Below are 461373 nucleotides of genomic sequence, written 5' to 3'. Positions count from 1 at the left end.
CCTTTGGTTGCCAAATATGGTGAACATGGCTACCTGCTTCTGTTCTGCGGATGAACACGAATAAAAAGGCAGACTGACGAACGGCTAAATGCTAACAAAGCCTGCATTAACACTAAATAGCCCCAAACGATTAGCACTTTAGGTTGAGGCATATTCTTTGAGGAGATATTTTGGTTGCTATGGCTGCGACAGATGGTTCTTGAATTCAGCAGTTTGAGGGTATTTTGGATAGCGAGTCAGTGCTTTTGATGCGGGAATAATTCAGCTGTCGAGAAGAAAACCTGCGCGCTATTGCTAAAAAAGCGACATAAATACTCAAAGAGCTATTTGACTCGCCAAATACCTTCTTTGTCACTATTAATCCGGCAGAGGTAAGCGAATACAGATATTGGCCAGCCATATCAACAGACATGCCCCCATGCATTACCCAATCCCAGCCAAGAGTATTGCCCCGGATGTGCCTTTGTTGTACCTTGGTGCACTTGTTACTGACAAGGCTTTTTTAACCCTAAGATGATGAATTACAGGCGTTAATTAAGCAGGTGCTAAACAAGAGTCGCCTGCGGCCAGTGCGGCAGCACATCAGCAGTACAACAAGCGATACGACAATGTGGATCAGGGAAGAACCGCTCAGCCACGCCTTCACAGGCACGGCCAGCAACGCAGGGACAGCGCCAGCCAAGCGCCTTTACGCTAAAAGCCCGCTCACCCTTCAGCTTCTCCCCTCATCTCACAAGGCCATGTGGCACCCGCAGGTCATTAAGCAGCATTAAGCAGGTCATTAAGCAGAAAACACTGCACAAAACTTGACCTAACCCTAGGTTTACTATCACCCAAGCTGCTAACTTGCTGTTGTTTTAGTTGAATTTTTTACAAACGGCCTTTAACCAAAGCCAGTTGGTCAGGTACGCTCTAAGGCTGCAAGCGCCGGTGCGGTAGCCAACCCGAAATTCGGGCGCTGCGCTTTGCCAGGATGAATTGGCAGGTCAACCGACCTGCGGGCGGTTTGGTGGAATGCCAAACTTCGTTTGGCGAAAGTCGTGAGCTCCGCTCACACAGGGCAAGAGGGAATCAGCAGCAATTCCCTCTTGCATCTCCCTTGCCGCCCCTGACGAAGCCGAGCACTTTGGCTTTATGGGCTGAAAACGACCACCGTGACCGATTCGCTCCAAGCTCAACGGTCACTGCCTCGACGAAGCATATCCTTATGCTTCACCCCCGGCTCGGCTGTACTGCCTCGCGCTCGTATGCTAGTCGCGATGCGACACTCGCCCATATCTCGGCTCGCTCTTTTCACTCAGCCCAACACCCAAAGCGGCTTCGATGGGGAATAAGCGTGTCGTCAGACAGTGAGATGAACAGTTTCATCTCACTAGCGTTTCCCGAAGGCCTCTGGCCGCCACGCGGAAAAATGGAGTGAAACCTTTGAGTACATTGTTGAGTGAGAGAGTAGTGGGTGTCCGCACTCCTTCTCTCTGTTATCCATCAGAATTGGCCCAATTCTGTATGCCCATACAGTATGATTTAAAATCAGCCGATTTTGGAGCTAAAAACCGTGCCGTCTTTGCGCACTATTTCTGAAACACTTTTTATAATCACAAAAAATTCATGAGCTTAAAATGGTGCGCGAAACAAAGCGAGCGCAAATCATGCGCATGCGCACTTTCCACCCAGAATGATTTTTGCTAGGTTGAAAATCAAATTTAAAAACAGCGTGTTGCGTGAGATTTTGCCAAGTGGTCGGAGGTGAGATTATGCGCATGCGCACTATACAAATGTTAGCCGTCATTAAATGACATCATCACACTTGAATAGAGGATTAGTAAATGGATATTGGAGTTTATTCACTCAAATCGATTTCAGATGAGAAAATAGATACTTTAATTGGTGAAAGGAAGTCTTTTGTTCTTGAGGATATAGCTCGTTTAAACTTAGGCGAAGCAGTAAAAACAGTTGAAAGAATGATTGAGTCAAAGGGGTTGAAGTGTCGTGTATATACAAAAGGCCGCTCTGCAACTGTTGCCGCAGCGGCCATCCCAGTTTCGCCAACAGTGATTGGTGGTTGGGCATCCGCAATTGGGATTGGCATCCATAATCTGGCGACGTGGAACCCTGATTACGAAATTGCAAAAAACATAGCAACAGGCACACTGACTGTAACTTTCAAGAAGTAGTCGGCTAACAAAGCCAGGCAACATCGCCCACTGCGTGGGCTGGACCTCCGTTACGGCGTTTGTTTTTGGGTTTTCGCTACGCTACCCAAAAACAAACGCCTCCACTTCGGCCGCTGCTGGCGGCGTTAGGCATTATGGAGAAAAATAGTAGTAATGAGTAAAAGAACAGAAAATGCTCTTCTTGCAAGAGGTTTTGATAGTCATTTGGCTTCACGATTAGCTAATAGTGGTGTCACTTTAGCCAATTTGAAATCTATGCAACGGAATCAATTGTTAAACTTAGGATTAAATGAACACTATATATCTATTGTTTATTCAGAACCGCGACCACCGATACCAGAAAAAACATTATTGAGTGTACTGTATAAAAATCGTAGGACTTGTTGTGTTTGTAGAATTACACAAAAACCTATCATTCTACATCATATTAATGAATGGTCTATATCGAGAGACCATTCTGAGCAGAACTTAGCTACATTGTGTTTAGATTGTCATGATCTCGCACATAGTAAAAAACAGCTGAGTCAGAACTTAATACCCAGTGAAATTTTAAATTGTAAGCTTAAGTGGGAGTATGATGTTAGTACCCTCGATACACAGACTATATTAAGGCTAAAGCAAGAACGTGATGTTGCACGTTGGGATTGGATAAACCTCCAAAGAGTATTTGAGTTACTAAATAATCTTGAGTTCTCTATTGAAGATTCCCCTTTTATTACACAGCTAAAAAGTAATAATATAATTGATTCACGAGGCTTCATAAAAGATGAACAGTTTTGGAATCTAGGTAAAAGTACACAGCATTATTTTATTGATTTCGGTGGCGGCAGTGATATTGCTTCATATTTGAGTGCAATATTAGAGGCTGTAGTAACTACAATTCCAGTTACTGACATTACGCCAATGCTAAAAAATCGTACAGAAATACAGTCGTTAGTAACTAACGGAAGTTACATTGCAGTGCAAGCACCATTTTATTTCACTTCTATCTCCGGTGCAGATTCGCTTCGAGATGAAGTCAAAACGGCATATTATCAAGGTTATGGTATTAGGATTGAGTTCACATTCCAGCCTTGGTATTGCATGAGTTGTAGTGCAAGGCATGGAGCAATGACAGGTCGTAAAGTACAAACAATCTTTGGATTTGTTAGGGATATATCTTCTGTTGATGGCGAATTAGTAATTTCTTTATCCTGTTTAGGTGCAGGGACAGCCTTCAAAAGACATGAGAACAGGGTTCGACCAAACTTTTATAATTAGATATTCCTAACAAACTGTTTAAGAGTGATTCGCAACGCGTGGCATTTTTACTATGCGTTGATTGCGGAAGCATCGGTATTGCGTTGCTCACACCTTAACAGGGCGTTATGTGGCTCAGAAAAGTCAGGACACCCGTAACACTTCACGCGCAGATTGCACCAGCTTATACCCCCATCGAAGCCGCCGAAGGACATTGGACTAAATGGCGTGGGCGAGGCAGGACGCTGAGCCAGCTTCAGTCGAATCAGGGATGAGCGTCTGAAGCGCTAGCCAATTTCGTCCATAAGACCGAGGGGATTTCGGCTTCGTCTGGGGCGTCTTTTGGGTTGCAAGGGGCTTTGGACGAGCAAAGCCCCTTGCCCCGGTGAAGCCTGGAAGGCTTCGATTTGTGTCGCTTGCAAAGCGACTCGCTTTAAACCTACTTCCGTCGTTTGAAAAACGACTTCAAAAAAACTTCCCGTCGCTAAGTCAAGCGAACCAAGTTACTGGGGAAACGACACCTCAAACCTCGCCCCGCCGAGCAAATCACTGCGTTCGACCCGCAGCTTCCCCTGATAGGCGTCTGTCAGGTCGCGGACTATGGCGAGCCCTATCCCATGGCCCTTGTCATAGGTATCCGCGCGAATCCCGCGCTCAAAAATCCCATCCCGCATCGACTCATCCACCCCGGGGCCATCGTCCTCGACGATAAGTCGCAGCCTGCCATCCTGCTTGGAGGCACTTAATTGCACCCGAGATGAAGCCGCCTTGCAGGCGTTGTCCAAGAGATTGCCCAAAAGCTCGGTCAAATCGCCCTTATCACCCTTGAATACCAAATCGGCCGTGAGCTTAAGCTCAAAATCGATGCCCTTGTCGCCGTGGATTTTGCTTAAGGTGCGACTTAAGCGCTCGGCCTGGGGCAGGATTTCCACTCCCTGGTGCCAGGAGGCGGCGCCGGCGCTCTGAGCCCGTTTAAGCTGATGGCTGATGCTGTGGCTGATGCTGTCCACCTGCTCCATCACGGCTTCATCCAGTCCCGGGTGGCTTTGCAGCACCGCCAGTGGGGTTTTTAAGCTGTGGGCCAGATCAGAGAGGGCATTGCGGTAGCGCTTGCGCTGGTTTTGCTCTGTGGTTAACAGTGAATTGAGCTGATGTACCAGCGGCCCGAGTTCCGCCGGGTAGTCATCATCGATGCGCTCCTTGTCGCCGTGCTCCACGGCCTTAAGTTCGGCCTCGAACCGTGACAGCGGCTTTAAGGTCCAGCGCAGCCACAGGCCAAGCACCACGGCAAGCAGTGCCAGCGCCAGCAGCAGATAACGCCACAGGCTGGACTCGAACTCGGTGAGCGCCTCGCGGTAACGCTGCTGGGATTTAAGAATATGAATGCTTAAGGGCACATCCACGCCCTTGCTCTCGTACAGGGCGGTAAAGCTCATGACGAACAGCGGCTCGCCGTTGAGTGTGGTTTCGCCGAACACCTTGGCATCGGCGCCGGGGGCGGGAGTGGGCAGCTTGTCGATGGCGCCGTGGCCAATCAGGGAGCCGGAGCGCCACAGCACTTCACCTTTCCCAGAGCCAGAGCCTGAGCGCACTTCGGCATACAGACCTGAGCCATCGACATTGAATTGGGGTTCGTTGAGGAAAGGCGGCATTTCCAGCTTGCCGTCTATCACGTCGGTTTGTGCCAGCACCGAGTAGATAAGGGCGCCAAGCTCGTCGCGGCTGCCCGCCAGCGCCTGACGCTCGAACGCCTGAAACAGGGCGATGCCGAGGGCGGGCAGCAGCAGCGCCACCAGGATGGCGGCACTGACGAAAAGGCGCGTCTTCAGCGATAAGCGGTCGATAACGCCGGAGGCTGGCCGTGGCTGAGATAAAGGCGCAGTTGCCGGCTCGGGCGCAGGCGAAGGCTCAGGCGAAGGGGTTGGCGTAGAGGCTGGGTCTGACATCAGCTGAGCAGGTTCAGCCGGTAGCCCTGACCGCGCAGGGTTTCAATCAGCCCGAGCTGGTTGTCCGGGTCGAGCTTTTTACGTAGCCGGCGGATAAAGACTTCAATCACGTTGGAGTCGAGGTCGAAGTCCTGATCGTAAATATGCTCGGTAAGCACGGTTTTCGATTGCACCTCGCCCCGGTGCATCATCAAAAATTGCAGCAGCCGGAACTCGGAGGCCGACAGGCTGACCCGCTCGCCACCAAGCAGCACTTCGCCGCTGGCGGTATTGAGGGTAACAGGGCCGTTTTCGATGATGGGGCTTGCCTTACCCGCGCTGCGGCGAATAAGCGCCTTTAAGCGCGAGGCCAACTCCCGCGGGTGAAACGGCTTGGTAAGGTAGTCGTCGGCACCGGCATCCAGGCCTTCGACCTTGTCTTCCCAGCTGTCGCGGGCGGTGAGGATAAGAATAGGGAATTCACGGCCCTCGGCCCTGAGCTTGGTCACCAGGCTGATACCATCGAGCTTGGGCAAACCCACGTCGATAATGGCGGCGTCGTAGTCGTATTCCAGCCCCTGAAACAGCCCCAGTTCGCCGTCGGCGGCCAGATCCACGCTGTAGAGGTTTTCTCTGAGGTGATCCCCCAGATTGGCGGCCAGAGCCGCATCGTCTTCAACCAGTAACAGGCGCATTGTCAGTCTCTCCCAACCCGTCCGGTACGGGCATCCACAGATACGTAAAAGACCTTGCCGTCGTTGCTGACCATCTTGACCCGGTAGCCGGGGTTGCCACCCACCTGGGCGCGGCTGACCTTGAGTACCCGGCCCGGGTAGCGGCCTGCGGCCATACCGGCGGCCTGATCGCCACTGGTAACCTTAAGCCCCTGCTGCTGCCCCTGATTGTTCATCTGGGCATAGGCCTGTGCCATGGCAGCGCCTGGCGCCGCCAGTTGCAAACAGGCGCAAAGCAATATTGTCAGCAAGATCCGGTATTTCATGTCTTTTATCTCTGCGTATCAATGGTGCCAGTGTAAAAGATCCCCCGCGTGAAAGGAAAGTGCGAACAGCGACTTAACTCGCAGGATGCGTTGTGCCATCCGGGGGCGCCTCTGGAAATCCATTGCCATATTGATAGCGGTTAGCGGCTGAACATTGGCTGAAGGGGGTAAAAAACAGCGTTCAGGAAGCGTTCATGGCGAAGCGGATTTAATGGCTTCAACAAGTCAGTACGAGGACGCGACTATGAAGACATTATTCCAAGGCACAGTTTCCAGTTTCAGCATTAAGGCCCTGGTGGCTGCCACTGTGCTGGCGGGCAGCTCGGCTTACGCCTCGGCAGACGAGGTGACTGGTACGCCCATTGGCACGCCGAAGATTGCCGCCATTGGGACTCAGCTCAGCGACAAGCCAGACAGCAGTCGCTACGTGGATGAAGCCGTTGCCAGCGAGCTTAAGACTCGGGTTCAGCAAATTCAGGCCGTGGCCGCCGAGCCCAGAACCCGCGAGCAAGTGGCGGCGCAAAAGCAAAAGACCTCCACACTGCAGCGCAGCCGTCAGCAAAGCTATGGTGTGTATCACGACTTCAGCTTCTACGATGCCTTTGCCCGTCTGTTTGAAGACAGGGACTACGACGGTTTCCACCGCAGCTTTTCGGTGACCTTCGATGCGGATGTGTATTCCAACTATCCCGATGAGTCTGTGCCCGTGTATGCCGAGCTGTATTTGAGCCGCAATGGCGGCGACTGGGTGCGCTACTTCACCACCGAGACCTTTTATATTCGCGGCGCCAATGAGCTGGACGACTATGAGGTGGTGACCACCCTGGCCGATGGCTATGGCACCGACCACTACGATGTGCTGATCGATCTCTATGAAGTGGGTTACAGCGACGTGGTGGCGACCATCAGCTCGGACGATACCGATGATTTGTACGCCCTGCCGCTGGAAAGCGCCAACTATGACCGCGAACAGGAAGTGGTGGTTGAAGTGGAAGGCGGCGGCAGCCTGGGCGCCGGTGCCCTGGCCCTGTTGGCGCTGGGTGCCTGCCTGCGGGGCCGCAGACAGGCTGCCAGGCTCAATCGTTAACGTCTGAATGAGGGTTATTCGAGGGTATCGAGCCAGGCCAGCAGTTCGGCCTGATGTTCCCCAAGCCGTGGTGGTGGCAGCGGCGAGTTAAGCGCCTCACCATCCATTCTCAGCGGGCTGCCCACAAAGGGCAGCCTTTCGCCGTTAAAGTCGCGCTCAATTTGCATCTGCCGATGTTTGGCCTGGGGCTCATCCAGGGCCTCGGCCACGTTGTTGATAGGCCCGGCAGGCACCCCGGCGCCGTTCAAAAGCGTTAGCCACTCGCCCTTGGATTTGCCCAGCATGGCGGCCTTTATCAGCGGCAGCAACTGCTCGCGGTGGCTGACCCGCCCTGCATTGGTGGCAAAGCGGCTGTCACTGGGCAACTCCTGTAATCCTGCCAGTTCGCAGAAGCGGGCAAACTGACTATCGTTACCCACCGCCAAAATCAGGTGGCCATCGGCGCAGGCAAACGCCTGATAGGGCACGATATTGGGGTGGGCGTTGCCAAGCCGGGGCGGATTGTCGCCGCTGGCGAGGAAGTTTTGCGCCTGATTGGCCAGCATGGCGAGCTGCACATCAAACAGCGCCATATCGATATGGCAGCCAAGGCCTGAGGACAGGCGTGCCACTATGGCGGCCAGAATGGCATTGGCGGCATAAAGCCCGGTAAAGAGATCGGTAATGGCCACGCCGGTCTTCATCGGCTCACTGGTATCGTCGCCTGTGAGGCTCATCAGCCCGCCCATGGCCTGGATCATAAAGTCGTAGCCGGCCCGGGGCGCATCCGGGCCGCTCTGGCCAAAGCCGGTGACCGAGCAATACACCAGCTTGGGGTTTATCGCCTTGAGGCTCTTATAATCCAGGCCGTACTTAGCCAGGCCGCCCACTTTGAAGTTTTCCAGCAGTATGTCGCTGTGGCGGGCAAGCTTTTGAATTCGCGCTACATCTTCGGGATTTTTTAAATCCAGCAGCAGGGATTTTTTACCCCGATTGGCGGCAAGGAAATAGGCCGCATCGCCTCCATCATGGCCCCCGGCGTAGGGCGGCCCCCAATGGCGGGTATCGTCGCCGCCGTGTGGGTGTTCAACCTTAATGACTTCGGCCCCCATATCGGCCAGTAACTGACTGCACCATGGACCGGCCAGCACCCTGGATAAATCCAGTACCCGCAGGCCTTTGAGCGGTTGTTTCATGGAGTTTCCTTAACGGTTTACAGCTTCTTTTTGTTGGAATAAGCATCGCTCTTGACTTTATCCCTGCTGCTCCCTAGTCTGCAAGGTCAGTTATCAAGGTGGTATGCAATGGATATAAAGTACAATTTAAAACCCGCATCTGAGCGCCGCACTGAGCCTTTTGAACCTCAGGGAGAAGTGGGATTCGGCAAGCTTCGTACCGATCACATGTTCATGATGGATTACAAGGACGGCCAGTGGCAAAACGCCCGCATTGAGGCCTACGGTCCCTTTGAAATGATGCCAGGCGCCATGTCGCTGCATTATGGCCAGTCTATCTTTGAAGGCGCCAAAGCCTTTATGCATGACGACGGTGAAATCTACACCTTCCGTTTGGACAAAAACGCCCAGCGTCTCAATCGCTCGGCAGACATTGTCTGTATCCCGAATATTCCGGAAGCCGTGCAGCTCGAAGCCATCAACGCCCTGATTGATGTGGACCGCCTGTGGTTCCCCCGTCAGGAAGGCGCCTGTCTTTATATCCGCCCCTTTGTGTTTGCCACTGAAGATCGCCTGTCGGTGAGCCCGTCAAACCAGTACACCTTCTGTGTGGTACTGAGCCCAAGCGGTGCTTACTACGGTAAAGATTTGAATGCCATTCGCCTGCTGATCACCACCCAGTTCCACCGCGCTGTGTCTGGCGGTACCGGTGCCTCCAAGGCCGCCGGTAACTATGCCGCATCGCTGCGTGCCGGTAAGGCTGCCGCCGAACACGGTGCTGCCCAGGTGCTGTATCTGGATGCAACCAATCAGTACATCGAAGAAGTGGGCGCCATGAACCACTTCCATATCCGCAAAGATGGCACTTTGATTATTCCTGAGTTCACTGACACCATTTTGCGCTCTATCACCTCTGAGTCGATTCTGGCACTGGGTGAGGAACTGGGCTGCGAAGTGCGCCAGGAAACCGTGAAACTGAGCGACTTTATTGCCGATATCGAAGCCGGTGAAATCGTTGAGGCCGGTGGTTTTGGTACCGCCGCCGTGGTCTCGCCGGTTGGCTCTTACATCTTCGAAGATGGCCGCATCGTCACCGTGGGTGATGGCAAGGTAGGCGACCGGATCCGCCACATCTACAAGGTGTATACCGAGATGCAAAAAGGCCTGCGCCCCGCCCCCGAAGGCTGGGTTCGCAAAGTCGAGCACCGCGGCTAAGCACGCGATAATTTGGCTGTAAAAAAGGCTCCCGCAGGAGCCTTTTTTGTTGCTTGAGTTTTACCTTCAGGGCTGGTCTGAGGTGGCTTTCTCCCTCAGCAGCGCCAGCGCCTCGCTGGCTGACATAGGTTTGCCGAGCATAAAGCCCTGTACTTCGTCGCAGCCGTGGCGGCGCAGGTGCTCGAGCTGCGCTTCGTTTTCTACCCCTTCTGCCACCACATTCAGCTCGAGGCTGTGTGCCAGGGCGATAATCGCGCCTGTGATGGCGGCATCGTCGGGGTCGGTGCTGATATCGCGCACAAACTCACGGTCAATCTTCAGGGTATCCAGCGGGAAGCGCTTCAGGTACGCCAGACTCGAGTAGCCGGTGCCGAAATCATCCACCGCCAGTGACACCCCGAGCGCCTTGAGCCGTTGCAGCACTGCCACCGATTCCTGCGGGCTTTTCATGATCATCGACTCGGTCAGTTCAAGCTCCAGGCATTTGGCGGGCAGGCCTGCCACCGCCAGCGCCACTTCGATGGTGGACAGAATATCCGCCTTGAGCTGACGTGCCGACAGATTGACCGCCACATGCAGGTTATCGAAGCCTTCCAGGGCCCAATTGGCCATATGGCTGCAAGCTTCGTTGACTACCCAGTGCCCGAGCTGATTAATCACGCCAATCTCTTCGGCAAGGGGGATAAACTCCGCCGGGGAGATGGGCCCCAGCTCGCCACTGTGCCAGCGCAGCAGGGCTTCAAAGCCGGTGATGCGGCCATCGCTGACCCTGAACTTGGGCTGGAATGCCAGGCTGAGTTCGCGGCGGCCTATGGCCTGTTTCAGCCCGGCTTCCAGTTGTACATGGCGCATGGCGTATTCGTTCAGGCGCGAGGTGTAGAACTGGAAGTTGTTTCTGCCCAGCGACTTGGCGTGATACATGGCGGTATCGGCAAACTTGATCAGCGAGGCACTGTCTTCGGCGTCCAGCGGATACAGGCTGATGCCGATGGAAGGCGAGATGGTGAGTACCTGATCTTCCAGAATAAACGGCGTTTGGAAGGCGCGGATGAGCTTTTCGGCTATCACGGTGGCGGCCTTGGTTTTGTGCACCCCTTCGAGAATGATGGTGAACTCATCGCCACCAAGGCGCGCAACCGTATCGCCTTCGCGGACACAATTTTGCAGCCGGTGGGCCACAGATTTCAGCAGTAAGTCGCCGATGTGGTGGCCCATGGAATCGTTGATGTGCTTAAAGCGGTCGAGATCCAAAAACAGCAGCGCCACCATGCTCTCGGCACGGTGTGCCTGAGCCAGGGCGTGGCCCAGACGGTCCTGGAACAGGGTGCGGTTGGGCAGTTGGGTCAGGGGGTCGAATGAGGCCAGCTGGCGCAGGTCTTCTTCGGCCTTTTTGCGGTCGGTGATATCGGTAAACACCGCCACAAAGTGGCTTGCCTCTGACTTGGTGTCCAGCACTTGATTGATCTCCAGCCAAATCAGAATGGCGCGCTGATCCCGGGTGCGGATTTTCAGCTCGCCCGCCCAGTGTTTGCTGCGCAGCAGTTGCTGCTCAATGGCTTCGTACAGCAATCTTTGGTCGCGATCGTGGGCGAGGAACAGGAAGTGTTTGCCTTCCACCTGCTGCGGAGTAAAACCGGTAATGAGGGTAAAGGCCGGGTTTACCGAGGCCACCCGATAATCCAGGCTGCCCACCACCACGGCTTCGTTCATGCTGGCCAGCACCTGGGCCGAGAGTCTGAGCTCGTTTTCGATGTTCTTGCGGTTGGTGATGTCCTTGTGGGTGCCCACCATCCGCAGCGGATTGCCGTCTTTATCGCGCTCCACCACCTTGCCGCGGTCCAGCACCCAAATCCACTGTCCGGGGGTTTCCTCTATGCGGTATTCGGCCTCATAGAAGGCGCGCTCGCCGTCGATGTGTTTATCCACCGCCTGCAGCACCTTGGCTTTGTCTTCGGTATGGATTTTTTCAAACAGCACAGGGCCGTCGACCTGCTGCTCCATATGGGGATGCATGCGGGTGCGGAACACCTTGCCGCTGGGGATATTCCAGTCCCACATGCCATCGCCGGAGGCCCACAGTGCCAGTTTCAGCCGCTCTTCTGAGGTGCGGATGCTGGTTTCAAACTCCAGTCGCTGGGCCTTTTTGGCCTGACGCTCGCGCCAGAACCAGCCAAGGATCCCCAGCAGCAACACCGCATAGACCACGTAGGCCGGGGCGGTACGATAGAAGGGCGCGTTGACGTTGAGGGCGATGGTCATTACCTGATGCCCGAGCGGATTGGCATTGAGGCCGTGACGCACCCGCAGCAGGTAGCTGCCGGGGCTCAGGTTGGTGTAGGTGATGTGTGACAGGGCCTGGGCGCTGCGCCATTGGTTATCAAACCCTTGCAGGAAGAAGGCAAACCTGTCTTCGCCGGGGTAGGAGAAGTCCAGTGAGGTGACCTCGAAGCTAACCACCTTGTCGTCATACTCCATGTTCACTTCCGGCGGCGCGCTGAGGTCCAAAACCCGGGTGCGTTTGCCGCCGATGCTGTAGCTGGTCATGGCCATGGCCGGTTCGTGACGCACCTTGGGAATCTGCTCGGGGCGGAACCGGGTAATACCGTTGATACCACCAAACCAGAAGTAGCCGTCTTTTCCGGCGAGTTTGACGCCGCCGTTGTATTCCTGCTCCTGCAAGCCTTCAAACTTATTGAAGGTGACTACCCGCTCTTCTCCGGGAATGTAGCGGCTGATCCCGGCGTTGCTTGAAAACCAGAACTGGCCCAGCTTGTCTTCGAGGATGGCGTAAACCGTGTCGCTGGGCACGCCCTGCTCGGCGTTCAAATGGCTTATCTTCCAGCCGTTTTCGCTGTGGCTGAAAATGCTGATCCCGCCGTGGGTGCCGACCCAGATATCGCCGTTGGCGGCCTGATAGATATCGCGCACCCGGTTATTGCCGAGGCTGTTGGTATCGTTGGCGTGGTGGGTGAAGGTTTCGATAGCGCCACTGACCGGATTGAGGCGGATAAGGCCATCGAGAGTACCAATCCACAGCCAGTCATCGATAAATCTGAGCACCAGAATTTGGCTTAGTGGCAGGCGGCCATCGAGCAGGGCTTCCAGGTGGAAGGTCTGCAACTTGTCGCCGTTCAGCGGCATGTTGTACAGGCCTTCATCTGAGCCCATCCAGATATTTCCGCGGCCGTCGAAGGCAAGGGAGCGCCCCTGACCATGCAGTTTTTCCGGCTGGAACAGCGAGAAGCTGCCATCCTGCGCCAGCTTGCCAAGACCAAAGTTGCTGGCAAACCAGAGGTTGCCGCTGTCGTCGGCCTGGATGTCCCGCACCACCAGTGAGAAGGATTCCTGCGCCACCCCCAGAGCGTTGGCAAAGAGGTCGTTGCGATAATGGTAGCCGTCCTCATAGGGGTTTAAGGTTTTCACCCCGGCGCCTTCGGTACCTATCCACAGGGTGCCGTCAGGAGTTTGGTGAATCGCACGCACCATATTGATTTGCTTGGGTAAAGCAATATTGTTGTCGAACAGATGTTCAAAGTACTGCCGCTGAATATTGATTTTATCCAGCCCCGAATAGCTGCCGCCGAGCCAGAGCACGCCGTTGGGGTCCAGCAGAATGCTCATCAGGTTGTTGTCGCTGACATCGCGGAAACTGCGGGAATCGTTTCTGTGGTAGCGGGCATGCCAGCGGTCGGTGTTTTTCAACTCAATCAGACCGGCGCCGGGGGCGATGGCCCAGATCTCGGTGTCGGAGGCAAGGGTAAAGTCGCGCAGATCGCCCTGGAAAAAGCTCTGGGGTTCGCTTTGCCACAGTTCGCGGGCAATGTGGGTGTCCAGCTCGTAACGCCACAGGCTTTTGCCAATGGCCAGATAGGCGTTGCCATTGAGGCTGCGGATGCGGTTCACCGGCTGATCTGCAGGTAATTTCAGCCGAACGATATTGTTGCTGCTGACCGCATAGGTGCCGTGCTCGCGGGTGCCAACAAGCAGGTATTCATCGGCCACATTACCAAGGGCGGTGATCCGCGGATGCAGGGCATTTCCCAGCGGAATTGGACGTATCTGACCGCTTTTGCGCTGCATGGCGAACAGGCCTTTTTCGGTGCCAATCCACAGGCTGTCGCCAATGACGGCCAGCTGGGTCACCCTCAGCTCAGCCAAGCCGGATTCACTGCCAAAGCGGGTGAATTTACCGGTTTTCAGATCGAGACGGTTGATGCCCTGGGTGTAGGTGGCGACCCACAGGAAGCCTTCCGGATCCTGCACTATGTCGGTGAGGTAGCCTTCTGAGATGCTGGTATCGTCGTTGGGGTTGGGGAGGAACAGGCCAAATTCCTGGCCGTTAAAATAGTGCAGCCCGTCCTGAGTGCCAATCCACAACATACCGGCTTTGTCGGTATACAGGCTGGTGATGGTGTTCTGATTAAGACCGTCGCTGCTGCTGAAATGCTGAAATTCCAGAGTGTTATGGTAGTGATAACTGCCGTGATCGGCTCTTGCCACAGACAGGCAAAGACCCAGGATCAGAATCGACAAGGAGCCAAAAAGTGCTCGAAACATGCTTCTCCAATCTTGCAAGGGAAGGCCTGTGCGCAGTGAGCTGCGTCTTTCCGGCCAGGATTATTATCCGGCATTCATCGCTGTTGCCTGAATGCCCTTATGTTCCTCACAGGGTATGAGTGTTGTTTTTTTGTTGTAAGTGGTTAGATTCTAGCGCCCGGGTCGGGGGTGTCAATTTGCTTGTAACGTAAAACGATAAAAAGAAAAAAGGCCCCGCCGGAAGGGAATAAGCGGAGCCTTCAAAAACCGAATTGAATGAGGCATTTCAGTGCAGCCATGCCTCGATGAAATATTTGCTATTGACTCAGCAGGGGCATCCCCTGCGCCAGAGAAACCAGCAGTGCCGCCAATATCCCAAATGCCATCAATCGCTTAAGCCATATTATTTGCCTGGGTGATTGCAGCTTACTGCCCGCAAGCTTGCCAAGCGCCAGCCACAGCCCATCCACCAGTACTGCCAGCAGCAGGCACACGGTAATGGTGACTGCGTAGCTTGCCAGCGGGCTGCCAAGGGGCAGGGCAAACTGGCTCAGCAGCGACAGCAGTGCCATATAGGCTTTGGGGTTCATCAGGTTAAACAGCAGCCCATTTTTGAAGCCCACGGCGTTGTCGCTGTTTGCCGTCACCTGCTGTGAGGTGGCAATGCGAAACGCAAGGTACAGAATATAGGCCGCCCCCAACCACTTGAGGGTGCTTGCCAGCACGGGAAAGCTTTGCAGCAGGCTGGCAAGGCCACTGGCCGCAGCCAACATGATAAGCAGTAAACCCGCTATCAATCCGCCCAAAAATGGCAGGCTGCGTTTGACCCCCTGTGCGGCGCCAAGGGCAGCCAATGTCAGCGGCGCCGGCCCCGGCGAGCCGAGCAACAGCACAGTGGCGACTGCCAGCAAGGATAAGGCTTCAAACAAACTACAGGCCTCCGGTTACATCAATAATGCTGCCGCTGACAAAGCTGGCATCATTACTGAGCAGCCAGACGATGGCATTGGCCACTTCGTCGGCTTGACCGCCCCGCCCAAGGGGAATGCGGCTTTGCAAGCGGGTCACTCTGCCGGGCTCACCGCCATCGGCATGGATGTCGGTATGGATAAGCCCGGGGCGCACGCCATTAACCCGAATACCGGCGGGGGCAAGCTCAATGGACAGCCCCTTGGTAAAGGTGTCGATGGCGCCCTTGCTGGCGGCATAGTCGACATACTCGTTCGGGCTGCCGGTGCGCGCCGCGCCGGACGACACATTGACGATGGCGCGGTTTACGTCCTTATCCAGCGTTAACATCCGCTTTGCCGCCTCACGGGCACAGAGAAACTGCGAGGTGACATTGGCGCTGAGCACCCGATTGATGCGCTCGGCATCCATCTGCAGCAGTGGCATCTGCCCAAGCAAGATCCCGGCGTTATTCACCAGATGGGTGAGGCCACCAAATGCCTCATCGATTCGGTCAAAGAGCGCCAGCACCTGCGCTTCATCGGCCACATCGGCCTGCACACAAATCACCTCGGTGATGGACGAAAGCTCTTCGGCCAGTGCCTCGGCAGAAGCGCTGTTGCTGCGATAGTTAAGGCAAATGCGCCAGCCCATTTGAGCCAGACGCCTTGCGGTGGCAGCCCCTATGCCCCGGCCGGAGCCGGTAATGAGTACTGCTGGCTTAAGTTGCGGCATCAGTCCTGAGGCACCCGCACTGTGCCTTCCATCAGAATGCGCGCCGAGCGACTCATGATGGCCTTGGTGACGGTCCACTGGCCGTCCACTTGTTTGGCTTCGGCGCCTACGCGCAAGGTGCCGGATGGGTGGCCGAAACGCACCGCCTGCCGCTCACCGCCACCGGCGGCAAGATTCACCAGGGTGCCCGGAATAGCGGCCGCCGTGCCTATGGCCACTGCGGCTGTGCCCATCATGGCGTGGTGCAGCTTGCCCATGGACAGCGCCCGTACCAAGAGGTCGATATCACCCGCTTCAACCGTCTTGCCGCTCGACACCACATGGGTCATGGGCCTGGATACAAAGGCCACCTTGGGGGTGTGCTGGCGGGTCTTTGCTTCATCGAGGGTCTTGATAAGCCCCATTTTGATGGCGCCGTGGGCGCGCAGCTGTTCGAACATGGCAAGCGCCGCGGGGTTACCGTTGATGGCTTCCTGCAGCTCGTCGCCGCGATAGCCAAGGTCTTCGGCATTGACAAAAATGGTTGGGATCCCGGCGTTAATCAGGGTCGCCTGAATTTTGCCGCTTAAGTGCACCTCGGTGGGCACGTCCAGCTCGTCCACCAGATTGCCGGTGGGGAACATGGCGCCGCCATCTTCGCCCCCGTCCTGAGAAGAGCCATCGGCAGGATCAATAAACTCCAGCACGATTTCGGCGGCGGGAAAGGTTACCCCATCGAGCTCGAAATCACCGGTTTCCTGCACTTCGCCGTTGGTCACAGGCACATGGGCGATAATGGTTTTGCCGATATTGGCCTGCCAGATGCGCACTTCACAGATACCATTTTCAGGCACCCGGGAAGCATCCACCAAACCCGCGTGAATGGCGAAAGCCCCTGCGGCGGTGGACAGGTTGCCGCAGTTGCCGCTCCAGTCGACGAAGGCGGTGTCGATGGACACCTGACCATAGAGGTAATCCACATCGTGACCGGGCACGCTGCTCTTATTCATGATCACGCACTTGCTGGTGCTGGAAGTGGCGCCGCCCATGCCGTCGGTGTGCTTGCCATAAGGGTCTGGGCTGCCAATCACCCGAAGCAGCAGGGCATCACGGGCTGCGCCTGGCACCCGGGCCGCCTCAGGCAAATCGTCGAGGCGGAAAAACACCCCTTTAGAGGTGCCGCCACGCATATAGGTGGCTGGAATACAGATCTGTGGTTTAAATGCCATAGCATTGAATCCTTTGACATAAAATCATGTTCATTAATCGGTTAGTCTTAACTAACCGATTATCTGGGCCAACGAAGCCCCGAGCGCAACAGGCAGCGTTATGAATTGGCCAGGAAGTCCTGGGCGAAGCGTTGGAGGACACCGCCGGCCTCATAAATGGACACTTCTTCTGCGGTATCCAAACGGCAGCGCACCGGCACTTCCACTGTCTCGCCAGTTTGACGACGGATAACCAGCGTAAGCTCGGCACCCGGGGTGCGCTTGCCCTTCACATCGAAGGTCTCGGTGCCGTCTATGCCGTAGGTCATGCGGGTTTCGCCCGGCATAAATTCCAGCGGCAATACGCCCATGCCCACCAGATTGGTGCGGTGAATGCGCTCGAAGCCTTCGGCCACAATCACTTCAACACCGGCGAGACGCACGCCTTTGGCGGCCCAGTCACGGCTGGAGCCCTGACCATAATCCTTACCGGCCACGATGATCAGCGGCTGCTTGCGCTCCATGTAGGTCTCAATGGTTTCCCACATGCGCAGCACCTTGCCTTCCGGCTCGAGGCGGGCGAGCGAACCCTGCTTCACCTTGCCATCTTCGTCTTTCACCATCTCATTGAAGAGTTTGGGGTTGGCGAAGGTGGCGCGTTGTGCTGTCAGGTGGTCGCCCCTGTGGGTGGCGTAGGAGTTAAAGTCTTCCTCCGGCAGGCCCATCTTGGCGAGATACTCACCGGCGGCGGAGCTTGCCAGAATCGCGTTGGAGGGCGACAGATGGTCGGTGGTGATGTTGTCACCCAGCACCGCCAGTGGCCGCATGCCGCTTAGGGTTCGCTCACCGGCAAGGGCGCCTTCCCAGTAGGGTGGACGGCGGATGTAGGTGCTCTGCGGACGCCAGTCGTACAGTGGCTTCTCGGTGCCGTATTCCACGGCCAGATTGAACATGGGGTCGTACACGGCGCGAAACTGCTCAGGTTTCACCGATGACTTGATGATGGCATCGATTTCCGCATCCTCTGGCCACAGGTCTTTAAGGGTTACTGCATTGCCAGCATCGTCTGTGCCGAGCACATCTTTTTCGATATCGAAGCGCACAGTGCCCGCGATAGCGTAAGCCACCACCAAAGGCGGCGAGGCCAGAAACGCCTGCTTGGCATAGGGGTGGATACGGCCGTCGAAGTTACGGTTGCCCGACAGCACCGCGGTGGCGTACAGATCCCGGTCGAAGATTTCCTGCTGAATCACTGGGTCCAGCGCGCCGCTCATGCCGTTACAGGTGGTGCAGGCGAAAGCCACAATGCCGAAGCCGAGCTGCTCAAGATACGGCAACAGACCTGCTTCTTTCAGGTACAGCTCAACCGCCTTGGAGCCCGGGGCCAGAGAGGTTTTCACCCAGGGCTTGCGCACCAGACCTTTTTGCACCGCGTTGCGGGCAATGAGGCCCGCGGCAATCACGTTGCGGGGGTTACTGGTGTTGGTACAGCTGGTGATGGCGGCGATGATCACAGCGCCATCGGGCATCTTACCAGCTTCTTCTTGCCAGTCGGCGGCAATGCCCTTAGCGGCCAGATCGCTGGTGGCCAAGCGGGCATGGGGGTTGGAAGGTCCCGCCATGTTGCGTACCACGCTGGAGAGGTCAAACGTCAGCACCCGGCCATAGTCGGCGCCAGTCATGGCATCCGCCCACAGGCCTGTGGTTTTGGCATAGTTTTCAACCAGCTGCACCTGCTGCTCGTCGCGGCCGGTGAGGCGCAGATAGTCAATGGTCTGCTCGTCGATATAGAACATGGCGGCGGTGGCGCCATATTCGGGGGTCATGTTGGAGATGGTGGCGCGGTCACCCAGAGTGAGCGCCTTGGCGCCTTCGCCGAAGAACTCAAGGTAGGCACCAACCACCCGCTCTTTACGCAAAAACTCGGTCAGTGCCAGCACCACGTCGGTGGCGGTAATGCCGGGGTTTGGTTTGCCGGTGAGCTCAACACCCACGATATCCGGCAGGCGCATCCAGGAGGCGCGGCCCAGCATCACGTTTTCGGCCTCAAGGCCACCCACGCCGATGGCGATTACGCCCAGAGCATCCACGTGTGGGGTGTGGCTGTCGGTGCCAACGCAGGTGTCGGGGAAGGCGATGCCATCACGCACCTGAATCACCGGCGACATCTTTTCCAGGTTTATCTGGTGCATGATGCCGTTGCCGGGGGGGATCACGTCCACATTGCGAAAGGCTTTTTTGGTCCAGTTGATAAAGTGGAAGCGATCGTCGTTGCGTCTGTCTTCGATGGCGCGATTTTTCTCAAAGGCATCCTTTTCAAAGCCGCCGTGTTCCACCGCCAGTGAGTGATCCACAATCAGCTGGGTTGGCACCACAGGGTTTACCTTGGCCGGGTCGCCGCCCTTGGCCGCAATGGCATCCCGCAGGCCGGCAAGATCAACCAGGGCCGTTTGGCCAAGAATGTCGTGGCACACCACGCGGGCAGGGAACCAGGGAAAGTCGAGGTCCTGCTTGCGGAAAATCAGCTGGCTTAAGAAGTCGTTCAGGCGCGCAGGCTCGGCCTTGCGCAGCAGGTTTTCGGCCAGCACCTTGGCGGTGTAGGGCAGTTTGTCGAAGGCGCCGGGGGCGATGGCGTCCACCGCCTCGCGGGTATCGAAGAAGCTTAAATTGGTGCCGGGCAGAGGCTTACGGAATTGAGTGTTCATAACGGCGTTCCAGACATGCAAAAGGGGCGCGAATAATGAGTGGCTGTTGTTTTGTGCGGCAGGCGTTATTGGGGCCGACTGCTCGCCGGCCCCGCTGTTATCAGCCGCGCTCGCTGATGGGGGTAACGCTGCGCAGTTCCACACCCACATAATCGGCGCTTGGGCGGATGATGCGGTTGTTGCTGCGCTGCTCCATCACGTGGGCTGTCCAGCCGCTGACCCGCGAACATACGAAGATGGGGGTGAACAGCTTGGTTGGAATGCCCATGAAGTGATAGGCGCTGGCGTGGAAGAAGTCGGCGTTACAGAAGAGCTTTTTCTGTTCCCACATAAAGGCTTCGCAGGCCACGGAAACACGGTACAGACGGTCGTCGCCGTATTCCCTGGCGAGTTTTTCAGACCACTCTTTGATGATGGCGTTGCGTGGGTCGGACTCGCGGTAGATGGCGTGACCAAAGCCCATGATCTTCTCTTTGCGCTCCAGCATACCGGCCAGTACGTCGCGGGCGTGCTGCTCGTCGCGCATGTCCTGAATCAGTTCCATGGCCGCTTCGTTGGCGCCGCCGTGCAGTGGGCCACGCAGTGAGCCGATGGCACCGGTTACGCAGGAGTGCATGTCAGACAGGGTCGAAGCGCAGACGCGGGCGGTAAAGGTAGAGGCATTGAACTCGTGCTCTGCGTAGAGGATGAGGGACACATCCATGACCCGGGCGTGCAGGGCAGATGGCGCCTTGCCATGCAGCAGGTGCAGGAAGTGAGCACCGATTTGCTCGTCATCGGTCTCGGTTTCGATGCGCACGCCATCGTGGCTGAAGCGATACCAGTAGCAGATGATGGACGGGAAGGCCGCCAGCATGCGGTTGGTCACGTCAAACTGGTCGGCAAAGCTGTGTTCGGTTTCCAGGTTGCCCAGCATGGAGCAGCCGGTACGCAGCACGTCCATTGGGTGAGCATTGGCGGGGATGCGCTCCAGCACTTCTTTCAGTGCCTGTGGCAGACCGCGCAGGCCTTTGAGCTTGGCGCGGTAATTGTCCAGCTCCAGCTGAGTCGGCAGTTCGCCGTAAAGAATGAGGAAGGCCACTTCTTCGAAGCTGGCGTTCTCGGCCAGATCTTTCACGTCATAGCCGCGGTAGGTGAGGCCGGAGCCGGATTTACCCACTGTGCTCAGGGCGGTTTCACCGGCGCTCTGACCACGCAGGCCTGCACCACTCAGTTTTTTATCGGTTGTCTCAGCCATTTTGCATTCCCTCGTAAACTCGTCTTTTTCTGAAGGCCGGCATCGGTAGGGCGATGGGGTCCCGGCGCTGATTTATGGATTACTTTGTTCGCCCCGGGGTTTTAGCCGGGGCGGGAAGCAGCTACTGCCTGGGCTTTATGCCCCGCTGTCTTCGTCCCTGTGTTGCTTATTATCTTGCTGTCTTGTCTGGTCTTATTTGCCGTTCGCCTTATTTGTTTTTGCCTTCGGCAAACAGGCGGTCCAGCGTGTCTTCAAAGTTGTGGTAGTTCAAAAACTCGTACAGTTCCTTGCGGCTCTGCATGGTGTCCAACACATTGCGCTGGTGGCCATCGTTCATCAGCGCCTGCATCACCTTAAGGGCGGCCTGGTTGGCGGCGCGGAAGGTGCCGAGCGGATACAGCACCATGTCGGCACCGGCTTCGTACAGGGCGGACTTGTCGAACAGCTCGGTCTGACCGAATTCGGTCATGTTGGCGAGGATCGGCGCCTTTACCGCATCCTTGAACTTGCGGTACTGGGGCAGCTCGGTCAGGGCTTCGGCAAAAATCATGTCGGCACCGGCCTCGATATAGGCCTGGGCGCGCTCGATACCGGCATCGAGGCCTTCCACAGCTACGGCATCGGTGCGGGCCATGATGACGAAGTTCTCATCGGTACGGGCATCCACGGCGGCCTTGATGCGGTCAACCATCTCTTCGGTGCTGACCACGGCCTTGTTGGGGCGATGACCGCAGCGCTTCTGGGACACCTGATCTTCCATGTGCACCGCGGCAACACCGACCTTTTCAAATTCCTTGATGGTGCGGGCGATGTTGAAGGCGCCGCCCCAGCCGGTGTCTATGTCAACCAGGAGTGGCAGCTTGGTGGCTGAGGTGATGCGACCGGCATCAATCAGCACATCGTTCATGGAGGTCATGCCCAGATCCGGCAGACCATAGGAGGCGTTGGCCACCCCGGCACCGGACAGATAAAGCGCCTGAAAGCCGGTTTTTTCGGCCATCAGAGCGAAATAGGCGTTGGTGGTGCCGACGATTTGCAGTGGCTTGGAGTGTGCCAGTGCGTCGCGAAAACGCTTGCCTGCGCTGTGGGTCATGCTGTCTCTCCCTTTAATTGCTGTGTGTTGGCGAAGGTAAGCGAGCTGTGCTCACGGGCGCTCGCCTCGGCCTTGAGTTCTTTAAGACGCGCCTCTGTGTTGCGTCGTCCCTGTTCGATATGGCGCTGCATCAACAGCGCCGCCAGTTCACCGTCTCTGTCGCTGATGGCTTCCACTATGCGTCTGTGTTCAGCAATGGCACGGCTTGGGCGCTGGTGGTTGCTGCACTGGTAGCGGTACATGCGCAGCAGGTGGTACAGGCCGCCCATCAGGGTTTCCTGCAGGTGTTTGTTGCCGCTGGCGCGGATGATTTGATAGTGAAAATCCACATCACCCTGCTCCTGAAAATAGGTATCGCCCTGCTTGAGCGCCGCTTCCTGACGCTCAAGCAGCGCCTGCAATTCGGCAAGTTGGGCGTCTGTGATGCGCTCGGCGGCGAGGCGACAGGCCATGGCTTCCAGGGTGGAGCGCAGGTCGTAGAGATCGTTCAGCTCTTCCACCGACAGCTGGGCCACCCGGGCGCCCACATGGGGCATGCGCACCACCAAACGTTGCCGCTCCAGGGTTTGCAGCGCTTCGCGGGTGGGGCCGCGACTGATCCCGAATTGGGCGGCCAGCGCCTGTTCGTTGATCTTGCTGCCGGGGGCCAGTTCGCCCTTGATGATGGCGGTTTGTATGGCACTCAATACCTGATCGGCCAGGGTAGCCGCGCCGCGATCAACGGCACTGCGTTCAGTGCCACGTTCGGTGCTGAGTTCAGTACTGAGTTCTTTGGAGTTGCTCTGGCTCATCTGGGCGTTGGCTCGAATGGTTGCCACTGTCGCTTTCGCAGCGGCTTGGTCACTGACAATGGTTGAAAATTAGACCCGTTCTGGCAGATTGTCAACAATCTGTTGACGTAGACGTAAGTCTAATTATTTCAGCTCTGTGACTTAATTGTGGTGTAAGCGGCTGATAAGTGATGAGTTATTTTGCTTATTCTGTTTGCTACGCTGTTTGCGTTACAGCAAGTGGAAACTATTTATTGTCAACAACTGGCGATTTTGCACTTTGTCTGCAAGGCGTGGGATGATGTGGTTATCAGCCGATAATGGGGGCGGCGGTATTTCACGAAAGATGCCGCCCGGCACCGAGTAAATAAGCGATGGAAAAAATTTTGGTGAGCGCCTGCCTGCTGGGCGAAGCCGTGCGATATGACGGCAAAGATAATTTGCTGGATTCCCCCCTGTGGCAAGGCTGGCAGCAACAGGGACGCTTTGTCAGTATCTGCCCCGAATGCGCCGGCGGCTTGCCGACGCCCCGGCCTGCGGCGGAAATTGTCAGCCCTCCGGCAGAAATAAGGAGACCACCGGCGGAAATCTCGCGGCTGTCAGCGGAAATGCAAACGCCAGACCCAAAGCAGGCCATTCGGGTCGTCACCGTGACGGGGGAAGATGTGACTGCCCCCTTCGTGCGGGGCGCCGAGGCGGCTTTAAAGCTTGCCCGGGAAGCCAATATTCGTTTTGCCATTTTAAAGGCCCGCAGCCCGTCCTGTGGCAAGGGGCTGATTTACGATGGCAGCTTTTCCCGCACCCTGATTGACGGCGATGGCATTACCGCAGCGCTGCTGAGTCAGCACGGCATAGAAGTCTTTACCGAACATCAGTTGCCGCAACTGGCAAAGCGGCTGGCCGAGGTGGGATCCTGAGGCGGTGCGCGGGTAATAAAAAACGCAGGCACTGGCCTGCGTTTTTATGTCACTGCAGCGACAAGGCGATCAGTTGGGGCTTCGCCCGGCGAGCTCACGGTAACTGCTGGTGCTGGCTTTGTGCTCGGCCAGCAGCTCATGAATTTGTTCATCCTTTTGCAGCCAGATCTCATTGAGCCAGCGCTGGAACTGGGCGCGGTACTCGGCATTGCTGAAGTACTGCTTGTCATCCACTTCGGGCACCGGCAGTGCTTCAACTCTGACAACGATTTTGCTCACCTTGCCCTGCATCACCCCGGCAAGAATGTCTTTGGGCGCATCGGGATACACCACAGTCACGTTCAACAGGTGGCTGAACTGCTCACCCATGGCTGAAAGGGCGAAGGCGATACCGCCGGCCTTGGGGCGCAGCAGATAGCGATAAGGGGAGTTCTGCCGGTCGTGCTTTTCTTCGGTGAAGCGGCTGCCTTCCACATAGTTGATGATGGAGGTGGGCAGATCGCGGAATTTTTCACACGCCTTGCGGGTGGTTTCCAGATCCTTGCCCTTGAGCTTGGGGTTCTTTTTCAGCTTCTCCGGGCTGGTGCGATTCATAAAGGGCATATCCAGCGCCCAGCAGCCCAGACCCATAATGGGTACATAAATCAGTTCTTTTTTGAGGAAGAACTTGAGCATGGGAATGTGGTTGCGAAGAATATAGGTTTGGGCGGCAATATCGAAGCCGCTCAAATGGTTACTGATCACCAGATACCAGCCGTTTTTATCCAGCCCATCGAGACCTTTTACATCCCATTCGATTTTGGCAATCAGCTGCAAAATAGCGCCGTTGAGGGTAGCCCACAGCCACATAAAGCGGTTCATCAGCATGGTCACCCGGACACGACCCGCCTTGAAGGGGGTCAGCAGCTTGAACAGGCCACCGATACACACCAGGGAACCGCAAATGGCGGTATTGATAATGAGCAAGCTACCGCTTATGAAAAACAGCAGCGGCCCCGGCAAAAAGTTAAGCATGTTGTTCAGAAACCTCAGTTTTTATCTCTTCTTCACCGGAAAGCTGTGCCAGGATGCCGTCTTTGCGGACCCAAATCTGGTTGAGCTGTTCCTGGAAGTCTTGCTTGAACTCGCGGTTGTTGATGTAGTCGCCGCGCATCTCGGTGGCGATATCCGCCACAGTCACGTGCACGCGGATTTCATCCACCTTGCCGGAGATAAAGTCCCAGAAGCTGGGGACCTTGCCGGGGTAATAAATCGCGACGTCCACCAGCTTGTGGATTTGCTCGCCCATGGCGGAAAGGGCAAAGGCCATGCCGCCGGCCTTGGGGCGCAGCAGATGCTGGAAAGGTGAGTTCTGCTTTTTGTGTTTGGCAGCCTGGAAACGGGTGCCTTCAACAAAGTTCATCACGCTCACCGGCTTGTCTTTAAACTTGGCGCAGGCGCGGCGGGTGATTTCAATATCTTTACCCTTGAGCTTGGGATTCTTCTTCAGCTCGGCGGTGGAATAGCGGCGCATAAAGGGGAAATCCAGCGCCCACCAGGCCAGACCCAGTACCGGCACATACAAGAGCTCTTGCTTCAGGAAGAACTTCAGGAAGGGGATTTTGCGGTTGAATACCCTTTGCAACACCAGAATATCGACCCAGCTCTGGTGGTTGGCAATCACCATATACCACTCATCGCGGCTCAGTTCGGCGTTGCCCTGCACATCGATACGCACCGGGTGCAGCACATTTTGGATAAAGCTGTTCACCGAAATCCAGTTGGAGGCACAGCCATCCACCAGATAGGACATCAGCTTACGCAGGGCAGGAATGGGCAGCAGCTTTACCAGACCAAGCAGCAGGATAGGGACAAACCAAAACAGGGTGTTAAAGGTGTACCCCAGAAAAGCCAGTGAGCCTCGGATAAGCGACAGCAGCGCGCGCATTCATACCTCCAGTAATTTGTGGAGGCCTATGTTAACCGTGAATGACGCATTGCTCAATCTTGACGCCCGCCCGCTGCGGCTGGCACTACCAGTCGAATGATTTTTGTGGCTGTGCCAAGCTTTGGCGTGGCAATTGGCGCCAACTTGATCAACACTCATTTCAGTTATGCCGTGGAATAGTGTCGATGCGCCTGCCAACCCGTATTTTGCTTTTGATTTCAATGATGTTGTCGCCGTTGGTGCTACAGGCTGCCGAGTCTGTTGTGACCATGGCATACCGCACCACTGAAAAGCAGCCCTTTATCGCCAAGGCGCCAGACAATAGTGGTCTGTTTGAAGACATGTATCAGGAAGCTGCACGCCGCGCCGGGCTGACGCTGCGAATTGTGCGCATGCCCAAGGTGCGGGTGATCAACGCCCTCAAGGAAGGTGAAGTCGATTTCTATCCGCAGTTTACCTTCAGCGCCAAACGCAGCGCATACAGCTTTTTTGCCCCCAATGGCCTGCGGGTCGCCTATTACGCCATCTCCACGCCAGAGATTGAACGGCTTGCCAGCGTGGCAGATTTCGACGGCCTGACGTTGTTGCACGGACTGGGGAACCCCGACTATTTGACCAAGCTTGGCTTTGGCGCAGCCAGGGTGACTCATCTGGAAGTGGCCGAGATGGACCTGCAAAAAGCCATTCACATGCTGCAAAAACGCAGGGCCGACGCCTATATTTACGAGGCCGAGCCGCTGGCGTACGCCCTGTTGCAGAGCGGTGCCAGCGATATTCGCTTGCACAAGGAATTATCGGACCAGGTGGAATGGGCGACCCTGGGCATCTCAAGACGCTCGGTACTGCTGGCGCTTGAGCCCAATCCGGATTTCAACCCAGATGCACCCATCAGTCGCAGCAATCAAGCCGAGCGTTTGGTGCCCGGCTCCCCCATGGCGCGCATGGTGGCCGCGCTCGACAGCATGAAGCAGGATGGCACTCTGGCAGCGCTGTCCGAGCGTTATTTGGGGCGTTGAGTTTGCAGCATGCGGTCACAACTCTGCTGCCGCCGCGCTCTGGCGATTAGCTGCAATGAGCCACGACTAGCCGATAGCAGTCAGATGATTGGCTGCGCTTGTGCTCCCGCCGCGGCGCCGGTTTCGATAAACACAGGCACAAGTCCGGTCTGCTCCGGGTAGGCCTTTGATACACAAGCTTTAACCGGTTCAAGCAGCGCGTCCGGCAGCAGTGCCACCACGCAGCCACCAAAGCCGCCACCTGTCATACGCACGCCGCCCTGGCCCTTGAGTGCATCGGCGACTATCTCCACCAGCGCGTCGATGGCTGGCACAGTTATCTCAAAGTCGTCCCGCATCGAGGTGTGGCTCTCGCTCATCAGCTTAAACACCCTTTGCATATCCTGCTGATTCAAGGCCTCGGCGCAGGCTAAGGTGCGAAGGTTTTCGCTCACCACATGGCGGGCGCGGCGAAAGGCTGTGGCATCCAGTCCATCGGCATCGGCAAAAAGCTGCTCCAGTGACAAGTCCCGCAGCGCCTTCACGCCATAGTAGCTGGCGGCGCTCTCGCACTGGACTCGTCTTAGATTGTACTCGCCATCTACCAGACCGCGGCGCACATTGGAGTTGATGATGAGCAGCTTAAAGCCCGTAGGCAGCGGCACTGAGCGGGTCTCGAGGCTGCGACAATCAATCAGGCTTAAATGCTGCGAGTTGGCACTGGCGCTGATGAGCTGATCCATGATGCCGCAGTTGCAGCCCACAAAGTGGTTTTCACAGGCCTGACCCAGCCTGGCCATGTCCTGAGGCGTAAGCCCAAGGTCGAAGGCGGCATTGATGGCATTGGCGAGCGCCAGTTCAAGCGCCGCCGAGCTACTGAGGCCGCCGCCCTGGGGTACATTGCCGTGGATGACCATGTCCATGCCACGGAGTTTCTTGCCCCGCTGCGCTGCGGCATCAGACAGCATCAGCACCATGCCGCGCACATAGTTGCGCCAGTGGACGCTATCGTCCGGCGTGATGGCATCGAGCTGGAAGTTGTCTGCTGTGTGTTCGGTCTCGTTGGCGGCAAAGACCCGAACCCGGTTGCTTTGGTTGGTGCACAGCGCGACTTCAGTAGAAAAATCGATGGCACAGGGCAGCACGAAGCCGTCGTTATAGTCGGTGTGCTCGCCAATCAGATTGACCCGTCCGGGGGCGCGGCCCAGCCATTGAGGGCTGGCGCCAAAGTGCTGCTCAAATAAGTTACGAATAGGCTGCATTGGGTTATTCCATCAATTCGCGCAGGCGCGCGGCGGCCTGCTCCGGGGTGAGATCCCGCTGGGGTTCGGCCAGCATCTCATAACCCACCATAAACTTACGCACAGTGGCCGAGCGCAGCAGCGGCGGCAAGAACACCGCGTGCAGCTGCCAGTGACTGTTATCTTCACCGTTAAAGGGCGCGCCGTGCCAGCCCATGGAATAGGGGAAGCGGCAGCCAAAGAGTTTGTCGTAGGCGCGGGTAAGCTTGCCAAGGATGTCGGCCAACGCAGTCGATGCTTCGCCTGACAATAAATGCAGCTGAGTGCAAGCCTGGCGTGGCAGCAGCATGGTCTCGAATGGCCAGGCGGCCCAATAGGGTACCAGCGCCAGCCAGTGCTCGTTGACGTAAAGCAGGCGGCTTTCTTGGGTCAGTTCGCGCTTGGCGTAATCCAGCAGCAATGCCCGGCTATGGGTCTCGAAATAGCGGCGCTGCATTTCATCTTTTTTGGCCGCCAGGGTTGGCAGTGTGTCCTGAGCCCAGATTTGCCCGTGTGGATGTGGATTGGAGCAGCCCATCACGGCGCCCTTGTTCTCGAAAATCTGCACCCAGGGGTAGTCTTTGCCAAGGTCCTGAAGCTCCCTCTGCCAGCAACTGATAACGGCGCCAAGCTCATGCTGATTCATGTGTGCCAGGGTCTTGCCGTGATCCGGCGAGAAGCAAATCACCCGGCTGGTACCCCGCGCCGAGGATTGCCGCAGCAGCGGATCGTCCGATGGCGCAGGCGCCGGGCAGTCAGGACTCAAGGCGGCAAAGTCGTTGGTGAAGACAAAGGGGCCCTGATAATCCGGGTTCTGCTCCCCAGTGATACGTCTGTTGCCCGGGCACAGGTAGCAGTCCGGGTCGTGGCTTGGCAGCGCCGTTTCCTCGTGTTGCTCCTGTTGCCCCTGCCAGGGGCGCTTGGCCCTGTGGGGCGACACCAGCACCCACTCATCGGTAAGTGGGTTGTAACGCCTGTGGGGATGCTCGCTGGGATCAAACTGCATTGATGACTCCATTAACCATGTTGCCAATCAGGCCGCTTCCGCCAGGGCGGTATCGCCGGGCAGTAAGCGGTTAACAATAAGGGTTACGGCCACCGCCACCACCAGGGTGATAAACATCAGGTGGATGTAGTGCAGCGGGCTCCAGACGAAGGTAAAGACGGCATAGGTGATAACGCCGCTGACCAGGCCGATGCGCACCGCGAGACCGCGGACGTTGTCAAACAGCATGGCCACCAAAAAGGCCGCCATCACCGGCATGCTGTAGAGACCGTTAAGCTTTTGCAGCAGCGCGATAATGCTGTCGGCATTCTGGTAGATGGGTACCAGCAGTACGGATACCACCGCAAAAATCAGTGCCACCCGCTGGCCCATGGCCTTTACGCATACCTTGGCATTGAAATACTTCTGGTGCACATCCAGGGTGTAGAGCGCCGAGGCGGAATTGAGGCAGGAGTTAAAGGTACTGAGCACTGCACCTGCCATCACGGCGGCAAAGGCACCGGAGAGCCAGGGCGGCAGCACCTCGGCCACTATCACTCCATAGGCCTTGTCGCCGATATCGCCATAAAGCTTGTAGGCGGCAATGCCCGGCAGCACCACAATCAGCGGAATCAGCAGCTTCATGGCTACGGCGGCGTACAGGCCTTTTTGCGCTTCGCGCACGTTCTTAGCCGCCAATGCCCGCTGGGTGATCACCATATTGGTACCCCAGTAAAAAATCTGGATAAAAATCATGCCGGTAAACAGGGTGTGCCAGGGGATGTCCGACTGGTCGCTGCCAATCAGCGTCAGGCGTTCGGCGGGAATGCCCTCGAAGTTCCAGCCGATGGTTTCCATGGCCAGCAAAGACACCAGGGTACCCATTACCAGCAGGCCAATGCCGTTGAAGGTGTCTGAGATAGCGATGGCACGCAGGCCACCGAAAATGGCATAGAGCGAGCCCACCACTGCAAACAGCGCCGCGATTACCAAAGTGGTCAGTCGCTGGCTGCTTTGCGGGATACAGGCAAAGCTATCGTCGGCAGCGACGCAGCTCATGCCTTCCGCGGCCGCGTTCAGCATTTGGGTGTCGCCGAAAAAGTTCACATGGAACATCGACTGCATAAATAGGGCGCCGGTGTAGAGCACCACGGGCAGCAGGATAAACATGTAGCCGAACATAAAGAGCACGCTCACCATGGCGCGGATGTGGGGGTCGCGAAAGCGGTGCTCCAAAAGCTCTGTGGTGGTCGTGCAGCGGTAGCGGTAGTACATGGGAATAAGCCAGTGCGCCAGAATAAGCAGCCCCAGCGCCGCGGCGATCTCCCACCAGGCCACCAGCAAGGTTTGGGCGCCATTCATGCCGACAATCTGCTCGGCGCTGATATTGGTGAGCATGATGGAGCCCGCCACAAAGACCCAGCTCAGGGTGCCGCCGGCGAGGAAATAGTCGCGGCTGTCGGACGGATCCCGCGGCACATTGCGACATTTAATGTAGGTGAACAGCGCCACCAGCGCCGTGAGGCCGATAAAGATGCCAAGTTGCAACAGGTTGATATTCATTGTTTTACCTTATCTGCATTGGATGCGTTCGAGGTGTCGCCCAGATACAACTCGGCGGGGCGGGTGAGTATGGGGTCAAAGGGCACCAGCATAAAGCCGTACTCATATGGCTTTGGCGGCAGGCTGTATTGGCCGTGTACATGGCGGCCCCAGGACGTATCGCCGCCTACGCCCATCTGTTTGTGGTCGATGTTCCAGGTGACGCCGGGGCTGAGGCGAATATCGGCGCCGTGGCGGCTGGTGGAGGGCACCAGTCCCGAGGCCGATTTGCCATCGCCTGCCACCACGAAGTCGAGCTCGGAGGCCTTGAATGGCCAGGCGCTGCCGCTCAAAAGCTCACCGTCGGTGGGCAGCGCGAGCACGCCAAGCGCCTTGCCGGAAATGGCCATCCAGCGCACATCGGTCTTGTTGCCGGTTTCCTGCGGCCGGGCGTAGCGCTCGAACTGCTCGGCAATAGGGCCGACATAGCTGCCGATTGCAGCGCCGGACTTGCGATCGGCATAGCTCTCGCCGGGGCCGCGGCCGTACCAGGCCAGGGTGTCGAAGCCATCGGTCATGCGCCACTGCATGCCAAAGCGGGGCAACTTGGGCAGCTGCTCGCTATTGGCCGCTGGGATAAAGCGGTTTTGCAGCGACAGACGGCCATCGGCATAGAGCTGCCAGTGCTGCTCGTAGTCCGCATTAAGACTCGCCGAGTGGAAGCGGCTGTGGATGCTGACTGTGCCTTTTTCTTCGGCCAGCTTAAAGCCAGTGAGGCCAAAACCCTGCCAGGCCTGCTGCCAGGGCGCGGCCCACTCGTGCATGCCGTTGCCAAGGTCGTTGTCGGTGGGGGCGCGGTAGAAGTTGGCCTCGGGGGCCGACTCGATAAGCGCCCGGCCGCGATACTGCCAGCCGGTGAGTTCGCCGCGCTTGGGATTAAACTCGAAGCGGGCGATGGGGCTTGTGATGATAATCGCCTCGCTCGTCTCGCTCACGTTAAGCTTGCCAGTGGATGAGGCCGCAGCCATGGTTGGCAGGGGGCGCTTCGATGTGAGTGCAAACTGATCCCAGGCCAGCAGGTGATTTGCCTGAATAAGCCCATCGGAGGCGAGGGTTCTGGCCTCCAGAGTCAGCAGGTACTCACGTCTATCGTCCATTTTGGGCAGCGCTGGCAGGGTAAGGCGCGCCTTTTGCCCGGCTTTGGGATTGGCTTTTGCGGGGTTGGTTTTTGTGGCAATAGCGCCGCTCGCCACCGTCTCGCCATTGGCGCTGAGGCGATAGAAAAAGCCCAAATGAGACAGGTCATTGAAGTCGTAACGGTTTTCCACCTCAAACTGACCATCTTTGCCTCGATGGAAGCGCACCGGCTGATAGACCTTCTTCACTTCGCTTAAGTGAGGGTGGGGCACCCGGTCGGGGTTTACCAGCCCATTGTTGAGGAAGTTGCCGTCGCTTGGCAGTTCGGGATGGAAGTCTTTACCGTAGGCCCAGTATTTGTGGCCATCGGCGGCGGTGTATTGCAGTGATTGATCCACCCAGTCCCAGATAAAGCCGCCCTGCAGCGCCGGGTACTTGTCGATAACATCCCAATAATCCTGCAGGTTGCCCACCGAGTTGCCCATGGCGTGGGCGTACTCAATCATGATCCCCGGCCGGTCGGGGTTGGCACTGGCAAACTTTTCCAGCCGCTCGATGGAGGGGTACATGGGGGCGAAAATATCCGTGTAGTCGTCCAGCTCCGCCGGTTCATACTGCACCGGGCGGCTGCCGTCGCGCTCCTTGAGCCAGCGGTAGGTTTCTTTGAATACCCGGCCTGTGCCTGCTTCGTTACCCAGGCTCCAGATAATCACCGACGGATGGTTTTTATCGCGCTCAAACATGCGGCGGGTGCGCTCGAGGTGCGCGGGGATCCAGCTCGTAGTGTCGCCTATCTGGGTCTTTTCATCGATGGCCAGCGGGTGGCTCTCGATATTGGCTTCATCGATAACATAGAGGCCGTATTTGTCGGTGAGTTTGAGCCAGTAGGGGTCGTTGGGGTAGTGGGAGCTTCGCACCGCGTTGATGTTGTTTTCCTTCATCAGGCGGATGTCCTGCAGCATGCGCTCGCGGCTGACCACATGGCCCGTGCGCGGGTCGGTTTCGTGCCGGTCAACGCCGCGGATGCGGATGGCCTTGCCGTTAACTAAAAGCTGGCTTTGGTTGATTTCGATACGCCGGAAGCCCAGTTCGATGCGGTTGACCTCGAGGCTATGGCCGCGCTCATCCTTGAGGCTCAGCAGCAGGGTATAGAGATTTGGCTGCTCGGCACTCCATAGCTTTGGCTTGCTAATGCCTGCATTGAAACTCAGCTCCTGCTTGCCCTGCAGCATGAGTGACCGCTCACCTTTGGCCACCTCGTTCATCTCACCATCCAGCAGTCGATAGCCAAGGCGCAGGTTTTTGCCCTGCGCTTCATTTTGCAGCGACACCTTGAGGCTTAAGCTGCCTTCGCTCAGCTCGGCATTGAGGCTGGGGCGGGCGTCCACATCGGCAATAAATTGCGGCTCGGTGGCGTAGAGGAAGACGTCTCTTTCGATGCCGGAAATGCGCAGCATGTCCTGACTCTCGAGGTAAGAGGCGTCGGACCAACGCAGTATTTGCAGCGCCAGCAGATTGCGGCCTTCAGTGACAAAAGGCGTGATATCGAACTCGGCCGGGGTCTTGGCACCCTGGCTATAACCCACTTCTTTGCCGTTGAGCCAGACATACATGGCCGACTTGGCGGCGCCCACGTGCAGCACCACCCGCTTGCCCTGCCAGGCCTCGGGCAGCTCAAACTGTTTACGGTAAGAGCCCACCGGGTTGTAGTCGGTGGGGGCGTCCGGCCACCTGGTATCGAAGGGATAACGCTCATCGAGGTAAATCGGGTGATCGTAGCCCAGCACCTCCCAGTTCGACGGTACCGGGATGTTGTCCCAGCTGCTGTCGTCATATTCTGGCTGGGTGAACCCTGCCGGTCTGCCCTTGGGGGAGCGGGTGAAATGGAAACGCCACAGGCCATTGAGATCCAGATAGTTGGCCGATTGACGCTCGTCGCCATTCATTGCCATTTCGCTGTTTTCAAATGGAAAAGCCGTGGCATGGGGCGGCAGCTTATTGATGGCGAATACCTGGTGGTCGCGCCATTCGCGATCGGTGAATGACAGCTCTGGTTGTGAACTTGCACCGTGGGCAGTCTGGGCACTGCCGGGCAGTCCTGCGAGCATCAGCAGCGCGGGCAATAAGACCTTGAGTTTGTAAGGGTTGGGCATGGGATATCCTTCCGGGTTTGCCCTTCTGTGGGGCAATATTTCGCCGCAAGGTATCAAAGATATTAAATATTGTATACATCGAATCCAAAGAATCTATTCCCGAAAAATCACCTTTAGGGGTGATGGGAGCAGAGCTAAGGCTCTGGCAAGATGAGCGACTTTGCCAAAAGCGACCTCAGCGCCCGAGCTGCTGTGACAGACTGGCAAGCAGCCTGTCCATGGCGCGATACCCAAGCGCCTGTGCCAGATGTTTGCGCTCCACATTGGGGCTGTTTTCAAGGTCGGCAATGGTGCGGGCAACCCGTTGCAGGCGGTGAAAGCTGCGCACCGATAACCCAAGCCGGTTAACGCTTTGCTCAAGAAATTCAAGATCCTGCTGAGTAAATCCAGCCTGTTTCAGCTCGTTTCCCGTGAGTTCGCTGTTGAGCTTGCCAGCCCGCGCCAACTGGCGTTCGCGGGCAGCAGTCACCCGGCGGGCGATGGTGTCAGTGGTTTCGGCGGCCGGGGCGTTTTGGGTGAGGGTGCCCGGCGGCAGCGGCGGCACTTCAATGGACAAATCGAAGCGGTCCAGGAAGGGGCCTGAAAGCCGCGCCAGATAGCGACTTATTTGCTCAGGACTTGAGCGGCTGCCGGGGCCGGCGCTGCCGCAGGGGCTTGGGTTCATGGCGGCAATCAGCTGAAAACGGCTGGCAAAGGTGAGTTTGGCGGCGGCGCGGGAGATCACCACTTCGCCGGTTTCCATTGGCTCGCGCAGGCAGTCGAGCACCTTGCGTGGGAATTCGGGCAGCTCGTCTAGAAACAACACGCCCCGGTGGGCGAGGGAAATCTCCCCTGGCTTGGGCACGCTGCCACCGCCAACCAGGGAGATGGCCGAGCAGGTGTGGTGCGGCGATCGAAAGGGGCGGCGATGAAACTCACTGGGCTTGATATTGAGTCCGGCGACCGAATGCAGCGCCGCCACTTCAAGCGCTTCGTCATAATCGAGCGGCGGCAGTAAGCCCATGATCCGGCTGGCAAGCATGGTTTTACCGCAGCCAGGCAAGCCAAGCATCAGGAGGTTATGAGCGCCCGCAGCGGCTATTTCCAGCGCCTGCTTGGCCTGATACTGGCCAATTACATCGCTAAGGCAAGTCACGGCGCCGGGCGCTTCTTCGAGCCACTCGGCGCCTTGCTCCAGCCCCGGCAAGGGCTGCTGACCGTGGAGGAAGGCCACCAGATGGACCAACTGGCTGCACAGACGAATGGCGGGATAATCGACCAATTCGGCATCGGCGCGGTTGGCTAGCGGCAGTATGAGTTCGCGGCCGTCCCGGCGGGCGGCCACAATCACAGGCAGCAGCCCGGAGCAGAAGCGTACTTCGCCCGACAGCGCCAGTTCACCGACAAATTCACGGTTTTTCAGGCTGGTGAGCGGGATTTGCCCCGAGGCTGCCAGAATACCGATGGCGATGGGCAGGTCGTAACGACCACCCTGTTTGGGTAAGTCGGCTGGGGCCAGATTGACCGTGATGCGGCGCATCGGGAATTCAAATCCGGCATTGACCAGGGCGCTGCGCACCCGCTCGCGGGCTTCTTTGACCGAGGCTTCGGGCAGGCCAACCAGATTAAACGCAGGCAGGCCGTTGGCCAGATGAACCTCGACGGTAACGGCTGGGGCTTCCACCCCCAGGCTCGCACGGGTGGCGACGCAGGCAATGGCCATTGGACAAGTCCTTTTTATCCTTTGATGGCGTAAGTTTAGCAGCTGAATTGCAACCGAATTGGCACAGATGAAACCACTTTGTTTGTACGGGAGTACTAAATGCTACATTGCATTGTGTTACGAAATGTGCGATTTATGGTTAAATCAACTGATTTTTTGTGCAAGGAAGACGCTCGACCAGCAAGGATACCTGGCTCTTGGGGAATTAGGGTGTGCTCATGAGGCTGATGTTCTTTTTGGGGATGCTGTTGCTTTCGTCCCTGACACAAGCCAAAACCGACGTGCTGTTTCTGAATCCAGGTAGCAGCGATGAAAGCTTTTGGGGCGACGTGGACAGCTTGCTGGTGGCCGCCGCCATTCGCTTTGACATGGAAGTGGAAACGCTCCACAGCAACCGCAATCATTTCGATATGATCCGTCAGGCCAACGAAGTGGCCCAGCGGCCCGATCTGCCTCCCTACGTCTTTCTGGTCAACGAAAAGCAATCCGGCCTCAGAATGTTGGATGCCTTTTATCATAAGCCTGTTTATGTCCAGTTCGTGCTGAATGACATCAGCCCCGCCGAACGCCAAACCCTGCTGCAAGACCCGCATTGGCATCAGTATTTGCTGCCGCCGGTAGTGCCGGATAACCGTACCATCGGCTTTGAAACCGCCGGGGCGCTGGTACAGGGCCTCGGCGGCAAAGATATTCAAGTTGTGCTGGTATCGGGCGATAAATCGACACCGGCATCGGTGGAGCGTACCGAAGGTGCATTGGCCGCATTGCAGTCGATGGCCGAAGTCAGCACCGAACAAACCGTGTACGGCCAATGGCAGGAAAACAAGGCCTACCAACAGGCGCAAGTGCTGTTGCAACGCTATCCGGGGCTCGATGCCATTTGGACGGCGAATGACCATATGGCATTTGGTGTTATCCGTGCCATGAAAGAGAAGCGGTTGGCGCCGGGGAAAAAAATACGGATTGCCACCATCAACACCTCAGCCGAGGTGCTGGCCCTGAGAAGAGAAGGGGCCATCAATGTGCTGGGGGGCGGTCATTTTCTTGCCGGTGGTGTGGCGCTGTCGAATGTAAAACAACATATGGACACAGGCAGCTACCCTACAATTCATTACTCCCTGTTCAGGTTGCTTGAGCCCGACACTGAATTTTTTATCGCCCTCGAACGGCGGGATTGGGAGTTGTTGTTGGATATTGCACTAACCCGGAATGACGCGCCGGACTAAGAGTGCAGTTCAGGCAATTGCCTGATTGAATAAGAAAAGGTGACATCTTGAACCCCCGGGTGAATTCCATCAGCGGCAAGGTAACCCTCATGATAGTTGGCGTCAGCTCGGTGTTTGCCCTGCTGACAATGTTGGTGCAGCTTGTCTGGAACTACCTGGATGCGGTCGACAACGCCCAAAATGAAATCCAGGGCTACAGCGAGCTCATCTTACCTTCCATGGCCCAGGCTCTCTGGGATGCCGATACCCCGCTGCTGAAAGACATGCTGACCAGTATTGGCCGGGTGCCTTCGGTCAGTGGTGTCGAACTGGCAAGCCGCGACGGCGTGTATATTCAGCTGGGGCAACACACTGACCAGCTGGAGGCGGTGCGCCATAAGCTTATCCAGCTGCCGGTGTATTATGACGGCCTGCACATTGCCACCCTGTCGGTGTTGCTCGATCGCAATGACATATACCTCACCCTCTGGCAGCAGATGATTTTTATCGTGCTGGGCAATGGCCTTAAAACCCTGGTGATGATTTTTGTCATTCTCTATTTGCTCAAACATTTGATTATGCTGCGATTGCAGCAGCTTTCGGTGTTCGCCGATGCCATCAGTTTATCCGATGGCGAGCGTATCGACCGCTCGCTCAGGCTCGATCGCGGCGACGATGAAATCGGCCAGGTGGGGCTGGCACTCGAGCGCATGTATCAGCGGATCCGCTCGGATCTGGCGCTTATCCGTCATCAGCAGCGCAAGCTTGCCAGGCGGGGGCGGGCGCTCAGCCACACGGTGGCGCGTCAGGATGATTTGCTCAATTGGCTCGCCCGCGCCAATCAACTGCTGGCGCAGGTCAGCCTGCGTTTTTTAAGTGCCTCGCCCACCGAAGTGAGCCGCGAAGTAGACTTTTTCACCGCCGAGCTTGGCGCCATGATGAACGTGGAGCGGGTGGCCGTAATGGCCTTTGTCGATGGCCGGGTGGAGTATCGCAGCTTCTGGTTCAAGCATGCCGATGCGCTGCCGGCCAAGGATGTGATAATCGACAATCTCGCGCTGCTGAAGGAAAAATTCGACAGCAGCAACACCATAGTGGTGGAGGATATTGAGCAAATCCGCGAGACAGACCCGCTGGAATACAACTATATGAAGCAGGTCGGCATCAGCTCGGTGGCGGGGTTTGCCATTACCGACGGCGATCTGCTGCTGGGCATACTCTCGGTGGCACGCACCGAAGGGCCGCTGGAATGGTTTGCCGAAAAATCGGCAGTGCTGACTCAGTTTGCCACCGCGCTTAACGAGCTTTGGGTGCGGGAGCGGCGCGAAAAACGGATGTTGGAGCTGCAGCAAGAGCTGATGCGGGTCAATGTGCAGCTGGCCGAAGAGGCGGTAACTGATGCACTGACCGGCCTGACCAATCGTCGCCCCTTTACCGATCGGCTCGAAGCTCAGCTTGAAGACGGCGGCGTGCTGCTGATGGTGGATGTGGATTACTTTAAGCGTTACAACGACACCTATGGCCATGTGGCCGGTGACGATGTGCTGAAAAAGCTGGCAGCGCTGCTTAAGGCGGAATCGCCCGACGCCACTCTGCTGGCGCGTATCGGCGGTGAAGAATTTGCCATGGGGGCGCCATTGATGGAGCCTGCGGAGCTGGAGAGGGTTTGCGATAAGCTGCTGATGGCGGTGCACCGATTACAGCTGCCCCATGTGGGCTCGCATCTGGGCTATGTCACCCTGAGTATTGGCGCCGTGACCCTGGAGGATTGCCACAGTGTGCGGGAGGCCATGAGTAAGGCCGATGCCAGTTTGTATCTTGCCAAAGAGTTGGGGCGTGATAGCGCGGTGATTAATGGCACGCCCTACAATCCGCCGGGCGAGTGGCGCGCCTGAGCTTGAGTTTGGTGTGAAGGCTCAGGTTTGCAGGGTCAGTTCAGGGGTAAAAATAGCTGTGTGCTGCTCCATGCGTTTGGCGTGGTACATGGCAATGTCGGCAAATTTCATCAACTGTTTCTTATCGTCGGCATCCCGTGGGTACTGGCTGATGCCTATGCTGGTACCCACTGCAACCCGCAAGCCATCAAAACAAATATCCTGTTTCAGCTGAAAGTGGATCTGCTGGCAAAGCTCCCGCGCCGATTGGGCGGTAAACCCCGGCAGCAGCATGGCAAATTCATCGCCGCCCAGGCGGGCGCACAGGGCGCTGGATGGCGTGAGCGACAACAGCCGGTTGCAGGTTTCCTGCAAAACCCGGTCGCCAATGTGGTGGCCATAGGTGTCGTTGATGATTTTGAAGTCATTCAGGTCCATGATCATGCAAGCAAAAGGCTTTGCTTCCTGCAACAGCTGATCAAATTTTTGATAGTAGGCGTTGCGGTTGGGCAGACCGGTCAACAGGTCGTGTTCGGCCTGAAAGCGCTTTTCTCTCAGGGTATCGAGCAGCCGCCGAATGGTGTTGGCACTCAGTTTGGTCACCAGATACACAAAGCCGCCGCCACCACCAAAAATTGCCGCCACGACCAGCTCCAGTTGGGTCACTTCGTGGCCCAGTATCATCCACAGATAACCCAGGTACCCCATCACAAATCCCATCACCAACACCAACAGGGTACACCAGGCGCGGTTGTGGAAATCCGGCAGTGAACAGATGCGCCACAGCGTTGGCAAAGAGGCCAGCAAGGCGAGCAGTCCTATCGTGGTCAGTGCAAAAGCGGCAATATCCATCCGGCTGTTCCCCAAAGGTTGAGTGGCGTCTCCATTCTGCTTTGAGCCTTCCGTGGAGATCCCAGTATAGATAACTTTTGCATACAAAGTCAGCGCTCATTTGCCAGTAAGCGTGCGCTCACTTTGCTCAAGAATTTTTGCCAGTTCTCCCTGTTGCCTAAGCTCGGTAATGCGGCGGTTGAAATGGGATAAAAGCCAGTTTTTCTGTGGGCTTTTTGGGGAAATCAACATATAGAAAGGCTCACTGGGAGCGCCTGTGATCCGGCCCTTGTCCAGCGGCGGCAGGTGCACATTGTCGAACAGGGCGGTTACCGCCGGCAGCAGCTCGAGACGATCAAGATAGAAGCGGCAGCGACCGACTTCCAGCATTTCGGCCAGTTGCTGGTAATTGACCATGCGGGTGACATCCGAGCCTTGCGTCAGACCAAACTGAGCATAGTTGTGGCCGCCAAGCCCGCACACGGGCCCCAGCGCCTGCAGGGCTGCACCGCTGGCAATTTCGTTTGGGGTATCGGCGGCCCTGGCCAAATAAAAATAACCGGGAGTCAGGTAATAATAGGGTTCGGATGAGATATAATCCCGTTGCCGCTGCTCGTTCATGGATGCGCTCATGGCGGCATCCACAGCACCGGTTGTCAGGGACATAAGACAACGCCGCCAGGGCAGGGACACCACTTCATAAGGAACCCCCTCAAATACCCGCTTCAGTATGTCTATGTCGTAGCCCGCAAGGGTGTCGGTTTTTACGTTGTTTTCACGGACAAAATAGTTGAAGGGCGGGAATTCAGTGACCTCAACGCAGAAAGTCAAAGGGCGTTCTGTCGCGGCATAGATACAGGGCGAGAACAGAGTCACACAGCTGCAAATGATCAGCATATATAATGACTTGAACATAGCTCCCCTCCGGCTCCCGCAGCATTTCAGAGTATAGCAAGTGAAGCGCAAACCTGCGTTTCCAGGATGGATAATTCCATGAGTTTTTTAGAAAATATCTCGATTATTCTGGCACTTATATGTGTCAGTTGTTTCTTCTCCATGTCGGAGATTGCCCTCGCGGCGGCGCGTAAAATCCGCCTGCGGCAGATGGCCGACGAAGGTAACGAAAAGGCCGAGCGGGTGCTGGCATTGCAGGCCCATCCGGGCAGCTTTTTTACCGTGGTGCAAATTGGTCTCAATGCCGTAGCCATCATGGGCGGTATCGTGGGTGAGTCGGCCTTTACGCCGCACATCATGGCGCTGCTCAGTGGCGTGGTGCCCGATTCCTGGCTGGCCAAGCTGAGCTTTGTGCTGTCGTTCCTGTTGGTGACCAGCCTGTTTATTCTGCTGGCCGATCTCATGCCCAAGCGTATCGCCATGGCCATGCCCGAGCGGGTTGCGGTTGCTCTGGTGGGTGCCATGGGGCTGTGTATTACCCTGCTTCGGCCGCTGGTGTGGGTGTTCAATGGCCTTGCCAACGGCCTGTTTCGGATGCTGCAAATACCTACCGAGCGCAACGACACCATCACCGAAGACGATATTTATGCTGTGATGGATGCCGGTGCCGAGGCAGGGGTAATCGACAAAGGCGAGCAGAAAATGATGGAGAATGTGTTTGAAATGCAAAGCATTCCTGTTACTTCTGCCATGACACCCCGGGAGAGCCTGGTGTTCTTCCTGCAAAGCGATACCGAAGAGGACATCAAGCGGAAAATCGCCGCCGATCCCCACAGCCAGTTTCTGCTCTGTGATGGTCAGCTGGATGCCATTAAGGGTTATGTCGACTCCAAGGATTTGCTTATCAAGGTGATCAGCGGCCAGACGCTGAACCTGAAAGACCCATCATTGGTGCAGAGTTGCCCGATTATTCCCGACACCCTGAGCCTGTCGGAGGCGCTGGATTATTTCCGCAATAACCGGGTCGACTTTGCCGTGGTGCTGAATGAGTACGCGCTGGTGCTGGGGGTGGTGACCTTCAACGATCTGCAAAGTGCCGTGATGGGCACCTGGTCGCTGGCGGAAGGGGAAGAGCAAATCGTTGCCCGTGATACCTCGTCCTGGCTGGTGGATGGGGTGACTCCCATCACCGACGTAATGCGCGCTTTTGGTATCGACAGTTTTCCCCAGAGCCAGAACTACGAAACCATCGCCGGTTTCATTATGTTCAAGCTGCGTAAAATCCCCCGTCGCACCGACTTTGTGGTCTATGCCGGTTACAAGTTTGAAGTGGTCGACATCGACTCATACAAGGTGGATCAGCTGCTGGTGACCAAGGTGGAACAGCCGCCCAGTGCTGAGAGCGAGTAAATACGAAAAAGGCCGCATTATGCGGCCTTTTTTATGCTTGGGAAGATGCGAACAAGTCCTCGCACAGCTCTGGCTTTGATAGCGACGACAGTTCAAGGCATTCAACTGAAAGCATGCCGAGGCCTGCTGAAGTTGAATAACGCTGAAATGGTGTTGCTATCAAAGCCCCGCAGGGCGTGGCTTACAGCGGTATCTGCTGCGTTACAGTTCTTGCGAAGGACTAGGTAGGGCCATTCGCTGCGAACTGTGCCTTGCATCTATCCACTTTAAGCACACGCAGAGCAAGCACGGGACTTATTCGCATCTTCCCTTTCAGTACTCGATGCAGTCGAGAAAGGCGGCTATCAGCGGGTCGTCGCGGCGCTTGCTCTTGCAGCAGCAGCCCAGTTCAAAGGGGGCGATGGCCACCGGGCTTGGCATCAGCGCAATGCGGTCGCGCACCGGGCTGTGCTGAATCACCACTTCCGGGGTGATGCTGACGCCGCAGCCCAGCGCTACCATGGACACGATCGCCTCATGGCCCGACACCTTGGCGTAAATATTGGGCTGAATGCCCATCGCCTTAAACCAGGCATCGGCGCGGCGTCTGCCGGGGCCATGATCCTGAATGATAAAGGGCAGCTTGTCCCAGGGGATGGTTTCTTCGGCGAGCAGCTCCCTGGCGCGGCAGGGCATTTGTGGGGTGATGATAGTCAGGGGAATGGTTTCAATCGGGGCAAAGTGCAGATTATCCGGGAAGGATTCCGGCAGTGCGGCAATGGCGATATCGGCACGGTTTTGCTGCACCTCACTCACGGCATTGGCCGCATCCCCGGTGCCGAGCACAATTTCCACCAGTGGGTGTTCGCGGCGAAACTTATCCAGCAAACCCGGCAAATGGCTGTAGGCGGCAGTCACCGAGCAGTACAGATTCAGCCGTCCCATTAACTGATGCTGATTGGGGGAAATGCGGCTTTTCAGCTGCTCCCAGCCATTAACCATGTTCTGGGCAAACTGGCGAAACTCCACTCCGGCGGAGGTCAGGCTCACGCTGCGGTTATCCCGTTCAAACAAACGGGTGCCGGCATCCTCTTCCAGTCGCTGCATGGCGCGGCTTAAGGTGGAGGGGCTCACGTGCATTTGCTCGGCGGTGCGGGCAAACTGCAGGGTGTCGCACAGGCTCAGGAACAGCTTGATTTCTCGTATATCCACACCGACCTCGACTCACTGATTTTATCTGAAACTACGTTGCTTAAAGTGAAACAATAGCTTTCGTTTATATCATTTTGAGCAATGCTAACTCTCCGCTATAGTGATTTCAATCACAATCGGCACAGGCCAAAAGAGGCATGCTGGTTGTTTGAACCCAATTGACGAAGGATAAGTGGTATTCACTATGGCTAACTACTTTAACTCATTGAATTTACGTCAGCAGCTGGCTCAGCTGAGCCAGTGCCGTTTTATGGATCGCAGCGAGTTTGAAAACGGCTGTGACTACATCAAGGGCTGGAATATCGTTATCCTCGGCTGTGGCGCCCAGGGCCTGAACCAGGGTCTGAACATGCGCGACTCTGGCCTGAATATCTCCTACGCCCTGCGCGCTGAGGCTATTGCCGAGAAGCGTGCTTCCTGGAAAAAGGCCACCGACAACGGTTTCACCGTAGGCACCTTCGAAGAGCTGATCCCACAGGCAGATCTGGTACTGAACCTGACGCCAGACAAACAGCACTCCAACGTAGTTAACACTGTAATGCCGCTGATGAAGCAGGGCGCGACTCTGTCTTACTCCCACGGCTTCAACATCGTTGAAGAAGGCATGCAGGTTCGCCCCGATATCACCGTGGTGATGGTGGCCCCCAAGTGCCCTGGCACCGAAGTGCGTGAAGAATACAAGCGCGGTTTCGGGGTTCCTACCCTGATTGCGGTTCACCCAGAGAACGACCCACGGGGTGACGGTCTGGAAATCGCCAAGGCCTATGCCAGCGCCACCGGCGGTGACCGTGCCGGTGTATTGCACTCGTCATTCATCGCCGAAGTGAAATCGGATCTGATGGGCGAGCAGACCATCCTGTGTGGCATGCTGCAAACCTCTGCCATCCTCGGCTACGAGAAGATGGTGGCCGACGGTGTTGAACCTGGCTATGCCGCCAAGCTTATCCAGCAGGGTCTGGAGACCATCACCGAAGCGCTCAAGCAGGGCGGTATCACCAATATGATGGATCGCCTGTCTAACCCAGCCAAGATCAAAGCATTTGATATGGCTGAAGAATTGAAAGGCATTCTGGCACCTCTGTTCGAGAAGCACATGGATGACATCATCAGCGGCGAATTCTCCCGCGTGATGATGGAAGACTGGGCCAACGACGATGCCAATCTGCTGCGCTGGCGCGCCGAAACCAACGAGACTGCGTTTGAGAATGCCCCAAGCAGCAATGAGCATATCGACGAGCAGACATACTTCGACAAGGGCATCTTCCTGGTGGCCATGATCAAGGCCGGTGTAGAGCTGGCGTTCGATACCATGGTTGACGCCGGGATCATCGAAGAATCAGCCTATTATGAGTCTCTGCACGAAACGCCGCTGATCGCCAACACCATCGCCCGTAAGCGTCTGTACGAGATGAACGTGGTGATTTCAGATACCGCCGAATATGGCTGCTACCTGTTCAACCATGCCGCCGTGCCTATGCTGCGTGACTATGTGAAGTCCATGTCAGCCGAGTACCTGGGCGCCGGGCTGAAAGACGGCTGCAACGCTGTGGACAACGTGCGTTTGATTGAAGTGAATCAGGCCATCCGCAACACCGCCGTTGAGTACATCGGTGAAGAGCTGCGCGGCTACATGAAAGACATGAAGCGCATCAGCGCTGCCCAGTAACTGGGGCACAATGCCGGGTTGTTCAAGGAGCCAACGACCCGGCTGCAACAAATGCAATAAAGCAACAGTTGTGTTGAGTGGTCACAACTGCCGCTGGCCGAAAGGCCTGAGCTTGTGGCCAAGCTCGATACTTTTTCTGTTGTTGTTTGCATTGTCTCGGCAGGGAAGCTGAATCTTTTTTGGAATGCAAATTTTCTGTTGTAAAGCCGGCAAGCTTTGTGCTAATTCTTAAAGCTCGCTCAAAAAGGCGACATCAGAAACGAATACGCAAGTTGATTAAGGACTCTGTCAAACGTGTTTAACCAGGCTGCCAAGCTCATTCTCGTGATTATTACCGTAGTGATTATTAAGTCACAGCGGGGACGGCGCATGGCAAACTGACAGACCTAATCTAGGAAAGAAGTTGCAGAAAAGCCCCCCGCTCCGAAAGGACCGGGGGGTTTCTCGTTTCAGGGCATTTGAAAACTACCGTAATGGCACAGAGCAGGAATTTAGATGGAAGGACAGATGATGAGAGGGGCTGACGCAGTCATCAAGGTATTGGCCGCCCATGGGGTGAACACGGTATTCGGTTATCCCGGTGGCGCCATCATGCCCATCTACGATGCGCTTTACGGCAGTGAAGTCGAGCACACCCTGTGCCGCCACGAACAGGGTGCTGGCTTCGCTGCCGTGGGCTATGCCCGCGCCAGTGGCAAAACCGGCGTCTGCTTCGCCACCTCTGGCCCCGGCGCCACCAACCTTATCACCGCCCTTGCCGATGCCCTGCTGGATTCAGTGCCCGTGGTGGCCATCACAGGCCAGGTGTCCACCTCGGTTATCGGCACCGATGCCTTTCAGGAAATCGATGTGCTCGGCATGAGCCTGTCCTGCACCAAACACAGCTTTATGGTGCAGAGTGTCGATGAACTGGTGCCCACCCTCTACCGCGCCTTCGAACTTGCCGCCTCGGGTCGTCCCGGCCCTGTGCTGGTGGACATCCCCAAGGATATCCAAATCGCCCAGCTCGAATACCGTGCCCCGCTGCTGGCGGTGGCCGATGAGCCCGAACTGCTGGATGCCGACATAGACGCCGCCCGCGCCCTGATAGCGGCCGCCAAAAAGCCCATGTTGTACGTGGGCGGCGGCGTGGGTATGGCTGGCGCTGTTGAGCAGCTGCGCCGCTTTATCAAGGCCACCAACATGCCTTCTGTGGCAACCCTGAAGGGCTTGGGAACCATCCCCCATGGCACCCCGGGGTACCTCGGCATGCTGGGGATGCACGGCGGTAAGGCGGCAAACCTTGCGGTGCAGGAATGTGATTTGCTGATGGTGGTTGGTGCCCGTTTCGATGACCGCGTGACCGGCCGCCTGGCCTCATTTGCGCCCAATGCCAAGGTGCTACATCTGGACATAGATGCCGCCGAGCTTGGCAAACTGCGCCAGCCCGATGTGGCCATTGCCGCCGAGCTTCGCGCCGTGCTGCCACGGCTTGAAATGGAGCTGGATATTGCTCCCTGGTGCAGCGAAGTGGAATCGTTGGCCGAGGCCCATCGCTGGGACTATAACCACCCCGGCAGCCTTATCTACGCCCCGGCCATGCTGCGCCGTCTGGCCAACAAGTTGCCGGAAGACAGCGTGGTGAGCTGCGATGTAGGCCAGCACCAGATGTGGGTTGCCCAGCACATGCATTTCCGCCGCCCTGAAGATCACTTGTCCAGCGCTGGCCTTGGCACCATGGGCTTTGGCTTGCCTGCCGCTATCGGCGCCCAGATGGCCCGTCCCGATGCCACAGTGGTGGCCGTGTCCGGCGATGGCTCCTTCATGATGAACGTGCAGGAGCTGACCACCATCAAGCGCCGTAAGCTGCCGGTGAAAATCCTGCTTATCGACAACCAGCGTCTGGGTATGGTGAAGCAGTGGCAACAGCTGTTTTTCGAAGAACGCTACAGCGAGACCAATCTGTCGGACAACCCGGACTTTGTCACCCTGGCCTCGGCCTTCGAGATCCCCGGTCGCACCATTTTCGGCGCCGACGAAGTGGAAGAAGCACTGGAAGAAATGCTCACCTGCAAAGGCCCCTTCCTATTGCATGTGGCGATAGATGATGCCTTTAACGTCTGGCCGCTGGTACCGCCCGGCGCCTCAAACAGCGATATGATGGAAGAAATGGAGAGAAGCACATGAACCACAGCCTGGAAGTTACCCTGATGCAGCGTCCCGAAGTGGTTGAGCGCGTCCTGCGGGTCGTTCGCCACCGCGGCTTTACCGTGACGAATATGAATATGCGCCTCGGCGAAGAGAGCGTGTATCTGTCGATGTCGGTTTCCAGTGAGCGGGCGATTGAGCTTTTGAGCAACCAGTTGACCAAGCTGGTGGATGTGACCGGCTGTCATGTGATGCAGCCCGCCATGTCACAGTCGGCAAGTGCCTGATCTCATAACATAAGTAAGATATTCTGTTTCCATCAAAAAATTGAAAAAAGCATAGGAAGTTTCAATGGCTAAATTACGTTCCGCCACCAGTACCGAAGGCCGTAACATGGCTGGAGCCCGCGCCCTGTGGCGTGCCACCGGCGTTAAAGATACCGACTTCGGCAAGCCCATCATCGCCATTGCCAACTCCTTTACCCAGTTTGTGCCCGGCCATGTGCACTTAAAAGACATGGGCGCCCTGGTGGCGTCGGCCATCGAAGAGGCGGGCGGTATCGCCAAAGAATTCAACACCATCGCCGTGGATGACGGCATTGCCATGGGCCACGGCGGCATGCTGTATTCGCTGCCATCACGCGAGCTGATTGCCGACAGCGTGGAGTACATGGTCAACGCCCACTGCGCCGATGCGCTGGTGTGTATCAGTAACTGCGACAAAATCACCCCCGGCATGCTGATGGCGGCGCTGCGCCTCAATATCCCTGTGGTGTTTGTTTCCGGCGGGCCGATGGAAGCGGGTAAAACCAAGCTGTCTGACAAGCTCATCAAGCTGGATTTGGTGGACGCCATGGTGGCGGCGGCGGACGACCGCATCAGCGACGCCGACAGCGAGCAAATCGAGCGCAGCGCCTGCCCGACCTGCGGTAGCTGCTCCGGCATGTTTACCGCCAACTCCATGAACTGCCTCACCGAAGCGCTGGGTCTGTCACTGCCGGGCAACGGCTCCATGCTGGCGACCCACAGCGATCGCCGTGAGCTGTTCCTTGAGGCCGGTCGCCGGGTGATGAAGCTTGCCAAGCGTTACTATGGTGACGATGACGCCTCTGTGCTGCCCCGCGCTATTGCCTCTTTCAAGGCCTTTGAAAACGCCATGGCGCTGGATGTGGCCATGGGCGGCTCGTCCAATACCGTGTTGCACCTGCTGGCGGCGGCCCAGGAGGCCGAGGTGGATTTCACCATGGCCGATATCGACCGCATCAGCCGCAAGGTGCCGCACCTGTGCAAGGTGGCGCCGTCCACGCCCAAGTACCATATGGAAGATGTGCACCGCGCCGGTGGTGTGATGGCGATTCTGGGTGAACTCGACCGCGCCGGATTGCTGCACACAGACGTAAACCACGTGGCATCGGAAGATGGCACCTTGAAATCTGTGCTGGAGCGCTTCGATGTGGTGCTGACCCAGGATCAAAAAGTGCACGAGTTTTTCCGCGCAGGTCCTGCGGGCATCCCCACCACCCGAGCCTTCAGCCAGTCCTGCCGCTGGGACACCCTGGATGATGACCGCCGCGAAGGCTGTATCCGCAGCCGTGAGTTTGCCTTCAGTCAGGAAGGTGGCCTGGCCGTATTGTCGGGCAATCTCGCCGAAAACGGCTGTATCGTGAAGACCGCCGGGGTGGATGACTCCAATCTTAAGTTCAGCGGTGTGGCGCGGGTATACGAGAGCCAGGAAGACGCAGTTGCCGGCATCCTTGGCGGCGAAGTGGTGGCCGGTGACGTGGTGGTCATTCGCTATGAAGGCCCCAAGGGCGGCCCCGGCATGCAGGAAATGCTCTACCCAACCAGTTACTTAAAGTCCCGCGGCCTGGGCACCCAGTGCGCCCTTATTACTGACGGCCGTTTCTCCGGCGGTACCTCGGGGCTGTCCATCGGCCACGTGTCGCCCGAGGCGGCCTCCGGCGGCACCATAGGCCTGATTGAAAATGGCGATCGCATCGATATCGATATCCCAGGCCGCAGCATCAAACTGCTGGTGAGCGACGCCGAGCTCGAAAGCCGCCGCGCAGCCATGAATGCCAAAGGGCCACTGGCCTGGAAACCACTGTCACGGGTTCGCCCTGTTTCGATGGCGCTTAAGGCATATGCCATGCTCGCCACCAGTGCCGATAAGGGCGCGGTGCGTGATGTCTCCAAATTGGAGGGCTGAGATGCTGGATTTTGCTGGCGGTGGTGACACGAATAAATCAGAGGTGAAGCCTGTGGATCTTGCTCATTATTATCTGCAAAAAATCCTGCTGTCGTCCGTGTATGACGTGGCCAAGGTGACGCCTTTGTCGCACATGGGCAAGCTGTCGGCGCGCCTCGGGCAGGAGATTTATTTAAAGCGTGAAGACATGCAGCCGGTGCACTCCTTCAAGCTGCGCGGTGCCTACAACCGCATTTCGCAGCTGACTCAGGCTGAATGCGAGCGTGGTGTGGTCTGTGCCTCGGCCGGTAACCATGCCCAGGGCGTGGCGCTGTCGGCCTCAAGCCGCGGTGTAGATGCTGTGATAGTCATGCCCACCACTACGCCGGACATCAAAATCGATGCGGTGCGTCGCCGCGGCGGTAATGTGCTCTTGCACGGAGAGTCATTCGATCAGGCCAACGCTCATGCCCAGCATCTGGCGCAAACCGAGGGACGGGTCTATATCGCCCCCTTCGATGATGAGGCTGTGATTGCCGGACAGGGCACGGTGGCCCAGGAAATGTTGCAGCAGCAGCGGGATCTGGAGCTGGTATTTGTGCCCGTGGGCGGCGGCGGTCTGGTGGCCGGTATTGCCGCTTACTACAAGGCGGTGCGCCCGTCTGTGAAAATAATCGGGGTCGAGCCAGAAGATGCCGCTTGTCTTAAGGCTGCCATGGCGGCGGGTGAGCCCGTGACACTGTCTCAAGTGGGCCTCTTTGCCGATGGCGTGGCGGTTAAGCGTATCGGCGCCGAGCCCTTTCGCATCGCCAAACACTATGTGGATGAGGTGGTCACCGTGAGCTCGGATGAAATCTGCGCTGCGGTGAAGGATATCTTCGAAGATACCCGCGCCATCGCCGAGCCTGCCGGCGCGCTGTCGCTGGCGGGGCTTAAAAAATATCTGGCACAGGCTACGCCAGCCCTTGCTGAGGCGGGTAAACCGGCCCGCAAGGTGGCCGCCATCCTGAGTGGCGCCAATGTGAATTTCCATAGCCTCAGATACGTGTCTGAGCGCTGTGAGCTTGGCGAGCAAAAAGAAGCGGTACTGGCGGTAAAGGTGCCCGAAGTGCCCGGCAGCTTTCTTAAGTTTTGCGAGCTTTTGGGCAAGCGCGCCATGACCGAGTTCAACTACCGCTTCTCTGGCCGCGACAGCGCTGTGGTGTTTGCCGGTATCCGCCTCTCCGGCGGTCAGCAGGAGCTTGCCGAGATAATCGCATCGCTCACCTCAGGTGGCTTTGAGGTGCAGGACTTAACTAATGATGAAACCGCCAAACTGCACGTGCGCTATATGGTGGGTGGCCACCCCACAGAGCCTTTGAGTGAGCGGCTATTCAGCTTCGAGTTCCCCGAGTATCCTGGGGCGCTGCTTAAGTTTTTAACCACCCTTGGCAGCCGCTGGAACATCAGCCTGTTCCACTACCGCAACCACGGCGCCGCCTTTGGGCGGGTGCTGGCAGGCTTCGAGGTACCGGAGGGCGACCATGAAGCCTTTGGTCGCTTCCTCACCGAGCTTGGCTTTGTGTGGCAGGAAGAAACCCACAGCCCGGCTTACCGCTTGTTTTTGGGTAGTAAATAAATATGAAGCGCCCCTCCCTTAGACCAAGGCAGGGGCGTTTTAGTATCAGCAATGTGTTAGGGTAAATGCTCGAAATCATTATAAAGCCAATAAAATAACTCAGACCTCAATGCGGCACCGCCGCGACAACCTACAAGGAGTCTCCATGCAAGCCGCTCCCAAGATAGCGCCCTTTATGCCGCCACGCCGTATTTTGATGGGCCCGGGCCCTTCTGATGTGTATCCCGAGGTGTTGCTGGCCCAGTCGCGCCCCACCGTGGGCCATCTGGATCCCTTGTTTGTGGCCATGATGGATGAGCTTAAATCCCTGCTGCAATATGCCTTTCAGACCCAAAACGAGATGACGCTGGCGGTATCGGCGCCGGGTAGTGCCGGTATGGAAACCTGTTTTGTGAATCTGGTGGAGCCGGGCGAAAAAGTGGTTGTATGCCGCAATGGGGTGTTTGGCGAGCGGATGCGCCAGAACGTGGAGCGCTGCGGTGGTGTTGCTGTGGTGGTGGACTTCCCCTGGGGCGCACCGGTTGACCCAGACGTGGTTGAAGGGGTGTTGAAGCTTAATCCCGACGCCAAATTTCTTGCCTTCGTCCATGCCGAAACCAGCACAGGTGCGCTATCGGATGCCAAAACCCTGTGCGCCCTTGCCCGTGAACACGGCTGCCTGTCGATTGTCGATGCCGTGACTTCTCTTGGCGGGGTCGAGCTCAGGGTCGATGAGTGGGGCATAGATGCCATCTATTCTGGCAGTCAGAAGTGCCTGTCCTGCGTACCGGGCCTGTCACCTGTGTCTTTCTCCCCAAGGGCGGTTGAGAAGCTTAAAAGCCGCAAGACTCAGGTGCAGAGCTGGTTTTTGGATCAGACCCTGGTAATGGGCTACTGGAGTGGTGGTGGCAAGCGCGCTTATCACCACACAGCGCCGGTTAATGCCCTCTATGCGCTGCACGAGTCACTGCGGCTGCTTGCCGAAGAAGGCCTGGAAAATGCCTGGGCCAGACATCAAAATATGCATCAGCTGCTGAAGGCCGGCCTTGAGAAACTTGGGTTGGGCTTTGTGGTGGATGAGGCTTACCGCCTGCCGCAGCTCAATGCCGTGTACATTCCAGAAGGTGTGGATGATGCCGCTGTGCGCAGTAGCTTACTTGGTCGCTACAACCTCGAGATTGGTGCCGGACTTGGGGATCTGGCGGGTAAAGCCTGGCGGATCGGGCTGATGGGCTATGGCGCCCGCGCCGAAAACGTGGCCCTGTGTCTGCGGGCGCTGGAAGAGGCGTTGGCTTAAGGAGAAACCGCGCTGCGGATTGGTCTGTTCGGTTGTCAGCGTCTATAGTTTAAGACAATGATAATTAGAAGGGATCTTATGCGCTTATCCTTGTTTTTGCTGGCGATGTGTCTGGCGCTCGCCAGCCATGCCGCCACTGTCACCATAGGCGCTCCAAACAATAAGCCGCCCTACGTGCTCGAAGACTCCGAATCCGGCCTCGAGCTTGAAATTATCCGTGCCGCCTTTGCCGAGGTTGGCATGGATGTTCGCTTTAAATTCTATTCCCGCAAACGCCAACTGTTGTTCTACGAAAAGGAACGCCTCGATGGGGTGATGACGGTGAACAGCTATTTCGGTCTGCCGGGCTATGCCTCTGATCACTATATCTATTACCGCAATGTCGCCATCAGCTTAAAAGAGCGGGGGGTGAAGCTTCGGCAAATCATCGACTTAAAGAATTACAGCGTGGCAGCCTTTGAAAATGCGTCCTTTATGCTGGGGGGCGAATTCCAGAAGGTGAGTAGCAACACCATTTACCGCGAGTTAAACCCGCAAACCAATCAAAACAAGATGTTATATCTAGGCCGCATCGACGTGGCGGTGGCCGACAAGTACATCTTTCTGGCCAACAACCGCTTGGTGGAAACCGAGGTGGATACCAGCCTGCCGCTGGAGTACCACGAGGTATTCCCCCGCACCGCCTATCAGCTGATGTTTCACAACTCTGTGGTGCGGGATGCCTTTAACGAGGGCCTGAAAAAAATCAAAAAAAATGGCCAGTACCAACAGCTGATGAAAACCTATTTGAATTAACGTCGAAACAGCACTGGCAGCCGTGCCAGAGCAATGCCGACCATCGCCAGTGGCAGGGCGATAAGGGTTGCCGCCAGCACGTCCTGACTGTGGTGCATCCCCAGCAGCATCCGTGAAAACCCCATAGCTACAGCCCAAATCCCAAGCAGACCACACACGCCCCAGTGCCCCGAGGCGATAAAAAACCAAAATCCACTCAGTGCCAACACGGCCGCAAACAGGGTATGACCCGAGGGAAAAGACAGGCCAACTTCGTGCTGCCAATGGTCGGCGATGGCGGCGGACAGTGGCGGCAGACTGCTGTTTTGCTCGGCAAAGAGGCGGGAGATTTGTTCCCGGCGCTCGGGTTTGGACTTCTGGTAAAAGGGCTCAAGCTCCAGCAGCCCTTGCTCGGCCATCCACTGGGCATTGGGGCGGGGCTCATCGAAGCAGGTTTTCAGATACTCATTCAGCACCAGTCCACCACCCAGGGATAAAGCCAGCGCCAGCAGCATTCGGGTCGCCTGGGCGCGCGATAAGCGATAAAACCCCAATGCAGCCACAGCTACCGCGGTAAGGGCACCCCAGGGCGCCGTGCCGGTGAAGGTTACCCAGTAGAGGGCATCTGCGCCAATGGTGTCGAGCCTGAGCAGTGGAAACAGCTTGATATCCAAAAGATAAAGCATGGCGGATGGCAGCAATAACAGCAGCCAGAACAGCAGCAGTAACAAGGGGCGCGAGCCCTGGCCAAACCGGGGGGCGTGGGTGTGGTGCATCTTAACTCCTTTGATGCGGTGGAAAGCTGAGTGTACCCGGTTGGGACAAATAAAAAAAACCGGCAGCCAAAGGAGAGGGGGGCTGCCGGTACCTTCATCGAGGCTCAAGGGATGAAGTGATTAGCCGGGCACGCTTTGGCGGCGGGTGAGGAACATCAGCGTCAGCAGGACCGCCAGCAGCAGGCCGCTGCCCATCAAGAGTGCGTAATCTTCCAGGCGCAAAATGGAGTACAGCAGGCCATACAAACCCAGCAACATCACCAGCATAATCACGCCCCGGCCACGGCTTTGGGTGGCGCTGGCCACATACGCAGGAATGCTGAGCACAGGCACCAAAGCCGCGAGCACATAGGCCATGCCAAAGCCAAGGTGTTCAGACAGCGCCAACAACAGCAGGTAAAACAGCGTCATGGCTGCGCCCACCATCAGGTACTGCAGTGGCGATAAACTCTGACCCTGACCCAGTTCAAACATCAGCAGCAAGATAAAGGTCAGGGCAACGAACAACAGACCATATTTGATGGCTCGCTCGATTTTGCCGTAGTGGGTGACGGGTTCAAACAGCTGGGTATGGGCCCGGGCTTCCAGCAGGCTCTGCCCCTGTGAAGTGCGCATGATTTGCGGATAGTTACGACTTAAATGACTGATATTCCATGAGGCGTTAAAACCATCGGCGCTGATATTGCGCTCGCTGGGGAGTATGCCGGTAAAGCTGGGATGGGGCCAATCGGCGCTGAGGCTAAACTCGGAGGCCTCGCCAAGGGGCAGAAAGCCGATCCCCTGCGAGCCACGCAGGCGCAGTTTGAAGTCCACGGTAAAGGGAGCGTGTTCCTGACCCAGTTGCAGGGGCCGATGAAAACCTCGATTCAGCGCCTCGATGGCAAGGCCGGTGCCGGACATCAGATCGCCGCCGACCCGTGGACCATCACCGCTGACCACAAAGCTGTCTACCCCGTCTATTGCCTGATTGGCGGAGAGGCCAAACACCAAACGGGCGCGGGAAAATTCGAATGATTCCAGATTGCTGATGATGGGCAGATTGACATCGAAGCTGGCCTGGCCCTCCACCCCGCTTTGGTACACCAGCGAGTGGTAGATGCCACGGTCGCGAAAGTCATGCTTGAGATCGGCCTTCATTTTCAGGTGCTTGGGAAGGATCAGCAATTCATCTTCCACAGTACTGCGACGCTGGCGACGGCTGCCATCGGCCACGGTTTCTTCGGTCAGCACGGCATAGCGGTAGGGCAGTACCAGCACTGGCCCTGTCAGCAGTTGCTCCTCACCCCAGGACTCGCCGATGTCACGTACCACGTCGCGGTACAGGCCTTCTCGTTCTGAGGCCAAATCCTGTACCAGGGTGAGTGGCACTATGGCCAGCAGACACAGCATTAGCGTAAGAGCACCTTTTAAAATCAATGACATTCTCGCCAGCAGTGCTGGGTTTTCGGTATTGCCGTACAGGCGTCTGAGCCCGGCGCGGATGGCCATAAAACCACCAAAGCCAAGGCCGCCGAGCAGCGCCAATGCCATGAGTCCAAAAAACATGTCCGCCATGATTCTTCCTTGCTGAAAATTTGGGATTGAGAGCCTGACTAATTGAAACAGTTTGGCGCTAAAACAGGGGGGCAGACCGCTGATCAATTGTGGCAAAAAGATGGCAATTGCTGACCGGCTGTACAGATTTGCGCCGTTTCTGTTTGGTCTGCGGCTGCCGGGTGAGGTGGCATTTGTGGGCAGACAGGGCATGAACTAGGCTCTAAGGAAGGGCGCTGCCTACCCGACAGAGTCTTAATACCGGGATGCCGCAAGGCATATCAAGGAGGATACATATGCACCTTATCGCCAACCAGATGGAGCCTGCGCAGGTTGCCGCGCAGCTAAGTGCCCATTTTCAGGGGGAAACCAGTGATGCCCTCTGTATGAAAGCCTGTTACAGCGCATTGTTGAGCCCGGAAGCCACCTATATCTTTTTTGCCCGCTACGCGGCACTGAACGGTTATGCCGGGCCTTTGGTGGCGCGCCTTGCCAGCAGTTTGGGGCTAAGCCGGGGGATATTTAAAGACCACAGCGAAAGCAGCGATGTTTCCGACAGGGACATGCTCATCGCCCAGCATGTGTTTGCCGCCACTGTGGATGAGTTTGGCGACAGCAAGCAGCGCGGGCTGACCCACAGAACCCTGGCACAGGGAACCGTTGAAGCGGCGGCGCGTTACGCCTGCCTGACCCGCCATCGCCGAGAACAATTAAGCCGCCTGCCGGTGCAGTATCAGCCGGTATTGCATGCCTTTATCCGTGAATATCAGGGGGAAGTTGGCAATGCCCGCGCGCTTATTCGCGCCCTTGGCTTTCATCTTGCCAGCGAGCAACGGGCCGACCGCGAATATGCGCTGATAGACGAAGTCTTTTGCCATACCAGCTGGGGCAAAGAGTTTAAGGCCTGGCTTGCCGACAACAAACGTGTTGAGCTGGCGGGGGAGTCGATTCCCGCCTGGTACTGGGTCGCGACCCATGGCCATTATGGTGGCACCGGCGTTGAGTGGGAGCACTTCGATGAAGCCCTGGGCGCTATTCGCCTGGCAAGGCTATACAGTCCTATATCGGTGGATGAGTTCGACCATCTGATAGAAGTGGGCTATCAGGCCTTTATCGACCTGATAGACACGGCCTTTGTGGCGCTGGCGGCAGAATGCGATGCCCTGGCCGAGACCGATTCGATGGCCTTTGCCTGATAGGTGTGGTTAAGCCGTGCTGATAAAATCTTGCCCATATCACGCCTCTTGCCGTTGTGCTGGCCTATGCTTAACAGGTCAGCAAACCCCGGCTACGCCACGCCAAAGGTTGCCGGGGATACGGGAGGTATCTGATGAGCTACTCCGTTCAATTTACCCTGGCTATCCGCAGTTTTGATCAGAAACGGGCGGCGTTTTTATCGAAAAAACTCAGCTTGCCGTTTGTGCCCTTCGTGGGGCTGAGGCTGGTGGAGCCCTCCGGCAACAGCGAACCTGTTGTGTCTGTGGCCTGGTCCAACGAAAGCCAAAGTTTTCATTGCCATATCGACGCGATTCAAGCCCAGATGCCTTCAGGCTGTGAGCTGGATTTGGACTATATGATTGAATCAGCGAGAGATAACGGCTGGGAAGGGGCTGCCAAGATATACCAGTTGGCCGCCTGATATCGCCGCTTTCGGCGCTGTTTTCAGTGGACGATACTGACCTCGTCCAGGCTGGGTTTTGCTGTGCAGAAATATGGCTTGGATGGGGAAAATGCCGTGCGGCATTCAGCGCCAGCCTTCAGATATCAAGCTGGCAAACAAAAGCTTATAAACAAAAAACCGGGACGAACCCGGCTTTTTAGTGTCTGAATCAAAAGGCTTAATTGCCCAGTTTCTTTTCCAGCTCATCGACTTTGGCTTGCAACGCTTCCAGCTTTTCGCGGGTACGCAGCAGCACGTGTTGCTGTACTTCAAATTCTTCCCGGGACACCAGATCCAGCTTCATCAGTTGGCTTTGCAGTACCTGCTTGCTGCGATCTTCCATTTCACCGGCAAACTGCTTCAGGCCGGACGGCAGGTTGTCACTGAGCTGCTTGGCGAGCTCCTCGATTTTTTTGGGATTCAGCATCTGTCATTCCGCCTTGGTTTGAGTTGGCTCGATTGTACCCCAGCCAATGCCTAAGCCCAAGTGCCTCGGTGGATGAAGAAACGCCTCCCAGTGGAGGCGTTGTCAGTCTGGACGGACCTTGTTTGCCTAAGCATCGAAGCGGTCGGCATTCATTACCTTGCACCAGGCGGCCACAAAGTCCTTCACAAAGGTCTCCTTGTTGTCGTCCTGGGCGTAGTACTCGGCGTAGGCGCGCAATACCGAGTTGGAGCCAAACACCAAATCGACCCGGGTGGCGGTCCATTTTTTCTGGCCACTGGCTCGCTCACATATTTCATAGAGATTGTTGGCAACAGGCTTCCAGCTGTAACTCATATCGGTGAGGTTAACGAAAAAGTCATTGCTGAGGCTGCCGGGATTGTCGGTCAGCACCCCGTGGGCTGTGCCACCATGGTTGACCGCCATGGCCCGCATGCCGCCAATCAGCACCGTCATTTCCGGCGCAGATAGCCCCATCAGTTGTGCCCGGTCGAGCAGCATTTCTTCCGGCGTGACCACAAAGTCCTGTTTTTGCCAGTTACGGAAACCATCGGCCAGAGGCTCGAGCACCTCAAAGGAGTCGATATCGGTTTGGGCCTGGCTGGCATCACCGCGACCTGGGATAAAAGGCACCTTGATATGGAAACCGGCGGCCTTGGCAGCCATTTCAACACCGAGATTTCCGCCCAGGATCAGGGTGTCGGCAATGCTGACGCCCATGTCGCTGGCGATGGGGGATAGCTGCTCAAGTACCCTGGCCAGTCTGGTAGGCTCGTTCGCTTCCCAGTCTTTTTGTGGCAGCAAGCGGATGCGGGCGCCGTTGGCTCCGCCGCGCTTATCCGAGTTTCTAAAAGTTCTGGCGCTGTCCCACGCGGTGGCAACCAGTTCAGCGGCGCCAAGCCCTGTGGCGGCGATGCGTGCCTTCACCGCTTCCGGGTCGTACTGGCTGTTACCCTTGGGCACAGGGTCCTGCCACAGTAAGTCTTCAGCCGGTACATCGGGGCCAAAGTAGCGGGATTTGGGGCCCATATCCCTGTGGGTCAACTTGAACCAGGCTCTGGCGAAGGTGTCGGCAAAATACGCGGGATCGTTAAAGAACTTTTCGGCGATACGGCGGTAATCCGGATCCATCTTCAGCGCCATGTCGGCGTCGGTCATGATGGGGTTGCAGCGAATATTGGGGTCTTCCACATCCACTGGCTTGTCTTCGTCCTTGATGTTGACTGGTTCCCACTGCCAGGCGCCTGCTGGACTCTTGGTGAGCGCCCAATCGTAGTTGAACAGTAGATGGAAATAGCCATTGTCCCAGCGGGTGGGATGGGTGGTCCAGGCGCCTTCGATACCGCTGGTGACTGTGTTACGACCTATGCCGCGGCTTTGATGATTCATCCAGCCAAAGCCTTGTTCCTCCAGCGGCGCTGCTTCTGGCTCTGGCCCCAGATTGGCGGCGCTGCCGTTGCCATGGGCCTTACCTACGGTATGACCACCGGCGGTCAGGGCCACGGTTTCTTCATCATTCATCGCCATTCTGGCGAAGGTCACGCGCATATCCTGGGCGGTTTTCAGCGGATCTGGATTGCCGTCCACCCCTTCCGGATTGACATAAATCAGCCCCATCATCACAGCCGCCAGCGGGTTTTGCAGATCGCGAACGCCGGAATAGCGGCTATTTTCGCCGCCGCTTGGGGCCAGCCATTCTTTTTCAGCCCCCCAGTAGGTGTCTTTTTCGGGATGCCAGATATCTTCGCGGCCGAAGGCAAAGCCAAAGGTTTTCAGCCCCATGGATTCATACGCCATGTTGCCGGCCAATATCATCAAATCGGCCCAGCTCAGCTTGTTGCCGTATTTCTGTTTGATGGGCCACAGCAGGCGTCGCGCCTTGTCGAGGTTGCCATTGTCGGGCCAGGAGTTAAGCGGAGCAAAGCGCTGCGCGCCGCTGCCGCCACCGCCGCGACCGTCGGCAATGCGATAGGTGCCGGCCGAGTGCCAGGCCATGCGGATCATCAAGCCGCCATAATGGCCCCAGTCGGCGGGCCACCAGGCCTGGCTGTCGGTCATCAGGGCTTTGAGGTCTTGTTTGAGAGCCTCCACATCGAGGCCTTTGAGGGCGTCCCGGTAATTGAAACCCGGCGCCATGGGATTGGTTTTGCTGTCGTGTTGGTGGAGTATGTCTAGATTCAGGGCCTTGGGCCACCAGTGGTTTTCTGCCTGGGTGGCAGAGGTTGCACCACCGTGCATCACCGGACATTTGCCTTCATTACTCATGTTGCTGCTCTCCTTAGTACCATTCCCTGTTTCAGGGCTTCCATCAGAAAACATGGCATCGACAGGAGCTTGGCACCTGAGTCATTCAGCTGCGATTGGCCGCCGACACCTTTGGCTGCACATTGTATTGACTCCACCATACTAGTAGAGCCCGCTGTCAGCTTCCAATCAGATTTAACGATTGCAATGAGCTGTTATTTAAGCGCCGGTGCAGGCTGAACGAGGGTGAAAATGCCATAAAAAAAGCCGGGACAGTCCCGGCTTTTTGCTTGGTTCAGCTATCAGGTATTGGCTTCGACAAACTCGGGCAGCGGCTTGTGCTTTTCGCCAAGGAAGCTGTAGATCACCGGCAGTACAAACAGGGTGAACACAGTACCTATGGCAAGACCTGCCACAATCACCAGACCAATGTTGAAGCGGGCCACGGCGCCGGCACCGGAGGCAAACAGCAGCGGAATAAGGCCCGCAATCATGGCCGCGGTGGTCATCAGGATGGGGCGCAAACGGATTTTGGCCGCCAGGCTGATGGCTTCGATTCGGCCAATCCGGCGGTGCAGCTGCTCTTCCTTGGCCACTTCACACATCAGGATGCCATGCTTGGTGATAAGGCCCACCAGGGTAATCAAACCGACCTGGGTGTAAATGTTCATCGACGATAAGCCGAACACATGGGTCCAGCCCAGCGCGATGAGGGCACCACAGATGGCGAGCGGTACAGACACCAGGATCACAATCGGATCTTTCAGGCTCTCGAACTGACTCGCCAGCACCAAAAAGATGATGGCAATGGCCAGCAGGAAGGTGCTGTACAGCGCCGAGCCTTCAGTTACAAACTGACGTGCTTCGCCAAGGAAGTCATAGTTGTAGCCCTTGGGCAGCTCGTTATCGCCGATATTTTTCAGGAAGTTAATCGCATCGCCAATGGCCACGCCCGGGGTGGCAACGCCGCCCACGGTCAGTGAGTTCATCTGGTTAAAGTGCGGCAGCGAGCGTGGCTGGGCCACCATCTCGATTTCCACCAGGCTGGAGAGCGGAATCGACTTACCGTCAGCCGCCTTCACGTAGTAGTTCGCCAGCGATTCAGGGTTGGCGCGCAGTTTACGCTCCACCTGCGGGATCACCTCGTAAGAGCGGCCGTCCAGATTAATGCGGTTAACATAGCCGTCGCTCATCATGGTCGATAGCGTCATGCCTATGTCCTGCATAGTCACCCCATAGGTGCCCGCCAGATCGCGCTTGATATGAATGCGCATGCTGGCAGAGTCGAACTTGAGGTTCATCTCTGAGTAGATGAAGTACGGACTCTTTTGCACCTTATCCAGCACCTGGGTACCAATCTGGAACAGGCTCTCGAAGCTGCTGGCGGTGGTGATGACAAACTGGATCGGCAAGCCGCCCGAGGCGCCCGGCAGTTCCGGCATCTCGAAGGTGGTTACCGCCATGCCGGGAATGCCCTTCACTTCACCGGCAAAGAACTTCTGCATTTCCTTCTGGCTCTTGTCACGCTCGCTCCAGGGCACCAGCGGCGCAATACCAAAGGCCTGATTGGCATTGGGAATACCGACGAAGGCCAGTGAGGCGGCCGACTGCGGCTGGGCCTTAATCATGTCGGTCACCAGCTTCATGTTGCTCTGGATGTAATCAAGGTTCGCGGTAGAAGGCGCTGTGCCCATCATCATCACCACGCCCTTGTCTTCCTTGGGGGCAAGCTCGGCGGGGATGAATTTAAACAGCAGCGGCAGTGAGGCAAACACGATAATCGCGAAGGCCACCACCACGGCGCGCTTTTGCATCACGGCGGCGAGCATACGGGCATAGCTGTCGGTCATGCGGGTTAAGGTGGATTCCACCGCATGCTCAAACCTGCTCGGGGCGCTGTGGGCTTTAAGGATTTTCGAGCACATCATCGGCGACAGGGTCAGTGCCACAATACCGGAGATAAACACGGCGCCGGCGAGTGTCAGGGCAAACTCTTTAAACAGCGAGCCTGTGATCCCGCCCATCAGCGCAATTGGCGCGTACACCGCCGCCAGGGTGATAGTCATGGAAATCACCGGCACGGCGATTTCGCGGGTACCTATGATGGCGGCGCGAAACGGCGTTTCACCGAGCTTGATATGCCGGTCAACGTTTTCCACCACCACGATGGCATCGTCCACAACCAGACCAATGGCCAGCACCATGGCGAGCAGGGTCATCAGGTTCAAACTGAAGCCGAAGGTCTGCATGATGATGGCCACACCAATCAGCGACAACGGAATGGTCACGATAGGGATCACCACGGCCCGCAGCGAGCCCAAAAACAGGGTGATCACTACGATAACGATGATGGCGGCCTCGCCTATGGTCTTGATAACTTCATTGATGGATTCATCGATGGCGCGGGATGAATCGTACAGGATGCGCGCCTTGATGGATGGCGGCAGGTTACGTTCGATTTCCGGCAACAGGGTGCGGGCATCGGCGGCTACGGTGAGCGGATTGGCGGTTGGGGTGACATCCAGACCAATCACCACGGCCTCCTGCCCATCGGCGAGAGCGCGGTATACATCGTGGCTCTTATCCAGCGACACTTCGGCGATGTCGCCAAGGCGCACCACCTTGCCGTCACCGCTTTTAATCACCAGGCGCTTAAGTTCATCAATGGTGGCCACCTGGGTATCGGCGGTGCCGTTAAACAGGGTGTAAACGCCATTGGCCTGACCCACGGCCGACTGGAAGTTGTTGGCCTGCAGTACCTGCATGACTTCGGTGGCGCTTAAGTTAAAGGCGCCCATCCGAGCCGGGTCGAGCCATATTCTCATGGCGTACTGAATGCCGCCGTACAGGTTCACCTTGGCCACGCCATTGATGGTAAAGAGCTGCGGCTTGACCACCCGCTCCAGATAGTCAGTCAACTGACTCGAGTTAATCTGGTCGCTGGAAAAGGCGATATAGAGCACTGAAGTTTGCGAACCGGTGGACATGGTCACGGTCGGGTCTTCAGACTCTTTCGGCAATTGCGAGCGCACCGAGTTCACCTTGGCGAGAATATCCGCCAAAGCGCCATTGGGGTCGGTGTTGAGCTTCATGTAGACGTTGATATTTGACTTACCGAGAAAGCTCTCGGAGGTCATAAAATCCACGTTGTCGGCCTGGGCCAGCGCCTGCTCCAGTGGCTGGGTAATAAAGCCCTGAATAAGGTTGGCATCGGCGCCGTAGTAGCTGGTGGCCACGTTGACCACGGTATTGGTCATCTCGGGGTATTCCCGCACCTGCATGCTTTTCAGGGCGTTAAGGCCCAACAGCAGGATAAGGAAACTTATCGAAATCGCCAGCACCGGCCGCTTGATAAAGATATCGGTAAAGCGCATCCGGATGTCTCCTTAGAGCCTTGGCATGGCGTCAGATTCGGTCAGGGCCTTGTCTTCCACCACCTTCACCTTGCTGTTGTTCGACAGGCGGATTTGACCCGATGTCACCACCATATCACCGGCCTTAATGGCGCCACTTACTAAAGCATCATTGCCGCTGCGCTCCAGCACATTGACGTTCATCTGATGCACCCGTGACAGGGTTTCACCGTTTTCGGTTGTCTCTTCAACCAGATACACAGAGTTGCCATAGAGGGTGAAGTTGATGGCGGTTTGCGGCAGCACAAACTGGTTTTCAAGGGTTGGCAGTAACACATTCACCCGGGCGAACATGCCGCTGCGCAGCTTGGCGTGGTCGTTCGGAATACGCGCCTGCACCTGAATCAAACCGCTCTGGTAAAACACAGCAGGTTCGATGGCGGCAATCTCGCCCTCAAAGGGCTCGTCGGGGTAGGCATCCACAAACACATGAATTTTCTGACCTACGGCGATGCGTGGCAGCTGGGTTTGCGGGATGGTGAAGCGGATTTTCATGGTGCTGATGTCTTCCAGACGCACAATTTCGCTTCCCACCTGCAGGTATTCACCCAGGTTGATGTTGCGAATACCCACCAGGCCATCAAAGGGCGCGCGGATTTCACGGCGGCCAATGGTGGCTTCAAGGCTGTCGATATCCGATTTTAGTGCCAGATACTTGGCTTCGGCGTTGTCCAGATCCTGCTTGGATACCGACTTTTGCGCATACAGGCGCGACAGGCGCTTGTAGTCGGCTTCGGCGGCAGGCAGCTGCACCAGCTTGGACTGCAGATTGGCTTTTTCAACCTGGGTGTCCAGCGCAATCAGCAGCTGATCTTTGCTGACTTTGGTGCCGTTCTCAAAGGCTATTTGGGTGACGACCCCGGCGGCCTCGTTGGCGATGGTCACGCCCTGATGAGGCTCGACAAAGCCGATGGCGTCAATGGTGGGCTGCCAGCTTTGTGGGCTGACGGTGAGGGCGGTGACCGGAAATTCCGCTTCCGGCATATTGGCGATGGCATCGGCAATCTTGCCCTTCACAAACAGGTTAAAGCCGATGACGCTCCCCAGAGTCACCAGCGCTATGGTCAGCATGACCAGGATCCACTTCTTCATTGCCTTTTGGCTCCGCTTGATGGTGGTAATTACAGTTTAAAAATCAACGTTTGATAGCGCGCCAGCTGAGGTCACAGACCACAGCCAACTCGTCCATTGAAAAACTCAGGCCGGTGCGACGCATACGGCGGCACAGGCCAACGGCCGGCTCGAAGGCCAGCGCAAACAGCAACTCGTCATTCAGATCGACAATCAATCCCTCGGCCTTGGCCTCATCGAACAGGGTGTGCAGCGGCGCGAAGGTTTCACGCTCGAATTGCCGATGCTCAGCGCTGTTGGCACCCGGCAGGTGGGTGTATTGCTCAAAGTTGAGCCGCTCCAGGGTGCAGGTTTCACCCAGCCTGATAATGTTGAACCACACCTTGCGAAAGCGTTCTTCAATGCTGCCCTGATCGGCATCTTCCAGGATGGACTGGGCTATTTGAGTCAGCACATCGCGGCGCAATTCATCGATGAGTTCATCCTTGTCGGTGAAATAACGGTAGATGGTGCCTGCGGCTACACCGGCATCCTTGGCGAGTTTTTGCATCGACAGATTGTGCAACCCCTCGTTGGCAATGATGTTTTCCGCAGCTCTCAGTATCTGTTCCCGTTTATTGTCCATGGTTTTAATCGGTAGTGAATGAACGTTCATTCATTTTATGGTGGCGAAGTTAAATTGGCAAGCGCGGCTGTGGTCGCTCTTTGTAAAAAGGATCTGCTATGATCCCGCTTCTGTGTTCGTTTGCCCCAAGAGAAGTTTGCCCCGATGAAGCTCAACCCCGCGCAAGATGAAGCCGTCCATTATGTTTCCGGACCCTGCCTGGTATTGGCCGGGGCGGGCAGTGGCAAGACGCGGGTTATCATCAATAAAATCGCCTATCTGGTGCAAAAGTGTGGCTATCAGGCGCGCAATATTGCCGCGGTGACCTTTACCAACAAGGCGGCGCGGGAGATGAAAGAGCGTGTGGCTCAGTCGATGGGCCGCAAAGAAGCGCGGGGTCTTTGGATCTCAACCTTCCACACTTTGGGGCTGGAAATCCTCAAGCGCGAACATAAAACCGTGGGCCTCAAGGCTGGGTTTTCGCTGTTTGACGATCAGGACACTCTGGCACTGCTCAAAGAGCTCACCCTGAACGAGCTCAAAGAAGACAAAGACTTGCTTAAGCTGCTGGCGAGTGCCATTTCCAACTGGAAGGGCGCACTGGTGATCCCCGACCATGCCCGCAAAATTGCCAAAGATGAGCGTGAGCAAATGTTTGCGCTCCTGTACCAGCGCTATGCCCAGCATATGAAGGCATACAACGCGCTGGATTTTGACGACCTGATTTTGCTGCCCACCCTGCTGCTCAGGCATAACCCTGAGGTGCGCAGCCGTTGGCAGGCGCGTATTCAGTACCTGTTGGTGGACGAATATCAGGACACCAACGGCAGTCAGTACGAGCTGGTGAAACTGCTGGTGGGCGAGCGGGCCCGCTTTACCGTGGTGGGTGACGATGACCAGTCGATTTACTCCTGGCGTGGCGCCAAACCGCAAAACCTGGTGCTGCTCGGTAAAGATTTCCCCCAGCTTAAGCTGATTAAACTCGAGCAAAATTACCGCTCCAGCCAACGCATCCTGCGGGCGGCCAACATTCTGATTGCCAACAATCCTCACGTATACGACAAGTCGCTGTTTTCTGAGCTGGCATACGGCGAGCCGATGCGGGTGCTCACGGCGCTCAATGAAGAGCAGGAAGCCGAGCGGGTAGTGGCCGAGATTATCCGTCACCGCTTTGTGGGCAAAACCAGTTACGGTGATTACGCCATTTTGTACCGCGGCAATCACCAGTCCCGGCTGATTGAGCGGGCACTGATGACTAACCGCATTCCGTACAAGCTAAGCGGCGGCACCTCGTTTTTCTCCCGCGCTGAAATTAAAGACATCATGGCCTACCTGCGGCTGGTGGTGAATCCGGACGATGACAACGCCTTCCTGCGTATCGTCAACCTGCCCAAGCGCGGCATAGGTCCAGCCACGCTCGAGAAGCTCGGCAATTTTGCCAACAGCAAACATATCTCCATGTTTGCCGCCATCTTTGAGCCGGAAATTGAGCTGCATCTGGGTGCCAGTGCCCTGAACGCGTTGGAAGAGTTCGGCCGCTTTATTGTGGAGACTGGCGATATTGCCGAGCGCGGTGAAGGGGTGGATGCCATCAAGCAGCTTATTCGTAATATCAATTACGAAGATTTCCTCTATGAAAGCAGCCCCAGCGCCAAGGCCGCCGAGATGCGGATGAAAAACATCTCCGAGCTGTACCGCTGGGTGACCGAGATGCTAAACGGTGACGACTTGGATGAGCCCATGACCCTGCCGGAGGTGGTCAGCCGCCTAACTTTGAGGGACATGATGGAGCGCTCCAGCGAAGATGAAGCCGGCGATCAGGTGCAGCTGATGACGCTGCATGCCTCCAAGGGGCTGGAGTTTCCTTATGTGTTTATGATTGGCATGGAAGAGCGGATTTTGCCGCACCAGAGCAGCATAGATGAAGACAATGTGGAAGAAGAGCGCCGCCTCGCTTACGTGGGGGTGACCCGCGCCCAGCGTGAGCTGTGGTTTACCATGTGCCGCGAGCGGCGCCAGTTTGGTGAGACCATGCGCTGTGAGCCGAGCCGCTTTCTGGATGAGCTGCCTCAGGACGACTTGATTTGGGAGAGCCGCAAGCAGCCCCAGAGCGAACAGCAGCGTCAGGAGACCGGCAAGGCCAATATTGCCAACATCCGGGCCATGTTCAAAAAGTAAGGGTGGGGTAACAGTCATAACAGGACAAGGACGGCTGGCAAAGCTGAATGCCGTCCTTTTCTCCCGCCATTTTTAAGAAGATTGCCGCTTGAAGCCGATAGGCTTAAGCGTATTCCTGCTGCGCAATCACTTCGCAGGCCGTCAACTGCTGGATAAGCGGCACACCGGCCTGCGCCAGCGCATTGCGGGTACTTAGTGGCTCGCTGCCTGAGGCGATGACCCTGAGCCCCAGTGACATGGCTGCCACCGCAGATGCCGTTAAAAAGCGTACCTTTTCTGAACCAGCCTCACCCTGAGCTTCTGCCAACCGCAATGCCTGAATTGGCATTAAGGTCAGTGATTTCAGTGAGCTGAAGCCGTTGCCATAGCCCGAGAGTCCGAAATTCACCTCAAGCTTACCCAGCATATCAAACCCGGCAATATGGCTTTGGCTGTCCTGTACCAGGGCGGCTTCGTCAAAGAACACCCAGATATTGGCTGCATGCATTCTGACGTCTTTCAGCAGGTTTTTCAGTTTTCTGAGTGCATGCTTGTGTTTTAGATGAGCGCTCGACAGGCATAGATGCAGCTCGGTACTGGTCAGCCAGCCCGGCAGCGGCTGAGACAGCGCCTTTAGCAGATATATATCCAGCTCCATGCTGAGGTTGGAGCGCTCAGCAAGCTCAATGAGCGGCCCGGCATAGAGTTCCCCCTGGGAAGGGTGCTGCCAGGCGAGGGTAATGCGGTGGGCCACGGGCGTGTTGCCATCCATGGTGATTACCGGCAAGGCTCTGAGATACAGGGCATCCTGAGCCAGCGCATCCCTCAGCAGGGCTTCATCCTGGCGCTCTTTGTCGTGGGCTTCACGGCGCTTGGTATCAAACATCACATAACAGCCCTTGCCCCGGGCTTTGGCCTGATACATGGCGCAGTCGGCGTCTCTGAGGATAGACTCGGCGGTATCCTGATAGCTGCGGCCACTGACGGCCACGCCAATACTTGCCCCCGACTGGAACAGGCTGTCGCCGAGCTGGAATGGTTCAGACAGCTGCGTGAGAATACGCTCGGCCACTTCTTCGGCGTCTCTTGGGCTGTTGATATCATCCAGCAGCACAACGAATTCATCACCGCCCAGACGACCCAGGGTGTCGTTTTCCCGGATGCAGGAGGCAAGGCGCCTGGCGGTTTCAATCAGGAAGCGGTCGCCTTCCAGGTGGCCGAGGGTGTCGTTAATCTGTTTGAAGCGGTCGAGGTCGATAAACAGCAGGGCGAATTGATCGCGGCCGTGACGGCGCACATGGCGCACGGCCTGGGCCAAACGTTCGGTAAACATGCTGCGGTTGGGCAGGCCGGTCAGCGCATCATGCTTGGCATCGTGGATAAGCTGTTGCTCGACTTCGCGGCGACGCAGGATTTCCTGCTCCAACTCGCCATTGAGTTCGGCCAGTGCGCGGGTGCGCTCGGCGACCTTTTCTTCCAGCTGCTCGTAGCTCTTTTTCAAAAATTCGGCATGCTGTTTGCGCTCGATGGCGGTGCCAATGTGTTGGGAGACGAAAGTCAGCAGTTCGAGATCGCGAATTTGATAGTTCTGACTCATGCTCAGGCTGTAAATGGTCAGCGCGCCTTTCACCTCATCGCCAATAAACAGCGGCACCCCAATCCATTGGTGCATCTTTTGGGTGTTGTTGAGCTCTGGCGTTTGAGCATATACCTCACCGCGGGCGACCAGGGCCCGAATGGCACTCTGGTCCAGCAGCAGTGGCCTGCGGCGACTGAGCAGATATTCGGTCAGGCCATCGGTCAGCGGCCTGCGTTTGGGGGCTTCGGTACCGAGCTGAGAGACATAAAACGGAAAACTCAGCGCCTGCGCTTCTTTTTCTATCAGGGCGATATAACAATTACTTGCCGGAATAAGGTGGCTCAGGATGCTGTGCAGCCGGGCGTAAAAGTCGGGATGCTCAAGCCCGGTGGCCGACAGTTCGGCGATTTCAAACAGGGATTTTTGCAAGCGTTCGGCACGGCGGCGTTCGTACACTTCCAGCTTGAGCTTATCGTAGGCCTCGCTAAGCTCGCGGGTGCGCTGTTCGATGGATTGTTCGAGTTGTTCGTGGTGTCTAAGCCGCTCCATCACACCGGAAATATGGTGGCTGATAAACTCCATCAGCTCAATTTCGGTAAGACCGTAATTCACCTCAGGATTATAGGTTTGTACCACCAACACCCCTGTGGTGCGATCCTGATAGCGAATTGGCACCCCCAGCCACTGATGGCTGGCACTGCCTAGGCTGACGATATCGCCGCTGGCTTCCAGCCGTTCAAAGTCGGCCTGGCCACAGAGCGCGGTTTCGCCCTGACGAAACACATAGCCGGTAATGCCGCGCATCAGGATTTGATGCAGGTCCTCATCCGGATACATGAGTGATGGGTGCGGATCCTTTTCATCGGCAAAGAAGGGAATTTCCAGATGCTCGGTGCGATGATTATAGGTGGCGATAAAAAAGTTGTCGGCGGCGATGAGCGACTTAAGGTGGGTATGCACCCCGGCGTAAAAATCTTCAGGGGAGCTGACTTCGGTGGCGATATGGGTGATCTGCAACAGGGCATCGCGGACCACTTCGGCCCGTTTGTATTTGCCTGCCAGGCGTCGTAATCGATCGACCCGCTTGAGCAGACGGCTAATGTCGTCCCCGGATGGGGGATTGGTTTCATCCGTAAATCCAGAATCCCTTTGCATATCGCTCGCCGTAATTTTTTTGTTATTTGACGGGAAATTGACCCAAGAGAACAGCATACCCTTGAACGGGAACGCCATAAAGTGAATTCTTAGAACGTTTTTTGCGCATAGGGTAGGGGCTTTTTGTCAAAACTTGAGCAAACGAATAAAAAAACCATTTTATGCTCTGGACTCAGGGACAAATACCTCCTACTATATGCGGCGCTGACACGGCAGGGCACCCATAGCTCAGTTGGATAGAGCGCACCCCTCCGGAGGGTGAGGCCGAGGGTTCGAATCCTTCTGGGTGCGCCAGTTGGTTCGACAGTGTCAGCAAAGGAAATTCAGTGGTGACTGTAGCTCAGTTGGTAGAGTCCCGGATTGTGATTCCGGTTGTCGTGGGTTCGAGCCCCATCAGTCACCCCACTTCCTTCAGAAGGTAAAAAACGTCGGTGATTAGCGCAGTCTGGTAGCGCATCTGCTTTGGGAGCAGAGGGTCAGAGGTTCGAATCCTCTATCACCGACCACTTCTGAAAAGTCCAGTTTGAATGCCACCCGGCATTTTTTTTATTTCTGGCAATCGCATGCTCAAACATGTCGGTGATTAGCGCAGTCTGGTAGCGCATCTGCTTTGGGAGCAGAGGGTCAGAGGTTCGAATCCTCTATCACCGACCACTTTCTTCGCTTTATCCTTGCTGATTTTACTGTCTGCTTTTCCGCGTTTCACATCGCTATTGTTATTCCGCTGTCCGTATTTATTCTTTGGTTTTAATTCGTTTTGGTTGCTTGTGGCCGACTTGCTGCATTGAGCTCGCTGCAATCAAGATAATGGCCCCGCTGCCTGCAAACCTCATCAAACCTGCTGCTTTAGCTGGCGGTAGCGTTAAAGCTTACTCAAAGGCCTGCAGACGCCTTTTAAGGGCTTTGGCGAGAGCCTGTTGAGTGACTTGTGAGTATTGGCCTGTGATCCTTGCAGGCATGCCTTACGAGGCGCATCAATTGCCTTTGCGGCAAAAAGAAAGGGTGCTCAAGGCACCCTTTAGTGTATCTGAAGTCTGGCTTAGTCCACGGCCACCGGCGGGGCGATAAAGCCTTGATACGCTGTGGTCTTCAGTGGAACAAAGCGCTCCAGCTGCGGCTTTTCCTGAATACCTGTGACAATCACCTGGATTTCCAAACCGCGGGCCACGTTGACCAGCGCGCGGCACAGCTCGGCATTGTGCTGGTTTTCGTCATAGTAGGCGAAGGATTGATCCAACTTCACATAACTTGGGCGCAGGGTCTGCAGGTACGACATTGAGCCAAACTGACGGCCAAAGTGGTCGATACCAAACTTGGCACCATTATCGCGGATAATGGCACACAGGGCTTCACATGCCTCTGGATTGCTGTAGACGCCGGATTCAGGAATGTCGAAGCACAGGCGCTCCGCCAGCGGAGTTGCGCGCAGGAACTGCTGCAGCCACTGGTGGAATTCAGGATCGGTCAAACTCTGATGGGTCAGGTTGATAGCCAGCGGCTCGAAGTTACGCTCCAGCAGGTGGATATCGTGCACCTTCTGGATAAGGCATTTGTCCAGCAAGGCGCCCAGCGACAGCAGTTCGACGTATGGCATAAACTGCCCGGCATGGGCCAGCTTGTCACCAATTTCCAGCTGACAGTAGAGTTCCCGTTGCAGCAAGCCTGCGCCGTCGCTGAGTTGGATAGGCTGCCAGCGGAACTTGAACAGCTTGGCGTTGATGGCGCTGGAGAGCTTCTCGCGCCACTGCTCGCGGGTGAACAGCTGCTCTTCGTTGGACTCAAACCAATGGTAGACCTTGCCGGACTTGATGGCGCTTTGCAGCGCGTTGTCCGACTGCGCCAGCATATCTGACACTGTCATGGAGCCGATGCGCTCGGCAATACCAATGGCAAACTGCTCATTCGGCTTACCACCTGCTTTGGAGATTTCCTGATTCACAGTGCGAATAAGGGTTTGCAGGTATTTGCTGATTTGCTCTTTGTCGACATCGAACACCAGGAAGGCAAATTCGAATGCCGCAATGCGGGCCACCACGCCAGGGGCGATTTCGCCGAGCTGACTTTGCAGTTTTTCAGACAACAGCTTGATGGTTTCGTCACGTACCTGATAGCCGTACTTGGCGTGTACTTCTTCCAGCCAGTCAAACTTGGCCATAAACAGGGCGCCGCTGCCAGGTTCTGACAGCCAGCTGTTCAGGCGGCCCACCAGATATTGGCGGTTTGGCAGGTTGGAGACCTGATCCACCAGATTCTTTTTGCGAAGTGCGGTGACTTCTTCATCCAGTGAGCTGAAGATTTGTTTGAGCTGGGCAGACATGCTGTTGAACGCAATCACCACTTCCTTGAGTTCAAGGGTTTTGGGAATGGCCAGTTCAGGCCCAAATTGGCGATTGGCAATGCTCTTGGCGTGCTCGGACACCACATGCAGTGGCTTGAGGATCCAGCCCAGGCCAAAGCGGGCGAGGAAAATGGTCACCAAAAACAGGATTGAGAATACGATGATGGTATTGGTGAGGATCCGCCACAGCTCGTGGTAGCCAAAGCCCGGGTGCGCAGTAATTTCAAGTTGTGCCAGTTGCAACCAGCCAGAGGTAATGGTGCTTTCTTTTTTGATGGTGCCGAAAATACCAAGGTTGATGAACCACTCTGGCACACCCTTAATTTTCAGTGAGTTATTCCATTCTTGCTGCTTGCCATCCACAAGCCAGGTCAGCTTGACCTGTTGGTAGTAACCGCCTTCAAAAATCACATTAATCAGGGTTTCGGCGGTGGCAATGTCGCCGGTTTCCAACGCAGGAACCAGCAGCAGGCCCAATGAGTTGCTGACGTTATTGAGGTCAGATTCCATTTGGTTGGTCAAAAAGCTCTTGGTCTCTGTGAACTGCACATAGGCCAGGCTGGTTATCACCAACAGAAACAAACCAAACAATAGCGAGTACAGCTGTCGAAACAGTGTCATGCGGTAGTTACTCCAATCTCATCTTGGGTTGTCTGAGCCGTTCAACCCCCAGTCTTCGGGTTAAATCGGACCATTTCTCCAGCCGCGAGGACGACCCCGCGAGCTCACCCCGTCCCTTTTCTTTGTTTAACCACAGTTGTTTACCGTTAAAGCTGTAAACTGGCAGCAGGTCCCGTCGTTGCGTGGCCGGTTTGATGGCCTTGTCCAGGTTGTCCAGTACCAGAGGTACCGAGCCCGGTGTTTCGTAATACGCCAGCACCATGTGGTACTGGTTGACCGAGGTTGCTTTAACCATGGTGATCCTGAGCTTCTCGTCCGGAATGCCGAGCTGCAACAGGGTAAAATATTTGGCGATGGAGAAGTCCTCACAATCGCCGCCGGCAACACCGATAAACTCCATGGGCGTGGCCCAGTAGTTCGATTCGCCCCATAACCTGATATCGTCAACGAAGGTAAACAGATTAAAGAAGGTATTCACCTTCGCCAACTTTTCTTTTTCGCTCAGTCCCTGAGCCGAGTCCACTACCTGAAACCAGGCATTGGCCCGTTTGCCGGCGCGAGCGCCGTATTTGTTCTCCAGGGTGGAGACAATCTTGTTACGGTCCAGCTGGGCACTTGACTGCGCGAACAGACAAATCCCCAGCAGGGCCGTTGCCAACACGCCATGTCGGCAGACCTTTAATACGCTTTTGGTTATCTCATGTCTGCCTGTCATGGTTTGAGGTCAGTACACTATTTCACTTCTTGATCAACAGTATATATGTTCCACTTCATGTCGGCAGTAGTGTCGTCACCAACAATCTCAGCGATTACACGACGGTTTTTGTCGTGTGCCTCAGGCGAATCGCTTGGGTCAACAGGGTTGTTGTAACCAAAGCCGATAGCCTTGAGGCGGCCGGGTTCGATACCGTATTGCTGCACCAGCACTTCGGTAACCGCGTTGGCGCGGCGCTGGGACAGGTCCATGTTGTAGTCGTAACCACCGGTGCGGCTGCAGTGACCTTCAATGGTCACGGCGGTGTTAGGGAATTGGCGCATAAAGCCTGCCAGTTCCTCAATTTGGCCGTAGTACTGCGGAGCCAGGTAGCTTGAGTCGTTCGGGAACAGGATTTTCAGTTCGCGGCGCTCGTTGATGGCCTTGATTTGACCACAGCCGTAGTTGTCGATGGCGGCGCCATTAACGGTACCGGCGCAGCGCTCACGGGCTTCAATAACGCCGTCACGGTCCGGATCGTTCAGGTCGAACACCTGCTCGGTGCTGCCGTCCATGCTCACGGTGTCGCGCATCGAGCACGCGCCCAGGCTCAGCAGGGCCAGGATCAGTAGTGTGGTTCTCATTTTGTTACTCCCCCTTCATATTCACGCTCTCCCTGCCAAACTGTCGGGCGGGTTACCTTCAGAGAATCCAGCAGACGACCGGTGGCGTTCAGCACCCGGTACTTGGCCACGATTTCGTCGTACTCGGCCTGCAGGTAGTCTTTGCGGGCTTCAAACAGTTCGTTTTCGGTATCCAGCAAGTCGAGCAGGGTGCGCTGGCCGAGGTTGAACTGTTGGGTGTAGGCCACCTGGGTGTCCTTGGCGGCTTTGACGTGATCGCGGATATAGTCTTTCTGCGGCGTCAGCATTTCATAGGCGTTCCAGGCCAGGTTCACCCCTTCCACCACTTCGCGGTAAGCGCGCTGACGGATTTCTTTGGCTTCGCCGATTTTGTAGGCCGCTTCTTTTTCGCGGGCCAGATCTTTACCGCCGGCAAACAGGTTGTAACGAACCCGCACCATGGCAACCAGATCGTTGCTGTAACCGCCTACGTCGCTGCGAAATGCGCCTGAGCCGGATACGCCGTCTTCGCCATCGAGGTTGTTGTTCCAGTTACCGTCCAGCTCCAGGGTGACCTTGGGGTAGTAGCCGGACTGCGCTGAAGAGCGCTCGTTCTGGGCCGCTTCAATGTCGGCGGCAGCGGATTTGAGTACCGGGTGGTTGTCCTGGGCCAGCGTCATGCTGGTTGCCAAATCGGTTGGCAGCATGTCGGCATCGGGCACGGGCACAATCATGTCATCCGGGGCCTTGTCGACCACGCGGCTGAACTGGGCCTTGGCATCAAAGAAGTTGTTGCGGGCGGAGATCAGGTTGGCGTTGGCGCGGGCCAGACGACCGGTGATTTGCGACAGATCCGCAATCGAGCCCAGACCTGAGTCGGTGCGCTGCTTGATCTGATCGTAAATTTCCTTATGGGTCGCCAGGTTCTTTTCGGCCAGGTTCATCACCTGCTCAGTGCGGATGTAGTTGATGTACACCTTGGTCACATCCAGCGCCATGTCCTCGGCGGCGGCAAACAGGGCCCACTGATCGGCGCTGGCTTCAAAGCTTAAGCGGTCGACTTCGCTGGAGGTGTAGAAACCGTCGAACAGCATCTGGCGGATACTGATGCCCGCTTCGCCGCGCTCGAGTTCAAAGTCACCATTGTCGCGGCCAAAGCGGCGACGGGTAGATGGGCTGTCGGTTTGCTCCCAACCATAGCCACCGGTGAGATCCACCGTGGGCATATAGCCGGCAATCGCCTGATTGACCTGCTCTTCGCGGGCCTTGAAGCGGTTGAAAGCAGCGCGCAGTTCTGGATTGCTGTCCAGGGTGTGCGCCACCGCCTGTTCCAGCGTCATGGCTGACGCCGACAGAGGCAACATCATGCCCCCCAAGGCGGCCGCCAGTACGCCAAGGCGTAGCTGATGCAAGCGTGTTTTTAACATGGTTAAACCCTCCCGGTTTAGTCAGAGCCTTATCTTTCCCTTAGTGCGGTATCTTTGGCTCTTAGAATTGGATTTAGTAAGTACTCAAGAATGGATCTTTGCCCGGTAATCACATCAACGGATGTGAGCATGCCGGGGATAATTGGCATCTCCGTGCCATCGTCTTTAACTAAGCTGGACTCTTCGGTCCTGACGCGTATCAGATAAAAACTATTGCCTTCTTCATCCAGGGTCGTGTCGGCACTGATATGCTCTACCGTGCCTTTAAGGCCGCCGTAACGGGTAAAGTCGTAGGCGGTCACCTTAACAACAGCGGGCAGACCTATATGCAGGAAGGCGATGTCTTTGGGGGTAATTTTGGCTTCGATCAACAGCTGATCTTCAGACGGAACAATTTCCATAATATCGACCCCAGGCTGCACCACACCGCCGAGGGTATTGATATGTAGGGTTTTTATTGTGCCGTTTACCGGTGAATTAATCACCGCTTTGCTGACCTTATCCTGGGCCCCCACCTGGGCCTCGCTCATACGGGCGAGTCGGGTCTGCATTTCGTTGAGCTGGGCGCGGGTATCGGCGGCGAACACGAATACCGCTTCGCGTCGCTTAAGGATAGCCTCGTCCAGCGAAGCTTTGATTTTAGGGCGCATTGAGCGCAAGGCCTTGAGTTCGCCCTGTAAATCGTTAACGGTCCGCTCGAGTTTGAGCAGTTCCACTTCAGGCACAATGCCTTTTTGCGCCAGAGGCCGGGTGAGTTCCAGTTCGCGGCTGATGAGCTGGAAACTGGTGGTCATGGTGGCAATCTTGGTGGTGAGCTCTTCGCTTTCCTGCTGGCGCTGCTGAATTTGGCGCGCAAGAATTTCGAGCTGGTTTTCCAGATTGTCCAGACGACCGTTGTATTCGGCTTGCTGGTGAGCCACCAGATCCGGCTTTTGGGCGCGCAGATCGTTGGGGAACACCAGCTGTTCTTTGGCGATACGCACCTGCTCGCGCCAGTCTGAGGCCATGTCGGACACGGTAATGCTGTTCAGCTCGGCCCTCATGCGAGCAACATTTGCCTGCAGGCTGTAAACCTCTTCTTCCTGCTGGGCGAAGTCGGAGCGAAAACGAGTGTCATCGATGCGCGCCAGCGGCTGCCCTTTGGTCACCAGGTTGCCCTCACGCACAAAGAGTTCTTGCAACACGCCGCCATCGAGGCTTTGAATCACCTGCACCTGGGACGATGGGATAACCTTGCCTGAGCCTACAGTGACCTGATCGAGCTTGGCGAAAAATGCCCATATGAGGAATGAAACAATCAGCGCAGAGAGCGCCCAAATGGTCAGACGATGGCTGGTCGGGGCGTCGGTCATCATGGCGCCATAAACGTCATCGACCATTTCCAAATCACGGGTTGTCAGATGCTTACTCATGCTTTGGCACCTCCCGCAAGCAGGCCAAGACTGAGTTTTTCCAGCACTTCATTCTTGGGACCATCGGCCAGCACGTGGCCGCGGTCGAGCACTATCACCCGGTCAACCAGCTTCAGCAGGTGCATTTTGTGGGTGATGATAAGCAGAGTTCTGTCTTTGCTCACATGCTCCATGGCGCGGATAAACTGTTTTTCGGCGCGGGCATCGAGACTGGCGGTGGGCTCATCCATCAGCAAAATTGGCGGGTCGTTCAGGGTCGCCCTGGCCAGCGCTACCGTTTGCCGCTGACCTCGTGACAGTGCCTGGCCACCTTCACCAACCTGCTGATCCAAACCTTCGGACTCGAGGTTGGTAAACAGGCTCACACCGGAAATCTGTACGGCGCGGATCAGCTGATGTTCAGACACCTGGCGGGTGCCAAAGAGAATATTGTCGCGAATCGAACCGTGGAACAGCACTACGTCCTGGGGCAGGTAGCCGAAGTTGCGTCTCAGGTCGCTGGGGTGAATTTGTGCGCTGTCGATGCCGTCGTATCTCAGGCTGCCCTTGGTGGGCTTGTACAGACCACACAACAGTTTGGCGAGGGTACTTTTACCCGAACCATTACGGCCGATGATGGCGACTTTCTCACCCGGCTGGATGTTCAGTGAGGTGGGGTGCAGCACGGGCTTTTCGGAGCCCGGATAACAGAAGCTCACATGGTCAGCTTCGATTTTGCCCAGCAGACGGGTTTTGCTGACCAGGTGGCCCTTGTTTTCAAACTCGTCTTCCTGGGTCATGATTTGATCCAGCTGACGCAGGGCGCTTGCCGTGTGGTTGGCCCGGGTTAACAGTCCGGCTAACTGCGCCATGGGTGACATGGCACGGCTCGAAAGCATTACCGCGGCAATAATTCCACCCATGGAAATGGCATTGTCGGCCACCCGGTATACCCCAAGGATCACCACGAATACCACTGTGAGCTGCACCATAAAGCTGGCGACGTTACTCACTGAGTTAGATAGCTTTTTCGCTTTCAGCTGCCAGTTGGCCGTATGGCCAATCATCTGTTGCCAGCTTTTTTGCACCAGCCCTTCGGCGCCGTAGGCCTTAATGGACTCAAGCGCCGCCAGACTTTCAATCAGGTGGCCGTGTTTCAGGCTGGCAAATTTATTACTTTCGTCGATAGCCGCCTTGAGCCTGGGTTGTATATACAAGGTGTAACCGATAATCACCGCGCCACCCAGTAACGGCAGTAGCGCAAGGTCGCCGGATACGATGTAAATAATGATCAGGAAAAACAGCGCGAAAGGTAAATCCACCAGGGTAGTAATGGTCGCTGAAGTGAGAATGTCGCGAATACTGTCGAATTCACCGAGTTGCTTAGCCATACCGCCAACGCTGGGAGAGCGCTTCGACAGCGGAATGCCGACCGCCTTGGCGAATAGCTGGGAGGAAACAATGATATCTACTTTTTTACCGGCAACATCAATAAGGTAACTGCGTAGTTGCCGCATCACCAAATCGAAAATATAAGCAATGCCGGCACCGATGGCGAGTACCCACAGGGACTCGAATGCGAGGTTGGGCACCACCTTATCGTAGACGTTCATAATGAACAAAGGTGATACCAGCGCAAACAGGTTAACCAGTACCGAGGCTATCAGCGCATCACGGTAAATGGGTGCCGCGTCTCTTAAGGTCTTGAGTAGCCAGTGCGTTTTATTGTCGTGATGATGCACATCAAAACGCATATCACCGCGATATTGCTGTTTGACCAGAAACAGATAACCCACATACAGGGTTTCGAGTTGCTCGATGGCCAGTGTTTCTTCGCCACCGGTCTCGGGAAGCTGAATAACGGCTTTATCTTCAGTGAGCTCTCGAAGTAAGCAGGCTTTTTTGTCTTTCAGCAGCAGGATGCAGGGCATCATGATCGGCGACACCTGATCGAGCCCTTTGCGGGTAAGGCGGGCATTGAGCCCTGCTCTGGAGGCGGCCTGTGGAACCAAATCCGGCGTCAGCACAGCTTCGGAAAGGGGCAAACCTGCCGCCAGAGATTCACTGGAGCAGGGGGAGCCAAAATATTCGGTGAGGAGCACCAGACTATCCAATAAAGGATCGACGGTAACCCGCGTGGAAGCAGCGATAGTCCATTGCTCTTCGCTTCCGGTAGCAGATGAAGACACCTTTTAAATTTACCTTATTATTTTTATAACCTTAGGGCCAGTATAGCCATGCCGGACCATATTGCTATAGTCCGGCATGTAACTGGTTCAAACATTAGGGATGGAGGGGTTTATCGTCATCCAATGGCAGGCTGTTGCCCACAGGCTGAACATTCCCTGTATCTCCCTGAGTATCGACAATCAGCGGACCTGCACCATTGCCCAGCAGGTTGGTGATGATGCCTGTTTCATCTGAAGCATCCAAACCATACTCGTGAGCCAGATCCACTCCGTCGAGCACGATACGCTGATCAACGTTTCCATCTTTGTCAGCATCGATTTCGATGGTGGTGGAGCCGCCGGCAATGCTGAAGCTGAGGAAGTCTTCCAGATTTCCACTCTCTTCACCCTGCAGCAGATCGCTCAGATCCAGTTTATCTTCATTGACGTCGAAGTCGATGATATGGTCGGTACCGGTTTCGCCAGCCTTCCATACGAAGGTGTCTGCACCGCCATCGCCACGCAGAACGTCGTCGCCAAGACCACCTATCAGGGTGTCGTTGCCGTCACCGCCACGAAGTGCATCGTTGTGGCTGCCACCATCAATGTAGTCATCTCCGGTGTGCCCGTAGAGTATGTCAGAGCCAGATTGACCGAAGATTTTATCGTTGCCGCTACCACCGTTGACGACATCCGCTCTGGCAGAAGACACATCATTGGAAAGCAGCATGCCATCAGTATCCACAATACTGTCTGGGCCAGCTAATGTTCCGGTCATTATATGATGAGTCGACAGAGTATTAACCGATAGCTCGAGTTGGTCATCTGTTCCAAAGCCAGCAGCACCGGTTTTACCTGCGTAGATAACATCATTACCCTTAGCGGTTTCGATATGGTCGTTGCCATCACCACCACTCACAACCTGGATGTTTTTAGTGCTGTGACTCTGGTTATTTGCACCTGACGCACTAACCATATTTCCATCGCGGTCCGTGATAATGCCACTTAATCCTCCACCGAATGTGGCATTCAGTACTTTCTGTCCGGCGCGATTTGCACTTTCGCCATTAACAACAATGATGGTGTCATTGAGGTTAGAGCCTTGAGTTGAAATCAAGTCAGCATCCGCAATATTGATACCATCGGCATTTACTGGATTGACATCAATCTTCAAGGTAGCGCTGGTTTTATCACCATCGCTATCTTGGGTGGTGTAAGTAAAGGTTTCGATGTCACCAGATGCAGGGATACTGTTGGCACTCGCTGTTAACTGGTAGGTATAAGTACCATCAGCATTCAGGATTAAGTTGCCGTAAGTCCCAGCGATGATCGCGCCTACTTGGCCAATAACGCCAGTGTCGGTTTGATCTCCCTCTGCCACACCTATGATGGTTGGAGCGCCATCGGCACCCACGATATCGTTGGTGAGCACGTTGCCCTCGGTGTGCGGCAGGGTATAACCATCTCCTGGAACCATGCGCACCACCAATTCATAACTGTTGGCAGCATTTTCGGCGGTGTGGATTTCAGTAACCACGTTTCCTGTGACTTTATCTTTAAAGCCAATAACCTGCAGGGTGTACAACGCACCTTCATAGTTAAAGGTCACACTGGTTTGTCCTACCGTTACTATGTCCTTAGATGCTTCAGGATCGTCGCTGTTGGGGGTCTCATTGTGGGAGAAGTTGAGATCCAACGAAACCGGCGTGGTTTTGCCATACGCATCGGTCAGCGTAAATGCCACATTCATCTTGGCACTGGTGATTGAAGTGCCGGAGTAAGTAGGCCAGTTATAGTGGGTAAAGGTACCGAGCACTATGTCTTCATTCAGTGCGAGCTGGCCAGACAGACCTGCGTCATTATCGATAAAGCCATAACCTGACTTGTAACTGCCTACAGGTGAGCCCCAACGCAGTTGATCCAGGCCGCTGTCGTTATCCAGACCACCACCATTAGCTGCATCGGTTCCATCGAACATCTCGATGTGGGAGCCGTCATTGGTTTCCGTCCAATTCGCGACAATACCGGAAACCAGGAAGCTGTCGACGACGACATCAATACTGTTGGTATCATCAACAGCAAGGTTTTTGTCGTCCGCAACGGTGACAGTCACGTTGGACGTTGCACTGAGACCTGTGCCTGACACCCCGATAACTTCAATGCCGGAGATAGTCAGGTTGTCAGTATTGACTGAGTGAGGCAGGGTAGTAAGCAGTTCAGCTTGAACCGTGACATCTCCTTCCTCGCCGGCATTGATGCGACTCCAATCCAGCGTTAAACGGATAGCTTCGCGGCCCATTGTAGTACCAACAAGCTGACCGGCTTCGTTTAATGCCCAAGACACATTGGCATTAATGCCGCTGACTTGGATATTGCTGAAGTTGCCAAACTGGAACACACCTATAGCATCGCTGCCTGCTTTGAAGGTTAGATTCTGTGAGTCAGAGTCCAAACCATTGTCCAGCAGGTCAGCCTCTTGCAATCTGGCAGTGGCACTGGTGGTCAGTGCTGTCGGTGCCAATGGGGCGCCTCCGGGCGCCGCCAGATTAATATTAAACTCGCCAGAGGTGGTGTCACCGTCGCTGTCTTCAACTGTTACGTCGAACTTCAGTGAAACATCCTCGGTAGAACTCGAAATGACGTCAGCACTGGTGCCCGTAAACTGGAAGCGGTATTGGTTACCATCTCCAGTAGTAGTTAACTCTATATAGCTGATTGGACCGAGATTAGAAATCGCATCACCGCTGGCGATATCACCCTCACCCAACAAGGTGCCGTCTTCGGAATAGGCCTTGAAATGGGCTAGAGCTGCACCTGTAAAGTTCACAGCGGCACTGGCAACATCCTGTGCGAAATCGATGACAAAAATTTCACCATAATCCACAAAAGCATTATTGGCTCCGAAGCCGCCGGTATTACCATTCACTGTACCTGGGTTGTCATTTGTGTAATGTGAGCTGAGGGTAAACGCCAGCTCATAGTCGGCGCCTAATTGTGACAGATCGTTGTCGATATCGAAGGTGCCATTAGTTGCATTGTAACCAACGTACACAGCTGGGCTGTTACCGCCCTCACCACCGTCGAGCTCTGCCACTTCAATTTTAGACAGTGTGTCGATGGTTTGGAGCAAACTCATACTGTAGCTGTCGCTATTCGGATCAGCTGTCAGTGTGAATACGAGATTTTGATCTGTATTGGCAGCGTTATAAGCACTCGGGGTGGCGCTGCTGTCAGTATAAGCGTAAAGAACATCAGGATTTAGTGGATCAACATAGTAGAACAATGTCTTGCCGTTTGAGGTAATATCTGAATCAGCAAAGGTTATATTCGTGCCATTCCAGCCATTGACGTTGGCAGACAGATCGGCACTATAGCCCTGATCTACACCGCTGGTATTCAGTAATCCAGTACCCTCGTAATCGCCAATGACGTTATTACCGTTCAGGTCTCCAGTGGCAAGGTCAACTTCATCATCTTCCACTGTGAGGTTAACAGTACCGCTGGCACTGTGGTTTTGCGTATCGATTGCATTGACTATGATGCCGCTAATACTGATGGAATCAATGTCAACAGGATTGCTGCCATGTTGAAGGTTATCCAGTAGGGTCGCAGTCACGTTGACGTTACCGGTTTGGCCTGCACTAATAGTCCCACCACTGAGCGACAGTATGATCATTGGCACTCCGCCGATGCTACCAATCAGGTTGCCGGTATTGTTGTCGACATTCCAGGAAATGCTTCCGTCCAATCCCGTCACAGTAATGCCTGCGGTAGAACCAAAGGCAAAGCTGGTTATGTCTGCCGAGCCACTGGCAGTGAAAGCCAGTGACTGACTATCAGTATCCTGATCGCTATCAGCAGTATCTGTATCTGCATCTTGCAATGCCAGAGTAGCCGTTGCGCCACCGAGAATATCGTTGTCGGTGATGGTTGAGGTACCGGTCACGGTGCCGTTGCTGCCGGTGCCGCTGAGGGTGTAGTTTTCAGTCAGTTCAAAAATGGTGTCGTCGGTGGTGCCGACCTGCACACTGAAGCTGTTGGTGTTGGCCGGTACGGTCACACTGAAGCTGCCGTCGGCGGCCACTGCCACCGTCTGGCTCACGCCATCTATCACCACGGTGACCTGGGTACCGCTGAAGTCAACGCCCTTGGTGGCGGTGCCACTGGCGAGGGTCAGGGTCAGGGTGGTGTCAGTGCTGGCAGTGTTGGTCAGGGTCACCGCGAAGGTGTTGGCCTGGCCTTCAACCACGGTGTCACCGGTGATGCTGGCCACTTTCGGCGCGCTGTCGTTGTCGGTGATGGTTGAGGTACCGGTCACGGTGCCGTTGCTGCCGGTGCCGCTGAGGGTGTAGTTTTCAGTCAGTTCAAAAATGGTGTCGTCGGTGGTGCCGACCTGCACACTGAAGCTGTTGGTGTTGGCCGGTACGGTCACACTGAAGCTGCCGTCGGCGGCCACTGCCACCGTCTGGCTCACGCCATCTATCACCACGGTGACCTGGGTACCGCTGAAGTCAACGCCCTTGGTGGCGGTGCCACTGGCGAGGGTCAGGGTCAGGGTGGTGTCAGTGCTGGCAGTGTTGGTCAGGGTCACCGCGAAGGTGTTGGCCTGGCCTTCAACCACGGTGTCACCGGTGATGCTGGCCACTTTCGGCGCGCTGTCGTTGTCGGTGATGGTTGAGGTACCGGTCACGGTGCCGTTGCTGCCGGTGCCGCTGAGGGTGTAGTTTTCAGTCAGTTCAAAAATGGTGTCGTCGGTGGTGCCGACCTGCACACTGAAGCTGTTGGTGTTGGCCGGTACGGTCACACTGAAGCTGCCGTCGGCGGCCACTGCCACCGTCTGGCTCACGCCATCTATCACCACGGTGACCTGGGTACCGCTGAAGTCAACGCCCTTGGTGGCGGTGCCACTGGCGAGGGTCAGGGTCAGGGTGGTGTCAGTGCTGGCAGTGTTGGTCAGGGTCACCGCGAAGGTGTTGGCCTGGCCTTCAACCACGGTGTCACCGGTGATGCTGGCCACTTTCGGCGCGCTGTCGTTGTCGGTGATGGTTGAGGTACCGGTCACGGTGCCGTTGCTGCCGGTGCCGCTGAGGGTGTAGTTTTCAGTCAGTTCAAAAATGGTGTCGTCGGTGGTGCCGACCTGCACACTGAAGCTGTTGGTGTTGGCCGGTACGGTCACACTGAAGCTGCCGTCGGCGGCCACTGCCACCGTCTGGCTCACGCCATCTATCACCACGGTGACCTGGGTACCGCTGAAGTCAACGCCCTTGGTGGCGGTGCCACTGGCGAGGGTCAGGGTCAGGGTGGTGTCAGTGCTGGCAGTGTTGGTCAGGGTCACCGCGAAGGTGTTGGCCTGGCCTTCAACCACGGTGTCACCGGTGATGCTGGCCACTTTCGGCGCGCTGTCGTTGTCGGTGATGGTTGAGGTACCGGTCACGGTGCCGTTGCTGCCGGTGCCGCTGAGGGTGTAGTTTTCAGTCAGTTCAAAAATGGTGTCGTCGGTGGTGCCGACCTGCACACTGAAGCTGTTGGTGTTGGCCGGTACGGTCACACTGAAGCTGCCGTCGGCGGCCACTGCCACCGTCTGGCTCACGCCATCTATCACCACGGTGACCTGGGTACCGCTGAAGTCAACGCCCTTGGTGGCGGTGCCACTGGCGAGGGTCAGGGTCAGGGTGGTGTCAGTGCTGGCAGTGTTGGTCAGGGTCACCGCGAAGGTGTTGGCCTGGCCTTCAACCACGGTGTCACCGGTGATGCTGGCCACTTTCGGCGCGCTGTCGTTGTCGGTGATGGTTGAGGTACCGGTCACGGTGCCGTTGCTGCCGGTGCCGCTGAGGGTGTAGTTTTCAGTCAGTTCAAAAATGGTGTCGTCGGTGGTGCCGACCTGCACACTGAAGCTGTTGGTGTTGGCCGGTACGGTCACACTGAAGCTGCCGTCGGCGGCCACTGCCACCGTCTGGCTCACGCCATCTATCACCACGGTGACCTGGGTACCGCTGAAGTCAACGCCCTTGGTGGCGGTGCCACTGGCGAGGGTCAGGGTCAGGGTGGTGTCAGTGCTGGCAGTGTTGGTCAGGGTCACCGCGAAGGTGTTGGCCTGGCCTTCAACCACGGTGTCACCGGTGATGCTGGCCACTTTCGGCGCGCTGTCGTTGTCGGTGATGGTTGAGGTACCGGTCACGGTGCCGTTGCTGCCGGTGCCGCTGAGGGTGTAGTTTTCAGTCAGTTCAAAAATGGTGTCGTCGGTGGTGCCGACCTGCACACTGAAGCTGTTGGTGTTGGCCGGTACGGTCACACTGAAGCTGCCGTCGGCGGCCACTGCCACCGTCTGGCTCACGCCATCTATCACCACGGTGACCTGGGTACCGCTGAAGTCAACGCCCTTGGTGGCGGTGCCACTGGCGAGGGTCAGGGTCAGGGTGGTGTCAGTGCTGGCAGTGTTGGTCAGGGTCACCGCGAAGGTGTTGGCCTGGCCTTCAACCACGGTGTCACCGGTGATGCTGGCCACTTTCGGCGCGCTGTCGTTGTCGGTGATGGTTGAGGTACCGGTCACGGTGCCGTTGCTGCCGGTGCCGCTGAGGGTGTAGTTTTCAGTCAGTTCAAAAATGGTGTCGTCGGTGGTGCCGACCTGCACACTGAAGCTGTTGGTGTTGGCCGGTACGGTCACACTGAAGCTGCCGTCGGCGGCCACTGCCACCGTCTGGCTCACGCCATCTATCACCACGGTGACCTGGGTACCGCTGAAGTCAACGCCCTTGGTGGCGGTGCCACTGGCGAGGGTCAGGGTCAGGGTGGTGTCAGTGCTGGCAGTGTTGGTCAGGGTCACCGCGAAGGTGTTGGCCTGGCCTTCAACCACGGTGTCACCGGTGATGCTGGCCACTTTCGGCGCGCTGTCGTTGTCGGTGATGGTGCTGTCACCGCTGGCACCGCCGCCGTTGGCGGTGGCAGTGAGGGTGTAGTTCTCAGTCTGTTCAAAGATGGTGTCGTCAACCGTGGCCACCTGCACCAGGAAACTGGCGGTACCGGCGGGGACGGTGACGCTGTTGCCCACCACGGGCACGTAGTTGGCGCCGCCATCGAAGCTGACCATGTAGGTGGTGCCGGTATCGGTACCGACAATGGCCGTGCCGTCGCTGAGCGCCAGGGTGACCGTGGTCTCGGTGGCGCTGGGGTTGCTCAGAGTGACGGTGAAGGTGTTGTTCTGACCTTCGGTGACCTCATTACCGGTGACGCTGTTGACGGTAGGAGGCTCTTGCGCGTCGAGGATCGTGGTATCTACCGTTGCGTTAGACAAATCCAGCAGTTCGAAAACATCGGAACCTGCAGGAGTCTGAATGGTACTCACTGAAACGCTGAAATCCTCGTCACCTTCGTAAACTCCATCATTAATAGTATCTACCGTAAAGGTGGCGGTGGTGCCATCGGCACCAATCACGGCCTGGGTGGTTTCAACGATGTCGTCGCCACTGGCGGTGGTGTAGCTGTAAGTCAGGGTGACGATGCTGCCCGCCGGGGCTGGCTCGCTCAGGGTCACGGTGTAGGTGCCGGTGACCTCGCCTTCGGTCACAGTGTCAGGACCGCTTAATGTCACGGTGACTGTGTCTTCTTCCCCTGGAACCTCAGGGTCAGTCGGGGACGCCGCATCCTTGATGGTGGTTTCCACGCTGGCGCCGGACAGGTCCAGCTGCTCGAATACGTTGCTGCCGCCGTTGGTGATACCACTGACCGACACGGTAAAGGCTTCATCGCCTTCGGCGTAGACGTCATCCACGGTGGTGATGGTAAAGCTGGCGGTGGTGCCATCGGCGCCAATCACGGCCTGGGTGGTTTCAACGATGTCGTCGCCACTGGCGGTGGTGTAGCTGTAAGTCAGGGTGACGATGCTGCCCGCCGGGGCCGGCTCGCTCAGGGTCACGGTGTAGGTGCCGGTGACCTCGCCTTCGGTCACAGTGTCAGGACCGCTTAAGGTCACGGTGACTGTGTCTTCTTCCCCGGGGATTTCAGGGTCAGTCGGGGACGCCGCATCCTTGATGGTGGTTTCCACGCTGGCGCCGGACAGATCCAGCTGCTCGAATACGTTGTTGCCGCCGTTGGTGATACCACTGACCGACACGGTAAAGGCTTCGTCGCCTTCGGCGTAGACGTCATCCACGGTGGTGATGGTAAAGCTGGCAGTGGTGCCATCGGCGCCAATCACGGCCTGGGTGGTTTCAACGATGTCGTCGCCACTGGCGGTGGTGTAGCTGTAAGTCAGGGTGACGATGCTGCCCGCCGGGGCTGGCTCGCTCAGGGTCACGGTGTAGGTGCCGGTGACTTCGCCTTCGGTCACGGTGTCTGGGCCGCTTAAGGTCACGGTGACTGTGTCTTCTTCCCCGGGGATTTCAGGGTCAGTCGGGGATGCCGCATCCTTGATGGTGGTTTCCACGCTGGCACCGGACAGGTCCAACTGCTCGAATACGTTGCTGCCGCCGTTGGTGATACCACTGACCGACACGGTAAAGGCTTCATCGCCTTCGGCGTAGACGTCATCCACGGTGGTGATGGTAAAGCTGGCGGTGGTGCCATCGGCGCCAATCACAGCCTGGGTGGTTTCAACGATGTCGTCGCCACTGGCGGTGGTGTAGCTGTAAGTCAGGGTGACGATGCTGCCCGCCGGGGCTGGCTCGCTCAGGGTCACGGTGTAGGTGCCGGTGACCTCGCCTTCGGTCACAGTGTCTGGGCCGCTTAAGGTCACGGTGACTGTGTCTTCTTCCCCTGGAACTTCAGGGTCAGTCGGGGACGCCGCATCCTTGATGGTGGTTTCCACGCTGGCACCGGACAGGTCCAGCTGCTCGAATACGTTGCTGCCGCCGTTGGTGATACCACTGACCGACACGGTAAAGGCTTCATCGCCTTCGGCGTAGACGTCATCCACGGTGGTGATGGTAAAGCTGGCGGTGGTGCCATCGGCGCCAATCACGGCCTGGGTGGTTTCAACGATGTCGTCGCCACTGGCGGTGGTGTAGCTGTAAGTCAGGGTGACGATGCTGCCAGCTGGGGCCGGCTCGCTCAGGGTCACGGTGTAGGTGCCGGTGACCTCGCCTTCGGTCACAGTGTCAGGACCGCTTAAGGTCACGGTGACTGTGTCTTCTGGGCCTGGTACGGCTTCATCGACGATATTGGTGGTCGCACTGTTATTGCCGCCAATGTTGGCATTACCACCGGTCACACTGGTGATGGTGATGGTGAAGTCTTCAGAACCTTCTGCCAGGGCATCATCAATAGTGTCGATGTTAACGATAACGCTGGTTTGGCCGGCAGGGATCACGACGCTGACCACACCGGTAAAGTCGGTGCCGTCGATGGCGGTGCCGGAATAGGTGAAGTTAACGGTTACGTCCTGGGTGGCAGGTTGATCCAGTGTCACGGTGAAGCTGGCGGTGTCGCCTTCGCTGACGTCGGTTTGGTTGGCGCTGATGCCCACTTCGGGATATACCACATCGCCGTTATCCGTGGCAGAACCTGTGTTGCCTGCGGTATCAGTCACGCTGGCATCGGCGGTGTAGCCACCTTCAGACAGGGGATCGATAACATCAACCGAATAGGTGCCGTCGGTGTTGACCGTGGTGGTCAGGGTCTGGGTGCCACCATTGCTGTCGGTGACCACTATGGTCACAGTGCTTCCGGGTTCGGCATCAGTGGTACCAGTAATGGTTGGGGTATCGTCGGTGGTGTTATCGGGCGCAACAACAGTAATAACTGGTGGGGTTACGTCTAACGCACCGGGAAGTTGGGTTTCCTGAACGGTGGTGTCGGCAGCTGGGGCATCACCAGTAGTGTCAAATCCGCTTGAAGCCAGGGTCTCGCTACCGGTACGGGACAGCGTGACATAGCCTGAGCCACCTTCATTACCGGTAACACCACCGGCAGCGGTTTCAGGCAGATCGGCAGTCGGGTCATCGCCAGCGGCGATTTGAGCCTGCAGCGCTTCGATTTCATTCAGCGCATTGGGATCGATTTCCTCTTCACCAACGGGTGGCTGGGCGGCAGTGGATTTGGCATCCGCTTCGTCCAGGGTTGTACCATCGTCCAGCTCCAGTTCAAATCTGGTGTTGTCTGCCACCAGCAGAACGGCGCCTTCGGGAATGGCATCACCGGCAGAAACCAGTTTCTCTGTTCCGCCAGCATCCATGCTAATTTGCCCATCTACAAACTTGAGCATTCCATTTTTTGGTGTGATAAACGAACCCATAACAAGCTCCCAACAGCCTATATTCGATACGATTTTTGCCTGAAAGTAGACAAAAAGATCCCAACTTAAGAAGTACATTGTACGCTTAAATGTGATATCGGTCAATTTTTTGACGGTGATCTTACTTATTAAAAAATATAGTTTTTCGAGCTAGTTTTTGACGTTTTTATACTAGATTTGACATACCGTATATGGGTATTTTGTGATACAAAAACACAACATATGGTACGTTGTCTTAAAAAAGAAAAAGCGCCCTTACAGATGTATCTATAAGAACGCTTTGTTTTGGTTAACGAAATGTTGTTCTGTATTGAGATCAGGCCTTGGCAGCGCGGCGATAGTGTGTCAGGGCAAGGTTGGTATCACCCAGTTGCTCATCCAGCTCAGCAAGGGCAAGCCAGTTTTCGCTGCTGGGGTTCAACTCACAGGCCTTCTGTGAATGGGCTCTGGCACCCTTAAAGTCCCGTCCCTGGCGGCATAGCTGGGCCATGCACTCCTGATATTCGTGGATGTCCTCATACTTTTGCCCGAATCTTTCGAGCTGCAGCCGCGGCGCTTCATCACGACCATTAAGGATTTGCCCCAAGGCGGCCAGCACATCGGCATCTGCCTGCGACTCCATGTCCTTGAGCAGTAGCTTGATGGCTTCGTCCCGTTTGCCTTGCCTGGCCAGACCCAGGGCGTAGGCGGCACGATTGGCACTGAGCTGCTTTTCTGCGCGTGACAGCCACTGCCATTCTTTATCCAGCGCATCCCAGCTGTCATTGCCGGCTTGCTCAAGCAGATTTACGGTCACTTTCTGCTGCAGCTGCATCAACTTGTCTTCACTGAGCAGGCTGTGTTTGCGAATGGCAGGCAGCAATTCCCTCAGTGCACGCCAGTCCCCGGTCGCTTGGTAAACCTCGATGGCGAGTCTTATCACAGGTGGTTTGCTCTTGCTGGTTGGATTGAGTTTTGCCAGTTCAGTCCCTGCGCGCTCAATCTGTCCCTGTTGCAGCAGATAACGGGTGTGGCTGGTTGCCACGGCGAATTCGGCCAGCGGTTCTTTAGCGGCGCGCTCAAGATAGCTGTCGCGCTCGGCATACTTACCCTGGCGCTGGGCGGCGCGGGCCGCTGCCAGCAGGTTGAGTGCCGGCAGCTCGCCTTTATCGGCCCCTTTGGCCATAAAGCGTTCTGCGTCGCTCCAGTTTTCTTCTGCCAGTGCCAGCGCGCCGGAAAGCGTGTGCTTCTTGGCAGCATTGCGGCGCCAGCGCTCAGGCAGATAACGGCTGCCAAGCAGCAGATTCAGCAGTTTTACCACCAGCCATTCGATGGCGATGATGACACCGTAGGCGATAACCAGCATCACCACGGCAAACACCAGACTGGTTTCAATCTCGTAGTCGAATGCCGACAGATACAGGTAGCCGGTATTGCCCATCAGGTAGGGGCTCAGGCACAAACCAATAAGGATGATGCCGAGGTAAATCAGGGTCCTGATCATAGGTTTATCCCCTCAGCTGATGGCGGCAGCGCCTCCGGATTGGCGTCCGGCTCGCTGTCGGGCTCACTGTCAGGCGCGGTCAGCGGCATGTCCTGCGGGGCGCTTTCCTGCGTCTGGGCCGCAGGCTTCACGCCATCCTGCACCAGGCTGCGGAGCATATCCGATGACTGGAACTTGCTGATGGGAATGGTGTCTATTCGCAGGTTCGCCAGTTTATCGAGACTTTCAACCACCTGGGCGCCTGAACCTTGTTCCTGGCTGAAATAGAGCTTTACCCAGCCCTCGGCGGTAACCACGGCTTCGCGGAAGCTGCGTTCGTCATGGCGATACAGTGCCAGCTGTGCCTGCAGCAGCTTGGAGCGGATATTCTGCTTCAGATACCACTCCTGCTCCGGTGCCAGCAGTGGCGTGATGTCTTTGCTGCGATGACGCACTGTGACGAAGTCGCGGATCAGCGCCTGCCAGCTCTTGGCGAGGTTGGTTTGCCAGTCGTCAATCGACTCGCTCAGGGTGTCTATGTCTTCGGGCGTGTATTCATGCTTGTTCTGCCCCGGAGTCAGCTGCTCAAGCCGCTTCATGACTTCATCCAGCGCGTACACGTTGCCGGCGACATCCGTGCTGCGCACCGATGCCACCTGATCCATATCCGCAGCCAGTGCCTTGCGCAGTTTGAACAGCGCCGGGTCCTGCATGGCGGCAATGCGCTCATCGGCGGCCTTGAGCAGGCTCAGCGCCGTGCCAGGGTCAAGCTCAAGCCACAATTTGCGACCTGCCATACGTACCAGATAGTCGGCTTCGGCAATCAGCCAATCGTCCGGGGTCTTTTGCGACAGATTCGCCAGTCGCTTCTCCAGCGCTATTTGATCTGCCGTCAGCCTGCCAAGCTCCTGTTCAAGCGCGACCACCTGACGCTGGCGCTGTTCGAGCTGACCCAGACGCTCCATAGGCGCCTTCAATGCCTGAGCGGTGGATTCTTCCAGCGACTTGGTGTGATGGAACTGCTCAACGAGCTGCTGATACAGATAGTAGCCACCGGCGAGGGCGGCAGCGCCCATACCCAGTGACAGCAGCACTGCCAGACGCAGCGCCCATGAGCTGCCTTGCCGGGGAGGCTTTTCAGGCTGTTGGGGGGCGGAAAGGGTGTCGGGAGTGTCCTTGGCTGGCAGAGTTTGTGGCTCTGGGCGCCCGGCTTCTTGCTGTTGGTTTTCCATGAAACAATCCTTGATGCCAGAAAGCGTTCAATTCAGGGAAACCAAAGCAGCAAAAGTTCACATGCCCAGTGCGTCCAGCACGGCGGCTTGATTTGCTGCTCCGGCGTTGGTGACTCTGACAAGTCCCAGCTCCCTTGCCCGGTCTTCAACCCGGGCGCTGGGCACTATGATATGACAGCCGCTAAGCCAAGCAAAACTGTCTTTGGGTACGAGATTTATCAGGTTTTCCAAGACTTCGCCACTGGTGACCACTATGGTGTCCACTCCGAAGTCCTGCCAATGCTGGCTAAGTGCGCTGCCATCGAGGCTTGGGCAGGCGCGCTGATACACCTCAAGATAGCTGACTTCGGCGCCGCGCTCACGCAGCCCTTCGGCCATGGCTTCGCGGCCGCCGCGGCCTCGGACTATCACAATGCGTTTGCCGCTGACATTGGCCAGGGAGGGCAGAGTAAGCAAGCCTTCGGTGGCCTGACTGTCGGCCGGCGCGCGCTCGGCGTGAATGCCGTAATCGAGCAGCGCCTCGGCGGTGGCATCGCCCACAGCATAATAGTGGGCATCTGGCCAATTGCCGTTGAGGGCTTTGGCGCCATAGCTCACGGCGCTGGTGCTGATAAAAATCAGCATATCAACGCCGACAAGCGCGGCGAGCTGCTCATTCGTAACCCCCAATGACTGCACCGCCAACAATGGCTGCACAGTAAAGGGAATACCCCGGGCGCTGAGGGCGGCCGTCATGGCGCCATTTTTACCCTCGGGACGGGTGAGCAGCAGTTTCATGATCAGTCTCGGGCGTACACGGCATCCAGAATGGTTTTGGCGCCGCGGCTCAGCAGGTCATCAGCAAGCTGTTGACCCAGTTCAATGGCGGCCTCTTTGTTGCCGCTGACGGTGCCTGTGATGACTTCGCTGCCATCCGGATTACCCACCAGACCACGCAGGGTCAGGGTTTCTCCCTCGATTTCGGCAAAGGCACCGATAGGCACCTGACAGCCACCTTCCAGACGGGTGTTCATGGCACGTTCGGCCAGTACCCGCTGACGGGTTTCTTTATGCTCAAGCGGCGCCAGCAGGGCTTTTACCCGTGCATCATCGGTACGGCATTCAATACCCACGGCGCCCTGGCCATTGGCAGGCAGTGACTCTTCGGCGCTGATAAAGCTGGCAATGCGCTCGGCCAGTTCCAGACGGATAAGACCGGCGGCGGCCAGAATGATGGCGTCATATTCGCCTGAGTCCAGTTTGGCCAGGCGGGTGCCCACGTTACCGCGCAGATCTTTAATCTGCAGATCCGGACGACGGGCACGCAACTGGCACTGACGACGCAGGCTTGAGGTGCCTACAACGGCGCCCTGTGGCAGCTCATCAATGCTCTTGTAAGTGTTTGATACAAAAGCATCACGCGGATCTTCACGCTCGCAAATCACTTCCAGGCCCAGGCCGTCAGGGAATTCAACCGGCACGTCTTTCATCGAATGCACCGCAATATCGGCACGACCTTCCAGCATGGCGACTTCCAGCTCTTTTACGAACAGGCCCTTACCACCCACCTTGGCCAGCGGGGTGTCCAGAATAACGTCACCCTTGGTGCTCATGGGCAGCAGTTCCACCACCAGGCCGGGATGAATGCGCTCAAGTTCTGCTTTTACAAACTCAGCCTGCCACATGGCGAGGGGGCTTTTGCGGGTCGCGATACGAATAAGGTTTTGAGACATGCCGATTTTCCATCTTATGGTCTGCGTTAATTGCGCCAATGCTAACATTGCGCGGGCGGCGATGTAAGGAACGCCGGTCGCATCTTTTTGCAGCCATCCGGTGATTAGACGATAAAAGTGTGATCCTGCTCCCAAAAGTTTGCGTTGGCCATCAGGGGTGTTAGCATGGGTTCATTCTTTCCAAAGGATTGGCGACACCCGCAGATGATCTCACAGAGCCGGTGGTCCACAACGGCACTAAGCCTGTCTGAGCGACTTAATAAAGTCCGCATGGCACGGGCGCTGGCACTGCTTTCTCCGCTGAAACGCCATCTGCTGCACGCCATTCCGCTGCTGCTGCATTTCCACGGCCCCCGTCTGCCCGGCTACAACGGCCACGCCACTCCCTGCGGACTGGCTGGGTTTGAACCCGAAACTCCCCATCTTGAAGCGGCCAAAGTGCTGTCTTTGGGCTTGCCAAGCCTGCGTGGCGATTGGCCCCATGCCATCGAGGGTGTCTATGCCATGGGCAGCACCGGCAGCTTTGGCCAGAACCCTCTGAGCGATGTGGACGTATGGGTTATCCACGAACAAAGTCTGGTGGAAGAAGACGTTGCTGCGCTGGCGGCCAAACTCAAGGCCCTGACCGACTGGTTTGCCGGGTTCGATTTTGAGGTGAATTTTTATCTGGTGCACCCACGTCAGTTTCGTGGCGACAGAACATCGGAAGACAAAAAGCTTACTCTGGGGGTGGAACACAGCGGCAGCGCCCAACATTGGTTGCTGTTGGAAGAGTTCTACCGCACCCAAATCCGCCTCGGCGGCAAACCGCTTTACTGGTGGCCCGATGCCAGAGTCAGCAGCGATGGGCTGTGGCTTGGTGACGTGCACAAGCTGCCGGCGAGTGAATATTTCAGTGCCTCGCTGTGGCAACTCTACAAAGGCTTGGTGAAACCCCATAAGGCACTGCTGAAGGTGTTGTTGCTTGAAGCCTATGCCTGGCGCTACCCGGATACCGAGCAGCTCAGCCAGCGGGTGTGGCAACACACCCTGGAAGGGGATTTCTCGGCGTCCAATGACCCTTATTTCCTGCTCTACGAAACCATCGAAGAGTACCTGACTTCCATCAATGACCACCGGCGGCTGGAGATTGTCAGACGCTGCTTTTATCTCAAATGTGCCGTGCGCCTTAGCCAGCCGGAACAGCCCAAAGACTGGCGTTATCTCAAGATGCAGCTTTTGGTCAGCGCCTGGGAGTGGCCTGAAACCCTCATCGAAACCCTCGACAGCTGTGAGCACTGGCACAGTGGCCAGTTGCAATGGTTTAACGCCCAGCTGAACGAGCTGATGCTGGCAAGCTATCAGACGCTGCTGCATTTTGCTTCCCGCCACGGCATCAGCGAGGGATTGAGGGTGGAAGATCTCGGTATGCTCACCCGCAAGCTGCATACCTATTTCAGCGAAGATAATCATTTGATCCCCAAGCTGAATTTACTGTGGAGCCAGAGGGTGGAAGAGCCGAGGATGACGGTGATCACCAGTCAGTCTGATGGCACCCACTACTTGTATAGACAAGCGCCCGATGCCTCGGCTCTTAAAGGTGAGGCGGCGGTATTTGTGGCTGACAATCTGGCGGCGCTGCTGCTGTGGTCATCACTCAATGGCGTTGCCGGTGAGTCGACCCAATGGTTTTGGTATGGCGATCGTAAGGCCGGTAAACGTCTCGAAGATGCGAGTCGGCGCTTATCCAGCGCCATTGCCGATGTGGACCCCAAGGTGTCGAAGCAGGATTTGTGTCAGCCATGGCATTACCGCAAGCTGGTGCTGATGGTGAACCTTGAGCAGGACCCTACGCCGGGCTGGCCCGGGCAGGAAGTGTTGATCGACATGATGAATGCCAACCTGTTTTCCCTCGGCAGGCAAAGGCGCAATATGCTTGGCTCGCTGGATGTGCTCTGTTTCAACTCCTGGGGCGAATGGCATTGCCATCACTTCGATGGTGAGCAGGCGCTGCTGAAGGCGATGACCTTTATTGCCCCCGGTATTCGCCGGGCAGGCACCAAGGTAGATTTACGCACCATTGGCTGCAGCGAGCGGGTGCGGCCGCAGCTGGAATTGGCGGTAAATACCTTGCTTAAACAAGTCGCTACCTTGAGCTGTCAGGCCAAGGTATCCTCTACCCTGATGCAGCCGCTGCGCATAGGTCACAAGAGTTATGGGCTGTTTTTCAATACGCTGGGAGTGGCGTTTGAAGATCTGGACGATGCGGCGTCACTTTACCGCCAGCTGAGCCACGGCAATCTGGTGGCGCTGCCCAGGCCAGAGCTTGGCGACGACCCCTTTGCCAGCGTGCCGGAGCTTATCCAGGACTATGCCACTCGGGATGTGATCCAGTACTTCCTGCGCCAGCGCGATGAAGGCATAGATGTGTTTATTCTCAATTCCGAGAACCAGTTAAGTCACTATGTGCAGCATGGCACCACGGTGGAAGCGCTGGTGAACAAGGTGAGCCAGCAGTCGGCGTTTGAAGGGCTGTATGAGGTGCGTGGCCGCTTTAATTTGCCACAGTTTTTCCAGCTGGTTCGCCAGCAGGGGGAATTACGGGCACAGCCGGTAGGGATGGCACGGGAAGATTTAGGCGCGGAGTTTTAACGCGGCTTACTGCTAAGAACGGTGGCTTGAGGAAGGCGGCTTGAGGAGCAGCGCACCTTCCTCACCCAAGCCTTACCAGCACAGGTCCAGATTGGCCTGACGCTTAATGGACTCTTTCAAAAATGGCATAAATTCGGCACCGCCGTTACGCTCGTCAATCCATTTTCCTTCTTTAAATCCAAAGTGATAACCGCCAAAGCGGGTGGCCAGCCATACTTCGTGCAGCGGCTCTTGCTTGTTGATCACGATTTTGGAGCCATCTTCAAACGTCAGCTGTAACACCCCGCCCGAACTGTCGATATCCACATCGGCATCGTCGTTGTCGATGGCATTTTCAACTGCGGTTTCTATGATGTTGAACATTTCATCGGCCAAATGGTGAAACTCTGTGTCTGTCATCGCCATGTATGTTGATCCTTTTCAATCTTGGGCTTGAGTGCGATTATAAGGCCAAACCCGCGCCATATGCATTGAAGTTGAGAAAAATGAGACTGTATTTATCCCTGTTGCTTGCTAGTCTGCTCCTGTTGGGCTGTGGCCAGAAAGGCCCACTCTACAAGGCGCCACCCGCTCCTGATAATCAGCAGCAACCCGCCGTCGCCGACAAGCCAACCAAAGATGACCGCAACCAATAAGGAAGTACACCTTGGATCATTTCCTCTATCGTGACGAGCGGCTGTTCGCCGAAGACTGCGATGTGGCAAGCCTTGCCGCTGAACATGGCACGCCCCTGTATGTTTATTCCCGCGCGACTCTCGAGCGTCACTGGCACGCCTTCGATGGCGCTGTCGCCACGCATCCACACCTGATTTGCTATGCGGTCAAAGCCAACTCCAACCTGGCGGTACTCAATGTGCTGGCGCGCCTTGGCAGTGGTTTTGATATCGTCTCTGGCGGTGAGCTGAGCCGCGTTATTGAGGCGGGCGGCGATCCGGCCAAGGTGGTGTTTTCCGGCGTGGGTAAAACCGTTGCCGAAATGGAGCTGGCGCTCAATACCGGCATTATGTGCTTTAACCTGGAGTCCGGTGCCGAGCTTGAGCTGCTCAATGAAGTAGCGGGCCGTCTTGGCAAGGTGGCGCCTGTGTCGCTGCGGGTCAATCCCGATGTGGATGCCGGCACTCACCCTTATATCTCCACTGGCCTGAAAGAAAACAAGTTTGGTATTCCCATGGAGGAAGCTGAGGCGCTGTTTGCCCGCGCGGCCGCACTGCCGAATCTGCAAGTAAAAGGTGTGGATTGCCACATTGGCTCGCAGCTTACTGAGCTTAAGCCCTTCCTCGATGCCATGGACCGCATGCTGGCGCTGATTGACCGTCTGGCTGAGCAGGGCATTGTGATTGAGCACTTCGATGTGGGCGGTGGCCTTGGCGTAACCTATAACGGCGAGACCCCGCCGCATCCGGACGTGTATGCTGCCGCTATCCTCGAGAAGCTTAACGGTCGTCCGCTGAAGCTGATTTTTGAGCCTGGCCGTGCCATTGCCGCCAACGCCGGTATCTTCGTTACTCAGGTGCTTTACACCAAGGACAATGGCGACAAGCGCTTTGTGATTGTCGATGGCGCCATGAATGACCTTATCCGCCCGTCGCTTTACGGCGCCTGGCAGAACATTATTCCTGCGGTTAAAACTGACCGCGCCACTACCCTTTGCGACGTGGTTGGACCCGTATGTGAAACCGGTGACTTCCTCGGTAAAGACCGTGATTTGGCGGCGGACAGCGGCGATTTTCTGGTGGTGCGCAGTGCCGGTGCCTACGGTTTTACCATGGCGTCGAACTACAACACCCGCCCCCGCGCCGCCGAGCTGATGGTCGATGGTGACAAAGCGTTTGTGGTACGCGAGCGGGAAAAACTCAGTCAGCTCTGGCAAGGAGAGCAACTCCTGCCGTAAACTGGGGAAAGTACCCGATTTTTGGGCGCCGGAGCACAGGCCCGGCGCTAAGGAAGCATAGCTTGATCCACTTCACCAAGATGCATGGTCTGGGCAACGACTTTATGGTTGTCGATGGTGTGACCCAGAACGTGTTCTTCTCGCCGGAACAAATTCGTCGTCTGGCCGACCGCAATTTCGGTATCGGTTTTGACCAGCTGTTGTTGGTCGAGCCGCCCTACGATCCGGATCTGGACTTTCACTACCGTATCTTTAATGCCGACGGCAGCGAGGTGGAGCAGTGCGGCAATGGCGCCCGCTGTTTTGCCCGTTTTGTTCGCAATAAAGGTTTGACTCAAAAGCATAAAATCAAAGTCAGCACCAGTGCGGGCAAGATGACACTGCGGCTGGAGCGCGATGGTGGTGTAACCGTGAACATGGGCGTGCCCATCCTGGACCCGGCGCAAATTCCCTTTAAAGCCAAGAAGTTTGAAAAAACCTATTTGCTGCAGTCGGCCCAGCAAACCTTTTTGTGTGGTGCCGTGTCCATGGGTAACCCCCACGTGGTGCTGGAAGTCGACAACATCACCGAAGCGCCGGTCGCTGACGTGGGTGCCCAGTTGACCCGCCACGAACGTTTCCCCAAGGGAGTAAACGTCGGCTTTATGCAGGTGGTGAGCTCTGAGCATATCAAGCTGCGTGTTTACGAGCGCGGCGCGGCCGAAACTCTGGCCTGTGGCAGCGGCGCCTGTGCCGCCGCCGTGGTGGGCCAGCTGCAGGGCAAGCTTGGCAAGCGGGTGCGGGTGGATTTGCCCGGCGGCAGCCTCACCATCAACTGGGAAGGTGAGGGCAAGCCCCTGTGGATGACGGGCCCGGCGCAGCAGGTTTACGACGGACAAATTCAGTTATGACAGACCCAAAGCATAAGACAGACGCCCCCTTCGATGAGCAGATAATCCGCGAGTATCTGCTGGATAATCCTGACTTTTTCAGTCGTTATCCCGAGCTGCTGCTGGCCATGCGTATGTCCCATAACGAGCGCGGCACTGTGTCACTGGTGGAGCGCCGCCAGGAGATGCTGCGAGGCCGGGTCACTCAGCTTGAAGAAGAAATCACAGCGCTGATGACAGAGGCGCGCCGTAACGAAAAAATCTTTCGTTTCAACAACGATTTGCAATTCCGCCTGCTGGAGTGTGAAGACCTCGGCGATGTGCGTCAGTGTCTGTCGCAGTCGCTGATGGGCGAATTTGGCTTTACCCATGTGCGTCTTATCACGGTGCACGATGTCGACAGCGAATTGTCGGCCATCTGGAGCAATCGTCTTGCCCGCGGTCACTATTTTGGTCGCCTCACCGCCAGCGAATCGCGGCGCCTGTTTGGCGCCGAAGTGGGCTCTGTGGCCCTGACCCGGCTGTCGGAGCATTGTGGTCAGGTGGTGTTTGCCATCGCCAGTCAGGATGCGGCTCACTTTCACCCCGAGATGGACAACCTGCTGCTGGATCAACTCAGACGGCTGTTGGACCATCTGCTGCCAAGGCTGTAATCATGGCCGGCCAAGAGTCCTGGCTGGAGCTGTTTACCCTTTATCTGGCTACTGAGCGGCAGTTGTCACCCAACACGGTGCGCAACTACCGCTTCGAGCTTGAGCGCGCCACTGAGCTGATGGGCGGCAAACCCTGGCATGAGGTGACCCGTCAGGAGCTCAGCGCCGTGATGGCCAAACTCCATCGCCAGGGCCTGGGCCCCCGTTCGCTGGCACTGACGGCCTCTGCCTTGAAACAGTTTGGTAAATTCCTGCTTAAAGAAGGGCTTATCAGCAGCGATCCGGCTGCAACCCTCACCGCCCCCAAGCAGCAAAAGACTCTGCCAAAGAATCTGGATGTGGATTCTATTACTCACCTGCTGGACATTCCCCCCGAGGATTGGATAGCCATGCGCGACCGCGCCATCATGGAGCTGTTCTACTCCTGCGGCCTGCGTTTGGCAGAACTGGCCGGGCTGGATGTGCGTGACCTGAATCTTGAGGCGCGGGAAGTGCGGGTGCTGGGTAAGGGCAGCAAAGAACGCATTCTGCCGGTGGGCAGTGTGGCTGTTGGGGCGCTGCAAGACTGGCTTGGCCATCGCAGCCAACTGCACTGCGCCGACGATGCGCTGTTTGTGTCGACACGGGGCAGCAGGCTTTCCCACCGCAGCATCCAGTCGCGCATGGAAAAATGGGCGCAAATTCAAGGCTTAAGTGTTGGGGTGCATCCGCACAAGCTCAGGCACTCCTTCGCGACTCACATGTTGGAATCCAGTGGCGATTTACGGGCGGTGCAGGAGCTGCTCGGCCACGCCAATCTGGCCACTACTCAGATTTACACCAGCTTGGATTTTCAGCATCTGGCCAAGGTGTACGACGGCGCCCATCCCAGGGCACGCAAAAAGGGGGACTGATGCAGATTTTCCGCCGCCTGCGGCCCATCGCGGCCATCAGTTTTGATTTGGACGATACCCTCTACGACAACCGCCCCATCATAGTCGCGGCCGAGCAGGCTTACCTGGATTGCTTGCAGCGGGAGTTTCCGCAAACCCGCCAGTGGGGCAAGCATGAGTGGCGTCATCTCAAGCTGGGGCTGATGGCAAAGCACCCGGCGCTGTCCCACGACCCCACCGCGCTGCGACTGGCCACCTTAACCAGCGGCCTTCTCCATTTTGGTCTGAGTCAGGCAGATGCCGAAGCAGGCGCCGCGCGGGTGATGGCGGAGTTTGTGCACGCCCGCAGCAATTTCAGGGTGCCCGATTCGACCCTTGAACTGCTTGGTAAGCTGCAACGCCGCTACCCTCTGATAGGCCTGACCAACGGCAATGTCGACCCGGAGCGCATTGGCTTGAAGGGGATGCTGGAGTTTGTGCTTTCTGCCGGGGAGGGTAAGCGGATGAAACCCCACCCTGATCTGTTCGCCATCGGCTGCGACAGGCTGGGGATCCCACTTTCAGCGCTGCTGCATGTGGGCGACAGCCACAGTGCCGACGTGCAGGGCGCGTTGCGCTCGGGTTGTCAGGCGGTGCTGCTTAATCCGGGTTTTGGTCAGACAGAGGCAGCAGCGCTTTCATCGCCACTGCCGCACCTGCAAATCTCCCGGCTGCAAGCCCTCGAATTGTTGCTGTAGGCGACAAGTTTTACTGCTGGCTGAATTTATCATTTCATTAACAATCTGAACCTGTTAGCCTGTATTTACCTCGTCGGAAAGGGGATTTGAGGTGTCAGGGTTCAAGGCGCGCGTCAGGCAAGCTGGTTGGGCAAGCATTTTGCTGTGTTTGCCCTGGTCGGCCTTTGCCCACAACATTTATGGCAACGATGGCTTTTTAACCGGGCTTGCCCATCCATTTTTTGGTCTCGATCATCTGCTGACAATCTTTGCCGTGGGTCTGCTTGGTATGCAACTCGGTGGCCGGGCGCGTTTCTCAGTGCCTTTGGCCTTTATTGGATTTTTGCTGTTTGGCGCTGTGGTGGGGCTGCTCAGGGTGCCCATGCCGCTGGTCGAGGATGGTATTGCGCTGTCGGTGGTGCTGTTCGGCATTGCTTTGTTGCTCGGACGGGATTTGCCGCTGTCGTTCGCCCAGGCCTTTGTCGGGATCTTCGCCCTGTTCCATGGTCATGCCCACGGCACAGAAATTCCCGAACTGGCCAACCCCGTGTGGTACAGCATGGGCTTTGTGCTCGGCAGTGTGATTATCATGCTGATTGGCGCGGCCGTGGCCTGGTATCTCAGTCTTATCGAAACCGACAAGCCGCTGATGAAAGGGTTGGGCGGGATTATCGCTTCGCTTGGGGTGATGCTCTGGTGGTGGTAGCCCTCAGGCTTGTGGCCCACACAGGCGGCGCTGTTTACGCAGCAGTTGGCTGACCTGGCGCCGACTGGCGCGCATATCCGATGAATCCACTCTGAAATAACTGCCGCCGTAGGGATCCTTGCCCAGATACACCGGCTTTTGCCAGGCCCTGGCTTCGGGCACGTGCAGCCTGATCAGTTTTTTACCCGCAAGTTCAATAATTTGTACATCGGTTGGCGACAACACATTACAGGACACCCTGTCCCTGTCTGCCAATATGTGCCAGATTTCTTCCAGCATCGGCAACGGGTTGGCTATGCCTTCGATACTGAACTGGCCGGCCGATTCACGCACACCCAGAATAATCTCGCCGCCAAGGGTATTGGCAAAGGCACTGTAACTCTCCCACATGTCTTCCGGCAGCTGGCCCTGACCATCCCGGCCCGCCGCCAGCTTAAACTCCACCTGCACCGACTCATGCAGATGCTGAATATCATCGAGGGCAAATTGGGTCATGGGCTGTCCTTGTACTGCAGTTTCCCCTGATATAACACGGGTTTCGCCCTCTGACCAGTGAGGGCTCAGCCCTTGCCCGGCTTCACCGGCTTAAAACATTCCTTATCGAGGCCGTATTTTTTCATCCGCAGGTAGAGCTTTTTGCGGGGCACATTGAGGTGATCTGCCGCCTCCGACACCCGGCCCGAGAACAAAAACAGCGCATCTTCAATCAGACGCTTTTCATAGTCGTCCACCAATTCATCCAGCGGGCCTTTGACCGAGGGCGCCGCCGCAATCCGCTGCACATTGGCAAGTTTGACTATGCCAACCGCGTATAGCTCGGCCACGTTGCGAAGCTCCCGCACGTTACCGGGCCAGCTGTGCTGTTTGAGGTTGTCCAGATAACGGTTTTCCACCGCAGGCACCTTGCGCGACAGTCGGCGGCAGCTCTCTTTCAGGAAGGCCATAAACAGCGGCACTATGTCGCTTGGACGTTCGCACAGGGCTGGCAGCCGCAGCCTGACCTGGGAGAAATAATAAAAGCACTCGGGGGTAAGGGTTTGCTGCTGTACCAGGGCTTCGGGCTGGCTTTCCAGAATGGCAATGGTGCGCACATCCTTGTTGCCACGGCGTTCCTGATCCAGCAGAAAGCTTGCCAGCCAACGTTGGCTGTCGGTGGGCAGATGCTCAAGCTCCCGTAAAATCAGGGTGCCGCCACGGCTGGCATCCACCGCCTGTTGCAGTTTCTCCGGGCTTTCCACCAGAGCGCATTCGAGCTGTTGCAGTGGCCCTTCGGCCCTGGGGCCAAGCTTGTGCAGCAGTGCCGCCAGGGTGTTGCGACCGACTCCGCGGGGGCCTTCCAGCATCACGTCGCGGTCGGTTAAGGCCAGCTGCCCCAGCTGCTCTCTGAGGTCGTTGATTTGCGCGCTGCTGCCAAGCAGCTGGCCTGCGAGAGAGTCCTGAATCGTTTGCCGCTGACCAATCAGTTGGTGGCGCTGGGTGGCGGCTTTTTTCACCAGCGCAAGAAAGGTCGGTGGGTCGAGGGGCTTTTCGATAAAGTCGGCGGCGCCTTGCTTTACCGCCTTTACCGCCAGCGGAATATCGGCGTGCCCCGTGATCATAATGACCGGGATCTGCGGGTCGATGCTGTGCACGGCTGCCAGCAAATCCAGCCCGTGCATGGCCGGCATGTAGATGTCGCTCACGACCACGCCGTCCCAGTCGCGGCTCAGTACCTCCAGCGCCTTTTGCGGCGAGCTGGTTGCGCGCACCTGATAGCCAGACAGATAAAACAGCTGCCGACAGGCATCCAGCACGTCCTCATCATCGTCGATAAGCAGCAGATTCGGCTTGGGTTTAAGCAGATGGGACATGGGGGAACTCCAGCAGCATCAGGGTGTTGCCTTCCATGGTGCAGGCAAGGCGGATATCGCCTTCCTGGCGCTCCATCAGGGTTCGGCAAATCGACAGCCCCAGCCCCAGCCCCACTTCTTTGGTGGTGACAAAAGGCGAGAATAGCTTTTGCAGCACAGCCTCGGGAAAGCCTGGGCCAGTGTCGCGAATGGCAATCAGGGTGCTGCCGGGCTGCGGTAGCTGTTCGATAAGGATGTGCCTGTGCTCGCAGCTCGCGATGGCATCGAGGGCATTGACCAGCAGGTTAATCAATACCTGTTCTATTTCCACCGGATCGCCAATTACGCTCAGGTTAGCCTCAAGGCGGCTTTCTACCTGCACGTTATCGCGCTTTATCCGCGGGGCGAGCAGCAGCAAGGCGCTATCGGCCACGGCGCCAAGGGACAGGGCTTCTCTGACCCTGATAGCCGGCGTTTTGCGGGCAAACTCTTTCAGCGCACCCACAATGCGGTGCATCCGCTGGCTGAGCTGACCGATGCGCTCAAGGTTGTCGCTCAGTAGCGTCATGTCGCCCTGCTCGGCGGCCATACGGCTGGTGTAAAGGAAGGTGGAAATCGCCGACAGCGGCTGATTCAGCTCGTGGGCCATGCTGGTCATCGCCTGGCCCAGCACCGCCATTTTGGCGGCCTGAATGAGTTCGTCCTGAGCCCGCAGCAGGTCATTCTGGGCCTGGGTGCGGCGCTCAACTTCCTGCTCAAGCTGCTGATTTTTGTCTTTCAGATCCCGGGTGCGCTCGGCTACCCGCTCCGACAGCTCGCGGGCCGTCAGCTCCTGACGGGTCATGTCGGTGATGGTGATAATGGTTTTAAGCTCCCCCGCTTGCTCATAGCGGCGAAAATCGAAGTGCCAGAAGGCCTGTTGCTTGTCGCTGCCAAGCTCCAGCAGACAGTGGCTTTGGCCGTGTCGCTGCAAGGTGCTGCCGGGGGCAAACTGGCTTGCCAGTTGCTGCGCCGCCGCAGGGGGAAATGCCTGCCACAGCAGTGACTGCTCGGGCTCATTGCCAAGGGGCAGCAGTTCGCGGGCGATGGGGTTGACCGATTCAATGGTGCCATCCATCAGGCAGGTGATAAGGCAGGCCTGGGTATTGTTAATCAGGTTGAGGGCATTGGTTTTGTCCATCAACTGCCGCTGGGCACGAAACTGCAGCAACTGCTCACCGAGGCGGCCAATCTCGTCGCTGCCGCGCACGCTCAAGGGTCTCGACAGGTCGTTGTTGCACACCTTGGCCAAGTCTTCGCTGAGCAGGTTCAAGCGGCCAATCAGGCGCCTTGAAATCAGTCCGGTCAATACGAAGGTGCTTAAAATCAGCGCTCCGGTGAGGATGAGCAGCAGCCAGGCTTTGCCTTGACTTACCTGCCGGTTGGTGGCCCGCACCAGGGACTCAAGATTGGTGTTGGCCTGGGCCACCGCAGTGACCACCTGAGCATGGTAGGGTTGGATAAGCTCGTTGATTTGCGGTTGCAGTGCTTTGATTTGGCGCTGGTTTTCCACATCTTCACCGAGCAGTTGATGCAAGGCGCCTGCGGGTTTTACCAGCTCCACCAGTTCCTGCAAGATCTGGCGGTGGCTCACGGTCGATGGGTAGGCCGCAAGCTGGGTGGTGAGCAGCCGTAACTCATCGATTTGAAAGCCAATAAATGAGAAGGCGTGCTCCAGCTCCCTTTGATGGCGCTGGTTAATGATCTCGGCGCTGAGCTGATGAATTTCGTTTTCTTTCAATGCGATATTTTGCAGTACCGAAAACTCCTGCAGCACCGAATTGATGGTAGTGGCCGAAGTGCGGTTACCAAGCTGGGCGCTTAAGTGCCAGGCCACTTCCTGCAACAGTGGCGTCATTTCATCTGTCAGATCCTGATGCAGCCTCGCCAGCTGCTTTTGCTGCGATGCCAGGTGCTGCGCCAGGGTCAGTTGGTGGCGCAGCAGCTGATTCTGGTTTTGGATCAAGGCTTCAAGCTCGGCAAAGCGGGCCTGTTGCCGTGCCAGCTCATCGTCGCTGTGCAGGTTCACAAGGTAAGCATTTTCAAGCTCGCCCATGGCCTCGGTAATCTGCCGCTCGAGGGTCAGCAGGGTGATTTCATCCTCGGCGCCGGGCAGTTGCCCCAACAGCTGCAACAGCCGGTTGCTGGCGCGCTCCAGCTTATAGGTGGCATTGATGGTGGGCACGCTTTCGCTGATGATGCTGCTGACCTGGGCGCTGAGCTGTGTCCATACCCCGAGGCTGGTCAGGCCGACCAGCAGTGTCAGCCCCAACATGGCCGAAAAGGCAATAAAGAGTCGCCTGCCAAGGGGCGATTGGGACTTGGACATCAGGGGTACTCCAGGGTGCGAACCAGTGCCATGGCCTGCTCCAGTTGCTGAGCGACCTGCATGCGCCAGTCCTGCATGGTGCGCTCCATCTGCGCCGAGGGTTGCTGTTCATAGTCGGCAAACACCGCCTGCAGATCGGGGGACATGGCTTCGGCTTCGCTGATGGGCACCTGGCTGGCAAGGGCGATGGCCTGGGTCAGTACCTCATGGTTTTTCAGGGTATTTTTCATGGCACCCTGGGCCTTGATGATGGCAAGCCAGGTATAGCGAAGCTTGGGCAGCTGCTGAGAAATCGCCTGTTCAAACAGCGCTTTAATCACATTGTTGCGCAAAAACAGCTGCTGCTTTTCAATAACAAAGTCGGTGCTGTGGGCCAGCTTGTCATCGTTTAAGGGCGTTTTGGCGAACTCGGGTTCGGTGAGAATGGCCTGGCCCTCGGCCGACAGCAAAAAGTTCAGAAATTGCCTGGCTTTATCGGCGTGGGCCGCCTTGGCAGTGAGGCCGCAGTAGGTGGGCAGAATGACGGTGTCGGGTAAATAGCTAAAGCCCACATACTCGAAGTGGCGCTGGGCGGCACTGGCGTAATTGTCTATCACAGGGCCTGCGCCCACCAGGCCACGGCTGATGGCATCGCTTACCCCGAAACTGCGGGCCGACAACGAGGCAAGATTGCCACCAATGCGCATCAGCAGTGCCCAGCCTTCGTCCCATCCTTCTGATTGCAATATGTTTTCCACCATCATATGGGTGGTACCCGAATGGCTGGGCGAACTCATCATCACATGGCCGTTAAAGCCGGGCTGGGCTAAGTCCTGCCAGCTGCGGGGCTGTGGCAGCTTATGTTTATCCAGGTAGTCACGATTGAACATCAGCCCAATGCCGGAGTAAGCCACCGGCAACACATAGTCGCTGGCCGGCAGGCTGTGGGGCGCAAGCCAGCTGGGAACATCGGACAGCTTGCCAAGCGGTGCCAGTAATTTTTGCTGATGCAGGGTTTGAAACAGTGTCGGCGAGGACGACACCACCAAATCCACCTTGGGCTGGTTGCCGTCGGTCAGCAGCCGGATAGCGGGCAGGGTGCGGCGGTAAATCACCCGCACTTCGCATTGCTCCCGGGCCGAGAATTTATCCACCAGTCCTTTAAAGGGCAGCTCGGAGAACGAGGTGAGGATCACCAGGCAATTGTCTTTCGCCTGGCCGGTTATTGGCCAGCTAAGCCAGAGCATCAGTAGTAGGGCGAGCAGTTTTTTTTGTGTCATGGCTCAAATTTTTTAATCAATTTTTAACGTTTTTTACACCTTGGTGAGTCGGAACTGACCCAGGGTTGGCCTATTTTCCAACAATAAGTGTTTATCGGTGAGTGTAGCCATTCCAATTTTGACCCGGAAATTCTGCCTTTTGAGTTAAATCTGACCCACTTTACGGCTTTTGTCCCCGGCAATTGTGCCTGAAAAGATGCGGACAAGTCGGGAGCCGGATCCCGGCGAACGAGCAACTTAAACGTGGGAGGAAGGCAGATGCTGGACTTTTTCAAAACGCGGCCGGATCAGCCCCTGATTGAAGGGACACCGGAAAAAATCCGCTCAATTTATAAGAAATATCAATGGCAGGTGTTCTTGGGACTGGTGCTGGGTTATGCCATGTTCTACGTCGCCCGCATGAGTTTGAACGTCGCGAAAAAACCTATGCTGGATGCCGGCATTGTGACCCTGGATGAACTGGGGATCATAGGCTCGGCATTCTTCTTAACCTATGCCGTGGGTAAGTTTTCCAACGGCTTCCTGTCGGACTACGCCAACATCGGCCGCTTTATGTCGGTGTCGCTGGGTCTGTCGGCCATCACCTGTTTGTTGATGGGTATGAACACCGCCACCTTCTTCTTCATCCTGTTGTGGGCGATGAATGGTTGGTTCCAGTCTGTGGGCAGTGCGCCTTCGTGCGTGTCGATTTTCCAGTGGTTCTCGCCGAAGCAGCGTGGCTCTGTGTACTCCATCTGGGGTGGCTCGCGCAACATAGGTGAAGGTATCACCTGGATCCTGACCGCTACCGTAGTGAGCTTCTTCGGCTGGAGAGCAGGCTTCGTTGGCGCCGGTATTGCTACCTTTGCCGCCGCCATCGCCATGTACTTTGTGCTCAAAGACAGACCGCAAACCTATGGTCTGCCAGAGCCAGCCGTGGCCTATGGCGAAGATGCCGAGATCAAAAAGAAGGTTGACCCCAAGGAAATCCGCCGCGCCCAGCTGTTTATCCTTAAGCAGCCTACCGTGTGGATTATCGCTCTTGCCTGTGCGGCCATGTATATCTCCCGCTACGCCATGAGCTCCTGGGCGGTGCTGTACCTGCAGGAGTCCAAGGGCTACAGCCTGATTGATGCTGGCTTTGCCATGTCGGCTTACCCCATCGCCGGTTTCGCCGGGGCCATTCTGGCGGGGATCATCTCCGACAAGCTGTTTAACGCCAACCGTCATATCCCAACCCTGCTGTACGGTCTGGCCAACATTGCCGGTCTGTGCCTGATGTTCTGGGGCCCACAGAGCCGGGTAGTGGATGCCGTTGCCCTGGGTCTGATTGGTTATGCCATCGGTGGTCTGGTGGTGTTCCTGGCTGGTCTTACCGCCTGTGACCTGATGCCCAAAGCGGCCGTGGGCGCGGTGAAAGGCTTTATCGGCCTGTGTTCCTACATAGCCGCCTCTGCCCAGGAAATCGTGTCTGCCTCCTTAATCACCATTACCGAAATCGATGGAGTGAAGCAGTACGACTTTTCAACCGCCCAGTACTTCTGGCTGGCCGCCGCCGTGGTGTCCATGTTCCTCGCCATGAGCGTGTGGAATGCCAAGAAGGTAGTGGATTACTGATAACGGCCGGGCCACCTGCGGGTGGCCCCAAGCAAACCAATCGCGTAAGGAATTTCATTATGAACAAAGCACTTATAGCACTGGCACTGCTTGCTCCAGGCAGCGCCGCACTGGCCGCTGATGCAGACTTTTATGGCCGTATCAACCTGTCGCTGACCGACTCGGACCTCGGCGTGGCCGCCCAAAATGGCAAGGCCGGTACCGTGCTGGAAAACAACTCTTCCCGTATCGGGGTAAAAGGCAGCGAAGCCATTGGCGACGGGCTGGAGCTGTTTTACAAGCTCGAGTTTGGGGTGGATAACTTTGATAACTCAGGTAAAACCTTCAAAGCCCGTAACACCTACATAGGGGTGAAAACCGACTTCGGTGCCCTGACCTTTGGCCGCAACGACAGCGTGTTCAAAACCGCCGAAGGCAAGGTCGATATCTTCGGCACCAGTAACTCGGATATCGACCGACTGTTGCCGGGGCAGGGCCGCTTTGGCGACAGCCTCACCTATCAGTCCCCCAAACTTGGCGGACTGGTGCAGCTTAACGGCACTTATCTTCTGAGCGACAACTATGGCGCCGATGAGGCAGCTTATGCGGTTTCGGCCACTGCCGGTGACGCATCCCTCAAGAAGCAGCCCTGGTATCTGGCGCTGGCCTACAACAGCGGTATCGACAATATCGATGCCAGCCGCGCCGTAACTCAGGTGAAGCTGGGCGAATGGACGCTGGGCGGTATTTTCCAGCAGAGCGAGCATCAGGACCCGGCGTTTGCCGCCCTCGATGGCAACAGCTGGTTTGTGAATCTCGCCTGGGATCTGGGTAAGACCCGGCTCAAGCTGGAGTATGGCCAGGACGATGCCGGTCTTGGCAAATATGTGTCGCGCTTTATCAAATCACAAACTGACGGCAAGCTCAGCGATGTCAGCGAGGTGGATTTGAGCCAGCTCAGCCTCGGCGCCAACTACAAGCTCGCCAAGAGCACCCAGCTCTATGGTCATTACACCCGCTTCGATGGCGACCTGCTGCTTGGCGGCGTGAATGTCTCCCTCGATGACGACCTAATCACCCTGGGGGTTCGCTACGACTTTTAACCCCAGTTTGTTTCCACTGTAACAGCTATCTCAAGCGGGCATTGGCTCGTGATTGCTCCTTCACCCTGGGCAATGGCCGTCGGGCGCCTCTTCACCGACGGCCACTTTTTGCTGCCAAGCCACAGCACTGGTTGATTACTCCCCCCGGCCGTGACAAGCCGCGCCGCTTTGGTTAAGGTGGCACTCCGGTTGTTTTGGTGCCTTTTTATGTCGCAAGCTCAGTTACCCCGCCTTCGTGTAGGTATGGCCATGTGGTCTCACAAGGGCTGGAAGTCTTTGCTGCCCGGCTCGGGCGCCGAGGCGCGTCTGGCGGCCTATGCCGAGGCCTTCGATACGGTCGAAGGCAACACCACCTTCTATGCCCTGCCATCGGCGCAAACAGTCGCGGCCTGGAATAGCGCCACGCCGGATGACTTTCGCTTCACCTTCAAGCTGCCCTCACACATCACCCACGAATTGGCGCTCCATAACAGCCAAAAAGAAGTGACAGACTTTTTCAGGCTGATGACACCATTGCTGGCCAAGACCGCCATCTGGAAGATCCAGCTGCCAGCCCGTTTTGGGCCCGAGTCTTTACCGGTGCTCGAGGCATTTTTGTCAATGTTGCCAGAGGGGATAGGGCTTGGAGTGGAGGTGCGTCACCGGGCATTTTTTGCCAAGGGTGAGGCCGAGCGCGACTTCAACCGTTTGCTGATGGAGAAAGGGGTTAATCGCATCATCATGGATACCCGGCCTGTGTTCGCGCTGCCGCCCATCAATGAGGCTGTGATAGATGCGCATCAGAAAAAACCGCGGGTGCCTGTGCATCCCATCGCCACGGCGGCCAACCCTGTGGTGCGCTTTATTGCCCAGCCCCACGCGCTGCAGGCCTGGGGCGTCGAGCCTTTAAGCCTTGGGTTGAAATCGGGCTGCGACAATCAGGGCTTCTTTGCGCCCTGGCTGGCCAAGCTCGGGCAGTGGCTTGCCGAAGGACGCTCACCCTACCTGTTTATTCATACGCCGGATAACAGTGACGCACCTGAGCTTGCGGCTGTGCTGGTTGCCAGCTTGTCTGCGGCGCTGGCGGCAGAGGGTGTAGAGGCTGCAGTGTGGAACCCGCAGGTGGTCAATGCCCGCCTGCAGGATGGGCAAATCAGCCTGCTGTAGCTGCCTTTCCCTGCCAAGGCCCCTTCGCCTGTTAAAAGTCGTTCTCAAGCGCTCTCATCTCTCTATGTTTTTCATCTTGGGCTCTTTTCTGCTGGCGCATAGCGCTCATGCAGAGTGCTGATAGGGTTGCCTACTTAAGTGTGGTGTCACGCCGGTTTTGGTTACAAAGATGTTGCATTCAAGCTTTGTGCTGATAGAGTGGCGCTGGCGCTTTGAACGCGCCAAAACATAACAATTATCAAGGAAAGAATAATGAAGAAGATCATTGCGTTGGCGCTATTCGCCAGCTTGCTTGGCGGCTGCTCAATCAAACAACATGTGGATCCGGCCAACATCAATCAGCAGGCGACTGTGTGCGTGCTGGAAAACCCTGACGTGCGCGAAGGTTTTTTGCAGGAAGTCGAGAAGGTACTGCGCGAAAAGCAAATCAACTATCAGGTAGTGAAAGAACTGGATGCCAGCAATAACTGTGAGTGGACTGCCACTTACACCGCCAACTGGGCCTGGGATTTGGCCCTGTATATGGTCTATGCCGAAATCAAGGTTTACCACCAGGGCAAGCTCGATGGTCAGGCGATTTACGATGCCCGCATGGGCGGCGCCAATATGAACAAGTTTATCGATGCCGAGCCGAAAATCCGCGAACTGGTTGAGCAACTGATTGCCCAGAAACAAGCTGCCAGAACCTGGGCTGCGCCATGGCAAGTTGCGCCCTGAGTCAGAGCGCTATTGCACACTGAAGCTCACCCCTGGGTGAGCTTCAGTGTTTTCGGAAACAGTAAATTATTTTCCAGATGAATATGGCGATGTAAGTCGGCCTCGAATTCGGCCAGGGTCTGGTAACATATGCGCCAGGTGGTGCAGGCGTGTGCCGGTGGCTGATAGTCCTGGGTCAGTTCCCGCAATCTTTTCAAAATGGTGCCGGCTTCGTCGTGTTCGTATTCCATGGCGCGGATGGGATTGCCGATGTGACCAAAGCAGCCACTCACCTGTTCGCCGCCAGCCATGGCTCGAATGGCAGGAAACAGGATTTGTTCTTCCTTCATCAGGTGCGGCAGCAAGTCTTCTACCAAAGCCTGGATCCAACCTGCCAGCGGTTTGATTTCGGCGTGGTTTTCGCCGTGGGCGCGCACCATCTTGGCGGCATACTCCAGCAGCAGAGGGGCGGTTGCACGCACATAACTGTGGTGGGTGGCTTCAATGTAATCAATCAGTTGTGGCAGGGGTAACTCAGCCAGCAAGGCATCAGGCTCGCCCTCGGCGGCGCTGTGTTTCATGGCATCCACCACAGCTGTGGTATCGGCCTTAGCCCGCTCGCAGGCTTCCCACAGGGTGCGGCCACCACCACAGCAAAAGTCGATACCAAATCGGGAAAACACATGGGCAAAACGGTAGTCCTGAGCCACCAGTTCGCCAACGCGGGTTTGAAGCAGGGCCTCTGTATTCATGCTGGAATCCTTTGTTGTAATTTATATGCATGTTATGAGGCGATGCCAGGAGCAGCAACGAAAGCCTGAGTATTTTGCTGGGGTAATCACATTATCGGGCGACAATTATGCCAAAAGGAGTAGCGGTTACTGGTTTAGGCTGGCGTCACTTAAGGGGGGGAGTCAAAGCGGGTTGGTTAACCAAAAGCAACTTATACAAAAAAAGCGACGCAAACAGGAGGTTGTTTACGCCGCTTGAAACCCTGTTCCGGCAGACGCTGGATTCAGCTCCGTCCGGTGGATTGCACAAGTGTTGGTTTTGCCCGTTGGCGTTGCCGCCATCAACGGGACGAAACCTGCACGTAAACCACCTCATCGCTGCCTTGGGCATTTGCCGCCGACAAATCTTTAATGGTGACGCTTTCAATGGCCTTGTTGCGATCGTAAGAGTGGCCAGCCAGGAAGGTATATGCCTTGTCGGCGCCGTACTGATAGGCGAACTGGGCCAGGCTCTTGCCGTTACACTGCACGCTGTTGGCGTGGTAGCGGGTGCTGCCATGGTGTTCATTCATTTGCAGTCTGAGCTTGCCGGTTTTATTGCTGCCGGCGGCAATACACATTTGCGTTTCGGGCTTGCTGTCGGCTGCCACGAAACGGTATTCGGTGGCACTGGCGGTGCCAAGGCCCAGCAGCAGTACGGGGGCGAGCAGGATACGTGCGTCCATAGATGATTTCCTTGTATTGACCAACTTCACTGATTAAGGCCACGCTGGGCCGGTTGGCCCGCTTAGCGTCAGCATCTGATCTTCAGAATCTGGTGCATGCGCTCGCGGGCCGTCTCCTTTCCTTCACGCACATTCTGGCGCGCTTGAAAGCGCAATGCTGTAAGCAGGTGTTGAAGACTTGTATCAGTTTGGAAATTCTGTGAGGGCGAGTGTCCCGGAGTAAGAAAGTGTGTCTCTGAGTGTCGGCAGACACACAAAACCTGGGTTGTGCTGTGGCAAAAATTGAAAATACGCCACAGAAACGATTCAAACAGGTCGCTGAGCAGCCTGATTGAGCCGTGAAAAGCCTGCCGCAGCGCCAGGGGGAGTTTCTTTGGTATTTGTTGGCTTACTTTGTTCCTGGCTCTGAACCCGCAGGTAATTCGGCTTCTGGCTCGGGGCAGTAAACTTGCCAGTCTTTGACGTAAAATACTTTTCCTGCCAATACGCCGAGCTTACGGGGATCGGTTGCCATGGATGCCAGCCGGAACACCCGGCGGGGCTTGACGGTGATTTGGTTATCAGGCTGCTGACTGCGGTAGTCTTCGGTGCCAGTGCTTTTCAGGGATGCCAGCCAGTAGCCATTGTCGTTATAAAGCTTCAGGGTGCACTCTTTGGGAGCAAAGCGCCACAGGCCACTGTAGCTGGAGCCACGGACATATTGGTAATCCATTGGCGTGCGTGCAAAACCATCCGCGGCCTCATCCAATACGGCGCTTTCGAGGCTTTGCGAATGCTCTTTTTCCAGGCGAAAGCTCTGGCGGTAGGGCTGCTCTTCGGGCTTATTGCCCCGCATATTGTGATAGGCGCTCAGATCCAGGCTCCAGCGCTCGGCCAGGGTGGCGGTTTCGAAAGAGGCCGGGGTGTAAATCACCTCCACCACACCGGCGTAGCTCGTCGGCGGAGAACGGTAATTGGGGCCACGGTACATGACGCAGGCAGACAGGCTTGGCAACAGCAGTGCCAGTGTCAGGGTTTGCAGGGGCGATAGCGGGGATTTGGCTGCCATTGATACGTCCTTATTCAATGCAAGATGCGCAGGTACGGCTATCTTACTGCTATCTTATTGAAATATCGAATGAGCGCCCCTGGTCATGCCCGGTTATGTGATGTGTCTTGGAAACCGCTGCGGCCAAAAAGTCAAAAGGCGCCCGCAGGCGCCTCTACCCTGAATACCGCGACTCAGTCTTTTTCGTTGACCTGATACACGGTAACCGAGCCGCTGACTTCGTTGCCTACAATCAGCAGCGGCGCACCGCTGGGGCTGTTTTCGGCGGCAATGAACTTAATGCTCTCCGGGCCAAGGTCACCGGCATTGAGCACCTCGGTGCAATCCATGCCTTCGCCGCTGTCGCAGGGATCGGCCAGATCGTCATCCATCTCGAAGCTCACCTCGAAGTTGCGGTTGTTGTAATGGGCAACAAAGGCGGCCTGGAATGGATTGGTGATGTCATACACAAACAGGTCGCCGGAGCGCTCCTGGCCGATAAAAGCATAGGTGCGGCCCTGGATTGTGCCTACATCTATGGCTTCCGGTTCGCCGCCCTTGTCGTCAGAGCGGTCATCGCCCTTGTTCTCGGTGTGAGCGCTGTTGAAATACTTACCGAGAATCGCCGAGCCGATGCGGCCAAAGTCATCACCCGAATCAAATACCTGATTCATTTGCGCATCCCAGATGGAAAACGAGCGGCCGCCGTAGGCGTAAAGGCGTTCGACTATGCCGTCTTTGTCTTCATCCAGCAGTGCTGATGTCACCTTCAGCCGCCCCAGGCCATCCTTGCCGCCGCTTTGGTCGTACAGCGCCTGCAGCTCGGGGGAGAGTTGCAGGTTGAACTCGTCCGGGTCGATGACATCGGCCACGCGGATATCTTCCGAGTAGGCGTCCCAGTCGCGGGAGTCGCCTTCGTTGGCGGTCACAATAAAGGAGGCGCCATTCCAGCGGTACGAGGCAATGGTGTCGGGCTGATACAGACCATAAACACCGGGGGCGTATTGCAGATTGGCAACGCCGTCTTTGTTGGTGAAATCGAGGCGGTACTGGCTCCAGTCCTTCAGCCCCAGGGCCTTGATCTCCACTGTGTTGGCTTCAAGGTCGAGAATGCCGATGGCATTGTTTTCCTGCAGCGATACCCAGGCGGTTTTGCTGTCGTCGGCCACGCTGATGTACTCAGGTTCCAGATCCTGGGCTACTGTGGTGCCATCGGGGCTGGCAAACTTTACCCCGGCCGCGGTCAGCAGGGCACGGCGCTCGGCCTCGGTATCATAGGCATCGGCCTTGATAAGCTTGCTGGAAAAGCGGATATCGTCATTGAAGTTGATGCTGTCAGCATGGTCGGCTGGCTGACCATTTTCAAAGCTAATCAAACTGATAGAGCCTTCGGGGTCGGCCAGATAATCGCTATCTGGCTCGCCTTCGTTGGCAACCAGCACCTTGCTGCCATCGGGGGTGAAGGTCAGCATGTCGGGCAGGGCGCCCACGGCTACGGCTTTAACAAAGGTGGCGGCACCATTGCTGTCGAGCTGATAAAAAAGCACCGCACCTGTGGCGGTCTTCACGGCGTTTTCCACTGCAATTGCCAGCCAGTCACCGTGGATGGCAATGGAGTTGGCCACACCCAGCGCCAGTTCCATGTCGCTGTTATCGCTCGCTTTTACGCTAACGGCCGCCGGGAAAGTCATGGGCGCCGAACTCAGGCTATTGTCGCTGACCGGCGTCGCTACTGCGGCGGTCGGCAGGCCCGCCAGCTTGATGATTTCAATTTGGTTACTGGCGGCGTTAATGGCAAACACGCTGGCCGAGCTTTTGTGAAACTGCACAATTTCGGCGGCAGACTTGCCGTAAATGCCACTGGCGAAGCGTCCAACCACCTGAATTTCCAGCTCGCGCAGCGCATCTTTACCTGGCTGACCTGCCTGTCCGGCCGCACCGGGCGCCCCCTGTTCGCCCTGGGCGCCATTGTCACCGTCCGATGAACAGCCCGCCAGCAGCGCGGTAAGCGTCAGCGCCAGAATCCCTTGTTTGAATGTCATCCCTCTTCCCCTGCAAAGTGTGTGTTAAATGGCAAGATGAAACCCACTTTGGATGACAGGGGGATGACGTTTGTGTGTCAGCTGGATGAATTGTCAGTCGTTTTGCGGACGCTCCAGCAGCCAGCTCAGGCCATGAATGGCGCTGGTGGGGAAGGCCATGCTGTGGTCGGCTTCGGGTATCTCGAGGTACTTAATCTCGAGCTGACGTCTGGGCAGGGCGCTGAGCCTTGCCTTCAGTTTGCGGGCGCCAGCTACCATGTCATGACCCTGAGCTGGCGGCAGTTCGGCGCTGCCCACCGCGATAAATACCCTGCCTGGCCGCAGCGGTTTGCTGTCGGCAATGGGAGCCACAGTGCTTTTCAGCACAGCTTCGTTATCGAACCACACCGATGGGCTGCCGAGGATGTAATCATCGAAGAGTTCCGGGCGCGCCTGGATGAGCCAGCCACCAAAGAGCCCGCCGAGGGAGTTGCCGATAAAAATGCGCCTGGGTGTCTGCGTGGAGTTTGCGCCTTGACCTGCTGACACAAAACGATGGGCAATCTCATCAAACAGCACCTGCTCGATAAAGTCGGCATGGGCGGCCGCGCCGCCGGTGGTAAGCTTCCAGTCGTTGTCCCGGGTCGGCGTATAGTCACGAACCCGGCTTGCCTGGCCTTTATCGCCCAGGGCGTATCCGATGCCGATAACCAGTGCGTCCTCCATGGCGCCGCTATTTACCGGGAAGCGCATGGCCCCTGTGACTATCGGGAAGGCGTAGGGGGCATCGAGCAGATACACCTGCGGCGCGGTGGCGAGTTTCGCGGGTGACTTGGGTAGCTGCACCGCAATCTGATAACGCCGCTGGCTGAGAGGATCCTCTAGTTCAAATACCTGAGAGCGGGGCAGGGTAAAGCCCGCGATTCCCGCACTGGGCTCAGTGGTGCCTGCAACGGCACTGCCAACAGTGGCGGCGCTCAGTATGCCCAGCAGCAGGCAAGCGGAAGGGAGCGAAAAGCTAAGGGTCATCAAAGCATTCCTTGCATTGAGTCGGCGACAATTGGCTTTGGCGAAATTGCCGTCCGCAGGAAGAAGTCAGCCAGTCTGCCTTAATCTGCCCCGAGAAGAAACACGCACCATGCAGCTGGTGGCCTTTGAGGCTGTTCGCTGTGCTCGTGGTGTTGGTTTGTCTTGGCCGCGGGTAAGTTTTTGAGAATACCCACAAAAGAATTAAGTCCTCTTTTGAGTGTAATGATTAAATAATACGCTGTTTTGTAAGCACTCATCCGATCTTCCACCTAATCAACTCTTTTGTTAACGCTTTGTGTTGATCTTGTTTGTCATGTGATCAATAGTCATCGTTCGCTCGATTTTTGAGCACAGCATTGCATTCAAACGAAGGAATGACATCACAGGATTTCGGGGGAGAAAATGATTCGGAAATCTCTTATCGCATTGTCGGTAGCCACCGGTGCCTGCATCGGTTTGCCAGCGCTGGCAGCAGATCAGCCTGAGCTGCATCAGCAAGGCGGCTTTGATATGGCCATTGCCGATGAGCACAAGCTTATCTCTATGTTAAAGCAGTCGGGCAAAATTGCTCAGAACGCGACATTAAACGAGGCCGAACAGGCCCTGGCCAACTATCTGCGCGAGCGTCAGGAACAGGAGCGCGTTCGTGCTGGTTCTGTTTCCGATGAGGCCATCAAGCAATTTGGTTTGGGCAGCAAAAACCACTTTGGTGGCGCCCTGCAAAATGGCGGCGGCAACAAGCTGGGGATTGGCAAGCACAACAAGCCTGCGCCCATGGTGCTGGAAAACTATGAAGGTGAGCAGCGCACGGCGAAAATCCTGGCCATTTTGATGGAGTTCCCGGATTTTCCCCACAACAGCATTCAGCCCGGTGAAACCGGCATGTACTACGCAGACTACACGCCTGCGCATTACAGCTCGCTGATGTTTGGTCAAAGTGGCTGGACCGGCCCTGCCGGGCAGAACTTTGTCTCCATGAAGCAATACTACGAAGCGCAGTCGGGCAACAGCTATTCAGTTGAAGGCCAGGTTGCCGGTTGGTACATGGCGCAGCACAACGCCGCATATTATGGTGGTAACCCTTCCGGCAATATCCGTGCACTGGTGCGTGAAGCCCTGGCCGCCGCGGCTGCCGATCCCAGTGTGGATATGTCGCAGTTCGATATCGAAGACAGATACGATCTCGATGGCGATGGCAATGTGTGGGAACCCGATGGGCTGGTGGATCACGTGATGATCATCCACTCCAGCGTGGGCGAAGAAGCCGGTGGTGGTCAGTTGGGTGAAGATGCCATTTGGTCGCACCGTTGGAACCTCGGCAGCGTGTTCGGTATTCCCGGCACCTCAACCCCAATTCCTTACTGGGGCGGCGCCATGGGTGCCTTCGATTACACAGTGCAGCCAGCCGATGGCGCCGTGGGCGTATTTGCCCACGAATACGGCCACGATTTGGGCCTGCCTGATGAATACGATACCCAGTACACAGGTCGCGGCGAACCCGTGTCTTCCTGGTCCATCATGTCCAGCGGCAGCTGGGCCGGTGTGCTTGGTGGCACTGAGCCAACCGGTTTCAGCGCCTGGGCCAAAGAGTTCCTGTCGAACAGATGGGGTCTTAACTGGCTGTCTGGCAGCACCATTCATTTCAATGACATTCCTGCCGATGGTATCACGGGTCTTTTGGATCAGGCGGTTTCCAAGGGCACCAACAACGATGCTATCCGTATCGACCTGCCCGATAAGGAAAACATCATAGTTACCCCCACCAGTGGCCAATATGCCTACCATGGTGGTTCAGGCAACAACCTGCGTAATCAAATGTATATGCCACTGGATTTGAGCAGTGCCAGCAGCGCCAGCGTCAGCTTCAAGGCGTGGTTTGATATCGAAGCCGATTGGGACTACGGCTATGTCATGGTCTACAACCCAGCCACTGACACCGCTGAACCCGTCGCAGGTAACATCACCACCAACAGCAACCCCAATGGCCAGAACTTTGGTAATGGCATCACAGGGCAGTCCGGTGGTTGGGTAGACGCCAGCTTCGACCTGTCGGCCTATGCCGGTCAGCAGGTGTATCTGATGTTCTACTACTGGAGTGATGGCTATGTTGCCAACCCAGGTCTGTACATCGACGATGTGCAGGTAGCGGTTGATGCAAACAGCAGTGCTGACGATGCCGAAGGTGCTGGCCTGTTCACCCTTGACGGCTTTACCAAGGACACAGGTAAGTTCTTCACCCCACACTACTATCTGGTTGAGTGGCGTAACCATCAGGGTGTTGACCAGGGTCTCAAGCACATCAATGTGGCCGGTAAGTTGATGGAATTCAACGAAGGTTTGCTGGTGTGGTACGTTGACCCCTCCTTCGACAACAACTGGGTGGGTGTACACCCTGGTGATGGCTTCCTCGGCGTGGTTGATGCCGACCGCCATACCAATTTGTGGAGCGGTGGCGACGTAGCCTCTACCCGTTATCAGATCCACGATGCCGCCTTCAATCTGGACAAGTCAGCCAAGCTGACCCTGGATCTGAAAGACGCATACGATCTGTTCCTGCGTGACAACTTCACCAAGCGTAACCCTGTGTTTGATGACAGCACTTCGTTTATCAGTGCCGACATCCCGGATGCAGGCCGCAACGTGCCTAACTACGGTCTGAAAATCCGCGTAGTTAGCCAGAGTGACGACAAGTCTGTAGGTCAAATCCTGATCTACAAATAAGCCAGTCGATTTTCTCTGAACGAAAAATGCCAGTCGGTTCGCCGACAGGCATTTTTGTTTGGCAGGGGTTTGAAAAGATGAGTTTTTGCCGCGACACCAGGGGTTAGAGTGTGTTTCTACTGTTCCTGTGGTAATGGCCTCGGCCTGATCTGGATCAGGGTAATTTATGGCTATTAGATTAATCTTTATGAGAATTGGCTTAAGTGGATGCTCCCAAGCTTAGTGCAGCGCTAACGGCCGCAAACAAGAGCATTGGACAAGCCAAAAGAGAAAAGGGCTAAGAGGAACAAGCAAAAAGGAACGAGCAAAGAGGAACGAGCAAAGAGGAACGAGCAAAGAGGAACGAGCAAAGAGGCTGGAGCGATGCGAGACGATACCCTGATCCGTGTGCTGAAAACCGTGATGCTGACAGGCATCTCGCTGATCCTGCTCGGTATCTACCTGCACAATTTCAGCACCACCATCGAAGCCATGGGCGTAAAGGGCATCATTATCAGCGCCGTCAGTGTGGCACTGGGCATGGCTTTGTCGCTACCCACCAAGATGTACCTCACCTTTATCTTTGTAAGGCGGGAAGAAGCCATCAAGCGCGCAGCGAGCCGCACGGTAACTAAGTGTAATTGAGGCTTTCATCAGCATATTTTCAGCAGACGTGAGGACAAAGGCGAGGGGGGCAGCGTTTGCCAAACGTTTTGTCTGTGATGACTTTGTTGATAAATACAAGCCTGACCCCGGGCATAATGTGATGCTTTTAAAACCGGGAGCGGTATCTGCTGCGTTACAGTTCTTGCGAAGGACTAGGGCCATTCGCTGCAAACTGTGCCTTGCATCTATCCACTTTAAGCACACGCAGAGCAAGCACGGGACTTATTCGCACCTTCCTTAGGGAAGGGTTGCGGGGAACTCCGCTTCATTAAAAGGGAGGTTTCCCGGATCTTCAGGTAAGTTTTACGAAGGATTAGTGTTGAAGATGAAAAGGACTTCACCGTTTCCGGAGTTTCCGGCGTGGGAAGTCGGGGCGTTGCTGTCCGTCGTGGTTGAAGGCATCGCATAACTTCCGCCCCCGCCACCGCCATAGCATCGGTAATCGTCTCCGCCAGAAGCGTCCGTGCCATACACGGTGCCGCTGCCGCCACCGCCGTAGCCGCCACCACCTCCGCCCCCGCCACAGGTGGCCGGGTTACCGCCCTCACCACCTTTGCCGGCATTGGCCGCCAGATTGGGGCCACCGTTTATCCAGCCCTTTGAGCCTTCGGAACCCGAACCTCCCGATGCTCCGCCGAACCCCTGATACCCGCCGTTATGGCCATCGCCTCCGCAGGCCACGCCTTCCGTGCAACTGGTTCCGCCCCCGCCCATGCCGTTGGTATTGGTGAACCAAGAGCCATCCAAAGAAGGCAGGCCATCATAAAACGCGTTTGCGCCTACGCCGGTTGCCGATTTCCCGACCTGGCTTGAATACGCGAAGCCGCCGTTGCCACCGCCGCCGCCTTGCATGGAGCCGCTGTAGAAGGCGCTGCCCTCGCCGCCACCGCCACCGCCACCGGCGATAAGAACAATCTCGCTGTGCGGCAGGGAGCCGTCCGGCTCAAAGCTTGTCACTATCGTGGCGCCGCCTCCGGCACCTCCACTGCTATCGTGACTTCCTGCTTGTCCCAGGTAGTAGTAGAAAATCGCGTTTCCGAAAATATTTCCATACTCTGTGCCTGTGGTGATCGTCTGGGCAAAGCCTCCTTTGCCGCCTTCTCCCGACCCGCCGCCTACTGAATTGTTAGTGCCGTTGCCTCCTCCTGCACCGAACGCCTGTATCCATAAGGTTGTGTTCTCATCCACAGCGCTGTTGAGGGGGCTTGCCTGGGTTGCAATGTTGGTCCAGAAAATCGCCTGATTGCAGCTGGTGCTTAGGGTGCACACCACCTGGTTTGCATTGCCGGAGGCAAGAGAACAGGTTGCATCGCAGTCGTTAACAGCATACGAAACCGCTCCTGCCAGGGCGAAATTTGTCACTGCGGTGTGGGTCTGGCCCGCATCGTCGGTAACTGTGAGTGTCGCCTGGTAGTTTCCAGAAACATCTTTGACACCGTTGCTTGAGGCGGTATCAGTGTAGGGATGGACTTTGAGCGGCCCCCGGTCCAGCCCATCTTTAAGGGTAACTGGCCCATAGACGGTTTCACCCGTATCCTGGTTTGTTACCGTGTAGGTGTGAGAAACCAGTTTTCTCTCGCCTTTTGCAACGGAAAAACTGCCATCGAGTTCCATTCGGCCGGGCACGTTAGACGACTCTATAGCCGTCAGTTGCGCAGTCGGACCGTTTTCACTTCCGTCACAGCCCTGTAGTGCGCCCATGGAGCAGGCCAGCGCTATCAACAGCGCCGGGGCTGCGGGTTTCGATGAATGGTCGGAATTCGTCAGCCCTGTGTACAGACGACGGACCCTGCCTAAAAAAGCGGGTGGTAAAGACATTCGGTTTCCCCTTGTGCTTCCTTTTTTGCTGGGCATTGTAAAAAACTGCATCGGCAACTAAGGATTGATATGGTCATTTCGTTTTTACAAATGGTTTTGCCAAAAAATGAGTCTATTCAAGTTTCATTTATGCGACTTACTACAAAGCCCACACAAGAGCCAGGGCAGGCAAAACTCTGGACTTGATGATTACACCTGTGCTTCCACTTCTAAGCCGCTTTTGCGGTTGCACTTCGGAACCCTAAAGAGCCGTACGTGGGTCGGCTTAGCTGCTTTCAGCCACGCTACCGCCCCATACTCTCGGGCGTATCTCTCCCAGCGCCAACCCAGCCAAATTCAAACACAGAACAGCACCGAAACTGTGAACAACACAGGCGGAACCTCTGAGCCAACAGAGGAAGGGAAGATATCGGGGAGGAAAAGGAAGGAAAGCACATTCCATTGCCACCGGCGCCACCGAGTCCATCCACAAAGAACGGAAGGCGAACACCACATCATCCCTGCTAACTGCCACTACAAAAAACGTTCGGTGAACCTGGCTAAAAACCGCAAGTTGAAAGCTCGAATTCAGTGACCGCTTAAGTGTTGTTTTTACAGCAAACTTTAACCAAAAGTTGCACAAGCGTACGATAAAAGTGACAGCCGGGCAAGTTGTATACAGGCGTATTTGGTACCAACGACGGTTGGCATCGCAAACTTCAGCTGGGCGTTTTATGGCGGCTGCTGTATCGGGTACAGTGCTATCAGGTAAAGTGGCTTTGGCTGCGCTCTTTAGCTGAGCCTTCAGCAGAGCTTATAAGCTGAACAGTCGCAGCCAATGGCCGCTGGGCTGAGATAGTCAGCAGCGCTTCAGTTTCGGAGAACCTATGCAACTTAACGATGCCCTAGCGGCGCAGATTGTCAGCCGGGCGATGAAAATTCTGTCGTTCTCGGTCAACGTGATGAACGAGCACGGGCTGATTATTGCGTCCGGCAATCCGGAGCGGCTGCATCAACGTCACGAAGGGGCGGTGCTGGCGCTGGCCGAAAATCGGGTGGTAGAGATTAACGAGGCCACCGCCCGTCAGCTTAAAGGGGTACGGCCGGGTATTAATCTGCCTATTGAGTATCAGGGCAAGCGTATTGGGGTTATCGGGATTTCGGGCGAGCCAGATGAAGTGCGTTCCTATGCCGAGCTGGTGCGGATGACCGCCGAGCTGATTCTGGAGCAGGCGGCGCTGACCGAGCAGTTGCAGTGGGACAAGCGCCACAAGGAGGAGCTGGTGCTGCAGCTTATTCGCGGCGAGGGCAATGTGGATCAGCTTCAGCAGGCGGCGCGGTTTTTGGGGCTCGATTTGTCGCAGCCCCGCGTGGTGGCGGTACTGGCGCTGGAAGAGGCGCAGCCGGCGCGGCTTAGGGAACTGGTGCATCAGCTTGAAAACCCCGAGCGCGACAACCTGGTGGCCATTCATGGGCTGGATGAAATTGTGGTGCTCAAGCCTGCCAAAATCGTCGATTACGTATGGCAGTCGGAGCAGGAGCGGGGGCGGGTAAAGCAGCTGTTGGCGCGTATTCCGCACTTTAAGGTACGCATTGCGGTGGGCGATTATTTTGCCGGAGTCGATGGGCTGGCGCGCTCGTATCAAACCGCTCGCGACACCCTGCGCCGGGGCATGCGTCAGGCACCGCGCAAGCAGGTGTACTTTTTTGAAGACTACCGGCTGCCGGTGCTGCTTGGCAGCCTCGCTGATTCGTGGCAGGCCGATGAGCTGCGCGCGCCGCTGAAACTCCTTACCCGTGCCGACACCAAGGGCGTGCTGGTTAAAACCCTGCGGCAGTATTTCGCCATGAACTGTGATCTTAATCGCTGCGCCGAAGCCCTGTTTGTTCACCCCAATACCCTGCGCTACCGCATCAGCCGCATAGAACAGATAACTGGCTTGAATATCAATAACCTGGATGACAAATTACTGCTATACCTCGGGCTGAATCTTGAAGATTGATTTGTTTGATTAAACAAAATCAAGGCCAAAATCAGCGTTGATATTTGGATGATTCAACAAAGCTTTCTTACTGCCAATCATCATAATGGCCACTAATTACACATAATAAAGGTGTCTGTCATGACTTCGGTAACCGCCCTTGGCGCCATTGCAGCCTTATCCATCGCTATCTTTCTTATCCTCAAAAAGGTGCCGCCCGCCTACGGCATGATAGTCGGCGCCCTTGCCGGCGGCCTGATTGGCGGCGCCGATTTAACCCAAACCGTGGCGCTGATGATTGGCGGTGCCCAGGGCATCACCACTGCGGTAATGCGGATTCTGGCGGCCGGTGTACTGGCCGGGGTGCTGATTGAATCCGGCGCGGCCACCACCATTGCCGAAACCATAGTGAAGAAAATCGGCGAGACCCGCGCGCTGCTGGCGCTGGCACTGGCGACCATGATTTTGACCGCCGTGGGCGTGTTTGTGGACGTGGCGGTAATTACAGTAGCGCCGATTGCGCTTGCCATTGCCCGGCGCGCCGACCTCTCCAAGGCAGCAATTCTGCTTGCCATGATTGGCGGCGGTAAAGCGGGTAACGTGATGTCGCCCAACCCCAACGCCATTGCGGCCGCCGATGCCTTTAACCTGCCGCTGACCTCGGTAATGGCGGCTGGCATTATCCCCGGCATCTTTGGTCTGGTAATGGCCTACTGGATTGCCAAGCGTTTGAATAACAAGGGTAGCAAGGTTGCCGCCGAAGAAGTGGTGAGTGTGGATGAAAGCAATCTGCCACGCTTCCTTGCCGCTATCAGTGCGCCACTTGTGGCCATTTTGCTGCTGGCGCTGCGCCCCATTGCCGGCATTGTGGTTGACCCGCTGATTGCACTGCCGCTGGGCGGTTTGGTGGGTGCGCTGATGATGGGCAAATTCTCCAAGGTGAACCAGTATGCGGTGTCGGGTCTTGCCCGCATGGCGCCGGTGGCCATTATGCTGCTGGGTACAGGTACCCTTGCCGGCATCATCGCCAACTCAGGGCTTAAAGATGTGCTTATCAGCAGCCTGAGTGCCTCTGGCTTGCCATCTTACCTGCTGGCACCTATCTCCGGTGCGCTGATGTCGCTGGCGACTGCGTCGACCACAGCCGGTACCGTGGTGGCCTCCAACGTGTTCAGCTCCACCCTGATTGAACTGGGCGTAAGCGGGCTTGCGGGCGCAGCCATGATCCACGCCGGTGCCACCGTATTTGACCATATGCCACACGGCTCCTTCTTCCATGCCACCGGCGGCAGTGTGCACATGGGTGTGGGCGAGCGCCTAAAGCTGCTGCCTTACGAGACCGCTGTCGGCCTGACCATTGCCACTGTTTCTACCCTGATGTTTGGTGTGTTCGGCCTCGCCTAAGGAATTGATATGAAAATTGTAATTGCCCCCGATTCGTTTAAAGAGAGTCTGAGCGCCATGGAAGTGGCCGATGTTATCGAGGCCGGTTTCAAACAGGTATTGCCCGACGCGACTTATGTAAAACTGCCGATGGCCGATGGCGGCGAAGGCACAGTGCAATCGCTGGTGGATGCTACAGGCGGCGCCATAGTGCCGGTGGAAGTGACTGCACCGCTGGGTAATAAAGTAGAAGGCTTTTTGGGGATGCTCGGTTCTGGTTCTTGCCCAGATAATGGTTCGGGCGATGGCTCTGAATCTGCCACGAGCGAAGCCAGGCGCGCGGTTATCGAGATGGCGGCGGCATCGGGCATTCATCTGGTGGCGCCTGAGCAGCGTAACCCGCTGCTGACCTCAAGCTTTGGCACCGGCGAGCTGATTTTGGCGGCGCTGGAGCGGGGCGTGACCCACCTGATTCTGGGCATTGGCGGCAGCGCCACCAATGACGGCGGCGCAGGTATGATAACCGCCCTTGGCGGCAAGCTTTTAAAAGCCGATGGCAGCCCGATAGCCTTTGGCGGCGGCGGTCTGGCGGAGCTCAGCCATATCGATTTAACCGGCCTCGACCCACGTTTGGCGGGGCTGACCATTGAAGTGGCCTGTGATGTGAATAATCCACTCTGTGGCCCCAAGGGCGCCTCGGCAGTATTTGGCCCGCAAAAGGGCGCGACCCCTGAGATGGTTGCGACGCTTGATGCAAACCTTACGCGTTATGCCGACTGCATCGAGAGCACCCTTGGCAAGTCAGTCAAAGACATCCCCGGCGCGGGAGCCGCCGGTGGCATGGGCGCGGCGCTGGTGGGGTTACTTGGCGCCGAGCTTAAGCCCGGCATCCAGATTGTGATTGAAGCGCTGAAGCTTGCCGATGCCGTGGCCGATGCCGATTTGGTGATTACCGGCGAGGGCCGCATCGACAGCCAGACCATTCACGGCAAAACCCCCATCGGCGTGGCCCGCTGCGCCAAGCAGTTTGGCAAGCCGGTGATTGGCATCGCAGGTTGCCTTACCGACGATTGCGGCGTGGTACATGACCATGGCATAGATGCGGTGTTTGCCGTGGTAAACCGCGCCATGGCACTGCCCGAAGCACTCGCCACCGCCCGCACTAACCTTGAAGTTACCGCCCGCAACGTCGCCGCGCTGTACCGCTTGCAGCGCTGAACAAGAATGACAAAAGGCCGAAGCAAATGCTTCGGCCTTTTTGTTTTAGGGTGCAATCATGGATATCGCCAACAAACTCCACGGTCGAGCAGGGCGTTTTATCTAGCCCCACCACTTTATGGGGCCGCATCAGCTTGATGTAGATTGCCCGTCCAACCCGCCCCGCCGAGCCCGTTACCAGTATTCTCATTGTTGTTTTATCATCAATGAAACGCCTTGATTGTTGTTAACTCCATAAAGTGGTGGCTGTCCTGTTTTTTGCTGCTCCACAGTCACTTGTTAGGTGCTTACACACTTCATAACAAATTATGCAAATGTTGCCGAACAAATAAAAACCAATAAATAATAAGAGCAAAAATAGCCAACATTCCCCAAAAACTGGGACTTTTTAAGAAAAGTATAACTTTTCTTTTTCCATGATTATTTTCTAGCTTGAAGTAGTTGAGAGTTTTGTGATAATTCTCATGATAGCGTTTCTGATAAGCAATAGAAGATATCGTAATAACTAGCCAAATAAGTGATAAAACCAAACCAAAATAACCAATTTTGACATCTGTACTACTTATAGACATTAACCCTGCATTCATTGCGGAAAATGCAGTAAATCGCATCCAATAAAAGTTTGATTCTTGTGTTACTTCAGCTTGATAGAATTTAAGCTTATCATGCTGACTAAGAACCTCATTATTTTCCATAATAGTCTCCATTACTAGATTAAACACCTAACGCCGCGCACAACTGCCGGAGGTCATGTTGCTGCGCCTTGTTATGTTGTTGTTTGTCGAGCCTGCTTAATTTGTTCGACAATCATATCTTCTAGTGATTTTCTTGCAAATCCTTCAGTTGTAAGTATTGCTTTTGCAAGGTCTTGAATTGGGTCATTAGGTATTGAACGATCAACTTTATGGAAAAATCTATATAGTTTACAAGTTTCTATCGTATACATTCCTTTCTCAGTAATAGGCTTATACAGCTCGCCAGCAACGATAATAAAGATATGTGACTCATAATCATCAAAGTGTGGATGCACGATCTTATAGTTTTTACTGCTATCAGGAAAGGTAGATCTATTTGAGTTCAGAACGGGCTTGTTACTCTTATATAAATTGCAGTCCTTACAAGCTACACAAAGATTTAAAGGTTCAAACATAAACTGAGGGTTTGATTCTAAGGGTATAATATGCTCAATATCCCACGCCATTCCATGCTTAATTGGTAGGTGAGATTTACAGTAAGGGCATGTAAAATCTTGCTTTTCCTTATAGTAATCTTTTATCCTTTTCCTAATTTCTATTAGAGCATCTTCTCCCCAGCTTTTATTGCAGAAGGCATCTGAAGACATCAAATTCGCAATTGTTTCTTTTTCATGAGGTGCATATTCAATCATTATAAATAGCTGTCCTCGCTTTTTCTACGGTGCTAATCAGAGAGAACACAGGGTCATTCTTGTCTAACTTTGATTTTAATGAAACAAGAGCAGTCATCCTAGATTTCAAATCATCATCTTCTTCATCAAGCGAAGACAATCTTGATAAAACATCCAAACACTCACTAATTAGATACTCATTTTTGAAACCTGGAGTGCGAAATAGCATTGCTAGTTGAAAATCCGCAGATTTTTGGTGATATTCTTTAGCTTGAAACAGTTGGTTATCATCCATTCTTAATATATAAGAATCATCATCTTCGACTTGTGAAACAATATGAGGGCTATGTGTTGCGATTATAAAGTGACAGTTTTTATATTTTGAAAATGAACTTTTAAGCAGCGGTATAAAACCAATCTGCCATTCAGGATGTAAGCTAATTTCTGGCTCATCTATACAAATAACACTATCATCAGATATAACAGATGCTATTGATAAAATCATAAGTAACATGCATCTTTCACCAGAGCTAGCGTCTGAAAAATCGACATATCCAGAACCATTTATACGTTGAAGTGTCACCTTCTTAACTTTCGAAAAACCAGTATCAAGTGCTTTTATGTATTCTTGTCTTTCATCTGAATTTTTATCAGAATTATATATCTTTTTAAATACGTTTAAATTGTTCTTTTGAAATAAAGACTTTGCTTTAATATGCTCACCTTTGATTATAGAGGTTCGAATCATTTGATTAAAGTAAGCATTGTTTGCCCTAGCCATTTCAAAAAACATCCTTTCATCATTTGATATCATTTTGGCTAAAGTTGCATCTTCATAACTAAGAAGTCGACTGAACTGTTCCTCAAACTCAATTTCAATAGTTTCACTATAACCAAGCAAGCGAAAAAGCTCACTAAATCGAGAGTCTTCACCACTTTCAATAACAGCACGAGCAAAAAGTTTTAACTGGTTATCTGTAGAGTAAGATTCAGAGCTCTCTTTCAAACCAATATAATGATATCGCGTTTTTAGGTTGCCTTTATGCTGGTTGCTTTCTAATGGATATTTATCAAAGGGGCTAGTGGCAGCTGCAATTAAACCACCTCCAAGTCTTTTAATTGAAGCTCTTTTCCTTCTTACATCTCCCAGGCAAGTAATCTTGCTTTTAGACTTCTTATTAGTGTATAAACTATAAATTTTTTTTCTATCGGTTAATGTAACAACCTTAGAGTACCGTCTAGGAACATTATTGGGTTGGAATTTATTTCCACACGCAGACTGAAAAGATAACGTAAGATTGTTTAAAAGACGGCTTTTTCCAGTGCCGTTATTACCGATAATGACAGTAAAAACATTAGAAGTGTCATCAATAGAGGGAGTTGCACTTGAAAGCTTATGCTCGACCTCATTTAGTTCGACGGAAAGTATTTTCACGTAATCCTCATTTTTAATGATAATGACAAGCTATCATTTTCAACATAACATTTGTATAGTGTGCTGGCTCATTTATCTCCGCGTGGCAGGCCGGAGGCCTTTCGGCTTCAACTAACGGAATGAAGCAGTTCATTCCGTTACCTTACAGGTACGTTTTCGCCCTCAGACCAGTGAAAAATGTGCCGGGGAATTTGTTTATTATTCTTTGGGTTAGCCGATTTTGTCCATATCAATTTACAAGCAAAGTGTGCTGGCACGCTTTGCACTTTTTCACGGCCTGTTATCTAAAGTCTGTACTAAATTAATGCACTGATATAAATATACTTTTCTATTTTTTGGCGGAGCAAGTCGTGCCATGCAATGGAGTAAACCGTGCTTGGTTTTTTTCCAATATCAATAACACTGCAGTTATGCACTACATGTCGCAGTTTTTGATTGCTACCACTGTTGCTTGCTATGGGTTATTCGCCCAAGCCTTATCAGGCTAATTTCATTTTATTGCAACATATTTCGCAAGGTTTCGACCTTTATTGATTTCCGTACCATATGTTTCCGGTATGCCAGCCAGCTTGGCAATTTGTTTTGGAGAAACACCGCATTCTTTTATTTGTTCGGCATACTTGATGCCAAACAAATGAATTGAAACAGCTGTTTCGCCGTCACCTGAGGTAAAGTACATTTCCTTGAGTATCTTCGCTAATTCTTCAGATTTCACCGTAACCTCCTAAGCGATGTAACGCAGCATTCAGCTGCTTGTTCGTTGTCTTACTTTTTTAGCCCTTAGCATAGTTTCCGCAAGCGTAAGAGTTAGGAGACCCAAAACACTCGTTTGGTCATTGCAAATGTTCCGCCATGTGGCGGCCAGAGGCCTTATGCCTTGCGTCCTGCAATGTACCCTTCGGGCCAGCTATCGCTGTTAATAACTGTTCCTGACAGTTATGTGCGGGAAACGCTAGTAAGATGAAACTGTTCATCTTACTGTCAGACGACACTCTTATTCTCCGCGTGGCGGCCAGAGGCCTTCGGGAAACGCTAGTAAGATGAAACTGTTCATCTTACTGTCAGATGACACGCTTATTCTCCGCGTGGCGGCCAGAGGCCTTCGGGAAACGCTAGTAAGATGAAACTGTTCATCTTACTGTCAGATGACACGCTTATTCCCCTTCGGTGCCGCTGAGGGTGTTGGGATTGGGCGCGTAGCCGAGACAGGGATGTCGAGGCTGGTTCGGTCGAACAGGGATGTGAGTCCGAACCAGTAGCAAGACCAATCACATAAACCCGAAGGGCTTTCGGCACCGTCAGGGGCGGCGGGGGAGTTCCAAGAGGGGATCGCTGTAGATCCCCTCTTGGTCGGGTGTGGGTCGGAGACCCACGACTTACCTCGCTTGCAAAGCGATAAACCCGCAGGGTTCGCCAAGCGCAGTTTGGCACACCTACACCCAACACCCCACCACAGCCGCATGCAGGTCGGCTCACCCGCTTTAGGCCACGCTACCGCCCCATACTCTCGGGCGTATCTCTCCCAGCGCCAACCCAACCAAATTCAAACCCAAAACAACACAGAAACCGTGAACAACACAGGCAGAACCTCTGAGCCTGCAGAGGAAGGGAAGATATTGAAGGAAGGGGAAAGGAAACTCAGTTCAGCACTCCCTGCCACCGGCATCCACTCATCAATCCATCCAAAAAGAACGGAAGGCGAACACCAGATCATCCCTGCTACTGGGTATAGCTACCACGGCTTTGAAACTACAGCTTTGCAACCACAGCTTTGCAACCACAGCTTTCAAACCAAGGGCGAAACCCCAGTTTAGCTACAGCTTAAGTATTGTTTTTAAAGCATTCTTTATACAAAAGTTGCACCAGCGTACGATAAAAAATCCACCGCAGCAATAGTTACAAAGGATAAGGAACGGCCTGCTGCCACAGAAACAAAATCCAATAAGAGATACTGAGAATAAACGCGAAAACAGCCACTTATACCAAATGGCAAATAGGGTGGCTTGGTTGGAAACAGAGAGTAGGAAGCTGACAGGCGAATAAACTAGCGGGAAATAAACTGGTGGGTAGACGGCAGATGCCGAAATGAAAAAGGGCCAGGTACGAATACCAGGCCCTTTTCAAACAGTATGTTAATCCCGAAGGATTAGTTCATGCCGTACTTTTTCAGCTTCTTGCGCAGGGTGCCACGGTTGATACCCAGCATGTTGGCTGCGCGGGTTTGGTTACCGCGGGTGTGTTGCATGATGATATCAAGCAGAGGGGCTTCAACTTCGCAAAGCACCATTTCGTAGACTTCCTGGGCTTCCTGGCCATCCAGCTGGGCGAAGAAGTTGCTAACAGCGCGCTTAACGGCATCACGCAGCAGTTGCGGCTTGATGGTGCCGTTTGCGGTTTCGATTTTGCCTACGGTAAGCGGATGAGCTTCAGTGTGAGTTGTCTGATCAAACATTCGTATTCTGCTCTTTATTGATACTGTACTAATTCGTCGAAATAACGTTCCACGGCGGAACGTTGCTCGGCAGCGGTTTCCAGCGCATTAAACTGGGAACGGAAATCACGCTGCTCCTCCTGATCCAGGTACCAGCCCATATGTTTTCTGGCGAAACGGATCCCCTTGAATTCGCCATACAAGTCATACAGTTTGGAGAGATGTTCGAGCATCACGCGACGCTTTTCTTCATCTCCCACCGGTGCCAGTTGCTCCCCGGTATCAAGAAAATGCTGGATCTCTCTGAAAATCCAAGGCCGTCCCTGGGCTCCCCGTCCTATCATCAAGGCATCGGCACCGGTGTAATCAAGCACGAAACGCGCTTTCTCCGGACTGACGATGTCCCCGTTGGCGACAACAGGAATCGAGACGCTCTGTTTGATGGCTCGGATGGTGTCGTACTCGGCGTTGCCTTTGTACATGCACTGCCTGGTGCGACCGTGAACGGCCAGCGAAGCGATGCCACAATCCTCTGCTATCCGGGCGATTTGAACACCATTCCTGTGTTCGGGCTCCCACCCTGTGCGAATCTTCAGCGTGACAGGAACTTCGACTGCGCCTACCACAGCCCTGAGGATTTGCTCCACCAGTTCGGGGTATTGCATCAGTGAAGAACCTGCCTGCTTTTTATTCACTTTTTTTGCCGGACAGCCCATGTTGATGTCGATGATCTGCGCGCCTTGCTCCACGTTGAAGCGGGCGGCCCAGGCCATCTGTTCGGGATCGGCACCGGCAATCTGCACAGAGCGGATGCCTTCCTCTCCCGAATGCGCCATGCGCTGTCGGCTTTTGTCTGTGTCCCAGAGTTCGGGATTGGCAGACAACATCTCTGACACGGCCATGGCAGCACCATAACGAAGACAGAGATTTCTGAACGCTTGATCGGTGACACCTGCCATTGGTGCCACGATCAGCTGATTCGTCAGTTGATAGGGTCCAATCTGCATTTTTGCGTTTCACCTTGTGCGTCAAAGGGGCGCTATAGTACGCCTTTTTGCGAGGGAAAAAAAGGTCAATAAATGACCTGGGCGCAACTTTTTTGCTTGACTTTTACGGGGCGGGGTTTCCCGCCCCAATGCGGGTTGGCGCGCCTTTTACAGCGATTTGCGTACCCCTGTCAAGCGACTCCAGTCGTCTTTGTGGACAGGCTCGTCCATGTCAAACCATTGGGCATAACAGGCGCGGATTTCTTCGGCCTGCTCCTTGAGCAAACCGGACAATGCCAGTTTGCCACCGGGCTGAACCAGTGCCTGAATAAGCGGCGCCAATTCGCGCAGTGGACCGGCGAGGATATTGGCAACCAGTACCTCGGCCTTGAGGCCTTCGGGCTGCGCTTCGGGCAGGTAGAGGGCGAGGCGATCGCTCACTTCATTGCGCTCGGCATTGGCCTTGGATGCGTCTATGGCCTGGTAGTCGATATCGATACCAGTGGCGCGCACTGCGCCCAGCTTGAGGGCGGCTACGGCGAGGATGCCTGAGCCACAGCCAAAGTCGATGACTTCTTTACCGGCCAGATCCAGGCTGTCGAGCCACTCCAGGCACAGGGCCGTGGTGGGGTGAGTGCCGGTACCGAAGGCCAAACCCGGATCCAAAATCACGTTAACCGCATCCGGGTCGGGAATATCGCGCCAGCTTGGGCACACCCACAGCCGCTTACCAAACTGGATGGGGTGGAAGCTGTCCATCCACTCGCGAACCCAGTCTTTGTCTTCGATTTGCTCAATCTTGTGATGGAAGTCGGCGCCCAGATACGGCAGGCCTTTGAGCAGTTCAACCACCGGGGCCAAATCGAATGCGGCATCGAACAGGGCCACGACAACGGTGTCGTTCCACAGTGGGGTTTCGCCGAGCTTGGGTTCAAAAATGGGCTGGTCCTGACCATCTTCAAAGGTGATGGAAACGGAACCTTCGTCCATTAACAGTTCGCTTAGGGCTTCGGCGTGTTCGCTGCTGGTGTGCAGACGCAATTGGATCCAGGGCATGGCTCATCCTGTGGCAATTTGGCTAAAGGCCATATTCTACCCCAGCTGCGGCTGACTGGCATCTGGCAACTGTGATTGTGCAGGGGATTTGCCTGAAAGGGTTGCCGATAAGGCGCGCAGGCACCTTATCGGCAACAGCAGCTTAACCTTATCGACGTTGCTGCTTAGTCGCTGCTGCTAGTTAACCGCAGCGGCTTAGTTGGCGCTGATGAAGTCATCCATCAGCAGCAGGTTGGCGGGCATGGCGGCGGGGTTATCCACGGCCAGTGCCGAATACTTGCCAAGGGCGGCCAGGCTCAGGGGTGGGGTTTCAATCGCTACGGTTTTGGTGCCTGTAGCCGTGACGCTGACCACATAATCCCTCGGTGCCACGCTGATCCAGCCGGTAGTCGCCTTATAGGCCACATTGGTGAAGGCTGGCGTGGCGTTGTCGAGTACGCCATCGGCAGTGACATAAATGTCGACATTCCCCACCGCAGGATGGGCGTGGGTGAGGCGCAGCTGCGCTTCAGTGGCAACCCGTCGACGGCTGTCATCCAGCGGCAGGTACTCCAGTGGCACGTCGGGTGACTCGCTGGTCAGGGTGCCAACGGCTGCCACGGTCAGTATCTGATTGGCAGCCAGGGTTAAGCTGCCGCTGATACCCACTACGCTGTTGTCGCTTGTGAGCACGGTATCGACCTGATACTCGCCTGCATCCAGGTTCAGATATCCACTGGCCTGGCCGAAGGCGGCGCCACTGAGGGCATCCACCTTGCTGCCGTTAGCCAGAATATCCACCTGGGGCACATCGGCGGCGCTGTGGGCGACCCGGATGCTGGCCTGGGTACGTCTGTCATTGAAGACCAGGGTATCGGTACCATTATTGGCAAGCAGCACGACAGGGGAGGTGGTAACACCTGTGTTTGGCAGGGCGGCAATAAACCAATCCTGACCGGCGTCGAGCTGCGGCAGGTCAACATCATAAGCCACTGTCCCGGCGCCATCGCTGCCCTGGGGCAGCACCAATCTTACCTGATAGCTGCCGGCGGCGACTTCGATGGGGGGCGTGTACTCGCCGTAACTCAGGGTGGCGGCGCTGCTGCCAAGCTCGGCGCCCTGGGCGGTAAGATGCACATCGACTGTGGGCGCATCAGGGGCGGCGTGCACCACCTGCAAGCGGATATTGCCGCTGCTGATGGCCTGTTTGGGGTTGGCAATCACCAGCATTCCCAAATCGTTGTCGCTGTTGTTGTCCTCCGCCACTTTGCCGTGGGCCAGCACTGTGTACTGGGTGTCACCGGCCATCGCGGCGCCGCTCAGTGACAGCACTTCGGCGGCGGAGCCATCGGGCAGCAGGGCATCGACCGCCAGGTCATAGCTGCCTTCTGCCACTTCGATAAAGCCGCTGCCCTGCAGGTAGTCGACCTTTTCCAACCCGGCAAACAGCGCGCCGTTGGCGTTGATGTTGACCATGGGGGCATCGGCACTGCCGTGGATAACCCGAATGTCGGCCATGGCGACCGGGGTTTCTGGTTCCTTGGTGGGATTATCATCGTCGTCTGAGCAGCCGATGATGAATGTCGCCGCCATTAGCGGTAAGATGATGCCAGTGATCCTTTTCATGTTATTTCCTCTTAGCTGATGATTGGCGTTATTAGCTACGAGTGATGGCATGAAACAGGATCACTTTTTGCTCATTTTTTACCTACTTAGAGGTATCTCAGGGGCGCTCCTTTCTGGTTTTTCTGTTTTAAAGATCATTTAACGTCATGATTTATTGCGGTTAAATGGTATGACCTCTGTTTGTTTTTATGCCCTTGTTTGTGATCCGCTTCCAATAAATACCACGGTAGCGGTGAGATGCTTCACGCTTTGCTTTTGCCCATCTCGCCACGTTTTTGTCAGCTGATATTGTGATGCTCTCGGTACTGTCGCCCGAGGCTTTTGGGCTGCGCCATGCAGTAAAAGCCCAGGAGATAACCGGGTTCGACGGCGGGCAATATCAGGCGTGGGCGGGCAAACAAGATGACGGCAAAAACACTGGCAGCGACGGGGCTCAAGGCGAGAGTCCTGACACAACATACATTGAACCCGAGGCAGGCAGGGCACCCCTGGTCGGCCCGGGCCGACAGACTGCAAAGCATCACCGGACTGGCACTGGGCGGTTTCTTATTGCTGCATATGCACTTTGAGTCGAGCATTCTGCTGGGCAAAGAGGTGTTTTATCAGGTGGTGCAGCTGCTGGAAGGCGGCATGTTCTCAAGCTCGGGTCACGGCTTTCCCTGGGTGACCAAGGCATTCTCGGTATTCATGCTGATTGTGGTGTGCCTGCATGCCGCGCTGGCACTGAGGCGTTTCCCAACTCAGCTTGGCCAGTGGCGCCAGTTGCGTGCCCACTTGGGCTCTATCGCCCACAAGGACACCCATGCCTGGTTTTGGCAGCTGGTGACCGGCTTTGTGCTGTTTTTCCTGGTGCCTGTGCACCTGTTCACCATGATTCTAAACCCTGAGATTGGCCCGCATCTGTCGGCAGAGCGGGTGTTTCATGACAACGCCTGGGTGCTCTATGGCCTGCTGCTGCCTGCGGTGGTGGTGCACGCCATGATTGGCTTGTATCGGGTGTCGGTGAAATGGGGCTGGGTTCAAAACCGTAAACGCATGCGCCACACCATTAAGGGACTTATCGTCTACCTTTTATGTTTGGGGTCGGCAAGTTTGGTGGCTTACATGCTGATTGGTCAGGGATTATCTGTGCCTGTCACGCCCTTTGTGCCCGGGCAGTAAGGCGATTGGGCTCGACCTCCTGTGATGCCAGGGCGAGGCGTTAACCAAACGCGCTGTCCTGCTGGATTGTGATGCAGATCCTGATTCAGACTTTGATGAAATAACGAACATTGTCTTGATCTGTCTCAGGGTTTAGCTTGGTTTTGTGAGCGACATTGGCAATCAGAACCAACACAAAAATAACAGGTAAAGAGGGACGAGCATGGCGGGCAAACTGGACATACGGCGTTGGAGCGGCGTGCTGGATTTGGGGCAGAGCCTCAGTGGTGTGGTGCTGGCGCTTTTTTTGTGGACCCACCTGCTGCTGGTGTCGTCCATATTGCTGGGGCCGGAGGCCATGACCTGGGTGGCACGCAATATGGAGTTGGCGTTTCTGTCCAGCGACGGCCATGGCTATCCCTGGGTGGTGAGCCTGATAGCCATTGGGGTGGCCCTGCTTGCGGCCTTCCATGTGCTGGTGGCTATTCACAAGCTGCCGCTTAGCCTGCGTCAGCAAAAGGCGCTTAAAAGTCAGATGCAGGTCATCAATCACAGCGATACCCGGCTGTGGAGCTGGCAGGCGGGGACCGGCATTGTGATTTTAATGCTGTTGCCGGTGCACCTGTGGCTGGTGGGCAGCGCGCCCGAAACCATAGGCCCTGTGGGCAGTGCCCAGCGGATTTGGGGCGAATACGGCTACCTCATTTACTTGCCGCTGCTGCTGACGGTGGAGCTGCATGCCGCCATAGGGCTTTATCGGGTGGCGCTTAAATGGGGCGCGGCGCGGGATCTTAATACCCGGGCGAGATTAAGAACCATCAAGACAGTACTCAGCGTGCTGTTTGTGGGCATAGGGCTGGCGGCCTTGCTGGCCTTTATCCCCCACACCCCGGCCTGAGGCCGAACAAATTAACTATAAGGCGGGCAACTGCCAACGACGTACTTTGCAAAAGTGTGCCAAGGAGCAAATGTGAAACTCATCTACACAGACTGTCTGGTGGTTGGCGCCGGGCTGGCGGGCCTGAGGGTTGCCATCGCCGCCAAGGAGCGTGGCCACGACACCCTGGTGTTGTCCCTCATTCCGGCCAAGCGTTCCCACTCGGCGGCGGCCCAGGGCGGCATGCAGGCAAGCCTTGGCAATACGGTCAAGGGCCTTGGCGATAACGAAGATGTGCATTTTCAGGACACGGTAAAAGGCTCCGACTGGGGCTGCGACCAAACAGTGGCGCGGATGTTTGCTCACTGCGCCCCCAAGGCGGTGCGGGAGCTGACCCACTGGGGCGTACCCTGGACCCGGGTGACCAAGGGCCCCCGCGAAGTGGTGGTAAACGCCGAGCGTATCACCATCGAAGAAGCCGAAGCCGCCCATGGCCTGATTAACGCCCGCGACTTTGGTGGCACCAAAAAATGGCGCACCTGCTACACCGCCGACGGCACCGGCCACTCACTGCTGTATGCGGTGGACAACAAAGCCATTTCCCTCGGCATTCCCGTGCATGAGCGGGTCGAAGCGCTGGCGATTATTCACGATGGCGAGCGCTGCCACGGCGTGGTGGCTCGCTGCCTTATCACAGGTGAGCTGCGCGCTTATATCGCCAAGTCCACCACCATAGCCACAGGCGGCTATGGCCGGATTTATGAAGTCTCCACCAACGCCATTATTTGCGAAGGCATAGGTCAGGCGCTGGCGCTGGAAACCGGCGTTGCTACCCTGGGGAACATGGAAGCGGTGCAGTTTCACCCTACCGCCATTGTGCCCGTGGGCATTCTTACCACCGAAGGCTGCCGCGGTGACGGCGGCCTCTTGCGCGACAAGGACGGCTACCGCTTTATGCCGGACTATGAGCCAGAAAAGAAAGAACTCGCTTCCCGCGACGTGGTGTCGCGGCGCATGACCGAGCACATGCGCAAGGGCAAGGGCGTCGACAGCCCCTACGGTCCGCACCTGTGGCTCGATATCACCCTGCTTGGCCGCAAGCACATCGAGACCAACCTGCGGGAAGTGAAAGAAATCTGTGAAAACTTCCTCGGTATCGATCCGGCTGAAGAGTGGATCCCGGTGCGGCCGACCCAGCACTATTCCATGGGCGGCATTCGTACCACCCCAACCGGCGAAAGCCCCCAGCTCAAAGGGCTGTTTGCCGTGGGTGAGGCCGCTTGCTGGGATATGCACGGCTTTAACCGCCTCGGTGGCAACTCGCTGGCCGAAACCGTGGTGGGCGGGATGATTATCGGTAAATACGTGGCGGATTTTTGCGATAACAATGATCTGGTGCTGGATACCGGTTTGGCCCAGGGCTTTGTGGACAAGGTGCGAGCCGAAATCGATGGCCTGATTGATGGCGATGGCCGTGAAAACGCCTGGCAGCTCAAGGCCGCCATGCAAAAGGTGATGATGGATTATGTGGGCATTTTCCGTAATGGCCCCGAGCTTGAGGAGGCCGTGACCCAGCTGAAGGCGCTGTTGCAGCGCGCTGCCAACCTCGGCGTGACCTGCAAAAAACGCCATGCCAACCCTGAGCTGGTGGAGGCCCTGCGGGTGCGAAGAATGCTGAAAGTTGCGCTGACGGTTGCCTGCGGCGCGGCGGCCCGCACCGAGAGCCGTGGTGCTCACGCCCGGGAAGATTTCCCCCAGCGTAACGATAAAGACTGGCTGAGCCGCACCCTGGCAAGCTGGCCCGATGCCAATGCTCTTGAGCCGACACTGAGCTACGAGGCGCTGGATGTGATGAAAATGGAGCTGCCGCCGGGCTACCGCGGCTACGGCGCCGACAATGCCATTGCTCATCCCGACACTGCCAAACGCGAGGCCGAAATTGCCGAGCTGCTTGCCTCTCTGGGCCCAGATGCCAGCCGCGAAGCCCGTCAACAGGCATTGATGCCGTTCGAGCTGCCTGCAAGTCTGCAGCCTGGTAATGAGCGCCTCAGTGACAGCTTGAACCAGTTGCCTGAGCCTGCCAGCGCCGAAACCATCCCATCGCAAAACCTTGCCGGAGACGATAACTCATGAGCGGCCGCATTCTGACTTTCAATATTTTCCGCTACGACCCGCAGCAGCCCGGCGATGAGCCCAAAATGGTCAAATACCAGCTGGAAGAAACCGCCGGTATGACGGTGTTTATCGCCCTTAACCGCCTGCGCCAGGAGCAGGACCCGTCGCTGCAATTTGACTTTGTTTGCCGTGCCGGCATTTGCGGCAGCTGCGCCATGGTCATCAATGGCTTTCCCACCCTGGCGTGCCGCACCTTAACGGCCAAGTATCCCAAGGGTGAAATCACCCTGATGCCGTTGCCGGGGTTTGAACTGATTGGTGATTTGTCGGTGAACACCGGCAAGTTTATGCGTGAGCTGGCCGAGCGCCTGAAATTGTGGCTGCATCCCAAAGGCAGCGATTTGGATATTCACCGACTGGAAGACCCCATGGATCCCGAAGAAGCCGCCAGGCTGTATGAGCTGGAGCGCTGCGTGGAATGTGGGGTTTGTGTGTCGGCCTGTGCGACCAAGCAGATGCGTGACACCTTTGTCGGCGCTGTGGGTATGATGAAAATCGCCCGCTTTGAGCTCGACAGTCGCGATGGCCGCAGCGCCGATGACTTCTACCATGTGATTGGTAATCAGGACGGGGTATTTGGTTGTATGACGCTGCTTGGCTGTCAGGACAACTGCCCCAAAGACTTGCCCCATATGCAGCAGATTGCCTATCTGCGCCGCAAGATGGCCTCGACTCTGCTTTGAGTTTACCTCGTAAAAGTCTAACGCCCGCGCCGGGAAACCAGTGCGGGCTTTCTTTTGGCCGTCATTTGGGTTTAGTGTTAGTCGGTAGTTAATCGTCGGGGATAGGAAGTGCTGACCTCTGATTTGGAACTCTTTGTACACGTGGCCGAGGCGGGCAGCATCAGTGCTGCAGCGCTGGAGCTGGATTTAACGCCAGCCACCGCCAGTGCTGCCATTAAACGGCTGGAAAAGCAGCTGGGTACGCCGCTGTTTATCCGTACCACCCGCAGTTTGCGGCTCTCCAGCGCCGGTGAGCGTTATCTGCTGCACTGCCGTGAGGCCCTGGCCGCCCTCGAGCATGGCCGCATGGCATTGGCGAGCGCCAAGGGCACGGTGGAAGGCAGCCTCAGAATTTCTGTATCGTCGGATTTTGGCCGCAATATTTTTCTGCCCTGGCTCGATGAGCTGATGGAGCAACACCCGGGGCTTGAAGTGCAACTGGCCCTGGGCGATAGGATTAACAGCTTGTTTCGCGACAACATTGATGTGGCGCTGCGCTATGGCAAGCCCACGGATCCGGAAGCGGTGGCGTTTTTAATCGGCCGGATGTGGCGCCAGCTCGCGGCGGCGCCGGAGTACATTGCCGCCCGGGGAGCGCCGGAAACCCCGGATGCGGTGGCGGCGCATCAGTGCCTGTTATACAAACGGGCCGAACGTACCCACGATCAGTGGAGTTTCTTTCGCGATGGTGATGTGAAGCAAATCCGGGTCAGTGGCAGGCGCAGCAGCAATGATGCCGAAATCGCCCGTCGCTGGGCGGTGGCGGGTAAGGGGCTGGTGTATAAGTCTCGCCTCGATTTGGCAAGCGATCTGATTGCCGGGCGTTTGCAGCCGCTGCTAAAAGACTGGCAGGGTGAGCCGTTGGAGTTATATCTGCTTTGCCCGGGGCGGGCGCAGGTGACACCGGCGGTGCTGGCGCTGCGGGACATGCTGAAAGACAAGGTGGCTGAGCGGCTGGCTGCGCTGGATGAGGCACTGCAGTCATAAAAACAAAAACGCCGCTCAGTGAGCGGCGTTTTTAATAGCAAACCAGTTTACGACTTGGCGCGTTTCATCGCAGTAAAGAACTCGTCGTTGGTCTTGGTCATGGCCAGCTTGTCGATAAGGAACTCCATGGCCGACACTTCGTCCATTGGGTTCAAAATCTTACGCAGGATCCACATCTTCTGCAGCTCATCGCTGGTGGTCAGCTTCTCTTCGCGGCGGGTACCGGAGCGGTTGAAGTCAATCGCAGGGAACACGCGCTTCTCGGCGGCCTTGCGAGACAGGTGCAGTTCCTGGTTACCCGTGCCTTTGAATTCTTCGTAAATCACTTCGTCCATCTTGGAGCCGGTGTCGATAAGGGCAGTGGCGATGATGGTCAGCGAGCCGCCGTTTTCGATGTTACGGGCAGCACCGAAGAAACGCTTTGGACGGTGCAGGGCGTTGGCATCCACACCACCTGTCAGTACCTTGCCTGAAGAAGGTACTACTGTGTTGTAGGCGCGGGCCAGACGGGTGATGGAGTCGAGCAGAATAACCACGTCTTTCTTGTGTTCAACCAGGCGCTTGGCTTTTTCGATAACCATTTCAGCAACCTGTACGTGGCGGCTGGCTGGCTCGTCGAAGGTTGAGGCAATTACTTCGCCATGCACCAGACGCTGCATCTCGGTCACTTCTTCAGGACGCTCGTCAATCAGCAGCACCATCAACACCACTTCGGGGTTGTTGTAGCTGATGGACTGGGCAATGTTCTGCAGCAGCATGGTTTTACCGGCTTTTGGCGGGGCCACAATCAGACCACGCTGGCCTTTACCGATAGGGGAGCACAGATCCAGGATACGGGCAGTAATGTCTTCGGTAGAACCGTTACCACGCTCCATGCGCAGACGCTCTTCGGCGTGCAGGGGCGTTAAGTTTTCAAACAGGATCTTGTTGCGGGAGATTTCTGGTTTATCGAAGTTCACTTCGTTGACTTTCAGCAGCGCAAAGTAGCGTTCGCCTTCTTTGGGAGGACGGATTTTACCGGCAATGGTATCGCCCGTTCGCAGGTTGAAGCGACGCACCTGGCTGGGTGAGACGTAGATATCGTCCGGCCCGGCGAGGTAAGAACCATCGGCACTGCGCAGGAAGCCAAAACCGTCTTGCAGGATTTCCAGTACACCGCCACCGAAGATGTCTTCACCGCTTTTGGCGTGGGCTTTGAGGATGGAGAAAATGATGTCCTGCTTGCGGGCACGGGCCATATTTTCGAGATTCATGCTCTCCGCCAAGGCCACCAGGTCGGCGATGGACATGTTTTTCAGTTCGTTTAGGTTCATGTGATGGGTCTTTTTACGCGAGAAAAGTTTGCCGCATTCAATCTGCAATGCTTACAGAGGGTATTGAAAAGATTGAACTGCGAGGAAGTGGGTTAATCGATAAGAATCTGGTTATTAAAGTAGCACCGATGCACGGGTGCGTCCAGAATTTTACGGCAGCCCGGCACATTTATGGCTAAAAGGTGTGCCGGGCATCACGCCGATAGGCGAAGATTAGAGCTGAGCGTCGATGAACTCTTTCAGTTGAGTCTTGGACAGCGCGCCTACTTTGGTGGCTACCAGCTCGCCGCCTTTGAACATCAGCAGCGTTGGGATACCACGCACGCCATACTTGGCGGGAGAGGCGTTGTTGTGGTCAACGTTCAGCTTGGCAACTGTAACCTTACCTTCGTATTCGGCAGCTACGTCGTCCAGAATTGGGGCGATCATTTTGCATGGGCCGCACCATTCTGCCCAGAAGTCTACCAGAACTGGCAGTTCAGACTTCAGTACGTCGTTTTCAAAGCTGTCGTCGCTCAGGGTTACAATTTTGTCGCTCATGATGTTCTCCAAATGATGCCATCGCTGGTCTGTGAATGGCTTAGCATGTATATTGGGGCGGATTTACAGGAATTCAAGTGCCCACCGATTTGTTGTCGCTATTTCAAACGATCGAGTATCTTATTGCAACCCTAACTGGTATGCTGCCGCTATGAGCGAAACACACTTAACCCAACAAAAATTTGCCGACCTGCCCTTGTGTGACGAGGTCAAACAGGCACTTAACGAAAACGGCTTCGAGCATTGTACGCCAATCCAGGCGCTTTCCCTTCCGGTACTGCTTGAGAAAAAAGATATCGCCGGCCAGGCCCAAACCGGCACTGGTAAAACCCTCGCCTTCCTGGTTGCCACTTTTAACCACCTGCTGACTACCCCGATTCCTGATAACCGCCAGCTGAATCAGCCGCGTGCGATTGTCATGGCGCCAACCCGCGAACTGGCGATTCAGATTGCCAAAGATGCGACCCTGCTGTCCAAGCACAGCGGCCTCAAGGTGGGTATTGTTTACGGCGGTGAAGGCTACGAGACCCAGCGTAAAGTACTGGATAAAGGCGTGGACGTACTGATTGGTACCACCGGCCGTATCATCGACTATGTGCGTCAGGGCGTTATCAACTTAAGCGCTATCCAGGCTGTGGTACTGGATGAAGCCGACCGCATGTTCGATCTCGGTTTTATCAAGGATATCCGCTTCCTGTTCCGCCGTATGCCAGATGCCAAAGACCGTCTGAACATGCTGTTTTCTGCCACCCTGTCGATGAAGGTACAGGAGCTGGCGTACGATCACATGAACGACCCTGTGAAGGTGGAAATTGCCCCGGAGGAAAAAACCTCCCGCAATATCAAAGAAGAAATCTTCTACCCTTCCATGGAAGACAAACTCAAGCTGCTGCACTCACTGATTGAAGAAGACTGGCCCGAAAAGGCCATTGTGTTTGCCAACACCAAATATCAGTGTGAAAACCTGTGGGCGAGCCTGGAGGCCGATGGCCACCGTGTGGGCCTGCTGACCGGTGACGTGCCGCAGAAAAAGCGTTTGAAGATCCTCGAGCAGTTCACCCAGAGTGAGCTCGATATCCTGGTGGCCACCGACGTAGCCGCCCGTGGTCTGCACATCTCTGATGTGTCCCACGTGTACAACTACGATCTGCCCGATGACTGCGAAGACTATGTACACCGTATCGGTCGTACTGGCCGCGCCGGTCAAAAAGGCGTGTCGGTAAGCTTTGCCTGTGAGGAATATGCCCTCAACCTGCCGGCCATCGAAGACTATATCAAGCACAGCATCCCTGTGACCTCTTACGATCGCGATGCCCTGATTGATATTCCACCGCCGGTGAAAATCCATCGCAAGCCCCATACCGGTGGCCGCAACCTGCGCGATCGCAATGGTTCACCACGTCCATCCGGTGCCCATCGCAGCGGTGGTGGCCGTCCTCCCCGTCACGACAGGACCCGCAGACACTCATAAGACAGTCGTAGATGCAGACACCCGCATACGCCGCAATCACCCTGGGCTCCAACAGCTTTAACATGCTGGTGGCCACCACAGTGGCAGGAAAGCCCAGGGTCGAGGCCAAATACAAACGCAAGGTGCGTCTTGCCGAAGGGATCGGCTGTGATGGCATGCTCAGTGAAGGGGTGATGCAGCGCGGTCTGGAGTGTCTTGGCATGTTCGCCGAGATGCTGGCCAAGCATCATATTGCCGCCGAAAACGTGGCCGTGGTCGCAACGGCCACCCTGCGTGCAATCGCCAATGCCGATGAGTTCAAATCCCGCGCCCTGCCCATTCTGGGGGTGCCAATCGACGTTATCTGTGGCATGCGTGAGGCCGAGCTGATCTATCGCGGCATGGTTGCCACAACTGCGGGTGAGGGGCGTCGTCTGGTCATCGACATCGGCGGTGCCAGCACCGAGTTTATTGTCGGCGACGGTGAAAAACTCCTGTTCAAAACCAGCCTGCCCATGGGCTGCGTGACCTTCAAGAAGCAGTTCTTCACCGATTTGCCGCTGCAAGAGCGCGACTTTGACGACGCCAAGACCGAGGTGCACCGCATTCTGGGGCCAGCCGAAGCCGAGCTTAAGCGCCTTGGCTGGCACACTGTGGTCGGCGCCTCCGGCACAGTGCAGTCGGTGGTGGAGCTGCTGGCACACCGCGGAGAGTCGCAGCTGATCACCCTCGAAGTGCTTGAGCGCCTCAAAGGCGAAATCCTGCTGCACGAAGATGCCAGTCTCGACGGCATCAATGGTCTTTGCCCCGAACGCGCCCCGACCTTTGCCGCCGGTATTGCCGTGCTGCTGGCATTGTTCCGTTTGCTGGGGCTGGAAAACCTCGCCCTCTCAGGCGGCGCCCTGCGTGAAGGGGTGCTGCTGGAACTCTCCCAAAGAATCGAATCGGCTCACTGAGCCTTATCTTCGAGAAAGAGTCAAATACAAAAAGCCGGCGATTGCCGGCTTTTTGTATTTGAGGCTTATTTGAGAATGTTAGCCAAATCGATTTCCAGCGACTCGGTGGGGCGCTCGACGATACGGCCGATTTCTTCACCTTTTTGCAGCACGATAAAGGTAGGAATACGCTTGAAATCATACCTGGCGGCCAAACCCTCAGGGTCGGCCTTGGCGCGGTCAACGCCAATGTAGGTGACCTTGATATTGGGGTTGTTCACTTCTTCCATAATGCGGATAAAGCGCGGTGTTTCCCGGTGGCAATCGGGGCACCAGGTACCGATGATCACCACGATTTCGGTGGCTTCGGTTTCGGCTTTGATGGGTTCAAGGGCGGCGGTATCCACCTCGTAGGTTTTATAACCTTCGGTAAACTCGGGTAATTCAGTCACGAGGCGCTGTGCCTCAACGATGCCGGTCAGGATCACTTCCTGCTTCTCCTCGCTGCAGGTGGCAAATACGCCACCGGATTTGTTCTCGAAACCACAGCCGGAGTCGGCCATTGAAGGCGCGGCAAAAAAGAGGGCGGTGGTGGCCAATAAAGCTTTGACGTTATTGTGCATCATGTTTCCTCACAAGCGAAGGGGAAGCGATTTAGCCTCGCACTATGGGGTTATCCAACCACGGCTGTGAGCACAAAGGAAGTTTGCAGATGCCAGCCTTTGGGCTGGATCACCCTTTGTCGCCAAATGAAGGGGCGACAAAGGGATAGGAGCGGGATCAGCGCTTAACTTTGGGCGCCTTGTCCGAAGTGAAAATGGTCCAGTCCATGTCTACCCCGGCTTCCTGCCAGCGCGCCACGGCGATAAGGCGATGATCGCGTCCCTGCAGCTCGTTGGGGATTTGATTGCGCTCGAAATACACCTCTTCCTTCAACTGTGACGCTGACAGACCTGCTTCCAGTGCCATGGCTTTGAGGTACTCGCTGCGCCGCTGTGCCAGCGCATGATTGTATGACTCACTGCCCTCTGGACTGGTGTCGCCAATCAGCACCAGCTCGGCGCCCTGTTTGTCGCCAAGTTTGCGCATCAGGGCAATCAGTTCGGCCCGCTCGCCATCGGGCAGGGTGTCTTGATCGTAACCGAACATGATGACCCGGTTGACCTTGCGGGTGCTGGCGGTGGTGGTTTCACAGCCGCTATTGCTGATGCTGGCGCCGGTGGGGGTGGTTTCGCACTTGTCGCGGGCATCGATAACTCCATCGTGGTCGATGTCGCTCAGGGCGCGGCTTTGGGGCTGGGGCTCAAAACCGGCGCCGGGCTCGATGGCGCAGCCGCCGAGGATAAGCAGTGACATCAATGCGGGCAGGGCGAGTGTGCTTGGCTTTTTCATGTTATTTCTCCTCGGTCCAGCTCTCGGGGGTATCGACCCTGAATGACTCCATCAGGCTGCCGGTGGCATTGATAAGCCGGTAGGCAGCGCCCTGATACTTGTAGTGGGCATCGAGGTAATTTTTACGGGCGAGGAACACCTCCACCTTGGCATCGAGTACATCCAGCAGCGAACGGCGGCCCAGCTCAAACTGGCGCTGATACCCCTGCTCGGCCTTCACGGCCTGATCGACGTTTTCACGGTAAAACGAGCGCTGCTCGCCCACAAAGCTGTACGCGTTCCAGGCCAGACGGGTGGCTTCAATCACCTGCAATTCGGTTTGTTTGCGAATCGACAACGCCTGCTGAACCCGCCAGCTGGCAGCCTCGGCTCGGTCGACGTCACTGCCGCCGTTAAACAGGTTGTAAGACAGCACCAGCATGGCGCGGGCATCTTCGTCGGGACCGGCAATCCCCCCCATGTTGTCGTTGCGATTGGCCTGTAATTCCAGCGACAGTTTGGGCAGGAAGCTGCTCTTGTCGCGCTCGTACTGGGAGTTGGCCGCAGCCAAATCCTTACCGGCGGCGTCGATTTCAGGGTGTTTCTCTACCGCCAGACGCAGGGCGTCGCCGAGGTTTTGCGGCACATATTCGAAGTCAGGGCGCGGATCGATAAGATCCCGTGGCATCTGACCCACCAGATCGAAGTAGCGGGCTTCCAAATCCATCTGTTCGTTGCGGGCGGCAAGATACGCCGACTGCGCGGTGGCAACCCGGGCACGAACCTGAGCCACGTCTGAGTCGCTGGACAGGCCGCGGCCCTGGCGCGACTCGATATTGCGCTGAATTTCCTGATGTTCTTTCACATTCTGTTCGGAAAGTTTGACCACCTGATTAATGCGGGCCAGTTGCAGATAGACCTCGGCCACCTCCAGGCTTAAGTTTTCCGCCAGCGACAGCAGCCCGAACTGCTCGGCCTCCTGCTCGAACTGCAGTCGGTCGACTTCGTTGGGGGTGCGAAAGCCATCGAACAGCAGTTGGGTGACCTTAAGGCCCACCTCGGTGCGGTCCAGCTCTGAGTCGAGCCGTTTGCCGTTGTTGTAGCGCACGTATTCATAACCGGCGGCGCCGTACAGATCCACCTGGGGCAGATAGTGGCCGCGGGCGGCCCGTTTCTCACGCACGGCGGCTTCGAAACCGGCATATTTTTCCAGTATTCGCGGATGCTTGTTGATGGCTTCGGCCACTGACTGCTCCAGCGTCAGTGCCTGAGCGGGCACCGTGAGCGCCAGCAGGGGAAGTATCAGGAGTTTACGCATAGTGTCCTTACCTTATGGTTCACGCAGGGCATTGGCCTTGGCCCGCAGCACGGGCTTGAGCCAATAGTCCAAAACGGTTTTGCTGCCAGTTTGTATATCTGTTGTGGTTTGCATCCCCGGAATAATGGGGCGGCCACCCAAATCGCCGCTGTCGGTGCGGATATGGGCTTCAAAATAGGTGGTGCCATCTTCCAGGTGGTGTGCATCCGGGCTGACATAAACGACTTCCCCCTTAAGGCCGCCGTAAATCACAAAGTCATAGGCGCTGAACTTCACGGTGGCGGCAAGCCCCGGATGCACGAAGGCGATGTCCTTGGGGTCGATGCGGCTTTCGACAATCAGGGCGCCGTCGCTGGGCACCAGCTCCATAATGGTCTGGCCGGGTTCAATCACACTGCCCGGGGTGCGAATGGCGATATTGTTGATACTGCCATCGATGGGCGCCTCGATACGGGTGCGCTGCAGGCGATCCGCCAGCGCCTTCATATTTTCGGTCAGGCCATCGAACTTGTTCTGTGCCTCGTGGCGCTCGGCCTCGGCGCGGTTAATAAAGTCCAGCGCCAGGGTGCGCCGCTGTGCTATGGCTTCTTTGACGGCGGCATCGAGTTGCACCAGGCTGCTCTGGGTGGCCGACAGCTCACCGCGCAGGCGGATGGTGTCACGTTCAAGCTTAATCAGCTCAAGCTCGGCCACAGCACCTTCATTCACTGCATCCCGGGTCATGGCCAGCTCCTGCTCGGCCAGCTTGAGGCTGCGCCGCTCGGCGCTCTCACGGATACCGGCTTCTTCCCGGGCTTGCAGTTTCTGGCGTACCGACTCGCTGGCCTGTTCCAGCTGGGCGGCCAGTTGCGACAGTCTGGCGTTGAAGATGGTGAGGCTGCGCGGATCCAGTTGTGCCCGGGCAGGCTCGAGGCTGATGCGCTCCTGCCAGTTGTCTGCGGAGGACAGCTTCACCGAGGCAATCTCGGCATTGAGGCGGCGGATAAGCAGACTCAGAGCCTCGCTGGAGACCCTGGCTTCATCCACGGCCGAAGCGAATCTCAGGCTGTCCAGCTCCAGCAGCGGCTCACCGGCCTTCACCCGCTGGCCATCGGTTACATGCATGGTCTTGAGCAGGCCGCCATCGAGACTTTGAATACGATGCACCTTGAGGGATGGGACCACCTGGCCCTGGCCGACTACCACTTCTTCCAAAGTCGCGAAGGAGGCCCATACCAGGCAGGCCACAATCAGGCCTATGACCAAATAGATAATCTGATTGGCGCGCCGCGCCGCCTCCAGGTGTCTCAGGTGCAGGCTCATTGCTTGGCCTCCCTGCGGGTAACGCTTACCGACTTGAGACGTTTATTACCTTGCAGCTCTGATGGACGCTGCTCGGCCACAATCCGGCCCTTATCGACAATCAGCACCCGGTCGCACATGGCCAGCACCTTGGGCTGGTGGGAGGCAATCACCAGGGTCACGTCCCGCTCCAGTGCCTTGAGGCTGGCGATAATTTGATTCTCGGCCCGTTCATCCAGGGCGCTGGTGGGCTCATCGAGCAGCAGCAGTTTGGGTTCACGCAGCAGGGCCCGGCCAAGCAAAATTGCCTGACGCTGACCGCCGGAGAGTTGGCGACCAAATTCCCCCACCTGGGTGGAAAGTCCGGCGCCCATGCGATCGAGAAGCTTGTCTATACCACTGGTCACCAGCACCCGGGCAAGTTTTTGCTCGTCCACTTCGGTTAGCCCCAGCAGCAGGTTATCCAGCACAGTACCGTAGCTCAGCAGCGGCTGCTGGCCGACCCAGCCGATATGGCGGCGCAGATAGTCCTGCGACCACTGGGAAGCCTCGAGGCCGTGATAAAACAGCTGGCCGCTGGAGGGCTGATATTGAGCGGCGAGGACCGACAGCAGGCTCGACTTGCCAGCGCCTGCGGCGCCAAACAGGCCGACACGCTCACCCGGCTGAATGCTTAAGTTGATGTCGCTGAAAGCAGGCATGGGTTGGTCGGGGTAGCTGAAACTGGCGTTTCTCAGTGCCACCGAGCCATCGAATCCCAGTTTTCCGGCATTCAGGCTCTGGGCGCGGGTCTCCTGGGGCAGGGCGAGGATGGACTCTACGGCTGTCATGGCAGCGCGGGTCTGACGGTATTTGAGCAGCAGAATTGCAATTTGGTTAATGGCGGACGCGGCGCGGCCACTGAGCATCACCATGGCAATCAGGGCGCCCATGCTGATGTTGCCCGCATAAATCTGATACACCCCTGTGACCACCAAGCCCACAGTAACCAGCTGCTGGCTGGCCGCCACCAGGTGGCTCAGGGTATTGGAGGCGATGCGCGACTCATTCTGCCAGTCGGCCAGCTCGCGGATATTGGCATCCCACAGCCGCTGGGCCTTGTGCTGGGCTCCGGCCTGTTTGAGTTCCGGCAGCAGGTTCAGGGTCTCGATGAGGTGCGCCTGCTTTTGGGTAGACAGCTGGCCTGACTTTTCCACCGCCGCAGCAATGCGCCGCTCGAGAATAAGGCTCATGCCAATCAGGCACAGCATGGCAAGCACGGGCACCATCACCATCCAGCCACCGAGCCAGGCCATCAGCGCCAGAAACAGTACAGTAAAGGGCAGGTCGACCAGGGCGACCAGGGTGGCGCTGGTGAGGAAATCCCGAATTGAATCAAACTCCTGCAACTGCTTGGCAAAGGCGCCCGCCGAAGCGGGTCTGTGCTCAAGCCGCATGCCCAGCAAGCGGTCGAACAGCTTGGCGGAAACCTGTTGATCTACGTGTTTGCCCGCTACATCGGCCAGTCGCGCTCTGGATTGACGCAGCAGAAAATCGAACAGCATGGCCACGCACACGCCACTTGCCAGCACCCACAGGGTATCGGTCGCCTGATTGGGCACCACCCGGTCATACACGTTCATGGTAAAGAGCGGCGTCACCAGCGCCAGCAGGTTGGCGGCAAAGGACGCCAGCAAAAAGCTTTTAAGGAAGGGGCGCATCTCATCGAAGGCCTCGGCCAGATAATGGCGCGGGCGGCTTTGCTGATGCTCGGTGGCGCGGTAGTCGGCAAGTTCCCGGGCCTGCAAATACCAGCTGCGGCCCTCGCAGGTGGTTTGCCACTCGTTGTGGGCAAGCTGGCGCTGCTCACCGTCGGGGGATTCCAGCAGCACGCCTTCTTTGGTTCTGCGTCTGGCGAGCCAGGGGGCGCCATCCACAAAAAGAATGGCGGGCAGCGCCATATCCGCCGGAGGCAGTTTTTGCAGCGAAGCGCCCAGCTGAAAACGCCCGAGGATCTCTTCCAGCGTCTCAGGCGTCAGCCCGGCCATGAGCTCAGCCAGTTGCCCCGCCGGAGGTGTCATCCCCATGGCGGCGCAGCATTGGCTGATAAAGGCACGGCTGTGGTGGAAGTCAGCGCTCATCGGTGTTGTCCTGTCAGTTGCTGCTCTTCCATAAGCCGGGTCAGTTGTTCGGTACCATCCAGTGCGCCGCTGATCACCTCAGTACCTGTGTCCATCCCGGCAATAAAGCCGCCCTCGAAGCTATTGCCTTTATCGATGCTCTGCTGGATTAAGTTGGACAGCGACGCCAAATAGTCGGGATCCGGCTCGGGTACAGGCTGATAAGGGGTGACATCCTGCCTGAGGTCGCCTGCGAGGCTTATGCTGCCAAGGTCCTGCAGCGTGGCCAGCACTGCCGGCGTAGTGAAGCTGGCCGTTTGGATTTGAGGTATCACAGGCGCCGTTACTGCAGCTTCCAACTCGCTGATGTTTGCCTCTAAATGTAAGTCCAGCCAGGGCTTAATCATGGGGCTGTCAGGCGTCAGGATCTGCGGCATTCTGTCGCCGTTATCCAGGCTGATAAGCGAGCCCTCATCCCCGGCTGTGGCCTTGTTGTCATCCAGCTCAGTGCTCCACTGGGAACCCAGATATCGATACAGGGTTGGCTGGGTGACCTTGATGGGGCTGGGCTCGTCCACTGTGCCAGGCTGGACAGTTACCGGGTTACCGCTGTCAGCCAGCGTGAAGCGCGGTTGCAGCAGCAATTCACTGCCGCGCCACAGCATGGGGTCGAAGCGGAATTCCAGATTGTCGGCGCCCCAATAGAAGGCATCGTCAAAACTGCCGTCTGTAAATCCGTTGTCAGCAAAGGCGCTGAAGGACGACGCCATGAACGGCGCCATGATGGGCGCTGTGATATCCACGGTTACAGTGATGGTTTCTGTGGTGCCTTTGGCGGTTTCGCCGCTCAGGCTGGCGCTGGGTTTGAGGGTCAGGGTAAAGCTGTCGCCATCATTGGCGCCAACCACCTTGAGGCTCGCCACATCGCTGATGTCGGCAATCCACTTGTCGCCGGACTGGCTGGCGCCCTCCAGGGTCATTCCTGCGGGCAAGCCGGTGATTTCCAGCTTTCCGGTTTCACCGGGGGCCGGGTTTTGCAGCGATAAACCCAGTCCCAGCAACAGGTTGGATGGGTCATTGGCCAGCACATCATCAACGGCGGTCCACACAGGTGGGTCGACCTCTGGGGTCAGCTCAATATCGAAGTTCAATACTTCAGCGGCGCTGATGTCGGTGATATCGCTGCCAAGCACTGTGTTGCTGTCGATGCTTTCAATTCTGACTTCGGCATTGAGGGTGCCAAAGGCCAGGGGCCCGGGATGAAGTTGCATGCCGCTGACCGAGGTCGCTGCCACGTCCAACGTGGCCGTGTAGACGCCGCCGGACTCGGTAAAGGAGACGAAACTGCCCGCCACTGTCACCCCTTCGAGCCCTTCAAGGGAGCCTGCGGAGGTGATAATTACAGTCACTCTGACCAGCTCCTGACCTGTCACGTCCAGGGTTTCGGCCTTGAAATTCACCTGGATAACATCGTCTTCTTCAGCGCTGTAATGTTTCTCGGGCGGCACAATAATCTGAATGCCATCGGCGATGGGGCGCACCCCAACAATCACGTCGGTGCCATTGTTGACATAGTCTTCGGTGCCTTGCTCCCAGGTGACTGTGCCCACTTTCAGGGGAATGTCACCGCTGAAGTTTTCCGGTGGCAGCAACACCAGGCCGCCAAGCTGCTCGGGCTCAATCGACCAGGCATAGGTGGGTTTGCCATTGAAACTGCCGCCATCGGGCCCTGCGTTTGGCAGTTGGATAAGATTGCCGCCACTGTCCTGATAGTAGAGCACTGAGCCTGCGGGCACTCCGGAGACGGTGAGGTAAATCACTTCCGAGCCGTCCTGGTCAATCAAGCCTGCGCCTGCCGCATCAAGGCCGGAGAGGCTGATAAGCGTGTCTTCATCGCCGAGGATTTCTACCGTGGTACCGGGCAGGTTAGAGGCATCGGTGACCGGCGTCACCACCACATTCAGAGTGGTCGAAACGGCCACTGTATCTGTGACGGTGGCGCCGCCCACCAGCGCTGTGTCTATGGCAGTGGCATTGAAGGCAATGCCGAATACGCCGGACAGGTGCAGTGGTGGCACGAAGCGCAGATTGGCAAGCGCATCGTTGAGCTCAGCCATGTTGCTGCCGGTAAAGAGCCAGGTACTTGTGGTCCCTGCTTTGAGCTGGAACAGGCCTGAGTCATCTTCCAGGCTGCCGCCATCGAGCAGTAGCAACTGAATGGGCTGAGCGGCATCGCCAAATACCAGGGTCTCGCTGCCGCCGGTGCCTGGGCTTGCATCTGAGTCGATAAAGTTGAGTCGGATACCCAGGGGCACCGGGGTGTCTTCTTCCATGGTGGCGTTGGTCACATTGAAGAAGGCGCCATCGGCCCTTGGCTGAATTTGTGCTTCCAGGGTTTGGCTGTCGTCAATCTTGGTATCGCCGCTCAGGGAGTCGGTGGCGATGATGCGGATTGGTATAGACAAGTCACCGGCGTAATGCTCGCTGATGCCATGCAGGGTGAGGTTACCAAGGGAGGCTGTGGTAAACACCCACTCGATCACCGCCTTACCGGTGGCGTTGTACACGGCTTCGACATCGGTGCCGGTGAAGTAGCCGCCCTCTGGCAGGTCGCTTGCCAGGATACGGAAACTCACCACGTCGTTGGTGTCGGTGGTGATATTGGGGTTTAGATGGCCGGCAAAGCTGATGGCTTCATCTTCGATGGCATCGGCCACTGTCAGTTGCAGGTCGCCGACTTCGGTCGCAGTACTGTCGGCGGCGCCCTGCAGGAAGGTCACGGTAAAATTAGTGCTGATGATTTCGCCATCGTCTCGGTCGAGCACCCGTGCATTGACGGTGATTTCGGCGTCAGTCACGGCGTTATCACTGATGATTTTCACATCCTGAAGGATGTCCAAGCCCCATTCACGTACCGTATCGGATGTGAGGCTTGGGATCTCGATAAGCCAGCGACCATTCCCGTCGTGGATGGCACCAAGGGGGTGTTCCACATACCAGCCATCGCCGCTTGGCAGCACAATTTCCACATAGTCTAGCCGCTCGGAGCCATCGATATCGGCCTCGAAAAACTTCACCTGCCCTGTGATGTCGATGGGGCTGCCATCGGTGCTGGTCAGGGATGGCTCGGAGGCCTTGATTTCGGTGGTGATATTCACCTGAGCATCGACAATCAGCCGCACCCTGGTGTCTATCCAGCTGCTGACGGTTTCTCCGTTCCCTGAGGTATCGGTTATTTCATACCGCACCGGCAGTTCAAATTCGCCATCGGCATCCTGTGGTGGCAACACCGCCAGACGACCCGATGCGATAAGGTCTGGCAGGGTCGGGCTGGAGGCATCGGTCAGGGTGGCCAAATCCAAACCACCGGCAGGAATAGTGATTGGCCGGCCGTCCAGCAGCAGGCCGACGCCTACTGAATTGGGCATCACTATGGCGCCGGTAATGGTTTCGCTGCCGTCGTTGTCCATGCCCAGGAAGGGGCGGATATCGATGACGGCCGGGCGATTTTCAAGGCCTTCGGTGGTGGTTTGCAGGCTGCTGCCGGTTTCATCGATAACCGGCGACACCTTGAGTGCCACCGTCAGTTCGAAGGTTTCGCTGTCGCCGTCTTTCTCGGTGCTTTGGGCGTTGAGCGTGAGGCTGATATCGCCGCTGAAGTCGGCGATGGGCAGCAGGCTCAGGGTTGCCAGCTGAGCCGCCGACACACTGTAGACCGGCTGACCGGCGACAAAGTCGACCACCGGCAGATTGACCTGATTCCCCGAAGCATCCAGCAATTTGGCGCCCTCAGGCAGGCCAGTGAGGGTTAAATCCAGGGTTTCAGAGCCATCGTCGTCCGAGGTTTTCAGCAGGAAGTCGAGCTTGATGGGCACATCTTCCGCCAGCGTGGCGAGGTTGCTGATGGTGCCGCTGGTTTCATCCATGGTCCAGCGCGCCGGGTCGGCATCTATAGTGGGCGCATCGTTGGCAACGCCCCTCAGTTTGATGGTAACGCTCTGGGCTGCGCTGTAATTTGGGTTGGGGTGAAGAATGCCGTCGGACGGTGGAATACCGTCCTGAATCTCTTCGGTGGAGAAACTGCGGACGCTGAGCGCAAAGGTGCCAAAGGTGGCGGAGCTTACGTCCTCTTTGGGGATCACAAAGGCGTTGCCGCTGTTGACGTCATCGCCACTGACAGTCCAGACACCGGGGCTGACCTGCACCGCTGAGGGGGCGTCTATGCTCCAGCCGTCCGGCAGGGTAAATTCAAACCCGAGGGTTTCAGAGCTGTCACTGAGGCTGCCGCCGACGATATCGCGCACATCGATAGGCTTGTCTTCATCGCTGCTGATATCACGGGTTTCCAGCGACGGCTTGTCGGCCACAGGTTTGATATCCAGCTCAACGGTTTTCAGCTCGCCACTGGCGGCATCGCCGTTATCGTTTTCGGTGCTGGTGGGGGTGATATCAAAGGTTAGCTTACCGGCAATATCCTTTGCGGCTGTGGCCTGCAGGTTTGCCAGCTCAGCCGGGGTAATAATCATGCCATCGGTGATGGTTTTGCCGCCCGAGGTGAGGGTGAGTCCGTCGCTGATGTTGCTGATAAGGAAGGTCAGGGTTTCTGAGCCCTGGGCATCGGCGCCGGTTTCATCTTTGGAGCTGGCCGAAAGATTCAGCGATATGGTGCCGGCATCTTCCAGCAGGCTGTAGGTAAACTCGCTGTCGGTACTCCACTCAGGGGTGTCGGCCACAGAGATAACGGTGAGCGGCAATTCGGTGACCACATCGGACTGCACGCCGTTGCGGTCAATCACCACAGTCACCAGCAGATTGATGGTATCTGTGGCGTCCGACAGGTCATCGGCAGGCAAATAGGTGAGGGTGCCGCGAATGGTGGCTGTGCCTGTGATGGGCTCGATAATGAGCGCACCGGCACCAAAGAGATACTCGCCACCGGCCGGGAAAATCTGGATGCCGTCGATAAACAGGCTGCCCCCGGCCATGGAGGCGGCATCCAGTTTGATGGCAACCACCTGCTCGTTTTCGTCTTTGTCGCCCGGGTAGGCAACAATCTCCAGTCGACCCTCGGTATCTTCGTGGAACACGGGGTCGAGGATCAGCACCTTGCCATCCGAGTCCCTGGCATTGAGGGTCAGGGTGCCGGTATCTGTATCGCCATCCTTATCTTCGATGGTGAACTGCAGATCTTCGGTAAACAGCACATTGTTGTAGGTAAACAGCTCAGGCACCAGTGTGGCCAGGCCGTTCTGGTTTACCGTGAGGGTGCCGTAGCGATCGCCGGTGTCGGTGAACAGCTCAATGGTGTCTCCGGCATGGTATTCCACCCCCTTGTAGACGATTTTCTGCAGGGTGCCTGTATCAATACCTGTTTGATTAATATTAAAAAGCCGCAGCTCAGATGGCTCGTCACTCTCAAAGAAATTCCACTCCTTGTCTTTGGCGTGGGGCACGGCATCAGTGACCGCTATCGTGAGTGTTTGCGGCGCCGATTTATCGTTGTCGGCATCCACCGCCTGAACGGAAAAATTCACATCCAGCACGTCTGCGCCATTGGGATCCGGATGATCCAGCGGCTGGCTTTGCTCAAAGGTTACAGTGCCATCGGCATCGAGTTTTAAGCGGAACACCTCTTTGCCGTCGGTGCGGGTGGCAATGTACCAACCATCGGCATCGACGCTGGAGGCCAGAGTAATCGCCTTGCCCTGGCTGCTGTAGCCATTGAAGCTGAAGCCATCGGCCAGCACCAGCGATTGCACGTTGTCGCTGCCTGCATCGATGGCAAAGTTGCCTGACACCGTCTGGTTGCCATCTTTTGGCAGGTCCTGTTCGTTCAGACTCAGGGTCAGTGCGCCCTCGATAACCGCCGCCAGGCCGTCGTGAATGGTCAGATTGACCGTGCTGCTGGCCACGCTGCCGTCCGAGTCGAGAAATGTAATGGGCAGGCTGAGCACATTCACAGAGCCATCGCCCTGGAGTTGGTCGATGGGACCATAGAGTTTGGCGCTGATGGCAATGCTGCCGTTGCTGCCGGCATCGATATGGATATCTTTGGGCAGCGACAGACTCAGTACCAGCTCGCCGCGGCTATTGCGGCCTTCCAATACCGCGCCGTCGTCCTTCAGGCTCCAGTTCAGGGCGTCGCCATTTTGGGTCAGCGGATTGCCGTCTTTATCGGTCATGGGGCCGGGGCTGACATCGAAGCTGACATCGACAATAGGGTCACGACTGGCGGTGACATCTATGCCGTCTGTGTCTTTGTTCTGGCCGCCGCTGCTGTTTGGCAGTTCATAAACATCCAGGTCGACATTGGTGGCAACACCTGGGGTGCCATCGGAAACCAGAAAGTTAATCAGTACTTTATCGCTGTCACCGTCGAAATCTTTCAACACCACCGGCACGGAAATCTGGCCGCCGTTCTGATCGAACGCCCGGTACAGGGTGATTTCATAAGGATGCCCCAGGGTGTCGCTGCCGCTGTTCCAGCCGCCAAGGAGACGGATTTCAAGCACAGGATTGGCCGGATCGCCGGTGTGGGCGGTCAGCAGGGTGCCATCGGCCGACACGGTAAATTGCAGCGGCTCCAGCCCGGCGGTGAGCCTGGGCATTTTGCGCACATCATCGAAGGTCAGGCTCTTGATGCTGTCGCTGCCGGCGATGATGTCAAAGCTGCCCTGTTGCACCAACGGAGTGCCGAATAAATCGTTTTCATCAAATTCCAGGCGGCTGTTGTTGATGAGTACGGGGTCTGCGCCGTCCAGCAAATCGATGGTGATATTGCCGCCAGCGGCCGGGCTGCCATCGGTATCTGTGGCATCGAGTTTCAGTTTGAGGCTTAAGATATCGGTGGATGGATGATCCAGTGGCAGCTTTAAGTCCATCAGCACACTGGCGCTGAGGTCTCGTCCGCTCTGGCTGGCAGACAGGGTCAGAGTAAACGCCACTTCTGTGCCAGCGGTGGCGGTAAGCAGCTTGCCATCGGCCGAAAGGCTGTAGCTCAGCTCCACCCCCTCGCTCTTGAGTCCAAGGGCTTCCAGTTCGAATGGCGTCAGCGGGTTAAATACCAGTGAGTCGGCCACCAGAGCATCTGAGCCCGCCACAATCACAAAGTCACGGCTTTCGAGCAGGTCGGTATCGACCTTGGGCTCGATGAGACTGTCGCGGTATTGGCCAATATCAGCCACGGCGCCGTCGTTGATGTAAATGTAGGCCGAGGATGCTGACTTGGAGCCATCGGAGTCGACGGCGTAGTAGCGGAAATCGAGTAGCTGCTGAACTTGATTATCCAAGTCCCCAGCGGTTTGAAGATGCCACACGCCCTTGCTGTCGATGGTCAGTTCGCCGAAGCGGGTCGCGACCACAAGCGGTGTGCCGGGCTGCACATTGTAGCGGGTGCCCTCTATTTCGATGGCTACCAGGGTCAGACCTTCGAGACTGAAGTCGTTGGCGAACACAGAGCCGCTTACATCCTGCTGCTCTTCGGTCACGTAAAAGTCAGGCAGGGTTAGTTCCGGCGCATCCAGCACATTGACGATGGCGTAGGTGAAGATGGTTTCTGAGGTGCCATCGGCATCGTTTTGCAGCGCTTCAAGCTGAATAAACAGGGTGGCAGCGCGACCAGTTTGATCAAGCGGTTCAAACAGTTGCACCTTGAGGTTGGTGCCGGTGAGGGTAGCGCTGAACACCAGTTCACCATCACCTGCGCGGCTGGCGGTAAGGCTCATGCCATCGGCGGCAACCGTGACCAGCACATCCTGCCCGAGCGAGGTGATCCCCGTCAGATACAGCTGATTGAGGCTGATGCTGAGCGTGCCATCGGGTATTTGGTAACTGAGTTCGGTGGCGAGTGAATCATAGAGGATGAGCCCGGCCTCATAGATGATGACATCCATGGGTTGGTACAGGGTTGGCAGGGCATCGGCGGCGCTGTTCCCGGCCAGATCGGACACAGTCACATCCACCATCCAGGGGGCATGTTTGCCCATGCCTGCCACATCAAGGCCGCTGAACTGCCAGCTGCCATCGGCCTGAACCAGTGTGGTAAAGGTACGGGTTTCTTTGCCATCACTGATGCTGAGGGTGACGGTTTGCCCGGCTTCCACTCCAGTGGTGGTGCCCTTGAGTTCATCTTCCATGCCGAAAATCAGCTGCGAGCCGCCGTAGCCTTCGCCGGTGTCGATATCGATACTGATTTGGGTGTCGATAAGACTGGTGTCTTTGGCCCAGCCGATATTGCCTGCATTGTCGGCACTGGCAACCCAGGCGCTGACTTCGCCCTCGGCAAAACCAAGCGCATTGAGATCCAATCCATCGATACGCCAACTGCCGTCGGCCTGAACCTGGGTGCTGGTGAGGTACCTGTGGCCCTGACTGTCGACCAGCAGCACCAGCAGCCCCTTGCCGGGTTCGATGTTGGTGGCGGTGCCACCCACGGAGACTGAACGGACTTCGCCTTCGCTTATCAGTTCATCGCCACCATCGAAAATCTGAATGCTGACACTGGCCAGCGAGTCCTTCACATTGCTGGTGGCCGCAGTCGCCGGGTTTCCGGCCTGATCTGTGGCGCTGGCGTTGAAGCTAAGGCTGCCGTCGGCGAGCGCACTGATATCGGCGTCTTCAATGCGATACTCGCCGCCGCTGACAAGGGCTGTGAAGGTGAGAGTAGCGCCGTTTTTATCGGTGACTGTGACTGTCACAGTGCGGCCATCTTCGATATCCGTCACTGTGCCAAAAATGTCGGTGACACCGGCCTCGCGGCCGTTAATTACATCATCATTACCGGCGGCCACATCGATGGTGATGGTGGCGTAGAGGTCCACCGGAATGCTGTTTTCAGCGTGGGCGGGGTTGCCGGCCACATCGGTGACATCGGCAGTGACATAAAGCATGCCATCGGCAAAGCCGGTTAAATCCAGGTTGGGAAGGGTCCACAGGTTGCCGCTGACTACCGTTGTCAAGGTCAGGGTGTTGCCCATGCCATCGCTGAAGGTAACGCTAATGGTTTGGCCGTTTTCGACGTTGAGCACCACACCCTGAACAGTCACATGGCTCTGCTCGGCGGCGTTAATCACATGGTCGTTGTCGGCGACCCATACAAAAATCCGCGCGCTGGTGTCTTTTTCGTGAACCACACTGGCGTTGGCTGGGTTACCGGCTACATCCGCCGAGCTGGCGCTGAAAGTCAGCTCGCCATTGGCCAGTGAGGATAAATCCACATCATCAAGCTGCCACTCACCGCCCACCACTGTGGTGGTGAAGGTTAAGCTTTTGCCGAGCTTATCGGTGATGACCAGGGTAACGGTTTGACCGTCTTCGATGTTGGTAACTGTGCCGGCGATATCCACTGCGGTTTGCTCGGCGCGGTCGATGTAGTCATCCAACCCGGTTTCCACATCGATGCTGATAAGGGCAATGCTGTCTTTGATATTGCTGGTGCTGGCGGTCGCTGGATTGCCGGCTACGTCGGTTACGCTGGCGCTGAAGTTCAGCTCGCCATCGGCAAGGGATGAAATGTCCGCGTCATCAATAAGATAAGCGCCGCCACTAACAACAGCGGTGAAGGTCAGGCTGGCGCCATTTTTATCGGTGACTGTTACTGTAACAGTGCGGCCGTCTTCAATATCCGACACATTGCCGAAGATATCCGTGGTCTTGCTTTCGAGGGCGTTGATGACATCGTCGCTGCCGGCATTTATGTCGATTTGCACCCCGGCATACAAATCCACCGGAATGCTGTTTTCGCCGTGGGCCGGGTTGCCGGCCACATCGCTGACATCGGCCGTGACGTACAAGGTGCCATCGGCGAAACCGGTTAAATCCAGGTTGGGGATGGTCCAAAGGTTACCCGTTACCACAGTAGTAACGGTCAGGCTTTTCCCCATGCCATCGCTCAAGGTAACTGTAATGGGCTGGCCGTTTTCGACGTTGAGGACCACGCCGCGTACCGTGACTGAACTTTGCTCGGCGGCATTAATCACATGGTCGTTGTCGGCAACCCAGACAAAAATCCGTGCGTTGGTGTCTTTTTCATGAACTACGCTGGCCGAGGCCTGGTTGCCTGCAACGTCGGTCGCACTGGCGGTGAAGGTCAGCTCGCCGTTGGCAAGGGAAGATAAATCCACATCGTCGAGCTGCCAGCTGCCGCCGACAACCGTGGTGGTAAAGCTGAGGCTGTTGCCCTGGTTGTCGGTCACGCTGATGGTGACGGTCTGGCCATCTTCGATATTGCTGACTGTGCCAGACATGTCCACGGCGGTCTGTTCGGCGCGGTCGATGTATTCGTCCTCGCCGGTTTCAACATCGATGCTGATGCCGATTTTTGTGTCCATCCAGTGGCTGGTGGACGCTGTGGCCGGGTTGCCTGCCGCATCCACCGCCGAGGCGCTGAAGTCGAGCTTGCCATCAGCAAGTGTTGTGAGGTCAACATCATCCAGCTGCCACTGCCCGGCTGTGACCGTGGTGGTGAAGCTAAGCTGAGTGCCATTGGCGTCTGTCACTGTGACCAGCACCTGTTGGCCATCTTCGATGTCGGTGGCGCTGCCGCGGATATCGGTGGCGCGGCTCTCGATGCCGTTAATGACGTCATCACTGCCGGTGATAACGTCGATGGTGAGCTTGGCAATCAGATCCACGGCAATCTGATTCTGACCATGAGCGGTATTGCCGGCCACATCCAGGGTGTCGGCATTGACAAACAACTGGCCATCGGCAAAACCGGTCAGGTCTATGTCATCGATGTGCCAGAAGTTGCCCTCAACCAGGGTAACCAGGGTTTTGGTGTTGCCCTGACCATCGCTCAATGTGACCAGAATTGGCTGACCATTTTCAACGTTCAGCACCAGACCGCGGATGTCTACCGCCGATTGCTCGGCGGCGTTAATGACCTGATCGCCATCGGCAAACCACACGAAAATGCGGGCATTGCTGTCTTTTGGCGCCTGGGTTTGGGCATCGGCCGGGTTACCGGCCACATCCTGGGATTGCACCTGAAACGCCAGCTCGCCATTGGCGAGGGAGGAAAGGTCGGCGTCTTCAACCCGCCATTGACCGTCAACGACCAGGGTTTCAAAGGTGAGGCTGTTGCCTGCTTCATCGGTTACTGTCAGCCAAACCGTTTGGCCATCCTGAATGTTCTCGACGGTACCGAAAATATCGACGGCGGTCTGCTCGGCGCGGTCGAGGTATTCATCTTCACCGGTATCGACCTCAATGCTGATGCTGGCGAGTGTGTCTTTGATGGTGTCGTCGCTGGCGTTTTCAACCTGGCCCGGGTAGTCGGGTGCTGAGATAGTCGCGGTAAGTGGGCCTTCGGCGAGGGAGGACAGATCCAGCCCCTCAATGGACCAGCGCTCGTTTTGGATGGTGACCGTGAAGGTTAAGCGATTACCGGCACTGTCGATAATTTCCAGCAGCAAGGTGTCGCCGTCGCGACCATTGATGGCATCACCGCTGATAGTGACAGTGCCAATTTCTGCCTGATTCAGGAAGTTATCGCCGCCATCTTCAATCTGAATGCCAAGCACCAGCGGCAGCAGCGGATTGCTGTCGCCCTGGCGCTCATCGTTTGTGTCTGCGTCGCTGAGGCTGTCGCCTTCGGTATTAAAACCAGAGCGTGGGACGATTTTCTCGTGCTGTTGGCGAAACAGGGTAAAGCCGAAATTGACCCCCTGCTGATCGGGATCTGAGTTTGCGTCCTGGGAAGGTTGCCCTGGCATGGCAGCGAGGGAGTCTGAGGTTCCATCGGGGCTGGCGGGCACGGCAGGCAGCGCTTTAAGGGCGGTTACCAGGTCGGAGGGCAGTGCCAGTGGCGTGTCATTGATAACCACCACCGCAATGCCGCTTTCGCTGTATTGCAGGGCATCGGCATCCAGAACCACCAGGCCGGCTTGCTGTTCAAGTTCGGCCACATTGAAGGGCGGTTCGAGTTCACGCCATTCACCCTGACGGCTCACCGCCCAGACTCTGGAGCCAACCTGAACAAAAAAGAGTACATCCGCGCGCGCGAAATCTGCCATGCCTGTGTCCTTACTGCATCACATTTTACGGTTCAAGTGTGGCGACTTTTGTTGATATAAGCACTAAAAGCAAACACTTGGCCTAACTTTGTATCATCCTGTGTTTTATGGGGGAATACAATAAAGCCACCCATTGGGTGGCTTCGGAAATCGCGGTTTTCATACCTTTGGGTGACTACCTGGCATCGTCCTTCAGCCACTGGGCAGCACGCTTGGCAAAGTAGGTCAAAATACCATCGGCGCCGGCGCGCTTAAAGCACAGCAAAGATTCCATCACAATGGCTTTTTCTGCCAGCCAGCCGTTTTGAATCGCGGCCATGTGCATGGCGTATTCACCACTGACCTGATAGGCAAAGGTGGGCACTGCCAGCTCTGATTTAACCCGGCGAACCACATCCAGATAAGGCATGCCTGGCTTGACCATTACCATGTCGGCGCCTTCCTGAATATCCAGCGCTACTTCGTGCAGCGCTTCGTCGGTATTGGCCGGGTCCATCTGATAGCTGTGCTTGTTGCCGCCCTTGAGGTTACCGGCAGAGCCGACTGCATCGCGGAAAGGACCGTAGTAGCTGGAGGAATACTTGGCCGAGTACGCCATGATTTGGGTATTCACGTGGCCTGCGGCTTCCAGCGCTTCGCGGATGGCGCCGATGCGGCCGTCCATCATGTCCGATGGTGCCACTATGTCGGCACCGGCCTGGGCGTGGGACAGCGCCTGCTTTACCAGGATCTCGGTAGTGATGTCGTTGACGATATAGCCGGTGTCATCGATGATGCCGTCCTGACCGTGGGTGGTGAAGGGGTCCAGTGCCACGTCGGTCATCACCCCCAGCTGCGGGAATTCACGCTTAAGGGCGCGCACGGCACGTTGGGCCAGACCATCCGGGTTGTAGGCTTCTTCGGCCAGCAGGGATTTCTTCTCCAGCGGCGTGACCGGGAACAGTGCAACCAGAGGCACGCCCAGTTCGACCAGCTCTTCGGCTTCCTTGAGCAGCAAATCGATGCTGTAACGCTCGATGCCGGGCATGGAGGCAACCTGCTCGGTGCGATGGTTCCCTTCCAGTACAAACATCGGATAAATCAGGTCGTTGACCGTCAGGGTGTTTTCCGCCATCAGGCGACGGCTGAAATCGTGTTTGCGCATGCGGCGCATTCTGCGCTGTGGGAAGGCACTGGTGATGATGTTCACTATCGTCTCCTCGACTAAGATTGGGAGTCGGGGGTGCTGTCGAACAGACACACCCGGTTACGGCCCTGATGTTTGGCCTGATAGAGCGCCCTGTCTGCCTGTTCCAGCAGTTCCAGAGGATGATCTTCGCTCTCGATGATGTTGCAGCTGACCCCGATACTCAGGGTCAGCGGGATGTTCTGACTCTCCCAGTGAATGGCGAGTTCTTCTATGCCGCGGCGGATGTTTTCGGCTACGGCCAGGGCACCCTCGTTATCTGTGGATGGCAGGATGATAGCAAACTCCTCACCGCCAAAACGTGACACGAGATCCGTTGGACGCTTGAGATGTGAACTCATGCTGTCGGCAATTACCCTAAGCGTCTGATCGCCGGCCAGGTGGCCGTACTGATCGTTAATGCGCTTAAAGTGGTCGATATCCAGCATCAGCACCGCCATCGGGGTTTGCTGGCGGCGACTGATCCGGCCTTCGGCCTGCAGGCGTTTATCGAAGGCGGCGCGGTTCTTCACCCCGGTCAGGCTGTCGATGGTGGTCTGCTCGGTAAGCTTTTGATTCACTTCGTTCAGCTCGCGCAGGGCAATTTCCAGCTCCAGGGTGCGCTCCTGCACCATGTCTTCCAGGCGTTCATTGGTTTCAGCCTCCATTTTGAGCGCATCTTCACGGGCTTCGCGGATCCGCTGCGCCTGCTCCAGCGCTTCGTGCTGAATACGCAGCTTGGATTTGCGCTCATCGCTGTAACGAATCGCCAGTACCGCCGCCATAAACACAATCTCGAAGGTCACCCCCAGCATGGCTGGGCTCAGCGGGTCGACCTGGATTTTGATAATCCCAAGGTAAATCAGGCTGCTCACTGCGGTGCCGGCGAGCAGCACTATCCAGCCAAGGAAATACAATCGGGCCAGCTTTTGTCCGCGGAAGGCCTGGATCAGCGCAAAGCTCAGCAACACCAGGGAAATCCCCAGCAGCGCCACTATGTCGCAGTAAATGGCGAGGTTGTAGCTGACAAAGGGCGACAACAGTGCCAGAAACAGGCTGAACGCGGCGCTGAAGCGGCAAATCCGCAGCATGCGGATATTGTGGTATTTAAGCTGCAGCACCTTTTCGGCGAACATCAGCGCAAAACACATCACCAGCGGCAGCAGGAAGGGGATCACCCAGGCCTGCATGGCCGGCCAGTTGGGCCACAGATAACGAAAGGCAACCCCCTGAATGGTGGCGACCAGCAGTGTCATGCTGAGTACATAGGCCGAGTAATAGCTGTAGCTGAAGGACCCCGACGCCAGGGCCACAAATAGGCTGAACAGGCCGATGGCGGTAAGGATCCCCAACTGAAACCCATGGGCCAGGCTGCGACTTTCCGACAGCTGGCTTAAGCGCCCCGGGCTGACCAGACTCATGGGCACATGGGCGCTGCCCTCGGTGTCGATACGCAGGAAAAAGCTGTGTTGCTGCCAGGGTTTGAGCTGAAACGGATACAGGTACTGGGTTGAACGCAGCGGCCGGCTTTCAAATGGCAGGCTGTCGCCGAGATGCAGCTCGCTCATCAGGTTGCCATTCACCAGATGGTACAGACGCACATTATCCAGCAGCGGGTTGTTGATGCTCAAAATGCGGTTTTCGGCGTTGCCACGCACATCGATATCAAACCTCAGCCACAGTGCTTTGGCACCCACGCCGCGTTTGCCGCCCTGCTCGATGGGCTGCCAGCGCGGGTCACCAAATGGCGGTAAGGCGCGAAAATCCAGGGAGTCGCTGGCCTGAAACTGGGTGGTCCAGGGGGCCAGATCGAGTTCATCGGCAGTGCTTTCGGTGAGAATAAGTGACTTGGCCGCCAAGGCCATAGGGCTTAAAAAAACGCTTATGCACAACAGCAGGAACAGCCTAATCATGGGCCGACTCCAGCTGGAAAAATCTGAGGCTGTTTTGATAGGTGCGCTCGATAAAGGCCTGTTCATCTTCCCCCCGCAGGCGGGCGATTTCGGCCGCTATATAGGGCAAATAGCAGGGCAGATTCTTGCCCGATTTGGGCTTGGGTCGCATAGAACGTGGCAGCAGATAGGGGCTGTCGGTTTCAATCAGCAGCCGCTCGCCGGGAATGTACTTCACCAGCTCGGCAAGCTCCTGTCCTCGGCGCTCATCGCACACCCAGCCGGTAATGCCTAGGTGCAGGCCAAGCTCAATGTAGCTTTCCATCTGTGCCCGGGTGCCGGTAAAACAGTGCAGCAGTGCGCCAGTCAAATGCGCTCTGTGCTCGCGGACGATGGCAATAAAGTCTTCGTGGGCGTCACGCTCGTGCATCAACACCGGCTTGCCAAGCTTTGCCGCTAAAGCCAGCTGGGCAGCAAAGGCTTCGCGCTGTTTCGGGCGCGGTGAAAAGTCACGATTGTAATCGAGGCCACACTCGCCCACGGCAACCACCGAGGGAGCCTGGCAAAGGGTCGCCTGAATAGCGGCGCTGCCTTCATGCCATTCAGAGGCATGGTGTGGGTGCACCCCGGCGGTGGTGTAGAGTTTCCCTGGATGTGCGTTGCAAACCGCAATGGCGGCCTCGCTCTCATCGAGGCTGCTGCCAATGACAATCAGAGGCGAGACGCCTGCGGCATCTGCCCCTGAAATAACCTCATCCAGGTTGGACTCGAGTGCACTGCCAATCAGGTTGACGGCAATGTCCAGATACTTGGGCATGGCTTAGTTGATGCGCTTGACCCGAATGGTAGAGTTGCGGCTGTCGCTGCCGAGATAGAAAGAGCTGAATGCACCTTTCTCGATAAACACCTTTTCACCGGCGTCCAGTTTATAGCGGCGGCTGTCGGTTTGTTTCCACACCTGGCCGTTGGTGAAGCTGATTTTGAGGTTGCCGTACTGGTCTTTGCTGACAGTGGCGATTTCAAGATCGATTCGGTCCGGCTCTTCTTCGGCCTTTTTGGTTTTACCAAAGCTGTCTTCCACGGTGGGCGCAGGCTTGGAGACCGGGGCAACGGGTGCTGTGGGCGTAGCGGCTACTGCGGCAGCAGGAACCAGCACAGGCGCGGCATCGGCCACTGGCGTACGGGCCGCGGTTTCGGCGAGTTTATCGTAACAAATCAGTCGATCCAGTTTGTCGCTGATAGTGGCACACTGAGCCAGTTGTTGCTCGACAGAGGCCATTGCGGGAAGGGTGGTCAGGCCAAGGGCCAAAAGCCATAAGCTGCGCATAATAGAGTTCCTTGTATTTCTACTTTGGCTATGAATACAGAATCGGCCCGACCCAGACGGGACAGGCCGATAAATGGCAATGGCTTAACCGGGAGTTATTCGGTTTGCGATTGCTCTTCTTGTTCGTCTTCGCCCTTTTTACTGTAAAAGCGCGCCGCAAGCAATCCGCCTTCAAACAGCAGCAGCATGGGAATGGCCAGCATGGTTTGTGAAATCACATCCGGTGGCGTCAGCAACATGCCGATAATAAAGGCCGAGACTACGATATACGGCCGCTTTTGCTTGAGGTCTTCAACACTGGTTACCCCCGCCCAGCAAAGCAGCACTACGGCAATGGGGATTTCAAATGACAAGCCAAAAGCAAAGAACAGCTTGAGAATAAAGTTCAGGTAACTGCTGATATCCGTGGCAACTGTCACCCCTTCCGGCGCAACGCTGGTAAAGAAGCCAAACACCACCGGAAACACCACAAAGTACGCAAAGGCAATACCGAGGTAAAACAGCAGGGTACTGCTGATCAGCAGCGGTACCACCAGACGCTTTTCATGCTTATACAGCCCCGGCGCCACAAACGACCATACCTGAAACAGCACATAGGGCACTGCGATAAAGAACGACAGTACCAGCGTCAGCTTGAAGGGCGCGAAGAAGGGCGCGGCCACGTCGGTGGCAATCATGCTTGAGGTTTCGGGCAGCGCCTGCATCAAGGGGATGGCCATGTAGTGGTAAATATCGTTGGCCCAGTAAACCAAACCGATAAACACCAGCATGACACCGGCAATACACTTGAGCAGTATGGTGCGCAGCTCAAGCAGATGGCTGATCAGAGGTTGTTGATGTGACGACATGAATTATCCGTTGGCTTTAGGCGACTCGGTTTCCGCGGCTTTTGCCGGCTCAGCTTCGCTTACTGCTGGCTTGGCAGGCTCTGGCTCGGTAACCTGATAGGGGCGGTTGACCTCTTGTGCCGCCTGTTTGAGCTGGTCGATGGACTCTTGCAGCTCAGGCGAGAGGTTGGAAAGCCCCTTGCTTTCGGCCTTTTTCAGATCGGCATGCAGTTGCTCGATCTTCAGTTCCTGCTCCAGCTCGTCCTTGACCGAGTTGGCCATCCGCTTCATGGCACGGATCCAACCGGACACGGTACGCACCGCCACAGGTAATCTCTCCGGCCCAAGCACCACCAAACCTATGATGGCGATGAGCAGAAGCTCCATAAAGCCGATACCGTCAAACATAGAGAATTACGCCTGTTCTTTCTTTTCGGCCTCAGGCTTCTTTTCAGTTGCCTGCTGTGAGGTTTGGGCAGGAGTTTCTTGAGCTTCTTTACTTTCGAGGGCCTTTTTTTCCTCATCGGACATGGCGTTCTTGAAGCCCTTGATGGCACCGCCGAGATCGCCGCCCAGTGAACGCAGTTTTTTGGTGCCGAACAGCAGGATCACGATAAGTGCGATGATGAGCAATTGCCAAATACTGATACCACCCATGAAGGATTCCTCTTTAGAAATTTAGTGGTTCTATTATGAACCTGTGATTATTTAGTGCTAGCTAAAATTTACGATTCTTTGGCCTGGATCTCCATCCGGCTAGCCAAACCAGGGCACCGGCGCCGAGACAGGCGTACGAGAGCCACAGTGTAGCGGTTTGGGCAAACAAAATAGTGCCACAGATCAACAAAACGGCAGAGCTGATAAGCAGAAAATTACTCTTGTGCGCCTTTTGTTGATACTTCAGATAGCGGTCGAGCATCTGTTGCTGGGTACCCAGCAATTTGCGGCCAAGCTTCAGATTGTCATAAATAAGCTCCGGAAACTCGGGGAGTTTATCAGACCAGAATGGCAAATTGGTTTGCACTTTTTTGAACATTGCCTTGGGGCCAACCTGCTCGGCCATCCAGCGCTCGAGGAAGGGCTTGGCGGTCTGCCACAAATCCAGCTGCGGATACAGCTGTCTGCCGAGGCCCTCGATATACAGCAGGGTCTTCTCAAGCAACACCAGCTGCGGCTGCACCACAATATCGAAACGTCTGGCGGTGCGGAACAGCTCCAGCAGTACATGGCCGAAGGAGATTTCATGCAGCGGCTTATTGAACATGGGCTCGCACACCATCTTCACGGCCTGCTCGAAGGCCAGAATGTCTGTGTTGGACGACACCCAACCCGACTCCACATACAGCTGGGCAATGCGGTGGTAGTCGCGGTTGAAAAAGGCGAGGAAGTTCTCTGCCAGATAACGCTTATCTTCTTCGGTAAGACTGCCCATGATGCCGCAGTCCAGGCCGATATAGAACGGATTCTCCGGGTGCTCGCGGCTGACAAAAATGTTGCCGGGGTGCATATCGGCATGGAAGAAGTTATCGCGGAACACCTGGGTGAAAAACAGCTCCACACCACGCTCGGCCAGCAGTTTCAGGTTGGTGCCCTGAGCATTGAGCGCCTCAACATCGGCAATCGGGATGCCATCGATACGCTCCATCACCATCAGTCGGCGATGGCAAAGTTCTTCATAAACATAAGGAATGTAGAGCGCATCTGAATCGAGGAAGTTGTTTCTGAGCTTGGTGGCGTTCAGCGCCTCCAGCTTGAGGTTCAGCTCACCGAGGATGGTATTTTGGTAGTCTTCCACCACTTCCAGCGGCCGCAGGCGGTTACCGCTGCCAAGCAGACGTTCAACCCAACCTGCCACCTGCAGCATCAGCTCCAGGTCAGCATGGATTTTGGCTTCCACGTTGGGGCGCAGCACCTTGAGCACCACAGGCTCGCCATTGGATTTAAGGGTGGCGGTGTGCACCTGGGAAATCGACGCCGAGGCCAGCGGCGTGTCGTCGAAGTCATCGAACAGGGTGTCGATGGCGCAGCCCAGCTCTTCTTCGATGGCTGCACGGGCCAGCGCTGAGTCAAATGGCGGTACCCTGTCCTGCAACATGGCCAACTCTTCGGCCCATTCGTCGCTCAGCAGATCGCGACGGGTCGAAAGCATCTGGCCGAACTTGATATAAACCGGCCCCAGTTCCTGCATCGCCAGTTTCAGTCGCTCGCCGCCACATTTGTCTTTGTGGCGATTACGCACCCAAAACAGGCTCTTGCGCGCCAGTTTAAAATACCAGGGAGTCAGGGAAGGAGGCAGTACATCATCCAGGCCATAGTGGAGCAGGGTGCGAATGACCTGATATCCACGGCGAAGACTGGCGAGGGTCATGGTGTGAGACGGTCCCTTAATTGATTGATTCTTTTCTCGATAGTGTCAGTGTCCTGCACCAGCGAGTCAATGTTGTCCTTGAGATGAATAAACTCAATGCGGTGGGGCGCGAGCCGGTATTCCTCGGTGGAAAGTTGCGCGAGGTGGCTTAAGGTCTTGTCGCCAATGCGCTTCAGTTCGCTGCCAAGCCAGCGGCCGCCGGATTGCAGCTTGTGCGCCGGGCCGTCACCAATATAGCGTGACAGCGGCTCGCCGATGTCGAACTGCTGCTCTTTGATAAGGCGACTGAAGCCCTGCAGTACATTGAGGTCGCCATCGATATCGAGTCGATCGGCCTTGATAAGCATGCTGAGACTTTCGCCCTGGCTCAGGGCATAGAGCGCTGAAACTGATGCCTTTACCCTGACATCGGTTTCGGCTTCATAACGGCTAAGCACGGTCACGCTGTCATCGAAGATAAGAAACAGCGGGAAGGGGAGCTCGGTCAATTCAATAGCGAGGCGTTTGCCATGCAGGCCATAATGCCTTGGGCTGGCACCGGTTTGGGCAAGCAGTTTCTCAAAGCCCAGTTCCACGGCGCCGCAGACAAAGAGTGACAGCTCCCGTGGCAGCATCAGAACTTATAACCCCGGTGCAGTGCCACTACGCCATCGGTCATGTTGATGTAATCCACTTGCTCGAGACCGGCGTTTTGCATCATGCCCTTGAGGGTGTCCTGATCAGGGTGCATGCGAATGGACTCGGCCAGGTATTCGTAACTGCCGGCGTCCTGGGCAATAAATTCACCCATTTTGGGCAGAATTTTAAAGCTGTAGAGGTCGTACAGTTTACGCATCACGTCGTGCTGCGGCTTGGAGAATTCCAGCACCAGCAGTTTGCCGCCGGGCTTGAGCACGCGCTGCATGGAGCGCAGGGCGGCGTCTTTGTCGGTCACGTTACGCAGGCCGAAGGCGATGGTGATGATATCGAAATGGTTATCGGGGAATGGCAGCGCTTCGGCGTTGGCCTGAACGTAGTTCACGTTGCCCACCACGCCCAGATCCCGCAGCTTGGAGCGACCCACTTTCAGCATGGAGTCGTTGATATCGGCCAGTACTACCTGACCACGCTCACCCACCAGACGGGAGAACTTGGCGGTCAGATCGCCGGTACCACCGGCCAGATCCAGCACCTTCATCCCCGGACGGGCACCGGCAGTTTCAATGGTGAATCGCTTCCACAGGCGATGGATACCGAAGGACATCACATCGTTCATGATGTCGTACTTGGCGGCCACTGAGTGGAATACGCCAGCAACCAGATCGGCCTTCTTGTCGGAATCTACGGTCTTGAAACCAAAGTGGGTACTCTTTGAGGCGCCCTCGGACATCTGTTCTTTCCTATTGTTTCCCATACTGTTAACCGCCAGTGTATGCCTATCCGGCCCCTTGCTGAATCCTTAAGCAATCAGCTTTGTGATCCAGTACCTATCCCGCTGCCCAAAGCATGTCAAGCTTGTGAGCCCGGTAGGGTTTTGCCACAGGCGCAATGACTGCGCATTAGACCACAATATGCGAATTTAATGAAGCTCGACTGAGTCAGGCTCATTCGCCCGTCTGAATTACCCTGCGGGCGGATGTGGCTCAGGCGCCGACAGCCAGTTGACGGCCGCGCAGATAGGCGTACACCAGCTCAGTCAGGCTCTGGCCCACTTCCCGAAGGCCGGCGTTTTCACCGGTTTCGTGGCAAGAGGGCGCCGCCTCGGCCAGGTGCAGATAGGCGCAGTCACAGTGTCTGGCGATGTGGCTGATATAGCGGGCAGCATCCAGCAGCGGCACACCGGCTGCAGTCATGGCGCTGGAGGGCATATTAGCGATGGCATCCACGTCCAGCTCGAGCGCCACCGGCAGACCAGTGGTTCTAAGGTTTTTGCTGATGGATTTGAGCGCTTCGTCCAGGCTCAGCTCACCCCTTACCCAGATTTGCTGCAGGCTGTGCCAGCTGCCGCCAAAGGCTTCAAGCTGCTCCAGGTTGGCCTCGCTGTTTTTCAGCTCGTGCAGCCCAAGCACATGGTAAAAATCGAGCGCACCGCTGGCGGCGGCGTAGCTGAAACCATTGCCGCTGTGGCGGCCTTCACGCAGGCGAAAATCTGAATGGGGGTCCAGGTTTACTGCGGCCGCAGGGCGACCGAAGGCGTTCTTCACCGACATCAACAGCCCAAACGCATTGTTGTGACCGCCACCAATCACTATGGGTTCAAGCCCGGCCGCCATAATGGCACTGGCTACATCAATCACCCGCTCATCCATCTGGGACACCGCTTGGCGCAGCGCGTCCAGCTCGGCATCTTCGCCGGGCAACAGGTCACCAAAATCGAGCTGACCCAGCAGCAGGCAGTCATTGCCGCGATAGAAGCGGTTCGATTGCAGGTTCACCAGCCACTTAAGGCAGGCCTCGAAGGCATTGGTGGCGCCGCCACGGCCGAGGTTGGCACGGGGGCCAGCATCTTCCCCGGCGCCAAGTAACACAAAGCGGGCACCGAGCGACTTGGCGTTGGCGAGGCAGGCGCCAAGGTCATGGCCTTCGGGCAGAAGGAAGTGATTGCCAAGGCGGGTTTCGCCGGGACGCTGCCCGAGAATGCCGCTCATGTCTTGTGGCGTAAAGGGAATAAGGTGCTGCATAGGTTCGAGGTCTGATGTTGTTGTGGCGATAATGCGCGTTGGCGATATTGTGGCAAAGGATGCCGAAAAGGCAACGCTGGCGGGCTAAATTCGCCATGAAAAAAGCCGGCGCTAGGCCGGCTTTTATGATGCGAAACAGGCTCTGGGGCCTATTCGATGTCCAGTGGGTCCGGTGACAGGATAACCCCGGTGCTGTCGGCATACACATGGTCGCCCGGCAGGAAAGACACGCCGCCAAAGTTCACCGGCACATCCACTTCACCGGTGCCATTGTTGTCGGCACCGACCGGAATGGAGGCTATGGCCTGAATACCAATATCCAGCTCTTCGAGGGCATCAACGTCGCGCACGCTGCCGTACACGATAATGCCTTCCCAGCCATTGTTTACGCCAATCTCGGCAATGGTTGCATCTACCAGTGCCCGGCGCAGCGAGCCGCCACCGTCGACCAGCAATACCCGTCCTTCACCTTCTTCAGCCAATACGTCGGCAATAAGGCCGTTGTCTTCGAAACATTTGACTGTGCTGATGGCTCCACCGAATGAGCTAACACCACCGTAATTACTGAACATGGGCTCAACCACATCCACGACGTCCAGAAACATGTCACATAATTCTGAGGTGTTGTATTCCATAGTCATCTCCTGTTTCGCCTCAAATCAGGCTGTTAGGCAGCTCTACACTGAACTTAGGCCAGTATATAAGGGAATCTTGAAAAGAAAAGTGTTATCAATCACGGTATTGGCTCACCCCCATATATCATGCCAAATGTAGTTTAATTTCATCATGCCTAATCTTTATGGCGCATTTTTTTGACTTCTGTCATCATATGACGGTTTTTTATTACAACACTGTGGGCACTTTTGTTAGCATTGTCCCCAGTCTCAATCCAGTTTCAATTAACAAATCGCTTTAGGGGCACGGACCCCCCATTAAGCTCAGGGAAGGCAGAGGGCCTTATTTCGAGGTGCCTTATGGAAGCTTTGAACATGACTGAAATCGTTGGCTACATGGCTTCGGTAATGGTCGCTATCTCACTGATGATGAAAGATATTATTTGGCTGAGATGGTTGAACTTTATCGGCTGCAGCCTGTTTGTTGCCTACGGTGTTGCCATCACGGCCTGGCCTGTGGCGGGCATGAATGCTTTCGTTGCCTGTATCAACGTCTATCACCTGATCAAAATCTACCGTGCCAAAACCCAGGGCGCAGTAACTGCCTGATTTCGCCCCGGCGATGTCATAAAAGTGTCGGGCGGGTGTCACCGCCCCGTCACGCAAGCTCTCTAGTATTCGGCTTATCCTGGCGCACTCTCTGGAGGCCGAATGCTCACACATCTGACCGAGCTCGACAGGCGCGGTTTTCAGCTGATCCACGGCGGTGCTTCCCGACATGGATTACAGCGCAGCTCTTTGCTGGTGTCTGCCACCGGCGATGGTCCCCTCTACTTATACCTGAGTATCGGCTTACTGCTGTTTGACTCTCAGGGTAACCAATTGTTCAGGCTGGCATTATTGGCCTTTGCTCTGGAACTTCCCCTCTATTTGTTGCTGAAAAACAGCATTCGTCGAACCCGCCCGTGCCACGCGGCCCTGGGGTTCGAGTGCAGTTTTGAGCCTTCCGATAAATTCAGTCTGCCCTCGGGGCACACGGCGGCGGCCTTTGTGATGGCCACCGCGATTGCCGATGTTTACCCCGCGGCACTGTTTGCAGCCTATGGCTGGGCCTGTCTGATTGGGCTCTCGCGGGTGGCGCTGGGGGTGCATTATCCCATGGATATCGCTGCCGGTGCGGCTCTGGGCACAGTATCGGTTGCGTGGGCCAACAGCTTCTATTGATAAGGATGTCATTGAATCTATGAAAATTCTGTACGGTGTGCAGGGCACGGGTAATGGCCATTTGAGTCGTGCACGGGTGATGGCCAAAGCATTGGAGCGCAGGGATGTGCAGGTGGATTATCTGTTCAGCGGCAGACCCAAATCGCAGTTCTTTGATATGGAAGCCTTTGGTGACTTCAGGGTAGCCAAGGGGCTGACCTTCGTCAGTCAGGCCGGCAAAATCAGTTCGGTCGATACAGTGCGCGAAAACCTTAACTGCCGTTGGTGGCAGGATATTCGCGCGCTGGATCTATCGGGCTATGATCTGGTGCTCAACGATTTTGAGCCGGTGAGCGCCTGGGCAGCCAGACGGCAAAAGGTGCCCTGTATCGGCATTAGCCATCAGGCGGCGCTGCGTTTTGATGTGCCCAAAGTGGGCAACACCTGGTTTAACGAAAAGCTGCTGGATTACTTCGCCCCGGTGGATATGGCCCTAGGTTGCCACTGGCATCACTTCGGCTTTCCACTGCTGCCGCCCTTTGTGGAGGTGGATGAAGTCAGTGAAGAGCACGGTCACGATATTCTGGTGTATCTGCCCTTTGAGGCGCCTGAGGCCATTGTCAGCTTACTGAAACCCTTCGAAAACTACCGCTTTTTGGTGTATCACTCGCAATCGCTCGGCAGTGACATTCCCGCGCATATTCAGTGGCATGGCTTTTGTCGGCAGGGCTTTCGCCGCCATCTGGCCGAAGCCGGAGGTGTGGTGGCCAACGCGGGATTTGAGCTGGCCAGTGAAGCCCTGACTCTGGGCAAGAAGCTGCTGGTAAAGCCCTTGCTGGGGCAGTTTGAGCAGCTCTCCAACGTGGCGGCGCTGCAACTGCTCGGCGCTGCCGACAGCATGATGCAGTTAAGCCCTGATACCCTGAAAAGCTGGCTTAAGCGTTCAAGCCCCGAGCCGGTGCGCTACCCAGCCGTGGGCGATGCCCTGGTGGATTGGCTTGGCAGCGGCGACTGGCAGGACAGCAAGGGCGACTCATCCCAACGCCTCAGCCGCGAGTTGTGGGAGCAGGTGAAACTGCCGGATACCTGGCGCTAGCCTTTAAAGCCGCTTAAGCCATTTAAAACAAGTGACCGATGCACCGCCAAGAGGTGCGCCAGTTAGAGCAGCCTGGCTGCGAAGTGGATATCCTGCTGCCAGGGGCTGAAGTCGTCGCTGGCAAGTATCTTCTGCTGCAATGCCTGATTGGTGTGGATACCTTCAATCTTAAGCTCGGTCAGAGCCTGATGCATTCTGGCAATGGCCTGCTCGCGGCTGTCACCATGACAAATCAGCTTACCCACCATGGAATCATAGTGGGGCGGCACAGCGGCGCCGGCAAACAGAGCTGAGTCCCAGCGCACGCCGGGGCCGCCGGGCAGCATTAACGCATTGACCTTGCCCGGGCTTGGCAGTTGGGTGCGGGGATCTTCGGCGTTGATACGGCACTCTATCGCATGGCCGCGAACCTGTGGCGGCGCAGGCAACGGTGCCCCCTGTGCCAGTTGCAGCTGGGCTGCAATCAAATCGATACCGGTGACCATCTCGGTGACCGTATGCTCCACCTGAATGCGGGTGTTCATTTCGATAAAGAAAAATGCCCCGTCCTGATACAAAAACTCAAAGGTACCCACGCCACGATATTTGAGGCTGCGACAGGCCTGCTCGCAGCGGTGCATCATGGATTCGATAAGGTCTCGGTCGATGCCTGGGGCTGGCGCTTCTTCAATCAACTTTTGATGGCGGCGCTGGGCCGAGCAGTCGCGCTCGCCAAGACACAGGGCGTCTTCGCCATTGGCGATGATTTGAAATTCGATGTGCCTTGGGTGGGGGAGGAATTTCTCCAGATACAGGGTGTCATCACCGAAGGCCGCTTTGGCTTCGCTCCGGGTCAGGTCAATGGCGTCTTTGAGCGCCATGGCAGAGTCGACCCTGCGCATGCCGCGCCCGCCGCCGCCGGCACTGGCTTTGATAAGCACCGGATAGCCAATGGTATCGGCGAGCGCTTCGATGCGGTCCATGTCATCACCGACGGCACCATCCGAACCCGGCAGGGTGGGAATGCCCACCGCCTTCATGGCGTTGATGGCGCTGACCTTATCGCCCATGGTGGCTATGGTGTCGGCGTCAGGGCCTAAGAACACCAGTCCTTCGGCCGTGACCGCCCGGGCAAAGTCGGCTCGCTCCGACAAAAAGCCATAACCCGGATGCACGGCATCGGCACCCGAGATGCGGGCTGCCGTCAGCAAGGCATTGATATTCAAGTAGCTGTCTTTGGCTGGCGCCGGGCCGATACAAATGGCACTGGTGGCAAGCCGGGTATGCAAAGCGCCCCTGTCAGCGCTGGAGTAAACGGCAACTGTGGCCAGCCCCAGCTGATGGCAGGCACGGATAATCCGCACCGCGATTTCGCCGCGGTTGGCAATCAGCACCCTGGTGAATGGCGGCTCAGTCCGCATCGCCTATCACAAACAGCGGCTGGTCAAACTCCACCGGGGTGGCGTTGTCCACCAGAATGGCTTTGACCACGCCAGCCTTGTCGGCGGCAATCTGATTCATCATCTTCATGGCCTCGATCACGGCCAAGGTATCGCCCACGGCCACTTCGGTGCCCACTTCCACAAAGGGACGAGCCTCGGGGCTGGGGGCGCGATAGAAGGTGCCGACCATGGGCGAGAGGACTCTGTGGCCCTGATGACTGCTGGCAGGCGAAACGGCAATGGGTGCCGCAGCCTGAGTGGTGTCCACGGGCTGCGCCGGCAGGTTGCCGTGACGGATAATCCGCACCGACTCTTCCCCTTCGCGCACTTCCAGCTCGTTGATGCCGGACTCCTGCACAAGCTCAATCAACTTTTTGATTTTACGAAGATCCATTGCCATCAGTTAGCTCCCTGCAGCAGACGTTCGGCGGCGGCTTCCAATGCCAGTGCATAACCCTTGGGACCCAGACCCAGGATCACCCCCACGGCTTTATCGGAAAAATAAGAGTGATGGCGGAAGGGCTCGCGGGCATGAACATTGGACAGATGCACCTCAATGAAGGGCAGGGCAACGCCCAGCAAGGCATCTCGCAGCGCCACGCTGGTGTGGGTAAAGGCGGCGGGGTTAATAATCACAAACTTGGCATCGGTTTGATGAATGGCATCAATCAGCACATGCTCTGCATTGGACTGAATATGCTCAAGCTGCACTCCCAGCTCGGCGGCCTTGCGCTCCAGGTCGGCCACGATTTGCGCCAGGGTTTGGCTGCCGTACACACCCGGCTCACGGGTGCCCAGCAAATTGAGGTTGGGGCCGTTAATCAGCAATACCTTGGGGGCAGTTTGAGAGGCAGACATGGAGATTCCTTTTTGTCAGTTAGCGACACGTTAAACTCAAGTTAGCCTCAATATCGCCAAAGTTGGCCGCATTTTCAATGCAATTAAATTGAACTTGTTTGCGGCGCAAATCTGCATGCCTTGCCGCTGTTTGGTTTGGTTCAGCTAAATACGTTTCGTGGACTGATACGAAAAAGCGCCCTCTCAAGGGCGCTTATTTATGCGAAAAAGACCTCAACGGGTGCTGGTATCCGCCCGGTTAATGGCTTACCTTGCCACGCATGGACTTGGTTGCGCCGCGCTGCTTTTTGGCATCCACCCGCCGCCTTTGGCTGGCGCGGGTGGCTTTGGTAGGAATGCGTTTTTTCTGCACCACATTGACCGAGCGAACCAGCTCGATAAATTGCGCCAGCGCTGTTTCCCGATTAGCCTCCTGGCTGCGGCTTTCCTGACACTTAATGATGATTTTGCCGCTTTGGGTGATGCGATGGTCACTCTTGGCCAGCAGTTTTTCTTTGTAGAACTCCGGCAGTGACGATGCGTGGATGTCGAAAATCAGCTGCGCGCAGGTCGACACCTTATTGACATTCTGGCCGCCGGCGCCGCTTGAGCGGATAAATTGCCACTCGATTTCCTGTTCCTGAAGCTGAACTCGCTGTGAGATTGTGATCATGGCCAGATTTTTGGCTTATTGCCTGAATAAAGAATTTGTTATCATCGGCAGCCTCGGCAGTTGGCCGAGCCTGTCCCAGGGAGACCCTCTATGTTATGCCAGATCCCCGAGATTGCTAAGGGTGTGATCAGTCTTTTTGCCAGTGGCCGCATCACGGCCCAGGATTATCGCACCCGATTGCAGCCGGCCATCAAGCGCTACCGTGAGGATTGGGGGCAGGTCTGCCTGTATATCGAGGCCGATGTGCTGCTGGAAGGCTGGGAGCAAGCTTCCCTGTCCGGAGCCGGTGAGGTACAGTTACCTCCATTCGATGCCCTGGTATTTGTGGGTGGACCGGATTGGGTGGGTAATGCCATCCGTTTGCTTGGTCCCTTTGTGCGGGGCGAAGTGGCCTGGTTCCCATTGCAGGACAAGGCCAAAGCCATTGAGTGGATTGTGAAACGCTCGGCGGTAAAGGCTTAATCTTATTTCATACAAGGAAGCGCTAATATGACTAAATTGACTCTGGCCAAAGTGGCCGCCGCCCTGACTCTGGTTGCCGGTCTGGCCGCCTGTGCCCCTGAAGTGGGCAGCGAAGCCTGGTGCAAGAAGATGGAAGAAAAGCCAAAGGGCGACTGGACGGCTAACGAGGCCGCTGACTACGCCAAGCACTGCGTATTCAAGTAAGAGTTTGTCGGGCCGGGGAACTTAACCAAGCATCCCCGGTCTTACTTTGCAAAGCACCCCTGTCGGGCGCAGCAATCAGCCGAGGATTGAATTGATTCGTTTTTCCCTTAACACACTGCACAGACTGAGCCTGATGCTGCTGGCCGTGGTGGTACTGCAATTTGCAGGTGCCAACCTGGGCGCGCACCAGTTGCACACTGGCAGTGCCGATGAGGAAGAGCGTAATCACAGCCACCTGACCTTTATGGCCGAGGTGACCACCATAGGTGAGTGTATTGAATGCACCTGTCCACCGGAAATCGTGGCCAGCGACACCCATCAACACGACAAGGTTGAAAAAACCGAGCTGAAACAGCTGGATCTTTGTCTTGATTGCCATTGTCATGGCGGTCATCCAAGTCTGGTCGCAGGCCTGGCTAATCTCGATTATCACCCCCTTACCAACCAGGTGCAGGGTCATGAGTCTGACTACCTCTCGGTAGTGGGCCGCCCCGACTACCGCCCCCCATCGCTTAAGCCTGACATTCCCAGGAAAGAACACGACTTGTTTGCTGTGCCGGGCCATGTGGCTCAGGTTGCTGCGCGCCGCAGCCCTGACGACATCCCGAACCACAGTCGCTGACTGACATTTTACACGCTGCCTTGTGGCCAAATTCCGCTGCATCAGACCGGAATTGCGCCCGCTGCCTGTGCTGTCGTTGCCCCAAAGCCGCTTCTTTCCTCAAGCCGTAACCGCCCCCGGGCGCGTTAACCGACTTTGTCCCTTAATGTTCAGGACTCTGCATGAAACAGACTTTACTTGCGGCCGCCTTGTGGGCCGTGCTTGGCAGCAGCCAGGCCGTGGCTGGCGATACTCCAGCGGATGCGCCAGCGGCCAATATGGCTGCCGTGGGCAACAGCCAACAAGCCGCAGCCGATGGCGCAGATATTCAACGCCTTGCTCAAACCATAGAAGCGCTGCCAGCCCTCAGCGCCGCCCGCGCCAAGGTACGGGTGGCCGAACTGAATCTCAAAGCTGCCGGCAACGCGGTTTACAACCCCGAGCTGGGGCTTGGATACCAAAATGCCGATACCGACAGCTACAGCCTGTCGGTCAGCCAAACCGTCGATTGGGGCGATAAGCAGCAGGCGGCACAAAATGAGGCACTGGCGCAGCTGCGCCGCGCCGAGGCTGAGCTTGCGCTGGAGCGCAGTCGGCTGTGGGCCGAGGCGTTAAGCGCCATGGTGGTGAGGAGGCAAACCGCCGCCGTACTCGGGTTTCAAACCGAGCAGCGCGAATTTGCCCGGGCGCAGCTGGAGCTCGCTGCCGAGCTTAAGCGTGGCGGCCTTATCAGTGCCGGTGAGTTGTCGCTGATTGAGCTGGATTTGGCTTCCCTTGAGGCCGACCTTGCCATGGCCGAGCAGGCCGCCATCGATGCCGACACCCGGCTGCTGCAAATCTTCGAAACCCTGACACTGCCTGAGATTTCCATGGCCTCACTGATGGCATCTGCGGGTAGCACTGAGCTGGCGCAATCGGCGCTGCAACAGTTGCCAGCACTGCGAATCGCTTATCAGGACGTGCAACTGGCAAGGCTCGGGGCCGACAAGGTCAGGGCCGATACCAGCGCCGATCCCACCCTGACCCTGGGCGCCGAAAAAGAAGGCACCGACAACAAGCTCGGGCTCAATGTCAGCATTCCCCTTAAGGTGCGCAACAACTACAGCGATGCCATTGCCGCTGCCACTGAAGCCGGTATTGGCGCCGAGCAGCAGTACCTGGCGAGTGAGCGGGCACTGACTCAGGCCTGGCGCCAGTATCAGTATGCCCAGCCCAAATTGCAGGCCAGTTGGCAGGCCTGGAAGCAAAGGGTGCGCGGTTCGGCCTCGACCCTGGGCTCGTCCCTTGCCAGTCAGTGGCGTGCAGGCGATATCAGCACCTCAGATTTTTTGCAGGGTAAACGTCAGCTGACTCAAAGCTTTATTGCCGGTACCGAGCTTGAGGCGCGTCTGTATCAGAACTGGCTCGACTGGATGGGGCAAAGCGGCCAGTTGGCGACCCTGGTGCCTGCGTCGAGCGTGAACCAGGCGCCGGTTGCGGGCGCTGAAAACACCTCAGCGGAGGCGCGGCAATGAAACCATTTTTCTTCAGTAAATCAGTTATCAGCGGAGCAAACGCCATGTCTGCAATGAATACCAACTCTTACTTATCGGCACTGGCGTTCGCGGTTGCACTCGCGTTTGCTTTACCTGTGTCACAGCCTGCCTGGGCAGGCGATGGCCATGACCATGGCGCGGCAGAAGGCACCGCAGCAACCGCCGCAGCAACCGAAGATGCCCATGACGAAGACAAGGCGCTAAAGCTCAGTCAGACCCAGCGCGACCTTGCCGGTATCCGGGTCGAAACCCTGTCGTCCACAGGCTTTGATTTAAGCGCCGTGGCCACCGCCAGCCTGGTGGTGGATCGTGACCGCACCATTACCCTGGCGCCACAGCTTGAGATGCGGGTGCTGGAGCGCCACGTGGTACCGGGGCAGGAGGTCAAACAGGGTGAGCCTTTACTCACCCTCGGCGGCGCAGCCATTGCTCAGGCCCAGGCCGACTATATCAATGCCGCCACCGAATGGAGCCGCATCAGCCGCATGGGCGAAAGTGCCGTGAGTCAATCCCGCAGGTTGCAGGCACGGGTGGACTACGAGCTTAAGCGCGCCATTCTCGAGTCCATCAAGATGACTGCCCAGCAAATCAAGGCGCTGGAAACGGCGCCGGACAGCATCGGCAGCTTCAAGTTACTGGCGCCCATCAAGGGTCGGGTGCAGCAGGATGTGGCCAGTCGTGGTCAGGTGCTGCCGGCCGGCTCGCCTCTGATGCAACTGACCGATGAATCCTTCCTGTGGGTAGAGGCCGAGCTGACGCCAATGCAGTCCCGCGGCCTTGCCATGGGCAGCGATGCCCGGGTGAGCGTATCGGGTAAGTGGCTTGAGGCCAGGGTGATTGGCCGCTCCCACGAGCTTAACCCCATCACCCGTACCGAGCAGGTGCTGCTGTCGATGGCAAACCCCGGCCATGAAGTGCACGCCGGTGAGTTTGCCGAGCTGTTTTTGCCCCAGCAAGTCAATCAGCCGGGCGGCCAACAGGGAATAGTGCTGCCGGACTCGGCCCTGAGTCGCAGTAGCGATGGCGACTGGCAGGTGTTTGTGGAAGACGCCGACGGTTTTGAGGCGGTGGAAGTGCAAATCGAATCCCGTGCCCGAGGCCTGAATCTGGTGAAGGGGATTGAGCCCGGCAGCGCCGTGGTGATGTCCGGTGCCTTCTTCCTGGCCTCCGAGCTGGCCAAGTCTGGTTTTGATATCCACAACCACTGATAAGAGGGCAAGCCATGCTACAGAAACTCATAGAGCAGGCGGTGCGAAGCCGTCTGATAGTGCTCATCTTTTTGATAGCCGCCATGGCAGCTGCTGCCGTGATGCTGCCGAGGTTGAATCTGGATGCCTTTCCCGATGTGACCAACGTGCAGGTACAGGTGAATACCGCGGCCGAGGGGCTTGCCGCCGAAGAGGTGGAAAAGCTCATCAGCTATCCGGTGGAATCGGCCATGTATGCCCTGCCTTCGGTGACCGAGGTGCGCTCTTTGTCGCGCACCGGGCTGTCCATTGTGACCGTGGTGTTTGAAGAAGGCACCGACATCTACTTTGCCCGCCAGCAGGTGTTTGAGCAGCTGCAGGCAGCAAGGGAGATGATCCCGGACGGTGTGGGTGTGCCGGAGATTGGCCCCAACACCTCGGGTCTTGGGCAGGTATACCAGTACATTCTGCGGGCTGCGCCCGAGTCCGGCATAGCGCCTGACGAGCTTCGCAGCCTCAATGACTATCTGGTGAAACTCATCATGATGCCCGTTGGCGGCGTGACCGATGTGCTCTCGTTCGGTGGTGAGGTGCGTCAGTATCAGGTGCAGGTCGACCCGGCCAAGCTGCTCTCTTATGGCCTCAAACTGGACGATGTGACCAGGGCGCTGGAAGGTAATAACCGTAACGCCGGTGGCTGGTTTATGGCCAAGGGCCAGGAGCAGCTGGTGGTGCGTGGCTACGGCCTCTTGCCTGCCGGTGAGGCCGGGCTTGATGCCATTGCGCAAATTCCGCTGACCGAATGGCAGGGCACGCCGGTGCGGATTATGGATGTGGCCAAGGTTGCTTTTGGCAGTGAAATCCGAGTCGGTGCCGTGACCATGACCCGCCGTGATGAAGCCGGTAGCCCGCAGGTGCTGGGTGAAGTGGTGGCAGGGGTAATTTTGAAGCGCATGGGCGCCAACACCAAGGCGACCATCGATGACATCAACAGCCGCACCGCCCTTATTCAGCAGGCGTTGCCGGATGGGGTGACTTTCGAGGTGTTCTACGACCAGTCGGATCTGGTCACCAAGGCGGTGACCACGGTGCGTGACGCCCTGCTGCTGGCCTTCGTGTTTATTGTGGCTGTGCTGGCGCTGTTTTTGGTGAATGTGCGCGCTACCGCGTTGGTGCTCTTGTCGATTCCGGTTTCCATCGCCCTTGCGCTGATGGTGATGTCTTACTTTGGCATGTCGGCCAACCTGATGTCCCTCGGCGGCCTTGCCGTAGCCATTGGTATGTTGGTGGATGGCTCTGTGGTGATGGTGGAGAACATTTTCCGCCACCTCACCCAGCCTGAAGGCCGGATTGATGACGGTCAGCCGACCGACCCAGGCCTCAGTGAAGAGGATGCCCACCGTGAAGGCGGCTATGGCGGTATTGCCATGCGGATTTTGCAGGCGGCGCGGGAAGTATGCAGCCCGATTTTCTTTGCAACCCTCATCATTATCGTGGTGTTTGCGCCGCTGTTTGCCCTCGAAGGGGTGGAAGGCAAGCTGTTCCAGCCGATGGCGGTCAGCATCATTCTGGCCATGCTGTCGGCACTGATGGTGGCACTGGTGGTGGTGCCTGCGCTGGCGGTGTACCTGTTTCGCCGCGGCGTGCATCTGCGTCAAAGCCCGCTGCTTACCCCCATCGATAAAGGCTACCGCCGGGTGCTGGGCGCGGTCATGGCGCGTCCCAAAACCGTGGGTATTACAGCACTGGTGCTGTTTGGACTCAGCATGGCGCTGTTGCCACGGCTTGGCACCGAGTTTGTGCCCGAGCTTGAAGAAGGCACCATCAACCTGAGGGTAACCCTGGCGCCCACTGCAAGCCTGGATACCTCGCTGATGGTAGCGCCCAAGCTTGAAGCCATGCTGCTGGAATTTCCCGAGGTGGATTATGCGCTGTCGCGTATCGGTGCCCCTGAGCTTGGCGGCGACCCTGAGCCCGTGAGCAACATCGAAATCTATATCGGCCTTAAGCCCATCGATGAGTGGCAGTCTGCCGCGAGCCGCGCCGAGCTGCAGCGACTGATGGAAGAAAAGCTGTCGGTATTCCCGGGCTTGCTGTTTACCTTCTCTCAGCCAATTGCCACCCGGGTGGATGAGCTGTTATCCGGCGTAAAAGCCCAGCTTGCCATCAAGCTGTTTGGCCCGGACTTGGATGTGCTGGCCGAAAAAGGTCAGCAGCTTTCGGATTTGGTGTCCAAGGTGCCCGGCGCCGTGGATGTGTCCCTTGAGCAGGTGAGCGGTGAAGCTCAGCTGGTGGTGCGCCCCGACCGTGCCCGTCTGGCGCGCTACGGCATCAGCGTGGATGAGGTGATGAACCTTGTCAGCACCGGCATTGGCGGCAGCGCCGCCGGACAGGTGATTGACGGCAACGCCCGCTACGACATCAATGTGCGTCTCAAGGCCGACACCCGCGCCAGCGCCGATGCCATAGCGGATCTCTTGCTGGTTGGTGCCAACGGTGCCCGGGTACGTTTGGGCGAAGTGGCCGATGTGGTGGTGGAAATGGCGCCGCCGAATATTCGCCGTGACGATGTGCAGCGCCGGGTGGTGGTGCAGGCCAACGTGTCCGGCCGTGATATGGGCTCGGTGGTGAAAGACATCTACGCCCTGGTGCCGGAGGCCCAGCTGCCGCCGGGTTATACCGTGAGTGTTGGCGGCCAGTACGAAAACCAGCAGCGGGCCCAGGCCAAGCTGATGCTGGTGGTGCCTGTGTCCATCGGTCTGATTGCGCTCTTGCTGTACTTCTCCTTCGGCGCGCTCAAGCAAGTGGGGCTCATCATGGCCAACGTGCCGCTGGCGCTGATTGGCGGCGTGGTGGCGCTCTACGTCAGCGGCACCTATCTGTCGGTGCCCAGCTCCATCGGTTTTATCACCCTGTTTGGCGTGGCCGTGCTCAATGGCGTGGTGCTGGTGGACTCCATCAATCAGCGCCGTGCTGGTGGTGAAGGCCTGTATCAGGCGGTGTACGAAGGCACGGCGGCGCGTCTGCGTCCTGTGCTGATGACGGCGCTGACCTCGGCGTTGGGGCTGATTCCGATTTTGCTCTCAACTGGTGTGGGCAGCGAAATTCAAAAGCCGCTGGCGGTGGTGATTATCGGCGGGCTGTTCAGCTCGACGGCCCTCACGCTGCTGGTGCTGCCGACCCTGTATATGGCGCTGTATCAGCGCGATGAGCGCGAGTTTGAAGAGCCGAACTGACGGTCACTGACTGCCAGCTTGGCGCTGTAAGTTTGCCAGGGAGGCCCTTGGCCCGGGATTGCCTAACCGCCGGGCCCAGGTGTTTGGCCAAGGTTTCCGCTTGCTTTTGAACAGCCACAGTCATGGCTGCAACAGATTTCCCATTTTGCTGTTGCAGCGACCAGGCTGAGGAGAAAGCATTGCAGAGTGTGGGAACCGTTTTGGCTCGAAGGAGCGGGATGCTCCTTCCTTTTTCACCCTGAGGTATCTTTATTAAACGAGTTTCAGGAGGTGAGTATGGGTCACACCCATGATCATACAGGCGGTAGCGACAGGAATCTGTATATCGCTATTTTTATCAATGTGTTGCTGACGGTGGCTCAGGTCATTGGTGGGGTGCTGGCGGGCAGCTTATCGCTGGTGGCCGATGCACTGCACAATTTAAGCGACGCCGGTGCCATTCTGGTGGCGCTGATTGCCAGAAAACTTGGCCGCAAACCGGCCAACGACAACTATTCTTTTGGCTATGGCCGGGCCGAAATCCTCGCCACCGCTTTTAACAGCCTGACGCTGATCATTGTTGGGGGGTATCTGCTGCTGGAAGCCTGGCAGCGCTATCAAAATCCGACCCCGGTAGACGGCTTCATTATTTTTGTGGTGGCAGGCATAGCGCTTGTTATCGACATCGCCACCGCGCTTTTGACCCTCAAGGCCGGAGCCAAAGACAACATGAACCTGCGCGCGGCCTTTATCCACAATGTGTCGGACGCTATGGCCTCTGTGGCAGTGATAATCGCCGGTGGTTTTATCATGTTGTTTGACTGGTATATTGCCGACCTTATCGTGACGGCGATTATCTCTGCCTATGTGATTTACCACGGGGTTGTGCTGCTGGCCAAGGCCTGCCGGGTATTGATGCAGGCTGTACCGGAAGAGCTGGATTTGGCGGCGCTGCGTCAGCAGCTGCTGGCGGATGACAAGGTGCATGCCATCGGCAGTCTCCATGCCTGGCAGCTGACTGATAAAGGCATACATATCGGAGTCAGCCTGTGGGTTAACCAAGTCACTGATAGCGAGCGAACCCGCCTCAAAACCCTGATTGCCACCGCAGTGCCTATGGCCAACATTCTGATTGAGCTTAAGAAAATCGGCTTGGATGATGACAATGCCATAGTTGCCAAACTGCCGCTTGAGTCTGCCGACAAAGCGCTGCACTAACCCGGCTTGAAGGCACAGCTTAAGCAGGTTGATTAGCCAGCCAATACGCCCGCGCTCGGCGCTTTAAGCACGGTGCGGGTGCGGTCTTGGGTAAACCTTGCTGCTGTAACTGGTGCCCATCAATTTACTTGTTAGGCCGTGAGCAAATGGCACATGGTAAGGGCGAAGATAAAACCTAATAACGCCCATTGCCGGTGACGCTTGATATCTGCAGTTCCCTGGCTTAGCACTTCGTCTGCTTTGGATGCGAATTTGCCTTCGCGCAGGGCTTCGAGGGCGAAGTGCCTGGCCCATTTGTGCTCGTCACCACAGTGTTTGCCTTGGCTTATGAACCTTTGCCAATCGTTGGGATGCTGACGCTGAATATGCGCAAGCAGGTTGTTTTGCAGCAGCATGGCTTTTCGGAGGTAGTAAAACGCTGCCCCAAAGCCGGCACACACCAGAAGCACTATGGCGGGCGTTGTGGCTATGGAGAATATCTGGGGCATGGAGTTTCCTTTTCAACTGACCATCCTTCGTGGTCGGTTAAACACGTTACTTGAATCGCATAGCGGCTTCAATCACCCAAGAGCCCGGCGCTCAGCGCTTTAAGCACGGCGCGGGTGCGGTCTTTGGTGTTGAGCTTGGCGAGAATGACCGATACATGGTTTTTTACCGTGCCTTCGGCGAGAAATACGGCGTTGGCAATTTCTTTATTGGTGTAACCGGCGGCCATGAGTTTGATAATCGACAGCTCGCGGGCATTGAGCGGCTCGATATTCGGGTCGGCAAAGGTGGCGAGCTGGGCCTTGGTGAGCTGACCGAGCAGCACAGGCTCGGCGAGAGTTTGACCTTCATATACCTGACTCAGGGCCGAGGCGAGTTTGTCACTGTCGATATCTTTGAGCAAAAAGCCATTGGCACCGCGCTGCATGGCCTCGATAAAAAGCTCTGGCTCATCGAAGGTGGTAAGCATTACAACCCTGGTGTGGCTGTCTTGCTGCCGAAGCCGGGTCAGGAGTTCTATGCCATCCATGTTGGGCATGCGCACATCCAGCAGCAGTACATCCACCGGCGTTTGGGCCAGCAGTGTCAGCGCGGTTTCGCCGTCGCTGGCTTGCCACGAGAGGTTAAAACCTGAGGTGAGTGACAACAAACTGGCAATGCCCTGGCGCACCAACGCCTGATCGTCAACAATGGCGACCTTTATCATGGCAACATCCTTTCTACCTGCGTTGTATTTATTGGGGTGGCTGACTCGGCTGTGGTGGGAGTCAGTCCTGTTTCAACCAAAGCCTCCTCAGCTAAAGCCACTTCAACCAAAGCCGTCTGGGCCAAAGGCAATATGGCAAGCAGCCGCCACTGACTGGCCGAGGGACCAGCCTCCAGCGTGCCGCCAAGCGCCTTTGCCCGCGCCTGCATCGATTGCACCCCAAAGCCTGTTGAATCAGCGCTTTGAGCGAAATTCCGGCCTGGCTTTGACGAACTGCAGCGGTTACTGATTTCAATCTGCAGCGAGTCGCTTTGACCCAGGGGGCTTTGGTACTTACTCAGGGCTAAGCGAATATCTCCCAGGCCATGCCTGATGGCATTGGTCAGCCCTTCCTGACAAATCCGCAGCGCCGCCTCGGCGACCGACGCGGGAATGGCAATACCTTCTATGCTGTGGCTGAAATGTATGTCTTTGCTGGGCAGGCGGCCGAGCATCTTCTCAAGCACACTGACTAGATCCAGTTGGGTGCGGCTGCGATCGGCGCGTACCACGGCACGGATTTCGGCCAGCAGATCTTTTGCTACCTGACGGGTCTCTACAAGCCCCTGTTTTAACGGCGCTTCTGCCTGATGAGACAAATACTCGAGATTCAATGTCAGCGCAGTGAGCTGATGGCCGCAGATATCGTGCAGATCCCGGCTGAGCTTTTGTCGCTCTGACTGGCGAATCGATTGCTCCAGCAGCGCCTGGGTGGCGGCAAGTTCGGCATTCTTAAGCTCGAGCTGCTGCCGTGCTTCCCGCTCGCTGACCACATTGCGGCTCACACTCAAGGAAAACAGCTGAAATGCCAGATACAAAAGTCCCACAATCAGCAGACTTTGCCAGCTGTGTTGCCAGTAATAGGCCTGAGTGAGGTAGGCCACGAGGTTGCCTGCCAGCAGGATGAACGCACTTTGGCGCATCGAAAACAAAAATGGCAGTTGCCCGGCAATGATTACCAGCAGCACGCAGCTGAGTGAGTCTGAACTGAGAAAGCTTACCGCGCCAAATGCCAGCAACTGTGCCCCAATCGCCAGGGTTTTAGAACGGCTGCCAGTGCCTTGAGTGCTCGCCAGGTTTACCCATAAAAAACCAATTAAAAACAATGTGAAAAGTGCAATTGATACCCAGGTCGGTGCGTGGGTATCGAGCAGGGTGAACGTAATGGCGCCACCGAGCACGCCGGAGGCGCACAGGGTTGGGTTTATAGGTTCGCGGGGGCTGGCCATCGCCGACATCTCTGGCTGAAAACTAGCCCTCATATTAAGCATCGACTGATGAAAAGCAACGCACGGCGCAAGATAGTGACTTTTGGCACCTGTGCTAAACAGGGGGGATTTTTACACTCATTTCATCAAAGGAATTTACCCCACGAGGAACCCGAGGATGAAAACACTTTACCTGCTTGGCCTGCTCGCTGCCTGTCTCTCACTTGAGGCCAGCTCCGCCACCCTTACCATCGACATGACCGACCTTAAAGAGGCCAGGGGCCAGCTGCTGGTGGCGGTGTATGACTCGCCCGAGTCCATGACGTCCGGCAGTAATGCCTTTAATCGTCAGGTGATCAAAGTGACCGGCACCGCCCACACCCTGACACTCAACGACGTGCCCCAGGGCCAGTATGGGGTGATGGTATTTCAGGATCTCAATGGCGATAACCGCCTGGGCCGTAACTTTATCGGTATTCCCAACGAGCCCTATGGTTTCAGCAATAACCCCAGCCTGATGGGGGCGCCTGAGTTCAACGACATCGCCTTTGCCGTTGGCGAGCAGGACACCCACATTCAAATCAGCGTGGAGTAAAGCCATGGAACGTCGCGAATTTTTGCTTAAAGCACTGGCAACGCTGGCTACATCCAGCCTGATGTTGCAAAGCCGCAGCCTGTGGGCAATGCAAGGGAAGTCCTATGCGGAGCTGTTTGATAATGCGTTAAAAACCCAGCCGATTCTGAAGGGCTGGCAGGGCCTGAGTAACGATATCGCGCCTTATTCGGTCGCCTGGGAAGGCAAGCTGCCCAGTGAGCTCTACGGCAGGCGTTTCTTCCGCAATGGCCCCGGGCTGCAATGTCGCGCAGGTGAGCGTTATGAGCACTGGTTCGATGGCGATGGTTTTATTAACCAATTCACCCTGGGGGAACAGCTTACCCATCAGGGGCGCTTTGTCCGCACCGCCAAGTTTGAGCAGGAAAGCCGTGCCGGGCACTTTTTGTATAACGGCGCCGGCAGCCGGGTTGCCAATGCCAGGCCCATCCGCTCCAACGAAACCATCAACACAGCCAACACGGCGCTGCTGCCGCTTGGGAATGAGATCCTGGCGCTGTGGGAGGCGGGCGCGCCCTACCGGCTCGATAGTCAAAGCCTTGAAACCAAGGGGGCGCTGAGCTTTTCTGAGGCGCTGAGCGGCGTGCCTTTCTCGGCGCACCCCCATAAAGACAGTCAGGGGTTTATCTGGAACTTTGGCGATCTCAGTTTGCTGGGATACCCGGGGATGATGCTTTATCAATTGGATGCCGCGGGCAAGCTGCTCAAATACCACAGCATTCCGGTTGAAGCGGGTTATGTGCACGATTTTGTAGTCACCGACAATTACCTGGTGTTCTACCTGCCGCCGATAAAGCTTGAGCGCGCCGAGTTGTATCTGGAGTCACTCAAGTGGCAGCCTAACCAGGGCGGACGCCTGCTGTTGGTGGATAAAAACAGCCTGACCATCAGCCGGGAAATCCACTTCGAGCCCGGGTTTGTGTTCCACTTTGGCAATGGTTTTGAGATAAAAACCGACCAGCGCCGGCAGTTGGTGCTGAGCGCCTGTTGGTACCCCAACGCCGATGTGATGCTGAAAACCATGCAGCACGTGGCCGACCCCGAGCACCTGTTCAGTACCGACAAGGCCGAGCTTTGCAGTATTCATATCGACCTCAAAGGCGCGGATGCCAGGCTTGTAAAGAGCGGTTTAGCGTTCGAGTTTATCCAGTTCGATGGTCGCTTAAGTGGTCAATCCGGCGCGACTCACTTTGGTGTCAGTAAGCAGCATGGCAAGGTATTCAATGGCTTGGCTGCCGTCAGTGCTGGCGCAAGCTCTGGAGTGGCAAGCAACGAACCCTTTGGCAAACAGCAGTACTTTGGCTTTGGCGATGCTGTGGTGGCCGAAGAGCCGCTGTTTATCCCCTCGGCAGAGCATGGTGGATACCTGATAAACACCAGCCTCGATTATCGTGCCGGTCAAACCCATGTGAACCTGTTTTTGGCAGAGCGGTTAAGCGATGGCCCCATCGCCCGTGCGGCATTAATGCAACAATTGCCCCTTGGGTTTCATGGCGCACTGATCTAGCGGCTGTATCAGGCTAGTTGCCGGATCAGAGCCTGCCGTGGTGATAATGGCAGGCTCTGCAGTTGCAGATTACAGCGGCTGGTTCACCTGAATCACCAGCTTGCCGAAGTTTTTACCTTCCAGCAGGCCAATCAGATGCTCGGGGGCATTCTCCAGGCCCTGCTCAATCTGTTCGCGATACTGAATTTTACCTTCAGCCAGCCACTGGCTCATATCACGCTCGAACTCGCCATAGCGGTAGCCATAATCGTCAAAAATGATAAAGCCCTGCACCTTGATGCGCTTGGTCAAAATCAGTCCCATCAACAGCGACAGCCTGTCTGGCCCGGCGGGCAGCTCGGTGGCGTTGTATTGGGAAATCAGGCCACACACCGGAATGCGGGCGCTGGTGTTCAAGAGTGGCATCACTGCATCAAACACGGCGCCGCCGACGTTTTCAAAGTAGACATCGATGCCGTCGGGGCAGGCGGCGGCAAGCTCGGAGGCAAAGTTGGCCGACTTGTGGTCGATACAGGCATCAAAGCCAAGTACTTCAACGGCATGGCGACATTTGTCGGCGCCGCCGGCAACGCCCACCACACGCGCACCTTTCAGTTTACCAATCTGGCCTACGGTAGCACCCACAGGCCCTGTGGCAGCGGCCACCACTATGGTTTCACCGGCTTTTGGCGCGCCAATGTCGAGCAGGCCCATATAAGCGGTAAAGCCCGGCATGCCCATAACCCCGAGGGCGTAGGATGGATGGCTTGGGTTGGCACCCAGTTTCAGCAGGCCGTCGGCGCCGGATACGGCATAGCTTTGCCAGCCCACGTTGTAGGCCAGCACCCAATCACCTACGGCGAAGTCAGGGTGGTTGGATACTTCGACCTGACACACGGTGCCGCCAATCATCACTTCGCCCAGAGCAACGGGCTCGGCGTAGGATTTGGCGTCACTCATGCGGCCGCGCATATAGGGGTCAAGAGACAGGTAGATGGTGCGCAGCAGCACTTCGCCCTGCTTGGGTTCGGGTTTGGCCAGGGTTTCCAGGCGGAAATTGTCGCTGGTAGGTGCGCCGACAGGGCGTGATGCCAGCACGATGCGGCGGTTGATGGAGTCAGTCATGAGTCTGTCCTCTGATTAAATTAGACCAGTCGTCTAGTGTTTGTTTCAAAAAATCCGCTATCGAAATAGCGGCTTGGATTAGGGTTAAGGCTTGCCGTGGCCAAGGTGGTTTGCTGCATCACCTTCAAGCATCGGCGCCTTGTTTATCACGGCCTGCACTCGGCCAGTACGCAGAACTCAGCGCCAAAGCTCAGGGCTCAGGCCGTGGGCTGTAATATTTGTCTGGTGGTCAAAAGAGCCTGCGCCAGGCTGGCATCATCCAGGCGTATCTTGTTCAGCAGGCTGGCGCCAATCCACAGGTTGTAAAGCTGCTCGGCGGTCTGGCGGCTGTCGCTGATACCAAGCTCGCCTGCAGCGCGCCCCTGTTCGATGCATTCGGCCACCCGCGCTATGATGCGATTGGTGCCGTTAAGCAGCGCCAAGCGCATGGGCTCGGATAGATCGGACACTTCACCGGCAAGTTTCACCACCAGGCATTTTCCAGCCTGGCCCTGACAGCTGTTTTGCTCGCTCCAGTGCTGCCAGTAGTGCATCAGCTTCTGGTAGTGGTTGCCGGAGGCGCTGTCCAGCAACAGGTTGAGCTGATTCAGGTATTCACTGAAATAGGCCTGGATCAATGCTTCGCCAAACTGCTCCTTGGATTTGAAGTAGTGATAGAAGGAGCCCTTGGGCACTTCGGCGGTTTTCAGCAGCTCCGACAGGCCCACACCGGCAAAGCCTTTGCTGACCACCAGTTGGTAGCCAATGTCGAGTATGTGTTGCCGGGTGTCTTGGGTTTTGGTGTTCATGGCGGTGATAATATCGACAATTAGACCAGTCGTCTAGTATTTTGTGACTGGTGGTTGTTTATCACGTCGCGTGGGTATTTCAGGTGATTTTGTCTTACACCTGGTTGGCAGTGCGCCTGTTCGCAGCACCTGGCGCTGCAGAATACCCACGTTATCGGCAGCTTGTTCATTGGCGTTATTCACCGACAATCGCTGTCGCCAAGGTTTAAAATTCCACCAAAAAAGATTAGGATCCGGGGACTTACCACCGCTGTTTGACGGCGAATTGTGGCTGGTTTTTAGGCCATCCAGGTGCACGGCTTCTAAGCCAAAGAGTCGCACGGCTTCTGAGCCACCCTCGCGCTTGGCATATCAGCCAAAGAGGCGCAGGGCTTTGGAAATGAGAGTCGCCCGGATTCTGAATCAATGCGGCGCAGTGCTTTTGAAACCTTGTGAGTCGCTGGGCTTTTGAAGTGCCTGGCCGCCAAAGCACGGACGTTGACCTGAATGGCGAGCGCTGCGTTGTTATCACGGTGCTCATCTGGCTGTTGGTGAGTCGTAGAATGGAATGCTATCATCCGCCACTGGAATTAGAGTTAATGCTCTAGAGGTGTCAATGAAACCTATCATCACACTCCTTCGCAAGCCGAATATGGTGTGTTTGTCCCGCCTGGCTGCACCCGGCGCTTTTGGGGTATCCAGCGCTTTTGGTGCCGCTGTGGCTGCCAGAGCCGTCCAAGGCAGTGCTGCTCCGGCAACTGCGAACAGTGCCGGCCCTGTGCCTGTCGCCTCCAGTGCTGGCCGCACTTTTATGCCGGGATTGCTGACGGCTTTATCCCTGGTCTTTTTTGCGGCCTTGCCTTCTTTCGCCCATGCCCAGAGTTTTGATGAGGCCTGGCAGCAGCTGCAACAGGTAAGCGACAAGCTTGCCGCTTCCAGTGCCAAGGTCGACAGAGCCCGCGCCGAGCGCGATGCCGGGGAAGACATGAACCTGCCTGAGCTGTCGCTTAACGGCAGTTATACCCGTCTGGAAAAGCCGCTGGAGATGGATCTCAGAGACCTGAATCCGCTGGCATCCCTCGACCCCAAGACCCTGCCGCCCGCCCTCGGCGCCGCCCTTGGCAGTATTCCCGGTGAACTCTTTATTACGCCTTTTACCGAGCAGGATATCTTCCGCGCCAGCCTGTCGGCCATGTGGCCCATCTACACCGGCGGCCGCATCAGTGCGGCGCAGGGCATACACGAAGCACAGCTTGCTGAAGAACAGCAGCAGCGGGAGCTGACCCGCCGCGAGCTGTTTACTACTCTGGTGGACCGCTATTACGGGGTGATGGTGGCGGCGGAGCTTGCCCGTACTCAGGACAAATTGGTGGTATCCCTCGAGAAACACGTTGAGCATGCCAAGAAGCTTGAGGCTCAGGGGCAAATTGCCAAAGTGGAACGCCTCAATGCCGAAGTGGCGCTCGACAACGCCAGGGTGCAGGCATCCAGCAGTCGCCGCCAGTACGAAATCACCGAGCTTGCGCTGCGAAGCCTGCTCAAATCCGAACCGGCACCCTCGTCGCCACTGTTTATCGCCAGCCGTGAGCCGTCGCTGCCCTATCTTGCCGAGCTGACCCAAAAGGGGCACCCGGCACTTAAGTTGTTGGATGCAAAAGAATCCCAGGCGAATGGCTTGATTGAGGTCGAGCGCGGCGCCTATAAGCCCACGGTATTCCTATACGGAAATTACACCCTGTACGAGGACGACAGTCTGTTTGCCAAAATGGAGCCGGACTGGATGCTGGGGGTTGGTTTTAAGATGCCGCTGCTGGCCCGCGATGGCCGCAGTGGCAAGGTCGAAGCGGCCAGGAGTGCGCTGCTGCAGGCTCGCCACACCAAGGCGCAGACCCGCGAAGACTTAAGCCTGCTGCTGGAGCAAAGTTATCGCCAGCTAAAGCAGGCCGAGGAAGAGTATCGCGCCCTGGCAAGCTCCCGCGAGCTGGCGCTGGAAAACCTGCGTTTGCGTGAGCTGGCCTTTAATCAGGGCATGTCCACCTCCATCGAGCGGGTGGATGCCGAGCTTAAGCTCACCGCTGTCGACACCCAGCAATTGGGTGCCAAGTTTCGTTATGTGCAGGCTTATGCGCGCCTGATGGCGATATCCGGCCAATTGGATGATTTTGTCGGCCAGACCCGTCTTGCGCCGCCGGTGGGAGAACAACAATGAAGGCGAATGCGCGCCTGATGGCACCTGGAGTCCGGGGCCAATTGGATGAATTTGTCGGCCAGACCAAACAGGTGGCTATGGGAGAACAACAATGAAGGCCAATCGTTTACTTGCCGCCATCGCGCTGCTGGGGCTTGTCGTCGCGCTGGTGTGTGGGCTGATGCTGGCCCATACGCCCAAGAGTGCGCCACTGCAGGGGCAGATTGAAGCCCGCGAATACCATGTCTCCTCCAAGGTGCCCGGCCGTATCGAAGAGGTGATGGTGCGCCGTGGTGATACAGTTGCCGCCGGCGACCTTCTGTACGTAATTGATAGCCCTGAACTGAACGCCAAGTTGATGCAGGCAGAAGGCGGCCGCGATGCTGCCCGCGCCATGCAGCTTGAGGCAGACAGCGGTGCCCGTAAGCAACAAATTGCAGCTCAGAAAGAACAGTGGCTTAAGGCCAAGGCCGGGTTAGCGCTTGCCAAAACCACCTTCGATAGGGTCGATAACCTGTTTCAGGAAGGCGTTGTGCCGCGGCAAAAGCGTGATGAAGCCTACACCCAGTGGCAGGCGGCCAAGTACACAGAGCAGGCGGCGCTGGCGGTGTATCAGATGACTGAGGAAGGCGCCCGGGAAGAAACCAAGGCGGCCGCCGCAGGTAATGCCCGCATGGCCGAGGGCGCAGTAAAAGAAGTCAGCGCCATTCTGGCCGACAGTCAGATGCGCGCCCCCAGAGGCGGCGAAGTATCTGAGGTGCTGCTGCAGTCCGGCGAGCTGGCGCCGTCCGGGTTTCCGGTGGTGAGCTTGGTGGACATGAGCGATGCCTGGGCCGTGTTCCAGCTGCGCGAAGACATGCTCAAGGATGTGAAAAAGGGCGAGGTGAAGCGCCTGTACATTCCTGCGCTTGATACCAACGCCGAGTTTAAGGTGAACCACATCGCGGTAATGGGTGACTTTGCCACCTGGCGCTCCACCGAGAGTGGCCACGATTTCGACCTGCGCACCTTTGAGGTGGAGCTGGTGCCTGTGAAACCCATCGACGGCCTGCGCGCCGGCATGTCGGCGATTTGGGAATAAGTATGCGAGCCTTGCTGCGCCGGGAACTCTGCGCACTCTGGCAAAGCCCCTGGCAGTTGGCGCTGGTGAGCTGGCTGCCGATTTTATCGATGCTGGCGCTGTGGTGGCTGTTCAGTGCGGCGCTGCCGCGCCAATTGCCGGTGGCCTGGGTCGACCTGGATAACAGCAGCATCAGCCGTGAGCTTGGTCGTCATGTGGCGGCAAGCCCGGTGGCAAGCCCTGAGTCTTTCACTCATCTGGAGGATGCCATTGCCGCCATGAACCGCGCCGAGGTGTACGCGCTGGTGGTGGTGCCTGTGGGGTTCAGCCGCGAGCTGATGACCGGTGGCGATCCTACCCTGGATGTGCGTTACAACGGCCAGTTTTTGCTGGTGGGCAAACTGCTGGCGGCCAATTTGCAACTGGCCATCGCCGATGCCATGAAGCCTTTGGCCTACACCAAGCAGCTTGCCGGTGGCGCCAGTCCCCATCAGGCCAGAGTGAATATGGCGCCTATTGAAACCCAAACCACGGCACTGTTTAACCGCAACAACAACTACGTGGGCTTTTTGGTGCCACCGGTGCTGATTGCCCTGTGGCAGCTGATTGCCATGTTGGTGTTCGCCAATGCCCTCAATCGTGAACTGGGTGAAGAGGCAGAGACGCCACTGCGCGCCCGTCTTGCGGCCAAATTTGTGTTTTATGCGCCGCTGTTGCTGGCGCAGGGGCTCTTTATCCACGCGCTGCTGTTTGGTTTTCTGGCTTTGCCGTTGGCAGGCTCGCCGCTGTGGCTGGTGCCTGCCATGCTTGCCACTTTACTCGCAGTATTTGTGATGGTGGCGCTTATCTTTCTTATCATGCAGGAGGCCGCGCGGGTGGTGAGCTTTTGCACCGCGCTGTTTGCCCCGGCGTTTGCCTTTATGGGCGTTACCTTTCCGGTACACGATATGCCCCAGGCGGCCCAGTACTGGCGACTTTTGATGCCATCAAGCCACTATATCGACTCCCACATTGCGCTGGTTAGCTATGGCGTCAGCGGCACTGAGCTGCTGCTTAAACTCGGCTCCTTCGCTCCCTTCTTACTGCTGCTGGTGCCCATTTATGCCCTGGCGGGCAAGGGGCTGCGCGTGCAGGAAGTGGCGGACGGTGCAAATGAGGAACCAGCCCTATGAGCCTGCTGCGACTCCTCCTCAGTGAACTGAAAGCCATTGTCAGTGACAAGGCGATTGCCGTGACCCTGTTTGGCGGCGTGCTGTTTTATGCAGTGCTTTATCCGCTGCCCTATTTGCATCAGGTGCCCACCGAGCAGGCGCTGGTGGTAGTGGATTTGGACAACACCAGCTTGAGTCGCACCCTGGTTCGCCATGCCGATGCCAGCCCCAAAATCCGGGTGGCAGCAGGCGCTGGCAGTATTCATGAGGCCAAGGCGCTGATTGCCAGCGGCGACTTCCATGGTTTGTTGGTGATCCCCAAAGGGTTCAAGCGCGACTTGTTGCTGGGGAAGGGCGCCACCTTAAGCTACGGCGGCGATGCCAGTTACTTTTTGGTGTACTCGGCGCTGGTGGAAGGTCTGGTATCTGCAGGGATGGACGCCGCCAAATCGGTGCAGCTTTTGGGGCTTTTGAGTCGCGGCGAATCTTTTACCGGTGCTACCTTGAAGCTTACCCCCATGCACCTCAATGCGGTGCCCGCCTATAACCCGAGCCTGGGTTACACCCCTTATGTGGTGCCCGGACTCTTCCTGCTGATTTTGCATCAGACGCTCTTGATTGGTACCGGCATTTTAGGCGCCGGACATTGGGGCTCAACGCCTTTGGCCAAGGGGCAATCCGCCAGTGCTGCAGCTGCTGCACCATACTGGACTCAGGTTTCTGCGCTGAAGCTGCTTTGTGGCCGCAGCCTGGCCTTCGGGCTCTTGTATCTTGGATTTGGCAGCTTTTACCTTGGCTGGTGTTATCACTGGTATGGGGTATCGGTGCAGTCCAGTCTGGCGCAGATGTTGCTGTTTGCACTGCCGTTTTTGCTGGCAACCCTGTTTGCCGGTATCGCGGCCAGTACCCTTTTCAGTCGCCGTGATTTGCCGACACAGGTGATGCTGCTGGCCTCCATGCCTATTCTGTTTGTCAGTGGTTTCGTGTGGCCGCTGTCGCTCATCCCCGAGCCGCTGGTGCTGGTATCCAAGGTGATTCCTGCTGTGCCGGCGATTTTCGGTATGCTCAAACTCAATCAGCTCGGTGCGGGATTTGAGGCGGTGATGAATGAGTGGCTGATTCTGTGGGGACTTACCGCAGTGTATTTTGTGCTGGCATTTGCCGGGCTCAGCTGGCGGCTTAAGCCGTGGCGTAGTTAATGGCCGACGAACCAGTAAGCTGGTTGCCAATACGATTATCGAGCAATAAAAAGCCCCGCAGAGCGGGGCTTTTTATTTAAATAGCGAAAGCTTACTCGGCCATGCCTTCGCGCAGGTATTTGTGCAGCTCTTTGGCGGCCTTGGACTCGAGCGCCTTGGCTGGGTCGGGCTCTTCCTTTGCGGCTTCGGCGGCCACTTCTTTGGCCAGGGCACGTACCAGCTGACGCAGCTTTTGCCGTTCCAGAGCCGAATGGGCTTCAATCAGTGCCTGAATTTCGGCGTCGCCTTCGCTCAGCAGTCGGTCACGCACTTTTTCCAGCACGTGCACCCGGGCAGCTTCGGAATTGTTGCGGTTAGTCACCTTATCCAGCGCTGCCGTGATGGCCTCGCTGTCGAGGTTACGCATCAGCTTACCGATAAACTGCACCTGACGACGGTGCGCCTCGGTGTTGGGCTTAATTTTCTTGGCTGCAATCAGGGCATCGAGCAGGCTTTCATCCAGCTCGAGTTTGTCCAGCTGGCTCTTGCTCAGGCTAAGCAGACGCTTGCCCAGCTCTTGTGCCGCATGGGATTCCTTCTTAAAGGACGTCTTACTGATGTAATCTTCGTCCTCGTCATAAGGCTGTTTGAAATTCTCGGGATCGCCGACGACGTTCATTTACTCAAAACCTCTTTTACGCAATCCGCCAATATTACCATCAAGCCGCTTACTGCGCGAATATGTCCGCACAATGCCAGTGAAAAGTCGCCATTTAGGCCGGAATTGTGGATGTGATTTGCAGATGGCCTTTGTTATGCTTAGGCCCATTACGCCGTTAACCAGAGTAAGACAGTGTCATCGAACAAGATTGAAGTGGAAATGGAGGCCCTGAAAGACGCAGTGGCCATGGCTTTGGACTATGCCAAAACGCTCGGCACCAGCGCCGCCGAAGTGGCCATTTCTAAGCAGCAGGGCCTGTCGGTGTCGACCCGCCTCAAAGAGGTGGAAACCGTCGAGTTCAACAAGGATGGCGCCCTGGGGATCACTGTGTTTCGTGACGGCTGCAAGGGCAGCTCCTCTACCTCAGATTTAAGCCCCGAGGCCATTCGTCAGGCGGTAAAGGCTGCCGATGACATTGCCCGCTATACCTCAGCCGACCCCTGCAACGGTCTGGCAGAAGCCAGTCTGATGGCCAAGGCCGTGGCCGATCTTGAGTTGTATCATCCCGAGAGTCTGACCCCGGAAGAGCTGACCGAGCTGGCAATCCGCGCTGAGGCGGCTGCGCTCGAGGCCGACCCGCGAATTAAGAATTCCGATGGCGCCAGCGCCAACGCCCATACCGGCATTAAGGTGTACGGCAACAGCCACGGCTTCCTTAACGGTTACTGCTCGTCACGCTACTCCTTAAGCTGCGTGGTGATAGGCGAAGAAGACGATGGCAACATGCAGCGGGACTACGATTACAGCATTTCCCGCCGTTATGGCGAGCTGCTCGCCCCCGAGTTGGTGGGCCAGAAAGCCGCCGCCAAAACCTTAAGCCGCCTGGGTGGCCGCAAGATTGCCACCGGCAAGATGCCGGTGCTGTTTGCCCACGAAGTGGCCACAGGTCTGGTTGGCCACCTTATCAGCGCCATCAGTGGCTCAAGCCTGTACCGTAAATCGAGCTTTTTGCTGGATTCGCTGGATACCCAGGTGTTCCCCGAGTGGCTCAGCATCCGCGAAGAGCCGCATCTGCTCGCAGGCCTTGCCAGTGCCCCCTACGACAGTGAAGGGGTGGCCACGGTCGACCGAGACATTATCCGTGATGGCGTGCTCGCCACCTATCTGCTCACCGCCTATTCATCCCGTAAATTGGGGATGACCAACACGGGTCACGCCGGTGGTATATACAACTGGACCTTAAGCGACAGCGGCATGGACTTCGATGCCCTGGTGCGCCAGATGGGGACCGGTCTGATTGTCACTGAGGTGATGGGGCAGGGCGTGAACATGGTTACCGGCGACTACTCCCGTGGCGCGGCCGGTTTCTACGTCGAAAACGGCGAAATCCTCTATCCGGTGGAAGAGATCACCATTGCCGGTAACCTCAAAGACATGTACCGCAGTATTCAGGCGGTCAGTCAGGACAGAGATCTGCGCTCTTCCATCCGCACCGGCGGCATATTGCTGGATGCTATGAAGGTGGCCGGTAACTAAGCGCCATCCGCGCAGTCACAGATAACCAAAAGCCCCGCCAAGCGGGGCTTTTTCGTACGCTTCAGGGCTTAGCCATGCAGTGTGGCAGCGCCGCGCTCCAGCGCCGCCGAGTGGATAAGTGCCTGTGTTTTGCCCTCTTTCAACATCAGCGCCAGACTCTTGGAGAATTGCTCAGCCTTGGTTCCGGCTCTGAGGCGCCGCGGCAGATTTTCCGGCGTCAGCGGCTTGTCGGCATCATAAGCCGGGTTGGGCTCGTCATCAAAGTGCGGGCTTTTGCGCGAGAAGCCAAGGTACATGGTTCTTGGGGATTCGCAGCAGTCATGGTGCAGTTTCAGGGCGGTGCGGCCATCCCGTTTCAGGTAATAGTTGAGGGTGATTTCATCGTAAATAAAGAAGTCGCCCTTTCGTGCGCGCAGCAGTCCTAGCGCCTGTGGTACGTCCATATCCGGCGGCCGGCGGGTTTCCAGCTTGTCGGGCAGACCACCCAAATCGTAACCGCCGGGAGAAATCAGCAGCACCATATCATGGTCAACCAACTCGGTTGGCTGGCGGATATCCGGGGTGCCTTCGCGGCTGATGCCGGTGTAACGCTCGGGCAGACCATTGGGCACAAAGTGGGCAAAGCGCATCCGCTGGCGGTTAAAGCCAAAGCTGGGGTAGAAGTCGATTTTGCCGTGCATCAGGTCGCGGATAATCCGGTTTTTCGGGGCTCGGACTATGTTGAGCTCGCAGCCTATTCGGGCGGCTGCGGTGCGGTAGAGGTCATCAAACAGGCCGGAATTATCGGGCTCGGCATGAATGTAGGGCAGGCGTTCGCTGGTTCGGTAACCCATGGTGAGCTCGCAGCCAACACTGGAAAAACTGAGCAACGACAGCAGAATGAAAGTGCATTTCATCTACATGAACTCCTTGATTATTCTTATTTTTAATTCAGGTTTTCAGGCTTGAAGTTACACAGTTTTTCACAAATGGGAAACATAAAAAGTTTCCTGTTGGGGTAAATATGATCTGGATCTTGTCTTGCTGATTGCCGTATGCTTGGCGCGTTTTTAACCAAGAGGAAAGACCATGACAAAAGCACATGATCACGGCCGCGGCGACATCCGCGACAACGCCATCAAGGCACTGGTGACATCCGAGCTGTTCCGCCAGCGGGTGGAAAAACCAAAGAAAGGCAAAGGCTCTTACAATCGTAAGGCACGTAACCAAAAGGGGCATCAGCACAAGGGCGATGCCCCTTTTGATTTTTTGGGTCTGTGTTTGCTGCGTTGCTGATGGTGCCTGCTTTTTTCTTCAGTTTTTGGCCATAAAAAAACGGGCACAGGGCCCGCTTCTTCATTCGATAACCTCAGTAAACCGCGCTGAGTATCAGTCTTCCAATGCCACCAGTTCGGCCCAGAGATCGTGCTCGTCCGACGCCACTATGCGGGCGCGTACCATATCGCCCGGGGTCAGTTCGGTTTCACCGTTGATAAACACCATGCCGTCGATTTCCGGGGCATCGGCGTAAGAGCGGCCGATGGCGCCTTCTTCGTCGACGTCATCAATCAGAATATCCAGCTCGCGGCCAACCAGACGGGCCAGGCGCTCGGCGCTGATCTCGGCCTGCACTTCCATAAAGCGCTCGTATCTGTCTTCTTTGACTTCTTCGCTGATAAGCTCGCCCAGGGTGTTGGCCACGGCGCCTTCTACTTCGGAATACTTAAAGCAGCCAACGCGATCCAGACGTGCTTCGCGCAGGAAGTCCAGCAGCATCTGGAAGTCTTCTTCGGTCTCGCCGGGGAAGCCAACGATAAAGGTGGAGCGAATAACCAGATCTGGGCAGATCTCGCGCCAGCTCTTGATGGCGTCCAGCTGACGATCAACGCGGCCGGGACGCTTCATCATCTTGAGGACGCGCGGGCTGGCGTGCTGCAGCGGCAGGTCGAGGTACGGCAGAATCAGACCTTCAGCCATCAGCGGGATCAGCTCGTCAACCCAGGGGTAAGGGTAAACGTAGTGCAGACGCACCCAGGCGCCCATTTTGCCAAGCTGGCGGGCGAGGGTGGTGATGTCCTGCTTCACTGGCATACCGTTCCAGAAGTCGGTGCGGCCGCCCTTGTCTTTGCCGTAGGCGGAGGTGTCCTGGCTGACCACCAGAATTTCCTGCACGCCGCTCTCGACCAGACGCTTGGCTTCATCGAGCACGCTGCCTACGCCGCGGCTGTCCAGATCGCCACGCAGCGCCGGAATAATGCAGAAGGTGCAGCGGTTGTCGCAGCCTTCGGAAATCTTCAGGTACGCGTAGTGCTTGGGAGTCAGCTTGACGCCGGTTTGCGGAATCAGCGAGGTGTAAGGGTTGTGCTCGGGCTTGGGCACATACTTGTGTACGTGACTCAGCACCGCCTCATAGCTGTGGGGGCCAGTGATTTCCAGCACGTCCGGATGTACTTCGCGGATTTGGTTTTCTTTGGCGCCCAGACAGCCGGTAACCAGTACCTTGCCGTTCTCTTCCAGCGCTTCACGGATAGCATCCAGCGACTCTTCCACCGCTGCATCGATAAAGCCACAGGTGTTTACAATCACCAGGTCGGCGTTATCGTAGCTGTTGGTCACCTCGTAGCCGTCGATTCTGAGCTGAGTCAGGATACGCTCTGAGTCCACCAGGTTTTTGGGGCAGCCCAGGCTGACGAAGCCGATGCGGTTGCCGCTGGCGGTATCTGCTGTGGCCACGGCCTCTGCGGCCAGGGTCTTGGCTGGCGTTTCGAGGGTGGTGGTCTGCTTGGGATCAAAGGTTTCTACTGTCTTGTTCAAGGCGCGCGTTCCAAAAATGACTCGGATGTTTCGGGCCCGTGACCCGGGGCTTTATTGAGCTTAGCGGGTGACCGGCAAAAAAGTGCGCGCGATTATACCGCAGATGCATCAAAGGTACAGGGTGTGTGGCGAAATTTTGTGCACCCATGGGCGGGAAATTTTTTTGAAAAACTTTAACCCCTTTTGCCAGGGATACCGTTTAAAGGGATAGAGCGATTTGAACACCAAGGAGAATTCCATGAAAAAAACGCTGACTGCATTGTGTCTTGGCGCCCTGATGACGGGCTCAGTTTTACCTGCCGTTGCGGCTGAATTTCCGACTCTGGACACCACAGGTGTGGCGGAGCTAAGAGTGGCGCCCGATGTGGCCATCATCCAGGTGGAGGTGGTGAGTAAGGGCAAGGAGCCGCTGGAAGTGAAGCGTAAGTCCGACAAGGCGGTGGCCGGTTTTATTCATCGTCTTGAATCGGCCGGGGTGAAGCGCGAGCAGATTGAAAGCGCCAACCTGATGATTAATCCCGAATACAAGTTCCATAAAGATGCCGAGCCGCAGCTGCTGGGGTACGGCGCCAACCGCCGGGTGACAGTGCGCATCACCGACCTGACCCGGGTAAACGATATCCTCGACTCCGCCCTGACCTCAGGCATTAATCGGGTCGGCAATATCCGCTTTGAACTGAGCGATGACGTGGCGGCGCGTGAGAAGGTGCGTCAGCTTGCCATTGATGATGCCCGCACTAAGGCCGAGGCGCTGGCCAAGGGCTTTGGCGCCAAAATCGAGACCGTGTGGCATATCCGCTATTACGATCAGGGCCCGGTTCGCCCGGTGATGTACAAGGCCGCTGCCATGGAGGCCGATAATGGTGTGGGCCAGAGCTATCAGTCCGGCGACATCACCCTGTCCGACAGAGTAGAAGTCACTTACCGCCTTCGTGATTAAGCGTCCAAGCGATGGTTTGTAAGCAATAAGTCCGGATAATTCGGATCCCAAAAAACCACAAAAGAGAGCCTGAATTGGCTCTCTTTTGCATTGGGCTTGAGCGGATACCTGCGGTTATCAGCGCGCCAGTTTTAGCTGATAAAAGGCTAAATCGAGCCAGCGCTCAAACTTAAACCCCACTTCTTTCAGGGTGCCGGCATGGCTGAAACCTAGCTTTTGATGCAGGGCGATACTGGCGCCATTGGTGGCATCAATCGCCCCCACCATCATGTGCAGCTGTTGCTCCCTGGCAGATGTAATCAGCGCCTGCATCAGGGTTTCGGCCACCCCTTTGCCACGCCTGTCGGGGTGCACATACACAGAGTGTTCCACCGAATACAGATTGGCAGGAAAACCGCGAAAGGGACCGTAACTGGCAAAGCCCATCAGATGACCATCGTCATCGAAGGCACCCAGTACCGGATACTTGCCTTCCTTCTGGGCGAACCAGTCGGCGATACGGGCCAGATCCCGGGGCTCGTACTCATACAGGGCGGTGGTGTGGGCGATGGCGTGGTTGAAAATCGCCTGAATGGCGTGGCCGTCGCGGGCAAATTCACAAGGGGCGATACGCATGGCGTGGCGGTTTGCACTCTGATGTAAGGTTGCTTGCAGTATGCCTTGCGGCGGCCGCAGGCGCCAGCGCGCTTATGCGCCCAACCCATCGTGCTTATGCGCCCAACCCATCGGGCTTGCGCGCAGCAATGCACAGGAATTAAGCCGAATAACCTAAGCCCTGGCCAAGTGCATTACTTGCCGCCGAAGAAGCGCATCATCTTATTGAACAGATCTTTGTTTTCCGGCGGAGGTGGCTGGTTGGCCTCGCGGGCCAGCAGCTCGGTCAGCTCCTGCTGACGGGCATTGAGCGCCTGATACAGCGGCTGCAACATGGCTTCACGGGCCATAAACAGCGACTGGAACATTTCCTGATTGATGCGGTAGCTCTCCACTGTGCCCTTGGCGACTACTGAGAAACTGCTGGGCTCACCGGTGAGCAGGCTAAGCTCGCCGCAAAAATCCCCCGCCTTCAAAATGCCGAGAGTCAGTTGCTTCCCGTTCTTTTCAAATACCAGTTCTGCCTCGCCTTTAATGATAATAAACAGCCACTTGGTAACCTCAGATTGGCGCAGGATCACATCACCGTTAACGAAGGGGGCAAAGCGTAAATTGTCCGCCAGTTGCAGCAGTTCTTCTTCCTGCAACATGGCAAACAGCGACAGTTTTTTCAGGGTCGACATGCGCTCGGCGGTGTGGCGTTTGTGGCGGGCGTCCTGATGTTGCTGAGCCTGGTCCATAAACACGTTGAATACCGGCGGGGTGGGGCGTCTGTCGTTGCGCCTGAGCGCCGCATCGATAAGGGTGCGCACCACAGAATCCGTTGGGTCGTCGCGGGCCAGATCGGTTAGCCAATAGCGTACCGCGTAGCGGGCAATGCCTTTTTCCACACTCATCAGCAGGCAGTCCGGGCGGGGATTATGGGCCACATTGGGCAGCTGGGTTTCCCGCAGGGCGTTTTCCACCAGCGAGATAATTTGGGTGGGCAGGGTGTCGAGGGTCAGCTCAAACCAAATCCAGCGCCGCCATTGCTGAGGTTGGCCCTCACGCCTGCCAAGCACGGTAAAGCGTTGTTTAAGCAAATGACTGTTGGGGATAACCACGGTTTCCCAGTTGCGGGTTTCTATGGTGGTGGCGCGCCAGTTGATTTGCACTACCCGCCCCTGCACTGTGTCGACCATCAGCCAGTCGCCAATGCCAATGGAGCTGTCGAGCTGAATCGACACCCCGGCGAGCAGGTTGCCGAGGGTATCCTGCATCGAAAAGGCGATGATGGCAGTCAGCACCGCCGAGGTAGTTACAATTTCACCCAGGGATAAGCCCGAGGCATAAAGCCGGTACAGGCCCCAGCCGACGTAGGCCAGGGTCACCACTATATCGGCCACAATTTGCGGCACCGAGAACTTCATCGCCGGCAGTAACAGCCTGAATAATAGGGTGCCCCAAATGCGGATAAGCACCAGCCCCCACAGCAAACTCACCAGCTCAGACAGCCAGCGTGGCGGCAGCGGCAGCTTCAGCCAACCCCCTTCGTATTGCACCATCAGCGCCAGCACAAGCACGCCCACCGCCAGCCAAAAGGAAGACAGCAGTTCTCTGCGGCAGTTGGGGCTTCGCAGGGCGTGGATAATCATCAGCAGCAGGGTAAAGCCAATCCAGGCAAAGTGTTCCAGCATCCAGGAAAATACGGGCAGGCGCTCAGGCATAAGATTTCTCCCTATTCTTTGATGAGTATAGACAGGGCATTTCCTACACGTGGCGACTGGCACGGCTTCGGTACGCCGAGAGCTAAAATACTTGGCTATAACATTTGATTAACAAGGTGTAATTGGCTACTTTATGCTCTACATCATGCAGCTTATGCCAACAACGGCTGCGATTTTGGTGTCTCCGTCACCATGGTTGCAGGGGCGGCAATTTAGCCCGTTTAACCATGGACTGATTAAACCAATATAATGACAAGGAGCCCATTGTGAGCTTGATTGCAAAGACCTCTACCCTGGTACTGGCCCTCGGCCTGGCGTCGGTTTCCATGACCGGCAGCGCCAAAAATGACAACGCGCTGGAACATGCCAACAGCAACGCATCCTTCCTGCGCTGCGGCACCAAGCACCCAACCGCTCAGGAAGCTGAGCTGCGTGAAAAGCATTTCCAAACCCTGAGAATGGCCAAAGGCAAGCCCGGCGGTGGCACCAGCTACCAGCCACGACCCAATGGCAGCGTGGTGGTGGATGTGTATATGCACGTTATTACCGACAGCAGTGGCAACGGCAATCTGTCGACGGGCGAAATCAACGCCCAGATCAACGTGCTCAACAACGCCTACGCCAGCACGCCCTTCACCTTCCGTTTGGTGTCGACCGACTATACCGCCAATAACAACTGGTATACCGCGACCCATGGTTCCACTGCCGAGAAGGACATGAAGTCGGCGCTGCGTCAGGGCGATGCCGCCGATCTGAACTTCTACACCAACAACATGGGCGGTGGCCTGCTGGGCTGGGCAACCTTCCCAAGCAGCTATGCGTCTGATCCTGTTAATGACGGCGTGGTGGTGCTCTACTCCAGTCTGCCGGGCGGCAGCGCCGCACCTTATAACGAAGGTGATACCGGCACCCACGAAGTGGGCCACTGGCTGGGTCTGTACCACACCTTCCAGGGTGGTTGCAGCGGTAATGGTGACTACGTGGCCGACACCCCGGCCGAGCGCAGCCCTGCCTATGGCTGCCCGGTAAACCGTGACTCCTGCTCCGGCAAGCGTTATCCCGGCCTGGACCCCATCACCAACTTTATGGATTACACCGACGATTCATGCATGTATGAATTCTCGGAAGGTCAGGCCAACCGTGCCGATGAGCTGAGCTTCACCTACCGTAATCTCTGATGTATGCAGTGTGAAAAAGGCACCCCGGGGTGCCTTTTTTATTTGGGTTGGCAGCCACTGAACCCTCAGCTTTGCGGCAGCAGCTGAGCATATTGCGCTGAGGCCATCACGGGCACAAACTCGGTGAGACTGAAGCTGACCGCGCCACTTTGGATAAAGGGGTCGGCCTCAAGCACAGCTCTAAGCTCAGCCTCACTGTCATGGCGGGAGATAATAATGCCGCCCGTGCGGGGATTTTTACGGCCACCAAACAGCAGCTTGCCGTTTTCATACTCTTTGGTCAGATAGTCCCTGTGGGCCTGGGTGAGTTCGGGGGTTATCTTGCTGCTGTCGGCAAAGTGCATATCAATCAGAAACATGATCTTCTCGCTTTTTGTTGAGGGCTGTACTAGATTGCTACGTAATTCGTAGCGAAATGCTACTGCTACTAAATTGGAAGCGCAAGAGAAATGAAAACCCCATTGCCATTTGAACCCGTCAGGGGCTCGCAGTCCGGTGTCGCCATCATGGCGGTGTTTGACCTGTTGGGTCGTAAGTGGAATATGCGGATTTTGTGGGAGTTGGGCGCCGGGCCGCTGAGTTTTCGTGCCCTGCAGGAGCGCTGTGATGCAATGTCGCCGTCTGTGCTCAATAGCCGGATTAAACAGCTGACCGAGGCCCGTTTACTGCAAACAACGGTGGAAGGTTACGCGCTGACCGAGCTTGGTGTCAGCCTGATGGCAACCTTGGATCCGCTGCGTGCCTGGTCGGCAGAGTGGGCCGCGCAAATTACGCAGCAAAGCCGCTAACACAAAGGACTAACGCAAAAGACTAGCGGTACTAACGGCAAAGACTGGCGGATAAGTGCGTGGTGGCGTTTAGCTCTGCCGCAACAGTAAATAAAAACCCCGGTTTGGGCCGGGGTTTTTGTTTGCAGCGGGCTGAGTGCGCCGAGGCGCTGTTTGCCAGCTATCAGTCCACCAGAGCGTATTGCTCTTTGAGGATGGCGATGATTTCTACCTTCGGGTTATCGGACAGTTCAATCTTACGGCCTGTCACCTTCTCGGCGATGCCGGTGTAGGTGCGCGAAACGTTCATCATGGCGTCCAGCGGCAGGGCGTTGTCGCGGGCCAGGGCTTCACGCTCAGGCATCCGGTCTTTGTTGAGCAGGATGTCCGGGTCAGGGAAGTGATTCAGCAGAAACTGACGGAAACCTTCTTTGGAGTTTTCCACAATCTTGCCGTCGCGGTAGGCGGCGCCGTCCCAAATACGGGAGGAATCCGGGGTGCCCACTTCGTCCATGTAAATCAGTTTGGATTTACCTTTGCTGTCGGTAACGTAACCAAATTCAAACTTGGTATCCACGAACACCTGATCCAGCTTCGCCAGAGCTTCGGAAATCACCCCAAAGCCTTCTTTGAGCAGCTTTTCATAGAGGTCGATATCCTCTTTCTTTTCAAAGCCAAAGGCTTCGAAATTGGCTTCGATATCGGCGCGGCTGATGTTCACATCATCCTGCTCTGGCACGCCGGGGATACCGGTCAGAATGCCCTTTGTGGACGGGGTGATCAGCAGCTCAGGCAGTTTTTGATCTTTCTGCAGACCTTCCGGCAGTGTGATACCGCAGAATACCCGCTCACCCTTTTGGTAGGCGCGCCACATGGAGCCGGTGATGTACTGGCGAATGATGGCTTCGACCTTGATGGGGCGGGCTTTTTGCACAATCCACACAAATGGATGCGGAATATCCAGAATATGGCTGTCGGCCAGGCCGTTTTCTTTGAACAGACCAAACCAGTGGTTGGAAATGGCATTGAGGGCGGCGCCCTTGCCGGGAATACCACGCAGATCGCCTTCGCCGTGGAAGATGCAATCGAAGGCGGAGATACGGTCAGAGATCACCATGATGGCCAGCGGGGTGTCGGCAGGGACATCGTAGCCGCGTTCGCGGATAAGGCGGGCGCTGTCGGCCTCGGTCAGCCAGTAAACGCTGCGTACCTTGCCGCTGTGCACGGGTTTGTCGGTACGGATAGGCAAGTCGTTGTTCACGGCAAGTACGGAATCAGCAAGACTCATGACGAGTATTCCTCAAAGCTTCGTAGTGTGTAGGGTTAAGATGTTTTGAGTGCTCAGGCACTTTTTAATTTATTTCAATGGGATAGTTAGACTTAGCACAGCAGGCGGGTGAGAAAAGCGCGGTCGTGTCCGACTTGGTTTTTTCACGTTCATCGAGGCGTTCTGACGCAACGAGCAACTGGCTTTGGACTATCCCGGCCAACCTGCTTTGGGCGGCCCGAAAAAAGTGGCGCCATTTTACCCTGAAAGCCGCCGCTTGGATACTGCGAAGGCAGCAGCCGAACTTGATATATATGTTTTTTCGTATATGCTTTTTTTCATATATAAAAAGTGGGATACCGCAATGGACGTAGTGAGCTTCTTCAAGGCGCTGGCCGATGACACCAGGCTGAGAATATTGATGCTGATTGTGGGTGAAACTGAGCTGTGCGTGTGTGAGCTGACCGAGGCGCTGGGGCTGAGTCAGCCCAAAATCTCCCGCCATCTGCGGCTACTGAAAGACGCAGGCCTGCTGCAGGACAGACGTCAGGGCCAGTGGGTCTATTACCGTCAGGCAGAAACGCTGCCCGACTGGTGTGCAGGCCAGCTTGCATACCTTGCCGATAAGGGCCCGGACTGGCTGCATGAAGAGAAACAACGATTATCTGCCATGGGCTGTCGCCCGGGGCGCTGCTGCTGATTGCCTGTGATGACAGGCACAAGAATGGACCTGCCAAGGCAGGCTTGAGAGGACAAGATGGGCAAGATTAAGGTTGGTATCAACGGCTTTGGCCGCATGGGCAGACTGACACTGCGCGCAGCCTGGGGCAATGACGATATTGAGTTTGTGCATATCAACGACCCGGCGGGGGATGCCACGGCGCTGGCGCACCTGCTCGAGTTCGACTCAGTGCACGGCCGCTGGGCGCATCCGGTTGCCAGCGATGGCTGCAATATCCTGATTGGTGACGCTCGCATCTCTACCAGCATGAATAAGGGTATCGATGAGACCGACTGGTCCGGCTGCGATCTGGTGATTGAAGCGTCCGGCAAGATGAAAACCAAGGCGGTGCTGGAGGCGTATCTTGCCCAGGGCGTGAAGCGTGTAGTGGTAACAGCGCCGGTAAAAGAAGAGGGCATCCTTAACGTGGTGATGGGCATAAACCATCAACTTTATCGCCCCGATGAGCATCCGATTGTGACGGCCGCCTCCTGCACCACCAACTGTCTGGCGCCTGTGGTCAAGGTGATCCACGAAAGCCTTGGCATCAAACACGGCTCCATGACCACCATCCACGATATCACCAACACCCAGACAATTCTGGATGCGCCCCACAAGGATTTGCGCCGTGCCCGCGCCTGCGGCATGAGCCTTATTCCCACCACCACAGGCAGTGCCACCGCCATCACTCATATTTTCCCTGAGCTGAAAGGTCGTCTCAACGGCCATGCGGTACGGGTGCCGCTGGCCAATGCCTCGCTTACCGACTGTGTATTCGAAGTAGAGCGCCCCACCACCGAGGTTGAGGTGAATGCCTTGCTGAAAGCTGCCGCCGACGGCGAGCTTAAGGGCATTCTTGGCTTTGAAGAGCGGCCGCTGGTGTCGATTGATTATCGCACCGACCCGCGCTCCAGTGTGGTGGATGCCCTGTCGACCATGGTGGTCAACGGCACCCAGGTGAAGCTTTACTGCTGGTACGACAACGAATGGGGCTATGCCAACCGGGTGGCCGAACTGGCGCTGATGGTTGGCCGGATGGATAAGGCGTAAATCTAATGTTTGCGAGGGGCAATACGCTGACGCCTGAGCAGCGCCAATACCTGTTGGTGACCGCCAACTACTGGGCTTTTACCCTTACCGATGGCGCGCTGCGGATGCTGGTGGTGCTCTACTTCCATCAGCTTGGCTATGCGCCGCTGGCGATCGCCATGTTGTTCCTGTTTTACGAGTTTTTTGGGGTGGTGACCAATCTTGTTGGCGGTTGGCTAGGTGCCCGTATTGGTCTTAACCGCACCATGAATCTGGGGATGGGGCTGCAAATTCTGGCGCTGGGTATGCTGCTGGCACCGGCGGCCTGGCTTACCGTGCCCTGGGTGATGGCGGCGCAGGCATTGTCTGGTATTGCCAAAGATCTCAATAAGATGAGTGCGAAAAGCGCCATCAAGACTCTGGTGCCCAAAGAGGGGCAGGACGAAAAGCTGTTTAAATATATCGCCCTGCTCACAGGTTCTAAAAACGCCCTCAAGGGCGTGGGTTTCTTTTTGGGCGGCGCACTCCTGTCGCTGCTTGGCTTTGCGGGCGCGGTGGCGATTTTGCTCATGCTGCTGGCACTGATTTGGCTGGATAGTCTTGCAGGGCTCAAACGGGAACTCGGCAAGGCCAAGAACAAACCCAAGTTCAAAGATATTTTCTCTAAAAGCCGCAATATCAATATCTTGTCTGCTGCGAGACTGTTTTTGTTTGCCGCGCGGGATGTGTGGTTTGTGGTGGCCTTGCCTGTGTATCTGGCGGTGCAGTTTGGCTGGGACCACTGGCAGGTGGGCAGTTTCCTCGCGGCCTGGATTATTGGTTATGGCTTGGTGCAAACCTCGGCGCCACTCATTACCCGCAGGGCCGGGCGGACGCCGGGCGGTTTTGAGGCCGTGCTTTGGGTTAGCCTGCTGATGTTTACTCCGGCCATTATCGCTTTGGGGCTGGATTGGGGGCTCTACTGGCTCCTGGCCGGGCTGCTGTTGTTTGGCGCTCTGTTTGCCGTTAACTCATCGCTGCACAGCTTTTTGATAGTGCATTACGCCGATGAGGATGGGGTGTCACTGGATGTGGGCTTCTACTATATGGCCAATGCCGCTGGCCGGCTGTTTGGCACCCTGCTCTCTGGTGCCCTGTTCCAAAGTTGGGGACTGGCTGCCTGTTTGTGGGTCAGCGCCGCCATGTTGCTGCTGACCGCCATCATCAGTCTTGGGTTACCAAGGCAGAAATAAGTCTCAGCCGGATGAAATTGGCACCTTCCCTTGGGGTGCCACTTTACCTTGTTATATTGCTGCTACACTTGATGCATGCCCTCAATACAGGAGCTTGCATGACAGCGCCATTCAGATTGCCTTTATCCCGGGAGACTCACCTTGGGTAAGCTATTTGCCAATCGCAAGCGCGATGAACAGACAGTACCGGCAGTGGCGCCCCAGCCTGCCTGGATTATCGGCATCATTGATGATGAGCCCGCCATCCATGATGTGACCCGTCTGGCGCTGAAGCATGTGCGGATTTTTGGCCGGCCGCTTGAGTTTGTCTCCGCCTTCAGTGCCAAAGAAGGCTTTGATTTGGTTAAGAACCATCCCGAGATGGCGCTGGTGCTGCTGGATGTGGTGATGGAAACCGACGAAGCCGGACTCATGCTGGTGGACCGCATCCGCAATGAGCTTGGCAATCATTTGCTGCAAATCGTGCTCAGAACCGGTCAGCCCGGTTACACCCCCGAAGAGGAAGTCATCCTCAAATACGAAATCAACTCCTACAAAACCAAGAGCGAGCTGACCCGCAATAAGCTGTTTACCGTGGTGGCCACTGGCCTGCGCTGTTTCAGGCAGATGGATGCGTTGGAGCGCAGCCGTCAGGGACTCAGATCGGTCATTAACGCTGCCGCCAATTTGTTTCAGGAGCGCTCTATTCATGAATTTGCCAGTGGTGTGCTGGACCAAATCGATGCTCTGTTCAATATCAAGGCCGACAGCCTGTTTTGTGTGTCCCAGCGGCCGCTGAATGGCCCCTTTTCCATTGAGTCGGGCAATCAGGAGTTTTTGGTGGTGGCCGCCAGCGACAAGTTCCGTGATTTTTACGGCAAGAGCCTGGATGAGCTCGACCCTGAGCTGGAACAGCGTCAACTGGTACAGCGGACTCTAAGCGCCAATCAGCACGTCTTTTTACCCAGTTGCAGCTGCCTGTATCTGTCGACTCCATCTGGCTGGCAGGGGGTGATAGTGGCCGAAAATGCCAGTGGGCTGACCCAGGTGGATCAGGAGCTGCTGCAGGTATTTTGCCTCAATGTGGCGCTGGGGCTGGAGAACGCCAAGTTTTTCTCCCACCTCAATAAAGCGGCATTTTTTGATGAACTCACCGGCCTCTACAACCGCGCAGGCATGGTGGAATATGGCGCCGGGTTCCTTAAGCGAGGCAGCCGCGGAGCCGCCAGCCTCTATATGCTGGATATTGATTATTTTCATCAGATTATCGAGTCGCTGGGCTATGAGTTCGGCAATAACATTCTCGGTAAAATGGCGCGGGTGCTGCGTAAGGAATTTGCCAACCGCGCCATGATAGCGCGCCTGCATGCCGACGTGTTTGCGGTGCTGCTGCCCGAAGGGCGACTGACCGCCCACGAGCTGGCGGTGCGCTGCGCCAAACCGCTGATGATAGACGAACAATCGATTCGGCTGGGGCTGACCGTGGGCAGCTCAGTGCTGGAGCAGGGTGACGACATAGATATAGAGCGGATGCTGCGCCATGCCGAGTCGGCGCTCAAGGTCGCCAAAGAGCACAGGCGTGGCTCGGGCGAAACCTTTGATAAACGTTATGAGCAGGCGTCCCGCGACAGCATGACTGTGCTCAGCGACCTGCGTATAGCGCTGGATAATCGCGAGCTGTATCTGGTGTTGCAGCCCAAGGTGGATATTAACCATGGCAATGTGATGGGCTATGAGGCGCTTATCCGCTGGCAGCACCCTGAAAAAGGCAACATCCCCCCCGGGGCCTTCATTCCCGCAGTGGATAAATCCGGGCTTTACTACATGGTCGACCTCTATGTCGCCCGCGCCGCCTGTGAACTTATCAATGAGCATCCCGAGCTGAGGGTGCCGATTTCCATCAATATTTCGGCCAACTCGCTGCACCACGAAACCTTTGTTGATGATCTCAAAGCAGAATTTATCAAAGCAGGTGTGGCCTTCAATCGGGTGGAGCTGGAGGTCACCGAAAATGCGCTGGTGCATTCAGATCGCGCCATTGGCGAGCTGCATCGACTGCATGAAAGCGGCTTTGTGATTTGTCTGGATGACTTTGGCGCCGGCTTCTCATCCCTTGGCTATCTGCTGCGGTTGCCTATTCAGGTAATTAAAATCGACCGGGCTTTTATCTCCCACCTCACCGACAGCGACGAGGCCATTGCCGTGTTACAGGGTATATTGCGTATAGGGCGCGACCTTAATAAACAGCTGATTATTGAAGGGGTTGAAACAGAAGCCCAGTTGGCATTGCTGAAGTCGATGCAGGTGGATTACGTGCAGGGCTTTTTCTTCTACCGCCCATTGCCGGTGAAAGAAGCGCTGGCGCTGCTCGATGGCAGTAATATCTGAGCTGGCCGTACGGCAAGGGACTGACAAAAGCGTATGAATCACACAGATTTGGGTAAACCTTTTTGAGTTTAAAAGGTTTTTCCGGCACTCTGCTTTGGTATTCCAACGAGGTTGCAGGAGGCTGAATCATGGGGATGACACTGACGTTTTACGGCGCCACTGAAGAAGTAACCGGCTCGTGCCATTTGCTTGAACTTAATGGTAAACGGCTGCTGATTGACTGTGGTCTGATCCAGGGCCGTAAAGAGCAGGAAGCCCGTAATCGTGAACCCTTTCCCTTTGACCCCGCCTGCATAGACGCGGTTGTCCTCTCCCACGCGCATATCGACCACTCAGGCAGGCTGCCACTCTTGGTCAAACAGGGCTTCAGCGGCCCGATTTTCACCCACAGCGCTACCCACGAACTGTGCGCCATTCTGCTTAAGGATGCCGCCATGTTGCAGGCCAAAGACACAGAGCGACAAAACAAAAAGCGTCTTAAAAAGGGCCTTGAGCCGCTTGAGGTATTGTTCGATGAAAAAGATGTCGACCATGCCATCAGCCGGTTTATTCCCATCGACTATGGGCTGCGACTCGACCCCATCCCCGGTGTAACCGTGACCCTCAGCGATGCAGGCCATATTCTCGGCTCGGCGCTGCTGGAGTTTGAGCTGGATGATGGAAGGCACCGCAAAAAGCTGGTGTTCTCCGGCGACCTTGGCCGTGCCGGCATGCCGATTTTGCAAGACCCGGTTATGGTCGACAGTGCCGATTTGGTGCTGATGGAGTCGACCTATGGCAACCGTCAGCACCGTAGCTGGGAAGCCACCCTTGCCGAGCTTAAAGTCATTTTCGCCCGCGCCATCAGCGGCAGCAGCGGTAATATTCTGATCCCTGCCTTTTCGGTGGGACGGGCGCAGGAGCTGTTGTACCTGTTCCACCTGTATGCCAAAGACTGGGATTTGTCCCGCTGGACCATCTGTCTGGACAGCCCGATGGCGATTGAGGCCACCAAGGTTTACATCCGCCACTATCCGCTGATGGATGAAGACTTTAAACGCTTTGTGCGCCAACACCCCGGCAAACATCCGCTGCTTTCCGATGTGGAGTTTATCCAAAACACCGAAGACTCGATGGCACTCAATGAGATACATCAGGGACTTATCATCATTGCCGGCAGCGGCATGTGCAATGGTGGCCGCATTCGCTGTCATCTGGAGCACAACCTGTTCAGACCCGAGTGCGACATCATCATCTGTGGCTATCAGGCCGAAGGCACGCCGGGCAGGGCGCTGGTGGATGGTGTCGACAGTCTTACCATCAATGGCCAGTCAATCGATGTCAGGGCACGGATCCATACAGTGGGTGGCCTGTCGGCCCATGCGGATCAGGCAGAGCTGATCCGCTGGTATCAGCACTTTGAGCACAGACCGCCACTGGTGTTGGTGCATGGCGAAAAAGAAGCTCAGGAAATCCTTATGGCTACCCTGGAAAACACCGCCGAGCCTCCCAGGGCACTGGCCGCTGCTGGCTTTGCCGACAGCCTGGACCTGACCGCGCTACCGACGCTGCGCTGGCGTTGGCAGGGGCAGACAGAAGATTAACGCCAACGATTAGCGCTGGCGTTGCTGCATGCCTTACTGCATCATGTTTGCTTTGATGCCTTGGGGGAATGAAGTGGACGCCGTATCGCTGCGCACGGGCCTGATTTATGTCGCTGTTGCCGTGCTGTTCTGGGGCATGTTGCCCATTGCTTTAAAACTGTCGGCAGCCTTTATCGACCCAGTCACTCTGACCTGGTTTCGCTTCTTGGTGGCCCTGCTGGTGAGTGTTGCTGTGCAGTGGCTTGGTGGCCGTTTGCGTCAGTTTGCAGCCCTGAATCGCCGCGACTGGACTATGCTGCTCGCGGCCTCGCTGCTGCTGATGTTCAACTACGTCTCCTTTGTCTATTCCCTCGATTATCTGGCGCCCGGTGTGGCGCAGCTCAGTTTCCAAACCGCGCCCTTTTTCCTTGCCTTTGGCGGGGTGCTGTTTTTTGCCGAGCGGCTTAAGGCGGTGCAATTGGCCTGTTTTGCCTTGCTGGCGCTGGGCATGTACTGCTTTTTTGCCCCCAGACTCAGTTTCGATGGCGGCGCCGGAGAGTTGCTGCTAGGCCTGCTGATTGTGCAGGCATCGGCTTTGGCCTGGACCAGTTATGCGCTGCTGCAAAAGGCGCTGATCCCCAAGCTGTCGCCCGCCAATGTGCTGCTGTTTATTTATGGTGCCGGGATTCTGGTGATGGCGCCGCTATGCGATTTCTCAGCCTTTGCCTCTATGGATCAGGGCGCTTGGCTGGTGGCCATTTTCTGCGCCATCAATACCCTGGTGGCATATGGCTGCTTTGGTCAGTCCATGAAGTATTGGCCCACGGCCCAGGTGAGCGCCATGCTGGCATTGACGCCGGTGGTGAGCTTTACCCTTACCGCCATAGTCGTGGCGCTGAACTGGTGGCCAGGGGTGTTTGTCTCAGATAGCCTTACGGCGCTGAGTTTGGGCGGCATAGTGCTGATTGTCGCCGCCGTGGCGGCACTGCAATTACTGCCGAAGTATCTGGCGGCAAAGGCGGCCCGTGCTCAGGCGCGCACTCAAGCAGAGGGCGAGGCTGTGACAGGGGCAGATGCTGTAACAGGAGAGCCCCGCCAATGACCCCTGGCAATACCCGCGCGGCTTCACCGCAGTTTCAGCGGCCCTTGCAGCTGAGTAGCATCGATGCCGTGGTGTTCGATTTGGATGGCACCCTGGCCCATTCCAATCCCGATTTTCCCGCGATGCGCGCGGCGCTCAGGCTTGCTTCCGGCGCCGATATTCTGGCCCATGTGCAAAGTCTGCCCGCGTCTGAGCAGGCCCGAGCGCTGGATATTGTGCATCATTTCGAGCTGGAAGCGGCTGCCAATGCCAGTTGGATTGATGGTGCGGCTGAGCTGCTGAACTGGCTCCATGCTGAAGGCCTGCCCATAGCCGTGCTGACCCGCAATATGCGCGAAGCCGCCAGCCATACCCTGAGCCGACTCGGGCTTGAAGTCGATGTGCTTTTGACCCGTGAAGATGCGCCGCCAAAGCCTGATCCGGGCGGACTACTCCAGATAGCCAGCCGCTGGCAGCTTGAGCCTGCGCGGCTTTTGTATGTGGGGGATTATCTGTTTGATTTGCAAACCGCCCAGCGGGCAGGCAGCCCGTCCGCTTTGTATTGCCCTGCAGAATTGCCACCTTTTGCCTCTATGGCAGATGTGCTGGTTCCCTGCTATTTTGGCTTGATTGAGGCGTTCAGCGCGAGCCGGCGCGGCTAATCCACAAGAGTCTCAAGCTGTCGGCAATGCCAAACAGCCAGGCCGCAGCCAGCAGATATAGCCCCTGTTGGGCGCTCTCCATGCTCAGGGTGCGGGTATGAAATTCGGCCATCAGCCCGGTGATATCCATTGGCAGACTGCCCGCCAGCAGCTCATCGGCCATTTGTCTTGAGACTGACAGAATATCGGCCAGCATCAATGACAAACTGATGGCCGTGACAATCAAAATAGCCCACCCCAGGCGCTTTTTATTCAGATACAGATGGCCACTGCCGGGGCACACAAATAGATTCAGCAGCAAGGCTTTGAATTCACAGGACCGAGTTGTGGGACTGGAAACCCTGGTGGGGCGCGACATACTGGAGCTTAGCCTCGAACAATGGAATTAGCGCAGCATAGCAGCTCAGCGCCCCCGGGCAAACTCAGTGCTCAGGCGCTTGAAAGGAGAAAACGATGAAGTTCAAATGGATATTCGCACTGGCATTGGCAAGCCAGCCCCTTATTGCCGCCGAGGGGCCATCATTCGACTGCAATAAGCTGGGGCAAAACCCGGCTGTGGCAGAGCGTCTTATTTGCGAGGATGCTGAGCTTGCGGCATTGGACCGACAGCTTGCCAAGGTGTACAGCGGCGCCCGTGAGAAGGCGCACAACGAGCATCCTCCCATGCTGAAAGCCGAGCAGCGTGGCTGGATAAAGGGCCGTAACGAGTGCTGGAAAAGCAGCGACCTGAAAAGCTGCGTGAAGGACAATTATCTGCTGCGCATCGCCGAGTTGCAGGCTCGCTATCGCTTGCTTGCCGAACGAGGTCCCTTCTTTTGGGATTGCGGCACAAACGGAGAATTGGTGGTGAGCTTTTTTGATACCGAACCGCGCACCCTGATTGCCGAGCGGGGCGACAGCGTGTCACTGATGTACAGTGAGCGCAGTGCCAGCGGTGCCAAATACCAGGGCGGGAACGAAAGCTTCTGGGAACATCAGGGAGAAGCCACTGTGACCTGGGGCTATGGCAGCGAGCCATTCAGCTGCAAGCTGAAAAACTAATCCTGCAGCAATAAAAAAGCCGCCCCAAGGCGGCTTTTTTGCATCTGACGGCTTACTCGCCAATCAGGGCTTTAATCATTTTCTGACCAATTTCAGTGTGATGCTGCATGGTCGAGAATTGCTTGGTCACACCGTATGGGCCAAAGGCGTACACGGGAACCGGCGCGGCAGTGTGCGTACCTGTGCCCCAAACCACGTTTTGGTCGGCCGCCAGTGCACGGCCAATCAGGTTGGCATGCACTTCATCGGCGTAAACGTAGAACTCTTTGAAGTCGTTCACTTTAGGGAATACGGTGGCAGACAGGTAGCTGTGGCCATCTACCCAGTACTCGTTGGGTTCGCGCAGGGCAACCGGGGCGGCCTGCTCTGGGGTCACCTTGAACTGGCTGTACTGGTTAATGGCAGCAGCCCACTGATCGCCAGTGGTACCGTCGAAGGCCCAATCAGCGCTCACGCTGTCCATCATGTTGTAGAAGGTGCCGCTCTGGGCGTACAGCTTGTCGAGTTTATCGAGGCTGCCGAAGTTGAAGTTGGGCTGGTAGTCAGCGCCCTGCATGCCGTCGCCTGGCAGGCTCTGGGCTTCCGGCAGGTCTTTGCGGCTGTAGCTCAGGCCGAAGCTGCCGGTTTCGTGGTCGGCGGTCACCAGCACCAGGGTATCGTCGCGCTCTTTGGCCCACTCGTACACGGCGTCCACGGCTTCATCGAAGCGCAGCAGTTCGTTGAGCATCCAACCGGCGTCGTTCACGTGGCCGGCCCAGTCAATCTGGCCGCCTTCGATCATCAGGAAGAAACCATCGGGATCTTTGGAGAGGATATCCAGCGCTTTCAATGTCATGTCGCGCAATGATGGCTCTTTGCAATCACCGGCTTGCTGGCAGGCCTTGTAGGCGATGGCGTCCATCATGCCTGAGTTGGCAAACAGACCCAGCAGCTTGTCACCATCGGCGGCGGCCAGTTGCTCACGGTCAAATGCCAGCTGATAACCTTTGCTTTCCTTGGCCTCTTTAAGCAGGTTGCGGTCGTCCTTACGCTTGGACTTTTTCACCACCGAAGCAGCAGCGCCCAGGGCTGCAAGTTCTGCCTTCACGGCGTCGTTGCTGCTGGCATCCTGTGGGATAAACTCGCGGGCACCGCCTGAGAGCATCACGTCGACCACGGACTTGTCGACCATTTCAGCGGCGATGGCTGACTCATAGCTGCGGTGTGGTTGGTGAGCCGCGAAGGCTGCCGGGGTGGCGTGGGTCAGGCGGGTATCGGATACCAGGCCTGTGGCCTTGCCCTTGGCTTTTGCCATTTCAAGAATGGTTTCAACTACATAACCCTGAGCATCCAGGCCAATCATTTCTGAACCTGCAGGCTTGCCGGTGGCAAGCTGGCTGGCAGAACAGGCGGAGTCAACCACCAGGCTACCGTCAGGACCGTTGAGTGACAGACCCATTTGTCCGGCGTCGCCCAGGCGCTTGAGTGCGGTTTGGTTGCCCTTGGCGTTGTAGGTAGAGGCGGGGGCGCGGCGGGCGTATTCTTCCAGCAGACCTACCTGCTGAGCACCCATGCCGTCGCCAATCATCAGAATGACGTTTTTCACCGAGGTCACTTCCTCGGGCGCCACTTCTTTAATGACCTCGACTTCCTTAATTACTTCAACGGTTTTGTCATCGTTGCAGCCACTCATCAGGGCGGTGGCGATGGCGACTGCCAGCAGGCTTTTATGTTTCATTATCAGCTGTCTCTTTATCCATGAGGGTGAGGTTAAAACGCCCAAGAGTCTGGCGAGACAAGATGACAAAATGACGACGATTTTATTGCAGTTTGAGTAAAGGCTCGTATTTATTGCATTGGAATATCATGCGGTTAAATCACAAGAGCACCTTGCATACCACTTTGCGTACCGCCACTGGCAGCTCACCGGTACCCGGCATATGCATGTCTTCCGGCATGAAAATGGCGAACATATTGGCCTTCAGTGGGATAAAGCAGGCGGCCTCTCGGTTTTGCTCATAATCATATTCAACAAAATCATGGGCTTCGTTGTAGGCAGCCAGCGGCTGTTGCTGCTCCAGCGGCAGGTAACCAAAGGCTTCTTCACCACTGACCACAAATTGCACGTCGGCATAGCGTCTGTGGGTTTCAAAGGGTTCGGTGCCGGCGGGCTGGGTGAGGTAGTCGTTAACGATGGCAAACAGTTTATCGCCGTCGATGGTGTGACGCCCTTTTGGCAGCGCGGCCAGATCTGTACTGGCGAGAAACTCCAGCGCGGCCGTGATGCGCGGATGCAGGTTTGTGTATCTGTGGCGGTTTTCCAGTTTATCTACAATCATTTAAAGCTCCGGCATGGGCATAGCGCCCGGGTTGATGCAGTTGGATATTCAGCTGAAGTTACAGCGTAAAAAGTGGCGCAATTATAGCGCCTGCATCCAGGCAAAGGCAGCGACTTTCAAAACCGGGCCGCAAATTTTGGTGGCAGACGTAAATGGTGTAAGGTGCTTCACTTCCCGGGGATGAGATTCAAGGACAGGCGTTGAAGGCACTGAGATTGCTGGCGGGCAAAACCGCCATGAAAACCATTCGTGAACAAGGGCTTAAGCCTGAGCTTTTTTCGCGCCTGCTGGCGGCTTCGGGCGGCCCCAAGTGGATTGGCATTGCCGGGCTGGACAAGTATCTTTTCAGTGAGTTTTTCAAAGAGCGCCAGACGCCGCTGTATACCCTGGGCGCTTCATCGGGGGCCTGGCGGCTCGCCTGCCTCGCCCAGCAAGACAGATTGCAAGCCTACGCCCGCCTGGAAGCCTTTTATATCGGCCAGCGCTACGATGTAAAACCCAGCCGTGACGAAGTCAGTCGGCAGGTCAGTGGCATAGTGCAGGCCATTTTAGGTGACACTGGCGCCGGGGAGCTGCTGCAAAACCCGGTTATTCGCTCACATTTCGTGGTTTGCCGCGGCAAACACTTAAACCGGGTTAATGGAAAATTGCCCCTGGCGCTGGGATTATCACTGACAGCCGCCACCAACGCGCTCAGTCGCCGCAGCCTCGGCTGGCATTTTGAGCGCTTGGTGTTTTCTCAAAAAGACAATGAATCGCACTTTCGTTTACTCGAGGATTTGCCTACCAGGCAGTGTTTGTTGTCGGAACAAAACCTCAATGCTGTGCTGCAGGCTACCGGGTCCATCCCGCTGCTGCTGGCGCCGGTAAAAGCGATTGCCGGGGCGGGGCAAGGACACTTTTATGATGGTGGGATTACCGACTATCACTTTGATTTTGAACTTGAGCAGCATCAGGGACTGACCCTGTATCCGCACTTCTTCCCTCAGGTGAAGCCGGGCTGGTTTGATAAATCCCTGCCATGGCGACAGGCCGCCGCCAACTACCACAATGCACTCTTGCTGGTGCCATCGGCCGAGTATGTGGCCTCGTTGCCCTACGGGAAAATTCCCGACCGTGACGATTTCAAGACCCTGGACACCGAGAGCCGTCAGCGGTTTTGGCATACGGCGGTGGCCATGAGCGAGCGACTGGCGGATGAGTTTAACGAGGCGCTGCACGGTGGAGAGCTAATACTCGAACCTTTCTCAGAATGAAACAAAGTATTCTGTTTGCTGGTCTAATGCTTGAGACTGATTAATTTTTGTTCATGGGGTTTGTGTGCTGCGAACCTGCTAAAATTTGATCAGTTCGTGAGTTCTACTCCGCAGATTGTTGCAGGAGGTTACCATGCAATCACAGGAAATGGCGTTACTGATCCACGACGCCCTACTGTTGCCAGATGGACGGCTTGAGTTGAGGATTGTTGAGCCGCGCTATTTGCGTATGGTTGCCGAGGTATACAAGGGTTATTACCCGCTGGCCTTCGCAATGCACAAGGCCAATGGTCATCCACCTTGCTACCCTGAAGCGACACAATGCGAGATCATAGACTTTAACCAGTTAGAGGACGATTCCCTCAGTATCATTGTTGAGGGGCGTCAGCGGATTGAAATCCTCTCTGCCCATCAGGAGAAAGACCTGTTGTGGAAGGTGCAGGGTCGGCCGTGTCATAACTGGGAAAAAGAGCCTATCGACGGCGAGTTCGAAATCATCAGCGCCGCTCTGGAGCAATTTTATCAGGTGAATCCCGACCTCTTTGGTCTTTACAGCGATGTACACCTGGAAGATGCTGCCTGGGTCAGCCAACGTTGGCTGGAGGTGTTGCCCATGTACAGTCAGGACAAGTTCAAACTTGCCAATCAGCCTGACTGTCACAAGGCGATGGATTTTGTGCTCAAACTCATCAAATCCCACGCGGGTTAAGCCGGTCAGGGCGGGGCGTTTGCCCCGCCCTGTCTTTGCAATTACACTGAGCGCCCCGTTCCCAAAGGGTTTTTCACGTGACTGATAACGCCAGTGGCGCCCGTGCCGCTCAGCCTTCCTATGTGGTGCTGCCAAGGGACCACACAGCTTCCACTGTATTCGAGTTTCTGTGCAGCCATTTTGCCCGTATTGGCGCAGACGTTTGGCGTGCCCGTATTCTGGACGGCAAGGTGCATTGGCAGGATGGCAGTCCGATTGATTTGCAAACCCCTTACCGTGCTACGGCTCGGGTGTATTACTACCGTGAAGTGGTGGCCGAAACCCGCATTCCGTTTCAGGAACAGATCCTTTATCGCAACGACCACATGATGCTGGTGTTCAAGCCGCATTTTCTGCCGGTCACGCCTTCTGGCAATTATGTCAACGAATGTTTGGTGCACCGGCTGCGGATTGCCACCGGCATAGATACCGTCTCCCCTGCCCACAGGCTCGACCGCGAGACCGCCGGGGTGATGCTGATGAGCCTGAATCCCGATACCCGCCACTGTTATCACGAGCTGTTTTTAAGCGGCCGTATTCGCAAAGACTATGAGGCCGTTGCCAGACTGACCCCCGAGCTGATGGCGAGCCTGGACGAAGGGCTCGAATTACCCAAACACTGGACCGTGAAAAACCGTATGGCCGAGGCTGAGCCGTCGTTTTTGATGCGGGTGGTGGCGGGTGAGGCCAATAGCCATTCTGAGATTTCACTGCTCAAACATCAGGGCGATCGCGGTTTGTTCGAACTCAGCCCCATCACCGGCAAAACCCATCAACTGCGGGTACATATGCAGAGCCTGGGAATGCCGCTGGAAAACGATCGCTTCTATCCACAGCTGATGCCCAAATCGGCAGACAATTTTGACCGCCCACTCAAGCTGGTGGCCAAGCGGCTGCGCTTTACCGATCCGCTCAGCGGCGAAGCTATCGATATGGGTTGCAACGGTTTTGCCGGTGAATTTGCCTGACAGCATATTCGTCTGTTTTCGCTCAGTTACACAATGTTACTGCTGTTGCCGGTTGTGAATGGGCTTTGGCTAACTCCATGGCGGGTGGGAAGCCCTTTTGTTAATCAGGCATTAAATCCTTTTCTTACAGAACATTGTGCTAATATTGTAACTAGACGTAACATTTTACACGGTGTAGGCTGGCTGTTAATTCCCGTCGTTGTCCGGCTTAGGAAATGGATTTTCCCCACGCAATATCAAGGTGTTTGATTTCGGTTGACGGCTGACATCATTTCTTTGGTATCCAACTATGTCTATTGCAACCATCACATCAGCGCCGAGTGAGCTGCCCCACGGCCATGCTATCTGGATTGGCCCCCGCGAACCTCAGCCATGGCACCCCTGGTTTTCAGAACTCTCCTGTGCCGACGAGGCAAGCCGTCAGGGCAACAACAGCACCATGATAGTGCTGGCGTTGCCGGCTGAAGAGCAGGATGCGGCGCTGCGGCTTTTGCGTGGCAACAGTGCCACAGCGCTGTCGCTTATTTTTGTGCTGCACGAAAGCGCGCTGTCGCCGTTTTTGGCCAACGGTGTCTTTGACTCCCAATTCAGAGAACACTGCACCGAGCATGAGCAGCGCCTCGAACAAATGCGCCTGGCCCATGGCGATGACCCTGAATTCAAGCTGCTGTGCTGGCTGTGGCTGACCGACTCGGCACTGGCGCCCCACGCGGTGCCGTCACGGCCCGAGCTCTACGATTACCCGCTGCTGAGAGCCTGGGGCATGGACAGCCAGGAGGTCTTTGCCTGGCTTAACAGTCTCAAGCAAAAGGGCTGGATTGAACCCAAGCGCCTCTACAACCGCACCCGCTATTGCCCGCACTGCTACTCGGGCCACCTGAATTACATCGACGTTTGCCCCCGTTGTCGCAGTCTCGATATCGAGCATCGCAGCAGTCTGCATTGTTTCAACTGCGGCCATGTGGGGGCCAAGGAAGACTTTCTGCGCAGCGGCAATCTGGGTTGCCCCAATTGTCTGACTCAGCTCAGGCACATAGGGGTAGACTACGATCGTCCCATTGAAAATCAGGGCTGTAACAGCTGCGATCACCTGTTTGTGGAGGCAAGCGTTGAAGCCCACTGCCTACACTGCTCGACCCCATCCGGACTCGACAGGCTCAAGGTACGTAACATTCACAGCTTCCGCCTGACCCCCGCCGGTCGTGCGCTGGTGCGTCAGGGGGCGCTGCAAAACCTGTTTCAGATGGTGCCCGGCGAGCGCATGAGTCAGGGCCAGTTTCTGTGGCTGGTTAACTGGCAGAATCAACTGGCACAGCGCCATGGTCACCATCATTCGCTGATGTCGATTGAGATGCTGAATCTGGACGCCTTTCTCAAGGCCGAAGGCGAAACCCGTGGCTTTGCCCGATTGGATGCCATGATGGAGCGGCTCAAGGGGCTTATTCGCGTCACCGATGCCTGCAGCAATTACACCGCCCAGGGGTTGCTGCTGTTTTTGCCTTATACCGAGGTGTCCCACGTTCAGGTTGTGGCCGATAAACTCAGAGAAATGGAAGAGTTGCAGGAAGGCAGCCGCATCGAAGTCCGTCTGCGGGCGCTGTCGCTGCCTGCTGAGACTGGCCCAGCCATCGATGAGTGGCTGGCACAGGCGCTTGCCGGGGCGCCGCAGCTTTGATGAGTGAGTTGCATACCATTGAGTACATTCTGGCGGATGTCTGGCATCAGCTGGGCACCCACCGCAGCTTTTTGGTGTATCTGGTTCCGCTGATCCTCTGCTATGAACTGCCCTTGATGCTGATGGTGGTGCTGGGCATTTTACGCTTTTATTATCAGCAATATATGCAGCCGCCCAAGGTGTCGTCCTACTTGCCGAAGGTGTCCTGCGTTATCACCTGTTACGCCGAAGGCGAGGCGGTGCGCTCGACCATAGAGTCCTTTGTGGAGCAGATTTATGACGGCGAGATGGAAATCATCGCCGTGGTGGACGGCGCGGTGCAAAACGACCACTCCTATCAGGTGGCGATGAAGGCCAGCCGGGAGCTGTCGCGGCCGGGGCGCAACGTGATAGTGCTGCCCAAGTGGCAACGGGGCGGAAGGGTTTCAACCCTCAATGCCGGGCTGAGTGTTGCCACAGGTGAGCTGGTGCTCAACGCCGATGCCGATACCTCGTTTGATAACGACATGGTGTCGACCATAGTGCCCTATTTTGAAGACCCCAACGTGCCCGCCGTGGGCGGCGCGCTGCGGGTGCGTAACGTCAAAGACAGCTTCTGGACCCGCATGCAGGCCATCGAATACCTGATTTCGATGCAGGGCGGTAAAACCGGTCTTGGTCAGTGGAATCTGCTTAACAATGTCTCGGGTGCGTTCGGGGCGTTCAGGCGCGAACTGCTGATCCAGATTGGCGGCTGGGATACCCATACCGCGGAAGACCTGGATTTGACCCTGCGCTTCAAACAATACTTTGCCCGCCACCCCGAGTGGCATATTCCCTTTGCGACCCTGGCCATTGGCCACACAGACGCGCCGCCGGATCTGAAAACCCTGGTACTGCAGCGATTGCGCTGGGACGGCGACCTGTTGTTTCTGTATTTCCGTAAGCATTGGCCTGCTTTTACCCCTAAACTCTTGGGCACAGGTACATTTTTATTCACATTACTGTACGGCTTCCTGCAAAATGTACTGATGCCCTTTGTGATAGTGATCTACGGGGTGGGGCTGATGCTCGCCTATCCCTGGCAGTTTTTGACCTCGATAGCCATGACGATTTACGTGTTCTATCTGGGCTTTTTGGTGTTTTTCTATTTGTTGGTGTTGCTGGCAATTTCGGAGCGGCCTTCCCAGGATTGGAAGCTGGCCGTGTGGTTGCCCGTGTACCCCTTTTATGCCCTGTTTATGCGGCTTGTATGTGCATTTGCGCTTCTCAACGAAGTGGTGCGCCGCTCCCATGAGGAGAGTTCCATGGCGCCCTGGTGGGTGATGAAGCGCGGGAGAAGATTTTAAGTGAAGGTGAGTTACAGTCCGTCGGACAAGGCGCAGGCGCCTACCCAGGAGTCCGGCGTTAAGGTGAATTACGACAAGCCCAAGCGTGGTGGCTATCGTGGCCGTTGGTATTTGCTGCTGGCGTTGGTGATCACCCCAGTGCTGTTGGTGCTGTGGTTTTTGTTGAAGCCATGGCTGTTTGTGCTGGCCCCCGGCATTGTTACCAGCGAGCCGCTGGAGATGCGCTCTCCGGCTGCGGGCATGGTCAACGCGGTATACCAAAAGCGTGGCGATGCCGTGAGTGCAGGTCAGCCACTGCTGGTGCTGAAAGACCCGGCGCTGGACGCGCAGATTCAGGGGCTGGAGCGGCAACTGGCGCAGATGCAGCAGTTTCGTGACCTTGGCGCCGAGATAAGCAGTCAGCTCAGCGAAAAAATCCGCGTCGCCGATGAAGGGGTGAAGCGTCAGGACGAATTGCTGGCCCAGTTTGAGAAGTTTCGCGCCAAAGGCGTGGTGCCGACCGCCGACATGGCGGCCGTGATGCAGGCGCACACATCGGCCAAAATGGCGCTGGAGCAGGCCAGGGCCGAGCTTATTATGGAGCAGCAGCGTCAGCAGGAATCCCGCCAGGCAGGGGTGGTTACCCAAAGCCGTCAACGGATGGAGCTGGAGCTGTCGCGTCTTAAAGCGTTGCGGGAGCAGCTCACCATTCGTGCGCCTTACGATGCGCGGGTGGCCGATATTCAGGTGCAGGTGGGTGAGCAGTTGGCATTGGAGCGGCCGCTGCTGTGGCTCTCTGGCCGCGCTAATCCTGTGGTGGTGACTTACCTTGACCCCAAATACCTCGACTACGCAGGCCTGGGGCAGGAAGCCAGTATTCGGCTGCCCAACGGCGACAGTTTCCGTGGCCGGGTGGAAGAACCCACCGAGCTGGTAAGTAAGCTGCCCAAGCAGTTGTCTGGCCCGTTCGACGGTGAAAAACCGGTGCTCAAGGTCACGCTGACTCCTGACGATGCCCTGCCACTGGCGGTGGAAGGGGTACCGGTTGAAGTGAGTTTCGACCGTTTTTAAGTTTTGAATACAATATCCATTGATAAAGTGTGCCAGTGCCCGTAAGCTTCCCTGAGCGAATAGAAACAACAAACAGAAACAGCAGATGGGGAAGATAATGAAAAGCACACAGCTGATACTGGCACTGGCAGCCGCAACTTTATTGGGGCTGGCGGTTTGGCAGCTGGGCGGAGCCGATAAGGCGCCAGCAGCTTCTGAGCCGCTGCCGACAACCGAAGCCATCAAAGCCCAAGCGTCAGGAACTGAAACAGGGGCAGCGCCGTCTACTGCAACAACCGATACCGCACAGCTGGCTGTACAGTCAGAACCAAAGGCTGCAGTAGAGGCAGCGCAGAAGATGGCTTCAGACACCACAGAGAATATCGCCGCAGAGGTCCAGAGCTCTGGTATCCCATCGCCGGACGCGCCCCTGCCGCCCCCTGCCGGGGCAGAGCCAATGAAGCGCACTCCGGCCCCCGGCAGCGGCGCTTCATCCACGCCCGTGAGCCTGCCACCTCCGCCAAAGGCGTAAGCCCAATTGGCCGCAAAAAGCCCTGCATTGCAGGGCTTTTTCATTGAACCATCACCTACTTCAGAGCGTTAAGGCGGTCTTGTCAGTGCTCACGAGGCGGCAGGAACTCGGTCTCGCTCATGTCGGCATGCAGCACCGCGATACGGCTGGGAGCGCCTGAATCTGACAGATGCACCAAACCAATGCCGCTTTGATTGACCAGCCGTTTACTGCGTTCGCCATTGGGCCTGCGGCCTCGAATGAGCATACGTTTCCGCTTGGTGAACAGGTTCAGCGGCGAGAAATAACCATAGAGCCAGCCATTGAGTTTATCGAACCAGGGCAGCAGTTTTTCAGGAAACTGATTCTTAATGCCGCTGGAGGTGATTTGGTAAATATTGGGGCTGGCGTGACGGAAACGAATACGCACATCGTAAGCAAAGGAATAGTGCACGTCCCCCGAGAGAATAATGAACTCCTGCGGGGTTTTACGGTGCATAAACATCGACAGCAGGGCGCCGGCGGCACCGGGATGCGCCATCCAGTTTTCGGCATCCACCAACAATGAGCCGCCGAGCAGAGTCGCGGTGCGCTGCACAGCTTCAATCAGTTTGACGCCAAACATGGGCGCAGCCGAGACGATTATCACCTTCTCCTGGCCAATCAGCTGCTGCTGAAAGTCCATCAGGGCTTCCCAGTCCATCAAGCCCGACGGCTTGGCGAGATTGGACTCGCTGCGCCAGCGGCGGGTGCGGGTGTCCAGCACCACCAGTCTGGGGCTGGTGTCCAGATGAAAATGCCAGTCCTCAAATCTCAGTAACTTGTGTATCAAAGTATCCTGACTTATCGATGCACTCTCGTCTGCGGACGTATCCTCGCTGGACGCGCCCTGTGCCTCTAGCCTCGGCTGCGCCAGCAGCGCCTTAAGGTCGGCGATAACAGCATCAAACTTTTGCGGCGCATTGCCTATGGCCTGAAACAGGGTGTAGCTGAGCAGGGCATTGCCGATGATACGTTTGGAAAAGGCATGACCATAGGCTGCCTCTTCCCATTTGGCGGTGAGATTCCAGTCGTCGGTAATGTCGTGGTCGTCAAAAATCATGTAAGTGGGCAGGTGGGCCATCAGGCGCCTGACCTGAGCGAGCCCGGCCCTGAACGCCAGCAGGTGATCCCACTCCTTTTGCCACTGGGTGAGGCGTTTGCCGCCAAGTCCCTGGGGTGATTTGGGAATATCAATCAGCTGCCACAGCTCCGGCGACCACACCAGCAAATACAGCGCCGACATTTCGGCAAAACTCACCAGATGGTTGTCGGCAATGGAAGAGGTGAAAATTGGATGATTGATATACCAGCGCCACAGCGCGGTTTTGGCCGGGTACTGGGTGTGGGGCAACAGCCCTTTGTACCTCTGGTACATGTTGGCGGGCGTGTAATCAATCTCGTCACTGCCAGTCAGCGGCGCGCCGACAAAGTCTTCCTGGCGGAGTTTCAGTAATTCAATCACCTGCTTGATGGCATACACCATGGGACCGGCTATATCGTCGATATAAACCTGATCGCCGCTTAGCATCAGCAGCGCCGGGCGTTCTGTATTGGCTTGGGCCAACAGGGTGTCGGCGGCCACCAGGGCATCGCCACTGTGGTGGTGCGGGTTGCGGCAACTGCCATGGAGCAGCGAATGAATATTTCGGCTCGGGATAAGATTGGGCAGGTCGTGTCCGGGATAGGTCAGACCATCCAGTTCACCAAGCAGGCTGTGGTCGCTCTCGACAAGATCGTAGCTGATGCGCTTACCTTCGGGCAGCAGTTCGTCGTCAGTGACTCTGAGCAGATACATCCAGGCCGCTTCACCCAGAGGGATTTCATCAATATGTGGCTGATAATTTTCGCCATTCAGGGTAAGCGTGGGGGCGTTCAGGGGGCGCGAGCTGACCAGCCAGAGTGTCAGGGTGTTTTGGTCACAGTGACGAACAATAGGGCCGGCAATCAGAGTTGGGAGTGAGAGTGGTGCTTGGCTGCTGTCCATGGATGTGGTTTAAGAATACCTCGATGCGGCGCGCCTGACTGACGGCGAACAAATACTGCCTCAAGGGTAAAAAAAGCCTGCTGCGGCCACAAGAGCCCCGGGGTATTTAATCGTAAGCTGATGTAAAGGCTGGGCTTGCCATGCTAGGCTTTGGCCATTCTTTGTCTAAGGAAGGTGCGACGACTTGTTCGCGCCTTCCCTGAGTAAATGGGATTCATAGGGGAGTTTATGGCAAACATCATGGTAACGGGTGCTACAGGGCTGCTTGGCCGCGCTGTGGTCAGGGCATTGTCTGCCAGCCACACAGTCACAGGCACAGGCTTCAGCCGCGCCGCCGAAGGCATTGCCCGTCTGGACTTAACCGATGCCGACGCAGTGGCAGCGGCGGTTGCCGAGATTGCACCTCAGGTGATAGTGCACTGCGCCGCCGAGCGAAGACCCGATGTCTCAGCGCAAAATCCCGATGCGGCCAAGGCGCTGAACCTATCGGCCACTGAGGCGCTGTGTCAGGCGGCCAAGGCGTGTGGCGCCTGGCTGATTTATATCTCCACCGACTATGTGTTCGATGGCACTGAGGCGCCCTATGCGGAAGATGCCGCGCCCAATCCAGTCAATTTTTACGGTGAAACCAAGCTGATGGGTGAGCAGGCAGTCACGCGGCTGCTCCCTGAGTCAGCCATTTTACGGCTGCCCATTTTGTATGGTGAAGTTGAGCGCCTGAGTGAGTCGGCGGTGCTGGTGCTGATTGAGCAGCTTTTGGATTATCAAAAGCAAGGGGTGGATGACTGGGCCGTGCGCAGACCTACCTCCACCATGGATATTGCCGATGCCATCGATGGCATGATTGGCAAGCATCTCGCAGGCGAGGCCATCAACGGCATTTATCATTTCAGTGCCGCCGAAACCATGACCAAGCACGGCATGATAGTGGCACTGGCTGAGGTGTTGGGTAAAGACAGCGGCCATTTGATTGCCCAGTCGAGTCCAACAGATACCGCCAAACGGCCAAAGGATTGTACCTTGAGCTGCAAGCGGCTCGAGGCGCTGGGGCTGTTGAAGACCCGGCCTTTCAAAGTGGCGGCGGCCGAAGCGCTTGCAGCCTCGGCGGCGGCGCTTGCCAGGGCTGGCAACTAAGCTTGCGGTGAATAGACATATTACCGTCAATGAAAAGGGGCCATTAGGCCCCTTTTGCACATATCTCACATTCCAGCCACGGCTGAGAGTTATTCAAACCTGGTGGGCTTATTGCGGTTCACCCACAGGCTCAGCAGCATGGAGCCCACCAATATGGTTGCCACCACCCCAAGGGCGATGCCGATAGGTAGGTGGAACACATCAATCAGCATCAGCTTGAAGCCGATAAATACCAGAATGATAGCCAGACCATATTTGAGCAGGCTGAACTTTTCGGCCGCGCCCTGCAGCAGGAAGTACATGGCTCGCAGGCCCATGATGGCGAAGATATTGGAGGTGAGCACGATAAAGGGATCGGTCGTCACCGCGAAGATGGCCGGGATACTGTCCACCGCGAAGATAAGATCGCTTATCTCCACCAAAATCAGTACTAAAAACAGCGGTGTGGCGTACTTAACCCCTTCACGCAGCACAAAGAAGCGCTCACCTTCGAGATGCTCAGTGAGCTTCATTTTGCTGCGAAGCCAAATCAATCCACGATTGGTGGAAAGGTCGGTTTCCTTATCGGCGGTCAGCAGCATCTTGGCGCCGGTGAATACCAGGAAGGCACCGAATACATACAAAAGCCAGTGGAACTGATTAATCAGCCAGATACCGCCAAACACCATGCCGGCACGCATCACAATGGCGCCAAGCACCCCGTACAACAACACCCGTCGTTGCAGCTCGGGTGGAATGGCAAAGTAAGAGAAAATCATCAACCAAACGAAGACGTTATCCACCGCCAATGCTTTTTCAATCACATAGGCTGTCAGGAATTCCAGCGCCTTGTCGTTGGCAATTTCACGGCCAACCGAGTAATCGAACCAGGCCCAAACACCGGCGTTGAACGCCATGGCCACCACAAACCACACCAACGACCAGGTCAGCGCCTCTTTCATCGAGACTTTATGACTCTTGCCGCCCACAAATTTGATATCGACCCACAAGAGGGTCAGCACTATGGCCGCAAACGCGGCCCATAACCACCAGGTTTCCATGAGTAAAGCTCCAAAAACAAAAACAGCCTGTACCGGACGGCACAAGCTGCTCTGAATTGGAGATACACCTTGCCCGTCGGCAAGGTCTCACTTACAGCCCCCCATGGCTGCCTGGTTGCCGGGTGCAAAGCACCGTCATGACGACAAACCAGCGAGAAGTTACTCCCCTTGTTGGCGCCTACTGTAACAGTGCCGAACAGGCCGCGCCAGAGGCCAGATGAAAAATAGTCCGAAGGCTGCAATTTGCTACATAATGGTTAAAAAAGTAGCACCTTCAGGCGATTGTTGGGAGCAGCTATTGAGCTAGTCTGAACAGATGCAGGTTAGCCGTAGCACCTGTTTTCAATCATTTAAGGAGTGCATTATGGATATGCGGATCGGCATGGGCATGCTGCTGGCGTGTGTAACCGGGTTAACTGCGGCGGCCGAGGCACCAAAGCCTGCAACCCCATCGACCAAAGCCATCAATCAGGCGGTTAAGGATGCCCTGGCTTTTGAAGATAAGTCAGATTTTGATAATGCCCGTAAAGGCTTTATCGCCGCACCGGCCAAGGTGACCATTACCAGCGACAATGGTGCTCCAGTGTGGGATTTGGAGCAGTACAAAACCTACATTACCCAGGATGCCGCTGCGCCTGACACTGTTAACCCGTCGCTGTGGCGTAATGCCCAGCTGAACATGCTCCATGGCCTGTTTGAAGTCACCAAGGGCATCTATCAGGTGCGCGGCTACGACTTATCCAACATCACCTTTGTGAAGGGGGATTCCGGCTGGATTGTGTTCGACCCGCTGATCTCCGCCGAAACCGCCAAGGCGGCGTACGAACTGATAAGTGAGAACGTCGGCAAGTTTCCGGTGAAAGCCGTGGTTTACAGCCACAGCCATGTGGATCACTTTGGCGGGGTGCGCGGCCTGGTGAGTGAAGCCGACGTAGCCGCAGGCAAGGTAGCCATTATCGCCCCTGAGCACTTTACCGAGCACGCAGTCAGCGAAAACGTGATTGCCGGTAATGCCATGTCCCGCCGCGCCATTTACATGTATGGCGCCCTGTTGCCCCGAAATCCGCAGGGCGGTGTCAATGGCGGCCTTGGGCAAACCACCTCCACAGGTGCGGCTGGGTTGTTGCTGCCGACCATCGAAATCAAAAAGACCGGCGAAGAGCTGAATATCGATGGCGTGAAAATGGTATTCCAGATGACTCCGGGCACTGAGGCTCCGGCGGAAATGAATACCCTGTTCCCGGATTTCAAGGCGCTGTGGATGGCCGAGAACACCACCAACACCATGCACAATATCCTCACTCTGCGTGGCGCCCAGGTGCGGGATGCGCTCAAATGGTCTGGCTTTTTGAACGAAACCATCGACAGCTTTATGCCCGGCGTGGAAGTGAAGTTCCAAAGCCACCACTGGCCGCTGTGGGGTAACGACAAAATTGTCGAATACATGGAAAAACAGCGTGATATCTACAAATTCACCCACGACCAGACTGTGCGCCTGATGAACCAGGGTTATGTTGGCAGCGAGATTTCCGAAATGATTAAGCTGCCGCCGGAACTTGAGCGCAACTGGGCGACCCGCGGTTATTACGGTACCTTGAGACACAACTCCCGCGCCGTGTATCAGCGTTACATGGGCTGGTACGACGGCAACCCTGCCAATCTCAATAATCTGCCGCCGGAAGACGCCGCTAAAAAGTACGTCGACTACATGGGCGGCAGTGCGGCCATGCTGAAAAAGGCCAAAGCCGACTTCGACAAGGGCGAGTACCGCTGGGTGGCCGAGGTGATGAAGCAACTGGTGTTTGCCGAGCCCGGTAATACCCAGGCCAAAAATCTGCTGGCCGACAGTTTTGAGCAGCTGGGTTATCAGGCAGAGTCTGGCCCCTGGCGCTCAGTCTATTTGCAGGGGGCGTTTGAGCTCAGAAACGGGGTGCCAACCTCGGGCGGAGTAAATACCGCCAGCCCTGACATTATCCGCGCCATGACCCCAGAGATGGTGTTTGACTACTTTGCGGTGCGCCTCAACAGCGATAAAGCCGCCGGTAAGAACCTGACGCTCGAGATCCGCTTTAAGGATCTTAAACGTGATTTCTGCCTGAATGTGAAAAATGCCGTACTCAACTATGCCGAGCGTCAGTGTAAAACCAGCGATGTGTCGGTGACGCTCGATAAGGTGGTGCTGGATGATATTCAGCTCGGCAAGGGCAGCATTGATGACATGGTGAAGGCTGGCAAGGTGAGCCTGACCGGCAGTGAAGCGAGCCTCAAGGAGTTTACCGGCATGCTGGATAACTTCAATTTCTGGTTCAACATAGTGACGCCATAACCAAAGTCTGAGCGCTGCATCAGCCAAGAAAACGCCTGGCCTGTGCCGGGCTTTTTTATGGTGCAAGCCAACTGACGTCTGACTGGCATCAGGGCAAGGCGAGTTCGGTGTAAACCGTGGTGGCAGAGAGGGTTTGCGATTGAATGGCACTGCTGTCGCCGCCCCGGGTGGCATCGCCCCAACTGAGCAGGCTGCCGTCTTCTTTGAGGGCGACAAAGCTTCGGCTGTTGGCATAGAGCTTTTCGACTGCCACCAATTGGCCCGCAACCGCACTGCTGTCACCGCCATCGACCGCGTTACCCCAGGTGACCACTGAGCCATCGGCCTTGAGGGCGGCAAAGGCGCCTTCGTTGCCGGTAATGCTGACCACATTGGTGAGCTCAGTCTGCACGGCCGAGCTGTCGCCTCCGGCAGCGGCCGAACCCCAGGTGACCACTGAGCCATCGTCTTTGATGGCGGCAAAGGCGCCCTGGGTGCTGGCGATGGACTCCACATTGATAAGCTGAGCCTGTACGGCGGCGCTGTTGCCACCAATGCTGGCGGCGCCCCAGGTGACCACGGTAGCGTCGGCTTTCAGCGCGGCGTAGGCGTGGGTGGTATGCGCGATGCTGACCACATTGGTCAGCTGGGCCGAGACACTGCTGCTGTCGCCGCCATAGAGCGAATTGCCCCAGGTGACTACGCTGCCGTCGGCTTTAACGGCAGCAAAGGCGCGCCAGTTGGGATAGATAGCAGCCACATTGGTCAGCTGCGCCTGCACGACACTGGCATCGCCGCCATTGGTGGTATCGCCCCAGGCCACCACAGTGCCATCGTATTTAAGCGCGGCAAAGGCAAACAGGGTGGCTTGGGTTTGTTTGACTGACACCAGATCGGCGCTCACCGCACTGCTGTCACCGCCATAGAGGGCATTGCCCCAGCTGATAACGCTGGCATCGCCTTTGAGGGCAGCAAAGGCGCGGGCGCTGGCGCTGATGTGTTCAACATCGGTAAGGCTGGACTGCACTGATGCGCTGTTACCACCGTCGCCGACATTGCCCCAGGTCACCACTGTGCCGTCGTTTTTCACCGCTGCGAAGGCCACTTCATTGCCATAAATTTTGGCCACATCTACCCTGAGCGCTTTAGCCCCGGCCGAGTTGTCGCCGCCATAGAGGGTATTACCCCACACTTCCACAGTGCCGTCGGTTTTCAGCGCCGCAAAGGCCCAGTCGGTATGGGCGATGGCGGTGATATCCACTAAGTCACTTTGCACCGCGCTGCAATCGCCACCATTACCGCTGTTGCCCCAGCACAGCACTGAGCCGTCGCTTCTTAGCGCCGCATGGGCCCGCAGCGATGAGCTGATGGTCTTCGGATACCTGGTCTCTATGATGGTTTGGCCACGGGCAAATCGGCAGGCATTGCCACCGTTGACGCCGGTGTTGTCGGTATTGCAGTAGCGGTTTCTCACGGTGGCGACCACGCCTGTGCGTTTGTCTTTGTCATCGCCCTGGGGGCTGTAGCTGTTGTTGCTGCCGCTGACCGGCAGACCGTCAACCTCAAACTGGAAGCTGCTGTTGCCGGGATGGTCGCAGTCACTGCAACTGAGGCTGGCGCTGATGCTGCCCGCGTAGTTCAGGGTCAGAGCCGTGATCACCGGCGTTGTTGGTGCCGTCAGGCTGATGCTGACATTGGCCTCGGCAAAATGGCCCTCATCATCGGTTATCCGGTAAGTCAGGGTTTCATCGCCATAGCTGATATCGCTCGGGGTGTAGTAGAACGTCAGCGGCGATGCCGACAGGGCCGTGGTGCCAAAGCCGGCGCCACTGACCGAAACCAGACGCATGCTGCGACCACTGCTGTTGGACACATAGGCTGACACATCAATGCTCTGCTGGCCGGCGTCCATGGCAATGGCAGCAAGGTTGATGTCATTGGCACTGAGACTGGCAGTGGAGGCGGACACCAGGGTGAGAAGGTTGGTAGCCGACTTCTGGCCATCGCTGACTTCATAGCGCAGTGACTGGGTGCCTACGTAGCCATTGGGGGTAAAGGTGAGCATTAGTCCCGAGGCGCTTAAGGTGGAGGGCGTTGTTGGCGAGTCCAGATGCGACAGCGTTAATGTATCGCCATCGGAGTCAGAGGTGTAGAGGCTCAAATCGATGCCGATACTGCCACCGGCGTAGGGATCGACGCTGGCGCTTATCGCCTGTGCAGTCGGTGCTGTATTGGCAATGGCAATGTATATCGTGCCCTGCGCCAGGCCGCCGCGGCCATCACTGATGACATACACCAGGCTGTCATTGGCGGTATCGGCCGAGGCGTGATAATCGATGGTCAGCGCCGAGCTTATCAGTGCCGTATTCAGGCTGCCGTAAAGGCTGGAGAGGGTCAGCTCGTCACCGTCGGCGTCGCTGACAATGGCGCTGATATCTATGGTCTGGCTTGCGGATGCCAGCACCTGTGCCAGCGAGATACTCAGGCTCAGATCGCCAGCCAGCGGCTGCGTGTTGGCCGGAGTATTGTCCGACACCAGCAGCCGAATGGTCGCAATGGCGCTGCCGCCCTGGTTGTCGCTGACCACATACACCAGCTCTTCGGTGCCCACAAAGCCTGCGGGGGTGTAGCGAATACTGAGACCATCAACAGCGGCGCGGGCGTTGCCGCCATAAAGGCTTAAGCTGAGGCTGTCGCCGTCTACGTCGGCAATCAAGCCAAGCGCTTCGAGGTCGATGGTCAGAACCTCGGCGCTGTCCATCGCAACCTGATAGTCTTTGGCCGTTGGCGCTGTGTTGCTGATTCGCACAGTGGCATCGCTGCTGGATACCACCACCTGCGCCACCGCCAGGGCGCCCCTGGCATCTTCCACCACATAACTGGCCGCGTCTGTGCCGACAAATCCCGCCGGGGTAAAGGTGAGCACAAAGCCATCGAGGCTGAAGCGCTCAGCTGTTTGCAGCAGCGACTGAATACTGAGGCTATCGCTCTCGGGATCGCTTATCAGGCTGGCCAAATCGACACTGACCGGGGTGTTGCTGTCGGTGGTCAGCGCCTTGTTGGCAGCCACCGGTGCCTGATTATCCGGGGCGCTGATGGCCACATACAGCATGGCGCTGGTGGCCATGCCTGCGGCGCTTACCTGAAATTCCACCTGAGACAGCCCGGCAGCAGTTGCCTTTACGCTGAAGCTTTTTTCCTGCGTGGTCAGTACCTGGCTGAGGTTATCTTTGGCGGCGGCCCGGACAAGCTGCCAGTCAGCATTGCTTTGTACGGCGGCCGATACATCGACAGTCAGGGTTTGGCCAACCTGGGTGTCGGCAACCAGCGGCGTGAGGCTCAGGGTGACAGGTGCGGCCTGGGGGGCGGCGGGGGGCGCTTCGTTGACGAGCAGCGGCGTGGCGGTCTCGCCACCGGTGCAGGCGCCGAGAAACAGCAATAAAAACAGCAAAATAATAGGTGGTACGCCGTGATGCATGCAGTATTCCGCTTGTCATGCATCCTTGCTGGTTCTGATGCTTTAAACGTAGAACACCTGTCAAAATACGCCAAATCTGTACCCAGGAAACAAAAAAGCCACCCGAAGGTGGCTTTCATTAGGTCAGCAGGAAATTAGTCTTCCTTTGGACGACGTGGTTTGCGATCCGGCTTCTTGTCGAAGTTTTTACGTTCGCCAAACTTTCGGTCGCCACGATCTCCACGGTCGCCACCGCGGTCGTTGAACTTGCGATCGCCGCGCTCACCGGCAGGCTTGCGTGGACGCTTGGGGACAGGACCGTTGCTTTGCGGGATCTCGTCGTTGCCGTCGGCGCTCACTTCACGGATGTTCAGTGGCTTGCCACATACACGCACTTTTCTCAGGTGCTGCAGTACTTCTTTTGGCATGCCGTCTGGCAGGTCAACGGTAGTCACCGCATCGTACAGCTGGATCTGGCCGATGTAGCGGCTGTCGATGTTGGCTTCGTTGGCGATGGCGCCCACGATGTTGCCCACACCCACGTTGTGGTCACGACCCACATCGATGAGGTAGCGCTTCATGCTGATGTCCGGATTGTCTTTCAGCGGATCGGCGCTGCCGAGGTTGCCAGGCAGAGGACGGTTGTCGCGGCGACGTTCGCCACGGCCTTCGCGATCGCCACGCTCACCGCGCTCACCACGACCGGTGCGCTCGTCGAAGTTGTCACGCTGACGCTCGTGCATGGCAGGCAGTTGCAGCGGACGCTCCAGCTGCACCTGATGCAGCAGGGCGGCTGCCAGCTGCTCGGTATCCACTTCCAGCTGCTGACACAGCTGTGCTACGGCGCCTTTCATGAAGTCCAGGTGCTCGTTGGCGAGGATGCCGGCAACCTGCTCACCCAGGCGAGACAGACGACGCTCGGCCACGGACTCAGGGCTTGGCACCTTCATCGGGGAGATACGGCTGTTGGTGGCGCGCTCGATGGTGCGCAGCATGCGCATTTCACGGCTGGTCACGAACAGAATTGCCATACCGGTACGACCGGCGCGGCCAGTACGACCAATACGGTGTACGTAAGCTTCGGTATCGTAAGGAATATCGTAGTTAACTACGTGGCCGATACGCTCAACGTCCAGACCACGGGCGGCCACGTCGGTGGCAATCAGAATATCCAGCTTGCCGGATTTCAGCTGATCAACGGCGCGCTCACGGGCCTGCTGGTTCATATCACCGTGCAGAGGCGATGCGGCATAGCCACGGGCTTCCAGCTTCTCAGCCAGCTCCACGCAGGAGTTACGGGTACGCACGAAGATGATGATACCTTCGGTGTTTTCCACTTCCAGTACCCGTACCAGGGCTTCGAGTTTGTTGTGCTGGGATACCTGCACAAAGCGCTGCTCGATAGAGTCCACTGTGGTGTGGCTGGCGGCGATGCTGATGTTCACCGGGTTGCGCAGGTGCTTGTTGGCAACGCGCTTGATCTGCTCAGGCATGGTGGCCGAGAACAGCGCCAGCTGGCGGCTCTCTGGGGTGTGCTCGAGGATCCATTCGATATCGTCGATAAAGCCCATTTTCAGCATTTCATCGGCTTCATCCAGCACCAGGGCTTTCAGAGAGTCGAGCTTCAGGGTGCCACGACGCATATGGTCCATAACACGGCCTGGGGTACCCACAACCACCTGTGGACCACGGCGCAGGGCCTGGAGCTGCTGATACATGCTCTGGCCGCCGTAGATTGGCAGTACGTGGAAACCCTTCATGTGCTTGGCATAGCTGGTAAAGGCTTCAGCAACCTGCACCGCCAGTTCGCGGGTAGGGGCCAAAACCAGAATTTGCGGGGCATTCAGCTCGGCGTCGACACTGCACAGCAGTGGTAGGGCGAAGGCGCCGGTTTTACCGGTACCAGTTTGTGCCTGACCCAGGATGTCCTGGCCAGACATCAGTGGCTGAATACTGGCGGCCTGGATCGGCGTAGGGGTTTCATAACCCAGCTCGTCAAGGGCACGCAGAACGGACTCGGTCAGACCGAGTTCACGGAAAGTTTTTTCATTGGATGACATGGATAACGCCTTTGGGTGCGCATGGAAGCGCTTGTTGATTCACTAGACAGACCAGAAAACCAACCCCGTGTCGATTTCCCGTTCCGAATCCGAAAACGCCAGAGTATAGCAGCCTTTCAGCACTCTGGCCACGAAATTATCATTTTTGACCCTTTTAGCTGTGTTTTGTATCCAAAAGGGCAAAATGACAAATGTTTAACAATTGGCCTTATTCAGGGCTGAGAGTCAGGGCTTGCCACAGCAAGGGATACACGGCTTCGGCCGTTGCGGCCAGAAAGCCAAAGTCGAGCCGATCGGGGGTATCGTCCACCGAGTGGTACTGGGGATGGGGCGGTACGCCAAAGTAGAGCCAGGGCACGCCAGCCTTGTGAAATGGGTAGTGATCCGAGGCCTTAAGATAGTTGATGCGACCGGCGCTGCCGTCCCGCTCCAGCCGCGAATGGCTTAAACGGGCACAAAGACCATTTCGCTCGATAACTGCTTTGATTTCATCGGGATTGGCAAAATTGCGGCCACCTTCCATGTAGATGGCGTAGGGGCGACCCGGATGGCCGACCATGTCAAGATTAAGCGCCAGTTCGGGGCTAAGCCCCAGGGCCGTCATTTTCTCGGCCAGCGCCCTGGCGCCAAACAGCCCCAGCTCTTCGGCATCTGTGGCTACAAACAGCAGATTCAGATCGGCGGGGCGACTGGGATCTTTCGTCGCCTCGGCGGCCAGTGCCAGCAAGGCCGCGACCCCGGAAGCATTGTCATCGGCGCCAGCAAAGTGCTTTGAGCCCTGCTTCCCTAGATGATCGTAGTGGGCCAGTATCACCCGCCAGCGCTGGCTGGGTGCGGCTGCGGGTAAGATGCCGATGACATTCACCCCTTCAACGCTGGAAAACAGCTGCTGAAAGCTGAAAGGGTGAAAAAAGGGTGATTGGTTTTGGTTTACTGCGCCGGTGCTGGGCAGAGGGTATGGGGTTAAATCGGCGGCCAGCGGCTGCAGGCCTATGTCGGCAAAACGGCCTGCCAGATAGCGGCGCGCCAGCAGCGAGCCTTCAGAGCCCGCCTTGCGGCCTTCCAGCTCCTTTGATGCCAGATAGCTGACGTCGGCCTGAACCTGCTCCAGATTGATCCAGTTGGGGCTCAGATCCCGCCGGCACTGGGGCGTGCTGTTGCAGCCTGCCAGCAGCAGGCCACCAATCAGCGCCAAACTCCATTTCATGTATGACATGCCACCTCCCTGTGCCATCGTCTGTTACCTCTTGAGCAGCGGTTTTAAGAAGCGCGCCGTGTGTGACACGGGATGCTCTGCCACCTGCTCCGGAGTGCCAGCCACCAGAATGGTGCCGCCGCCGGAGCCGCCTTCCGGCCCAAGGTCCACAATCCAGTCGGCGGTTTTAATCACATCCAGGTTGTGCTCAATCACCACTATGGTGTTGCCGTGGGACTTGAGGCGATGTAGTACGTCCAGCAGCAGCTGAATGTCGGCAAAGTGCAGGCCGGTGGTAGGTTCATCGAGAATGTACAGGGTCTTGCCGGTATCGCGCTTCGACAGTTCTTTGGCGAGCTTGACCCGCTGGGCTTCACCGCCCGACAGGGTAGTGGCACTCTGACCGAGGCGAATGTAGGACAGACCCACATCCATCAGGGTTTGCAGCTTGCGGGCGATGGCGGGCACAGCATCGAAAAATTCGCGGGCATCTTCCACCGTCATTTGCAGCACTTCATGGATGTTTTTGCCCTTGTATTTCACTTCCAGGGTTTCGCGGTTGTAACGCTTGCCCTTACAGGAATCGCAGGGCACATACACGTCCGGCAGGAAGTGCATTTCCACCTTGATAAGGCCATCACCCTGACAGGCCTCGCAGCGGCCACCCTTCACGTTGAAGGAGAAGCGGCCCACCTGATAACCCCGTGAGCGTGACTCCTGGGTGCCGGCAAACAGTTCACGGATAGGCGTAAAGATGCCGGTGTAGGTGGCGGGGTTGGAGCGCGGGGTGCGCCCAATGGGGCTCTGGTCGATATCCACCACTTTGTCACACTGATCCAGGCCTTTGATTTCATCGTAAGGCGCCGGCTCATCCACGGTGGCGCCGTTGAGCTCACGGTGGGCAATCTTAAAGAAGGTGTCGTTAATCAGGGTGGATTTACCCGAGCCGGACACCCCGGTCACACAGGTAAAGAGGCCAACCGGCACGGTCAAATCAACATTTTTGAGGTTGTTGCCTCGGGCACCCTTAAGCTCGATGACCTTGCTTGGGTCCATCTCGGAGCGGCCGCCTTGCACCTGAATGCTGCGTTTGCCGGACAGATACTGACCCGTGACCGAGTGCTCGCAGCCGGTGATGGCGGCAAGGTCGCCGTCGCAAATCACTTCACCGCCGTGAACACCGGCGCCCGGGCCGATATCGATGATGTGGTCAGCCATGCGAATAGCGTCTTCGTCGTGCTCCACCACTATCACTGTGTTGCCCAGATCCCGCAGGTGGGTCAGGGTATTGAGTAGCCGCTCGTTGTCCCGCTGATGCAGGCCGATGGAGGGCTCATCCAGCACGTACATCACGCCCACCAGACCGGCGCCAATCTGGCTGGCCAGACGGATACGCTGGGCCTCGCCGCCGGAGAGGGTTTCGGCGGAGCGCGCCAGGCTCAGATAGTTCAGGCCGACGTTGACCAAGAAGCCCAAACGATCGCGAACCTCTTTTAAGATCTTCTCGGCGATCTGCGCCTTTTGGCCATCAAACTCCAACTGGTTGAAGTAATCCATGGCCTCGCCGATGGACCAGTGAGTCAGGGTCGGCAGGTTCAGATCTTCAATAAACACATGGCGGGCTTCTTCACGCAGGCGCGAGCCGCCACAGCTGCTACAGGCCTGATTGCTGATGTACTTGGCCAGCTCTTCGCGCACCGTGTTGGACTCGGTCTCGCGGTAGCGGCGGTCCATGTTGTTGAGAATGCCTTCGAAGGGGTGCTTGCGCACCACCACATCGCCGCGATCGTTTACGTAGCGGAAGGCCACGTCCTCACGGCCTGAGCCGTAGAGCACGATTTTCTTCACCTTGGCAGGCAGCTCGCTGAAGGGGGCTTCCACATCGAAGTTGTATTGCTCGGCCAGCGAAGTAAGCATTTGGAAGTAATAGAAATTCCGTCTGTCCCAACCGCGGATGGCACCGCCCGCCAGTGACAGCTCATCGGAGACTATCACCCGCTCGGGGTCGAAAAACTGCTGCACGCCAAGACCATCACAGGTTTGGCAGGCACCGGCCGGGTTGTTGAAGGAGAAAATCCGCGGCTCCAGCTCGGCCATCGAATAACCACAGTGTGGGCAGGCGAAGTTGGCGGAGAAAATCAGTTCCTCGGTTGAGCCTTCTTCCATGCTGGCCACCACGGCGAGGCCGCCGGACAGCTCAAGGGTGGTCTCGAACGACTCTGCCAGACGCTGCTGCATATCCGCTTTGACTTTAAAGCGGTCCACCACCACTTCGATGGTGTGCTTCACATGCAGATCCAGGGTTGGCGGATCGGACAGATCGCACACCTCGCCATCGATACGGGCGCGGATATAGCCCTGGGCCGAGAGGCTGTCGAGCAGTTTAACGTGCTCGCCCTTACGGGCCTTGACCACAGGCGCCAGCAGCATCAGCTTTTCGCCTTCGGGGCGCTCCAGTACCTTGTCGACCATCTGGCTCACCGTCTGGGCCGCCAGCGGCTGGCCGTGGGTCGGGCAGCGCGGTTCACCAACACGGGCAAACAGCAGACGCAAATAATCGTACACCTCTGTGATGGTGCCCACAGTGGAACGTGGGTTGTGGGAGGTGGACTTCTGCTCGATGGAAATCGCCGGGCTCAGGCCCTCGATATGGTCCACATCGGGCTTTTCCATCAGGCTCAAAAACTGGCGGGCGTAGGCAGACAGGGATTCCACATAGCGGCGCTGGCCCTCGGCATAGAGGGTATCGAACGCCAGTGACGACTTGCCCGAACCCGAGAGCCCGGTGATGACAATCAGCTTGTCACGGGGGATAGTCAGGTTGATATTTTTGAGGTTGTGGGTGCGGGCCCCGCGGATTTCAATCTTGTCCATCTGCCACTTCTAAACGCCGGAAAAAAGACCATCAGTATCGCATAATTTGCGCCTGAAACTACAGCTCAGCCTTTGTCTGCTGACAAGGGATTTACCGATATCAGCAATACTCCTTTGCCAGCGGCGGGGATCAAATTTACAATCGTGACAATTTTCACCTCCGGCGTCCCATTCGCCGGAACGCCGACTTGGGGGAGTATGGCCGCTGTGCTACCATGCGCGCCCCCGGTGCATTCTTGAATCAAGGTTTTCAGTCATGGCTACAAGCGGTCTTTCCGCCACCGAGAAAAAAGTCGCCTTTTCGCTGGCCAGCGTGTTCGGCCTGCGAATGATGGGTCTATTTATGATCATGCCGGTGTTTGCTCTGTACGGGCAGCACCTCGAAGGCTTCTCGCCCCTGTGGGTGGGTATTGCCATTGGCGCCTATGGTTTAACCCAGGCGCTGCTGCAGATCCCCATGGGTATTCTGTCGGACAAATTTGGCCGTAAGCCGATTATTCTTATCGGTTTATTGGTGTTTGCCCTCGGTAGCCTGGTGGCTGCGTCGGCCGACAGCATTTATGGCGTGGTCTGTGGCCGGGCGTTGCAGGGCATGGGGGCGATTGCCGCCGCCGTGCTGGCGCTGGCGGCGGATTTGACCCGCGATGAACAGCGCACCAAGGTGATGGCCATTATCGGCATGTGCATTGGGTTTTCTTTTGCGTTGTCGCTGCTGGTTGGCCCTGTGGTGGCCGAGCATATGGGGTTGTCGGGTTTGTTCTTTATGACCTCGGGACTGGCACTGCTTGGCATGGCGATAGTACAGCTTTTGGTGCCAAACCCTGTGCATCAGGCGCCCAAGGGTGACACCCTGGCGGCACCTGCCAAGCTGATGCGTATGCTGAAAGATCCGCAGCTGTTTCGCCTCGATGCCGGCATCTTTATTCTGCACCTGGTACTGACAGCGGTGTTTGTGGCGTTGCCACTGGATTTGGTAGATGCAGGTCTTGCCAAAGAAAAGCATTGGATGCTCTATTTCCCGGCCTTTATCGGTGCCTTCTTTTTGATGGTGCCGCTGATCATCATCGGCGTGAAGCGCAAGAACACCAAAGGCATGTTCCAGGTGGCGCTGGTGATCATGATGCTGTCGCTTACGGTGATGGCGCTGTTTGCCGATAATCTGTGGCTACTGGCCTTCGCGGTGCTGCTGTTTTTCACCGGTTTTAACTACCTCGAAGCCTCGCTGCCCAGCCTGATTGCCAAGTTTTGCCCGGTGGGCGAAAAGGGCTCGGCCATGGGGGTTTACTCCACCAGTCAGTTCCTCGGCGCTTTCTGCGGCGGTATTCTGGGTGGCGGTGCTTTCCAGCTGCTGGGCGCTGTGGGCGTGTTTGTGGCGGCGCTGGTGCTGATGGCGCTGTGGCTGGCTCTCACCCTGGGGATGAAGAACCCGGTGCTGCTTAAGAGCTACACCCTCGAGGCCCAGGTGGAAGGCCGTGAACAGGCCCGCGAGATGGCCAGCAAGCTATCGGAATTGGCTGGTGTGGCCGAAGCCATTGTGGTGCTTGAAGAAAAAGTCGCTTACCTCAAAGTGGACGAGCATTTCGATTTAAGAGAAGCCAGAGCTGTGTTAGGCTCAGCAAATTAACTCGGTTTTATACGTAGAATTTCAGGAGAGATTGAATGGCCAGTCGTGGTGTGAATAAGGTGATTCTGGTGGGTAACCTGGGGCAAGACCCCGAGGTGCGCTACATGCCAAACGGCAATGCGGTAGCCAATATCACGGTCGCCACCAGTGAGTCCTGGAAAGACAACCAAGGTCAGCAGCAGGAACGTACCGAATGGCACCGCGTAGTGATGTTCGGCAAACTGGCTGAAATCGCCGGTGAATACCTGCGCAAGGGTTCTCAGGTTTACCTGGAAGGTAAGCTGCAAACCCGTAAGTGGAAAGATCAGAGCGGTCAGGACAGATACACCACCGAAGTGGTTGTGGATCAGGGCGGCAGCATGCAAATGCTTGGCGGTCGCAACCAGGGTCAGGGCCAGGGCGCACCGATGGGCGGACAGTCTCAGGGTGGCCAGTCTCAGGGCGGTTACAGCGCTCCTGCTCAAAACCAATACGCACCTGCGCCGCAAGCCGCAGGGCAAAGCTACAGCGCTCCAGCGCAGCAGCCACAGCAGGCCGGTTATCAGCAGCCACAACAGGCTCAGCCAGCGCAGCAGGGTGGTTATGGCCAACAGGCGCCACAGCAGCAGGGCGGTTACCAGAGTAAGCCTCAGCAGTCTGCTCCAGCTTACCAGCCACAGCAGGCACCACAGCAGCGTCCGGCGCCACAGCCACAGCAGCAGAACTATACGCCTGATTTGGATGACGGCTGGGACGACGATATCCCGTTCTAATTCAGTCCATTAACTCTTGGTCTGAATCAAAAGGTCAGAATTAAAAAAGCTCCCATCAGGGAGCTTTTGTTTTTGGGCAATCCAGTGCCAATGCCCAAGCCTCTTGCTGAACTGGCCCCGGGTTACTGGGCCGTCCAGCCCCCGTCCATGGCGAGTGAGGCCCCGGTGATGCCGCGGGCAGCATCACTGCAGAGGAACAGCGCAAATTCCCCTATTTGCCTAGGGTCGAGCATTTCCGGCAGCGGTTGTTTGGCGGTGACCAATTGGTATCTGGCTTCGTGATAGTCCAGCCCTTTGCTGTTGGCGACGGCCTCTATCTGTTTGTTGATAAGGGGGGTATCGACCCAGCCGGGGCAGATGGCATTAACGGTAATGCCCTGCTCGGCGCATTCGATAGCAACCACCTTGGTCAGGCCCACAATGCCGTGCTTGGCAGCACAATAGGCAGCCTTATTTACCGACGCCACCAAGCCGTGTACCGAGGCGATATTAATGATCCGGCCCCAGCGTTTTTGCGCCATGACGGGCACGGCCTGCTGTATGGTGTGAAAGGCAGAAGACAGATTTATCGCAATGATATCGTTCCACTTTTCAAGCGGGAAATCGGCCACTGAGTCGGTGTGCTGAATTCCGGCATTGTTGATAAGAATATCTATGCTGCCGAGGGCTTCTGTGCCTTGGGCCATAAAGCGGTGGATGCTCTCTGGCTGGCGCAAGTCAGCATTGCTGAAAAAGGTGCGAATGCCGTATTGGGCCGCAAAATCGGCCGCCAGGGATTGGCCTTCATCCTCTGGTAACAGCCCATGCAATATCAGGTTGCAACCCTGCTCGGCCAGTACCTGAGCCGTGGCCAGGCCAATCCCACTGGTGGAGCCTGTGATAAGCCCAACCTTGCCTTCTAAACTCCGTTGTCCACCCGACATCACTGGTGTCTCCCGTTACTCTGTGCATGTGATGCAAAGCCGCCAGACCGACATTTTTCGCGCGCGAGGCGCGTGCATCCTGGCCGACAAGCTCGCGATTGATGCCCCCAGAATAGAGCAACGGGCCCGGCTTTTATTTGGGACCTTAGTACCATAGGCCGACTCCGAAAATTGGGTGATAGTAGGCGCCACACATCACCCAGGGTAAGAGAGCAGATTGTGGCGGGATTGAATAAAGTCGTTACCAGTTACGCACAGGCGTTGGCTGGACTCGAAGACGGGATGACAGTGATAGCCGGAGGTTTTGGCCTGTGCGGCATCCCTGAAAATCTCATCAAGGAAATCAAACGCAAGGGCACGCGAAACCTCACCGTGGTGTCCAACAACTGCGGCACAACCGAATACGGTTTGGGCATTCTGCTGCTGGATAAACAAATCCGGAAGATGGTGGCCTCCTACGTGGGGGAAAACGCCAACTTTGAAGCACAAATGATGTCGGGCGAGCTGGAAGTGGAGTTGACCCCCCAGGGTACGCTGGCGGAAAAAATGCGTGCAGCCGGCGCCGGTATCCCGGCCTTTTACACGGCAACGGGCTTTGGTACCGAGGTGGCCGTGGGCAAGGAAGTGAAAGAGTTCAACGGCCGCCAATACATTCTCGAAGAATCCATCAAGGGCGACTTTGCCCTGGTCAAAGCCTGGAAAGCCGATACCTATGGCAACCTGGTCTTTCGTAAAACGGCACGTAATTTCAATCCCCTGGCGGCTATGGCGGGCAAGGTAACCGTGGTTGAGGTGGAGCAAATTGTCGCGCCAGGCGAGCTGGACCCCGATGAAATCCACACTCCCGGCATTTACGTCGACAGATTGATCCAGGGCAGTTTCGAGAAACGCATCGAGCAGCTCACCATACGTCCCTCTTCACAAGGCCAATAGGAGTTCACCATGGCACTTTCCAGAGAACAACTCGCCCAGCGTGTCGCACAGGAACTCAAAGACGGCTACTACGTAAACCTCGGCATAGGTATTCCTACTCTGGTGGCAAACTACATTCCCGAGGGGATGGAAGTTATGCTGCAGTCGGAAAACGGCTTGCTGGGCATGGGGCCTTTTCCCACTGAGGATGAAGTTGACCCCGACCTTATCAATGCAGGCAAACAAACCGTGACCATGGCGACCGGCGCGGCCTTGTTCGACTCCGCCGAGTCGTTCGCCATGATACGTGGTGGCCACGTGGATTTAACCGTACTCGGTGCCTTCGAAGTGGATACCCAGGGCAATATCGCCTCTTACATGATCCCGGGGAAACTCATCAAGGGTATGGGCGGCGCCATGGATTTGGTGGCGGGGGCCGACAACATCATAGTGACCATGACCCACGCTTCGAAACAGGGCGAATCCAAGCTGCTCACCCAATGCAGCCTGCCGCTGACAGGTAAGGGCTGTATCAAAAAGGTGCTCACCGATCTCGCCTTTATCGAAATTAAAGATGGGAAGTTCCATCTGCTGGAGCGCGCCCCCGGTGTGAGTGTGGAAGAGATTATCAAACTCACGGCTGGTGAGTTGGTGGTGCCTGAGCATGTGCCCGAAATGAGCTTTCAGCGGGGGTAAGTCCGGAAGCTAATGCTTGTGTCTGTGGCGTGGGTCAGGACTGTTCTGGATCTAAAGTGCCATTGTCAGCCGGGAGCAAATTACGCAAGTTTGCAGTGTCTGTATTTCTGTGTTGGAGCCTGTTTTATGCTCAAAATCTCTTCGTTGGCGCTTAAGGCCGTGGCTGTCTTAAGCTGCAGTCTCTCTCTGAGTGTTGCGGCCCATGCTTCCGCCCTGGTCTTTGAGCCGGTTAACGACTTTGGTGCTAATCCCGGGGCGTTGACGGCTTCAATCTATACGCCTGCAACTAACCCCGGCAGTGCCCTGTTGGTATTGCTGCACGGCTGCGTACAGGACGGTATCGAGCTTGCTGACAACAGCGGGTTAACTGGCCTTGCCCAAGAGAAGCAATTTGCCGTGCTGGTACCACAACAGAGTTTTGATAATAACGTAAAACGCTGTTTCAACTGGTTTTCCCCGCAGGATACCCAGGCTGACAGCGGCGAAATGCTATCGCTGAAAAACATGATTACCCGGGCGCAGGCCAGTACCGGCACCAAACGTGTGTATCTGGTGGGTCTCTCTGCCGGTGGTGCCATGGCCAGCGCGGCACTGGTAAATTATCCGGACCTTTTCAGCGCCGGGGCCGTGATAGCCGGCCTGCCATATCCCTGTGCCGATAACCTTACCAAAGCCATTTCCTGCATGAAAAAAGGGCCGGCAGAATCCAATGAGGAACTTGTTAGCTTTGTGCGCAAGTTACATCCCGAGCAAGCCCACTGGCCGACCCTCAGCATCTGGACGGGCACAACAGATGCGGTGGTACATCCACAAAATGCCCGGAGTCTGGCGGCACAGTGGGTGCAGTTATCCGGTGTGGAGACAGCGCCAAGGGTAGAACAATTTACCGATTATCGGATAAGCCGCTGGACCGATACTAACGGCCAGGAGCTTGTCTCCTTAATAGAAATTCACAACATGGGCCATGGTATTGCGGTGGACCCCACAATAGCGCATGGCGGTAAAGAAGGGGACTTTTTATTAAAGGCACCCATCAGTACTGTTGGTGAAATTATTCGGTCGTGGGGGTTGTAGGGCTGATTAAAATAAATGGATGGTAATGAATCTTAATTATCAGATTTATACGGAAGTTATTACTGTTTGGCGGTTCTACATTGATATGATGCTGAATTTTATCAGTGGTTAAATGACTGCGTTATTTTACTGAATTATTTTAAAAACAACTGGTTGAAAACACATACTACTATAGTACCGATTTAATTTTTTAGGAACTGCTATAGAGTCGATGTGAACTTAAATAGCAGTAAGTACCAACCTTTAAAAATAAATACTACAACGGGAACTCTGTATGAAACAGAACACTATTAAAATGAGTTGCATTGCTTTAGCTATCTCATCTGCACTGACAGCACAATACGCTGTTGCGGAAGATGAAAATAGCACAGGGGAGAAGCAAGCCACCTTGGAACGCATTGAGGTTTCGGCGCGCAAAACGGTGGAAAGTCTGCAGAATGTGCCCGTTGCCGTGACCTCGGTCAGCGCCACGGATCTGGCTGAAAATGGCATCAATGTCATGACCGAAATTCAGCAGTTTTCCCCCAACACCACCCTGCAGGCGAGTCGGGGTACCAACTCCACGCTCACCGCCTTTATCCGTGGTGTAGGCCAGGAGGATCCCCTCTGGGGTTATGAGCCCGGGGTCGGTATCTATATTGATGATGTCTATGTTGCCCGTCCACAGGGCGCAGTGCTGGACATTCTCGATGTACAGCGCATCGAAGTGCTGCGCGGCCCGCAGGGCACCCTTTATGGTAAAAACACCATAGGTGGCGCGGTTAAGTACGTGACCAGGAAGATGAGCGGCGATGCCGAGCTGAGCCTGAACGCCACTGTGGGCAGCTATGCACAGCGTGATTTCAAGGTAGCAGGCCAGTACCCCCTGGTTGACGATAAACTCTATTTCGGTTTTGCGGTGGCCAGTTTAAGTCGTGACGGTTACGGTGACTTTGTTACTTCGGCGCTAAACGATCAAGACACTGAAAACTATAATAAAGACCTGATGGCAGGCCGTATCAGTCTGGAATATACCCCGACAGATGCGCTCTTTATGCGTCTGACCTATGACAAAACAGAGGACGATTCCAACGCCAAAGGTGGTTATCGTATTCTGCCAAGCCTGCTCACCAATGCCCCCGTGCCTGACAGCAAGTACGACTCCTATACCAGCATGCCCACCTGGAACAAGGTGGAAACCGAAGGTTGGGGGCTGACGCTGGAATATGGCCTGAATGATGACTGGACCCTTAAGTCAGTCACCTCATCCCGTGAGAGCTATTCGCCCACCAACATCGACTTTGACAACACCAGCCTGCGTATCTTCGATGTGCCTGCCATCTACGATGATGAGCAGTTCAGTCAGGAGTTTCAGGCAAACTATGATGGTGAAAATCTCAAGCTGGTGTCTGGCCTCTATTACTTTAAAGGTGACTCCTGCGGCCTGTTCGATGCCATTCTGGAAGAGGCTTTCAAGGCTTACGGCGGTCTGACCCGTGAAGTGAGTGGCTGCAACAACAGTGAAAGTTATGCTGCTTATGTTCAGGGTTCCTACGACATTTCTGACAAGCTGTCGCTGACCCTGGGTGCCCGTTACACCCGCGAGACCAAGGATGCCACCGTTTACAACGGGGTGATTTTCGACAGCATCTATCCTGAAACCGGCTGGTATCCGGGTTATGTGCGGGATGAGGCCCAGATTGAAGCCAGTATCCCCAAGGTGCTCGACGATGAAGAGACCTGGTCCAGATTCACCCCCAGAGTCGGAGTTGAGTATCAGCTGAACGACGACATGATGCTCTATGCCAGTTACTCCCAGGGCTTCAAGTCCGGTACCTTTAACCCAAGGGCAACCGGACCTGAGCCGGCAGTAGACCCAGAAGTGGTTGATTCATTTGAGGTTGGTGTAAAGAGCGAGTGGAACGATAACCTGCGTATCAATGCCACGGCTTTCTACCTGAACCATAAAGATCGCCAGTTCGTAACCGTCCTGCCTGGTGAAGATGCTGCTGACCTCAATCAGCGTCTCGGGAACATTGGTACCTCCACCGCATCGGGTCTGGAGCTTGAGCTGGAATATGCTGCCACTGAATCATTGAATCTGTTCGCCAGCCTGGGTCTTATCGATGCCAGCTTCGATGAGGTGATTTCTTACGATGCGGATGGGAATCAAATCGATATCAGTGATACCTACACCATCACCAACACCCCGGATACCACGGCCAACGTGGGCTTCAGCTACAACATAGACACGGATTTCGGCAGCTTTGTGGCAAACGGAAACTACTACTACCGCAGCGACTATGACCTGGCTGTAGTGGATAACCTCCTGAGCCAGGACGGTTATGGTCTGCTGAACCTGGGGCTGAACTGGTACAGCAACGATGGCCACTGGACTGCCGGATTGCACTGGAAAAACATCACCGATGAAGAATACCTGGTGGGTAACTATGCCTTTGTGACGCCTGATGGTAACGGTGGCTATATTCCAGGATTGGGTGGTGACAATACATTAATTGGCTATTACGGCGATCCGGAAACCATTTCTCTTACCGTGGGCTACAGTTTCTAGAGTTTGATGCCAGTGATACTGATAAATAACCGACTCCCCTGAGTCGGTTATTTATTCCAGAGTAACATGTTTAGCTGGCATTAATACTTTATGGGATTAAACTGGGTTAAAAATAAAGGGAACAGATTATGTCTCAGATAAAAGTGGCTATTGCAGATGACCACCCACTATTTCGGACAGCATTAACTCAGGCTGTTCTCAAAAATGTAAATACAGCAGAGGTTCTGGAGGCCGAAAACTTTCAGGATCTCATCTCGGTTATTGAAAGTCATCCCGATATTGAGCTGGTATTTCTTGACCTGCATATGCCGGGCAATGAAGGGTTTACCGGATTAACTCTGCTACAGAACCATTTCCCCGATATCGTGGTGATAATGGTGTCGTCGGACGATCAGCCTGACATCATTCGTAAGGCCATTAACTTGGGAGCCAGCGCCTTTATTCCCAAGTCGGCCAACCTCAATCAAATAGCCGATGCCATAGGCACAGTGCTCGATGGCGAAGTGTGGCTGCCGGAGAACACCGACATCAATGTCGACCAACAGACGGCGGCAGAGCATCAGCGGCTGGCAAAGCAGCTCGCTCAGCTTACGCCGCAGCAATACACAGTGCTTGCCAGCATTGCCAATGGCCGCCTTAACAAACAAATTGCCTACGATCTCAATATCAAGGAAACCACGGTTAAAAAGCATGTGTCGGCCATACTGCTGAAACTGGAAGTCTACAATCGCACCCAGGCAGGGCTGGTGTTCCAGCAATTGATGATCACCAGCAGCGACAAGCAGGCGGCGACTGCCTGAGCAAACCGCTTAAGAACATAAAAAGCCCAGATAAAAAGAGCAGATAAAAAACAGTGGCATATGGCCACTGTTTTTGTTTGCGCCCGGGGTGTGCCCTCGGGCAGCGTTGCGTTAATCAATCCTGTATTAAGCCGATGCAATGACTCATGACAGTTGCTTAATCAGGCGCTTAAGTGCAGTGGCTTTCACCGGTTTACGCACAAAGCTGAAATTGGCGCTGCTGGTGTGCTGCCGGACGGCCTCTGAGGGGTCTGCCGAGCAGATAACGCAGGTGGGGCGCGCTTGCAAAAGCCTTGGATGCTCAAGCAGGCTTTGCACCAGCGAAACCCCATTTTCGTCATCATCCAGATGGTAATCCGCAAGAATCAGTCTGGGCGTGTCCGCCCCCTCAAGCTGTGCCAGGGCACTCGCTTTATCTCTGGCCGTCAGTACCTTACAACCCCAGCCTAGAAGCAGCGAAGAGATGGCTTTTAACATCAGCTCGTCGTTGTCGATAACCAGTACCTGAATATCGAAGCTGTCGCCCATGGTCTCGTCGTCGCGCCGCAGTTTGACCACATTACCGGGCAGCTTTTGCTGCCTTATCCTTGGTACTTCCACGCTGAAGCAAGTGCCTTTGCCAAGCTCAGAATGCAGATAAATTCGGATGCCAAGCAGCTTGGCTATGCGGTCACAAATCGCCAGGCCGAGGCCGAGTCCGGGAATTTCCCGGGTCTGTTCCAGACGTTCAAATTCACCAAAAATTGCCTGCTGTTTTTCCGCCGGGATCCCCGGGCCATTGTCCCATACCTGTATAAGCAGGCTGTCCTGACGCCTGCGAACCCCAAGCAGTACTCTTGGGACAAATTCGCCGCCGCTTGCCATCGACTCTCCACCCTCCAGCTGTACTCGCGATGCTGCCTGAACCTGATCCAAGGCGCCGGCAGGGGAGTAATGAAAGGCGTTGGAGAGGAAATTTTGAATGATGCGCCGCAGCAGGCGTTGGTCGCTTTGCACAAAGCAGGATGAAAACTGATAGCCAAACTCAATCCCCTGCTCTTTGGATAACACCTTGAATTCGTTTACCAGCGTCGAGAGCAAGTCATCGAGGGCAAATTGGCTCTGTTCGGTTTTCAGACTGCTGCTGTCGAGGCGGGAGATTTCCACCAGGTCAGACAGCAGACTTTCCACCACATTGAGGGAGTCTTCGATATGGGTCGCCAAATCCTGAAGTTCGGTGGAGGTCACCCTTTGTTTCAGCATCTCAGTGAACAGGGTGAGCGCGTTAAAGGGTTGCATCAGGTCGTGGCTGGCGGCGGCCAAAAAGCGGGTTTTGCTGCTGTTGGCGGCTTCGGCTTCGGTCTTGGCCTTGGCGAGCTCCTGGGTGCGGCTTTCGACCCGTTTCTCCAGCGTCTCGTTGGCTTGCTGCAGTGCCTTTTCGGCCTGAATGTGGGCTGTAATGTCGCTGAAGGTACTGACAAAGCCGCCCCCCGGCATGGCCTGGCCGCGGATTTCCAGCACCCTGCCATCATGCATTGTGCGCTGGAAATGATGGGGGCTGCCGCTGCGCATATGGGCGAGGCGCTTCTCCACCAGTTCGTGGGCCTCGTCACCGACTATGATGCCGCGTTCTATGTTGTAGCGCAGCAGCTTCTCGATTGGGATGCCCGCTTTTACATAATCTTTAGGATAATCAAGGAGTTCAATATAACGCTTGTTCCAGGCCACCAGGCGCATGTCGGCATCGACCACGCTTATCCCCTGCTCGATATTTTCCACCCCCGATTGCAGCAGTTCGCGGTTGAATTCAAATATCTGGTTGGCTTCATCGACAATGCTGACCACATCCTCCAGCGGCACTTGCTGGGCGCGGGAGGCGGCGTTCATCACCATGCGGGTGGAGGCGGATCCCAATACGCCTGAGAGTTTCAGCCGGGTGTAATCCACCAGTTCCTCCCGGCGGGACGACAGCTCAGAGCCCAGCAGTTTGGCTTTTGCCACCAGGGCATCGGCTTCTTCTTTGTTGATAAACCTGTGCAGCAGGCTGGCCAAATCGCTCACCGACAGATGTCGCTCAAGCTGCAACTGCTTGCGGTTTACAAACACATCGGCCTGCAAAAGCTCGCCCACACTCTGCTCCCGTAAGAGGGAAATAAGCACGAAGCTACCGATATTCACCAGCAGGCTGAAGAAGAGGCCGTGGCTGATGTTATCCAATCCATTCAGGCCAAAGAGGGAATTGGGGGTGAGCCAGCCGATGTGCCATGGGCCATTGAGAACCCAGTTGGCATCGGGGAAGGTGGCGGGCAGCAGCAGGGTGTAGAGCCAGACCAGGCTGCCCAGAAACATGCCCCAGAAAGCACCCTGGGTGTTGGCCCTGCGCCAGTACAGCGCTCCCACGGCGGCGGGGGCAAATTGCGACAGTAACACAAAAGATAAAAGGCCTATGCTGGCGAGGTGATTTTGCTGGTCGATATAGCGCTCAAAGGCAAAGGCCGATAACAGGATGGCGGCAATGGCGACGCGGCGCAGGTTCAGCAGAATTCCCGCAAGCTGCGGTGTTTGCTGAGAGCTGAACCTGGGCAGACGGAGCAGCAGCGGAGTCAGGATCTCGGTGGATATCATGGTGCTCAGTACAATGGCCGCCACAATCACCATGGCGGTTGCCGCGGCAAGACCACCGAGATACACCAGTACCCCCAGCCAGGCCTGTTGGTAAAACAGTGGCAAGGTAAGCACATAGGTATCGGCATCCACACTGCCGCCTGGGAAACTCAGCTGGCCTGCAAGGGCTATCGGCAGGATAAAGGCATTCATCAGCAGCAGGTACAGGGGGACCATCCAACGGGCAGATTTGAGCTCTTTGGCATGATGATTCTCAATCATCATCATGTGGAACTCCTGGGGCAGGGCATAGATGGTGATGGCCCCCAGCAGAATTTGCGACAGCACAAAATAGAGGGAGTTGGCTTCTGTGCTGGTGGGGAGCGCTTGGCTCCGGGTGAGGAGATCGCTGAAGCCGTCGAAAATATAAAAGGTGGCAAAGATGCCTACAGTCGTCAGTGCCAGCAGTTTCACCACTGAGCTGAAGGCAATGGCCAGCACCAGTCCCTGATTTTGCTTACTTGCCGACAACTGGCGGGTGCCGAACAGAATGCTGAATATAATCAGCACAATAGTCACAATAAATGCCGTGCTTATTCCCGACTGGAAGGTGCCTGTCAGGAGATCAAAACTGGTGCTGATAGCCCGAAGTTGCAGGGCGATGTAAGGAATGGTGCCAAGCAGCGATACCATGGCCACACTGGCGGCAATTTTGGGCGAGCGGTCGAAGCGGCAGGCAATGAAGTCGGCGATGGAGGTGAGGTTCTGGCTTTTGACTATGTGCAGGGTGCGCATCAACATGGGCCAGGCCAGCACCAGACAGATAATGGAGCCGATGTAAATGGGGGCCAGCCAGGCACCTGTGGTGGCGGCCTGGCCGACAGTGCCGTAAAAGGCCCAGGAGGTACAACATACCCCCAAAGACAGGCTGTACACCCAGGGTCTTTTTCGCCACTGGCCGAAGGGCTGGTTTTGCCCCCATTGAGCAACAATAAAGAGCACGGCCAAATAGGCGATTGAAATAACGCTGATCCACCAGGTATCAACAGACAGCCAAGCCAGCAAAATAAACCCCAGAATGATGTTCCAATACCCAGCCAAGCTACACCAGGCAGGCCGATTGTTAAAGGCTTGATCCCACTGCGGTGCACTAAGGTAGTACTTCTTTATCCCACTTCATCAGATAACCTAGCCCCCAATATTCATCTCAGGTTTTGAGCCACTACGCCTATGAAAATAACCCATAAATATCTGGTGGAAGGTCTGGTTTTTACCAGCTACGTATTATTTGCCATGGCATGGGTTGGCGGTACCGCGAGTATGAACCAGATAATGGCCTCGATGCACATCGAGAGCTTCGCCTCGGCGAGTTTACTGAGCGGCGCCGTGACCCTGGCGAAGATTGTCGGCACCTTTGCCGCGGCCTTCCTCACATTGAAATTCGGGGTGAAATACGCCTTTTTGGTGGCGGCCTTGTTGATAGTGACCGGCATAGTCACGCCCTACGCCCCCAACTACGATGTGCTTCTGGTCAGCCGCTTTCTGATGGGGCTTGGCGGCGCCTTTATGATTGTGTATTTCAACCCCATAGTGATGCACTGGTTTGCCCCCGAAGAGCGCCCGGTGATCAACGGCTTGAACGCAGTGGCCTTTAACGTGGGTACCGCAATCGTGCTCTGGGGCATGCCTGCCATCAATGCCATTACCGGCGGTTGGCAGCAAAGTTTGCTGGTGTTTTCATTGGCGAGTCTGGTGCTGGCATTGCTGTGGCTGATGGTGAAGTTCGACCGCGAGCAGCCAGGTGCTGGTGTGCCAGCCCAAGAGTCCAGCCATTACAGTTATCTCGATGGTTTGAAGGACAGCTTTAACTGGGCGTACGCCTTAACTTATTCCGGTCTGCTGTCTTTTTATATTTGCCTGTTTACCTTTTATCCCCAGGCGGGCATCAGCCAAAGTAAGTGGGTGATTGGCTTTGGTATTCTCGGCACTATCGCCGGTATCCTCTACAGCCGCAAACAGCCGCTGCGACTGCCCATCATCCGGATAAGCGGGCTGGTGATTTTTATCACTGTGCTGGGCTTATCCTTTGGCACCGAACCCTGGCTGCAAACCCTGTGCGCCATCGTTCTGGGTTTTTGTATCTTCCTGCCGGTGACGGCCCTTGTCAGCATTCCCCACGAGTTGCCAAAGATGACTGGGCAAAAAATCACTGTGATTTTCAGCCTCTTCTGGTCCATCAGTTATCTCATTTCCACCATAGTGCTGTGGCTCTTTGGCAAGTTGGTGGACATGAATCAGGGCAGCTATTTCGCCTCTTTTGTCCTTATTACCCTGCTGAGCGCCACCGTATTTGTTGGCAGCTATTTTCTCCCTGAAACCGGAAAACCCAAGGAATAAGCATGCAAGACTCTCCACGTGGTTCGGCGTCAGCAAAGCTGGCGGAGTTTCTGGCCCAGGCCAACCAAAACATTGCCCTTGCGAGGGAGCAAAACATTCAGTTCACACCGGCGCTGCTGAGGGAAAATCTGAATAAGCTCGCCGCCTTCATGACCTGTAAACCCGAGGTGAGCTACATCGCCGATAGAGCCTGGCATCTCGGTGACCGAGCCATTCCCGCCCGGGTTTACAGCCCCGACCCATTAAGCGCCTTGCCTGTGGTGGTGCACTTCCATGGTGGCGGCCACATGTGCGGCAGTGTGGAGCTATATGACCCCATCTGCCGCCAGTTGGCGAGCACAGCTCACTGCGTGGTGATTAGCGTGGAGTACCGTTTGGCGCCTGAGCATCCTTATCCTGCGGGTCTTGAGGATTGCGAGCATGCCCTGCGCCACTACGCCGAAGTGCTGGAGGATGTCGCTTTTATCACCGGCCCCTGCATCATGGGCGATAGTGCCGGCGGCGCCATTTGCACCAGTTTGAGTGAGCGCAGTCTGGCTGACCCGAGCCTGGATATTTGCAAGCAAATTCTGATTTATCCCAGCGTGGATTACACCATGGCGAGCGCCTCTTACGAGAGCAACGGCGCGGGTTTCTTGCTGGAAACCCCAAGGGTGAAGTGGTATTTCGAGCAATACTTTCAGGATGCGGCCCTGGATGCTGAAAAGGTGAGGGCGGCATCGCCACTGCACGGTCGTATTGAGGCTGGATTGCCGGAAACGCTGATTTTTACCGCCGGCTGCGATCCGCTTCGCGATGAAGGTCGGGCCTATGCCGAGGCGTTACAGCGGGTGGGGGTAAAGGTAGAGCATCACGGGCTGGAGGACATGATCCACGCCTATATGCTGCTTCACGACCTGGTGGCCGAAGAGTGTTTAAGCACTTATCAAAGAATTGCCCACTTTATCAGGACGTCCTGAGCCGAGGCCTGATTTCACTGAAAGCTCGCAACCGGGGGCAAAGCCCTTATTAACTGGCAGATTTTGCGAATGCGCTGTGGATGGACGGCGCCCTGTGGTTGGGAGGCAGCAAATAAGCCCCGAGCTTGCTCTGCACGACTTAATAGCTATTCATCTCGAAAGGCCAGCCTTCCCGATTCGGAATACAAATAAAACGACATCAATGTTGTCAGGCCTATATTGAAGCGCTTTTGGGTGGAACATGGCCAACGAGAATGCCACACGTCCAGCGATCAATAAGTGATGGTATTTTATGGCGGTTTGTCGTTTGAGCTGATGAAATCGAAGGTTGTGGATTACGTGAGTCAGCATCCCCTACTGGAAAACTGTAGGATTTGCCAAGCTGCATAAATTCAAACTCAACAAATCAATGAACCAAAACACAAAGCCGCTTGCGTTTGCTTATGGAGGCGAGAGTTTCCTTCGTATTTCCATTTGTCGCGTACATGTTGATTATTTAGATGCAGCTCAAAAGTTATCCAAATCAGAATGGCGGACTACAGAGCTTATCGTGTTGGGGCTTAGTTGACCAGAAATGCACTTTCAGTACGCACTTTAGGTTTTGATTGAAATTTGTACGATAAATCCTGAGCATTATGCTAATTTGTAAATGACGGAGGCACATGATGTGAAAGGGAGCAGAGAGCCTACGTTCTGTTGTCACTATTCTGGCGTTATGTGTAGATTATTAAACAATAAGGATATTGTATGAAATCGTTTATGGTGATTGTTGGTATCGGTATGCTTGTGTTCTTGGTTACAGGCTGCGCAACTTCAACTACGATTAACCGCGTTGATGAAACGGCATCATTAACGGGGGGGCAAAGTTACAATTGGTGCCAAGAGAGGTATTACTCTGCTTCGGTAAGCCATCGACAAAAGCAGGATAATTCAAAATACTGCGATGATGCTGCCCTTACACTCGAACACAGTGAAAAGAAAAGGCAGAGGCCTTCAGAAGGCCAGTGAGTTTTTTCACTTCCAAACTGGATGACAAATTCAGGCACACAACCAACAAACCCCGCACTTGGCGGGGTTTGTTGGTTGTGTGCCTGCTTAATTAAGCCGTGGCGGCTTTGTCGGTTTTGGCTGGCGGGGCGTCGGCTTCAATTCCCAGCGAACCGGCCAGGCTTGAGAGGGCATCTACCCGGCTGTGGAAGGTGGGCAGGTCGCTGTGGCGCTCAACGAAGTTGGCTTCCCACTTGTATCGTTGCGGCACCACCAGATAGACGTTACAGCCGCAGTCTTTGGCATCCAGCAACACGTTTTCGATGGCGAGGCCGGTGGTGGAGTCCATAAAGGGCACCCGGCACAGATCCAGCACCAGAGTATCGGCATTTTTCACTGCAATGGATTCCCGCTGCAGTGTTTTGGCAACCCCGAAAATCATCGGGCCACTGAGGCTCAGCAGCAGGGTGTTGGACTTCTCGTTGATGGCGTCCAGTAGGCGCTTTTCATTGGGGCGCATATCGGAGGCATCACCTGAGTCGTTGATGGCGTTGATATTGTGCTCTTGCAGCCTGGACAGGCGGTCGATGGTGATAAGGTTGGCGATAAACATACCCACGCCCACGGCCACAATCAGATCCACAAATACTGTCAGCACCAGCACTGTGTACATGGTGAAGGCGGCAGAGCGCGACAACTGGTGGGCACGTTTTACGAACGCCCAGTCAAGAATGTTCAACCCCACCTTAAAGGCAATTGCAGCCAGCACCGCCATGGGGATGTATTCAACGATGTCGGCGGCGGCAAAGAAGGCAACCAAGAGGGCGAGCACCCGCACCACGCCCGAGAGCGCGCTGGTGGCGCCTGACTGGATATTCACCACTGTGCCCATGGTGGAGCCTGCGCCCGGCAGGCCGCCGCAAAGGCCCGAGGCGATATTGCCAATACCCTGACCTATGAGTTCCTTGTCTGAGTCGTGCTCTTCACGGGTCAGGCGGTCGGTGATCACCGCGGTGATAAGCGAATCGATACAGCCCAGAGCCCCCAGCATCACGCCGCTGATCAGCATGTGAGTCAGCTCGCCGTAGGTGAAGGTTGGCATGACCAGCGATGGCAGGCCAATGCTGAGTTCGCCGATGCGGCGGATAGCATCGATATCGAAAAACAGTACCGAGGCCAAAGTACAGAACACCAGTGCCAGCAGTTGTGGCGGCAGGCGCATGGGCAGCAACTTGGGCACAAAGTGCATCAATGCCAGCGCGCTGAGGGCCAGAGTCAGCTCGGGCCATTTTATGTTGGCGCTGATTTCGGGCAGGGATTCAATTACCCCCACGGCGCCGCCAGTAATACCGGAAACACCTACCAGATTAGGCAGTTGCAGAATAATCAGCAGTACACCAATGCCCGACATAAAGCCGGAAATGACGCTGTAGGGCATCAGGGTGATGTAGCGGCCAAACTTAAGTGCCCCCAGCAAAATCTGCATCAAGCCGGCAATCATCACTACGGTGAAGGCCATGGCGAGGCCTTTGTCCGGGTGCGCGGCGGTGAAACTGGCAATAACGGCGGTCATCACCACAGTCATGGGGCCTGTGGGTTCGGAAATCAGGGTGCGGGTGCCACCAAAGATGGCAGCAAACAGGCCGACCAACAGGGCGCCGTAGATGCCCGCCTGGGCGCCGGCGCCTGAGGCTACGCCGAAGGCCAGCGCCAGTGGCAGAGACACAATTGCAGCGGTTACACCACCCATCACGTCGTTGGCTCGGGACTTGGAGTCAAAGGCATTGAAAATCGGCACGGCGTAAATTCCTGTGGTTGGCAGTCGTGTGATGTTGGTCACGGAGTTTATAGAGATACGCCGTCCGAGCCAACCTGCAATCTTGCTGGTCGTACAAGGTAGCTAGAACATTGATATCGCTGGGGCGAACGTATGGCGGCCTGCAATAAAAAACTGCCCCGCAAGCGGGGCAGTTGATGGTTAGCGGGCGCCCGGCTCGGCGAAGCGGGTCATCCAATCCTTAACCTGGTTATACCAATAGATGGAATTGTTGGGTTTGAGGATCCAATGGTTCTCGTCGGGGAAGTAAATCATCCGCGATTCCACCCCACGGGTTTGCAGGGTGCGGAACAGCTCGAAGCCCTGGCCCACGGGTACCCGGTAGTCCAGCTGACCGTGGATCACCAGGGTCGGAGTGTTGAACTTGTCGGCGTGGTAATGGGGCGAGATGCTCTTGTAGATCTCGGGGTTATCCCAGTAGCCGCCAAAACGGGTGCCATGCACGGCAAAGTCGGCCGACATTTGCGAGTACATGTTGTACACGGCAGCATGGATCAGCAGCGCCTTGAACGGGTGCTCAGTGCCCAGCAGCACTGAGGTCAGGTAGCCGCCGTAACTGGCGCCACCGGCCACCATGCGCTCGGTGTCAATCCAGGGCTGCGACTCAAAGTACCTGGTTGCTGCCTGAATATCGGCCAGTGGCTTGGTGCGCCAATCGGGGTTGATGGCATCGGCAAAGTCCTGACCAAAACCGCTGGATCCGTGGAAGTTCGGCCAGGCGGTGACATAGCCCCAGGAGGCGAAGGTCTGGGCGTTCCAGCGGAAGCTGAAAGAATCGCCAATGGCATTGTGGGGGCCGCCATGGATAAGCAGGAACAGTGGGTACTTCTTGCTCTTGTCGAATCCGGCTGGGTAGTGCACCCACATCTGGATGTCGTTGCCGTCGGCGCCCTTGTAGGTTACTGACTCGTAGCTGCCCAGATCGGTACTCGCCAGCAGCTGGTCGTTAAAACTGTCCAGACGGGTGGTATCGCCACTCTTGGTGTCGATGGCAACCAGACGGGTTGGGAACATAAAGCTGTCGTTACCGGCTATCAGGGTGTGCTTACCGGCCAAGGCGGGCTTGCCGAAGCTGGTGGCCTTGGTGATGGCCCTGTGCTTACCGCTTTTGGCGTCGATATGGTAGATGCGGCGGGTTGCGGCATCATCCACGCTGGCATAAAAGCCCTTGCCATCGGCAGCCCATACAAAGCTGTTGATAGAGCGATCCCAGTTGCCGGTCAGATCGCGGGTGCGTTTACTGCCAAGGTCATAGACCATCAGCCGGGCGGTGTCGGCATAAAAACCGGCTATTTTCTGGCGGCTGAACGCCAGGGATTTACCATCGGGGCTGAAGCTTGGGCTGCTGTCCGGTGCGTTATTGTCCGGGGTCAGGTTATCGGCGTTGTTACCACCGATGCGGCCAAGAAAGATATCGATTTTGGGGTCGACCTGATTATCCCAACCGTTTGAATTGAAAGCGATGTATTGACCCTTAGAGTCGATATCGTAGCTGGATGCGCTTTGGCTGGAGCGAGGCAGCTCGCGGCCCAGTGGCTGGGTGATGGCCTCAATCTCGCCGCCCTTGGCGGGAATACGAAACACATGGGCCTGACGGTGTTCTTCAATCCAGTGATCGAACTGTGAATAGGGCAGGGCGTTCCACTGACGGGCTGACAGCTTCTTGTCTTTATCGGCCTTAAGTTGGGCGGCCATTTCTTCCCAGTTCTTTTGCGGCCACACACGGCTGATAAAATACAGGTGCTCGCCATGCCACTTGATGCCATACACACCGGTGGGTACCTTGGTCAGGCGGCTGGCCTCACCCGGGCCTGTCATTGGCAGCAGGTAGATTTGACCGGCATCGTCTTTGTCGCGCTTGCTGACAAAGGCCAGTTGCTTGCTGTCCGGGGAGAATACCGGCTCGCTGGCGCCCAGGCCTTCGGCGGTAATAGGGGTTTGACGCTCGCCGCTTGCGTCGAATAGCCACAGGCGGGTGTAACCCTTGTCTTCTTTAACATCAAAGCGGGTAACAGGGGCAACAATCAGTTTGCCGTCGGGCGAGACCACGGGCGAACCGATTCGCTCCATTTGCCACAGACGTTCGACACTGAGGCTGTTGTCTTCGCTTGCCATGGCAAACAAAGGCAGCAGACAGAGTGCCACCAATAAAGTGAATTTTTTCATGCAATAGGCTCCGGAATGCGGTGTCCAAAGGAAACAAAAGTCCCACGGGCAAACGGGATGGCCAATCAAAACGCAGGCCATCCGGCAGCCGGGAAAATCTGCTTTGGCATGGTCGACTTCCCCCGTCGCCGTCCGCGCCCTGACCTTGCCGAATTTTCGCTTCGGCAAAGAAAGCGCCGTTACCTTACGATAACTGCCGTGACCTGTCATCTACAGGATTGACTGCCGCACTGGCCGGGGTTGTGGCGTAAAGGGCAAAAAAAAGAGCTCGCCGGGAGCTCTTGTTGCTGTTAGGCAGGTTGCAGTGTGCACATCAGCGGTGGCGTTTTTACCCGTTTCACCAGCCAATAGGCGCAAAGCAGGGTGATAAGGCCACCCAAAATCACTACACCGGTAGGGCCCAAAAACTCCATTACCCACACAAAGGCGGCCTTGAGGCCCTGGCGGCGGCCGCTGAGCTCAACATCGGGATTGGCAGCAACCGCCTGGGCGGCGCCAAACAGTATGTAGGTGATAAAAGCGCTGATGGCCACGAAAATCGAAGGCTTGATTGCGGCGCGGGTGGGGCCATATTGCACCCTTTTCTCATTGAAGCTGAGTTTTTCTTTCAGTGCCGACAGTAACTGCTCTGTGGTTTTTTGATCCTGACAGCTGATTGACTGCTCGCGGGTTTCTTTGGGGGTTTTATGTTTTACATACACCAGCTCTGAGTGAATATTGCAGGAGACCTTTTTAATGTCCTCCAGAGCGATGGCTTTGCCATCAACCAGAGCCTCAATATCGTTATCGCTGCTGGCTGATTGTAAACCTTCGAGCGCCTTATCAAGCTTTTCATCGGTTTTAGTGCCAACAAATAAGTAATTGTCGGTGAGAACAATCAGCGTATCGAATACGGATTCACGATTATCGATTATCAGCATGTCATATCCTTATTGAATTAATCACACATATCCATGTTTACTTCTGAGCCAGTAATACAAACAATTTTTAGCTCAGCCAATATATTTGCCCTCATTTGAGGATTTGTCCAGTTTAGGGTGCCACTCAATAAAATAATGTGTCTTGGGTCAAAGTTATATTTCGAGGCCAGATGGCCTGTAATACCGTTTAATAACCCGATATAGCCGCATATGGGCAGTGTCTTGTTTATCAATAAATAGTCATTGCGGGCGTAGTGAGGGTTGATAGCAGGCTGCGCTATCGATTCCGGTAAACTAACCGCCAGTATTTGCTTCTGCGAGTATGGGTAAGGTTTTTACGAGCAAGGTCAGGGTTTGCTAAATGATACTTGAAGACAATAAACAGAACGTCATTATGTATTATTTGGTTGAGTGTGGTTAACCAAACCTATTGTATTTCATTGATTTTTAATTATTTAAGACTGTGTTTCTCGCCTTAAATTGTATTCGCTTATCCATGCCTGTGGTTGGCATGGGTTATCTATGCCAGGGTATTTTTTCTGTGGTGACTGCTCGTTGGTTTTTGGCTAAGATGGCGGCGATTTTAACTGTCTTACACTGATTTGGCATTGAGGTCATAACGCAGTGTTGCCACAAATATAGCTCCAAGGAATGTAAAGCGTGAAGGAAATAACTGGCTGGTCCTTTTAAAGGGATGTCTTGCGCAATTAGTGGTAGCGGAAATTGTTATCGCCAGTTTTGCTATATCGCGCCACTTTGAAGTAATCTCGCTGTAAAACCTACCAAAGAGTTTCCTGCTATGAATCACGCTGTCGTTAAGTCGCTCATCTTGTTGCTCTGCTTATTACCTTCAGTGGTGTTTGCGGCCGATATCTGGTTGTTTCGCCATGGAGAGAAGACACAGGGCAGCGATCCTGAGCTGACCCAGGCGGGGCATGAGAGGGCGCAGCGAATCGCGGCAATCATACAGGCCGCCAGCGCTGCAGATGCTCCGCTTTGGCTGTATTCCACAGATTTTAAGCGCACCAGGCAAACCATTGCGCCCTTGGCTGAAGCGAGCGGCATGGAGGTGAAGCTGTACAACCCGCGGCAATTGGCACAGTTTGCCAATGAAATCGGGCAATTGCAGGGCACTGTGGTGGTGGCCGGACACAGCAATACCACCCCTGCGCTGCTGAAACTGTTAAGCGGCATTGAGCGGCAGATTTCGGAAGACAAGTTTGATGCCCTCTACCACCTGCAAACCGGTGCTGACGGGGTGAAATTTGAGGAGCTGTCCTCCAACCTTCGCTGAGGCTTATTTGGCGAGTTGATCTTCCAACTGTTTGCGGCGCCTGGCGAGCTTGATGATCTTGACGCTCTCCCACAGGGCGATGAGTCCGCCCACAGTCAACAGGCCGTAGCAGTTTATCGGGTCAGCCAAAAAGCTGTGTAATTCGCGGCCATTTCCCCAGAGGCCGTAAATACCAAAGCCTATCATCACAGTGCCCGGCAGACCGGCAACCTGTGTCATCACCATACTCCGTTTTACGGCGGCAAGTTCCGCCTGCTCATGCGCGCTCATGGGCTTGCTCCAAAGCAATATTTTTTACCAAGCTAACAGCAGGATTGGGGCCTGTCATCCCTGGGCTGCCTGTCGATTGATTTGCGTTGGTTATACATGGTCAACGAAGGTATGCCATAAGCCAATAACAAATGCGACCCAGGTTGGATTTTAGCCATTGTAAGTCAATAGTTTACAAGGAAGGTAATCCAGAATTTGCGATTGCTTTGCTAGGATTTGATGGATAATTCAACGGCCATATTCGCCGGACCAACGCCATCCAAGGAGGAAGGGCAATGATCAAATCGTCACTGAGCCTGTCGCTGTCTGCGGCACTGCTTTCACTGGGCTTTGCCGCCAACGCAGAAACCAATTCCATGCAGGACTTGTCCAAACTGGTTCTGGCCGAATCACCGGTGGTTGTTTATACCGCCAAAGAATTTATCACCATGAACCCCAAGGCGCCCCGCGCCGAGGCCATTGCCGTACAGGACGGCCGTATTCTGGCCATTGGCAGCAAGGCCGATGTGGGCAAGGTGGCTGGCAGCAATGCAAGGCTTGATAAGTCCTTCAACGGCATGGTGGTGATGCCGGGCTTTGTAGAAGAGCACGTGCATCCTGTGCTGGCGGCGCTGACCATGAACAGTAAGGTTATATCCATTGAAGACTGGGATGCCATTGACGGCTTTTCACCCGCGGTGCGTGAACCCAAGGAATATGCCAAGCGCCTGAGCCAGGCGATTGAAGAATATCGCCAGACCAATAACGGCAAGCGCAAGGCATTTGTAACCTGGGGCTACCACCATTACATGCATGGAAAGGATCTGTCGCGCAGCTATCTTGACAAGCTGGCGCCCGACTTCCCGGTGGTGGTCTGGCACCGTTCCTGCCATGAGGTATTCCTGAACTCTGCCGCCCTGAAACTGGCAGGTATCGACGCCGCCTTCGTGGATAGCCAAAGCGCCGGTGCCAAGAAGGCCATCGATCTTGACCGTGGGCACATGTATGAGCAGGGCTTTTTCAGTGCGCTTGATAAGTTAGCGCCGCTGATGGCCACCCCGGAGATCTTCAAAGAAGGGCTGGAGTTCAGCGTTAACTACTACCACCAAAACGGCATTACCACCGCCTCCGAGCCAGGGGGCGTGGTCAGCAAACCATTGCAACAGTTGGTGAATTCGGTTTACAGCGGCGAGTCAACGCCTTTTAACCATTACTTTGTAGTTGATGGTAAAGCCATGGCCAACAGCTTTGGCGATGACCCAGCCAAAATGCTGGCCGAAACTGAACGTGTGATGTCCTGGGGCGAAGGCCGTACCCGCTACCTGCCCAAGCAGGTCAAACTGTTCAGCGATGGCGCCATTTTCAGCCAGCTGATGCAGATGAAAGACGGTTACTCCGATGGCCATCATGGCGAGTGGATCATGGATCCCGCCCGCTTTGCCAAGGCATTCGATGCCTATTGGGACGCAGGTTATCAGCTTACCATTCACAATAACGGCGATGCCGGATTTGATATGGTGCTGGCGTCGCTGGAACAGGCAATGAAGCGCAATCCACGCAAAGATCACCGCGCCATGTTGTCGCACTTCGGCTTTGCCCGCCCCGAGCAGGTAAAACGCTGGATTGAGCTTGGCGGCATAGTGTCGTCCAACCCTTACTATGTTACTGCGCTGGCTGGCCGCTACGGCACCATGGGCATGCGTGAGTCTGAAATGCCCAACATGGTTCCCCATGGCGATGTACTTAAATGGGGCGGCTCGCTGTCGTTCCACTCAGATATGCCAATGGCACCGGCCAAGCCAATGCAGCTGGTGTGGGCGGCGGTTAACCGTGTGACCTACGAGGGCGATGTTGTTGGGCCAGAGCACAAGGTGCCACTGGAGACAGCCCTGAAGGCCATCACCCTGGATGCGGCCTATGCCATTCAGCAGGAGCACAGAGTCGGTTCGCTGGAAGTGGGTAAAGATGCCAACCTGACGATTATGGAAAAGAGCCCGTTCGACGTGGCGCCCGCCGAGCTGAAAGATATCCGTATCTGGGGCACCATGCTGGAAGGGCGGTTGCAGCCCGTAGGTAAGCAGCCAAAGGCAGCCAAAGCAGATGCAGGCGCAGGCACTGGCACTGGCACTGCGGGCGAAAAGCTGGCGCTGCAGGAAGATATCAGCGACAAACTGGTGAGCGTGCTCAACCACGTGCATTAATGTCGGCTACAGTGGCTGGCGCAGTCTGATCAGTGCCAGTCACAGGCTGAATCTGTTTTTACAGTTCACAGACACACCTTAAAAAAGGGGCATTCGCCCCTTTTTTTATTGGCGCGCTTCTGCGTGTACACAATTCATAATCAAATCTAATAATCCCTATAAGCTTAGCCTTATCGTTCATCGCCGCAGCCTTGCCTACAATGGCCTCACTTTCGAAAACAAAGTATTTCAACACCAAGGAGTGAACGATGAAAAAGTCAATGATTGCACTGGCCCTGATTGCTGCTACCTCTTATGCCAACGCCGCAGCACCTGAGAGCGGTTTCTACTTCGGCGCCGGCGCCGGCCAGACTGACTTCAACAATGTCAGCACCGACAGCCACCTGAAAGACGGTGACGACACCGCCTGGAATGCTGTTGCAGGTTATCAACTGAACAAATATTTTGCCGTCGAAGCTGGCTGGCAAGACCTGGGCACCCTGGATGCCACCGATATGCGCGGTGCAGCAGCTCAGGGGCAGAACATCGACGTGAGCGGTGCCACCCTCGGCATTGTGGGTACCCTGCCACTGTCTGAAAAATGGTTTTTGACCGGTGAGGCGGGTGCCTATCAGTACCACCTCGAGCACCAGATGGGCGTGGGCAAGTACGTGAGTGCCACTGACACCTCTCCCTATGTGGGCGCCGGTATCGGCTATCGCATCACCGACAATATGGACGTGACTGCCAAGTACCGCCGTTTCACCGACATCGATGAAACCGCATGGGAAACCGCCCATATGGACGCCGAAACCGTTGGCGTGCAGCTGACCTACCGCTTTGGCGCCAAGCCAACCCCGGTTGCCGTGGTGGCTCCTGTGGTGGAACCAGCGCCTCAGCCAGAGCCGGTTGAACCCAAGTACGAAACCAAAGTTGAAAGCGCCAGTGTGGCGGTACTGTTTGGCTTCGATTCAGCCGCCCTGACCGGTGAAGGTCAGGCCAAGCTGGACCAAATCGTGGACCTGTCGAAGCAAAACGACAAAGACGCCATTGTGCTTATCGGTCAGGCCGACAACCAGGGCGATGCCAGCTACAACCAGATGCTGTCTGAGAAGCGTGTTGCCACAGTGACCGATTATCTGGCCAGCCACGGTGTTGACGTGCAGTCCATGGATCAGCGCGCCGAAGGTGAAACTCAGGCCCATGGCGACAGCATCAATGAACGTCAGCTGGAGCGCCGTGTGATTGTGACCCTGACTGCCGAAAAGCAAATCCAGGTAGCGCCTTAATCACCTCAGTTTAGGGTGAGCTGACAAGTCACCGGATGCAGTGCCAGGCCCTTCGGGGCCAATTGACCGGCGTGGGAAGGCGTCCAGTTCATAGCGACTCAACAACTATGTTCACTCCCCCGGTCGCCTTTCTCCGACAGAACGTCGATCAAGGCTTGCCTCTGGCGATTGTCAGTCAAACCCGGGGCCCGCAAGGGCTCTTTTTATTCCAGGGGGAAACCCAAAGAAAAGCCCGCTCAGTGAGCGGGCTTTTTTGTATTTGAACTCAGATTCAGTCGGCAAGTTTCAGTATCACAGGCTCGCCGAGCTCGGGATACTTGTACATACAAGCGGTAAACGCGCTATGCGTCAGCCAGTTATCGAGCCAGTGTCTCAGCGCCGCATAGGGAGCACTGGCAAACCAGGCCGGATCCACAGCCGCAAACTGGCGGACAAACGGAAAGATGGCAATGTCTGCCAGACTGGGGTTATCGCCAAGCAGCCAGGGCGTTTGAGCAAGGCGCTGCTCCAGCAGAGCCAAAAATTCGCAGCCTCTGTCACGGTAGTCCTGCTGAGTAGCGTCGGGATAACGGTCGAAATACTTGTACTTATCCAGCCAGGGCTTGAAGTCGATATCGTTGGCTGTGATAAGCGTAAGTGCTTGTTCCTGCTGATAGGTGAGCTGTGCTCTTATTGCACTATTCTGGCTCATCTCAATGGCCCATAGCATGATGTCCAGACTTTCGCTTATCACCTCGCCATCAGGCTTCACCAGCACAGGTACAGTGCCTTTGGGATTGGCCGCAAGCAATCCATCGGGTTTGGCCTTGAGGCTGATTTCCTGCACTCGCACCTGGATTTGGCACAAAATCAGCGCCATACGGGCACGCATGGCATAGGGGCAGCGACGAAAACTGTACAGCAGTGGCAGCTTGTGGTGCATCTGAGGCGCCTGTTATTTGGAATGAGGGGCACTTTAACATATGTACGCCGGTGGCCGTACTTTAGTGGCTGTACTTAAGTGGCTGTACCTAAGTGGCTGTAGCTTGGACGCTGTAGCTTGGAGGCTTGGCTTGGATAATACCTTTGTTTAAGCAGAAGGGTTGTTTGAGCAGACTGGCTAATTGGGAAGACTGGTTGTTTGGAAAGAACCTTGGTTCAGGTAACGCGATGATTTGGGTACAATAGCCGCGAGTCAGCAATGAACAAGGACGGCCATGGCCTGCGATAACTGCGCATCATCCATTTTCCGGCAAAAAATCGGCCGCTGCCGCCGTTGCATGCTGATGCTCGCAGCCTTGTGTCTGCTTGGCTGGCCCGCGTGGTATTGGCTGTTTAGTGATACTCCAGCCTGTGTCGGTTCTATTGCGCTGCTGTTTTTCTGTCTGGCCTGGAGTTTGTTGCTGGCGCTGCATCTGTTGGTGTGGGGCTGGCGGCATGCCCTGGGGCGGCAATAAAGCCATACCCAAAGCCGTTGCCGGGTGATATAACTTTCTGTTGAATTAAGATGCTGTTGAACATCACAAGAGTTGCGAAAAGGAGTTCAGGGTGCGTGTGCCGATAATGGGCATTTTGCTGCTGTTGCTGGGGGGAAGCCTTGGGCCGTCACAGGCCATGGCGCAGGTATATCGCTGTGTTGGCACTGATGGCAAAATCCGTTTTCAGGATGATATTTGTCAGCCGGGGGAAGCCGAGCAGAAACTGGAACCGGGCAACAGACGTAAGTCACTGAAAATGAAACAAGCGCTTGCCAGTCAGTCGTTGCCGCCGGGGGCCGCGGGGCGAGTGAGCCGTGATGGTCTTCTGGGTGTTTGGTGTGCCTATGGCCTCAGTAACGATGGTGAGCATATCTATCATGATGAAGACCCCGGTGTCTGGAACTTTCGTGATTACAAGCAGATGTCCTACACCGTGAGTTCAGCGTTCCGCCAGGGACAGGAAATGTTCAGTGAATATCATCTCGACGGAGTGAGTATTCAGTCGAAAAATAAGCTGGTGGGTGACTGGGAAGTAGTGTCGTTCAACGGCAGCACCATGACATTGGCTAATGGTGTGGGCTATCAGTATCTTCGAAAAGGTATGTGTTTCTAGTCAGCATGACAGCAACGAAAAAGGCGCTCATCGGAGGCGCCTTTTTTGTTGTTAGGATTTAAAGCAGCTTGGGTTCCGTTTTAGAAGCGACCACACCACTGACTCTCGCAGGGGATGCCATCTCTGTCGCCGTCCATCTTGGTGTTCGGGCAGTTGTTGATATAGAAAGTGGCTTCCTCACAGGAGCGCATTTCACTGCAATAGGTTTTGCCTTCACAGCGAAAACTCGGGGCCTCGGCTACCGGCCGCAGCGGCGCCAAATCTGTGTCCGGCAGCGCATACTGGCTGTCTGGTTGCAGCTTGTTTGTTGGCGCCATCAGCGCATGGACCATAGGGGCAATCTTGGGAATGGCAAAGGCAATCAGCCCCAGCAACACAGCCCCTTTAAGCAGCTTGCCAACCGACAGGCCTGAGGTCGATGAAGGGTTTTGCTTGGTGGAGGGCGCTTTGATGGGAACGCCTTCGATGCGGGCGATACCGGCCCGGGGTTTGCCATCTGCTGGAATTTCTATTTGAAACAGAATGATATCGCCAACCTGTGGCGTCCGTATCATATGTTTCAAAGAGGAGATATGAATAAAAATGTCGTCAGCATCGGCTCGTTCCGGTTTGATAAAACCAAAACCCCGATCGGCGTTCCATCTGATCAGTGTGCCGCGTTGCATCCTGTATTCCCTGTAATGTGCCCCGAGGGGCAGGGATGAGCCAGATTACTGGTTGGCGCTTCATCCCTGAATTGCGTATGGCCGATGCCTTATAGTTATTATTCGATGCCAATGGCTCCGAATATTTGCGTGCTACTTTAACGGCTTAGGTCTTAGGAAACAAGTTTTGTATACAATTTGGTGACATTCTCCGCTACAAGTGCAACTTTTGTTTGCAAAGTAAGGATCTGCGATTGTCTCACGGTTATTTATTGCACATGAGCTGGTATCTTCGGATTTATCTGCGGGAGGGATTCCCGGGCAATCCAAGGAGCCACAATGAAACACTCACTTATTGCACTCAGCATGGCCGCTGCGGCCTTTGGGGCACAGGCCACCAGTCCGACCAAGCCCATGGCGGACTTGATTTATTTCGGTGGTGACATAGTTACCGTGAATGATGCCCTGCCGGAAGTTGAAGCCCTGGCGGTGAAAAACGGCAAAATCCTCGCCCTCGGCAGCAAAGCGGACGTGATGCGGCTGCAATCTCCCGATACTGAAGTGGTCGACCTTGGCGGCAAAACCCTGATCCCGGGCTTTATGGATGGCCACGGCCATGTATTCAATACCGGCATTCAGGCGCTGGCGGCTAACCTGCTGGCGCCACCGGATGGCGAAGTGACCGACATCGCCTCGCTGCAACAAACCCTCAAAGATTGGTACGCCAAAGCAGAAAACCAGCAGCATGGTGTGGTGCTCGGTTTTGGTTATGATGACTCGCAACTGAAGGAAAAGCGTCACCCAACCCGTCAGGAGCTGGATGCGGTGGCTAAAGATATGCCTGTGCTCATCATCCACCAGTCGGGACACCTGGCCACATTCAACACCAAGGCGCTGGAGTTGGCGGGTTTCTCCCCCGACAGCAAAGATCCCGAGGGCGGTAAAATTCGCCGCGAAGCCGATGGCAAGACCCCCAACGGCGTGCTGGAAGAGATTGCCTTCTTCGGCGCCCTGATGCCGATGTTTGCCAAGCTCAAGCCCGAAGAAAACGAAGTGATTTTCAAGGCGGGTATGGATTTGTACGCCAGCTACGGTTACACCACGGCTCAGGAAGGCCGCGCATCGACCTCCGCGGTTGAAACCATGTACAAGGTGGCCAAAGACGGCAAGCTCAAACTGGATGTGGCCGTGTACCCGGACATTCAGGTGGCGCAAAGCGTGATTAAGCCGCCGTATCTTTCTGATGTGTATATGAATGGTTTCCGTGTGGCGGGTGCCAAGCTGAATCTGGACGGCTCGCCCCAGGGTAAAACCGCCTGGTTGACCGAGCCCTATCTGGTACCACCCGAGGGCCAGCAGCCCGGCTACAAGGGCTATGCCAGCATGAGTGATGATGATGCTGCCAAATATGTGGAGCTGGCCCAGGCCAACGGCTGGCAGCTGCTGACCCACGTGAATGGGGATGCGGCCATCGATCAGCTGATTAAGGCGGTGGCTGCCAGTGAGAAAAAGCACGGTAAAGCAGACCGGGGCTTTGTGGCTATCCACGCCCAAACCGCCCGTAAGGATCAGGTCGAGTCCTTCAATCGCCTCGGTATTTTCCCATCGTTTTTCCCCATGCATACCTTCTACTGGGGGGACTGGCACAGTGACTCAGTGCTGGGGAAAGAGCGAGCCTCGCACATCTCGCCCACCGGCTGGGCGCGTCAGTTGGGGATGATCTTTACCTCGCACCACGATGCTCCGGTAGCCCTGCCTGACTCCATGCGGGTGTACTACGCCACCGTTAACCGCATCAGCCGCACTGGCCGTGAAATCGGGCCGGATCAGCGGGTTACACCGCTTGAAGGTCTGAAGGCGCAAACCCTGTGGGCGGCTACCCAGTACCGGGAAGAGAAGTCCAAAGGCTCTCTGGAAGTAGGCAAAAATGCCGACATGGTGGTGCTGTCAGCCAATCCGCTGAAAGTGAAGCCTGAAACCATTGCCGACATCAAGGTGGAACAAACCATCAAAGACGGCGTGACTGTCTACAGCCGTGCGACTGCCACCCACACTGCCGCAAGCGGCTGTGCAGGTTCTGATAAATGCGCCAAGGTGGCCGCGGTTGCCATGGCAGGTGCCGGCATGCTGCATCATATGCACTGATAATCGCTGAACCTGTTCAGTCTCCCGAAAGCCCCGCCCGGCGGGGCTTTTTAATTGTGTGGTTCTGCCAACTGCTGCTTATCAGAGGGCGATAAGGGCTTCGACTAAAGAGGCAATCAGAGAACTTGAGTGGTCAGATGAGTTTGGCCATAATCAGAACACCATGCTTCAGGGAACGATTATGTACCGCCTTCACCGCTTACAGGGCCATATCCAAACTATTTATCTTGCCGAGCATCCCCAGGGACTGGTGCTGCTGGATGGCTGTTGCCGCGCCGATGTGGCCGAAGTCTGCCGCTTTATCCGCGAAGAACTCAAGCGGGCACTGACCGATCTTAAGCTGGTGGTAGTAACCCATATGCACCCCGATCATGCCGGTGGTGCCGCGCGGCTCAAGGGTAAAACCGGCGCCCGAATAGTGGCTGCCGATGTGCCCGGACACTGGTATCGCGGTCTCGATGGTATCGCCATGCACCTGACCGATATGGCGCTGGCCGCCTGGGTCGCCAAACGCATGGGGCGGCCGCTCAAGTGGTTTTGGTATAGCCACAAGCTGAGGGCAGATGTGCTGCTTGGCGACGATAGCCGATTGCCCGGGTTCCCCGAATGGCGGGTGTTTCATTGTCCCGGGCATACCGACCGGGATCTGGCGCTGCTGCACGAAGATGAGGGCTGCATTTACGTGGCCGATCTGCTGGTGAAGGTGAAGGGCCGCTACATTCCGCCGTTTCCACTGTTTTATCCCAACCGTTACAAAAGCTCGTTGATGAAGCTCAAGTGTCTGGCGCCCGCCCGGGTGTTACTGGCCCACGGCGGCGAAGCAAGCCTGGAAGAGATTGACCTTGATCGGGTATTGGAACAGGCGCCCAGCGTGCCTATGACCCACTGGCGCTCGGTGAAAGCCAAGTTAAAGCAGATCCTGGGGCGCAGCTGACACTTGTGTGAGGGCCTGTCGCCCGGCATCATGGTTTTTTGCATTTGTTGCAGGAACAACAGTGACCCAGTCTTCCAACGCAGCGCAGCCTTTGGCCCGGCGGCAGGCAGCGACCAAACCGGCTGCTGGGCCAGCCGCATCTCCCTTTTCCCAGCAAGAATGGCGAGCCATTAATATTGCCGCCCAGGGATTGCTGTCGCCGCCTGCGGATGTGACCGCCTGTGTCAGCCAACTTGGTTATGTGCAGATTGACTCGATACAGGTGGCGGCCCGCGCCCATCAACATGTACTGCACAGTCGCATGCCCCATTTTGCGCCGGATGCTCTGGAGCAGGCGCTGGCAGACAAACAGATTTTTGAATATTGGTCCCACGCTGCGGCGTTTTTGCCGATGGCTGACTATCGCTTCAGCCTGCCGAGGAAGCTGGCACTGAAAAATGGTGGCCGCCACTGGTTCGATAAAGACAGTGATGAGATGCGTATGGTGCGCGAGCGTATCGGCGCAGAAGGGCCATTAAAAGCCTCTGATTTTGAACATAAAGGCCATACATCCGGCCCCTGGTGGGACTGGAAGCCCGCCAAAAAGGCGCTGGAGCAGCTCTTTATGGAAGGCGAGCTTATGGTGGTGCGCCGCGATGGTTTTCAAAAGGTGTATGACCTCAGTGAGCGGGTGCTGCCTGCCGGTGTCGATCAACGGCCGCCAACCGAGGATGAATATGCCCGTTACCTGATTGGCCGCTACCTTGATGCCCAGGGTCATGGCAGCCTGAAGGAGATGACCTACCTCAGAAGCGGCCTTAAGGCGAGCGTGACCACGGCGCTGGATGCCATGGTGGAGGCTAGAGAGCTGTCGTGCTTCAAACAGGGGGCCGAGCGCAGGTATTTTCGGCCCAATCTGCAACTGCCTGAATTGCCGGACAAAGTGTGGCTGCTCAATCCGTTCGATAATCTGCTGATCCAGCGGGCGCGGCTGAAGCAATGGTTCGATTTTGATTACCAGATTGAAGTGTATCTGCCCGAGCCCAAACGCCGCTTTGGTTACTATTGTCTGGGCATTTTGTGGCAGGACACCTTTATCGGCCGGGTGGATGTGAAAGCAGACCGTGAAAAGGGACTGCTGCGGCTTAAATACCTGACTCTGGAACCGGCGGCTGTTGGTGTTGATGGCAACTTCAAGGCATTTTTAGAGCCACTGGCCGAGGCCTTCGGCGAGTTTTGCCGCTTCAATGGTCTGAAACGCTGGAAGCTTGAGGGCGCAAGTGATGCAAGACTCAAGCGCCATTTCTCACGCCAGGTGTGGATTTAGCCCCTTCAAAACACAGGGCTTTGCAGGTCGGGGCAAGCGCTGGCATCATGTAGGCCGATTTGGTTTTTCCTCTGCACGGAGCACCCCTTGAACTGGATGCAATTTACCCTGTCACTGCTGGATATTCTGATTTGGCCCGCCGTCATCGTTGGCCTGAGTCTGCTGCTTCGGCGCCCCCTGGCACAGCTGCTGCCGCAGGCCAAAAAACTCAAATACAAAGACTTTGAGATGGAGTTTGGCGAAGAGCTGAAAGCCGCCAGCCGTGAGGCGCGTCAGGCGTTCCCTGAACTGGTGTCTGATAAAAAAGCCCAGCTGATTGCCTCGGTTGAGAATCTGCCCAATTCTGCCATTTTGGGTGCCTGGGGCGAGGTGGAGGATGAAGCCGAGGCGCTGCTTCGCAAGCAAAATCCTACCCTTGAGCTTAACAGTGAGACGCCCTACAAACACATGGGGGAGCTGCTGGTGATGGGCGGTCATCTGGATACCGCCAAAGGCAAGCTGTTTACTGAGCTGCGTCGGTTACGCAATAAGGTCGCCCATGCCAAAGATTTTCAGGTTGGCCGCGCCGAAGCCATTCAATATGTTGAGCTGTGTTTCCAGTTGAAGGGACATTTGGGACAGGGCAGGTCTGTGGCGTAAAATGCCCGGCGTTTTACGTCCGAAGCAGTTCAGGAAAGACAGATGAGCGTTCAGATAGAATTTACCGCCGATGGCTCCCACACCCTGGTCAACAGCGAGCTGGATGAGAGTTACCATGTGTTCAAAGGGGCGCTGACGGAATCTGTCTATGTGTACATTGATGCCGGTTTGCTGTCGCTTCATTCAAGACTGCCCGAGAGCAGCCAAATCCGGATCCTCGAAGTGGGCTTTGGCACAGGTCTGAATGTGCTGCTCACCGCGCAAAAGGCCAAAGCCGCCGGGCTTAACGTCAGCCTCACTACCCTGGAGCCTTTTCCCATTGGCAGCGAGATTGTGGCGCAGCTGAATTACGCCGAGTGCCTGGCAAAGCGTGGTGATTATGGCAGTCGTGATGAACTGACGGCTTGTTTGGCGGCGCTGCACCAGGCACCCTGGGATGCCACCACAGAGGTGGCCGGGCTGGAGCTCACCAAAATCCGTGGCAAGCTTGAGCAGCAAAGCTTTGCCGAGGGCAGTTTCAATCTGGTGTACTTCGATGCCTTCGCCCCCAGGAAACAACCTGAGCTGTGGGCGGGAGAGCATTTCCAGCGCCTGTATCGCTATCTGGCTGAGCAGGGATTACTGGTGTCTTACTGCTCTAACGGTCAGTTCAAGCGCGATTTGAAAGCCGCCGGTTTCGGGGTAGAAGCCTACCCTGGCCCCATGGGGCGTCGCCATATGACCCGCGCCTGGAAAGGCTTTAACTTTAAGTAACGGCTTGAAGTTAAAAGCGGGTTTGCGTGAGCATAAATGCCCGGAGCACTAATTCCAGGCGCTTTAACTGCCAATATCACGGTCGTTTTGTGTCAGCAGCATGGCTTCAAAATGCTCGCTGGCCACCGCCTTGCCGTACAGAAACCCCTGAGCATAATCACAGCCTTCGTCGCGAATAAAGGCTTCCTGAAAGGCGTTTTCCACCCCTTCTGCTATCACCGCCAAATTCAGTTTGTGCGCCATGGCGATAATGGCGCGGGTCAGTTCGCGGTTTTGCTCGTTGAACTCCAGATGGCTGACAAAGCTGCGATCGATTTTCAGGGTATCGAAGGCGTATTTCTGCAGATAACTGAGGGAGGAGTAGCCGGTGCCAAAGTCATCCAGCGAGATGCTGACCCCAAGCTGGCGCAGTCTGGCGAGGCTGGTTTTGGCGTGATGTTCATCCTGCAGCAGTATGCCTTCGGTAATTTCCAGCTCCAGGCTCTGGGGCGGCAGTTGATACAGCTTGAGCAGGTCGTCGATGTGCTCCACAAAATGGCGCTCGCGAAACTGCAATGGTGAAATGTTTATCGCGACCTTGAATGGCTGCTCGGTCAGCAGATGCCAGCGTGCCGCCTGCTTAAGCGCCTGATGCAGCACATAATTGCCAATCTCAATGATCTGGCCGTTGCTTTCGGCCAGTGGAATAAAGCGGTCAGGTCCGACATTGCCAAGCTCGGGGCTGTGCCAGCGAAGCAGGGCCTCGGCGCCGATGATTTTGCCGCCCTGACGCAGGCACATCAGCGGCTGAAAATAGACGTGCAGCTCATCAAGGCGCAGCGCATCGAGCAGGTGGGACTCCAGCAGCAGCCGCTCATTGGCGGCCTTTTGGGTCTCTTTACCAAAGTAAGAGACCCCGGCGCCTTCCTTTTTGCTGATACTCATGGCGGCGCTGGCCCGTTGCAGCAAACTCACCGAATCCGTGGCATCCATCGGCGCCAGTGCTACACCAAGGTTGGTTTTCACTGTGATGCTGTTGTCGTTGACGCTGAACGGGATTGAACAGTCGTGCAGAATGCGTTCAATCACCTGCTCGGCAAGGTCCGGGTTTCTGTCGTGCCTGGCCGCCAGCACAAATTCGGCGCCGGCAATGCGCGATAAAATCCAGTCATCGGGTAACTTCATACTCAGCCGCTGGGCGAGGCTGACCAGAATTTGATCCCCCGCCAGATAGCCGTAGCTGTCGTTCACCGATTTGAAGTTTTTCAGGCCGAAATAAATCAGGGTGAGCTGTTCGTCGTCCTTAATCACCGGCAGCATTTCCTGCAGCCGCTGGGTTAAGGTGGCACGGTTAGGCAGGTGCGTCAGTGCATCGTAGCTGCGGTGAAACTCCAGATGACCTTCGGCGGCGGTGCGCTGTTCAATTTCTTTTAGCAGCCGGGCACTGAGTTCGGCCAGGCTTTGGGTGCGCTCCCGCACCTTGGCTTCCAGTTCCTGATTCAGCGCCTGTACTTCGGCCTTGTGATACAGCACCTGCAAGTGACCTTCGATGGCCGATTGAAAGCGCCCGAGCAGCGAGTATGTGCGGTCGCTGAAGTGGCGCTCTTTGCTGTCGAGAATACAGATGGTGCCGAAGGGGGTGTCGTCCGGCCAAAAGATGGGCAGACCGCAATAGCAAATCATCCCCAGCTTGATATCGGGGTTGTGGTCCCATTCGGGATCGTTAAGAGCATTGGGGACCACCAGTGGTCGCCGCTCTTTGATCACAGTCTCACAATAGAGGCCGTGCCCCAGATCATCACGGGCATGGGGTGCATAGGGATTGCCGCTGCTGCGACTGGTTGAAAAGACTTCCATTTCTTTCGCGTGGATACGCATGATGAGTGCGGCCGGACACTCGGTGATGTCGGCCACCAGATCCACGATTTCCTGCCAGCCTTCCAGCATGCTGGCGGGTACTGAAATTGTTCGGGTGTCTATTTGAGCCATGTCCCTTATTCCGCAGGTTGCGGCCTCTTGGGGCCGCTTCCGAAAACTATGGACCATTGAACCAACATCACAACCACAGGACTTTGTGCGAGGACAAGGTTTCCTTTTTAGTCTAGTTCATCGTGGGGAAACACTGATTGCTTATTAAAACAATAAGCCAATCAATTGGCTAGCAGAAGAAATCCACCAATGGCGGTAAACATGGCGAGCAGGGTCGCCAGTGCGTACTGACGTTCGGCCCTGAGGGTGACATATTGGATAAAGCCAAGCTGCAGGCAAAACAGTCCCAATTGCAGCCAGCAGTGTTCGCCATGATATTGCCAGAACTGGAACATCAATAGCCCCAGAGCCAGTGGCTGTCCGAGCAGTAACATCTTGGTTTGAAACTGTTTTGGCAGCGATGCCAAGAATACGGCTTTGTCACTTAAAAAGCGATTCAACGGAAACTGCCAGGAGGCTGCGATAGCTCCGAGCAAAGAGACAGTCACGGTTTGCACCGCCCCGGCAAACTCCGCCACCTGGGATTGCACCAAATGCCCGGCGGCAATGGTCAGCAGCGCCAGAGTAAGCCTCAGCACCAAGCCGTGCAGCGCCTCGGTGATCATCGCCTGAGCCAGATAGGCAAAGACAGGCACAGGCAGGCGGGTAAACAGGCGCCGCAGCGCCAGCGTCAGCGAGCGGGTTGGCAAGCGCTGACACACCCGCAACAACAGCAACAGGCTGACCATCCCGGGTAACGACAGCAGCCAATCGGCCTGCTGTGGCGTAAGATCCAGCAGGCTCAGGCCGAAAATCAATTGCAGATACAGCAGGGCGCCGGCAGGTGCAAACAGGCAGCACCATTGCAGCGCGAGCAATAGCAGCGGCAGCAACCACTGGGGGGCCAGTGCAGGCCAGGCGCTGGGGGCGCTGCCAAGCAAAATGACCAGCGGCGGCCACAGCAAGGGGTTCACCATGGAGGCCAGCAACATGCTGACCCGCTGGTGGGCGTGATGTCCGGGCACTGAGCGCAGCAGCAACTTGGCCTTCATCCCCAAAATGGCGTCCCGCATCAGCCCCATCCACAGAATTTGCAGCAGAATAAGGTGCAGTAATATTGGCAGGCGTTCGCTGGCATCTACATTGTGGTCAAGCAAGATACCGAAATTCAGCAGGATAAGAAAAAACACCGCCGGCAGGGCCGTGCCCATGATGGTCAGCACGAACAGGCCACTTTGATTCAGTGCCGCCAACGCGGCGGAGATGGGATGGCGCAGCAGCGCCATGCGCAGTTGCCAGTAGGTCATTGGCCAGCCTTGACCTTATCCAGTGCCAGCGGCTCGTAGCCCCGCGCGACAAAGCCGTCCCCTTCGTGGCTGGTGGCGATAATCAGGCCTGAATAGCTATCCGCCAGACGCCAGAAGGCGTCGCGGGCGCGGCTGTCCATGGCGGAGTGGGCTTCATCGAGCAGTAAGATGTCGCTCGGCCGTGACAGTGCCATGATGAGTTTGAGTTTTTGCAGGTTGCCGCTGGAGAGGTGGCCTACCCGGCAACCCAGTTGCGGCAGGAAGTCCAGCATCAGGGTCAGTTCGCGGATCCGCTGGGCCATGTCGGCTTGCTGCGGCTGCCATTGCTGTTCCCAGAATTTAAGCAGTTTACCGGCGCTGATAAAGTCGGGCAGCACCATGAGCGCGCTGCACAAAGACACCCGGCGGGTAGGGTCGGTCATGGGGGTGTTGTGCCACAAAATCTGGCCGCTGAGAGGCCGGTACAAACCGGCAATGATAGCCATCAGGCTGGTTTTACCGCTGCCGTTGGGACCAAGCAGCAGGTGGCGCGAACCGGGAAAGGCAATGGAGAGGTCCCGAAAAAGCAAAGAGGCGCCGAAATCAAAATTTACCCGTTCCAGGGTCAACATGGGAGAGGCCAAGGCTGTTTTATGTGTATTTATAGAGCCATGTTAATGAAAAATAGTTCGCCCGAGTAGGGCTTTGCCGACGCTTGCTGCTTTTTGAGTCAATCTCCGCTGCAGTAACGATTGCGGCCGCCGTGCTTGGCGCGGTAGAGGCGGGCATCCGCCAGATTGAGCAGCGCCTCGAGGTGGCTGTCGGCCTCATCAAGACTCGCCACACCTATGCTGGTGGTGAAGCCAAGGTTACCCTGGGCCGTTTCCAGTTGCTGCTGCGCTACCCCGGAAAGAATATTCGATGCAATCGCCTCGGCCCCGGCCTTATCGGTACCCGGCAGCAGCAAGGTGAACTCTTCACCGCCAAAGCGGCCAATCAAGGCATCCTGACCCACGACTGCCTCCAGGGTGCGACAGAAGCACTTGAGCACTTCATCGCCGGTGGCGTGACCGTAGGTATCATTAATAGACTTAAAGTGGTCCAAATCCATGGCGAGCAGACTGAGTGGCTGACCGCTTTGCCGGCAACCATCGAAGGCGGCTTGTCCCCTTGTGATAAAAAAGCGTCGGTTGGCGACCCCGGTCAGGGGGTCGGTTTGGGCCAGCCGTCGGAGTTCTTTCTCCATCTGCTTGCGGGCCGAAATGTCGGTAAAGGCCTGGGTGAGCACCAGGCGGCCGCCGTGGTTGAAGGTGCTGAAGGCCAGCTCTGCCTCAAAGGGCGAATGCCGGGGTGAGCACATACTCACATCGAAGCGGCTGTCGCAGGCGCTGTCATCGCAGCTGAAGCACTGACCTATGGCGCTGAGATATTGCTCGCGAAAGGTGGGTTCAATAAAGGTGTCGCAGCGCTGCCCCAGCAGCTCGCTGCTGGCCATGCCCAGGTGGGCCGAGGCGTAGCTGTTGACCATGATGACGTTAAAGGTGTTGTCTATCAGCATGATGCCAATCGGTGCGCCGTTTATCAGCTCCTGCAATTGTTTGCCTGAACGCTGGGATTCCTCCAGCGCCGAGTTCTTCAGGCGTTCAACCACTTTGCGCACTGTGATATCGCGAAACACCACCAACACCTGCTTGTTCTTCAGCGGGGAAAAACGGGTCTCGATAAAGATTTGCTCATCGCCGAGGGTCAACTGGCACTCGTGTAGCTCTGGCCGGTTATTCTTGCGGCAACTCAGCAAATGGCTTCTGAATCTGTGCTGGCCTTTCAAAAGGGCGATGTCGTCGAGGGATTTGAACTTGTCGGTGGCGCTGAAGAGGCCATCGAGCTGCTGCCCCAGGCGGATATCGCGGATCACCTCAAATTCATCGACCCAGATACAGGTGTCCGGCAGCGCATCGAGCAGGCTGTTGAGGGTATCGTTGCGCTCGTTCAGCTCCTGGGAACTGATATCCAGCGAGTGCCCGAGAATCGCTTCATCGCGACTGAAGTTCTTGTAGGAGTCATTGACCGATTTGACAAAAGCCGTCAGCGCCTCTGACTCGGGTAAGCCATCGGGGAAATAGCGTCTGAGCTGGCGTTTAAGCAGTCGGTGCATCGCCTTTTCGCTCCGACAGGCTGGTGACCGTCATGGTTTGATTGTGCAGCTCCGCGCAGTCACCCATTTCAAAGGGGGCGATTTCGCCGTATGAGTAGTAGCCGCAGACCATAACATCGTCGCCAAGGACGGCAGTGACTTCATCGATTTCTTCATCGGCGAGCTGACGCAGCAGCAGGCGCCGGCCGACGCAGCTGACCAAAATGGCGACTTCGCTGCCGTGCTTGCAGCCCTGTTGGCAGGCGGTGGCCGCCTGGTTGGCACCATCAATCAGTGATTCGGCATTGGCACGCATCAGCCGTGCGCTGGCGCCCTTGGGAATGTCTCCGGCAAACACCACACTGCCGTCCTGCTCGTTGATGGACAGCAAGGTTCGAACCACTGTGGTGTTTTTGCCTTCTTCCATGATTTCGAGTGGATAGCGCAGCCCCGCTGCAGGCAGTTCGTCTGCCTGTTCGCCCAGATAGCGGCGATACACGGTCAGAGCGCTTTCGTGATCCAGCTCTTTAAGCACATTGGCTTCGGCGTCGGTGATCTTGCGGATGGGGCCAAAGGGGATCCAGCCGCCACGGGAGCCGTAGCTCACCGACAAGGCATCGCCATAAAAGCCAATGGCCACCACCTGATGGGTGGCCAGTTTATCGTTGGCCAGGGTGAAGGTTTCGTTGAAGCGGGCGCCGTCACCGGCAAGGCCGCCGGTCACAGGCACGCCGGGGTGCACTGCTACCAGTTCACGGGCAAGTTCACTGCCATTGACTGTCATGCCATCGCTGATGATCATGATGTATTGCAGCTCGTCATCGCTGAGGGCATCGGCAAGACGCCTGCCCGCCGCCCGCGAATCTTCCCGGCGGGCAACCTGAGTAGATGCCAGCTTTATCTGCGAATGTTCAAAGGCGATGATGGTTGCAACCAGCACATCATCGGTGGCGCCATGGCTGCTGATTTCGCCTGCGGTGGTACAACCGGCAAACTGCGCTTGTGGCAATTGCTCCCTGAGCGCCTGCACCGGCGCTATGGCATTCGGCAAGTCGCCAAAAATCAGCACCAGGGTGGTGTCCAGGTTGAAGCCGGTCAGGTCACATGGGCTCCATGCCTCACCATCCCAATGAGTCTGAACGGATTTCATCAATTGCCCCCGCGTCTTGTGCACTTCCTTTTAGTCTAGAACAGCATTGCCGCTTGGCGAGAAAAGCTGTGCACAAGTGAGGTTGCGGGGGCCAAAATCTCAGCGCAGTGGCTGACCCTTCATGGCGGAAATTTCCTGCCTGAGCTCGGCCAGCCGGACTTCCATGCTGCGGGCCTCCTGCTCCAGACGGCTGGCGCGTTTTGCCATTGGCTGGCGCTCTTCTTTTATCCAGCGCAGCAGGGTTTTACCGGCGATGCCGAGTTCCCTGGCGACTTCCGAGGGCATCCTGCCCCCTTCCAGCACGGCATTGATGGCTTCCTGACGTGCCTGTTGTGGCATGGCCTGCATCATCATAGCCCTGTCCTCCGGTCGCGGGTCTCCCGGCCCAGTTCCCATTGGCTGACGCCCACAGCGCTGATGTCGTGCCACTCACCTTTGAGGTGATTAACGAGCTTGGTCAAATACTTCATGTTGAGCTCCTTATCTGCATACCCAGTTGTGAGTATGCAAATAAGGTGTCAACTTGTAATGTTGTTTAAATACAGGCATTTATTTCGTTTCTGGTTGGCGGTTATGGGCTATTTTGCTCCGCTGCTGGGCAAGGTGCACCAATTGGGGGCGCGCAAACTTTAGGCGGTTGATAAGCCTGTACGCACATCCCTTGAGCAAACGGCAGTCGTTCAGTTGTTTGTCATCTTGGCATCTATATACTGGCCGCAACATAACGATGAGGTAGATAGATGAACAAGTTCAATGTGATTGGCCTGAGTGCCGTAATCGCGATGGCGACCCTGACCAGCGGTTGTGCCACCGTGAACCCTTACACCAACGAACAGCAAACTGCCAACGCCACTACAGGTGCCATTATCGGTGCTGTCGCCGGTGCGGCCGTGGGTGTCGCCTCGTCCAGCAAGAGCGATCGCGGTAAGGGCGCCCTGATTGGTGCCGCCTCAGGCGCTGCCGTGGGTGGCGGTATCGGCTACTACATGGATGTGCAGGAAGCCAAGCTGCGTCAGCAGCTGCAATCAACCGGCGTTAGCGTAACCCGCAGCGGTGACACCATCATCCTGAACATGCCCAACGAAGTGACCTTCGCGGTGGACAAGACCGACCTGAGCCCACGTGCTATGCAGGTGCTGGATTCAGTGGCGCTGGTGGCCAAGGAATACGATAAAACCCGTCTGAATGTGTTGGGTTACACCGATTCCAGCGGCGCCGAGAGCTACAACCTGCGTCTGTCTCAGGTGCGAGCCTCCGAAGTGGGTAACTACCTGCTGGCCAAAGGCCTGAAAGCCAATCGCGTATCGACCCAGGGCATGGGCGAAGCAAGCCCAATCGCATCCAACGCCACTGCCGAAGGCCGCGCGCAGAACCGCCGTGTTGAGATTGTACTGACTCCGCTGGGCTGATAACGCCCGCCGCTCATGAATAAAAAAGGAGGCCAAGGCCTCCTTTTTTTGTGCCTGGACCTTGGCGCTTCATGCCTTTGACCTATAAATGCGTATCTGTGATCCCCACACTTGAGTTGGTTTCCGCTTTGGGTTTTTCTGTGGCCTTAAAATAAGTTACATGGATGAATTCAATGAAAAAATCACTGATTGCACTGGCGCTGTTACTGGTCGCTCAGGTACAGGCCGAAGCCCTGCCACAGGCAATTGCAGCTCAAATGCCCGATGAGTCTCAGTTGCAACTCAGAGCTGCCGGTAGCCTGAAGACAGCGATGAACGAGGTGGTAGCCGCCTTCAGGCAGCAGGGCGGCGCAGAGGTTGCCGCCAAGTACGGTCCATCGGGGCTGCTGCGCCAGCAGATTGAGCAGGGCGAGTCGGTGGCCTTGTTTGCCTCGGCCAATATGAAGCACCCGCAAACCCTCAAGGCGGCAGGTTTTGGACTGGAAGTGACCCCCTTTGCCCGCAATCAGCTCTGCGCCCTGGCACAGCCCGGGCTTAAGGTAAGCACAGAAACCCTGCTCGACACCCTGCTGTCTGCCGATGTGGTGGTGGGCACCTCTACGCCCAAGGCCGATCCATCCGGAGACTATGCTTTTGCCGCCTTCGATTTGGCCGAGGCACAAGTGGCAGGCGCGGCCGAGAAGCTCAAAGCCAAGGCTCGTCAGTTGACCGGCGGCCCGGACAGCCCCAAACCGCCAAAGGGTGTTAACAACTACGCCCATGTGATGCGTGAGAAACAGGCGGACGTGTTTTTGACCTATTGCACCAATGGACGCCTGGCCCAGAAGGAATTTGAAGAATTACAGGTACTGGCACTGCCGGAGGCGCTGGCGGTTGGCGCCGACTACGGCCTGTTGGTTATCGATAGCAAGGCCCAGGGCCTGGCCGACTTTATTGTAAGCCCCAAGGGACAGGCGATTCTGGCCAGTTATGGCTTTGCGCCGCCAAGAGCGCTGTGACGGCGGGCTTGCAAGATGAGAGATAAGTCTTTTTAATGAGAAGTATCTTTTCGTCAGGAGTCTGGCAAGCATGAGTCATCCCCGTGGTGTCGCCTTGGCTGTAGATCGTCTGGGAGAAGAGGTGCACCTCTCCTCTTTGGATTACGGTATGGGAATGCTGAAACTGTCGCTGGTTATCGAGGGCAAACGCTGTGTGGTGAGCTTCGATAAGGTGATGGGTATACGGCTGTTGGACGAAGGCGATTTGCTGGAGTTCTGGGCCGAATTCAGTCTATCCAATGGCTGGCTGTTTCAGTTGTCCGAGGGCGGCTGGCTGGCACAGGAGAGCAAACGCAGCGGCTTTATGGCCAGCAGTCATTTGTCGCCACGGGAGTTTTTGGTGGTTACCAAAAAAGAGTGTGTGTCGGTGTTGTCCGGCGAAAACCAGCCGGACATTGAGTGGCTGCCCGCTCCCTGAATCAAGGTGCTTTCAGCGCATCAAAAAGGCCGTTGCCAAGCCTAAAAAGGCAAACAGGCCAATCACATCCGTTACCGTGGTCAACACCATGCCACCGGCGAGCGCCGGGTCAATCTTAAGCTTTTTCAGCAGCAGTGGAATACTGGCACCGGCCAGGCCCGCAATGGTCATATTGATCAGCATGGCGCCACCAATCAGGGCGCCTAGGCGGATATCATCCTTCCACAGCCACACCGCCAGACTCACCAGCACTGCCCACAGCAGGCCATTTAAAAAGCCGATGGCAAGCTCCTTGCCAATCAGCCAGCGCGAGTTGCTCTGGCCAATGTGGCCAAGGGCTATGCCGCGGATCACCAGCGCCAGGGTTTGATTGCCCGCCACACCGCCCATGCTGGGCACTATGGTCATCAGAATCGCGATGGTGGCAAACTGCTCCAGCGTTGACTCAAACATATTGCTTACTGAGGCGGCCAGCAGGGCGGCGAACAGATTCACCGTAAGCCATAGCGAGCGGCGGGCACTGCTTTTGAGCACAGGGCCGAAAGTGTCTTCGTCATCATCCATCCCCGCCATACCCATCATAGAGTGTTCGGCGTCTTCTCGAATCACATCGACCACGTCATCGATGGTGATCCGCCCCAGCAGCTTGCCATCGGAATCGACCACAGGGGCCGATACCCAGTCGTGACGCTCAAACAGCGCAGCCGCCTCGGTATCCGACATGCTGACCGGGATCCCATCGATGCTCTCATCTATCAGCTCGCGGATAGGGGTAGCCGGGTCGCAGGTGAGAAGCGAAGCCAGGGTTACCCCGCCCATCAGCACGTCCTGCTTGTCGACCACGTACAGCATGTCGGTGGCCTCGGGCAGAGAGCCGCGCAGGCGCAGATAACGCAGTATCACATCCACATTCACGTCGGGGCGAATGGTGACAGTATCTGTGTTCATGATGCCGCCGGCGCTCTCTTCGGGGTAAGACAGCGCCTGCTCGGCACGCAGCCGGTCCTGGCTGGACATGGACTGCAACACTTGCCGATAGAGACTGTCCGGCAGCGATCGCAGTATGTAGGCCAGATCGTCGGTGTCCAAACCGGCGGCGGCCCGGGCCAGACGCTCAGGACTCATCTGGCGGATAAACTTGTCTTTCATCTCTTCGCCAAGCTCTTCAAGCACTTCACCGGCGAGTTCTGGGTCAATCAGTTGCCACAGTACCTGACGGGTGCGCGGCGGCGAGGATTCCAGCACCAGGGCGATGTCGGAGGCGGCCATATTGAGCAGCATTTGCCGCACATGCACAAACATGCCGCTGCCGAGGGCTTCGTTGAGCTGGCTCAGTCTGAGTTCGGTCTGTTCGTTATCCAGAAGTTCCAATGGCATCGCCTTTCCCCAAAGAGATGAATTGGCAATATGGTAGCAAATATAGGGGGATAGACGAAGATTACCGCTAATGTGCAGTGCAATATGCTGCGATGGTTTTAGTTGGGGAGAGGAGTTGCGCTATCGTCTGCCGTCGTATGAGGGCGTTTAGCACTCTTCGTCGAAGCAGGCGTTGATAAGGTTGCAGATGGCGTCCATGGCCTGCTCGGCCTCATCGCCTTCGGCAATGATATGGATGGTTTTGCCCATGCCGGATTCCAGCATCAGCAGCCCCAGTACACTGGCGGCAGAAGCCTGTTTTTCGCCCTGTACCAGGGTCACGCTGGCCTTGAACTCAGACGCCAGTACCGCCAGCTTGGTGGCGGCGCGGGCATGTAATCCGAGCTTATTGACTATGGTGATATCGCGCTCAAGCCTTGGCATTGAGTTCCCTGTGGCGTGCCTCGACCTTATGGTGCGAGTTGGCAAAACGTTTGGCCAGCTGGTCGGCAATGTACACCGAGCGGTGCTGACCGCCGGTACAACCTATGGCGATGGTCAGGTAACTGCGGTTGTTGCGCTCCAGATGCGGCAGCCAGGTTTCCAGCAGGTTTTCGATTTGCCAGATGTACTTGTTGACCAGCACCTGACGCTCCAAAAACTGCTTCACCGGCTCATCCAGTCCGGTCATCGGCCGAAGGGCTGGCTCCCAGTGCGGATTTGGCAAGAAACGGGCGTCGAACATAAAGTCGGCCTCGGTGGGCATGCCATGCTTGAAGCCAAAGGATTCAAAGATGATTACCAGCTCTTTGTCGGTGCGCCCCAGCAGAATTTGCCTGACAGCATCGGCCAGCTCATAGACGTTCAGATTGGAGGTGTCTATGTAGTGGTCCACCAATTGCGACACAGGCTCAAGCAGTTTGCCTTCGAGTTTGATGGCTTCCTGGAGTGAGACTTTGCTGCGTGACAATGGATGCAGACGACGGGTTTCGCTGTAGCGTTTCAGCAGCACTTTATCGCTGGAGTTGAGGAAGAAACTGGTGAGCTCAACCCCGGGTGGCAGTTTGGCAAGCTCCTGTTCCAGCGCTTTTTCCTGCTCAGGCATATTGCGAATGTCGATACTGATGGCGACCTTGTCGCTGCTGCCTTTGAGCTGCTCCAGTAAGGGGCCCATCAGGGTCAGCGGCAAGTTATCGACGCAGTAATAGCCCAAGTCTTCCAATACCCGCAGGGCAACGGATTTCCCTGAGCCGGAGCGGCCGGAAACAATGACGAGTTTCATCCTGTGATTACCTGGTAGAGTTCCTTTTCATCATGGCTTTTACGCAATTGCTTCAACACCTGACGGTCGTTGAGCTTTTCGGCCATGGCTGCCAGGGTACTCAGATGCTGTTGGCATTGGTCTGATGGCACCAACAGGGCGAACAGAATGTCCACCGGCTGCTTGTCGATGGCATCGTAGCCAATGGCTTCTTCGCATTTGATGAGTACGGCGAGAGGTTTATCGATACTACCCAGGCGACCATGGGGAATGGCAATGCCATTACCAATGCCGGTGCTACCCATCTTTTCGCGGGCCAGCAGGCTTTCAAAGATCTCTTGGGAAGAGAGGGAAGGGTACTGGGCTGCGGCGAGATCGCTAATCAGTTCCAGTACCTTTTTCTTGCTGCCCGGAGTGGCACAGCTAGTGCACTCCGGCGCCAGGATGGTACTTAGTTCCATCGTTAATGTTTGGTCAGTTTCTCTTTGTGTTTAATTACCTGACGGTCCAGTTTATCAATCAGGGCGTCAATGGCGGCGTACATGTCTTCATGTTCTGAGGTGGCGAATACTTCGCCTCCGTTGAGGTGAAGCTTAGCTTCTGCGATTTGCTGCAATTTCTGAACATTGAGAACAACGTGCACATTATTGATCTGTTCGAAATGGCGTTCAAGCTTGGAGAATTTACTCTCGACGTAGTCACGCAGTGAGTCAGTAATTTCGATGTGATGCCCAGTCAGGTTGATTTGCATAGACACTTTCCTCCAATGACCTCGGTTGGGTTACAAACTCTTACGCTGATTCGACGGTGGTATCAGCATCGCCTCTCGGTATTTGGCGATGGTGCGTCGGGCAACGTTGATTCCTTGTTCCGCCAGAAGTTCTGCCATCTTGCTGTCGCTTAACGGCTTCTTCTGGTTTTCCGCTGCAACCAGTTTCTTGATAAAGGCGCGGATTGCAGTAGAAGAGCACTCTCCGCCATCTTCGGTTCCGACATGGCTGGAGAAAAAGTATTTCAGTTCAAAGATACCCCGCGGGGTATGCATGTACTTTTGAGTGGTGACCCTGGAGATGGTGGATTCATGCATTTCCACCGCCTCGGCGATATCGTTGAGCACCATGGGTTTCATGGCTTCTTCACCGTACTCAAAAAAGCCCTGCTGGAATTGCACTATGCAGTTGGCCACCTTGAGCAGGGTGTCGTTGCGGCTCTCCAGACTCTTGATAAACCACTTGGCCTCTTGCAGATGGCCGCGGATAAACTGGCTATCTGACTGATTGCGACTGGTGCGTGCCAGTGCAGCATACTGCTGATTCACACTCAGTTTAGGCATGCAATCCGGGTTCAGCTCCACCACCCAGCGACCATTCTTTTTGCTCACCGACACGTCAGGGATCACGTACTCTTCCTTGGTGCTGGTGACGTTTTCGCCCGGACGGGGATTCAGACTCTGGATCAGCACTATGGCGTCTCTGAGCTCTTCTTCCTTGAGGCGGGTTTTACGCATCAGGGTGCGGAAGTCGCGGTTGGCAATCAGGTCCAGATGCTCACGGATAAGCAGCTTAGCGTTATCCAGATGCGGCGTATCGGCGGCAAATTGCCCCAGCTGGATCAGCAGGCACTCGGCCAAATCCCTCGCTGCAACACCAATGGGATCGAAGTGTTGAATGCGCTTGAGCACAGCCTCGACTTCGTCCAGCTCAACCTCTTCATCGCCCACCGCCTCAAGGATTTCATCCAGGCTTTGGGTCAGATAGCCCTTTTCGTCAATGGCATCAATGATAGCGGTGGCAATGGCCAAATCGGTATCCGAAAAAGGGGTGAGATTTTTCTGCCATTCGAGGTGTTCGTACAGGCCTTCGCTGGTTTCGCCCTGAAACGGCATGTCGTCGTCGCGACTGATGCCGGGGCCGGCAACCGGAGCGGCGGTGAAGACTTCATCCCAGGTAGTGTCCATGGGCAGTTCATCCGGCATGGATTCCTGAGTCACGGCTTCGGAGGTTTCTACCGAAGCGGAATCTCCTGCGCTGGCTGATACTGAGCCTTCATCGAATTTGTCGTCGAAGTCTTTGTCGCCGCCATCGGCATCGTACTGATCGCCATCGAGGCGATCGTCGTCCATTTCCAGCAGCGGATTGGCGTCGAGGGCTTGTTGAATTTCCTGTTGCAGTTCAAGCGAGGAGAGTTGAAGCAGACGAATGGCCTGCTGCAACTGTGGCGTCATGGTGAGTTGTTGTCCCAGTTTGAGCTGGAGCGACGCTTTCATCGTACTGCGGATCCTTCACTAAATAATTCAGGTAGAAAGCTTTTATCTATCAGGTTCTTCGGCCAATAGCCACCCTGATTTACCGGATATGAGACGGTAGGCTTTGTTGTTTAACTATAGCCTGAATTGCTCACCCAAGTACACTGCACGCACTTGCTGATTGTCCAGGATCTCGGCAGGTGTGCCTTCGGCAATCAGGCTGCCGTGGCTGACGATGTAGGCTTTTTCACACACATCCAGGGTTTCACGCACGTTGTGGTCGGTAATCAGTACCCCAAGGCCGCGGTTTTTCAGCTGTTCGATAATCTTTTTGATATCGATAACCGAGATGGGGTCTACCCCGGCAAAGGGTTCATCCAACAGGATAAAGCGTGGATTGGCGGCCAGTGCGCGGGCAATTTCCACCCGGCGACGCTCACCGCCTGAGAGTGACATACCGGCGTTGTCGCGGATGTGGGTGATGTGGAACTCTTCCAGCAGCTGCTCGAGCAGCTCTTCACGCTCATCGCTGCTGAGTTCTTTACGCATCTGCAGCACGGCCATGATGTTGTCGCGCACCGATAGCTTACGGAAGATGCTGGCTTCCTGGGGCAGGTAGCCAATGCCTTTGCGGGCTCGCAGGTGCATGGGGTCGAGGGTCAGGTCATCGTCATTGATGTGAATACTGCCCTTGTCGCTCTGTACCAGACCCACCACCATGTAGAAGGTGGTGGTTTTACCGGCACCGTTGGGGCCGAGCAGGCCAACCACCTGACCGGTATTCACCGTGAGGCTGACATCTTTTACCACCTGACGGTTCTTGTAACTCTTGGCGAGGTTGCTGGCCTTCAGGGTCAGTGCCGTCATTGCTGCTTCTCTTTCTGGGGTTGAGGCTGGTCTTGCTTGCCTTTGTCCTGCAGTTCCTGCTGGTAGTTCTCAGGTTTGATGATGGTGATCACCTGATCGTCTTTTTTACCGCTGCTTTGCGAGCTGAGCTGCTGCTTTTCGATGTCGTAGACGATGGAGTCGGCGCTGACCTTACTGCCATCCTGCTCGACTTCGGCGCTGCCCTTGAGGCCCATGATGCGGCTGTCGATGTTGTAGCTGATTTCGTTGGCGCTGGCCTGCACTGTGCGGCCATCTTCCACCTGCTGGCTGTAGGTGGCTGGCTTGCCCTTGGCGAGCAGGATCCGCTTGCCGGTCTTCTCATCTGTGTAGGAGCTGAGTTCGTCGGCTTTGAGCACCAAACTGCCCTGGGTCAGGGTTACCGGGCCTTCGTAGACGATGCGTTTGTTTTTCAAATCGGCGTAGCTGTTGGCTGCCGCGATTTTCACTTCCTGAGTTAAATCGAATTTGGTGTTGGCCTGCGCCAGGGCGCTGCAGGTACACAGCAGCACCAAAAGAAGCGACTTATTGAGGTTCATAGGTTCCCTTAATCTTGCTTAAAAGCTTCACTTCCTGCGCATTGAGGTCGGCATGCAGGCCGACGCCACTCATATGGAAGTTATTGCCGCTGATTAAAATCTCTTGTTCGGAAGTCAGGATCATGGTCTTGAGATCCAGTTCCAGATAACTGGTATTGAGCTGCTGCAGTGGCTCGTTGAAACTGATAGCTTCAATCAGCACGTCCTGCTCCAGCATGACTCTGTCGCTTGCTTTGTCCAGTCTGCCGATTTTGGCACTGAGACGCCACTCGCCTTTACCATCTTGTGGAAACAAGGTGTACACCGGTTGGGTGAACAGGGTCTGGGCATTGCCTTCGAAGTGCTCCATGTAGGAAGCGCTCACCCGGCTTTCGAGTTTGCCTTCGCTGTCGTAGCTGATACTGCGAAGGTCGGTGGCCACATAATCGGGCTTTTGCACCGTAGCTGTAGGCTGGGGCTGGCTTGCCTTTTTGCTTTGCACCTGCCAATACAGCGCCAGCGCCGTACCAAACAGCAGGATAATGGCCAGGGTCACCCGGTTCATACGCTCATCCCGTGGGCTGAGTCGAACTTGTCCTGGCTCATCAGCAGCAGGTCGGCAAGCTCGCGCAGGGCGCCGCGGCCGCCCGGCAGATAAGTCAGCATGTCGGCATTGCTGGCCACAAATGGATGGCCATCGGCCACACAAACCCCAAGGCCTACGGCTTTCATCACCGGCAGATCGACCATGTCATCGCCGATATAAGCCACTTCGGCCGGGCTGACGTTATACAGGCTCAGCAGCTCTTTGTAGGGCACAAATTTATCGTCGATACCCTGATAGATGTGTTTTACACCCAGCGCTGTCATGCGGTTTTGCACTATGGTGGAGTTGCGGCCGGTGATCACCGCCACCGCAATGCCGGCGCCCTGCAGCGCCTTAACGCCATAGCCGTCGCGGGTGTGGAAGGCTTTCAGCTCTTCGCCCTGATTGCCCAGGTAAATGCGGCCGTCGGAAAAGACGCCGTCCACGTCGCAAATCAGCAGTTTGATTTGGCTTGCCTTGTGCCAGATATCCTCGGCAATGGGGCCGTAGAGTCCTTCACGCATCAGATAACCCCCGCCTTGACCATATCGAGCATATTGAGCGCACCGACCGGGCGGCGTTGGCTGTCAATCACGATAAGGCCGTTGATGTTTTTCTCGTCCATCAATTGCAGCGCCTCGGCAGCCAGAATGCTGTCGGGGATGGTGATGCAGTTGCGGGTCATCACATCGGCAATGCTGGTTTGGCGCAGATTGATTTGCGCATCAATCACCCGGCGCAGATCGCCGTCGGTGAAAATGCCCACCAAGGCGCCATCGGCATCGACAATGGCGGTCATGCCGAGACCTTTTTTGGAGATCTCATACAGGGCGTCAGTGATGCAGATATTGTCGCGTACCAAAGGCAGCTCGTCGCCGCGATGCATCACATCGCTGACATGCAGCAGCAGCTTGCGGCCCAGGGCGCCACCTGGGTGCGACATGGCAAAATCATCCTTGGTAAAGCCTTTGGCTTGCAGCAGCGCAACGGCCAGGGCATCGCCCATCACCAGGGTGGCGGTGGTGCTGGATGTGGGCGCGAGCCCGAGCGGACAGGCCTCTTCCGGCACCTGGATACACAGATGCAGCTTGGCGTGTTTGGCCATGGTAGAGCCGGGTTTGCCGGTCATGGCGATAACCGGAATGCTGCGACGCTTCATAACGGGCATCAGGGTAAGGATTTCATCTGACTCACCTGAGTTGGAAATGGCCAGCACTATGTCGTTTTCGCTGAGCACGCCAAGGTCGCCATGGCTGGCTTCACCCGGGTGAACAAAAAAGGCCGGGGTGCCGGTACTGGCCAGGGTGGCGGAAATCTTATTGCCAATGTGGCCCGACTTGCCCATGCCCATCACAATCACCTTGCCGGTGCAGTTGAGGATAAGCTCGCAGGCATCGGCAAAGGCGTCGCTGTCGACAAACTGGTACAGGTTGTCCAGGGCCGCCTTTTCTACATCGATAACCTTACTGCCCCATTGGCGCAGTTGCGTTCTGTCTACCATATCTGTCTCTCTGTCTGTGCCGGCCGCAAGCCGACAGGCCAGGGATCAGTGTGCCTGGAACAGCACGTACTGATAACCAATAAAAATTGCCAGGAAGATGGCGCCGTGCCAGCGCTTGAGTTCCCGGTCTTTGCCGCTCATCAGCACAAATAAGGCCAGCGCGACACTGGTGGCCATCACCATGTAAAAGTCGCGGGTCACGGCCTGGGCGTCGACTACGCCGGGGGCGATGAGTCCGGGCAGTGCCAGCACCGCCAGAATATTGAACATGTTGGAGCCGACGATATTACCTATGGCCAAGTCGTCTTCCTTCTTGAGCGCGCTGGCCACACAGGCCGCAAGCTCAGGCAGGCTGGTGCCGACGGCGATGATGGTCAAGCCTATCACCAGATCCGACAGCCCATAATACTTGGCAATGCCCACGGCGCCGTCCACCATCCAATCGGCGGATAATGGCAGCAATATTATGCCCACTACCAGCCAAATCAAGGCCTTGGAGGTAGGAACATCACGGGGAATTTCTTCATCGGCTTCCTCGGCAAGGGGATCCGGGTCCTTGTTGGTCAGCGCGTGCCAGATGAGATAGGCCATCAGTGCAAAAAAGGCCACGGCAAGAATAATGCCTTCGTTACGGTCAAGCACGCCGTCATGGAGGAAATAACCGGCCAGTGCGGTGGCAGCCAGCATCATCGGGATTTCCCGCTTCAGCGTCTGCGAGCTGACGGCAATGGCGCCTATCATGGCGGTCACACCCAAAATCAGAGTGATGTTGGCGACGTTGGAGCCAAGCACGTTGCCCACGGCGGTGTCGCGCATGCCGTCCATAGAGGCGGTGGCTGCAACAAACATTTCGGGGGCGGAACTTCCCATGGCCACGATAGTCAGGCCAATCAGCATAGGGGGCAGACCCAGATTACGGGCGAAGGCGGCAGCGCCGTAAACAAACTTGTCAGCACTCCAAACCAGTACCGCCAAGCCTGCAACAAGCATAAACACGTTGAGTAACATTTATTGACAAAATCCATGAATACCAAGGCGCATTTTCGCTGGAAATCAGGCAAATTGAAAGTATTCGGGGCGGGAAGTGTGTAAGCGGTTGTCGCAATCAGGGCAATTCCGTACAATTTGCCCCTCTTCCGTTGCGCGCCAGGATGGCCGAATATCACTTCATAGACATCAGGGAACCATCATGAATCACGAGGTCGACACCTTGGTGGAAATCCGCAATCTGGGTTTCAGCCGCGGTGAGCGCATCATTTATGACGATATCAGTCTGAGCATTCCCCGTGGCAAGGTGACCGCCATCATGGGGCCGAGCGGTATTGGTAAAACCACATTGCTTAAGCTGATGGCCGGGCAGTTATTGCCTGACCGCGGCGAAGTGCTGTTTGATGGTATCAATATCCATCAAATCAGCCGCAGTGAACTGTTTGCCCTGCGTAAACGTATGAGCATGTTGTTCCAGAGCGGTGCCTTGTTTACCGACATGAACGTATTCGACAACGTGGCTTTTGCCCTGCGTGAACACTCTGGGTTGGATGAAGCCATTATTCGCCGCATTGTGCTGATGAAGCTTGAAGCCGTGGGCCTGCGCGGCGCAGCGCAGATGATGCCGAGCGAGCTTTCCGGCGGTATGCAGCGCCGGGCTGCACTGGCGCGGGCGATTGCGCTTGAGCCTGAAATGGTGATGTACGATGAGCCCTTTGCCGGTCAGGACCCGATTTCTATGGGGGTGCTGGTAAAGCTTATCCGCGAATTGTCCGATGCGCTCAGTCTCACCTCTGTGGTGGTTTCCCACGATGTGGGCGAGGTGCTTGGTATCGCCGACTATGTGTATGTGATTGCGGATAAACGTATTATTGCCCAGGGCTCACCGGCTGAACTCAAGGCATCGGATAATCCGCAGCTGAGGCAGTTTATTGGTGGTGAACCCGATGGACCTGTGCCGTTTCATTATCCGGCAGCAGATTATATGAAGGAGCTTTGTGGTGGCGTTGATTGATGCAGTTGCGCGCCTGGGGCGCGGCGCCATAAATCAGGTGTCCGGCATGGGCCGGGCAGGATTGATGCTCTGGGGCGCGGTAGTGGCGATGCCCCGGCCGGCCAAAGGTCTGCCGCTGCTGGTAAAGCAGCTCTATGTGGTTGGGGTGCAGTCGCTGCTGATCATTTTGGTTTCAGGCCTCTTTATCGGCATGGTATTGGCGCTGCAGGGTTACACCATTTTGGTGGACTTCGGCACCGAAGAAAGCCTGGGTCCCATGGTGGCCTTGAGTTTGCTGCGGGAACTTGGCCCCGTGGTCACTGCGCTGCTGTTTGCCGGCCGCGCAGGTTCAGCGCTGACCGCCGAAATCGGTTTGATGAAAAGTACCGAGCAGCTTTCGAGCCTCGAGATGATGGCGGTGGATCCGCTGCGACAGATTATTGCGCCGCGGTTCTGGGCTGGTGTGATCAGCATGCCGCTGCTGGCACTGATGTTTACTGCCGTTGGGATCTGGGGCGGTCATATTGTGGGGGTTGAGTGGAAAGGCATCGACAATGGCGCCTTCTGGTCGATTCTGCAGGCGTCCGTTGAGTGGCGTCAGGACATAGTAAACTGTTTGATTAAGAGCCTGGTGTTTGCCCTGGTGGTGACCTGGATTGCCCTGTACCGCGGTTATGAAGTTGTGCCCAATCCTGAAGGGATCAGCAAGGCCACAACCTCAACCGTTGTGCAGTCGAGTCTTGCCGTACTGGCATTGGATTTTCTGCTGACCGCCCTCATGTTCGGGTAACACCCGGCGTTCAGCTAATTGCAAGGAGTGAAACTTTAGCATGTTGTCACGGAAAGTTGAGATTTGGGTGGGGCTCTTCCTGCTTGCCGGGATAGCCGCCTTTCTGGTGTTGGTTTTCAAAGTAGCCAACGTCGATGTGCAGGCGGGTAAAAGCAATTACACCCTGTACGCACGCTTCTCCAACGTGGGTGGACTCAAGGTTCGCTCGCCGGTGAAAGTGGGCGGCGTGGTAGTCGGCCGGGTCAGCCATATCGAGCTGGATCCCGAGCGTCTGGTAGCCGTGGTAACCCTGTCGATGGATGGCCGTTACCGCAATTTTCCGGACACCAGCAGCCTGTCGATTTTGACCTCGGGCCTGCTTGGAGAGCAGTTTCTCGGCTTAACCCCGGGGTTTGTTGATGATGATATTGCCATGCTGAAAGATGGGGACAGGATCGCCGACACCAAATCGGCTCTGGTACTGGAAGACCTGATCGGGCAGTTCCTCTACAGCATGGGTTCCAAGGAGTAACAGGAGAATCATGATGTTCAGAACAGTCATTGCACTGATATTAAGCGTATTTTGTTTTGCCGCAGTGGCCGCCAAGGCCGAACCTGTGGATGGCACCAATCCGTACGAGATGATCCAGGTTGTGGCCGACAAAACCTTCAAGCGTTTTCACGCTGATAAGGCGCTTATCGATGCCGATGCCAACCACCTCAAGGTGATTGTGCGCGAAGAGTTGATGCCCTATATCGACTACCGTTACGCCTCTTACAAGGTGCTGGGCCAGTATCTGCGTGATACCTCGGAAGATGAACGCAACCGCTTTGTGGATGCCTTCGAGGCGTATCTGGTGACTACCTACGCCCAGGCCTTTACCGAGTACACCAATCAAACGGTGGAGTACGCACCGGGCGCCAAGTTTACCGACGAAAAGATCGTCGATGTGAACGTTCGCATCATTGAAAACGGCCGTCCACCCATTAAGCTGCTGTTCAAGGCCCGTCGCCTTAAAGACGACACCTGGAAGGCCTTTGATTTGGTGGCCGAGGGCGTGAGTTTGCTGCAATCCAAGCAGTCAGAAATCACAGGTCTTATCCGCCAGAAAGGCATTGAGCATGTGATTACCATGCTCAACGATAAGGCCAACACGCCGGTGAGCCGCGCTACCAAGGCGGCCGCAAATTGATCAGTCTGACCCTGAATGCTGACCGCTGTGAGGTGTCAGGGCGATTGGACCATGGGGTCGTGCGCGACCTCTGGCCCAGGCTCAACGAGCTGATCCCCGCCGGGGCAACCCGGTTGGATTTGCGGCAACTGTCCTATAGTGACAGCGCCGGTATCGCATTTTTGCTGGAATTGTGGCAACGTGCCCAAAACCGGGGCCAGAAGCTGCAGTTGGTGTCACCTTCCGCTCAGCTTGCTAAACTGATCGCCCTGTACGATTTGGAAGCCTTCTTCGTGGAAGAAGCCTAGCGCAACTAAGGTTCAGTTCATTCATGGATTGCAAACAGATTGAAGAAATTTTGACCCAGGCTTTGGGTCTCGACGAAGTACATGTCACCACAGATGGCAGCCATTATCAGGTTATCGCCGTTGGCGAATGCTTCGATGGCATGAGCCGTATCAAGCAACAACAGGCCATTTATGCCCCTCTGATGGAGCAGATCACCAGCGGTGCCCTGCACGCCCTGTCTATCAAGACTTTTACCCCCACTCAGTGGAAGCGGGAAAAAGTCTTCAATATGTCACTCTAAAGAGAAACGCCGTGGATAAACTCGCTATTCAGTCCGGCGGATCCCTTGCCGGACGTGTTGTTATTTCCGGAGCCAAAAACGCCGCCCTGCCTATTTTGATGGCGGGGGTGTTGGCCGAATCCGAATTTGTACTGACCAACGTACCCAGCCTGCGCGACGTGGATACCAGCTGTAAGCTGCTGCGCTGTCTTGGCGCTGAAGTGACTCAGGATGGCGATCGCATTGCCATCAACACCGCCAATATCGATCACTTCGTTGCCCCTTACGATCTGGTGAAAACCATGCGGGCCTCGATTTTGATCCTCGGGCCGCTGCTTGCCCGTTTTGGTAAAGCCGATGTGTCCCTGCCCGGTGGCTGTGCCATCGGTGCCCGTCCTGTGAACCTGCACCTGCATGGTCTGGAGCAGATGGGCGCCAAAATCGAAGTGAAAGAAGGTTATATCAAGGCTCGGGTGGATGGCCGCTTGAAAGGCGCACATATCTTTATGGATATGGTCAGCGTGGGCGCGACTGAAAACCTGCTGATGGCAGCGGCGCTTGCCGACGGCGTGACCGTGATTGAAAACGCCGCCCGCGAACCTGAGGTGATTGACCTGGCCAACTGTCTGGTTGCCATGGGTGCTCAAATCAGCGGTATTGGCACTGCCACTTTGAAAATCACCGGCGTTGAGCGTCTGCGCGGCTGTGATTACCGGGTAATGCCCGACCGTATCGAAACCGGCACCTTCCTGGTGGCTGCTGCTGTTACCCGTGGCAGCATCCGCTGTGACAATGCCGATCCTTCGTCTCTGGAAGCCGTTTTGGCCAAGCTGGAAGACGCCGGCGCCGATATCCGCACCGGTGACGATTGGATTGAGCTTGATATGAAGGGCCAGCGCCCGAAAGCGGTCAATATCAAGACCGCGCCCTATCCAGCGTTCCCGACCGACATGCAGGCGCAGTTTTGTGTGCTTAACTGTTTGGCTGAAGGCACAGGCACCATCACTGAAACCATCTTCGAGAACCGTTTTATGCACGTGCCTGAGCTGATGCGTATGGGCGCGAACATGGAGCTTGAAGGTCACACCTGCATTGTGCACGGGGTGGAGCGTTTGAGTGGTGCTCAGGTGATGGCAACGGATCTGCGCGCTTCGGCCAGTCTGGTGATCGCCGGTCTGATGGCCGACGGCACCACTGTGGTTGACCGTATTTACCACCTCGACCGTGGCTATGAACATATAGAAAATAAGTTTAAGGGCCTCGGCGGTCAGGTCATCCGAATGAAGTAAACTTCATGTTTTCGCAATGAAAACCGCCTTGACCGGCGGTTTTTTTTGTTATAGGATGGTTGTGGGAAGGTTGATTGATTTAGTTTGATAGTCGGAGTCAGGGATATGATGAAAATCGCAAGGTGGGCGGTGCCGGCGCTGTTGTTAATGGCCGCATTGGCCAGTTATCTCGCCGGAGCCAAAATGCCATCCATGGTGCTGCTGGCGCTGGGTGTGTGTTTGGAAATGGCGTTTTGGGTGCGTCTGGTCGATGTGGCTAGCCCCACGGATAAAAGCTGAGCCCCAGCACTGTAAATCCATGTTGTACCAATATCGTCAGTGTGAATTCACCCTTTATGAGCACTGAACAAACAAATGCCCGGACTTGCCGGGCATTTTTGTTTTGCTTACAGCGCGTCTGCTGCGGCAGTTTATCAGTTGTACTGCGACACCTTCTCGCCAATCACTACCATAACCTTTTGCGGCTTGCCCTGGCGGATAATGGTCATTTCCACTTCTGAGCCGGGTTTGGTTTCGGCAATCCGGTCCATCAGCATCTCGGCGCTTATCACATTCTCGCCGGCGTAGGCGATGATCACATCCCTTGGCAACAGCTTGGCAGCTGCCGCAGGACCGTTGCGGTCTATCCCGGTCACCAGCACGCCAGTCACATCCTGCAGATTCAGCAGCTGCGCCAGGAAGGGCGTCAATGCTTCACCCGAAATCCCCAGTGCACCACGAATAACCCTGCCATTATCAATCAGTTTGCCCATGATGGAGTAGGCAAGGCGAATGGGAATGGCGAAGTTGATGCCATGACCACCACCTTCGCCGCCAATCTGGAACGCGGCTGTGTTGATCCCAATCAGATCGCCATTGGTGTCGATAAGGGCGCCACCTGAGTTCCCGGCGTTAATGGCGGCATCGGTTTGCAAAAAGTCCTGATAGCCAGAGCTTAAACCATTGCGGCCGGTGGCACTGATGATGCCCTGAGTGATGGTTTGCCCGAGGTTATAGGGGTTACCAATAGCGAGCACCACATCGCCCACCTGTGGCAGTGAGCTTAAGTTCAGCGGCGCTACAGGCAGCTTGTCGCCTTCAATTTTCAGCACGCTCAAATCGGTTTCAGGATCTGAGCCCACCACTTCGGCCTGAAAGCGACGACCATCCTGCAGGGTGATCACAATTTGATCGGCCTTTTTAATAACGTGGTAGTTGGTCAGTATGTAGCCTTCTTCGTCCATGATGACCCCGGAACCCAGACCTTGCAGGGCCTGGCTGGTCAGCGGCTGACGTTGATCGATACTGATGTTGTAGATATTGGCGACCGCGGGTGCGGCGCGGCGAACGGCATGGGCAAAGGAGAGTTCGCTGCCGCTGTTGCCGTGGCTGCTGAACAGCTTGCCATGGTCGTTGCCCAAATAGTTTTGGGCCAGCAGGAAGACGGCGGCCATCACCAGACCGAACATCACGGCTTTACCGACATAAAGAAGGGCGTTTTTCATGGATGGAGGCGTGGCTGTTTGTAAAAAGTGTAACTAGATTAACACGTTTAAAAACAATAAGCCCAGCACTGGGCTGGGCTTATTGAGGGGCCTGAATTAACGCAATACCAGGTAGCGCATGCTCTTGCCGCGCATGACTTTCAGGGCGGCGGCACCGTCCTGCTCCTTGAGCTGCTCTTTCAGTGCTTTGAGATCTTTCACCGGAGTGCGGTTCACGCCCACGATGATGTCGCCTTTACGCAGGCCGCTCAGTGCGGCTGGAGAGCCCTCAGCGATGTCAGTGATTTCCACGCCGCTGGAGCTGGACTCGAGCTTGGCTCCTGCCAGCTGAGGATGCAGCTCATCGGCGGCAGCGGTTTGCTCTGAGGCTTCGCCCAGGGTCACCTTAACGGTTTTCTCTTTACCGTCGCGGATAAGGCCCAGCTCAACCTTGGCACCGGCACCCAGGGTACCGATTTTGGCACGCAGTTCCTGGAAGCTTTTGATTTTGCGATCGTTCACGCTGACGATGATGTCACCGGCCTTGATGCCTGCATCGTCGGCGGCACTGTCTGGCATGACTTCGTTCACGAAGGCGCCGTGCTGTGAATCCAGACCAAAGCCTTCGGCAAGCTTGCTGTCGAGCTCTCGGCCGGAAATACCCAGCACGCCGCGGCGCACTTCGCCATGTTCAATAATTTGGTCAACCAGCGAATGCATCATGTTGGCCGGGATGGCGAAGCCAATCCCCACGTTGCCACCGCCCGGTGCGACAATAGCGGTGTTGATACCGATAAGTTCACCGCGCAGGTTCACCAGCGCACCACCTGAGTTACCGCTGTTAATGGCGGCGTCGGTTTGAATAAAGTTTTCCAGCATCTCGATACCCAGGCCGCTGCGGCCCAGTGCCGACACTATGCCCGAGGTAACGGTTTGGCCCAGACCGAAAGGGTTACCAATGGCCACTGCGAAGTCACCCACGTGGATGGCATCTGAGTCGGCCGACTTAATCTCAGTCAGCTTGTCGGCCTTGATTTGCAGCAGCGCAATATCAGACTCGCTGTCGCTGCCAATCAGTTTGGCTTCAAATTCACGGCCATCGAGCAGACCAATCTGAATGGTATCGGCGCCATCAATCACGTGGTTGTTGGTGACGATATAGCCCTTGTCGGCATCGATAATCACCCCTGAACCCAAGCCGCGGAAAGGACGTTCACGCACTTGCTCCTGGGGGGCGTTGGGGCCAAAGAAATAGCGGAACACGTCAGGAACCCGCTGCTTGGATACATGGGTGCCGGACACTGCAACCGAGACCACCGCAGGGGTGGTTTTTTCCAGCATGGGCGCCAGGCTCGGCAACTGCTGGCCATCAACCGCCATTGGCAGCGAGGCATAAGCAGGCAGGGTGCCCAAGGTCAGGGTGGCACCTAAAATAGCGGCGGATACGAGAGAGAGTTTTGCTTTCATCTTAGTCATTGCTCCAATTCGGGGATCGGTTTCAAAGTGACAGTTGGCACTTGTATAACCCTTCCGACCCGGGTGTAACAACAAAGTTCGTCACTATTAACAAAGGTTAATACGCCTTTCATCTGCTCTCTCGATAGAGCCGTCAGGCGACCATTGTCGGGGGTGGCGGCTATTACCTTGCTGTGCCCGACATGTTAACATTCATTCAATTTCATATATGGTCCCCAGAGAAGAAATCAAGTGTCCCATCTGACCCCCTGGCAGCATTATCAACAGGATCTGTTAAAAGAAGGCTTTTCCCACGACGTGGCGCAGGAAGCCGCGGTTAAAGCACTGCAAGGGGTGTACGACGCCCTGATTGCCAGTGAAACCAGCAGCAGCTTGCTGGGCCGGTTGGGCAGTCGCTTTGGTATGGCAACCAAAAAGCCTTACGTGAAAGGCTTGTATCTGTGGGGCGGGGTAGGGCGTGGTAAAACCTATCTGATGGATACCTTCTACGAGGCGCTGCCCTTTGAGCGCAAGATGCGGGCTCACTTCCACCGCTTTATGCATCAGGTGCATCTGGATCTCGATCGCTTGAAGGGAACCCGCGATCCTTTGCTGGTGATTGCCAAAGAGATGGCCGCCAAGGTGCGGGTGATTTGCTTCGATGAGTTCTTTGTCTCCGACATTACCGACGCCATGCTGCTCGGCACCCTGTTTGAGGCGCTGTTTGATGAGGGCGTGGTACTGGTTGCCACCTCAAACATCATTCCCGATGATTTGTATCGCAACGGGCTGCAGCGGGCGCGTTTCCTGCCGGCTATTGCGCTGCTCAATCAGCATTGCGATGTGCTCAATGTGGACTCAGGTATCGACTATCGACTGCGCACGCTGGAGCAGGCGGAGATTTACCACTTCCCGTTGGATGAGGCTGCCGATACTAACCTGCTTAAGTACTTCGACCAGTTGACGCCCGAGTCCGAGGTGCAGTCAGAGCCTATCGAAGTGGAAGGTCGTCACCTCAGCATTCGCAAACAGGCGCAGGGTGTGCTGCTGGCCGATTTCAGGGCGCTGTGTGATGGCCCCCGCAGTCAGCGTGACTATATGGAGCTGGCGCAGCTGTATCATACGGTGCTGCTATCCGGTGTTGAGCAGATGGGCGCTCAGCAAACCGGCGATGACATTGCCCGCCGTTTCCTGGCGTTGGTGGATGAGTTTTATGAGCGCCATGTGAAGCTGATTATCTCCGCCGAGGTCGCCCTGGAAGACATTTATACCGAAGGGCTGCTCAGTTTTGAGTTCCGCCGCTGCCGCTCACGCTTGATTGAAATGCAGTCGCGGGATTACCTGGCGCTGGAGCACTTGCCCTGATTGGGGTTGCTGCCAAGCTTTTGAGTCAGGCGCATTTGAGTTTGGTCATAAGCGAACTGCGCAGAAACTGACCGGTCAGCCTCGCCCGGTGCGATCCTTTACAGTGTGAACCCTGCCGAGCAGATCCTCGCGATCTTTTTTAATTTTGGGTTGAAAAAGCAGGTGATTTTTAACCCAGTCTTGGATATAATTCGCGACCTGCCCACGTTACCTCCGCCGAAGAGGCGGAAATCAGAGCCGATTTCCCTACTCGAAGGGGTACTGGAAAAGGCAAATGTGTTATCCGGGGTCGGATAACATGTGTGACAGAATTTAACTTTGGGTTTTTGTAATAATGAAGACTTTTACTGCCAAGCCAGAAACTGTATCTCGTGACTGGTACGTTGTTGACGCCGAAGGTAAGACTCTGGGTCGCATCGCTACTGAAATTGCTCGCCGTCTGCGCGGTAAGCACAAGCCTGAGTACACTCCTCACGTTGACACCGGTGACTACATCATCGTTATCAACGCCGAGAAAGTGACCGTGACTGGCAACAAAGCTGCAGGCAAGATGTACTACTCTCACTCTGGTTTCCCAGGCGGCATCAAAGAAATCAACTTTGAAAAGCTGCAGGCTCACAAGCCAGAAATGATCATCGAGAAAGCAGTCAAGGGTATGTTGCCAAAAGGCCCGCTGGGTCGTGCTATGTTCCGCAAGCTGAAAGTATACGCTGGCGCCGAGCACAACCACGCTGCACAACAACCTCAAGTTCTTGATATCTAAACGGGATTAAGTAAATGGCTGCTACTCAGTACTACGGCACTGGCCGTCGCAAAACTTCTACCGCTCGCGTATTCGCTAAAGTAGGCAGCGGTAACATCATCGTTAACAAGCGTCCTCTGGATGTTTACTTCGGTCGTGAGACTGCTCGTATGGTTGTTCGTCAGCCACTCGAGCTGGTTGAAATGACTGAAAAGCTGGACATCTATGTGACTGTTAAGGGCGGTGGTATCACTGGTCAAGCCGGTGCCATCCGTCACGGTATCACCCGCGCTCTGATGGAGCTGGACGAGTCTCTGCGTCCTACTCTGCGTGCCGCTGGTTTCGTTACCCGTGATGCCCGTCAGGTTGAGCGTAAGAAAGTCGGTCTGCGCAAAGCACGTCGTAGACCACAGTTCTCCAAGCGTTAATTTTCGCTTCGAGTCTGCAAAAAACCCGGCCTTGGCCGGGTTTTTTATTATCTATCGGTTATTTACGCCAGTTAACACTGCTGAAACCAGCGTGTTTTGCCCAAGTTAAAGTAACGGGATTGTAAAAAGGCACCAGATGCGGCTGATGTTATACGTTGTGCTAAAAAGTCGGCAGTGCGCCAGTATGAATGCCGGATAATCCAGCTGAATCAATGCCTTTAGTGATGGAGCTCGCTGTTTTTCCCGCAGTGTTCGCAGCAACGATTGATTATTTTTTCATAAATTTCTTGCCCATCCCCCCCTGAAATCTGCTAAAATTCTGCTTTAACCGCAACCTTGCAGCAAACAATGGGCAAAAACGTAGTTGTTCTCGGCACCCAATGGGGTGACGAGGGAAAAGGTAAGATTGTCGACCTTCTCACTGAACAGGCAAAATACGTAGTTCGTTATCAGGGCGGCCACAACGCTGGTCACACTCTGGTAATCGATGGTGTTAAAACCGTTCTCCATCTGATCCCCTCAGGCATACTGCGCGATAATGTGAAATGCATTATCGGTAACGGTGTTGTGCTGGCTCCAGACGCGCTGATGAAAGAAATCAGCATGCTCAAAGAGCGTGGCGTACCCGTAGAAGATCGCCTGCTGATCTCTGAGGCTTGTCCGCTTATCCTGCCATTCCACTGTGCAGTGGATATCGCCCGTGAAAAGGCGCGTGGCAATAAGGCTATCGGTACCACCGGTCGTGGTATTGGTCCTGCCTACGAGGACAAGGTATCCCGTCGCGGTCTGCGCGTGGGTGATCTGTTCAATGCCGAGCTTTTCGCTGAGAAACTCAAAGAAGTCATGAAGTATCACAACTTCATGTTGACTGAGTACTATGGCGCCGAAGCCGTTGATTACCAGACGACCCTCGACGATGCACTGGCACTGGCTGATTACCTCAAGTCCATGTGTGTTGACGTGACCGAACTGCTGGATCAGGCCCGCAAGGCCGGCGACAACATTCTGTTTGAAGGTGCTCAGGGCACATTGCTGGACATCGACCACGGTACTTATCCGTTCGTGACTTCGTCCAACACCACCGCCGGTGGCGTTGCCACAGGCAGCGGTTTTGGCCCATGTCACCTCGACTATGTGCTGGGTATCATGAAGGCGTACACCACTCGCGTGGGTGCAGGTCCTTTCCCAACTGAACTCGAGTGCGAAATCGGTGACCATCTGGGCACCAAGGGCCACGAGTTTGGTGCTACCACTGGTCGTAAGCGTCGTCCAGGTTGGCTCGATGCCGTAGCCATGAAGCGCGCAATCCAGATCAACAGCCTGACCGGTATCTGTCTGACCAAGTTGGACGTACTGGATGGCCTGGAAGAAGTGAAGATCTGTGTGGGTTATCAGCAGCCAGATGGCTCTGTTACTACAGTGACTCCGCTGGCAGCCGAAGGCTATGAACTGGTTACCCCAGTTTATGAAAGTCTGCCAGGCTGGAGCGAGAACACCTTTGGTGTGACCTCCATGGATCAGCTGCCACAGGCGGCCGTAAACTACATCAAGCGTATCGAAGAGATTTTGGAGACTCCAATCGACATCATCTCTACCGGTCCGGACCGGAACGAGACCTTTATTCGGGTCAGCCCGTTCAACTGATGTAAAGAAGGCCGCGTAAGCGGCCTTTTTCATACCTGTAGCTTTGCTGTCAGGCTCAAGATTTGGGTTATACTGCCGATGAGTTGGTCATCAACCAGTCACCGGAATTTGCTATGTTGCGTGTAATCTCAGCCCTGATGTTTGTACTCTCCCCCAGTTTGCTGGCGGCTGAGGCGGTGGATGTATACACCCAGGAGCAACTGCTGACGCTCATTCGCGAGCAGCGGCATCTGGTACAGGTCAAACAGGATGACTGCCAGTTGGTGCAGGATATCGAAGCCCGTGCCGAAGTGCTTAAACAGCCCCTGTATCAGTTTTTGTGGGGCGAGATGTTTATCCACGGTACCTGCATTAAAAAAGACGTGCCCCGCGGCATGCAATTATTGAAAGACTCTGCTGCCCAGGGCAGCACTGAGGCCATGGTGCAAGTGGCCCGCTATTATGAAGATGGCAAGTATGTGCTTAAGAACAAGCACCGCTCGGTACAGTATCTGTACCCCGCCGCCGCCAACGGCGACCAAACGGCGCGCATGATGCTGGTGCGCCTGTACAACGAGGGCTTTGGCAGCCCCAGGGATTATGAGATGGCCTATCATTGGCTGTACAACGAGGTCTTTAACGATCAAAAGACCAAGGACCAAGCCTGGCAACTGCTGCAAAAGCTGGAGTCCAAAATGCCCGCCAGTGCCGTGGCCAGAGCCCGGGGCGAGCATCTGTGGAATTACTGATATCCGGCAAGGGCCGGATGAACAATGGAAATTGAATGATTAACGATCCGCATTTTGAGCGCGAACAGGAAAAGTACGACAACCCCATTCCCAGCCGGGAATTTATCCTCGAGTATTTGAGGTCTCAAACCGCCCCCCAGCCCCGCGACCGCATCGCCGAGGCTCTGAAAATCCACGATGAAGAACGCCTGGAAGCCCTGCGCCGCCGACTGCGCGCCATGGAGCGAGATGGCGAGCTGGTGTTTACCCGCGGCCAGTGCTACGGCCTGCCGGAGCGTATGGATTTGATGTCGGGCACTGTGCTGGGCCACAGAGATGGCTTCGGCTTCTTCCGCCCGGACAACGGCGGCGACGACCTCTTTATCAACGAGCGCGACATGCAGCTCTATTTCCACGGTGACAAGGTACTGGCGCAAAAAGCCGGTGTCGATCGCCGTGGTCGCCGCGACGCCCGTATCGTCAGGCTGCTCTCTGAGCGCAGCGCGCCCCTGGTTGGCCGTTTCTATGTCGATTCAGGCATGGCCTTTGTGGTGGCCGATGACAAGCGCATCCCCCACGAAATCCTGATTGCCAATGAAGACAAGAATGGTGCCCGCCATGGCGATGTGGTGGTGATTGAGCTGACCCGTCGTCCGGGCCGTTACGTGCGTGCCGGTGGCAAGGTAACCGAAGTGCTGGGCAAGCAAATGGCGCCTGGCATGGAAATCGAAATTGCGCTGCGCAACTACGACCTGCCGCACCAGTGGTCATCCGTGATTGAGAAAAAGCTGCGCCGCATCCCTGACTACGTCACCGACGAAGACAAGGAAGGCAGAGTCGATTTGCGTGAACTGCCGCTGGTGACCATTGACGGCGAAGATGCCCGCGACTTTGACGATGCTGTGTTTGCCGAGCGTAAACGCGGTGGCGGCTGGCGTCTGTGGGTGGCGATTGCCGATGTGAGCCACTATGTGCGCACCAACTCGGCGTTGGATAAAGAAGCCCGCGCCCGTGGCAACTCGGTGTACTTCCCGTCGCAGGTGATCCCCATGCTGCCGGAGAAACTCTCCAACGGCCTGTGCTCGCTGAACCCGGGTGTTGACCGCCTGTGTATGGTGGCCGAAATGACCATCTCCGCCAAGGGCGCCCTGTCGGGTTATAAGTTTTATCCGGCTGTCATGCACTCCCACGCCCGCTTCACCTACACCCAGGTGGCGGCCATGCTGGAAGGCGGCGAGGTGAAAGACGAGCACAAGGCCTTGTTCCCGCACCTTAAGGTGCTGCAAGAGCTGTATCTGTGCCTGGATGAGCAGCGCGCTGAGCGCGGCGCCATCGCCTTTGAGACCCTGGAAACCCAGTTTATCTTTAATGAGCAGCGCAAGATTGACCGCATTGTGCCCCGTGGCCGTAATCAGGCCCACAAGATCATTGAAGAATGCATGATCCTCGCCAACGTGGCCGCGGCCAAGTTTGTGATTAAAAACAAGGGTGAAGTGCTGTACCGGGTGCACGAAAAGCCGTCCGAGCAGAAGCTGACCCAGTTCAGGGACTTCCTTGCCGAGCGAGGCCTTACCATGGGTGGCGGCCTCGAGCCTGAGCCAGCGGACTATCAGGCGCTGATGGCCAAGGTGGAGGGGCGCCCCGATGCCGAGCTTATTCAGGTGATGTTGCTGCGCTCCATGCGTCAGGCTATATACACCCCGGATAACGAAGGCCACTTTGGTTTGGCGCTTGAAGCTTACAGCCACTTCACCTCGCCCATTCGTCGTTATCCCGATCTGGTATTGCACCGGGTTATTCGTTACCTGCTTGCCAAAGAGCAGGGCGAAGCCAGTGAGAAGTGGACCGCCGACGGTGGCTATCACTATCAGATTGAAGAGCTGGATCTCCTTGGTGAAGAGTGCTCCAATACCGAGCGCCGCGCCGATGAGGCGACCCGTGATGTATCCGACTGGCTTAAGTGCGAGTTTATGCAGGACCATGTGGGTGACAGTTTCAGCGGTGTGATTGCCTCTGTCACCAGCTTTGGTTTGTTTGTGCGTCTGGATGAGCTGTTTATCGATGGTCTGGTGCATATCTCCAGCCTCGGCAGTGACTATTTCCAGTACGATCCCCAGCGTCAGCGCCTGATTGGCGAAAACTCCGGGCAAATCTACCAGATTGGCGATCCGGTTGCCGTGAAAGTGGCGGCGGTCAATCTGGATGACAGACAAATTGATTTGCAGATGGAAGGCGAGCGTCCTGGTCGTAAAAAACCGGGCAAGAAGCCGATGACAGCCCGTGACCGCGCCAATCTCGAAGGTGGCAGCAGTGGCAAAGACAAGCCGGGCAAAGGTGGCAGCGTGCGCAGCCAATTGGCTGGCGGCAAACTCGGCGGTACTGATGGCAAGAAACGCGATGCCAAGGCTAGAGACGGTAACAAATCCAAAAAGGCGACCGAGCGTAAACCCAAGGCCGCCAAGCGAGTCAAGAGAAAGAAATAAATGAAAAAACAGGAATTGGTGTTCGGTATCCACGCGGTCGAGTCTGTGCTGAAACATGCCCCTGAACGGGTGCTGGAGCTGTGGCTGATGACTGGTCGCCAGGACGAGCGGGTGCTGCCGCTGCTGGAAATAGCCCAAAGCTGGGGGGTAAAACCGCAGCAGGCTTCCCGCAAGACGCTGGATGATAAAGCCGAGAGCACTCAGCATCAGGGCATCATCATTAGGGTGCGTCCGGCCAAGGTGCTGACTGAAAACGATCTGGAGTCGCTGCTGGATAACACAGAAACCCCGTTTCTGCTCATTCTCGATGGCGTGACAGACCCTCACAACCTCGGCGCGTGTCTGCGTAATGCTGATGCGGCTGGCGTGCATGGAGTGATAGTGCCCAAGGATAACTCCGCCGGTTTAACGCCAACAGTGAGTAAAGTGGCCTGCGGCGCGGCTGAAACCGTGCCTCTGTTTCAGGTGACCAACCTTGCGCGTACCATGAAGCGCATTCAGGAGCGCGGCGTATGGATTGCCGGTACCGCCGGTGAGTCCGACTCGACCCTGTATGAGGCCAACCTTAAGGGGCCATTGGCGATTGCCATGGGCGCCGAAGGAAAGGGGCTAAGACGCCTTAGCCGTGAAGGCTGCGACACCCTGATCTCCATTCCGATGGCGGGCAGCGTATCTAGCCTGAACGTGTCGGTGGCAACCGGTATCTGCTTGTTTGAGGCCGTGCGTCAGCGTTTGGGTTAACCCTGGCGCAGAAAGGTATGCATCAATAAAAAAGGATTGCCGCGGCAATCCTTTTTTATTGGCTACATTTATCACTAAGCCACTTACTGGAAGGTATAAAGCAGGTTAAAGGTAGTGACTGTATCGACCTGCTCTGTGCCATCCGGTACCACTTCGGTGTACTTGATGTTCATCCCCACCTTAAAGGCCAGATCCTGAAACAGGATATTCTTGTAGCCCATATCCAGAGTCACGGCACTGTTATTTTGGCCCGCTTCGGCGGTAAGGTCGGCGGTGAAGCTGCTGTACTCGTGGATGCGCTGCTCGAACTTGGCGGCGGTACGCAAAATCACATCGGTATTGGCTGATGGGTCCGGCTCTGAGTCGGTCGCCTTTGGCAGGCTGTATTGATAACCGGGACCGATTTCGAGTTTGAGCTTGGTGCTGTAGCTGCTGATGACATCAAAACCATAACCCACTGAACCTGTGTACAGTCGGGTGTAGGAGCCAAACTCGTCCCAGGTACCTTCGCCTCGGCCATAAAAGTAGCCGGAATCGACTTTAAAGTTCGACTGAAACTGGGCGTCGTACTTCTCGGCGGTGGTTTTTTCAGAGTCTGAAGCGAAGTAGGCTTTCAGCAAGGCTTCCTGACGCGCTTTTTGGGTGTCGTACACCAGCTTGGTGCGGCCATTGAAACTGCTGGATTCGGTGTTACCTGTGTTGAGCTGCAGTCCGGCCTCAACTTCGGCGGTCAGGCCGGTGGCGGGTTCCTGATATTGGGGCGGCACCAGCGCCTGAGCCTTGGCGGTAAACAGTAAAATTCCTAAGGAAAGCAAGCGTGTATTGATCATTTTTATTGCCCGTTGTTTTCCGGTTTTTATGGATTGCGCACAGGCCCGGGTAACCGGGCAAAAAATCGAGGGCTCATCATACCTTTGATGGGCACTGGAACAAAGTTATTGCTTGAGTTTTTCGCCGCCATTATGTACTATTTCGCGCCTTATCAGCCCTTTTGAATCGTTCCTTGCCTCTAACTTGGTCCGGCTGAGCCAATAATGAGGCTACAAACCCGTAAGGAGCAATAAATGCGTCATTACGAAATCGTATTTATGGTTCACCCTGATCAGAGTGAACAGGTACCAGGTATGATCGAGCGTTACACCGGTGTTATCACCGAAGCTAACGGTAAGATCCACCGCTTGGAAGACTGGGGCCGTCGTCAACTGGCTTACCCAATCCAGGATCTGCACAAAGCTCACTACGTTCTGCTGAACGTTGAAGCCACTGCTGAGTCTGTTGAAGAGCTGGAGACAGCTTTCCGTTTCAACGACGCCGTTCTGCGTAGCATGGTTATGCGCACCAAGGGTGCCATCACCGAAGCGTCTCCAATGGCCAAAGCTAAAGATGAGCGTGACGCTCGTCGTGCCGCCGCCAGCGAGCGCACTGCTGAGGTTGAAGAGACCGAAGAAAACGCTGAAGAATCCGCCGAGTAATTGTCGAACGTGACCGCCAACACTTTGGTGTTGACTGGCTCTGTATTAAGAGTCAGGCGCTTTAAAAGCCCAGCAGGCATCCCACATTGTGTGCTGCAACTGGAACACCGGAGTCAACGTTTTGAAGCAGAAATGCCCCGAAACGTCTATTGCCAGATACAGGTAATCATGAGCGGTCAGCACTTTGAGTGCATTTCGGACACGTTACAGGCAGGCATGGAAATCCAGGTGCAAGGTTTCCTCTCGACTCAACAGAGTCGAAATGGACAAAGTCGCTTGGTCATTCATGCCGAAAATGTCGAATTGAAATCTTAGGAGACTGTCACATGGCACGTTATTTCCGTCGTCGCAAGTTCTGCCGTTTCACCGCTGAAGGTGTTGCAGAGATCGATTACAAAGATATTGCTACTCTGAAGAACTACATCACTGAGAGCGGCAAAATCGTTCCAAGCCGTATCACCGGTACCAGCGCTAAGTATCAGCGCCAACTGGCTCGCGCCATCAAGCGCGCTCGTTATCTTTCTCTGCTGCCATACACTGATCTGCATCAGTAATCCCAGCATTGAAGCCTAATCGTATAGAGAGGATTTGATAATGAACGTTATTCTGCTTGATAAAATCGCAAACCTGGGCAACCTGGGTGACCAGGTGTCTGTAAAGGCTGGTTACGCTCGTAACTTCCTGCTGCCACAGGGCAAGGCTGTTGTAGCCAACGCCGAAAACGTAAAAGTTTTCGAAGCCCGTCGTGCTGATCTGGAAGCCAAACTGGCTGCCGACCTGGCTGCTGCCACTGCTCGCGCTGAGCAAGTTGCTGCTCTGGAAGCTGTAGTTATCGCTTCTAAAGCTGGTGACGAAGGCAAGCTGTTCGGTTCTGTAGGTACTCGCGACATCGCTGACGCCGTTACCGCCGCTGGCGTTGAACTGGCCAAAGCCGAAGTTCGTCTGCCACACGGTGCCCTGCGCACTACTGGCGACTTCGAAGTTGAAGTACAGCTGCACACCGAAGTTAAAGCCGTTGTTAAAGTAACTGTTGTTGCTGAATAATCGCTTTTAAGCTTCAAAGAAAACACCGCCGAATGGCGGTGTTTTTTTATGGCTGACGCTTTACCTCTGCCAAGCAGAGGCATCTATAATTCTGCTGCTCTATGACGTATGGGCGTATTAACCTTAAGTCAGATGGCGATATAGCTATCGCTATGCATGTTGTTTGGAGCCTAGGTCATACATAAAAAAACACCGCCCAGAGGCGGTGTTTTTAATGCAGATTAGCTATTTAAGTTAGAATTTGACGTTTGCACTCAAACGTACATAACGTGGTTGTTCAAACTCTTCAGGCAAGCCATATCCAGGATTGTATTCGCCACCAATGTCCAAAAACTCGTTAGTCTTAATGACATTTTGAGAGTTGAATACGTTAAATACATCCAGTCGGATATCGGCTTGAACAGCTTCAATAAAGCTCAGGTTATACGTTGCACTTAAGTCAACAGTAAAACGCCAGTCTTCACGCCCCATACAACCGCGGGCACACTTTTCACCAAATGGGTAGTAAGTATCACCGTATTCGTATGGATCTGGGTAGCTATCTGGGAGGTGATCGCCAAAAGCATTCTTTGGACGACCCGATTGAGCAATCATATTAGCACCGACACTCAGGTCATCAGTTACTTTATAAGCACCATAAAGTTTCAGAGTATGGCGGCGATCGTTTGGCAGATAACCGTTGGCACCATCCATCAGATATGGGAAGTCCCAGTCAGTAGTTAGGCCAGCATCATCTTGACCGTTATCTGATTTTACGTAACCTTCCGCATTACCATAGCTTTGCGCCCAGGTATATGACGCATTCATGGTCCAGTCTTCGTTCCAGCGACGTGTCAGAGTCAGCTCAATGGAGTTGTAGATTCGCTCCGGATCAGGGTAACCCATCAGATCGGCACCAATGGTAACTTGCTCAAGAGTTCCGTCGCCATCGGTATCGTAATACACAGTCACATCTGTGTTGGGGTTAGTCAACACATAGTACCCACCATGGCTTGGATCATACTCCCAACCATTTGCTACGATACCTTTGTCAATGGTGATGTCATCGATCACACTCTTGAGGTCACGGTGTGTGAACTTGATACCGGTTGTCCAATCTTCATCCAGATTCATCTCGTAGCCGAGAATAAATTCATCTTGGTACATTGGTTTAATTGATGTATCCAAGATTTCCGCAGGATCTGCAGCTTCACCGTTACCGAACACGTTGCGATCGCCAAGGGCTGCACCAATAGTTGGAGTGCCATCGGCGGCTACACCACCGAGTACGTTGAACTCTTCATAATAGAGTTCTGCACCCGCCATACGGACGTTGGTGTTAGAAGCCACCGGAATGTGATAACGACCCCAGTTTACGAACAGTTTCGATTCACCATCATCGAATGGATCCCATGAAAGCCCCAAGCGAGGTGCGAGCTGGTTGTCAATCTTGATGAATGCATCACCGTTTGCGTTGAGGTTTTCAAAAGACTCTGAACGCAAACCGATACGTGCTGTCAGATTAGGTAGAATGTTCCAGGTATCTTCCAAATACCAGGCCAGCGACTTACTGGTAAATTCACCACCATTCTCATACACGCGAGTACGTGCAAACTCTGTATCTTCCTGTAACACGTAGCCGTTATCGAGGATGCGGCCAGCTGAGCCCTTGTAGTAGCGATAGTAAACGTGACCGGAGTAGAAACTATTTTCCAGAGAGGTGTTGTTCTCATAATCAACACCGAAACGGATAGCGTGATCATCGAACAGATCCAAGTTGAAGTTAACGTTGGTTTGTTCGCGCTTATCTTCTTCGGCGGAAGCTGTGAAGTTTTGCCAGCAACCCATAGCCACCAGGCCACCATTTCGACTATCGTAAATAGCTGGACAGGTTTCGTCTTCAGGCGCTTGGCGAGTGCCGTTAAATTCGACTTCACCGTAGAGTGCGTCCATGGAGAGCCAATCGGTGAATCGTCCTTTGTACTGCGCTGACCAAGTTGTACCACCTGTACTGAGTACAGACACACGGCTTACTTCATTAGTTTCACGGTCAAAAGTGGTATCAACATAATCTTCGCTGTCTGAGAAGCCCCAAATCATCAAGGAGTGGTCTTCACTGATTTGCCAGTCAATTCTGGCGAGCCACAGAGGATCATCGTTTTCACTGACAGTGTACTCGGAACCACTTGCTGCTGCGTTACGGGTTTTATACTTTTGCGGCTGGATCAGACCGTACACGAAGAGCGTATCTTCGATGATATCGCCTGAAACAGAGAGCTCTGCTTCAAAGTCGTCCGTTTCATCCATGCTGTTATCCCAGAACATGTCAAACGGTTGGATACTGCCTGAGCTATCGCCAACAGGATAGACAACAGAAGGACGCTGTTCACGAAGCGCATCCGGCTCCCAGCGAGCGGCAACACCAAACTCCCAGCCATTGTTACCGCGCTTGGTTACCGCGTTAACTACACCACCGGTAGAACGGCCGAACTGAGCAGAATAACCGCCAGTCTTAACTTGGAACTCCTGATAAGCACTAAAAGGGATATCGGCAATTGAAGTACCTTTACGGAAACCTGTTACGTTCACACCGTTAATGATGAAAGTGTTTTCAGCAACAGATGCGCCGCCGAACGAAGCGAGATTACCGAAAGCTGAGTCACCCTTGGTTGTGCCTGGAGCCAGCAGTGCAACCGAGACCACATCTTGAGAGATGGGCAGGCGTGCAACTTCATCAGCAGAGATAGTCAGTGCAATCTCTGGAGTTGCAGTGTCAACCATGGCAACTCGCGCGCCGGTTACTGAGATGCGTTCTACATCACCGCTTACCATGGGTACTTCAATAGAAACTTCATTACCGATTGATACTTTCGCATTTTCGATAACTTGAGTTTGGTATCCATCTTTGGTGATTGTGATTTTGTAGTCACCAATCGCGAGCGATGGCACACGGAATGTACCATTTTGGCTTACGGTAACCGTGGTCGATGCACCGTTTGCTTTGTTGGTGATTGTGACAGTGGCACCAGCAAGCGCACTATTACTGGCTGAGTCAACAATCTGGCCTTTCATAGAGCCGGAAGTGTTGTTTGCAGCAAGCGCTGGAGCAGAGATCGCAAACAGCGCAGACACTGATGCGGCAATCAGTGAGCGCTGAAAAGTTCTTCTTGTCATGGCGTAGCTTCCTTGAACAAATAAAATGTAGGTCTTGTTATGCTGTTATCGCTTATGTTTGTTTTGTGTTATAAGCGCTGTCAAAGTGTTACATAATTGTGCTATTGATTTCAAATTGTTTCTGGAGGCTAGTAGTTTAGAGGCGCTGCTGTAAATAAAAAGGCCACCCGAGGGTGGCCTTTTGCAAGAGTTTATAGATTTCAGTTGGTTACAACATCCATCTCATCCAACAGGTTGTGGGCATTATCGACTTTGTCCATCATCCACAGGATGTAACGTATATCTACGTGTACAGCGCGGGTGATTTCCGGGTTAAAAAACCAGTCTTTGGTAATAGCTTCGTAGGTGGAGTCGAAGTTGAGTCCAACCAGTTCGCCGCGGCCGTTGAACACGGGGGAGCCTGAGTTGCCGCCGGTGGTGTCTACGCTGGAAAGGAAGTTCACCGGTACCGAGCCAAAGGCTTCGGGTTTATCCTGGCAGGAGAACAGACGGCACATAAAGCTTCTTGCATCCGGGTAGAGGTCATCGACTTTGTGCTTGCCCATGTCACCGGCCTTAATCGCATCCAGCACTTTTTGCGGCGCGTTGAAAGGTTCAACCCCAGTGTGCTTGGCCACTATGCCTTCGAGACGGGTGAAAGGCTGCTTATAGAGGGCGTCACGGGACTGATAACCATCCACCATGCCGTAAGTGATGCGCAAAGTGCCGTTGGCGTCAGGGTATACCGGCCAGCCTTTATCCTTGTAGTAGGCTATCACAGCTTCCATCATCGCCGGACGGGCAATACTGAGCTTACCATCCAGGGTCTTTTCGGCCTTTTCCTGTGCCATGCGGGTGTCGTACAGCGCAACGGCAAGCTGGATGAAAGGATCGTCAGTTGCCTGGAACTCGGCTGGTGTCTTGTCCATCCAGGCGAGACGGCTGGCCTGGTCGGTCAGGCCGGTGGCGCTGTAAAGCGCATCCAGTCGTTCAGACAAGGGCTTGTCGTCACCTTTATTCAGCATCTTATCCAGCGCTTCAACCCGGTGAGACTGAGCCAGATACTCTTCGATATCAGCCTGCCACAGCACCTTGTCTACTTTCACATCGAAGCTGGAGTCGATGCGCTTCAGGCGGTCGGCGAACATCTTGATGTCGCGCTCCTGATAACCCTGCTCACGCTCGGCATCCGGCTTTTGCTTTTCATTGGCGAGACGATACAGGCGATTGGCGGCGCCAAGCAGATCGCTCGACTGGGCGTTGTTGAAGTAATAGTTGGTCTGATACTGATCCTGGCCTTCTTTAATCAGGGCTTTAAGCTCTGCCATCTGTTTGGCATCGCCGTGGCTGGCAAACCAGGCCATAAAGGCATCTTCGCGCTGCTGCTTGATGGCAGCGATGTCGGTGGCTTTGAAGCCATCGAGCAGACCATTGAGCTTTTTCATGCGGTTGGCCATACCTGCCACTGTGCCTGCGTACTTAATGGCAAGTTCTGGCTCGGCGGCGCCCATGGCTTCAATGGTATCGATGCGGGCCTGGAAGCGTTTGGCCTGGGTTGGGTAAAGCCAGCTGCTGGCAAACTCAAGCTCTGTGGTCAGGCGGTAGCGGCTGGTTGAGCCGGGGTAACCTGCCACAAATACGCCGTCACCGGCTTTTACGCCGGAGCCATTTACTTTCAGGAAGCTCTTTGGCTGATAGGGCACGTTGTCGTTGCTGTAAGGCGCGGGCTTGCCGTCTTTGCCTACGTAGGCACGCAGGAAGGTAAAGTCGCCGCTGTGACGTGGATACTCGTAATTGTCGATATCACCGCCGTAGCTGCCCACGCTTTCGGGGGGTGCGTACACCAGGCGCACATCGCGGATCATCAGTTGTTTGATGAGATAGTATTCCAGGCCATTGTGGAAGCTGCGTACCGAGCAGCGATAGTTATCGTCGCTCTCACATTCTTTAATCAGTGCTTTTTGACGATTTTCAATGGCTTCTACCCGAGCCAACGGCTCATCTGGCAGGGCATCGGTCACGGCTTTGGTCACGTCGGTAACCGCTTCGGTCACGTACAGGCGTTCGTTGGGGCCAGCTGAAGGTTCCTTATCTTTGCTGGTCGCGAGGAAGCCTTCGGCCAGGTAGTTTTTATCCTTGCTGCTGTTATATTGAATCGCCCGGTAAGCACAGTGATGATTTGTCACTACCAGCCCTTGGGGGGATACGAAACTGGCGGTACAATACCCCAGCCCCACCACGGCATTCATAGGATGGCGAGTCAGGTCGGCGAGTTGTTCTGCGGGGATATCGATTCCACGGGCCTTGAGTTTGTCTGCGATGGAAGGCATCTGATAAGGTTGCCACTGGCCTTCGTCGGCGACTGCCAGGGCCGATGAGAGCACCAGCGCCGCTGCCACTAGGTTGCGCATGTTGATTCCTTAATTATTTTTCGTGAGTCCATCGTGGATGGGATGGGCTTTGGTATCACCAAAGTCGCGAAGATTTATACCATATTTTGCAAATCCGTTGGATATTGGGAGACTGAATGTCACAGGAAGCCGCGTTTAAGCCCAAGGGGAAACCCAGAGACGCTCAGCTTGATGCGCTAAAGATGCCGCCACACTCCATTGAGGCCGAACAGTCGGTGCTCGGTGGCCTGATGTTGGATGCCGAGGCCTGGGATAAGGTGGCCGAGGCCGTGGTGCGTGACGACTTTTATTCCCGCTCTCACCGACTGATTTTCTCTGCCATGCAAAGATTGGTGGAGCAGGGCCAGCCGCTCGATTTGATTACCGTGTCCGAGCAGCTCGAACTGAATAACGAGCTGGAAGACGCAGGTGGCTTTGCATATCTGGGCGAAATTGCCAAGAACACCCCCAGCGCCGGTAACATTCACTCCTATGCCGAAATCGTGCGTGAGCGTGCGGTGGTGCGGGAGATGATCCGGGTTGCCCACGAAATTGCCGATGCCGGTTATAACCCGGAAGGTAGAGACTCCAGCGCCTTGCTGGATTTGGCCGAAACCAAGGTATTTAAGATTGCCGAGCAGCGGGCCAATGCCAACGAAGGTCCCGAGGACATCAAATCCATCCTTGAGAAAACCGTCGATAAAATCGAAGAGCTGTATAACAACCCTCACAATGGTGTGACCGGGGTGTCCAGCGGCTTTTCGGATCTCGACCGTATGACCGCAGGCTTCCAGAGCGGCGACCTGGTGATTGTGGCGGCTCGTCCGTCCATGGGTAAAACCACCTTCGCCATGAACCTGTGCGAATACGCCGCCATGAACGAAGACAAACCTGTGCTGATTTTCAGTCTCGAGATGCCCTCGGAACAGATCATGATGCGTATGCTCGCGTCCCTCGGACGCGTGGACCAAACCAAGGTGCGTACCGGCCAGCTGGACGATGAGGATTGGGCGCGGGTGTCTTCCACCATGGGGCTGATGCTCGAGCAGGGCAAGATGTATATCGACGACAGCTCGGGTCTGACTCCGACCGAAGTGCGCAGCCGTGCCCGCCGGGTTGCCCGTGAGTGGGGCGGTCTGTCGATGATCATGGTCGACTACCTGCAGCTGATGCAGGTGCCGGCACTCTCTGATAACCGTACCCTGGAAATCGCCGAAATCTCCCGCTCGCTCAAGGCGCTGGCCAAAGAGCTGGAGATCCCGGTGATTGCCCTGTCGCAGCTTAACCGCTCGCTGGAACAAAGAGCCGACAAGCGCCCGGTGAACTCGGATCTGCGTGAATCCGGTTCTATCGAGCAGGATGCGGACCTCATCATGTTTATCTACCGTGACGAGGTATACAATAACGATTCCGCCGATAAGGGAACGGCCGAAATCATTATCGGTAAGCAGCGTAACGGCCCCATCGGCCGGGTACGTTTGACCTTCCAGGGCCAATTCTCCCGCTTCGACAATTATGCCGGTCCTCAGTTTGAAGAGGACTAACTCCGTTATGGCTCTCACAAGGCAGTTATTTTGAAACCCTTTCCCCGCGCAGAAATCAGTAGTCGCGCGCTGAAAGCCAACCTTGCCCGGCTTCGGGAAATTGCCCCCGGCAGTAAGGTTATGGCAGTGGTAAAGGCCAACGGTTATGGTCATGGCCTGCTCAATGTTGCCGAGGTCGTTAATGATGCCGATGGTTTTGGTCTGGCACGCCTCGAAGAAGCATTGGAAGTACGCGCCGGTGGCGTCAATGCCAGGCTGCTGTTGCTGGAAGGCTTTTTCCGCACCGAAGACTTGCCATTGCTGGTGGAGCACGATATCGACACCGTGGTGCACCATGAATCACAGCTTGCGATGCTGGAGTCGGTGAGCCTGGAAACACCGGTTACAGTGTGGCTGAAAGTAGACTCCGGCATGCACCGTCTCGGGTTTCATCCGGAAGATTTTGAGCAGGTGTACCAGCGTTTACAGGCCAACGCCAACGTGGCCAAGCCGGTGCATCTGATGACCCATTTCAGCTGCGCCGACGAGCCAGACAACCAGGTGACAGCGGCGCAGATGACGCGTTTTCAGCAAGTTACCGAAGGCCTGCCCGGCGATAAAACCCTGGCCAACTCCGCCGGAGTGCTTTACTGGCCCGACAGCCAGGCCGATTGGATCAGACCGGGGATTGCTTTGTATGGCGTATCGCCAGTCGCAGGGGATTTGGGCGCCAATCACGGTTTGCAGCCAGCTATGGCGCTGATGTCTCAGCTGATTGCCGTGCGTGAGCATAAGGCCGGTGAGAGTGTTGGTTATGGCGCTTACTGGACATCCAGCCGCGATACCCGCCTTGGTGTGGTTGCCATAGGTTATGGCGACGGTTACCCCCGTAATGCCCCCGAAGGCACGCCGGTACTTATCAATGGCCGAAGGGTGCCGATAGTGGGACGGGTCTCCATGGACATGCTGACGGTGGATTTGGGGCCCGATGCCAATGATAAGGTCGGTGATGCCGCCATGTTGTGGGGGCCGGATTTGCCGGTAGAGGAAGTGGCAGAGCAGATTGGTACTATCGCCTATGAGCTGGTGACCAAGCTGACCCCGCGGGTGGCTGTTTGCCTGGATTAACCGCCGGGCATTGATAAACACCTGGTCTGAAAAAGGCGCTCACAGTTGGGCGCCTTTTTTGTGTCGTTTTTAAATGTCAGTTTTCAAAACAGATTTCGATATAGGCCGTGCCGTAGGGACTGGTGAACGGCATGATGATTTTGGTGCCGTCGGCCTTGTGAGAAATACGATGACCCGTGCCCGCCACGACAACCGGGGTCGCCATTTCAAATTCGTACCCCTTTTCGCCCAACAGGTTTTTGGCGCCGCCGGTAACCATGTTGGTGATTTCCCCGACCATGTCGGTGACTTCATCGTTAATTTTGCCGGGGTTTTCCCCCAGCATATTTTGCATGATTTGCAGCGCCAGGCTTTCTTCGAAGGTTATCGACATCGAGCCCTTGGTCTGCGGCCCCACCATGCCTATCAGCCCGGAAACATCACCCTTGGCCAGATTGTCGGTTTTCAGTCGGGCCTTACCCGGCGTCAGCTGCATCGAGGCCATGGTCGAGACCACATTCAGCAAAGACTGTAAAAACGGATTGATAAATTCGACATTCATTCCAGGCGCACCTCGATTGATATTTATCGCGAGGGCATCCCGTGATGTCGCCCGCATATTCATAAGGGTAGATGAATTTTATAGTGGCGGGTAAGTTTTGCCGGGATCGCGGTCGGGATTTTGGGTGTCGTTTTGTCGCGCCGGCGTGTAAAATATCCGCCCTTTATTGCCGCTGACAGGATGGGCCTTGTATGCCATCGCCAATTAATCGCACCTTCTCCGTTGCGCCTATGCTCGACTGGACCGACAGGCACTACCGCTATTTTGCCCGTCTGATGTCCAACGAGGCGCTGCTGTACACCGAAATGGTCACCACCGGGGCGATTCTGCACGGCAAGGGCGACTATCTTGAGTACAACCAGGAAGAGCATCCGTTGGCACTGCAACTGGGTGGCTCCAACCCTGCCGATTTGGCGGCCTGTGCCAGGCTCGCCGAAGCACGCGGCTATGATGAGGTAAACCTGAACGTCGGTTGCCCCTCGGATCGGGTACAGAATGGCCGTTTCGGCGCCTGCCTGATGGCCGAGCCCAAATTGGTTGCCGAGTGCGTCGAAGCGATGCGCCAGCAGGTGTCGATTCCAGTAACGGTCAAGACCCGTATTGGCATAGATGAGCAGGACTCTTACGAATTTCTCACCGACTTTATCGACACAGTTGCCGCAGCTGGCTGCGATACCTTTATCATCCATGCCCGTAAAGCCTGGCTGCAGGGATTGAGCCCGAAAGAGAACCGCGAAATTCCGCCGCTGGACTACGACCGCGTGTATCAGCTCAAGCAGGACTACCCACAGCTTTCCATCAGCATTAATGGTGGCGTGACCTCGATTGATGCGGCCAAAACCCATCTTGAGCGGCTCGATGGCGTGATGGTTGGACGCGAAGCCTATCAAAACCCATTTATTCTGGCTGAAGTCGACAGTGCCCTCTGCGGGAAGACCTCGCCGGTCCAAAGCCGGGAAGAGGTTATCGGGAAATTACTTCCTTATATCGGGAAACACCTTGAGCAAGGTGGCAGACTCAACCATATCAGCCGACATATCATAGGTTTATATCAGGGCATTCCAGGCTCACGCGCCTGGCGCCGTCACTTGAGTGAGAACGCTCACAAGCCGGGCGCCGGTATCGAAGTGATTGAAAATGCACTGAAAGCAATGGAAGACAACGGCCTTTAATTCCGCAAGTTTTTCAAATTGGCGAAATTTACCACAAGCTTGGTTAATTTCGCCTGCCAACCATCTCTCCTCCGTTCTCCTTTTGTGCTAAATGCTGTTTTATTTTTTGTAAAACAGTAGCTTGCTTTTATTTTTCAAAATTGGCACGGCAATTGTAACTCCCTCTGTGACATTGGTTAACAAACGGAGTGAACACCATGTTTAAGCAAACTTTGAAATCTACTTTGGCGGCACTGGCACTGACTTCTTCATTGGGCATGGCCAGCGCTCAGGCAAACGAAGCACTGACAACCGAGCTTTTGCGCACTGTCGAGCAAAACATGGTGAGCCAGACCAAGGAAATGTTGCAAAACGCTGCCCTGGATCTGCAGCTGGAACTGAAGACCGAACTGACCAAGAGCTGGGCGGCCATCACAGAAGAGAAAGTGGTTGCCACTGTGCCTGCCAAAGCCGAGGCTCTGGTCGCCTCCAAGGAGTAATCCATGTGGCTGACAGTGGGACTTTCGTTGAAAACGGCACTGGTGCTGCTATTACCGGTAGCAAGCTTTGTGGTCTTTGCCGGATTCACTTGCCTGATGCGCTGGCACAGGTTCTGAAGCAACGCCCTTGAGGAACGAACAGTATGAGCAGTATTGAAATGCGCCTTAACAATCCCCGCCGCCTGGTATGTGGCGTGGCCGCGGCCATGGCAGACAAGTTTGGCTGGTCTTGCATGTGGACCCGGGTGGCCTGGATGGTATCTACCTTGCTGAATCCTGCGATGACGCTGCTGGTTTACTTTGCGCTGGCATTGCTGATGGAGAAGTGGGAAGCATGAGGGTGGCAGGTGTTTTGATGATTTAGCCAGCCCCTTGCTGAACGCTCCTGTGGGGGGAGTTTTCAGCCAGGGGTTGGAGCACTTGTGTTATGCCTTGCCAAGAAATGCCTGAAATCTGGCCTTGGCTTCATCGCTTTTCAGCCGTTCACCAAAGGCTTCCAGTTCCAGATGCATTTGATGTTGCACCCTGTGTTTATGGGGACGCATCAGTTGCCGGGTTTGTTGCAGCGCCTGGGGCGGCTGAGCTGCGAGTCGTTTGGCCTTGTCCATGGCGGTTTGCAGCAGGGTCTCAGTGGGAACCAGGCCGTTAATCAGTTTAAGCTCGCAGGCGGTCACGGCATCGAAGGGATCGCCAAGCAGCAAGAGTTCTGCCGCCTTTTGGTATCCCACCAGTTCCGGCAACAACATGCTGGCGCCGGCCTCGGGAACCAGCGCCAGATTGACGAATGGTAATTGAAACCTGGCGCTGTTGTCGGCATACACCAGATCGCAATGAAGCAGCAGTGTGGTGCCTATGCCCACGGCGCTGCCACTTACGGCTGCCACCATGGGTTTTTTCAGTTCAAGTAAGCAAAACAGAAAGCGTACGGCGGGGTGATTTGGCCCTAAGTCGCTATTTTGCAAAAAGTCTGCAACATCGTTGCCAGCGGTGAAGCAATTGGCTTCGCCGCTCAACAGGAAGGCACGAATCTCATTGTCGCTCTCACCTTGCATAAGGTATTCTGTGAGCTGCCGGTACATATCGAGGTCGAGCGCATTGCGCTTATCCGGGCGGTTAAAGCTGAGGTGGCGAACGCCCTCTACGTCCTTGACGAGTATCTTACTCATGGGATTTCCTCTGATCACTTGGCATGACATGGAGTGTATGACATTGAAACCAATATTCAAACATCTGTTTAATCTCGCCCTTGTGGGACTTTTATCCGCACCAGCCATGGCTGAGATTATAGTGAAAGATGGATTTGTGCGCGCAATGCCCCCCGCTTCGCCCAACACAGCTGCGTATTTCACCCTGATTAACCATGGTGAGGCCAACGAGCTGGTGGCGGTGAGCACCCCGGTCGCCCGTGAAGCTCAGCTGCACACCCTGGTAACGGAAAACGATGTGGTCAAGATGCGTCAGGTCACCGGCTTCCCCGTTGATGCCCACGGCACTCTGGCGCTTGGTGAGCAGGGCGACCATGTGATGTTGCTTGGTCTTAAGGCGCCACTTGCCGAAGGCGAGACTGTCGCCCTTGAGCTGACCTTCAAGTCCGGTGAAACCGTGGAGATTTCACTGCCGGTGAGCAAAGCGGCTGCCGCTGCTGATGAGCATCATCACCACCATCATTAAAGGAGTAAACACAGATGCAAGTGACATGGAAAAAGGTCGCAGGTGTAGCTGCGGTGGTTGCCGTGGTTATGTACGGGGTGAGCGTATGGTGGAGCGTCGAGCCGGATGTGCTTGAGCCCGAGGTGCTGAACGCCGAAGATGGCCAGATGGTGGTGGGTTACGCCACAACGTCTTCGCTTATCAACACCCTGGATACCTTACTGAATAAGCCGGGCGGCTGGTTGTCGAACGACACCACACCACCGTCCATCTTTATGGACAATATGCCGGCGTTTGAATTCGGCGCCCTGGAGCAGGCCCGGGATCTGGCGCTTATTATGCGTAAAGAGTTCAGTCGCTCTCAGTCGCAGTCTACTGCCGACAACGACTTGCTGGAGGCTCACTCCAAGCTCAATATTGACCACACCTCCTGGCTGGTGCCCAGCGCCGAGAGCGAGTACAGCGATGCCATCAAGCTGCTGAAACTCTACCGCGCCCGCATCTCCGACAGCACCAACCGTGATGCCCAGTTTTACGCCCGCGCCGACAACCTGAATGAGTGGCTCAAAGAGGTGCAAAAGCGCCTTGGCAGCATGTCGCAGCGTTTGTCTGCCAGTGTGGGACAGGAGCGTCTGAATACCGATCTGGCCGGCGATACTTCTGCCCGTCAGTCCACCCCCAATCTTGCCAACCATCAGGTGAAAACCAGCTGGTGGGAGATTGACGACGTCTTCTACGAGAGCCGCGGCTCCTGTTGGGCTCTGCTCAACTTTATGAAGGCCGTTGAGGTCGATTTTGCCGATGTGCTCAAGAAGAAAAATGCCGAAGTCAGCTTAAAGCAGATCATCCGCGAGCTGGAATCGACCCAGCAAACGGTTTGGAGTCCGCTTGTTCTTAATGGCACCGGCTTTGGCTATGTGGCCAACCATTCCTTGGTGATGGCCAACTACGTTTCCCGCGCCAATGCGGCGCTCATTGACTTAACCAACTTGCTTTCACAGGGTTAATTATGCAGAAATCCGTTCTCGCAGCTGCGCTGCTCACCGCCATGGCGGCTTCTTCAGCCAACGCAGCCACTGTATTAGGTTTCAAGGCCGGTGCCGATTACTGGCAGGCCGACGCCGCAGGCAACGTGCCTGATAACGCCGGCAACCTGCAAGGTTTTGATTACGATACCTCCGGCCAAACCAGCCTCTGGATTGCGGTTGAGCATCCCATTCCGCTGGTGCCAAACCTGCTGATCCGTGAAAACCGCCTCGAAGAAAATGGCTTCAAGAGTGGTGCCGACTTCAGCTTCGGTACCATCGACTTCAGCGGTGATGTTTACAGCACCATGGATCTGAGCAACACCGATTTCGTGCTCTACTATGAACTGCTGGACAACGACATTGTGTCGCTGGATGTGGGCGGTGCCTACAAGCAGATGCATGGCTCCTTCCGTGTCAGCAACGCCTCAGCGGTAGCGCAGCAGAAGGACTTCGATGGCGGCATCATCATGGGTTATGCCAGCGCCGTTGTGGGTCTGCCAATTGTTGGCCTGTACGGCTTTGCCGATCTGATGGCCGGTCTGGATGAGAGCCAGGTGTACGACTACAGCGTGGGTCTTGGCTGGGAATTCGACGGTGTGGCACTGGATACCCGTATCCGCGCCGGCTACCGCGAGTTTAACTTCGATGTAAACAACTTCGACGGTATCTCTACCGACAGCAGCTTCAAGGGCTTCTTCGGTGGTGTGGAACTGCTGTTCTAACAGCCGTTCGTCAGACATAAAAAAACCGCCCATTGGGCGGTTTTTTTATGCTTCAGTAAAGCCTTACTGAGACAGCATCAGACCATTGTTGATGGCGATGATGTCATCTTCAGTCAGGGTACCGGCAGCCTGTTTCAGGGCCAGCACTGAGCTGATGTAGCTGTAGCGCGCATCGGACAGCTTACGCTTGGAATCGTACAGGTCACGGGTACGGTTCAGCACGTCAACGATGGTACGGGTACCTACTTCAAAACCGGCCTGAGTGGCATTCAGGGCGCTCTCAGAAGACACCACTGACTGCTCGTAAGCGCGGATGGAGCTGATAGAGGCACCCACGTTGTTGAAGTTGTTGCGAACATCCTTCACCACGCGGCGATAGCTCTGCTCCAGCTTCTCGCTGGCTTCAACGTATCTGTACTGGGCCTGCTCAACCTTGGAGCTGACCTTGAAGCCTTCGAAGATTGGGATAGACAGATTTACACCAATTGAGCTGTTGTCGAAGTCTGGACCTGGGGTCTGCTCGAAGCCTTTGGTGTAACCGGCACTCAGGCTCAGCGAAGGATAGTGACCGGCTTTGTACAGGCTGATGGTCTCTTCGGCGATGTCTTTACCAATGCGCTGACTCATCAGGTCGGTGCTGTTGGTTTCGGCCATCTTGATCCACTCGGACGGCATGGCTGGCGCCGGTGCGGCCGCGCTGAAACGGTTGGTGTCGAGCACATTGATAGACTTGTGGTCGATGCCGGTGATTTCACGCAGGGCTTCGTAGCTGTTGGACAGGGTGTTCTCGGCCAGGATTTCAGTGGCCGAGGCCAGGTCATACTGCGCCTGAGCTTCGTGTACGTCGGTGATGGCGGTCAGACCCACAGCAAAACGCTGCTTGGTTTGCTCCAGCTGACGCTCGATAGCGCGCTTCTCGGCGCCCTGGAACTCGTAGTTGTCCTTGGCTTTGAGTACGTCAAAGTAGGCCTGAGTCACGCGGATGATCAACGACTGCAGTGCAGAGGCATAAGCTGCATCGGCCTGAGCCGCGGCTTTTTCGGCCAGAGACAGACCTACCCAGGCGCTGTGATCGTAGATCACCTGATTCAACTTGATGCCACCGGTGAAGCCATCAGAATCGTCTGATGGGTCTTTCCAGGCCTTGTCATAGCCAACGTTGGCACTGATGGTTGGCAGCAGGGGAGCGCGGTTTTCTTCAATCTGGGCGTAAAGCGCGTTGCGCTGAGCCTGAGCCTGCAGTACCAGCGGATCGCTGGTCAGTGCCTGCTGGTAAATTTGCAGCAGATCATCGGCATGGACATTTGATGCACCGGCGGCCAGAACCACGGCGGCGCACAGAGAGCTGAGCTTGAATTTCATTGGCTGTCCTTATTGAGACAATGTCCCCGAGGGCGGGGTTATTAACTGGATTAAAATCACATGCCCTTAATCCGGGCGGTTCGCGCTTCCCGACGCTTCCCGAAACAGCTAAAAGTTAATGGTTGAAATACTAAAAAATCAACCATTTTTGAGTCAAACCCGAAGTGTAACAGATTTTAATTTAAATCTTTGTGTAAAAGCCCTGATAATAAGTGAAAGATGTACCGATGGAGCAAGGGATGTTTAACAGACTGTTTAGCCGAAAAGACATAGAAGTGCTGGAGTCGCGCCCGCTGTATCAGGGCTTTTTCCGCATGATGCAGTATCGCTTTCGGCACAAGCTGTTTGCCGGTGGCTGGAGTGAAGAGATAACCCGCGAGGTCTTCGAGCGCGGCCATGCGGTGGTGGTATTACCGTACGATCCTGCGACCGACAGCGTGGTGCTTATCGAGCAGGTCCGTTTTCCTGCGCTGGAAACCAGTGAACATCCCTGGCTGCTGGAGCTGGTGGCCGGCATGATGGAGCAAGGGGAGTCTGCCGAAGAGGTGGCGCGCCGTGAGCTGATGGAAGAGGCCGGGCTTGAAGCCAAACGCCTTATTGCCACCGGCAGCTACCTGTCCAGCCCGGGCGGCTGCAGCGAGCGCTTTTACTCCTTTCTGGCCGAAGTGGATGCCAGCAAGGCCGAAGGACTGCATGGTCTGGCCCACGAGCATGAAGATATCCGGGTATTGGTGCTGCCCCGCACCGAAGCCTATGCCATGGTAGAATCAGGTGAAATAGACAATGGCTCGACCGTTATCGGGCTGCAGTGGCTGGAATTGAATCACCATAAGTTTATCGGGAGCCGGGATTGAGCGGTGTGAAACCCAGATATCAACCCAACCTCAATGGGTTTCTTGCCCTTTGTGGACGCAATTATGCCTTGCTGCTGCGCTGGCTGCCGGAGGCGCTCGCCCTGGATGCGCCAGTCAGTGTGCGGGGCAAACATGGGTTGCTGAAGATCACCTTGCTGGAAAATACCCGCTACACCCAATTGGTCGAAATATCCCGCCCGTTGGAAAAAACTCCGCTTATCGCAGACCCCAAGGTATTGGTTCGGATTTATCATGATGCTAAATTAGCAGAAGTGTTAACTGGTCAGCAGATTTCCCTCCTCAGTGCAGTGTATGATTACCCCAATTTGCGAATGTACCAAAGTGATGAAAAGTACCAGGTTAATGCATTCCTGGAAGAATTATTGAAGATTGGCTGTCGTAATCAGATGACAGTGCAGTCTTAAAATTGGGTCGACATAGTGCTGAAAGAGGCTGTTGAATATTCACTGACAGAGGGGGAGACTGCGCGCCTGGTGCAGATCACCGACCCGCATCTGTTTGCCAGCCATGAGGGGCAACTTCTGGGTGTGAATACCGCCCAGAGTCTCTCGGCCGTGCTCAATACCCTCAACGCGACCCATTACCCCGCCCACCTGATGCTGGCCACCGGCGATATCAGTCAGGACTATACCCCCGAGTCTTACCGCAACTTTGTCGATGCCATCGGCTTTCTGGGCTTGCCTTGTCATTATCTGCCCGGCAATCACGACGATCCGCGGGTGATGCACCTGCATATGCAGGGTCCCAGAGTATTTGGTCAGCAGCGTATCTTTATTGGTAACTGGCAAATCCTGATGCTGGACAGCACAGTGCGCGGCAAGCCCGGCGGCCATATGGGCGAAGTCCAGTTTGCGCTGATTGACGAAGCCATCGCGGCCGAGCCCGAGCGCCATACTTTGCTGGTGATGCATCACAACCCTATTTTGGTTGAATGTGCCTGGCTCGATCAGCACTGCATGGATAATGGTGCGGCATTTCTTGAGCGGGTTTCGCAATACCCTCAGGTGAAAGGTGTGCTTTGGGGCCATGTGCATCAGGCGCTGGATGAGTTTTACCCCCGAGACAATGCGCCACTGCCGCTGATGGCCACCCCGTCGACCTGTATTCAGTTCAAGCCCAAATCCCCTTATTTTGCCCTGGACCATCTGCAGCCCGGCTATCGTTTGCTGGAGCTTTTGCACGATGGTAGCATTCATACCCATGTTTACCGGGTGCCAGGCAACCTGTTCGCCCCCGACCATAACTCCAGCGGTTACTGAGGGCTCAGGCCGCAGCGTGAGGACCTATGCTGCTCTACATACATGGATTCAACAGCTCTCCCAAATCTGAAAAAGGCGTGCTGACGGCAAACTTCCTCGCCAGCCAGTTTCCGGGCGTACGACTGCTGCAACCGCAATTGCCATCTGATATCGATGAAGCCGCCAAGCTGCTCGCCGACCTGACCCAAGAGGCCCGCGAGCGTGGCGAACCGCTGAGATTCATAGGCTCATCCCTCGGCGGCTTTTATGCTACCTGGCTTGCCGAAACCTTTGGCGGTAAGGCTGCACTGATTAACCCTGCGGTCTCGCCCTATGATTTGTTTGAAGAGTTTCTCGGTCCGCAGCACAACCCTTATACCGACGAGCACTATCAGGTGTTGCCGGAGCACCGGGAAGCATTGAAAAGCTATGACGTGGAAGCCATAGCCAATCCCGACCGCTTTTTTGTATTATTACAAACCGGTGATGAAGTGCTGGATTACCGTTTGGCACTGGACAAATACCATTGTTGCCGGATGCTGATCGAACCCGGCGGAGACCACAGTTTTGTGGGTTTTGAGCGGCAGTTGCCGGATATCGCCGCATTTTTAGAGTTACCTTGACAAACCGAACCGCAGGGCCGCACCATGGCCTGAATAACGAAAAATAACGTGCGCCATGACCAACCAATACAATTCTGATGCGATTGAAGTGCTGAATGGCCTTGAGCCTGTGAAGCGCCGCCCCGGTATGTATACCGACACCACCCGTCCCAACCATTTGGGACAGGAAGTTATCGATAACAGCGTGGACGAGGCCCTGGCGGGTCACGCCAGTCGCATCGATGTCATTCTGCACACAGACAACTCCCTCGAGGTCATCGACGATGGCCGTGGCATGCCAGTGGATGTGCATCCCGAAGAAGGCATTCCCGGGGTTGAGCTTATCCTCACCAAGCTCCATGCGGGCGGTAAGTTTTCAAACAAAAACTACCAGTTTTCAGGTGGTCTCCACGGGGTGGGGATCTCGGTGGTGAATGCGCTTTCCAAGCGGGTTGAAATTACCGTGCGCCGCGATGCCCAGGTCTATGAAATGGCCTTTGAGCATGGGGAAAAGGTTGAGGATCTTCGTGTTACCGGCAGCTGTGGCCGCCGTAACACCGGCACCAGTGTTCATTTCTGGCCCGACGCCAGCTATTTTGATTCCCCCAATTTCTCCATCACCAAGCTGGTGCATCTGCTGAAAGCCAAGGCGGTGCTCTGCCCCGGGCTTAGAATTAAATTCTCCAACAAGCAAACCGGTGAAGTGCAGGAATGGTACTTTGAGGCCGGTCTGACGGATTACCTCAAAAGTGCGGTGGGCGATGTGACCATGCTGCCGCCAGAGCCTTTCGTTGGCAGTTTTTCCGGCAATAATGAGGCCGCTGACTGGGCCATCACCTGGCTGCCGGAAGGTGGCGAGTATCTGGCCGAGAGCTACGTTAACCTGATCCCCACGCCGCTTGGCGGCACCCACGTAAATGGCTTCCGTCAGGGGTTGTTGGAATCCATGCGTGAGTTTTGTGAATTCCGCAATCTGATCCCACGCGGCCTCAAGCTGAGCCCGGAGGATATCTGGGATAAAACTGCCTTCATTTTGTCTATCAAGATGCAGGACCCGCAATTTGCCGGCCAGACCAAAGAAAAGCTCTCCAGCCGTCAGAGTGCTGCATTTGTCTCCGGCATAGTGCGTGATGCGTTTTCGCTGTACCTGAACTCCCACACAGATCTCGCCGAAGCGCTGGCCGAGATGTGTATTGCCAATGCGCAAAAGCGCATGAAGGCGGCCAAGAAGGTGGCCCGTAAAAAGGTGACCTCAGGCCCAGCGCTGCCCGGCAAGCTGACCGATTGCAGTGGTCAGGACCCCATGACATCAGAACTGTTTTTGGTGGAAGGTGACTCGGCGGGTGGCAGTGCCAAACAGGCGCGGGATCGTGAGTTCCAGGCCATCATGCCGCTGCGCGGTAAGATTTTGAATACCTGGGAGGTGGAAGCTTCGCAGGTGCTGGCATCGCAGGAAGTGCACGATATCTCTGTGGCCATTGGCTGCGACCCTGACAGCGATGATATTTCCGAGCTGCGCTACGGCAAGATTTGTATCCTCGCCGATGCCGACTCGGATGGACTGCACATTGCCACCCTGTTGTGCGCACTGTTCCTTAAGCACTATCGGGTGCTGGTGGAGCGTGGCCATGTGTATATCGCCATGCCGCCGCTGTTCCGTATCGATATCGGCAAAGAGGTGTATTACGCCCTCGATGAGTCCGAGAAGCAGGGCGTGCTCGACCGTCTGGCGGCCGAAGGCAAGAAGGGTAAGCCGCAGGTGACCCGATTCAAAGGTCTGGGTGAGATGAACCCGCTGCAACTGCGGGAAACCACCATGGACCCCAACACCCGCCGTTTAGTGCAGCTGACCATTGATGATGCCGACGATACCGTGGCGCTGATGGATATGCTGCTGGCGAAGAAGCGCTCCGGCGATAGAAAGACCTGGCTTGAAACCAAAGGCGATTTGGCTGTCATCTGAGAACATCCATGCCCATGATAACGATAACAGGCAAAAGAGAATGTTGAGTAACACGAACCTTGGCCGCCTACTGGTTGCGGGGATGACCTGGCTGTCGTTGCCGGCGTTTGCCGAGCAGTCGATGACCATTACCGTGACCAAGGGATTCGGCATCGAACTGTACGCCTCGGATCTGGACGACGCCAAGCAATTGGCCGTGGGTGCCAACGGCACCCTGTTTGTCGGTTCGGCGAAAGGTGGCACCATTACCGCATTGGTGGACGCCAACAACGATGGTCGGGTAGACCGTCGCTATGTGGTCGGCAAAGGGCTGGAAAACCCGGAAGCCATCGCATTCCACAACGGCGATTTATACGTGGCGCTGGAAGAAAAAATCCTGCGTTACGAAGACATTGAGCAGCGCCTGCGCCGCCCCGGCCGCCCCAAAGAGGTGTACGGCAAACTACCCGCCGAAACCAAAAAGAGCGCCCGCGCCATGTCATTCGGCCCTGATGGCCGCCTGTATATCGCCATTGGTGCACCCTGTAACGTCTGCGAAGCGGAAGCCCCCTTCGGTTCGATACTCGCCATCGATGTACGCACCGGCGCCAGCGAGCAAATCGCCACCGGCGTGCGCAGTGTCCGTGGTTTTGACTGGTCCCCGAAAGACGGCAAAATGTGGTTTGCCGACATAGGCCGCGACTGGATGGGCGACAACCTGCCACCGGATGAAATCAACCGCGTCGACACCAAGGGTGTGCACTACGGCTTCCCCTATGTGCACGCCACCAGTGTGATGGAACCCGCTTACGAGAAGCCGGACAACCTCAAGGTGACGGCGCCTGTATTTGAACTGCCCGCCCATGTTTCGCCCATGGGGCTGCTGTTTTATCGCGGTGAGCAGTTCCCCGCCGAGTATCACAACCAGCTGCTGGTAGCCGAAAACGGCTCCTGGAACCGCTCGAGCAAAATCGGCTATCAGATAGTGGTGCTCAGTATCGACAAGGGTGAGGTGGCTAACCGCGAAACCCTGATCAGTTTCCTCGATGGCGAGTTTCCCGTGGCCCGGCCCTATGCCATGGCAATGGGAACCGACGGTTCGCTGTTTATCTCAGATGATTTGAAAGGCAATGTTTATCGGTTCTTCTTCAAGCATGAAGAAGAGGCGGCGACGCAGGAAGAACAACCATGAGTGACGCCATAGACTTAAGCCTGGATGGCGTGGAGCAGATGCCGCTGAGGCGCTTCACCGAAGAGGCTTATCTCAATTATTCCATGTACGTGATCATGGACCGGGCCTTGCCCCATATCGGCGACGGTCTCAAACCGGTTCAGCGCCGTATTGTGTATGCCATGAGTGAACTGGGGCTGAGTGCCCAGTCCAAACATAAAAAATCCGCCCGTACCGTGGGTGACGTGCTGGGTAAGTATCACCCCCATGGTGACAGTGCCTGTTACGAAGCCATGGTACTGATGGCGCAGCCGTTCTCTTACCGCTACCCGCTGGTGGACGGTCAGGGTAACTGGGGGGCGCCGGACGATCCCAAGTCCTTCGCCGCCATGCGTTATACCGAAGCCAGACTGTCGCGCTTCAGTGAAGTGCTGCTGTCGGAACTTGGCCAGGGCACAGTGGACTGGGGCGTGAACTTCGACGGCACCATGAAAGAGCCCAAGGTGTTGCCGGCCCGTTTGCCGCACATTCTGCTGAACGGGGTGACAGGTATTGCCGTGGGTATGGCAACCGACATTCCGCCGCACAACGCCCGCGAGCTTGCCAGCGCCTGTATCGAGCTGTTGGACAACCCCAAAACCGAACTGCCACGACTGATGGAACTGGTGCCCGGCCCGGATTATCCCACTGAAGCCGAAATCATTACCCCCAGTGATGAGATTGCCCGCATTTATGAGTCCGGCCGTGGCTCCATCAGGATGCGCGCGGTCTACGCCATGGAAAATGGCGAAGTGGTGATCTCAGCGCTGCCGCATCAGGCCAGCTCCAGCAAGATCCTCGAGCAAATAGCCGCCCAGATGCAGGCGAAAAAGCTGCCAATGGTGTCGGATCTGCGTGACGAATCTGACCATGAAAACCCTGTGCGCCTGGTATTGGTGCCACGCTCCAACCGGGTCGACGTTGAGCAGTTGATGGCACACCTGTTCGCCACCACCGAGCTGGAAAAGAGCTACCGGGTCAACCTTAACGTACTCGGGCTCGATGGCCGTCCCAAGGTCAAAGGCCTTAAGGACATGCTCACCGAGTGGCTGGAATTCAGAACCGAAACGGTTCGCCGCCGCCTGCAATTCCGCCTCGACAAGGTGCTGGCACGTCTGCACATCCTCGAAGCCCTGATGGTCGCCTTCCTCAACATTGATGAAGTGATTGAAATCATCCGCTTCCACGATGAACCCAAGGCTGAGCTGATGGCCCGTTTTGGCCTCAGCGATCGCCAGGCGGAAGCCATCCTCGAGCTGAAACTGCGCCATCTGGCCAAGCTCGAAGAAATTAAAATCAAGGCCGAGCAGAGTGAACTCGAAGCCGAGCGCGACAAGCTGGAGCAGATCCTTGGCTCCGAGCGTCGTCTCAAGACCCTGATCAAGAAAGAGCTGGAACAGGACGCCGAGACCTATGGTGACGATCGCCGCTCACCGCTGGTGGTGCGTCAGGAGTCCCGCGCGTTGACTGAGCAGGAACTGCTGCCAACTGAACCTGTGACTGTGGTGTTGTCTGAAAAAGGGTGGGTGCGCTGCGCCAAAGGCCATGATATCGATGCTGAAGGTCTGTCTTACAAGGCCGGTGACAGCTTTCTGTGCGCCGCGCCGGGCAGAAGCAACCAGCAGAGCGTGTTTATCGACAGCTCCGGCCGGGCGTTTGCCACCGATACCCATACCTTGCCGTCGGCCCGAAGCCAGGGCGAGCCAATAACCACCCGCTTCAATCTGGCGCCGGGTGAGACCATGGAACACGTGCTGCTGGGTGAAGAGCAGCAGCACTATCTACTGGCCAGTGATGCCGGTTACGGCTTTATCTGCAGCTTTGCTGACATGGTATCGCGCAACAAGGCCGGTAAAGCGCTGCTGAGTTTACCATCCGGTGCCAAGGTGTTGCCGCCAAGGCGGGTGGATAAAGACGCCAATCCATCGATTCTGGCCATCACCAATGAAGGCCGTATGCTGGTGTTTGGGCTCGATGCGTTGCCGCAGCTTGCCAAGGGTAAGGGTAACAAGATCATCGGCATCCCGTCCGAGCGTGCCAAGCTGCGTGAAGAGCTGCTGATCCATCTGCAACTGGTGCCAGCTGAATCGCCAGTGACCCTGTGGGCCGGAAAGCGCAAGTTGACCCTGAAGAGCGCCGATCTGGAGCACTATCGCGGTGAGCGCGGCAGACGTGGCGCCAAGTTGCCCCGTGGCTTGCAGCGGGTTGACCGGGTTGAGCTGGGCGAAGGCGATACGCCTGTGCTGTAAGCGGAACTGAAAAAGAACCACAAAAAAGCGCTGCCCCGGCAGCGCTTTTCTTTTGGCCGAAGTATGGTTAAGCCACTTCGTAATAGTTGGGTTCTTTATCCAACTGGCGCTCAATCACCTCCAGGGTCATCTGGATGCACTTGCCACATTGGCTGCCCACGCCCAAACGCTTTCTCACCGCCGCCAGGGTGGTATCTCCTTGATGCACGGCCTGCTGAATTTGGGTATCGGTAACGGCATAACACACGCAAACGTACATGATGATTCCTGCTGAGCAATTGAACGGGGGAATTATAAATAAAAACCGTTCTCATCATCAATAACGCTTTTTTATATAGGTGAGCGATTTCTCATTTGCTGGTTATCTCAGCAATCTATCCTAAACTTTTCGTTAGTCGCTCAAAATGTGAGCAATTCGTGAAAAATGTTGCTGCGGTGTAATGAAAATTGCTTATGATGGTTTGGTATTTTCTGGTGGCATTTAATACCAGAGGTTGAAATTTTGGCGTTATGAAATCCTGAGGAATGGTGGAGTATGCGAAAAAATCTACCTGTAACACAGAAAGAGAATGATTATCCCTCTGATTGGATATTGCTCTCAACCACAGATACCAAGAGCATCATCAAATACGCCAACCCGGCGTTTTGCAAGGTTGCCGGCTATGAACTTTCCCAGATGGAAGGTCAGCCACATAACATGGTACGTCACCCGGACATGCCACCTGCCGCCTTTGAAGATCTCTGGAGCACCATCAAAAAGGGCAATCCCTGGAAAGGGTTAGTAAAAAACCGCTGCGCCAATGGCGATCATTATTGGGTGGACGCCTTCGTGACACCCATTACCCACAACGGTCAGATTGTAGAATACCAGTCGGTTCGCACCAAGCCCACCCGGGCGTCAGTGGAGCGTGCCGAGGCCGCCTATAAGGAGCTGAATCAAAAAGGCAGCGTCTCGCGGCTCAAGGTAAAAACCACCATGACCCAGAAGCTCGCCCTGGTGGCGGCGCTGGCCATGTTACCGGGTCTGTACCTGGCTTTCAGCAGCGGCGGCCTCGGGTTTGTGGCCTGGCTGCTCAGTGTCGCTATCCTGTTTGGTGGCGGCCTCATGTGCCTTCGCCGTTACCACGAGTTGGTCAAGAAGGCCCAGAGCATCTACAACAATCCGTTGATGACCTACCTGTATACCGGCCATACCGATTGCGTGGCGCAAATCGATTTGGCGATGCATATGCAGTCGTCTGAGCTTAAAGCGGTACTGGGCAGGGCGCTCGACTCCTGCGAGCAAAGCAGCGCCAATGCCCACAGCTCGGCCGCTAAAGGTGAAGATGTGCAGGGCAACAGTGAGTCACTGCAATATGAAATGGATCAGGTGGCAACCGCCATTCAGGAAATGACGGCAACCCTGCAGGACATGGCCTGTAACTGCAGTGATGCAGCCAATGCGTCCCAGCGTGCCAGTGATGAGTCCATTGCCGGTGACATGATAGTGACCAACACGGTCAAATCCATCGAGTCCATGTCGACCCAGCTGGTTGATACCTCAGGGGTCATTGCCGATTTGGAAGCCCAGAGCAAGAGTATTGGCACTGTGCTGGATGTGATTCAAAGTATCGCAGAGCAAACCAACCTGCTGGCATTGAACGCTGCTATTGAAGCCGCTAGGGCCGGTGAGCAGGGCCGTGGTTTTGCCGTGGTTGCCGATGAAGTGCGGGCACTTGCCAAACGCACCCATGAGTCCACCACCGAAATCCAGAGCATGATCACCTTGTTGCAGCAGGGCACCAATAAAGCGGTGGCTTCGATGCATCAGGGGGTAGATAAGGCCCAGGCCTGTGTGGAGCTGGCGGACAAGGCGGGTGAAGCACTTCGCAGTATCCGTGAGGCGGTGGCGTCCATTACCGATATGACCCATCACATTGCCAGTGCCGTGGAGGAGCAATCCAGCGTGTCCAACGAAGTGAGCCGCAATATTGTCAATGCTTCGCAGCTTGCAACTTCAAGCAGCCAACTTGGTGAGGAAATGGTGCACCTGAACCGCGGTGTGGTCGAGAAAATAGGCTCTCAGGAGGCGCTGGTGAAGCAGTTCCTGCTGCGCAGTTTCAAGGGCAAATAACGCAAGCGAAGCTCGGCTGGCCAGTGACGGCAAGGCAGGCACAAGAAGCTCTGACTCAAGAAACACAGACTCAAGAAACACAGGACGTGGAGGTACAGCATGGAACGCTGGCAAAAGAACATAAATTAAAAAGGCGCCAAAGGGCGCCTTTTCTGTTTTCGGGAAATCCGGTTCCACTCAATAACCACGCTCGAAGTTCACCCTGTGGGATAAAGACTCGCCCATCAGGAACTTGTGGTAGTTGTTGGTGAATATCTCCGCCACCTGCTCCGGAAAGCTTGGCGCAGCAATGTGCGGGGTAATGATGACGTTATCCAGGCTCCAAATCGGATGCTCTTCCGGCAGCGGCTCCTGATTAAACACATCGAGTACCGCCTGCTGCGCGGGCTTTTGCGACATTTGCATCGCCAGCGCATCCAAATCCAGCACATCGCCCCGCCCCAGATTAAACAGCACCGCATCATCTTTCATCAGACCAAGGGTGTGCGCGTTCAGCGCGCCCCGGGTTTGCTCAGTCGATGGCAGTATGCTGGCAATGGCATCGGCCCTCTGGATCAGTTCTGGCAGCGCATCGAGGGAAGAGACTTCATCAAATCCCACCGTCGGTTTGGCGCAGCGGTTGATACCTGTGACTCTCATACCAAAATGCTTGGCGGTTTGTGCAATATGTTTGGCGATGGAGCCGGTTCCCAGCAGTAACAGTTCTGAACCCTGCAGGGTTTTGTAGCTGCCAGGCAACCATACTTTTTGTTGCTGCTGGCTTTTGTACAGCTGATGTTCGCGCTGGCGAGCCAGCAGGTAGCCAAACAGGTATTCGCTCATCAAGGGGCCGAAGATCCCGCGCACATTGGTGAGCAGGTAATCGCGCCTTTGTCTGGGCTTTACCAGCAAGTCTACCCCGGCAAAGGTGGACTGCATCCAGCGCAGACGATCCGCATGACCCAGCAGCGGCGCGGCCAGGCCGGGCTCGGCGAGCCAGATATCCGCGCGGCGAATGCCCGCGGGGTCGTCGTTCAGTAATTCGAGATCCGGTAAATGACAAGACGCCAACAAGGAGCGATAGCGATCGTTTTCCCGGGTCAACAGCAGTAGCTTGTGTCTCAAGGTATGTTCCCCTTATTCTTGTAGTTATTGCGCTATCATAACTACTTTAGTCGAATGGAAACAATCAAAGGTCTTACTCACGACCTCGCGTCTTACCTCTATCCCTGGATGTCCGAAATTGCCACCGCCATGGTCGCCTGCATACTCATAGTGCTGGCGCCAGATCTCAACCGGGCGGTGAAGCGCCTGGTGGGAGCCAGAGCCTTTGTGGTGCGCACCCTGATTTTCATCCTGGTGAATGCCTTCGGTTTTGGATTGCTGATCGTCTGGGCAAGCCCCCATCTGGCCGCAACCCTTCGCAGCCTGTCACCGGTTTGGCTGATGGCTGTATTATCCTTTAGTTTTATTTTTGTCGGTGTTTGGGCTGAGCGCCAGCGTCAGGCCTGAAATCACTCAAACCAGCCGCGATAATCGCATTGATCAGGCTCAGACAGTGCGTCTCTGGCCCGGTCCGGGAAGTTGCAAAAGGCGCCGTCAACGCCCATGGCACGCAGTGCGCGCAGGTCGTCAGCATCATCCACTGTGTACACGTAAACAAGAACGCCGCGCTGGTGGGCATCATCGACGATTTGCTGGCTGATAAAACTGACATCCAGGTGCAGTGAATAGGCATCAAGCCGGGTGGCAATCATAGCGCCATCCAATGGCAAGGAGCCGAGCAGCGGCGCTACCCTGGCTTCTGGCAGCTGCGCCTTGAACTCGGCCAACATGGGATGATGGAAGGAAGAAATGATAAGCTGTGCGCTGGTAAAGCCCAGCTCGCGGAGGATGCGGGGATAGAGCTTCACCAAAGGCGCCGCTGTGCCCACGCCTTTGAGTTCAATATTGACGATACAGCGGCCGCGCACCAGCTCAAGCACCTGCCACAGGGTAGGAATGGCTTCACCCAGGACAGTGACGTTCGCCAGGCTCGCCAGAGTCTGGCGGTGGATTAGCCCTTTACCATTGCTTTTGCCTGCCAGATGGCGGTCGTGAAACACCACCAACTCACCTTCAACACAGTGCACATCCAATTCAATGGCCTCGGCCCCCATGCTCAGCGCCAGCTCCATGGCTTTGAGGGTATTTTCCGGGGCATAACCACTGGCACCGCGGTGGGCAAAAATCAGCATAAAAGCTCCTGAAACATCAAGGGGGATCAGCGCAGCTGCAACTGCGAGTCACGCCCTGGCACATTGGTGGTTTGGTTGATGGTGATTTCCATCTGCGGGAACGCCAGTTCAAGGTTGTTTTCCTTGAGTTTGGCACTGATCCGTTTGTGTAGATCGTGTCTCAGTGGCCAGCGGGCACCCATATCCTTGGCATAGGCGCGCACCTCATAGTCCTGAGTATGCTGACCAAAACCGGCAAACCAGACTTCAGGCTCAGGGGTATGCAGCGCGTGCTGACATTCCTTAATAGCCTGATAAAGACTGGCTTCCACCTTGGCTGGATCTGAGTCCCGCGCCACCGCCACCTTGATGATGACCCGGGTGATGGGGTCTGACAGCGACCAGTTAATCAGCTGCTCGGTGATAAAGGCCTTGTTGGGCACGATGATTTCTTTGCGATCCCAATCGATAATCGTGGTGGCGCGGATTTGGATTTTACTGACAGTACCTGTGAGGTCACGGATGGTAACCGTATCGCCAATCCGCACCGGCTTTTCAAACAGGATGATCAGACCCGAGATAAAGTTGGCGAAAATCTCCTGCAAACCAAAGCCTAGGCCCACCGACAGCGCCGCAATAAGCCACTGCAGCTTGGACCATTCCATCCCCAGGGTAGAGAAGCCCACCAGGGTGCCCACCATCACCACCAGATAGCGGCTCACCGTGGTAATGGCAAAGCCGGTACCCGGGGTTAAGTCGAGACGCTGCAACAGCACCAGCTCAAGCAGGCCGGGCAGGTTGGTGGCAATCATCAGCGAAAACACCATGATAAGAATGCCAAACAACACTGACTTTAAGGTCACGGGCACCAACTGTTCGCTGCCATCAATCAGCGCGGTGCTGTTCCACAGGTTAATGCCATCGAGGAAGGAGAACATGGCCGAGTGGGTTTGGGTCCACAGACCAATCAAACTGGCGAGGAAGGCCAGGATCAGCAAAGAGCGCACCAGCCCCAGCGACTGACTGGAGATGGTTTCCAAATCGACCTTGGGCTCTTCGTACACGTCCTGACTGTCGGCAAGTACTGTTTCGCCCCGTTCACGCTGGGCCAGCTTTTCGGCCCGTTTGGCCTTGGCGCGATCGAAGGCGATTCGGCGCCGCTCAATCAGCATCCAACGTTTAATCAGCTGATACAGCAGCAAAAAGCCCAGTGCCAGCAGTAGCGACAGCTGCAATTGCAGCAGCAGCTGGAAGGCGGTGAAGTAGAAGCCGCGCCAGGCCAGTACCGCACTTATCACCGGCGTCAGCAGCAGTACCATCCACAAAAGCCGCTGCAGCAGTCGGCGGTTCTTCCCCGGGTCCTGCTGTTCGGCGCGGTATTTGCGGGCAAAGTTAAGGATATCGCGGTAGAACCAGAACAGCTGCAAACACAGGATGATAAAGGCGCCGCGGCCGAGGCTGTTACGCACCAGCGACAATTCCAGAATTTCGGTAAAGCTGACGATGGCCACCAGGGGAATGGTGATCAGCATCAGGGATTTCAGCCGCTGCTTGCCGTGTTCTATGACCTCTTTGGGACGACGGAAGTGGCCAATCAACACGCCTTTTTCCACCGACAGCAAAAACATAAAGCGGTACACCAGATACACACAGCCCATCACCAGCAGGCCACAGCCAACGGCCTGTACCAGATTGTACTGACTCAGCATAAAGAAGGCCCCGGCCAGGATCACCGGGCTTGGACGCAGCAAGGCGTAACCCATGGTGACCAGCAGGGTCTCAAAGGTGTAGATAAAGTCATCCTGGGTCACGTTACCCACAGGCGCAATAAAGCGGCTCAGGGCGCGATCGAAACGGGGTTTGACTATGTCCTGTACCACCAGGCAAAGCACCAACAGGATCAGCCACCAGGACCAATAATCGCTTTGCTCATCCAGTGCCTGTGATAACTGCTGCCAGGGTGCCTGTTGGACCAGCCAAATCAGGCTGCGGTGCAGATCCGTAACCCACAACTTGCCGATTGGCGCGGCATTGGGCACCCAAAACAGGTGCTCGCTGAGGGTGTTTTTCAGGGTGTGGTATTGGGCGGTGAGATTGTTCTGACTCACCTTGAGTTTGGCCAGTTCGCTGAGCAGTTGATCGAATCCCTGCAGCAGCTGCTTCAGCAGCTTGCTCTCGGCTTGCAGCAACTGATACTGGGCATCGCTGAACTGTGCTTTTTCATCCAGCTGTTCTTGATTGCGGGCCAGATCCTGCTCCATCTGGTATCGCGCCAGGCGGGTATCGGCAATCTGGTTTTGCAACGCTTCCTGATTGGGGGGCTTGGGCAGGTTTTGCAACATCTGCAGGAAGCGCTCGCCAAAAGCGGAATTGGTCTTCACCCAGGCAATCTGCTCCTGGATGTTGGATATTTGCAGCGACTGCTCCTGATAGCGTTTCTCGGCGGCTTCCTGCTGGTCCACCACATTATCAATTTGCAGCGTGAGGGTTTGCAGCTTCTGCCCGAGCAATTCGTTGTTGGCCTTAAGGCGGCGGGTGAGGGCGTCATCGGTGGATGTGGCGGGGGCGAGGCTGTCGGCGAGGGTGGCATCGGTAATTGCCTGGCGCTCGTTACTGATGGCACGGTTCAGCTTTTCGATAAACAGCTCTTGCTGCGCCAGTTGGGCACGAACCACTTTAAGCCGCAGCTGAACCAGCTCGATACGTTTTTGGCTGGAGGTTTGCTCGGCCTCCAGCGTCGCCAGATTTTGCTCGTAATACTGCCGCTGGGTTTGTTGCAGCAGCCCCATGGCGGTATCGGGCGCCGACAGAGGTGCCTTTTGATGTTGCATCAATGCCTGACGTGCGGATGAGACTGCACCGGGCAATTGATTGTGCCGCTGCAGCAGGCTGCTTTGCTGCTGGCTTAACTGGCTTTCGGTTTCCTTAAGCTCGGAGAGGCGCAAATAGGCAGCCGAGGCCTGTTGATTCAAATCCTGTCTGCGTGCCAGTTGCAGCTCTTTCTGAGCGCTGGCAAGGGCTTTGTTGAGAGTGGCTTTCTCGGTATCGAAGCTCAGCAGCTGATCCTGATACTCCCCGGCCATCTGTGACAGGGTTTCGATGCTGCTCAGCAGATCCTGGGTTTGCTGTGCCGGAGTGGCTTGAGTCTGAGTTTCAGTTGGCGTAAACCCAAGACGTTTATCCAACTGAAGGGGAGAGTTGGCCTGGCAAAGAAAAGAAGAAAAAACAAGCGCTATCAGCAGAATACGTAACATGGCACCGGGCTTGGGCAAATGGGAATACCTCGACCATGTTACCAAAGCCCGCGGGAATTGGTATGTATGTCTCAGGCCTTTTTTTGCCGCTGTGATCTGTGGCTCTGGGTGGTTTCAAATACGGCGGTGGCTACTACCAGTAAGCCGCCAATCAGGGTGCTGGAGCTTGGGGACTCCCCCAGCAACAACAGCGCTAATACGGTGCCGTAGAAGGGTTGCAGGCAGGACACCAGCCCAACGGTTTTGGCGCTGAGGTGCCTTAAGGCCGAGGTAAATAGCGCATGGGGCATGGCGGTAAACACCACCCCAAGCAGCAACAACAGCTGCCAGACATGGGCGTCCAGCTCGGTTGGATTGGATTCAACAAAGCTGCCCAAAAACACCGCCGCTACCGCAGTTTGGTAGAACATGGCCTGGGGGCCGCTGTACTGGGCAAAGTAGCGTTTATGCAGCAAATTACGGGCGGTGAACAGAGCCGCCGACAGTATGCCAATCAAAATGCCCAGGGTGACATCGTTACCAAGGCTGGCTTCTGGAATGAGCAGCGCCACCCCAGTCAGCACCGCAATACCACAGATGATGTCCTGCAGTTGCAGTCGGGTGCCATTGACCCAGGGCTCCACCAGTACCGTCATCACCGGGTAGGTGAAAAAGGCAATCATGCCGATGGCCACAGACGACATTTGCATGGAGGCGAAGTAGGTCACCCAGTGCAGGCTGACGATAACGCCGAGCATCAGGGCGATACCGTAGTCACGCAGCTGCCGCAGGCGAATGGGCTGACGACTGAGCTTAACAATCAGCGCCAGCACCAGGGTGGCGATGGCGCAGCGAAAAACCGTGATATCGAGGGCGCCGAGCGGGATCAGCTTGGAAAACAGCGCGGTGCCGCCAAACAGCAGCACCGCCAAATGCAATTCCAACAGGCCCGAGGGCGCGCCTTTTGACATCAGTCTTCCAGTTTGGCGAAGGGCTGACCCATGCGGGTGACGGCTTCCGGCTCAACGCCATCTGCAAATTCATCGATGGCGTCTTTGGCAAACAACATCACCACAGTGCTGCCCAGCTTGAAGCGGCCCATTTCGGCACCTTTCTCCAGCGTGAGGGCGTCGGGGCCTTCGGTGGGGTAGTCCCAGGTAAAGACTTTCTTGCCGGTAGGAGGCGTTACAGTCCCGGCCCACACGGTTTCGATGCTGGCAACTATGGTCGCGCCAACCAATACCATGGCCAGCGGGCCTTTTTCGGTTTCGAAAATGGCGACAACACGTTCGTTGCGGGCAAACAGGCCGGGCACGTAGCGGGCAGTCAGTGGGTTCACTGAAAACAGCTCGCCGGGTACATAGGTCATCTTCGACAAGGTGCCCCTGATAGGCATGTGGATACGGTGATAATCCTTTGGTGCCAGGTAAATGGTGGCAAAGTCACCACCTTCAAAGCGGGCGGCATCATCTGCCTGGCCGCCAAGCAGGGCCAGCGCTGAGTAGTGGTGTCCCTTGGCCTGGAAGATACGGCCATCTTCGATTGGGCCAAGTTGGCTTACCGCGCCATCCACCGGATGCACCATGATGTCCTTGTCGGCAGTCACAGGGCGCAGACCAGGCTTGAGTTCACGGGTAAAGAAGTCGTTGAAGGTCTTGTAGGCCTCGGGCTCTGAGTGCAGGGCTTCATTCATGTTGATGCCGTACTGCTTGATGAACCACTTGATAAAGGCGGTGGTGGCCGCGCCAGCTTCGGCGGCGGCAAATTTGCCCACGATACGGGAAACCAAATGCTTTGGCATTATGTATTGAAGGGCTATCTTCACTTTATCCACTTATGTATATCCTTGCGCTTTCAATGTGTTGCCGGATCATTCCTCGCTGTGCCTGAAGTGGCGCGCGTGGCGCTGTTCATCGAGGCTGGCGATGATCCTGTGATAGTTATTGAATCTATCCTGATGGATTTTTCCGTCTTCCAGTGCTTCGCGGATGCTGCAGCCCGGGTCGTCCTGGTGTTTGCAATCGCGAAACTTACAGGTGCCCAGATAGTCGCGGAATTCGACAAAGCACCAGCTGACCCGGTCGGCCGGCAGGTGCCAGAGGGCAAATTCCCGCACGCCGGGGGAATCTATCAGATCGCCGCCGCTTGGCAAGTGCAGTAAGCGGGCTGTGGTGGTGGTGTGCTGGCCAAGGCCTGAGTTTTCGGAGACATCGCCGGTCAGCAGTTCGGCATCCGGCAACAGGGCGTTGATCATCGATGATTTGCCCACACCGGATTGGCCGACAAAGACGCTTATCTTGTCTTTCAAAAGGCCCTGCAGTGTTTCAATGCCTTCTTTTGATTTGCTGCTTACCTGGTACACGGGGTAGCCCAATGACTCGTAGCGCTTCAGGGCCTGTTCGATGTCGTTGCGGCTGTCTGCGTCCAGCAAATCCATCTTATTGAGAATGATCACCGGCTTTATGCCTGTGTCTTCTGAGGCCACCAGATAGCGGTCGATGATTTGCGTGGTGAAGGCGGGCACCACCGAAGTAACAATCAGAATTTGGTCGATATTGGCGGCAATGATTTTGACGCCATCGTAGAGATCGGGACGGGTCAGTGATGATGTGCGCGGGTGCACGGCTTCGACAACGCCACCGATGGCGCTGCCATCATCCTGCGCCTGACGTACTATCACTTTGTCGCCTGTGACCAGGCTCTGCACGGTACGGCGGATGTTGCAACGGATTATCTCGCCGGAGCCCACTTCCACATCGGCATGCTGCCCAAAACGGGATATCACAATAGCGGGCTCTTCTGCCCCAAGTGAACTATCCTGTAATTCAGGCAGTTGTTTTTCTGGCTTGCCGCGATTAAGCCTTTTTTCGTGATTGGCTCGCATACGGCGCAGTTGGCCATGACTGAGTGGTTTCTTTTTACTCACAGGGCTATCTTCGTCAATAATCTGATGTGGTTAGGGATAAAAAGCAGTATGATACACGGTCTTTGACAAAAAAGCCTGAAAATACGGCATTGGAACCAAAAGGCAGGTATATGGCTGCAGATGCAAAAAATCTTATCTGGATTGATCTTGAAATGACCGGGCTTGAGCCTGAGGTCGACAGGATCCTGGAAATCGCGACACTGGTTACCGATCAGGAGCTGAATATCCTGGCGCAGGGCCCGGTACTCGCCATTCACCAGTCTGATGAGGTTTTGGCGGCCATGGATGACTGGAACCAGAAGCACCACGGTGAGTCGGGCTTGATCGATCGCGTCAGAGCCAGCACTCACACCGAGGCCGATGCCATTGCCCAAACCATCGAATTCCTCTCCCAATATGTGCCCAAAGGCGCTTCACCCATGTGTGGCAACAGCGTTGGCCAGGATCGCCGATTCCTGAACAAATACATGCGTGAACTTGAGGACTTTTTCCACTACCGCAACATTGATGTCAGCACTATCAAAGAGTTGGTAAAGCGTTGGGATCCGGAAGTGATGAAAGGTTTCAAGAAGCAAGGCACCCATCAGGCGTTGCTCGATATTCAGGAATCCATCGCTGAGCTGCAGTTCTATCGCGAAAAAGTATTTAAAATTTGAGCAAACGATAGATAAATCTATTGCGGGGGCTTGCAGAGGTTGGAAATTTTCATATAATGCGGCCTCACCTTCGCAGTGGCTTGCTGTTGTGATGGTAAACTCGAGATGCGACATTAGCTCAGTTGCCGGTAAGAAAGGGCGATACCTTAAAATCGGTAAATGGGTGATACAGCACGAGACGCGACATTAGCTCAGTTGGTAGAGCGATACCTTGCCAAGGTATAGGTCATCGGTTCGAACCCGATATGTCGCTCCAAATTCTGACTTCGCCAGTCATAAAACAGCGAATGCGACATTAGCTCAGTTGGTAGAGCGATACCTTGCCAAGGTATAGGTCATCGGTTCGAACCCGATATGTCGCTCCAAATTCTCAGGCGCTTCGGCCTTAAAACGAAAATGCGACATTAGCTCAGTTGGTAGAGCGATACCTTGCCAAGGTATAGGTCATCGGTTCGAACCCGATATGTCGCTCCAAATTTTCAGGCGCTTCGGCCTTAAAACGAAAATGCGACATTAGCTCAGTTGGTAGAGCGATACCTTGCCAAGGTATAGGTCATCGGTTCGAACCCGATATGTCGCTCCAAATTCTCAGGCGCTTCGGCCTTAAAACGAAAATGCAACATTAGCTTAGTTGCCGGTAAGAAAGGACAATACCTTGAAATCGGTAAATGAGTGATACAGCACGAGACGCGACATTAGCTCAGTTGGTAGAGCGATACCTTGCCAAGGTATAGGTCATCGGTTCGAACCCGATATGTCGCTCCAATCTCTCCCTCCCTCCTGTTCAAATCAACACCCATAGTTATTGATTTTCACTGACGCTTTATTCGTCGTGCTTTCGTTGGCTTATCCTTGTCAATTGATGTGAAGCTTACCACAGAGTCTTCAAAGAGGGTGATCCTCTGCAAAAAACCGTCAAAAGCCCACCCCGACTGAATTTCGCAATTGCTGAATTATGATGCATTTCAAATAATCCAGTTGGAATAGCTTCCATAATGCCTCCAGACAAAGTTGATTTTTGACCGCTCGCCGGTCACATAAGAAGGAGGCAGTCCTATGCGTATCCAACAATTGCGTGAACTTCTGGAGTACTTGGCAACATGCCGCCTGGAGATGGCGCAGCTGTACGGCAGGCTGCATGCTCAGGCTGATTCTTCCAGGGTTAAGCTGATGCTGGAATACTTTCAACAGCAGCAAAAACATGTGGCACAGACGCTGGAAGACTATGTGGATGATGCACCGTCCAGACTATTGGACACATGGTACAAAGATCTGATTTTTGAAGATTTTATCAAGCGCTGTCAGAGCACAATGTTGCCAGCCAATATGCAGGAAGATGATGTGCTCAGCCTGCACCTGGACTTGGAAAACCGTTTGATTGGTTTGCTGGAAAAAACCGTGGAAACGTCACAAACCGAAGAGATCCGCAGTGCTCTCGCCGACTTGGTGCGGGTAGAGAAAATCCAGCAGCAACGCCTGGTTCACAGCACCATCCGCATGGATGACATCTGATCTCCTTGCAAGGCTAAACAAAAACCGGCACTCGTTGCCGGTTTTTTTGTGTCTCTTCAAAAGCCACCGATTAGGTTAGGGAAGGTGTGAACAAGTCCTCGCACAGCTCTGGCTTTGATAGCAACGACAGTTCAAGGCATTCAACTGACGGCATGCCGAGGCCTGCTGAAGTTGAATAACGCCGAAATGGTGTTGCTATCAAAGCCCCGTAGGGCGTGGCTTACAGCGATATCTGCTGCGTTACAGTTCTTGCGAAGGACTTAGGCCATTCGCTGCAAACTGTGCCTTGCATCTATTCACTTTAAGCACACGCAGAGCAAGCACGGGACTTATTCACACCTTCCTTAGTTAATTGCGAATTACATGACCTGCATCAAGGTTCGCTAAGGGTTGCGGCTGCTATTTTTGACATAAGTGCGTCTTCAGGATTTGTCGTTATCTTTATCCTGCAGGGGAAGCGTGATGGCTTTGTACAGGCCTACGGCGACCAGCAAAACGCACAGCAGCAGCAAAGCCTGGATCAGAATATTTGAAGACAGGGGCAGGCTGATCAAGAGTACCGACAGTACCAAGATCAACAAGGTGAGCAGCATCGTCCTTGTGCCAGTCATACTTGTGCTCCGAAAAATAGCTTAAGGCGCCCGTTGGGGCTCAGCTTTAAGTGTATAAAGCTATCCACGCTGTCGCCAGTTGAATTCAAGAATTTGATATTTAATCGTTATCGAACGGAGTCATGGCATGAGCGCCTTACCCATTTCTTTGCCGCAATCGCTGTACAGCGCCGCCCAGGTTAAAGCGGCCGAGCAGGAAGCCGTTAAGCGCGGGCTTTGTTCGCTCTACGAACTGGTGGAGCAAGCTGGCAGCGCCGCCATGGCCACCCTCGAATCTTTGGCAAGTGCGCACTGCCAAACTGTGGTGTTGGTGGGCAAGGGCAACAACGGCGCTGATGCCTTGGTGCTCGCCAGGCTGTTGCTTACCAAGGGCAACCGACCGCGGGTACTGCTGTTTGGCGAGGGGAAAACCGCCGAATACGCCGAGGCGTTGCAGGCATTTATCGCCGCCGGTGGCACCACTGAAGTCTTCAGCGAAGCCGCGCTCGAAGGCGCCGAAGTGATAGTTGATGGCTTGCTTGGCACCGGTGTTGCCGGGGAGCTCAGTGAGCCATTGAATCAATGCATTGAGGCAGTTAACGCCCAAAACGCCTGGGTACTCAGTTTGGATGTACCCTCAGGTGTTAATGCCGATACCGGCAATGTGAATCCGATGGCGATTGAAGCGGATGTCACCCTCTGCTTTGGCGGTCTCAAGCAGGGGCTATTTACCTCCCGCGCCCGCCATTTTGCCGGCAAGGTGTTGTATGCCTCTGTTGGACTTGGGGAAATCCTTGCTGAAACCGAGCCTGCGTGCCAGCGGGTGGATGCAAGCTTTCTGACCGATTTGCTGGGGCGCCGCGCCCGCGACAGCCACAAAGGCAAGTCTGGAAAGGTAACCATCATGGGGGGCAACTACGGCATGGCTGGGGCAGTGCGGCTCGCCGGTGAAGCTTGCCTGCGCTCCGGCGCTGGGCTGGTGACGGTTATCAGTCGCCCCGAACATCAACTCACGGTTAACGCCAATCGGCCCGAACTGATGTTCTGGGGATGTGAGCTGGTGGATATGGAAGTGTATCTGCGTCTTGGCTGGGCCGATGTGCTGGTGCTGGGCCCAGGGCTTGGCAAGGATGATTGGGGTTATAACCTCTATAAAGCCGTAGGGCTGTCAGACAAGCCCTGTGTGCTGGATGCAGATGCGCTGAATCTGCTCGCCAAGGAGCCGTGCCGTCAGATAAATCGGGTGCTCACGCCCCATCCGGGCGAGGCTTCTCGATTATTGGGGCTGTCCACGGCGGAAGTGGAAGCCGACCGTTTCGATGCCATCCGCCGCTTACAGGAAACCTTTGGTGGCGTAGTGCTGTTGAAGGGCGCTGGAACCCTTATCTTTGATGGCACCACCCTGGTGGTGGCGCCCGTGGGTAATCCCGGCCTCGCCAGTGGTGGGTGTGGCGATGTTTTATCTGGTATAATCGCCGCCTTGATGGCACAGGGATTAGACACCATGACGGCAACTGTAGCCGGGGTGGTTATCCACGGTGAAGCGGCCGACCTGGCTGCCGAGGCCGGTGAGCGGGGGATGCTGGCCAGCGACCTGATGCCTTTTATTCGCCAATTGGTCAATAGTGATTTAATCTAGGCAATATTGATAAGCCTGTGCCGGCAAGCGGTGCCGGCGCCGTTGCTTTTTATCGAAGAGCCGAGATGACAGACGTTAAGATATTTCTCGAAAATGACGCCCAAACCGTAGAAATCGGTCAAAAGCTAGCCCAGCGTATTCGTCCCCCGTTAACTCTTTATCTCACTGGTGAATTGGGCGCCGGTAAAACCACATTAAGCCGCGGTCTTATCCAGTCTTTGGGGCACAAAGGGGCGGTAAAAAGTCCAACTTACACTCTTGTGGAACCTTATGAACTTCCTGGCGTCGAAGTATATCATTTCGACCTCTATCGCCTTGCCGATCCGGAAGAGCTGGAGTTTATGGGGATCAGAGATTACTTTTCCGACACCAGCCTGTGTATAGTAGAGTGGCCTGACCGGGGTCAGGGGCTATTGCCCGAAGCCGATCTGCATTTGCACCTGGCCTATTCAGGTGCCGGGCGTGAGCTTAATATCCATGCCGGTTCCGAGGCTGGCAGGACAGTCATTGAACAACTTGCTGAATGAATAGAACAATAAACAGACTCCTTTTTATTTTTTTCCTGTTGTTTTCGATTGAAGGTCTGGCGGCCAATAAACTCGAAGGCGTCAGGATTTGGGCGGCGCCGGAATCGACCCGGGTAGTGTTTGATCTCACTGCCAAGCCTTCTTACACCCAATCGACACTGGTTGCCCCCGACCGCCTGGTGGTGGATCTGGACGACACCCAGACCAAACTGGCGCTCGATAAAATCGCCAACAACTCCAAGCTGGTTAAGCGGGTTCGCCTCAGCAAGCCGCCTAAAAAAGGCGTGCTGCGGGTCGTGATTGACTTAAACCGGCCGGTGAACGCCAATCTGTTTTCTCTGCCGCCAACCGACCCCTACGGCAATCGCCTCGTCGTTGATTTGGAAGAGAAAACCAATGATGCCCGTACCATAGTGGCGCCCACCGAATCGGCGCGGGATATCATAGTGGCCATCGATGCCGGTCACGGTGGTGACGACCCTGGCTCCATCGGCCCTTCGGGTTTGTATGAGAAAAAGGTCGCGCTGGAAATTGCCAAGCGAGTGCAAAAGAAAATCGATGCTACCCCGGGCATGAAAGCCGTGATGACCCGCACCGGTGACTACTTCGTCAATTTGAACAAGCGCTCGGATCTGGCCCGTAAGCACAGGGCCGATCTGTTGGTATCTATTCACGCCGATGCCTTTACCTCACCAAACCCCAAAGGGGCGTCGGTGTGGGTGCTGTCGATGCGCAGGGCCAACAGTGAAATCGGTCGCTGGCTTGAACAGAAAGAAAAACACTCTGAGCTGCTTGGCGGCGCCGGGGAAATCATCCAGAACGCCGATAACGAGCAGTATTTGGCGATGACGCTGTTGGATATGTCGATGGACCGCTCCATGGCCATCAGCCACAGTATCGCCAGCGATATCCTCAAGGACCTGGGCAAGGTTACTGAACTGCACAAGAGCCGCCCCGAGTCGGCGAGTCTGGCGGTGCTCAAGTCGCCTGACATCCCATCGATTCTGGTGGAAACCGGCTTTATCTCCAATCCAAAAGAAGAGTCGCTGCTGAAGAATTCCGCCCATCAGGATAAATTGGCCCGTGCCATTCATGCCGGTGTGCTGCGCTATTTTGAGGCCAATGCCCCCAGTGATTCGTTGCTGGCAAAACGCAGCGGCAGCAGCAAGCACAAGGTAAGCCGCGGCGAATCGCTGTCGGTGATCGCGGCCCAGTATGGGGTGTCTGTGACTGCGCTGCGTCAGGCCAATAACCTTAAGTCCGATACCCTGCGTATTGGCCAGCAGTTGGTTATTCCCAAAGGTTAAACAAGGATTTTTATGGCAATTCAGGTATTGCCACCCCAGTTGGCAAACCAGATTGCAGCCGGCGAGGTGGTGGAGCGGCCAGCCTCTGTCATCAAAGAGCTGGTGGAAAACAGTCTGGACGCCGGTGCTACCCGGGTCGATATCGATATCGACAAAGGCGGCAGCAAGCTTATCCGCATTCGCGACAATGGCGGTGGCATCCCCAAGGATGAGCTGGCATTGGCGCTGGCCCGTCATGCCACCTCCAAGGTGCAAACTCTGGAAGACCTGGAAGCCATTCTGAGTTTTGGTTTTCGCGGCGAAGCGCTGGCGAGTATCAGCTCAGTCTCCCGTCTTACCTTAACCTCGCGTACCGCTGAGCAGGCCGAGGCCTGGCAGGCCTATGCTGAAGGCTCGGAAGTTGCCCTTAAGGTCATGCCTGCCGCCCATCCGGTGGGCACCACCATTGAAGTGGCCGACCTCTTCTTTAATACCCCGGCCCGCAGGCGTTTTTTAAAGAGCGACAAAACCGAATTCACCCATATTGATGAGTGGCTTAAGCGGATAGCTCTGGTACGCTCTGACGTGCATTTTTCCCTGACTCACAACGGCAAACCCGTACGCCAGTTCCGCGCGGCTTCCACCGAAGCTCAGTATCTGCAGCGGCTGGGGCAGGTTGCCGGACGTGCCTTTGCTGACACAGCAATCAAGGTAGATTGTCGTCATGATGGGATGCATCTTGGCGGATATCTGCAGTCTCCCGCGCTGAACGACTCAGTCGATTGTCACTATTTCTATGTGAACGGACGCCTGGTGCGCGACCGTCTGGTGAACCACGCGGTGCGTCAGGCGTTTGCCGAATGCGGCGCGTTGGAGCAGGGCGGTTTTGTGTTGCGGCTCGATGTGGATCCCCACCAGGTGGATGTGAATGTGCACCCGGCAAAGCACGAGGTCCGCTTCCATCAGGCCCGCTATGTTCATGATTTTATTTTGCAGGTGCTGCAATCGGCCTTGAGTCAGATGCGTGACTTGCCGCTGACAACGAACGCTCTAAAGGATGACTTTAGCAGCGCCCAGAGCCGGGATAACGAACCGGAGCCAGCAAAGGCCGTGGCTGAGTCCCACGCGGGCTATCGCACCGAGAGCGCCGAATACGTTGATGCCTTTGCGCTGGGTGGCGGCATGCAGCATTCAGGTGTTGGCAGCCACAACCTGCGTGGCGCCGCTCCGGCTTCGGCTTCGGCTGGATTTGGGCAGACGACATCCGAGCGCGGCAGCTATAGCACCAGTTCAGGCCAGGGCAGCCGTTATGTGCGGGATAATTTTGCTCAGCCGGGCTTTGGTGACAAAAGTAGCCGGGACAGGCAACTTGCAGCGCAGCATTACGGCGAGCTGTTATCTACGACAGCTGCGAGCCCATCGACTACAGCCAGCGGCATGGCAGCCAATGCTGCTGGACAGCAGCTGAGCGTGCCATCGATGCCGCCCCTGCTCGATGGTCAGTACTGGGTCCTGTGTGAAGGCGCCAATCTCAAGCTGCTTTCCCTTGCCAAAGTGGCAAAAGACCTGCTGCAGCAAGAGCTTATCGTTAGGTTGCCAACAGGGCTGATAGGTCAGCCGCTGCTGATGCCTGTGTCGGTGCAGGCGGACGCAGACTGGGCCGATATATTGCAAAGTCGTGATGCCTTACTCAGGAAAATGGGGCTTGAACTGGCAATTCGCTATCAGCAGTTGATAATCAAAAAAGTGCCCCCATATCTGAGGGACAGTCAGCTGGCGCGGCTTATTCCTGAGCTGCTTGCCTGGATACAGCACGAAGCTCCGGCTGACGAGGCGCTGGCCCATTGGCTGGCTGCGCAGGTCAGCGGTTTTGAGGCGGCGCCCAGGCTGTGGCAGCGCTTGCAGGCACTGGATACTGACGCACAGCAACGCATTTTAGAGAGTGCCCGGGAATTGCCCTGGCAGACATGGCTTGATGAACACAAACACTGATCGAACAGACCTGCCCAAGGTGCTGTTTTTGATGGGGCCAACCGCTTCGGGTAAGACCGCTTTGGCACTGGAGCTGGCCGAGCACCACAACTGCGAAATCATCTCAGTTGATTCGGCGCTGATTTATCGCGGTATGGATATAGGTACCGCCAAACCCACGGCCGCTGAATTGGCCCGTGGGCCTCATCGGCTGATTGATATTCTCGATCCGCTGGAGAGCTACTCGGCTGCGGATTTCCGTGCCGATGCCGTAAGGGAAATAGAAGACATTCTTTCCCGAGGCAAGACCCCGCTGTTGGTGGGGGGAACCATGATGTATTTCAAGACCTTGCTAGATGGTCTCTCGCCACTGCCCAGTGCCGATGATGCCGTCAGAGCCGGGATTGCAGCGGATGTGGAAGCCAAAGGCTGGCAGGCGCTTCATGATGAATTGAAGCAGATTGACCCTGTGGCCGCCGAGCGTATTCATCCCAACGATCCCCAGCGCCTGTCGCGGGCGATTGAGGTCTATCGGATCACCGGTAAGACATTGACTGAGCTCACTCAAACCAAAGCTGAGTCCTTGCCGTACCGGATGGTGCAATTTGCTATTGCACCCAAGGAGCGCAAAACCCTGCACCAGCTTATCGGGCAGCGGTTTGAAGCCATGCTTGAGCAGGGCTTTATCGACGAAGTGGCTGGGCTTAAGGACAGGGGCGACCTGCACCTTGAGTTACCCTCGATGCGCTGCGTGGGCTACCGACAGGTATGGCAGTACCTGGAGGGGCAATATGACCATGATACTATGGTCGAAAAAGCTGTTGCCGCCACTAGGCAATTGGCCAAGCGTCAATTAACATGGTTGCGGGGATGGCCTGATTTGCAATGGCTGATTAGCGGCGACGAAGGGAATTTGGAGAAACTTGTACAGCAATCCCGGTAGTGAATCTGCTTTTGCTGTATACTACTCAATTCAAACAGAAAACGTTTGCGTTGGATTTTTATAATTTAAAAAGGAAATAACAAATGGCTAAGGGGCAATCTTTACAAGACCCATTTTTGAACGCACTGCGCCGTGAGCGTGTTCCTGTTTCAATCTATTTGGTTAACGGCATCAAGCTCCAGGGTCAGGTTGAGTCTTTCGACCAGTTCGTGATCCTGCTGAAGAACACAGTGAGCCAGATGGTTTACAAGCACGCCATCTCTACCGTAGTGCCTTCCCGTCCATTCAACGTGGGTAACCACCAGGGTGGCGGCAGCAACTACAATGCCCAGCAGGACGACAGTGCCAGCGAACAGTAATCGCTGCTGTCTGAATTTGAGAGGTTTGCTTCTTGTTTGATCGTTATGAGGCGGGAGAAACTGCGGTTCTTGTCCATATCGATTTTACCGACGAAGGCAGTCGGGAAGATCTCGCCGAATTGCAGTTATTGGTGGAATCGGCGGGCGCCCGCGCCGTTGGTGTAATCACAGGAAGTCGCCGAGCGCCGGACCGCAAGTTTTTTGTGGGCTCCGGTAAGGCAGAGGAGCTGGCCGCCATGGTGGCCGCGACCGACGCCAATGTGGTGATATTCAACCATGCCCTGAGTCCGGCTCAGGAGCGAAACCTGGAACAGGTGTGCCATTGTCGTGTACTCGACCGGACGACCCTGATCCTGGACATTTTCGCCCAGCGTGCCCGGACACACGAAGGTAAGTTGCAAGTGGAGCTAGCGCAATTGCGCCACATGTCGACTCGCCTGGTGCGGGGCTGGACTCACCTGGAGCGTCAGAAGGGCGGTATCGGCCTTCGCGGTCCGGGTGAGACCCAGTTGGAAACCGACCGTCGCCTGCTGCGCGGCCGGATCAAGACGATTAACCGTCGTCTGGAGAAGGTAGACAAACAGCGTGAGCAGAGTCGTCGGGCGCGTCAACGCAGCGACATGCCGGCGGTATCCCTGGTGGGGTACACCAACGCAGGAAAGTCGACCCTGTTCAATACGCTGACCAGCTCAGAGGTGTACGCCGCCGACCAGCTGTTCGCGACTCTGGATCCTACCCTTCGCAAGTTGGACTTGCCCGATGGCGCCGCCATTCTTGCCGATACCGTAGGATTTATCCGTCACCTTCCACACGATCTGGTTGCCGCATTTAAGGCGACACTGCAGGAAACACGTGAAGCCGACCTCTTGCTTCATGTGATTGATTGCGCAGATGAAAAGATGCGTGACAACATTGAGCAGGTGCAGGCGGTTCTGAAGGAAATCGATGCCGATGAGATCCCTCAACTCATCGTGTGCAACAAAATCGACCTGGTCGAAGGCCTGCAACCGGCCATTGATCGGGATGACACCGGAAAGCCTTTCCGGGTCTGGTTAACTGCGCAGCAGGATCAGGGATTGGATTTACTGCGGCAGGCAATTCAGGAGTTGGTGGGCAATGTGATTGCCGAACTGACCCTGAAAATCCCGGCCACGGCCGGGCATTATCTTGGCCAGTTTTATCGACTGGATGCGATACAGCAGAAAGAGTATGACGATCTGGGGAACTGTATCTTGTCTGTTCGTATGTCTGATGCCGATTGGCGCAGGCTTGCTAAACAGAGTCAAGGTGAGTTGGAAACCTTTATTGTCGATACAGCGACTGATAGGGTAGTTTGTTAACTATTAATATCATCCACTTATGGAGTATTAAATGGCTTGGAACGAGCCCGGTAACAAGGGTCAGGACCCTTGGGGAAACAAGGGTGGCAACGATAAGGGGCCACCGGATCTGGACGAAGTCTTTCGTAATATTTCCAAACGCTTTGGTGGCAAGGGTAATGGCGTCGGTTTCGGCGGCCTGGGTATTATCCTCGCGCTGGGCGCTGCTGTGTGGTTCCTGTCTGGGTTTTATACCATCAAGACAGCAGAGCGTGGCGTTCACCTGCGCTTTGGTGAATACATAGGTGAAGTAGGCCCCGGCCTGCGCTGGAAAGCCACCTTTATCGATGAAGTCTTCCCGGTGGACGTGGAGGCCTTCCGCACCATTCCTGCCGCTGGCAGCATCCTGACTTCCGATGAAAACGTGGTACAGGTTGAGCTGGCAGTGCAGTACAAGGTGACTGACGCTTACCAGTATCTGTTCAGTGCCGTGGATGCCAATTCTTCGTTGCGCGAAGCTACCGACAGCGCCCTGCGCTACGTGGTGGGTCACTCCCGCATGGATGACATCCTCACCACTGGCCGTGACAAAATCCGTACCGATACCTGGGCTGAGCTTGAGCGAATTATTGAGCCTTACAAGCTGGGCTTGACCATCGTTGACGTGAACTTCCTGCCGGCCCGTCCGCCGGAAGAAGTGAAAGACGCCTTCGATGACGCCATTGCAGCACAGGAAGACGAACAGCGTTATATCCGTGAAGCCGAAGCCTACCAGCGTGAAGTTGAACCTCGCGCCCGTGGTCAGGAACAGCGTATTGCCGAAGACGCCCGTGCCTACAAGGCGCAGGTGGTTCAGCAGGCTCAGGGTGCCGTGGCGCGCTTTGACAAGATGCTGCCTGAGTACAAGGCTGCTCCGGAAGTAACCCGTCAGCGCCTGTATATCGAGGCAATGGAAGAGGTTCTTTCCGGCAACAACAAGGTGCTCATCGATGCCAAAAACAATGGCAATCTGATGTACCTGCCGTTGGATAAGCTGATGAATCCGGCTGTTGGCGCAAGCAACAACGGTGATTCAGGTGTGTCTTCCCAAAACCATGTGGACTCAAGCGCTTCCAGCCGCTCAACTGGCATGCCGGTAAGTGGTCGTCCGTCCCGTGAAGATCGTGTTCGCCAGGGGAGGGAATAAGAAATGAGTCGTTTATTACTGGTTATCCTGGTTGTGGTTGTTGCGGTGCTGAGTTCATCACTGATGGTGGTGAATGAAGGCGAGCGGGCGATTGTGTCGCGCTTTAACGCCATCGTGAAAGAAAACGTGGACGGTGTAGAGCGCACCAAGGTGTTTGGCCCAGGCCTGCACTTTAAAATGCCTTTCATCGACACTGTGCGCAATCTCGACGCCCGGGTGCAAACCCTGGACGGCGCAGCCGACCGCTTCGTGACTTCCGAGAAGAAAGACCTGATGGTGGATTCTTACGTGAAGTGGCGCATCCATGACTTTGAAAAGTACTACCTGTCTACCAACGGTGGTATCAAGTCCAATGCCGAAGCCCTGCTGCAGCGTAAAATCAACAGTGACCTGCGTACCGAGTTCGGTCAGCGTACCATCAAGGAAATTGTTTCCGGTGTCCGTGAGGGTGAAACCCTGGACAAAGAAAACAGTGGCCGTGATGAATTGCAGCGCAAGGCACTGGAAAATGTCCGCAAGAGTGCTGAAGACTTGGGTATCGAAGTCGTGGACGTACGGGTGAAGCAGATCAACCTGCCAACCAACGTCAGCTCGTCGATTTTCCAGCGTATGCGCGCAGAGCGTCAGGCCGTGGCCAAAGAGCACCGCGCCAAGGGTCGTGAGGAAGCCGAAAAAATTCGTGCGACCGCCGATGCCAACGTGGTGGTTCGTCTCTCCAATGCCCAGCGTAATGCCCAGGTGCTGCGTGGTGAAGGGGATGCGGTTGCTGCCAAGATCTACGCCGATGCCTACAAGAAGGCTCCTGAGTTCTATGCCTTTATGCGTAGCCTGGACGCTTACCGTGCCAGCTTTGCCGGCAGTGGCAACGTGATGGTGCTGGAGCCTGACAGCGAATTCTTCCGTTATATGAAGGAAGCCAAGCCAAAATAATCGGCTTGTCTCAGATTAAAGCCCAACCAATTCGGTTGGGCTTTTTTTATGGAAAAATACTTTTAAATCGCTAATTTAGATTTGCCGTGATTTCAATCTACATAGGTTTTACCGGGCAGGAATGGCAAATTGCACCATCGGCGTCGATTGCCCTGTTGAAAAAAACGCTATCTCCCCAACTTAGTTGTGTGTTTTGACTATGATCTGCCTCCACTTTTTGGCTATAATGAGCCCCGCCTCAAACTTTGATTTTACCCAGAGCTTCACGGCTTCACGGTAAGATTTTGAAAAACAAAAAATTCCAACCCCCGCTGGGAGATATGTGGATGAGCAATGCGCCAGTCGATACCGGACGTCGCAGATTCCTGACAGCCGCAACCGCTGTAGTTGGCGGTGCTGGTGCCGTCGCTGTAGCGGTTCCTTTTATCAAGTCATGGAATCCGAGCGCCAAGGCGAAAGCTGCAGGTGCGCCGGTAGAAGTTAATATCAGTAAGCTGGAACCAGGCCAGTTGATCCGTGTAGAGTGGCGCGGTAAGCCCGTTTGGGTTGTACGCCGCACCGAGGAAGTGCTTAAGCAACTTCCTGAGCTCGATGGTCAATTGCGCGACCCTGCGTCTGATGAACTACAGCAACCCGTGTATGCCCAAAACGGCGTACGTTCTATTAAGCCTGAGTACTTTATCGCTGTTGGTATCTGTACTCACCTGGGCTGTTCTCCTACCTATCTGCCAGATTCATTTGGCGAGCAGGTTGAAGGCGTGAGCTCTGGCTTCTTCTGTCCTTGCCACGGCTCCAAGTTTGATATGGCCGGCCGCGTATTCCAGGGCGTTCCTGCGCCACTGAACCTGGTGATCCCTCCTCACAAGTATCTTGATGATGTGAATGTGATCATTGGTGTCGACGGGGAGACTGCATAATGGTTAAGAACATTATCGATTGGATCGACGCACGTATCCCAATGACGGCCACCTATAACCGTCATGTGGGTCAGTATGCGACTCCCAAGAACTTCAACTTCTGGTACTTCTTCGGTTCTCTGGCGCTGCTCGTGCTGGTAAACCAGATCCTCACCGGTATCTGGCTGACCATGAACTACGTACCTACCGCAGAAGGCGCTTTTGCCTCCATCGAATACATCATGCGTGACGTGGAGTATGGTTGGCTGCTGCGTTATATGCACTCCACCGGGGCCTCGGCCTTCTTCGTGGTGATTTATCTGCACATGTTCCGTGGTCTTATCTACGGTTCATATCAGAAGCCACGTGAGCTGCTGTGGCTGTTCGGTATGCTGATCTTCCTCGTGCTGATGGCCGAAGCCTTCATGGGCTACCTGCTGCCATGGGGTCAGATGTCATACTGGGGTGCTCAGGTAATTATCTCTCTGTTCGGTGCCATCCCTGTTATCGGTGATGACCTGACGCTGTGGATCCGTGGTGACTACGTGGTATCGGGCGCAACCCTGAACCGCTTCTTCGCCCTGCACGTGATTGCACTGCCGCTGGTACTGGTTGTTCTGGTGTTCCTGCACCTGATTGCCCTGCACGAAGTGGGCTCAAACAACCCAGACGGTATCGAAATCAAGAAGAACAAAGACGAAAACGGCTGGCCTGTTGACGGTATCCCATTCCACCCTTACTACACTGTGAAAGACATTGTAGGTGTGGCGGGCTTCCTGATCCTGTTCTGCTACGTGCTGTTCTTTATGCCTGAGGGCGGTGGTTACTTCCTCGAGAAGCCTAACTTCGAGGCTGCTAACCCAATGAAGACCCCAGAGCACATTGCACCTGTTTGGTACTTCACTCCTTTCTACGCGATTCTGCGTGCGGTTCCACACAAGCTGGGCGGCGTGATCATGATGGGTCTGTCCATCGCCGTGCTGTTCCTGCTGCCATGGCTGGACCGTTGTAAGGTGAAGTCTGTTCGCTACAGAAGCTTCATTCACAAGCTGAACATTGCCCAGTTCTCAGTGTCCTTCATTGTTCTGGGTTACCTCGGTGCCGTTCCTGCTAGCCCTGCGCTGACTATTGCCGCTCAGGTGTTCACCATCACCTACTTCGGCTTCTTCGTCGCTCTGTGGGTGTACAGCAAGAACGAGAAAACCAAGCCAGTTCCAGCGAGGTTGACTAAATAATGAAAAAGTTACTCATTGCTTTGGTTGCTCTGGTGCCGACTCTTGGCTTCGCCGCTGGCGGCCACAACGTGCACCTGGAAAAGGCCAATATCGATCTGAACGATAAAGAGTCTCTGGTTCGTGGTCTGGATCTGTTCCAACACTACTGCTCCGGCTGTCACAGCACTCAGTACCAGCGTTACGAGCGTGTAGCGACTGATCTGGGTGTGTCTATCGACGAGATGCGCAGCAAGTACGTCCTCACCGGCGCGAAAGTAGGTGAGCTGATGGAAAACGCCATCCCTGAGAAAGATGCTGCCAAGTGGTTTGGTGCTGCACCACCGGATCTGACCCTGGTTGCCCGCGTTCGTGGTGAAGACTGGGTTTACTCTTATCTCAAGGGTTTCTACAAAGACCCAAGCCGTCCTTTCGGCGTGAACAACACTGTATTCCCATCCGTGGGTATGCCGCATGTTCTCGAAGGACTGCAGGGCATCGCAACTCCAGTTATTGAAACCGAAGTTGTTGATGGCAAAGAAGTTACTAAGGTTAAAGGCGTGAATCCAGCTGTAGGTGGCTCGATGAATGCTGAAGAGTATGACCAAGCTGCCCGTGACATCACTGGCTTCCTGGTATACTCAGCCGAACCCGTCAAACTCGAGCGCGAAGCGCTGGGTGTTTGGGTGCTTGGCTTCCTGTTTATCTTCTTTATCGTGGCCTTCCTCCTGAAGAAAGAATACTGGAAGGATGTACACTGATAGCCAATAGCGGGTAAAATACTCTATCCGCGTATTGAAACGGGGGGCATTAGCCCCTCGTTTATTTTATTTGTTTCGATTCTGGAGGGTATCAATGGCTCTTGCTGCCAACAAACGCTCTATCATGACTCTGTTTTCCGGCGCCGACGATCTCTACAGCCACCAGGTACGTATTGTACTGGCTGAAAAAGGCGTGACCGTTGATGTTTTACAGGTCGATCCCAATGACATGCCAGAGGATCTGCTGGAACTGAACCCTTACAATTCAGTACCCACTCTGGTTGACCGTGAACTGGTGCTGTATGAGTCACGCATCATCATGGAGTATCTGGACGAGCGCTTCCCGCATCCGCCACTGATGCCTGTATACCCAGTTTCCCGTGGCCAGAGCCGTCTGATGATGCACCGCATCGACACCGACTGGTACACCCTGGTTGATCGCATCAAGAAAGGTGACCGTGCCGATGCCGCCCGTAAAGAGCTGCGTGAAGGTCTGATTGCCATTTCTGCCCTGTTCGGCGAAATGCCTTACTTCATGAACGAAGAATTTGGTTTGGCTGACTGCTACCTCGGCCCCTTGCTGTGGCGTCTGCCTGCCCTCGGCATCCACCTGGATACCGGCGTTGCCAAAGACATCAAAGCCTACATGACCCGCATTTTCGAGCGTGAGTCATTCAAGGCCTCTTTGACTGAAGCCGAGCGCGAAATGCGCATGGGTATGTAATGAAGCCGCTGACTCCCAGTCGTCCTTACCTGCTGCGAGCCTATTACGATTGGCTCATGGACAACCAGCTCACCCCCCATGTGGTGGTGGATGCAATGGTGCCCGGTACTGAAGTACCTCAGCAGTATGTGCGGGATGGTCAGATTGTGCTGAACATAGCTACAGGCGCAGTGGGCAACCTTGAACTTGGCAACGATGCCGTGATGTTCAATGCCCGCTTCGGTGGCGTCCCCCATCAGGTGGTGCTGCCCATGGCTTCTATTGTGGCTATCTATGCCCGCGAGAATGGCGCCGGTACCGTATTCGATGCCGAAGATGCTTACCTGCTCGATGACTCTGAAGAAGAGCTGTTCAGTGTGGTGGAATCCGAGCCTTCCGTTGAGGCTCCCAAGGCGGCAGATGAAACTGCAAAGCCTGCCAAGGGAAAGGACGAGGCTGCCAAGCGTCGCGCTCACCTTACTGTGGTTAAGTAAGCCGCGAGCCGAAATCTAAGCAAGTTTAAGCCTGTTCACAGCAAAACCAGCCTTCGGGCTGGTTTTTTGTTTGGGCCGGGTAATGCGGTGATTCGCACTGGCTAGAAGCCGCCAAGGCTTTCCGTGACCTCAATTCTATTGCGGCCATTGCTTTTGGCTTCATAAAGCGCTGCGTCCGCCAGCGTCAGTACATTCACCAATTTGGCCGGCGGCGTGACCAGGCACACCCCTATGCTGATGGTCAGTTTCAGCCTTTCAGCGCCTATCTCGATACCGGTGGCGGCAATATCACGGCACAGGCGCTCGGCCCGGTTAATGTTATCGCTGGGGGAGGGGCTGAACTGCACTATGGCAAATTCCTCGCCGCCGATACGACCGATAAAGTCGTTGGCACGGATGTGCATTCTCAGCTCGTTTGCCAAAAAGCGCAGAGCCTTGTCACCGGCCAGGTGACCTGCACTGTCGTTAATGCGCTTAAAGTGGTCTACATCCACTATCATCAAACAAAAGGGGCTGTGTTCCTGGATAACCTGTTCCAGACGATGCATAAAGGCCCGTCGGTTTGGCAGGCCTGTGAGGGTGTCGGTATCGGCAAGGTGTTGTAGATTGCGCTCGTTTTCCGCCGAGTAGAACTCGCTGATAAGGATAAGTAGCAACACAGTGGCGACACAGGAGCCAATCATCAGTACCTGTAAATGACCCAGTATTGCCTCGGGTACTTCGGCAATCGCCGGATGCGCCTGCCAGCCAAAGCTCTGGAAGTAGGCAAACAGCATCATATTGATCAGAAAGAGTACGGCGGTGGTGAGCCACTGGCGCGAGTCGAGAAACGACGCCGGCAGGATAGCGAACAGCAGGAAGTAATAGTGTAAACCTATGGTGACACCCTGAGCCAGCACCAGCGCGGTAAAGGCATCCAGCATCACCAACACGAACAGCCACAGGGTGGCTTCGAACCTGAGGCCACGCAGATTCAGCAACAGCACGCTGGGCAGCAGCATCAAAAATGGCGTTTGTACCAAGCCTGAGTAAATAAGGCCCTGATTTCCATTGATTAAAAACGCGATGTCGAAGATAAGAATGGTAAGCATGGCGATGTAGACGCCAATGTTGGTCTGGATCAGTTTGCGTTCGTCTGTTTTGCTCTGGCAATACTGAATGCCAAGGGTGGCGGCACGCATGAGCCAGGCTGCCCAATTCACCATAGCTTTGCTGCAGTCCTGCTATCGTTGTTGTTTGTTAATAATAGACATAATTTACCGCATTGGATGATCCAAACGTGGCACTGTGCTAGCATTCGCCGCCAATCAAACCAAGCGCAAAATCGGACGGGTAATCGCAACCATGTTGCTGATGATCGACAACTACGACTCCTTTACCTTCAACCTGGTGCAGTACTTTCAGCAACTGGGTCAGGAGGTCGTGGTGCGCCGTCACGATGATATTAATCTGGCCCAAATCGAGACCCTGGCTCCCGACCATCTGGTGATTTCACCTGGCCCCTGCACCCCGGACGATGCCGGTATTTCCCTGGCGGCCATCGAGCACTTTGCCGGTAAATTGCCAATTCTCGGGGTGTGTCTTGGTCATCAGGCAATGGCGCAGGTGTTTGGCGCTAAAGTGATCCGCGCCGGGCGGGTGATGCACGGCAAAACCAGCGACATAGACCACAATCAGCAGCGGCTGTTCCATGGGCTTGATAACCCGCTCAGGGTGACCCGCTACCACTCTCTGTTGGTGGAGTCTGTGCCTCAGGGCTTTGAGCTGGATGCCTGGTTCGATGATCCGGTCCACGGCCGCGAGATCATGGCCATCAGTCATCAAACCTTGCCCCTGTTCGGCGTGCAGTTTCATCCTGAGTCCATTCTGACCGCCCAGGGCCATGAGCTGCTGGACAACTTCCTCAAACAGCCCCGCTGATCCTTCCTTCGTTTGACGTTCTGTTACAAGTTTTCGTGGCCTTGATGGCGGCGGTTTTCGTCGTTCCGCAGGCAAATATGGTATAACTGGCGCCACTACGAGACGAGGCACCGCCCATAAAGCCCCGCCCATATAACAAAAAAGGAAGCATGATGAACCCAGTTACCAGACACTTTGCCGTAAGTGCCCTGGCGCTTGCCATTTTGGCGGGCTGCAGTGCCACCGAGCAGCCATCGGCCGCCCCCGCAGAAATCAATCAAATCCAGTCAGTCCATCCAGTGCTTGCCATGCCGGTGACCGCCGGAGAAAAGCTGACCATGAAACAAATCATGGCCAATCCGGATTGGATGGGGATCTTTGCCCGCAACGCTTACTGGAGCGATGATGGCAGCAGCGTCTATTTCGAGCGTATGCCAAGCGGCGCTGCTGTGAAAAACTATTATGTGCAACCGCTCAATGGTGCGGCCAGAGAGCTTGGTTTGGCTGAGCTGCATCAGGCCTCTCAGCGCAGTGGCGTTGTGGATGCCGAAGGCAAGCGTAAGGCCTATGTGTATCAGGGCAATCTGTTTGTAAAACAGCTGCAAACCGGTGACATCACCCAGCTGACCCGCACTAATACGCCTGTGGATGGCGCGCGTTTCCTCAATAACGGCGACATCGCATTCTGGCAGGGCAACGCGGTATTCCGCCTTCACAGCAATGGTTTGGTAGAGCAGATTGCCGATGTGCGCATGAGCAAGGCGCCCAAGGGCGTGACCGCACCTGACACCTATCTTGCCAAAGAGCAGGCCCGTCTAATCCAGTACGTAGCCGCCCAGCACGATAAGGCCAAGGCCCGTGAAAGCTACAAGGCTGACCTTGGCAAAGCCGACACCACCATGAGCGCCGAGCCCTGGTATCTGGGTGACGCTGAGCTGGTGACCGAACTGTCGCTGTCGGCTGATGGTCGCTATCTGCTGCTGGCGCTGCAGGACAAGAGCTATCAGGGCCGCAGTGAGCACGACATCATGCCCAATTACCTGGGTAAAGACGGATATGTGGATGCCGTGCCAGCCCGTGCCAGGGTGGCCGAAGATAATCCCCCGGGCCAGCGCCTGGTGCTGATTGATCTGCAGCAACGTCAAAAACGCGATATCAGCATCGAAGGCCTGAAAGGCTTTGATGAGGATGTGCTTGCGTCGGTGAAAGCCGAAAACGCCAAGGCCCGAGGTGAAGAATATAGCAGCGAAAAAGCCGCCCGTAAGCTGCAACTGATGCAGGATTGGGGCTGGAGCCAGAGCGCCATTCAGTGGAGCGACGATGGCAAGCTGCTCGTGATGCTGGAAGCCGTGGACAACAAAGACCGCTGGATTGCCTCGGTTAACCTCGACTCAGGCAAGCTCAGCACTGAGCACCGCCTCCATGACGATGCCTGGGTGAACTACGACTACAACCAGTTTGGCTGGCTCAACGATGGCCGCTTCTACTTCCTGTCGGAAGAGTCCGGCTATTCGCAGCTGTATATCAAGGCTCCAGGCCAGGCGCATAAGGCGCTGACCAAGGGCCGCTTTGTGGTCAGCGACCTGACCCTGAGCAAAGACGGTAACTTCATCTACTACAAGGCCAACAAAGACCACCCCGGGATTTACAATGTGTACCGTGTGTCTTTGGCCGATGGCACCGATGAGCAGCTCACCTGGTGGGAAGGTACCCTGGATTACAGCTTAAGCCCCGATGAAAGCAAGTTGCTGCTGACGGCCTCCAGTCGTATTCAGCCCGATGAGCTGTACGTGCAGGAGATTGGCGGCAAGCTTACCCGCCTGACTCACTACACCTCAGATGCCTTCAAAAACTACGCCTGGCAGGCGCCAAACGTAGTGGCCGTGCCCTCAAACCACGGCGCCGGTGTGGTTTACGCGCGGGTGTATCTGCCCGAGGGCTATGATGCGTCCAAGGCCGATAAGTATCCTGCGGTAATTTTCAACCATGGTGCCGGATACCTGCAAAACGCGCACTTTGGTTTCTCGGGATATTTCCGCGAATTCATGTTCCACAACCTGTTGGTCCAGCAGGGCTACGTGGTGATGGATATGGATTACCGTGGCTCCAAGGGCTATGGCCGTGACTGGCGTACCGCCATTTACCGTCAGATGGGTCACCCTGAAGTGGAAGACCTCAAAGACGGCGTGGCCTGGATGGTGAATAACGCCAATGTCGATGGCAAACGTGTGGGCACCTACGGCGGCTCCTACGGTGGCTTCCTCACCTTTATGGCGCTGTTCCGCGAACCTGAGCTGTTCCAGGCCGGTGCTGCACTGCGCCCTGTGACCGACTGGGCCCACTACAATGCGCCTTACACCTCCAACATCCTCAATACCCCGGATGTGGACGCCATCGCCTTTGAGCGCAGCTCGCCGATTTACCATGCTGAAGGCTTGAACAAGCCGCTGCTTATTATGAGCGGGGTGCTGGACGACAACGTGTTCTTCCAGGACAGTGTGCGTTTGGTGCAGCGGCTGATCGAGCTTGAAAAGCCCATGTTCGAAACCGCCATCTATCCGGTTGAGCCCCATGGCTTCCGTGAGCCTTCGAGCTGGCTCGACGAATACCGCCGGATTTATAAGCTGTTTGAATCCGAACTCAAGTAACCGGGTAACCGGTCGTTAACAACAGGGCCACATGGCCCTGTTTTACTGTCAAAAACTGATAGTTTGTCAGTCAGTTGGATAAATATCAGTCCCGCATTCAAGGCGATTTGTGCTAAAAATGAAGGATACGGTATCCGTGATTAACTCCGTGGGAGCAAGATAAGTTGGTGATCAGCGCAGTGGGCGGTGTGAAGCCCGGCAGTGTGTTGGAGATTGAGCGTCGTTTATACCGACAACTCATTGTTGGTAAACAGAAAGCCTCCAGACTGCTGGATGATTTGGATCAGGATCTTGAGTCCATTGCCTTCAAGCTGGACATCGAGCGTGCCGCCGTATTTGAACGTATCGAGCGCCAGCAAAAAGCCCGCGAAGTCTTTGATGCGGTTTCGGCGCAGCTGACCGATACCATCATGGACGAAATCGCGCTGACCCTGTCGGACATGGACCGGCTCATCCAACGCTCCAACCTGACCGAAACCCAATTAGCCCTGTTTGAACAGCTGTGTAAATCCAGCCCGGATATGGGTCGGGTCCGCCTGCTGATGAACGGTATTGGCTGGCTGTCGCGGGATCTGACCAATGTGGTCAACAGCACGGCGTTTCGTCAGCGCCATCCCCAGCGTGCCGATGTGCGGGTAACCGACATCAAGCTGGTGCTCAACTTTATCGGCGTTGAGAACCTGCGCCAGTTGGTGCCTTACTACAGCATGCGAAACTGGCTGCCGGCGGGGCACTCCTGTTTGCTGTGGACCAACCGCAAGCTGTGGCAATACTCGCTGGTGTGCGCCACCGCGGCCAAGGCACTGGCCAAATTGCACGAGCGCAACGAAACCCTCGCCTTTATCAGCGCCATGCTGGAACAGTTTGGTATCACCATGGTGCTGGGCACTGCCGCCGCCGTGTATGAGAAGAACTGGGGTAACTGGCTGCGTGAAGCCAGCGCCAGCCGCGATAAAGAGCTCTACGACGCCGTGATGGCCACCGAGTTTCCCGCCGAGCGGGTGCTGGAGCAGGTGCTTGAGCATTCGGCCACCCTGGCCTGGGCGGTACCTGCGCGGCTTAAGTTCGACAACCATGAAATGGTGCAAAACTTAAAGGCGCTTGATGAAACCCTGACCATCGCCGAGTTGCCGCTAGACGCACAAATCCTGGCTAAGGCCGCCTGTTTTGCCCAGGTGATGACGCTGGAAGAAACCAAGCAGCTGGAGCCCCAGGAGGCGAGGTTGATGTACCGCTACTATGGTTTGTCCGAGCAGGAAATCATTCGCCTCAAGGCGCAAAACTACCGCAAGATAGACCTCTTTTAAGGAAACGCCCGATGGCGAGTTGGCAGGCCAAGGTTCTCAACAGCATTCTGTCCTACATTGCCAGACCCAGCATGAACGCCCGTGGCGTTCGTATGTCGCTGCCGGACATCCGACTGCGACTGTTGTCGCTGGATTGCCGCTATCTGCCCTGGCCTGAGGCGCTGACCACCAAAGAACTGCCGCTGACCCACAGCAAGCTGCTGCATTATCAGATGCAGAAAGGCGCTGACGAGTCGAGCCCATCGCCGGGCGTTGCCGACTACGGGCAGTCTGAGCTGGCTATCTTTTATGTGCGCGGCGGTGGTTTTTGTTTGAAAACGCCCCATGCCCATGCACGTTACATCGCCTCCCTTTGCGCTGAGCTCAACGCCGATGCGTTTGTGCCGGACTATCGTCTTGCGCCCGAGCATCCGTTTCCGGCCCCGTTTGAGGATGTGCTGGAAGGATTTCGTGCCTTTCTTGATGCCTGGTCAGGCCCCTTTGTACTGATGGGCGACAGCGCCGGTGGTAATCTGGCCATGGCATTACTGCTCAACGCGCGGGACTTGGGGCTTAAGCTGCCACAAAGCTGCGTGCTGCTGAGTCCGGCGCTGGATTTGGCCATTACCGGCGACAGCGAGCGATTGCTGGCGGCGGATGATCCTTTCTTTACCCCGGAGTCGCTGCTCAGGCTAAGGGGCGCCTATCTGCAGGGCACCAACCCTATGTTACCCGAGGTCAGTCCGCTGCACGGCGAGCTGCACGGACTGCCGCCAGTGTTGCTGCTGGCCGGCACCCGAGAGCTGCTGCTGGAAGATGCCGAACGCATGGCAATGCGGCTGGCAGCGGCTGGCAATGCAGTGGAAAGCCGCTTTATCGCCAACATGCCCCATGTGTTTCCGCTGTTTGAGCTGCTGCCTGAAGCGGTGGAGGGCAGGGGGATCATCGTTGACTTTATTCGTCGTCACCAAGGCTAGCTGAAATGTCTAGTTATGCAGATTTGCTGCATAGTCTCAAAAATTGCACGTAAATAAGTTTTTTTCTGACTAAATATGCCAGTATTTCCACTGCTATTTGCTTTTCTACTGTCTGTCGGCAAATCTTTATGCAGCGACACACGGGCATTTGTGGGGGCTGATTGTGAAAAACTGGTATTTTGATCACATTTTGGCTAATAATGACATCCAGCCGACACAAGCAGATGCTGCAACCCCAGTGACTAAAAAAGATAAGCAGCGGCAAACCGGTAACCCTCAGGGTTGCTTAACACACAAAGGATGAACAGGAATGACTGACAACATGAATCTGACACGTGCCCAGTTTGATGAAGTAATGGTGCCTAACTATGCGCCTGCCGCGGTAATTCCCGTGCGTGGCGAAGGAAGCCGTGTCTGGGATCAGCAAGGTAACGAGTACATCGACTTTGCCGGCGGTATTGCCGTGAACTGTCTGGGTCACTGTCATCCTGCGCTGGTTTCTGCCCTGAAAGAGCAAGGCGAGAAACTGTGGCACCTGTCCAACACCATGACCAACGAGCCCGCGCTGGCGCTGGCCACCAAGCTGGTTGAGTCCACCTTTGCCGAGCGTGTGTATTTTGCCAACTCAGGCGCCGAGGCCAACGAAGCGGCCCTGAAACTGGCCCGTCGCTATGCCATCGAAAACTTCGGTGAGCACAAGGTTGAAGTCATTGCCTTCGACAAGGCCTTCCACGGCCGTACCTTCTTTACCGTTTCTGTTGGTGGTCAGGCTGCCTACTCCGATGGTTTTGGTCCCAAGCCTGCGGCCATCACCCACCTGCCTTTCAATGACATCGCCGCGCTGGAAGCTGCTGTGTCTGACAACACCTGTGCCATCATGCTTGAGCCGCTGCAGGGCGAAGGTGGCATCATCAATGGCGACCCAGAATTCCTGCGTGCCGTTCGCCGTCTGGCCGACAAGCACAATGCCCTGGTTATCTTCGATGAAGTGCAGACTGGCATCGGCCGTACCGGTGAGCTTTATGCTTACATGGGCACCGAAATCGTGCCTGATATCTTGACATCAGCCAAGGCGCTGGGCGGTGGTTTCCCCATCGCGGCCATGCTGACCACGGCCAAGATTGCCGCTCACCTGAAAGTGGGCACCCACGGTTCTACCTACGGCGGTAACCCACTGGCCTGTGCCATCGGTAACGCTGTGATGGATGTGGTGAACAACGCCGAAGTGCTGGATGGTGTTAAGCATCGCGAGCAACTCTTCCGTGACGGTCTGGCCCGTATCAACGAAAAATATCACGTCTTTTCTGAAGTGCGTGGCAAGGGCTTGCTGCTGGGCGCTGTGCTCAACGAGCAGTATGCCGGTCGTAGCCGCGACTTCCTCAATGCCGCCGTGGCCGAAGGCCTGCTGAGCCTGATGGCTGGCGCCAACGTGGTGCGCTTCACTCCTTCACTGGTGATCCCGGAAGCCGATATTGCCGAAGGTCTGGCCCGTTTTGAACGTGCCGTTGCCAAGGTAACAGCTGCCTGATAAAGCCAGGGGCGGCCAAGGTCGCCCCAACAAGATCAGCGAAGTCCTGCCAATCGCCGTGAGGCGTGTTGTCCGTCAGAACCCTGGCGCAGACGTTTGCACCTCCGAGATGCTAAATTGCATAAAAAACCGGCGGGCGGGACCGAGAGGAGAAACAACGATGTTAATCATACGTCCAATCCGATCCAGTGACTTCGATGCCCTGTACAGCATTGCCGTTGAGTCAGGCCATGGCTTTACCTCGCTGCCGGTGAACGAAGATCTGCTGAAACGCAAAATAGCCCGCTCAGAAGCATCCTTTCAAAAAGTCGTGGATAAGCCGTTTGACGAAGGCTATCTGATGGTGCTTGAAGACACCGAAAACGGTTTGGTGGTGGGCACCTGTGCTCTGGAAGCCGCCGTAGGCATGGAAGATGCGTTCTATCATTACCGCCTGGGTACAGAGGTGTATCATTCTGAGCAAATTCAGGTGCGTAACGAAGTCGAGACCCTGACTCTGTGTCACGACTACACAGGCGCCGCCGAACTTTGCACCCTGTTTCTGAAGGCCGATTATCGCCAGGGCAACAATGGCCGCATGCTTTCCCGCAGCCGCTTCCTGTTTTTGGCTCAGCATGCGTCACGCTTCGGTGAAACCGTGATTGCCGAAATGCGCGGGGTCAGCGATGAAAACGGCAACTCGCCCTTCTACTCCTGGTTGCAAAAGCACTTTTTGGGTATCGATTTTGTTGAGGCCGACTATCTCTCGGGCCTTGGCCAAAAAGCCTTTATGGCTGAGATGATGCCAAGAAACCCTGTGTACGTTTGTCTGCTGCCGGAAGACGCGCAAAAGGTGATTGGTGAAGTTCACACCAACACCCGTCCCGCCATCAGCCTGCTGCGTGCCGAAGGCTTCCGTTGCCGCGGCTATGTGGACATTTTCGATGGTGGCCCAACCGTAGAGTGCAATCTGCAGGACATCCGCGGCGTGCGTGAAAGTCGCCTGCTGACGGTTCGCATCGGTGAGATGCCGGCATCGGATGACAGCTATCTTATCTCCAACACCAAGCTGGCCGATTACCGCGCCAGCTGCACCGAGCTGCACATCAGCGCAGACAGTGAAGACGTTATTTTAAGCCCCGAGCTTGCCGCAGGCCTTCTGGTCAGCGACGGCGAGCAGGTGCGGGTACTGGCAATATAGGATTTCGATATGACCCAATTTATCAATGGCCAGTGGCTCGCTGGCGAAGGCAAAGAGATGCAGTCAAACAACCCCGCCAATGGCGAGGTGATTTGGCAGGGCAAAGCGGCGGTACCGGCTCAGGTTGATGCGGCCGTGATGGCTGCCCGTAACGCCCAGTTCGACTGGTTTATGCTGGGCTTTGAAGGTCGTCAGGCCATTGTGGAAGCCTACCGCGCCGAGCTTGAAGCCAATAAGGCTGAGCTGGCCGAAGTGATAGCCCAGGAAACCGGTAAGCCACGCTGGGAAACCGCAACCGAAGTTGCTGCCATGATTGGCAAAGTGGGTCTGTCGATTACCGCTTATCACAAGCGTACCGGCACTGAAGTGAATGATGGCGCCGCAGGCCGCGCTGTGCTGCGTCACAAGCCCCATGGTGTGGTGGCGGTATTTGGCCCTTACAACTTCCCCGGCCACCTGCCAAATGGCCACATAGTGCCTGCACTGCTGGCGGGTAACGCCGTGGTGTTCAAGCCCTCTGAGCTGACTCCAAAAGTGGCCGAAGAGATGTTGAAACTCTGGGACAAGGCCGGTCTGCCCAAGGGCGTGATTAATCAGGTACAGGGCGAAGTGGAGACAGGTAAGGCACTGGCCTCCCATCCACAGCTGGATGGTCTGTTCTTTACCGGCAGCTCACGCACAGGTCACCTGCTGCATCAGCAGTATGCCGGTCATCCGGGTAAAATTCTGGCGCTGGAAATGGGCGGCAACAACCCACTTATCATCAGGGGCGTGAGCGATACCCGCGCCGCCATTCATGACATTATTCAATCGGCCTTTATTTCTTCCGGTCAGCGCTGCACCTGCGCTCGCCGTCTGTATGTGGAAAAAGGCGCCGAGGGCGACAAGCTGCTTGCCGGTCTGGTTGATGCGGTAAAAGCCATCAAGGTTGGCCCATGGAATGCCGAGCCACAACCATTTATGGGCTCGATGATTTCAGAAACCGCTGCTAAAGGCATGCTGGAAGCGCAGCGTAACCTGCTGAATCTTGGTGGTAAGTCGCTGGTTGAGCTGACTCACCTCGAAGTGGGCACCGGTTTGGTTTCCCCCGGCATTGTTGATGTAACCGAAGTGATTGAGCTGCCGGATGAAGAATACTTTGGTCCGCTGCTGCAGGTGGTGCGCTACAGCGATTTTGACGAAGCCATTCGCCTGGCCAACGATACCCGCTATGGTCTGTCGGCCGGTATTCTGGCCGATGATAAAGCCGACTACGAGTACTTCCTCGACCGCATTCGCGCCGGTATCGTTAACTGGAACAAGCAAATCACAGGTGCGTCCGGTTCAGCCCCCTTCGGTGGTGTAGGTGCCTCGGGCAACCACAGAGCCAGCGCCTTCTATGCCGCTGACTACTGCGCCTATCCAGTGGCGTCCATGGAGTCCGACAGCGTGACCATGCCCGCCAGCCTGAGTCCGGGTCTGTCGATATAACCTATGACGGCGCGCTCCATTTGGGCGCGCCGTTTTGTATTACCCGTATCTGTAGTAACCACTGACGTACTGAACACCCGGAATACCGGGCGCAGCGGGACACCACAAGCACACAGGTTTCCGCTGCCGTTAAGGAGTGATTGATGCACACTGATGTAAACGCCTTGTTCGCCGCCCTCTGGCAGGACTATATCGAGATGACCCCTTCCGCCGCCAAGGTTCACAGCCTGCTTGGCAAGGGCGAAGCCATCATCAACGACCATATCGCGCTGCGTACCTTCAATTTGGATAAGGTGAATCTGGACGTGCTGGCGGCCCACTTTGAAGCCCTGGGTTACAAGGCCTGTGCCGACTACAACTTTGATAAGAAGAAGCTGCGCGCCAAGCACTTCGAGCATGCTGACAGCACTCAGCCCAAGGTGTTTATCTCCGAATTGCTGGTGGAAGAATTCAGCCCTGAATTGCAAGCCATTGTGAAAGAGATGGTGGCACAGGTGGATGTGGCTGCGACCAAGGCCGAAAACTTCCTCTACTCAGGTCGCCACTGGAAAGTGGATTTTGCCACCTACCAAAAACTGCTGGCTGAGAGCGAATATGCCGCCTGGGTTGCTGCCTTTGGTTATCGCGCCAACCACTTTACTGTGTCTATCAACCATTTGCCCGGCTACAGCAGCATCCTTGAGGTCAATGATGCCCTCAAACAGGGTGACTTTGTGCTGAATGCGGCAGGTGGCGAAGTGAAAGGCTCACCAGCTGAGCTGCTTGAGCAGTCTTCAACCATGGCCGACCGTATTGCGGTTGCCTTCGATGACCAAACCGTTGAGCTGCCAAGCTGCTTCTACGAGTTTGCCCTGCGCTATCCCAAGGCCGATGGTGAGCTTTACACAGGTTTTGTGGCCGCATCGGCGGACAAGATTTTTGAGAGCACCAACGTTAACTGATGGTTTGTGATGTCGCTGCTGCCTGCGGGCAGATGAAAGAGGCAGCAAACAAAAATCCCGGTCTTGGCCGGGATTTTTTATCTGGATAATCAGAATATTAGTGGAGTCTGAAGCCAATGCTGACCTTAAGGCCGCCCAGGCGTTCGCTGTGGGTGAAATCCAGCTCAAGCTCGTATTGCTCGCAGATCTCTTTGACAATCGATAACCCAAGTCCATGGCCCATCACGGCTTCATCGAGGCGTTTGCCGCGCTCGGTGAGCTGAGACAAGGCTTCGGCCGCTACGCCGGGGCCATCATCTTCAATCTCCAGCCATAAGGTGCTTTCCAGCGGGAAAATCCGCAGGGAAACATCGACAGCGGCCCATTTGCAGGCGTTATCCAAAAGGTTACCGAGTAGCTCCATGCCGTCTTCGCGGTGAATAGGCAAGCGATTGATACCTCTGGCTATATCCACCGCAAAGCGAATTTCTTTGCTGCGATGCACCTTTTCCAGGGTGCCGGTGAGGCTGTCGATATCCCTCGGAATTTGCATTTGCGCCGCAGGCAGCATGTCGCCTGTGATACGCGCAGCGGCAAGCTTGCGCTCAATCATCTTGCGGATCATATCCAGCTGCTGCTGCATGGCTTCGGCCATTTCCGGGTCGCTCAGCCCCAGGGTTTCCACCTGCTGCTGCATTACCGCCAACGGGGTTTTGAGGCCGTGGCTTAAGTTGCCAAGGTTATTGCGGCTGCGGGCGATTTGCTTGCTGGTGTAGTCCAGCAGCTCATTGTAGGTGGACGCCAGCGGATGCAGCTCGGCGGGAATGGTGTCCAGCGCCAGCCGGTCGGTTTCGCCGTCCCTGAGCCGCGACAGGGCTTCTTTGATTTTGCGCAGTGGCTGGAACGATTGGCGCAGCACCAAAAAGATGCCGGTGATCATGGCAAGCAACATGCCGAGGTTGACCATCAGCTTGGTGCCATAGATTTCGCTGAATACCCTGCGGCCAATACTGAGATCCTGCGCCACTGTGAGGGTAGCCTGAATCTCGCCGCTCTGGGATTTAAGCCCCACGCTCAAGAGCTGCATATCGTGGTTTTTCGGCCCCTTGGCCTGCCATACCCGGGTTTCGCCTGGGGCGAGATCCTCGATCTCCAGCTGTTGATCCCACAGGGAGCGCGAACGGATCACTTCTTCTGGCAGGTTCAGCTGGTAATAACGGCCGGAATAGGCAGGTTTGTAGAAGCCCGACAGCATGGATTGATCGATGCCGATATCGCCATCCTGAATGTGGGTGGCAAGGATAACGTGTTCGAGGTCTTCTTCGAGGCGGTTGATAATGGAGTCGTGAAAGGCCTGTCTGAGCATGGATTCAAACAAAAACAGGCCGACTATGGTGCCCACGATCACAAGCCCGGTCAGCCATAGACTGAGCTTGGCGCGAATTGAGATCATACTTCCAGGCCGTGGAAGATATATCCCTGACCGCGACGGGTTTCAATGGCGGTCTTGCCGAGCTTTTTACGCAGGTGGGTCACGTACACTTCCACCACGTTGCTCTCTTTCTCATCGTCAAACTGATACAGCTTGTCGGTAAGCTGGGCTTTGGACAGCAGTTTCTTGGGAGACAACAGGAAGATTTTCAGCAGGCGAAATTCCATGGCGGTAAGCTCATGAATTTGCTCGCCAACCTGCACGGTCTGCTGGGATTCATCCAGCGTCACACCGCCATAGCTAAGTTGCTTGCCAGGGCTTGCGGGACGGCCATGGGCGCGGTTAATCAGTGCATGGATGCGGGCCAGCAATTCCTGGGCGTGGAAGGGTTTGCCCAGATAGTCATCGGCGCCGGCGTTAAAGCCTTCAACCTTTTCGTGCCACTGGCTGCGCGCGGTGAGCATAATCACGGGAGTGGTGATCCCGTCGGTACGCCACTTCTCAAGCAAATTCAGACCATTGCCGTCGGGCAGGCCGATGTCGAGGATCACGCAGTCGTATTGGGTTTCTTTGATAAGGTAGTCGGCGTCAACCGCCTTGTCGGTCACATCGGTAACAAAACCGGCCTGTTTGAGCTGTTTTTGCAGCTCTTTGACCAGCATGGCATTGTCTTCAACGAGTAGCAGTTTCATGGGTTTGGCATTCGTCCGGCAGTACTGAATCGGGACTGAGCTTCCCGCTCGACGCGTCAACGCTCAGATGGGTTATCTGACCACGTTGAAAGCCAAACTGCAAATCATAACGCCAGGAGTCACCATCCTGATACAGGTGGGCGTCGAGCAGTTTTCCCTGGCAAAAGGCCGCGACCCGTTCGAGGGTGGCATCAAGGGAGAGGATCTGTCCTTCACTGACCAGGCGCTTGGCCTCGTAGTGTTCCAGCTCAATGGCCGAAGCTGCCACTTTTCCCTGAAGAAGCAAGGATGTAATGATGATGCCCAAAGGCAGTCTTCGCGACATACATGCTCCTTAAAGAAAAAGTGGCCCCGGATAGATCGAGAGCCACTTTACTTTAGCAGACTTAAGTCAAGCTGAACGCTTTATCAACGGGTGCCGTACACCACGATGGTTTTGCCGTGAGCTTGGATAAGATTTTGTTCTTCAAGCATTTTAAGGATGCGACCTACGGTCTCGCGTGAACAACCCACGATCTGACCGATTTCCTGACGGGTGATCTTGATTTGCATGCCGTCCGGGTGGGTCATGGCATCTGGCTGACGGGCCAGGTGCAGCAGAGTCTGAGCTATGCGACCGGCTACGTCGAGGAAGGCCAGATCGCCTACCTTCTGGCTGGTGCTTTGCAGACGCACAGCCATTTGCGCGGCCAGCTTCATCAGGATTTCTGGATTCACCTGAATCAGTTGCTTGAATTTCTTGTAAGAAATTTCAGCGATTTCACAGGCCTGCTTGGCGCGAACCCAGGCAGTACGCTCGGCTTGTTCTTCAAACAGACCCAGCTCACCAATAAAGTCGCCCTGATTCAGATAAGACAGGATCATCTCCTTGCCTTCTTCATCCTTAATCAGTACTGCAACAGAACCCTTAACGATGTAGTAGAGGGTATCTGAGTCTTCACCGGCGTGGATCAAGGTACTCTTGGCCGGATACTTGTGAATGTGACAGTGGGATAAAAACCATTCCAGAGTTGGATCGGGTTTAGGTTTGCCAATCAGTGCCATGCCCGTGTTCCTCGCATGAAAAAACTTAAGTAAGGTCGTTCTAAATAAGCATTCTACGCCAATGCGTCTGGTCAAACCATGATACAGATCGAAATTCAGAACAACCGAATGTACGCAATTACGCATCAAAATTAATGATTTATTTTGGTGTTTTGGTGATGCATGTCAACCAATACCGTATGACGGCTACAGCCAAAGCGTCAGTCTGTTGCCTAAATCACACCACTGAATGACGCTGTGCCGATCCAGCGCATCCTTTAATAGAACGCTATGGTGAATATTCAGGTTATTCTTTAATGTGAGCCCCGCAAACGCCATGGTACCTTTTGATACTCGACATGGGCGGCGTTTTCTGGCTAACTCATGAAACTTACGTAAAAGGAGCCAAGGTGTGAAGTACTGGCAAGGTATTACGGCAGCCGTCGTTCTGATGTTGAATGTAGGCACCGCTTCGGCATTTTCGCTGCCCCGTCCGGCGGGCGATGAAGCGGCGGGCAAGTTGCTGCACATTGAGATGCGCGCTGCCAATGAAGATGCCGATGCGCAGTTTTTACTTGGTTTGATGCACGTTTCCGGCCGCTACGTTGCCCAGGATGCTGAACTTGGGATGCAGTGGATTGGCCGCGCCGCCAATCAGGGCCATGGCAAGGCTCAGCAAACCCTCGCCGATCTGCGTTTCGAAGGTCAGCTCGTCAACCGTAATCTCGCCGAAGCCGAACGCTGGTATTTGCAAATGAGCCTGCGCGGTGAGCGCTGGGCCAATTTCCGCCTTGGTTTTATTTATGCCGCCGGTGGCGATGGTGTTGAGCGTAACTGCGGCCGTGCCGTGGAGCAGTTTCAGCTCGCGGGCGATCAGGTAGCCCTTGGCAATGCCGCCTGGATTCTGGCCACCTGTCCCGAAGCCAAATACCGCGATGGCTCCAAGGCGGTGACTCTGGCATTGAAGCTGCTGTCTGAAAACGCCAACGACCCGACCAATTTGGATAACCTGGCCGCTGCCTATGCCGAGCTGGGTGACTTCAACAATGCCGTTGCTGCCCAGCAGCGCGCTATTGCCGCCCTTGAACACAGCAAACAAACCGACCTTAAGGCCGAAGAGTTTCATCAGCGCCTGAAGCACTATCAGCAGGGCAAGCCTTATCGCGAAGTGATACCGCTGCAGCCTTGAGCGCATAAAGTAGCCTTGAGCGCATAAAGCAGCCTTGAGCGTATAAAGCAGCCTTTAACTGAGGATCTGGCCTTGAGCCAAATGCAAAAGATGCAAATGCCGAAAGCCCGACTCGCTCGGGTTTTTTGTTGCTTGCAGGGGAGTTTGGCTGGGTAACGCAGAAGGGTAAAGTTTAGCAGGGTGAGGTCGCTGACATACTCAAGGAAGCGAACAGATCAAGATGGGGGAATCCACTCCCGAGAGTATGTCAACTATCGTTATTTCGCCTGAAATCCCGACGTGACAAAGAATACGACCTCACACTTAAGAGAAGCTGAAAACACGGTTAAATTCGGTTTTTTGCGTTTTATTTTGCGCTGTCGTCGCCCGCTTCACTGTCCAGAATCGCCTGACGCTTTTCCTGCAGCTCCTGGATCAGCGGGGTGAGGATAAGCTCCATCGCCAGCGACATCTTGCCGCCGGGCACCACCATGGTGTTCATCCGCGACATAAAGCTGCCCTGCAACATCGACAGGTAGTAAGGGAAGTCCACCTTGTTGAAGCCGCGGAAGCGGATGACCACAAAGCTTTCATCCAGGCTGGGAATGGCCTTGGCCGAGAAGGGGTTGGAGGTATCTACCGTGGGCACCCGCTGGAAGTTGATATGGGTGCGTGAAAACTGCGGCGTCATATGATTGATGTAATCGTCCATGGAACGCACGATAGAGTTCATCACCTTTTCGCGACTGTGGCCCCGGTCTGAGGTATCGCGGATGATCTTCTGGATCCACTCCAGGTTGACGATGGGCACCATGCCAATCAATAAATCCACATGCTGCGCCACGTTGTGCTCGGCGGTTACCACGCCGCCGTGCAGACCCTCGTAAAACAGCATATCGGTATCGCCGGGCAGTTGGCGCCATTGGGTGAAGGTGCCGGGCATCTGGTTGTAGGGCACGGCTTCATCGAAGGTGTGCAGGTAGCTGCGGGTTTCACCTGTGCCGGTGGTGCTGTAATCGGAAAAGCATTGCTCCAGGCGGCCAAAGTCGTTGGCTTCGGGGCCAAAGTAGCTGATGTCGCGGTTTTCGGCCTTGGCCTTGCGGATCATCACTTCCATTTCGGCGCGGGTATAGCGGTGGAAGCTGTCTCCCTCCACATAGGCGGCGTTGATGCCCAACTGCCTGAAGATGTGGTTGAAGGCGGTCGTTGTCGTCGTGGTCCCGGCGCCGGATGAACCGGTGACAGCTATGATGGGATGCTTGGCAGACATGGCGCTTCCTGAAATGTTAATAAAAGATGAACAGCGGGCGAAACCCGTTAGTTATACGGGTTCCGGCCCCCCCGGGTCAATAGCGCCGGGGTTCAATCCAGGTCCTGGTGGGGTGCCAGCTCGCTGCGGTGGCGGATGCCAACGCTGTCGTTATCTTCTGAATATTCCACCACCAACTCGCCTTTTTTCAGCAGGGTTTTACAGTGGGCAATGGCCCGCTCGAGCCCGTCGTTGTCCAGGCTGGCAAAGCTGCCATCTTCCACCTGAGTCAGCAGGTATTCGCGGATCAGGTTGTTGAGGGTATCCACCGGCAACTGGCCCAGTGCCTCATAGGGGATCAGCATCCAGACCTCCGGTTAAAAATTGCAAAATGCGCCGCTCCAGATAGAAGCGGGGGCGCCAGGGACTGCCGCCATCGATAAAGCCCACATGGCCACCGTTGCTGTGCAGTTCATATTCCACGGCCGGCGACAGCTCTGCGTCTTTGGGGATCACCGCATCAGTCATGAAAGGATCGTCCGCCGCGTGCATCACCAGGGTTGGGGTGGTGATGTTTTTCAGGAACGGCAGACCGCTGGCGCGGCTGTAGTAGTCGTGCACATCGGCAAAGCCGTGCAGTGGCGCCGTGACCCTATCGTCAAATTCAAAGAAGGTTTGCAGCGATGCCACCTCCTGAGAGAGCACCGGCATCGCGGGCCCAAGCCGTGCATCGTTGACTTTAAAGGCAAGTTTGGCCTGCAGCTGGCGGATAAGGTAGCTCTGGTACACCCGGGAGAAGCCCTTTTCCAGCCGCTTGGCACAGGCGGATAATTGCAGCGGCGCCGAGACCACTACCGCCCGCGTTATCTCACTTTGCTCGCCCTGTTCCCCCAGATATTTACCCAGCACATTGCCACCCAGGCTGTAACCCACCGCCAGAATTGGGCTGTCCGGCAAGCGGCTGCGGATAGTCGCCAGGGTGTGGGCCAGATCCTGGGTATCACCGCTGTGATAGGAGCGGGGCAGGCGATTGGGCTCGCCCGAACAGCTGCGATGATGATGCACCACGGCGGCAATCCCGGCCACCTTACAGCTGTGCAGCAACCGACTGGCGTAGTGGGAGCGGGCACTGCCCTCAAGGCCGTGGATGGCCAGTAGCAGCGGTTTGCCGTTCTCTGCCTTGCCCAGCCAGTCCAAATCGAGAAAGTCGCCGTCGGGCAGTTCCAGCCGCTCACGGCTAAGGGGCGGTGTTGGCTGCTTGGTCAATACCGGCAGGATGGTTTGCACATGGGGGCTTTTCGCCCACCAGGCGGGTCTGAAGTGGCTGGTCATACCTTGGAATTAGTTGCCCGGAAATAAAACGTGTGTTTAAGTTGGGCAATTATAACCATGAGCGGCTCCGGTAAAAAAGCGCTGTGTTGACGGCGGCCGCCGGTCGGTCCAGCCAAGGTGCATTTGGCCTTGCCGGGAGGGGGAACTCCATGAACAGACGCAAATTTTTGCTCGGTGCCTTGGGCGGCAGTGCAGCGCTGGCGCTGGGTGTCAGCCTGTATCAGCCCGAATTTGCTCAGGATGAGCGCTATGATGAAGAGCACCGGCTGTTGTTTTCTGTGTTGCTGCCAGTGCTGCTCGATGGTGCCTTACCCGAGATGGCGGTGCCACGGGAAGCGGCGATGAATCGCACCCTGGACGCCATTGCCAAAACCGTGGCTGTGCTGCCTGTCGACCAGCGTAAAGAGCTGCTGCAACTGCTCGACTCCCTCGAAAATCGCTTTGGCCTGCTACTGCTTACCGGCAGTATGACGCCATTGCTGCTGCGCTCTCCCGCCGAGCTGACTGCCTTTATTGAAGACTGGCGCCAGAGCAGCCTTGCGCTTTTCAATACGGCTTATCTGGGGCTTAGAGAGCTGGTACTTGCCAGCTTCTACAGCTGCCCCGAGCATTGGGCCGCGCTCAACTACGCCAAACCCGAGTTACCCGGGATCACCGTCAAGGCTTAAGGAGACTGTTATGGCTATTGTGGATCCCATTCGCGAAGGCTTGGCGGCCGGTTGGAAACATTTGGATGGTGCCAGTTACGACGCGCCTGCCAAGCTGCAAACCCTCGAAGCCGATGTGGTGATTATTGGTACCGGGGCGGGCGGCGGCGTGGCGGCAGAAATCCTCACCCAGGCGGGCTTGTCGGTGATCATGGTTGAGAAGGGGCCACTGCGTTCATCTTCTGACTTCGATATGGAAGAGCGCACCGCCTACCCCAATCTGTATCAGCAGGCGGCGGCGATGAAAACCGCCGACAAGGGCATTGGTATTTTCCAGGGCCGGGCTGTGGGCGGCTCCACCACGGTCAACTGGACAACGTCCATTCGTACTCCCCCCCAGCACTGGATTTCTGGGCCGCCGAATATGGCGTGAAGGGTATGTCTGAAGCCGAAATGGCACCCTGGTTTGAGCAAATGGAGCAGCGGCTCAATATCAGCAAGTGGGCCTTCGACCCCAACCGCAACAATGCCATGCTGCGTAAGGGCTGCGAGCAACTGGGCTGGGACTACACGGTGATCAAGCGCAATGTGCTGGGCTGCTGGAACACCGGCTATTGCGGCATGGGCTGTCCGGTTAATGCCAAGCAGTCAATGCTTGTCACCACGATTCCATCGGCACTGAACGGCGGCGCAACCCTGCTGAGCCGGTTCGAGGCGGTGAAGATTGAACATCAGGGCGATAAGGTGTTTGGTATTCGGGTCCGGGCCCGCGACAGCGCGCTCAAGCCCCGCAGCGATGAGCTGATGCTTAAGGGCAAGCACTATATTCTTGCCGGCGGCGCTATCCACACCCCGGTGCTGATGATGCGCTCCAAACTTGCCGATCCTATGCAGCTGCTGGGTAAACGCACCCTGCTGCATCCCACTGTGCTGTCCGGTGCCCTGTTCGATGAGGCCATTAACGGCCACAGCGGTGCGCCCCAATCGATTTATTCCGACCAGTTTGTCTGGCAAAACGGTGCTGCCGGCGAGCTTGGTTACAAGCTGGAAGTGCCGCCAATCCATCCGGTGCTGATCGCCTCCAAAACCCTGGGTTTTGGCAAAAGCCATGCTGAGCTGATGGCCAACTTCAATCAGTTGCAGGTGGTGATAGCGCTCATCCGCGATGGTTATCATCCGGACAGCCCCGGTGGTAATGTGATGCTCACCGAGGATGGTTTCAAACTGGATTACCCGCTGAGTGCGGGTTTCTGGCAGGCCGCTCGGCGCGCCTTTGCCAGCATGGCCGAGCTGCAATTTGCCGCCGGTGCCCGCAAGGTGCTGCCCATCAGCGAAGGGGTGGGGTACTTAAACTCGTGGCAGGAGGCCAAAACGGCGATTGCCAATATGCCCTTGGCACCGCTGAAAACCGTGGTAGCCTCGGCTCACGTGATGGGCGGTTGCCCCATGGGTGAAGACAAGGCCAAGACCATGGTCAACAGCATGGGCCGCAGCCATTATCTGCAAAACCTGTCGGTAATGGACGGCTCGATTTTCCCAACCAGTCTGGGCGCCAATCCGCAGCTGTCGATTTATGGCATCACGGCCCGCAACGCCACTGCGCTGGCAAAAGAGCTGAGGCCCGAGCAGGCCGCGCCTGTGCCCGAAACCATGCTCGAAGCCATGCCCGAGACTATGCCTGTGTCAGCGCCAGAAACGGCGACTTAAGTCAGTGCAGCACGTCACTAAGGCGAGTACTCAGGCGAATACTCTGATGCGTAAAGCTATCGACAAATAGCGGCTGTGACGTGACAGCAATAAAAAAGGCGCCCTGGGCGCCTTTTTTAATATGCCTGACTCAGTGCCTGAGCTCGGCGGCTACATCGATTTCGAGGCCGAATTCTGACAGCAACAGTCCCAGATTGTCGGCATTGCCTTCGCTGGCTTCGATATGATTGAGTCGGTGCAGCAAGAGTTTTTGCACCTTGCGCTCCATCATCAATTCCACATCCAGCATCTGGCGGTATTCATCGTCACTCAGGCTCGGCTTTGCCAGTTGGCGCAAGCGGCGATAAGGGCCAATCAGGCGCTCATCCCATGCACCAACTTCGGCAATCAGCTGCTGCCATTGGCCGAGGGATAAACTGATGTCGCGTTTGTCCAGCTCACTGGCCAGCAACAGCAGATTGACGTTGATCTGGCAGTCGTCCTGCAGCCGTAAACACAGCGCCTCGTGGGTGCTGTAGTGGGCCTCACAGGCATGCCAGAGCTCCTGGGTGAAGATTTCCTCTGTGGTCAATTCGTGACTCCTTTCACCATCGAAAATCAGCCCATGGCCTCCAGTTCGATGGCATCAATTTGTTCCTGTAACTCCAGCCAGGCCATTTCGCTTTCTTCCTGTTGCTGACCAAGGGTAGTACGTTCGGCCAGGATTTGGGTCAGTTCGGCCTTGTTGGCGGCCTCGTAAAGGCTGGTGTCGGCGAGGCGTTGTTCCAGTTCCGACAGGCGTTGAGCCAGTTTTTGCTGTTGTTGTTCCAGCTTGTCCTGCTGCTTTTTCAGCGGAGAGAGCTTTTGTCTGAGTTCGGCTTCCAGCCGTTTTTGCTGTTTCTTATCGACGGCAGGACGTTCATTGTCGTTGCTGGTGGCACGGGATGCCGCCGCTTTGGCTGCATCCAGCAGCCACTGATGGTAATCGTCCAAATCACCGTCAAAGGTGCTGACTTCGCCGCCTTCGACCAGATAATAATCGTTGCAGGTCAACCTTAACAGATGCCTGTCGTGGGACACAATCACCATAGCGCCTTCAAAGGTTTGCAGTGCCAGCGTCAGGGCGTGGCGCATTTCCAGATCCAGGTGGTTGGTCGGTTCGTCAAGCAGCAGCAGATTGGGGCGTTGCCATACCAAGAGCGCCAGCACCAGACGGGCTTTTTCGCCGCCAGAGAAGGGGGCAACCGGCGACAGCGCCATGTCGCCATTAAAGCCAAAGCCGCCGAGGAAGTCCCGCAGCTCCTGCTCGCGATGAGTAGGCGCCAGACGCTGCAGGTGCATCAGCGGCGAGTCATCCAGATGCAGGTATTCCAGCTGATGCTGGGCAAAGTAGCCGATGTTAAGGCCGGGGTTGGGCTCATAACGGCCGGTCATCGGCTTAAGCTCACTGGCGAGCAGTTTAATCAGGGTCGATTTACCGGCGCCGTTGCGGCCGAGCAAACCGATACGCGCGCCCGGCACCAGGTTCAGATGCACCTTACCCAGGATTGGGGTGTCGCCATAACCCACAGACACGTTTTCCATGGCCACCAATGGATTGGGCAGACTGGCGGGCTCACGAAATGCCATATGAAACTGGCTGTCGGCCTTGGCGGGCAACAGCTCGGTCATCTTCTCCAGCGCCTTTAACCGGCTTTGTGCCTGCTTGGCCTTACTGGCCTTATAGCGGAAACGGTCGACGAAGGATTGCATATGGGCGCGTTCGCGCTGCTGACGCTCGAAAGCGACTTGCTGCTGCGCCATACGCTCGGCGCGGGTACGCTCGAAGGTGGAGTAGTTACCCTTGTAATAATTGAGTTTTTGCTGCTCTACATGGACGATTTCATCCACAATGGCATCGATAAAGTCACGGTCGTGGCTGATCAGCACCAGGGTGCCCGGGTAGGCTTTAATCCAGTCTTCCAGCCAGAACATGGTGTCCAGATCCAGGTGGTTGGTGGGTTCGTCAAGCAGCAGCAGATCCGAGCGGCACAGCAGCGCCTGGGCCAGGTTCAAACGCATCCGCCAGCCACCGGAGAAGCTCTTCACCGGTGATGATTGCTTGTCTTCGCTAAAGCCCAAGCCCGCCAGCAGTGCGCCGGCACGGGCGCGGATACTGTAGCCGCCAATGGCATCGAGCTTGCCGTGCAGCAGCGCAATGGCATGGCCATCGTTGTCGGCCTCGGCCTGACGCAGGTCGGCTTCCAGCTCGCGAAATTCGGTATCGCCATCCAGCACGTACTCAAGCGCCGAGACATCCAGCGCCGGTGTCTCCTGTGCTACCGAGGCAATGCGCCACTCGCGCGGTACCTGCAGCTCACCCTTATCCAGCGTCAGCTTGTCCATAATCAGGGCTAAAAGTGATGACTTGCCGGTGCCGTTGGCGCCGACCAGACCAACTTTGTGGCCGGGGTAAATGGTGAGATTGGCCTCATCCAGCAAGACTTTGCTGCCGCGGATAAGCTGGGCCTGGGACAGGGTGATCATGGATATTCAACACGCAGTGGGAAAGGGCTGAATGATAACCAAGTTCGGGCCTGGCATCCAGCGTGACGCCCGCATTAGGGTTGGCCGTGGAAGCTGTGGCACAATAGCGGCGTTTTTTTCAGGTGGGTGTTTCCAATGAGTCAGAACAAAAGACGTTTTGTGGCCGGCGCCAAGTGCCCCAAGTGCGGCGCCACCGACAGCATAGTGCTGTTTAAAGACAATGGTGTTGAAACCGTTGAGTGTGTCGAGTGTGATTACCGCGATCAACAGGCCGAAGAAAAGGTTGCCCAAAAGGCATCCGGTGCCGTGATTGGGGTGTTTAAGCCTGATTGAGTGGGGTGTAACAGCATTCCAGAGCTTAAATATCAAAGCGTTAAAAGCGTATCAGGGGCGCCCGTCCCCTGGACCCTTACCGATGTCTGGTTGCCTCTCAGCGCGGGCTCATTGTCCCGCGTTTTTCCAATAGAAAGTCCATCAATACTCTTATTTTTTTCGGCATTTGCTCCCGGGAAGGCACATAGAGATAAAAGCCCGGGAAGGGTTTGCACCAGTCTTTGAGTACCCTCACCAGGCTGCCGTCATCCAGGTGTTTTTGCACCGTCATATCAAAGTGTTTAACCAGCCCCACGCCTTGCAGCGCCGCTTGCAGCATACTGCTGTCATCGTTGAAGACCGCATTGCCCTTTGGTTCAAACACGAAGGTTTGCTTGTCGGCATCCGGTGAGGTTAATGACCAGGGATCGAGTGTGCCGCTGGTGGTGAAGCGGTAAGCCAGGCAGTTATGCTGTGCCAACGCCATGGGGCTATCGGGTACACCAAAGCGTTGGAAATAATCCGGTGAGCCAACGATAGCCATGGTCAACATGGGTGTAATGGGCAGCGCGACCATATGCTCATCCACACTGAGCCCCAGCCGAATACCTGCGTCCATACCTTCAGCGACAATATTGGTAAAGCCATCATCCATCACCAGTTCAAGACGCACCTTGGGATAGCGGCTCAGGAACTCGCCCAAATATGGCTCGATAAGTAATTTGGCCGCTGGCCGGGATGAGCTGAGGCGAATTAATCCAGACGGCTCGGTGTGGGATTCACCCAACTCGTTTACCACCTGATTTATTTGGGTAAGTGATGGTTGCAGAGTGTCCAGCAGCCGCTGACCTTCTTCTGTCAGCGACATGTTGCGGGTGGTGCGATTGATAAGTCGCACCTGCAACTGCTGCTCCAGGGCTTTGAGTTGTTGCGACAGCGCAGCGCGGGTCACCCCCATTTCCGCCGCCGCTTTGGTAAAGCTTCGGTGGCGGGCGATGTGGGCAAACCAGGTCAGGGATGCGATGAGTGAAGGTTCTATGGCCATTTGTTTAGCATAGCTTAACACTGATGTGTCGAAAAGGCGGTTTATATTACTTAGGTGCTTTTTTACACTGGCTTCAGCTTGATGTCATTCCGACACCTGCGCAGCAACCCGTCAGGAGCAACTGGTCATGTTGAAAGTCAACTTTAACAATTTAAACGGTCAGGGCATTACTATGGCCGCCGTTATCAATTTCCCTGCCAACTTCAGTGAAACCGGGCAGTACCCCGCCGTGGTAGTGTCGCATCCTGGCGGTGGCGTAAAAGAACAGGCCGCCGGACTGTACGCAAAAAAACTCGCCGAACACGGGTTGATTACCATTGCATTCGATCGCTCATATCAGGGGGAAAGCACAGGTGAGCCGCGCCAATTGGAAAACCCGCATATCAGCGCCGAAGATGTCAGCGCTGTGGTGGATTATCTGACCACGCTTCCCTATGTCGACAACAGCAGAATAGGTGCCATGGGCGTGTGCGCCGGTGCGGGCTACAGTGCCAATGCGGCCATTAACGATCGCCGTATCAAGGCGTTGGCCATGGTGAGTGCGGTGAATATTGGCCAAATGTTCCGCAATGGCTGGGATGGTTCAGTCGCCGATGCCGCGGCGCTTCCTTACATTGAAGCTGGCTCAGGCGCCCGCACCTATGACGCCAATAACGGTGACTACGCCATTATTCCGCTTGCACCCATGCGTGAAGAGGATGCGCCAAACGCTGAACTGCGCGGCGCCTGGGAGTATTACCACACCCCACGTTGTCAGCACCCCAATGCACCGGGTTTCGCCCTTACACGTAACCTGAACCAGATCATTACCTACGATGCCTATCACAAGGCGGAGGCGTTCCTGACCCAGCCGATCCTGGCCGTGGTTGGCACCAACGCCGGCAGCAAATGGATGAGCGACGACTTGCTGGAGCGCGCCGCTAGCACGGATAAACAGTTGCATCTGGTGGAAGGCGCTGATCACATGGATTTGTACGATGTCGCCAATTATGTCGATGAAGCCATCTCGGCGTTGGCGCCTTTCTTCACTACCCGTTTGTAACGACCAGCCTGACTCGCACTCACGACATCAACAGGACCTTGCCATGAGCCACATGCAAACCGTTAGTTATCGAAATCTCGGCTGGGAGATTGCGGCCGACCTGTATCTGCCAACAGGATTTGATGAAAATCAGTCATATCCGGCAATCGTCAGCACTCATCCTATTGGCAGTTGTAAAGAGCAGACCGCCGGAAACATTTATGCCAAAGCCCTGGCGAAGGAGGGATTTGTCGTGCTGGTGCATGATGCCAGCTTCCAGGGCGCCAGTGGCGGACAGCCGCGCTACATCGAAGATCCGGCAATCCGCGTTTCTGATATCCGCTTTGCCGTTGACTACCTGCAATCTTTGCCTTTTGTGGATGCCCAGCGTATCGGCGCCATCGGGGTATGCGGCGGCGGTGCCTATACCATTCATGCGGGTATTACCGATCATCGCCTCAAAGCTCTGGTGTCCATTACCGGTGTTAACTATGGGCGGCTCATCCGCGAGGGCTTTGCTGAGTTTAAGCCCCGTGAACTCGCAAGCAGCATCGCCCAAATGCGCACCGCCCAGGCCATGGGCGCCAAACCTGTGGCTGCCGATTTGTTGCCACAATCAGTCGCAGCAGCAAGGGATGCTGGTATCAGCGACATCGATGTGCTGGAAGCCACTGAGTATTACAAAACCGAGCGGGGACAGCAGGCCAACGGCACCACCAGCCAACTGATGTCATTTACCGGCGCCGCCATGGGCTGGGATGCATTCTTGAATGCCGAAACCCTGCTGACGCAACCACTGATGGTGGTGATTGGTGATAAACCGGGTGCTTTTGGTGCGTTCAGGGATGGGTGGGAAATTTATAGTCGCGCCGCTTCTGCCGACAAACAGATAGTGGTGGCTGAGGGCTGGTCTCACTACGACCTCTACGACAAACCTGAGCCCGTAGCCATTGCCATGGCCAGGGTTGCCCCTTTCTTTAAACAGCATCTGTAACAGACGATGGCCGGGCAGCGAGGTGTTCAGTCGCTGCCCGGTTTGGTGTTGGTGAATTGAAATGGGTTATGTTTCTAAATTTTAGAAAGGTTGGCGCGTAATATTGCAATATTCTTTCGCCTTGAGTCGGATTAAGCTGTTCCTTATCGAATTGGAGGAAGCATAATGAAACTCAAGACCCGTTTATTTTCCCGCCCGGCCATGGATGGTGACGGCGTCAATATCCGCCGGGTGGCCGACTTCAACCGGCTGCTGCTGGACCCGTTTTTGATGGTGGACGAAATCCGCTCCGACGATAAAAGCGATTTTATCGGTGGCTTTCCGCCGCACCCGCACCGTGGCATAGAAACCTTTACTTATATTCGCAAAGGTGGCTTTGAGCATCGCGACCACATGGGTAACGTGCGTGCCATTCGGGGTGGTGATGTGCAGTGGATGAGCACAGGCTCCGGGGTTATTCACTCGGAAATGCCGCTGGCCGATGCCAACGATGGCCTGCATGGTTTCCAGATTTGGCTCAATATGCCTGCCGCAGACAAGATGCGCCCGGCGCGTTATGTCGACAGCACCGAAAAGCCGCAAATCCGCTATCCAAATGAGCGCGGCGCGTCCTTTTATCCACTGGCAGGCAACTGGCAGTTTGAGGGCCGGGAGCTTGATGGTCTAATCGATGGCGTGGCGGCCAATGGTGCCGTGGCTGACCTTAGCCTGGATGCCGATGGCAGCGCCGGTTTTGCCCTCGGGCATCGCGGTTTTGTCGGCGCTTATATTTATCAGGGCGCCTTGATGGGTGAGAGCGGCCAGCGTCATGAAAAGGGCGAGTATCTGGTGCTTGCGCCCGGCGATATCGAATTTATCGCCACCGAAGCAGGCGCCGGTGTGCTGCTGTTTGCCGGTGAACCCATAGGCGAGAAAATCGTTCACATGGGCCCCTTTGTGATGAATACTGAAGAAGAAATTCGTCAGACCATTGATGACTACCAGGCGGGCCGTTTTGGCTCCCTCGAGTTGCCAAAATAAGCAAGGTACAAATAATTGCCCGTGCAGTAACCACGGGACTTAACAGCACCCTGCGAATCCTTTGGGCCCTTCGGGGCCCAGTTTCCAGCGAAAGCCTCAGTGCTTGATGTTCGCGCCGACCCCGAAATGACGGAGAAGCCGACATGAGTAATCCCATCATCGCCGACACCAAGCCTGCCAGGGTACAGCTGACCGAAGGCAAGGACTATTTCTTTTGCGCCTGTGGTCGCTCATCGAGCCAACCCTTCTGTGATGGCTCCCATCAGGGCAGCGAGTTCTCACCCAAACGCTTTGTGGCCGAAGCCAGCGGCGAAGCCTATTTATGCCAGTGCAAACACACCCGTAATCCACCATTTTGCGATGGCAGCCATAAGGCCTTCGACGATGCCATGAAGGGCAAAGAAGGCCCCGGGATCAGTGCCGAGTTACCGGCTGCCAAAGCCACCGCCGAAGAGCCCACGGTGGAACTTATTCATCAGTTGGCGCGGGAAGGCCTTGCCGGTGTTGGCCATCATGGCCCCATGGTTGCCATGGGGGTACCAGGAACACAGCTGCCCCAGTGGGATGACCTGCAAATCATGGTGGCGCAGATGGCGAAAAAGCCGCTGATGGAAGATGTGGACGTCGCCACTGAGCTGGTTATCGGCCCAGAGGCCCGTAAGCCTCTGGTGCTGAAGATGCCACTGTTTGTATCGGATATGAGCTTCGGCGCCCTGTCTGAAGAGGCGAAAACCGCCCTGGCGAAGGGCGCTGAGCTTGCCGGAACCGGCATTTGTTCCGGCGAAGGTGGCATGTTGCCAGAAGAACAGGCCGCAAACAGCCGCTATTTTTATGAACTCGCCAGTGCCAAATTTGGCTTTAAAGAGTCGTTGCTCAGCCAGGTGCAGGCGTTTCATTTCAAGGGCGGTCAGGGGGCTAAAACCGGTACCGGTGGCCATCTGCCTGCCAGTAAAAACGTGGGTAAGATAAGTGAAGTGCGGGGCATTCCGGAAGGGCAGAGTGCCGTATCACCGCCCACCTTTACTGACTTAAGCAGCGTCGGTGATTTTCGTCACTTTGCCGACCGAGTGCGGGAGCTTAGCGGCGGCATTCCTGTGGGTTTTAAGCTGTCGGCCAATCATATTGAGCGGGATATCCAGTTTGCCCTTGATGCCGGTGCCGATTACATCATCCTCGATGGCCGTGGTGGCGGTACGGGGGCCGCACCTGCCATTTTCCGCGACCATATCAGCGTACCGACCATTCCTGCGCTGGCCCGCGCCCGGCGTTATCTCGATGCCGCCGGAGCCAGTGGCCGGGTGACTCTCATTATCACCGGTGGCCTGCGGCTGCCGATGGATTTTGTTAAAGCCATGGCCCTTGGCGCCGATGGGGTGGCCATTGCCAACAGCGCCATGCAGTCCGTCGGCTGCGTGGCGGCCAGGATTTGTAACACCAATAACTGTCCGGCGGGTATCGCCACCCAGCGGGGCGACTTGCGCGCCAGGCTCAATGTGGATAAATCGGCCCGTCAGCTGGCGAACTTCCTCGAGTCTTCCGTAGGCCTGATGCAGGTGATGGCCAGAGCCTGTGGCCACAGGGCACTGAGCGACTTCAATCTGGACGACCTGGCCACCTGGCAGTGGGAGATGGCAAGGCTCAGCGGCGTGCGCTTTGCCGGTGTTGGGGTAGCAGACAAGTAACAACCGTTTGCATATTGAAAAGGGGCCGAAAGGCCCCTTTGTATTGGTTCAGGATGAGAGCGGCTTGGCCGCCCGCTCAAGACGGTTATGTACCGCCTGCCACTCAGGCCCTTTTGGTGGCTCGGCAATATAAATGGCACTTAAGGCGTCATGGTCGAGGCGATACAGAGCATCGTAGAGCCCCTGGGCATAGAGGTCGGGATTGGCACCAAGCTCAATGACTTTGCCCGAGACGGGGACAGCATTGCCGCAGAAAATCCAGCCGATATCGCTGGCCTGATACAGATGGCTGACATCAGTGTCTGCGCCGTAGCGAAAGCAGGGCAAACCGGGAGAATAATGCTTATGGTGCTGCCCGGGGGCCACCACGCCGCCGCTTTGCTGCACGACAGCCTTGCCGAGTACGGCTTCCAGGCTCGCCACAGACACCATTCCGGGGCGCAGCAATCTGGGTTCGTCACCGGGCAGCAGCGCCACTATGGTGGATTCCAGCCCAACTTCACAGTTGCCGCCTTCGAGAATAAGCAGCTCATCCCCGGCAAACTGGCGCGCCACATGGTCGCTGCTGGTGGGGCTGATGGACATGTATTTGTTGGCGGATGGCGCCACCAGGGCGCGACCAAACTCTTCGAGCAAGGCCAAAGCCTGGGGATGAGCCGGTACTCGTAACGCGACTGTATCCTGCCCAGCGGTGACGGCGCGGGAAACATTCGCTTTTGCCGGTAATACCAGGGTCAGCGGCCCCGGCCAAAAGGCGGCCATCAGCGCCTCGGCGTCCGGGCCTGCTTCTGCGGCCCAGTCGTGTACCCAGCTGGTTTCGGCAAGATGGACAATCAATGGATTGGTCGCCGGGCGGCCTTTTAAGGCAAATACCCGGGCCACAGCTTCTTCGTTGCTGGCATCTGCCGCCAGGCCATACACAGTCTCTGTGGGCATAGCCACCAGCTCACCCCGATTAAGGGTGGCGACGGCGAGGGAAATTTGGTCAGTGATTTGCGCCATAGGCACCTCTGTAAAACTGGCCGCGTATGGTAAAAATTTGACCAGTCCCAGTCAAGCCAAAACCGGCCTCAATGCTGCAGCTGGCGTGAATAATTCCACCGCTGGCATTGGTCGCTTGCAGCAGGACTCCCCAACGGGCCTCAGTCGCCGGAAGGAGCTTGCCTAAATGGCTTTGCCTTTGGATGGGATTTTTGGCATGGTGCAGCCATATTTGCAGGTTTGGAGTCCAAGGTGAAAAACGCCCCGCTTAAGTTCCTCAGTTGTTTCATGCTCGCTGCCCTTATCAGTGCCTGTGCGAGCCAACCCGATCGGGAGCTTGGCAAGCGCTATCTGGATGGCGAACTGGCTGCGCCGCTGAATTGGGTTGGCGCAGTGCAATCGGATGCAAACCGCAATTACACCACCTTTGCCGGCCAAAGCAGCCTGGTGCTCGAGCGCTCTCCGAGACTCGCGGCCAGATACGCCCCCGTGTATCAGCAGTTGTCACAGTGGCTTGAAAGTGGCGGCGATCCTGTGTCTCTCGGTAACTTTGGCATTGAAGCGGCGCAGCTTGGCGGCGCCGACAATCAGGGCCATGTGCTTTTTACCGGTTATTTCTCTCCGGTGCTGGAGGTGCGTCATACGCCGGATGAGCGCTTTCAATATCCGCTTTACGGCGTGCCCGAGTGCGTAAAACAAAAGACGCCCTGCCCAAACCGTGAAGCCATTTTGCAGGGGGCTCTGGCCGGTCAGGGGCTGGAGCTTGCCTACAGCGACAGCCTTATCGATACCTTTTTAATGGAGGTGCAGGGCTCAGGCTTTGTGCATTATGGCGACGATAACAGCCTGGAATACCTGGGTTTTGGTGGTAAAAATGGCCATGCGTATCGCAGCATCGGCAAGGTGCTGATTGAAGCGGGCGAAGTGCCTCGGGAGCAAATGTCGCTCAAGGCCATCAAGGATTGGGCCGACACCAACCCCAGGGAGATGGTCATCCCTGTGCTGGCGCAAAACCCCTCCTACGTGTTTTTCCAAAATCGCCCCAATCTGGATGTGCTGGGCAGCGCCGGTATTCCGCTGCTGCCAATGGCGGCAGTAGCAGCCGATAAGCGTTTGTTGCCCATGGGCACGCCGCTGCTGGCTGAAGTACCGCTGCTTGATGCCGACGGCAATTGGACTGGCAAACACGAGCTTAGGCTGCTGATAGCCCTGGATACAGGCGGCGCCGTCGATGGCGGGCACCTTGACCTTTACCACGGCATGGGCAGCGATGCCGGGCTGGCTGCGGGCCATTACAAGCACTTCGGCCGGGTATGGCGCCTTGGCCTTGGCGCCGGTTCGAGTCTGAGTATCGGCAGCCGCTGAGTTAATCCGGCCCGGGCGTGGCTGGCGCCCTGATAAACAGTACCAGCATCAGCACCATGCCAAGCAATAACATCAGCGATGAGATGGCCAGCACGGGGTCAATGGTTTCCACTGCTATATGCTGGCCATAGAGTAAAAACAGCCCAAGTGACATCATAAGCACTCCCACTTGATGCAGCCAAAACTGCGCCTGTACCAGGGCGCCAGATGCTCCCGGCAGCCACAACTTGTGGCACAGGCCATAGATAAAGGACACCACGAAGCCTGCCAGCATGATATGGGCGTGGCTGACCCTGTGGCCGTGGTCGCCTGACTTGGCCATGTAGATGCCAAGGCACATGCCGATAATGGCGTAAGCCAGTGCTGTGATAATGAATTTTCTGTCCATTGCCTGTGTCTGCGAAAGGGTTTCTGCAAGTATAGTTGTGCTGGAGGCTGGCTGCCTTGTAGGAACAAACAGCTGCAACCAGCTCTGGTGAAGACTTAGGCTGTGAAGACTTGCGTTTGGTAGCGATGAAAGTCCAAACAGCGGATGAAATCAGTGCTGGTTTGCAAAGCAAGCTAAGGAGAGGTTTGTGAATAAAATCAAAGCGTCGCTGCTTGCGACTGACTTGGCGCCCTGGCGGAAGAAGGGAATATTTTTCGCCACTCTGCTGTTGAGTCTGTTTCCTTTCGTTATCAGCTATCAGGCCGCGCTGCCGGAGTGGCAACAGGGGCTGTGGCAACTGCGTCATTTTCTGGCTATCGCCGCCCTACAGGCGCTGGCGCAGGTGTCTATCGGCTGGTATCTACTGAAAAAGCCGCTGCCCAATTATGTGATCGGCGGCTTTCTTGTCATGCTGCTGTCGTTTCAGCTGACCTATGGCATCACAGTGGTGTTGCTGTCGGTGATGGAGCAGGCGCGGGCTGCGCCCTGACGCCGCTCAGCATCGCTTTTTCGGTTACAGCAGCGCCATCAGATAAGGCCACAGCAGCGCGCTGGCAATGGCGTACATGGTCACAAAGATAAAGCGGTCCAGATAACGCCAGGCAGCAGGTTTGGCAAACATAGGAGCCATCAGTCTGGCGCCAAAACTCAAGGTAAAGAACCACACAAACGAGGCCAGTACCGCGCCTGCACCAAACCACTGGCGGTCGGGGCCGGAAAACTGGGTGCTGATGGAGCCCAGCAACACCACGGTATCCAGGTACAGGTGTGGATTCAAAAAGCTGATGGCAAGGGTGGTCATCAGCGCAGCCTTGAGGCTGCCCGCGCCTGTGGCCTTGGACAAATCCATTTCCTTATCGCTGAAGGAGGCCTTCAGAGCATTGGTGCCGTACCAAATCAAGAAGGCGGCACCGCCCAGGCTGGCAGCGTGTTTCAGCATCGGAAACGCCAGCACCAGCGACCCCAGTCCGGCCACGCCGGCGGCAATCATCAGCGCATCTATGATGGAGCAGGTCAGGGCAATGGGCAGACTGTGGGCGCGCATGATCCCCTGCTTGAGTACAAAGGCGTTTTGGGCGCCAACGGCGATGATCAGGCTGGCGCCTATGGCCAGCCCCTGAACGAATGCGGTTTCCACTGGGTTTTCCTCGGTTTTGTAGCAATTGAGCGCAGCTTATCCAAGAAAAAATAATTAAGATAACTAATGTTTTTTATGGGATATTAGTAACTCTTATGATGTTCTGCGTCTGTTAACAGGTGCTGGCGATTGAGGGGAAAGCATGCTGGATTACACCAATTTAAAGGCGCTGGCGGCAGTGGTGGAGGCCGGTGGTTTTGAGCGTGCCGCCAAGGTGCTCTGTATCACCCAATCGGCGGTATCACAGCGTATCCGCCAGCTCGAGGAACGTATCGGTCAGTCGCTGCTTATTCGCTCTGTGCCGGTTACGCCAACCCCAGCTGGTAAGCGGCTTTTACGCCACTACCGGCAGGTGGCACTGCTTGAGAGTGAACTCGGCAGCGAGCTTAATGCCGAAGATCCGGGCAAGCCGACCCAGATTGCCATTGCAGTCAATGCCGATAGCCTCGCCACCTGGTTTCTACCGGCGTTAAGTCCGCTGTTTGCCCGCTATGGCTGGCTAATGAAGCTGATTGTGGATGACGAGTCTTACACCCATAACCTGTTGAAAAATGGCGATGCGGTGGGCTGCGTGACCACCACCGCTGAGCCCATGGCGGGCTGCTCCAGTGAATTTTTAGGGGTGATGCATTATCGCTGTGTGGCCACGCCAGACTTTGTGGCGCGCTTTTTCGCCGACGGCCTCACCACCGAGGCCCTGAGTCAGGCTCCAGCGGTGATTTTCTCCACCAAGGACAGGCTGCACGATCGCTTTCTTTCGAGCTATTTCTCCATGCCTGTCAATGGTTTTTATCAGCATACTGTGCCCTCGTCGGAAGGTTTTCTGGATGCCATAGTGCAGCACCTGGGCTATGGGCTGGTGGGACATCTGCAGGCTGACAAACTGATTGGAGCAGGTACTTTGGTTGACCTTTGCCCCGGGCTTGGCATGGATGTGGCCCTTTACTGGCAGCATTGGAATATCAAGGCCAAGCACACCACCATTATCTACCGGGCGTTGGCCGCGGCCGCGCGCCAAAGCCTCAGGCAGCAGGACATCTGAGTACCTTCCTTCCTGCATCATTGAATTGGCAGAAAAAAGCCCCGCGATTGCGGGGCTTTGCATTCATGGCAACAGCACTTATTTGGTGCTGAAGGTGTTTTCCACCAGTTCGGTCTTGTTGTCGGCCTGGGCCACGTGGCACTGGGTGCAGAAGTAGTTCTGACCATTGAGGGTGCCCTTGGCATCCACAGTGTGTGACTTGGCTACCGGGGTGGCCTTCATCCGCGGTGCTTTTTCCCAGCTGTGACAGTTCATACAGCCATTTTTATTTAAGCTGATGGCGTAGTCATCCTTGTGGGGAATAAGCGGTGGCTGCTCTATGTAGTTACGCTCGATGGCGGTGCCACGCTTGGGGTAGGTGGGCAGCGCATCGGCCGGGCGCACATCGGTAAGCTCAGCATTTCCCGCCAGCGACTGGATGTTCACCGGCTCATTATTTACGGGGGCATTCTGGCCGCTGCAACCGGCGATGGCGACAAACAGCGCAGCTAAGGTGAGTACTTTTTTCATTGTTCGTTCTCCGCCTTCTTGGCAATTCGGTGGCTTTTCTCTAAAGGTTTATCCTGGGATGTAAATCGGTTCTGGTACTGGAATACGCGTTTGGCACACACATCGATGCAGCGGCCGCACTGGGTGCAATCGCTGTCTGTGATGATTGGGCTTGGGCCCTTGAGGGCGGGTTTGAGCACCTGACGCTCGGGGCAGACCACGAAGCAATCCATGCAGTTGTTGCAGTCTTTGGCATTCACCGCGGTCATCTTCACCGGGCTCAGCTTACCCAGCAGGGCAAACAGGGCGCCGCTGGGGCACAGGTGCGAGCACCACATCCGCTCGACCAGCAACAAGTCGGCAAGGAAGATGGCGACAAGCAGCCCAAGCCCGGCACCTGCACCAAACAGCACGGCGCGGTAAAGCACGGGCACTGGGTTGAGCCACTCCCAGGCGGCCACGCCTGTGACCACAGGCAACAGCAGTACCAGCGCCAACATAAAGTAGCGCAGCTGGCGCGGCAGCTCCGGGGTCCTTGGCAGGGCAAAGCGTCTGCGAAGATATGCCGCCAGATCCGTCACCATATTCACCGGGCACACCCAGCTGCAGAACACCCGTCCCCCCATCAGCGCATAAAACAGGCCGATAACGGCCGCGCCAATCAGCAGGCTGGCCTCGGGCACATGGCCAGAGGTAAGCAGCTGCAGTGTGACCAGTGGATCGGCCATGGGGATGGTATCGAGCAGCAAGCTGGATGAGAGGTTGCCCTTGAGCAGCCACAGTCCCCACAGGGGGCCGATGGCAAACAGCGCCAGCACCGTCAGCTGAGAGGCGCGGCGCAAAAGCAAAAAGCGATGCGCCTTCCACCAACCCAGCTCGCGGATGGCATCCTCGGCAAAGCGAGCCTTGTTTACCTTGGCTGTGCTCATAGTTCAAACCCCTTATTCAGCATCTCCAGGGTTGTGTTTTCGGTGTCGATATAGGTGTCATGATCGGCGGTTTTGCCCATGGCGATATGGGGTGGCAATACCTTGATGGCTGCCTCGTCCAACACGCAGGCATGTTCACACTTGCCGCAGCCGGTACAGGCGTCCGGATGCACAACAGGGATAAACATGGCGTGATGGCCGCTGCGCTCGTTGCGGGAGCGCTCAAGGGTGATGGCAGTGTCAATCAGCGGGCAAACCCGGTAACAGACATCGCATCTGAGCCCCTTGAAGTTCAGGCAGTTTTTCTCATCAATCAGTACCGCTATACCCATTTTTGCCTGGTCGATGTCGGTGAGCTGTGGCTCAAGGGCGCCGCTGGGGCAGGCCTTGATGCAGGGAATATCATCACACATCTCACAGGGCACCTTGCGGGCCTCGAACCAGGGCGTACCTGTGGGCGCCTGTTCAAACCAGCGGGCGAGCTTCAAGGTATCGTAGGGGCAGGCCTCGACACACAAACCACAGCGGACGCAGGCCGACAGAAAATCCTGTTCGGCCAGTGCTCCCGGTGGCCGGATGGCCTGGGGACCCAGTGGCTGAGATTTGGCGACTGTGGCAATGCCGCCCCCGGCCAGAGCAACAGCGCAGGACAGCCGGGCAGTCGTCGCCAGAAACTGGCGCCGGTTAATGCCTTTGGTCTTACTCTGTTGTCTGGTCATGATAGTGCTCTCCCGTTCACGGCCTTGGCGTATTCCGGCCCTATCAGGCCTTCATCACCTTCACCGGACACTTCTTGAAGTCTGTCTCTTTTGACAGCGGATCGGTGGCGTCCAGCAGCAGCTTGTTTACCAGCTGACGGGCGTCGAAGAAGGGCATAAACACCACGCCACGGGGTGGCTTGTTGCGGCCCTTGGTTTCGACACGGGTCTTCACTTCACCCCTGGGTGAGGCCACAATCACCTCGTCGCCACGGTTCAGGCCACGGGCCTTGGCATCCTCTGGGTGCATAAAGATCTGCGCGTCAGGGTAGGCGCGATACAGCTCAGGTACCCGGGCGGTCATGGAGGCGGTGTGCCAGTGTTCCAGTACCCGGCCTGTGCTCATCCACAGATCGTATTCTTCGTTCGGCTCTTCTGCGGCAGGCTCGTAAGGCAGGGCGAAAATCACCGCTTTGCCATCAGGCTTACCATAGAAATTGTAGCCCTCACCGGCCTTCACATAGGGGTCAGCCCCCTCAACGAAGCGGCGCAGGGTTTCTTTGCCATCCACCACGGGCCAGCGCAGACCGCGGGTTGGGTGGTAGTCGTCGAAGGACGCCAGATCGTGGGCCTTGCCACGACCGAAGGTGGCGTATTCTTCGAAGATGCCTTTTTGTACATAAAAGCCGAAGTGCTCGGATTCATCGTTCAGCTCGCCCTTGCAGTCGGAGCTTGGGAACTTGTCGATAACGCCGTTGGCAAACAGCACCTGATACAGGCTCTTGCCGGCGTATTCTGGCTTCTTGGCCAGCAGCTCGGCAGGCCAGACTTCATCCACGGTGAAACGCTTGGCAAATTCCAGCAACTGCCACAGGTCAGACTTGGCGCCTTCCGGAGCCTTCACCTGCTGGTGCCACATATGGGTACGGCGCTCGGCGTTACCGTAGGCACCTTCTTTTTCCACCCACATGGCGGTGGGCAGAATCAGGTCGGCGGCCATGGCGGTAACCGTTGGGTAAGGGTCTGATACCACGATGAAGTTTTCTGGGTTACGGAAGCCCGGATAGATTTCATCGTTGATGTTGGGGCCAGCCTGCATATTGTTGGTACACATGGTCCAGTAGCAGTTCAGCTTGCCATCTTTGAGCATCCGGCTTTGCAGTACGGCGTGGAAGCCGGGCTTGGGCGGAATAGTGCCTTCAGGCAGCTGCCAGATTTTCTCTGTAACGGCGCGATGCTTATCGTTGGCCACCACCATGTCGGCCGGCAAACGGTGGGCAAAGGTACCCACTTCACGGGCGGTACCACAGGCCGATGGCTGGCCGGTGAGTGAGAAGGGGCTGTTGCCGGGAGTAGCGATTTTGCCGGTCAGCAGGTGGATGTTGTAGATCATGTTGTTGGTCCACACACCGCGGGTATGCTGGTTAACACCCATGGTCCACAGGCTCATTACCTTGACGCTTGGGTCGGCATAGGCCTTGGCCAGTTCGACCAGGCGCTCTGGTGCTACACCACTCATTTCGCTGGCGTATTCCAGGGTATAGGTGCTGACAAACTTGGCGTATTCGTCGAAGGAGATTGGTGTGGACTTGCCGTTGCCGGGGTTCTTGGCCTTTTTCTCCAGCGGGTGGTCAGGGCGCAGGCCATAACCTATGTCGGTTACGCCGAGGGCAAACTTGGTGTGCTTGCTGACGAAGTCTTTGTTTACGGCCTTGTTCTGTATGATGTAGTTGGCGATAAAGTTCAGGATCACCATGTCCGTTTGCGGACGGAACACCATGGGGTTATCGGCCAAATCGAAGGAGCGGTTCTCGAAGGTAGAGAGCACATGCACCTTGCCGGTTGGGTTGCTCAGGCGGCGGTCAGAGAGACGCGCCCACAGGATGGGGTGCATCTCGGCCATGTTGGCGCCCCAGAGCACAAAGTGATCGGCGGCTTCGAGGTCGTCATAACAGCCCATGGGCTCGTCGATACCGAAGGTGCGCATAAAGGCGCCCACGGCCGAGGCCATGCAGTGACGGGCATTGGGGTCGATGTTGTTGGTGAGGAAACCGGCCTTGTGCAGCTTGGCGGCGGCATAGCCTTCCCAGATGGTCCACTGACCCGAGCCGAACATGCCTACTGAAGTGGGGCCCTTGGCCTTGAGGCTGGCTTTCCACTTGTCGGCCATGGTGTCCAGCGCCACATCCCAGCTTACCGGGGTGAATTCGCCGTTCTTGTCGTACTTGCCGTCTTTCATCCGCAGCAGTGGCGTGTCCAGACGGTCTTTGCCGTACATGATCTTCGACAGGAAGTAGCCCTTGATACAGTTCAGGCCCTTGTTGACCGGGCTTTCTGGATCCCCCTTGGTGGCAACCACTTTGCCGTCCCGGGTGCCAACCAGCACCGAACAGCCCACGCCGCAGAAACGGCAGGGGGCCTTGTCCCATTTGATGTTGTCTTTCTGCTCAGCGGCTTCAACCACTTTCACTGGCAGCGTGACACCCACGGCCGTTGCCGCGGCCACGGCGGCATTGGCTTTTAGAAACTCGCGACGGCTTATGCTCATGGTGTTTCCTCACTCACTTGTTGTTCTTGCTCTGACTGGTGATAGATCAGACTGCTGGATAGCACCCCGTTAAGGGCGTTGATGGCCTCGACATTGTCGAGAATGGCTCGCTGGGTGGACCCTTCCAGGGTCACCACCAACTTGCCTTCGGGACTGGTGGCATGAACCTCGGCGCCGGGCAGGATTTCAATGGCCCTGGCGATGGTATTGGCCTGGCTGGGGGCGGCATGCACCACCAGACTGGTGACGTGATATTCCTGTGTCATGACATTAGCTCACTTGAACCTGGCTCATGGAAACTGACCCCGCAGGGTCAATAGGATAGCTTCGAGTCTAGACCCTGCTATTTTTGTGGGTATACCCACTAGGAGGTATCGGAAGGGTTTGTAGACCCAGATCATGTTTTTGAGCGTGATCTGCTTCTCAGTTTGAAATTTAACCAGGCATGCAGACAAACCGAGCTATTGCAGGGGCTCGCCATTGGACTTAAACGAGCCTTAAAAATGAAGGGCTTAAATGAAAGTGATTCTTGTTTGGTTATTGCTTTGTAGGTAGTAAGGAGTGGTTTGATAACAAAAAAGGCCCCGAAGGGCCTTATTGAAACTTTGGCAATCAAGCCAGCCATTGGCTTATAGCCATAGCCAATCCCGCAGTGCCAGCACCGGCGGTTTACCGTGGTCTTCACCCAGGTCGGCCAGGCCCAGGGCTTCATCATAGTGGATGCCGCTGCCGCCGGAGGCGGAAATGGTTTTGCCGCGCACGGCACCATAGAGGGCGCCGCTGCCGGAGAGTTTGACATCGGTCAGCGGGGCGTACATGGCGGCGTAAATTGGCGTTGAGCCACTGATGGTGATGCCATCGGCGCCATCGTAGGCAGAATAGAGCGACATGGCGATTTTGCCGTTGTCACGAATACCTTCTTTTTTCGCCGTGACCTTGGCACCCGCGCCCAGACTGACTTTGCCGCCCACTATGATGGTCAGGCTTGAGTCCTCGGCAATATTCAGCTTGTTGTCGCCGGCCATACTGAAGTCGCCGTCGACAATCAGTGTTACGTCGCCGCCGCTGATATTGATAATGCCGTTTGAGCTCATATTCAGACTGTCGAAGCGATACACAGGCGCCTTGTCGCCGAGCACATCGGCTTTTCTCGGGGTCATGGGCGGAATAGGGCCGCCGCCTTTACCTTTGCCATTGCCTGTGTTTTCGTGGCTGGAACCCAGTGGCGTTAAGTCGAGTACATCATTGGCCGCCACGGCAAGAGGGCCTTCGTTGAAGGTGCCTGCTAATTTAGCCATCACCTGTGGCATGTTAATGGGGTCGCAGCTGCTGGTGGCCACCTCGGGCACATTTGGGTTGACCCTGTGATCCGCACCTTCAAAGACTTTGTCTTCGTTGTCGCGGAAGGTGCCCTGGCCACCATAGAGCAGTTCACCACTGCTTATCTCGGTACTCCAGTCCATCAAGGCATTGCCATTGGTATGTACCGAGCCCGAGACTATGCCGCCATTGAGGCTGAAGTCGCCACCATTGCGAATATTGCCATCGACCCTGAGGCCAGAGCCCGAGGAAATAATGACATCGCCGCTGGCATGCACATTGCCACTGACCGGCGAGGAGCCTTTCAGACTGACATCGCCGGTGGCGCGCACGTTGCCCTCGATGGGGGAGTGGCCATCGAGGATGACATCTGCGTTGGCCGAGATGGTGCCCACGTTGGCGTTGCGGCCTTTATTGTTGTCGCCGTAGGCGCCTTTGCCTGAGTCATAACTGTCTATGGTGCCACTGCCTTTGAGGCTGATCCCTTCACAGGCCACTACGGCATCCTCGTAGATTTCATTGCCGGGAATAGCCTGCAGTGCAAAGGCCACGTTCAGCCCGGCGGCGCCCTCCAGATGATGGCCACGGCTCGCCAGCATCAACAGCCCCGGTGCCGGAATACGATGATTACGGGTTTCAAAGTGGCTGCCACGTACCTTACCGTTGGCACGGCCGGGGAGCGCGTCTTTGAGGTTTTCCAGCGTGCTCTTGGGGTGGGTTCTCAACCTGGCTTTAAGGCGGTTGTAACTCTCGTACATGCCTTGCTCGGCGGTGTAACGGGCGTTTAGCTGCTTTTGAAAGTTACCGGCCAGACGCTCCTGCACCAGGTTGTCTTTCAGGTTGGTGACCACTAATAAAGTCGCCATGATGCTGAACACCAGCACTACCAGCAGTACAGCGCCTCGCTGGCGGGAGGCTTGGGCGTGAATGCGCATGTTAACTCCTTCCCTGGGTTAAGGTGCACTGACCGCGGCTTGCCAGATTGGCTTGCGCATCGCGATGTCGATTTGGGTGGTTTGCAGATGTTCCGGTGCGCCTGAAGGGCTTAAGGTGACAGATACCAGGGCGCCGCTGCGGCTAAAGCGCAAGTCGATGATTTGGCTCATCAACAGCTGCTCGCCGCTGCCGTCATCGCAGTAGAGGTTGGGCGCTTCGAAGCGGTAGGTTTCGCTGAAGTCTGCCGTCATCTGGTTATCGAGGCAACTTTGGGTTTCCTGCCCCGGGCCTACCTTTATTTCCAGGCCAAGCTGGGTCTGGGTGATGGCGGTAATGGCATCGGCATGGCGAATGCTGCGGCCCAGATGCAATGTCACCAGACGCAAACTTTCACTCGCGCTCTCAAGCCGCTTGCTCTCGGCAACTGTGGCCTTGAGTGGGGTGTAAAGGTTGATGACCGCCAGGCTTATCAGCAGCCCCAGCACCATGGCCACCATGAGTTCGGTCAGGGTCATGCCCCGCATGGAATGAAGGCGCATCATTGGCAGAACTCCGGAAAAGTCAGATTGAGGCTGACACTGTTGCCGTCTTCAATGCGGCTGTCCTGCCAGTTGACCTCAACCGCCATTTGGTTGGCAAAGGCATCGGGCAAAACCAGATTGAAACGGCCACCGGGCTGGAGCGATGCGCGGTAGGCGGCATCGGTAAATGCGGCCGGATTTTGCTGAAACTCACAGGCCTTAAGCCACAGCCGTTCGGAAACGTTCTGGGCATGAATACTCGCCTGGGTGTAATAAAAGCCGTTATTGGCGTGCTTCAGCGATTGCAGCTGCGCCTTGCCAAGCCCCAGCAGCGCGACCACTGAAATCACCAGCGACACCATAACTTCGGTCAGGGTAAAGCCCTGTTGAGTTTTCATGGGCAGTTCCCTCCACCCAGCAGGCTTTGGCCACTGCGTAAAATGCACAGACGCAGATCCCGGTCACTGTTGGCCAGCAGGATATCGGCGGCGGTGGTGGTGCCAAGCGGTGAGATAGCCATATCCGCAAGGCCCTCGATGGTGACACCTGTGTCGGGGGCGGCAATCAGCCTGAGTTCGGTTAAATCTGCCGCCAACACCTTGATGCTGAGGTCGTTTTGTACGGCCATCGCCACAGTTTCACCGCGCTTGATGGCTTCGGAGCGGGCAAACTTGAATCCCGATTGCAGCCGGTTGGCACTGGCGGTAAGACGCTCGCTTTGTACCAGCTTGTTATAAGAGGGCAGGGCGATGGCGGCCAGAATGCCAATCATGGCGATCACCACCATGAGTTCAACCAGACTTAAGCCTGTTACTTTGTTATTTTTCACTGGGTTACTCCCAGCAGCCAGTTTTGGAAGCGCCTTCTGTGCCTTTCTGATCCAGTGTCAGGGCACCGCAACCGTCATTTTGGTGGCTGCTTGGGGTGGCTTTCAGCACAAAACTCTGTCCGTCCACCTGGGTGTAGGAGTAGGTGTAAAACTTGTCGCTGGGCAGGGGCGCCAGGGTGTCTGGATAAACGCCTTCACGGGAGAAGTTGCGCTCCAGTGTATGGGACAGACTGACCAGCTGCTGCTGGGCATCGAAGCGGCGGCCCTTTTTCAAATGTTCCTGATACGACGGCAGGGCAATGGCGGCAATAATGCCGACAATGGCCACTACTATCATCAGTTCTATAAGGGTAAAGCCTTGTTGTGCTGCGGGGATGTCAGGGTGCTTCCTTGCATACTCAGGGGTAATTGACATGTAGATTGTATCCCGTTGTTTGTTTGTGATTTTCTTATTTAGACAACGCTGTCATTTTTTTGGCAAACATATTGGCTTCCTCTAATAAAGGCAAGTATTCCGTATACTATTTCGCCTTTATATATATCCGCCGGTTATATACAACCTGAGTATGATGCCGAAAAGTCTGGGTCAAAATGTGCCGGATTGTAGGCAGTGGTCATGGAATCGGCTCTGGGTGTCTAGCAGGTCACGCAGGCTTTATGTCGGAATTGAGAGCTCGATCACCCGGGGTTAGGGCGCTGCGGGGCGGGGGAGACTGAGGTTGATTTTCACCAAATGGGGGCTTTTGCCTTAGTAAAATTCAGTGATACAGATCGCGCGAGTTGCTATATCTGTATGTAAAATAAAGATATTTGCATTAATTAAATTTAACTGAATTTGTGTAATTTTATGACATTAAGGCATAAGCCACAGCCATAATTGGCTAAAAACAGCGCTGTTTTGTGGTCTTTTGTAGTTAACTTTCACTTTTGAGCCAATTGTGATGTGGTTGACGGAAATTTTTTGCCTGAATGCGTACGATCGCTCGTAGTGTATTTTCCGAGAGAGCGACCGCAATCATGGCAGATTATTCCGAAGCGATAATCACAGTGAAAAAGGGCCTGGATGTGCCCATTGCCGGTGCGCCAAGGCAAGAGATTGACCTCGCCGCCAAACCTTCCCAGTTGGCCTTGCTTGGCAAGGAGTATGTAGGGCTTAAGCCTTCCATGCTGGTGGAAGAGGGCGAACGGGTTATCAAGGGTCAGGCGCTGTTTGAAGACAAGAGCAACCCGGGTGTGCGTTTTACCGCGCCCTGCGCCGGGGTTGTTTCTGCTATCCACAGGGGCGAGAAGCGTATGCTGCTGTCGGTGGTCATCGATTGTGATGGCTCCGACGAGGCAATCGACTTTGGTGCCGAGGCAAACCTTGCCGCCCTGTCCCGTGAGCAGGTGCAGGACAAGCTGCTGCAAAGTGGCCTGTGGACTGCACTTCGCACCCGTCCATTTTCCCGCGCGCCCAAGCCGGGCTCAGTGCCAGCTGGCTTGTTTGTTACCGCGGTGGACACCAATCCGCTGGCGGCCGATCCGCGGGTAATTATCAATACCGACGTGGATGCCTTTGCTGCCGGTATGCAGGTACTTACTCAGCTCACCGACGGGCCGGTGTTCTTGTGTCAGGACGGCAACCACGAGCTGCTGCCGGGCGCCGAGCTGCCACGGGTGCAGACCCACAGATTCCAGGGTGTGCACCCTGCCGGGTTGGTGGGTACTCACATTCATATGCTGATGCCAGTCAGTATGGAGCGTCAGGTATGGCACATCGGCTATCAGGACGTGATGGCGGTTGGCCGCCTCTTTACCACAGGACAGCTGGATAACCGCCGCATTGTGGCGCTCGCCGGCCCCAACGTGCTTAAGCCAAGGCTGATTGCCACTGTGCTGGGTGCCAAGGTCAGCGATATCGTCAAAGGCGAAATCAAAGACGAAGTGCATTCCCGGGTGGTCTCCGGCTCTGTGCTGTCTGGCCACACCGCCGAAGGCGCGTTCGACTTCCTCGGCCGCTTCCACCCGCAAATTTCGGTTGTCACCGAAGATGACAGTGAGCACTTCTTGCCCTGGGTACGCCTGGGCCGGGACAAGTTCTCTATCACCCGTACCGTGCTGTCGCGCTTTTTGCCCAAGAAGCTTTACGACATGACCACCCACACCGGCGGTGCCAAGCGCGCCATGATGGCCTTTGGCCAGCTGGACCGGGTGATGCCGCTGGATATTCTGCCCACCTTGCTGGTGCGGGATCTGGTGGTGCGTGACACCGACGAGGCGCAGCTTTTGGGCGCACTGGAGCTGGATGAAGAAGATCTGGCTCTGTGCACCTTCGTCTGCCCCAGTAAGTACGATTTTGGCCAGGAGCTTCGCGCCTGCCTGACGATTATCGAGAGGGAAGGCTAATGAGCAAGCCCATGAAGAAACCCAGTGCCCAGGACGCTTACTACGCTCCCGGACACACGATTAAAGACTATTTCCGCTCGCTGTTTATCGGCCATGGCGCCAGCACCCAGGATACGGTGCACGTGCGTGATGCTATTGAAGTGAAGCGCACCATGACCCTGGTGGGCCTGTGTCTGCTGCCAGCCATCCTGTTTGGCATCTACAACACCGGCTTGCAGGCGCAAATCGCCATTCTGGCGGGCAGCGCGCCGCTGGATACCTGGCACCAGAGCTTTTACAACGCCATCTTCGGCGGTTTGACTGAAAGCACCGGCATCTTTGGTTTGATGGCTTACGGCCTTATCTATTACCTGCCGATTTATCTGGCGGCCCTTACCACCACCATCTTCTGGGAAATGGTGTTTGCCAAGGCCAGACGTCAGGAAATGCAGGAAGGCTTCTTTGTGACAGCGCTGCTGTTCAGCCTGTGTTTGCCCGCCAATATCAGCCTGTGGCTGGTGGTGATGGGCATCAGCTTTGGCGTTGTGGTTGCCAAAGAGCTGTTCGGTGGCATGGGTTACAACTTCCTGAATCCGGCGCTGGCGGGTCTGGCCTTCATCTATTTTGCCTACCCAAGCGAAGTGACTACCTCGGCGCAGCTGGTAGCGGTAGACGGTTACAGTTCGGCCACTACCCTGGCGCAGGTTGCTGCCAACAAGATGAAGTTTGCCGAGTACCCCTGGTACCACGCCTTTAACGATGCCGCCTGGTGGGATGCCTTCTTGGGCTTCGAGGTGGGCGCCATTGGTGAAACTTCGGCGCTGGCGATTTTTGCCGGTGGTCTCCTGCTTATCCTTACCCGGCTCGCCGACTGGCGCATTGTGGTGGGCGTGCTTATCGGCGCCATTGCCACATCCTTGCTGTTCAATGTGTTTGGCGACGGCAAAAACGCCATGGCGGCCATGCCCTGGACCTGGCATCTGGTGACCGGCGGCTTTGCGCTGGGGATGATGTTTATGGCAACCGACCCTGTGACCACCGCCTACACCCGACCTGGCAAGCTGATGTTCGGCATCCTGGTGGGCGCCATGACCATTCTTATCCGCGTGGCCAACGTTAAGCAGCCCGAGGGCATCATGCTGGCGATTCTGTTCGCCAACCTGTGGGCGCCGGTGTTGGATTCGCTGGTGGCAAGATTCAATATCAAACGGAGGCTGAAGCGCAATGGCCTTTAACAAAGACAGTGTTCTCGGCACCATGACCTTCACGGTCGTCCTGTGCCTGGTTTGCTCCTTTATGATCACCGGCACCGCCGATGTGCTCAAGGAGCGCAAGTTGGTGAAAAAGCGCAACGAGCTGATGCAAAACGTGCTGGTGGCGGCTGACATCAAGGATGTTACCGATGTCAAAGCCACCTTCGAGGCGCGGGTGCGCCCGGTCATGGTGAACCTTGCCAGCGGCGAGATGCATGAGCGTGACAACATCCTCGACTATGACGAGCGCATGGCAGCCATCAACCCGGATACCTCCAGCAAGATTGCCAAAGACACGGCCCGTATCAAGACCCGCGCCAATGAAATCCGCATCTTCAAAGTGCTGGATGACAAGGGTGAGCTGCAGGCGCTGGTACTGCCTGTGTACGGCAAGGGTCTGTGGTCGATTATCTACGGCTTTGTGGGGATTGAGGCCGACCTCAATACCATCACTGGCGCCGTGTTCTACGAGCACGGTGAAACCCCGGGCATCGGTGACTTTATCAACCACGACGACTGGCTCGCCAAATGGCAGGGCAAGCAAATCTTCAACGCCAAGGGCGATGTGGCCTTCAAGATTGTGAAGGGCGAAGCCAAGGCAGGGGACAAGAGCGCCGTCGATGGTGTGAGCGGTGCCACCCGCACAGGTGCGGGCGTGGCCAAGGCGGTGCAGTTCTGGTTTGGTCCTGAAGGCTTTGATGCCTTTATCGACAAGCTGAAAGCGGCGGGGGTGTGAGATGAGCGCTGTATTATCCAATCGTGAACTCCTGATGCGCCCGGTGTTTGCCAATAACCCGGTGGCCATGCAGGTGCTGGGGGTCTGTTCGGCCCTGGCGGTGAGTAACTCCATGCAAACCGCGCTGGTGATGACACTGGCGGTGACCTTTGTGTTGGTGTGCTCCAACTTCTTTATCTCGCTTATTCGCGCCTTTATCCCCAACAGCGTGCGCATCATCGCTCAGATGACCATTATCGCCTCGCTGGTGATTGTGGTGGATATGGTGCTTCAGGACGTGGCGCCGGACTTATCCAAGCAGCTGTCGGTGTTTGTGAGCCTGATTATCACCAACTGCATCGTGATGGGCCGCGCCGAAGCCTTTGCCATGAAAGAGCCGCCACACCTGTCGGTGATGGATGCCATCGGCAATGCCGCCGGTTACGGCTTTATCCTGCTGAGCGTTGCCTTTGTGCGTGAACTCTTGGGCTCGGGCACCCTGTTTGGTCACAGCATTCTGAAGACCATAGAGCAGGGCGGCTGGTATCTGCCCAACGAGATGTTCAAGCTGCCCCCCAGCGCCTTCTTCCTGATTGGCGTGATTATCTGGGTGGTTAACATAGCTCAGCGCAAGCGCGCCAAGGCCTGAGGATAACGTCATGGAACACTACATTAATCTGTTTATCCAGGCGTCATTTATCGACAACATGGCGCTGTCTTTCTTCTTAGGCATGTGTACCTTCCTCGCGGTGTCGAAGAAGGTATCCACCTCGCTTGGTCTCGGTATTGCCGTGATTGTAGTGATGGTGCTGGCGGTGCCGCTCAATCAGCTGATTTACGTGGCCGTACTCAAGCCAGGCGCGCTGGCATGGGCCGGTTTCCCAGAGCTCGATTTGTCCTATCTGCAGCTCATTACCTTTATCGGGGTGATTGCGGCGTTGGTGCAAATCCTTGAAATGGTGCTCGACCGCTTTATGCCTGTGCTGTACCAGACGCTGGGGATCTTCCTGCCGCTGCTCACCGTAAACTGCGCCATCTTCGCCGGGGTGATTTTTATGGCCAACCGCGACTACACCCTGACCGAGTCGGCGGTGTTTGCCGCCGGTGCCGGTACCGGCTGGGCGGTGGCCATTGTGCTGCTTGCCGGTATTCGTGAGCGGCTCAAGTTCAATGCCATCCCCGAAGGGTTACAGGGCATTGGTATCACCTTTATCACCACAGGGCTGATGGCGCTGGGCTTTATGTCCTTTGCCGGTATCAGCCTGTAACGGAGGAACATCCATGGAAATGACGATTGGAATGGGCATGTTCACCGTGGTGGTGTGCATCCTGGTGGCGGTTATCCTGATTGCCCGCAGTAAGTTGGTGGCAAGCGGCGATGTGCAGCTGCGCATCAACGACGATAGCGATAAAAGCGTGGCCGTGCCCGCCGGTGGCAAGCTTTTGGGCGCCCTGGCCGGTAAAAACATCTTCGTGCCCTCTGCCTGTGGCGGCGGCGGTACCTGCGGTCAGTGCCGGGTGAAGGTCAAATCCGGTGGCGGCGATATCCTGCCTACCGAGCTTGACCATATCACCAAGAAAGAGGCCAAAGAGGGTTGCCGTCTGGCCTGTCAGGTGGCGGTGAAGTCCGATATGGATCTTGAGCTCGATGAAGAGATCTTCGGGGTGAAGAAGTGGGAGTGTGAGGTGATTTCCAACCGCTCCACCGCCACTTACATCAAGGAGCTGCTGCTGAAGGTGCCCGAAGGCGAAGAAGTGGACTTTAAGGCCGGTGGTTATATTCAGATTGAAGCCCCCGCCCACGAAGTGCATTACAAAGACTTTGATATTCCGGAAATCTTCCGCGATGACTGGGAAAAGTACGGCCTGTTTAATCTGGTCTCCAAGGTGGATAGCGAAGTGATGCGGGCCTACTCCATGGCCAACTATCCGGAAGAAAAGGGCCGCATCATGCTGAACGTGCGTATTGCCACGCCGCCAAGCCCTGAGCTGCCACCGGGACAGATGTCGTCGTTCATCTTTAACTTGAAGCCCGGCGACAAGGTGACCATTTCCGGCCCCTTCGGTGAGTTCTTCGTCAAAGAGACCGACGCCGAAATGGTGTTTATCGGCGGTGGCGCCGGTATGGCGCCGATGCGAAGCCATATCTTCGATCAGCTCAAGCGGGTGAAAACCGCGCGCAAGATGAGCTTCTGGTATGGCGCCCGCTCCCTGCGTGAGGTGTTCTATCAGGAAGATTTTGATGGTCTGGCGGCCGAAAACCCCAACTTTCAGTGGCACATCGCCCTGTCTGAGCCCTTGCCGGAAGATAACTGGACTGGTTACACCGGCTTTATCCATAACGTGCTGTATGAGAACTACTTAAAGCAGCACAAGGCGCCGGAAGACTGTGAGTTTTACATGTGTGGCCCGCCAATCATGAATAGCTCTGTGATTGCCATGCTGGAGAGCCTGGGCGTAGAGCGCGACAACATACTGCTCGATGACTTTGGCGGCTGACGCTGGTTGTTGCTCTGGTCGCTGATCTAGATCGATGAGCCGCTGATATCTCTGATAATCCCCACCCCCCGGTGGGGATTTTTTTACCGTTTTTTCAAATGATTGGCCGTGATATGTTATTGGAAATTTGGCAGAACCAGGGATAGCAATGGAGCTTTGTAAGGCGGCGGCAGAAGATGCACAGGCGATTTGGGATTTACGCAACAAGGCCATTCTTGCAGGCTGCAAAGGCTATTACGACGAGCTGAGTCTCACGCGCTGGACCGAAGGTGAACTGACAGAGAGTTTTACCGCCGTGGTGGCCCAGGGCTTTTATATTATGAAAGACGGCGCGCGGGTGGTGGGCAGCGTGATGCTGGACTTGACCCATCCCGAGCTCAAGAGTGCTGAAGGCCAGGTTGAAGCCGTGTTTGTCGACCCTGATGTGATGGGCCGCGGAGTCGGTAAGCGCTTGATGGCCTTTGTTGAAGAGCTGGCACTGGCGCAGGGCATCAACAGACTCAGGCTGGAGTCCACCCTCAATGCCGCGCCCTTTTACCGCGCCTGCGGGTTCGGCGAAGAGAAGCGCTCCCTCTATCAAAGCCCACGGGGTTTTACCCTGGACTGTTGCCTGATGTACAAAAACCTTTAGCAAACGCCTGTTAAAAGCTCTGAGCACGCTGTTAAACAGCCGATTGGCAGGACTAATCGGCGAGCGGCCAGCTTTGCAAAATCTGGTATTGCACCCCAAAGGCCGTGCTTTGGGAGTGATACAGGTGCAGGGCATCCGGCGTGAGCGTAAGCGGCGCAGGCGTCCACTCAGGCTTTTGAAATACCTTGGCTTTGCGTTTTAAGGTGATGTGCGGGTTAAACCTGTGCTCGCTCTGATGCAGGCCAAGTTTGGCGGCAATCGCCTGACTTGCCTCAAATATACCGATAAGGGCGCTGTCTTCAGCCTTGCCCCACAGACAAACCACCCCGGCGCCGCGCCAGTGCACCAGGGTATCGAGCCGTTGGCTGAAGCCTGGCCTTGAAAGCCCGGTTATTTCGTCCCGCAGCGCTGCCTCCTGGTCGCTATTGGTCTGCCCCAAAAACGCCAGCGTCATATGCAGATTGCCTGGCGGTACATCTTTTCCTGCGCCAGTTCCCGCGACAGTGCCAGCATCGGTTCCTGCAAGGTTGCCGAGCTTTTGCTGTAGCCCTCGCAGGGCGGTAATTTGTGCGCTTTCGAGGGAGAATCCCAAAAACAAACGCTTGCTGTCTGGCATAAAATCCTGCCTTTAAATATCAGATTTTTAAACCTTGCCTATACTCTAGGGTGAATGCAAGTTACTGCGATTTCCAAGGAAAGCAGGTTATGTCGCTGCCTGAGTCCAACTCATTGCATGCCGCTTTGGCCGGGATTTTCGCCCATGTACCTTTGGCGACCCTGGAGCAGAATGTTGACCGCGCCCTGCAAACCATCACGGCGCGGCTGGATTGCGATGGCGTTTTTGTGCTCTCCCATACAGCCAATCAACCGGGTGTTACACCGCGCAATATTTATTTAAGGCCTGCGGTAGCCCGTGGCGGCCAGGTACGTTACTGGCCGCTGGCGCGCATGCCCTGGTTTCGGCGCCAGATGCGCCAGCCACGGCTTATCAATCTTGCCGATATAGGTGCCTTGCCCGCTGAGGCCAGCCAGGAGAAACACTTCCTGCGGGAATGGAAGGTGAAAAGCCTGCTGGTGCTGCCGCCGGTGAGTTTCGGCGAAACCCATATCGCCCTGGGCGCTGTGCAGTGCGAGCGTGCCCGCGAATGGTCGGCCAGCTTTATCGACAGCCTGACCAACGCCGCCATGCTGATAGGGGCTGTGACCGAACTGACCCGCATCGCCCAGGCGCTGATGATAAGCGAGCGTAAGTATCAGGAGCTGTTCAATCAGCTGCCGCTGGCCTGTGGCCTGGTCGACAGGCGCAATAAGGTCAAACTGCTCAACAATATCGCCCGCCAGAATCTGCCATTGTCCGACGGTCAGGACTTGATGGCGCTGGTGCGGCCGGAAGAAGGCTCCATGCTGCTCGATACCCTGCAGGTGGTGCGCGATGGGGTGCTTAAACAAGCCTGGTGTGAAATTGCCGTGAAGGGCGCCATGATGTCGCAGCAGTGGCTTAAACTCAGTTTTAGCCCCATGGCCGATGAGCCGGGGAACCTGCTGATGCTGGTGGATGATGTGAGTGAGCGCCACCGGCTGGCCGATGAGCTGTCGTTCCATGCCAATTTCGATGCCCTTACCGGGCTGCCCAACCGTTCCCACTTTGAAGCCCTGCTGGCCAAGCTTTTAAGCGAGGAGCATGAAAACCCGATTTGCGTGGCTTTTTTGGATCTGGACCAATTTCAGGTGGTGAATAATGTCAGCGGCCATCAGGCCGGCGACAAGCTGCTGTGCCAGGTGGCGCTGCGGCTTAAACAGTTGGTGCGTAAAGGCGATACCGTCGCCCGTCTCGGCGGTGACGAGTTTGCTATTTTGATGCACTACTGCAACGAAGATACCGCCAAGATTATTGCCCAGCGCATTTGTACCCAATTGTTTGAACACGAGTTTTGCTGGGAGCATCGGCGCCACAGCGTGTCGGTTTCCATGGGGGTGGCGCCGCTGGATACCGATGTCAGCGATATCTACTCCATTATGAGCCGCGCCGATGCGGCCTGTCGGGTGGCCAAGGATCAGGGGCGTAACGGCTGGCATATCTACTGTGCCACCGACCCGAAAATGAGCCGCTTTTACACCGAAATGACCGCCTCGGTCGACATTATCGAAGCCCTGCAGCAAAACCAGTTTCAGCTTTATTATCAGCTGATTGAGCCGCTGACCCGCGCCGAGGATGGCCTGCATATGGAAATCCTGCTCAGGCTAGAGCGCCCCAATGGTGAGATGCTATCCCCCGGGATATTTTTGCCCGCCGCCGAGCGTTACAATCTGGCGTCCCGGGTCGATCGCTGGGTGCTGGATAATTTACTGCGCTGGGGCAGTCAGCATGTGGATGTGTGGCATGAGCTGGATATGGTGTCGGTGAACCTGTCTGCCACCTCCCTTGGCGACCCCGAATTTATGGGCTGGCTCGAGATGCGGCTGATGACTGAGCCGGATCTGGTGGACAAGCTCTGTGTGGAGATCACCGAAACCGCTGCGGTCAGCCAGCTGGATCAGGCGCAGGCGTTGATCGAGTTGCTGCGGCCCCTTGGCTGCAAGCTGGCGCTGGATGACTTTGGCTCGGGTTTCTCAAGCTTTGCCTACCTTAAGCTGCTGGATGTGGACTTTGTGAAAATCGACGGCCAGTTCGTGGTAAACCTTTGTGAAAACAAGTCAGATCAGGCCATTGTCAACGCCATCTGTCAGCTGGGCCGCGATATGGAGTTCGAAGTGATTGCCGAATTTGTTGAGTCGGTCGACATCGGCAAGCGTCTGCGGGAACTTGGGGTGGATTATGGTCAGGGCTATGCCATCGGCAAGCCCCAGGCCCTGGAGGGGCTGCTCAGCGGAAAGCGCGTGCCCTGGCTTAAGGACTGACATCCCCGGCAGCAGACTTGTTCGCACCTTCCCTAAGTCAGTACAATGGTGGCCATTGTTTGTTGCCCGCCGGATTAGCCTTGAATTCCTTGCCCGTCTGCGAACTGTTCGACGACCTTAAATCAGCTCTGCAAGCCCATAATCAGCTTATTCTTGAGGCGCCAACCGGTGCCGGTAAGTCTACGGCGCTGCCATTGGCGCTACTCGACTGGCCCGAAATCTCGGGTCGGATCATTATGCTGGAGCCCCGTAGGGTGGCGGCACGCAGCGTCGCGCGCTTCATCGCCAAACAGCGCGGCTGTGCCCTTGGCACTGAGGTTGGTTACCGGGTTCGTGGCGACAGCAAGGTGTCCAAGGACACTCGCCTCGAAGTGGTTACCGAAGGCATTTTGACTCGCATGATCCAGGACGACCCTGAACTTGAGGGGGTTGGCCTGATCATTTTCGATGAAATCCACGAACGCCATCTGAGCACAGAACTGGGGCTGGCGCTGGCACTGGAAGTGCAGGCTGGTCTCAGGGACGACCTGACCATTCTCGCCATGTCGGCCACCTTGAGTGGCATGCCGCTGCAAGCGCTGATGCCCGAGGCGGTACTGCTTAAAAGCCAGGGCCGCAGCTACCCGGTTACCCTGGAGTACGCCAATGTGCCTGCTGGCAGCGATTGGCAGGCGCACATGGGCAAAACCCTGCTTGAACTCGCCACCGGTAAACGGCCGTTGCCTGATGGCATTGCTCCGGGCACTGTGCTGGCGTTTTTGCCGGGCAAGGCCGAGATTGAGCGGCTTAAGGTGTTTTTGTCAGAGCGCCTCAATGAGTCGGAATTTGCCATCTGTCCCCTCTATGGCGAGCTTAATGCCAACGCCCAGGATCTGGCCCTCAGCGCCGATGCTGCCGGGCGCCGCAAGCTGGTACTGGCCACCAACGTGGCCGAATCGAGTCTGACCATCGATGGGGTGACTCAGGTGGTGGATTGCGGCTTTGTGCGCCAGGCAAGTTTCAATCCCCGCAGCGGCGTGACCCGTCTTGGGCTTAAACGTATCAGTCAGGCGTCGGCTATCCAGCGTGCTGGCCGCGCTGGACGTCTGGCTCCGGGGCTGTGTATCCGGCTCTGGAGCCAGGATGAGTTTGAGCGCCAGATGAAGGCCGATGAGCCGGAAATTCTGCGCAGCGAGCTGGTCAGTCTGGCGCTGGAAGCGGCGGCTTGGGGGGCACGCGATTTTGCTGCGCTCAAGCTGTTGTCGATACCGCCCAGGGTGAATGAAACCATCGCCTGGAACCTGCTTAAAGATCTGGAGCTGGTGGATGATGACCATAAGCTCAGCGCCCTTGGCCGTGAGGCCCATCGCCTCGGCTGTCATCCGCGCCTCGCACACATGCTGCTGAAGGCCAAAGCCCTTGGTGCGGCCGAAGCTGACCCCGGGCTTGCGCCTTTGGCGTGTTTGCTGGCGGCAATTTTGGAAGGTCGCGGCCTGCCGCGCCGCGGCTGTGATATCAGCCATTATCTGTTGTGGGCAAGCTCAGGCCAGGCCGGACAACAGGCTAAACAATGGGCGGCAAAGCTTGGCATCAAGGCCGATTTTGCGGCGCTGGCAAAATCGGCTCACCCCCACGATTGTGGCCTGCTGCTGGCGCTGGCGTATCCCGATAGAATTGCCATGGCCCGCGGCAAGGATGGTTTTGTGCTGGCCAACGGCACGGGCATCACAGTGGATGAGGCCGATGCCATGTCCCTCGAGCCCATGCTGGTGGCCGCTGACTTTGGCGAGCTTGAAGGCCGCAGCGCCGGCCGTTTGTGGCTTGGGGCGCCGCTGGATGAACGTCTGTTCGATGGCCCCCTGGCCTTTTTGGTTGCTGAACGTGAGGTCAGTGGCTTCGATGAAGGCCGAGGCCGCTTCGTGGCTGAGCGGCAGCGGGTCGTAGGGCATTTGGTGCTGGGACGCGAGAGTATGGCCAAGGTGCCTGCATCGCTTAAAGCCAGCGCCTGGATAGCCCGAATTCGTCAAAAAGGCCTTGGTTGTCTTGGCTTTGATGATGATGCCATGCAGCTCAGGCGGCGGGTGTGTTTGGCCGCGAGTCTGCTTGGCGGTGACTGGCCTGCCATGGACGATGAAGCGCTGCTTGAGCGCCTTGAAGACTGGCTGGGGCCGTTTTTGGGCGATATCAACACCCTGGATCAGTTCAATAAACTCGATGCCGGACGCATTTTGCGTGACAGCCTCGACTGGCAGCTGCGCACAAGCCTCGACGCGGCGCTGCCGACCCATTACCCTATGGCAACTGGCACCCGTGCGCCCATTCGATATGAAGACGATGGCCGCGCCATGCTCAGGGTGCGATTGCAGGAAGCCTATGGCATGGCCAGCACGCCGCTTTTGGCCGATGGACGGCTGAAACTCACCATGGAGCTGCTGTCGCCTGCCCAGCGCCCCCTCGCTCTGACGGCGGATTTGGCCAGTTTTTGGCAGGGGCCTTATCAGGACGTGAAAAAGGAAATGCGCGGCCGTTATCCCAAGCATTTGTGGCCGGACGATCCGGCGAACACCTTACCGACCAAATTTACCAAGAAAAAGACCTTGGGCCAGTCCTGAGGCAGAGAATTTATGACTTCAGAAAAACGGACTTCAGCAAAACGGACCACGGAAAAGAGCGGCGCTCCCCGACGTAAGGCACCGGCCAAAGGCAAGGCGAAAGCGGCCAAGCCCGGCGTGCTTTGGCGTATCTGGTCGTTTTTGTGGAAACTCACCCTGGTGGTGTTGGTGCTGTGCGCCGCGTACGGCATTTATCTGGATCAGCAAATAGCCCGCAAATTCGAGGGCCAGAAGTGGCATCTGCCTGCGCAGATCTACAGTCGCTCCATGGCGCTCTACCCCGGCGCCGCCGTGAGTCATCACCAGATGATGGCCGAACTCAAGCTGCTGGGGTATCGCAAGGTGGCCAACCCACGTCAGGTGGGGGAGTTTTCGGCGTCCAAGACCCGCATTGACCTGTGGCGTCGCCCCTTCTTGCATCCCCTTGGCAGCCAGGAAGCGGCGCGGGTGATGATTAGTTTTGATACCCTGGGGGTGGAGAACGTTGCCCGTCACACCGACAAGCGCGAGCTGGCGGTGTTTCACCTTGAGCCTGTGCTGCTGGACAGAATCATAGCCAGCGACGGTGAAGACAGGCTGTTTGTGGCCCGCAAAGAAGTGCCCGACACCATGGTGGATGCACTCATTCTGGTGGAAGACCGCAGCTTTTACGAGCACCACGGGGTCAACCCGTTCGCGATTTTGCGGGCTGCCTTTGTCAATATCAGCGCAGGCCGCACAGTGCAGGGCGGCTCGACCCTGACCCAGCAGCTGGCGAAGAACTTCTTCCTCTCCAGTGAGCGCTCGCTTATCCGCAAAATCCGCGAAGCCCTGATGGCCATCATCATCGATTTTCGCTACAGCAAGGATGAGATCCTCGAGGCCTACCTCAACGAAGTCTACATGGGCCAGGACAAGTCCCGTGGCGTACACGGTATGGGGCTGGCATCGCAGTTCTACTTCGGTCGTCCACTGAACGAACTGACCCTGGCGCAGCAGGCGTTTTTGATTGCGGTGATTAAAGGGCCGTCTTACTACAACCCCTGGCGCTATGCCGACCGGGCGCAGGAGCGCCGGGATCTGGTGCTGCGGCTGTTGATGGAAGCGGGCAAAATCAGCGTGAACGACTTCCAGATTGCCGCCGAATCGCCGCTGGGCTTAAGGCCGGAAGGTCGTCCTGTGCATCAAAAGATGCCTGCGTTTTACGCTCAGGTGAAAAAAGAGCTGGCTCTGCGCTGGGGTGACAGTCTGCTCAATGAGTCGGGCATCAAGGTGTACACCACCCTCGACCCCATAGCTCAGGAAGCGGCCGAAAAAGCGGTGAAGGACGTGATGGCCCGCATTGGCAAAGACACCAAGGAGCTGCAGGCGGCCATGGTGGTAACCGATAAGTTTGGCGGCGGTATCGCGGCCATGGTGGGCGATCGTAATCCAAGCTTTGAAGGTTACAACCGGGTCAGCGAAATGCGCCGCCCGATTGGCTCGCTGGTGAAGCCGTTTGTTTACCTCACCGCCCTTGAAGATAACAACTACAACCTGATGACGCCGCTGAAGGACGAGCCGCTGACCGTGACCAACAAGCACGGCCAGGCCTGGTCGCCGCAAAATTACAGCAAGACCTTCAGTGGTCAGGTGCCACTGATGCAGGCGCTGTATAAGTCGCTCAACGTACCGACGGTGAATTTGGGGCTGGCGGTTGGCGTGGATTCGGTCATCAACACCCTCGATGATGCCGGTTGGCGCGGCGAGGCGATTAATCCGTATCCGTCGATGCTGCTTGGCGCCGTGGATGGCTCGCCGCTGATGGTGGCGCAGATTTATCAGACCCTGGCCGACAATGGTCGCTTCCGCCAGCTGTCCACCGTGACCGACGTGCTGGACATGAATAATGAAGCCATTCTGGCGAGCCGCCTGCCATCGGAGCAGTCGTTGGAGCCTGCTGCCGCTTACCTTGCCCAGTACGTTATGACCCGGGTGGTAGCGGAAGGGACAGGTGTTCGCCTTGGCCGCGCCTTCCCCAACGTGACCCTGGCCGGTAAGACGGGTACCAGTAACGACAGCCGTGACTCCTGGTTTGCAGGGTTTGACGAGCGGAACGTGGCCGCCGTTTGGGTGGGTCGTGATGACAACGGCAAGACCAAGCTGGTGGGCGCCAGCGGTGCCATGGCGATTTATCAGGCGTTCCTTGAGCAGCGTCCGCCAGTGGGTCTGCGGATGACGCCGCCTGGCGATGTGGTGCAGGGCTACTTTGATGCCAACGGCAATGCGCTGGAAAAAGGCTGCCCCGGCGCCGTGGCGCTGCCAGCCAAGGTGGGTAGTTGGAACCCGGCCCGCAACTGCGGCAAGCCTTTGTCCTGGTGGCAGAAAATCGTTGGCGGTTAACGCCCCGTATTTACTGTGAGTAAAAAGCCCGGCAATTGCCGGGCTTTTTTGCTTTTGTTGTTCGCCTTTTGCCTGCAAATCAAGCCGCTGGCTTTTGTCTGCTGCCGGAAAACTTCTACTACACTCAAACTACGCGCCCGATGCGGCCCGGCGAATGGTGGCACGGCTTTGTGTTCAACTCCCCCTCAAAGGTTTGGTTATGTTCACATCGGTTAAGAGTCGTTTGATTTCTGGCATTGTGGTGCTGTTACTGCTGCTGTCGGTCATTGCCGCCACGGGTCTTTATTACGTGTTCCGACTGGATGACAGTATCACCAATCTCAGTGATGACGTGGCGCCCACCATCGAAAACACCGACGACATGATTGCGTCGCTATGGGAGCGGGGCAAGGTGGCCAATGAAATCATGGCATCGGAAAGCATGACTGAAATGGCTCAGCTCAGGCAGCAGATGCCCGCACTTGAAAAGGTGTTCAACGACTCAAGAGCAGCCATGCAGGGGCTGTTGACGGAGGCCGAGCAGCAAACCATTCAGCAGGCTGTGGATGCCAATACCCTGCTGGGGCAGAACTTTGAATTGATGTATCAGGCGCACTTTGCCGAGCTTGAAGAAGAGGAAAAAGGCAAGCGGCTGCTGGCGGAATTTGATGACAAGGGAGCGCAGATCATCACCGCCCTGGATGAGTTTGCCCAGGAGAACGAAGATGAGATGGCAAAGGCCATTGAACGCAGCAGCGAACTGGTTAAACGCAGCGGCGCAACCCTGGCTGATATCAACGAGATCCTGGTAGATCTGTTTGCCCATGATTATCCGGTGGTGGAAGCGGCGCTTAAGCTGCAACGCTACGTGATGGAAATGCAGGACACCGCCGGGGAATACCTGGCGGAAGAGGATGCCAGCAAGTTGCCGGACATCAGGTAGAATTTCGATGCGCTGGCGGCAAAGGTGCTTGAACTGATGGTGATTCTGGATGAGCTGGCCGAATCGGAAGAAGACAAGCAGGACGCCGTCGATTTGCGTAAAGCCTTTGCCGATTGGCAGCTGGCGGCGCTGGAAGACGAGATGCTGTTCGATACCTATCGCGACCAGCTGGAGCAGGAAGCCGCCGCCGACAACTACACTGAAATCCTTGAGAAAAACATCAGCGCTGCAGATCAGGCGCTTGAAATTCTGGCGGCGTCGGCCGATGAAATCTCCGATGCTGCCGATGCCGAAGGTGTGGCCACAGTGCACAGTGCCGTGGTGATGGTTGGTGGTATGTGGCTGCTGGCGCTGGTGCTGGGCGGTGTCTTGGCGGTGGTGTTAATCGCCTCCATCCTGAAGCCGGTGAAGCAGTTGCATGAAAAACTGGAAAGCATTGCCAAGGGCGATGGCGACCTCACTCAACGAGTGGATGAAAAGGGGGCCAGTGAAATCGCCAATCTGGGGAAATCCTTCAATGAATTTGTCTCCAAAATTCAGTCCATGGTGGCCAATATTGCCAAAGAGGCCATAGCGCTGGATGCCGCTATCACCCGCATCTCGCGCCTGTTGTCCAGTTTGAGTCAGGGCGCCGAGCAGCAAAGTGAAGAAGTCGAGACAGTGGTGCACTCCATCACCCAGGTGAAAGACGCCGCTGACAGCATTTCCGCCAACGCCTACCAATGCTCCGAAGCTTCACGGGAGGCGAATGAAGATGGTCAGGAGGCGCGCCAGGTGGTGGCGCAGGCGGTGAACTCGGTCAGTGGTTTGGCCAACGACATTGAAACCACCACGGATGTGATTGAAAAACTGAACAATGAAGTGGTGAGCATCATCTCGGTGCTCGAAGTTATTCAGGGGATTGCCGAGCAAACCAACCTGTTGGCACTGAACGCGGCCATCGAGGCGGCCCGCGCGGGCGAGCAGGGGCGCGGTTTTGCAGTGGTGGCCGATGAGGTCAGAACCCTGGCATCGCGTACCCAAAACTGCACCAATGAAATTCAGGCCATGACCGAAGGCCTAAAAAAAGGCGCCACCGATGCAGTAGACGCCATGAACCGCTCCAGGCAGGGCGGCAGCAATACGGTGAAGTTTGCCGAAAACGCCGGGGCCGCACTGGACCGGATTTTATCGGCGCTGAATAACCTCAGCGCCATGAATGAGCAAATTGCCACTGCGGCGGAAGAACAGCGGGTTGTGGTGGTTTCGGCCACCGATAACGCCCGCAATGTGCAGCAGGTGGTGAATGAAAGCCAGAAAACAGTGGATGAAAACCATGGGGTGACTGCCAATATGAACGAGTCGGTGGCGCGGCTGAATAAGCTGGTGGGCCAATTTAAGGTGTAAGCCAACAAGCTTTTGTGGTTTGGAGGTCTTAGAACACGCTATTCCCCCACGCCATTCCCCTTGGCAAAGCGCCCGGTTCTCCCGGGCATTTTCATGCCTGAAAGTGGCTTATTTTGATTCTGGCAGGGCGTCGAGGCTGGCTTTGTCGGGCAGCGCTGACCAGGACATCAGCCTGGATTCGCTGCTCGTCATATTGGTTTGCAGCCAGGTCACCATGGCTTCGTTTGCGCCGTCGCCATAGGTGCGGTGGGAATAGACAATAATCACGCCGCGTCCCTCACGAAACACAAAGCGGGCAAAGGCGGCTTCGATAAACTCAGGGCTGCCCATGACCGCAATGGCGAGATGCTCAGCGCTTTGGCTGTCGCTGCGGGGTACGGACGCGGTGCGAATCACCTGCCCATGCTTTTGATAGACATTCAGCACCCCGTTGGCGAGGCTTGCCAGGGCTTCCTCATTGGTGACTTCATCACGCACATTCAGGGTTATCATCTCCTGCCAGGCGGCGAGATCCTGCTGCCCTTCGGGGGTAAATTCATGTTGGCCGGCCTGTGACCAGCGATGGATAAAGTCCTGACCGTGAAAGTCGATGACCAGAGGTTCGGCAGCCTGGCCTGGGGCAGATAACACGGCAAGCAGTGTGCAGTGGATGAAAAAGCGGGCGGTTTTGGTAAACATAGCGGTCTTCCCTGATTGAGCCTTATCCCTGAGTCGTTTTGCCTGAAACTTAATCAGCTTACTCCCTGAACCCGATATGTAAAACCTTAAGCTGCTCGTTTTCACCGGGCGGTTCAAAGAACTGACTGACATGATAAAACACGGCCTCGGTGTCAAAGCTGGCGCGGTGGGGCTGTTCCTGCCTGCGCTTGGCGATATTGGCCAGACAGCTTTGGTCGCTGTGGTCGAGGTAAATCAACTGATGCTCGGCGCCGATTTCTTCGCACAGTGCGACAAACCAGCTGCGTTGCCTGATCGTATTGCCGGGGAAGTCCATCACCACAGGAGTGCCGCTTTGCAGCAGTTGCTGCACGTGGGCTTTGATAAAGGGTTTTATCTGGCTTGAAAACCGCAGGTAGTCGTCAAATGTGTGGATTTGATTGGGGTAGTGTGCCGCCAGCCAATCGTCTTCGCTGATACACACTGCCCGGTGACGCGCCGCCACTTCCCTGGCCATGGTTGATTTGCCCGCTCCCATTTTGCCGCAGAAAAAGAACAGCTTACCCAAATCCATTGTGGTTTCCTTATGCCGAAATAGGTGTGGAAGGTGTGCTTATGCCCGAACTCGTTGGCAACGGATGGCTTTATCAGGCGAATTTAATGCGATTGCCGCCGGCCGCTTTAGCGCTGTACATGGCCTCATCGGCGCGGCGCAGTATGTCTTCGTATTCGCTGAAACCCTGATCCAGACACACGCCAATACTGGCACTGACCCTGAGCTTATCAGAAATGCCCGGGAACTTAAGTCCGGCAATATTGGCCCTGAGACGCTCGGCGATGGCGTTGATTTCCGCCTCGCTGGCGCTTGGCAGATAGACCACGAATTCCTCGCCGCCCCAGCGGCCGCAGAAGTCACGGTTGCGAATCGAGTGGCGAACCGTGCGGGCAATGGCCATCAGCACCTTGTCACCCGCATCGTGGCCCAGGGTGTCGTTGATGTTCTTGAACTTATCTATATCCACCATCAGCAGTGCGCGGCAACGGTTCAGGGCGTTGTTGTCCCAGTTGCTTTGCAAGCGGTTGGTAAAGGCGCGGCGGTTGTCGATGCCGGTGAGGGGGTCGGTCGAGGCCAGTTGCTGCGCCAGCACCCGTGCTTTTTCGGCGCGGCGGAACTTGGCAGCCAGTGCCAGCGCCAGCAGCACAGCATCGATAAACATACCGATTTCGGCGGCGCGGTAAGTCCATTGATTGAAGGGAATATCGCCTTCCACGGCCAGAGCCGTGGTGCCCATGCCTATCATGGTGGACAGTGACGCCAGCAGGAACAGCTTGGCGGTGGGCATGCCGGAGCGCCAGGCCAAAATGCCCAGTATGGGCATCAGCACAGTGAATACGTACACCAGATCGAACGCCAGGATCAGTGCCAGTTCCCGATCGTCAATGCCAAAGGAGACCGCTTGCAGCACTATCATCAGCAGCGCCAGTCCAATCACTATCTTGCTTAGATGGGGTCGCAGTTTGTCGATACCCAAAAAGCGCAGCGCAAACATCAACCCGCTGACGCAGTAGAGGGTCATCAGCAGCGGATTGGACCACTGGCGCCAATGAGCCATTCCGCTCCAGGCCCAGGCAGTGCCATGGCCGCTGTAGCTGAAGTTAAGCACTAAAAATGTCATTAAAAACAGCGAGTAGTACAAGTAGCTGCGGCTGCCTATACCTAAATAAAGCAGGAAGTTATAACCCAGCAGGGCGAAGATGCCGCCATAAAGGAAGCCATAGGTGTAGGCCTCGATGCGTTCGCGTTTTTGGGTTTCGTACAAAGAGGAGAGAAATACCGGCAGTACTCTGGGATCTGGGCCGCCAACCCTGACAAGCAACAGGTGGGTACCGGGCGTCAGGGTGAGTGGCACGCTGAAAAAGCGATCGCCCTTGCCGGACTCCAGGGTGTCGCCGCCTCGCCAGTAGAAGCGGTTGCCGTCGGGGCGGATCTGGGTCAGTCGAATATCATCCTGCCAGCCATTGGCGAGCTGGAACACCCGCACTGTGTCGGCAGCGCTGTCATTGTCGACCTCAAGCGCCAGCCAAAGTGGCCTGGCACCTATGCCGAGGCTGGGTATGCCTTTGCCATGGGGGCTGAACTTTCCGTCGGCAAACGCCTGCTGCGCCATCGTGGGCGTTAGGGGGCTCTGATGTTCGCTTAGCTGCATCCATTCCCGTGTCAGGGGGCCGTCGGGCAGATCGGCCAACTTGATAGGCTGGGCACTGGCAAGCAGAGAACAGAGCATCAGGATCAAAAATAAGAACCCTTGGCGCGCTATCATCTTCCATTTCAGGGCTGGTCGCTATTATGTTAAGCATAGTAATGATTTAAAAAGCATTTGTATATTTATACCTTGGTTTGTACGGTAAAGGTTTTACTGAAGCCGCTGCTGCTTCCTGCTAAGGTGCCAAAACAGCACCCAAAGCAGGACAGGTGTGCCATATAACAACAATCACAGGACAGGACTCCAATGACAGAAGTACATCACCCGCTGAGCGATTTTATTGAATATCCCCAGGACGAGATGCGCCGCCGCGCCGAGGATAACCTCGCCAATCTGCGCCGCCGGCATTCCATTCGGATGTTTTCAGACCGTCCGGTGCCCCAGGACATAATCGAAAGTTGCATTATGGCGGCCGCTTCCGCCCCCAGCGGTGCCAATCATCAGCCCTGGCATTTTGTGGCTATCTCAAGCCCTGAGGTCAAGGCGGCCATTCGCCGCGAGGCCGAGGCCCTGGAGCAAAGTTTTTACGCCGGTCGTGCCGGTCAGGAATGGCTGGATGCCTTAAAACCGCTGGGCACAGATGCCAATAAGGCCTATTTGGAAACCGCGCCCTGGCTGATTGCGGTATTCAGTCAAAAGCGTGGCGGCGTGGAAGAAAGTGATAATAAAACCAATTATTACGTACATGAGTCCGTGGGCATTGCCACCGGCTTTTTAATTCAGGCGCTGCACACAGCGGGCCTTGGCACCCTGACCCATACCCCCAAGCCAATGAGCTTTTTGAGCAAGATTTGTGGCCGCGATAATGATGTTGACCGCCCCTATATGCTGATTGTGGCGGGCTATCCGGCTGATGGCGCCACCATTCCCGACCATGCGCTGAAAAAGAAGTCCCTGGATCAGGTGGCGTCTTTTATCTGAGCTGCGCCTGATGTGAGCCTTACCTGAGGTAAATACTGGCTGTAAATACTGATAAAAAAGCCCGGCATTGCCGGGCTTTGTTGCACTGTTTTGCGAATTTAAATGGCCTACTCAGGTTTCGCTCCATTGCCGCAGCAGGTTGTGATACACGCCGGTGAGCCGCACCAGTTCAGGCTCGGCGGCATCCTTGTTGGTCAGTGCCTGAATCGCCATGTCCAGATCGTACAAAAGCCTGCGCTGCTCGTCGCTGCGGATGAGGCTTTGCAGCCAGAAGAAGGCGGCCAGTCTGGCGCCTTTGGTCACAGGCGTCACCCGGTGCAGGCTGGTGGAGGGATAGACCACCATATCGCCGGCGGCAAACTTCACCTTCTGCTCGCCGTAAGTGTCCTGAATAATCAGCTCGCCGCCTTCGTAACTGTCCGGCTCGCTTAAAAACAGCGTCATGGACACATCGGTACGGATTTTTACCCCGCCCACCCGCCGAATGGCGTTGTCCACGTGGTCGCCGAAACTGCCGCCGCCCCGGTAGCAGTTGAACATGGGCGGGAAAATCTTGTTCGGCAGGGTGGCGGCCAAAAACTGCTGATTGTCGCCAAGGCGCGCCAGAATAAAATTCCCCAGCTGCTGTGCCAGCTCGCCATCCATGGGCAGTTGCAGATTGTGTTTGCACTGCACCGCCTGATGGCCGGCAGTGAGTTTGCCATCGTCCCAATTGGCGGCCTCGAGCATGGCGCGGCATTCCTGTACCTGCGCGGGGGAAAGAACAGCGGGGATTTTAACCAGCATCATGGCTCCTGAGTTTGGCTGAGCGAAAGGCGAAAAGGGGCACCTGAGTGCCCCGCAAGGGTGAAAGACCGAGTTAGAAGCTGTAGCGAACACCCAGCTTGATATTGCGGCCGGCGCCTGGGCGGAAGTGGCCACGGGCGCTGTAGTCGCTCACATACTCTTCGTCGGTGAGGTTATCGGCGTTCAGCTGAATCCGCAGTTGCTCGCTGATGTCGTAGCTTGCCATCAGGCTGACCAGGTACAAATCGCCGCTCTCATAGAAAGCGCGGTTTTGACGCCAGAACACATTGCCTGAGCTGTATTGCACGCCGCCGCCCAGGGTCAGGGCATCCAGGCCATAGGTCAGCCACACACTGGCGCTGTGCTCAGGGGCTGCGGTCAGGCCATTGCCCTGGGTGTCCGGGTTGAAGTCCTTGGTGACCTCGGTTTCCTGCCAGGTGTAACCGGCAATCAGGTTGAGATCGTCGCTGATGGCTCCGGTCAGGCCCAGTTCCAGCCCCTTGGCTTGCTGCTCACCGGCGAGGAACACATCGGCATTGTCGTCGGTGTCGGTTACTGTCTTCTGGGTCAGGAAGGCGGCGGCAGTCAGTTGCAGCTGGCTTTGCAGCAGATCCCATTTGGCGCCCAGCTCATAGTTGGTGGACTCCTGTGGGTCGAGGGCATTGTATTGGCTCAACTGATCTTCAGTGCGGCCGCTGAAGGCCATATTGCCACCGGCGGGGTCCTGGGCGTTGGCCACGGCCACATAGTAGTTGCTGTAGGCGTTGGGCTGATAAGACAGGCCCAGATTCCAGCTGAAGAAGTCGCCGTCGCTGCGAACATCTTCCACAAACTTACCGCCACGCAGGTAAGTTGAGCCTTTGGCGCTGTAATCTTCCCAGCGAATGCCCGCATCCACTTGCCAGTGTTCACCCAGGCTCAGGGTATCCAGGGCGTAGATGGCCGCGCCAGAGCCTGTGACTTCGGCGGGCTTGCCCACACGCACCAGCTCACCGCTGAAGGACTGATAAGGGTCTGGCTTATCCAGGCTCAGGTAGGGCGTGGTCAGTACCCGGTTGTCCTGCAGCTGATACTTTTCCTGGGTCTCGCGATACAGCTCAACCCCGGTCACAAGCTGGTGGCCAATGCCGCCGGTGCTGAAGTTGCTCTGCAGATCCCACTGGGTCACCGCCAGACGGTTTTCCTGATCGATATTCTGCACATAGCTTACATCGACCAGATCTTCATAGGTGCGCACGCCGGTAGCGGCGTTGCGGCTATTTTTGAAGATAGGACGGGCGAGGGTGGACTGCTTGCTGTTGTTGCCAAAGCGGGTCTGACCTATCAGGCGCACGCTGTCGCTGAACTCGTGGTCGAACACCACGGTTGCCATCAACATATCCAGTTTTTCAAAGTCGCGGCTGGCAACGCCGTAGTAGTTGCTCCAGTACTGGCTGTCGATGGGGCCGGCGGGGCGGCCAATTTGTGGGGCGGCGTCTTCATTCACCCAGGGCAGGCCCAGCATAGGGCGGTTGTCCTGCTCCATGTAAAACAGATCCAGCCCAAGGCGGGTTCGCTCGGCCAGGTTGAAGCTGACCGATGGCGCCACCCCCAGTGAGCGGTAGTTTTCGATGTTGTTGCCCAGGGTATCGCCGCCTTCGGTAAACAGCAGATTGATACGACCGGCGCCCACATCGGCGAACTGGGTATTGGCATCCAGAGTCAGGCGCAGGCGCTCGGCCTCATCGTAACTGGCATCCAGCACGGTAAATTCTGCCTCCTGCGCCCGCTTGGTCACCAAATTGATGGTGCCACCGGCTGAGCCCTTACCGCTGATGGTGCTGCCCGCACCCTTGGTCACTTCCAGTTGTTCGTAGTTGAACATATCGCGGGAATAACCGGCGATATCGCGGATGCCGTCGACGTAAATATCGTTGTTGGCGCTGAAGCCGCGGATGGTGATCTTGTCGTTGGTGGTGATATTGCCGCCACCGCCTTCACCTGCGCCAAAGGTCGATACGCCACTGACGTTGCGAAGGGCATCATTCAGGCTGGTTACGCCTTGATCTTTAAGCACATCACCTGTGATCACATTGATGGTGCGCGGGGTTTCCAAAAGCGGCGTGGTGTACTTGGGAGAAGAGGCCTTTTCCGCCTTATAGCTTTGCTGCTGGGCTTCTTTTACCTCGGTGAGCTTAAGTTCGCGCGGGGCATCGGCGGCCACAGCGCCAAAGCTGGCCGCAGCCATACCAATAGCGACGGCGCGGGCAAGGCGGCTTCGGGAAAAGGGGGCGTGAATGTGCTTGGGATCCATTGTGCATATCTCCGTGAGTCCCGGTTAGGGGATCTTGTTCTATTAGTTGAAGCTTAAACGAGGTTGCGGATCGTAATGAAAATAATTATCATCTGCAACATGTAATTGATGCAGATCACAGCTAATCAGGTAACTAATTGAACATTAAGAAATTGGCGGCTTTACCACTGGCCTTGGGGCTGTGGCTAAGCCCAAGCGTTCAGGCCAATTCTGTGGTGACACAGGTCGATAACGAGATGGCCCAGTGGCTGGATTTAGAGCGTCAGCGCTCGGCATTGGCACTGGATTGGCAGCAAAGCAAACCCTTGCTTGAGCAGCGACTTGGGCTGATGAAAGCCGAGAAACAACAGCTCGAAGCCCTGCTGGCAAATCAGCAGGCAGCCAGCAGCGAAGCCGAGGCCGATCGGCTCAAGCTCACCCGTGAGCAATCGGGCTTCGAAGCCGCCCAGCAGCAGCTTGAGCAGTGGCTCGAGATTGAATTGGTGCGCGCCCGTGCCCTGTTGTCGCAGTTGCCGCCGCCACTGGCGCGCCAGTGGCAGGGCTTGCTGGAGGAGGCCGCCCAGAGCAAGCAGGCCAATATCCGTCTGGAAAAACTGCTTGGTGCCTATGGCAAACTCAAGGAGTTCAATCGGCGTATTGCCACTTTTGAAGATGAAGTGATTGGCCCGGATGGCGCGCCGCTGCTGGTGCGCCAGTTGTATCTGGGGGCTGGTCAGGGCTGGTATCTGACATTGGATGGCGCCCGGGTTATGCAGGGGCGGGTGCATGAAGGCGAGTGGCGCTGGAGTGAGGCGGTGGATGTTACGGCCGCCCAGCTCGAACGCATCTTTGCCATGGCGGCCTTCGAGCGTGAAGCAAAGCTTGAGCGCCTGCCACTTCAGCCACTGCCTGAGTTGCCAGTTCCTGCTGCGGCTTCTGTTTCGGCAGCCGCGCCAGACGGGGGGCAGGGCGATGAATAAGGTCAGCTTCAAGTTTATGCCTGCTAATTCAAGACGCTTAAAGCCAGGGCTCATGTCGGCGTTGGCACTGGTGGCGCTGAGTGCTTTCTCTACGCCTCAGGCTCAGGCCGTCGATATCAAGGCCAGCAAGGCCAAACTCGAGCAGCTTGAGCGTGAGCAGCTTAAAGAGCGTCAGGCGTTGCAGTCGAGCCTCAATGCGCTGGAGCGGGAGCTGATAAGCCTTCGCCGTGAGGCCAGTGATGTGCGTCGCGCCGCCGATGAAAGCAGTTTAAGTTTGGATGCCCTGAAAAAGCGCACCCGCGAGTGGCGCTCCCAGGCAGACTATCAGCGCGCCGCCATCGGCCGTTTTATGGAGAGCTCATCTTCCAGAGCTCCGAGCACAGACAGCATCAGCCCAGCTAACATCAGTTCAGACAAGCTCAGCTCAGACAAGCTCAGCCCAGATAACATCAACTTAGATAAGCTAAGCCCGGCAAATCTTAAGGTGCTGTCGAAAGAGCTTGCCGCCATCTTGCCCGAAAGTGCCGCCTGGCAAACCAAAGCCCTCGCCATGGATGATGGTCGTATCAAGACTTTGCCTGTGCTCACAGTGGGGCCTGTGAGTTGGTACCTCGATGGCGACGCGGCGGGTTTTGTCAGCCAAACAGATAGCGGCCTCAGGGTGGGGATTAGCCTCGCCGCCGATGGCCTTGCCGCGCTGAAACAGGGCGAGCCCGGCAGTATCGAATTTGACCCAACTCTGGAGCGGGCCATGGCACGGGCCAAAGAGCGGGAGTCTGTGCCCGAACACGTGGAAAAGGGTGGCCTCTGGGCCGTGCCCATTCTGGCCTTCGGCGCCTTTGCCCTGGTGATTTCGCTGTTTAAGGGCGTGCAGCTGATGCGCCTGCCCCAGGTGCAGCCGTTACTGGCCGAGCGTATGGGCAGCGATGGCCGCCTGCTGGCGGTTGATGGCATTGAAGGTATGCAGGCCGAGCTGATGGATGTCACCCTCGCAAGCGCCCATGGCCGAAGCCGTGACGATAAGCTGTTTGCCCTGCTGCTGGCCCAAAAACAGAAGCTTGAATACTTTGTCGGCGCTGTGGCCATCACGGCCGCCGTATCGCCGCTGCTGGGGCTTTTGGGTACCGTCAGCGGCATGATTGAAACCTTCAAACTGATGACCCTGTTTGGCGCGGGCGATCCCCAGGCCGTGTCCGGTGGCATCTCAGAAGCGCTGGTGACTACTGAGCTTGGCCTTATAGTGGCGATTCCGGCGCTGCTGGCCCATGCGCTGCTGTCCCGCCGGGTGAAAACCTACTACGGCCAGCTGGAAAGCTGCGCCATTCACTTAAGCCAACTCGATCCCAAGCCCCGGGAGGGCGCCGCATCATGAATACCGAAAACCTGATTGTCTGGTGTTTGCTGGCCCTTGGTCTGTGGACCTATCAACGTCTGCTTGTACAGATAATGCGCCTTAAAAGCGGTGAAAGCGGCTGCGATGGCAACTGGTGTGAAACGCTGGAGCGACTGGTGGCGGCCCTGCCACTGCTGGGGCTCTTGGGCACTATTGTGGGGCTGCTGGATACCTTTGCTGCCATGGCAAGGGGCGAGGGGCTCGCCGGTGGCATGGCCTCGGGTATCGCCGATGCGCTCTGGACCACCCAGCTTGGGCTGGTGCTGGCGGTGCCGGGTTGGCTGATGCTGGCCTACCTCAAACGCTTGTGTCTGAACCGGGAGCTTTACCATGCGCGCCAATCTTCAGCAGCGGCTTGAGCAGCAACATCAGCAGCATATCGACCTGTCGCCATTGCTGGATGTGGTGTTTATCCTGCTGATTTTCTTCATCGTTACCACGGTATTTGTGAAGGAAACCGGGGTCGAAGTCGACAAGCCCCAGGCACTGTCGGCGGCCAAGCTGGAGCGTAACCTTATCCTGCTGGCCATTACCGCAGGCGGCGAAGTGGTGTACGACGGCAACAATATCGGCACCGGCGGCGTGCGTGGCACCGTGGCGCAGCTGATGGCGAGTCAGCCAAGGGCCGTGGTGATTCAGGCCGATAAGCAGGTACCCACCGAGCTGCTGGTGAAGGTGCTGGATGAGGCCAAGCTTGCCGGTGCCCAGCAGGTCAGCATTGCCACCCAGCCCTGAGGAGCGCTAATGAAAAAAGCAAAACAGCACCTGCTTGGCACCCTCGGCGCCATGGTGCTGATGGGGCTCGGGCTGTCGGTGCTTATTTTAGGGCAAAGGCTGGTGCCGGAGATGAATAACACCCTGATGGTGCGGGAAGTCACGACCGTGGCCTTGCCGCCGCCACCGCCTCCTCAAAGCGTGCCGCCGACACCGGTGGCCACGCCGCTGGCGGTGTCGGTGCAGGGGCAGGGCGCGGCGCTGGAGCTGAGTCTGGAGTTGCCCGAGCCTCAACCCATGTCGCTCACCGCCCCCGAGGTGCACATTGCCCTCAGCCAGGATTGGCAGGCGGATCTGTCGGTGGACTGGGAAGCCTTCGGCCTTGAAGAACTCGATGGCCTGCCGCAGCTGCTGACCCAGGTCAAAACCGCCTTCCCGGCGGCGCTGGCCCGCAAAGGGGTGAATAAGGCTGTAGTGCGGCTGGATGTGTTTATCGACGAGTCGGGTAAACCCACCCTGGTGGCTGTGGCCGACAACCCCCACCCGGAATTGCAGGATGCCATCAACAAACTGGTTAAGGGCTCACGTTTCAGCGCGCCAACCCGGGGCGGCGCCGCGGTAAAGGCGCGATTTATCTGGCCGGTGGAATTTAAAAAGTCATGAAAATCAAAAAAATACTTTCTTTTTTGCTGTGTGTGTCTCTGGCGACGGCCGTTCTATCTTCATGGGCGCAGGCAGCAGAAGCGCCGCTGGAGCGCGTCACTGTCAGCATCAACCCTCCGGCTGTGGTGTTCAGTCTGCAATCCGCGTTTGCCACAGAGCCAAGGCTTGCTCCAAGCGAGCAAGGGCTGGCAGAGCGGTTAAAGCCACTGCTGGCGGGGGCGCGCTGGAATGATGCCGCCACGCTGCTCTCAGGCGATCGCGCTGGCCGCAGCGCCGCACTGCTTTTGGTGGAAGGTCAGGTACTGCTGGCCCAAGGTCGCTATGGTGATGCACTGAAGGTGCTGGAGCTGGCGCTTAACGCCCAAAGCGATATGCCAAAGGCCCATCGCAGCGTGGCGCTGGCGGCACTTAAGGCCGGGCAAGCGGATGCCGCCCGCAAACATCTGGTGAAGGCCATTTCCCTGGGGGCGCAGGATGCCCAGCTCTTTGGTCAGCTTGCTTATTTGAATCTGTCTGCCGGGGCGCCCTTTGGTGCCATCAGCGGTTATCAGCAGGCGCTGCTTCTGGAGCCCGATGAACGCCAGTGGCAGGAAGGCTTGCTGCATGCGCTGATGAGCGCCCGCCAGAATGAGGCGGCGCTGGCGCTGGCAGAGGATCTGCTTATCAAGCGGCCGAAAGATCCTGAGCTTTGGCTGTTAAGGGCGCAGCTGGCGCTGCAAACCGATGATGAGCCTCAGGCGCTGGCGAGTCTGGAGCAGGCCATCGCCTTGGGCGAGAAGCGTGCCGACAACCTGATGCTCGCCGCCAGGGTGCATCTGCGTCAGGGCAGCAGTGAGCGCGGCGGTGAGCTGATTGGCCGGGCCCTCGGTGCCGGGGCGCGTTTTAAGAATGCATCTTCTGCCATCGACTGGTTAATCGCCCGCGGGGAATACAGGGCCGCCGAGCTGGCGTTAAAGAAGGCGCCAGCCAATTTGTCCGGCGCCGAGCAGGCAAAGCTGTTTGCCGCCCGTGGCGCCATTGCCAGGGCCAAGGGGAACGATACTGCGGCCAGAGAGCTTTTGGAAAAGGCGCTTAAGTCGGCACCGGACAACGGCGAGCTGCTCCTCGGGCTGGCCGAGCTTTACGCTGCCAAGGGCGAGGCTGCCCGGGCCGAACTGTATTTTGTGCGCGCCGCCGCCCTTAACGGCGTTCGTGAGCGCGCCCTGATTGGTCATGCTCAGCTTGCCATTGCCGCCGCCGATTGGCGCAAGGCGGCGGATTTGCTCGCACAGGCGCTGAAACAGAATCCGGCGCGGCGGGATCTGGTGGACAATCTGGCCCAGCTCGAGCGGCTGATGGCGAGGGGCTGACGATGGTTCAAGCAAGCACTGTAGATAACATGAATGCCAGCACAGCAAGGGTAGCCACCCAACCTTCGGGGCCTATTTTCAGCCTCGCAGATTATGAAAAGGCCTCCCGCCACATGATTGATGAGGGCGTTTGGCACTATATCCATGGTGGCGCCGGGGATGGCATCACCCTGGCGCGCAATCGAAGTGCCTTCGATGACATCAGGCTAATGCCCAGGGTGCTGGCAGCCGGGCTGCCGGATATGCGCTGCTCACTGCTGGAAAGTACCCTGGCGGCGCCCATATTACTGGCGCCACTGGCGCTGCAGAAGCTGGTGCACAGGGACGGCGAGCTGGCTTCAGTTGCCGCAGCCATGGCCCAGGACTGCGGCTTTGTGCTGTCGACCCTGACCAGCAGCCCCATGGCTACAGTAGCCCACAGCGCAGCGTCTGCAAGCACCAAAGGCGCGACTACGCCGCTGTGGTTTCAGTTGTATATACAGCCAGACTGGCAGGATACCTTAAGCCTTATCCGCCGCGCCGAGGACTTGGGCTTTGGCGCTCTGGTCATTACTGTGGATGCGCCCATTACCGGGCTCAGACTCGCCGAACTGAGGGCCGGATTCTCTGTGCCTGAGCATATTCAGCCGGTGGAGCTTGCCGGTATGAAGGCGGCGCCGACTTCACTTGAGGACTTGCTGGCTGCGGCGCCAGGCTGGCACAGCATTGAGGCGGTGTGCGCCGCTACCCGCTTGCCTGTAATGCTTAAGGGCGTGCTGAGCCCGGAAGATGCGCTAAAGGCCAAGGCACTCGGCATTGCCGGAGTGATAGTGTCCAACCATGGCGGCCGGGTGCTCGATGGTGTGCCCGGGACTATCGAGTGCCTCCCTGCGGTGCGCGCCGCCGTGGGGCCCGAGATGACAGTGCTGCTCGATGGCGGCGTTCGCCGTGGCAGCGATATCGCCAAGGCGCTGTGCCTCGGCGCCGATGCGGTGCTGATTGGCAGGCCGCTGATGCAGGCGCTCGCCTGTGAAGGTGCGCTCGGGGTGGCGCGAATGCTTAAGATCCTTAAAGACGAGCTTGCCATGGTGATGGCGCTGCTGGGGGCCAAACGCATTAAAGATCTGAACCGTCATTGTTTATGGAAGCAAAGCTGCTGCTAAAGAAAACTGCGGATATTGCCCCCGAAGGCCGCTGACGCTAGGCTTAGCCTTATCAATAACCTAGCCTGGATATCCGCTTGCCCAAAGCGATAAAAGCCAACTCAGCCGCCAAGCTCGCAGGCAAGTCTGTCAAGGTGGCCGGGGACAATCATCAAGCCTCTGTACCTAAGCTCGCCAGGGTGGATATTGCCACCCTGAACCTGTTTAACTTTCTCGCGCCCCCCGCAGCCGCCTACGAGTTCGATCGCATCTACAGCAACGAGCAGTGGCAGAAGAAATGCAACTGGCTGCGCCACTGCGTGTCTTCCCTTGAGGCCGATATCATCGGCTTTCAGGAGGTGTTCAGCGTGGACGCACTGCGGGAGTTAATGGCTGAGCTGGGTTATCCCCACTTTGCCGTAGTAGATACTCCAAGCTGTGAAGACTATGTTTGCCGCGCCCCTGTGGTCGCCATCGCCAGCCGCTTACCACTGGCAGAAGTGGTGGCGGTTGAGCCTGACTCCAAGGCGGTTGCTGCCATGGGCCTTGGCGATGATTTTCGCTTTGGCCGCAGGGTGCTCAGGGCCACCGTCAGCCTCAATGAATGGGGCATGCTGGATATCTATGTGCTGCACTTTAAATCTCCAAGGCCACTCTTTGAGCCCGAGGCCCTAAGTGAAATGAGCGCCGCGCCGAGGCTGCTCGCTCACCGGGCGCTTGGCAGCTTTGCCAGCCGTGCCCGCCGCGGCTTCGAGGCCATGCTCTTGTATCAGGCGCTATTGCAAAGGCGGGATGAAACCGCCAACCCCATGCTTGTTATGGGCGACTTTAACGGCGGTTTGGATGCCGCCGAGTTTGGCGGCTTTTGGCTGGAGGCCGATGCCATTCACGGTAACGATCGCAAAGAGGCGGGGTTCGGCGCCCTGAGCGACGATGCCTTTAGCCGCGCCATTGGCCACTTTGCCCTCAAGGATGCCTCTGTGCTGTTTCTGGAAAGCCAGCTGTTTGACCGGCTGTTGTTTGAAAGGCAGGGCGGCAGGCACGAGTCTGAGCCGCTGGAAGCTCTTAGCTGGGCGCGGCGCCCGACTCACTATCTTGGCTCCCGTGGCAGCCTGCTTGACCATATCCTGCTGAGTCAGGACTTCGATGGCGCACTGGCCCCCGCCCGAGGCCGGGTGTGCCACTTCTCGGTATTCGATGAGCACCTTCGAACCCCTGTGTATGAGCGCGACAGTGAAAGCTCGGATCATGCGGCCTTGGTGGTTGGGCTGGAGTTGCTATAGCCTGCACGCTGTCTGGAGAACGCTCCTGGTGGGCGAGCCTGGTCATCGAGCAGGAGTTTTTTAAAGGAATGCCTGCCAAGGCCGCCTTAACAGGGTAAAATAGCGCCCATTCACGGCAGCGGCCGCTTTGGCAACTTTGATTACTTGCTAATGGGGCCGCAGCCCATCTGTAACACGCCGCCTTGGCGTTATCGAGACATCTTCATGAGCATTCGCATCAAACTCAAGCCGGGACGGGAAAAGTCCCTCGACCGTCGTCACCCCTGGGTGTTTTCCAGCGGCGTCCACAACATCAAGGGCAAGCCCCTGCGCGGCGAAACCGTGGATGTAGTGGCCCATGATGGCCGCTGGCTTGGCCGCGGTGCCTGGTCAGATGCCTCGCAAATTCAGGTGCGTGTGTGGACTTTTGATAAAGAAGAAGCCATCGACCGCGACTTTTTCGCCAGCCGTATCGCCCGCGCCCAGGCTGGCCGCGAGGAGCTTATCCGCGAAAAGGGCCTCACAGGTTATCGCTTGGTAGGCGCCGAGTCCGACGGTTTGCCCGGCATTACCATCGACCGCTACGCCAATGTGCTTGTGTGCCAGCTGCTGTCGGCCGGTGCCGATTACTGGCGCGATACCCTGGTGTCTGTGCTGGCCGAGCAGTTCCCTAATTGCGCCATCTATGAGCGCTCCGATGTGGACTCCCGCAAGAAAGAAGGCCTGCCGCTGGTAACAGGTTTGCTCCACGGCGAGCTGCCAGCCATGCCACTGATTATTGAAGAAAACGGCATCAAGATTGCCGTCGATGTAGAAAAGGGTCACAAGACTGGCTTTTACCTCGACCAGCGCGACAACCGCGCCATGGCAGCCCGCTTCGTGGCAGGTAAGTCGGTGCTCAACTGCTTCTGCTACACAGGCACCTTTGGTCTTTATGCCGCCAAGGCCGGTGCCGCCAGCATAGAAAACGTGGACGTATCCACGTTGGCGCTGGACACAGCCCGTCACAACATGGCCATCAATGGCCTGAACGATGACCATGTGACCTACAGCGAGGCAGATGTATTCAAGTTGTTGCGCCAGTACCGCGACGAAGGCAAAACCTTCGATGTGATAGTGCTCGACCCGCCCAAGTTTGCCGACAACAAGGCCCAGCTCAATGGTGCCTGTCGTGGCTACAAGGACATCAACATGATTGCCATGCAGCTGCTTAAGCCCGGTGGCACCCTGCTGACCTTCTCCTGCTCCGGCCTGATGCCTGCAGATCTGTTTCAGAAAATCGTCGCCGATGCCGCCCTGGATGCCGGCCGCGATGCTCAGTTTATCGAGCGCCTGAGCCAGGCCTCGGACCACCCGATCGGTGCCGCCTTCCCGGAAGGCTTCTACCTCAAGGGATTGGTTGCCCGAGTTTGGTAATGTTGTGGTAATGGCGGGGTGATGGGTAAGAGGCTGGTCAGCCATCAGCAATTGAAAGCTGCCACTGCCAGTTAAGATGCTTATCGCCTGACCAAGCCCGCACTCCAGAGCGGGCTTTTTTGTGGCTACATATGGACGGTGAACGGTAAAACCATGGATGACACGTCACAAAATATGGTGTAGTTATAGACCCTTAGTGGATTTTAAGCCGACGGCTTATCAGTGAAAACGGCATTAGTAAAAAACGGCATTGCCGCCGGTGGTTTTATCCATCTCGGACTTAATTTTTAGGAGAATACTAAATGGATTTAGGGAGTCCTTTAACGGGAATGATTACTGCACTACTGACACTCTCAATCCCACTGATGATGGTCATTCTGGCCATTATCTTGGTGGCGTCCAGCAAGCGCATCGCCAAGGCGCAGGAACAGATGGCACAAACCCAGGCTGAAATCGCCAAACAGCTGGCAAGCCTGGCCATAGAGCTGAGAAACAGCAGCAAAGGCAACTAGGTTAGAGCCCTTAATACCTAAGTGTTTTAGCCAGCAAGGCCTGTTCTTGATGGACAGGCCTTTTTGTTAGGTCAGTGAATTGTCTGCAGCAACCGCCAGCTGAATTAGTCGCCAAGCTGAGCTTGGCGAAGATCGCGGCTAAATACATCCTTGTCCAACAGCCAGTTCGCCATCCATGGCTCGCGCTCGAAAACTTATCGCTGTGCGACACTCGCCCAACCCACACTTGGGGAAAGGGCGAAAGCGAGCCAGCAAGGCAAGCGATAGAAAAGTGTCTATCGCTTAGCTTGAGCCGGAGGGCCTCTGGCCCACCACGCGGAGGCAGTTCAGGCGCAATCTGCGAGCTAGGTGTTATGCCTGCACTCACTCTTTGCTTTCCCATCAATACCGAGGACCATCTCGTTCAATCTTCCTGACAGGGGCTGGCATTTAACTTGACGCTATGTGGTGGTATCTTTCGTGAACAATGGTGTCTGCTTATGTGGTCATTAAACCAGTGGTAGCCAAAAGGAAAACTTCACTTTGCTGCTGCGAACAATCCTGAGTTCAGGACGAGTAAAGTGTCTGCTGGCCGGGAACGCCAGCCTTAGTCGCGGGACAAGACTATAACGATGAGTATTGGGCAGCATTTTAGATCTCTGTTAGAACATCGGCTGTGGCGGTTATCTGTAATCGTCTGTGCTCTGATCGTCGCTCTGGCGATTTTCCAGGATTACTTGCATGCAACCCGCAATGGCTCTTCCTTCTTTATTTTGGAGTCCTTGCTGTTCAAAGTATTCTGGATGCTGTTTCCTCCCATGCTGTTGGCGTTAAAGGTTGAGCTGCAAAAGAGGCCTGCAAATACCTTAGTGAAAATGTCTCTGAAGGTCATAGTCGCAACTGCTATACATTTGATTTTGATGGCGCTGACTGTATGGATCTTATCATCCATATTTCGCGAGCAGAATTATGGGTTCTTTAAGGTATTGAGTTTCAGTCTCGCGAATGATCTTGTTGTCGCAATCTTAACCTACAGCTTATTTGTATGGTTATTTAATTACTTTGAATTACAGAGGAAACAACAGTCTGTTGTCAATGAGCCATCTTTATCCCCTGAATACCTCGTAATTCAATCCGGCAAGTTGAATGTCAAGCTTAGTCTGGACGACATTGTTTCGATTAAATCGGCGACGCCCTATGTCACCGTATATACGGAGAACAAGGATTACCTGTATACAGATACCTTGAAGTCAATAGTGAATAAATTGGATGATCGGTTTGTCAGAGTGCACAGGTCGAGCATTGTCAATATAGATAAAGTGCTTATGTATAAATCGAGGCTGAATGGTGACTATGACCTCTTTCTTAAAGATGGGTCTGAAACCAGACTAAGCAGAAACTATGTCAGCGAATTTAAAGTCAGGTTTGAGTCATCTCCTCAGGTTAATCCGTAAACTCATCGTCTTAAACCATTGAGCCTTGACCGACAAGGGCTTGGGCGGGATTTTGGGGCTATACCAACTTCGAGTCCCATAACGTGATGCAGATTAAAAATACCGACAAGTCCTATGGCACAATCGCCAAGTGGTTGCATTGGGGTACAGCGATATTGCTGCTGATCTCCTACTCATCTATTTACTATCGAAACTGGCTTGCAGAAAGTGATCCTGAGAAATGGGCGGCTAATCAAATTCACTTTTCTGTGGGCATCACCATATTGGTTGTAGTCACTTTGCGAATAATCTGGCGTCTGTTAAATCCTTTGCCAACTAATGAGTCTCGCAGCCTAATAGAAAATATAGCCGCGCGTATTATGCATTTTGTTTTGTACATATCCATAGTGGTTATGCCGGTTACCGGATATTTGTCGATTGCTAGTTACTTGTCGAGTGGCAGAGGTGTTATCGAGTATTTCTTTCTGTTTGATATGGACGTTTTTAAAAATGTCGAGGCTTTTAATTTGTTTGGTATAACGCTGGAGCAGTTGGGAGACCCTGCAGAGCATATTCATTACGTTTTGGGTGAGTGGGTTTTGTGGATATTAATTGTGGGTCATATTTTGGCTGCCTTATATCATCACTTTATCAGAAGGGACAGGACTTTGTATAAAATGACATTTGACAAGAAATGAATTATTCCAATCAAGAGGTTATTATGGCTAACATTAAGTTACTGGCTGGTGTTTTGTTATTTTGGGGCGGGAATATCGCTGCACAGGAGCCTGTTCCGGTTATTGGTGGTCCGTGTCAGGGATGTGAGTTGGTTTTTGTAGATATGCCAGCGTCGCTGACAAGCAGCGGGCGAATAGCGCCTGTGGGGGAGCAGGGCAGCTTACTTGTCGTTCGTGGTTCAGTACACAGCGCTGATGGCAGCCAGGCCCAGGGTATCATAGTGTACGCCTATCAAACTGATGCCAGAGGCGCTTACCCCAAAGGCTCGACTCAGCACGGTGGCCTGAGGGGCTGGGCGCAAACCGACGCAAATGGACGTTATCAGCTCGAGACTATACGCCCAGCTGCTTACGTAGGGCGAGATATTCCGCAGCACATCCACATGCATGTTATAGAGCCTAATAAAGGGACTTATTATATTGACGACATTACTTTTGATGATGACCCTTTGCTAACGACAGAAAAAAGAGACAAAAAGCTTTGTCGCGGCGGCTGTGGCATCAGTCATCCACAGCGTGATGAGCAGGGCGTTTGGCATGTTCGCCGCGATATTACCCTGGGGAAAAATATACCGGATTATCGATAGTGTGAATGAGATAAAAGAGTGAGGATACCCACACCCGGCTAAAAGGGGATCTACAGCGATCCCCTTTTACTCTTTTATAAAACAAGTCCCGCCACCCCAACGGTGCCGAAGGCCCTTCAGGTTTATGGAATTGGGCTTGCTACTGGTTCGGATCCCCGAGTTTATATCCCTATATATTCACTCCGGCCCGGCGTTCCGTGCCTCGCGCTGGTAAACTAATCGCTTCGCGATACTTGCCCTATCTCGGCTACGCGCCCAATCCCAACACCTTCAGCGGCACCAAACGTGGACAAGCTCAGGCGCAATCTGCGAGCTAAGTGTTATGCCTGTCCCACTCTTTGAGATAGATGCCAAGCGCTGCTTGGCGAAAGTCGTGGGTTTCCAACCCACACCCGGGGAAAGGGGGCAGTATCGACTTGCCCCCTTGTCCAATCCCCCAGCGCCCCCCGACGAAGCCGAGCACTTTGGCCTTATGGGCTGAAAACGGCCACCGTGACCGACTCGCTCCCAGCTCGATGCTCACTGCCTCGGCATCCATGCCTCGGCTCAGCCGTTTCGAACAGCCCAACAGCCAAAGCGGCTTCGATGGGGGATGGTGTATCCTTCAGCAAAAGTGTTGTGGCTGTCCTGACACTACGGGGACAAATTCAGGTGCAATCTGCGAGCTAAGTGTTATGCCTGTCCTCACTCTTTGTTTTTGGTTTTTTTTTGGATTCATGCTGTTCAATTATATATTCTATCATTTTATCAATATCAGTCCTTGGAGATTCAGTTCCGTTTTTTTTGCAGTAATCTTTTAGTTTCTTAGAGTTTTCTATCGCTTTCGTCATGAGTTGAAATGTATCATGAAAAGCTTTTGTATAACCTTTTTGGTACTGTGGTAGTAGCATCCTCAAATCATCAACAACAATATTGGCTGCTGATTTTTTACCAGATTTTTCATATAACTTGGACGTATATCTGAAGTGAATTATTAGCCATATTTCAAAGCAAGGGTCACTGGGTATCGCATCGAATATCGGTTTCTTTAGTTTTTTATTGATGGCTTCAATTTTTTGCTTAGCTTCAAAGAATGTGCTGTGAGTATCTCTATCAAAGACACAAAATACCTTGTCAAAGTCTGGTCTGTATGACCTCTTTTCGTCAGTGAATCGACTATTTGCATGTTCAACTATACTGATTGGAGACTGTCCTAATCCTACTATTGACACATTAGCGGTCGATAACTTGAAATGTTTAATTACATCCTTCAAGTAATGGTATCCAGATACAGTATCTTCGCAGACAATTAGGAACTTTTCATATGGTTCTTTTTTGGCTGATGCTCTTTTTGTCTGAGTCTTTTGTTTTTCTTTTAACTTACGAAAACGATCATCTGAGCCCATTAGCAATCTTCCCAAAAAATGAATGGTAGTGCACCGTAAGAGCCAGACAAATATCTTTCTTCTAAATTTTCAAAGCCTTTCCTTGGTTTGAAGTTACTCAGCGAATATAGCTCACTTTCGTTGCCATTTTTTTGCATGAACCAAATTTGATCTCGTCTAAAGACATCTTGTTTTAAAATGGATGTCTCATGCGTGGTAAAGATAAGTTGTGCATTGTTTTTATTGCTTTTTTTGCAGTGAAATAACTTCACCATATGCTTGACCAATAGCGGGTGAAGATTTGAGTTTAATTCATCAACGAATAGAACTTTCCCTGTATTTAAGGCATCCAGCCATGGCCCGGAGAATGAAAAAAATCTCTTAGTTCCATCTGACTCATCATCTAATTCAAATTCGATACTTTCACCATCATCATCAACACGCAAAAACTTGGCTTCTACAATAGTTTCACCTTTCATCTTGGCGATGATACTTTTCTTAACTTCCTCAGGAACTTCGTCTGGGATAATGCTCTCATCAAATTCACTTTTTTCGATTACGATATCATCAATAACAATATCAACATCTCTTAGGAGTTTGATAATACTTTCCTTATGTTCTTTATCATCACATTGTACCGTCGAGAATCCACTACTCCATCCATGAATTCCTGCGATAGCTAATTCAGATGTAAACCATTCAAAAACTGGTCTCAATTGCTCGCTATTAAGTTGAACAGCTGTGGAAAGAAATAGTGAGTTTTTCTTTGTGGAATTGATCCAAGTCTGCTTTTCCCCGACCAAATTACGTCCAAGATCCCAATGATACTCTTTACCGTCTAAGACTCGTAGAAACCATTTCTGTGCCTTTTTCTTAGGATACGCAAATAACCACTCGCCAACAATTTGGTCTTTATTGTAAGAAAATCCATAAAGATATCTTGTGTTGTCAGCGATAAACTCAATTTCAAATTCAGTTTCGGCGTTTCTATATTCTTTTGATAATCGATACGGATCGTATGGTAATTGCTCCTCAACTTGCCATTTAGCAGAGTCTTTAATGATAGTTTTCATAGTGGACAATGCGGTAATTAAATTTGATTTACCGCTTGCATTTGCCCCATAGATTGCAGTTGTGTTGAGGAGTTTCTGGGAGTCGAATGAACTTGTCCAAGTAAAGAGATTGGAGTCTTTCATCTCAGAGTAGGCCTCAGCTCTCATATCTAGCGTTTGCCGACCCTTGATCGATCCAAAATTCGAGGTAGTAAATTTTACTAGCATCTAACAATCCTGTTTTGACATGCCGTTTAGATTCCTTATTTACATTCAAAAATGCGCAATGTCCAATTTTTTGGCAAAAAATGACGTATTTGTGTCACTTTCTGTGTGTTTGTGGGTGGGGGTGAGGACACTCTCAAGTCTTACATCAAACATAGTGCCCAAAGGTTTCACTTCTATATCCCCCTTCGAAGCCGTTGAAGGTGTTGGAATTGGGCGCGTAGCCGAGACAGGGCTGTCGAGGCTGGTTCGGTCGAACATGGATGTGAGTCCGAAGCAGTAGCAAGACCAATTCCATAAACCTGAAGGGCTCTCGGCTTCGTAAGGGGCGGCGCGGGAGATCCAAGAGGGGATCGCTGTAGTTCCCCTTTTGGCCGGGTGTGGGTCGGAGACCCACGACCTACCGTCGCTTGCAAAGCGACATAGAGTTAACAGCCAGAGCAGGCTGGGGCATCAGCCTCCCTACTTCTGGGTGGAACGGTAGTGGTCAAAATTCTCAATATAATCATCAAGATTTGCATCGAGCATCTCTTTATAGCGCTCCATGTAGTAATCCAGCATTTCCTGCTTCTTGGCCTGCATCTGCTCTTTGGTTTCAAAACTGGTGGAGCCAAACCAGGCGTTGTAGCGGGCGACGGCCCACATGAAAGAGGCGCTGATCTCGCCGGTTTTAATCGTCGGGTCCTGGTTTTGCTGGTTGGCAAGCTTAATCATGGCGGTGGCGCGATCGTAAAAGGCATTTTGACTATCGGTTGCGGTCGCAGACTCTTTTTCAGACATGTGAACAGTTCCTGTTGTTGGGGGGCGGTCGCCAAGGGTGGCGCTCGCGCCATAATGCGTTGTCCTTACCCTAAGGCATTTGCCCGTTAAGGGACAGCCTACTGAATCACAGAATTGGTTGATATCAGACGAAATTGCTGCGCCGCATCCCATTACTCGAACTGCTTGTTGGTGGCAGGCCTTCTGGTATTGAGAGCGGCAGGCGTTCAGGCATGAAATCAGCTCAAACAATCCCCTTTGAATCACAAATAAATACTGTATGTATATACATGTATTTGGGTTGGTATATCATGTTGCCCATGAAAGACTGAGGGGGTAGAGATGAGTATTGGTTTAGAGGCTGGCATCAAAGAGCTGGTTGCGGAATTTCAGGCAAATGGCTGCCCATGTGCTTCCATGCAAACGATTGCTGAGCGAAGAGCTGGCTACCTGTCCAGCACAGTACTGGCGGGTGAAAGCCCCGTTATGGCCAGCGAGTTTGTCGACGAGATTAATGGCGTTGTGGTGAAGGTGTATAAACCCTCTGCCGAGCCTGGTTTGGCCGTGACAGTGTACTTCCATGGCGGCTGCTTTATCAGCGGCGGCTTTGCGACCCACGAAGCCCAGTTACGACAAATTGCTCAGCAATCCAATACCATAGTGATATGCATTCAGTACCGTTTGGCTCCGGAGTTTGAGTATCCGGCCGCCCATGATGATGTGTTTCAGGCGGTGCTTGGCATTAAAAACCATGCCCATAAGTACGGTGGCAATACCCGGAAAATGGTGTTTGTGGGTGACAGCGCCGGGGCGCAGCTGGCGCTTGCCACGGCCCTTAGACTAAAGCAACAGGCGTGGATGCCCTCACAGCTGGTGCTTATCTACCCTATGCTCGATCCCTTCGGCAGATCGGCCAGTTATAGGGAAAATGGCACCGACTATATCATCACCGCCAACATGCTGTTGTCTGGCTTCAGGCTGTATGCAGGCAGTGAGCAGCAATTGGCGTCGGCGGCGGAGCTTAACTTGCTGGGCGCCGATTTCTGCGGGCTGCCCGCCACTTCTATTATCACGGCTGAATTTGACCCGTTACGGGATGAAGGTGAGCAGCTCTACCTGACCCTGATTTCCCATGGCGTGGATGCCAGCTGCGAACGTTATCCCGGCGTTATTCATGGCTTCTTTCAGTTGTCGGCCATCAGCGAGTCTGCCAGACGCTGTATCACAAGCATTTCGGCACAAATTCGCAGGCTAAGCTGAAGTGTGCCCGGATTTAGCTTAAATGTAGCTGCTCGCTGATGTGGCTAAAATCAGGCCGCTGGCCGACGGATGGCATGAGGCACAGCTCGCGCAGGGCAATCAGGGCGTCGTTGCTTTTTGGCCCTTGGCTGTCGCTATTGGCCGCAGGGCTGTCGCTTTTGGCCTTGGGGCTATTGCTGTCAGCCGCAGGACTGTCGCTGTCAGTCTCTGGGCTTATGCGGCCTAGCATCTCATCCAGCCAGTAGCCGAAGGCGCGCACTTCAAGCTTTTTAAAGCCATCGGCCTGATGGGCGGGTAAGGATTCGAGCGCCGTCGCCGCGCCAAAATCACCGAGGTACAGCATGGATGCCTCATTCACCAGCATATTGTGGGAATAGAGGTCGCCGTGGCAGATGTGCTCGCCGTGCAGGTGCGCCATGGCTGAGCTTACCTGGCGGGCGAGGGTGATGATTTGCGCGCGGCTTAATGTCAGCTCTGGCTTATAGGTATCGCGGGTAATAGTGGCAAAAGACGGCGGCATACCCAGCGACTGGAAAGTGTTGGGGATAAGCTGCATCACCATGGCGGGCAGCTCAAGGCCACTGATATTGGCCACAATCGGAATCAGGTTTGGGTGCAGCCCTGCGTTGAGGGCGTTATTGAGCTCATCCTTGGGGCAGCCATCGCTGGTCAGCCAGCCTTTAAACTTTTTCAGCGCCACAGGCTGGGTGCCGTCTTTGTGATGGGCAAGGTAAATGGTGCCTGAGGCACCTGTGCCAAGCTCGGCGTCCAGCAGGTAGTTGGCTATGTCTTCTGTGGGTATGCTGCTGTGATTGCTCACCGGCGTGGTCGGGTTGGCGCCAAGGGCGAGCCAGGCAAGTTTTGGCAGCTCAAACAGCCAGTCGGGGAAGGCTTCAAAACGGTTCAGCGACAGTCGCGCCAGCCCAAGCTCGCGGCAATGCGCCATCGAATCTGGCAGCGCTGACAGTTGATTGCCGGACAGCGCGAGCTTTTTAAGCCTGCGGTAGCGGCCAAAATCCTCTGGCAGCTGCGAAAGCTTATTGTCGGTTAAAATCAGCCACTCAAGCCCTTCGGGCAGGCTTCCTTCGGCAAACCTGGTCAGCTGATTGCCTCTGAAACTCACCATGGTGAGGCTTTGGCAGCTTGCCAGAACTTCAGGGATATGCTCGAACTGGTTATTGGTTAAAAACAGCCTCTTGAGCGCAACAAAGCGGCCAAAGTCAGCGGGCAGGCTTGAGAGCTTATTGTCCGATAAGTCAAGATGCTCAAGCGTGTCGGCATGCTGATACAGCTCGGCCGGAAACTCGGTCAGCCCCTCGGCAAGTTTGATGCGGGTGACAGGTGCCAGGCTTGTTTCTGCTGTGCTTGATGGCAATTGGCTGTCTGGCAAAGCGCTGTCTGGTAAAGGGCTGGCTTGCAAAGAGCTGGCTTGCAAAGAGATGTCTGGTGCGCTGGTTGGCATAAGAGCTACCACAATATTCGACTCAAAAAGTTGCCGGGCATTGTAGTCAGTTAGCAGGTTGCCAACAAGCAAGAGGGCAATGTGGCTATCCATCGCCACTTTAGGTGGGGAGCTGCCAAGCCCGCTACTTATTCAGCGTGCGCCTAATAACCGGTCAGCTCCATATAGCCTTCAGCTATGTGGCTCTCACCCTTGTTATCACTACCACTGTCACTGCTACTGATGCGCACCGGGCCTTCCCAATATTGCATACTGAGCGCCATGCGGGCGTCGGGATTGAGGGCCTCAACCCTGAGACTAAGCTCGTTGTCTGTCTCGTTGCTGTCTGCGTTTTTGTCTTTCAAATTCAGCTGCCAGGTAACCGGATAGCCCTGATGGTAGTCAGTCGGCGTCATTGAAATTACTTCAAGCTTCTGGCTGCGGCCATCGGGCCACATGCGGTTGGCGTGGGTGAAGGACTTGGCGTTTTGCTCACGCAGCTGGAAGAGCATCAGCGCCGAGCCATCGTCGAGCCGCAGGGCGAACCAGTCCCAGCCCTGCTGTTTAAGCCCCAAAAAGGCCGAGCTCCATTCGCGGTCGAGCCACCCCTGGCCGCTGACCTTTTGCCATGCGCCATCCAGCAGTACTTCACCCTCAATATGGATAAAGGGCGCCGAGTAGTAATAGGAAGCGAGCCCCGCATCGGCGCTCTTGGCGCTGTAGCCTTGCTCGCCCTGTAATTGCAGCGGTGATGTGCTTGAGAGTGTCAGCCGATAACCGAGGGGCTTATCTCCATTTGAGCCAGTGACCGTGAGGCTTGCGGGAAACAGGGCCTCAGTTTCAGACTGCCAGCGCCAGTCGGTGAGTTTAACCGCGAACGGGCTGCCACCGGCGCTTGCGAGTTCCTGGTGGCCACGGGACCAGCGTTCGGTGGCGATATGGCTTTGCTCGCGGGTCACGGCCGCGTGGGCAAACCACAGCTGGCGGCTGTCCCAGCCGTTTTCGGCGCTGGGCTGGTTTTCGCCCGGCAATGCCCTGTTTGATTCTGGCTCAAGCGCCACCCTGAACTGGGTCCATTGCAGCCCCAAGGGCTCACCGCTGGCGGTTGTGAGGTTGGCGGTGAGATACCACCACTCCTGACGGAAGTTATTGTGGGGGCCATGATCGACGGGGAAGCTCAGCGTTTTGCCCGGGGTTACGCTATCGAAGCCGGTGATATCACCGCCCATCAGTTCGCCCATTGTGGGTGGATTGCCGGTGTTGGATGCCTTGGTGTCGGCCGGATTGCCGCAGCCCGCCAAAAGCAGAGCCGCAGATAGCAAGAGTGCAGAGACTGACTGGAATGAAGCAGATGCCAGGCATTTGATTTTTAAGACTGATGGCATATCAGTTTGCCTCCTGCTGCAAGCTGCGGATAAGCGGCCGGCGGCTTTGGCGCCACAGGGGCCAGGCCAGTGCCAGCGTGGCTGACAGCAGCGCCGCGCCTATGGCACTGAGCACCGGCAGCCATTGCCAGTCCATGGTGAGACTCCAGCCGAAGGACAGCAAAATCACCTTGTTAATCAGCAGCCAGGCGAGCACCCAGGCCACGGGAATAGCCAGCAGCGCGGTGGCGAGCACCATCAGCAGCATCTGCGCCGCGCTCATGAGCAGCAGCTCACGGCGGCTGACCCCGAGGGCATGCAGCCTTGCCAGTGGATTTTCGCGGCTCGCCGAGAGCATCGACAGTGCCGAGAACAGGCCGATGGAGGCCACGAGCAGCGTGAGGGTGCCCAGGCTTGCGGTGATTTCGAAGGTGCGGCCAAACATGGTGATGGCGATTTTCTTGATGTTCTGCTGGCTGAAAATCAGCGAGCGTGACAGCTCAAGCTCGCCGGCAAGGTCATTGGCAAGCTGCTCGGCGTCGCAATCGCCGCAGCTGATTGCCAGGCTGATGGGGATAGGGGAGAGCGCCAATTGATGCCACAGGCTTTCTTCAATCAGCGCCTCATGCTGCTGGTTACCGTGATCGAAAAAGATCCCGGCAACCGCAAGGCTGACGTGCTTTCCGCCCACCTTAACCTTTAGGTTGTCGCCGAGCTTAAGACCCAGGCGCAGCGCCATCGGCTCGTTTATCAGTATTTGTTTGCCCCCTTGCTGCATGGCTTGCCACAGCGCAGCGTCGAAGGTCTTTAAGGTGCTGGTTTCCCGCACCGATATGCTGTCCCGCGCCAGCAGCCGAAAACGGCTGTCATTGCTGCCATCTGCGCCTGTGAGCAACGCCGGGCTTGAATATTGGCGGTAGCTCGCGCTTACCCGGCTGTCGCCTTCAAGTTTTGCCATCACCTCCTGCATGCGGCTATCCCCCGGCCGGATATAAATATCGGCGTGCAGCCGCTGATTGAGCCAGGCCTTCAGGGTGCCTTCAAAACTGCCCACCAGGGTGGTCATGGCAATATTGGCCGACAGCGCCAGCAGCATGGCCATCATGGCCAGCGACATCGGCGGTGCAAGCACCTTAAGCTCGGCCACCAAATACTGAGAAAGCCCGGGCCTGAACAGCCTAAACCGCGTGAGCAGCTCGGGTAGCCGGGCCAGCAGACTGGGTAACAGCAGCGGCGCCGCCAGGGTCACCAGCGCGATAAGCCCCAGGCTGTAGATAGGTAATAGCCGTGGCAATTGCTGCTCGCGCAGATATTGGCTCACGCTGGGCTCAAGCAGGGTAACTATCAGCGCCAGCAGCAACAGGGTTGCAGCAACAGCCAGTTGCAGGCGCTGCATGCGGGTATCAAAGCCCTGATTTGCGGCCTGATGGCGACCGCTGGCAAGCGGCGTGGCCACCAACCTTGCCATTAGCGGGATACAGGCGAACAGGCTGGCAGCGGCCGTCAGCCCAAAGGCCTCGATAAACCAGCCGGGCTGCCAATGGCCTGGCAACAGACGCGCGCCGTAGATTTGCTCCAGTGTCATGGCCACCAGAGGCATCAGCCCCTGCCCGAGCCAGAGCCCGAGCACAAAGCCGCTAACTGCCCCAAGGCTGACCATCAGCATCAGCTCCAGTACCAGCGCGCCCAGAAGCTCACGCTGTCCCACCCCCAGTTGGCGCAGTTGTAGCAGCAGTCGGGTGCGCTTCATCAGGCTGTAGCGTACGCCGTTGTAGGCGATAAACAGCCCCACCACAAAGGCCAGCAGCCCCATGGCTTTAAGGCTCAGGTGGAAGCTGCCGGTAAGTTCGGTAAGGGCCGCGCCATTGTCCTGGGCGATGATTTCAAGGCTTGATTCAGCGATGCCGGCCTGTAGCAGATGCTGCTTTAGGGCATCGAGGCCGATGTTATCCAGCACTTCGATGCTGCTTAACCTATGGGGGGCGTTCAGCGCGGCTTTGGCAAAGGAGAGATCGGCGACTATGGCGCTGCCAAGGCCTAAGCTGTTGTCGAGGCCAATCAGGGTGACAGCTTTGCCGCCAAGACTTATTGGGCCGCGGGCGTTAATTTTTTCAAGCTGGCTTTGGCTTACAAGTAACAGAGGCTCGCCGCTGAGCAGGTTGCCCAGGTCGAGGTTGGCCGACAGCGGGCTGGCTGGCCTCGCATCTGGCGCGGATGTATTGGTGTGGGAGGCTGCGATTGACGTGGCCGCTATCATGTCTACGCCGTCGAGGTAAAAGCGGCGGCCACCATCTTCGGTCATTACACCGTTTAATCTGGGCATCAACTTAAGCCCCTGGCGGCTTAAACGGAAATACACATCATCGCTTAAAAAAGCGTTGCCACCGCTTGGCAGCAGGGTAAAGGCGCTGTGGCCCGAGAGGGGCGCCGTGGCCTCGCGGTAGCTTGCCCTGGCATTTTCATTGATGCTTTTCACCGCCGTGAGCAGCACCACCGACAGGATAATGCCGAGCAAAATCGCCCCCGCCTGCAAGGGTGCGCGGCGGTAATGACCCACAAAGACCTTAAGGCTCAGCCACAGGCCGTGGTTGGTGGTTAGCCGATGCAGCCCATCCATATTCAGCTCTGACTCTGGCTGGATTTAACTGCTTGACCCTGCGCGGCAGGCGCGGCAGGCGGGCTTGCCGTGTTGCTCTTGGCGATTTCAGTACGGCTCTTGGCAGTCTCGTTGCGGCTCTCGGCAGTTTCAGTACGGCTCTCGGCAATCTGGCCGCCGCTCAAGTGCCAGCGCCTTTGCATAAAGGCGGCGCAGCGCTCGCTGTGGGTCACCATCAGAATGGCGGTATTGCTTTGGCGCGCAAGGCTGGTGAGCAGCGCCATCACTTCATCGCCCGAGTGTTCATCGAGGTTGCCTGTGGGCTCATCGGCAAGCAGCAGCGGCGGGCGCTGAGCGAGGGCGCGGGCAATGGCTACCCTTTGTTGCTGACCGCCGGAGAGGCTGTCCACCGGTCGCGCTAACAGCTCGGTCAGCCCCAAGCGGTGTGTGAGGGTGTCGCACCAGTCATCCCAGGGTTGGTGGTTGAGGGCGAGGGGGAAGTGGATGTTGGCCCGAACATTCAAAGGTTCAAGCAGGTTGAACTGCTGAAACACCATGCCCAGTTCGCGGCGGCGAAAGCTGTCCCAGTCTTTGGCACTGAATGCGTTGGCAGCCTTGCCAAGGAGCTTTATCTGGCCGTCGTCGGGACTATCAAAACCGGCAATCAGGTTCAGCAGGGTGCTCTTGCCACTGCCGCTTGGGCCTGTGAGGGCCACGGTTTCGCCGGCGTGGATTTCCAGCGTGAGCTTATCCAGCACCCGATGGCGCTCAGCGCCGTCCTGAAAACTTTTGCTTATCGCCTGCATGGCTACTATCGGCGTCATTACTTCTCCCTGTTCGGCCGCTACCGCTTGGCTTTCGCCAGCCAGTGCTTGCCGAAGGATAACCCGTGACAGTATGAAAAACTACGCTAAAACAAGCGGAAAAGATCAGTGATTGCTGCGGATATTGGGGCTTTGATGCGGCATCAGCAGTCGTCATCGACCAGGTTATAGCTGACCTGACCACCGGCGGCCGCCGGATAATAGACTTCGACAAAACACTGATTGGCCAAGGAGGCCGGGGTGTCGGCAAAGTAAATCAGGAAGTAAGGCAGACCGGTGGCCGAGCCGCCGTAGTGTTTGCTCAGGGTGATGTCGCCATCGAGTCCGGCGTATTCCCGCGCCGCGATAACAAACTTGATAAGGCCAAAATAGCCGGCCAGGTCGTTCACGCCATCGCCGTCGGTATCTATATTGACCACCGCCGAATCTACGGCTTGCTGACCCTGCAGCAGCGCCTTGGTGTACACCAGTTTTCGGGCCGTGTCGAACGAGGCGCGGGCCCCCTCGAGTGCCGCCACTCTGGCATCTTTTTGCAGGTTTAAAAATTTGGGCGCTGCAGTGACCGCCAGGATCCCAAGGATGATGATCACCACCACCAGTTCAATCAGGGTAAAGCCTGCGCGCTTGTGTCTGGGTTGCATGATTGCCTTGGCCAAGGTGGCGCCTCTTTTTGCTATCGCTCCTTTAGTGATACGACAAAAGTGTGAAACTTGCACTGCTTTTAATCCGTACGCAGCAAAGCTATCTGTGCCTTTCAGTGGGCCGTTTGATGGGGATTCAGGGGACTTTTATGGCCAGCCGCCGTGGATTTTGCAGCTGGATATGCGCTTCGTTGCCCGGAGCATGAAATTTTAATGATGATTTATAACTTGGTGTTTATAGTGCGCGGTTTTGCCCTTTGGGGTGTGATTTTCGGCGTATTTGGCTGTCTTT

Annotated in this window: 386 protein-coding genes, 9 tRNA genes and 2 pseudogenes; 211 read left to right on the top strand and 186 right to left on the bottom strand. The window is 55.9% G+C overall.

Annotated elements, in window-relative coordinates; translation table 11 throughout:
• Positions 1-1826 precede the first annotated feature (1826 nt).
• Positions 1827-2174, top strand: coding sequence for a hypothetical protein (locus STH12_RS16115; protein WP_126168487.1), 348 nt, complete (start codon positions 1827-1829; stop codon positions 2172-2174).
• Positions 2175-2327: 153 nt separating this feature from the next.
• A complete protein-coding gene (locus STH12_RS16110) occupies positions 2328-3434 on the top strand; it encodes an HNH endonuclease signature motif containing protein (protein ID WP_126168486.1) in 1107 nt (368 codons plus the stop codon).
• Positions 3435-3916: 482 nt separating this feature from the next.
• On the opposite strand, the gene STH12_RS16100 is transcribed toward STH12_RS16110, so the two are convergent.
• Genes STH12_RS16100 through STH12_RS16090 form a run of 3 tightly spaced genes read right to left on the bottom strand, consistent with a single transcriptional unit; the run spans position 3917 to position 6338 of the window.
• A complete protein-coding gene (locus tag STH12_RS16100; protein ID WP_126168485.1) occupies positions 3917-5359 on the bottom strand; it encodes an ATP-binding protein in 1443 nt (480 codons plus the stop codon).
• The gene (locus tag STH12_RS16095) at positions 5359-6033 is read right to left on the bottom strand and encodes a response regulator transcription factor (protein WP_126168484.1); all 675 of its coding nucleotides are present in this window, start codon (positions 6031-6033) and stop codon (positions 5359-5361) included. Before STH12_RS16095 ends, STH12_RS16100 begins: the two co-directional genes overlap by 1 nt.
• A gap of 2 nt (positions 6034-6035) precedes the next feature.
• Positions 6036-6338, bottom strand: coding sequence for a PepSY domain-containing protein (locus tag STH12_RS16090; protein ID WP_126168483.1), 303 nt, complete (start codon positions 6336-6338; stop codon positions 6036-6038).
• A 244-nt stretch (positions 6339-6582) separates the two neighbouring features.
• Between STH12_RS16090 and STH12_RS16085 the strand changes: the two genes are divergently transcribed.
• Positions 6583-7425, top strand: a complete 843-nt coding sequence (locus tag STH12_RS16085; RefSeq protein ID WP_126168482.1) for a choice-of-anchor H family protein — start codon at positions 6583-6585, stop codon at positions 7423-7425.
• A gap of 14 nt (positions 7426-7439) precedes the next feature.
• On the opposite strand, the gene STH12_RS16080 is transcribed toward STH12_RS16085, so the two are convergent.
• A complete protein-coding gene (locus tag STH12_RS16080; protein WP_126168481.1) occupies positions 7440-8600 on the bottom strand; it encodes a CaiB/BaiF CoA transferase family protein in 1161 nt (386 codons plus the stop codon).
• 108 nt (positions 8601-8708) lie between these two features.
• Here STH12_RS16080 and STH12_RS16075 point away from each other — a divergent pair, with 108 nt between their 5' ends.
• Positions 8709-9794: a branched-chain amino acid aminotransferase gene (locus STH12_RS16075; protein WP_126168480.1), complete on the top strand. Its 1086-nt coding sequence runs from the start codon at positions 8709-8711 to the stop codon at positions 9792-9794.
• 66 nt (positions 9795-9860) lie between these two features.
• On the opposite strand, the gene STH12_RS16070 is transcribed toward STH12_RS16075, so the two are convergent.
• From STH12_RS16070 to STH12_RS16035, 8 genes are all read right to left on the bottom strand, one after another.
• Positions 9861-14351: an EAL domain-containing protein gene (locus STH12_RS16070; RefSeq protein ID WP_126168479.1), complete on the bottom strand. Its 4491-nt coding sequence runs from the start codon at positions 14349-14351 to the stop codon at positions 9861-9863.
• Positions 14352-14647: 296 nt separating this feature from the next.
• The gene (locus STH12_RS16065; RefSeq protein WP_126168478.1) at positions 14648-15259 is read right to left on the bottom strand and encodes a LysE family translocator; all 612 of its coding nucleotides are present in this window, start codon (positions 15257-15259) and stop codon (positions 14648-14650) included.
• A gap of 1 nt (position 15260) precedes the next feature.
• Positions 15261-16013, bottom strand: a complete 753-nt coding sequence (locus tag STH12_RS16060; RefSeq protein ID WP_126168477.1) for an SDR family oxidoreductase — start codon at positions 16011-16013, stop codon at positions 15261-15263.
• Positions 16013-17221: a 2-methylaconitate cis-trans isomerase PrpF gene (gene prpF / locus STH12_RS16055; RefSeq protein WP_126168476.1), complete on the bottom strand. Its 1209-nt coding sequence runs from the start codon at positions 17219-17221 to the stop codon at positions 16013-16015. Before prpF ends, STH12_RS16060 begins: the two co-directional genes overlap by 1 nt.
• Positions 17222-17319: 98 nt before the next feature.
• Entirely contained in the window at positions 17320-19905 is a 2586-nt protein-coding gene (gene acnD / locus STH12_RS16050; RefSeq protein ID WP_126168475.1) for a Fe/S-dependent 2-methylisocitrate dehydratase AcnD, read from the bottom strand.
• Between the two features lie 100 nt (positions 19906-20005).
• Positions 20006-21142 (bottom strand): bifunctional 2-methylcitrate synthase/citrate synthase, encoded by a 1137-nt coding sequence (gene prpC, locus STH12_RS16045; RefSeq protein WP_126168474.1) that lies wholly within the window; start codon positions 21140-21142, stop codon positions 20006-20008.
• A 208-nt stretch (positions 21143-21350) separates the two neighbouring features.
• Positions 21351-22235 carry a methylisocitrate lyase gene (gene prpB / locus STH12_RS16040; RefSeq protein ID WP_126168473.1) on the bottom strand — a complete coding sequence of 295 codons (885 nt, stop codon included), beginning with the start codon at positions 22233-22235 and terminating at the stop codon, positions 21351-21353.
• Positions 22232-23026: a GntR family transcriptional regulator gene (locus tag STH12_RS16035; RefSeq protein WP_126169558.1), complete on the bottom strand. Its 795-nt coding sequence runs from the start codon at positions 23024-23026 to the stop codon at positions 22232-22234. The genes prpB and STH12_RS16035 overlap by 4 nt, the downstream gene beginning before the upstream one ends.
• Before the next feature lie 353 nt (positions 23027-23379).
• Between STH12_RS16035 and STH12_RS16030 the strand changes: the two genes are divergently transcribed.
• On the top strand, positions 23380-23922 hold the full coding sequence (locus STH12_RS16030) for a 2-thiouracil desulfurase family protein (protein ID WP_126168472.1): 543 nt from the start codon (positions 23380-23382) through the stop codon (positions 23920-23922).
• A 69-nt stretch (positions 23923-23991) separates the two neighbouring features.
• On the opposite strand, the gene STH12_RS16025 is transcribed toward STH12_RS16030, so the two are convergent.
• Both STH12_RS16025 and STH12_RS16020 read right to left on the bottom strand, forming a co-directional pair.
• Positions 23992-24936, bottom strand: coding sequence for an acyltransferase (locus STH12_RS16025; RefSeq protein WP_126168471.1), 945 nt, complete (start codon positions 24934-24936; stop codon positions 23992-23994).
• A complete protein-coding gene (locus tag STH12_RS16020; protein WP_126168470.1) occupies positions 24929-25849 on the bottom strand; it encodes an acyltransferase in 921 nt (306 codons plus the stop codon). The genes STH12_RS16025 and STH12_RS16020 overlap by 8 nt, the downstream gene beginning before the upstream one ends.
• Before the next feature lie 185 nt (positions 25850-26034).
• Here STH12_RS16020 and STH12_RS16015 point away from each other — a divergent pair, with 185 nt between their 5' ends.
• A complete protein-coding gene (locus STH12_RS16015) occupies positions 26035-26865 on the top strand; it encodes a substrate-binding periplasmic protein (RefSeq protein ID WP_164551229.1) in 831 nt (276 codons plus the stop codon).
• Positions 26866-26945: 80 nt separating this feature from the next.
• Here STH12_RS16015 and galK read toward each other — a convergent pair whose 3' ends face one another.
• From galK to STH12_RS15990, 5 genes are all read right to left on the bottom strand, one after another.
• Positions 26946-28106 (bottom strand): galactokinase, encoded by a 1161-nt coding sequence (gene galK, locus STH12_RS16010; protein ID WP_126168468.1) that lies wholly within the window; start codon positions 28104-28106, stop codon positions 26946-26948.
• A gap of 4 nt (positions 28107-28110) precedes the next feature.
• Positions 28111-29130 (bottom strand): UDP-glucose--hexose-1-phosphate uridylyltransferase, encoded by a 1020-nt coding sequence (locus tag STH12_RS16005; RefSeq protein WP_126168467.1) that lies wholly within the window; start codon positions 29128-29130, stop codon positions 28111-28113.
• 27 nt (positions 29131-29157) lie between these two features.
• Positions 29158-30672 carry an SLC5 family protein gene (locus tag STH12_RS16000; protein ID WP_126168466.1) on the bottom strand — a complete coding sequence of 505 codons (1515 nt, stop codon included), beginning with the start codon at positions 30670-30672 and terminating at the stop codon, positions 29158-29160.
• The gene (gene lacZ, locus STH12_RS15995) at positions 30669-33941 is read right to left on the bottom strand and encodes a beta-galactosidase, LacZ type (protein ID WP_237158641.1); all 3273 of its coding nucleotides are present in this window, start codon (positions 33939-33941) and stop codon (positions 30669-30671) included. Before lacZ ends, STH12_RS16000 begins: the two co-directional genes overlap by 4 nt.
• 175 nt (positions 33942-34116) lie before the next feature.
• Positions 34117-35643 (bottom strand): YifB family Mg chelatase-like AAA ATPase, encoded by a 1527-nt coding sequence (locus STH12_RS15990; protein ID WP_126168465.1) that lies wholly within the window; start codon positions 35641-35643, stop codon positions 34117-34119.
• Positions 35644-35861: 218 nt separating this feature from the next.
• On the opposite strand from STH12_RS15990, the gene STH12_RS15985 reads away from it, so the two are divergent.
• Positions 35862-36869, top strand: coding sequence for an ABC transporter substrate-binding protein (locus tag STH12_RS15985; RefSeq protein WP_126168464.1), 1008 nt, complete (start codon positions 35862-35864; stop codon positions 36867-36869).
• An 89-nt stretch (positions 36870-36958) separates the two neighbouring features.
• Positions 36959-38743: a GGDEF domain-containing protein gene (locus STH12_RS15980; RefSeq protein ID WP_126168463.1), complete on the top strand. Its 1785-nt coding sequence runs from the start codon at positions 36959-36961 to the stop codon at positions 38741-38743.
• Positions 38744-38764: 21 nt separating this feature from the next.
• Here the strand turns inward: STH12_RS15980 and STH12_RS15975 are convergent, their stop codons facing one another.
• Positions 38765-39574 carry a GGDEF domain-containing protein gene (locus STH12_RS15975; protein WP_126168462.1) on the bottom strand — a complete coding sequence of 270 codons (810 nt, stop codon included), beginning with the start codon at positions 39572-39574 and terminating at the stop codon, positions 38765-38767.
• 96 nt (positions 39575-39670) lie between these two features.
• A complete protein-coding gene (locus tag STH12_RS15970) occupies positions 39671-40468 on the bottom strand; it encodes a substrate-binding periplasmic protein (protein ID WP_126168461.1) in 798 nt (265 codons plus the stop codon).
• Between the two features lie 78 nt (positions 40469-40546).
• Between STH12_RS15970 and paeA the strand changes: the two genes are divergently transcribed.
• Positions 40547-41857: a polyamine export protein PaeA gene (paeA, locus tag STH12_RS15965; protein WP_126168460.1), complete on the top strand. Its 1311-nt coding sequence runs from the start codon at positions 40547-40549 to the stop codon at positions 41855-41857.
• 312 nt (positions 41858-42169) lie between these two features.
• Here paeA and ilvY read toward each other — a convergent pair whose 3' ends face one another.
• A complete protein-coding gene (gene ilvY / locus STH12_RS15960) occupies positions 42170-43048 on the bottom strand; it encodes an HTH-type transcriptional activator IlvY (protein WP_126168459.1) in 879 nt (292 codons plus the stop codon).
• A 184-nt stretch (positions 43049-43232) separates the two neighbouring features.
• Between ilvY and ilvC the strand changes: the two genes are divergently transcribed.
• From ilvC to STH12_RS15920, 7 genes are all read left to right on the top strand, one after another.
• Complete coding sequence (ilvC, locus tag STH12_RS15955; protein WP_126168458.1) at positions 43233-44714, top strand: ketol-acid reductoisomerase; 1482 nt, start codon at positions 43233-43235, stop codon at positions 44712-44714.
• 510 nt (positions 44715-45224) lie between these two features.
• Positions 45225-46880: an acetolactate synthase 2 catalytic subunit gene (gene ilvG, locus STH12_RS15945; protein ID WP_418856626.1), complete on the top strand. Its 1656-nt coding sequence runs from the start codon at positions 45225-45227 to the stop codon at positions 46878-46880.
• Positions 46877-47128 carry an acetolactate synthase 2 small subunit gene (gene ilvM, locus STH12_RS15940; RefSeq protein ID WP_126168456.1) on the top strand — a complete coding sequence of 84 codons (252 nt, stop codon included), beginning with the start codon at positions 46877-46879 and terminating at the stop codon, positions 47126-47128. The genes ilvG and ilvM overlap by 4 nt, the downstream gene beginning before the upstream one ends.
• 64 nt (positions 47129-47192) lie before the next feature.
• Positions 47193-49049, top strand: coding sequence for a dihydroxy-acid dehydratase (gene ilvD, locus STH12_RS15935; protein WP_126168455.1), 1857 nt, complete (start codon positions 47193-47195; stop codon positions 49047-49049).
• Between the two features lies 1 nt (position 49050).
• Entirely contained in the window at positions 49051-50646 is a 1596-nt protein-coding gene (ilvA, locus tag STH12_RS15930) for a threonine ammonia-lyase, biosynthetic (protein ID WP_174234572.1), read from the top strand.
• A 145-nt stretch (positions 50647-50791) separates the two neighbouring features.
• Complete coding sequence (locus STH12_RS15925) at positions 50792-51922, top strand: pyridoxal-phosphate-dependent aminotransferase family protein (RefSeq protein WP_126168454.1); 1131 nt, start codon at positions 50792-50794, stop codon at positions 51920-51922.
• Between the two features lie 78 nt (positions 51923-52000).
• Positions 52001-52717, top strand: a complete 717-nt coding sequence (locus tag STH12_RS15920) for a substrate-binding periplasmic protein (protein WP_126168453.1) — start codon at positions 52001-52003, stop codon at positions 52715-52717.
• Here the strand turns inward: STH12_RS15920 and STH12_RS15915 are convergent.
• Together STH12_RS15915 and creD are read right to left on the bottom strand one after the other, a co-directional pair.
• Entirely contained in the window at positions 52714-53472 is a 759-nt protein-coding gene (locus tag STH12_RS15915) for a phosphatase PAP2 family protein (protein ID WP_126168452.1), read from the bottom strand. The genes STH12_RS15920 and STH12_RS15915 overlap by 4 nt on opposite strands.
• Positions 53473-53592: 120 nt before the next feature.
• On the bottom strand, positions 53593-55026 hold the full coding sequence (gene creD / locus STH12_RS15910) for a cell envelope integrity protein CreD (protein ID WP_126168451.1): 1434 nt from the start codon (positions 55024-55026) through the stop codon (positions 53593-53595).
• Between the two features lie 275 nt (positions 55027-55301).
• Here creD and STH12_RS15905 point away from each other — a divergent pair, with 275 nt between their 5' ends.
• Together STH12_RS15905 and STH12_RS15900 are read left to right on the top strand one after the other, a co-directional pair.
• Entirely contained in the window at positions 55302-56201 is a 900-nt protein-coding gene (locus STH12_RS15905; protein ID WP_126168450.1) for a hypothetical protein, read from the top strand.
• Between the two features lie 134 nt (positions 56202-56335).
• Positions 56336-56644, top strand: coding sequence for a hypothetical protein (locus STH12_RS15900; RefSeq protein WP_126168449.1), 309 nt, complete (start codon positions 56336-56338; stop codon positions 56642-56644).
• A 199-nt stretch (positions 56645-56843) separates the two neighbouring features.
• Here STH12_RS15900 and ubiK read toward each other — a convergent pair whose 3' ends face one another.
• The 5 genes from ubiK to STH12_RS15875 all read right to left on the bottom strand — a co-directional run bounded on the left by ubiK (position 56844) and on the right by STH12_RS15875 (position 64463).
• Positions 56844-57092, bottom strand: a complete 249-nt coding sequence (gene ubiK, locus STH12_RS15895) for a ubiquinone biosynthesis accessory factor UbiK (protein ID WP_126168448.1) — start codon at positions 57090-57092, stop codon at positions 56844-56846.
• A gap of 126 nt (positions 57093-57218) precedes the next feature.
• Positions 57219-59375, bottom strand: coding sequence for a catalase/peroxidase HPI (gene katG, locus STH12_RS15890; RefSeq protein WP_126168447.1), 2157 nt, complete (start codon positions 59373-59375; stop codon positions 57219-57221).
• Positions 59376-59656: 281 nt separating this feature from the next.
• Positions 59657-62728 carry a multidrug efflux RND transporter permease subunit gene (locus STH12_RS15885; RefSeq protein ID WP_126168446.1) on the bottom strand — a complete coding sequence of 1024 codons (3072 nt, stop codon included), beginning with the start codon at positions 62726-62728 and terminating at the stop codon, positions 59657-59659.
• A gap of 12 nt (positions 62729-62740) precedes the next feature.
• Entirely contained in the window at positions 62741-63859 is a 1119-nt protein-coding gene (locus tag STH12_RS15880) for an efflux RND transporter periplasmic adaptor subunit (protein WP_126168445.1), read from the bottom strand.
• A 43-nt stretch (positions 63860-63902) separates the two neighbouring features.
• Positions 63903-64463, bottom strand: coding sequence for a TetR/AcrR family transcriptional regulator (locus tag STH12_RS15875; RefSeq protein WP_126168444.1), 561 nt, complete (start codon positions 64461-64463; stop codon positions 63903-63905).
• A gap of 144 nt (positions 64464-64607) precedes the next feature.
• On the opposite strand from STH12_RS15875, the gene rep reads away from it, so the two are divergent.
• Complete coding sequence (gene rep, locus STH12_RS15870; RefSeq protein ID WP_126168443.1) at positions 64608-66620, top strand: DNA helicase Rep; 2013 nt, start codon at positions 64608-64610, stop codon at positions 66618-66620.
• A 103-nt stretch (positions 66621-66723) separates the two neighbouring features.
• On the opposite strand, the gene STH12_RS15865 is transcribed toward rep, so the two are convergent.
• Complete coding sequence (locus STH12_RS15865; RefSeq protein WP_126168442.1) at positions 66724-69333, bottom strand: bifunctional diguanylate cyclase/phosphodiesterase; 2610 nt, start codon at positions 69331-69333, stop codon at positions 66724-66726.
• A 217-nt stretch (positions 69334-69550) separates the two neighbouring features.
• Between STH12_RS15865 and STH12_RS15860 the strand changes: the two genes are divergently transcribed.
• The 4 genes from STH12_RS15860 to STH12_RS15845 all read left to right on the top strand — a co-directional run bounded on the left by STH12_RS15860 (position 69551) and on the right by STH12_RS15845 (position 69987).
• Positions 69551-69627: transfer RNA gene (locus tag STH12_RS15860), tRNA-Arg, on the top strand.
• A gap of 35 nt (positions 69628-69662) precedes the next feature.
• Positions 69663-69738, top strand: a tRNA-His gene (locus tag STH12_RS15855).
• 24 nt (positions 69739-69762) lie between these two features.
• Positions 69763-69839 (top strand) — tRNA-Pro (locus STH12_RS15850).
• A gap of 71 nt (positions 69840-69910) precedes the next feature.
• A tRNA-Pro gene (locus STH12_RS15845) sits at positions 69911-69987 on the top strand.
• Between the two features lie 385 nt (positions 69988-70372).
• On the opposite strand, the gene STH12_RS15840 is transcribed toward STH12_RS15845, so the two are convergent.
• The 11 genes from STH12_RS15840 to hemC form a co-directional block, all read right to left on the bottom strand.
• On the bottom strand, positions 70373-72292 hold the full coding sequence (locus tag STH12_RS15840; RefSeq protein ID WP_126168441.1) for a bifunctional diguanylate cyclase/phosphodiesterase: 1920 nt from the start codon (positions 72290-72292) through the stop codon (positions 70373-70375).
• 7 nt (positions 72293-72299) lie between these two features.
• Positions 72300-73007 (bottom strand): transglutaminase-like cysteine peptidase, encoded by a 708-nt coding sequence (locus STH12_RS15835; protein ID WP_126168440.1) that lies wholly within the window; start codon positions 73005-73007, stop codon positions 72300-72302.
• Between the two features lie 17 nt (positions 73008-73024).
• Complete coding sequence (locus tag STH12_RS15830) at positions 73025-73630, bottom strand: OmpA family protein (RefSeq protein ID WP_126168439.1); 606 nt, start codon at positions 73628-73630, stop codon at positions 73025-73027.
• A complete protein-coding gene (locus tag STH12_RS15825; protein ID WP_126168438.1) occupies positions 73627-75036 on the bottom strand; it encodes a TolC family outer membrane protein in 1410 nt (469 codons plus the stop codon). Before STH12_RS15825 ends, STH12_RS15830 begins: the two co-directional genes overlap by 4 nt.
• Before the next feature lie 29 nt (positions 75037-75065).
• A complete protein-coding gene (locus STH12_RS15820) occupies positions 75066-76448 on the bottom strand; it encodes an HlyD family type I secretion periplasmic adaptor subunit (protein ID WP_126168437.1) in 1383 nt (460 codons plus the stop codon).
• A complete protein-coding gene (locus tag STH12_RS15815) occupies positions 76445-78616 on the bottom strand; it encodes a type I secretion system permease/ATPase (RefSeq protein WP_126168436.1) in 2172 nt (723 codons plus the stop codon). The genes STH12_RS15820 and STH12_RS15815 overlap by 4 nt, the downstream gene beginning before the upstream one ends.
• A 94-nt stretch (positions 78617-78710) precedes the next feature.
• A complete protein-coding gene (locus tag STH12_RS15810) occupies positions 78711-88763 on the bottom strand; it encodes a Calx-beta domain-containing protein (RefSeq protein ID WP_164551227.1) in 10053 nt (3350 codons plus the stop codon).
• A 376-nt stretch (positions 88764-89139) separates the two neighbouring features.
• Positions 89140-90306, bottom strand: coding sequence for a heme biosynthesis HemY N-terminal domain-containing protein (locus STH12_RS15805; protein ID WP_126168434.1), 1167 nt, complete (start codon positions 90304-90306; stop codon positions 89140-89142).
• Positions 90303-91517: a uroporphyrinogen-III C-methyltransferase gene (locus tag STH12_RS15800; RefSeq protein WP_126168433.1), complete on the bottom strand. Its 1215-nt coding sequence runs from the start codon at positions 91515-91517 to the stop codon at positions 90303-90305. Before STH12_RS15800 ends, STH12_RS15805 begins: the two co-directional genes overlap by 4 nt.
• Positions 91518-91574: 57 nt before the next feature.
• On the bottom strand, positions 91575-92294 hold the full coding sequence (locus tag STH12_RS15795; RefSeq protein WP_126168432.1) for a uroporphyrinogen-III synthase: 720 nt from the start codon (positions 92292-92294) through the stop codon (positions 91575-91577).
• A gap of 2 nt (positions 92295-92296) precedes the next feature.
• The gene (gene hemC, locus STH12_RS15790) at positions 92297-93229 is read right to left on the bottom strand and encodes a hydroxymethylbilane synthase (protein WP_126168431.1); all 933 of its coding nucleotides are present in this window, start codon (positions 93227-93229) and stop codon (positions 92297-92299) included.
• Between the two features lie 204 nt (positions 93230-93433).
• On the opposite strand from hemC, the gene STH12_RS15785 reads away from it, so the two are divergent.
• Complete coding sequence (locus tag STH12_RS15785) at positions 93434-95860, top strand: class I adenylate cyclase (RefSeq protein ID WP_126169555.1); 2427 nt, start codon at positions 93434-93436, stop codon at positions 95858-95860.
• Between the two features lie 72 nt (positions 95861-95932).
• Here STH12_RS15785 and cyaY read toward each other — a convergent pair whose 3' ends face one another.
• The gene (cyaY, locus tag STH12_RS15780; protein WP_126168430.1) at positions 95933-96265 is read right to left on the bottom strand and encodes an iron donor protein CyaY; all 333 of its coding nucleotides are present in this window, start codon (positions 96263-96265) and stop codon (positions 95933-95935) included.
• Positions 96266-96267: 2 nt separating this feature from the next.
• Between cyaY and lptM the strand changes: the two genes are divergently transcribed.
• The 7 genes from lptM to STH12_RS15745 all read left to right on the top strand — a co-directional run bounded on the left by lptM (position 96268) and on the right by STH12_RS15745 (position 101567).
• Positions 96268-96495: an LPS translocon maturation chaperone LptM gene (gene lptM, locus STH12_RS15775; protein WP_126168429.1), complete on the top strand. Its 228-nt coding sequence runs from the start codon at positions 96268-96270 to the stop codon at positions 96493-96495.
• A gap of 11 nt (positions 96496-96506) precedes the next feature.
• On the top strand, positions 96507-97751 hold the full coding sequence (gene lysA / locus STH12_RS15770) for a diaminopimelate decarboxylase (protein WP_126168428.1): 1245 nt from the start codon (positions 96507-96509) through the stop codon (positions 97749-97751).
• Between the two features lie 62 nt (positions 97752-97813).
• Complete coding sequence (dapF, locus tag STH12_RS15765; RefSeq protein ID WP_126168427.1) at positions 97814-98641, top strand: diaminopimelate epimerase; 828 nt, start codon at positions 97814-97816, stop codon at positions 98639-98641.
• A complete protein-coding gene (locus STH12_RS15760; RefSeq protein WP_126168426.1) occupies positions 98638-99273 on the top strand; it encodes a DUF484 family protein in 636 nt (211 codons plus the stop codon). The genes dapF and STH12_RS15760 overlap by 4 nt, the downstream gene beginning before the upstream one ends.
• Before the next feature lie 2 nt (positions 99274-99275).
• The gene (xerC, locus tag STH12_RS15755) at positions 99276-100166 is read left to right on the top strand and encodes a tyrosine recombinase XerC (RefSeq protein WP_126168425.1); all 891 of its coding nucleotides are present in this window, start codon (positions 99276-99278) and stop codon (positions 100164-100166) included.
• Positions 100166-100882 carry an HAD-IA family hydrolase gene (locus STH12_RS15750; protein WP_126168424.1) on the top strand — a complete coding sequence of 239 codons (717 nt, stop codon included), beginning with the start codon at positions 100166-100168 and terminating at the stop codon, positions 100880-100882. Before xerC ends, STH12_RS15750 begins: the two co-directional genes overlap by 1 nt.
• Before the next feature lie 91 nt (positions 100883-100973).
• A complete protein-coding gene (locus tag STH12_RS15745; RefSeq protein WP_237158639.1) occupies positions 100974-101567 on the top strand; it encodes a HupE/UreJ family protein in 594 nt (197 codons plus the stop codon).
• Between the two features lie 3 nt (positions 101568-101570).
• Here the strand turns inward: STH12_RS15745 and STH12_RS15740 are convergent, their stop codons facing one another.
• The 4 genes from STH12_RS15740 to STH12_RS15725 form a co-directional block, all read right to left on the bottom strand.
• On the bottom strand, positions 101571-102062 hold the full coding sequence (locus STH12_RS15740; protein WP_126168423.1) for an AlbA family DNA-binding domain-containing protein: 492 nt from the start codon (positions 102060-102062) through the stop codon (positions 101571-101573).
• Positions 102063-102127: 65 nt separating this feature from the next.
• The gene (locus STH12_RS15735; protein WP_126168422.1) at positions 102128-103417 is read right to left on the bottom strand and encodes a sigma-54-dependent transcriptional regulator; all 1290 of its coding nucleotides are present in this window, start codon (positions 103415-103417) and stop codon (positions 102128-102130) included.
• On the bottom strand, positions 103401-105764 hold the full coding sequence (locus STH12_RS15730; protein ID WP_126168421.1) for an ATP-binding protein: 2364 nt from the start codon (positions 105762-105764) through the stop codon (positions 103401-103403). The genes STH12_RS15735 and STH12_RS15730 overlap by 17 nt, the downstream gene beginning before the upstream one ends.
• Positions 105764-107023, bottom strand: a complete 1260-nt coding sequence (locus STH12_RS15725; protein ID WP_126168420.1) for an ABC transporter substrate-binding protein — start codon at positions 107021-107023, stop codon at positions 105764-105766. Before STH12_RS15725 ends, STH12_RS15730 begins: the two co-directional genes overlap by 1 nt.
• Positions 107024-107281: 258 nt before the next feature.
• Between STH12_RS15725 and STH12_RS15720 the strand changes: the two genes are divergently transcribed.
• From STH12_RS15720 to STH12_RS15705, 4 genes are all read left to right on the top strand, one after another.
• On the top strand, positions 107282-108619 hold the full coding sequence (locus STH12_RS15720) for an MFS transporter (protein ID WP_126168419.1): 1338 nt from the start codon (positions 107282-107284) through the stop codon (positions 108617-108619).
• A 59-nt stretch (positions 108620-108678) separates the two neighbouring features.
• Positions 108679-109701 (top strand): porin, encoded by a 1023-nt coding sequence (locus tag STH12_RS15715; RefSeq protein WP_126168418.1) that lies wholly within the window; start codon positions 108679-108681, stop codon positions 109699-109701.
• Positions 109702-109950: 249 nt separating this feature from the next.
• Entirely contained in the window at positions 109951-110847 is an 897-nt protein-coding gene (locus STH12_RS15710) for a DUF72 domain-containing protein (RefSeq protein WP_126168417.1), read from the top strand.
• Positions 110848-111099: 252 nt separating this feature from the next.
• On the top strand, positions 111100-111564 hold the full coding sequence (locus STH12_RS15705; protein WP_126168416.1) for an Sbal_3080 family lipoprotein: 465 nt from the start codon (positions 111100-111102) through the stop codon (positions 111562-111564).
• Between the two features lie 26 nt (positions 111565-111590).
• On the opposite strand, the gene ric is transcribed toward STH12_RS15705, so the two are convergent.
• The 5 genes from ric to STH12_RS15680 form a co-directional block, all read right to left on the bottom strand.
• A complete protein-coding gene (ric, locus tag STH12_RS15700) occupies positions 111591-112295 on the bottom strand; it encodes an iron-sulfur cluster repair di-iron protein (RefSeq protein ID WP_126168415.1) in 705 nt (234 codons plus the stop codon).
• Between the two features lie 320 nt (positions 112296-112615).
• The gene (locus STH12_RS15695) at positions 112616-112999 is read right to left on the bottom strand and encodes a DUF3718 domain-containing protein (RefSeq protein WP_126168414.1); all 384 of its coding nucleotides are present in this window, start codon (positions 112997-112999) and stop codon (positions 112616-112618) included.
• A gap of 388 nt (positions 113000-113387) precedes the next feature.
• Entirely contained in the window at positions 113388-114047 is a 660-nt protein-coding gene (locus STH12_RS15690) for a hypothetical protein (protein WP_126168413.1), read from the bottom strand.
• 173 nt (positions 114048-114220) lie between these two features.
• Positions 114221-116068 (bottom strand): choice-of-anchor I family protein, encoded by a 1848-nt coding sequence (locus STH12_RS15685; protein ID WP_126168412.1) that lies wholly within the window; start codon positions 116066-116068, stop codon positions 114221-114223.
• A 93-nt stretch (positions 116069-116161) separates the two neighbouring features.
• Positions 116162-117076 (bottom strand): alpha/beta hydrolase, encoded by a 915-nt coding sequence (locus STH12_RS15680; protein ID WP_126168411.1) that lies wholly within the window; start codon positions 117074-117076, stop codon positions 116162-116164.
• Between the two features lie 402 nt (positions 117077-117478).
• On the opposite strand from STH12_RS15680, the gene STH12_RS15675 reads away from it, so the two are divergent.
• The gene (locus STH12_RS15675; RefSeq protein ID WP_126168410.1) at positions 117479-119797 is read left to right on the top strand and encodes an immune inhibitor A domain-containing protein; all 2319 of its coding nucleotides are present in this window, start codon (positions 117479-117481) and stop codon (positions 119795-119797) included.
• 363 nt (positions 119798-120160) lie between these two features.
• Positions 120161-120421 (top strand): hypothetical protein, encoded by a 261-nt coding sequence (locus tag STH12_RS15670; protein WP_126168409.1) that lies wholly within the window; start codon positions 120161-120163, stop codon positions 120419-120421.
• A gap of 324 nt (positions 120422-120745) precedes the next feature.
• Here STH12_RS15670 and STH12_RS21735 read toward each other — a convergent pair whose 3' ends face one another.
• Positions 120746-122260, bottom strand: coding sequence for a hypothetical protein (locus tag STH12_RS21735; RefSeq protein ID WP_126168408.1), 1515 nt, complete (start codon positions 122258-122260; stop codon positions 120746-120748).
• An 866-nt stretch (positions 122261-123126) separates the two neighbouring features.
• On the opposite strand from STH12_RS21735, the gene STH12_RS15660 reads away from it, so the two are divergent.
• The 3 genes from STH12_RS15660 to STH12_RS15650 all read left to right on the top strand — a co-directional run bounded on the left by STH12_RS15660 (position 123127) and on the right by STH12_RS15650 (position 126822).
• The gene (locus STH12_RS15660; protein ID WP_126168407.1) at positions 123127-124242 is read left to right on the top strand and encodes a sugar diacid recognition domain-containing protein; all 1116 of its coding nucleotides are present in this window, start codon (positions 123127-123129) and stop codon (positions 124240-124242) included.
• A 120-nt stretch (positions 124243-124362) separates the two neighbouring features.
• Positions 124363-125625, top strand: coding sequence for a GntP family permease (locus STH12_RS15655; protein WP_126168406.1), 1263 nt, complete (start codon positions 124363-124365; stop codon positions 125623-125625).
• 9 nt (positions 125626-125634) lie between these two features.
• Positions 125635-126822: a glycerate kinase gene (locus STH12_RS15650; RefSeq protein WP_126168405.1), complete on the top strand. Its 1188-nt coding sequence runs from the start codon at positions 125635-125637 to the stop codon at positions 126820-126822.
• A 46-nt stretch (positions 126823-126868) separates the two neighbouring features.
• Here the strand turns inward: STH12_RS15650 and STH12_RS21660 are convergent.
• From STH12_RS21660 to STH12_RS15605, 9 genes and pseudogenes are all read right to left on the bottom strand, one after another.
• Positions 126869-127012: pseudogene (locus tag STH12_RS21660) on the bottom strand (NAD-dependent epimerase/dehydratase family protein); the annotation flags it as partial.
• A 106-nt stretch (positions 127013-127118) separates the two neighbouring features.
• Positions 127119-127517: a hypothetical protein gene (locus STH12_RS15640; RefSeq protein ID WP_126168404.1), complete on the bottom strand. Its 399-nt coding sequence runs from the start codon at positions 127515-127517 to the stop codon at positions 127119-127121.
• 71 nt (positions 127518-127588) lie between these two features.
• Positions 127589-128209, bottom strand: a complete 621-nt coding sequence (locus STH12_RS15635) for an HNH endonuclease (protein ID WP_126168403.1) — start codon at positions 128207-128209, stop codon at positions 127589-127591.
• Positions 128202-129623, bottom strand: coding sequence for an AAA family ATPase (locus tag STH12_RS15630; RefSeq protein ID WP_164551226.1), 1422 nt, complete (start codon positions 129621-129623; stop codon positions 128202-128204). The genes STH12_RS15635 and STH12_RS15630 overlap by 8 nt, the downstream gene beginning before the upstream one ends.
• Positions 129624-130113: 490 nt before the next feature.
• Positions 130114-130338 carry an HTH-like domain-containing protein gene (locus STH12_RS15625; protein WP_126168401.1) on the bottom strand — a complete coding sequence of 75 codons (225 nt, stop codon included), beginning with the start codon at positions 130336-130338 and terminating at the stop codon, positions 130114-130116.
• 1431 nt (positions 130339-131769) lie between these two features.
• Positions 131770-132075: a DNA-binding transcriptional regulator Fis gene (gene fis / locus STH12_RS15620; RefSeq protein ID WP_011761333.1), complete on the bottom strand. Its 306-nt coding sequence runs from the start codon at positions 132073-132075 to the stop codon at positions 131770-131772.
• Positions 132076-132089: 14 nt separating this feature from the next.
• A complete protein-coding gene (gene dusB, locus STH12_RS15615; protein ID WP_126168400.1) occupies positions 132090-133061 on the bottom strand; it encodes a tRNA dihydrouridine synthase DusB in 972 nt (323 codons plus the stop codon).
• 147 nt (positions 133062-133208) lie between these two features.
• Positions 133209-134096 carry a 50S ribosomal protein L11 methyltransferase gene (gene prmA, locus STH12_RS15610; protein WP_126168399.1) on the bottom strand — a complete coding sequence of 296 codons (888 nt, stop codon included), beginning with the start codon at positions 134094-134096 and terminating at the stop codon, positions 133209-133211.
• Positions 134097-134291: 195 nt separating this feature from the next.
• Positions 134292-135701 (bottom strand): DUF4397 domain-containing protein, encoded by a 1410-nt coding sequence (locus STH12_RS15605; RefSeq protein ID WP_164551225.1) that lies wholly within the window; start codon positions 135699-135701, stop codon positions 134292-134294.
• A gap of 402 nt (positions 135702-136103) precedes the next feature.
• On the opposite strand from STH12_RS15605, the gene STH12_RS15600 reads away from it, so the two are divergent.
• The 5 genes from STH12_RS15600 to STH12_RS15580 all read left to right on the top strand — a co-directional run bounded on the left by STH12_RS15600 (position 136104) and on the right by STH12_RS15580 (position 141602).
• Positions 136104-136862, top strand: a complete 759-nt coding sequence (locus STH12_RS15600; protein WP_126168397.1) for a fumarate reductase cytochrome b subunit — start codon at positions 136104-136106, stop codon at positions 136860-136862.
• Between the two features lie 202 nt (positions 136863-137064).
• Positions 137065-137739: a fumarate reductase cytochrome b subunit gene (locus STH12_RS15595; protein WP_126168396.1), complete on the top strand. Its 675-nt coding sequence runs from the start codon at positions 137065-137067 to the stop codon at positions 137737-137739.
• Positions 137740-137811: 72 nt separating this feature from the next.
• Positions 137812-139851: a fumarate reductase flavoprotein subunit gene (locus tag STH12_RS15590; RefSeq protein WP_126168395.1), complete on the top strand. Its 2040-nt coding sequence runs from the start codon at positions 137812-137814 to the stop codon at positions 139849-139851.
• Positions 139848-140576: a fumarate reductase iron-sulfur subunit gene (locus tag STH12_RS15585; RefSeq protein WP_126168394.1), complete on the top strand. Its 729-nt coding sequence runs from the start codon at positions 139848-139850 to the stop codon at positions 140574-140576. The genes STH12_RS15590 and STH12_RS15585 overlap by 4 nt, the downstream gene beginning before the upstream one ends.
• A gap of 108 nt (positions 140577-140684) precedes the next feature.
• Entirely contained in the window at positions 140685-141602 is a 918-nt protein-coding gene (locus tag STH12_RS15580) for a LysR family transcriptional regulator (protein WP_126168393.1), read from the top strand.
• Positions 141603-141649: 47 nt separating this feature from the next.
• Here the strand turns inward: STH12_RS15580 and rho are convergent, their stop codons facing one another.
• Both rho and trxA read right to left on the bottom strand, forming a co-directional pair.
• A complete protein-coding gene (rho, locus tag STH12_RS15575; RefSeq protein WP_126168392.1) occupies positions 141650-142915 on the bottom strand; it encodes a transcription termination factor Rho in 1266 nt (421 codons plus the stop codon).
• Positions 142916-143128: 213 nt separating this feature from the next.
• Positions 143129-143455: a thioredoxin TrxA gene (trxA, locus tag STH12_RS15570; RefSeq protein ID WP_011761323.1), complete on the bottom strand. Its 327-nt coding sequence runs from the start codon at positions 143453-143455 to the stop codon at positions 143129-143131.
• Between the two features lie 151 nt (positions 143456-143606).
• Between trxA and rhlB the strand changes: the two genes are divergently transcribed.
• Positions 143607-144926, top strand: coding sequence for an ATP-dependent RNA helicase RhlB (rhlB, locus tag STH12_RS15565; RefSeq protein WP_126168391.1), 1320 nt, complete (start codon positions 143607-143609; stop codon positions 144924-144926).
• Between the two features lie 11 nt (positions 144927-144937).
• Positions 144938-145861 (top strand): Ppx/GppA phosphatase family protein, encoded by a 924-nt coding sequence (locus STH12_RS15560; protein WP_126168390.1) that lies wholly within the window; start codon positions 144938-144940, stop codon positions 145859-145861.
• Positions 145862-145926: 65 nt separating this feature from the next.
• On the opposite strand, the gene STH12_RS15555 is transcribed toward STH12_RS15560, so the two are convergent.
• The 18 genes from STH12_RS15555 to rraA form a co-directional block, all read right to left on the bottom strand.
• On the bottom strand, positions 145927-146463 hold the full coding sequence (locus tag STH12_RS15555; protein WP_126168389.1) for a thioredoxin family protein: 537 nt from the start codon (positions 146461-146463) through the stop codon (positions 145927-145929).
• Between the two features lie 157 nt (positions 146464-146620).
• The gene (locus STH12_RS15550) at positions 146621-147232 is read right to left on the bottom strand and encodes an OmpA family protein (RefSeq protein ID WP_126168388.1); all 612 of its coding nucleotides are present in this window, start codon (positions 147230-147232) and stop codon (positions 146621-146623) included.
• 1 nt (position 147233) lies between these two features.
• On the bottom strand, positions 147234-148529 hold the full coding sequence (locus tag STH12_RS15545) for a TolC family outer membrane protein (RefSeq protein WP_126168387.1): 1296 nt from the start codon (positions 148527-148529) through the stop codon (positions 147234-147236).
• A gap of 12 nt (positions 148530-148541) precedes the next feature.
• Complete coding sequence (locus tag STH12_RS15540) at positions 148542-149831, bottom strand: HlyD family type I secretion periplasmic adaptor subunit (protein ID WP_126168386.1); 1290 nt, start codon at positions 149829-149831, stop codon at positions 148542-148544.
• Positions 149828-151930 (bottom strand): type I secretion system permease/ATPase, encoded by a 2103-nt coding sequence (locus STH12_RS15535; RefSeq protein ID WP_126168385.1) that lies wholly within the window; start codon positions 151928-151930, stop codon positions 149828-149830. Before STH12_RS15535 ends, STH12_RS15540 begins: the two co-directional genes overlap by 4 nt.
• Entirely contained in the window at positions 151927-163923 is an 11997-nt protein-coding gene (locus tag STH12_RS15530; RefSeq protein ID WP_126168384.1) for a T1SS-143 repeat domain-containing protein, read from the bottom strand. Before STH12_RS15530 ends, STH12_RS15535 begins: the two co-directional genes overlap by 4 nt.
• 175 nt (positions 163924-164098) lie before the next feature.
• A complete protein-coding gene (gene hemB, locus STH12_RS15525) occupies positions 164099-165112 on the bottom strand; it encodes a porphobilinogen synthase (RefSeq protein WP_126168383.1) in 1014 nt (337 codons plus the stop codon).
• Positions 165113-165126: 14 nt separating this feature from the next.
• Positions 165127-167001 carry a sensor domain-containing diguanylate cyclase gene (locus STH12_RS15520; protein ID WP_126168382.1) on the bottom strand — a complete coding sequence of 625 codons (1875 nt, stop codon included), beginning with the start codon at positions 166999-167001 and terminating at the stop codon, positions 165127-165129.
• Positions 166994-167797: a TatD family hydrolase gene (locus STH12_RS15515; protein WP_126168381.1), complete on the bottom strand. Its 804-nt coding sequence runs from the start codon at positions 167795-167797 to the stop codon at positions 166994-166996. Before STH12_RS15515 ends, STH12_RS15520 begins: the two co-directional genes overlap by 8 nt.
• A 3-nt stretch (positions 167798-167800) precedes the next feature.
• Positions 167801-168307, bottom strand: coding sequence for a hypothetical protein (locus STH12_RS15510; protein ID WP_126168380.1), 507 nt, complete (start codon positions 168305-168307; stop codon positions 167801-167803).
• A gap of 95 nt (positions 168308-168402) precedes the next feature.
• Complete coding sequence (tatC, locus tag STH12_RS15505; RefSeq protein ID WP_126168379.1) at positions 168403-169155, bottom strand: twin-arginine translocase subunit TatC; 753 nt, start codon at positions 169153-169155, stop codon at positions 168403-168405.
• A 3-nt stretch (positions 169156-169158) separates the two neighbouring features.
• Positions 169159-169542, bottom strand: coding sequence for a Sec-independent protein translocase protein TatB (gene tatB, locus STH12_RS15500; protein ID WP_126168378.1), 384 nt, complete (start codon positions 169540-169542; stop codon positions 169159-169161).
• 6 nt (positions 169543-169548) lie between these two features.
• Positions 169549-169791, bottom strand: a complete 243-nt coding sequence (tatA, locus tag STH12_RS15495; RefSeq protein WP_126168377.1) for a Sec-independent protein translocase subunit TatA — start codon at positions 169789-169791, stop codon at positions 169549-169551.
• Positions 169792-169852: 61 nt separating this feature from the next.
• A complete protein-coding gene (gene ubiB / locus STH12_RS15490) occupies positions 169853-171502 on the bottom strand; it encodes a ubiquinone biosynthesis regulatory protein kinase UbiB (RefSeq protein WP_126168376.1) in 1650 nt (549 codons plus the stop codon).
• Positions 171499-172116 carry a ubiquinone biosynthesis accessory factor UbiJ gene (locus tag STH12_RS15485; protein WP_126168375.1) on the bottom strand — a complete coding sequence of 206 codons (618 nt, stop codon included), beginning with the start codon at positions 172114-172116 and terminating at the stop codon, positions 171499-171501. Before STH12_RS15485 ends, ubiB begins: the two co-directional genes overlap by 4 nt.
• Entirely contained in the window at positions 172116-172871 is a 756-nt protein-coding gene (gene ubiE, locus STH12_RS15480; RefSeq protein WP_126168374.1) for a bifunctional demethylmenaquinone methyltransferase/2-methoxy-6-polyprenyl-1,4-benzoquinol methylase UbiE, read from the bottom strand. The genes STH12_RS15485 and ubiE overlap by 1 nt, the downstream gene beginning before the upstream one ends.
• 253 nt (positions 172872-173124) lie before the next feature.
• Positions 173125-174162, bottom strand: coding sequence for an arginase family protein (locus tag STH12_RS15475; RefSeq protein WP_126168373.1), 1038 nt, complete (start codon positions 174160-174162; stop codon positions 173125-173127).
• A gap of 149 nt (positions 174163-174311) precedes the next feature.
• Positions 174312-174797, bottom strand: a complete 486-nt coding sequence (rraA, locus tag STH12_RS15470) for a ribonuclease E activity regulator RraA (protein ID WP_126168372.1) — start codon at positions 174795-174797, stop codon at positions 174312-174314.
• A gap of 339 nt (positions 174798-175136) precedes the next feature.
• On the opposite strand from rraA, the gene STH12_RS15465 reads away from it, so the two are divergent.
• The 3 genes from STH12_RS15465 to STH12_RS15455 all read left to right on the top strand — a co-directional run bounded on the left by STH12_RS15465 (position 175137) and on the right by STH12_RS15455 (position 177075).
• Complete coding sequence (locus STH12_RS15465) at positions 175137-175385, top strand: YgjV family protein (protein WP_126168371.1); 249 nt, start codon at positions 175137-175139, stop codon at positions 175383-175385.
• Positions 175386-175487: 102 nt separating this feature from the next.
• On the top strand, positions 175488-176000 hold the full coding sequence (locus STH12_RS15460) for a phosphatase PAP2 family protein (RefSeq protein ID WP_126168370.1): 513 nt from the start codon (positions 175488-175490) through the stop codon (positions 175998-176000).
• Between the two features lie 19 nt (positions 176001-176019).
• Positions 176020-177075 carry an MJ1255/VC2487 family glycosyltransferase gene (locus STH12_RS15455; protein WP_126168369.1) on the top strand — a complete coding sequence of 352 codons (1056 nt, stop codon included), beginning with the start codon at positions 176020-176022 and terminating at the stop codon, positions 177073-177075.
• A 62-nt stretch (positions 177076-177137) separates the two neighbouring features.
• Here STH12_RS15455 and STH12_RS15450 read toward each other — a convergent pair whose 3' ends face one another.
• The 4 genes from STH12_RS15450 to arfB form a co-directional block, all read right to left on the bottom strand.
• Positions 177138-178475 carry an acetyl-CoA carboxylase biotin carboxylase subunit gene (locus tag STH12_RS15450; protein WP_126168368.1) on the bottom strand — a complete coding sequence of 446 codons (1338 nt, stop codon included), beginning with the start codon at positions 178473-178475 and terminating at the stop codon, positions 177138-177140.
• Positions 178465-178890 carry an acetyl-CoA carboxylase biotin carboxyl carrier protein gene (gene accB, locus STH12_RS15445; protein WP_126169553.1) on the bottom strand — a complete coding sequence of 142 codons (426 nt, stop codon included), beginning with the start codon at positions 178888-178890 and terminating at the stop codon, positions 178465-178467. Before accB ends, STH12_RS15450 begins: the two co-directional genes overlap by 11 nt.
• Before the next feature lie 5 nt (positions 178891-178895).
• Entirely contained in the window at positions 178896-179354 is a 459-nt protein-coding gene (aroQ, locus tag STH12_RS15440; RefSeq protein ID WP_126168367.1) for a type II 3-dehydroquinate dehydratase, read from the bottom strand.
• Positions 179355-179592: 238 nt separating this feature from the next.
• On the bottom strand, positions 179593-180006 hold the full coding sequence (gene arfB / locus STH12_RS15435) for an alternative ribosome rescue aminoacyl-tRNA hydrolase ArfB (protein ID WP_126168366.1): 414 nt from the start codon (positions 180004-180006) through the stop codon (positions 179593-179595).
• A 90-nt stretch (positions 180007-180096) separates the two neighbouring features.
• Between arfB and STH12_RS15430 the strand changes: the two genes are divergently transcribed.
• From STH12_RS15430 to STH12_RS15400, 7 genes are all read left to right on the top strand, one after another.
• Entirely contained in the window at positions 180097-180468 is a 372-nt protein-coding gene (locus STH12_RS15430; RefSeq protein ID WP_126168365.1) for a SpoIIAA family protein, read from the top strand.
• A 27-nt stretch (positions 180469-180495) separates the two neighbouring features.
• On the top strand, positions 180496-180672 hold the full coding sequence (locus STH12_RS15425) for a DUF3012 domain-containing protein (protein WP_126168364.1): 177 nt from the start codon (positions 180496-180498) through the stop codon (positions 180670-180672).
• 91 nt (positions 180673-180763) lie between these two features.
• Entirely contained in the window at positions 180764-181294 is a 531-nt protein-coding gene (locus tag STH12_RS15420) for a hypothetical protein (protein ID WP_126168363.1), read from the top strand.
• A 161-nt stretch (positions 181295-181455) separates the two neighbouring features.
• Entirely contained in the window at positions 181456-182787 is a 1332-nt protein-coding gene (locus STH12_RS15415) for a TolC family protein (RefSeq protein ID WP_126168362.1), read from the top strand.
• Positions 182788-182831: 44 nt separating this feature from the next.
• Positions 182832-184016 (top strand): efflux RND transporter periplasmic adaptor subunit, encoded by a 1185-nt coding sequence (locus STH12_RS15410; protein ID WP_237158637.1) that lies wholly within the window; start codon positions 182832-182834, stop codon positions 184014-184016.
• A gap of 14 nt (positions 184017-184030) precedes the next feature.
• Positions 184031-187231 carry an efflux RND transporter permease subunit gene (locus STH12_RS15405; protein WP_126168360.1) on the top strand — a complete coding sequence of 1067 codons (3201 nt, stop codon included), beginning with the start codon at positions 184031-184033 and terminating at the stop codon, positions 187229-187231.
• A gap of 276 nt (positions 187232-187507) precedes the next feature.
• Positions 187508-188428 carry a cation diffusion facilitator family transporter gene (locus tag STH12_RS15400; protein WP_126168359.1) on the top strand — a complete coding sequence of 307 codons (921 nt, stop codon included), beginning with the start codon at positions 187508-187510 and terminating at the stop codon, positions 188426-188428.
• A gap of 131 nt (positions 188429-188559) precedes the next feature.
• Here the strand turns inward: STH12_RS15400 and STH12_RS15395 are convergent, their stop codons facing one another.
• The 3 genes from STH12_RS15395 to STH12_RS15385 all read right to left on the bottom strand — a co-directional run bounded on the left by STH12_RS15395 (position 188560) and on the right by STH12_RS15385 (position 190888).
• A complete protein-coding gene (locus tag STH12_RS15395) occupies positions 188560-188916 on the bottom strand; it encodes a hypothetical protein (protein WP_126168358.1) in 357 nt (118 codons plus the stop codon).
• A 68-nt stretch (positions 188917-188984) separates the two neighbouring features.
• Positions 188985-189620, bottom strand: coding sequence for a response regulator (locus STH12_RS15390; protein WP_126168357.1), 636 nt, complete (start codon positions 189618-189620; stop codon positions 188985-188987).
• A complete protein-coding gene (locus STH12_RS15385) occupies positions 189617-190888 on the bottom strand; it encodes a sensor histidine kinase (RefSeq protein ID WP_164551224.1) in 1272 nt (423 codons plus the stop codon). Before STH12_RS15385 ends, STH12_RS15390 begins: the two co-directional genes overlap by 4 nt.
• 157 nt (positions 190889-191045) lie before the next feature.
• On the opposite strand from STH12_RS15385, the gene STH12_RS15380 reads away from it, so the two are divergent.
• Both STH12_RS15380 and STH12_RS15375 read left to right on the top strand, forming a co-directional pair.
• Positions 191046-191462 carry a DUF2141 domain-containing protein gene (locus tag STH12_RS15380; RefSeq protein WP_126168355.1) on the top strand — a complete coding sequence of 139 codons (417 nt, stop codon included), beginning with the start codon at positions 191046-191048 and terminating at the stop codon, positions 191460-191462.
• 4 nt (positions 191463-191466) lie between these two features.
• Positions 191467-192987: a carotenoid oxygenase family protein gene (locus tag STH12_RS15375; protein ID WP_126168354.1), complete on the top strand. Its 1521-nt coding sequence runs from the start codon at positions 191467-191469 to the stop codon at positions 192985-192987.
• A 69-nt stretch (positions 192988-193056) separates the two neighbouring features.
• Here STH12_RS15375 and STH12_RS15370 read toward each other — a convergent pair whose 3' ends face one another.
• On the bottom strand, positions 193057-194091 hold the full coding sequence (locus STH12_RS15370; RefSeq protein WP_126168353.1) for an NADP-dependent oxidoreductase: 1035 nt from the start codon (positions 194089-194091) through the stop codon (positions 193057-193059).
• A 197-nt stretch (positions 194092-194288) separates the two neighbouring features.
• Positions 194289-194879 carry a TetR/AcrR family transcriptional regulator gene (locus STH12_RS15365; RefSeq protein ID WP_126168352.1) on the bottom strand — a complete coding sequence of 197 codons (591 nt, stop codon included), beginning with the start codon at positions 194877-194879 and terminating at the stop codon, positions 194289-194291.
• Between the two features lie 595 nt (positions 194880-195474).
• Between STH12_RS15365 and STH12_RS15360 the strand changes: the two genes are divergently transcribed.
• The 4 genes from STH12_RS15360 (at position 195475) to STH12_RS15345 (ending at position 200456) form a co-directional block, all read left to right on the top strand.
• Positions 195475-197067, top strand: a complete 1593-nt coding sequence (locus STH12_RS15360; RefSeq protein WP_418856585.1) for a TolC family protein — start codon at positions 195475-195477, stop codon at positions 197065-197067.
• A 91-nt stretch (positions 197068-197158) separates the two neighbouring features.
• Positions 197159-198127, top strand: coding sequence for an HlyD family secretion protein (locus tag STH12_RS15355; RefSeq protein WP_126168351.1), 969 nt, complete (start codon positions 197159-197161; stop codon positions 198125-198127).
• A 2-nt stretch (positions 198128-198129) separates the two neighbouring features.
• Positions 198130-199278 (top strand): ABC transporter permease, encoded by a 1149-nt coding sequence (locus STH12_RS15350; protein WP_126168350.1) that lies wholly within the window; start codon positions 198130-198132, stop codon positions 199276-199278.
• Complete coding sequence (locus STH12_RS15345; RefSeq protein WP_126168349.1) at positions 199275-200456, top strand: ABC transporter permease; 1182 nt, start codon at positions 199275-199277, stop codon at positions 200454-200456. Before STH12_RS15350 ends, STH12_RS15345 begins: the two co-directional genes overlap by 4 nt.
• 91 nt (positions 200457-200547) lie before the next feature.
• Here the strand turns inward: STH12_RS15345 and yjgA are convergent, their stop codons facing one another.
• The gene (yjgA, locus tag STH12_RS15340) at positions 200548-201114 is read right to left on the bottom strand and encodes a ribosome biogenesis factor YjgA (RefSeq protein ID WP_126168348.1); all 567 of its coding nucleotides are present in this window, start codon (positions 201112-201114) and stop codon (positions 200548-200550) included.
• A 174-nt stretch (positions 201115-201288) separates the two neighbouring features.
• Between yjgA and pmbA the strand changes: the two genes are divergently transcribed.
• A complete protein-coding gene (gene pmbA / locus STH12_RS15335) occupies positions 201289-202632 on the top strand; it encodes a metalloprotease PmbA (protein ID WP_126168347.1) in 1344 nt (447 codons plus the stop codon).
• A gap of 68 nt (positions 202633-202700) precedes the next feature.
• Here the strand turns inward: pmbA and STH12_RS15330 are convergent, their stop codons facing one another.
• Entirely contained in the window at positions 202701-203528 is an 828-nt protein-coding gene (locus STH12_RS15330) for a substrate-binding periplasmic protein (RefSeq protein ID WP_126168346.1), read from the bottom strand.
• Between the two features lie 172 nt (positions 203529-203700).
• Here STH12_RS15330 and STH12_RS15325 point away from each other — a divergent pair, with 172 nt between their 5' ends.
• Positions 203701-203907, top strand: coding sequence for a ribosome alternative rescue factor ArfA (locus STH12_RS15325; protein ID WP_126168345.1), 207 nt, complete (start codon positions 203701-203703; stop codon positions 203905-203907).
• A gap of 93 nt (positions 203908-204000) precedes the next feature.
• On the opposite strand, the gene rimO is transcribed toward STH12_RS15325, so the two are convergent.
• The gene (gene rimO / locus STH12_RS15320) at positions 204001-205425 is read right to left on the bottom strand and encodes a 30S ribosomal protein S12 methylthiotransferase RimO (RefSeq protein WP_126168344.1); all 1425 of its coding nucleotides are present in this window, start codon (positions 205423-205425) and stop codon (positions 204001-204003) included.
• Positions 205426-205663: 238 nt separating this feature from the next.
• On the opposite strand from rimO, the gene STH12_RS15315 reads away from it, so the two are divergent.
• The gene (locus STH12_RS15315; RefSeq protein WP_126168343.1) at positions 205664-206365 is read left to right on the top strand and encodes an SIMPL domain-containing protein; all 702 of its coding nucleotides are present in this window, start codon (positions 205664-205666) and stop codon (positions 206363-206365) included.
• A gap of 117 nt (positions 206366-206482) precedes the next feature.
• On the opposite strand, the gene STH12_RS15310 is transcribed toward STH12_RS15315, so the two are convergent.
• Together STH12_RS15310 and STH12_RS15305 are read right to left on the bottom strand one after the other, a co-directional pair.
• A complete protein-coding gene (locus STH12_RS15310) occupies positions 206483-206980 on the bottom strand; it encodes a GNAT family N-acetyltransferase (RefSeq protein ID WP_126168342.1) in 498 nt (165 codons plus the stop codon).
• Positions 206981-207153: 173 nt separating this feature from the next.
• Complete coding sequence (locus STH12_RS15305; RefSeq protein WP_126168341.1) at positions 207154-208665, bottom strand: mechanosensitive ion channel family protein; 1512 nt, start codon at positions 208663-208665, stop codon at positions 207154-207156.
• Positions 208666-208931: 266 nt separating this feature from the next.
• Here STH12_RS15305 and STH12_RS15300 point away from each other — a divergent pair, with 266 nt between their 5' ends.
• Positions 208932-209843 carry a zinc metalloprotease gene (locus STH12_RS15300; RefSeq protein WP_126168340.1) on the top strand — a complete coding sequence of 304 codons (912 nt, stop codon included), beginning with the start codon at positions 208932-208934 and terminating at the stop codon, positions 209841-209843.
• Between the two features lie 65 nt (positions 209844-209908).
• Here the strand turns inward: STH12_RS15300 and STH12_RS15295 are convergent, their stop codons facing one another.
• Complete coding sequence (locus STH12_RS15295; protein ID WP_126168339.1) at positions 209909-210202, bottom strand: YciI family protein; 294 nt, start codon at positions 210200-210202, stop codon at positions 209909-209911.
• Between the two features lie 90 nt (positions 210203-210292).
• Between STH12_RS15295 and STH12_RS15290 the strand changes: the two genes are divergently transcribed.
• A complete protein-coding gene (locus STH12_RS15290) occupies positions 210293-210631 on the top strand; it encodes a winged helix-turn-helix transcriptional regulator (RefSeq protein ID WP_126168338.1) in 339 nt (112 codons plus the stop codon).
• A 163-nt stretch (positions 210632-210794) separates the two neighbouring features.
• On the opposite strand, the gene STH12_RS15285 is transcribed toward STH12_RS15290, so the two are convergent.
• On the bottom strand, positions 210795-211898 hold the full coding sequence (locus STH12_RS15285; protein WP_126168337.1) for a phosphoribosylaminoimidazolesuccinocarboxamide synthase: 1104 nt from the start codon (positions 211896-211898) through the stop codon (positions 210795-210797).
• A 343-nt stretch (positions 211899-212241) separates the two neighbouring features.
• On the opposite strand from STH12_RS15285, the gene STH12_RS15280 reads away from it, so the two are divergent.
• The 7 genes from STH12_RS15280 (at position 212242) to STH12_RS15250 (ending at position 220531) form a co-directional block, all read left to right on the top strand.
• Positions 212242-212577, top strand: a complete 336-nt coding sequence (locus STH12_RS15280; RefSeq protein WP_126168336.1) for an ArsR/SmtB family transcription factor — start codon at positions 212242-212244, stop codon at positions 212575-212577.
• Positions 212578-212634: 57 nt separating this feature from the next.
• Positions 212635-213648 (top strand): ArsJ-associated glyceraldehyde-3-phosphate dehydrogenase, encoded by a 1014-nt coding sequence (locus STH12_RS15275; RefSeq protein WP_126168335.1) that lies wholly within the window; start codon positions 212635-212637, stop codon positions 213646-213648.
• Positions 213649-213653: 5 nt separating this feature from the next.
• Positions 213654-214859, top strand: coding sequence for an organoarsenical effux MFS transporter ArsJ (gene arsJ, locus STH12_RS15270; protein WP_126168334.1), 1206 nt, complete (start codon positions 213654-213656; stop codon positions 214857-214859).
• Positions 214860-215000: 141 nt separating this feature from the next.
• Entirely contained in the window at positions 215001-217226 is a 2226-nt protein-coding gene (locus tag STH12_RS15265) for a two-component system response regulator (protein ID WP_126168333.1), read from the top strand.
• A gap of 128 nt (positions 217227-217354) precedes the next feature.
• Positions 217355-218809: an MBL fold metallo-hydrolase RNA specificity domain-containing protein gene (locus STH12_RS15260; protein ID WP_126168332.1), complete on the top strand. Its 1455-nt coding sequence runs from the start codon at positions 217355-217357 to the stop codon at positions 218807-218809.
• 55 nt (positions 218810-218864) lie between these two features.
• On the top strand, positions 218865-219890 hold the full coding sequence (locus tag STH12_RS15255) for a DMT family transporter (RefSeq protein WP_126169551.1): 1026 nt from the start codon (positions 218865-218867) through the stop codon (positions 219888-219890).
• Positions 219887-220531, top strand: coding sequence for an HAD family hydrolase (locus STH12_RS15250; RefSeq protein ID WP_126168331.1), 645 nt, complete (start codon positions 219887-219889; stop codon positions 220529-220531). The genes STH12_RS15255 and STH12_RS15250 overlap by 4 nt, the downstream gene beginning before the upstream one ends.
• Here STH12_RS15250 and STH12_RS15245 read toward each other — a convergent pair.
• A complete protein-coding gene (locus STH12_RS15245) occupies positions 220509-220832 on the bottom strand; it encodes a hypothetical protein (RefSeq protein ID WP_126168330.1) in 324 nt (107 codons plus the stop codon). The two genes, STH12_RS15250 and STH12_RS15245, sit on opposite strands and share 23 nt — an antisense overlap.
• Positions 220833-220984: 152 nt before the next feature.
• Between STH12_RS15245 and STH12_RS15240 the strand changes: the two genes are divergently transcribed.
• The gene (locus tag STH12_RS15240; protein WP_126168329.1) at positions 220985-221572 is read left to right on the top strand and encodes an MliC family protein; all 588 of its coding nucleotides are present in this window, start codon (positions 220985-220987) and stop codon (positions 221570-221572) included.
• 52 nt (positions 221573-221624) lie between these two features.
• On the opposite strand, the gene STH12_RS15235 is transcribed toward STH12_RS15240, so the two are convergent.
• On the bottom strand, positions 221625-223289 hold the full coding sequence (locus STH12_RS15235) for an alkaline phosphatase (RefSeq protein WP_126168328.1): 1665 nt from the start codon (positions 223287-223289) through the stop codon (positions 221625-221627).
• A gap of 139 nt (positions 223290-223428) precedes the next feature.
• The gene (locus STH12_RS15230; protein ID WP_126168327.1) at positions 223429-223890 is read right to left on the bottom strand and encodes a NanQ anomerase/TabA/YiaL family protein; all 462 of its coding nucleotides are present in this window, start codon (positions 223888-223890) and stop codon (positions 223429-223431) included.
• Between the two features lie 200 nt (positions 223891-224090).
• Here STH12_RS15230 and STH12_RS15225 point away from each other — a divergent pair, with 200 nt between their 5' ends.
• The 7 genes from STH12_RS15225 (at position 224091) to STH12_RS15195 (ending at position 231426) form a co-directional block, all read left to right on the top strand.
• Positions 224091-225146, top strand: coding sequence for an alpha/beta hydrolase (locus STH12_RS15225; RefSeq protein WP_126168326.1), 1056 nt, complete (start codon positions 224091-224093; stop codon positions 225144-225146).
• Between the two features lie 133 nt (positions 225147-225279).
• Positions 225280-225855: an LON peptidase substrate-binding domain-containing protein gene (locus tag STH12_RS15220; protein WP_126168325.1), complete on the top strand. Its 576-nt coding sequence runs from the start codon at positions 225280-225282 to the stop codon at positions 225853-225855.
• A gap of 77 nt (positions 225856-225932) precedes the next feature.
• The gene (locus tag STH12_RS15215; protein WP_126168324.1) at positions 225933-226862 is read left to right on the top strand and encodes a pseudouridine synthase; all 930 of its coding nucleotides are present in this window, start codon (positions 225933-225935) and stop codon (positions 226860-226862) included.
• Positions 226863-227151: 289 nt separating this feature from the next.
• On the top strand, positions 227152-228537 hold the full coding sequence (locus tag STH12_RS15210) for a TackOD1 domain-containing metal-binding protein (protein WP_126168323.1): 1386 nt from the start codon (positions 227152-227154) through the stop codon (positions 228535-228537).
• Complete coding sequence (locus tag STH12_RS15205; RefSeq protein WP_126168322.1) at positions 228537-229865, top strand: glycosyltransferase family 2 protein; 1329 nt, start codon at positions 228537-228539, stop codon at positions 229863-229865. Before STH12_RS15210 ends, STH12_RS15205 begins: the two co-directional genes overlap by 1 nt.
• Positions 229866-230915 carry an HlyD family secretion protein gene (locus tag STH12_RS15200; protein WP_126168321.1) on the top strand — a complete coding sequence of 350 codons (1050 nt, stop codon included), beginning with the start codon at positions 229866-229868 and terminating at the stop codon, positions 230913-230915.
• Positions 230916-231012: 97 nt separating this feature from the next.
• Positions 231013-231426 (top strand): hypothetical protein, encoded by a 414-nt coding sequence (locus STH12_RS15195; protein ID WP_126168320.1) that lies wholly within the window; start codon positions 231013-231015, stop codon positions 231424-231426.
• A gap of 82 nt (positions 231427-231508) precedes the next feature.
• On the opposite strand, the gene STH12_RS15190 is transcribed toward STH12_RS15195, so the two are convergent.
• A complete protein-coding gene (locus tag STH12_RS15190) occupies positions 231509-233431 on the bottom strand; it encodes a metallophosphoesterase family protein (RefSeq protein WP_126168319.1) in 1923 nt (640 codons plus the stop codon).
• Positions 233432-233659: 228 nt separating this feature from the next.
• Here STH12_RS15190 and STH12_RS15185 point away from each other — a divergent pair, with 228 nt between their 5' ends.
• Complete coding sequence (locus tag STH12_RS15185) at positions 233660-234565, top strand: dTDP-4-dehydrorhamnose reductase family protein (protein ID WP_237158634.1); 906 nt, start codon at positions 233660-233662, stop codon at positions 234563-234565.
• Positions 234566-234654: 89 nt separating this feature from the next.
• Here the strand turns inward: STH12_RS15185 and STH12_RS15180 are convergent, their stop codons facing one another.
• Entirely contained in the window at positions 234655-235605 is a 951-nt protein-coding gene (locus tag STH12_RS15180) for a TerC family protein (RefSeq protein ID WP_126168317.1), read from the bottom strand.
• A gap of 364 nt (positions 235606-235969) precedes the next feature.
• On the opposite strand from STH12_RS15180, the gene STH12_RS15175 reads away from it, so the two are divergent.
• The gene (locus STH12_RS15175) at positions 235970-237931 is read left to right on the top strand and encodes an alkyl/aryl-sulfatase (RefSeq protein WP_237158633.1); all 1962 of its coding nucleotides are present in this window, start codon (positions 235970-235972) and stop codon (positions 237929-237931) included.
• Positions 237932-238019: 88 nt separating this feature from the next.
• Here the strand turns inward: STH12_RS15175 and STH12_RS15170 are convergent, their stop codons facing one another.
• From STH12_RS15170 to uvrA, 4 genes are all read right to left on the bottom strand, one after another.
• Positions 238020-241388 carry an Ig-like domain-containing protein gene (locus STH12_RS15170; RefSeq protein ID WP_126168316.1) on the bottom strand — a complete coding sequence of 1123 codons (3369 nt, stop codon included), beginning with the start codon at positions 241386-241388 and terminating at the stop codon, positions 238020-238022.
• 134 nt (positions 241389-241522) lie between these two features.
• The gene (locus STH12_RS15165; protein ID WP_126168315.1) at positions 241523-243427 is read right to left on the bottom strand and encodes a DEAD/DEAH box helicase; all 1905 of its coding nucleotides are present in this window, start codon (positions 243425-243427) and stop codon (positions 241523-241525) included.
• Between the two features lie 208 nt (positions 243428-243635).
• Positions 243636-244643 (bottom strand): M28 family peptidase, encoded by a 1008-nt coding sequence (locus STH12_RS15160; RefSeq protein ID WP_164551223.1) that lies wholly within the window; start codon positions 244641-244643, stop codon positions 243636-243638.
• 24 nt (positions 244644-244667) lie between these two features.
• Positions 244668-247496 carry an excinuclease ABC subunit UvrA gene (gene uvrA / locus STH12_RS15155; protein ID WP_126168313.1) on the bottom strand — a complete coding sequence of 943 codons (2829 nt, stop codon included), beginning with the start codon at positions 247494-247496 and terminating at the stop codon, positions 244668-244670.
• 256 nt (positions 247497-247752) lie between these two features.
• On the opposite strand from uvrA, the gene STH12_RS15150 reads away from it, so the two are divergent.
• Together STH12_RS15150 and ssb are read left to right on the top strand one after the other, a co-directional pair.
• Positions 247753-249120, top strand: a complete 1368-nt coding sequence (locus STH12_RS15150) for an MFS transporter (RefSeq protein ID WP_126168312.1) — start codon at positions 247753-247755, stop codon at positions 249118-249120.
• 35 nt (positions 249121-249155) lie between these two features.
• Positions 249156-249872, top strand: coding sequence for a single-stranded DNA-binding protein (ssb, locus tag STH12_RS15145; protein WP_126168311.1), 717 nt, complete (start codon positions 249156-249158; stop codon positions 249870-249872).
• A 122-nt stretch (positions 249873-249994) separates the two neighbouring features.
• Here the strand turns inward: ssb and STH12_RS15140 are convergent, their stop codons facing one another.
• Positions 249995-250795 (bottom strand): 3-hydroxybutyrate dehydrogenase, encoded by an 801-nt coding sequence (locus STH12_RS15140; protein ID WP_126168310.1) that lies wholly within the window; start codon positions 250793-250795, stop codon positions 249995-249997.
• Between the two features lie 219 nt (positions 250796-251014).
• Between STH12_RS15140 and STH12_RS15135 the strand changes: the two genes are divergently transcribed.
• The 5 genes from STH12_RS15135 to STH12_RS15115 all read left to right on the top strand — a co-directional run bounded on the left by STH12_RS15135 (position 251015) and on the right by STH12_RS15115 (position 256828).
• Complete coding sequence (locus STH12_RS15135; protein ID WP_126168309.1) at positions 251015-251728, top strand: CoA transferase subunit A; 714 nt, start codon at positions 251015-251017, stop codon at positions 251726-251728.
• Between the two features lie 9 nt (positions 251729-251737).
• Positions 251738-252403 (top strand): CoA transferase subunit B, encoded by a 666-nt coding sequence (locus tag STH12_RS15130; RefSeq protein ID WP_126168308.1) that lies wholly within the window; start codon positions 251738-251740, stop codon positions 252401-252403.
• A gap of 126 nt (positions 252404-252529) precedes the next feature.
• Positions 252530-253477: an extracellular catalytic domain type 1 short-chain-length polyhydroxyalkanoate depolymerase gene (locus STH12_RS15125; RefSeq protein WP_126168307.1), complete on the top strand. Its 948-nt coding sequence runs from the start codon at positions 252530-252532 to the stop codon at positions 253475-253477.
• A gap of 274 nt (positions 253478-253751) precedes the next feature.
• On the top strand, positions 253752-256028 hold the full coding sequence (locus STH12_RS15120) for a TonB-dependent receptor (protein ID WP_126168306.1): 2277 nt from the start codon (positions 253752-253754) through the stop codon (positions 256026-256028).
• A gap of 128 nt (positions 256029-256156) precedes the next feature.
• Positions 256157-256828 carry a response regulator transcription factor gene (locus STH12_RS15115; protein WP_126168305.1) on the top strand — a complete coding sequence of 224 codons (672 nt, stop codon included), beginning with the start codon at positions 256157-256159 and terminating at the stop codon, positions 256826-256828.
• Positions 256829-256972: 144 nt separating this feature from the next.
• On the opposite strand, the gene STH12_RS15110 is transcribed toward STH12_RS15115, so the two are convergent.
• Entirely contained in the window at positions 256973-260476 is a 3504-nt protein-coding gene (locus STH12_RS15110; protein WP_126168304.1) for a hybrid sensor histidine kinase/response regulator, read from the bottom strand.
• A gap of 165 nt (positions 260477-260641) precedes the next feature.
• On the opposite strand from STH12_RS15110, the gene STH12_RS15105 reads away from it, so the two are divergent.
• The 3 genes from STH12_RS15105 to STH12_RS15095 all read left to right on the top strand — a co-directional run bounded on the left by STH12_RS15105 (position 260642) and on the right by STH12_RS15095 (position 263775).
• Entirely contained in the window at positions 260642-261808 is a 1167-nt protein-coding gene (locus tag STH12_RS15105) for an MFS transporter (protein ID WP_126168303.1), read from the top strand.
• Positions 261809-261810: 2 nt separating this feature from the next.
• The gene (locus STH12_RS15100; RefSeq protein WP_126168302.1) at positions 261811-262767 is read left to right on the top strand and encodes an alpha/beta hydrolase; all 957 of its coding nucleotides are present in this window, start codon (positions 261811-261813) and stop codon (positions 262765-262767) included.
• Positions 262768-263514: 747 nt separating this feature from the next.
• Complete coding sequence (locus tag STH12_RS15095; RefSeq protein ID WP_126168301.1) at positions 263515-263775, top strand: hypothetical protein; 261 nt, start codon at positions 263515-263517, stop codon at positions 263773-263775.
• 91 nt (positions 263776-263866) lie between these two features.
• Here STH12_RS15095 and STH12_RS15090 read toward each other — a convergent pair whose 3' ends face one another.
• The 3 genes from STH12_RS15090 to STH12_RS15080 form a co-directional block, all read right to left on the bottom strand.
• Positions 263867-265552, bottom strand: coding sequence for a SulP family inorganic anion transporter (locus STH12_RS15090; RefSeq protein ID WP_218567754.1), 1686 nt, complete (start codon positions 265550-265552; stop codon positions 263867-263869).
• Positions 265553-265732: 180 nt separating this feature from the next.
• Positions 265733-267757, bottom strand: coding sequence for a S9 family peptidase (locus STH12_RS15085; protein WP_126168300.1), 2025 nt, complete (start codon positions 267755-267757; stop codon positions 265733-265735).
• A gap of 290 nt (positions 267758-268047) precedes the next feature.
• Positions 268048-268677 carry a hypothetical protein gene (locus STH12_RS15080; protein WP_126168299.1) on the bottom strand — a complete coding sequence of 210 codons (630 nt, stop codon included), beginning with the start codon at positions 268675-268677 and terminating at the stop codon, positions 268048-268050.
• Positions 268678-269476: 799 nt separating this feature from the next.
• Between STH12_RS15080 and STH12_RS15075 the strand changes: the two genes are divergently transcribed.
• On the top strand, positions 269477-269971 hold the full coding sequence (locus STH12_RS15075; protein ID WP_126168298.1) for a histidine phosphatase family protein: 495 nt from the start codon (positions 269477-269479) through the stop codon (positions 269969-269971).
• Positions 269972-269974: 3 nt separating this feature from the next.
• Here the strand turns inward: STH12_RS15075 and STH12_RS15070 are convergent, their stop codons facing one another.
• Positions 269975-270241 (bottom strand): hypothetical protein, encoded by a 267-nt coding sequence (locus STH12_RS15070; RefSeq protein ID WP_126168297.1) that lies wholly within the window; start codon positions 270239-270241, stop codon positions 269975-269977.
• 275 nt (positions 270242-270516) lie between these two features.
• Between STH12_RS15070 and STH12_RS15065 the strand changes: the two genes are divergently transcribed.
• Both STH12_RS15065 and STH12_RS15060 read left to right on the top strand, forming a co-directional pair.
• Positions 270517-272421, top strand: coding sequence for an amidohydrolase (locus STH12_RS15065; RefSeq protein WP_126168296.1), 1905 nt, complete (start codon positions 270517-270519; stop codon positions 272419-272421).
• 248 nt (positions 272422-272669) lie between these two features.
• Positions 272670-273689 (top strand): OmpA family protein, encoded by a 1020-nt coding sequence (locus STH12_RS15060; protein ID WP_126168295.1) that lies wholly within the window; start codon positions 272670-272672, stop codon positions 273687-273689.
• Positions 273690-273960: 271 nt separating this feature from the next.
• On the opposite strand, the gene STH12_RS15055 is transcribed toward STH12_RS15060, so the two are convergent.
• A complete protein-coding gene (locus STH12_RS15055) occupies positions 273961-274611 on the bottom strand; it encodes a glutathione S-transferase (RefSeq protein WP_126168294.1) in 651 nt (216 codons plus the stop codon).
• Between the two features lie 274 nt (positions 274612-274885).
• Here STH12_RS15055 and STH12_RS15050 point away from each other — a divergent pair, with 274 nt between their 5' ends.
• Together STH12_RS15050 and STH12_RS15045 are read left to right on the top strand one after the other, a co-directional pair.
• The gene (locus STH12_RS15050; protein ID WP_126168293.1) at positions 274886-275125 is read left to right on the top strand and encodes a DUF3624 domain-containing protein; all 240 of its coding nucleotides are present in this window, start codon (positions 274886-274888) and stop codon (positions 275123-275125) included.
• 91 nt (positions 275126-275216) lie between these two features.
• Positions 275217-275759 carry a DUF4124 domain-containing protein gene (locus tag STH12_RS15045; protein ID WP_126168292.1) on the top strand — a complete coding sequence of 181 codons (543 nt, stop codon included), beginning with the start codon at positions 275217-275219 and terminating at the stop codon, positions 275757-275759.
• Positions 275760-275839: 80 nt separating this feature from the next.
• On the opposite strand, the gene STH12_RS15040 is transcribed toward STH12_RS15045, so the two are convergent.
• On the bottom strand, positions 275840-276424 hold the full coding sequence (locus STH12_RS15040; RefSeq protein ID WP_126168291.1) for an excalibur calcium-binding domain-containing protein: 585 nt from the start codon (positions 276422-276424) through the stop codon (positions 275840-275842).
• A 318-nt stretch (positions 276425-276742) separates the two neighbouring features.
• On the opposite strand from STH12_RS15040, the gene STH12_RS15035 reads away from it, so the two are divergent.
• From STH12_RS15035 to mnmC2, 5 genes are all read left to right on the top strand, one after another.
• Positions 276743-278548: an amidohydrolase gene (locus STH12_RS15035; RefSeq protein ID WP_126168290.1), complete on the top strand. Its 1806-nt coding sequence runs from the start codon at positions 276743-276745 to the stop codon at positions 278546-278548.
• A gap of 181 nt (positions 278549-278729) precedes the next feature.
• Positions 278730-279482, top strand: a complete 753-nt coding sequence (locus tag STH12_RS15030; protein WP_126168289.1) for an MBL fold metallo-hydrolase — start codon at positions 278730-278732, stop codon at positions 279480-279482.
• Between the two features lie 91 nt (positions 279483-279573).
• On the top strand, positions 279574-280788 hold the full coding sequence (locus STH12_RS15025) for a winged helix-turn-helix domain-containing protein (RefSeq protein WP_126169548.1): 1215 nt from the start codon (positions 279574-279576) through the stop codon (positions 280786-280788).
• A 96-nt stretch (positions 280789-280884) separates the two neighbouring features.
• Complete coding sequence (locus tag STH12_RS15020) at positions 280885-281427, top strand: hypothetical protein (RefSeq protein WP_237158877.1); 543 nt, start codon at positions 280885-280887, stop codon at positions 281425-281427.
• Between the two features lie 42 nt (positions 281428-281469).
• Positions 281470-282180, top strand: coding sequence for a tRNA (5-methylaminomethyl-2-thiouridine)(34)-methyltransferase MnmC2 (gene mnmC2, locus STH12_RS15015; RefSeq protein WP_126168287.1), 711 nt, complete (start codon positions 281470-281472; stop codon positions 282178-282180).
• A 63-nt stretch (positions 282181-282243) separates the two neighbouring features.
• On the opposite strand, the gene STH12_RS15010 is transcribed toward mnmC2, so the two are convergent.
• The 6 genes from STH12_RS15010 to STH12_RS14985 all read right to left on the bottom strand — a co-directional run bounded on the left by STH12_RS15010 (position 282244) and on the right by STH12_RS14985 (position 289051).
• Positions 282244-284148, bottom strand: a complete 1905-nt coding sequence (locus STH12_RS15010) for a sensor domain-containing phosphodiesterase (RefSeq protein ID WP_126168286.1) — start codon at positions 284146-284148, stop codon at positions 282244-282246.
• A gap of 161 nt (positions 284149-284309) precedes the next feature.
• On the bottom strand, positions 284310-285434 hold the full coding sequence (locus STH12_RS15005) for a DUF6136 family protein (protein ID WP_126168285.1): 1125 nt from the start codon (positions 285432-285434) through the stop codon (positions 284310-284312).
• A complete protein-coding gene (locus tag STH12_RS15000) occupies positions 285431-286045 on the bottom strand; it encodes an ABC transporter ATP-binding protein (RefSeq protein ID WP_126168284.1) in 615 nt (204 codons plus the stop codon). The genes STH12_RS15005 and STH12_RS15000 overlap by 4 nt, the downstream gene beginning before the upstream one ends.
• A 98-nt stretch (positions 286046-286143) precedes the next feature.
• Positions 286144-287568: a sensor domain-containing diguanylate cyclase gene (locus tag STH12_RS14995; protein ID WP_126168283.1), complete on the bottom strand. Its 1425-nt coding sequence runs from the start codon at positions 287566-287568 to the stop codon at positions 286144-286146.
• Positions 287552-288697: an FIST signal transduction protein gene (locus STH12_RS14990; RefSeq protein WP_126168282.1), complete on the bottom strand. Its 1146-nt coding sequence runs from the start codon at positions 288695-288697 to the stop codon at positions 287552-287554. The genes STH12_RS14995 and STH12_RS14990 overlap by 17 nt, the downstream gene beginning before the upstream one ends.
• 99 nt (positions 288698-288796) lie before the next feature.
• On the bottom strand, positions 288797-289051 hold the full coding sequence (locus tag STH12_RS14985) for a transposase (RefSeq protein ID WP_164551222.1): 255 nt from the start codon (positions 289049-289051) through the stop codon (positions 288797-288799).
• A gap of 386 nt (positions 289052-289437) precedes the next feature.
• Between STH12_RS14985 and STH12_RS14980 the strand changes: the two genes are divergently transcribed.
• From STH12_RS14980 to STH12_RS14970, 3 genes are all read left to right on the top strand, one after another.
• Positions 289438-290106 (top strand): YiaD family glycine zipper/OmpA-like lipoprotein, encoded by a 669-nt coding sequence (locus STH12_RS14980; RefSeq protein ID WP_126168280.1) that lies wholly within the window; start codon positions 289438-289440, stop codon positions 290104-290106.
• 173 nt (positions 290107-290279) lie between these two features.
• On the top strand, positions 290280-291104 hold the full coding sequence (locus tag STH12_RS14975) for a molybdate ABC transporter substrate-binding protein (protein WP_126168279.1): 825 nt from the start codon (positions 290280-290282) through the stop codon (positions 291102-291104).
• 70 nt (positions 291105-291174) lie between these two features.
• Positions 291175-291561 (top strand): hypothetical protein, encoded by a 387-nt coding sequence (locus tag STH12_RS14970; protein ID WP_126168278.1) that lies wholly within the window; start codon positions 291175-291177, stop codon positions 291559-291561.
• A gap of 12 nt (positions 291562-291573) precedes the next feature.
• On the opposite strand, the gene mgtE is transcribed toward STH12_RS14970, so the two are convergent.
• The 12 genes from mgtE to STH12_RS14910 all read right to left on the bottom strand — a co-directional run bounded on the left by mgtE (position 291574) and on the right by STH12_RS14910 (position 300921).
• Positions 291574-292938 carry a magnesium transporter gene (gene mgtE / locus STH12_RS14965; protein ID WP_126168277.1) on the bottom strand — a complete coding sequence of 455 codons (1365 nt, stop codon included), beginning with the start codon at positions 292936-292938 and terminating at the stop codon, positions 291574-291576.
• Between the two features lie 147 nt (positions 292939-293085).
• Complete coding sequence (locus STH12_RS14960; RefSeq protein ID WP_126168276.1) at positions 293086-293361, bottom strand: HPr family phosphocarrier protein; 276 nt, start codon at positions 293359-293361, stop codon at positions 293086-293088.
• Positions 293348-294199 (bottom strand): RNase adapter RapZ, encoded by an 852-nt coding sequence (rapZ, locus tag STH12_RS14955; protein WP_126168275.1) that lies wholly within the window; start codon positions 294197-294199, stop codon positions 293348-293350. The genes STH12_RS14960 and rapZ overlap by 14 nt, the downstream gene beginning before the upstream one ends.
• Positions 294196-294639: a PTS IIA-like nitrogen regulatory protein PtsN gene (ptsN, locus tag STH12_RS14950; RefSeq protein ID WP_126168274.1), complete on the bottom strand. Its 444-nt coding sequence runs from the start codon at positions 294637-294639 to the stop codon at positions 294196-294198. The genes rapZ and ptsN overlap by 4 nt, the downstream gene beginning before the upstream one ends.
• A gap of 2 nt (positions 294640-294641) precedes the next feature.
• Positions 294642-294929 (bottom strand): ribosome hibernation promoting factor, encoded by a 288-nt coding sequence (gene hpf, locus STH12_RS14945; protein WP_126168273.1) that lies wholly within the window; start codon positions 294927-294929, stop codon positions 294642-294644.
• Between the two features lie 30 nt (positions 294930-294959).
• Positions 294960-296444, bottom strand: a complete 1485-nt coding sequence (locus tag STH12_RS14940; RefSeq protein WP_126168272.1) for an RNA polymerase factor sigma-54 — start codon at positions 296442-296444, stop codon at positions 294960-294962.
• Positions 296445-296558: 114 nt separating this feature from the next.
• Complete coding sequence (gene lptB / locus STH12_RS14935) at positions 296559-297290, bottom strand: LPS export ABC transporter ATP-binding protein (protein ID WP_126168271.1); 732 nt, start codon at positions 297288-297290, stop codon at positions 296559-296561.
• A complete protein-coding gene (gene lptA / locus STH12_RS14930; protein WP_126168270.1) occupies positions 297287-297847 on the bottom strand; it encodes a lipopolysaccharide transport periplasmic protein LptA in 561 nt (186 codons plus the stop codon). The genes lptB and lptA overlap by 4 nt, the downstream gene beginning before the upstream one ends.
• Positions 297834-298391 (bottom strand): LPS export ABC transporter periplasmic protein LptC, encoded by a 558-nt coding sequence (gene lptC / locus STH12_RS14925; protein WP_126168269.1) that lies wholly within the window; start codon positions 298389-298391, stop codon positions 297834-297836. Before lptC ends, lptA begins: the two co-directional genes overlap by 14 nt.
• Complete coding sequence (gene kdsC / locus STH12_RS14920) at positions 298388-298936, bottom strand: 3-deoxy-manno-octulosonate-8-phosphatase KdsC (RefSeq protein ID WP_126168268.1); 549 nt, start codon at positions 298934-298936, stop codon at positions 298388-298390. Before kdsC ends, lptC begins: the two co-directional genes overlap by 4 nt.
• On the bottom strand, positions 298936-299913 hold the full coding sequence (locus tag STH12_RS14915) for a KpsF/GutQ family sugar-phosphate isomerase (protein ID WP_126168267.1): 978 nt from the start codon (positions 299911-299913) through the stop codon (positions 298936-298938). The genes kdsC and STH12_RS14915 overlap by 1 nt, the downstream gene beginning before the upstream one ends.
• A gap of 45 nt (positions 299914-299958) precedes the next feature.
• Positions 299959-300921: a calcium/sodium antiporter gene (locus STH12_RS14910; RefSeq protein ID WP_126168266.1), complete on the bottom strand. Its 963-nt coding sequence runs from the start codon at positions 300919-300921 to the stop codon at positions 299959-299961.
• Between the two features lie 181 nt (positions 300922-301102).
• Here STH12_RS14910 and mlaF point away from each other — a divergent pair, with 181 nt between their 5' ends.
• The 8 genes from mlaF (at position 301103) to STH12_RS21455 (ending at position 305971) form a co-directional block, all read left to right on the top strand.
• A complete protein-coding gene (gene mlaF, locus STH12_RS14905; protein WP_126168265.1) occupies positions 301103-301915 on the top strand; it encodes a phospholipid ABC transporter ATP-binding protein MlaF in 813 nt (270 codons plus the stop codon).
• Positions 301916-301961: 46 nt separating this feature from the next.
• Positions 301962-302684 carry a lipid asymmetry maintenance ABC transporter permease subunit MlaE gene (mlaE, locus tag STH12_RS14900; RefSeq protein WP_418856625.1) on the top strand — a complete coding sequence of 241 codons (723 nt, stop codon included), beginning with the start codon at positions 301962-301964 and terminating at the stop codon, positions 302682-302684.
• A 40-nt stretch (positions 302685-302724) separates the two neighbouring features.
• Complete coding sequence (mlaD, locus tag STH12_RS14895; protein WP_126168263.1) at positions 302725-303195, top strand: outer membrane lipid asymmetry maintenance protein MlaD; 471 nt, start codon at positions 302725-302727, stop codon at positions 303193-303195.
• Between the two features lie 13 nt (positions 303196-303208).
• Positions 303209-303856, top strand: coding sequence for an MlaC/ttg2D family ABC transporter substrate-binding protein (locus STH12_RS14890; protein WP_126169547.1), 648 nt, complete (start codon positions 303209-303211; stop codon positions 303854-303856).
• Entirely contained in the window at positions 303853-304143 is a 291-nt protein-coding gene (locus STH12_RS14885; RefSeq protein WP_126168262.1) for an STAS domain-containing protein, read from the top strand. Before STH12_RS14890 ends, STH12_RS14885 begins: the two co-directional genes overlap by 4 nt.
• A gap of 23 nt (positions 304144-304166) precedes the next feature.
• Positions 304167-304424, top strand: coding sequence for a BolA family protein (locus STH12_RS14880; RefSeq protein WP_126168261.1), 258 nt, complete (start codon positions 304167-304169; stop codon positions 304422-304424).
• An 11-nt stretch (positions 304425-304435) separates the two neighbouring features.
• Positions 304436-305692: a UDP-N-acetylglucosamine 1-carboxyvinyltransferase gene (murA, locus tag STH12_RS14875; protein ID WP_126168260.1), complete on the top strand. Its 1257-nt coding sequence runs from the start codon at positions 304436-304438 to the stop codon at positions 305690-305692.
• A 105-nt stretch (positions 305693-305797) separates the two neighbouring features.
• Positions 305798-305971: a hypothetical protein gene (locus STH12_RS21455; RefSeq protein WP_164551221.1), complete on the top strand. Its 174-nt coding sequence runs from the start codon at positions 305798-305800 to the stop codon at positions 305969-305971.
• A gap of 134 nt (positions 305972-306105) precedes the next feature.
• On the opposite strand, the gene degS is transcribed toward STH12_RS21455, so the two are convergent.
• Positions 306106-307176: an outer membrane-stress sensor serine endopeptidase DegS gene (gene degS / locus STH12_RS14870; protein WP_126168259.1), complete on the bottom strand. Its 1071-nt coding sequence runs from the start codon at positions 307174-307176 to the stop codon at positions 306106-306108.
• A gap of 96 nt (positions 307177-307272) precedes the next feature.
• Positions 307273-308622 (bottom strand): DegQ family serine endoprotease, encoded by a 1350-nt coding sequence (locus STH12_RS14865; protein WP_126168258.1) that lies wholly within the window; start codon positions 308620-308622, stop codon positions 307273-307275.
• Between the two features lie 240 nt (positions 308623-308862).
• Here STH12_RS14865 and zapE point away from each other — a divergent pair, with 240 nt between their 5' ends.
• From zapE to rlmB, 7 genes are all read left to right on the top strand, one after another.
• Positions 308863-309975: a cell division protein ZapE gene (zapE, locus tag STH12_RS14860; protein ID WP_126168257.1), complete on the top strand. Its 1113-nt coding sequence runs from the start codon at positions 308863-308865 to the stop codon at positions 309973-309975.
• 334 nt (positions 309976-310309) lie between these two features.
• Positions 310310-310738 carry a 50S ribosomal protein L13 gene (gene rplM, locus STH12_RS14855; protein WP_126168256.1) on the top strand — a complete coding sequence of 143 codons (429 nt, stop codon included), beginning with the start codon at positions 310310-310312 and terminating at the stop codon, positions 310736-310738.
• Positions 310739-310752: 14 nt separating this feature from the next.
• Positions 310753-311145: a 30S ribosomal protein S9 gene (gene rpsI, locus STH12_RS14850; RefSeq protein ID WP_011761177.1), complete on the top strand. Its 393-nt coding sequence runs from the start codon at positions 310753-310755 to the stop codon at positions 311143-311145.
• 348 nt (positions 311146-311493) lie between these two features.
• Positions 311494-312789: an adenylosuccinate synthase gene (locus STH12_RS14845; protein ID WP_126168255.1), complete on the top strand. Its 1296-nt coding sequence runs from the start codon at positions 311494-311496 to the stop codon at positions 312787-312789.
• Between the two features lie 113 nt (positions 312790-312902).
• The gene (locus STH12_RS14840) at positions 312903-313517 is read left to right on the top strand and encodes a tetratricopeptide repeat protein (protein ID WP_126168254.1); all 615 of its coding nucleotides are present in this window, start codon (positions 312903-312905) and stop codon (positions 313515-313517) included.
• Between the two features lie 35 nt (positions 313518-313552).
• Positions 313553-315979 (top strand): ribonuclease R, encoded by a 2427-nt coding sequence (gene rnr / locus STH12_RS14835; RefSeq protein ID WP_126168253.1) that lies wholly within the window; start codon positions 313553-313555, stop codon positions 315977-315979.
• Entirely contained in the window at positions 315980-316720 is a 741-nt protein-coding gene (gene rlmB / locus STH12_RS14830) for a 23S rRNA (guanosine(2251)-2'-O)-methyltransferase RlmB (protein WP_126168252.1), read from the top strand.
• 83 nt (positions 316721-316803) lie between these two features.
• Here rlmB and STH12_RS14825 read toward each other — a convergent pair whose 3' ends face one another.
• On the bottom strand, positions 316804-317550 hold the full coding sequence (locus STH12_RS14825) for a DUF481 domain-containing protein (protein WP_126168251.1): 747 nt from the start codon (positions 317548-317550) through the stop codon (positions 316804-316806).
• 234 nt (positions 317551-317784) lie between these two features.
• Between STH12_RS14825 and rpsF the strand changes: the two genes are divergently transcribed.
• From rpsF to rplI, 4 genes are read left to right on the top strand one after another with little or no spacing between them, the layout of a single operon-like run.
• Positions 317785-318192, top strand: a complete 408-nt coding sequence (gene rpsF, locus STH12_RS14820) for a 30S ribosomal protein S6 (protein WP_126168250.1) — start codon at positions 317785-317787, stop codon at positions 318190-318192.
• A 9-nt stretch (positions 318193-318201) separates the two neighbouring features.
• Positions 318202-318507 carry a primosomal replication protein N gene (gene priB, locus STH12_RS14815; RefSeq protein ID WP_164551305.1) on the top strand — a complete coding sequence of 102 codons (306 nt, stop codon included), beginning with the start codon at positions 318202-318204 and terminating at the stop codon, positions 318505-318507.
• An 11-nt stretch (positions 318508-318518) separates the two neighbouring features.
• Complete coding sequence (rpsR, locus tag STH12_RS14810; protein WP_011761169.1) at positions 318519-318746, top strand: 30S ribosomal protein S18; 228 nt, start codon at positions 318519-318521, stop codon at positions 318744-318746.
• Positions 318747-318786: 40 nt separating this feature from the next.
• On the top strand, positions 318787-319236 hold the full coding sequence (gene rplI, locus STH12_RS14805; protein WP_126168249.1) for a 50S ribosomal protein L9: 450 nt from the start codon (positions 318787-318789) through the stop codon (positions 319234-319236).
• Between the two features lie 234 nt (positions 319237-319470).
• Here rplI and STH12_RS14800 read toward each other — a convergent pair whose 3' ends face one another.
• Positions 319471-322389, bottom strand: a complete 2919-nt coding sequence (locus STH12_RS14800; RefSeq protein WP_126168248.1) for a TonB-dependent receptor — start codon at positions 322387-322389, stop codon at positions 319471-319473.
• A gap of 200 nt (positions 322390-322589) precedes the next feature.
• Complete coding sequence (locus STH12_RS14795; RefSeq protein ID WP_126168247.1) at positions 322590-324779, bottom strand: S46 family peptidase; 2190 nt, start codon at positions 324777-324779, stop codon at positions 322590-322592.
• Between the two features lie 116 nt (positions 324780-324895).
• Here STH12_RS14795 and dnaB point away from each other — a divergent pair, with 116 nt between their 5' ends.
• Positions 324896-326302: a replicative DNA helicase gene (gene dnaB, locus STH12_RS14790; protein ID WP_126168246.1), complete on the top strand. Its 1407-nt coding sequence runs from the start codon at positions 324896-324898 to the stop codon at positions 326300-326302.
• A 30-nt stretch (positions 326303-326332) separates the two neighbouring features.
• A complete protein-coding gene (gene alr / locus STH12_RS14785; protein ID WP_126168245.1) occupies positions 326333-327409 on the top strand; it encodes an alanine racemase in 1077 nt (358 codons plus the stop codon).
• 76 nt (positions 327410-327485) lie between these two features.
• Here alr and STH12_RS14780 read toward each other — a convergent pair whose 3' ends face one another.
• Positions 327486-327950 (bottom strand): chemotaxis protein CheX, encoded by a 465-nt coding sequence (locus tag STH12_RS14780; protein ID WP_126168244.1) that lies wholly within the window; start codon positions 327948-327950, stop codon positions 327486-327488.
• Positions 327951-328141: 191 nt separating this feature from the next.
• Between STH12_RS14780 and dusA the strand changes: the two genes are divergently transcribed.
• The 3 genes from dusA to STH12_RS14765 all read left to right on the top strand — a co-directional run bounded on the left by dusA (position 328142) and on the right by STH12_RS14765 (position 329939).
• Complete coding sequence (gene dusA, locus STH12_RS14775; RefSeq protein WP_126168243.1) at positions 328142-329122, top strand: tRNA dihydrouridine(20/20a) synthase DusA; 981 nt, start codon at positions 328142-328144, stop codon at positions 329120-329122.
• A 197-nt stretch (positions 329123-329319) separates the two neighbouring features.
• Positions 329320-329601 (top strand): hypothetical protein, encoded by a 282-nt coding sequence (locus STH12_RS14770; protein ID WP_126168242.1) that lies wholly within the window; start codon positions 329320-329322, stop codon positions 329599-329601.
• Between the two features lie 143 nt (positions 329602-329744).
• Complete coding sequence (locus STH12_RS14765) at positions 329745-329939, top strand: PspC domain-containing protein (protein WP_126168241.1); 195 nt, start codon at positions 329745-329747, stop codon at positions 329937-329939.
• Positions 329940-330026: 87 nt separating this feature from the next.
• On the opposite strand, the gene STH12_RS14760 is transcribed toward STH12_RS14765, so the two are convergent.
• Positions 330027-330767 carry an enoyl-CoA hydratase-related protein gene (locus tag STH12_RS14760; RefSeq protein WP_126168240.1) on the bottom strand — a complete coding sequence of 247 codons (741 nt, stop codon included), beginning with the start codon at positions 330765-330767 and terminating at the stop codon, positions 330027-330029.
• Positions 330768-330795: 28 nt separating this feature from the next.
• Here STH12_RS14760 and STH12_RS14755 point away from each other — a divergent pair, with 28 nt between their 5' ends.
• Genes STH12_RS14755 through STH12_RS14745 form a run of 3 tightly spaced genes read left to right on the top strand, consistent with a single transcriptional unit; the run spans position 330796 to position 333001 of the window.
• Positions 330796-331272 carry a copper chaperone PCu(A)C gene (locus STH12_RS14755; protein WP_126169545.1) on the top strand — a complete coding sequence of 159 codons (477 nt, stop codon included), beginning with the start codon at positions 330796-330798 and terminating at the stop codon, positions 331270-331272.
• A 14-nt stretch (positions 331273-331286) separates the two neighbouring features.
• Positions 331287-332258, top strand: a complete 972-nt coding sequence (locus STH12_RS14750; protein WP_126168239.1) for a DUF2333 family protein — start codon at positions 331287-331289, stop codon at positions 332256-332258.
• A gap of 2 nt (positions 332259-332260) precedes the next feature.
• Positions 332261-333001: a TIGR04219 family outer membrane beta-barrel protein gene (locus STH12_RS14745; RefSeq protein WP_126168238.1), complete on the top strand. Its 741-nt coding sequence runs from the start codon at positions 332261-332263 to the stop codon at positions 332999-333001.
• Between the two features lie 63 nt (positions 333002-333064).
• Here the strand turns inward: STH12_RS14745 and tolC are convergent, their stop codons facing one another.
• Positions 333065-334363: an outer membrane channel protein TolC gene (gene tolC, locus STH12_RS14740; protein WP_126168237.1), complete on the bottom strand. Its 1299-nt coding sequence runs from the start codon at positions 334361-334363 to the stop codon at positions 333065-333067.
• A gap of 239 nt (positions 334364-334602) precedes the next feature.
• Here tolC and nudF point away from each other — a divergent pair, with 239 nt between their 5' ends.
• From nudF to parC, 7 genes are all read left to right on the top strand, one after another.
• Positions 334603-335217: an ADP-ribose diphosphatase gene (gene nudF, locus STH12_RS14735; RefSeq protein WP_126168236.1), complete on the top strand. Its 615-nt coding sequence runs from the start codon at positions 334603-334605 to the stop codon at positions 335215-335217.
• Between the two features lie 5 nt (positions 335218-335222).
• Positions 335223-335642, top strand: a complete 420-nt coding sequence (locus STH12_RS14730; RefSeq protein WP_126169544.1) for a DUF1249 domain-containing protein — start codon at positions 335223-335225, stop codon at positions 335640-335642.
• 15 nt (positions 335643-335657) lie between these two features.
• Entirely contained in the window at positions 335658-336497 is an 840-nt protein-coding gene (cpdA, locus tag STH12_RS14725; RefSeq protein ID WP_126168235.1) for a 3',5'-cyclic-AMP phosphodiesterase, read from the top strand.
• 26 nt (positions 336498-336523) lie between these two features.
• Positions 336524-337099, top strand: a complete 576-nt coding sequence (locus tag STH12_RS14720) for a YqiA/YcfP family alpha/beta fold hydrolase (RefSeq protein ID WP_126168234.1) — start codon at positions 336524-336526, stop codon at positions 337097-337099.
• Positions 337100-337154: 55 nt separating this feature from the next.
• On the top strand, positions 337155-339041 hold the full coding sequence (gene parE / locus STH12_RS14715; RefSeq protein ID WP_126168233.1) for a DNA topoisomerase IV subunit B: 1887 nt from the start codon (positions 337155-337157) through the stop codon (positions 339039-339041).
• 82 nt (positions 339042-339123) lie between these two features.
• Positions 339124-340212 (top strand): PQQ-dependent sugar dehydrogenase, encoded by a 1089-nt coding sequence (locus tag STH12_RS14710; RefSeq protein ID WP_237158875.1) that lies wholly within the window; start codon positions 339124-339126, stop codon positions 340210-340212.
• Positions 340209-342479 carry a DNA topoisomerase IV subunit A gene (gene parC / locus STH12_RS14705; protein WP_126168231.1) on the top strand — a complete coding sequence of 757 codons (2271 nt, stop codon included), beginning with the start codon at positions 340209-340211 and terminating at the stop codon, positions 342477-342479. Before STH12_RS14710 ends, parC begins: the two co-directional genes overlap by 4 nt.
• Before the next feature lie 67 nt (positions 342480-342546).
• On the opposite strand, the gene STH12_RS14700 is transcribed toward parC, so the two are convergent.
• The gene (locus STH12_RS14700) at positions 342547-342738 is read right to left on the bottom strand and encodes a bacterioferritin-associated ferredoxin (RefSeq protein WP_126168230.1); all 192 of its coding nucleotides are present in this window, start codon (positions 342736-342738) and stop codon (positions 342547-342549) included.
• 276 nt (positions 342739-343014) lie between these two features.
• Here STH12_RS14700 and STH12_RS14695 point away from each other — a divergent pair, with 276 nt between their 5' ends.
• Positions 343015-344592, top strand: a complete 1578-nt coding sequence (locus tag STH12_RS14695) for a methyl-accepting chemotaxis protein (protein WP_126168229.1) — start codon at positions 343015-343017, stop codon at positions 344590-344592.
• Between the two features lie 177 nt (positions 344593-344769).
• Here the strand turns inward: STH12_RS14695 and STH12_RS14690 are convergent, their stop codons facing one another.
• Complete coding sequence (locus STH12_RS14690) at positions 344770-345696, bottom strand: D-2-hydroxyacid dehydrogenase (protein ID WP_126168228.1); 927 nt, start codon at positions 345694-345696, stop codon at positions 344770-344772.
• 54 nt (positions 345697-345750) lie between these two features.
• On the opposite strand from STH12_RS14690, the gene STH12_RS14685 reads away from it, so the two are divergent.
• Positions 345751-346083 carry a DUF3392 domain-containing protein gene (locus STH12_RS14685; protein ID WP_126168227.1) on the top strand — a complete coding sequence of 111 codons (333 nt, stop codon included), beginning with the start codon at positions 345751-345753 and terminating at the stop codon, positions 346081-346083.
• 2 nt (positions 346084-346085) lie between these two features.
• On the opposite strand, the gene STH12_RS14680 is transcribed toward STH12_RS14685, so the two are convergent.
• The 5 genes from STH12_RS14680 to rsgA form a co-directional block, all read right to left on the bottom strand.
• Positions 346086-346808 (bottom strand): glycerophosphodiester phosphodiesterase, encoded by a 723-nt coding sequence (locus tag STH12_RS14680; protein ID WP_126168226.1) that lies wholly within the window; start codon positions 346806-346808, stop codon positions 346086-346088.
• Between the two features lie 26 nt (positions 346809-346834).
• Positions 346835-350041, bottom strand: coding sequence for a mechanosensitive ion channel domain-containing protein (locus STH12_RS14675; protein WP_126168225.1), 3207 nt, complete (start codon positions 350039-350041; stop codon positions 346835-346837).
• 71 nt (positions 350042-350112) lie between these two features.
• Complete coding sequence (locus STH12_RS14670; RefSeq protein ID WP_126168224.1) at positions 350113-350991, bottom strand: DMT family transporter; 879 nt, start codon at positions 350989-350991, stop codon at positions 350113-350115.
• Positions 350991-351854 carry an archaetidylserine decarboxylase gene (gene asd / locus STH12_RS14665; RefSeq protein WP_126168223.1) on the bottom strand — a complete coding sequence of 288 codons (864 nt, stop codon included), beginning with the start codon at positions 351852-351854 and terminating at the stop codon, positions 350991-350993. Before asd ends, STH12_RS14670 begins: the two co-directional genes overlap by 1 nt.
• 36 nt (positions 351855-351890) lie before the next feature.
• On the bottom strand, positions 351891-352946 hold the full coding sequence (rsgA, locus tag STH12_RS14660) for a small ribosomal subunit biogenesis GTPase RsgA (protein WP_126168222.1): 1056 nt from the start codon (positions 352944-352946) through the stop codon (positions 351891-351893).
• A gap of 110 nt (positions 352947-353056) precedes the next feature.
• Here rsgA and orn point away from each other — a divergent pair, with 110 nt between their 5' ends.
• The 7 genes from orn to STH12_RS14625 all read left to right on the top strand — a co-directional run bounded on the left by orn (position 353057) and on the right by STH12_RS14625 (position 355114).
• Positions 353057-353602, top strand: a complete 546-nt coding sequence (gene orn / locus STH12_RS14655) for an oligoribonuclease (RefSeq protein ID WP_126168221.1) — start codon at positions 353057-353059, stop codon at positions 353600-353602.
• 180 nt (positions 353603-353782) lie between these two features.
• Positions 353783-353858: transfer RNA gene (locus STH12_RS14650), tRNA-Gly, on the top strand.
• A gap of 33 nt (positions 353859-353891) precedes the next feature.
• Positions 353892-353967 (top strand) — tRNA-Gly (locus STH12_RS14645).
• 33 nt (positions 353968-354000) lie between these two features.
• Positions 354001-354076: transfer RNA gene (locus tag STH12_RS14640), tRNA-Gly, on the top strand.
• A 33-nt stretch (positions 354077-354109) separates the two neighbouring features.
• Positions 354110-354185: transfer RNA gene (locus STH12_RS14635), tRNA-Gly, on the top strand.
• 106 nt (positions 354186-354291) lie between these two features.
• Positions 354292-354367, top strand: a tRNA-Gly gene (locus tag STH12_RS14630).
• Positions 354368-354658: 291 nt separating this feature from the next.
• Complete coding sequence (locus STH12_RS14625; protein WP_126168220.1) at positions 354659-355114, top strand: hypothetical protein; 456 nt, start codon at positions 354659-354661, stop codon at positions 355112-355114.
• A gap of 422 nt (positions 355115-355536) precedes the next feature.
• Here STH12_RS14625 and STH12_RS21450 read toward each other — a convergent pair whose 3' ends face one another.
• Positions 355537-355707, bottom strand: coding sequence for a hypothetical protein (locus STH12_RS21450; RefSeq protein WP_164551219.1), 171 nt, complete (start codon positions 355705-355707; stop codon positions 355537-355539).
• Positions 355708-355852: 145 nt separating this feature from the next.
• On the opposite strand from STH12_RS21450, the gene STH12_RS14620 reads away from it, so the two are divergent.
• The 14 genes from STH12_RS14620 (at position 355853) to STH12_RS14555 (ending at position 369929) form a co-directional block, all read left to right on the top strand.
• Entirely contained in the window at positions 355853-357343 is a 1491-nt protein-coding gene (locus STH12_RS14620; RefSeq protein ID WP_126168219.1) for an NAD(P)H-hydrate dehydratase, read from the top strand.
• A gap of 65 nt (positions 357344-357408) precedes the next feature.
• Entirely contained in the window at positions 357409-357870 is a 462-nt protein-coding gene (gene tsaE / locus STH12_RS14615; RefSeq protein ID WP_126168218.1) for a tRNA (adenosine(37)-N6)-threonylcarbamoyltransferase complex ATPase subunit type 1 TsaE, read from the top strand.
• Entirely contained in the window at positions 357867-359177 is a 1311-nt protein-coding gene (locus tag STH12_RS14610) for an N-acetylmuramoyl-L-alanine amidase (protein ID WP_126168217.1), read from the top strand. Before tsaE ends, STH12_RS14610 begins: the two co-directional genes overlap by 4 nt.
• A gap of 12 nt (positions 359178-359189) precedes the next feature.
• A complete protein-coding gene (mutL, locus tag STH12_RS14605) occupies positions 359190-361148 on the top strand; it encodes a DNA mismatch repair endonuclease MutL (protein WP_126168216.1) in 1959 nt (652 codons plus the stop codon).
• Positions 361132-362070: a tRNA (adenosine(37)-N6)-dimethylallyltransferase MiaA gene (gene miaA, locus STH12_RS14600; protein ID WP_126168215.1), complete on the top strand. Its 939-nt coding sequence runs from the start codon at positions 361132-361134 to the stop codon at positions 362068-362070. Before mutL ends, miaA begins: the two co-directional genes overlap by 17 nt.
• An 83-nt stretch (positions 362071-362153) precedes the next feature.
• Positions 362154-362429 carry an RNA chaperone Hfq gene (hfq, locus tag STH12_RS14595; protein WP_126168214.1) on the top strand — a complete coding sequence of 92 codons (276 nt, stop codon included), beginning with the start codon at positions 362154-362156 and terminating at the stop codon, positions 362427-362429.
• 32 nt (positions 362430-362461) lie between these two features.
• The gene (gene hflX, locus STH12_RS14590) at positions 362462-363769 is read left to right on the top strand and encodes a ribosome rescue GTPase HflX (protein ID WP_126168213.1); all 1308 of its coding nucleotides are present in this window, start codon (positions 362462-362464) and stop codon (positions 363767-363769) included.
• A 31-nt stretch (positions 363770-363800) separates the two neighbouring features.
• Positions 363801-364934 (top strand): FtsH protease activity modulator HflK, encoded by a 1134-nt coding sequence (gene hflK, locus STH12_RS14585; RefSeq protein ID WP_126168212.1) that lies wholly within the window; start codon positions 363801-363803, stop codon positions 364932-364934.
• Between the two features lie 3 nt (positions 364935-364937).
• A complete protein-coding gene (hflC, locus tag STH12_RS14580) occupies positions 364938-365864 on the top strand; it encodes a protease modulator HflC (RefSeq protein ID WP_126168211.1) in 927 nt (308 codons plus the stop codon).
• Between the two features lie 326 nt (positions 365865-366190).
• Complete coding sequence (gene petA, locus STH12_RS14575; protein WP_126168210.1) at positions 366191-366781, top strand: ubiquinol-cytochrome c reductase iron-sulfur subunit; 591 nt, start codon at positions 366191-366193, stop codon at positions 366779-366781.
• Entirely contained in the window at positions 366781-367995 is a 1215-nt protein-coding gene (locus STH12_RS14570) for a cytochrome b (protein ID WP_126168209.1), read from the top strand. Before petA ends, STH12_RS14570 begins: the two co-directional genes overlap by 1 nt.
• On the top strand, positions 367995-368732 hold the full coding sequence (locus STH12_RS14565) for a cytochrome c1 (protein ID WP_126168208.1): 738 nt from the start codon (positions 367995-367997) through the stop codon (positions 368730-368732). The genes STH12_RS14570 and STH12_RS14565 overlap by 1 nt, the downstream gene beginning before the upstream one ends.
• Positions 368733-368826: 94 nt before the next feature.
• Positions 368827-369456, top strand: coding sequence for a stringent starvation protein SspA (sspA, locus tag STH12_RS14560; RefSeq protein WP_126168207.1), 630 nt, complete (start codon positions 368827-368829; stop codon positions 369454-369456).
• On the top strand, positions 369456-369929 hold the full coding sequence (locus tag STH12_RS14555; RefSeq protein WP_126168206.1) for a ClpXP protease specificity-enhancing factor: 474 nt from the start codon (positions 369456-369458) through the stop codon (positions 369927-369929). The genes sspA and STH12_RS14555 overlap by 1 nt, the downstream gene beginning before the upstream one ends.
• A gap of 101 nt (positions 369930-370030) precedes the next feature.
• On the opposite strand, the gene STH12_RS14550 is transcribed toward STH12_RS14555, so the two are convergent.
• Positions 370031-371134, bottom strand: coding sequence for a GGDEF domain-containing protein (locus STH12_RS14550; protein ID WP_126168205.1), 1104 nt, complete (start codon positions 371132-371134; stop codon positions 370031-370033).
• Between the two features lie 139 nt (positions 371135-371273).
• On the opposite strand from STH12_RS14550, the gene STH12_RS14545 reads away from it, so the two are divergent.
• From STH12_RS14545 to STH12_RS14510, 8 genes are all read left to right on the top strand, one after another.
• Positions 371274-371849, top strand: coding sequence for an anthranilate synthase component II (locus tag STH12_RS14545; protein WP_126169543.1), 576 nt, complete (start codon positions 371274-371276; stop codon positions 371847-371849).
• Positions 371850-372001: 152 nt separating this feature from the next.
• Positions 372002-374476: a S9 family peptidase gene (locus tag STH12_RS14540; protein WP_126168204.1), complete on the top strand. Its 2475-nt coding sequence runs from the start codon at positions 372002-372004 to the stop codon at positions 374474-374476.
• Between the two features lie 164 nt (positions 374477-374640).
• Positions 374641-375783, top strand: coding sequence for an HDOD domain-containing protein (locus STH12_RS14535; protein ID WP_126168203.1), 1143 nt, complete (start codon positions 374641-374643; stop codon positions 375781-375783).
• Between the two features lie 11 nt (positions 375784-375794).
• Entirely contained in the window at positions 375795-376739 is a 945-nt protein-coding gene (locus STH12_RS14530; protein WP_126168202.1) for an alpha/beta hydrolase, read from the top strand.
• Between the two features lie 310 nt (positions 376740-377049).
• Positions 377050-378267: an aspartate aminotransferase family protein gene (locus tag STH12_RS14525; RefSeq protein ID WP_126168201.1), complete on the top strand. Its 1218-nt coding sequence runs from the start codon at positions 377050-377052 to the stop codon at positions 378265-378267.
• Between the two features lie 160 nt (positions 378268-378427).
• Positions 378428-379447: an arginine N-succinyltransferase gene (astA, locus tag STH12_RS14520; RefSeq protein ID WP_126168200.1), complete on the top strand. Its 1020-nt coding sequence runs from the start codon at positions 378428-378430 to the stop codon at positions 379445-379447.
• Positions 379448-379456: 9 nt separating this feature from the next.
• The gene (astD, locus tag STH12_RS14515) at positions 379457-380917 is read left to right on the top strand and encodes a succinylglutamate-semialdehyde dehydrogenase (RefSeq protein WP_126168199.1); all 1461 of its coding nucleotides are present in this window, start codon (positions 379457-379459) and stop codon (positions 380915-380917) included.
• A 143-nt stretch (positions 380918-381060) separates the two neighbouring features.
• Positions 381061-381858 carry a DUF1338 domain-containing protein gene (locus STH12_RS14510; protein ID WP_126168198.1) on the top strand — a complete coding sequence of 266 codons (798 nt, stop codon included), beginning with the start codon at positions 381061-381063 and terminating at the stop codon, positions 381856-381858.
• A 97-nt stretch (positions 381859-381955) separates the two neighbouring features.
• Here STH12_RS14510 and STH12_RS14505 read toward each other — a convergent pair whose 3' ends face one another.
• The 4 genes from STH12_RS14505 to crp form a co-directional block, all read right to left on the bottom strand.
• Positions 381956-383290: an ATP-binding protein gene (locus STH12_RS14505; RefSeq protein WP_126168197.1), complete on the bottom strand. Its 1335-nt coding sequence runs from the start codon at positions 383288-383290 to the stop codon at positions 381956-381958.
• A complete protein-coding gene (locus STH12_RS14500) occupies positions 383287-383961 on the bottom strand; it encodes a response regulator transcription factor (RefSeq protein WP_126168196.1) in 675 nt (224 codons plus the stop codon). The genes STH12_RS14505 and STH12_RS14500 overlap by 4 nt, the downstream gene beginning before the upstream one ends.
• Positions 383942-384286 carry a PepSY domain-containing protein gene (locus tag STH12_RS14495; protein ID WP_126168195.1) on the bottom strand — a complete coding sequence of 115 codons (345 nt, stop codon included), beginning with the start codon at positions 384284-384286 and terminating at the stop codon, positions 383942-383944. The genes STH12_RS14500 and STH12_RS14495 overlap by 20 nt, the downstream gene beginning before the upstream one ends.
• A gap of 83 nt (positions 384287-384369) precedes the next feature.
• On the bottom strand, positions 384370-385005 hold the full coding sequence (crp, locus tag STH12_RS14490) for a cAMP-activated global transcriptional regulator CRP (RefSeq protein ID WP_126168194.1): 636 nt from the start codon (positions 385003-385005) through the stop codon (positions 384370-384372).
• Between the two features lie 391 nt (positions 385006-385396).
• Between crp and STH12_RS14485 the strand changes: the two genes are divergently transcribed.
• On the top strand, positions 385397-386173 hold the full coding sequence (locus tag STH12_RS14485) for a tetratricopeptide repeat protein (RefSeq protein ID WP_418856584.1): 777 nt from the start codon (positions 385397-385399) through the stop codon (positions 386171-386173).
• A 346-nt stretch (positions 386174-386519) separates the two neighbouring features.
• Here the strand turns inward: STH12_RS14485 and STH12_RS14480 are convergent, their stop codons facing one another.
• The 3 genes from STH12_RS14480 to STH12_RS14470 all read right to left on the bottom strand — a co-directional run bounded on the left by STH12_RS14480 (position 386520) and on the right by STH12_RS14470 (position 388733).
• The gene (locus tag STH12_RS14480) at positions 386520-387422 is read right to left on the bottom strand and encodes a phosphoribulokinase (RefSeq protein WP_126168193.1); all 903 of its coding nucleotides are present in this window, start codon (positions 387420-387422) and stop codon (positions 386520-386522) included.
• Between the two features lie 92 nt (positions 387423-387514).
• Entirely contained in the window at positions 387515-387766 is a 252-nt protein-coding gene (locus STH12_RS14475; RefSeq protein ID WP_126168192.1) for a YheU family protein, read from the bottom strand.
• A complete protein-coding gene (locus STH12_RS14470) occupies positions 387750-388733 on the bottom strand; it encodes a hydrolase (RefSeq protein WP_126168191.1) in 984 nt (327 codons plus the stop codon). The genes STH12_RS14475 and STH12_RS14470 overlap by 17 nt, the downstream gene beginning before the upstream one ends.
• 149 nt (positions 388734-388882) lie before the next feature.
• On the opposite strand from STH12_RS14470, the gene STH12_RS14465 reads away from it, so the two are divergent.
• Both STH12_RS14465 and STH12_RS14460 read left to right on the top strand, forming a co-directional pair.
• On the top strand, positions 388883-389401 hold the full coding sequence (locus STH12_RS14465; RefSeq protein ID WP_126168190.1) for a TAT leader-containing periplasmic protein: 519 nt from the start codon (positions 388883-388885) through the stop codon (positions 389399-389401).
• Between the two features lie 10 nt (positions 389402-389411).
• Positions 389412-391087, top strand: a pseudogene (locus STH12_RS14460) (GMC family oxidoreductase N-terminal domain-containing protein).
• A gap of 130 nt (positions 391088-391217) precedes the next feature.
• On the opposite strand, the gene STH12_RS14455 reads toward STH12_RS14460, so the two are convergent.
• Both STH12_RS14455 and STH12_RS14450 read right to left on the bottom strand, forming a co-directional pair.
• Positions 391218-391658: a TIGR02444 family protein gene (locus STH12_RS14455; RefSeq protein ID WP_126168189.1), complete on the bottom strand. Its 441-nt coding sequence runs from the start codon at positions 391656-391658 to the stop codon at positions 391218-391220.
• Between the two features lie 26 nt (positions 391659-391684).
• Entirely contained in the window at positions 391685-393592 is a 1908-nt protein-coding gene (locus STH12_RS14450) for an ABC transporter ATP-binding protein (protein WP_126168188.1), read from the bottom strand.
• A 135-nt stretch (positions 393593-393727) separates the two neighbouring features.
• On the opposite strand from STH12_RS14450, the gene STH12_RS14445 reads away from it, so the two are divergent.
• Positions 393728-393925 carry a YheV family putative zinc ribbon protein gene (locus tag STH12_RS14445; RefSeq protein ID WP_126168187.1) on the top strand — a complete coding sequence of 66 codons (198 nt, stop codon included), beginning with the start codon at positions 393728-393730 and terminating at the stop codon, positions 393923-393925.
• Positions 393926-394022: 97 nt separating this feature from the next.
• Here the strand turns inward: STH12_RS14445 and STH12_RS14440 are convergent, their stop codons facing one another.
• Positions 394023-394949 carry a LysR family transcriptional regulator gene (locus STH12_RS14440; protein WP_126168186.1) on the bottom strand — a complete coding sequence of 309 codons (927 nt, stop codon included), beginning with the start codon at positions 394947-394949 and terminating at the stop codon, positions 394023-394025.
• A 127-nt stretch (positions 394950-395076) separates the two neighbouring features.
• On the opposite strand from STH12_RS14440, the gene STH12_RS14435 reads away from it, so the two are divergent.
• The 4 genes from STH12_RS14435 (at position 395077) to STH12_RS14420 (ending at position 399666) form a co-directional block, all read left to right on the top strand.
• Positions 395077-395991, top strand: a complete 915-nt coding sequence (locus STH12_RS14435; RefSeq protein ID WP_126168185.1) for an alpha/beta hydrolase — start codon at positions 395077-395079, stop codon at positions 395989-395991.
• Positions 395992-396034: 43 nt separating this feature from the next.
• The gene (locus STH12_RS14430) at positions 396035-396964 is read left to right on the top strand and encodes an alpha/beta hydrolase (protein ID WP_126168184.1); all 930 of its coding nucleotides are present in this window, start codon (positions 396035-396037) and stop codon (positions 396962-396964) included.
• A gap of 165 nt (positions 396965-397129) precedes the next feature.
• The gene (locus tag STH12_RS14425; protein ID WP_126168183.1) at positions 397130-397984 is read left to right on the top strand and encodes a pirin family protein; all 855 of its coding nucleotides are present in this window, start codon (positions 397130-397132) and stop codon (positions 397982-397984) included.
• Between the two features lie 143 nt (positions 397985-398127).
• Complete coding sequence (locus tag STH12_RS14420) at positions 398128-399666, top strand: glutamate synthase-related protein (protein ID WP_126168182.1); 1539 nt, start codon at positions 398128-398130, stop codon at positions 399664-399666.
• Positions 399667-399714: 48 nt separating this feature from the next.
• Here the strand turns inward: STH12_RS14420 and STH12_RS14415 are convergent, their stop codons facing one another.
• A complete protein-coding gene (locus STH12_RS14415; protein WP_126168181.1) occupies positions 399715-400668 on the bottom strand; it encodes an L-threonylcarbamoyladenylate synthase in 954 nt (317 codons plus the stop codon).
• A 231-nt stretch (positions 400669-400899) separates the two neighbouring features.
• Here STH12_RS14415 and mltA point away from each other — a divergent pair, with 231 nt between their 5' ends.
• On the top strand, positions 400900-402012 hold the full coding sequence (gene mltA, locus STH12_RS14410; protein WP_126168180.1) for a murein transglycosylase A: 1113 nt from the start codon (positions 400900-400902) through the stop codon (positions 402010-402012).
• 1 nt (position 402013) lies between these two features.
• Here the strand turns inward: mltA and STH12_RS14405 are convergent, their stop codons facing one another.
• On the bottom strand, positions 402014-402400 hold the full coding sequence (locus STH12_RS14405) for a TonB-dependent receptor (RefSeq protein ID WP_126168179.1): 387 nt from the start codon (positions 402398-402400) through the stop codon (positions 402014-402016).
• A gap of 187 nt (positions 402401-402587) precedes the next feature.
• Here STH12_RS14405 and STH12_RS14400 point away from each other — a divergent pair, with 187 nt between their 5' ends.
• Positions 402588-402929, top strand: coding sequence for a hypothetical protein (locus STH12_RS14400; RefSeq protein WP_126168178.1), 342 nt, complete (start codon positions 402588-402590; stop codon positions 402927-402929).
• A gap of 24 nt (positions 402930-402953) precedes the next feature.
• On the opposite strand, the gene STH12_RS14395 is transcribed toward STH12_RS14400, so the two are convergent.
• A complete protein-coding gene (locus STH12_RS14395; protein ID WP_126168177.1) occupies positions 402954-403577 on the bottom strand; it encodes a LysE/ArgO family amino acid transporter in 624 nt (207 codons plus the stop codon).
• A 142-nt stretch (positions 403578-403719) separates the two neighbouring features.
• Between STH12_RS14395 and STH12_RS14390 the strand changes: the two genes are divergently transcribed.
• The gene (locus tag STH12_RS14390; protein ID WP_126168176.1) at positions 403720-404619 is read left to right on the top strand and encodes a LysR family transcriptional regulator ArgP; all 900 of its coding nucleotides are present in this window, start codon (positions 403720-403722) and stop codon (positions 404617-404619) included.
• 78 nt (positions 404620-404697) lie between these two features.
• On the opposite strand, the gene STH12_RS14385 is transcribed toward STH12_RS14390, so the two are convergent.
• The 10 genes from STH12_RS14385 to STH12_RS14340 form a co-directional block, all read right to left on the bottom strand.
• Positions 404698-405129 (bottom strand): nitrate reductase cytochrome c-type subunit, encoded by a 432-nt coding sequence (locus tag STH12_RS14385; RefSeq protein ID WP_126168175.1) that lies wholly within the window; start codon positions 405127-405129, stop codon positions 404698-404700.
• Complete coding sequence (gene napH, locus STH12_RS14380; protein WP_126168174.1) at positions 405126-406037, bottom strand: quinol dehydrogenase ferredoxin subunit NapH; 912 nt, start codon at positions 406035-406037, stop codon at positions 405126-405128. The genes STH12_RS14385 and napH overlap by 4 nt, the downstream gene beginning before the upstream one ends.
• Positions 406034-406756 carry a ferredoxin-type protein NapG gene (gene napG, locus STH12_RS14375; RefSeq protein WP_126168173.1) on the bottom strand — a complete coding sequence of 241 codons (723 nt, stop codon included), beginning with the start codon at positions 406754-406756 and terminating at the stop codon, positions 406034-406036. Before napG ends, napH begins: the two co-directional genes overlap by 4 nt.
• Positions 406757-406799: 43 nt before the next feature.
• Positions 406800-409283, bottom strand: coding sequence for a nitrate reductase catalytic subunit NapA (gene napA, locus STH12_RS14370; RefSeq protein ID WP_126168172.1), 2484 nt, complete (start codon positions 409281-409283; stop codon positions 406800-406802).
• A complete protein-coding gene (locus STH12_RS14365; protein WP_126168171.1) occupies positions 409280-409549 on the bottom strand; it encodes a chaperone NapD in 270 nt (89 codons plus the stop codon). The genes napA and STH12_RS14365 overlap by 4 nt, the downstream gene beginning before the upstream one ends.
• A 363-nt stretch (positions 409550-409912) precedes the next feature.
• Complete coding sequence (locus STH12_RS14360; RefSeq protein WP_218567752.1) at positions 409913-411538, bottom strand: DUF7305 domain-containing protein; 1626 nt, start codon at positions 411536-411538, stop codon at positions 409913-409915.
• A gap of 18 nt (positions 411539-411556) precedes the next feature.
• Positions 411557-412081 carry a PilW family protein gene (locus STH12_RS14355; RefSeq protein ID WP_126168170.1) on the bottom strand — a complete coding sequence of 175 codons (525 nt, stop codon included), beginning with the start codon at positions 412079-412081 and terminating at the stop codon, positions 411557-411559.
• Positions 412078-412458, bottom strand: a complete 381-nt coding sequence (locus STH12_RS14350; protein WP_126168169.1) for a type IV pilus modification PilV family protein — start codon at positions 412456-412458, stop codon at positions 412078-412080. The genes STH12_RS14355 and STH12_RS14350 overlap by 4 nt, the downstream gene beginning before the upstream one ends.
• A complete protein-coding gene (locus tag STH12_RS14345) occupies positions 412455-412889 on the bottom strand; it encodes a GspH/FimT family pseudopilin (RefSeq protein ID WP_126168168.1) in 435 nt (144 codons plus the stop codon). The genes STH12_RS14350 and STH12_RS14345 overlap by 4 nt, the downstream gene beginning before the upstream one ends.
• A gap of 4 nt (positions 412890-412893) precedes the next feature.
• A complete protein-coding gene (locus STH12_RS14340; RefSeq protein WP_174234571.1) occupies positions 412894-413304 on the bottom strand; it encodes a type IV pilin protein in 411 nt (136 codons plus the stop codon).
• 602 nt (positions 413305-413906) lie between these two features.
• Here STH12_RS14340 and STH12_RS14335 point away from each other — a divergent pair.
• The 7 genes from STH12_RS14335 to STH12_RS14305 all read left to right on the top strand — a co-directional run bounded on the left by STH12_RS14335 (position 413907) and on the right by STH12_RS14305 (position 420351).
• The gene (locus STH12_RS14335; protein ID WP_126168167.1) at positions 413907-415274 is read left to right on the top strand and encodes a Na(+)-translocating NADH-quinone reductase subunit A; all 1368 of its coding nucleotides are present in this window, start codon (positions 413907-413909) and stop codon (positions 415272-415274) included.
• Complete coding sequence (locus tag STH12_RS14330) at positions 415274-416488, top strand: NADH:ubiquinone reductase (Na(+)-transporting) subunit B (RefSeq protein ID WP_126168166.1); 1215 nt, start codon at positions 415274-415276, stop codon at positions 416486-416488. Before STH12_RS14335 ends, STH12_RS14330 begins: the two co-directional genes overlap by 1 nt.
• On the top strand, positions 416478-417242 hold the full coding sequence (locus tag STH12_RS14325; RefSeq protein WP_126168165.1) for a Na(+)-translocating NADH-quinone reductase subunit C: 765 nt from the start codon (positions 416478-416480) through the stop codon (positions 417240-417242). The genes STH12_RS14330 and STH12_RS14325 overlap by 11 nt, the downstream gene beginning before the upstream one ends.
• 1 nt (position 417243) lies before the next feature.
• Positions 417244-417870 carry an NADH:ubiquinone reductase (Na(+)-transporting) subunit D gene (locus tag STH12_RS14320; RefSeq protein WP_011761085.1) on the top strand — a complete coding sequence of 209 codons (627 nt, stop codon included), beginning with the start codon at positions 417244-417246 and terminating at the stop codon, positions 417868-417870.
• A 10-nt stretch (positions 417871-417880) separates the two neighbouring features.
• The gene (nqrE, locus tag STH12_RS14315) at positions 417881-418489 is read left to right on the top strand and encodes an NADH:ubiquinone reductase (Na(+)-transporting) subunit E (protein ID WP_011761084.1); all 609 of its coding nucleotides are present in this window, start codon (positions 417881-417883) and stop codon (positions 418487-418489) included.
• A gap of 13 nt (positions 418490-418502) precedes the next feature.
• A complete protein-coding gene (gene nqrF, locus STH12_RS14310) occupies positions 418503-419720 on the top strand; it encodes an NADH:ubiquinone reductase (Na(+)-transporting) subunit F (RefSeq protein WP_126168164.1) in 1218 nt (405 codons plus the stop codon).
• A gap of 148 nt (positions 419721-419868) precedes the next feature.
• Positions 419869-420351: a GNAT family N-acetyltransferase gene (locus STH12_RS14305; protein ID WP_126168163.1), complete on the top strand. Its 483-nt coding sequence runs from the start codon at positions 419869-419871 to the stop codon at positions 420349-420351.
• A 52-nt stretch (positions 420352-420403) separates the two neighbouring features.
• On the opposite strand, the gene thpR is transcribed toward STH12_RS14305, so the two are convergent.
• Positions 420404-420967 carry an RNA 2',3'-cyclic phosphodiesterase gene (thpR, locus tag STH12_RS14300; RefSeq protein WP_126168162.1) on the bottom strand — a complete coding sequence of 188 codons (564 nt, stop codon included), beginning with the start codon at positions 420965-420967 and terminating at the stop codon, positions 420404-420406.
• 89 nt (positions 420968-421056) lie between these two features.
• Here thpR and STH12_RS14295 point away from each other — a divergent pair, with 89 nt between their 5' ends.
• The 5 genes from STH12_RS14295 (at position 421057) to STH12_RS14275 (ending at position 430509) form a co-directional block, all read left to right on the top strand.
• Positions 421057-423249 carry a putative bifunctional diguanylate cyclase/phosphodiesterase gene (locus STH12_RS14295; protein WP_126168161.1) on the top strand — a complete coding sequence of 731 codons (2193 nt, stop codon included), beginning with the start codon at positions 421057-421059 and terminating at the stop codon, positions 423247-423249.
• Positions 423250-423329: 80 nt separating this feature from the next.
• Entirely contained in the window at positions 423330-425840 is a 2511-nt protein-coding gene (gene hrpB, locus STH12_RS14290) for an ATP-dependent helicase HrpB (RefSeq protein ID WP_126168160.1), read from the top strand.
• Positions 425841-425852: 12 nt separating this feature from the next.
• Entirely contained in the window at positions 425853-428201 is a 2349-nt protein-coding gene (gene mrcB / locus STH12_RS14285) for a penicillin-binding protein 1B (protein ID WP_126168159.1), read from the top strand.
• 199 nt (positions 428202-428400) lie between these two features.
• Positions 428401-429123 carry an MCP four helix bundle domain-containing protein gene (locus STH12_RS14280; protein ID WP_164551218.1) on the top strand — a complete coding sequence of 241 codons (723 nt, stop codon included), beginning with the start codon at positions 428401-428403 and terminating at the stop codon, positions 429121-429123.
• Positions 429124-429147: 24 nt separating this feature from the next.
• On the top strand, positions 429148-430509 hold the full coding sequence (locus STH12_RS14275; RefSeq protein WP_126168157.1) for a methyl-accepting chemotaxis protein: 1362 nt from the start codon (positions 429148-429150) through the stop codon (positions 430507-430509).
• A gap of 108 nt (positions 430510-430617) precedes the next feature.
• Here the strand turns inward: STH12_RS14275 and STH12_RS14270 are convergent, their stop codons facing one another.
• The 3 genes from STH12_RS14270 to STH12_RS14260 all read right to left on the bottom strand — a co-directional run bounded on the left by STH12_RS14270 (position 430618) and on the right by STH12_RS14260 (position 433451).
• Positions 430618-431187: a hypothetical protein gene (locus STH12_RS14270; RefSeq protein ID WP_126168156.1), complete on the bottom strand. Its 570-nt coding sequence runs from the start codon at positions 431185-431187 to the stop codon at positions 430618-430620.
• A 58-nt stretch (positions 431188-431245) separates the two neighbouring features.
• Positions 431246-431740, bottom strand: coding sequence for a P-loop nucleotide/nucleoside kinase family protein (locus STH12_RS14265; protein WP_126168155.1), 495 nt, complete (start codon positions 431738-431740; stop codon positions 431246-431248).
• Positions 431741-431813: 73 nt separating this feature from the next.
• Positions 431814-433451, bottom strand: a complete 1638-nt coding sequence (locus STH12_RS14260; RefSeq protein ID WP_237158873.1) for a sensor domain-containing diguanylate cyclase — start codon at positions 433449-433451, stop codon at positions 431814-431816.
• A gap of 225 nt (positions 433452-433676) precedes the next feature.
• Here STH12_RS14260 and STH12_RS14255 point away from each other — a divergent pair, with 225 nt between their 5' ends.
• Positions 433677-434351, top strand: a complete 675-nt coding sequence (locus STH12_RS14255; protein ID WP_126168153.1) for a nitroreductase family protein — start codon at positions 433677-433679, stop codon at positions 434349-434351.
• A 111-nt stretch (positions 434352-434462) separates the two neighbouring features.
• Here the strand turns inward: STH12_RS14255 and STH12_RS14250 are convergent, their stop codons facing one another.
• Together STH12_RS14250 and STH12_RS14245 are read right to left on the bottom strand one after the other, a co-directional pair.
• Positions 434463-435137 (bottom strand): Fe2+-dependent dioxygenase, encoded by a 675-nt coding sequence (locus STH12_RS14250; RefSeq protein ID WP_126169539.1) that lies wholly within the window; start codon positions 435135-435137, stop codon positions 434463-434465.
• A gap of 73 nt (positions 435138-435210) precedes the next feature.
• Positions 435211-437430: a TonB-dependent receptor gene (locus STH12_RS14245; protein WP_126168152.1), complete on the bottom strand. Its 2220-nt coding sequence runs from the start codon at positions 437428-437430 to the stop codon at positions 435211-435213.
• A 137-nt stretch (positions 437431-437567) separates the two neighbouring features.
• Between STH12_RS14245 and STH12_RS14240 the strand changes: the two genes are divergently transcribed.
• From STH12_RS14240 to STH12_RS14180, 13 genes are all read left to right on the top strand, one after another.
• Complete coding sequence (locus STH12_RS14240) at positions 437568-438389, top strand: DUF3450 family protein (protein WP_126168151.1); 822 nt, start codon at positions 437568-437570, stop codon at positions 438387-438389.
• A complete protein-coding gene (locus STH12_RS14235) occupies positions 438382-439761 on the top strand; it encodes a MotA/TolQ/ExbB proton channel family protein (protein ID WP_164551216.1) in 1380 nt (459 codons plus the stop codon). Before STH12_RS14240 ends, STH12_RS14235 begins: the two co-directional genes overlap by 8 nt.
• Complete coding sequence (locus STH12_RS14230) at positions 439758-440141, top strand: MotA/TolQ/ExbB proton channel family protein (protein WP_126168149.1); 384 nt, start codon at positions 439758-439760, stop codon at positions 440139-440141. Before STH12_RS14235 ends, STH12_RS14230 begins: the two co-directional genes overlap by 4 nt.
• Complete coding sequence (locus STH12_RS14225) at positions 440113-440517, top strand: ExbD/TolR family protein (protein WP_126168148.1); 405 nt, start codon at positions 440113-440115, stop codon at positions 440515-440517. Before STH12_RS14230 ends, STH12_RS14225 begins: the two co-directional genes overlap by 29 nt.
• A 9-nt stretch (positions 440518-440526) precedes the next feature.
• A complete protein-coding gene (locus STH12_RS14220) occupies positions 440527-441159 on the top strand; it encodes an energy transducer TonB (protein ID WP_126168147.1) in 633 nt (210 codons plus the stop codon).
• Complete coding sequence (locus STH12_RS14215) at positions 441156-442508, top strand: tetratricopeptide repeat protein (protein ID WP_126168146.1); 1353 nt, start codon at positions 441156-441158, stop codon at positions 442506-442508. Before STH12_RS14220 ends, STH12_RS14215 begins: the two co-directional genes overlap by 4 nt.
• Before the next feature lie 2 nt (positions 442509-442510).
• Positions 442511-443650, top strand: coding sequence for an alpha-hydroxy acid oxidase (locus tag STH12_RS14210; protein ID WP_237158630.1), 1140 nt, complete (start codon positions 442511-442513; stop codon positions 443648-443650).
• Positions 443651-443727: 77 nt separating this feature from the next.
• The gene (locus STH12_RS14205) at positions 443728-444912 is read left to right on the top strand and encodes an endonuclease/exonuclease/phosphatase family protein (protein WP_126168145.1); all 1185 of its coding nucleotides are present in this window, start codon (positions 443728-443730) and stop codon (positions 444910-444912) included.
• A gap of 204 nt (positions 444913-445116) precedes the next feature.
• Positions 445117-446307, top strand: a complete 1191-nt coding sequence (locus tag STH12_RS14200; RefSeq protein ID WP_126168144.1) for a class I SAM-dependent rRNA methyltransferase — start codon at positions 445117-445119, stop codon at positions 446305-446307.
• A gap of 329 nt (positions 446308-446636) precedes the next feature.
• Positions 446637-446819 (top strand): hypothetical protein, encoded by a 183-nt coding sequence (locus tag STH12_RS14195; protein WP_126168143.1) that lies wholly within the window; start codon positions 446637-446639, stop codon positions 446817-446819.
• A gap of 611 nt (positions 446820-447430) precedes the next feature.
• A complete protein-coding gene (locus tag STH12_RS14190; RefSeq protein WP_126168142.1) occupies positions 447431-448252 on the top strand; it encodes a LytTR family DNA-binding domain-containing protein in 822 nt (273 codons plus the stop codon).
• A gap of 86 nt (positions 448253-448338) precedes the next feature.
• Positions 448339-448929 carry a cytochrome b gene (locus STH12_RS14185; RefSeq protein ID WP_126169537.1) on the top strand — a complete coding sequence of 197 codons (591 nt, stop codon included), beginning with the start codon at positions 448339-448341 and terminating at the stop codon, positions 448927-448929.
• A complete protein-coding gene (locus STH12_RS14180; protein WP_218567751.1) occupies positions 448926-449555 on the top strand; it encodes a dioxygenase family protein in 630 nt (209 codons plus the stop codon). Before STH12_RS14185 ends, STH12_RS14180 begins: the two co-directional genes overlap by 4 nt.
• A gap of 665 nt (positions 449556-450220) precedes the next feature.
• Here the strand turns inward: STH12_RS14180 and STH12_RS14175 are convergent.
• The 3 genes from STH12_RS14175 to STH12_RS14165 form a co-directional block, all read right to left on the bottom strand.
• Positions 450221-450940: an RloB family protein gene (locus tag STH12_RS14175; RefSeq protein WP_126168141.1), complete on the bottom strand. Its 720-nt coding sequence runs from the start codon at positions 450938-450940 to the stop codon at positions 450221-450223.
• Complete coding sequence (locus tag STH12_RS14170) at positions 450940-452199, bottom strand: AAA family ATPase (RefSeq protein ID WP_126168140.1); 1260 nt, start codon at positions 452197-452199, stop codon at positions 450940-450942. The genes STH12_RS14175 and STH12_RS14170 overlap by 1 nt, the downstream gene beginning before the upstream one ends.
• A gap of 459 nt (positions 452200-452658) precedes the next feature.
• On the bottom strand, positions 452659-452976 hold the full coding sequence (locus STH12_RS14165; protein ID WP_126168139.1) for a DUF3144 domain-containing protein: 318 nt from the start codon (positions 452974-452976) through the stop codon (positions 452659-452661).
• A 321-nt stretch (positions 452977-453297) separates the two neighbouring features.
• Between STH12_RS14165 and STH12_RS14160 the strand changes: the two genes are divergently transcribed.
• Positions 453298-454215 (top strand): alpha/beta hydrolase, encoded by a 918-nt coding sequence (locus STH12_RS14160; RefSeq protein ID WP_126168138.1) that lies wholly within the window; start codon positions 453298-453300, stop codon positions 454213-454215.
• 13 nt (positions 454216-454228) lie between these two features.
• On the opposite strand, the gene STH12_RS14155 is transcribed toward STH12_RS14160, so the two are convergent.
• The 5 genes from STH12_RS14155 to STH12_RS21740 form a co-directional block, all read right to left on the bottom strand.
• Entirely contained in the window at positions 454229-455590 is a 1362-nt protein-coding gene (locus STH12_RS14155) for a leucine-rich repeat-containing protein kinase family protein (RefSeq protein WP_218567750.1), read from the bottom strand.
• Between the two features lie 230 nt (positions 455591-455820).
• Positions 455821-457041 carry a lipocalin-like domain-containing protein gene (locus STH12_RS14150; protein WP_126168136.1) on the bottom strand — a complete coding sequence of 407 codons (1221 nt, stop codon included), beginning with the start codon at positions 457039-457041 and terminating at the stop codon, positions 455821-455823.
• A gap of 1 nt (position 457042) precedes the next feature.
• Complete coding sequence (locus tag STH12_RS14145; protein WP_126168135.1) at positions 457043-459637, bottom strand: ABC transporter permease; 2595 nt, start codon at positions 459635-459637, stop codon at positions 457043-457045.
• A 2-nt stretch (positions 459638-459639) separates the two neighbouring features.
• Positions 459640-460440, bottom strand: a complete 801-nt coding sequence (locus STH12_RS14140) for an ABC transporter ATP-binding protein (protein WP_126168134.1) — start codon at positions 460438-460440, stop codon at positions 459640-459642.
• 143 nt (positions 460441-460583) lie between these two features.
• Positions 460584-461096 carry a type II secretion system protein gene (locus STH12_RS21740; protein ID WP_269467455.1) on the bottom strand — a complete coding sequence of 171 codons (513 nt, stop codon included), beginning with the start codon at positions 461094-461096 and terminating at the stop codon, positions 460584-460586.
• Positions 461097-461373: the final 277 nt, after the last annotated feature.

It is taken from the genome of Shewanella khirikhana (assembly GCF_003957745.1).
In the GTDB taxonomy this organism is placed as follows: Bacteria; Pseudomonadota; Gammaproteobacteria; order Enterobacterales; family Shewanellaceae; genus Shewanella; species Shewanella khirikhana.
This window is presented reverse-complemented; position numbering and strand designations above follow the sequence as displayed.

Excerpts from the sequence above, each read along its gene's own strand:
- STH12_RS16115 (WP_126168487.1), top strand. The coding sequence starts at position 1,827 with ATGGATATTGGAGTTTATTCACTCAAATCGATTTCAGATGAGAAAATA.
- STH12_RS16110 (WP_126168486.1), top strand. The coding sequence starts at position 2,328 with ATGAGTAAAAGAACAGAAAATGCTCTTCTTGCAAGAGGTTTTGATAGT.
- STH12_RS16100 (WP_126168485.1), bottom strand. The coding sequence starts at position 5,359 with ATGTCAGACCCAGCCTCTACGCCAACCCCTTCGCCTGAGCCTTCGCCT.
- STH12_RS16095 (WP_126168484.1), bottom strand. The coding sequence starts at position 6,033 with ATGCGCCTGTTACTGGTTGAAGACGATGCGGCTCTGGCCGCCAATCTG.
- STH12_RS16090 (WP_126168483.1), bottom strand. The coding sequence starts at position 6,338 with ATGAAATACCGGATCTTGCTGACAATATTGCTTTGCGCCTGTTTGCAA.
- STH12_RS16085 (WP_126168482.1), top strand. The coding sequence starts at position 6,583 with ATGAAGACATTATTCCAAGGCACAGTTTCCAGTTTCAGCATTAAGGCC.
- STH12_RS16080 (WP_126168481.1), bottom strand. The coding sequence starts at position 8,600 with ATGAAACAACCGCTCAAAGGCCTGCGGGTACTGGATTTATCCAGGGTG.
- STH12_RS16075 (WP_126168480.1), top strand. The coding sequence starts at position 8,709 with ATGGATATAAAGTACAATTTAAAACCCGCATCTGAGCGCCGCACTGAG.
- STH12_RS16070 (WP_126168479.1), bottom strand. The coding sequence starts at position 14,351 with ATGTTTCGAGCACTTTTTGGCTCCTTGTCGATTCTGATCCTGGGTCTT.
- STH12_RS16060 (WP_126168477.1), bottom strand. The coding sequence starts at position 16,013 with ATGCCGCAACTTAAGCCAGCAGTACTCATTACCGGCTCCGGCCGGGGC.
- prpF (WP_126168476.1), bottom strand. The coding sequence starts at position 17,221 with ATGGCATTTAAACCACAGATCTGTATTCCAGCCACCTATATGCGTGGC.
- acnD (WP_126168475.1), bottom strand. The coding sequence starts at position 19,905 with ATGAACACTCAATTCCGTAAGCCTCTGCCCGGCACCAATTTAAGCTTC.
- prpC (WP_126168474.1), bottom strand. The coding sequence starts at position 21,142 with ATGGCTGAGACAACCGATAAAAAACTGAGTGGTGCAGGCCTGCGTGGT.
- prpB (WP_126168473.1), bottom strand. The coding sequence starts at position 22,235 with ATGACCCACAGCGCAGGCAAGCGTTTTCGCGACGCACTGGCACACTCC.
- STH12_RS16035 (WP_126169558.1), bottom strand. The coding sequence starts at position 23,026 with ATGAGCCAGAGCAACTCCAAAGAACTCAGTACTGAACTCAGCACCGAA.
- STH12_RS16030 (WP_126168472.1), top strand. The coding sequence starts at position 23,380 with ATGGAAAAAATTTTGGTGAGCGCCTGCCTGCTGGGCGAAGCCGTGCGA.
- STH12_RS16025 (WP_126168471.1), bottom strand. The coding sequence starts at position 24,936 with ATGCTTAACTTTTTGCCGGGGCCGCTGCTGTTTTTCATAAGCGGTAGC.
- STH12_RS16020 (WP_126168470.1), bottom strand. The coding sequence starts at position 25,849 with ATGCGCGCGCTGCTGTCGCTTATCCGAGGCTCACTGGCTTTTCTGGGG.
- STH12_RS16015 (WP_164551229.1), top strand. The coding sequence starts at position 26,035 with ATGCGCCTGCCAACCCGTATTTTGCTTTTGATTTCAATGATGTTGTCG.
- galK (WP_126168468.1), bottom strand. The coding sequence starts at position 28,106 with ATGCAGCCTATTCGTAACTTATTTGAGCAGCACTTTGGCGCCAGCCCT.
- STH12_RS16005 (WP_126168467.1), bottom strand. The coding sequence starts at position 29,130 with ATGCAGTTTGATCCCAGCGAGCATCCCCACAGGCGTTACAACCCACTT.
- STH12_RS16000 (WP_126168466.1), bottom strand. The coding sequence starts at position 30,672 with ATGAATATCAACCTGTTGCAACTTGGCATCTTTATCGGCCTCACGGCG.
- lacZ (WP_237158641.1), bottom strand. The coding sequence starts at position 33,941 with ATGCCCAACCCTTACAAACTCAAGGTCTTATTGCCCGCGCTGCTGATG.
- STH12_RS15990 (WP_126168465.1), bottom strand. The coding sequence starts at position 35,643 with ATGGCCATTGCCTGCGTCGCCACCCGTGCGAGCCTGGGGGTGGAAGCC.
- STH12_RS15985 (WP_126168464.1), top strand. The coding sequence starts at position 35,862 with ATGAGGCTGATGTTCTTTTTGGGGATGCTGTTGCTTTCGTCCCTGACA.
- STH12_RS15980 (WP_126168463.1), top strand. The coding sequence starts at position 36,959 with ATGATAGTTGGCGTCAGCTCGGTGTTTGCCCTGCTGACAATGTTGGTG.
- STH12_RS15975 (WP_126168462.1), bottom strand. The coding sequence starts at position 39,574 with ATGGATATTGCCGCTTTTGCACTGACCACGATAGGACTGCTCGCCTTG.
- STH12_RS15970 (WP_126168461.1), bottom strand. The coding sequence starts at position 40,468 with ATGTTCAAGTCATTATATATGCTGATCATTTGCAGCTGTGTGACTCTG.
- paeA (WP_126168460.1), top strand. The coding sequence starts at position 40,547 with ATGAGTTTTTTAGAAAATATCTCGATTATTCTGGCACTTATATGTGTC.
- ilvC (WP_126168458.1), top strand. The coding sequence starts at position 43,233 with ATGGCTAACTACTTTAACTCATTGAATTTACGTCAGCAGCTGGCTCAG.
- ilvG (WP_418856626.1), top strand. The coding sequence starts at position 45,225 with ATGAGAGGGGCTGACGCAGTCATCAAGGTATTGGCCGCCCATGGGGTG.
- ilvM (WP_126168456.1), top strand. The coding sequence starts at position 46,877 with ATGAACCACAGCCTGGAAGTTACCCTGATGCAGCGTCCCGAAGTGGTT.
- ilvD (WP_126168455.1), top strand. The coding sequence starts at position 47,193 with ATGGCTAAATTACGTTCCGCCACCAGTACCGAAGGCCGTAACATGGCT.
- ilvA (WP_174234572.1), top strand. The coding sequence starts at position 49,051 with ATGCTGGATTTTGCTGGCGGTGGTGACACGAATAAATCAGAGGTGAAG.
- STH12_RS15925 (WP_126168454.1), top strand. The coding sequence starts at position 50,792 with ATGCAAGCCGCTCCCAAGATAGCGCCCTTTATGCCGCCACGCCGTATT.
- STH12_RS15920 (WP_126168453.1), top strand. The coding sequence starts at position 52,001 with ATGCGCTTATCCTTGTTTTTGCTGGCGATGTGTCTGGCGCTCGCCAGC.
- STH12_RS15915 (WP_126168452.1), bottom strand. The coding sequence starts at position 53,472 with ATGCACCACACCCACGCCCCCCGGTTTGGCCAGGGCTCGCGCCCCTTG.
- creD (WP_126168451.1), bottom strand. The coding sequence starts at position 55,026 with ATGGCGGACATGTTTTTTGGACTCATGGCATTGGCGCTGCTCGGCGGC.
- STH12_RS15905 (WP_126168450.1), top strand. The coding sequence starts at position 55,302 with ATGCACCTTATCGCCAACCAGATGGAGCCTGCGCAGGTTGCCGCGCAG.
- STH12_RS15900 (WP_126168449.1), top strand. The coding sequence starts at position 56,336 with ATGAGCTACTCCGTTCAATTTACCCTGGCTATCCGCAGTTTTGATCAG.
- ubiK (WP_126168448.1), bottom strand. The coding sequence starts at position 57,092 with ATGCTGAATCCCAAAAAAATCGAGGAGCTCGCCAAGCAGCTCAGTGAC.
- katG (WP_126168447.1), bottom strand. The coding sequence starts at position 59,375 with ATGAGTAATGAAGGCAAATGTCCGGTGATGCACGGTGGTGCAACCTCT.
- STH12_RS15885 (WP_126168446.1), bottom strand. The coding sequence starts at position 62,728 with ATGCGCTTTACCGATATCTTTATCAAGCGGCCGGTGCTGGCGATTTCG.
- STH12_RS15880 (WP_126168445.1), bottom strand. The coding sequence starts at position 63,859 with ATGAAGAAGTGGATCCTGGTCATGCTGACCATAGCGCTGGTGACTCTG.
- STH12_RS15875 (WP_126168444.1), bottom strand. The coding sequence starts at position 64,463 with ATGGACAATAAACGGGAACAGATACTGAGAGCTGCGGAAAACATCATT.
- rep (WP_126168443.1), top strand. The coding sequence starts at position 64,608 with ATGAAGCTCAACCCCGCGCAAGATGAAGCCGTCCATTATGTTTCCGGA.
- STH12_RS15865 (WP_126168442.1), bottom strand. The coding sequence starts at position 69,333 with ATGCAAAGGGATTCTGGATTTACGGATGAAACCAATCCCCCATCCGGG.
- STH12_RS15840 (WP_126168441.1), bottom strand. The coding sequence starts at position 72,292 with ATGACACTGTTTCGACAGCTGTACTCGCTATTGTTTGGTTTGTTTCTG.
- STH12_RS15835 (WP_126168440.1), bottom strand. The coding sequence starts at position 73,007 with ATGACAGGCAGACATGAGATAACCAAAAGCGTATTAAAGGTCTGCCGA.
- STH12_RS15830 (WP_126168439.1), bottom strand. The coding sequence starts at position 73,630 with ATGAGAACCACACTACTGATCCTGGCCCTGCTGAGCCTGGGCGCGTGC.
- STH12_RS15825 (WP_126168438.1), bottom strand. The coding sequence starts at position 75,036 with ATGTTAAAAACACGCTTGCATCAGCTACGCCTTGGCGTACTGGCGGCC.
- STH12_RS15820 (WP_126168437.1), bottom strand. The coding sequence starts at position 76,448 with ATGAGTAAGCATCTGACAACCCGTGATTTGGAAATGGTCGATGACGTT.
- STH12_RS15810 (WP_164551227.1), bottom strand. The coding sequence starts at position 88,763 with ATGGATGCTGGCGGAACAGAGAAACTGGTTTCTGCCGGTGATGCCATT.
- STH12_RS15805 (WP_126168434.1), bottom strand. The coding sequence starts at position 90,306 with ATGATCAGGACCCTGATTTACCTCGGCATCATCCTTATTGGTTTGTGC.
- STH12_RS15800 (WP_126168433.1), bottom strand. The coding sequence starts at position 91,517 with ATGGAAAACCAACAGCAAGAAGCCGGGCGCCCAGAGCCACAAACTCTG.
- STH12_RS15795 (WP_126168432.1), bottom strand. The coding sequence starts at position 92,294 with ATGAAACTGCTGCTCACCCGTCCCGAGGGTAAAAATGGCGCCATGACG.
- hemC (WP_126168431.1), bottom strand. The coding sequence starts at position 93,229 with ATGTCTCAAAACCTTATTCGTATCGCGACCCGCAAAAGCCCCCTCGCC.
- STH12_RS15785 (WP_126169555.1), top strand. The coding sequence starts at position 93,434 with ATGATCTCACAGAGCCGGTGGTCCACAACGGCACTAAGCCTGTCTGAG.
- cyaY (WP_126168430.1), bottom strand. The coding sequence starts at position 96,265 with ATGGCGATGACAGACACAGAGTTTCACCATTTGGCCGATGAAATGTTC.
- lptM (WP_126168429.1), top strand. The coding sequence starts at position 96,268 with ATGTTGATCCTTTTCAATCTTGGGCTTGAGTGCGATTATAAGGCCAAA.
- STH12_RS15760 (WP_126168426.1), top strand. The coding sequence starts at position 98,638 with ATGACAGACCCAAAGCATAAGACAGACGCCCCCTTCGATGAGCAGATA.
- xerC (WP_126168425.1), top strand. The coding sequence starts at position 99,276 with ATGGCCGGCCAAGAGTCCTGGCTGGAGCTGTTTACCCTTTATCTGGCT.
- STH12_RS15750 (WP_126168424.1), top strand. The coding sequence starts at position 100,166 with ATGCAGATTTTCCGCCGCCTGCGGCCCATCGCGGCCATCAGTTTTGAT.
- STH12_RS15740 (WP_126168423.1), bottom strand. The coding sequence starts at position 102,062 with ATGACCCAATTTGCCCTCGATGATATTCAGCATCTGCATGAGTCGGTG.
- STH12_RS15735 (WP_126168422.1), bottom strand. The coding sequence starts at position 103,417 with ATGTCCCATCTGCTTAAACCCAAGCCGAATCTGCTGCTTATCGACGAT.
- STH12_RS15730 (WP_126168421.1), bottom strand. The coding sequence starts at position 105,764 with ATGTCCAAGTCCCAATCGCCCCTTGGCAGGCGACTCTTTATTGCCTTT.
- STH12_RS15725 (WP_126168420.1), bottom strand. The coding sequence starts at position 107,023 with ATGACACAAAAAAAACTGCTCGCCCTACTACTGATGCTCTGGCTTAGC.
- STH12_RS15720 (WP_126168419.1), top strand. The coding sequence starts at position 107,282 with ATGCTGGACTTTTTCAAAACGCGGCCGGATCAGCCCCTGATTGAAGGG.
- STH12_RS15715 (WP_126168418.1), top strand. The coding sequence starts at position 108,679 with ATGAACAAAGCACTTATAGCACTGGCACTGCTTGCTCCAGGCAGCGCC.
- STH12_RS15710 (WP_126168417.1), top strand. The coding sequence starts at position 109,951 with ATGTGGTCTCACAAGGGCTGGAAGTCTTTGCTGCCCGGCTCGGGCGCC.
- STH12_RS15705 (WP_126168416.1), top strand. The coding sequence starts at position 111,100 with ATGAAGAAGATCATTGCGTTGGCGCTATTCGCCAGCTTGCTTGGCGGC.
- ric (WP_126168415.1), bottom strand. The coding sequence starts at position 112,295 with ATGAATACAGAGGCCCTGCTTCAAACCCGCGTTGGCGAACTGGTGGCT.
- STH12_RS15695 (WP_126168414.1), bottom strand. The coding sequence starts at position 112,999 with ATGGACGCACGTATCCTGCTCGCCCCCGTACTGCTGCTGGGCCTTGGC.
- STH12_RS15690 (WP_126168413.1), bottom strand. The coding sequence starts at position 114,047 with ATGGCAGCCAAATCCCCGCTATCGCCCCTGCAAACCCTGACACTGGCA.
- STH12_RS15685 (WP_126168412.1), bottom strand. The coding sequence starts at position 116,068 with ATGACATTCAAACAAGGGATTCTGGCGCTGACGCTTACCGCGCTGCTG.
- STH12_RS15680 (WP_126168411.1), bottom strand. The coding sequence starts at position 117,076 with ATGACCCTTAGCTTTTCGCTCCCTTCCGCTTGCCTGCTGCTGGGCATA.
- STH12_RS15675 (WP_126168410.1), top strand. The coding sequence starts at position 117,479 with ATGATTCGGAAATCTCTTATCGCATTGTCGGTAGCCACCGGTGCCTGC.
- STH12_RS15670 (WP_126168409.1), top strand. The coding sequence starts at position 120,161 with ATGCGAGACGATACCCTGATCCGTGTGCTGAAAACCGTGATGCTGACA.
- STH12_RS21735 (WP_126168408.1), bottom strand. The coding sequence starts at position 122,260 with ATGTCTTTACCACCCGCTTTTTTAGGCAGGGTCCGTCGTCTGTACACA.
- STH12_RS15660 (WP_126168407.1), top strand. The coding sequence starts at position 123,127 with ATGCAACTTAACGATGCCCTAGCGGCGCAGATTGTCAGCCGGGCGATG.
- STH12_RS15655 (WP_126168406.1), top strand. The coding sequence starts at position 124,363 with ATGACTTCGGTAACCGCCCTTGGCGCCATTGCAGCCTTATCCATCGCT.
- STH12_RS15650 (WP_126168405.1), top strand. The coding sequence starts at position 125,635 with ATGAAAATTGTAATTGCCCCCGATTCGTTTAAAGAGAGTCTGAGCGCC.
- STH12_RS15640 (WP_126168404.1), bottom strand. The coding sequence starts at position 127,517 with ATGGAAAATAATGAGGTTCTTAGTCAGCATGATAAGCTTAAATTCTAT.
- STH12_RS15635 (WP_126168403.1), bottom strand. The coding sequence starts at position 128,209 with ATGATTGAATATGCACCTCATGAAAAAGAAACAATTGCGAATTTGATG.
- fis (WP_011761333.1), bottom strand. The coding sequence starts at position 132,075 with ATGTTTGATCAGACAACTCACACTGAAGCTCATCCGCTTACCGTAGGC.
- dusB (WP_126168400.1), bottom strand. The coding sequence starts at position 133,061 with ATGCAGATTGGACCCTATCAACTGACGAATCAGCTGATCGTGGCACCA.
- prmA (WP_126168399.1), bottom strand. The coding sequence starts at position 134,096 with ATGCCCTGGATCCAATTGCGTCTGCACACCAGCAGCGAACACGCCGAA.
- STH12_RS15605 (WP_164551225.1), bottom strand. The coding sequence starts at position 135,701 with ATGAAAAGGATCACTGGCATCATCTTACCGCTAATGGCGGCGACATTC.
- STH12_RS15600 (WP_126168397.1), top strand. The coding sequence starts at position 136,104 with ATGACGGCAAAAACACTGGCAGCGACGGGGCTCAAGGCGAGAGTCCTG.
- STH12_RS15595 (WP_126168396.1), top strand. The coding sequence starts at position 137,065 with ATGGCGGGCAAACTGGACATACGGCGTTGGAGCGGCGTGCTGGATTTG.
- STH12_RS15585 (WP_126168394.1), top strand. The coding sequence starts at position 139,848 with ATGAGCGGCCGCATTCTGACTTTCAATATTTTCCGCTACGACCCGCAG.
- rho (WP_126168392.1), bottom strand. The coding sequence starts at position 142,915 with ATGAACCTAAACGAACTGAAAAACATGTCCATCGCCGACCTGGTGGCC.
- trxA (WP_011761323.1), bottom strand. The coding sequence starts at position 143,455 with ATGAGCGACAAAATTGTAACCCTGAGCGACGACAGCTTTGAAAACGAC.
- rhlB (WP_126168391.1), top strand. The coding sequence starts at position 143,607 with ATGAGCGAAACACACTTAACCCAACAAAAATTTGCCGACCTGCCCTTG.
- STH12_RS15560 (WP_126168390.1), top strand. The coding sequence starts at position 144,938 with ATGCAGACACCCGCATACGCCGCAATCACCCTGGGCTCCAACAGCTTT.
- STH12_RS15555 (WP_126168389.1), bottom strand. The coding sequence starts at position 146,463 with ATGCACAATAACGTCAAAGCTTTATTGGCCACCACCGCCCTCTTTTTT.
- STH12_RS15550 (WP_126168388.1), bottom strand. The coding sequence starts at position 147,232 with ATGAAAAAGCCAAGCACACTCGCCCTGCCCGCATTGATGTCACTGCTT.
- STH12_RS15545 (WP_126168387.1), bottom strand. The coding sequence starts at position 148,529 with ATGCGTAAACTCCTGATACTTCCCCTGCTGGCGCTCACGGTGCCCGCT.
- STH12_RS15540 (WP_126168386.1), bottom strand. The coding sequence starts at position 149,831 with ATGAGCCTGCACCTGAGACACCTGGAGGCGGCGCGGCGCGCCAATCAG.
- STH12_RS15535 (WP_126168385.1), bottom strand. The coding sequence starts at position 151,930 with ATGAGCGCTGACTTCCACCACAGCCGTGCCTTTATCAGCCAATGCTGC.
- STH12_RS15530 (WP_126168384.1), bottom strand. The coding sequence starts at position 163,923 with ATGGCAGATTTCGCGCGCGCGGATGTACTCTTTTTTGTTCAGGTTGGC.
- STH12_RS15520 (WP_126168382.1), bottom strand. The coding sequence starts at position 167,001 with ATGATTAGGCTGTTCCTGCTGTTGTGCATAAGCGTTTTTTTAAGCCCT.
- STH12_RS15515 (WP_126168381.1), bottom strand. The coding sequence starts at position 167,797 with ATGCCCAAGTATCTGGACATTGCCGTCAACCTGATTGGCAGTGCACTC.
- STH12_RS15510 (WP_126168380.1), bottom strand. The coding sequence starts at position 168,307 with ATGCGCAGCTTATGGCTTTTGGCCCTTGGCCTGACCACCCTTCCCGCA.
- tatC (WP_126168379.1), bottom strand. The coding sequence starts at position 169,155 with ATGTCGTCACATCAACAACCTCTGATCAGCCATCTGCTTGAGCTGCGC.
- tatB (WP_126168378.1), bottom strand. The coding sequence starts at position 169,542 with ATGTTTGACGGTATCGGCTTTATGGAGCTTCTGCTCATCGCCATCATA.
- tatA (WP_126168377.1), bottom strand. The coding sequence starts at position 169,791 with ATGGGTGGTATCAGTATTTGGCAATTGCTCATCATCGCACTTATCGTG.
- ubiB (WP_126168376.1), bottom strand. The coding sequence starts at position 171,502 with ATGACCCTCGCCAGTCTTCGCCGTGGATATCAGGTCATTCGCACCCTG.
- STH12_RS15485 (WP_126168375.1), bottom strand. The coding sequence starts at position 172,116 with ATGCTGCCACGGGAGCTGTCACTCTTTGTCTGCGGCGCCGTGGAACTG.
- ubiE (WP_126168374.1), bottom strand. The coding sequence starts at position 172,871 with ATGTCCGAGGGCGCCTCAAAGAGTACCCACTTTGGTTTCAAGACCGTA.
- STH12_RS15475 (WP_126168373.1), bottom strand. The coding sequence starts at position 174,162 with ATGCAGCACCTTATTCCCTTTACGCCACAAGACATGAGCGGCATTCTC.
- rraA (WP_126168372.1), bottom strand. The coding sequence starts at position 174,797 with ATGGAATACAACACCTCAGAATTATGTGACATGTTTCTGGACGTCGTG.
- STH12_RS15465 (WP_126168371.1), top strand. The coding sequence starts at position 175,137 with ATGGAAGCTTTGAACATGACTGAAATCGTTGGCTACATGGCTTCGGTA.
- STH12_RS15460 (WP_126168370.1), top strand. The coding sequence starts at position 175,488 with ATGCTCACACATCTGACCGAGCTCGACAGGCGCGGTTTTCAGCTGATC.
- STH12_RS15455 (WP_126168369.1), top strand. The coding sequence starts at position 176,020 with ATGAAAATTCTGTACGGTGTGCAGGGCACGGGTAATGGCCATTTGAGT.
- STH12_RS15450 (WP_126168368.1), bottom strand. The coding sequence starts at position 178,475 with ATGCGGACTGAGCCGCCATTCACCAGGGTGCTGATTGCCAACCGCGGC.
- accB (WP_126169553.1), bottom strand. The coding sequence starts at position 178,890 with ATGGATCTTCGTAAAATCAAAAAGTTGATTGAGCTTGTGCAGGAGTCC.
- aroQ (WP_126168367.1), bottom strand. The coding sequence starts at position 179,354 with ATGTCTGCCTCTCAAACTGCCCCCAAGGTATTGCTGATTAACGGCCCC.
- arfB (WP_126168366.1), bottom strand. The coding sequence starts at position 180,006 with ATGATCACAATCTCACAGCGAGTTCAGCTTCAGGAACAGGAAATCGAG.
- STH12_RS15430 (WP_126168365.1), top strand. The coding sequence starts at position 180,097 with ATGTTATGCCAGATCCCCGAGATTGCTAAGGGTGTGATCAGTCTTTTT.
- STH12_RS15425 (WP_126168364.1), top strand. The coding sequence starts at position 180,496 with ATGACTAAATTGACTCTGGCCAAAGTGGCCGCCGCCCTGACTCTGGTT.
- STH12_RS15415 (WP_126168362.1), top strand. The coding sequence starts at position 181,456 with ATGAAACAGACTTTACTTGCGGCCGCCTTGTGGGCCGTGCTTGGCAGC.
- STH12_RS15410 (WP_237158637.1), top strand. The coding sequence starts at position 182,832 with ATGTCTGCAATGAATACCAACTCTTACTTATCGGCACTGGCGTTCGCG.
- STH12_RS15405 (WP_126168360.1), top strand. The coding sequence starts at position 184,031 with ATGCTACAGAAACTCATAGAGCAGGCGGTGCGAAGCCGTCTGATAGTG.
- STH12_RS15400 (WP_126168359.1), top strand. The coding sequence starts at position 187,508 with ATGGGTCACACCCATGATCATACAGGCGGTAGCGACAGGAATCTGTAT.
- STH12_RS15395 (WP_126168358.1), bottom strand. The coding sequence starts at position 188,916 with ATGCCCCAGATATTCTCCATAGCCACAACGCCCGCCATAGTGCTTCTG.
- STH12_RS15390 (WP_126168357.1), bottom strand. The coding sequence starts at position 189,620 with ATGATAAAGGTCGCCATTGTTGACGATCAGGCGTTGGTGCGCCAGGGC.
- STH12_RS15385 (WP_164551224.1), bottom strand. The coding sequence starts at position 190,888 with ATGGCCAGCCCCCGCGAACCTATAAACCCAACCCTGTGCGCCTCCGGC.
- STH12_RS15380 (WP_126168355.1), top strand. The coding sequence starts at position 191,046 with ATGAAAACACTTTACCTGCTTGGCCTGCTCGCTGCCTGTCTCTCACTT.
- STH12_RS15375 (WP_126168354.1), top strand. The coding sequence starts at position 191,467 with ATGGAACGTCGCGAATTTTTGCTTAAAGCACTGGCAACGCTGGCTACA.
- STH12_RS15370 (WP_126168353.1), bottom strand. The coding sequence starts at position 194,091 with ATGACTGACTCCATCAACCGCCGCATCGTGCTGGCATCACGCCCTGTC.
- STH12_RS15365 (WP_126168352.1), bottom strand. The coding sequence starts at position 194,879 with ATGAACACCAAAACCCAAGACACCCGGCAACACATACTCGACATTGGC.
- STH12_RS15360 (WP_418856585.1), top strand. The coding sequence starts at position 195,475 with ATGAAACCTATCATCACACTCCTTCGCAAGCCGAATATGGTGTGTTTG.
- STH12_RS15355 (WP_126168351.1), top strand. The coding sequence starts at position 197,159 with ATGAAGGCCAATCGTTTACTTGCCGCCATCGCGCTGCTGGGGCTTGTC.
- STH12_RS15350 (WP_126168350.1), top strand. The coding sequence starts at position 198,130 with ATGCGAGCCTTGCTGCGCCGGGAACTCTGCGCACTCTGGCAAAGCCCC.
- STH12_RS15345 (WP_126168349.1), top strand. The coding sequence starts at position 199,275 with ATGAGCCTGCTGCGACTCCTCCTCAGTGAACTGAAAGCCATTGTCAGT.
- yjgA (WP_126168348.1), bottom strand. The coding sequence starts at position 201,114 with ATGAACGTCGTCGGCGATCCCGAGAATTTCAAACAGCCTTATGACGAG.
- STH12_RS15330 (WP_126168346.1), bottom strand. The coding sequence starts at position 203,528 with ATGAAATGCACTTTCATTCTGCTGTCGTTGCTCAGTTTTTCCAGTGTT.
- STH12_RS15325 (WP_126168345.1), top strand. The coding sequence starts at position 203,701 with ATGACAAAAGCACATGATCACGGCCGCGGCGACATCCGCGACAACGCC.
- STH12_RS15315 (WP_126168343.1), top strand. The coding sequence starts at position 205,664 with ATGAAAAAAACGCTGACTGCATTGTGTCTTGGCGCCCTGATGACGGGC.
- STH12_RS15310 (WP_126168342.1), bottom strand. The coding sequence starts at position 206,980 with ATGCGTATCGCCCCTTGTGAATTTGCCCGCGACGGCCACGCCATTCAG.
- STH12_RS15305 (WP_126168341.1), bottom strand. The coding sequence starts at position 208,665 with ATGCCTGAGCGCCTGCCCGTATTTTCCTGGATGCTGGAACACTTTGCC.
- STH12_RS15295 (WP_126168339.1), bottom strand. The coding sequence starts at position 210,202 with ATGTTTCTGATTGATATGCACTTTGCCGACAGCAGCAAGATAACCCCC.
- STH12_RS15290 (WP_126168338.1), top strand. The coding sequence starts at position 210,293 with ATGAAAACCCCATTGCCATTTGAACCCGTCAGGGGCTCGCAGTCCGGT.
- STH12_RS15285 (WP_126168337.1), bottom strand. The coding sequence starts at position 211,898 with ATGAGTCTTGCTGATTCCGTACTTGCCGTGAACAACGACTTGCCTATC.
- STH12_RS15280 (WP_126168336.1), top strand. The coding sequence starts at position 212,242 with ATGGACGTAGTGAGCTTCTTCAAGGCGCTGGCCGATGACACCAGGCTG.
- STH12_RS15275 (WP_126168335.1), top strand. The coding sequence starts at position 212,635 with ATGGGCAAGATTAAGGTTGGTATCAACGGCTTTGGCCGCATGGGCAGA.
- arsJ (WP_126168334.1), top strand. The coding sequence starts at position 213,654 with ATGTTTGCGAGGGGCAATACGCTGACGCCTGAGCAGCGCCAATACCTG.
- STH12_RS15260 (WP_126168332.1), top strand. The coding sequence starts at position 217,355 with ATGGGGATGACACTGACGTTTTACGGCGCCACTGAAGAAGTAACCGGC.
- STH12_RS15255 (WP_126169551.1), top strand. The coding sequence starts at position 218,865 with ATGCCTTGGGGGAATGAAGTGGACGCCGTATCGCTGCGCACGGGCCTG.
- STH12_RS15250 (WP_126168331.1), top strand. The coding sequence starts at position 219,887 with ATGACCCCTGGCAATACCCGCGCGGCTTCACCGCAGTTTCAGCGGCCC.
- STH12_RS15240 (WP_126168329.1), top strand. The coding sequence starts at position 220,985 with ATGAAGTTCAAATGGATATTCGCACTGGCATTGGCAAGCCAGCCCCTT.
- STH12_RS15235 (WP_126168328.1), bottom strand. The coding sequence starts at position 223,289 with ATGAAACATAAAAGCCTGCTGGCAGTCGCCATCGCCACCGCCCTGATG.
- STH12_RS15230 (WP_126168327.1), bottom strand. The coding sequence starts at position 223,890 with ATGATTGTAGATAAACTGGAAAACCGCCACAGATACACAAACCTGCAT.
- STH12_RS15220 (WP_126168325.1), top strand. The coding sequence starts at position 225,280 with ATGCAATCACAGGAAATGGCGTTACTGATCCACGACGCCCTACTGTTG.
- STH12_RS15210 (WP_126168323.1), top strand. The coding sequence starts at position 227,152 with ATGTCTATTGCAACCATCACATCAGCGCCGAGTGAGCTGCCCCACGGC.
- STH12_RS15205 (WP_126168322.1), top strand. The coding sequence starts at position 228,537 with ATGAGTGAGTTGCATACCATTGAGTACATTCTGGCGGATGTCTGGCAT.
- STH12_RS15195 (WP_126168320.1), top strand. The coding sequence starts at position 231,013 with ATGAAAAGCACACAGCTGATACTGGCACTGGCAGCCGCAACTTTATTG.
- STH12_RS15190 (WP_126168319.1), bottom strand. The coding sequence starts at position 233,431 with ATGGACAGCAGCCAAGCACCACTCTCACTCCCAACTCTGATTGCCGGC.
- STH12_RS15185 (WP_237158634.1), top strand. The coding sequence starts at position 233,660 with ATGGCAAACATCATGGTAACGGGTGCTACAGGGCTGCTTGGCCGCGCT.
- STH12_RS15180 (WP_126168317.1), bottom strand. The coding sequence starts at position 235,605 with ATGGAAACCTGGTGGTTATGGGCCGCGTTTGCGGCCATAGTGCTGACC.
- STH12_RS15175 (WP_237158633.1), top strand. The coding sequence starts at position 235,970 with ATGGATATGCGGATCGGCATGGGCATGCTGCTGGCGTGTGTAACCGGG.
- STH12_RS15170 (WP_126168316.1), bottom strand. The coding sequence starts at position 241,388 with ATGCATCACGGCGTACCACCTATTATTTTGCTGTTTTTATTGCTGTTT.
- STH12_RS15165 (WP_126168315.1), bottom strand. The coding sequence starts at position 243,427 with ATGTCATCCAATGAAAAAACTTTCCGTGAACTCGGTCTGACCGAGTCC.
- STH12_RS15160 (WP_164551223.1), bottom strand. The coding sequence starts at position 244,643 with ATGTCATACATGAAATGGAGTTTGGCGCTGATTGGTGGCCTGCTGCTG.
- uvrA (WP_126168313.1), bottom strand. The coding sequence starts at position 247,496 with ATGGACAAGATTGAAATCCGCGGGGCCCGCACCCACAACCTCAAAAAT.
- STH12_RS15150 (WP_126168312.1), top strand. The coding sequence starts at position 247,753 with ATGGCTACAAGCGGTCTTTCCGCCACCGAGAAAAAAGTCGCCTTTTCG.
- ssb (WP_126168311.1), top strand. The coding sequence starts at position 249,156 with ATGGCCAGTCGTGGTGTGAATAAGGTGATTCTGGTGGGTAACCTGGGG.
- STH12_RS15140 (WP_126168310.1), bottom strand. The coding sequence starts at position 250,795 with ATGTCGGGTGGACAACGGAGTTTAGAAGGCAAGGTTGGGCTTATCACA.
- STH12_RS15130 (WP_126168308.1), top strand. The coding sequence starts at position 251,738 with ATGGCACTTTCCAGAGAACAACTCGCCCAGCGTGTCGCACAGGAACTC.
- STH12_RS15125 (WP_126168307.1), top strand. The coding sequence starts at position 252,530 with ATGCTCAAAATCTCTTCGTTGGCGCTTAAGGCCGTGGCTGTCTTAAGC.
- STH12_RS15120 (WP_126168306.1), top strand. The coding sequence starts at position 253,752 with ATGAAACAGAACACTATTAAAATGAGTTGCATTGCTTTAGCTATCTCA.
- STH12_RS15115 (WP_126168305.1), top strand. The coding sequence starts at position 256,157 with ATGTCTCAGATAAAAGTGGCTATTGCAGATGACCACCCACTATTTCGG.
- STH12_RS15105 (WP_126168303.1), top strand. The coding sequence starts at position 260,642 with ATGAAAATAACCCATAAATATCTGGTGGAAGGTCTGGTTTTTACCAGC.
- STH12_RS15100 (WP_126168302.1), top strand. The coding sequence starts at position 261,811 with ATGCAAGACTCTCCACGTGGTTCGGCGTCAGCAAAGCTGGCGGAGTTT.
- STH12_RS15095 (WP_126168301.1), top strand. The coding sequence starts at position 263,515 with ATGAAATCGTTTATGGTGATTGTTGGTATCGGTATGCTTGTGTTCTTG.
- STH12_RS15085 (WP_126168300.1), bottom strand. The coding sequence starts at position 267,757 with ATGAAAAAATTCACTTTATTGGTGGCACTCTGTCTGCTGCCTTTGTTT.
- STH12_RS15080 (WP_126168299.1), bottom strand. The coding sequence starts at position 268,677 with ATGCTGATAATCGATAATCGTGAATCCGTATTCGATACGCTGATTGTT.
- STH12_RS15075 (WP_126168298.1), top strand. The coding sequence starts at position 269,477 with ATGAATCACGCTGTCGTTAAGTCGCTCATCTTGTTGCTCTGCTTATTA.
- STH12_RS15070 (WP_126168297.1), bottom strand. The coding sequence starts at position 270,241 with ATGAGCGCGCATGAGCAGGCGGAACTTGCCGCCGTAAAACGGAGTATG.
- STH12_RS15065 (WP_126168296.1), top strand. The coding sequence starts at position 270,517 with ATGATCAAATCGTCACTGAGCCTGTCGCTGTCTGCGGCACTGCTTTCA.
- STH12_RS15060 (WP_126168295.1), top strand. The coding sequence starts at position 272,670 with ATGAAAAAGTCAATGATTGCACTGGCCCTGATTGCTGCTACCTCTTAT.
- STH12_RS15055 (WP_126168294.1), bottom strand. The coding sequence starts at position 274,611 with ATGCACCACAAGCTGCCACTGCTGTACAGTTTTCGTCGCTGCCCCTAT.
- STH12_RS15050 (WP_126168293.1), top strand. The coding sequence starts at position 274,886 with ATGGCCTGCGATAACTGCGCATCATCCATTTTCCGGCAAAAAATCGGC.
- STH12_RS15040 (WP_126168291.1), bottom strand. The coding sequence starts at position 276,424 with ATGCAACGCGGCACACTGATCAGATGGAACGCCGATCGGGGTTTTGGT.
- STH12_RS15035 (WP_126168290.1), top strand. The coding sequence starts at position 276,743 with ATGAAACACTCACTTATTGCACTCAGCATGGCCGCTGCGGCCTTTGGG.
- STH12_RS15030 (WP_126168289.1), top strand. The coding sequence starts at position 278,730 with ATGTACCGCCTTCACCGCTTACAGGGCCATATCCAAACTATTTATCTT.
- STH12_RS15020 (WP_237158877.1), top strand. The coding sequence starts at position 280,885 with ATGCAATTTACCCTGTCACTGCTGGATATTCTGATTTGGCCCGCCGTC.
- mnmC2 (WP_126168287.1), top strand. The coding sequence starts at position 281,470 with ATGAGCGTTCAGATAGAATTTACCGCCGATGGCTCCCACACCCTGGTC.
- STH12_RS15010 (WP_126168286.1), bottom strand. The coding sequence starts at position 284,148 with ATGGCTCAAATAGACACCCGAACAATTTCAGTACCCGCCAGCATGCTG.
- STH12_RS15005 (WP_126168285.1), bottom strand. The coding sequence starts at position 285,434 with ATGACCTACTGGCAACTGCGCATGGCGCTGCTGCGCCATCCCATCTCC.
- STH12_RS15000 (WP_126168284.1), bottom strand. The coding sequence starts at position 286,045 with ATGTTGACCCTGGAACGGGTAAATTTTGATTTCGGCGCCTCTTTGCTT.
- STH12_RS14995 (WP_126168283.1), bottom strand. The coding sequence starts at position 287,568 with ATGCACCGACTGCTTAAACGCCAGCTCAGACGCTATTTCCCCGATGGC.
- STH12_RS14990 (WP_126168282.1), bottom strand. The coding sequence starts at position 288,697 with ATGAAATCCGTTCAGACTCATTGGGATGGTGAGGCATGGAGCCCATGT.
- STH12_RS14985 (WP_164551222.1), bottom strand. The coding sequence starts at position 289,051 with ATGATGATGCAGGCCATGCCACAACAGGCACGTCAGGAAGCCATCAAT.
- STH12_RS14980 (WP_126168280.1), top strand. The coding sequence starts at position 289,438 with ATGAACAAGTTCAATGTGATTGGCCTGAGTGCCGTAATCGCGATGGCG.
- STH12_RS14975 (WP_126168279.1), top strand. The coding sequence starts at position 290,280 with ATGAAAAAATCACTGATTGCACTGGCGCTGTTACTGGTCGCTCAGGTA.
- STH12_RS14970 (WP_126168278.1), top strand. The coding sequence starts at position 291,175 with ATGAGTCATCCCCGTGGTGTCGCCTTGGCTGTAGATCGTCTGGGAGAA.
- mgtE (WP_126168277.1), bottom strand. The coding sequence starts at position 292,938 with ATGCCATTGGAACTTCTGGATAACGAACAGACCGAACTCAGACTGAGC.
- STH12_RS14960 (WP_126168276.1), bottom strand. The coding sequence starts at position 293,361 with ATGCCAAGGCTTGAGCGCGATATCACCATAGTCAATAAGCTCGGATTA.
- rapZ (WP_126168275.1), bottom strand. The coding sequence starts at position 294,199 with ATGAAACTCGTCATTGTTTCCGGCCGCTCCGGCTCAGGGAAATCCGTT.
- ptsN (WP_126168274.1), bottom strand. The coding sequence starts at position 294,639 with ATGGAACTAAGTACCATCCTGGCGCCGGAGTGCACTAGCTGTGCCACT.
- hpf (WP_126168273.1), bottom strand. The coding sequence starts at position 294,929 with ATGCAAATCAACCTGACTGGGCATCACATCGAAATTACTGACTCACTG.
- STH12_RS14940 (WP_126168272.1), bottom strand. The coding sequence starts at position 296,444 with ATGAAAGCGTCGCTCCAGCTCAAACTGGGACAACAACTCACCATGACG.
- lptB (WP_126168271.1), bottom strand. The coding sequence starts at position 297,290 with ATGACGGCACTGACCCTGAAGGCCAGCAACCTCGCCAAGAGTTACAAG.
- lptA (WP_126168270.1), bottom strand. The coding sequence starts at position 297,847 with ATGAACCTCAATAAGTCGCTTCTTTTGGTGCTGCTGTGTACCTGCAGC.
- lptC (WP_126168269.1), bottom strand. The coding sequence starts at position 298,391 with ATGAACCGGGTGACCCTGGCCATTATCCTGCTGTTTGGTACGGCGCTG.
- kdsC (WP_126168268.1), bottom strand. The coding sequence starts at position 298,936 with ATGCGTGAAGGACTCTACGGCCCCATTGCCGAGGATATCTGGCACAAG.
- STH12_RS14915 (WP_126168267.1), bottom strand. The coding sequence starts at position 299,913 with ATGGTAGACAGAACGCAACTGCGCCAATGGGGCAGTAAGGTTATCGAT.
- STH12_RS14910 (WP_126168266.1), bottom strand. The coding sequence starts at position 300,921 with ATGTTACTCAACGTGTTTATGCTTGTTGCAGGCTTGGCGGTACTGGTT.
- mlaF (WP_126168265.1), top strand. The coding sequence starts at position 301,103 with ATGAATCACGAGGTCGACACCTTGGTGGAAATCCGCAATCTGGGTTTC.
- mlaE (WP_418856625.1), top strand. The coding sequence starts at position 301,962 with ATGGGCCGGGCAGGATTGATGCTCTGGGGCGCGGTAGTGGCGATGCCC.
- mlaD (WP_126168263.1), top strand. The coding sequence starts at position 302,725 with ATGTTGTCACGGAAAGTTGAGATTTGGGTGGGGCTCTTCCTGCTTGCC.
- STH12_RS14890 (WP_126169547.1), top strand. The coding sequence starts at position 303,209 with ATGTTCAGAACAGTCATTGCACTGATATTAAGCGTATTTTGTTTTGCC.
- STH12_RS14880 (WP_126168261.1), top strand. The coding sequence starts at position 304,167 with ATGGATTGCAAACAGATTGAAGAAATTTTGACCCAGGCTTTGGGTCTC.
- STH12_RS21455 (WP_164551221.1), top strand. The coding sequence starts at position 305,798 with ATGATGAAAATCGCAAGGTGGGCGGTGCCGGCGCTGTTGTTAATGGCC.
- degS (WP_126168259.1), bottom strand. The coding sequence starts at position 307,176 with ATGAAAAACGCCCTTCTTTATGTCGGTAAAGCCGTGATGTTCGGTCTG.
- STH12_RS14865 (WP_126168258.1), bottom strand. The coding sequence starts at position 308,622 with ATGAAAGCAAAACTCTCTCTCGTATCCGCCGCTATTTTAGGTGCCACC.
- rplM (WP_126168256.1), top strand. The coding sequence starts at position 310,310 with ATGAAGACTTTTACTGCCAAGCCAGAAACTGTATCTCGTGACTGGTAC.
- rpsI (WP_011761177.1), top strand. The coding sequence starts at position 310,753 with ATGGCTGCTACTCAGTACTACGGCACTGGCCGTCGCAAAACTTCTACC.
- STH12_RS14845 (WP_126168255.1), top strand. The coding sequence starts at position 311,494 with ATGGGCAAAAACGTAGTTGTTCTCGGCACCCAATGGGGTGACGAGGGA.
- STH12_RS14840 (WP_126168254.1), top strand. The coding sequence starts at position 312,903 with ATGTTGCGTGTAATCTCAGCCCTGATGTTTGTACTCTCCCCCAGTTTG.
- rnr (WP_126168253.1), top strand. The coding sequence starts at position 313,553 with ATGATTAACGATCCGCATTTTGAGCGCGAACAGGAAAAGTACGACAAC.
- rlmB (WP_126168252.1), top strand. The coding sequence starts at position 315,980 with ATGAAAAAACAGGAATTGGTGTTCGGTATCCACGCGGTCGAGTCTGTG.
- STH12_RS14825 (WP_126168251.1), bottom strand. The coding sequence starts at position 317,550 with ATGATCAATACACGCTTGCTTTCCTTAGGAATTTTACTGTTTACCGCC.
- rpsF (WP_126168250.1), top strand. The coding sequence starts at position 317,785 with ATGCGTCATTACGAAATCGTATTTATGGTTCACCCTGATCAGAGTGAA.
- rpsR (WP_011761169.1), top strand. The coding sequence starts at position 318,519 with ATGGCACGTTATTTCCGTCGTCGCAAGTTCTGCCGTTTCACCGCTGAA.
- rplI (WP_126168249.1), top strand. The coding sequence starts at position 318,787 with ATGAACGTTATTCTGCTTGATAAAATCGCAAACCTGGGCAACCTGGGT.
- STH12_RS14800 (WP_126168248.1), bottom strand. The coding sequence starts at position 322,389 with ATGACAAGAAGAACTTTTCAGCGCTCACTGATTGCCGCATCAGTGTCT.
- STH12_RS14795 (WP_126168247.1), bottom strand. The coding sequence starts at position 324,779 with ATGCGCAACCTAGTGGCAGCGGCGCTGGTGCTCTCATCGGCCCTGGCA.
- dnaB (WP_126168246.1), top strand. The coding sequence starts at position 324,896 with ATGTCACAGGAAGCCGCGTTTAAGCCCAAGGGGAAACCCAGAGACGCT.
- STH12_RS14780 (WP_126168244.1), bottom strand. The coding sequence starts at position 327,950 with ATGAATGTCGAATTTATCAATCCGTTTTTACAGTCTTTGCTGAATGTG.
- dusA (WP_126168243.1), top strand. The coding sequence starts at position 328,142 with ATGCCATCGCCAATTAATCGCACCTTCTCCGTTGCGCCTATGCTCGAC.
- STH12_RS14770 (WP_126168242.1), top strand. The coding sequence starts at position 329,320 with ATGTTTAAGCAAACTTTGAAATCTACTTTGGCGGCACTGGCACTGACT.
- STH12_RS14765 (WP_126168241.1), top strand. The coding sequence starts at position 329,745 with ATGAGCAGTATTGAAATGCGCCTTAACAATCCCCGCCGCCTGGTATGT.
- STH12_RS14760 (WP_126168240.1), bottom strand. The coding sequence starts at position 330,767 with ATGAGTAAGATACTCGTCAAGGACGTAGAGGGCGTTCGCCACCTCAGC.
- STH12_RS14755 (WP_126169545.1), top strand. The coding sequence starts at position 330,796 with ATGGAGTGTATGACATTGAAACCAATATTCAAACATCTGTTTAATCTC.
- STH12_RS14750 (WP_126168239.1), top strand. The coding sequence starts at position 331,287 with ATGCAAGTGACATGGAAAAAGGTCGCAGGTGTAGCTGCGGTGGTTGCC.
- STH12_RS14745 (WP_126168238.1), top strand. The coding sequence starts at position 332,261 with ATGCAGAAATCCGTTCTCGCAGCTGCGCTGCTCACCGCCATGGCGGCT.
- tolC (WP_126168237.1), bottom strand. The coding sequence starts at position 334,363 with ATGAAATTCAAGCTCAGCTCTCTGTGCGCCGCCGTGGTTCTGGCCGCC.
- nudF (WP_126168236.1), top strand. The coding sequence starts at position 334,603 with ATGTTTAACAGACTGTTTAGCCGAAAAGACATAGAAGTGCTGGAGTCG.
- STH12_RS14720 (WP_126168234.1), top strand. The coding sequence starts at position 336,524 with ATGCTGCTCTACATACATGGATTCAACAGCTCTCCCAAATCTGAAAAA.
- parE (WP_126168233.1), top strand. The coding sequence starts at position 337,155 with ATGACCAACCAATACAATTCTGATGCGATTGAAGTGCTGAATGGCCTT.
- STH12_RS14710 (WP_237158875.1), top strand. The coding sequence starts at position 339,124 with ATGACCTGGCTGTCGTTGCCGGCGTTTGCCGAGCAGTCGATGACCATT.
- parC (WP_126168231.1), top strand. The coding sequence starts at position 340,209 with ATGAGTGACGCCATAGACTTAAGCCTGGATGGCGTGGAGCAGATGCCG.
- STH12_RS14700 (WP_126168230.1), bottom strand. The coding sequence starts at position 342,738 with ATGTACGTTTGCGTGTGTTATGCCGTTACCGATACCCAAATTCAGCAG.
- STH12_RS14695 (WP_126168229.1), top strand. The coding sequence starts at position 343,015 with ATGCGAAAAAATCTACCTGTAACACAGAAAGAGAATGATTATCCCTCT.
- STH12_RS14685 (WP_126168227.1), top strand. The coding sequence starts at position 345,751 with ATGGAAACAATCAAAGGTCTTACTCACGACCTCGCGTCTTACCTCTAT.
- STH12_RS14680 (WP_126168226.1), bottom strand. The coding sequence starts at position 346,808 with ATGCTGATTTTTGCCCACCGCGGTGCCAGTGGTTATGCCCCGGAAAAT.
- STH12_RS14675 (WP_126168225.1), bottom strand. The coding sequence starts at position 350,041 with ATGTTACGTATTCTGCTGATAGCGCTTGTTTTTTCTTCTTTTCTTTGC.
- STH12_RS14670 (WP_126168224.1), bottom strand. The coding sequence starts at position 350,991 with ATGTCAAAAGGCGCGCCCTCGGGCCTGTTGGAATTGCATTTGGCGGTG.
- orn (WP_126168221.1), top strand. The coding sequence starts at position 353,057 with ATGGCTGCAGATGCAAAAAATCTTATCTGGATTGATCTTGAAATGACC.
- STH12_RS14625 (WP_126168220.1), top strand. The coding sequence starts at position 354,659 with ATGCGTATCCAACAATTGCGTGAACTTCTGGAGTACTTGGCAACATGC.
- STH12_RS21450 (WP_164551219.1), bottom strand. The coding sequence starts at position 355,707 with ATGCTGCTCACCTTGTTGATCTTGGTACTGTCGGTACTCTTGATCAGC.
- STH12_RS14620 (WP_126168219.1), top strand. The coding sequence starts at position 355,853 with ATGAGCGCCTTACCCATTTCTTTGCCGCAATCGCTGTACAGCGCCGCC.
- tsaE (WP_126168218.1), top strand. The coding sequence starts at position 357,409 with ATGACAGACGTTAAGATATTTCTCGAAAATGACGCCCAAACCGTAGAA.
- STH12_RS14610 (WP_126168217.1), top strand. The coding sequence starts at position 357,867 with ATGAATAGAACAATAAACAGACTCCTTTTTATTTTTTTCCTGTTGTTT.
- mutL (WP_126168216.1), top strand. The coding sequence starts at position 359,190 with ATGGCAATTCAGGTATTGCCACCCCAGTTGGCAAACCAGATTGCAGCC.
- miaA (WP_126168215.1), top strand. The coding sequence starts at position 361,132 with ATGAACACAAACACTGATCGAACAGACCTGCCCAAGGTGCTGTTTTTG.
- hfq (WP_126168214.1), top strand. The coding sequence starts at position 362,154 with ATGGCTAAGGGGCAATCTTTACAAGACCCATTTTTGAACGCACTGCGC.
- hflK (WP_126168212.1), top strand. The coding sequence starts at position 363,801 with ATGGCTTGGAACGAGCCCGGTAACAAGGGTCAGGACCCTTGGGGAAAC.
- hflC (WP_126168211.1), top strand. The coding sequence starts at position 364,938 with ATGAGTCGTTTATTACTGGTTATCCTGGTTGTGGTTGTTGCGGTGCTG.
- petA (WP_126168210.1), top strand. The coding sequence starts at position 366,191 with ATGAGCAATGCGCCAGTCGATACCGGACGTCGCAGATTCCTGACAGCC.
- STH12_RS14570 (WP_126168209.1), top strand. The coding sequence starts at position 366,781 with ATGGTTAAGAACATTATCGATTGGATCGACGCACGTATCCCAATGACG.
- STH12_RS14565 (WP_126168208.1), top strand. The coding sequence starts at position 367,995 with ATGAAAAAGTTACTCATTGCTTTGGTTGCTCTGGTGCCGACTCTTGGC.
- sspA (WP_126168207.1), top strand. The coding sequence starts at position 368,827 with ATGGCTCTTGCTGCCAACAAACGCTCTATCATGACTCTGTTTTCCGGC.
- STH12_RS14555 (WP_126168206.1), top strand. The coding sequence starts at position 369,456 with ATGAAGCCGCTGACTCCCAGTCGTCCTTACCTGCTGCGAGCCTATTAC.
- STH12_RS14550 (WP_126168205.1), bottom strand. The coding sequence starts at position 371,134 with ATGGTGAATTGGGCAGCCTGGCTCATGCGTGCCGCCACCCTTGGCATT.
- STH12_RS14545 (WP_126169543.1), top strand. The coding sequence starts at position 371,274 with ATGTTGCTGATGATCGACAACTACGACTCCTTTACCTTCAACCTGGTG.
- STH12_RS14540 (WP_126168204.1), top strand. The coding sequence starts at position 372,002 with ATGAACCCAGTTACCAGACACTTTGCCGTAAGTGCCCTGGCGCTTGCC.
- STH12_RS14530 (WP_126168202.1), top strand. The coding sequence starts at position 375,795 with ATGGCGAGTTGGCAGGCCAAGGTTCTCAACAGCATTCTGTCCTACATT.
- STH12_RS14525 (WP_126168201.1), top strand. The coding sequence starts at position 377,050 with ATGACTGACAACATGAATCTGACACGTGCCCAGTTTGATGAAGTAATG.
- astA (WP_126168200.1), top strand. The coding sequence starts at position 378,428 with ATGTTAATCATACGTCCAATCCGATCCAGTGACTTCGATGCCCTGTAC.
- astD (WP_126168199.1), top strand. The coding sequence starts at position 379,457 with ATGACCCAATTTATCAATGGCCAGTGGCTCGCTGGCGAAGGCAAAGAG.
- STH12_RS14510 (WP_126168198.1), top strand. The coding sequence starts at position 381,061 with ATGCACACTGATGTAAACGCCTTGTTCGCCGCCCTCTGGCAGGACTAT.
- STH12_RS14505 (WP_126168197.1), bottom strand. The coding sequence starts at position 383,290 with ATGATCTCAATTCGCGCCAAGCTCAGTCTATGGCTGACCGGGCTTGTG.
- STH12_RS14500 (WP_126168196.1), bottom strand. The coding sequence starts at position 383,961 with ATGAAACTGCTACTCGTTGAAGACAATGCCATGCTGGTCAAAGAGCTG.
- STH12_RS14495 (WP_126168195.1), bottom strand. The coding sequence starts at position 384,286 with ATGTCGCGAAGACTGCCTTTGGGCATCATCATTACATCCTTGCTTCTT.
- crp (WP_126168194.1), bottom strand. The coding sequence starts at position 385,005 with ATGGCACTGATTGGCAAACCTAAACCCGATCCAACTCTGGAATGGTTT.
- STH12_RS14480 (WP_126168193.1), bottom strand. The coding sequence starts at position 387,422 with ATGTCTGCCAAGCATCCCATCATAGCTGTCACCGGTTCATCCGGCGCC.
- STH12_RS14475 (WP_126168192.1), bottom strand. The coding sequence starts at position 387,766 with ATGCTGATCCCCTATGAGGCACTGGGCCAGTTGCCGGTGGATACCCTC.
- STH12_RS14470 (WP_126168191.1), bottom strand. The coding sequence starts at position 388,733 with ATGACCAGCCACTTCAGACCCGCCTGGTGGGCGAAAAGCCCCCATGTG.
- STH12_RS14465 (WP_126168190.1), top strand. The coding sequence starts at position 388,883 with ATGAACAGACGCAAATTTTTGCTCGGTGCCTTGGGCGGCAGTGCAGCG.
- STH12_RS14450 (WP_126168188.1), bottom strand. The coding sequence starts at position 393,592 with ATGATCACCCTGTCCCAGGCCCAGCTTATCCGCGGCAGCAAAGTCTTG.
- STH12_RS14445 (WP_126168187.1), top strand. The coding sequence starts at position 393,728 with ATGAGTCAGAACAAAAGACGTTTTGTGGCCGGCGCCAAGTGCCCCAAG.
- STH12_RS14440 (WP_126168186.1), bottom strand. The coding sequence starts at position 394,949 with ATGGCCATAGAACCTTCACTCATCGCATCCCTGACCTGGTTTGCCCAC.
- STH12_RS14435 (WP_126168185.1), top strand. The coding sequence starts at position 395,077 with ATGTTGAAAGTCAACTTTAACAATTTAAACGGTCAGGGCATTACTATG.
- STH12_RS14430 (WP_126168184.1), top strand. The coding sequence starts at position 396,035 with ATGAGCCACATGCAAACCGTTAGTTATCGAAATCTCGGCTGGGAGATT.
- STH12_RS14425 (WP_126168183.1), top strand. The coding sequence starts at position 397,130 with ATGAAACTCAAGACCCGTTTATTTTCCCGCCCGGCCATGGATGGTGAC.
- STH12_RS14420 (WP_126168182.1), top strand. The coding sequence starts at position 398,128 with ATGAGTAATCCCATCATCGCCGACACCAAGCCTGCCAGGGTACAGCTG.
- STH12_RS14415 (WP_126168181.1), bottom strand. The coding sequence starts at position 400,668 with ATGGCGCAAATCACTGACCAAATTTCCCTCGCCGTCGCCACCCTTAAT.
- STH12_RS14405 (WP_126168179.1), bottom strand. The coding sequence starts at position 402,400 with ATGGACAGAAAATTCATTATCACAGCACTGGCTTACGCCATTATCGGC.
- STH12_RS14390 (WP_126168176.1), top strand. The coding sequence starts at position 403,720 with ATGCTGGATTACACCAATTTAAAGGCGCTGGCGGCAGTGGTGGAGGCC.
- STH12_RS14385 (WP_126168175.1), bottom strand. The coding sequence starts at position 405,129 with ATGAAAAAAGTACTCACCTTAGCTGCGCTGTTTGTCGCCATCGCCGGT.
- napH (WP_126168174.1), bottom strand. The coding sequence starts at position 406,037 with ATGAGCACAGCCAAGGTAAACAAGGCTCGCTTTGCCGAGGATGCCATC.
- napG (WP_126168173.1), bottom strand. The coding sequence starts at position 406,756 with ATGACCAGACAACAGAGTAAGACCAAAGGCATTAACCGGCGCCAGTTT.
- napA (WP_126168172.1), bottom strand. The coding sequence starts at position 409,283 with ATGAGCATAAGCCGTCGCGAGTTTCTAAAAGCCAATGCCGCCGTGGCC.
- STH12_RS14365 (WP_126168171.1), bottom strand. The coding sequence starts at position 409,549 with ATGACACAGGAATATCACGTCACCAGTCTGGTGGTGCATGCCGCCCCC.
- STH12_RS14360 (WP_218567752.1), bottom strand. The coding sequence starts at position 411,538 with ATGCGCATTCACGCCCAAGCCTCCCGCCAGCGAGGCGCTGTACTGCTG.
- STH12_RS14355 (WP_126168170.1), bottom strand. The coding sequence starts at position 412,081 with ATGATGCGCCTTCATTCCATGCGGGGCATGACCCTGACCGAACTCATG.
- STH12_RS14350 (WP_126168169.1), bottom strand. The coding sequence starts at position 412,458 with ATGAAAACTCAACAGGGCTTTACCCTGACCGAAGTTATGGTGTCGCTG.
- STH12_RS14340 (WP_174234571.1), bottom strand. The coding sequence starts at position 413,304 with ATGTCAATTACCCCTGAGTATGCAAGGAAGCACCCTGACATCCCCGCA.
- STH12_RS14335 (WP_126168167.1), top strand. The coding sequence starts at position 413,907 with ATGGCAGATTATTCCGAAGCGATAATCACAGTGAAAAAGGGCCTGGAT.
- STH12_RS14330 (WP_126168166.1), top strand. The coding sequence starts at position 415,274 with ATGAGCAAGCCCATGAAGAAACCCAGTGCCCAGGACGCTTACTACGCT.
- STH12_RS14325 (WP_126168165.1), top strand. The coding sequence starts at position 416,478 with ATGGCCTTTAACAAAGACAGTGTTCTCGGCACCATGACCTTCACGGTC.
- STH12_RS14320 (WP_011761085.1), top strand. The coding sequence starts at position 417,244 with ATGAGCGCTGTATTATCCAATCGTGAACTCCTGATGCGCCCGGTGTTT.
- nqrE (WP_011761084.1), top strand. The coding sequence starts at position 417,881 with ATGGAACACTACATTAATCTGTTTATCCAGGCGTCATTTATCGACAAC.
- nqrF (WP_126168164.1), top strand. The coding sequence starts at position 418,503 with ATGGAAATGACGATTGGAATGGGCATGTTCACCGTGGTGGTGTGCATC.
- STH12_RS14305 (WP_126168163.1), top strand. The coding sequence starts at position 419,869 with ATGGAGCTTTGTAAGGCGGCGGCAGAAGATGCACAGGCGATTTGGGAT.
- thpR (WP_126168162.1), bottom strand. The coding sequence starts at position 420,967 with ATGCCAGACAGCAAGCGTTTGTTTTTGGGATTCTCCCTCGAAAGCGCA.
- STH12_RS14295 (WP_126168161.1), top strand. The coding sequence starts at position 421,057 with ATGTCGCTGCCTGAGTCCAACTCATTGCATGCCGCTTTGGCCGGGATT.
- mrcB (WP_126168159.1), top strand. The coding sequence starts at position 425,853 with ATGACTTCAGAAAAACGGACTTCAGCAAAACGGACCACGGAAAAGAGC.
- STH12_RS14280 (WP_164551218.1), top strand. The coding sequence starts at position 428,401 with ATGTTCACATCGGTTAAGAGTCGTTTGATTTCTGGCATTGTGGTGCTG.
- STH12_RS14270 (WP_126168156.1), bottom strand. The coding sequence starts at position 431,187 with ATGTTTACCAAAACCGCCCGCTTTTTCATCCACTGCACACTGCTTGCC.
- STH12_RS14265 (WP_126168155.1), bottom strand. The coding sequence starts at position 431,740 with ATGGATTTGGGTAAGCTGTTCTTTTTCTGCGGCAAAATGGGAGCGGGC.
- STH12_RS14260 (WP_237158873.1), bottom strand. The coding sequence starts at position 433,451 with ATGCTCTGTTCTCTGCTTGCCAGTGCCCAGCCTATCAAGTTGGCCGAT.
- STH12_RS14255 (WP_126168153.1), top strand. The coding sequence starts at position 433,677 with ATGACAGAAGTACATCACCCGCTGAGCGATTTTATTGAATATCCCCAG.
- STH12_RS14250 (WP_126169539.1), bottom strand. The coding sequence starts at position 435,137 with ATGCTGGTTAAAATCCCCGCTGTTCTTTCCCCCGCGCAGGTACAGGAA.
- STH12_RS14245 (WP_126168152.1), bottom strand. The coding sequence starts at position 437,430 with ATGGATCCCAAGCACATTCACGCCCCCTTTTCCCGAAGCCGCCTTGCC.
- STH12_RS14235 (WP_164551216.1), top strand. The coding sequence starts at position 438,382 with ATGAATAAGGTCAGCTTCAAGTTTATGCCTGCTAATTCAAGACGCTTA.
- STH12_RS14230 (WP_126168149.1), top strand. The coding sequence starts at position 439,758 with ATGAATACCGAAAACCTGATTGTCTGGTGTTTGCTGGCCCTTGGTCTG.
- STH12_RS14225 (WP_126168148.1), top strand. The coding sequence starts at position 440,113 with ATGCGCGCCAATCTTCAGCAGCGGCTTGAGCAGCAACATCAGCAGCAT.
- STH12_RS14220 (WP_126168147.1), top strand. The coding sequence starts at position 440,527 with ATGAAAAAAGCAAAACAGCACCTGCTTGGCACCCTCGGCGCCATGGTG.
- STH12_RS14215 (WP_126168146.1), top strand. The coding sequence starts at position 441,156 with ATGAAAATCAAAAAAATACTTTCTTTTTTGCTGTGTGTGTCTCTGGCG.
- STH12_RS14210 (WP_237158630.1), top strand. The coding sequence starts at position 442,511 with ATGGTTCAAGCAAGCACTGTAGATAACATGAATGCCAGCACAGCAAGG.
- STH12_RS14200 (WP_126168144.1), top strand. The coding sequence starts at position 445,117 with ATGAGCATTCGCATCAAACTCAAGCCGGGACGGGAAAAGTCCCTCGAC.
- STH12_RS14195 (WP_126168143.1), top strand. The coding sequence starts at position 446,637 with ATGATTACTGCACTACTGACACTCTCAATCCCACTGATGATGGTCATT.
- STH12_RS14190 (WP_126168142.1), top strand. The coding sequence starts at position 447,431 with ATGAGTATTGGGCAGCATTTTAGATCTCTGTTAGAACATCGGCTGTGG.
- STH12_RS14185 (WP_126169537.1), top strand. The coding sequence starts at position 448,339 with ATGCAGATTAAAAATACCGACAAGTCCTATGGCACAATCGCCAAGTGG.
- STH12_RS14180 (WP_218567751.1), top strand. The coding sequence starts at position 448,926 with ATGAATTATTCCAATCAAGAGGTTATTATGGCTAACATTAAGTTACTG.
- STH12_RS14175 (WP_126168141.1), bottom strand. The coding sequence starts at position 450,940 with ATGGGCTCAGATGATCGTTTTCGTAAGTTAAAAGAAAAACAAAAGACT.
- STH12_RS14170 (WP_126168140.1), bottom strand. The coding sequence starts at position 452,199 with ATGCTAGTAAAATTTACTACCTCGAATTTTGGATCGATCAAGGGTCGG.
- STH12_RS14165 (WP_126168139.1), bottom strand. The coding sequence starts at position 452,976 with ATGTCTGAAAAAGAGTCTGCGACCGCAACCGATAGTCAAAATGCCTTT.
- STH12_RS14160 (WP_126168138.1), top strand. The coding sequence starts at position 453,298 with ATGAGTATTGGTTTAGAGGCTGGCATCAAAGAGCTGGTTGCGGAATTT.
- STH12_RS14150 (WP_126168136.1), bottom strand. The coding sequence starts at position 457,041 with ATGCCATCAGTCTTAAAAATCAAATGCCTGGCATCTGCTTCATTCCAG.
- STH12_RS14145 (WP_126168135.1), bottom strand. The coding sequence starts at position 459,637 with ATGGATGGGCTGCATCGGCTAACCACCAACCACGGCCTGTGGCTGAGC.
- STH12_RS14140 (WP_126168134.1), bottom strand. The coding sequence starts at position 460,440 with ATGACGCCGATAGTAGCCATGCAGGCGATAAGCAAAAGTTTTCAGGAC.